This window comes from Paenibacillus sp. GL_099_B, assembly GCF_057835695.1.
This window is the reverse complement of sequence record NZ_CM174430.1, coordinates 1038085-1499457: the sequence shown is the minus strand read 5'-3', so window position 1 is coordinate 1499457 and position 461373 is coordinate 1038085. Positions and strand designations below refer to the sequence as shown.

Here is a 461373-nt window from a genome sequence, read left to right as displayed (position 1 = left end):
GGAACCAAAAGCGCATCTCCTAAAAGCGGAGGTTGCGCTTTTTTTCATTTTTTTCAACCCTACATTCATAGGCCCCGCTCTTCAGTACATATCCGTATAGATATTGAATTTTCCGAGTTCCTCACGGGTTAATCCGCACAGTCCAGGCTATTGCCACATATGTTAACGTACAGATGAATTATGCAAGAGGAGGAGATACCCTTGCCTCAATGGCTTTGCAATCAACTGATGCGTGCATTTCACAAAAAGGACAGCAGACAGATCAAGCTGCTGAACGAATGCTGGTTCTTTTACCGAAACAAACCGACAAGTGGCACCCCGCGCAGCGCGGACAGCGAACTCTAAGAATCTGACGCCACTCTCTCCGTCCACTTCAAGCTCTCACTTCTTTCATAAAATCCCTTCGAAGAATACAGTACGGGCAACAGTACTATTATAACTGACAACAAACAGCCTTCCCATTACAGGGAAGGCTGTTCTCCGATCATTGTGTTGGATTAGGAAGACTGCTTAGAAGAAGCAGGCTTCTTCATCGTGAGGCCGACACGACCTTTTTTGGTATCCACGTTCATCACCCAAACCGTTACATTATCCCCGACAGATACAACATCCATCGGATGTTTGACATAACCGTTACTCAGCTGTGAGATGTGGACAAGTCCGTCACTCTTGATGCCGATATCAACAAAGGCACCAAAGTCGATCACGTTACGAACCGTACCTTGCAGCTCCATGCCTTCCACCAAATCCTCAATTTTGAGCACATCTGTGCGGAAGATCGGTAGCGGCATTTCCTCACGCGGGTCACGACCCGGACGCTGCAAGCTGTCCAGAATATCACGCAGTGTAGGCACACCCACATCCAGCTTCACAGCCAGCTGTTCTGGTTGTTGCTCAGACAGGAGAACAGACAGTTCCTTGCTGCCCAGCTTGTCCAGCGCAACCTGAAGCTCCTTAAAGAGCTGATCAACGACCTTATACGATTCAGGGTGAATCGGTGTGCGATCCAGCGGATTCTCACCTTCGCCAATCCGCATAAAGCCTACACATTGCTCATAGGTTTTGGCGCCCAGACGCGGCACCTTTTGCAACTGGCGACGATTCGTGAACCGGCCGTTCTCTTCGCGGTATTTCACGATATTTTTAGCAATCGTGGCATTTACACCCGCAACATAGGACAGCAGTGAAGGCGAAGCCGTGTTCACATCCACGCCCACATGGTTAACTGCGGATTCCACAACAGCCTTCAGGCTTTCTTCCAATATTTTTTGAGATACGTCATGTTGGTATTGGCCTACACCAATGGCTTTTGGATCGATTTTAACCAACTCAGCCAGCGGGTCTTGCACCCTACGGGCAATCGAAGCAGCACTCCGCTCAGCAACGTCAAGATCCGGGAATTCTTCCTGGGCTAGCTTGGATGCAGAATACACACTCGCTCCAGCTTCATTGACGATCAGATACACGAGACTTTCGTCCCCGTTCTCCTGAATAATCTCGGCAACAAACTGTTCTGTTTCCCGGGATCCGGTACCATTACCGATGACAATCAATCCGATATCATATTGCTTGATCATCCGATGGAAAACCTCGGCAGCTTCACGCTTCTTGTTATGTGGTGGCGTTGGGTACGTAACAGCCACTTCGAGCAGCTTGCCCGTATCGTCGACCACAGCCAGTTTACAACCGGTACGGTAGGCAGGATCGACACCAAGCACACGTTTGCCATGAATCGGCGGCTGAAGCAGCAGATTACGAAGATTAGCCGAGAATACGGATATCGCTTGGTTTTCACCTTTTTCCGTCAGTTCTGCACGAACCTCACGCTCAATCGAAGGGGCAATCAATCGTTTGTAAGCATCTTCAACCACAGCACGCAAAATGTCCTGGACCGCAGATGCACCCTTAATGATTTGTCCTTCCATATGACGGTGAGCCGGTTCAGGCTGCACGTCCAGACCCACTTTCAAAATGTTTTCACGTTCACCGCGGTTAATTGCGAGAATACGGTGAGGAGGCATTTTTTTGGCTAATTCACGATAATCATAGTAGTTCTCGTATACAGACTCCTGCTCAGCATCCTTCGCTTCCGAAGTCAGCATGCCATGATCGAGCGTATAACGACGAATCCATGCACGAATAGCAGCATCATCTGCAATATTCTCAGCCAAAATGTCTTTGGCTCCCTGAAGTGCGACCTCTGCATCTTCTACCCCAAGTTCAGCATTGATATAACGCGCAGCTTCCTCCAGAACATTCCCTTGCTTCGGTTGACCCCAGATCCAGATAGCGAGTGGTTCGAGACCTTTTTCCTTCGCCACACTGGCACGGGTTTTCCGCTTCTGACGAAACGGACGGTACAAGTCCTCCACTTCCTGCAGCTTGACTGCCTGCTTGATGGATTGTTTCAATTCTCCGGTCAGCTTGCCTTGTTCCTCTATAATACGGATGACTTCCACTTTGCGGTCTTCCAGATTGCGCAAGTAAACAATGCGCTCTTCAATGAGCCGCAGCTGGTTCTCATCCAGCTCTCCAGTCATTTCTTTACGGTAGCGGGCGATAAATGGAATCGTATTGCCTTCGTCCAGAAGCTCCGACGTTGTGCGGACCTGCTTCAAGGACAGTGACAGTTCCTTGGCTACCTGTTTGATGATTCGTTCATGGCGTTCTGCCTTTATTGTTTCTTCATTGGGTTCCAGAACCGTTTCCTGTTCAGACAAATAAATCCCTCTTTCCTTCCTGAATCGTTCAGTTGAAGCTTGTTCAGGGCAGCTTTGCTGCTGTAATCACAGTATCGAACCTGCATTCATGCAGATTCCTCTCCCCTATATTATCACAAAATCCCGTTCAGATTTCCAGCATTCGTCCAGGTTACAAGTTCTTACAATTGAGATTACGTACCAAACCTTCCTCTCAGCCATAAGAAAAGACCGAAAAACGTCTTCCCGACGTCTTCCGGTCTCCCCTGACAAACACTGCATTCACGCCAGTTTATTATACCCGTTCGAATCGGAACATTTCACTCCAATAGTCTCCCGATGCACGGCCTACAGAGATCCCCCCATACATCAGCGCATCCCCGGTAAACGTCTCGGAGCCACCTTTCAGGCGGTAATCCGCATCAGGGTCCAGGCCCTTCAGCTTCAGACGCTGGAACGGTGCATTCGGTTCAGACAGCACACGGAAGTAGAATACAACGGCTTCGCTGCCATCTGGTGCAATAAACATCCATGCCGTTTCATTTCCCTCAAACGGACTTAGTAAGCGCCGGAACGTTCCGTATTGGATAGTTCCCCGAATTTCTTTGTAAAGTTCAACCTGCGCCTTCACAATGGCATTCTCTTCCTCTGTGAAACGGGTCAAATCCAACTCGTATCCAAAGTTACCGGACATGGCGACGTGTCCACGAATTTCCAGTGAAGTAATTCGATTAACCTGGTGATTTGGAACCGCTGAGATATGTGAACCCATTGAACTTATCGGATATACCAGGCTTGTACCATACTGAATACGCAGACGGGATATCGCGTCCGTATTATCGCTGGTCCACGTTTGCGGCATGTAGTACAGCATACCTGGATCAAAACGGCCGCCACCACCTGAACAGCTCTCGAACAGGATATTCGGGAACGCTGAAGTAATACGTTCCATGACTTCGTACAATCCAAGCATATAACGATGCGCAGTCTCACGCTGTCTGTCTGCTGGCAGCAATGCAGAACCCACTTCCGTCATATTCCGGTTCATGTCCCATTTCACATAAGTGATCGGCGCAGATCCAAGCACATCGCTTAGCATGCGTACAATCTCATCACGCACATCCTGACGGGAGAAATCGAGTACCAATTGTTGACGCCCTTCCGTCCGGCGGCGATCCGGCACATGCAGACACCAGTCCGGATGAGCACGGTACAATTCGCTGTCTGGCGAAATCATCTCAGGCTCGAACCATAATCCGAACTGCATGTCCAGATCGGTTACCCGGTTGGCCAAATCATCCAGGCCTTGTGGCAGTTTGTTCTTGTCCACAATCCAGTCACCGAGCGAGGAGTTATCGCTGTCCCGATGTCCAAACCATCCGTCATCCAGTACGAACAGTTCAATGCCGAGCTTCTTCCCTGCCTGGGCGATCTGCTCAATCTTATCTGCGTTGAAGCCGAAGTAGGTCGCTTCCCAGTTGTTGACCAAAACCGGACGCTCTGCATTGCGGAACTTGCCACGTGCAAGGCGCTCGCGATACAGTTTATGATACGACTGAGACATGCCATCCAGACCTGCATCCGAATAAACCATGACCGTCTCAGGCGTCTGGAATGACTCCTGCGAATCCAGCTTCCAGCTGAACTCAAACGGATTGATTCCCAGCGATACACGAGTGGTGTGGAACTGATCCACTTCCGCCTGTGCAGCGAAGCTGCCGCTATATACAAGGCTGAACCCGTAGACTTCACCCTCATCTTCGTCTGTACCCGGTGTCATCAGTGCAATGAACGGGTTCTGCTGGTGACTGCTTGAGCCGCGACGGCTCTCGATGCCTTGCAGGCCGGAAGCAAGCGGTCTGCGAACGATGTCCCGTTCACGCGTCCATGCTCCTGACAGTTGCAGCAATTCGTAATCGGCATGCGGGAAATCAACGGAAGAGCTGAGCGCACGTGCAATATTCACCGAGGTAGCGCTCTCATTAATGATGCGCATGGAACGCGTAATCGCATTAAATGCTGTAAAGGCCGTGTAGCTAAGTTCAATCTTGATCCCTGCAACACGGTCTTCCAGTTCAACGATGAGTGTCTCGGCTTCATCGTCAGACTCAACATAAGTTGCAGGCAGTCCGGTAAGCGCTGCCTTTCCTTTGATCAGTTGATAGCCTGTATACGTAAACTCCGAAACGGTTGAACCATTCTCAAGCTCCAATTGGATTGCCGGATTACGGAAATCACTTGTACCATACACCGGCAGTTCTACTGCCAAAGTGTCGAAAGAGATCGTCCGATCTTCCGGCACCGGATTCGGGCTGAACGAAGCACGCTCTGTACGCACATGAAGCCAGCTCAGATCGGTATCACGCAGTCTTTTGCCATAATACAAATGTACTAAATATCCCGAAGGCAGTACCTGAAATACATAGCTTGCCTTTTGAGTCTGTAGATGAAATTGAAGCTTCTCCTGATCAATATAAATGCTCATATGTCTCCTCCACCTCTATATATGTCGATTAACGTAAACGGTTTCTCAGGTATCATTATAACGAAAAGCTTCACAATGTTCTACGCTTTCATGAAGCTTTAATCAAAAGAGCGTACCCCGGCCGTTAGGCTGTTGTACGCTCTTTTGATTGCTGTCTGAAATTGTGTGTTCCTGTAAGGAACATCCATTGTCTACGGATGGCACGGCAGAACAAAGAAACAATTGTCTGATGCCTTAAAAATCGATTAAACCCAGGCTGATCTGTAAGGCTTCGTTGACCAGTTTCATGGTCTCCTCGTCCAGATGGGTAATCTTGTCGGTCAGCCTCTGCTTATCAATCGTCCGTATTTGTTCGAGCAAAATAACCGAGTCCCGGTCAAAGCCGTGTGCCGCCGCATCAATCTCCACATGCGTCGGCAGCTTTGCCTTTTGGATCTGGGCGGTGATCGCCGCCACAATACAAGTAGGACTAAACCGGTTGCCGATGTCATTCTGGATAACCAGAACCGGCCTGACTCCACCTTGCTCGGAACCGACAACGGGAGAAAGATCCGCAAAAAAAACGTCACCGCGTTTTACGATCAATGTCTACACCCCGCTAACTAAGCGGTCCAGAGTGCTGTCCGCATCTTCCTCCGCGTGAAAGGCCTCGGATGCCATGGTGAGGTTAATCTTCGCCATCTCCATGTACCCTCGCTGCATCGATTCACGGATGTAACGTTTCTTACGCTCCGTCAAATACAGCTTCATGGCCTGCCTAATCAATTCGCTGCGGTTGGAATTCTCCAGCGCTACGATGCCATCCACTTCTTGCAAAAGATAATCAGGCAAACTGATCATGATCCGCTTGGTGTTCTGCAAGTTGGCCACCTTTCTTCCACCCCCACAAACCTTTCGCCATTGTGAACCAGTATTACGTTTTTCCAGAACTTTTATACAAAGGAATATATATGCCCCGAGTATATCAAGTATGCTGTACTCCATTATAAACACGGGGAACAATATTCGTACAGACCAAACATCTCTTTTCAGGATTTTTCATCCCAGTCATCATTCATAATTCGAGATGCTCCGACAGTTTTCCTTCTGTTCTGAAAAAAAGTTTATTGGTAATAGCGTCCAGTCGAGCTATCAGGATGTCAAAAGAGGGTTGATTCTGGCGACTACTGCTCCATTACGGGTATAAACCCGCGGGATTCGATGCGCCATCATGCAGATCACTTCGTAGGGAATCGTACCGAGCTGAGACGCCACTTCGTCTGCAGTTATGACTGCACCCGATTGGTGGCCGATGAGAACAACCTCTTCGCCGGCTTGAATTTCTTCTGCTTCTGCTGCAAAAGATTGTAGCGACACCATACACTGATCCATGCAGATCGTACCGACGACGGGAACGCGGCGGCCGCGCACAAGTACATGTGCTTTACCTGACAGCATTCTTGAAAATCCGTCTGCATAGCCAATAGGCAGGGTCGCTATTCGTTCGTTCCCTTGTGTTACATATCGGGTTCCGTAGCTTACACCCCAGTGAGGTGGCAGCGTTTTGACCAGAACCGCCTTCGTCTTCAGTGTCAATACCGGGGACAGCTTCACTACCTGGTGATTTACCTCTCCCGAAGGATACAATCCGTACAGACTGATTCCCACACGGACCATATCGTAGGACAACTCCGGTGTATCAATGGTAGCGGCGCTGTTCGCCGTATGTATAATCGGGATGACACATCCCTGATCCCGCAGTGCATCAACCACGCCTCGGAACCGTCGATACTGCTCCAGTGTATAGGTCTTGTCTTTTTCATCCGCCTTGGCAAAATGGGTAAACATGCCTTCAAGCATCACCTGCTTCAGATTGGCTACTTCCTGAATGAATGCAAGCGCCTCGTCGCCAGGCAACAGGCCAAGTCTGCCCATGCCGCTGTCGATTTTGATGTGAACCTTGAGCTTACGAGAGGATGTGCCCGTCTCCAGATGTTGAATGGCTTCGAGTACTTCCTTACTGAACAGCGTAATGGTTACATCATGTTTCCATGCTTCAGCGATGCCTTCTGGCGGCGTGTAGCCCAATACCAGAATCGGAAGGGTAATTCCGTGTTGTCGCAATTCAAGCGCTTCGTCAAGAAAAGCTACACTTAAGTAATCCACGCCAACTCGTTCCAGTTCTCTGGCCATCTCCACTGCTCCATGCCCATAGGCATTTGCCTTCACACAAGCGAGCAGTTTCTTGCCTTGCGGCAATGTTTCACGGAAAGCGTCTACGTTGTTGCACAAATGATCCAAATTGATTTCCGCTTGGGTCGGCCGATATTGTTCTTGCACGTTAAGTCACCTTCTCTAATCATCTTAATCCGGCTCACGTCAGACTCCATCGTAATGCTCAAGCATGTGACTGTCAAATGAACGGAAGATCTGCAGTCCAAAACACATACAGGAGCGCTATCCTGAAGTCGGGAGCAAACGCGGAATAAGAGCCATAAGCCAGACCATGAATGAGATATTTATCTCTCCATAACGTAACTCATCTGCTTATATCGTATTATTTACCCGGTTCCTCCGGCGTAGAAGCGTGTTTTGCATTATTGAGTGCACTGGACCTAATCTTTGCTTATCTTACGCAGGGTCACGGGCTGTTGATACCCATAGCTTCAACTGAAATCAAATCCTGTGAATCACTGCTATAGAACAGGAACGAAGACCTGTATATGCAGCAAAGCACCGGAGAATTCATCTCCGATGCTTCTTAGCATTCCTTATGTTAGGACGACTATACTTTGCAAATCATTTCCCTGACTCTTCCTGCATTGAAGTCGCAATCTGTACCATCTCGTTATCTGGCAAATCTGCGCTTGTAATCCTGTACTCCACTCCGTCTGACATCCATGTGAGTGTCTGCAACGCATCTCCGCTTATCATTCCGAGGGTGAATCCAAGATCCAGAACACGGGATGGGGCAAGCGATACGGCTCTGTCCTGCGGTCGCGCCTCAAAGATCGTATAATTATATGTTCCTTCGTAACGAAGCATAACCGAATAGTCTCCTGACCCTTCCACGATCTGATCGTCTTTCAGCTTGACGCCTTCCGGTGCATAGGTTGGCTGAATAACCCCGAAGCTATCCGAACCTTCCGGCTCGGCCGATGTCGGTTCTTCCGTGCCTTGCCCGCTCGCTGGATCTTCTGAACCTTGCTGCTCGGCGTTATCGCTCACACCGGTCTGCCCGTCACTAACGGTTCCGCTTGGATTCGATGCAGAACCTTCCTCTGTTGCAGCTTGAGGATTGGTAGTCTCTTTACCATCCCCAGCAGGAGCCGCCCCTGAGTCAGTACCGGCCTTGCCTCCATTTTCAGTAGCAGCAGTCATATTACGCTGCATGTCAAAAGCGTCTTTCTCAAATTCGGTACCAAATTTGAAGCTATCGAACTTCACATCGACCACCACATTGGCATTCGAGTCGGATACTTCTACCTGTTTTGGAGCGTAATCGCTTTTATTTAACCATATTTTCTGTCTAACCAATGCATGTGTATTGTAGTTGGCAGCTACATCGAATACATAGCTTTCCTTCTCATCGGCAAACTGGCGGGTCGAATCACCTGTTATGCTGCGGATCAGCGTCTCGTAGAGGTAAACCTGGCCTTGGTTATCCGGCCAGTTACTCTGGAAACGGAAACTCTTGTTCTGGCTCGGCGTCAGGACAAATACGCCTTCATCATTGCGCAGTACAATTTGCGTTACATCCTTTTTGGCATTCGTTAATGCGATACGATAATACGAAGGCTTTTGATGCCATACCTCGACCTTGTACTGCTGCGGCGTATCTCCGGTATGCAGCGTCATAACGCCTGCCCCCTGATAACTTTCCATTTCTCCTACGACTTCGTTCAGATCTTTGACCACGGCTGCCGCATCCTTCTTCCCGCAGGCGGCAAGTAAGGTCGATAAGACCAATACCATGGCAAGCATCCATGATATTCGGCGCATGACATCATCCCCTTTAGCACATGTTTTCACTTCAGGATTGTGCGTACAGCAGAACCCCTACTTGATTAGTACATGTTATGAGGGACTTGTTCGATATATGCGGACTAGTTTGACAAGCATTCCATCGTGCATTGCCACAATACTCTATTTGATTACAAAATCAGTCTCGGGTAGGATGTAAAATTCAACCAGATTCTTCATAGTAAATACAGATAACAACCCAACCAATGTAATTACATACCACTATTATGTAGCTGAATTGATGTACAACTCTATTTTAAATTGGAGGAAAATAATGAACACAACCTACCTTCACTCATTGCTGAATGGATTGGATGATTTTGTGGAAGAGCAACTTCAACGTTGGAAAGGAGTAGGTGTAGCGGTAGCGGTTATCCACAAGGATGAAGTCATTTTGCAAAAAGGATACGGTTATCGCGATCTGGAGTCCAAGCTTGAAGTCACACCCCATACACTATTCGCGATCGGTTCAAGTACCAAAGCCTTCACAGCATCAACAGCTGCCCTGCTCGTCGATCAGGACATTCTGAAGTGGGACACGCCTGTTAGAACCTATTTGAAAGACTTCAAAATGTTCGATCCCGTAGCTACAGAACGCCTGACCATCCGCGATATGCTCTGTCATCGCTCCGGACTTCCAAGGCATGAGATGGCATGGTACAACTCATCACGGAGCAGAGAAGAACTCGTAAACGCGCTTCAGTATCTGGAGCCTAATGAGGACTTTCGGAACAAGTGGCAATATCAGAACCTGATGTATATGGCCGCTGGTTATCTGGTGGGTCAACTCAAAGGAACTTCATGGGAGAATGTTGTCCAGGAGTCCCTGTTTAATCCACTTGGTATGAATTCAAGTGTCTTTTCTGTTGATGAGATGCAGAATCAACCTGACTTCGCCTTCCCTTATATGGATCAAAACGGAGAGAGAACCCGAATACCTTTTCGGAAAATAGATGCCATAGGCCCTGCTGGCTCCATTAACAGCAATCTGGTCGATATGATCGCCTGGGTGCAATTTCAATTGAATCAAGGGCAACAGGGTGAGAATCAACTGATTTCCAAAGAACAGTTGGCTGTTATACACAGCCCGCAAATGGCTTGTGATTCACTATTCCACAGCAAAGAGCTGCCTGTTAGCACGTACGGTCTGGGCTGGATGATTGATTCTTATCGCGGACACGCCATGATTCATCACGGCGGGGCAATCGATGGTTTCGCTTCACAGGTCGCCTTTTTACCGGAGGAACAGATCGGTGTTGTAGTCCTTTGCAATACCAATGGGAGCATTCTTCCCTACACGATTTCTTTTAACGTTATTGATCGTTTGCTTGAAGTGGAACCTGTGGATTGGAGTGGAAGATTAGCCAAATTAATGACTGAAGACTCAACTGATTCCGAAGTAGCAACAGACACCATAGAAACACCAACTACTCCAGAAACCTCTGTTGAGGAAAAACCAGTGGAAACTCAGGTTCATCCCCATGATCGTCCTATCCATGCGTATGCGGGAAGTTATACCCATCCGGGTTACGACGAGATCGTTATTCAACAGACGGACGATGGGTTACAGGCCACATTGAATGCCATGGAAATGCCTATGGAATACACTGGAAAAGATACTTTTTCCGTAGAACTTGTCCTGTTTGGCTTGAAAATCACTTTTACGTTTAAGACGGATGAAGAGGACACCATAAGCTCTCTCTCCATTCCGCTGCTGCTGGAACCGGGCACGAATCCAATTGAATTTATAAAAACACCTTCAGTATAAAAGCATCCCCCACCGGCCTATCCCATTGTAGTCACTAAACACCTTACCACAATGGGATATACGCCGGGTAACTCGCAGTATCTTCTCCTATATTCGGACTTCTCTTCACCCACAATCGACGCAGATCAGGCATACCGAATGCTACTACACGATAATCCTGAAGCGAAACGTGGTGTGCATGTTCTTCCCTGAAGCTGTATGTAGGCAGGAGCAAAGCCTCTTGAATGAGTCGCCCCTCCAACGTCATTAGCGTACGCAATCGCTCAGCACTATCCTGGATCATAACGGCGTGTCTGCATTCGCGTTCCAGCTCGCTTTTTCGCTGGTCATCCAGTGCCATGAGGAACAGCGTATTATGGAACGTATACATCGTTAGTAGACTCAGCGTCACATGCTCATCGAACACTTCACCCGTGTAGATCACATCATAAGAGGCGAACTCGTCATGGTATACGGCGTCTACCGGATTACCCGGCATAACATTTACCTTCAGCCCAATAAGCTCACAACGCTGTGCGAACCAGGCCATGTCTGTCTCCATTTTCTCGCCTTCCTCTACCCACACATTCATGATCTGGCCTGCGTAGCAGCTGCATTGTAACAACTCTGAAGCTCTTACGAGAGAAGAGTCTGCAGGGGGGGAAAGTTGTTCCGATTGTTCATTTTTTTCTATTTGTTCAAGCATCAGCTTTTCCTCGGACTTGTCTCGAACCAGGCTATATGCAGCCTGTACACTTGAGCGTGCCAATGCCCCCATCATCTCCTGTGGATCCATCAGTTGCTGAACAGCCTGGCGAAAGTATAAATCCTGCTGTGGGCCTTCTTTTCGCATATTAAACGTCATATATACGCCGCCCTGAACCTCATGCTGAACCGAACGAGCCTGTCCGTCTGGAAACAAGTCCTGTTTGATCACCGACTCCACCAGACCCGACTGGGGAAGCTGCCATATTTCAACCCGATCAATAAAAGCCCGGCCCCTGAAATAGGAAGTGAATACGTCCAGCACAAGCAGCTTGGGATGATTGCGTGTCAACCGGTAAGGTCCTGTACCAATCGGATGCATCGGGTCCATCTCCATATCACGGGGCAAAATGGATGCATTCATGCTGCTCATCAGATCCGGTAACATAAAGTTGGGAAAACGTAACACAAAGCGCACCGTTAGCTCATCGAACGTTTCTATGCGATGAATAGAACCAAACAGTGACCTGCAAGGGTTCTCCTGATCGGAAATAATTCGTTCAAACGTATATCTTACGTCCTCTGCATCAAGTACCCTGCCATGGTGAAAGAGTATGCCTTTGTGCAAATAAAAGGTCCACTCTGTTCCATCAGGGTTGCTCTCCCATGCAACGGCAAGACTCGGTTCACAGACTTGCCGCTCAGCGTTGTACTGCACCAAGCGATCAAATACCTCCGCAACAATTCCAACCTCTCCCCACATGGCAGCCCTGGTCGGGTCTAATGTCTCAAAGGGAGTTTCCTGCGGAATACGCAGGGTATCAACTCTTCCACGAGCGCATTGATCGGAGCGTAGACCGAACTGCCCTTGCAATCCTTGCAACAATATTTCCCGCATTGAGAACGGCAGTGTTGAAGCCAGCACATAGGCCTCCTCCAATTTGTTCCCTTGCAAGAATCGGTCGAATCGTTCCCGAGCGGCCTGTAGCAGGGGAAGGCAAAAAACGAGCACTGATGTTTTCCCTCTGCCGCGTTGTGGGCTCCATCTGATCCAGCCATGATCCATAAATTTGTTCATAATCAGATTCATATTGCGCATCGTACAACATAAATGATTCGCCAGCTCACCAATCGTTGTATGTATTTCTTCCTCTTCGTCCACGTTCGAAAAGGCCATGCGAAGCTGAATATAATGATCCATGACCTCCACAACCATCCCTGCCTTTCCTTCTCCTGATTAAAATACGAAATTGACCCGTACGCTTCTACAGTTTTTCTTCAGGTTTTCCTCCATTATACTCAGGTACATCGACAACACCAGCGGGAAGGAAGAGAACTGCACATGAAATATACTGATTTGCATCGCAACATCAAGATTCGTATCATTACTGATTTTTTTACGGATCTAACTCAGAAATCAATTATTCCTTTTATGGCGATTTATCTGAGTGTCCAGCTTGGTGCAGGCTGGGCAGGCATGCTGTTAACCGTTAATATTGTGGCCTCCATGATCGTTGGCTTGGGCGCAGGATACTGGTCTGACCGAGTCGGACGCAAGAAACTGGTCTGACCGAGTCGGACGCAAGAAACTGATGGTCACCGCCCAAATGTTGCAGGTATTCGCCCTGTTCTGGCTGGCTGCCGCTAACTCCCCATGGATGGACTCCGTTCCTTTAACTTGTGCCATGTTTCTGCTTAGCAGCATCAGTTCGGGTATCACCGGGCCCATTGCCAATGCCATGATTGTAGACGTGAGCAGTGAGCATGAACGTCAGTATGTCTATGGGCTCCAATATTGGACCACCAACGTTGCCGTTACGATCGGTGCATTGATGGGAGGATTATTATTCGAATCCTTTCGCTTCATTTTGTTCAGTCTGGTATGCATGGAGAGCCTGGTTACACTATTTATTCTCTTATTCTATATTCATGAAACAATGGATAGTAGACACTCCAATCAGCTTGATGCCCCGATTAATAGGAATATACTGAAAACGTATGGCGGTGTATTTAGGGACAAACGTTTTATGGTGTTTTTCACCGCAACAGTGCTGGCTGTCTCTCTGGAATTCCAAATGGATAAATACATCGCCGTTCGTCTGAAAAGTGAATTCAACGCCCAACTGTTCCATTGGGATATCTCAGGTCTGCAGATGTTCAGTCTGATCATGGCGATTAACACTGTACTCGTCGTAATCATGGCCATTCCATTCTCCAAATGGATGGGGCGCTTTCAGTCCAGATATATCATGACTGTCGGAATGTGTCTGTACACTACTGGTTTTGCCGTGCTCGCTTTCAGTAACTGGGCCTGGCTACTTGTAACATCGGCTGTACTTCTGACCATTGGTGAACTCATGTATGCGCCTGTCCGTCAGGTCATGCTTGCTGGCATGATTCCCGACTCCGACCGTGCTGCCTATATGGCTGCTGACGGCATGAGTTATAACGCGGCCGCTCTGCTGGGTAGTCTTGGCCTAACGATTGGGGCCTTTCTGCCTTCGTATGCAATGGCAGGCCTGTATGTATTGATGGGTATCGGTGCTCTCGTATTTTTCCGGCAGTCTCTCCGGCCATCAACGGTTCAAAGTGAACCACAACCATGCGCAGACGCCTCCTAAATTTTCGGCTCCTCTATGCTGGATTTTGCTCCTGGTAGTTGTGAGTTCTATTGGGAATGTATATCACAATCTACTATCTTGAAACCTATCGTGCCAGTAATCAGTAATAAACAGGAGAGTCCGTTTTACAAAATTTTCTTTTGAAGGAGTGTTTACATGCATTTATCCAATCGAAGCACCCGCTTCAGGTTCACCTCACTAACGGGGGCGTTCATGGCTTTTATCCTGTCCCTCAGTCTATGGGCACCCGCCGTGCAGGCGGAGACCGCACCTGCCGCGGTCAATGAAAAAGGAAAAGTGACAGCGCTGACAACGGAGTCCGCGACAGCTTTTCTGGATACATTTTTTGATTCCGCCGAAGCGAAAGCCCAATATGTTGGTGCTTCCGTAGTCGTTGTCAAAGATGGAAGAGTCGTGGCAGAGAAAGGGTATGGATATTCCAATCTGGAGAGTAAAACACCCGTTGATCCGAAAAATACCACCTTTCGTATCGCCTCGGTTTCGAAAACATTTACGTCAGCCGCTGTCATGCAGCTCGTAGAGCAAGGCAAGGTAGATTTGAAAGCTGATTTTCAGACCTATGTGAAAGGACTGGAATTCGATAATCCTTTTGACAAACATGTAACGGTAGAGAATCTGCTCACACACACCACCGGATTTGAGATCCGCGACCCACAACAGGAGGATATCCATGCCGACTTCGATAAAAGCGTATCGATGGAGGATTATGCCAAGTTACATATGCCCCCTGTCGTTAGAGAACCTGGTAGCGCCTACATGTACGACAACTTCTCCTTCCTGCTGCTTGGCATGATTGTGGAGAATGTGAGCGGAGAGCCGTTCGAAACGTATATGCAGCAGCATATCTTCAAACCTCTTGGTATGAATAACAGCAGTTTTATGCTGAACGGCAAGTTCAAAAACCAACTTGCAACAGCCTATGATGCGGGCCATAATCCACTCGACCTGTACACCCTTTCCCCAACACCTATGCCTCAAGGCGGCATGCTCTCAACGGCAGAGGATATCGGGAATTTCATGATCGCTTTCCTGAATGATGGTGTGAAAGATAACGAACGTATTTGGAAAGAATCTACGGTAAAAAGCATGGAACAATACCGTTCTTCCATTCATCCGCTGCTACCAAATACCACTTATGGATTTGAAGCTGCTTTTCAGCTTCCGGGTGCAGGCAGCAGTTCCAAAATTATTACCAAAGCTGGCGACCTGATCGGATTCAGCTCTTATCTCTTCCTTATTCCTGAGCAAAACACCGGTGTCTTCCTTACTTACAACCAGACGGGAGCACTTCGTAATTTCTTCTACCCGGCCTTTATCCAGACGTTCTTCCCGCAATATGCGGAGCCCGTCAAGTTCAAGGAATATACACCTCAATCAGCGGATGAACTGCAACGCTTCGCTGGACTTTACGCGGATCTGCGACTAAGTACAATTGTTAGTTCCCTGAAAGATGGCGGCAAAGAACCCGGACAATTAAGCATTTCCGACGTCTTCCTTGGCCCACGTACCCTGATTCAGGTTGAAGATAATCTCTTCAAGGATGAATTAACAGGCCAGTTCACGGCGTTCAAGGAAAATGCTGATGGAACCATCTATATGAAAGAACCTTATCTCAACCCAATGGGTTATGAAAAAAAAGGACAGAAACCCCAAGGTTTCCGGGATGTCCAGGCGAATAGTCCTTATGCTGAAGCCATCTATGGATTACAATCCCTTGGATACTATACCAATGATGCAAGTGAAACTTTTCAACCCAAAAATGCCGTTACACGGGCTGAATTCATTGAGGACGTCCTTAAAATGAGCGGGCTGAAAGCCAGCAAAACGGCGCCACCTGCAGATACCGACTGGGCAACTCACCCTGCTGCCGGTTACATTCAGCTAGGTTATGAATCCGGCATGATCACGGGTGCGGATGAGAAACAGTTCAAACCGGATCAGGCCATCACACGTCAGGAAGCCATGGTGATGATCTGGAGAACTCTCCAACTGCAATATCCAAATGAACTGTTCGAGGATGTGAAGCTGGCCGGGCAAACAGATGCCTGGGCTGTGCCTGCGATCCAGATGATGGTTAAGCTAGGCATCCACGGTCCTGAAGTGAAAGTGCTGGGGGATGGATCAGTCGATTCCCTCTCCCGCAAACCACTGATCCGTCAGGAAGAAGCAGCGATTATGTACCAGCTGTTTACACAGCCAACCGACAAGATCGTAGCTGACCTGATGACAAATCAGCCGCACTCGGAAACTTCCTCAGATGAGGAAACTGCCGAAGATACAACCGCGCCTGCAACCGTGACTCCTGAATAACCGGAATAACAACCTCATATTCACGGTATAAAAAACGATAAACAGGCTTGTTCGAAGGAGGATAACCCTCCTTCTGAACAAGCCTGTTTTGGTTAGCGCGGTGACCTTTTGGTGTACCATTCGATGGTACGATGATACTCAAGAGGTACTCTATGGATTAAATACCTCGCTCAACATGGAAGAGACATGTTGATTGCCATTTCGCTGGTCATATTTATCTGCGGCTGCTTTGGCATATGCCGTAAAATAGTCGGCCAGTTTACGCAAATCTCCCGGATCTCCTTCATAGGGGAATGAAGCAGGAAGCCGCAATCGGTATCCTGGAGATTCATCAGCCCAGCGGCGCAACAGTTGTGCTGCTCTGGCATAGAACATCATTTTGGCAAACGGATCTTCATGATCCATCGCGAGCACCAGGCTTTCTTCCAGTACATCGATGCCCTTCGCCGGGTTCGTGCGTGCAAGATAATCCATCTGCTCGGCAAAGCTTTGCACAAAATCATTATGTCCTTTGATCATGCGATAGCCTTTGGCCTGATGTTTGTCAGCTTCATCAATCTTGCCAAGCCGGTATAGTGGCATCAAAATCTCCGATAAGGTCAGGTGCGGAATTTCGGCACAACTCATTCTCCCTCTCAAAATAGGCTTCGCCGCTTCCAATACCTTCTCATCATCACCTGCCAGTATCCAGTAGCGCATAATCTCGTCCTGCTCACACGCCTCACAATCACTCATAAAGTCACGGTCCATATTTCTGAACTTCGTATAGCTGGTACCCGCCTCCTCCAGATCGCCAAGATCCATGGATATGCGGAACCGGTAATACCAATACGAACGTTCGCTGTACCCAAATGATTTGAAGCGACGTCCAAAGTCCTCCAGGAGCTCCATCATTTTATCGCGAGACACTTCCGGGAAGCTGGATAACTCGCCCAAAATCCATTTATACGACCACATTAACGTTTCTTCGTCATAGCGCTCAGGCTGTTGATCAAACTTGCCCAGCTGCCAGGAAAAAGCAATCAGTGCTTTCATCGGATAACCGCAGAATGTCGCGGTCTCAACGATCTCTGAACGCGCTTCGTACGCTTCCTCCTCCATGCCGTTCACATCGGCGACTCTTGCCGCTTCCTCCAGCATGCCCAGCTTCGCTGTTCCATTAGGCAGGCCATAGGCCTCATCCATCAGATCCTCAAAATCCATTTCGGTCTTCATCAGGCATCCCCCTTACGATCTGTATTCGCACGCAAACCCCAATCAATAAAACGAACGATGCCCTGATTCAGCACCTCAAGCTCCTGCCGATTCATCGCATAATGCCCCATCATTAGTGCATTGACATACAACATCTCAATGGCAATCGGAGTCATTTGGGCATCCGGTGAAGTCAGGACCCGCTGAATAATTGGATTGCTGATGTTCAGGTACAGGGTTGAATAACCTGCGGAACTAATGCCGGATGACAATGATCCAAGGACGGAGGAGAACAATTCTGTACTCTCCTCACTTGCTTTTTCCAATGCACGCAGCGTGGAAGACTCCTGCGAGAGCGTGAACAGCACCGGCAAATCAGCTGGCTTGAAGCCCTTGACCTCTGCACGGCAGCGGAAACGTTGCAAAGCAGAGTCCGCAAGGCGCAAGGCATCGTAATACTGATTCCGTTCAGCCGGTGACACGTCGGTGAAACTCATGGATACCTCGTCCGGCTGCAACCGTTGCGTCTGTACATGTTGCACCGCTAGTGGCAGCATTGCCATCAAATCGCTGTCGTAGATATATCCACCGTTAATGACCAACATCGATTGGGCTGACGCGACATGATGAATCTGACGATACTCATCAACCGTGGTAGTGAAGTACAATGTCTCTCCCTCACTCATCAACTCGCCCAGTTCCCGATGGCCACGGGTGCTTTCAAACGGAAGCCAGCGGTGAATCATCGCGTAGAACTCCTGATCCTGCACAGCCAGTGCCTTCATCGACAGCGCATGCAGGCGAATCAGCTTTTGCAGCCGTTCCGTCTGACTCTCAGCCATGTCGGCCAATCCTTTACGAAGGGCATCGCCAAGTTCGGAGCGAACCTCTTCCAGCTTTTCATTTTCATAAAAATGTTCCCGTGAAGCCGTTGGTTGAAGCTCGTCTGTCCAGATTAGGCATTTCACGAAGAAGGCCCATTCCGGCAAAATATTCTCCGCCTTCTCCGAGATCAGCATTCGCTTCAGGTACACCCGGTGAGAACGCTTGGCATTCAGATTGACAGCATGTGGCAGTACAAAAGCTATACCTCCTGTACGGCCTGAAGCCGTCGTCAGTGGAATGAAATCCTGAAACTTCTCCCCAAGCAATCGTTCACCAAAAGCCAGCACTTCCGCTCTGCGTCCACGTGCAAGCTCAGGATTCATCAACCAGATCGGTGATTCGCTATTGACGATATGTTGAACACTGTCACTATGCAGGATGACTGGATAAGGCAATAACGCTCCATAATAGAACAAGGCTTCTTTCACATATTCCGTTTCAAAATAATGGGCTGCGTCCGGTGTACAACGCAGATATACTTTCGTTCCCGGAGACAACTGTGTCTCCAATTGCCGAATCGTATACGTTCCATCGGGCTTACCCCGCCACTCCATCGAAGGTCCACCCTTCGCGGATTGCGTCAGCATGACGATTTCATGACTCACCATGAAACAGGACAATAATCCGATTCCGAATCGCCCGATAAACGAAGTCTCTCCATCCAGCAAGGCCTGCTGCCCACGCTTCGAGGATTGACCTATCATCGCGAGAAACTCATGGATATCGGCTTCCGTCAAGCCAATGCCGTTGTCCTCCACCATCATGGTCAACTGCTCGCCTGTTCCTGTCAGTTCCACACGGACTTCACCCTGGAATCCCGGTTCCGCTTCTGTTCGAGCTGTAATGGCATCAGTCGCATTTTGCATTAATTCACGTAAAAATACTTTAGGGCTGCTGTATAGATGGTTCGATAAAATCTGGATCATACCGCTCAGGTTCACCTGGAAGCGATACTCATTGGATGCTGTCATTTCGCTCACCTTCCACTGGTCCAAACACATCTGATGTTTCCTACTTGGAAGTGTTCATATGATGTGTTAGACGAAATAGTTATGTAATCACAAGAAATGAGGCGTTCCATTGGATGGATACGCCAAGTAACGACGTCAAACCGGCCTTGGCTAACCAAGACCGGCGTTAGATGAATATTCAGGCATTCATGATATGTAAGAGGCCTTAAGTCTAATTACCACGTTATGGATGGCAACGAAACGAGATATTGCATCCTTTTAACCAGAATACATGGTATAGACCACAGTGAAAACAAACCTGAGACCCGATTTCGCCGGACTTTAGGGTGAAGTTGCTGCTCTCGTTTGGGACTAAAGACGGAGAAGTTTTATTTTTTGGCCCTCCATTTGAACGAAATTGCTCATCTGGACGTATAATCTCCAAACTCAGATCGGACGGTGAATGTACATGATTGAAGTTCGCAACATTTCCAAGCAATTCAAAGTGCATCAGGCACTGAACGATGTCAGCTTCACGGTTGAACAAGGCAGCGTTACAGGGCTGATCGGTCCTAACGGTTCGGGCAAAACCACCCTGATCCGCATCATGAACGGCGTTCTCGGCGCTTCGGGCGGGCAAGTGAGTATTAACGGCCTCGATCCCTTCCGTGAGACGGAGAACGTATTAGCCATATGCGGCACATTAACCGAGCAGAGCGGATTGTATGAAAATATGAGTGGGCGTGACAATCTGATCTTTTTCGCTGAAGTTTTCGGTGTACAACATGCCAAAGCACGGATTGACGAGCTCGTGGATCTGTTCGAATTGCAGGAATATCAACATCGAAAAGTAGGCACCTACAGCACAGGCATGAAAAAACGCGTAGGTCTAGCACGGGTGCTGCTGCACCGCCCCTCCATTCTTTTTCTGGATGAGCCAACCAATGGGCTTGACCCGGATGGGATTCAGATGGTCCTCCGAATCATCCGCCGGCTAAATCAGGAGGAACATATGACGATTCTCGTATCGTCTCACGTGTTATCCCAGCTTTCGGCCGTGTGTGACCGGTATATTTTTATGGAAAAGGGGCGCAAGGTTGAGGAAGGTACGGAGCAGGAGATCGTCAACCGATACCTGACCTCACCCCGGATTGAAGTTGAAGCGACCATGCCGAATGGCTGGCAAACGGTAACAGGTTATACACCGGAGGTCGTCTCCGCGAACAAAGCGATATTCCAGCTTCAAACCCGTGAAGATATTCCGTTGCTACTGCGACAATTGACTGAGCGTGGACAAGTCTATCAGGCCCGGATTACGGGCAGCGATCTGGAGAGTATTTATTTTGCCATTAGGGAGGCACACCATCATGAATAACAGACAAGCCATACGTGCACTTGTTCGTAAAGATATTCGAGCTATCACAGCCAGCGTGCAGCTCTGGCTACCCATGTTGATCGTTCCGCTGGTTATCGGGATCATTATGCCTGGCGTACTCATTTGGACAGCCTCAAGGATGGAACTTGCTTCCCTCGGCAATATGAGCTTCCTGCTTGATACGCTGGATAACCTAACCCATGCCGGGCAGATTCCGCAGCTCGCTTCGATGCCTACGGATAACCATCGTATTGTCTATTACCTGGCCTTATACATGTTCGCACCGCTGTTTCTCATCATTCCGGTGATGGCATCCAGCATTCTGACGGCCAACAGTTTTGCAGGCGAGAAGGAGCGCAAGACCCTGGAAGGTCTTCTGTTCACTCCGATGAGTATGGATACGTTATTTAAAGGCAAAGTGTTAGCTGCGTTTATTCCTTCTCTGTTGTTATCCTGGATTACCTTCATTATCTACGGAATCATTGCCAATATTCTAATGTACCCCATGTTCGGGGCATGGATGTTTCCCAATCTGAACTGGATCATTCTGGTTCTGTGGGTTGTTCCGGCGTGCAGTCTTGTGGTCATTCTGTTAAATGTACTGATCTCGGCGAAAGTGCGTGGATTTCAGGAGGCCTATCAACTCGGAGGATTGGTCGTGATTCCATTGCTTGCCCTGATTGCCGGTCAGGCGAGCGGCATGCTGCTTATCAGTCCTCTCATGTTACTCCTGGTCGGAGCGGCGCTTCTGCTCATCAGTTTCATTTTGCTTCGTCTGGTCACCTTGTGGAACAGTCGTCAGCAGCTGGCTGAAAGTCAGATTTAGGCGAAATATGGTTGAGATATAACGGCGGAAGATCTGATCATCTGTCCATTTCACCCGACTGAGATGTATAACATATTTTCCATAGTTTACCGATATAACTTAAGGTGTTAATGTGTTAATTACATACATAAAGAAGAAGGGTGACGATTGATTTATGAACAAATGGACTACACGCATGCAACGCACGGTTTGCACCTTGCTGCTGTTCACACTGATCGCGGCAGCAGTGCTTGGAGGCGGGGCCAATGCTCAAGCAGCTTCCCTCAGCCAAACTACGGTATATTATGAGTCCGATGGTGTATTGTACAAAGTATCCGGTGACGGAAGCGGAACCACAGAGGTATTGCTTGATTATGAAGGAGACGGTCTGTCTGCGGCGGGATCCTATCTCTATTACACCCGTTCCGAGTCTTCCACAACGCTGCTTCGCGTTCCCAATGACGGTTCCAGCGATTCTGCTGAAACGTATGCGACAGATGTGTTGAGCTACTTTACGGATAACGGGTTCATCTATTATATGGATTCCAAAGGAACGATCTATCGTGGAAATGGCAATAGCGAAGCTTCGGCTGCCACCAAAATTGCAGACAAAGCAGATACAGATTTCCCACTGCTCGCTGTAACGAAAGGCCGTGTATATTATAACGGGCTCGTTAATGGAAACCCATGGATCGTTTCCAAAGCATCCAACGGCAGCGGAGCTGTGCAACGGATTGCTGCTGGTGCAGTGGAGAGTCGTTATTTTATGAACGTGGCCAAAAACGAACTGCAACTGATGGTGAACACTGACCCGTACGAGCAGTTCTACTCGACCAACGCCATTCTCATGTACAAGGTAAACTACAATACAGGCAAAGGTACAGCTGTTAATCCAAAAGCAAAACTGGATGTAAACGCTGTTTATGCCGGCGGCTGGGGTAACAATCTTTATGTTTATAACAAAGGCATCAAGCTGGACAGCAACAAGGATTATAATTATTCAACAGGCAAAGCCTTTGCATTGACCACTTCTGGCAAAACACTTCAGATTCACAGTAAGAGCATCCGGGAGGTCAGTCCACTGGGTACAGATAAGGTTGTAGTTGTGGATGCAGACAAAAAGGCGTATGCCAAAACCATCGCCGGGAACAAGGTATCCAAATCTGCCAACCTGAATTTGAACAGTGTCACTTTCGTAACTGCTCAGTTGACCAACGGAACGTCAACTCTTGCATATCTATCCGGTACAAATGGTCTTTATTCCGTGAGCACAGCTCTCAAAGTTACCAAGCTTGCTGGAGAAGAATGGGCAACGTTCCAGCTTCATGATGATGTTCCGGGCATGTTCTACATCAACGCAAATGATCTCTATCGTCTGTATCATGTGCAAGCCAATGGCACAGGCAAAAAGGTGCTAAGCGACGTTTTCCTGGATGATATCCTGTTGGTCGTGCCAAACTAACCCATGCATGTGGATACACGCTTATAGCCATCTCAACATTCTTGTCCAAAATAAAGAGGATTACCCTAAGCCTTCACGGCTCTGGGTATCCTCTTTTTTTCATGGCCAAAACTATTTTTCAAAAACATCTTCCATATGAGAATGATAATTGTTATCATTGAGAAAATAAGACAAAAGGATGGTCCGTATGACTGAACAGCTTCCCTTCATTTCTGAAACCTCATCTCTACCGCTCCTCTCTTCCATGTGCCGTGTACGGCGCGGGGAGCATTTCCGTGTGCAAGGCAAGACGGTGTCCCGGCCCATGCTCTGTCTTATTTTACAAGGAGACGGTGTCCTGGTCCTGAACGATACGGTCTATACAGCCGAAGCCAATCAACTGTATGTTCTGAAGCCAGGAACAACGATTGAGGCGGCTGCACGCTCGACTGTTACGGAGTTTATAATACTTAGCATGGATACGGTATGTTTGCAGCAAGTGCGCGGCCAATGGAAAATGTCCCCCTCCTCTGGTTTCCCGTTGGATTGGGAGACAGGCAGGCTGATGGTTCGTTATGACCAACAAGCCAGAGTACGATTTGAACAATTGTATGAAGCCTATCGCGGCGTTCACCCCGATCACTTTATCAGTATACATAGCCAGCTTCATGAGCTTTTGCAGCATCTCTCGGAGAATCGGCTTGAAGAAAATTATGAGAAGGTCGATCCGGCGCTTGAACGCAGCATTATGTATATGAGAAGGTTCATGAGTGAAGGTATCAGCATGGATCAACTGGCCAAAATTGCTGGATTGACGCCAAGCTCATATTCTCGCAGTTTCAAAAAAGCCAAAGGCATGTCACCTACCGATTATCTGAATCGCTTACGCATTGACGAGGCCAAAAAACAACTCAAGCAGGAATCATGTGTACTCAAAGACGTCGCCGTATCTGTTGGCTATGGCAATGAATATTATTTTAGCCGCAAATTCAAACAAACTTTGGGGATCGCACCCAGCCTATATATGAAAAAAGACCAAATTCGCGTGGCTACGGCGTCCATGATGGGACTTCATGAGAACCTCTCTTCGCTCGGATTGCATCCCGTAGCTTCAATGGACGGATTCCATGATCGAGAGCTTGATGAAGTCGAGCAGCAACAGCGTCTAGCCACACAATTGGAGAAATTACGTCAGGCCAAGCCGGACCTGATTATCGGTGATTTTTATCATAAATCCTTTTATGATAAGCTCAAAAGTATTGCACCTACGGTCATCCTGGATCAGGCCCATGACTGGAAAGAAAATCATTTACGCTTGGCTGAACTGGTTGGACGGGAGCAACAGGCCATGCAGAATTTCAAACAGCTGGAGCTTCGCAACCTTGATATTGGGCTCCGTTTGAAGCATCATTTCGGGCAAGAACGTATTATGCTTATGCAGGTTACGAATCAGTCTATCCGGCTTCAAGAAGATACCGAGCATCCATTAAATCGCCTTATCTACGGTGAACTTGGACTAAACCCTGCACAGATCATATCTACAGATTTAATGTCAGACGAATATGCGGCAGATAGCATCCCCATGCTGGACACGGATCATCTGTTCATGAACCGAGTCTCCAATTCTCCTGTCAGTGAGAAACTGCTTCGGCGCATGAAACAAACTACCGCCTGGAATCGCTCTCCAGCTGTGTTGAAAGGTAACGTACACGATATATCCGATTGGTCTGTACTATCCTGGACCTCCAACGGACGCCATCAGATCATGGACGAACTGGAACAGATCGTTCAGCAAATTGTGACCTTATCACGTGTGGGATTAATCGGACAATTGTAAATCATATGTTTTTCTTCATTATAAATGTACAAGTTCATAAGCAACCATGACCAAAGAGCCCTCTCCAATTTGGAAAGGGCCCTTTGCTTTAGCTGTTATTAATGTTCCTTGATCTCTTCCTTCGGAACCAGTTTGTATATTTCTTCATCTTCCATGGTATCAATCAAGCGATCCAGCCATTTGTAGTAGGCCTCTGCTTGAAGCACCTTATGCTTGTCTTCCTTGAGAATGTGAAGAAGTTCAGCATCTGCTTGTTCATCCAGGTCAGCAATCAAACGATTAAGTTCATCAACGGATTTGCGCAGTACCTGAAGGTTACTCTCCACGGCTTTTCTCCATTTAATCACAAAATAATCCGTAAACGTCTGATGCCAGTCATACTCCACTTCATATAGGTCTTTCCGGGAGCCTTTGCTCCATACTTTATTCACCATTTTTAGATCCAGCAGTGTACGTACGCCGGTACTCATGCTCGTTTTGCTCATTTCCATTTCCCGGCCCATATCGTCAAGGGTCATAGGTTTGTCTGCAAAAAAAAGCAATCCATATAAGTGTCCCGTGGACAGCGTAACGCCGTAGAGATCCATATTACGCCCAATGGCTTCAATGACGCGTTTACGGATTCTAAGAACGGTTGCCTGCTGTTCCTCTTGTAAATGGTCCAAGCTCATGCTTGCAACCTCCATTCTGAACATTCCCAGTCATGGCAAAATAATTGCAACTGTTTAAGATCCTGCTTACATGGGAAAGTATCCGGCAGGACATCCTATATGCCAATGGGCTTTAGGTTACCCCATGTATATCATGGGAGCTTTACCAAGTTGCAAACGCCTACGACTATCTTTTAACCAAAAGAAACTGCTTAGATTCAGCACATTTTCTATTGTAGGAAAAGCGATATCAAATGTAAAGGTGTCTTATTAGCCAGAATAAGGAGAATGACGGAGCATATGGACGGAAAACTTTGTACAGTTTTTACTGTACAAACATTATGTACTGTTTATTCGGTTGCTATACGGGTTAAGTATTGTTAAAATACAAAACGTTACCCAGAAAGACGGGAAGCGAAGCAACGATTACCGGATTTCGTGGCTGGGCGCATAAGTGTATGGGCTTGTGGATGCTGAAAGCCGTTCGAAGTGCACAACACATCAGAAGGGGTGAAAACATGACCATACTTGAAGTAAAGAATGTAAGTAAACTGTTTGGCCCCCAAACCGAGCAAGGTCTACAATTACTTGAGCAAGGTTGGGGCAAAGAAAAGTTGGCCAAAGAAAAACAGATAACGGTTGGTGTTAACCGGGTCAACATGGAGATTCAGGAAGGTGAAATTTTCGTCATCATGGGGCTGTCCGGAAGTGGTAAGTCGACACTTGTTCGGATGTTCAATCGTCTGATTGAACCTACATCCGGAGAAATTCTTGTCCATGGTAAAGATCTACGTAAGATGAACAAAGAACAATTGCGTGAAGTGCGTCGGAAAACGATCAGCATGGTATTCCAGAAGTTTGCGTTATTCCCGCACCGTACCGTTCTCGATAATGTGGAGTATGGTCTCGAAGTTCAAAAGGTAGATAAAGATGAACGTCGGGAAAAAGCAAAAACGTCGCTTGAACTGGTTGGCCTTAAAGGCTGGGAAGATAAAATGCCGGATGAGCTGAGTGGCGGGATGCAGCAACGTGTAGGTTTGGCCCGTGCGCTGGCGAATGATCCGGAAGTACTGCTAATGGATGAAGCATTCAGTGCACTTGATCCACTGATTCGTCGTGATATGCAGGATGAGCTGATTGAGCTTCAGGATAAAATGAAAAAAACCATTATTTTCATTACCCATGACTTGGACGAAGCGCTGCGCATCGGCGATCGTATTGCCCTCATGAAAGACGGCGCAGTCGTGCAGATCGGTACTCCGGAAGAAATCATGATTCAACCGGCCAATTCATATGTGGCCCGCTTCGTCGAAGACGTGGACTTGTCCAAGGTCCTTACAGCATCTCATGTTATGCGACGTCCTGAAACGATTACGCTTGACCGTGGTCCTCGTGTTGCCCTCGAATTAATGCGCGAACGTGGTATTTCCAACCTGTTTGTCATTGACCGTTCGAAGAAGCTGCTTGGTGTCATTACAGCAGAAGATGCAACCCGCGCGATGCGCGAAAACAAAGTGTTGAACGATATTCTGATCACGGATGGGCCGACTGTAGCGCCTGAAACCCTGATTCATGAATTGTTCGAAATTGTAAGTTCAGCCCATGTGCCGCTCGCTGTTGTTGGCGAAACTGGCCGTCTGCAAGGTGTTATCGTCCGCGGTGCCCTGCTTGGAGCACTAAGCGGTGAAGTTGCAGTAAAGGAGGAACTTGTGAATGATTCCCAAAATACCACTAGCATCGTGGATTGAAGCGATTGTTGACTGGATGAGCACCTCGCTCTCCGGATTATTTAAAGTCATTTCTGTTGTTATTCAGGAGGTTGTCGGATTTTTCTCCGGGCTGTTCATGCTCCCCCATCCGCTCCTGTTTATTGTAATACTTGGTGTATTGGCATATCTTGTTGGCCGAATACCACTGACCCTGTTTACAGTTATCGGTTTCTTGCTCGTAGATAACCTCGGATATTGGTCCCAATCGATGGATACTTTGGGCCTCGTTATTACGTCAGGATTAGTCTCCATTCTGCTTGGTGTTCCCATCGGTATCTGGCTCGCATACAGCAAAACTGCAGCCCGGATTATTACACCATTGCTTGACTTTATGCAGACCATGCCTGCATTTGTCTACTTGCTGCCAGCGGTAACCTTCTTCAGCCTTGGTGTGGTTCCCGGTGTTATCGCGTCCGTTATATTCGCGATTCCACCAACGATTCGCCTGACTCATCTCGGAATTAAGCAGGTATCTGGCGAACTGGTCGAAGCAGCGGATGCTTTTGGCTCTACGTCCATGCAAAAGTTGTTCAAAGTACAGCTTCCACTCGCGTTGCCTACCGTAATGTCAGGGATTAACCAAACTATTATGCTGTCGCTGTCCATGGTTGTTATTGCTTCCATGATCGGTGCACAGGGTATTGGTGCGGAAGTCTATCGTGCGGTAACACAGTTGCAGATTGGTAAAGGTTTTGAAGCAGGTCTGGCTGTCGTGGTTCTTGCGATCGTACTTGACCGTTTCACTCAAAATCTGTTTATGCCAGGCCGTAAGAAAAGCTCACGCTTCTCAGCGAAACAAAAAGCCTGGATTACTGCTGCAGCCACATTTGTTGTGCTCGTAGCTGGTTTCTCACAATACTTTGTTGGCGGCAACAGTACTTCTGCCGGCGGTAACAACACTCCAGCGAATGCTGTAGGTGAAGAAGTCAAATATCAGATCATTGGTATTGATCCGGGTGCAGGCATTATGAAATCCGCTGCCAAAGCCATTGAAGATTATCATCTGACGGACTGGACCCTGATTGAAGGATCTGGTGCAGCGATGACTGCCACACTGGACAAAGCCATTAAAGCTGAACAACCGATCATTATTACAGGCTGGACTCCACACTGGATGTTCAACAAATATGATCTAAAATATCTGGATGATCCCGAAAAATCTTTCGGTGATGCTGAAGAAATTCACACCATCGCACGTAAAGGCTTGAAAGGAGATCACCCGGTTGCTTATGAATTCCTGTCCCGTTTCCAATGGACATCAGATGAAATGGGCGAAATGATGAGTGGCATCCAAAATGGTACATCTCCAGAAGAAGCCGCAAAAGACTACGCTGAGAAACATGCAGACCAGATTGACGAATGGACCAAAGGTCTGACGCCAGTTAACGGTGATGCATTTAAACTTAGCTATGTAGCCTGGGATTCTGAGATCGCGAGTACTAACCTGTTGAAATATGTCATGGAAAGCAAACTTGGCTATAAAGTGAACGCCCTGCAAGTTGAAGCTGGACCTATGTGGACGGGTGTCGCCTCAGGCGACGTAGATGCCTCTCCAGCAGCTTGGCTGCCATTGACTCACGCTGACTACTGGGAACGCTACAAAGACCAGGTGGATGATCTGGGAGCCAACATGACCGGTGTACGCACAGGGCTCGTTGTTCCTGCCTACATGACAGACGTTAATTCGATTGCAGATTTGGAAACAGGTGCTTCTTCCTCCACTCCATCGGCGAATGCCAATGTGGGAAATGAAGTGAATCACCAAATTATCGGTATCGATCCAGGTGCCGGAATTATGAAATCCACAGCGAGTGCCATTGAGAAATACGGTTTGTCTGACTGGAAACTGGTTGAAGGTTCAGGAGCCGCAATGACAGCTACACTGGATAAAGCCGTTAAGAATAAGGAACCGGTTATCGTTACCGGTTGGACACCGCATTGGATGTTCAACGCATATGACCTGAAATACCTGGACGATCCGGAAGGCGTCTACGGTGAAGCAGAACAAATTCATACCATTGCCCGCAAAGGGTTAAAGGAAGACAAACCTGTCGCTTATGAATTCCTGGATCGCTTCTCTTGGACACCTGAGGATATGGGTGAAATCATGGTCGCCATTCAAAACGGAGATGATCCCCAAAAAGCCGCAGCAGCTTTTGCCGAGAAGCATAGCGACAAAGTGGCTGAATGGACCAAAGGTCTGACCCCGGTGAATGGAGATCCCATTAAACTGAGTTACGTAGCCTGGGACTCCGAGATTGCAAGTACCAACTTGCTGGAGTACATTCTGAAAGAAAAACTGGGTTACAAAGTAACCTCCCTTCAAGTGGAAATCGGTCCAATGTGGACCGGCATTGCCAATGGTGATGTAGATGCAACTCCAGCTGCATGGTTGCCACTCACCTCTGCAGATTATTTCAACAAATACAAGGATCAGATCGATGATCTCGGTCCAAATATGGACGGTGCCAAAACAGGTCTGGTTGTACCAACCTATATGGACATCAATTCCATTGAAGATTTAAAAGATAATTAAACCAGATTGAGATGGATAAACCTGAATTTGGAAAAAAGACCACCGAAATTTTTCGGTGGTCTTTTTTAGTGTAACTTTTAATTGAGTAGGTAAGCTAATGGGTTAAAGCTATTAGGGGTTTAAAGGCTGTGAAACTGAATTATGTACTCAGGCTCTACAAATTTCTTTTCTTTTTCTATGCTTACCCAATCAGCAACAATAATACGCCAATGGTAATTAGCACAATACCTAAAATGCTATACACCACTCTTGCACCCTGGCGTCCAATGGTTTTCACAAAAAGACCTGCTCGGAAACTCTTCATAAACCAATCCCAATTGTTGATTCCACCCAACAAACTGAAAATCCCTGCGGCAATAGCCAGTAGTGCGATTAAAACCGGTTGATCTTGCATGTCAACACTCCTTCAATATAATCCTGTCTACTATACCTTCCTCTGGTAAAAATGAACAGTCATTAATTAGTAAAAAAACAGCTTGCAGATAAAGGTCTGCAAGCTATTTTCATTAGAGTATTTGCTCCCTTTTTCATAGGAAGATTGACTAGTCTTATTACTTCGCCTGAAACTCACTCGCTGACATCAATAAGGTTACAACTTCAGCACGAGTTGCTTCAGCGAGCGGGTTAAACATGTTCTTGCCTGCGCCTTTCACCAGTCCTGCATCATATGCAGCTGCAATATAAGGTACGGCCCATGCAGGTACTTTATTTGCATCTGCAAAGGTTAGTGTGGCATTCGATTTAACTGGAAGTCCGAGTGCTCTTACGAGCATAGCCGTCATCTCTACACGGGATACTTTGCCGGATGCACGGAACGTTTCATCCGTATAGCCACTAATGATCCCTTGTTCTACAGCTTGAGCAATAAAGGATTGTGCCCATGCTGGAATTTTGGAAGCATCCTTAAACGTCAACGCCTTGCTGCTGGCTGGAAGTTCAAATGCTCTTGCCAGCATCACAATGAACTCGGCGCGTGTTGCAGGTGCATTTGGACGGAAATTACCGTCCTGATATCCATTCACAATTCCCCGGGAAATGCCCTGCTCAATGGCTGCTGCTGCCCAGTGATTGCCGATATCTTTCAAAATCACACCCGGATTGGTTGGTGTAGTACCGCCACCATTCCCATTACCCGGAACGGAAGGTGTTGTAGGCATGGTCGGAGTTGTTGGAGTTGTTGGATCCGTTGGGGTTACAGGTGTGGTTGGTGTCGTTGTACCTCCACCACTATTACCACTGCCCGGATTACTTCCGTTGTCTCCACCGCCATTACCAGGATTGCTTCCATTCCCGTCACCCGGAAGTGGAGCTCCCTTCAGATCAGTACTGCGTCCTTCCGTTGTCTGATTTACCGTACCTACACGGTCCAGATGTTCGTGGAAGATTTCATAATCCACCAGATTCAGTTCATAGTAACGGTTATCATCTTTCGCCGCTCTCATGGCGCGGTAAAAGTCTCCACCGTTAGCCATAAACGAGTTCGTCGCTACGATGTAGTATCCGTTTGGATCGATGTCCGTGTACGTCCCATTGGCATTCTTAATCTGTACTTTGAGCACGCGTTGACCGACTTGGGTCACCGTATTCGTTATGGCATCAATTTTCTCGCCCGGCTTCGTGGAATCGTAGTAGAAACGCATGCCTGAAACTTGTGGGAAGCGTCCTTCTCCTGTTTCCACACCGCTCACGCCATTTTCCAGCGCAGCCGTAATTTCCTTGCCTGTCATTTTCAGAGCAGACAGGTTGTTGCCGAAGGGCATTACGGTTAACAAATCACCCAACGTGATATTTCCTTTTTGGAATGACGCCCGAATGCCTCCACCGTTTTGGATAGCGACATATCCTTTAACGTCGTTCTCCTTCACAATGGATTTCACTTTCTCCAGCATGCCGTCTGTCATCAGGTTCCCCAGGTTGGTTTCCTGCTTGCGCACACTTCCGCGCTCTCCATCGAGCAATACATTCGTTTTACCAATAACTTCTTTTTTGAACTCAGCCAGAGGTTCCGCATAGCCTTCTAATTTCTTGGCTGCTTCCTTATCATCTGCGTAAACATAATTACCGGTGGCATCCTTCGCATCCAGATTCAGCAATTTGCCGTTCCATGTTTTCAGTACGCCTGCTTCGTTGAACGTTACATCCAGTTGACCCAGGGAAACGTCATATTCTCCCGTCTGTACGACCAGCGTCGGATCGGTGTGTGTATCTACAACCACCGGTTTGTTGAGAATAGTATGTGAATGACCACCCACTACGATGTCGATGCCTTCCACCGCCTCTGCCAGCTTCAGGTCCTCTGAGTAACCCAGATGCGTCAGCGCAATGATTTTGTTAATGCCTTCATCTTGCAGCATGTTCACTGTCGCCTGAGCACTTGCTTTGTAATCCTCAAACTTGAGATCATCTCCCGGCGAGGACAGGGATACGGTGTCCGGTGTCGTCAAACCAAAGATTCCGACTTTCTCGCCGTTCACTTCAGTAATAATGGCCGGATAGATTTGGGAATTCTCGCCTGGATTTCCGATGTTACCGTTGTACAGGCCACCCAAATTCGCATCCTTGGTATAGTCAATATTGGCACTAACAAATGGGAATTCCGCTTGTTCAATAAACGCCTTGAGTACACTTGGGCCTTTATCAAACTCGTGGTTTCCGAAGGTCATCACATCGTATCCGATCATGTTCATGAACTCCAGATCCGCCAGACCGTTAAAGAGGTTAAAGTACAATGTACCAGAGAATACGTCCCCTGCATCCAGCACCAGGGTGTTATCATTGCGTGTTTCCTTAATAGCTGTTACGCGGCGCGGGATGTTATCCAAATGCGCGTGCGTATCATTGGTGTGCAATACACGCAGGTTGAAGTCGCCCTCTTCTGAGGTGCTTCCAATGCTTAGCTGTGCAAGCAACGGATCATGGTCACTGACACGCCCATGTGAATCTTCGAAATCAGCATTCACATGAACCGCTTCGATAGCAGCTGTATCGGACAGATTTTTGCTCACCAGAATGTGATCCAGTGTCTGAGAGTTTCCGTCATAGATGTATGAATAACGCTTGTTCTCTGGCAGTTTGTTTACCAGATTGTCCAGTTCATTACCTTCGATAATATTCAATGTTTTGGAGAACTGGAAGTCATTGAAGTCGCCAAGCACAGCAACATTTACCTCAGGGTCTTTACTTAGCAGTTCCTTAACAAAACTGTTCACAGCAGTCGCCTGTCGTGCACGTTGAATCTCACTACTTCTTATCGCAGGCTGTATACTTCCGTAAGGCTTCAGATCGCCACCTTTGGAATTCAGATGATTTGCAATCACAACAACGCGCTCTTCGTTGAACTCGAATTCAGCAGCGAGCGGCTTACGCGAGCTTGCAAAAGCATCGTTTGTTGGATCAATCCGTCCAGGATTCAGGGACAAGCTCCCGTCCGTTTCCACTTGGATACCCGTTACTGCATCCCCTTTATTTCCTTGTTTCAGGGTTACACGTGACTCATTGTATAAGAATCCTACACGAATGTTCCCGCCCGGAGCTCCACCATCCTTATTGTTTTCTGGAGCAATATCCGTGTATTTATAGGTAGGACCACCTTTAGATGCAATAGCATCAATCAGGGTTTGGAAACTTGCATCTGCAGCAGTTGTTCCACTATCTGTAGCTCCATCATTATCTTGTACTTCCATTATGCCAATAATATCCGGATTCTTTAGATTATTGACTACAATTCCACCGATTTTGACAGCTCTCGCTGCATCCTTCTTGCTGAAATTTTCCACATTAAAAGTTGCAATCGTCAACTTACCATCGGCCTGCTGAATCGTCGTTGTTGCTTGCTCAAGCCCACCGGAAGTGATGACTGGAAGATTCCCCTCCGGATTCACCTTGAAATTGCCGTTGGAATAACTCATAACTCCTTTGACGGTCTCGGTAAGTTTATCACCTGTTTTGACCGCCTGAGAGGGCTTTTTGTTAATGAACAATCGTTGCGGATTAAGCGTACTCTCGTATGGTTCTGTACCATCCGCAGTCAGAATAACACCTCCTGCTGGTGTACGTACCGGATTATTCAAACCATTGTCAACGACAACTGCCAGACCCGGTTCACTGGAGTACGGACCGATAATCGTTGCATTATCAAGTTGTACTCTCATGCCTTCCAAACTCTCATAAAAGTCGATCGCATCCATCTCCGGGTTAAACTCCCCGAACTGATCTGAATCAATTACAGTAGGGATAATTTGACCGTTAGTTCCCAGAATCACAGGCTCAGGAAGTTCTTGGTTATTGTCTTCAACCGTAATTGCCGTTGCAACGATCTCTGTCGTAGACAGCTCAGTCGTCGCTGTTGCATATTCTTTGACTTGACCCGACACCTTCACCTTGTTGCCTACTGTCATTCCATGAGAAGACTTATAGATGAGTATACCTTCGGATGTTTTTACATCGTCATCTTCCATTCCAGGAATCTCCTGTATATAGAAGGAACTTGCATTTACAACATAAGTCACAATACCTTCGACATTCTGAACAGCCAAACCATCATACAAAGAATTATGGGAAGCTCCTTGAATATCATGGATTCTAAGATTGTCCAGTTCATGAAGAACTTTGTAAGTAAAGCTATACACATCACTTGTATTTCCATCTGATACAGCAATCGCTTTTACAACCATGTCCTCGTCTACTGTAATCGGAGCACTGTACTTTGTGGATGTTTGGATTGGCTCAGTCCCATCAACCGTGTAATAGATTTCTGCTTCTGCCGTTGGCGAGGATAATGTCACTGTTGATCCTTTGACAATACCGCCTGATGGAACACTGGCTGTAACAGAGAGCAGATTTTCGACAACATCCGATGCTTTACGTGGAATCAGTTCAAGACCATAACTTGTATGATAGGTCATAACCCCTGTCACTTTTTCGTATGTTTTGCCTGTTGCCAGTGCAGTAGGGCTATTTTTGGCATAGATCGTGATCTCTCCACCATCGGCATCTGTCGCATAAAAGGTGGAACTGCTGCTTCTTGTCACTGTAACAGCGTTGACTTCGACAAGCATCCCTTCATAAATGCCACCTGCACCCTTTCCTCCGCCCTCAGCAGGTGTGAAGTCTTTGGATGTCAGAGTAACCGGTTCAGGGATTTCTTGTGTTTTATCCAAGACCTCAATATAACCGCCTGGAAATCCGGTCTTGTCCTTCTCTACCTGAAGCAAACCGTTATAGATCGTCAGCGGACCATATGCTTCAATACGGTCACCCGGCTCCACGGTGGCGTCTGTTCCACGAATGACGATTCCTGCATGTTCATCCTGAATGTACAGATTCGCCAATCCTCCGGATTCTTCTCGGTAGGTTACAATCCCTTGTACAGTAACCGGTGTATTCTCAGATTTATTTCGTGCTTCGGAGATTGAAATGGGGGTGTTGTTGACGATAGTGTAGTCAAAACTGGTAACATCACTATTGTCGATCCCCTCTTTGGCTGCGTAGGTTTCAATGTGAGTTGCATCATTTACCGTGATGGGCACGGTGTAGGGAAGATAATCAACGTCCGCATTCTGCTTGTAGTATACAGTTGCACCAACTGTGGTTGTTTCCAAGGCCACCTTGGCCCCTGTTGGAACTGCGCCTGAAGTAGGATTAGCTGTGACGTTTGCCACTTTAGTTACAGGAGTCTCATCAAGCAGTTGGAAGGTTGTTGATGTAACAGAGAGTATACCTTTAGAACTGAAATATTTAGATAAAGTAGCCTTATTAATACGAACTTTGGATTTGTATAAGGAAGAATTGCTCTTTAGTCCGAAAGTGCTGCGAGGAGCAGATGTAGGCACCTGAACAGGCATCATTTTGCTAATGTTTGTCTCTTCAGGACTATCTGCTATTGCGAAATTTGTGTCTAAAGTGAAGGGCGGATTCAAATTTACATTTGGACCATTACTATAGGTCCCTACAACGTAACCTTCAATCGTAACGCTTGAGTCATCTGAACTGAGAGTGAGCGCCTCAGCAACCGTTAACGGATCGTCAGCCGCGGCTACTTTGTTGCTGAACAAACCGGCTGGTATGGCACCTGTAATCAGCACGACCATGGCTAAGAATAATCTGAGCCAACTCTTCACTTGCTTACTATGCATCTTTTTCCTACCCCCATGTTTTGAATTTGCAATCATTTGTTCAGATAGCTTGTACATTAGTTCAAATATAAGATAACTGAACTTCTATTTGGTGTAAACAATATTCTTTTGAAATGATATAAAATAGAACATATACATCACAAAATTGATAATAAAAATAGAAATAAGTAAAAAAGAACTACTACACAACTTTTATATGTCAGTTTCATTGCTTTTACAGTGGATTTCTGTGTATTACAGCCTATTTCGAGTAACTTAAACTAACATCACAAAGGTGCGTATCTCTGTATTCGACATATTTTGATGGATATCCCCATAGCCAATTCGCCTTAAAGCGATTTTGTTCAAGATCTTTTCACAGCAAAACGATGCGACAGTCAGGGTCGACCATCGCATACGTCTCACTCGTTATGACATCCTAAGTTAAGCCATACATTTCAACTTTGCTATATCCAGCCTAAAGTTTGTCCTATTTCAAGAAATAAGTTACTTCTTCACCGTGCTATTATATTGCCCGATCTTGTCTGTAATTTGCTTCGCTGCTGCATCCAATACGTCTTGCGGTGTACCTTGTCCATTCAGAACTGTCTCGATCGCTCCTTCGACAATTTGACGGGCTTCGGGAAAGACACCCATTACGGCCCCGGATGTTGCTGTCGAATTAGCGGAAGCGTGCAATTGGTCGACTGCTGTCTGGAATTGCGGGTACTTCGCCATATTATCCTTTAATACTTGCTCATCGTAGGCTGCTGTCGTAATAGGGAAGTATCCTGTCGCAACACTCCAGTTGGCTTGTACCTTAGGTGTAGCCAGGTACTTGATGAATTCCCAAGCAGCTTGCTGTTGAGCTTCGGATTTGTTGTTCATGATATACAAGCTTGCGCCGCCAACAACTACGCCGCCATCTTTGGCATCTGCTGGACGTGGCAGGAAGCCTGTTCCCAGCTCAAACTTGCCGCCAGCACCCTCTACAATTTTCCGCAATCCAGCGGTAGAATCCAGCGTCATACCGATTTGCTGTGCGGTAAACGCAGCGGTCGTATCGTCAGTGCTACGTCCCAGATTGGAGACGATTTTCTCGTCCATCATCTTTTTCCACCATGTCAAAGTCTTCACACCAGCTTCGGAGTTCAGCATGGATTCAGTCGCTGCACCGTTTCTTCCGTTACCATTGTTTACATAATCTGCATTCTGGTTCGCGAAGAACTGTTCCATAAACCAGCCATAGATGGCCATGGATGCACCTGGTTTACCGTCTTTCGCCAGTGCTTTGGCTGCTTGTTCAAACTCTTCATATGTCTTAGGCGGGTTCTCCGGATCCAGACCTGCTGCTTTGAACATATCTTTGTTGTAATACAGAATCGGGTTCGATGTGTTGAATGGCATCGCGTTCAATTTGCCATCGATGGTGTAATAACGGATGATATTGGGTTCCAGTTGAGACAGGTCGAACTTGTCTTTATCAATGAATTGTTGTACCGGCGTAATCATGCCCGAATCGATCATGAACTTACTGCCAATCTCGTACACCTGGATAATGTCCGGACCACTGTCCGATCCCATGGAAGCTTTGAGTTTGTTCAGGCTCTCATCATATTTCCCCTGATAGATTGCCTTCACCTGAATGTCCGGGTGACTTGCGTTGAAATCGGAAGCGAGTTGATTAATGGCTTTCTCCCCTGCACCCGACATCGAATGCCACCATGTCAGTTGTACCGGTTCAGCAGCTGCAGCATCTGCCTGCGCTCCGCCCGTTGTGCTTGTTGTTTCGGTTTTTCCGCCACAAGCGGACAATACCAGCATAAGTGCAGCCAACATCAATGCAAATGTTCCTCTTTTTTTCAAACGAAACCCGATCATAATCGCTCTCCTTTTTTTTGGGCTCTCGTCACAATAAGTGCTTTAATTTCTGCAAGGTGGCCGTTACGGATTCGAATCGTTCTTTTGATCGCTGTTATCCCCGGATTTTTTCACATTCCCGTTTCATAGGGGAAAATCCGGGGATAAAGGCGCACGCTTCGCTTCTTCAGAATTGATTCTTCTCCTTCACTACTTTTGCAGTTTCTGAAAGACTTATTTCAAGAGTGAGCCTTGTTTATTCGCTCCTGGGTATCCAAACCGCCAACCTTTTAAATCTTTAAAACAAACCTTACTCCCACTAACCCTTCAGCGCGCCTGCGGCCATACCGCGGACAAGCTGTTTCAAGCCGAAGACCAGAAGCAGCAGCGACGGCAAAATAACAAGCGCCGTGCCGGCAAACACCAGATTCCATGCTGTGGATTCCTGGAACTCCAGCATCGAGATCCCGATCTGTACCGTTCTCATCTCTGGCGTATTTGTAACGAGCAGCGGCCACAGATAGGAGTTGTACATGCTCAGGAACGAATAGATTGCCAGTGTCCCAAGTGCCGGACGGGACAATGGCAGGACATGGGATACAAAATACCGGATGTGCCCACAGCCATCAATCTTCGCCGCTTCAAACAGTTCCTTGGGTAGCTGCATGAAGAATTGTCTCAGCAGGAATGTACCGAACGCTGTTGCCAGGAACGGAATGGTCAGCCCCTGATACGTATCGAGCCAGCCCCAACTACGCACCGTCAGATAGTTCGGGATCATGGTGACTTCCCAAGGAATCATCATCGTCGCCACAAACATGCTGAAGATGACGTTTTTGCCTTTAAACTCCATTTTCGCGAATGCATAGGCCGCCATACTCGCTGTGACAAGCTGACCAAGCATCGTCAGCCCTGCCACCAGGAACGTATTGCCGATAAACGAACCAATCGGAACGATATCGAATACTTCCGTGAAATTGGACAGGTCTATGGATTGCGGGATGATATGAGGCGGATACGCACTGGCATCCTCCGGCGTCATCACCGCCATGAAAAAGGTGTACAGCACCGGATACAGTACGAGTGCCGCACAGATTGTAAGCAACACATACAGCAATGTTTTGGTCCATGGTGTCCTCATTGGTAATGCACTTTCCTTTCCACCCATTTGAACTGAATCAGGGTCAGCAGCATAATGACCGCGAACAGGATAAGCGCCTGCGCACTGCCCGTCCCGAAGCGGAAATTAACAAAGGCTTCCTGATAGATGGAATATACGAATACATTGGTACTGTCCATCGGGCCACCACGGGTTAGAATGTTGATTTGACCAAACGATTGGAACGCACCAATGATCGATACAACTGTGACGAAAAACAGGGTTGGCGACAACAGTGGCATCGAGATTTTGCGAAAAGTAAGCAAAGGACCTGCGCCATCAATCTTCGCGCTCTCATAAATTTCATCCGGGATGCCCTGTAATCCGCTGGATAGAATAATGTAATTGAATCCGAGATTCATCCAAATTGTCATAATGGAGATCGATATTAAGGCCCAATCCGGGCTGGTCAGCCAGGGAATTGGATCAATTCCAACTTTTCCTAATAAATAATTCAGCATGCCCAAGGTCGGATGGAACAGGAACTTCCAGATGACAGCCGATGAACCGACAGACAATACCACGGGCAGAGAGAATACAAACTGGAATATACGCATTCCCTTGAAACGGTTGTGTGTTAATGCCGCGAGAATCAGAGCTGCCAGCATGCCTGTTGGCACGGTAAACAGGACAAATAGCAACGTCACTTTCATGCCTTGCAGGAACAGTCCGGACTGGAATACCGCCTTGAAATTGTCCAGTCCCACATAAGCTGCAATCTGTCCGGTAGGGTCAGTGGAATGCAGACTCAGGTACACCGACTTAAACATCGGATAAAACAGAAACACTGCAAATAAAAGCAGCGATGGTGCCAGGAAACCATAGGCCAGCATATTTTCCCGCATTCGTTGCACACGCAGCGAAGCTGTCCGGCGCTGACTCGTATTGGATACGCGCCGTCTGGCAGCAGGCAAGCCGATCCGGTTGTCAAGCTCACTCATCGGATTTTCTTCCCCCTTGATCTACGCATTCGGTGTGTGAACTTCATCACCCACATTAACTAGTGTAAAAGCCAACTGTCACAGCAGCATCCGTTCTGAATCAACGCAGCGATAATCGCGGACAAGCGACTTTACGAAATAAGGGACGTTAAATAGACTTCAACCCAGGGCCAGTGAACAGCAAAAAACCGCAAGAACTCCCTTGATTCGGGAATGTTCGTGCGGCTTAATGTGTTAAGGGAAGATGAACAAAGATTAGATATCAACTCAATAAATTTAACAGAAAACTGGATATTTAATGTTAACGAAAAAATGTCTAGTTGAGAATCTCCAGGAACATGGATGGCAATTAAGCATATGACATACTGTTTTCATGCCATTGGCAATTGTATACGAAGCCTTCTAACGATTGAGATGATACGGCACAGTCGTGACAATTACGTCCTTATAATTAATCAGATAAGCACGGATCATGAAGCTGGTCTGATTGTGCAGTACATTTTGCCACCAATGCTTGGTAATGAATTGCGGAATTAGAATCGTGATATGGTCCGTCTCGGCCGTTTTCCATTCTACGGTATCAATGAACTTTTTGAGCGGTCCCATAATACTACGGTATCTCGATTTAATGACAACCAGGCGAACGCCAGGGTTCCACTCTTCCCACTTCTGCTCCATCTTGCGGATGGCTTCATCATCGAACCCGATATACAAGGCAACCACGTGATCTGACATCGTCTGAGCGTAAGAGATTGTATTCATCACCACCCTCGTAATGCCAGCCACCGGAATGACAATGGTATTGCCCTTTCTCACCGGTTTCTCCAGCTTGATATCTATCCGCAATTCATCCGCGATGTTGCAGTAATGACGGTGAATGCGCATGAACACATAGACGACGAGTGGCAGGAAAATAAAGATAACCCATGTTTGCGTGAACTTGGTGAATATAAAAATCAATGTAATCGACAGAGTGGTCAGCATCCCAATCGTATTGACGAGCAGCTTCACACCCCAGCCGGTTGGTTTGACTTTGATCCAGCGAATCATCATGCCCAGCTGTGACAGGGTGAATGGAATGAACACGCCCACTGCGTAGAGCGGAATCAGGCTTTCCGTATTACCTTTGAATCCGACAACCAGCAAGGCAGACATCACACTGAGAAAAATAATACCGTTCGAGAAGCCTAGGCGGTCTCCTCTAACCATAAACATATGCGGCATATATTTATCCTTCGCCATCATGAAGGACAGCAGCGGGAAAGCAGAATAGGCCGTATTCGCTGCCAGGAACAGAATCAGTGCCGTCACACCCTGAATAATAAAATACATCGTGCCCCTGCCAAACGTGGCTTCGGCAATCTGAGAAATGACTGTGGCTTTGGGATCAGGCTTCACCCCGTAACCATAAGCAAGTAACGTGATCCCGATAAACATGGCTCCCAGAATACATCCCATAAGCATCAAGGTTCCTGCTGCATTTTTCTCGGCAGGCTGCTTGAAGTTCGGGATGGCGTTACTCACCGCCTCAACCCCGGTCAAAGCCGAACAACCCGAGCTGAATGCCTTCAGCAGCAAAAACAGACTCACATGAGACATACTCGTTCCGAATTCAGGGGCGGCAGCTTCCATGCCACCAGCGAGAAATTTGATACCCCCGGAGATAATCAGGATCGCAATCGAAAAGATAAACAAATATATGGGGATCGCTAGTACGGAAGCAGATTCCGTCACCCCCCGCAAATTCATAATGGTCAGAAATACAATCATGATCAGTGCAATGACTATGCTGTAATCATGAAGCATTGGAAAGGCAGATGTAATCGCATCGGTCCCTGCGGACGAACTTACCGCAACAGTCAGAATATAATCGACCAGCAAAGACCCTCCGGCAATCAAGCTCGGAGCCGTACCGAGATTATCCTTGGCCACGATATACGCGCCGCCTCCTGTTGGATAAGCAAAAATCGTCTGGCGGTAGGAAAAAATTAAAATGACGAGTAATCCCAACACGGCGATAGAGATTGGAACAGAGTACCACAAGGCGGCGAATCCGGCCGCAACGAGCACCAGTAAGATCTGCTCCGTACCGTAGGCAACGGACGATAGTGCATCGGAGGACAGGATGGCGAGTGCCTTCCATTTCCCCAATTTTTCTGCATCCAATTCAGCCGATTTCATAGGCTTGCCTATTAAGATTCTCTTCATTTTGCCAAGCATGATCATAACTTCCTTCCGTCTTTCATCTGTGAAGCATTGTTATTATGCAAAATCGCCGAGCCATTGACAATACGTCATTTCACCCGAATTTCGCCAGCGTGTGATAATGCATTCTACGATTCAATAATCGATAACAAAGCCGCGCTTTATCCACTTTTTGAACTTTTTTGAACCAAAACGGCGTTTGTTCGCCGAAAAAAAGAAAATGGCCTTCGGTTTAATAAACCAAAGACCATTCATATTAGGCTGTGTTGGAACTCTTTCTTTTATACGATCTCGATCCTTCAAACTTCCATGCCCAATATACCAGGACGAGGAGTGACACCGAAAGCCTGGGCCAATGTAGCTAGCTGCTGATCCGTAATTCTCTGTCTGATCTCATGACCTGCAACCAGCATATACACCTGGGCCGCTTTCTCAATAGTCTCAATGAGGCCAAAAGCTTCATCAATCGTTGTACCCGTTCCAAAAATCCCGTGCTGCGGCCAAATGACCGCGTGGTATTCTTTCATTTTCTCAGCCGTTTCCCGTCCAATTTTATTCGATCCAGGCACCATCCACGGAATAATACCAACGCCGTCAGGAAATACGACAACGCATTCCGTACACATCTGCCACAGCGTCTTTGTAAATTTCATTTCATCCAACTCATGGATAAATGTCATCGCCAGCACATTGGTCGCATGGTTGTGCATCACAACCCGGTGTTTCGGGTCGACTTTCAGACGTTCGATATGACTCATGAAATGCGTAGGCAATTCACTCGTTGGGTTCGCTCCCGACTTTAGCCCCCATAGCACTTCCAGCTCCTGTCCATCATTCGATACTCGCAGAAACCCCAGATTGCTCTCAGGATCAGCTAGTACATTTTTGAAATATTTGCCCGAAGCAGTCACAATAAAATACTTGCCTGCCAGCTCATGCATCGAAAATGCAGGTTTGATCTTGCGGATCACGTGGTTGATATCGATATATTGGGCGACTTCCTCTTCCTCCAGCAAATAGCTGACATTGCCACCATTGCGTTCATCCCACCCGTTTTTCCACATATGTTGAGTAATCTCCGCCATTTCACGAACAAATGGGATATGGAAACCCGCAGCCTGCGTTGTTTCATTGGTAAGGGTCACGTTCATCATCATTCTCTCCTCATGATAAAATATAGAATGCCCGTCACGTACATAGTAAGTTCCTTTTTTCACATTCATTATACCTTTGTTTATCTTTATAAGTCAATAATACACAGATAAAAACACTTTATTTATTTTTGTTTATATTTGTTTTGTGTACATTTATAAAAATAAACAAAAAAATACCTCACCGGCGTCCGGCGAGGTCAGTCACACATCTATCTAACACGAGAAGGGGTTTACAAGAATTATCTTACCTCTGCTACCTTAATAGAAGCTGAAAATGAAATAAAAAAACGATGAAAACCCATTTACCAAAAAATTACAGTCACTGCTGCTATCCATCTATTTATGCTTTATTTAAAACGTTGTGCTGCCCTAAATATGGATCATTTTTATTCCTTTTTCAGCAAATAAGACGGGTGCATCAGCCCTGTCGGTTCATAACGCTCATCCCGTACATACTCAAAGCCCAGCTTGGACAGCATGTGACGTGACACTTCACTATCCGGATGATGCCCAGCAAACAACGCTTTAGCCTTCAGTTCTCCAAATGCATAGTCAATCACCGCTCGTGCCGCCTCCATGGCGTAGCCCTTGCCCCAATGATCCCGGGTAAGATGAAATCCCAATTCATATATCTCTTCTTCCGGAGAATATGGGCGCAAGCCACAGCAACCAACAAACACTTCCGAATCTTTCTCAAAAAGTGGCCAGTATTGCACTCCCACCTCTTCTTGCCTTTTTATTTCCTGAGTCAATCTCGCTTCCACTTCATCCTCGCTCAGAAATCCTTTGCTGCTAATCCACTTTGATACCTCATGATCTCCCCATAGAGCGGAAGCCAGAGCACGATCTTCTTCATTCCATGTCGAAAAAACAAGCCGCTCGGTTTCAAGAAACGTTGGTCTTTTCATCGTCCAATAACCCCCTGTTTCACAACATCAGTCTACGTGTTGTTCCTATATATAAATTACTCGAATAGCAACCTATGTAAACAAAAATATGATCTAAACCTATTATATCACTGGGGTCGCACATACAATTTCTGAGGCTTCTTCTTGATGGAATCGATATGATGCATCCATAAAAAAAGAAAAACCTCTGCCGACAACATGTCCGACAGAGGTTCACAAAGCATGCTACATTCATTAGAAATCAGATGTTGCGATTTGAATTGTGCCTGTTGAAGCACCTGCGGGAGTAGTCAACAAAGCAGCTACGAGCAGCAAATCAACAGACAACGTAAGGCTGTTGCCAGCAGGGATCAAATACGTGATCACTGGAGCGTTAACACGAGTCACAACCAGGTCTACCGGGAAAGGACCAAAATTGTTCACTGTGATGCTGGCATTCGTGCCTCCAGCAAGGTTTTCATAATACGATTTACCCACACTAGCCGCTAAGGCATAAAATTGTTGTGGTAAAAGGATGGCCATGGAAATCACCTCCTTTTGCTTTGATACGGTATTCTATGCTTGGAATCTATTAATGTAACGGTAAAATGACCGTGTGATAACGTCCATTTTGATAGAGATGCTAGACTAAAGTAATCAAAAAGCCCCGCCAGATCATCCGGCGGAGCCACTTACATGAAACTCAGATTCTAAGATTATTAAGCATACAGCATGAAAAAGTTCAACTCATGCCCCTGCTGTTTGAGGTAATTATACAACTGTGAACGGTGATGGAATACATGCGTTAGCGTTTCAATCTGCCATTGAGCCTGCAAATGACCATGCTCCATATAGAAAGCTTTGGTTGAGCGGTTCAACAGATCTTCTTCGCTCAGTGATACAATATAAGCTTTGTAGGCTTCCAAATTGCCCCAAAGTGTTGCCTCCAGTTTTTCAATATCCTCGATCCCTGACAGGCTATTCTCTACCACACCAACCTCAGCTTCGCTCTTCTCCTGCATAATGGCAAGATCCGATGCCGTGATCTGAATAAAATGATGGACCAGTTCCACCAGTGAACGCATATTGTCCTGCGGGCGGTATGCCCAATCCTCTGGACGGATCAAGCGGATCAGGCTCGCCCCCGTACGTACTCCCGTCTCCAATTCATTGAGCAGATGATCTCGAATTTGCAATGTTCCATTCATATAGGATATCTCCTTTACTATTATTCTCACGATTTCAGTATAACGGAAGGAACAACGGAGTTATTGTACAAATCGGACAACCTTCGTTGATGTTCTTTGGCAGCTGTCAGAGGGGTTTCTCCATAAAACTTACGGAATTGATGAATCAAATGGGCTTGGTCAAAAAAACCATGATTCAGGGCCAGCGCTATCCCATCCGCCGCATGCCCCTGATGAATACTGCCCAGGACACGGTGAAAACGAACCACCTCACTGAATCGCTTCGGACTGATTCCGATCCATTCTGCAAACTTCCGATGCAGCTGGCGTTCACTAACAACCTCTCGCATCGCCAGCTCGCTGACGCTCATGCGTCCCCCATCGATAAAAATGCGATGCAGCGCGTTTTTCATCAGATTATTCTCATATGTACTGGTTTGCACGGATAATGGAATCAGATAGGCATTCATAACCTGCACCCGTTCTTCAAAGGTTCTTGTTCCAGCTATCCGCTCCTGAAGCTCATTCAACCTGACTGGCCAACATTCCTCAAGCGGAATTCGCATGTCCGTAAATCCTTCCAATGGCAAACCGTGAAAGACGTACGCCCCACCCGGAAAAAAACGTACGCCAAATGTGTAATCTGCGGAAGGACTTACATCGGATGGCTCGGGCAGAGCGAACGGATGCGAATAATTGCCACAATACGCATAGGAATGAACCGAACGGACCGAGTCGTATGTAATCAACATGTCCGTGCAGCCATCTGGCAATACCCGAGCGGGAACTGAGATAGTTTCCCGATCTTGCTCTCCCGTGTGCGGAATAGAACCCGATTCCCAAAAACAGGCTACATGAGCCATAAGGGAAACAGAAGGTATTCGCTCGATATAATAGGTGTTTTTATCTGTCCCATTCATCTGAATGGGTCTGAACAGCGGATGCAAGCTGGGGTCCACGAACTATCCCTCCGTTACTAGCATTTATGTATTCATCTATCATACCATCAACCGATGAAATGAAGAAAAAAAAGTGCCCCGTCGGGCGATCCGACGGGGCTAGTCACACATCTATTTAACACGAGAAGGGGTTTACAAGACTTATCTTACCCCTGCTACCTTAATGAAATCTGAAATGAAGATGAAAAGAAAATCAATTTTTATGGACAACGCCGGAGACATTCATTGCTCCCATGAAGGATTAAGCGCTCTAGCCATGGCACGAATATAATCTTGACTAGCCCGCTGGCTAACTTCCGCATCAGGCACAAACACTTCGAAGCAGTGATAAGCACCAGGATAAAGGTGCATTTCGACATCCACTCCAGCTGTCGCAATGCGTGTCACATATTCAATTGTCTCGTCTCGAAATAGATCCAGCTGGCCAACACATGTATATATCGGAGGTAACCCTGCCAGATTTTCAGTTCTAGCCGGGACAGCGTAGGAAGGTATGTTGTGTTCTTCCTTTTCTCCCAATCCCTCCATCCCTCCTCCAAGGTACATACTCCATGCCTCCAGGTTATTAGTCCGATTCCATGTAGCATTTTGATCCGTAATTTCATGGCTCGAAGCCGAAATATTGCGATCGTCCAGCATCGGGTACAAAGGCATTTGAAAGATCAGGCTCGGCCCACCTTTATCGCGGACCATTTGAGCAAGCGATGCAGTCAGTCCTCCACCTCCACTTGCTCCGGCAATTGCTACCCTGGTGAGATCAATGCCGAGTGACTCTGTTTCGTCCGTCATCCATACCAGACCTGCATAGCAGTCATGAAGGCCAGCAGGATAAGGATGCTCAGGGGCCAGGCGGTAATCAACCGATACAACTACGCAATGTGCCGCTTGTACAAAGCGTTCACATAACGCATCATCCATATCCGGATGTCCCAGCACATAACCTCCTCCATGAATCCACAACATCGCTGGCAGCTTATCTCCAGTGCGCTCAGACGGTTCATATATTTTGACTAGCATGTCTCCTGCTGCCCCAGCAATAATTCGCTTTGTGGTGCGTACGTCGTCCGACTTCTCAATTGGTGGGTTCATGAGCATCGCCCGGCTAACCTGCAATCCCCCCTTCAAATTAAAGCCCGGAAACTGGGCTAATGTATCTCTTAATTCAGGTACCACCCTATCTACAAAACTCATATACAATCCCTCCTTCAGTGTATGTTCTCTATGCTTTTTGTCCATTCGCAGCTTCCCACTCGGCCAATTCTTCCCGTACCCGTGGTGCTACCTCTGTTCCGAGCAATTCGATCGCTCTCATCACCTGATCATGTGGCATCGTTGCGATGGGAACGTACATCATGAAACGTGTAATGCCCACATTCTTGCGTAGATGAACAATCTTCCGGGCAACCGTCTCCGGATCACCCACATACAGAGCACCGTCATGACTGCGTGCAGCATCAAAGCTGGCACGGCTGTAATGTCCCCATCCGCGTTCCTTGCCGATTTTGTTCATACCCGCCTGGGTAGAAGGAAAGAACAGATCAGCCGCCAGCTCTGTATCTTCAGCCACAAATCCCAGCGAATGCGATCCCACAGTAAGCTTCGAAGCGTCATGTCCGGCATGTGCCGCTGCCTGCTTGTACAACTGTACAAGGGGGCCAAAATTACGTTCCGGGCTCCCGCCAATAATAGCCAACGTCAACGGAAGCCCCAGCAATCCTGCACGCACCACCGATTCCTGATTGCCCCCGCTGCCAATCCATATGGGCAAAGGGCTCTGTACAGGCCGTGGATATACGCCCAGATTATGTATTGCAGGTCTGTGCCCACCTCGCCAGTTGACTATTTCGGACTTCTGCAGGTTAAGCAGCAGTTCCAGATGTTCATCGAACAGCTCATCATACTCACCTAGCTCATATCCAAACAAAGGGAATGATTCGGTAAAGGAACCCCGCCCTGCCATAATCTCCGCACGTCCATTCGAAATGCCATCCAGTGTGGCAAAATCCTGAAACACACGTACCGGGTCAGCGGACGAAAGTACTGTTACTGCACTAGTCAGCCGAATACGCTTGGTCAGGGATGCAGCTGCGGACAGCACCATCGCAGGGGAAGAAGCAGCATAATCTTTACGATGATGTTCTCCTACACCAAATACATCCAGCCCCACCTGATCGGCAAGTACGATTTCTTCCACCACTTCACGCAATCGCTGTGCGTGACTTATGACCTCACCTGTCCGAAGATCGGGGGTTGTCTCCACAAACGATGTAATTCCTATTTCCATAACTCATTTCTCCTTACTCAATATTGGACTGTCACTCGCAAAATAAATTACCGATCGGTATGTTATTTAGGTAGTTAATATATCTCAGTATTTCTCTGACTGTCAATCTATTTATTTTCTTTAAATAAGGATTCTATTTCTTAATCAAATCATCAAAAAGACGTTCGTTTGACAAATTATTGAGAGTTATATAGTATATATCATACTGATGAGTAAGAAATAAAATTAGTAATACACGATCTACATGATCCAATACAAATTATCTATACTTTAGAAAATATAAGTAACAAGGAGTATTCATTATGGCGAGAACTCGCGAATTTGACGAAGAGAAAGTACTGGATGCAGCGATGCAGCTTTTTTGGGAAAAAGGATATGAGGCCACTTCATTAAGCGATCTGACTTCGAGGATGGGCATCCAAAGGCCCAGTATATACTCCACTTTTGGAGATAAAAGAGAACTGTTCGAAACGTCGCTACGGAAATACACGATGGCCCGTGCCGCAGAGATGCGAACCAGACTGGCGGGTATTGCATCGGTAAAAGAGGCTTTTCGTACTTTTTTTGCAGATATCGTGGATGAAGAATACAACGCAGAGCGACTCAGTCGTGGATGCTTTTGCATCAATACGATGGTTGAGCTTGCACCCCATGATGAGAAATTTGAAATTCTCACCCGGGAACATCAGATGTACCTGTCGGTCATCTTTCAGGAAAATATCGAGCGGGGAATGCGATCAGGTGAACTTAACCCTTCCATGGACGCCAAGGCTGTCGCGCAAGCACTCATTGTATCGTTAATTGGACTGACCGTTTTCATGAAGTCCCGCCCCAATCGTTCATTTGTAGATAACTCGATTCGAGTCACACTTTCATTGCTGGATTAAGTCCAAGCAATGATAAGAAAAAATAGCACTGCTGGCTAACATGCCGACAGTGCTTTTTTGAGGTGACGATTACAGGTTTATAGTTTCTCAAATGAACATTATAATGAGAGCACGAAATAACGATGCATTACGAGGTGAGAATTTGCAATATCTGTTTACAACACTATTCATCCTTAGCTTTATAGCCTTCTTCGTATTTCTTGTTTTGATGGTCTTATCCATAAGAAAACATAACCGGATTCCGATAAGGCATGTTATGCTAACGGCGGCATGTTTTGCAATTGCTTCTATAGGAATGTATGGTATGTTGACTTTACCTTCAAATCCTCCGCAATCATCTGGGACAGATCAGACGGAGAAACACGAATCTGGCACTGCCACAACAGAGGAAGATCACGCACCTCTAGCCCAAAAGAATGCCTCTAGCTTCCATATGACGACGGAAGAATTCAAAAACAAGTTTAATGGCGCCGTTGGCAAATATCGACTGAATGGCTTGAGTATTACCCGCTTGAATATGAAAGACTCTTCAGAGCAGGACACTGGCGCTTTCGAGTATGTATTTAATGATAAATTAAGATTGGTTGGTAAATTAAATTCAGATCAAAAAGTTCAGGAAGTCATGTTATACGGGAATGGTGATGCCAGTGAACCAACGGGCGGAACCCTGTTGACTGCTATCGCTACACTTATTCTTACAACCAATAACGAGTATACGTATAATGATGCACAAAACGTGATTCAGGATATTGGCTTATTGGATCGTGATGTAAGTCAGAGTGAATTTGATGGAGCGACTGTTCGAAATGGATTTGAATATCGCTTCAGCACTCAAGAGGATATTTCCACTTTTGGAATAACAGCAGTTTATTGAGTCCCTCAAGCAAACAAGTCGTTGCATTGAGGAAAGACTCGACACCCCTTCCCCCTTCTGCAAACTTCGTTAGCCTTTCCTTCGTATCCACTCCTGCATCTGAATAAAGAAAGGCTCCCATGTGGGAGCCTTTCAACTATTGACGAACAAAAATTGTTAACCTGCCTGTTAACATCAAAGCTATGTATGGTATGTTCGGTAATTACTACCTCGTGTATCGATCGATATCATCGATCGCAGATTGATGCTCTCTTCTATGATGATCTTCATGCTGTCGAACGTCGTTCTTTAGCTTGGCTAAGAATCCCCACCCCATAAATACAAGTAAAAGCACGGTAATCAAAGCATAAGCGAAACTATATAGATTCATGTAAAAATTGATGAAAATTGCACCGAGCATCAAGCCCAAAATCCATAATGTCCACTTTGTACTCTTTCTCAAACGATTTCCTCCTCAGTTAAAACATAAATTCAAAGCAACCTATCTAATTAATGAAAAAAGGCTCCCTCTCGGGAGCCTTTCATCTATCGGCATTAAAAGGTTTTTACACCTTTTATTACATCATGCCGCCCATTCCACCCATACCGCCCATATCAGGCATTCCGCCACCAGCACCTGCTGGTTCTGGTTTGTCAGCGATAACTGCTTCAGTAGTCAGGAACATTGCCGCTACGGAAGCAGCGTTTTGCAATGCATAACGAGTTACTTTCGCAGGGTCAACGATACCAGCTTCGATCATGTTAACCCACTCGCCAGTTGCAGCGTTGAAGCCGATACCTGTTTGTTCTTTTTTCAGACGTTCCACGATTACGGAACCTTCTTCGCCAGCGTTAGCTGCGATTGTGCGGATTGGTGCTTCCAGAGCACGCAGGACGATGTTTACGCCTGTTTGCTCGTCACCGGACAGAGCTACAGCTGCAACCGCGCTATATACGTTCATGAGCGCTGTACCACCACCGGATACGATACCTTCTTCAACCGCAGCGCGAGTTGCGTTCAGGGCATCTTCGATGCGAAGTTTGCGTTCTTTCAATTCTGTTTCAGTAGCCGCACCAACTTTGATTACTGCTACACCGCCGGACAATTTAGCCAGACGCTCTTGCAGTTTCTCTTTGTCGAACTCGGAAGTTGTTTCTTCCAATTGTGTACGGATTTGGCTAACACGTGCATCGATATCGGATTTGTTACCAGCACCGTCAACGATGATTGTGTTTTCTTTTGTTACACGGATTTGGCGAGCTGTACCCAGTTGTTCCACAACAGCGGATTTCAGGTCCAGACCCAGTTCTTCCGTAATCAATTGGCCACCAGTGAGGGCAGCGATGTCTTGCAGCATTGCTTTACGACGGTCACCAAATCCTGGAGCTTTAACAGCTACAGCATTGAATGTACCACGCAATTTGTTCACAACCAGCATAGCCAGTGCTTCGCCTTCGATATCTTCAGCGATTAATACCAGCGGTTTGCCTTGTTGAACGATTTTCTCAAGCAATGGCAAGATATCTTGCGTGCTGGAGATTTTTTTGTCTGTGATCAAGATGTACGGATTGTCCAAAACAGCTTCCATTTTGTCCGTATCTGTGATCATGTAAGGAGAGATGTATCCACGGTCGAATTGCATACCTTCAACCACTTCAAGCTCTGTAGCGAATCCTTTGGATTCTTCTACTGTGATTACGCCATCTTTACCTACTTTTTCCATAGCTTCAGCGATCAGTTCGCCTACTTCTTCGTCAGCTGCAGAGATTGCTGCAACTTGTGCGATGGATTGTTTGGAATCAATTGGTTTGGAGATGGATTGCAATTCAGCAACCGCAGCTTTAACCGCTTTGTCGATCCCTTTGCGGATACCGATTGGGCTAGCGCCTGCAGTTACGTTTTTCAGACCTTCTGTGATCAGCGCTTGCGCCAATACAGTTGCTGTTGTAGTACCGTCACCGGCAACATCGTTGGTTTTCGTTGCTACTTCTTTAACCAGTTGTGCACCCATGTTCTCGAATGCATCTTCCAGTTCGATTTCTTTAGCTATTGTTACACCATCGTTAGTGATGAGCGGGCTTCCGAATTTTTTCTCCAGAACCACGTTACGGCCTTTAGGACCGAGTGTTACTTTTACTGCATTAGCCAATGCATCCACACCACGAAGCATGGAGCGACGAGCGTCTTCACTGAATTTAATGTCTTTAGCCATGTTAAGAAAACCTCCCTAGTTTTTGTTGGAAAATGGTAGTGCTATATGGTTCGGTTATCCGATTAAATTTGAATTAGTCGAGAATCGCGTGAATATCGCTTTCTTTCATAATCAAATATTCTTTACCTTCGAATTTGATTTCTGTACCGGCATATTTGGAGAAAATAACGCGATCTCCTTCTTTCACTTCCAGAGCTACACGTACGCCGTCTTTCAATATTCCAGCACCAACTGCAATGATTCTACCCTCTTGCGGTTTTTCTTTGGCGGAGTCCGGGAGTACGATCCCGAAAGAAGTTGTTTGTTCTTGCTCCAGTGGTTCTACCAATACGCGTTCACCTAAAGGTCTGATCATGAAAAATAGCCTCCTTTTGAAATTATATAACGTTACATTGTAGGTTGTAGCCATATGTATTAGCACTCGACAGTGTTCAGTGCTAACAACCAACTTTATGATACTTCAACTTGAAGCATGATTTCAAGTCCTTTTCATGAATTCCTGCGAGATTTTACGTTGTATTTACATCAACCCGGCCAAAAAACTCCCGATTGGCCTGCGTAAATGCCATAATACCTTATTAACTTATTCCACAGAATCCGTAAGTCCTCCTGCATCGTTCTCAGGCAGCCCTTTTCCATTGTATCCATTGTTGAACATAATATGCCTGCTTGTCCCGTTCGTCACAATATAAGCTGTAAAAGCTTGTCTCCCTTTATATCCCGGGTAAGAATTGGTCGCCTTATCCCGGGACGGGCACCATACAAGATTATCACAGTTACAAAAATCGCATGGAATCTCTCTTTTGTTATACTGCACTCTGCTTATCCTCGGCACGGATGTATCGGGATTCAGCCTCTGCATCAGCTACAAGCTGTTTGCGATACACAAAGCCAGACAAAAACACACTGATCTCATATAACAGGAGCAAGGGAATCATCACAAGAAAATCGGAAATAAAGTCAGGCGGTGTGACCACAACCGCAATGAAAATCAGGACAAAATAAGCGACTCTGCGCATTTTGCGAAGCCGGATGGGATTCAAGATCCGCAGTCCTGTCAGGAACATAATGATTAACGGAAGTTCGAACAACAGGGATACCGGCAGTACAATTCCAAACAAAAAACTGAAATACTGCTTCATTCCGTAGGTCTCGACAAGCCCCATTTTTTCCGTAATCGATGAAGTAAAAGAAAGTGCCATCGGGAAAACAACGTAGTACGAGAAAGCTAACCCGATCAGAAATAACAGAAATACATAAGGTACATACTTCAGCGTTGCTTTTCGCTCACGCGGGCGCAGACCTGGACTGACAAACTTCCAGAGCTGAAACACCGTAAACGGCAGCGTGATGACCAGTGAGAACAGACCGGCAATCTTCATGTAGATGCCAATCCCGTCCCAGAACGAGAATGCATGCAGCACAAACCCCTGAGCAGTCTCTGCCTTCGTCAGATATTGATACACTGGGTCTGCCACCAGAAAGCCTGCCACCAGCCCCAAAATAAAAATACTCAACACATAAATCAACCGCTTGCGCAGCTCACTCAAATGTTCTGTAAGCGTCATTTCTTCCTTCTGCTGCGTCATGCCTGCCCCCCATTGTTGCCAGCTTAAAATACAAAACCCTTCCGGCAGGAAGGGATTTCTCTTTCATTGCCGTCAAAGTTATTCCGGCAGGCGTTTATCCTCAGGCTTGTCTGCAGATGCAGTCTCAGATGCCAGCGGCTTCGCCTTTTCCTGCTCCTTGCGACTGGATGAATCATCATCCGAAATAATCTCACGTGCGCCTTCTTTGAATTCACGGAAAGTGCGTCCGACTGCCCGCCCCAATTCCGGAAGCTTGTTAGGTCCAAACAAAAGCAACGCGATAACGGCCAGCAAAATAAAACCTGTTGGTCCAATGGAACTTAACATTGATATTATTCCTCCTCGTTTCAAGCTTCAAAGATGCACACGCTTGGCCATAGGCTCATAGATGTCTTTGCTTCATTTTGAATTATGTCAATCATACCATAGATGTAACCACTTACATAACCCACATTATTCACAAAAGAGACCCCGACATCCAATCATTTTTCCCTGCTTGATTTCACACCCGCTACTATATGTTTCACTCTTATTGCTTGAACTGACCCGTAACCATCAGCAGCGCTTCCGGAAGCTGGTCCATGATGGCCGCCAAATGCTCATGCACACCCTTCGGTGTACCTGGCAGGTTGACAATCAATGTACGTCCGCGAATACCGCATACGCCGCGGAACAGCATGGCAGAACGATTCTTGCCCATGACACTGTATCTCATGGCTTCAGCCATGCCTGGAACTTCCCGTTCAATAACCCGCCGGGTCGCTTCTGGAGTAATATCACGAATCGCAAGCTCCGTACCCCCAGTGGTCAATACCAAATCAGCGTGAAAATAATCTGTCATCTCAATCAAAGCCGCAATAATCTCATCGGGTTCATCCGGAACGATGCGGTACTCCACGATTTCCCCACCCAGTTCTTCTTCCACAAGTTCCCGGATCACTTGGGCACTCGTATCCTCACGTTCCCCGCGGGCCCCTTTGTCGCTGGCTGTCAGGATTGCTGTTCTCCACACCATAAAGATCACCCTTCTCCTCTATGAAAATAAATGTCCCTTATCGGCTGAAATCGCCGTTTTTGCCACCACTTTTGGAATTCAGCATGGTTGGACCGATAATCATATCTTTCTGCATGGCTTTACACATGTCATAGATCGTCAGTGCCGCAGCCGACGCCGCCGTGAGCGCCTCCATCTCGACACCTGTCTTTCCTTCGGTTTTGACCGTAACTTCAATCTGCAATTCATCGACACCGTTGTCATGAAAACGAATATCCACGCCCGTCAATGCCAATGGATGGCACATCGGAATCCAGTCCGACGTTTTCTTGGCGCCCTGAATACCCGCAATTTGGGCCACAGCCAGAACGTCACCTTTGCCGATGCGGCCCTCTCGAATTGCTTCAAGCGTAGCCGGATTCATCGTCACTTTGGATACCGCCACAGCTGTACGCACGGTACTTTCCTTACCCGAAATATCAACCATCCGAGCTCGTCCCTGTTCATTAAAATGAGTCAGTTTACTGCCGGAAGCCTGGTCGTTATTCGTTTCTGAATTCAATCACATCACAACCCTTTATTCGATATGTAATATACCTTCGGTTGTTATCAACAGATCAATCGGCAGATCAAGCGGGTCCATCGGAATTTCATCTTGAAGCTGGCCTGGCAATACCAATGCAGCCATCAGTGGTCTTTTGTCCGTCATCGCACATTTCGCTGCAAGTGTCTCGGCAAAACGATCATAATAACCGCCGCCATAACCAATGCGCCCTCCATGAAGGTCATATCCAAGCCCCGGTACTATGACAAGATCGATATCCGGCCAGCTTTCAGGTTGCAGCACTTCACAGGAATCCTTGGGTTCAGGTATCCCCCATATTCCCGGCTGAATATCCTGTTCACCCCTGACACGTCGCAATTCCATTCGAGCCGGATTCGCCAGCACTTTCGGCGCGAGCATCCGATCTCCATACTTCCAGCCTTCTTCAAATAAAAAGGCCGTAGATGCTTCGCTTCCATAAGACAAATAGCTGAAAATCATAAGCCGCTTGTTCCCCAGCTTCCATTTGTCCCCTCTAAGGCGCTCCAGTTCTCGCTTCGTCACATCATTAATCTCAGTCATCGCCTGCTGACGCATGCTTTCATCCATCAGATCCCGGCTCTGTCTCAGCTTGGAACGAAGACGGATTTTCTGTTCCGTATGATCCTGCATGTCCGTGAATAACCTCCTGTTGATCGGGAAGGTAAACTAGCTCTCAATTAAAACCATTTATATGTTATGCACCAGTTGTCATCGTGTTGGAATCGTTAAAATGATTCATTTTCTGCAAAATCCTCATCTATTAACATGCCTTCTTTCAGTTTATCATTGATTGACCAAAAAGACTACACGCCCCAAGCACTCCTAATCGGTGCATTTGCTCTGTATTTCATGTAAACTGGGATATAGTTGTCATATCAAGAACTGGACCTATGGAGGAACTTAATTTTATGCTGCTGCAAGTATCCGGAATTATCAAACGTTTTGGTGTCGATCCAATCCTGGACGGCGTGAACTTACAAATATTAGAACGCGAGCGCATCGGCCTCGTTGGTGTTAACGGTGCAGGGAAATCCACTTTGCTCAAAATCGTGGCTGGGGAAATGTCCTATGATGGCGGACAGATTTTCAAATCCAAGGAAACAACGCTTGGTTACCTCGCCCAGAACAGCGGACTGCAATCCGATCGCTCCATATGGGAAGAAATGATGAACGTATTCGGCCACCTGACTCAGGCGGAAGCGGATTTGCGTCAGATGGAACAGGATATTGCTGACCCTGCGCAGATGGAAGATGAAAAAAAATATGCAGATTTGCTTGAGCGTTATGCCAAACGCTCGGACTGGTTCAAGGATCATGGCGGTTATGAAATGGAAACCCGTATTCGCAGTGTACTGCACGGGATGGGCTTCGGTGAATTCTCACCAGATACCCAGATTGCCACACTGAGTGGCGGGCAAAAGACACGTCTTGCTCTTGCTCGCATTTTGCTTCAGGCCCCTGACCTGCTCATGCTGGACGAGCCTACCAACTATCTCGATATCGCCACCCTGACGTGGCTCGAAGATTACCTGAGAGGTTATTCTGGCGCCCTGCTGGTTGTATCTCATGACCGGTATTTCCTGGATCGGCTTGTAACGAACATCGTGGAGATCGAACGGCACCGCTCCAAAAAATATACGGGCAATTACAGCCGGTACATGGAACTGAAAGCTGCCGAGTACGAAAGCCAGATGAAGCAATACGAGAAACAACAGGATGAAATCTCCAAGATGGAGGAGTTTGTTCAGAAGAATATCGTCCGTGCTTCAACAACCAAACGGGCACAGAGCCGCCGCAAGGCACTCGACAAGATGGATCGACTCGACAAACCGATGGGAGATTTGAAGAAAGCTCATTTCTCGTTCGAACCGGCTGTTATGTCCGGCAAGGAAGTGCTCCGTGTGGATCAGCTTTCCGTTGCCTACGATGAGGCTTCGCCGTTATTCCGCAATGTATCTTTTGATCTAAGACGCGGGGAAACGGTTGCTTTGATCGGTCCGAACGGTATCGGAAAATCTACCTTGTTGAAATGCCTCACCGGAAGTTTGCGTCCTGTAAGCGGTGAGATCCAATGGGGTACCAAGGTGCAGATTGGCTATTATGATCAGGAGCAGACGGGACTTAACCCTTCCAATACCGTATTGGAAGAACTGTGGAGCGCATATCCAGGCATGGAAGAATCACGGATTCGTACAGTGCTAGGCAACTTCCTGTTCAGTGGAGATGATGTACTCAAAAAGATCTCATCGCTCAGCGGTGGAGAAAAAGCTCGTGTCTCACTCTCCAAGCTCATGCTCAAGGAAGCCAATATGCTCATTCTGGATGAGCCTACGAACCATCTCGACCTGTTCGCCAAAGAAGTGCTTGAAGCGGCGCTGATGGACTATGAGGGCACATTGCTGTTCATCTCGCATGACCGGTATTTCCTCAATAAAATGGCTGAACGTATTGTCGAGCTGCATCCCGGCGGAACAGAGCATTACCTCGGCAATTATGATGATTATGTAGAGAAGAAACAGGAGCTTGAAGATATTGCACGCGAAGCTGCTGAAGCACGCCAGGCCTCTAACAAAAACTCGGCCAAATCTGATCCAGGTCTATCCGCAACCGAAAAATCCGGTGCCGCCTCATTCGAAGCGGACAAGCAGGCCAAGCGCGAAGAACGTAACCGGCAGCGCAAGCAGGAAGCTCTGGAACAACAGATTGCGAAGCTGGAAACGGAGATTACAGAGCTTGAGGCTCAGATGGCTCTGCCTGAAATATACCAGGACTACATGAAGCTGCAAGAGCTCCAGGAAAAAGCGGAGGATCACAAGCTTCAACTTGCCAAGGCTTATGAAGAGTGGGAAGAATTAGCTTTGGAATAAGAATTAAAATAGAACGGACTTTATATCGAAAGCTGATTCCTTAACGGGATCGGCTTTTTTTGTTGAGCATAAAACGAGACAGATTTGAGTAGGATGATTCCCCATTTGTCAAATCCACTCGAATCAAGTGAAATATTTTTTTGTTGTACAACCTCTCATTTATCCACAAAAAAGAAATATAGCAAGCATTCAATTCAATTTAATTATACGGCGGTAGAATAGCTTTTTTTGCACAAAAACCATATTTATCCACCGAGTTATCCACATTATCCACAACTTTGTGGATATAACTCGACCATTCTATCCCCTAAAGCCTTTTATTTTCGAAAACATTACTGGTTTGACTTTGAGATAGTTACCCACAATTTACACTGAATATGTGGATAACTATAATCACACCTTGACAAACGCATTCGTTCTTTCAAATTTTTCTCCTATAAAAGGACAAAAGCAGACCTCTGTATTTAAGGCCTGCCTCTGGTTTATTTTTGACATAAAGTTATGTGATGCGCTGAAGTAATATTACGCGTGCACTGATTCATCACTTTCAGAAGACTCCGCCTTCAGTCCGGCCGCATTACAAGCTGCAACATACGCCAGACCCGCAGCCATGACAATATCATTGTGCGTGGCGGTTCCTCTGAATTCACGTCCTGCACGCTCCACGGTAACCGCAGCTTCCGCACTCGCAGCCTCTCCTCCGCTCAGTGCGTGCATCTCCATATCGACAAACGTAATGTCGTCCGAAATACTTTGACCAATCGCACGAATCGTTGCATCTACCGGACCACCGCCAACCGCAGAATAGGATTGCTCCCCTGCGCTCGTGCGAATGCGAACTGCTGCCATTCGATCCGTCATGCTGCCCGCCGTAACCTGCAATTCAACCAGTTCATAATCCTGTGCAGGAATATTCATGGTCTGGCTCACCATCTGCAATAACTGGTCATCACTGACCACTTTCTGTTGATCGGCAGTTTCTTTAAATATCTCATACAGCTGTTCCATTTGCTGCTCATCTGGTTCAAAGCCATATTTGCGAACCCGATCTTTCAAAGCGTGACGACCGGAATGTTTGCCCAGAATAATCATGCTGCGTGGAATGCCCAGCGCTTCCGGGTCCATAATCTCATACGTACTCCGATTCTTGAGCAAACCATCCTGGTGAATACCAGACTCATGCTGGAAGGCATTGCGCCCTACTACCGGTTTGTTGTAGGCAATTGGGAAATGCATCGCACGGCTAATCTGACGGGATGTCTCATACATCTGGTTCAGTTTGATATTTGTCGTTGCGCCAATAACGTCGCCCCGCGTCTCCAGAGCCATAATCAGCTCCTCCAGGGCACAGTTGCCCGTCCGTTCTCCCACACCGTTGATGGTTACTTCAATCTGGGAAGCACCGTTGGCAATTGCAGCCAGACTGTTGGCAACTGCAAGGCCCAAATCGTTATGACAGTGTGCGCTGTAACGAACCTTATCTCCGCCTCTTGCGCCCTCACGTACCTGACGGAACATCTCTCCATATTCATGCGGCAGTGCGTACCCAACCGTATCTGGCAAATTGATAATACTTGCTCCCGCTTCAATGGCTACTTCAACCATTTCGATCAGATCATCCATCTTCGTACGAGCCGCATCCATGGCGGTGAACTCCACAATATCCGTAAACTGTCGTGCATAGGAGACCATCTCCCGGGCAATTGCCACGACTTCACTACGCGGACGGCGCAGTTGATGCTCAATATGGATGTCCGAAGAGGAGATAAACAGATGAATACGGCGGCGCGCTGCGTCAGCCGTTGCTCGAACGGCTGCATCAATATCCCCTTTGACCGCACGCGCGAATCCGCAAATTTCCACGTTTTGCAGTTGTCTGGAAATCGCCTGAACCGCCGCGAACTCACCTGGACTTGAGATCGGGAATCCAGGCTCGATGACGTCAATGCCCAGAGAAGCCAACTGATGTGCCAGTTCAATTTTTTGCTCAGGCTGCAGACTCGCTCCCGGTGCTTGCTCTCCATCGCGCAGTGTTGTATCAAAAATCTCAATCATGCGTTTGTTATTGTTCGTTGTCATATTCATCAACCTCCATCAAATTTGAATGTATATTGGTTATTGGGGATGTGAACGAGATGTTCATTTCCCGTTTTCTATGTTTATTCATTTTTCATTCCATGCCGGCGTGCACGTCGACTTGCACGCCGGACTTATTTCTTAAACTAAACCATTGATTATGGATTCCCATCGCCCACCCTGCTGCCGGCAGCAAACACAAATAACCCGCCATCTCATCTAAGAGACGGCGGGTTATTATCCCTCCGCGGTACCACTCTTGCTTGATGGGCCAGGCTTGCGCCAGGCACCATCCACCTCGTCGTCTTCGGCCCTGATCCATTGCAGCTGCGTACACGCAACAATAACAATCGATCCAGCCGGAGAAACACCCTATAACGGAGGTTAGCCGTTGCTGTGTAACACAATGTCCTTTAGGTACAAGGACAAGGGATGAGACATGGTCTCACCTGCTTCCACAGCTCCGTTCCCGGGCGAGATTCGAACGATTCTAGCCACTGCGTCGCACCATCCCGCAGCTCTCTGTGCGCTTTATCGTTTTACTGCTCCCGTTCATTACATTTATGATATGTGACCATGAATTACATCACCATTTTGAAAATCAAAAAAGCCTGCCATCTCCTGCAATAATGCAAGAGACGACAGGCTGTTCACCTTCGCGGTACCACTCTTGTTGACTTTCATTTCCTTCGAGCTGATCCTGTATGCGTCCATACCGTTATCATTGCCCAAAGTGACAAAAGCCCCCTCAGTTATTGTTGATTTTCTACCGATATGTCATCCGGATTCCATCAACAACGGCCCATTCACGGAGGCAACCCGTAACCATGTACTTTGGGCCATCATCGGCCTTCGGCTTCTCCCAGGGAGTTACCGTGTTCCATCGTTCCGCTTCCAGGTGAGTTTCAGGTTTCCTTCGACTGCGTTGCACCACCCCGCAGCTCTCTAAGACCGGGAAATACCCTACTTTTCCTGTTCATTGCGTTTCAGTTCAGGAATCTGAATTCCTGTTTTAATTTGTAATTAATATACATTCTTCACTTGAGACTGTCAAGTCTTCATATACATGAATCATTCTATAGCGATTGAACAGACCATGCCTCAAGTGAAAGTCCAGGATCAGCTTTGGCATCGAATTCCGAGATTTCTCCCCGCTGCCACTTCAAATACGCCGCAGCTCCAATCATCGCTGCATTGTCGGTGCAATACTCCATCGGCGGGATCAGCAATTCCAGCCCTTCCTTGGCACAACGCTCCTGCAAAGCTGAACGCAATCCCCGGTTTGCCGCAACGCCACCGCATAACAGCAATTGACGTGATCCGTACTCACGGACAGCCCTTACTGCTTTTTCTACCAGCACTTCGACGACAGCTTCCTGGAAGCCCCGTGCCACAGCAGATGGTTCAAGCGTTTCTCCGCGCATTTTAGCTTGATTCAAAACATTCAGTACAGCAGACTTCAGACCGCTAAGGCTGAAATCATAGGAATCTGCTTCAAGCCAGACGCGGGGCAAAGGTACCGCCTGCTCTGCTTCAGCAGCCATCCGGTCCACATGCGGTCCTCCAGGATAGGGGCAACCCAGTGCACGCGCTACTTTGTCATAAGCCTCGCCTACAGCATCGTCACGCGTACGGCCGATCAGTTTGAACTTGCCTTCGGATTCCATATGCACAAGCTCGGTATGACCGCCAGAAACCACCAGTGCCATTGCTGGATATTGCAGCTCATGGGTAAGTCTGTTGGCATAGATATGTCCAGCAATATGATGTGTACCAATGAGCGGTTTTCCAAGGGCCATGGCCATGGTTTTCGCCGCCACGATGCCGACCAGCAATGCACCAACCAGTCCAGGCCCTTGCGTCACGGCGATCGCACTCAGATCACGCGGACGGATGCCAGATTGTTCAATAGCCTGTTCCAACATCAGTGTAATGACTTCAACGTGTTTACGCGAAGCCACTTCAGGTACAACTCCGCCAAATGCCTTATGTGTCTCGATCTGACTGGAGATCAGATTGGACAGCACTTCCCGTCCATCCTTGACTACCGCTACGGATGTTTCATCACAACTTGTCTCCACGGCCAATATATAAGATGGTGCTGAACTTATCTTTTCATTGAAATCCTTCATGAATCCGTTACGCTTCCTTCCTCTTCGCCGCTCCGGCTCGCAGGCGGCAAATTCGCCCACATAATCATCGCATCTTCCCCATTGTCGGAGTAATATCCTTTGCGAAGACCTGCCGATTCAAACCCTTTTTTCTGATACAAGCTCTGGGCAATCCGATTCGAAACCCTGACTTCCAGCGTCATTCGTTCCATCCCGAGATAAGCCGCCGTTCTCATCAATTCGTCCAGCAGCTTCTCACCGAGCTTGCGCCCACGATAGGCTTCCCGGACTGCAATATTGGTAATGTGGGCTTCATCCATGATCGTCCACATGCCGGCATAGCCAATCGCTGTACCTTCCAATTCCATGACCATATATTTAGCAAAATGATTGTGTGTCAATTCATTCTGAAATGCTTCTTCCGTCCAGGGCAGGGTGAAGGCTTCATGTTCAATAATCATTACATCCGGAATATCATCCAAAGTCATGAACCTGAACTGAAGCGCTGCTTCCTGCTCGTCATTCTCCACGTTGTCCATCTGCTTCCCCTCCCCCTTTAGCCTTTGCGCAGCAGGTTGGCTTCCGCTTCAGCCAGCTGAGTGTAGTTGGGCACGAGCGCATGCACGTCATCTCGCTGACCTGCAAGCAGCGCCTCGGCACCTAAGCGCCCAACCCAGCGGCCCTCCAGCTCATAGGGTACGAGCTGGAGCGCCGTTCCTGCGGGGCAGCGAAGCTCAGCCGCTGCTACCGCATGCGGGCCCGTCTCGCCGACAATCCAGACGGCAGCGGGCCGCTCTTCCGGCGCCGCTTCCGCCACGCGGGCGGCGAGGGCTTCCAACCATCCGTCCACCAGGCGGATGGCATCTGGCGCCAGCCGCCGGGGCGCGGCGCTCCCGGCGGAGGCAAACAGCGCGGTATAGGCTTGACCGCGCCGTGCATCCACAAGCGGAACGATCCAGTGGACAGGGGCGGCACCTGTGCCACCCTGGTCCGCGGATGGCGTTCCGCCAGCCCCTGCTGCGGCATCTTCTGCCGCAGCTTCGGCCTTGGCGGCGAGGCCGCTGTGCCAGCCGCCCCAGGCCAGGGCCTGAAGGCTGGACACCCCGACAACGGGGATGTCCCACGCCCAGGCTAGCGTTTTCGCCGCGGTCACCGCAATGCGGATGCCCGTGTACGAGCCCGGGCCAATGCCGACGGCAATGCCGTCCAGCTGTCCCGGCTGCGTGCTGCTGGCTTCCAGCAGCTGCTCCATTACAGGTACGACGTGTACCGAATGGTTGCGTTCTGCCCGTTCATTGCGTTCTTCCAAAAGGGCGTGACCTTCCATAACTGAGGCTGCCATCACCGCAGTCGAGGTATCCAACGCCAAAAACCGCTGGCGCGGCTGTTTTTGTAAATCTTCCATCATCATTTGACTCCATTCTGTCTGAACTGTCGGCACATGGCAGCATAAGTCTCGCCATACCCATCCAGCGTAATCGTTCGATCCTCTAGACCCGTCGTCTCGATCTGCACATGCAAGTGTTCCTGCGGCAGCAATTCAGGAATGATGCTAGACCATTCCACCAGACTGACTCCGGTTCCATAGAAATACTCATCCAGTCCAAGCTCGTCCGCTTCTTCCAGCGATATGCGATACACATCCATGTGATACAAGGGCAGACGCCCTTCGTATTCCTTGATCAGTGTAAACGTAGGGCTGTTGACCACATCACGTACACCCAAATGCCAAGCAAACTTTTGTGAAAATGCCGTTTTGCCCGCGCCCAGATCACCGTCCAATGCAATCACCATTCCGGCGGTTGCCTGTTCAGCGAGTGCGGACGCGAGTACTTCTGTATCTGCAATGCCATGGGAGTGATACACCCACTGCTCATGCGTCTGATTCAATATACGCCCCACCTTTGGCGGTCAAGCCGCCTGAGTTCACTTTGAACTTTATTATATCGGTCCCATTCTCCCCCCGCAACATCGAAGGATCAGAAGCAGAACGGAAGACAGGCCACCATTCACACGAACGACAAATAAACCGGTACCTGACGGCACCGGCCTTCCTAGACATCCTTCACCAGTACTTTCTCTTTTACTCTTCCAAACGGTCTACACGTACCGTCTGGGTATTCCCCGGTCTGCTGCCCACCTGCACCGTTGCCATGCCATTGGCTTCATCCACATTTTCGATCCAGACCGGATCTCCTTCCAATGTAACTGCAATCGTATCTTTGGAATCATAAATGGCTTTCGCGCGTTTCACATCCAACATTATTCATACTCCCCTTCCGGATCATCATGCGATTCCCGCACCATGCTATCTGTCGTACTTTCACCGATATAACCGTTATCTTCCGTGACTTGTCCACCGCCCAGACCCTCATTCACCATCCGGTCAATGTCCAGCATGAAAGACTCCCTGTCAAGCGGCAGCTCTTCTGATGTGACAGCCTCCCAGTTAACCGCTGTTGCAGGTGTATGAAAACCTTCAGACCCTTCCGACTCGACACGAGGATACGGAGAGAACGTATGGGCGTGAGCTTCATCTTCATCTCGTTTGTTCTTCATAGGAGTACCTCCTAACGTGATAGTTAACAACTAATATTATCCTCTTTCAAAACCAGTGCTATACAGCACAGATCTTAAGGATGTTTCTGTTATCATCCCCCACTCTTTCTGAAGCATACCGCTTCCGGAGAAATACGGTTATCCCACCCGTGAAATGCCCATACTATACATAAAATGTTCTCGGAAAGGAGCCGTTCATGCATACGGTCTGGAAAGGTGCCATTAGCTTTGGTCTGGTTCATGTTCCTGTCAAAATGTTTTCGGCTACCGAAGACAAAGACATCTCCATGCGTTACATTCACAAAGTCTGCGGCAGCCCACTTGCTTATGTACGTAAATGTCCTTCCTGCGAAGTTGAGGTTCAATGGGAAGAGATCACCAAAGGATATGAATATGAGAAAGGCAAATTCGTCTTGTTCGAAAAGGACGAGCTTGAAGCGTTAAATGATTCCAGCAGCAAAACCATTACCATTCTGGATTTCGTGGATTTAACGGAGATCGATCCGATTTATTTTCAAAAAACGTATTACCTTTCCCCCGATCAAGCGGGAGGAAACGCCTACCAGCTATTAATGACTGCCATGCGGGATACTGGCAAGATCGGCATCGCCAAAATATCCATTCGTTCCAAAAGCAGTTTGGCTGCCATCCGTGTACTGGAGGATTGCCTCTCCATGGAAACCATTTTCTATCCGGACGAGATCCGTCCCGTCTCTCAGGTTCCCAACCTGCCCGAGGTTCTGAATGTTAACGAGAAGGAATTGACGATGGCCAAACTGCTGATCGATCAGTTATCCACTCCTTTTGAACCTGGTAAATATACAGACGATTACCGCGCTAAACTGCTGGATCTGATCAATCACAAAGTAGCCGGTGAAGAAATCAAAATTGCCCCTGCCAAACCGGAAGCGAATGTCATGGATCTCATGGCAGCACTGCAAGCAAGTATTGAAGCTGTGAAGCCCATTCCAACCGATCCCGGAACCACCACAGCCAAACCTAAGAAACGTGCTCCCAAGAAAACTTCAGTCCAAGCAGCAGCTGGAGGAGAAACAGAGACTCCTGCTCCTGCCAGAAGAAAGAAGACTGCGCCTAAGCCCAAGGCGTAAACAGCAAACAGCACAGGATTCGCTTGTCACTAACATCAATATTGGAGATCCGGCCATGAAGCCGGATTTTTGTTTTGTATTCCATAATTGAAGTAATACTCAACCAAGAATGAATACACCAAAATCGAAAATACAATTGACGAAAGTTGATTTATATTTTATATTAACTTATGAAAAGTAACTTATTTATAAATGTACAGTTAAGCTTCATAACTACATGACCTATGACATTACAATAACCCTATTCCATTGCCAATGAGTGAACCGCAACAATTCAACTAATTCAACTAAATTTTATACAGGAGGAAATCCTTATGACTTCTACTTATCAAATCCCTGCTACAACCCATCTGGGTGAAGTAAGTCTGCGAATTAGCAATTTGGATCGATCTATCCAATTTTATACCGAGGTGGTCGGATTAAAACTGCTTGAACGCAGCGAAAAAGTCGCTACCATGACAGCCGATGGAAAGCAGTCCCTTCTGCGCCTTGAGCAATTAACCGATGCAATGACGATGCCTGTACGCTCCACTTCAGGTCTGTATCACTTCGCCATCCTGCTGCCTGACCGCAAATCGCTGGGCCTTGCCCTCCGTAATCTGGCTGAATCGGGCATCGAAATTGGTCAGGGTGATCATCTGGTCAGTGAAGCATTCTACATTTCCGACCCGGATCAGAACGGTATTGAAATCTATGCAGACCGTGCCCGGGACACCTGGAAGCGGGATGCAGATAATAACTACATTATGTCAAGTGACCCCGTTGATGTAGACAGCCTGTTCGCTCTGGCCACGAACGAACCTTGGCAGGGATTGCCAGCCAGAACGGTCATTGGTCATGTTCATTTCCATGTACGCAGTCTGGAAGAGTCGCGCCGTTTCTATACAGGAGTGCTTGGTTTCGATATCGTTGGTAACTTCGCCAACATGTCCGCCCTGTTTGTGTCCGCAGGCGGTTATCACCATCACATCGGACTGAACATTTGGGCTGGTACAGGCGCACCTGTGAATCCGGCCAATGCGACAGGGATTGACTACTTCACCATCATTTATGACGGAAAAGAACAATTGGAACAGGCCGTAGAACAACTGCGTCAATCGAACGCATCTATCGAACAGCAAGGTAAGGGCTGGTTTACTGTAGACCCACAGAATATTCGTATTCGCTTAACTTCAACGAATTAAGACAGGGAATCTGTGACGTAATCGTTGTGCCTTAAGTTGATTACAATCTGATTAGCCCGGACATCAATTTCCTCGCTCTAACCATGGGGGAAATCCGTTGTCCGGGCTTTTTTGCCTACTTTTTTATGTTGATCTATGCCTTTATCCATTTCCTAATAAAAATGGTGCAATTGGAGCAACCTAACCAATATCTAGATCGATATGCGAAGGAGAACCCACATGATTGAAAAGGGGCGTTTAACTGTAAGACAACTGGGCTCACTGATGTTCTTATGCACGATTGGTGAACAGATTATCGTCTTCCCCTCAATGGTCACCTCATATGCGCATCAGGATGCATGGATATCCGCATTAATGGGCGTTGCCGGGGGAGCAGGGGTACTGTCCATCATGCTCGTTGTGTACAAACTGCAGCCCCGGATGAATCTGATTCAACATGCATTGTATACTCTTGGACCCTGGATCGGGGCGTTCATCAGCTGTTTTTATCTATTCTATTTTCTAATGGGTACATCTGCATTCATAAGAGAAATTGGGGATTTCATGACGACCCAGATTCTGCCTGAATCTCCCCTCTTCATTGTGAGTTTGCTTTTTGTTTGTACTCTTGCCTGGGGACTCTTTTCCGGTCTTGAACCCATAGGCAGAAGTGCCGAGGTACTTCTGCCCCTGATCGTACTGTTTCTGCTCATTCTGACCGTCTGTCTATTCCCGCATTCACATCTGGACAACATCAAGCCCGTTCTTGCAGAAGGCTTTCTGAATCCCTTTAAAGGCTTTGTCGCTGTGCTTACCTATCCTTATTGTGAATTGTGCATCTTTCTTATGCTCTTTCCTTATGCCAAAAAGGAAGCACATTGGGAAAAGGATATCCTTCTAGCAGCCATCATAGGGGGATTGATGCTTACCCTAACGCTAACTATCTGTCTGCTGGTTATGGGTCCATTTATGACACAGCACCATTGGTTCGCAGCATTTAATCTGTCGCTGAAGATCAATATAGGCAACTTTTTGCAGCGGATTGAGGCCTTTATGGCTTCCGTCTGGATTATTGCCGTCTTTTTCAAGAGCATTCTGTTCTTCTATAGCTTTGTACTCGGAATCACTCATCTCTTCAAATTGTCCAGCTATCGTCCACTCATTTTGCCTGGCGCCATGTTGATTCTGTCCATGTCCATTGTGCTAGCACCCAACGAAAATTTCTACCTCAAAGTCGTTATTCCGTATTGGATTGATTGGGATTTGACTTGTGGTATTGGGATTCCATTATTGCTTATCATGGTACATAAACTGAAAGCACGGCTGCGGAAGAGCTAAACCTGCCCTACTCAACTTAGAGGATCAACCTCCAGGCAGATTTGAAAGAGGAAAGGAGTTTTAAGCACATGTTCAATCCCCTGGTTCCTTTTGAACCTATATCCCGAGCTGTGATCCCTACCGGGCAAAATTGGATTGCCCAAATCAAATGGGATGGGGTCCGCATGCTTGCTTACGAGGACGGACAGGGAATTCAGTTAATTAATCGCAGATTGCACAACCGAACTGCACAATATCCTGAGCTGGTTCAGCCACGCAACCTGTGCTCCGTCCCTTCTTATATTTTGGATGGAGAGATTATTGCCCTTGATCCAGATACGGGAAAACCGTCCTTCTATCACGTGCTGCGGCGAGATCGCATGAGCAGACCGGATGGCATTGCCCAAGCTGTAAACCAGATTCCGGTGACTTATATGGTATTTGATATTCTTTTCTGCGATGGGGTATGGGTCACAGATCAACCACTTGCAGATCGTCAGCGTCTGCTGCATCAAGTTCTGAATCCTGCTCCCCATGTTCAAGAGGTGACTAACACGTCCGATCCCGACGCCCTGCTCTCTGTGATGAGACAGCACCAGATGGAGGGAATTGTATGTAAAGATCTTTCCAGTACCTATGGAATCAACGGCAAGGATCAACGTTGGCAGAAGGTTAAGATTTTCCACGACCTATATGCCATGATTGGAGGGGTCACCTACCGCAGCGGCATCGTCAATGCAATTGCAGTCGGTGTATATGATGGGCCTAACTTTGTCTATATTGGTCATGTCGGCACAGGTAAGCTGAACTCGGACTCCTGGCGTAAACTAACCAAAGAAGTACAACCTCTTATTCGTAAGGATAGACCTTTTCATAACATACCCGAGAGAAGCGCGGAGACGACATGGATTGAACCACAGATCGGCGTCAAAGTGCAATTCATGGAACTCACCCACCATCTTACCCTACGTCACCCAAGCATCCAGGCTTTTGCTTCGGTAAAGCGAGATGAGTGTGCGATCAGCCAGATCAGTCATCTTATCCCTGAACAATAAACTACTTTTTCCATACACCTGAAACATTAAAAAGGCATTCCATTTAAAATCATACTTGTTCACCAGAGGAGGTGTTACTCATGGCCCATACAATAAAGGGCACCATAACGATTAATGGAATGGAGCTTACCGTGACCAATCCGGACAAGTTGTTATGGCCCGAAGCAGGTGTAACCAAGGCTATCTATTTGCAAAAGTTGGCGGCACTGGCTCCCTATCTACTTACTTACACCCGAAATCGGTTGCTCACCACGATACGTTATCCACATGGTGCAGGCGGCGAGTTTTTCTATCAGAAAAATGCCCCAGAACCCGTTCCGGAGTTTGTACGAACCGAGATGCATGACGGGATAAGATATGTGGTGATGAACGACCTCCCAGATCTGTTATGGCTCGGCAATCTGGCCGCTCTGGAGTTTCATCCTTCCTTACATGCTGTAAGCAGCCATCTGCCTTGCGAGTGGATGATTGATCTCGATCCTTCGCAGGAAGAAGAACCTCGCATCATGCAAGCTGCCCTGATCGTGGGGGAAACGCTGACTTCGCTTGGTCTTAGATCGGTACCGAAAACCTCCGGTGCTACAGGTGTACAGATTATTGTTCCGATCCGCCAAGGTGTAACCTTCGATGAATTAAGAGACATCGGTTATTTTGTAGGCAAATACGTCACTCAAAAACATCCAGATCTGTTTACACTGGAACGTCTTAAAAAAGACCGGGGGGATCGCATTTATTTTGATTACCTCCAGCATTACGGTGGCAAAACTCTCGCAGCTCCCTACACTCCCCGCGCCAAGCCAGGCGGCACTGTGTCTACTCCTCTCACATGGGATGAGGTTCGGAACAACGTTTCGGTTAAAGATTACCACTTGATGAACATCGTGGAACGCCTGACGAAGACCGGGGATCTGATCGCAGCTGTCGAACCCCAGCCTGTTGAACTGATCATCCAGCATTTAAAACAAAAATAGCCGGTCACCCTCAAACCAAGGGTACCGGCTATCTTTTCGTTTACGCGCGATGAGATTCGCTAATGTATACCTTTTTTCTTGAAACGTCCGCCCTTCACATCGTGAATGTTACCTATTGCCACAAAGGCATGTGGGTCCCAATCTTCAACAATGGACTTCAGCTTAGCTTCTTCCAAACGGGTAATAACCACAAAGATAATTTTCTTCTCGTCTCCGCTGAAGCCGCCCTCTCCATCCAGAAAAGTGACGCCACGACCCAGACGGTCGGTTAAAGCTGAACCAATATCACGGTACTTCTCGCTGATAATCCATACCGATTTGGATTGATCCAATCCTTCATTCACAATATCAATCATCTTCATTGCAATATAATAAGCAATCATAGAATACAGGGCGTTTGGCCAGCCAAACACAAAACCTGCACCTGCAAAAATAAATACGTTAATGAACAATACGATCTGACCTACAGACAATGGTGATTTCTCACTCAACAGTATGGCTACAATCTCCGTACCATCCAGTGAACCGCCAGAACGAATGACGAGACCAACTCCAACCCCCAAGATCAATCCACCAAATACAGCTCCAAGCAGTGGTTCACCTGGCGTCAGTGCAGGAACGTGATGTAACAATGACGTACCAATGGACATTACAACGATCCCGAGCAATGTAGATAGCGCAAACGTTTTACCAATTTGTTTATACCCCAGAATCAGGAAAGGCAAGTTAAGCAAGGTCAGGAAAATTCCGAGTGGCAGATGTGTAAGCTCTGACACCATAATCGAGATCCCTGTTATTCCCCCATCAATAACGCCATTCGGCACGAGAAATACTTCGAGTGACACAGCCATCAGTGCAGCACCGACCAGAATCATCACGATGCGCTGCAGAAGCTTCAGTGAAAACACCGAACTCTTCACATTGCGGTCCGGCTTGGATGTTAGTTCTTTAATCGATACATTGGACATGGTATCCCCCCCGTTTTGATCAATATGTGAATCCATTTCATAAATCATTTAAGTACCTCAGAGGAACCCTACATACAGAGGAACAACACCGTTCCAACGCTATATGCACCCCGTTATAAAAGCACCTAAAGGCTATATGAAATGTATTCAAGTATGTCTTAATTCCGGTTGACACTTCTAAAAGAGAGCAAAAGGGAGCCTGTTTTCCCGCAGACTCCCCTCCTTCGCCAAGACATAATTTATATAAACATTATATCATAAAAGATCAAATTTGAGCAAAATAGTTAGCAAAAAGAAGATAAATTCACAAAAAGTGAACTTATCTTGAGAAATCCGCCCTATAACGGCTAAAGCAGCGGAGAAAGCATGCGAGAAAGCATTTCTACCCCTTTTTGCCACCGTGAACGCTGCTGAAACACCTTCACGTCAATCTGGCTGCATTCATCCAAATCACGTTCAAAATCCTCGGTCAGCCGTTCCATGGATGATATTTCGAACAACACAGCGGTCAACTCGAAATTGCAGAAAAAACTGCGCATATCCATATTGGCTGTGCCTACCGTGGCAAGCAAATCATCCACAATCAGGACCTTGGCATGCACAAAACCTTTGCGATATTGATAGAATTTCACTCCCGCACGCAACAATTCTTCGACATAGGACATAGAAGCCAAATGCACAAGCCGGGAATCCGATTGATACGGAATGATGATTTTCACATCCACCCCACTGACGGCAGCCGTCTTAATTGCTTCGTACAACGCAGGGTCCGGAATGAAATAGGGTGTTGTGATGTATATCCGTTCACATGCCACGGAAATCGCCCCAAAGCACATTTCTTGAATGGCATCCCAATCCTGATCCGGCCCGCTGGCTAGAATCTGAATCCGCTCTTCCCCATTGCAAATATGTGGCGGGAATAGCTCTGTCAGTTGAGGCTCTGTAATCTGCTCGCCGGAAGCGAGCTTCCAGTCGTTCAAGAACGTATTTTGCAGGAAATATACGGCATCTCCTTCGATCTGTACATGGGTATCGCGCCAGAATCCAACCTCCGGATATTGTCCGAGATAATCATCACCTATATTAATCCCACCCACAAATCCAATCCTTCCATCTACCACAACAATTTTACGGTGATTCCGGTAATTCACCCTTCGGTCAATCGTTGCAATGAGCGGCGGCAGAAAATAATGAAACTCCACGCCTGCGTCCTGAAACTTGCGGATAAAGCTCCAGCTCATCTTGTGACTGCCGAGTCCATCGCAGATCAAACGCACTTTGACGCCTTCTTTCGCCTTGCGAATCATCACGTCCTGAAACTTTGTACTGATGACATCATCCCGAAAAATATAAAATTCAACATGCAGATGGTGTTCTGCCTGTTCCATTGCCCTCAACATGGCTTCAAATGTCTCTTCACCATTCGTCAGTACTTGACTCCGGTTGCAGCCTGTAATTGGGCTCTCTGACAGGTGTGACAGCAGGTTAAACAAACGATGCTGATGGTTGTATCGGCTGCCCGACATCTGATCGGCATGATCCACAATATGAGCCTGCTCCCAGATCGTTTCCCGTATTTCCCGAAAGATTCGCGAACCGCCTTTACGGACCTTCTTGCGTTTGTTGTAGTCCTGGGCGACAAAATAATACACAACAAAGCCGATCAAGGGTACACAGAACAAAATAAAAAGCCATGCCACAGCTTTCGCCGGATTGCGGAATTCCAGCAACAGAATGGTGGCTGCCTGGAAAGTAAATACGAGCAATATAATGACCAGCCAAAACATTCGGCTTCCTCCTCATGGCAAGGTATAACCTTGCCGTTCTCTCTCACTGTACAAGCTTTGACGATAAAGCCTTTAGCTAATCATTAGATACCCAATGTATGCACTGTTCGTAACGTTTGCTTAGATAAAATTTTACATACACAGCTGATCTGTAGCGGCCCTCAGCCAGTTCATTCCATACTTCGGCGTTGTATATTCTGACTGTGTTCCCCTCTACATATGATTCATTCCAGTCTGCGGATCAGCATTCCATCGCCATTTCGAACACAAAGCCTTCCAGACTCTTCCTATTTTCTTGACCAGCAGGTGGTCTTCTTACGTAAAATTAGATATAATATTCGTTAAAAACTTATTACTTAAAGGAGAAGACTAGTTAATGGACAGTGAGAGGTATGCGTTAAATTTAGTATTGGTTGCGTTTTTGATAGGACTTTCGGCGTTTTTTGTAGCGGTGGAATTTGCACTCGTAAGGATTCGTCCAAGCCGGATCGACCAAATGATTGCAGAAGGAAACAAGCGTGCCCTGGCTGTCAAACAAGCCGTTGCCAACCTGGATGGATATTTGTCCGCCTGTCAGTTGGGTATCACGATTACATCTCTGGGACTGGGCTGGCTGGGAGAACCAACGGTTGAGAATATTCTCCACCCTGTGTTCGAAAGCATGCACATGCCTGAGACAGTTTCTTCATTCTTATCGTTTGTTATTGCGTTTGTTGCCATCACATATTTGCATGTGGTCGTTGGTGAACTTGCACCTAAAACGATTGCAATCCGTAAAGCCGAAGCCGTTGCTCTCCTGACGTCTACACCTATCATCTGGTTTAACCGAATTATGTATCCTTTTATCTGGCTGTTAAACAGCTCAGCAAATCAACTGGTCAAGTTGTTCGGAATCAAACCTGCATCGGAGCATGAAGATGCACATTCGGAAGAAGAATTACAGTTTATTATCAATGAAAGCTTTGAGAGTGGAAAAATCAATCAGGCCGAATTTGGATATGTAAGCCGGATTTTTGCTTTTGATGAGATGCTTGCCAAAGAAATCATGGTACCCCGGACTGATATGGTCTGCCTTTATGTGAATAGATCGAACGAGGAAAATCTGGATATTATCCGGCAAGAACAATACACCCGTTTTCCAGTGGTAAATGAGAGCAAAGACGATATTATCGGTATTATTAATACCAAACAATTTTTCCTGGAGTTATACGGAAACGACGAACCTGTCGATCTGTCTTCCCTGATTCAGCCGGTATCCGCTGTTCACGAAACGACTCCGGTCAAGGATCTGCTCAAGAAAATGCAGAAGGATGGCGTGCATATTGCCGTGCTGGTCGATGAGTATGGAGGCACTTCCGGGATTGTAACGATTGAGGATGTGCTTGAACAGATTGTCGGTGAAATCCGGGATGAGTTCGACGCAGACGAAGTGGAGGATATTCAGGTCATCAATGAAAACTATGTCATTATGGATGGCAAGGTATCTTTGTCCAAGGTAAACGACATGTTCACGTCAAACCTGGATGCTGACGAATGGGATACTATTGGCGGATGGCTCTATAGCCATCGTCCAGAGATGAATGAACAGGAAGAATATGAGTTCGAGAATCTGACCTTCGTTTTGCTGGAAAAAGACAAGAATCGCTTCTACAAAGTCGCTGTTGTTCCTAAGGAACCGTTGACCATGTCCGACTACACTGATGAAGACGAGAAGAATTCATAAACTCGCTTCTTCAATATAGATACACTAAAAGGGGTTGTCCATCGTCGTGAAGATGATGGACAACCCCTTTTTTCATAATGGCAGGCGTATTAGGCATGAGTCGCTGTTAACGATCCTTGCTGTTTAGCGTATAAGGTGCCTGGAGTTCGCACCTTAGTTGAATTAATTGGCTGGATCTGCCTTGTCTTCGACGATTCGATTCTGAATCTTCCGGAAAATAATTTTGATGATCATATATAACGGAATAACGATGATCATCCCAAGAATGTTCCCCAAGTCTGCTCCTACAAGCAACAAGATGACGGTAGTCAACGGATGAATGTCCAATTGTTTGCCATAGACATAAGGAGAGATCAGATTGTCCTGGATTTGCTGGGCGATGACAATGATAACAAGCGACCAGATCGCCATTGAAGGTGATTCAATGAATCCGACAATGACGACAGGAATGGCTGCCAGCAAGGCCCCTACATAAGGAATGAAGTTCAGAATAATGGATACGGCCGTCAGGAGTAAGGCATATGGCAAACCGAGAAAGAGAAAACCGATATACATCAGGATGCCCAAGGCTACATTGACAATGACCCGACCTACAATATAGCTACTCAAAGCTTCGTCGATTTCATGGACTGTCTCTTCCCCATCTTTACGGTAACGTCTAGGGAGTAGCAGTGTAAGACTGGTTCCAAATTTGCTGCCTTCCTTGAGCATGTAATACAGCATAATCGGGAACGTCGCCAGAATGATTACCAGATTGGATACGACCGAGAACAATCCGGATACGTAATCCGTTACCTGGGCAATTCCTTGACTCAGAAAATCGGAGAAGCGAGAGAACAGATCTGAATCCTCCGGTATATATTTTGAAAGGAAACCGCTCTTTTCGAATTCAGCCAACTGATCACTGAGCGAAGTAACCAGTACCGGGGCATTCTCCACAAAATTCAACAGTTGTTCACGTAGTGAAGGCCATACAAGCACACTGAATCCTGCCATGATCAGCGCAATCACCACGTAAATGATAAGAACTGACAGTGCACGCTTCATTTTGTGCCGTTCCATATAGTCGACGAGCGGACGCAGCAGATAATAGAAGAAACCAGCAATCAGCAGCGGAATGATGATGATGTGAATCAGCGAGGTCAGGGGGCTGAAAATAAAGTTGACTTTATCCCCCAAATACACGATGAGCAGCAGTAAAATAATTGCTGTGCATATACGGTAAAACTTGTTGTTTATCAAGAAACGTGATCCCTCCATACGCTGCTCTGCCAAATACGACTGCGGCGGTGATATGTATGTAATGCAACTTAATACAGCTTGGGCAGCGTGTTCCAGCCCAAGCCGTATTCTCATCTATTATTATATGTACCCTTAAATGCTAGTCATGCCACAGCGGATGCTGAATATACTCTCTTTTCCATCCTGAAGGAGAAATTGGGCAAAAAAAAGAAGCAGGCGATTAGCCTGCCACATCTCTTTTGTTGAATACAACCCATGAGATCAACATGATAATGACATAATATACAGCTAGAACAGCAATAGAAAAGCCAAGTGTCATACCTGCATTTCCATCGCCAAGCAATCCATAATCCGCCGCTGAATTCATATAGCGACTGAGATCCATGTTATTGAACAGAACATACTTGGCCCATTCGTAACGAACGGGATTGAAGATCATTGAGAACAAATTCTGTGTAAACATGATAAATAGAGACAAACCGATTGCCAGAGCTCCCGAACGAAAAACGGAGGAGACCATAAAAGCAATAGCGAGCGTAATAAACAAGTCCACGTATAGATATCCCCATAGTGCAAATGCGTGTGATGCAGAAGCACCGCTTCCATCCTGAGTTACGGAATGGGAGAACAGTATATATGACATTACGGTTGCCAGAATAACAACAAGTAACGTACTCAGAATACTGAATCCAATCACGGTCAAATATTTGGATGCCAGTATTTTGCTGCGTGACCACGGACGAATCAGCAGTAGTTTAATAGTTCCCCAGGTGAACTCACCAGCTACCGCTTCAGCTGCAATGACGACACAGAAGATGGTATTCAGGAAAAAGACGATCTGAACGGTTGTAATAGCTGCTTGCCAGTATGGGACCTCACTGGACCCCATGCCTTCATTGAGCAGAACCGGCATCAACAGCGAGATCAATGCCAGAATGGATAACATAATCCAAGTACGTGGACGACGGAAAATTTTCATGTTTTCATTCATAATGAGATTGCCGAAATTACTCAATGCTTCCGCCCCCAGTCACCTGCAAAAATTGATCTTCCAGCGTATGGGTTACGTTACGGATACCATATACCTGGAACCCTTCACTGACCAGCCTCGCATTCAAGTCCGGAATCTGCTCACGGGATAAACGAATCACAATGGCATTGCCCTGAACTGTAGCTTCGCTAATTAGTTCGGCTGCACGCGGTGCATCATTTACCTCAAAAGCAACTTCAGTAAGTACGTCCACTCCCGCCTCAGCTCTGAGATTTCTTACATCAATCAATTTGCCATTTTGGATAATCGCAACGGTATCACACATCAATTCCATCTCGGACAGCAAGTGGCTGGATACAAAGACTGTGATCCCTTCCTCCTGACAGAGCTGACGCAAATAATCCCTAAGTTCACGTATTCCCTGTGGATCGAGCCCATTGGTGGGTTCATCCAATACCAATAACTTTGGTTTATGTAATATGGCTTGGGCCACACCCAAACGCTGGCGCATACCCAAAGAATAGGTTTTTACCTTGTCATGAATTCGGGCTGTAAGCCCCACACGTTCAATCGTCTCGGCAATGCGTTCTTTCGTAATACCAGGTGACATCCGAGCAAAGTGAACGAGATTCTGATATCCTGTCAGAAATTTGTACATTTCCGGATTCTCGACAATAGCCCCAACCTGAGCTATGGCTTGCTCAAATTCATTCTTTACACTGTGTCCCGAGATGATGATATCTCCTTTACTGATGGACATCAGCCCTACCATCATTCGAATCGTTGTTGTTTTCCCCGCCCCATTGGGTCCTAAAAAACCAAAAACCTGCCCCGGAGAGATATCCAGAGTCAGGTCACTGACCAATGATCGGGAGGAGATGATTTTACTGACGCCCTGAAGACGGACGACCGGCTCCTGCTGCATTCCATTTCCTCCTTCATCAACGGACATTCACATCATGCCCGTTTCTCATATGAAGATAGTGTATCATAATCTTTAGTATATTGTCCCGCAAACTGGGATTTCCCTTGACGTTTCGTATGAACTACACACGCTTCACAGCATCCAAGCGGCATCTCACTCCGATAAAATCCGGTGCGAAATACGTGATTGCCTCCACAGTCCTCTTCCTTTAGTTCGACAGAGCCCCTAGCGACCGACACAATCATCCCACAACTGACACAGTAAAAGCGGTCCGTTTCGATCAATGATATTCCTTCCCCTCACAAGGAGCATTGAAGTCCCTGTTATTTGTCGTTAGACGCTGAATTTTGATACAATTTGTATCTAACTCGTAATTTACTTGACACTGGGACTAATGTCAACCCCTTACAGGTTTAAAAAGAAATGAAATGCAAAAAAAGCTCTATAAATGCGACTAAAGTCTCGCATTCATAGAGCTTTTTCAAGTACAAATGATACAATTCGGCACATAATATGGGTTGATACTATCATTCGGTTTTGTCATGCTCAGTCTCGGTATCACCCTTCTTTGGATAATACCAAAGCAATGTCCAATCGTCCCCATCCTTTACGATATAACAATTCTGCACGATTTTAAATTGACCAAAGGTTCCCGTAAACTTCTGGGTAACACCAATGCGATACGCCTCTGCAAATGGTTTAACGCCATCAATTACCGTAACGTCGAACTCCCGCTCCGGTTTTTCCATCTCCAGATCAAAGGTTTCCACCCCAAAATGCTGCATGAAGATATGCGCTCTGGACTGTAAATAGGCGCTTTTGGGAAAGCGCTCTTTCATCAGTGGATGAAACAACTCCCATGAACTGCCGAAATCACCCGTCTGCTCATATTTGTAAAACTCTTGGGCAATGGCAGCAGCTTCATCTGGTGCATCCGCACGAAACAGATATGGGATGGTTCTGCCTATGAGCCACAACAGCAGCAACACAAGTGCTATAAATCCGATCTTTTTAAGTAACGCATTCCGATTCCTTCTTCGTAGCATGTCCCGCCCCCCTTGTCCTACTCCCATATTTATGATGGATAGCAAGCAAGTAGAAGCGGGAACTAGCGAGCAGCATTTCCTGGGAAATCACTTTCTTTTGACTGAAGATCGCCTTGGAGACCTGAATCTTCTGAAAACGACATTAACCCCCATATATAAGGCAATTCCGCCACATCCGCCAAGCAGATCCACGCCGACATCACGGATTGAACTCGTCCGATTAGGGCTGAACTGCTGAATATATTCATCAATGGAGGCGATAACCGCTACTACTGCCAGGGCAGCAGCGATACAAGCCAATATTCGCATTTTCCTGTATCTCAGCCCACCATAGATAAGCACCGCCAGCACAGCATATACAAATAAATGTGCACTCTTCCGAAATATGAACTCAACGAAATCATACGGTCGTTGTCTTAAGGAATAATCCAGCTCACCGTATGTGAATCGCACATCGGGTAATGCAAATCCGATCTTCACCTTTTCAGACCATTTATGCAGCCAAGGCTGGATGGTCTGCTGCTGATATGATTGGGTCGAAAAGTGCCAGATCACCAAAACCCAGACCGTAATCAGCAGCAGTGACAAGATATAAACATAAGGTCGTTGTTTTCGTCTATGTTTATGCCTTCGTTTCCCGTAATCCTCCTCCATAAGCAAGGTCCTCACCACTTTCATAAGCCTTTCATTATTTCTGTTTATTTCTCCAAATGTTCTTCAATTATTCCGTGAATGCGATCTTTTTCCTGCTGATCCACGATGTAATAATAAATCCCATTGATTTTCTCGCCTTTACCCTTGATCTCCACCGTATCTACATTCTCCAGATCATTGCGATAATCGAGGAGAAGTTCCTTCATCTCATCAAAAGTAACATCCGTTCTAACATGAGTACCTAGTTCATCAAGCATATTTTGGATATTAAGTACACTGGAGATTTGCATCGTATTCTTAAGCATCTGCTTCAGAACCTCACGCTGTCGATCATTACGACCCAAATCCCCTTTCGGGTCATCATAGCGCATTCTTGAAAAACCGAGTGCAGCAACACCATCCAGATGAATATTCCCTTGATCATAACGCTGGCCCTCATAATCAAATGCAAAAGGATTATTTACATCCACGCCTCCGACCAGGTCAATGATTTTGGCAAAGCCCTCCATATCCACTTTCATATAATAATGAATGGGGACTCCCAAAAATTGCTCGACGGTATTTACCGACATGTCCACGCCTCCGAAGGCATAAGCATGATTGATCTTATCTACAGTATTGTGTCCCACAATGTCTGTCCGTGTATCCCTTGGAATATTAAACATGAGCACTTGTTTTTTCCCGGGGTTCACACTCAGTACGATAATCGTATCCGAGCGCCCTCGATCATTCGGACGCTCATCCACGCCAAGAATAAGCGCATTAAAAGGCTCTTTGCTGTTGATGTCCACCGGTAGCCCACCTCTGCTATCTGTGACCGAGACGGGCTTTACAGGATTTCGGGGCTCATAAATTTGGTCAGCTGTTGATTTAACGGATTGATAGAGATATATCGCATAACCAAACACAACAACTACAAAAAAGGAAACAATCCAGATGGTAACTTTCATCCACTTTTTCATGGGTTCTTCCTCACTCACATTCAAGATGATGAATAGCGGTTAAATGATTGCTGCCGCTTTCCCTGCCAGTTTCGTCAAACCTGGACGACCAACAGAATAATATTGAAGATTAGATGCCTGAACCTGTTCAGCACTATACAAATTACGACCATCAATCATAATTGGATCGTTCATGATCTCGGCCAGTTCTTTCAAATCGATATGAGCGAATTCTTTCCATTCGGTCAACACACACAAGGCGTCTGCTCCTTCAGCAGCGTGAAGTGGATTCTCTTCCCACGTGATGGAGGCTACATCTACCTCTTTACGAAAATTCGCAGTTGCAATGGGATCATAGGCCTTAATTACTGCTCCAGCATCACTTAAATGCTGAATGATATCGATCGCTGGAGCATCCCGCACGTCATCTGTCTCCGGTTTAAACGCTAATCCCCAGACAGCAATTGTTTTTCCTTTTAAAGATCCCAGCGCCTCTTCCAGTTTGTGAATGACATGGAAGCGCTGATCCTGATTTACTTGGACAACGGATTTTAACAGTCTGAAATCATAATCGACCATGCCTGCGATCTGAATTAGTGCCTGTGTATCTTTTGGAAAGCATGAACCTCCATAACCAATGCCTGCCTTCAAAAAGGAAGCTCCAATACGCTTATCGTAGCCCATGCCTTCGGCTACTCGTGTAACGTCAGCCCCTACTTTTTCGCATATATTCGAGATTTCATTAATGAATGAGATTTTGGTTGCAAGAAATGCATTGGAAGCATATTTAATCATTTCGGCTGATCGAATATCCGTAATGATCAAGTTCTCGGTCAATGGCCGATGAAGTTTTTTTAGTGTTTTAATTGCACGATCACTGTTCGTTCCGATGACAATCCGGTCAGGATTCAGCGTATCATTAACCGCAGATCCTTCGCGGAGGAACTCGGGAACAGAAGCCACATCGAAAGGCTGAGATGAAATACTGCTAATCAGCTCGCGAACACGATCATTGGTGCCTACAGGAACGGTGCTTTTGGTCACGATAACTTTGTAGCTCTCAATGTGACTTCCAATCTCTATAGCTACTTGCTCCACATAGCTCAGGTTGGCTTCGCCGCTCGGAAGAGAAGGAGTGCCTACAGCGATAAAGATAATATCCGACTGGCTAATTGCTTCAGCAATATTGGAGGTGAACGATAGTTTGCCTGCTTTCATGTTGGAAGCCATCAACTCTTTGAGGCCTGGCTCATAGATAGGAACGTTGCCCTCGTTGAGCATCTCCACTTTGGCCTCATTGTTGTCCACACAGATGACTTGGTTGCCGATCTCCGAAAAGCATACTCCCGATACAAGACCTACATACCCTGTTCCAATCACCGCGATATTCATCTTGTTTTCCCCCAATTCACGCAATTTTGGATAATATCTGTCCATTCCATCTCTATTCGTACGATATCCTCTTCCACCAGTTCACTACCCATCTGAACTTCAATGATTTCAAGTTCGGTTACGGCTTTTACACTGTGTTTACTACCTGCCAGAATGGAAATGACATCCCCTTGATTAAGCAATCTCAGTTCACCATCCAGAATCAGTTCGCCTTGACCCGAAACAACTGTCCAAACTTCATTTCGTTTGAGATGGTATTGATAAGAAAAATTCTTATCCGCCCCAACGATAATCCGTTTGGTTAATACCTCTTCTCCTCTGGCATTACGCGTGTAATCAAGCACTTTGTAACAACCCCAGCGGCGTTCCTCATACATAGGACGTTGAGTATCATCCTTAAGAATCTCTTTAATCTGTGGACTTGCCTCTTTCTCACTGACCAGAATTCCATCCGGACTGGTCGCAACAATAAGATTGGAAACCCCCAATACACACACCGGAATATTCAACTCATTGATCAGATGTGTGTTCACCGAACTGTTCGTCATTACACCTCTTCCCACAATATGGGTACTCATCTCGTCCGTCAGCGTATTCCATGTGCCGAGATCTTTCCAATATCCCTCATAAGGTGTAACCACAATGTGACTAGCTTTTTCGACTACTTGATAATCAAAGCTAATTTTCTGTAATCTTCCGTATTGTTTCAGCATCTCTTCATACTGAATTGGCAGTTCAAGGGAGATCAGCAGATTAATCAGATAGTTCAGCTTGAATGCAAAAACCCCGCAATTCCAAAGGGCAGATTGCTCTATCATCTCTGCCGCTTCAGTCTCACAGGGTTTTTCTTGAAAACGTGATACTTTGGCGTAATGGTTATGTTTTTCGGTTTCATGTGGATCAGGAATAATATAACCGTATTTCTCTGAAGGATACGTGGGTTTTACCCCGATTAATGCGAGCTCCGCACCAGACTCATCTAACACTCCTTCAAGCTCCGTAACTTTATAGAAAAAGGATTCCTCTACATATGGATCAACGGGAAGTACAGCAACCGTTTCGTTCAGACTGACGCCCTGTACCGAGTACAGATAAACAGCTGCCAAGGCAATTGCGGGAAAAGTATCTCTGCGTTCCGGCTCTACGACAAGATCAACCTCATCGCCCAGTTGACTCCGTAAAATCTCCACCTGTGGCTTACTCGTTGCAATCGTGGCCTGTTCGCTTAATCCCGTATGCTTCAGTTGCCTCCATACCCGTTGAACCATGGATTCAGTTTGCCCTTCAGGGCCCTCCAGTACTTTCAAGAACTGCTTCGATCTCGTATCGTTGGATAAGGGCCATAACCTCTTGCCTGATCCACCGGAGAGAAGTACGATTCTCATGGTTATCACTCCACTCTCTATATTTTACACACATTGAGCCCGGTTTTTTATACTGTTGCGGTTGTTTCCATATACTTAGGTGTAGGTGGAGAGATCGTTTTTGAGGAGGTATCCATGTTTGCAGTGTTAACTTCATGAGTCCATATCCGATAATATCCAGAGTTTTTCCCGTAGGAGTTATCAATTAGCACATTTGGTTTTGCCATAAGGCAGGATAAGATGTGTCCGTGTAATCTGGAAGAATGAATCATGCGATAGTCCGCGAAACAACGAATAGCCTTGTTCACCAGATAATCACTATATTTCATCCATAAAAACTGTGAAATGGCTCGTGGAGCCCGCTTTTTCAGTCCTTTACTGATGTAATAAATTAGTTTCTTTTCATATCTGTTATATAAAGTTGGCCAATCTAAGTAGTCACCCTGCTGCTCTGTTGAAATCGAAGATTGTTGAGAGATTTGTTCAATATCTGTTCTAAAGAAATTCAACTTTTCTTTACGTGGGGATCGTTTCAATTCAATTGGCCATAATTGATGTGCCATATCAGGAATTAAAGCCACCTCACAGTTGGGGAAATTCTCGGATGCAATTTGAAACGATATTTCATCTCTAACATATATATGGAGATCTGGATGTTGATTAAAAATAGCAGCGGTTCTTTGAAGAGCAGACTGATCCTTATAAAATATCGTCTGAGGAAGAATCACAATCTTATGATTCGGATAATGCTGAACAATATTTTCTCTCAATTTTTGATGTGCTTCGTATAAATCGCCAAAATTCCCGCCACCATGGAGTACAATAATTTGATCTCGTGGTATTTCAACCGGATAATCAAAATCATAAACACTATATCTATGGGTGACGTGAATACGGTGGTCTTTAAAAAAAGTCTCTGTTCCTTTCATAATAAGAAGATCACCACAATTGCTATGGACAGGGTAATCAATATAATAAATTTTGGAATTAGAAGGTATGACCTCCAGTATGGATTCAAGCTGCTTTTTCAACTCATCCATGGGATGAGTTCTTTGCGAGTTTGGCATCTTTCCGGGCTCCTTTAAATAGATTCTTCTCTCTGAATTGTTGCTTCAGGAATTTGATATCTTCTTTGTCATAGAGCATGCTTCGAATGGGAAGCTTGAACAGGACCGAGATCGAAATCAGCGACATCAGAATGCGAACAAACGAACCGATTAGCAAAGCAATTCCAATGCCCATCAAACCAAACATAGGGGTAAGCACAAAAAATAACGTAACTGTTACTGCCAGCGCAATGATCTGCCTCAGCACGATAACCCCAGGCCTGCCGAGTGCATTAAAAGCCGAAGCCAGTATCCACGATCCTCCACCAACGATGCATTCCAACGAAAGCAAATAAAATACGCCACTGGCCTGCAAAAATTCTGGCCCGAAGAGAAGGCCTATGAAAAAACGGCCTATCAGCATACTCGGTATAATTACGATGGTCATTAGAACCATGCTAATTCGAAAAGCTCTGCCAACAAGCAGCAGCACTCGCTCCTTCTCCATGCCTGCCACTTTTGGAAAAATGACATTGATAATTGCGTTCTGTACGACATTGAACATCCGCGAAAGCGCATATACGACGGAATAAAGACCGAAATCACGAGGCGTAAGCAGAGCAATAATGATAATCTTGTCGAACTGGGTATAGAGCGTCCCCAGCAGCTCAACACCATACACGCGAATGCCATAACTGAATAAATGCACACAGGCTTTAAATTGATGGATCAGATAAGAAATTGATGCAAATATCTGTCGCCTCATCATGAACATATAAACGACCAATACAAGAAGTGTCGAAGCAAGACTCACCGCAATTGCTCGTTCTACCGTAAGTGAACCAGTCAGCCAGAAACCGATCAACCCAACCAGATTCAACAAAGGTACGAGTAGCCTAGACAGATTATAAATGTGAAACCGCTCTGTGCCCTGAGCGGCTGCCGCCAGGACTCCCGTCAGAAGCAGGACCGGGACCATAAGCACCGTGTACCAACGAGCCAGAGCGACCAATGTTTCCGAATATCCTGCAAGCCAGGAGGACATGCCCACCCAACTGATCAAACCGACAATCAGACTGATTGGTAGCTGCACGACAAAGCTCATACCAATATAGGTAGAGAGTTGCTGCTGATGCTTTTTCACGTTATAGATCAGTGAAGTAGGCAGACCAAATGCCGCGAGTCCGGACAGCAGCGCTGGCCAAAACAGTACGGTGGCGAGTTCCCCTTTGCCCGTTGCTCCAAACATGCGGGCCGTCAGGATGGAGGTAATTGTAGTTAGCGCCATAATAGCAATATTGGCGAAACTGGTCAGGAAAATCGTTTGAAGCATACTGCGCTGTCTAGAAGGTTTAGCGGTGGCTATGCTCATTACGTGTTCAATCCTTTTCCATTGCGTAATGAACCGACTATCGTTCCATTACGATAAGAAATTTTGGCCATCTGACTGGTTACCTTTTTAACATTGTTGAACGAGATCGCAATGAGCAGAGCCGACTGTGCGATTCGAATCAGATGTTTATAAATTCCCCATACGCTCTTTTGATAGCGGGTTGCGTCACTAATACCCTGCCAGTATACCCGGCGCAACAACCAACGCTTATTCAACCTGCTTTTGGCAATCTTATGTTCTACAACCGCATATGGACTGTAATAAATTTTATAAACTAACCGAACCCGGCCAATAAGTTCACTCTCTTCGCTCGACATCAGGTTATTTCCCACACGTCCAAGATCCACTCTAAACGGCTGGATTTCCCTAAAAATGCTCTTTCTAAAAGATACGTTCGCCCCAAAAGGAATATGGGGTGCCTTCATCTCCACAATACTTTCGGAAAAGTCCATTACTGTGTACAAACTTACAATATCATCTGGAATCCACTCCGGTTTTCCACCTTCCCAAATGGGCACGATCTTGCCCCCCACACAACCGATGGCAGGATCCATATCAAATATTTTGATAACTTCGGCAACCCATGTAGGAGCAGCAAGGGCATCGTCATCCAAAAACAGTACAAACTCTCCATTTGCCTCCTCAATGGCCCTGTTTCTTGCATAGGACAATCCTAATTGGGGCTCAAAAACATAGCGCACATGTTCCGGAAAGTTCAAGGAATCAAACAGTTCTTTTGTGTTATCGGTAGAACGATTATCAATAATCAAAATTTCATAAGTCATGTAGTCAGATCCGCCTTTTAATATACTATTAACAGCCTGCATCGTGTCATTTCCCCTGTTATGTGTGCAGACGGCTACTGATGCCCTCATCTTCTCACCCCAAAATATGCAGTTTTTTTGTCCTCAGGCCAATTGTCTTAACAGCTGACCACGATGTGACCAAAGACAATGATTGGTGACCCACTCATAGCCATTATCACCGAGCTTTTGTGCCAGTTCCTCATCCACCACCAATTGTTCGATCCGGTCCGCAATCTCATTTTCGTCCAATGGATCAACAAGATAGCCGGTAACGTGATCCTTGATGGCATCCGGAATACCGCCGCTATTGCCACCAATGACAGGTAACCGGTAATAGTTAGCTTCCAAAAATACAATCCCGAAACCTTCAACATCACCTTTTTCCTTAATATTTCGACTGGGCATGATAAACAGATCAGAGCATTGATACAATTGATGAAGCTCATGATCGGGGATGCCCCCTGTAAAAACGACGATATCCTCAAGAGCATACTGCCCAACCAAACGCTCCAGCTCGCTTCGATAAGGTCCTTCACCGCATATCACATATTTCAGATTAGGAATGCGCGGGGCGACGTGGCGAATCGCTCTCAGCGTAATGTCATGACCTTTCCGTTCTACCAGCCTGGAGACGGTGATCATCACCTTTTTGCCATGCAGATCATACTTATTTCGGACATCTTCTTCCTCACTTGAAACACTCTTCAACTTACCTATGTTCAGTCCTGGTGGAATAATCACAATCTGTTCTTCCCTAATGCCCAACTCAATCAACCTTGATCTGGTATATTGGCTATTGGCAATTACCTTATCGGAACGGCGCAAAATGTGCATTAAAACCGGAAAAAGCTTACTGTTCAGCATACCCATGACGTCCAGTCCATGAACGTAAGTGAAGTATCTGGTACGGAAGCAAGCTTTCATGACCGGTCCGGCAATTCCTACGGGAAACACGTTGATAAAATGGATTTCGTCAGCTTTTCTGCGCCATTTCAGCACAACTAGCTGGATAATTAGAATAATCTGTGATATAAGCAGGAGCACTTTATTTGAGTTCCAAAAAATTCGCTTCCGTATAATCTCGAAATCGGTCTTTTGGTCAAACTGCTTGGACTGCTCCGTATTCTTTATTTTATTGGTCAGAACGGTGGTTTCCTCCGCAGACATCTGCGAAATAAGTCCATAAGCATAATCATGAATTCCTCCTTTCTCAGGGGGGAAATCAATCGCAACAAAAACTTTATTCATATCCGTATCTCCCTTGAAAGACCGTGGCCGGCCTCTTTATACCGTATTCATGATAATGTTGACCGTATCTTTGGCACATTTGTTCCAGGTAAAGAACGCCGAATGCTCCTTACCCCTAACGGACATTTTTTGACCTAGTTCTAAGTTTGTTGTAATTTCAATTAAATGTGCGGCAGCTTCCTGAGGAACAAGTGGATTAAAATATAGGCCAGCATCCCCGCATATCTCAGGAATCGAAGCACGAGAAGATACGACGACTGGACATCCCAACGCCATTGCTTCGAGAGGAGGTAAGCCAAAACCTTCATAGAGCGAAGGGAAAATAAAACCCGCTGCATGCTCGTATAACGCCAGTAGTTCTTCATCAGATACATACCCCAACCAATGAACAGCATCGGAATGAGGCGTATCTTGCTCTCCGAATACCCTACTATTTTTAGAACCCACGATAACAACTTTCAAGTTATGCCCTTCAAGTTCAGGCAACACATCAAAGATCATTCTAAAATTTTTATTGGGATTCATCGCGCACACAGCCAAAATATATGGACCCTTTAATTGATACTTCTCTAAGATTCCCTGTGCAGCTTGTATACGATGAATGTGATCAATACCTAAATAAGTCACCTCAATCTTTTCTTCATCTATTTTGCAATTATGAATCAATTCTTTTTTTGAAAAATGAGATACCGTAATTATTTTCTTTGATGATTTTCCTAAGCGCGCCAATAAAAATTTATACCAATTACGAAAAGCAAAGGAGAAACCCTCCGGGGAGCTAAATACTGCTGCATCATGAATAGTGACGATTTGGTTTTTTTTGAAAGCCGGCCCTGTATTACACATGTTTATCAGCATTCCCTCTCTTGAATATAAAGGAAGTTCAAACTGTTCCCACAGGTGCCCTTTTAATTTGCCTACGACTCTATGACAAATGTGTTTAAGTTCAAGTTTCGTTATTACATTGTTAGGTGATAATAAGAAAAATTGATATTGATTTGAATCAATATCACCTTGTTCAATCAGCCTATCTATTTCTTTCACCAGCTCTATTGCATACCTTTGTACCCCTGTAACGGTCTGGGTCAAGAACCGGGCATTGAAATATATTTTAATCATGTGCGTCTCCCATTCTCTCCGAAAATTTCGGTTGCTTAGTTGTAGGCACCTGAATTTTCCCCCGCAGATTAGATACTTCATAGTAAAGGTTTACAATTTCTTCATTCATTCTTGTAGAACTAAATTTTTCTTTATAAATGTCATACCCTTTAATCCCCATATCTGATAAAGTAGCTTTGTTCAAGCTCATCAACAATTCTGATAATTCGTCAGATTGATCTACATCGAATACATAACCATTTATCCCATGTGATACCAATTCCGGTAACGCTCCACGATTGCTAGCGATCACGGGCTTCTTGTTCTTCATCGCCTCCACTGCCGTCAGACCGAAGCCCTCCCATCTGGAAGGCACAATAACCGCATCACATTTCTGATAATGTTCATCGATTTCCTCGTGGTTAACCCATCCTATTCGGACAATATTATCTGAAAAATTCAATTTAATATCATCTAACACAGGCTCACCTATTACATTTAATGTAATACGCTGCTGTAAGTGTTGATGTCGTTGAAATACATCCAAGATGATGTCTAATCCTTTGGCCCAGTCGTAACGACCTACGAACAAAAGCTGGATACGTGATGATTCCTCCAATGATTGATATTCTGGCCGTTGAAGATGGGGAGACTTACTACTCCGCTTCTCACTAATTCCGCTGTATACTAATTTCGATTTGAAAGGTGACATTCCAAACCGAATGGACTGTTCCTGTTCACGTTTTGAAATATTTATGATACAGTCGGTCTTGAACTCCAGTATCTTCTCGATCATAAAATAAACCTTTTTGAGCCAATGTTTGGTGTCCATCAGAAAAGACCAGCCGTGCGAACAGTAAATCACGCCGGCTTGGCGCCGGGAAACAAAAAATAAGCCTCTTACAAGCATGCCCGCAAAAGAACTGTGTACGTGAATAATATCCGGTTGAATTCGTTTAATAGCTTGGTGGATCTGTCTCATAACAGAGAAAAAGTGCTTGGGATGGCGCTTATATTTGTAACGTACAATCCGATCCGGCTCCAAATCAAAGTCCGAAGCCGAATTATAATCACTCATCAGCAGATAAACATCGAAAAAACGACGTTGATATGCAACGACCTCGTTTAAATAAGTCGCAACTCCCCCAACAACGTATTCTCCTATATGCAAAACCTTCATTTAAGCTCACCCCCTTCATATGGTATATCGCCTGTTTCTTTTTGCTGATAAAGGGCCATTCCAACGACAATCCATATCGATATATTGCCAGGAAACATCTCAAGTACGTTCGTCGTAAGACTTGATGCTGCCACGCCGACGCCAAGTGCAATTGCCATCTGTGGCAAACCCATTACGTTTACTGAAGGTATCCGATTCATTCGTTTTACCAGGTTGATCAGAATCCACATAAACAAGGCAAGCCAATACAACATGCCCAGCCATCCTGTCTGTTCATAAAACGAAAAATATTGATTATCCACAGCAAAATTATTCGATTGTATACCGATGACATGTGTTCTTCGACTCGCTGCACCTACGGAGCCAATACCGTTTCCAATCATCCCTGCCGTCGAAAATGGCGATGTCAGATTCGCACCCCAGGTCTGAAAACGGTCCGTCAAAGAGCTTACGGAGAGCAGATTGTAGCTATTCAGCATCTGGATACCGAGCATGACGGCCGCTGGCAGCAACAGAAAAACACCGCCTAGTAGAAGTACGTTATGTTTATTGTATTTCCGAACACGGAGAAGAAACATAACGACCTGATAAACTATCCAAAGAACCAGAGCAGAACGGATTGTGGATAAAAGCAAAAAGCTAATTGATAACAGCTGGATACTTAAGCGAATTAATCTATGCTTTTCCGCCAAGCGAATTCTCTCGGCGATCAGACCTGAAATGAGCAGCGCATATGCGTAGCCGTCAGGCGAATACGTAATGGAAGACAGACGTGGAACACCTTCCAGATAATGTTTGATGTTTACCCCATAGACGAAACCAAGTGAGATCAACTTCTCTATGCCAAGTGAATATTGAATCAGCCATCCGGCGATTAATAGAAAAAAGATGATCAGATTCGTTCTGGCAAATAAATATATTCCCTTACTTTTGGCAATAAACATTCCCGCAAAGATCATCAGTATCGGCAACAATGTGATCTTGAACCCGTAGATCAACGTAACAATGCTTTTGCCCATAATCAGGCTCAAGGAACCAATCACCACAATTGAACCGAGCAAAAATAAAAAGGGAATAATGAACTCCTGCTGGCTTCGATATACTTTGCTTAAAGCAAATACAGCAATTAGAGCCATTCCCGCATCCTTTAGAGACCGAATGAGAATATTGTCTACATATATGGAAATGAGCCCATAGCATGAAAGGTAGACCACCAAAATATGCATCATGGTCTTGAACAAGGCGTGATTTGATTCGTCCTGGGCTTTTACGTATACTGGGGTGCCTCTATTCATAGAAACAATGTGCATGTTAACCTCCATTACCTGATCAGCTTTTCGTAAATGTCCATATGCTCTTGAAGCAGGTAAGCTTCATTAAAGGTTTGGCTATGCAAATGACATCGCTCTTTTAGCTGTATTTTCTCGGGTTCTCTCAAGCGGTAATAATGCGTTATTGAGCGTGCAATTGCCTCAGCGCTATGGGCAGGAAAGGCAAATTCTTCAGTATCCAATAGAATCTCGGACATGCCTCCTACACGCGAAGCATACACGGGCGTACCTACTTGGTAAGCTTCAATGACAACTCTTCCAAAGGGCTCATCCCATGTTGAGGGAACAATGATTACGTCCATAGCTGCCATCTGTTTCGCAATCTCCGAATTCGCCACTTTTCCTTTGAACTCGATACGTCCATCCGATGCCGCTGAATTCTGCAAGGCGGAGAGCAGCGGTCCTTCCCCAAAAATACAAAGTTGGCCAGCAATATTTCGATCCAGTAGTTTAATAGCATCAATTAAATAATGGACGCCTTTTACTTCAGTTAACTGACCGAAGTATCCAATTTTCAACGGGCGGTTCACGTTAGCCACTTTCTTCTTATACAATTCTGCAACGGACGGAGCATTCTCTACGATATTATGAACTACGTGTTTGTTTGAGTCTTCAAAGAACCCAAGAGAAGTATGACTGCCCAAGATATGATTGGAGATGCCAATGACCGAAGATATTGTCCGACTGAATCTCTTTGAAATAGTTCGGTACATTTTGGAATATAAAGATAGGTTGATTGGATCAATCAGGGAAAAATCCCGTAACGTATGCACCACTGGAATACGCATTTCATACGCGGCCCTCCAGATCGCCAGACTAAGACCGGGGAGGTTCTGTGTATGAACCAGCTCAGGCCTTGTTCTGGCTAGATACTGCTTGATGTGATGATACTGCCTTACATTAAACACATCTTGAAGGCGCCACATGATTTTGCTCGGAATGGATACACTTCGGTCAGCGTCCCCTATCCAATATCGATTGTTGTAGGGCAAACGGACGACATTAATTCCATTTACATGGTCTAATCGAATTTCCCTGTGTCTATGTTCACCGACGGTCAAGACTTCGACTTCGTAATGACTACTCATTGTTTGTGCAAGGATTTGCGTTGATATTTCAGCCCCGCCAATGACATGCGGTGGATACAAACTGTGGGCAATCATTATTTTATGCACTTATCTCAACTCACTTTGTTCAGCTTCATGGGGTTTCCTGCAGCGTGGCACGAACATTTTCAATCGTTAGCTTCAGTCCTGTTTCCAGTGAAATTTCCGGCTCCCAGCCGAGCACTGTCCGTGCCTTACCAATCATAGGACGACGGACTTTGGGATCATCCTGCGGCAAAGGCAGGAACACCAACTTGCTGTCGGATTGGGCCAACTTTTTTACCAAATACGCCACTTCAAGGACAGTGTACTCTGTTGGGTTGCCGATATTGATAATCTCGCCATTCGCCTCTTCCGTTTCCATCAGCTTTTGCAGACCACGAATATTGTCATCCACATAACAGAACGAACGGGTTTGGGAGCCATCCCCATAAACGGTGATGTCCTGCCCCGTGAGTGCCTGTGTAACAAAGTTAGAAATAACACGGCCATCATCGTTCCGAAGTCCTGATGAATACGTATTAAAAATACGCGCTACCTTCACAGGAACACTGTGTTTCGTGTAGTATTCATAACAAAAAACTTCGCCCAAACGCTTGGCCTCATCATAACAGGCTCTAGGCCCCCAAGTGTTCACGTTACCTCGATAACTCTCAGGCTGCGGATGAACTTCGGGATCTCCATAAGCTTCACTCGTACTCGAATATAGGAACTTTGCTCCTTTGGTACGGGCGAGCTCCAACAAATGATAGGTTCCTAGAGTGTTCACCCAGATCGTTCCGATCGAATCTGCCTGATAGAATTTGGGTGAAGCGGGTGAAGCCAGATGATAGACTTCATCTACTGGCTGATCTATCAAAAAATCCAGTGAGTCGGACAACGTAACATCAGCTTCACGGAAAAAAAAGAGGGGGCTGTTAGCCACCTCTTGCAGATTTTTAGAAACGCCTGTTGAAAGGTTATCTATTCCGGTAACCTGATGTCCTTGATCAATTAATGATTTGACTAGATGTGAGCCTAGGAAACCGGCCGCGCCCGTCACTACAACGTGTTTCAATGCGATCACACTCCATATTATCTAATGAGTAGGCTAGAATGTATTACTTTTGATCATAACGCCAACGGTTTTAAAAATGATAATGATATCTATCTTTAAGGAAACGTTAGAGATGTAGTGAAAATCATATTGCAGATTATGGTGAATCGGTTCCTTGCGAACATCACTTACTTGCCATAATCCAGTAATCCCTGGTTTCACCAGAAAACGTCTGCGCTCCAGATCCGTGTAGCTTTCTTCTACGATACGCTTCATTTCAGGTCTGGGACCTATGAAGCTCATGTCACCCTTGATAATATTAAGCAATTGTGGAAGCTCATCCAGGCTCGTTTTACGAAGTAATCTACCCAGCCGTGTAATTCTCGGATCATCACTTGTCGTTGGAGATATGCCATATTTCGGCGCATCCGTGCGCATCGTTCTGAATTTATAGATACTAAATTTAACTCCGTTTTTCCCATAACGTTCTTGTCTGAATATTATAGGTCCTTTGGAATCAAGTTTAATCATAATCGCTGCAACAAGCATGACTGGTGATGTAATCAGCAACATCACAGCCGCAATAATAAAATCGATAAACGGTTTTATTACGTCAGCATATCCGCCAACACGCTGGGAGTATGGCTGTTCCAATACTGCCGAAGTGCCATCCTTGCCCAGGGCTTCTCCACTCCCAAAGTATTCCGGTCTTGGAAGTTTCACAGACTATCCCCTCCTGGGACAAGCATTTGGTTCAATTGTTCCTTCATCAAAATCTCTTCAATCGCCATCAGGATAGGTGCACGCAATTCTTTATTTTTGAGAGCAAAATCAAGTGTGGTCAGGATGTAGCCCAGCTTCTCACCCACATCAAACCGTGAGCCTTCAAAATCATACGCACTAATTCCCTCATCCCGATTCAGCATTTGCAGCGCATCCGTGAGTTGGATCTCACCACCAGCACCCACATTTTGTTCTTCCAGATACTCAAAAACTTTAGGTGTCAAAATGTAACGGCCCATAATAGCCAAGTTGGAAGGTGCTGTACCCAACGGAGGTTTTTCAACCATGCTGTTTACAGAAGATAAGCGTCCCTCTGTATGCAGGGGATCAATAATTCCGTAGCGGTAGGTTTCACTTGGACTTACCGTTTTCACACCGAGTACAGATTGGTTGACCTTCTCATATTGCTGAATGAGTTGCTTCGTGCACGGCACCTCAGAAACCACAATATCATCACCTAGCAATACAGCAAACGGTTCATTGCCAATAAAGTTTCGAGCACACCATACTGCATGCCCGAGTCCCAGTGCTTCCTTCTGCCTTATGTAATGAATATCAACGTTAGAGGACTTTCGGACATCTTCCAGTAAGCTGAGCTTTCCTTTTTCGAGCAGATTTTGCTCCAGTTCAAACGCGCTGTCAAAATGATCTTCAATCGCACGTTTTCCCTTGCCCGTTACAATAATAATGTCCTCAATCCCGGAAGCTACAGCTTCTTCAACGATGTATTGAATGGTCGGTTTATCTACAATAGGGAGCATTTCTTTAGGCATTGCCTTTGTAGCGGGTAAAAATCGGGTTCCCAAGCCGGCTGCGGGAATGATTGCTTTCCTCACTTTAGTCATCAAATACCACCCTATCCATTATTATTTTTTATGTTTAAAAGCATGAGTTGGATCATTTAAATCCATGAAACCATGAAATAAATTGATGCAATTCTTACTTTTAATTTCATAAAAGGGCATTAAACCCAACCTCACATCACACCCTTGACGATATACGTCTAAGGTACACTACCCACAGTGTGACCGAGTGCCTACCTTGATAAAGGTATAGTAGACATCACCTTGACAATATTATTTGTGGATCAATGTGGACATTCTTTAAGCATTTTCCCCATAGTACGCATTTCGGCTCTTGGGCACCTGTACATTGTTCAAGACAGCTCCAAGGATACGTGCATTCACATGTTCAAGATGGGCTTTTGCCTTTTTGACGAGATCCTTCTTCACCTTGCCCGCGCTCACGACAAGAATGACGCCATCACACAATGAACTAATAATTAAAGCGTCTGTAACTGCCAGAACAGGAGGTGTGTCAAATAAAATCACATCATATTCCTCCTTCAAATCTTCAAGTAAAGCTGTCATTTTACGAGATCCAATCATCTCTGAAGGATTAGGAGGTATTGGGCCGGAAGACAGGACATGCAGACCTTCCACTCCAGTTTCCCGAAGTACTTCCGTAACTGTATATTGACTGGATAACACACTGGTCAGCCCCACATGGTTGGGAACATTAAACATGCGATGTACCGCAGGTTTGCGAAGGTCCGTATCCATAAGGAGTACCTTTTTCCCTTCCTGTGCATAGGTAACTGCCAGATTGCCGATTGTAGTGGTCTTGCCTTCACCAGATAAGGCCGAAGCAATCATGATGGTTTGGATCTGACTATCAATCGATGAGAATTGGATATTGGTTCTCAACTTCCGATACGCCTCAGATGACGTAGACTTGGGATTAGCCATGGTTACAAGGCTCCCTTTTTCATTGGTTGACCGTGGCATACTGACCATCACCTACCTGTTTTTGAGATGTAGTTGACTGTTTGGAAAAACGCGCTTCCTCTTTTCTGATCTTAGAGATGACAGCTAGTGCAGGTATACCCAATTCTTTTTCCAATTCATCTTCCGTTTTCAAGGTATCGTCCAGATATTCCAATAGGAATACGAACCCTACAGACAGTAGAAGTCCCACAAGGAAACTGATTAGAATGTTTATAACAGGATTTACATTAATGGGTCTAGAGGAATCCGTAGGCTTGGCTTCACTCAGAATCGTTACGTTGTCCACTTTCATAATTACGGGGATTTGGGATTTAAACACTTTGGCAACGGCGTTCACTGTTTTCGCTGCTTTTTCAGAAGATAAACCGGTGGCGGTCAAACTCATAACCTGGGATTCGTTCGCGGTCGTTACCCGTATGCTCTGTGCTAGTTGATTCCCGCTCATATCTAGATCGGGATATGTAGCAGCAACTTTATCGAGAATTGCTGAAGATTTAATAATTTCGATATAGGAATTAATCACTTTAATATTGGTTTGAATTGAACTAATATCAAGGTTCGGAATACCTTGAGCGTTATATGCCTGGTTCACAATTAATTTGGCATTAGCCTCGTAAACAGGGACAGTCAAAAAATAATTTTTAACACCTGCCCCTATGCAAGCAACCGCAACAAAGGCAACAATAATCCAAATTCGTTTTCGTAAAATTTGCATATACTCTTTTAGCTCCATACTGTATTCCTCCCATTCAAGTCAGCAAATTATGATGAAGATTGTTTCCTCTTAGTTGGTTACCAGAACAACAATCTACGCTTCATAATTACGGGTTCTTCCGGTTCTATAATTTGATTGTTCCATACCGACCAAGCATTATTTTGCAAATTTTGAACCAGGTGACTTCCAAATCGGCGTTCAAGCAGGTGATATGCGGCTTTCATCGAAAATGTTCTACCTTCCATATTATGGGCATCTGATGAAATGAAATGAAATCCATTTTCTTTGCAAAAATGGAAACACCATTTCTGAACTTTTCGCCCGAAAAGTCCCATGACCGATTGAGCCGTAATTTGACATAGAGCACCTTGCCCAAGATATTCAACCAATAAATCGGGATTGTTCTGGATTGGACGATTTCGTTCGGGATGAGCAATAATAGGAATGATACCCGCCAACTTAAGTTCTTGGAGTATCCCGGGGAACTGCGAGGGGATATGACCAAAGGGCAATTCCAGCAACATGTAACGGCTCCCGGCGAGTGTGCAGCACTTTCCTGCGTATAAGTCTGCAATCAGGTTGTCATGCACCCTGATCTCCTGTCCGGGACGGATCTCCAAGCAAATGTTGCGTTTGCGAAGTTCTGCATGTAGCAGGTCCACTGCCTGATTGACCACGTTGGGTTGATTGTTGTACTGCCCGTTCAGGTGATGCGGAGTAGCAATGATCGAGGTAATTCCTGAGGCTGCCGCTTTCTCAGCCATCGCAATGGACTGTTCCATATGAACAGGGCCATCATCCAGACCGGATAAAATGTGGCAGTGCATTTCAACCATATCCAAACTTCCTCAATGTATGATCCCCCTCGCCCCTTTATTCATTGCGCAAATGCTTTTGGTGTTAAAGAACTAATGCATAACGCTATGAAATATAGTAAAATGGCGTTAAGTACATGCTTGTTCAGAATATGTTTAGAATGTGTTCAACTCATATGGTAAAATCAATGTAATGATAGGTTTCCTGCAAGTTAGGTTGTTCCGATGCCTTCTCATATTGAAACCGGGAAACCGTCGGAAACTGAACTTCTCGAATCATTGTATTTAACTGTCCCGTTATATATAGTGTCTGCTCTTGCTGAATATGCAAGCTTGAATGATACAATGTGAGCTCACCGAAGGGCTGTTTCCATTGCAACTTTGCGTGGAGTCGCACACATACATGGCTATCTTCTACATCCAAACCAATCAGCATCTCTGATGATATTGGCAAGTCCAGGTCGCTCAGGAAGGTGATCGCTCGTGTGTCCATACCAAGCAACAGAACGGGGCGTCTTTTGCGGTCTACCAATTTGCCATGAAACTCCTGAATGTACATATGGACATTTAATTTGAGATCCGCCCATTCCTGAATCATTGAATTCATGGCTTCATTCCTTTAGAATGGATTAGCTTGCAAGAGTTGCCTATACTCCTTCTCACAGGTATATTGGCTAGGCAACGTGGTCATACTTTAAAATATCCCAAATGATACATTTTGTAACTCCATACGTCCAATTTACGATACAATTTGTATCATGTCAAGCAGTATTTGGACATGGTTCTTTTGATTTACGACAATATGAGATGTCCTTAGACAGACCTATATACAACTAGGACTAATAAGGCGTTACGATGATGCAGGAAAGCTGCCCTGATCAAACACTTGGCTCAGGATTGTTCTAATATATATTTGATGGCGTTCAGGGGGAAATAGCATATGAGCTACGGAAATCGCATTGCTGAATTAAGGGAACAGCGGGGACTTACTCAAGAAGAACTTGCGAGCTCCATTCATATTACAAGAGCTGCTCTCTCCCACTACGAGAAAAACCGACGCAAACCGGATTTCGAAGTGTTAACGAGACTTGCTGACATCTTTGGCGTATCCATTGATTATCTCATTGGACGGACGAAACAAAGTGATGTCGTGATGGATGAGGACGTAAGGCAATTCGTGGACGCCCTTGAATTATCGGATAAGGAAGTGCTGGAACGCTTCGGCCTGATGATTGATGGCAAACCCTTAACAGAAGAAGAGGCACGTCGTTTTATTGCTTTTGTCCGCATGGAACGCAGTATGGATTAAACCGCAAAGAAGACCCAGTACCGAGAAATATCACTCTCCGGTTGCTGGGCTTTTTTTATGTCTTGATTTTCCTCCATCTATTCTATGCTTGTTAATGTGTTGTCAAGCGCGCTTGTTGTTGTCGGAGGATGCGAAATGGTTCCAACGCTCCGGGTCGATTCCACATTGCAGTAAAACTTTCATGATGTCCATCTGGGTTGCTTCGACTGGTTTACCTTTCGGCTTACGATCGCCCCTGTTTGGTTGCTTCATATTCATTCCGCTAACCTCTCTTATCTTTATACTTTCCCTACACTCCAAAACTAGCCTTATTATACTTGAGAAAGTTCCTCAATGTTGTCGTCTCATGGCGATAGCGTTTTTTGTGCGGGTTCTAATTTTGTCGAAAACCAAATAGGAGCTCTACAGCGCCTCATTGGCCGCCATAAAGCTCCTATTATTCTTAATACAACCCGTTCATGCACTCGAACAGGAATGTATTAACCTCCTGCACGTGCAAGTTCACGCATGTTGGCTTCAAAAGCAGCCAGCAAAGCAGCCTCTCCGGTCAGGCCCGTTGCCTGAATCCGTTCGATTTGCTCGGTCATTCGTTTGAAGTCCTTCGGAATAACCCGAACAAATTGATCTACAGATTGCTGCCAGTTATCCAGAATGCGCTGACCCGCCGCACTGCCTGTATTCGCAACGTGGCGTTGAATCATGCCCCGCAGATCTGCACTCTCAGAGACATCTTCTATACGCTCCAAAAGTACCATTTCCAGATTACAACGTTTCAGGAATGTGCCTTTTGGATCATAAACATAAGCAATACCGCCGGACATCCCGGCTGCAAAGTTACGACCTGTATCACCCAGAACGACGACACGTCCACCCGTCATGTACTCACAACCATGGTCACCTACACCTTCAACAACCACTTTGGCACCCGAGTTCCGTACAGCAAACCGCTCCCCGGCGATACCACGAATATAGGCTTCACCACTGGTTGCCCCATATAGAGCGGTGTTACCAATGATGATGTTATCTTCGGCATCAAATGTGGCTTTTGGTGAAGGCATGACGATCAGTTTACCTCCGGACAACCCTTTACCTACATAGTCATTGGAATCCCCTTCAACGGTCAATGTCATACCTTTAGGTACAAAGGCCCCAAAGCTTTGTCCAGCAGAGCCGACAAATTTGAATTGAACCGTATCTTCCGGCAATCCTGCAATTCCATATTTGCGCGTAATTTCGCTACCCAAAATGGTACCTACTGCACGGTTTACGTTGGTAATTGGAAGCACCGCTTCAACCGGTTGACCGGATTCAAGCGCAGGTTGTGCCAAAGGGAGCAACTGCTGCATATCCAGCGTTTCTTCCAATTGATGGTTTTGATGCTGTGTACGGTAACGTGCAGAGCCTTCCGGCATTTCAGGCACATGCAGTAATACGGACAGATCTACACCTTTTTTCTTCCAGTGGTCTACAGCCTCTACCGTTTCGAGGCAATCGGTACGACCCACCATTTCCTGAATCGTACGGAAGCCAAGATCTGCCATGATTTCACGCACATCTTCAGCAACAAAACGCATGAAGTTAACGACATGAGCAGGATCTCCCGTGTAATTTTTACGCAATTCAGGGTTTTGTGTCGCTACACCTACCGGACATGTATCCATCTGGCAGACACGCATCATGATACAGCCGAGTGCAACGAGTGGTGCGGTAGAGAATCCATACTCCTCAGCTCCTAGCAAAGCAGCGATAGCCAAGTCACGACCATTCAGCATTTTGCCGTCCGTTTCCAGAACAACACGGTCACGCAAATTGTTCAGCATCAACGTTTGATGTGTCTCTGCAAGCCCCAGCTCCCAAGGCATTCCCGCGTGGCGAATCGAGCCTTGCGGGGATGCACCTGTACCACCGTCATAACCGCTGACGAGGATAATATCGGCACGACCTTTGGCTACGCCAGCCGCGATCGTTCCAACGCCGACTTCGGATACCAATTTAACGTTAATCTCTGCACGTGGATTGGCATTTTTCAAGTCATAGATCAACTCAGCCAGATCCTCAATCGAGTAGATATCATGGTGCGGTGGCGGAGAGATCAGACCTACACCCGGTGTTGATCCACGAACCTCAGCAACCCAAGGGTATACCTTACGTCCAGGCAGCTGTCCACCTTCACCCGGTTTTGCTCCCTGTGCCATCTTGATCTGAATCTCGTCGGCATTGACCAGATAGTTGGATGTTACACCAAAACGTCCGGATGCCACCTGTTTGATCGCACTGCGACGAGAATCACCGTTACTATCTTTAATGAAGCGAGCCGGATCTTCCCCGCCTTCACCTGTATTGGATTTACCACCAACACGGTTCATCGCAATAGCGAGATCTTCGTGTGCCTCTTTGCTGATTGAACCGAAGGACATTGCCCCTGTTTTGAAACGGCGCATAATGTCTTCGACGGATTCTACTTCTTCCAAAGGAATCGCAGGACCGACTGGTTTCAGTCTCAGCATGGAGCGAATGGTCAGCAACTGATCATTTTCGCCTTGCACGAGTTTGGAATACTTTTTGTACAGTTTGTAATCGCCAGTACGTACTGCATGTTGCAGCGTATGGATCGTTTGCGGATTGAACAGATGCTCTTCTCCGTCGTTACGCCATTGGTATTCCCCGCCGGAATCCAGTACTTTGTCATTGCCATCTTTGTCCGTAAAGGCACGGTTGTGATGAGTCAATGCTTCGGCAGCCACTTCTTCCAGACCAATCCCGCCAATTCGCGAAGGTGTCCACGTAAAGTAACGATCAACGAAGTCTGATTTCAAACCCACCGCTTCGAAGATTTGAGCCCCGCGATAGGATTGAATCGTCGAAATTCCCATTTTGGACAATATTTTAATAACGCCCTTGGTAGCGGCTTTAATATAGTTCTTCACGGCTTTCTCATGTGAGATGCCACGCAGCAGCCCTTGCTGAATCATGTCATCCAGCGTTTCAAACGCCAGATAAGGGTTCACCGCACTTACGCCGTAACCAAGCAACAAGGCATAGTGATGAATATCACGCGGCTCTGCCGATTCCAGCAAAATGCTGACTTTGGTTCTGGTTCCTTTACGAATCAGGTGGTGATGCAAACCTGCTACAGCCAGCAATGCTGGAATAGCCGCATTCTCGGCGTCAACACCACGATCAGACAGGATCAAAATGTTATGACCTTTGTCAATGACACGGTCCGCAGCTTCGAAGAGCAGTTCCATCGCTTTGCGAAGTCCTTCTGCGCCCTCTTTTGCTGTAAAGAAGATCGGAATCGTCATGGAACGGAAGCCCGGACGACGGACGTGGCGAATCTTCGCAAAATCCTCATTAGAAAGTACCGGTGTATCCAAACGAATCTGACGACAGCTCTCTGGTTCAGGATTCAATAGGTTACGCTCAGGTCCGATCGTTGTTGCCGTAGAGGTTACAATCTCTTCACGAATCGCATCGATCGGTGGATTGGTAACTTGTGCAAACATCTGCTTAAAATAGTTATACAGACGCTGCGGACGATCCGACAGAACCGCCAGTGGTGCATCATAACCCATGGAGCCTGTAGCTTCCATACCTGTTGATGCCATTGGCTCCAACACTTTGCGCAATTCTTCAAATGTATATCCATACGCCAACTGAAGCTGGGTTACGTTATCATGTTTTGGATCAGGCAGTTCCGGTGCATCCGGCAGCTCATTCAGATCCATCAGATGCTCATCGAGCCAATCCTGATACGGATTCTCGGCCGCAATGAGAGCTTTCACTTCCTCATCCGCGATGATACGTCCTTGTTGTGTATCGACAAGCAGCATACGTCCAGGACGCAGACGATCTTTATAGAGAATTTCTTCAGGAGCGATATCAAGTACCCCTACCTCGGAGGACAAAATAATACGGTCGTCTTTCGTTACATAGTAACGTGCAGGACGCAGACCATTACGGTCAAGAGTTGCACCAATCTGCAAACCGTCGGTAAAGGCCATAGCTGCAGGTCCGTCCCACGGCTCCATCATCGTGCTATGGTATTCATAGAATGCCTTTTTGGCAGGGTCCATTCCCTCATCTGTACTCCAAGGCTCAGGAACCATCATCATGGCCACGTGTGGCAATGAACGGCCGCTCAAATACAGGAACTCCAGCGTGTTATCAAACATCGCTGTATCCGAACCATCCGGATTGATAACCGGTTTTACTTTCGAAATGTCATTACCGAACAATTCGCTCTCAAACAGCGACTGCCGGGCATGCATCCAGTTTACGTTACCACGCATCGTATTGATCTCACCGTTGTGGATCATGAAGCGATACGGGTGGGCACGTTCCCAGCTTGGGAATGTATTCGTACTGAAACGGGAGTGAACAAGCGCAATCGCTGATTCCACGAGATCTTCCTGAAGATCCAGATAGAACTGTCCCACCTGTTCCGTTGTTAGCATGCCTTTGTATACGATTTTGCGACAGGACAAGCTTGGCAGGTAGAATGAACCACCCTCTGCTTCATCCGCCGAATAACGAATAGCAAGCTCCGCACGTCTGCGAATGACGTACAATTTCCGTTCAAATCCCAATTCATCCTTAACTTCTGCCGATCTTCCAATGAACACCTGACGTACATAAGGCTTCGCTGCAAGCGCAGAACGTCCAAGCATCTCATCAAACGTAGGCACATCCCGGAAACCGAGGAATGTCTGGCCTTCTTCTTCAATGATCTTCTTAAGGCTCTCTTCATGCGCGCTTCGAATGACAGGGTCTTGTGAAAGGAACAACATTCCTACGCCATAGAACCCCTGTTCAGGCAATGCAAAACCAAGACGGTCCGCTTCCTGCGCAAAATAGCGATGTGGAATCTGGATCAAGATACCGGCTCCGTCACCGGAATTCGGCTCACTGCCCTGCCCTCCGCGGTGTTCCATGTTACTGAGCATGGTCAGTGCCTGGCTAACGATGTCGTGTGAAGGTACTCCTTTGATGTTGGCAACAAAACCCATTCCGCATGCGTCTTTTTCGAACTGTGGGTCGTACAGACCCTGTTTAGGAGGTAATCCGATGTGTCTCATGGAACGCAACCTTTCTATAATGAAGTATTTCGGAAAGATCAAGAACATAGGCAACAAGCAACATTGAAACGGGAGGAGCGGGCATTTTCAATATGAATAATCGCCTGCTAGATGAACGAGGGCGACAGCAATAAGGGCTGTCAATCTTATAAGTGCTGCTATTGCGGCAGAGGCTATCCATGAGATGAGCTGATCCGGATCATCCGGCAAACAGCTTGGTATAACAACACGCAACCGCTGGCACGGCCGCTGATATGGAGCGACGTTTTTTGATATAGTTCTATTATTTTAACACCGAGCTAACATCAGCGCAATTTAAACTTTTTAATACCTCTGATAAGAAATGTTTTGCAGTACAGCTTTAGTGTGATGACGCTAAAATTCATCTCTTTTTCGAATAATTATACACATTTTATGTCAGAGTACAACTAATTTTAATTGCTGACAAAAGAAAATCATTCCATATGTGGCCTGCGTTTAACCATAGTCGGGCCAATTTCTCATGCCATGCTCCAGCGAATATCTTCATCCTTATGCATTTGTATACAAAAAGAGTCTGCAACCCATTTTCGGGTCGCAGACTCTTTGCACTATTTGACTACTATATTGCATAATTTTGATACTTGAGTTCAAAGTTTATTTTCACTATTCTGTCCTATTCCGGTTCAATTCGGCTTATGCCGTCACAACTTGACCGGATTCAGCCACTTCGACTTCTTTTTTGCGACGTCTGCCGTTCCAAAGGAAGAAAGCCAAGGTCAGCAGCACAGATATACCTGCATAGATTGCCAGAATACCGACCTGATGCCACATCACATCGAAATTGCCACTGGATACAACTGCTTTGAAGCCCATGATGCTGTGCGTCATTGGCAACCAAGGGCTAAATGCCTGAAGCCACGACGGAATCAGCTCTACCGGGAATGTTCCCGCACTTGCTGCAAGTTGGAAGACCAATAACAGGATGACAACATAACGTCCTGGCAAGTCAAGCCAAGTTACGAGGGCCTGAACAATAAACATAAAGGTCAGTCCCGTAAAGATTGTGAACAGATAGAATAGCGGAACGCTGTGCGTTTCCAGTCCAAGACCGTACAGCATGAAGCTTGCCACGATCACGGATTGAATAATGCTCACAAAGCCAAATACAAGTGTTCGGCTGACAAAACGGTTCCAACCCGTTGCGCCCGGTACAGAAGTTTCCCGCATTTTCAAAACAATCGTTGAAATCAGCGATCCAACAAACAAACCAATGGACAGGAAGAACGGCGTCAACCCTGTACCGTAATTGCTCACGTTTTCTGTTGTGTTCTCGGATGTCTTCACAGGTTCAGCGAACATATTCACCACATCGTCCGTTTTCTTGACTTCTGATGTTTTCTGAGCCGCATCATTCAGCTTGGTAGCCAGTTCGCTTGAGCCGTCTTTCAGCTCAGTTAAACCGTCTGCCAGCTTGCCTGCACCATCACCGAGTTGTTTGGAGCCGTCCGTGAGTGAACTCACGCCACCGCTCAGTTTACCTACACCCGTTTGCAGGGCTGTAGTTCCGGAGCCCAGTTGCTTGGCTCCATCTGCTAGCAACGTACCACCACTTGCAGCTTCGCCCAGCTTGCCGCTAAACTGCTTCAGGCCATCGGAGAGCTTCGCTCCGCCCTGGCTAAGCTGCCCAGCGCCCGCCAGCAATTGCTGTTGGCCATCTAGCAACTGGTTCGCACCCGTCAGTAGCTGCTCTTGGCCTCCGTGAAGCTCGGACGCACCTGCTGCCAGTTGCTGATTGCCCTGGTGCAACTGATCTGCACCCTGCGCGAGCTTCTGTTCGCTCTCATGCAGTTGCTTACTGCCTTCGGCGACTGCTGCGCTGGCTGCCAGCAGCTTCTGTACGTCCTCACTGGCTGCCAGTTCAGGGTTGGATGCAGCTAGCTGCTTCAACCCGTCGGCCACGCCCTGAGCACCGTCAGCAACCTTGCTGCTGCCGTCTACTGCCGATTGCAGGCCAGTAGCCAAAGTGCCGCTGCCTTGCACTGCACTTTGCAGACCCTCGGACAGCTTCGCACTGCCTTGCTCAGACGATTGCAAACCCGCTTGCAGCTTGCCTGCTCCGTCCACGGAAGACTTCAGTCCAGTTTCCAGCTTGGCACTGCCGTCCTTCAACTGGTTTGCACCGCTTTGAAGCTGGCTTGTTGCCGCCGCTTGAAGTTGCTGCAAACCGGATACCAGATTCGATGTTCCACTTTCAAGTTTGGTTGCACCTGTGTGAAGTGCATTGACACCATCACTTAGTGGAGACAAGCCATCCTGAAGTTCCAATGTTCCGGATGCCAGCTTCGCCAGATTATCCTTGAGCTTCACAGCCCCATCATCCAGCTTGCCTGCGCCGGTATTCAAGTCTCCCGCACCGTCGCCAGCTTCAGCCAATCCGTCCGATACTTCGGAAAACTTGTCGAGCAGGGTCTCCGCATAGGATTCCGTTACTTTGGCCGAAACCTTAGCTTTCAGATCCTTGATAGCCGTCTTGCCAATCTGCGCACCCACGAAGCTGTAATTGCCGTTCGGTTCGTAGATTAGATCAGCCGGTTCTGGCTTGTCATCAAGCAACGTTGTTGCCTGGGATGAAAAGTTTTCCGGGATTGTAATTTGCATATAATACTTGTCGTTTTCCATGCCTTCTTTAGCTTGGCTGGCACTGACAAAGTCCCATTTAAAATCTGCATTCTTCTTTAGTTCATCAACGAGGTCACTACCGACATGCAATGATTTGCCTTCCAGCTCTGCACCTTTATCAAGGTTAACAACCGCAACCGGCATTTCATCGACATGACCATATGGGTCCCAGTAGGCAGCCAAATAGATACCGCTATATAGAATCGGAATAAACAAAATTGCAATAACGGGGATCAACACCTTCGGGTTTCTCACGGCCGATCCCACATCCTTGAAAAACACGGATAAAGATTTCATGTCATTTTCTCCCCTTGTTCTCTCTGCTCTCAAAGCAGAATAACCATAATGAAATTAATTTGATGCGTTCCGGAAAATTTACCGAAACACGAAGTGACTACTTTCCTCAAACGGTCACTTTAGAGCAAAAAAACAAACCTGTCTCTCGACAAGCCTCACTGTCTGCATACGTATGACTAACCCATATTATAGTAGAATAAATTCGGGTTACGTTGCAGCAGCAATTCCTTCCATTAAGAAAAGGCGAAAGTAATTCTTGATTTCCTCTTTGCTCAGCGGCTCGTGTTGCTTGCTCCAATCTGAGGTAAGGGCAATGTACAAACGAATCATCATAAAAGCTACTACCTGTGGATCACAATCACGAATCTCTCCATTGTCTCTTGCCTTCTCAAGCTCCCGTGCCAGAAAATCGGAGATGACTTTCTCGACTTTCTCCAAACCTTCCTTGGCCTGAAGAGTTCCAAAATCCTTAAGCTCCTGGGACAATTTAACCAGCAAATCGTGATCACGGCGAAACTCCAGCAATGAATCAAGCACACGAAACAGATTATCAAAAAAAGCACTTTCCTGATGAACTTCACGATGAGCAATGTTCTTCATTTCCTGGATTACTTCCACCAAAATCTGATCAAACAATTGTTCCTTATTCGTAAAGAACGTGTAGATCGTTCCCTTGCCAACATTCGCAATCTTCGCTACCTGATCCATCGTGGTTGCCTTGTATCCAAACATGGCAAAAGACTGCGCGGCTGCATGAATGACCTGCTGTCTCCTGTCAATCGGAGCCATCATATCCCTCCTCGTTTTCGTTGATCGTCCTCATTAAATGACCAGAAATACAATTCGGTCATTCGGTCAAAAACAAGATTACCACTCTCACCATCAGATTGCAACCCTAACATTAAAAATTTGTGTTAATTTTTTTTAACCGAAATGCAGTGGAAACTGCTTCTATCGTCGTCTATAGTGTATGATGACTCCAATAACACGGATAAAGACGAAGTTTCGATGTATCAGAACATTAACTATAGTGTAAATATGTAACGAATGAACATGATTTTCCGCTTCGCTGTATATTCATGTAATAATGCAACGTGCGGTATGACTGTGAATGTTAAATTTAAATTGATGAATAAAGGTGAACTCATGCGAAAACCAAGAGTGCTCTTGTTATCCGAAGGTTTCGGCACCGGTCACACCCAGGCCGCCCATGCGCTCGCAAGCGGCATTAAGAAAGTCAGTCCACATGTGCATAGTCGGGTCATTGAGCTCGGCAAATTTTTAAACCCAACAATGGCTCCACTTATTCTGTCCGCATACCGCAAAACACTAACCGTTCAGCCCAAGCTGGTCAGTCTGCTGTATCGGACGCAATATAACAAATCACTAAACGGATTTACCAAACTGGCCTTGCACCGGATTTTCTATACACAGACGGCTCAAGTCGTATCCCAATTGAAACCCGATGCCGTGATCTGTACCCATCCATTTCCGAATGCGGTCATCTCACGACTGAAACGTCAGGGACTTAATATTCCACTATATACGCTCGTCACAGACTACGACGTACATGCAACGTGGATTAATCCCGAGGTCAACAAATATTTGGTATCCACGCCACAAGTAAAGGCTCTGCTTGAGATCAGGGGTGTTGAGCCCTCTCGCATCCAAATCACAGGTATTCCTGTACATCCTGACTTCTGGGAAGCAGGAGACAAAGTGAGCCTCAGACAGGAAATGGGGCTTCAGAACATGCCCACTGCTCTGCTGATGGGTGGCGGATGGGGACTTTCCTTTGATGAAGAGCATATGAAAGCCCTCGCGTCATGGGCGGATCGTGTACAGCTGCTGTTCTGTCTGGGAAGCAATGAGAAAATGATTGCCAAGTTGAAGGAAATGTCCTGCTTCCAGCATCCGAATATACGCATTCTCGGGTATACCCGCGAGGTCAGCAAACTGATGGACGTATCCGATGTGCTCATTACGAAACCAGGTGGCATGACTTGTACGGAAGCATTGGCTAAAGGCTTGCCGATGTTATTCGTACCTCCATTGCCGGGACAGGAAGAAGAAAACTGTGAATATTTTGTACAAGCCGGATACGGCCAGGTCATTCACTCTGCTGACGTTATTGCCAATCGCTTCAGGCATTTATGTGAGCAGATCTATGCACCACGTGAAGCTGAAAGCCAGCTGAAATCAGTCCACAAACCAGAGAGCAGAAACACCTATGATCCAACGTGTTGTGCCCAGGCTGTTCATGATTTATTGTTCCCGGCTACAGCGGAAGTCACATCCGCACCTAAGGAGCGCTTCACAGCCGGAATTGGGGCAACTTCGCTGTCAGGTACCCGAATCCCATTTTAGCAGCTCTATGACCCCTTCTAGTCGTCCTAGTAGGACGTTTCATCTCTTAAAGACATGCATAAAGAAGGTTCCCCTCCATTAATCCGGAAGGGAACCTTCTTTTATTTCGTTCATATCTCCGTATGATTTGCTGCAAAAAAGGGTAATTTAAATAACAAACTCTCATCACAGTTAAATTGAAAACGACGAAATAAAACTGCATTACAGGGCTTTTCAAGGTCTATGTAGCGAATACATAGTTAACTACCCTGCCTGTTTGCAGAATTTACAGGTCAATTACTTGTAAAAAGTATGATGCCCGATCGTTTTTACTTTTTTCTGGGAGCGAGCCACTGTCAGATCATCCGCAAGCGTCAATGACAAGAAATAATACGTATCATCGGCGACTTCCTTTTTCCCATTCAACGCTGCATTAACTGCCTTGATACTGTCCTCATTAGGAGTAACACGTTTCAAGCGCCCGTTCGCTACAGGACTGAATTGAGATTTCTGGTAGATTACTTTGTAAATGGTATCGGGAAAATTGGCTGACCGCAGCCGGTTTAAGACAACATTGGCAACTGCCACTTTGCCTTCGTACGGTTCACCTTCCGCCTCTGCCATGACGATTTTTTGCAGCAGAAGCAGCTCTTTATCGGACACACTGTATGACCAGGTTGCAAGTTTCGAGTCTTCCTGGTTCAGGAGTTTGGTCCGTGTAAAGTAAAGTTTTTGGGGGGGAGTCGTAATTGCAGCTACCGCTTTGGCATGCTCGATCTTGGCCAATTTCAGAGCAGCTTCTTTCTTCGCTTTGGCTGCTGCTGCAGCTCGGGCCGCATGTTTAGCCTTGGCTTCTTTCTGTTCCTGCTCTTCCTGGGCAGCTGTTAGCCAGTTCTTGGCCGGGAGCGAATTGGTCCAGTTATCAGTCTGAATAGACGCATCAGAAGATAGACTTGTCCCGTCTTCCATCATTCGCCTGTCTCCGCTAAAAGAATTTTCGCTATTTTCTGCAGATGCCGCAAGTTCGGTCATCTGTTTGCTATCACTTGCCTCATTCCATTTTCCAGTCGCCTGAACGACGTTAGCCCCCACTATACATACAAGCAGCACAGATAACATCGGTGCCACCCAACGATTCTTGCTTATAATATCCATTCGAAGATTCCTCCTGTCGAAACAATTCCCTAATCTAAGTAACCACAAAAAAAGAATTTGAATAACGATGGCTAATATTACATAGGGAATAACGTAATGTCAATGTGATTTTATGTCATAACAATGAGTTTCAGGAAAAAGAAAACGTATCCACGACCTCATACATCGGCGCCTGACCTGGCTGTGTCACATAAAGCACAAAATCTTGGATCATCCATGAATTAACACCCAAAGAATGTTCAGGAAGCACTCCAAATATTCCTTTATCCTCATTTCCTGGAACTTGTCCCAGAAATTTTCTCGCAATGGTAATGTGCGGAGAATAAGGTCTTAATTCAGCCTCGTATCCAAGAGATGAAGTAGCTTCCACGATTCGTTTTTGCAGCAGATTCAGTTGGTCTTTTTCTCCTTCAACGCCTCTCCACAACACTTTGGGCGCTTCTTCCAGACCGAACGTTCCCCATCCGGATAATTGTAGCTCAAAAGGCTGGAATCCTACACTTGCCGAGCGCAAGGTTTTTCGAAGTTGCCCAATGTCACTAACAAGTGTATCCCCCAAAAATTGCAATGTAATATGATAATCCCGATGATCCGTCCATTTGCGAAAGTCAAGCTTTCCTTGCACCAATTCGGCAGACATGCGAAGTGATTGTTGAATATGAGCCGGCACCCGAAGTGCAGTAAATAATCTTTCCCGTCGAGATGGAAGGTCCGTATATGAATACTTATTCATGGTATACACCTCTTCTAAAGTTCGTTTTATTATTTCACAGTCGTCTCTATGGTTTCAAGTTGGTTAATTATAGAGTGACACAATTTCTGGGATTTGCACATGAGGCTGCATTCCTGCCTTTTACGCACATCGCCTTCTTTTCTGCTACACTAAAAGCACAACATATTTAAATTCAGGAGGCCACTAACTATGGGTAAAATTGTATGTTTTCCATCCTTGTCGACGAAGCAGCAACAACGTATTCTGGATGCAGCACCAGGTTATACACTTACGGTTAGCAAAGCTAAGGAGATTGATACATCGGAGTTAAAAGAAGCCGAAATTATCGTAGGTTGGTCTCCTCTGGTAACCGAACATACACTGAAAGAAAACAGTCCTCTGAAGTGGGTTCAGGTCTGGTCCGCAGGTGTGGACAACCTTCCTTTCTCAGATTTGGAACAAAAAAGCATATCGGTAACCAGTGCTAATGGCGTACATGCCATTCCCATTACCGAAATTATTCTGGGTATGATGTTGTCCCACAGCCGCTGGCTCAGACAAGCGATGCTGCACCAGCAGCAGGCGGAGTGGAAATCACCAGGCAATCCACTTCCCGAATTGCATGGCAAAACAGCGGTTATCGTCGGCGTCGGAGAGATTGGATCAGAAACTGCGCGCATTCTCAAAGCACTGGGCATGAACGTCATTGGGGTTCGGCGCTCCGGAAAAGACGTTCCAAATGTAGACCAAATGTACAATATGTCCGGCCTACATGAAGCACTGGGGCAAGGCGATTACGTTATCAATATTTTGCCACTCACAGATGAAACCCATCATATCTATAATCAGACTGCATTTGAGCATTTCAAATCCGGTTCCTGTTTCGTCAATGTTGGACGTGGTCCAAGCGTGAATACGGAAGCTCTGCTGGGTGCACTGGATAGTGGACAGGTTGCCTTTGCTGCACTTGACGTATTCGAGGAGGAGCCGCTCCCTGCCGATCATCCACTGTGGGGTAAGGAGAACGTCCTGATTACGCCGCACATTGCAGGCAGTACAGAGCAATACACCGAGCGGGCACTTGATATTTTTGTTCAAAATTTGGAAGCATATATCGCCGGAAAAACCCTTCCTCTCAATCTGGTAAATTATAGTCATAAATACTAAAAATTCTATATGGTCCTATGTGAAATTGTACAAATTCATGTAAGGTAGTTTCCCTACGAAAATCAAAAACCTCCATACCGGAAAATGGATTTTTTCCGGTATGGAGGTTTTTTCTGTTATTTTCAGCGCAGTCGTTTTAAGTGCATAGCCAAATGTGACGTATAAACGTGCCTTTGCTCACCGTTCGATACTGATCGATGTTCCATCCGGCATCCAGAATGTGCCCCTCCACCCATTCGGTGGAAACGATAACTGCCCGTCCTGCAATTCTCTTCAAACTGGTCAACATAGCAAGTTGTTCCACATCCGGAAGAATAGAACAGAGATTATATGGCATGTCCAGAATGGCTGCATCGTAGAAACCTTCCAGATCATTCATATCCCCGAGGGTAATTCTGGCTGGATCATACCCATAATGAGGAAGATTAATACGCGCACCCTGTACTGCCAAAGGGTTCAAATCATTTCCTTTGACCTCAATTCCCATCGACAATGCCTCAATTACAACGGTTCCCATTCCGCAGCATGGATCGAGCAACTGATGCCCCTCCACTTGCGGAATAGCAATATTGACTAACGCTCTGGCTAACGTAACACCAAGGCCTGTGGAGTAATTTTGCGGCTTCTGATGATGGGTTTGCCACGAGCGATCGGCTTCTGTCCATTGACCGAAGAGCCATTTTCCATTCACATGCATTAGTCCAAAAGTCACGTCAGGCTGTTTCATCATAGCTTTGCCTTGAATGCACATGCCCAGCTCTTTTTCCAGCAGACGGGAATGCGCATAATCCGGCATGTCATCGCCCTCTTTCAAGCAGACAACCTTGAACGTTTCACCAGATGACAGATCGATTTGTGAAGCGGTAGGTTTCAGACCAGCCACTGTATCCGCTTGGGTCATTACATCCAGTCTGCCCCGGACAAACGGACTTCTACCCGGTGGAATGCATATATTGGAGCGAACATAGGCGTGATCTCCTGAACCAATATCTGTGCCAGGAACAAGCATGGTTCCCAATTCCATTTCACATAGGGCACGTTCATTCTCATGGCAAGCGAAGGTATATACGTAACTTCCGACAACTGAATCTTTGCTGTTTGTAGAGCTCAACATGGTAGCCGTCCTTCATGTTTCTTCTATTATAAGAAGAGGTTTATATTTTTAATTTTTCAATGGAAGCAAGCAGATCTTCGGACAGGTCTTTCAAGGTTTGAATATTGCCGCTAATCGTTTCCATTGAACTCACCTGTTCTTCGGCCGACGCTGACACTTCCTCTACACTGGCCGCGGATTCCTCTGATACTGCCGAAATTTGTTGACTGAAATTATGCATGCGCCCGCTCGCTTCCTGCATACCTTCCAGACCATCCGTCATTGTGCCAATGACCTGGACCATACCCTCTACCGACTCACTAATGGTACGGAACAGATTGCCGGAATTACGTACTTGCTGCTGCCCGCGCTCTGTCTCCAGTACACCTGTTCGTAATTCCTCAACAACCCCCTGGGAATCCTTCTGAATATCCCCCGTGATGACGGTAATCTCTTCCACAGAAGTCCGAACAGCTTCAGACAATTTCCGCACTTCTGCTGCAACGACTGCAAATCCGCGTCCACTCTCTCCTGCACGAGCAGCTTCGATGGAAGCATTCAATGCGAGCAGGTTGGTCTGGCGCGCAATGTCATGAATGACTTGAACCAACTGCGATATGTCTTCGTTTTTGCGGTCCAGCTGTTCCATCTTGTTCATGGAAGACGAAACTGCTCCAGCAATCTGCTGCATCTGATTCACGGATTGCTCCATGGACTCGCGACCGGTCCGTCCTTGTTTCAGAATGAGGTCTGACATCAGCCGAAGCTGATTCCCCTGCTCCGAATGTTGCTGAATATTTGCGTTCAACCCCTCGACGGTACGGGCGGATTCAACAGCCGTTTCCGCCTGACTCTCTGCCGCTTTTGCCGACTCTTCCATCGTTATAGCAATTTGGCGACTGCCGATCTTAACCTCTTCAGAGGAAATGGCCAATTCGCTGCTTTGGCGGTTGACGGCTTCAGCGATTCGTCTGACATTCAGTACCATGGAGGTCAGATTACCTTTCATGTCATTCACGGCTTTGGCAAGAACACCAACTTCGTCTTCATGTTTGGTATGTATGTCCTGGACATTTAATTGACCTTCCGCAATCAGTTTCACGGCACTAATCACCCGAAGCAGCGGTTTAACAACTTGTGAACGGATGATTGGAATCGCAATTGCTGTAATGATAATCATCACCAGTACACCAACAACAATAATCATTCGGCCATCCTGTACGGATCGAATCGTCTGCGCAGCAGAGATGCTGGACTGTTCCTGATTGTATTCCACCAGATAATCCAGATCGACTTGCATGGCATCGAAGGAATCGGCCCCTTTTTCGGACACTTCCTTGGCCAATTGTTCCTGGCCTTCATCACTCAGCTTAATGGATTGTGTGTTTATCTTGAGGTACGCTGCCCACTTCGTTTTGAATGCATCCCAATGTTCCTTTTCTTCCGTTGTCTTTTCCTGTTGATCGTATATTTTAATTGCCTGGGCCGTTTCACGAATATACTTGGTACGTTCTTCAGCGAGGCTCGCTTTGTCCCCAGCCTGTGCATTATAATGGCGATAACTCAATGACAAAATATGTTCTGTCGTATAGTTCAAACGGTTAATCTGTTGGAGTGAGGGCATCCAGTTATTAGTGATCTCATTCGTGTTTCTTTCCATCGAGTTCATTCGTGTAACAATCGTGACACTAAGAAGAATTAAACAGAGGATTAATAGATAGAACGCGATGCTGATACGCAGACCGATACTCTTGATCTTGAATCTGCTGAACATATGATTTCCCCCTTGTGCCCATCTTCGGCCACTTCCGTATTTAGGTGCTTTTGTCGTTGTTTTACCCTTCTTTTGGCATCTTGCAAAATACTCTTTTCTATATTATATCTATAGCAAAAGAGACGTAAAGTATTATAACATTCTTTTGTTTTAGTCATGCTTTATTTTGTAAAATCTTGTGATTATTTCACATCACCTGTTGAACGGAATCGAATGATGTAAAATTCAGACTAAAATGAAGCAAAAAAGAGCTGCAGCATACGGCGGATATCCGATCTGCAGCTCTTTTGATTCGACTCCATGCAGATGGCGGGTATGGAACCAGCCATTCTTTGTATCTAACAGCCGCCCCTTATGCGTTCGACAGTAGCTTGTAAGAGGCCAACCTTCGCTCGTAATCCGGCCCAGTTGTCACCACAAGCAGCCGATCCGTATCCAGCCTTTGGCACACCTGCTGCAACTGATTCCAGACCTGTGCAGGTGTACCGGCATAATGCCGTTGTACTTCATTCTCATTTGCATCTGTACCGTTGTTGGCGCTGGTACTTGTGCTGATATTGTCAGACTGCGTTGAAATCTCTTTCTTACTGGCTCTGCGTCTTTCCGCCATTTCGTGGCTCCAAGACAACGCCTCTTCCTTTGTCTCCGCACACAGCACACTGACAGCAACCATAACCTCCGGCTCTTTCCTATTGGCGCTGGGGATAAAGCCCTCCCGATAACGCCGCACAGCCTCCGTACCATCCGCATCACTCATGAATTGTCCGAATACATACCCCATACCGAAACGGGCGGCAAACTCAGCACTCTTCACGTTGGTACCCAGCATCCATATGGATAATGGAAGCTCCGGAATCGGGCGGGCCGTCACCGGATGTTCTTCATAGGTATAACGATCTTCCAGTAGTTCGGTCAGTGCCGCGAGCGACTCAGGCAACTTGGACACATGTTGCAAGTAATTGCCACTCAAGGCCATCGTTGCATGTGGGCCGCCCCCAGGAGCACGACCCAAGCCTAACTCAATGCGCCCCGGGTAGAGCGCCGCCAATAGTCGAAACGACTCCGCTACCTTAAGCGGGCTATAGTGAGGTAACAGTACGGCACCGGATCCAAGCCGGATCGTATTCGTTCGCGCGCCAATATGGGCAAGCAACACTTCCGGTGATGCTGATGCAAGTTCGTCCATGTCATGGTGCTCAGACGTCCAGTACCTTGAATAGCCCCAATCTTCAGCATGCTGCGCAAGTGTAACGGATTGTTGAAGCGCCTGTTCTGCTGTAGCGCCGTTCAACCTTGGAACAAGGTCAAGTACGCCCAGATTGTATTTTTCGCTGATGTTCACACCCAAGCGTCTCATCTCCCTTCGTCTCGCTTATCTCTAGTCCAGATCGTAGATGGAACCGACCTTAAGACCGTAAAGTTCATTGTAGATTTTCTCGGCAAAAGCATCCGTCATCCCGGCAATATAATCGATCACCATATGCTCCCAAGTCCAGATCGGATTCGCCTTCGCCTGATCCTTCTCATAGCGTTGCAGCCAATCGGACGGAATAATGGATTTGGACGTTTCCGGATCAAGGAACGCATCCCACAGACGCTTAATCATCCATTCACTGCGCTTTTGCAACCTCTGCACACGCAGGTCACGAATCATGGTCACCCAGGCAAAGCTCTTAAGCACACTTACTGTACGCAGCATATCGAGGTCCTCCGCGCCTTCACGGACAAACGTCACCTTTTTCCAGTCTCCGTTATCAATAACCCCCAGGCTAGCAACAAAAAGGCTGACCCAGTAAGCCTTGACCTCACGGCGGGTACGTGAGTAATCATGCTCGCAGAACGGCATTTTTTCATTCCAGATGCGCAGGAACGAAGCGAGGACTTCTTCGACTTTTTTGCCAATCGCTTCTCTTGTCCATCCGTTCCAGAACAGATCCTCCAGTGTGGTGATCTTATCCACAATCAGTCGATTGATATACGGATCTTGCAGGAAATGCTCGTGTACTTCGATTTTGCCTGCCTTGATGCCATCTTCCAGATCATGCGCAGAGTATGCGATATCGTCGCAGAGGTCCATCAATTGTGCTTCAAGCGTCTTTTTGCCAGCTGGAATGTTCCAACGATTGCGAATTTCGTGGATATACTGCCATTCATGATGATACATGCCTTTCTTGCTCTCCGTGCCAGGATACGGGTACTTGTTGATGCCGAGCAGCACCGCATCGGACAGGTTCAGCCCATCGATATCCTCCCGTTTTTCCAGAAACATAATGAGACGGAAGTTATGCGCGTTGCCTTCAAAATGCTCATATCTCCGCTTCAGCTCTGCACGAATCTCCGGTTCCGGTTGCGGTGATTTGGCCCCGCGGCTCTTCTTCATGATTTTCTTGACCTCTGTGTTGATGAGATCATCGAGGATGCCATCCAGCACTTCTTCACCTTTATGTCCAAAGGGAGGGTGACCGAAGTCATGCGCAATCGCGGCACACTCCACCACTTCCGAATCAATAATCAATCCAGGGTTGTCCGCTTGACTCCAGTCTACCTCCGGAAACCGACGAAGCAGGCTCCGTGCCGCTTCCCGTGCAATCTGCGCTACCTCCAGGGAGTGGGTCAATCGTGTGCGATAATAATCGCCCGTTCCTGCACCAAACACCTGCGATTTGCCTTGCAACCGACGAAAGGTCGGTGAATGTATCAGTCTGGAATAGTCGCGCTCATAGGCTGCACGAGCCCCATCCAGTTTTGTTAGTTCAGGGTATTGTCTATGTTCTCTCAGATCGTTCCATTGCATGTTGATCACTCCTAGCCGACTGTCTCTATTTTGAGTGATTATACACATATTCTGCAGTTTCGAAAAGCAAAACCTGTCTGCGATTGTCATCTCTTCTCACATCAACTTGTGATGCACAGTCGTCTTCTTTTATTATACCCCGCCAGACTATCATTCGTGCACCTAAATGATAATGATATAAAATGAAATCACAATTTACATTACATCACTCCGCAGACAGAAACCAAATAAGTACTCGCTGTGCAAAGTGGCCGTTCCGGTTACGGATCGTTCTTTCGATCGCTGTTGTCTCCAGGTTTTCTGAATTCCCTTTTCAAAGGGGAAAACCCGGTGACAAAGGCGACCGCTGCGCTTCTTCAGAATCGATTCCGTCCCCTCCACTACTTTCGCTGCCCATAAATACAATAATGGTATTCACCATTTTCTCGCAAAAAAATAGTGAAGATCAAGTTCAAATTATAAAAATATCATATGAAATTTGATGATATGATAGTCTGTCTTCCTCATCCCCTCCCTGTATGGGTAAGGAGGTGAAAATAAAAAAAACCGACAGGACGGAAATGTCCTGTCGGGGTGGAGATTATGGGTTACACCATAACTTTGCAGATATCGTTGGTGAACTCTACCGGGTCTTGAATTGGCAGTCCTTCGATCAGCAATGCTTGATGGTACAGCAGGCTTGTGTAAAGGCTCAGCTTTTCTTTATCCTGAGCGAATGCGTCTTTCAGGGATTTGAAGACATCGTGATTTACGTTGATCTCCAGCACTTTATCGGCCTGTACATTTTCGCTGTTCGGCATAGCTTTCAGGATTTTCTCCATCTCAATCGTCAGCTCACCTTCAGTGGACAAACATACCGGGTGGCTTCTCAGGCGTTTGGAAGCTTTAACAGCTTTTACTTTGCCGCCGAGCTGCGCTTGCATCGCTTCGAACAACTCTTTGTTGTCGTTGTCCTGTGCGTCTGTTTCTTCTTTGTCTGCACTGTCCTCGATGCCCAGGTCACCGCTGGAGATGGATTTGAATTCTTTCTCTTTATAATTCGTGATCATCTTAATTGCAAACTCATCGATGTCGTCGGTGAAGTACAAGACTTCATAACCTTTGTCGAGTACACCCTCGATCTGTGGTAGCTTCTCAATCCGTTCAATGGATTCACCAGATGCGTAGTAGATGTACTTCTGATCTTCAGGCATTCTGGAAACATACTCGTCCAAGCTAACCAGTTTCTTCTCTTTGGAAGAAGAGAACAAGAGCAGATCCTGTAGGGTGTCCTTGTTCACGCCATAGTCGCTGTATACGCCATACTTCAGCTGACGACCAAACGCTTGGTAGAACTTCTCGTAGTTCTCACGCTCGTCCTTGAGCAGGCTTTGCAGCTGGCTCTTGATCTTGTTCTTGATGTTCTTCGCGATCAGGCTGAGCTGACGATCGTGTTGCAGCATTTCACGGGAGATGTTCAGGGACAGATCTTCCGAATCCACCATACCTTTGACAAATCCAAAGTAATCTGGCAGCAAATCACCGCATTTGTCCATGATCAATACACCGTTAGAGTACAGTTCAAGCCCTTTTTCATACTCTTTTGTATAATAATCAAACGGTGTGTTCTCCGGGATAAACAGGATCGCATTATATACCACTGCGCCATCCGCGCTGATGTGCAGATGTTTGAGCGGTTTGTCAAAACCGTAGCGTTTTTCCATATAGAAGTTAGTATAGTCTTCTTCGGTCAATTCGCTTTTATTTTTGCGCCAGATCGGCACCATGCTGTTCACGGTTTGCTCTTCTTTGTATTCTTCGAATTCGTTCTCCGTACCCTCTTTCGGACGCTGACCTGTCACATCCATCTTGATCGGGTAGCGAATGAAGTCGGAGTATTTCTTGACGATGGATCTCAGGCGGTACTCTTCCAAGAATTCGTCATACGAATCTTCTTCGGTATTTTGCTTAATGGTCAGGACGATTTCCGTACCCACGGAGTCTTTCTCGGCTGGAGAGATCGTGTACCCGTCTGCGCCTTCGGATTCCCATTTCCATACTTCGTCGCTGCCCAGCGTTTTACTCGTTACAGTCAGCTTGTCCGCCACCATGAACGCAGAGTAGAAACCAACCCCGAATTGTCCGATGATGTTGTGGCCGTCTTTAGCTTCATTCTCTTTCTTGAACGCCAGTGAGCCGCTCTTCGCGATAACCCCCAGATTGTTCTCCAGCTCTTCTTGGGTCATCCCGATTCCTGTATCAGTGAGCGTAAGCGTACGGTTCTCTTTGTCGATGGTGAGCTTGATGTAGTAGTCCTCTTTGTTGAAGACGAGCGTGTCGTCAGTCAGTGCTTTGTAATATATTTTGTCAATGGCGTCACTGGAGTTGGAGATCAGTTCTCTCAAAAAGATTTCTCTTTGGGTGTAAATGGAGTTGATCATCATATCCAGCAAGCGTTTGGATTCAGCCTGGAATTCTTTTTTAGCCATGAATGGGTGTCTCCTTTCAAATTGGATATAGAATGATGATTAGATTGAATATAGAAAGTAAACCTTTGAATTGTACATACATAACGTAGCAATGCTAGAAAAGCCTTCAATCGCTTTTAACCCCAGATTTTTCTGATTTCATATTCAGGGCTCAACACTAATACAAGTAATTGATGTTCTTCTGGTGACCGTTCCGGTTACGGATCGTTCTTTCGATCGCTGTTGTCTCCAAATTTTCTTGAACTATTCTGAAATGGTTAGAAATTCGGAGACAAAGGCGAACGCTACCGCTTCTACAGAATCGATTCCGTCCCCTTCACTACTGAAGCTGTTTCGCCAAATACTTGATAATGCTAAGACATCTTTAAAGCGGAAAAATCCGGTGAGACAAACTACGATTCCCAAAATCTTTTCTAGCCTCTTCACTCTCATGTACTATTCAAGTTTAACTTTATCCATATTCAAAATCACAATCATTCCATATGTAGTCGTTTAATGTAAATTCATTTGTTAGCACTCTGATGATCGGAGTGCTAAACCCTTTCCTTTTATATAACATATGGGAAAATTGGGTGTCAATACGAAGGCGGTTATTTTAACAAAATGATCGAATAACACTTCAAGTTTTGCACATCTCTAACCATTTTAGCTCAATACATCATGCAACACAAAAGCCGCCTCGAACAAAAGTTCGAACCGGCCTGGTGTCAGATTGTAATGAGTATGGAATCATTGGCAAGCCACACGCTAACAAACCTTACCGACGTTAATTGGCCTTTTTAGGATGATTTCGTAACCTAACGAATCGGAGACACGCTATTCCTCACCTTTAGCCGACCTTTCGAGACTTTCCGTAGGTTTTTCGCAAAAAAGCGTGTGTGAAATTCGTTAGACTGGCAAATGGGCAGTAAATCGCAGAATAAGGCATCCTAGGTTCGTTAGTTTTGAACAGAGTCGGAGATTTAGGTTAGCGATAATAATAGAGATGCAAATCTCTACTTTTTGGCCATCTTTGGATCAAGGGTATCGCGCAGACCATCCCCCAGCAAGTTGAAACCGAGCACGGTAAACATGATGGAAAGTCCAGGGAAAATAAGCGTCCACGGCGCTTTTTGCAGAAACTGGCGGGAATCCGACAGCATTTTGCCCCATTCCGGGTCTGGTGGTTGCGCCCCCATGCCGAGGAACCCAAGCGCAGCCGCTTCAATAATTGCTGTTCCAATCCCCAGTGTGCCTTGTACGATGAGCGGGGTGACGCTATTGGGCAAGATGTGCCGGAACAGAATTCGCATATTGCTAGCCCCCAGCGTACGCGCTGACGTAATGAATTCCTCCTGTCTCAAGCTAAGTACCCTTGAACGCACCAGTCGTCCGTAGGTCGGGATGTTCACGATCGCTATCGCGAGCAGTGCATTTTGCAAGGACGGGCCGAGAATCGCCACAATGGCGATTGCCAGCAGGATGGCGGGAAAAGCGAGCAAGATATCGAACAAACGCGAGATGAGCATGTCAGCCCATTTTCCATAATATCCAGCAATCAGGCCGAGCAATGTGCCCGCAATAATAGAGCCAATAACAGAAAAGAAACCAACCCACAATGAAATGCGTGCTCCGTACAGCACTCTGGAAAATACGTCACGCCCCAGATCATCGGTACCAAACCAATGCTCTGCCGAAGGGGCTTGCAGACGATCTGTGAGCACCTGCTCTTTGTAATCATACGGGGCAATATACGGGGCAGCAAAGGCCATCAAGATGAAAAAAACGATAATGATCAAGCCTGCCAGCGCAAGCCGATTTTTCCGAAACGTTCTCCAGGCTTCCCGCCATGGACCTGATGCAGGTGCCGATGCGGCGTCAATGGATGCTCCGGTATTGGTCGATAATTTGGCCATGCGGCGTCTCCCTTCTTGGATATGAATGAAATACAAGATCAACGAGTTCTATTACACTCAAGCACTACGATTGCAGTACCATCTTCCGATCGCTGTTATCCCCAGATTTTATTGATCCACCTATTTAAAGGTGAAAATCCGGTGATAAATGCGAACGCTTCGCTTCTACAGATTGGTTCTGCACTCTTCGTGTCGTGTAATTTTTTAAAGATCTTATATTAAGTTCCATTCATCAACCCAAATGATGAATTTCCTATTTATAACTAATACGCGGATCAAATACGGCGTACAGCAAGTCCACAATCAGGTTGATCACTACGAAAAAGAATGCCACGATCAGAATGCCGCTCTGGATCACCGGATAGTCCCGCGAACTAATTGCTTCATATATATAGCGACCAACGCCAGGCCAGGCAAAGATCGTTTCGGTCAGCACGGCTCCACCTAGCAAAGATCCAGTCTGTATGCCGATGACGGTGAGCACGGGAATAAACGCATTTTTCAACGCATGTCCATATACGACGAAAAACGGGCCCAATCCCTTCGCCTTCGCGGTTCGGATATAATCCGAACTCATTACTTCGAGCATGCTGGAACGTGTCATCCGGGCAATAACGGCCATCGGAATTGTCCCAAGCGCGATACTTGGCAGCAGCAAATGTTTCGTTACCGTCCACAGCTGGTCCCAACGTCCGGCAATCATCGTATCCAGCACATACAAGCCCGTAATGGCTTCAATCGGATCACGTGCATTCATTCTGCCGATGGATGGCAGCCAGTGCAGTTTGTTCGCAAACAGCCATTGTTCCATCAACCCAAGCCAGAAGATCGGCATCGATACACCCACCAATGCAATGACCATGCAGCAGTAATCAAACCACGAGTTATGCTTCCAGGCACTGACGATCCCAGCATTCACTCCAACAATGATCGCAAACAGCATACTCGCCATCGTTAATTCGAGGGTCGCCGTCAGATAGGGCACAATTTCCTGGGCAATGGGAACCTTGGTACGAATGGATGTGCCCAGATCTCCCTTGAACAGATCGCCCAAATAGGCGAAATATTGTTGAGTCCATGGTTTGTCCAGTCCGAGCTGGTCCCGCAGAGCTTGCTTGGATTGTTCGGTTGCCTTTTGCCCGAGTATGGTCTCGGCCGGATCACCCGGAATAGCGTGGATAATGGAAAAGACGATCAGGGTCATGCCCAGCAGCACGGGCAGTAACACGAGTACACGTTTGACGATGTAACTGTTCACTCCTCATTCACCTGCCTTTAACGTATAAAAAGCGCTGGCAGACATGCATGCTTTAGATAGTTACGTCCAGATGTGGGTTCTGCCAAGCATTGCGTGTACGCCAGCGCTTTGAACTAATGGATCCTATTTAGTACTAAATTCAGCTCATATATAAGTTATTCAAAGTAGGCATTGGCATAGGATTCCGTGCCCAATGGGGACGGTACGAAATTTTTCAGGTTCGCTTTACCTGCCAAGATGGGAGTGGTGTGCACAAGTGGAATCCATGGAGCATCTTCCTTAATAATCACCTGCGCTTGCTTGTACAGTTCCGCACGTTTGTCCTGATCCGTTTCTTTCTGCGCACTCGTCAGCAACGTATGCAATTCTTCGTTTACGTAGAAGCTGCGGTTGTTGCCCGGGATTGCATCCTTATCGAGCAGCGTGTACAGGAAGTTATCCGGGTCACCGTTATCACCAGTCCAGCCGAGCATGTAAATGTCGTCTTTCTCCCCGGCTTTGGCATCATCCAGATACGTTGCCCACTCTGGTGATTCAATGTTGACGGTCACTCCGATTTTCTCGAAATCGGCCTGGATCGCTTCGGCAACTTTCTTGCCATCAGGCATATACGGCCGGGATACTGGCATGGCATAGAACGTTACCGGGTCAGGCAATCCGTCAGGGTAGCCGGCTTCAGCAAGCAGCGCTTTTGCTTTTTCCAGATCGTAAGCATAGTCCTCAATACTGTCGTTATACCCCCACAGCGTTGGCGGCATCGGGTTTACCGCTGGCTGCGCTTGTCCCGCAAAGAAAGCATCAATAATGCCCTGTTTGTTTACCGCGTGATTGAGCGCTTGTCTTACTTTCACGTTATCAAACGGTTTTTTCTTAAAGTTAAAACCAATGTATGACACGTTAAATGGTGGACGCTCGATTTTTTGCAGTTCGCTATTTCCCTCAAGAATGGACAGATCATCCGGGTTCAGATCCTCCATGATATCAATCTCGCCGTTTTGCAGCGCATTGAAGCGAGCCGTGTTATCCGGAATGGAGCGCACAATCACTTTGTTCAGCTTCGGCAGTCCCTCTTTCCAATAATTCGGATTCTTCTCCAAGGTGATGGAGTCGTTCCGCTTCCACTCTTTGAACACAAACGGGCCTGTGCCTACTGGCTCGCTCTTGAAATTTTCTTTTTTCTCCTGAATCGCAGTTGGACTTGCAATGCCAAATGGCGTCATCGCAATGTTTTGTAGGAAAGGCGCTTGTGGCTGGTTCAGGGTGAACTCGACCGTTGTCTCGTCAATCGCCTTCACTTCCTTAATCACGCGTCCGTCTTCCGGACCAAACATGGAGTCATAATAGTCGAAGGAATCTCCCTCGAATTTATATTCACTGGCCGGATCACTCCATCGGTTGAAGTTGAACACCACAGCCTCTGCGTTGAAGTCAGTACCATCGTGGAATTTCACGCCGGACTTCAGCTTGAAGTCATACTTGAGTCCATCCGCCGAAATCTCCCAGCTGTCAGCTAGTCCAGGAACAACCTCGGTTCCACCTTCTTTGTAGTCCAGTAATGAGTCGAATACCTGATGTCCAATCTTCAGCGACTCCCCATCTGTAACGATTGCCGGGTCCAGTGCCACGGAATCTCCACCGCGTCCCATAATCATCGTATCCTGTGCTGCCACTTCTGCCGGAGGATCGCTACCTTCCGCCGGAGCGGGGGAATTGCCCGTACCCTCGTTACTCGCGCTAGAGCAGCCCGATAGAATCAACACTGTGCTCATCGCCATTACCATGACCCCGGATAACCACTTTTTTTTCATTCGCATACGTACAACACCCTTCCCTGCCTCATAATGTGTGTGATACTGGCGTGAAAAAACTCCAATGATTACAATCGATCGGTTTGGTGCTTTGTATCATATAAAAAGCTTTAGAAGCCTTTGATACCTGTGATGTAAATCTGGATAAGTTAAAGCGTATATATGAAATGTAAAACGGGATGTAACCGCACACATTTTGTTAGTTTTTTCGGATGATGTGACGAGTTATAAAAACCTGTGGTTGTTGCGTAATAATTGAACTTAGGTCAATAAGCAACAGTAGAATAGGTACCGACTTGGTGGCGGCCGACAAGGCTGATTTTGAGAGTACGATAGTTTTGTCTGGTGTGGAGTTTGGCTTAAGATTTGACTTGGAGTTAAACGTCATGGCTAAAGTGTAATTGGCAAAGTCTAATGATGGAGATTAGCTTGAACAGAAAGTTGGTAAACAGAACATTTTAGTGGTTTCTCAAACAGGTTGGATTGGATTGTTTCAAACGTTGTGAGATTGATCTACAGATGTTGGATTTTACAACAGGGAGACATTACAATAACTTTTGATGTTAAAGTCTTGTCATGATGAGGAGGATTGTGTAAATAAACAGTGGTGAAAAACGATTTCGTGTAACTTACTTTACATCACATTCATCAATTAGACAAGAGATTTACGGACATAAGTCTTCAACTTTATTATATATGTCAATATCATTTACATAAAACACAAAAAAGGAACACCGTTCGACAAAATGCGTCGTGTGTCCCTTGTTGTGTTCCCTCTTTTAAAACCGGGTCCATCGTATATTTCAAGTTAGGTCAGCTTATTTTTTGAATAAACCTCTGCGGTACATGACCGTGATAAAACGGTAAAAATCATAACTCGCCCCGCTATCGATGCTGAACAATGGATTTTTGGTGTCATATGCCAGTGCTGCGTCCACGGCAGCTTTTGCCCAGACTGGAACTTCCATCTGCTGACGCGCCTGCAGTTTATCGACCTGGGATTTGAGCGCATCAAACGCTGCTTTCTCTTCTGCTGTCATCGGTTCGCCCCCTTTCGGTGGTTCGGTTGGATTCGTAGGATTGGTTGGTTCAGATGGCTCTGGCGGCTTTGGTGTTACTATTGCATATCTTGCTTTCAATTCCGCTGCCGATCCTTGGAACTCGTTCATATCCACGTTGCCGCTGATCCCGTTCACCTTGCCCGAGTCCGTATACTGCCAGAACGCCCAACGTTTCCAGGCCGGCTGGTCATCTGGTACACGTGTGTTGCTGTAACGCGCAATCCATAGATCGTATGAGCTGAGTGATGTATCAAAATTCCCGGCAAATGAATTGCCCGTGTATATGATCGGTTTTACACCCGTGAGACGTTGCAATTCTGTTAAAAAAGCCTTAGCTACCGTGTTGATCTGAGCTTTGCTCAGGTTACCCGGATTATTCTCGTAGTCCATAACAGGAGGTAATTGCAGCGCCTTGGCGCCTCCTACTTTTTGCAGTGTCGTGGCATATTGCGCAGCTTCAGCCCTGGCACCGTCGGTAGTCGTTGCGCGGAAAAAATGGTACGTCCCTACCAGCATGCCCGCCGCCAATGCGCCGTTTACATTAGTTTGGAAATTCGGATCCGTATACGTCTGCCCTTCGGTAGCCTTGATGAACACAAATGTCATACCACTTGCCTTCACTTTGGCCCAATCGATCGTGCCCTGATAACGGGAGACGTCAATACCCTGCGTGTTGCCCGAGCTTCTCGTTTGCATGTTTCTCACACCCTTTATGCGGTAAATTGCCGTTTGTATATAGTTAATGCTTGGGGATCAGGGGTTGCTTGTGTGCGTGTCCTGATTGTAGGTAAAGGTAAGTTTGGATGGCTAGGGTGTAGCTACTTCGTGCCATCTCTTGTTTGTGAATCTGTATCATCTGGATCTGCCTGTGAAAAAGAGTCTTTGGTACTCGAGGAGAAGTTACCGGGCAGTTCCCCGGTTCCTCCCTTTCCCTTGAGCACTTCAATAGCCTGACGAATCGCAGGCGGGATCGGTGCGCCCAGCTTGCCCCCATTTTCAATTATAGACAACAACTCATTCGCGATATAAAAAAAGGCGACCGCATCCCTGAACAAATGTCCGTCTCCCAGAACACCGTCCACCAGATGAGCCACCGATACCATTGCAAATATAAATACCTTTCGGGCGATGCCGAACATCCCGATATTACTTTCGAGCTTGCCACTCATTCCTGCCGCCGCGATGCCGGTTAGATAGTCGAGGATGACGAATACGAGTAGTACGCCCAGTACGCCTGACCAGCCACCGAAGAAGTAGGTTGCTGAACTGGTTATTAGAGCGAGGATCCATTTCCCTAGGGTGTCCAATCGTTCCATGGTTTCACCTTCCTTTGACTCACAATGACCTCTAAAATTTATGAAGTCCAGTTTATAATTTTTTTGAAAATATGAATATACTAACAATCACTTTCTCCTAAAATCCCAAAATTGTGCAAGATACATTATTATTGTAGCTACCGTTATAATAGCTTAATGAAATAGAAACTGAATCATTCCCAAAACTTACATTACTGAATGCTTGAACAGATGAATTCGGACCACTTGCAGAAGAGGACATAAAGCTACTTACCTCTCCGGTATTGGTTAGGTAGGAAACAAGCGCGCAGTATAAAGAAAGTTTATCTCTAGTATCTATATAATTATTAATTACACCGTATAATTCAGCTATAATTGCTATAGGTTTGAAAGGTAATTTACTGATAACACCACCATTTGGACTAACACTTGTTCTATGAATTTTTAATTTAGTATGATCATAATCACCTGTGCCATCGAGTACATAGTTATCCAGTAAGTAGCTATCTAATGTAGGCATTATACTTCTACCTCCCGTCCACTGATATAATAAGTTATATTTTGTGCAGAACTTAAAGCTGATATTGTTTCACCAGATTCAATAATATGGTCTATAAAGGGAATCGTTAGAGTATCTCTACCTTTTATAACATGCTGAAACATAAATAATGTTCCGGCCAGATACAGGGTAACCGTAGTCTCAGAAGTTGATGTGTTACATAAAGATAGAGCTTTTATAAACACTTTTTTATTAGATGGTGCTGTATATAATGTCATAGCCGCTGTTGTCAAAGAACCTTTACCTAATCTTTTAGATATATCACCCATTTTACAAATTCCCCCACCTGTTATTTTGCTCGACATAAATTTTCATATAATCATACACTTGTTTTACAGCCTTCTCCGTCGCCGCCACCGTCTCAGACGAGCCATCCGTCTTATTGGACAGCTGGACCTTCCCTTTTTGCGTCAAAGACGCATCTGGAATATCCATCTTACTCACCGCTTCACGAAGCGCATCCAAATCCGCCTTTGTCGCAACACCAGCATCAATCTTTTCAAAAATCCCATTAATACTCTCCCGGGTCACATTCTCGTTCCCCAAGGGGAGCGGCAATTTCAGTCGATCTGTTTCCTTTGGCATTATGCCCACACCTCCAATTCATTCCACGTCAGGGACGCGGCGTCCAGTTCATCCCAGGTCATCTGTTTGTTGTCCAGATCGTCCCAGATCAGATAGCGATACTCATATTCCACGGCCATGTGGGCCGGTTTCAATTCGTCAATTGCGCGTTTGAGATCGTCAATATTGGGCGGAATGCCCATCGTGTCCACAAAGCTCACCGTAAAACTCCACGCTTCCGGCTGAAACGTTACGTCTACCTTGCCCCCGGCATACGCCTCAGCTACATTCGCAACCAGTCTGCCCGAAAATTTCCCGGCACCCCGCAGCTTGGACTCCACCACGGCACGCCGCTGTTCAACAGGTTTGAGACGATCCGTCTCAATGCCAAGCTCCTGCTCCCAGAAATCCAGGCCCCACGTCGCTGTGCGGACAAAGAACTGATTCAACGTCTCATCCAACGCCTGATACAGCAGATCCATCTCGGTTCCTTTGGATTGCATATCAGCCTGCATCACGCGGGAAGTCTCATAATAGCTCGGCAAATACGAGAACAGTTCCCGCCCTTTCTCACTCATCAATCCAACAGGTACAGCAGAAGGAGCACTCATGCCCTGTCCCCTCCCTTCCTCTCACATCAACGTAAACATCTTCGCTCAAATGCTGCGTTCCCAAGCAGCGTACCGCACGACCCAAGTACTCTTCTTGTCCACCGCTTTTTTCTCTTCCAGTTGAACCGGATGCAGCATGGTCAGAACATTCCCCATGCCCCATACTACCGATGCCGCTACAACTGCGCTTTGCATCCTCCACTACACCTCTACTCATGCACATCCACCGCCCCCAGTACGGCCACCTGACTCGCTTTCATCTCAATATTCTGGTCGCTTACACCGTTCAGGGTCAGCTCCGAATAGTCGATAATCGGCGGAATGTCCAGCAGGATCGCGGCAATCCGGGTGTAGCGTACAAGCGGATCGGCAAAAGCAAGCTGCTTCAGATACGCAGTCACCCCGCGTTCGATCAACGCCCGTACATCTGCCAACGTCGCATCACTTGCCAGCGTCAGCTTCACCTGAATGTTCATCGGTACTTCCTCTGCTGGCATCACGGTCACCACCGGGCCAGCAGGTGCAACACCTTCACCCTGTCCATCCTGCGTTGGGTCTACGTACTTCTGCACAGCCGCCACCAGATCGCTACCCGCTGCACGCTTGTCCGTATCCAGCAAATACAACCCCACCGTGCCCGGCCCTTGCCATAACGGAATAACCCGCGTTGCACCAACACCTGGCACTTCACTGGCCCACTGCACATATTGCGATTTGTTGCCGCTTGTCCCCTGATTACGGACTTTAGCATAAAAGCGTTCCAACAGCGCCGTATCTGCCTCAATATCCGCACCGCCTTTAATCACCTCAACATTAGTTACAGAGGTAACTCCACTCACTGGTGTGGACAGCACGGTCACGGTGCCAGCAGGCACATTGCTCTCTTTTCCGGCAACGAGCGCCCGCACGCCAACACTACCCAGACCATCTTCCCCCACTTCCACACGACCAACAATTTCATATTCGAGCGAAGCCTCACCGGAGATTTCATCTGCCAAAGTAGCCACAACCGTCCCCACAGGAATCACCTTGCCCGGCGCACCCACGAATCTAACCGTACCTTGTGCCGCCACCGCAGCCCGCCGCGTAAGGCCATGCTCTCCCGCCCGCAGATCCAGCTCTTCCGAACGAAAATTCGGATCACTGCTCGCCGCAGTACTCGCAAACCCCCGACGAAGCAGTTCCTGCGCCCACAAAGCCGCCTCAGACAGCATAAACGCTACCGGAGCCTCCGCATCCCACAGAAACGATCCCTCCGACTTATCCAGATCCGCGGGCAGACGATCCAGCATACGCTGCATAATCTGTTCCTCCGTCTGGTCCTCCAAATAACGCGGAATCTCAGCCATCCCGTCAGATCACCTCACTTTCCAGAATAAACATCTCTTCCTGCACACTCGCCACCCGGCACGAGAACATACACTGCTCCCGATTCCAATCAAACGTAAACTGGTCTACCGAATCCGTGCGAGGATCGGCCAGCAACGTCTCCGTCACCATCCGGGTAATCTCACTTTCCATCACACCCCGGCTGTCACCCTGACCCAACAGATCTTCCAGCTCCGAGCCATAGTTTCGGGAGTAAATCACATGTCTGTACCGCGGTGTCTTCACCGCCTTGCTACACCACTGCACCCAGGCTTCATGCGCACCTGCCGCAGCGACTTTGCCACTTGGAGTCAGCACAAAATCCCCCGCATCGTAATCGAATCGCCAGCTCCGTCCAAATCGTACCTCTTCCGAAGCCGCCCCCGACAGATCTTCTTCATCTCCCCATACCACACCCGTTTCCGGGAACAAACTAGGCATGCGCACTCACCACCTTACACAGCACTACAATATCGTTACCGCCATTCACCCGCATCGCCAGTACCCGATCTCCCGCTTTCAGCCCTTTACCAAGAGACCACACCGCTTCTTCCACTTCCCCTTTTTGTAAAAGAAACCGTCCCGTGCCCGTCGTTCCGCCGTTTGCCACGTCAGGTATACCGGAAATCGCGCCAGCAGCCTCGCGCTCCGGCAGTCCAAGCGTGCCCGGCAGCTCGGCCACGAGATAACCCTGCACTTCGTGCTTGAAATCATCCAGCTTCACGCCGGATGAAGTCATCGTCCCCAGCACAGCGCCCATGCCACTCACGGCCTGACGGGAATGAGTACTCATCGCACCGCGCATGACCTCGGCAAAATGCCCGTACGGATCTTCTTTATTCAAGGTAAACCCTCCTTTTCACCATCTCGACCGTGCCCAGTTCCAACGTCATCGTTCCAGGTCCAGTGGACAGATCACGGCTAACCGACATGACGATCAGTTTCAGCCCTTTGAGCAGCACCGCGTCTCCGGCACGAATCGTATTCACATCCGGTGCGGTTACGGTAAATGTCTCCTGAATACCCGTCAGACGGCTTTTCGCCAACTTCTTGGCCGCAGTCGCTGTTTTGACCTGATCGTCCTCGATCAGCTTTTGCAGCGTGCCCAGTTCTGCTACACCATCCTGCTCAATTGCGAGCACTTTGGAAGGAACCTCTTTGCCACTGCTGGACTCCGAGGCCGCCATCACTTTAACTTTCGTGACCGCACCTTCGAGCGTACGCATCTGGGTCAGATCGATCAGCCGATCCAGCTCGTACACCTTAGCATTGCTGCCCACCTTGAACAGCTGTAACCCACCCGGCGTCATCCGCGGATGATACATATCCCCGCCGGACTTCACCGTTTCCTTCAGATCGGCAAACATCATCGAAAAAATCGTCTGCGACCGATACACCGCTTTGCTCAGCTTCGTTTTGGTATCCGGTAGCGCGGCGTATGGGATTTTCCATTCCTTGGCGTATGTTTTGAGACGTTGTGTGGCAGTCTGGTCTTTCGGCAGCAGGAACTCATCCTCCGATTTTTCCAGATAAATCATCCGGTCGTAGATGGTCAGGGACAGTCGCTTGGTACCGCTGTTGGAGCTTTCCACTTCCCAGATGACCGCAGGGTGCAGCAAGTGAACCATTGATTTTTCGCCAAAAGGAATCCCACTGATCCGCACCGCCATACCCGGTGATATCGCAGGCAGACCTGAAGACGCAGACACCGCCAGCCGGATGTTCGCCTGATAGGCAATCTGGTCCAGCGAATCCTTCAGCGTAATCGTCTCCACCAGTTTGGTGATGTCATATTTGTCGTCGACAATGACCTTGTAGGTCATGGCATCACCAGCTTTTGTCCGGGCTTGATCCGGTTCGGATCACTGCCGATGGTCTTCACATTGAGCTTGTAAATCTCGTTCCATTTGGAACTGCTGCTCAGCTCAAGCTTTGCTATTTTGGACAGGGAATCGCCAGATTTGACGGTGTAGGTCTTGCTGCTCGTTTTCAGATCCGTACGGGAACCCGACTTGCTCGCAGATGTTGCGCCGCCAACCTTCTCCACTTTGGAATCCCGCCACGTTCGCAGCGTAATGTCAAAGTAAATATCCCCGCTCTCACCGCCTCGAAAGGTCGTATTGTGGGAGATCAGATACACGGGCACGTTCACCCCCGTGTTGGTAATGATGAAGCGCAGCGGCTTTTTTGAGACCAGAAACGTATTCAGCATATTCATCGCTACACGCGGATCAGGCAAAGGCTCGTACATGCAATAGGACGCATCATATTCTTTTGGAAAAAAAGAAGAGAAGGTGATCTCCTTCACCTTCTCCCCCTGCGCAAAATCAAACTCACCATACTCCAGCATATTAATCGTTTCGTATCCCTTGGATCGGGAGATCGTCAGTTCTTCCGGTTTCACCGGAAATTGAAACTTCGTTTTCCCATCGATCAGGGTAAATTCCATTTTGATACCTTCCACGTTATCTTCAAATACAGTCATGACAGGCCTCCTTTCTACTTAGGCCATAATGGTTTTGCGATTCTCCATCGCACGGCGCACTTCGCCTGCAAATCTCATTCCAACCTGATGTGAGATGGCATCGTAGTCGATGGCGTTCTCCCGGACAGTCACCTGCACAGCTCCTTGTGGTACGTTTACAGAGATCTGATTGGTCGTCTCTGTTTTAAAATCCTTCAGGTAACCAGACAGACTGCTCATCTGGTCTTCGGATATTTGTACGGTCATCGTAGATGATTTCCCATTTGTCTGTGCACCGTTACCGAGCGCCATCGCTTGGGACTGCATCACGCTTGTTCCCAGGAGAGCGGCTGTCGTAGATTGACCACCATTGCTGTTCGCATAAGCCATAGGCCCAGTTGTTGTGAGCACAGATGGAATATAGGCAGGTGGCATTGACGGACCAGTGGGTACTGGTGTTGGATTAGCAACCGCCGTTGTTGCCGAGACGGTTTTTTCTTCTTTTTTGGAACCAAAGCCGAAGAAATTGGATATGCCACTTGCAATGTTCTTCGTTTTTTCAGAAACAAAGTCGGCTGCAGTCGACAACGCTTTGCCTGCACCTTCCGTGGCATTGGACATGAAGTTTCCAATATCTTTCGCTTTGTCCCCAATCCAGCCTCCCGCCGAACTGCCAGCCCATCCACCTAAAGCTCCACCAATATACGTGCCGATTCCAGGTAAAATAAAACTGCCAATGGCACTACCAATCGCGGTACCAGCAGTCCCACCGATCATGGATCCAACAGCTCTCCCACGCTGCTCGGGAGGAGCAGTGGCAACATTCGCTACATCAGCGAGCATACTAATCGGTCCAAGCAGTTTACCCGCTCCCTTCGCGAGTCCCCCGCTCAGTTTGCTGAACAAACCATTACCCGAAGACATATTGGACATCGGCGACCCTGAGGGCGCATTTGCGCTGAAGCCGAATCGATTAGAATTTAGTTTTTGATCAAAGTCCACTTTCAGCTTCTTCTGTTCAGCATCAGAGATGTTGGTTATGATTTTTTTCGTAGGATCGGAAGCAGGCGTTTTCACAGTTGCAGTCGCACGTTCTTGGTAGGACTTAGAACCACTCTTGTAAGGACCTTTTTTTCCTCCCTCTGTTGTGGCTACAGTTTTAGCACTGCCACCTGCACTTTTGGTTTTACCACCTTTAGCTCCGCCTTTTGAAAGCCTTCCTACCAAACTTCCGCCGGAGCAGTAGCAACATTGGGAGGCAGAGCCCTTATCTCCCTTGGATCCTCCGAACTTATTTTTAAGCTTTCCAATCAAATCAGTTGCATTATTTGCTGCATCTAGATAATCATTTACGTTCTGTACTACTTCTTGCATTTTCCCCCAGAATCCCTTAGCATCTTCTTCCTTCGCCACATTCTTTACCGTATTATTGTTGCTCCCAATGTTAAGTGACAGCGAAGACCCGCTCGCCGGACTCATCTTCCCCATTGCCACTTCAACCTTTTGCTTCACCTCAACTGATACCGTTCCTGATGCCTTTACCATCTGATTTCGGAAACTGTTCAGTTTTGCCAAAGCGCGATCCAAAGCTGGGCTTAACCGATCATCCAATCCAATCTTGGGCGTGATCCGCAACCTGCTCAAGCGAACAGCCGTACTATATATACTTTCCAGCCTACGCCCGGTCGTTCTAAGCTCATTGTTCACTTTAATCAGACTCTGATAGCGAACTCTGCCCAGTCGTTCCGTAGAACGCTGTATCTGATCCAGATATCGGATGGTCGTTCGCATTTCCGCATTAGATTTGGACAAACCCACAATCATTTCTGCCATTTCTTTCACCCCCTGTCCGATCTAGTTATCGATTCATTTGCGAGGTGATCGCCGCCATTTCCTCTTCTGAAAAAGCAATCAACAGCGAGCGTTCACCGCGCGGCAAAGACCAAAATTCTCCGGGCCGTAGATGATGACGGACCCACATGTGATATAAGAACGTAGTCATCCCGCCGGAGTGAATCAGTTTTTTAGGTCTTCAATCTCCACACCGAAACCGGACAGCTCAAGTACCTTGTCGCCAACGGCATCAAGCTCACCCGCGAGCAGCATGCGGCGAACCGCTTGTTCCCCACCGGACAGCTTCATGCGTCCAGTAATACGGTTGTCTCCCCAGCCGGACAGTTCGAGTCCGCGCACATTCATTTTCACCGTTGCTTCAGAGATCAGCAGCGCGTTAAACGTTTCTGTATCCACCTTTTCCTCGGTGCGTCCTTTGACCGTTTTGCGAATGGTACAGCGTTCGCGGATCTGATCCACTTTGGAGGATGTCAATCCACGCAAGGTTAACAACAGATCCAAACGTTGAATGCGTACATTCTCTTCCGGCAAACGTTCTGCTGCTTCAAACAACTGATCCAAAATTTGTTCTTCAGACATATTCTCGTTCATACTCATGGGGTGCGATCTCCTTCTCATTTCACAATTGGGTTAATATATCTCAACAAAAAGGGACAACAAATAGACGAGTTTCTCCCAGCCTGCATGTTTGTCCCTTTCTTGTTAAGTCTCGTTGCCTGTACGCCTTACTTGACAAGCTTCGTTACGAGGTCTTTCCGAAGTTCGAAGTCATTCCCATCCTTAGTTCGCTACAATTGGATTCAACAATTCAAATCCTTCAAATGTAAAACTCGTTTCCTCTGGAACTTCCTCACCCGCTGTCCAGTTAGCAAGTTGGATTTTGTCCACCATGCAACCTTTTAGCAGGACACTCTCATGTCCATAGGATTCAGGATCGTCCACCTTCGAGATAATTTGGAACTTGGTGAAGCCCCGCTGGATCATATCCGAAGTTACTTTGTAACCTGTCATGGTACCTGTTCCTTTTTTCGCACCATTCTTGTGTACTTTCCAATCGTTACCGACCAGATTCAGCTCACGCTTCTCGATTTCTACGCTGGCCTCCAGCTTATTAATATTCGTCTGCCACACACCATCGATATGCAGCTGACCATGGGTACCGAGAATTACTCTTGACGCATCCAACATGACAATTCCTCCTTGGAATGGTTGGCTGATCATTGTTACACGGTATAACTCCGCGGGCAGAACAATCTTCCGATCGCTGTTATCCCCAGATTTTATTGATCCTCTTTTCAAAAGGGAAAATCCGGTGATAAGCATATGCTTCCGATGCAGCTTTCCTGTAGAAAGCTTTAAGCGAGCACTTTGTTTCTCCAGATTTTCTCTGCCCTCTCCGTTATCGTGTAAAACATCAGCTCAAATAATTTTAGTCAATCTAATAACCGATCTTCTCTTCTACACAAACCTTATTGCACGTAAAACGTTCCAAACAACTGCTCCATGACATCCGTCAGCTTCACATTCCATTGCAGGAATACCTGGTCCGCTTCTGGCTTGAGAATTGGTGCAGCACCATAATAAGCCGGGTCGAGAACGACATCATATCCCTCAGCTTCAATGACATTGCTCTGTGCGAGCAGCGCCAAATAGGCTTTCATCGCACCGATTAGCGCCTGACGGCCCTCTTCCGTATTGTTCACTTTGCCGATATACGTATCTTCAGCAGAGCGCTGCAAATCCGTATTAATTGCATCCATCACACGAATGGAACGGATTTTTTTCCAGGCATTTTTCTGTCCTGCAGCAGGGGTCACGAGTGTATTTACTCCGCGAAGCGCCTTCACCTGACGTCCATCATGGAAGAAAATAAATACGCCATTCTGTACCGCCTGCTCCTGTTCTGCACGAGTCCAGCGACGCGTCACGTCATCGAACGGAGAAGGTGCGTATGTGGTGGATTCATTCAGACGTTGTCCAGCAATCAGACCCGCGACATAAGCAGACGTTTCCGCCGAGCTGTAGAATGCATCTCCCAAGCGCACACCCGTACCAACATTGATTACACCCTCATGATTCAATGTGAGTGAACGTGCCGCCGCCTTCTGTGCTGCAGTCGCAGAGGTATCGTCTGCCGTAGTACCACCGAATACAGCCATCACGGGTTTACCCTCATTGCGCACACGTTTCACCCAAGCTGCAAAGCTCGCCAGCAAAGGTGCATCCGCCGCATGATCCAGTGCCAAAACGTCAAATTGCTCACCTTCCAGCGCGCCCTGCACGGCGATATACTCCGCATTGGTCAGTCCATCGTTGCCACTTGCACCACCTTTGAACGCCGCTCCCGCAACGGTTGCAACGACACCTGTACCATCGCCAATCGCCTGCGCGTTAATCCAAATGTTGCTTTCATCCGCGTTGATCTCTTTCGCCAGCGACGCTGCCGAAATATCCGCAGTCAGCAGTGCATACAGCATCCGGTTGCCTTCAAACAAGCGCACTTCATGCTTCGTATTATCAATTACACCCGGTTGAATGGTGACATAGAACCCGTTACCTCGGTCACCCGGATACTTGGCGTCCAGTTGCAGAACGGCTGCATCACTGCTGTCTTTCAGCGTAAGAGTCGCTGCTTTCGCCGATTCTCCGGCTACCCGATAAGCGAGCAGCTTTTTCGGTCCTCCTAGCAGAGCGAGCTTCAAGGATGTATAGGCCGTCCCGTTATCCAGGGCATGCGCCGAGAAAATACGCTCAATTGCAGCTTCACTGCCGACTTCTACAAAAGTGCCCACCGGACCCCAGTTGGCCTTGATTGGCACAACAACCGTTCCGCGATTACCAGCCTGAATGGCCGAAGACGCTGCCGCCTGAAAATTCATATATAAGCCCGGAAGTACCGGACGATTCGTTTGCTCCCAAGTTCCGCCTGCCATTATTCCTTCACCTTCGCTTTCATAAATTGGTTGATGCGTTCCTTCGCTTCCTCAATGGAAAACGTCTCTTGCGCTGCTTCGTACAGCGCACCATACAACACCTCTGCCTTAACGGCAAAGAGGGCTTCGGCATGATTCATCAGCTCGGCCCGCGTGTATTGCGGGGCAGCCTGTTTATTTTTTTTCACTGAGCTTGCCATGGCCATCTCACCTCATTGTTTGACTACTGAATTCGTTGAACCTGATCTTTGCACCATAATTTTGACTTATGAATTTTTGTCCCTATGAACCTACGAAACTATGAACCTATGAATTTGAAGCTAAAGTATGATATTGAATTTCTCATCTGGAACCCCATCTAGAGTCCCTCTCGACTAGCGCTTACTCTATCCCTTTGCTATGGTGAATCTCACGGATTAATGGCACATCCGTACCCGGACGGCGAATACGCTGCTGCAACGTCAGACGAATCTGCCCGTTCAAGTAAGCGTCTGCCTGCAAGTCGGCAGAAACTTCATCCACCGTCACAAATCGCGTACCGTCTGTATCCGTCAAAGCAATCCGGGTCTGCACAGCCAGTTGCTCAACCAGATGTGTGACCGTTTGATGGACATCTCCCACATTCGCAGCCAGCACATGCCCAATCCATTGTTTGCGAATCTCCAGCGCAGAAGTCCCTGCGGTGGTTGTACTGCATCCCGTCAATCGCCACAGTACGGACTTGGCCTTATAACCTCCAGGCCACACATCCCCATATACGGACCATTCCTGTCCGAGCTGAGTTCGTGTCCAACCACGAAGTGCATCCATCCACGAATCTGTGGTTTCAGCCTGAGCGTATTCCACCGTTTCCGGAACATACACCCCAAACCGTAGGCTGCGCGTAACCAGTCCAGAACTGGGGTCCACACGATCACCATCCGAAGAACCCAGATAAATACAGGTAAATGCCCCGCCCTCTTCATCCTCCAGCCGGACCTGATGCAGTCCTTCCATCAGCGCTGCTGACCAAGTCTCTACTTGTTCAGCACCTCCATCTTCGGGGCGTGCGTATGGAGAGATTTTGATGATCCTCCTATACCCCGCCCAAGCAGACTTCGGTACTTCTTCTGCAAAAGCAATCACGGCACAGGGTCCGGCTAACACCTCTCCCGGTGCAGGGATGTCCTTTACTCGGCCATTCCATGCCGGAACAAGAGCCTCCAGCTTCTGCTTCAGCGTTCGTCTGATGACGTTACTCGCTTGCCCTGTGCTGTCCGTGTTGTTTAAGTCACTACTCATAGACACATTTATTTCGCCCCCTTCAGCTGCAAGTTTCAATCTGCCCGCATTGTGCAGCGACAATGTGGCAGCAACGAACTCCCCCTTTAACTCAGCCTCTGCGTATCTACCGGAGCCAAAGCTGGACACCATTCACCGCAACAAAAAGACCGGCCCCTTGTGGCCGATCTGTACATTAGCGTATGTGCTTTCGGTGTGTGTCCTTGCTATTGATCCGATAATACAATCTTACACCCTTTCATTCCTAGCGCGGATGGTCATTCGTACGACTTCGGTGCGATTAAGGGTGCATCTGGGGTGGAAAAAAGACGATCATTTGGTTGAAGTATAAGACGTCTTATTAACATTATTTTATTTCTTTGTATTTGGTATTATAGGCAATGAGGTATTTCTCTGTAGAGTCCTCTACAGCAATCATATCTTTACTGTTTTCGTTTTTGATTTTAAATAGTTTTGTACCTACTTTGTAGGTGTTGGAGCTTATAACGTTCCCATCACCGTGATCACTCTCATTGGTCGAGGATACCTCTATCTCACCTATTTGTTCAGCTAGTTCCTCCTCTGAGATTATGTCATTGCTTGTAATATAGACTTCTTCTTTTAGTTTTATCATTTTATCTGAAGCAAAACTTCCTGAGGAAGATGAACACCCAATCAAAAGTAAAATCAAAGAAACGACAGGTATAAATAACAATTTTCTTTTCATATTACCTCCAGGGATAGATTAAGGCCCCTAATTGATGGGGCCTTGACTTGGCTATTAATTAATGGAAGCTGAACCTTCATCAAGAGTAACTAAACGATTATCGTATAGGTTTTCAAACGAACTGTCACCCTTTTTAAGCGATTGTACACAAATAAAAAAAATAGATTATTTCAGCGTAACTTTCGGATTCAACGTAATCTCAAACGCACGTCCCCAAATGAAATCGGGATTCGCATATTCCAGCAGTGCACTGCAATACTCCGCATAAGCTGCTTCGCCATTACAAATTTGTTTGATCGCTACATTACCTTGAGCAAAGGCGGTTTTGTTCGCCAGTGCCGTGGTGTGGGTCTGCATCAGATCCCTGAGTAAAGTCTGCAAATGAGCATAATCTGCTTCTGAGTTAAACAACACCATATTCTGATCCGCAAGGGTTGCCACATTGGTATACAGCGCATGCGCTCTGGAATACGTGCGGATATCTGCAATTGCTACTGCTTTATAGTAGTAATCTTTCAGGAAACGTTTGAACAACAATGACCCCTGTGCATTCATGGCATCTCGCAACGCATGGGCATGTGTTTCTGTTGTAATCAAAGCATAACGGGATTGTCCCATACCCACAGCCATACCGATTTTGTTTCCTGGCGTATTCCATGCACTGTAACCCAGAACCCGCCCCGTATACGGACTGTTCAGGAGTGCTTCGGCTACATCGACGTTGGCCGGACCTTTTCCTACAAAATCAATCAACACCGAAGGCAGACCCTTCTCACTATTGCTCGTCAATTGCGCCACAGCCGCTTGCACCTGATCCAAGGCAGTAATGGCAATAATCTCAATGTCCACCGGTTTTTTACCCGGTTTGCCTGGATGCCGGTTCGTCATGCGATCCAGCTCAGACGCCATATCAAACGAAGAAGCTTCATCGACAGATGTAGCATTCATCAATTGATTTCCATTTTCCTCATCGGAAGTTGTATCCGTTACCACATCAGGCCCTGGATAAGCGGAATCCGCTACAACCACACCACCAACAATATCCACATGACGCACCACATTCTCGTGCAAATTCATATATTCGTAGGCATTGATAATCGTGGAACCATGAGGGCCAAAATATTTCACTGCATAACGCGTCTTCTTCCCACCACGAAGCAGTTGGTTAGCCATACGTGCCACCAGAGCGTGACCCAGGCCATCCGCATCTGGAAGGATAATCGCCCGATCGGGATTTTGTCCATCCGTCCCAGCGAGCCATTCATTGATTCGTGCTTCCACATAATTGATCTCATTAATCTGAACACCTTGCGTATTCGCATCGTCGACGCCTACGGCGAGGAAGTCAATATATCCTTTTCGAGCAAGCTTATCTAGAATGTACAGATTGGTTTTAAATTTATGTTGTCTGGTGTTGTAGTACTGTTCTTTATTAAAATACGTCGTGTCCCCATATTCCGTAGACTCTGGAGATAGGTTGTACCCGTTCACAATATCCTCGAATGCCGTAAAGGACTGGCGTGGCTGCTGCATCAGTGCACGTGACTCGTTGTAGGCATCCAATGCGAGACCATCTGCAAATGAGGTGGTGGCGAGTCGCATAATGGTATCCATTACAAACACCGGTTTGCGTGGATATTTCCCTTTAATGGCTTTAATCACATCGAGCAAACGGGTGGTGTCCTGATCGTAATCAGGATATGTGCCACCTCCATCTTCACGAAGCTGACGACTGCCAATCAGCCCCCCATAAGCCAGCATATCGGAAGAGATGATGAATCCATCCACTTTAGCGGCATTTTTCAAAATAAAATCATGAATGTTGGACGGTTTCCCATACGTAGGTGTAGACGTTCCAAGCAATGTGGTACCTTCTACCGTTTTCTCGGAATCCAGACGATTTTGAATGTCACCCAGGTGCGGTGTAATGATATGGATACCGGCTGCTTTTCCTTGTACAACGACGTCATCCAGATTCGCTGGACGATCATCCAGTGGAACATACAATACTGTTTTCATATCCTAAAACCTCCTGTTAGATAAGTTGAACTAGAGATGTTACACCTTGTCACTGCGATTGCAGTACCATCTTCCGATCGCTCTTATCCCCAGATTTTCTTGATCCCTTAGTTCAAGGGTAAAATCCGGTGCTAAAGGCGAACACTTCGCTTCTTCAGATTGGTTCTGCACTCTCCGTTTTGGTGTAAAAATTAAATTCAACTTATAATGATATATTCATTCTCCCTTTAGTACCCGATCAGAGCAAGAGTGCAATCACCGCATCAAAAAACCGGCCCCTGGCCGGTCTGTACATTAGCGTATGTGCTTATCGGGATATGTCACTTGCTACTGATCCGATAATACAATCTTACATGTTTAAATCGGTCGCGCTGACGGTTATCCGTATGGATTACGTCTATTTGTTGTCGCCATCATGACGGTTAAACGTCGGTTTCTTGCAGGGACTTCAGCCGGATAACCCAACAAATCCATTTCTGCTGCTGTTTATATGATATAAGTGGCCTTTCTAACCCTATTTACAATAAAGGATGGATACGATCATGAAAAAAAAGCTCTGGTTCTATCTGTGGATCGCTATTACCAGTTATATGGCCGGCCCCATTATGTATGCTTTGACAATGTACACCTTATATCAGGAAACAGATATTGTAACTTCATCACTCATTGGATGGACCGCTGCAACATTCTCATCCGTTGGTATCCTGTTTATCCTGGTCACAGTCATTCTGCTTCGAGTGCTGCACATCTATTATTTCTGGCTGCAAACCCTGCTATTTGAGTTACTTTTCCTTCTGCTCGTCTATATGACCACTGTTCTTCTTGGGGCTGGCAATACAGGTCTGCCCTCGCTGTCCTTTCCATTTACGCCCGAAGGCATTCCCTTATGGATGTTCTGGGGAAGTATTGCACTTATGAGTTCCTGGGGAATATGGACAGCGCGTCAGCCCATACGAAAATCACCATACATGCTGGCATCCAGAGTCATTTTGATCCTGTTTATCCTTGAAATTTGGTCCCGTTAAAAAGATAAAAAGAAGCACAGCCATCTCAGGCTGTGCTCTCTTAAACGTATTTTGCTCACGCGATAATATAGCGGAAGTTTTCCCAGCTTTCCGGAACTGAATTTCCGTTTCTTGCATGATGGTAGAAGCTGAATGGAAATTTGAACACATGACCTCCATGCCAATCGCGGGAACGTCTGTCGGTGAGCCAGTATTCCAGTTCATGTGGAAGTGCAACAGAGCGTTCTGCACGAATCAATGGCAGACGATCAACTGGAGATTGAAGCGTTGGCATCTCCTGTTCGGCATCCACATCCCGGCTCAGTCGCAGCGCCTTGACCATCCTGAGAAAAGGCGGAATGCCTTTATGGAACAAAGCAGGGTAATCCAGTTCAAATAATATATTAAGCGCGTGCCCGTAGGTTAGCATGTGGCCGATCAGATCATGATGTGCTTCTGCCTGATAGATGGTACGAAATGCGCCAAGCTCATCCAGAATCAGCCGGGACAATTGTTCCGGGCGTTCTATATCAGGGAATCCGTCTGCCTCACTTAACTTCAAGCTGCGAATTTCTTTCACAGTTGTGTTTACCCAGGATCTACCTGGAATGGTTCGTTCAAAAGAATCAATAAGTTCAACCATCTGATCCATGTCCTGCTCCGTGCCCCAACCATCCAGTTCACGAATGGCTTTCAGACTAAGGGCACCATAGATGGCCTGATGACCAACCCAGTGCAGCTCTCCGATGGTTCGATCCAGCGCTGCTGTAATACGCGCTTCGGCCTCTTCCCTTGGCAAAACATCTCCATTCCGGGAGTTCAAGCCACCATTCAACCCGTGCTGGCGAAGCATGGCTTTCGCTTCAGCCGTAACACTGCCCGCCGCAAGGGCAGTGAGACGATTTTCCCTCACCCAAAAGTAAGCCGCAATAGCTCCCGCCCCATAATGGGCGTGCCACAAATCTCCTGTACGCTCCCGACTGGACACAATAACAGCCAGCCCTTCTTCCAACAAACGTCGATCCAACATGCCACCACCCTTCATCGATGCGAACCCTGATACACAGACAACCAGCAACAGTTTTTTTAGCAAAACACTCTTTTTAAAGCGTTTACTTCTATAAGATGATTCAAATGGTGCACATATGACCGTTTTGCCTGCTGTTCCGCGCATTTTAGCCGATTCGAAGTCTCCCAACATCACGTATGGACACTTCCAGCGGATATATGTTTGCTTTTTGCTCCGAAAAGAACCAGGTTCGCTCCTTTCTCACCACAATAAACAAACCGTTCACATCCCCTATAGGGGCAAAGGTATCGCTAATCGCTCTCCATCGTTTCAACCCCATCTGCTCAAGTTCATCTACCGCAGAAAGCACATCTTCCGTGACAAGTCCCACCTCACACACCTGCAGCAGATCCTTCTCCGAAAAGGGGCGGTCACTCTCGTTATGAACGGAATGATGAGCAATCAGCTCCATAATGTTACCGACAGGATCTTCGAAATAGAGCGAATTTGAGTTCCAACTGGTTGAATAAGTCTCATCATCACCTTCATGCCTACTTAGACGGACACGTGCCGCTGCCCATGCCTTGGCCTCCTGAAAACGATTGGTTGGAATCATCCAGGCCAGATGGTAAAACGGATTCTTGTCTGCTTCACTTCGCATGAATATCATTTTCGTTAAACCAATCTGTAGCGTGAAGGCATGCTCGGACTCTTCAGCCATGTTCAAACCCAGTGTGTTGATATAAAAGTGCTTAATGTCTTCCAATCGTGCTGTATATAATTTGACCTCTTCAAAAATCATGCTGTGTCCCCCTTCACCCGACCGTGCATCTTCTCCCACTCACTCCATGGCACCATGCCAAGTTCCGGCTTCGCTTCATCCGGGAGCATCGATATGAATTCCAGGGAATGACCATCCGGATCGGTAAAATATACGGACACAGCCGGCATCCATCCAAATACATATAACTCGCCAATATCATCATCCTGAAAGTTATGCGTATTGATTCCTTTATCCTCCAGGTAAGTGACAGCTTGCTTCATGTCCTCCAACGATACCTGAAAAGCAAAATGCTGTCGCTGCACCTCGGAAGGGTCCTTTTGCCACAGTCCAAGCATCGCGTTGCCTTCACCGCCAATCCAGTAAAAGGAGTTCCCACGTTCCTTCTGCCCATAAGCATGCTGCAATCCAACAATCTGTTCATAAAAATGATGGGATCTCTCCAGATCCGTTACATTCAGATGAGTCTCAAATATGCCTTTAATCATGATGAAAACCTCTTTTCTCTTAACTCCCGGACGGCTTCCGTACTGCAGTTAACGTCTCGGAAAGGTGCAAAAATGAACCAATCACGCGTTTGATCCGATCCTCAATGTCCTGACTGCCTTCAAATTCTTCGTATCCGTCAAACGTTGCTTCAAATCTTCTGCGCTGTGCACCACCAATGGAAATCCACTCCTGCGCGTTAATACCGTGCAAATTGCGAATAATCACCTGCAGCTGCAAAAGCGAGCTTACGCCCACCGCACCTCCTGCTGAGCTGATGGACAATACCGGTTTACCACTGAAATGAGCCTGACTCAGGTGATCCAATGCATTTTTGAGTACACCGCTGATGCTGCCATGATACTCTGGCGTAGACAGAATAATGGCATCTGCGGCGAGCATACGTGTGTTCAGGTCAGACAGATTCTGATCTTCATTCTGTTTTTCATCCGGTGCGTAGAATGGGAGCGGTGTCTGATATAAATCGAACAAGCTGGCTTCATGCCCCTGACCGCTGATTACCTCCACTGCATATTCCCCTAAACGTGTACTGGTTGCATTTTTCCGATTACTGCCTGCCAAAATGATAATATTCATCTATGTCACTCTCCTTCGATTTTATAAAAACATTCTTTCTCTTCGATTCAACTTTCTCTACTCTCATCTTACCTTGCTTCTACCTCGGAATCGTCGGCAGATAGACTTAACTTGCAGCACAAAAAAACTCAACCTTTGGGTTGAGTTTCTACGACTTTAGTCTGAGAATATTGGAAGATGGATCAGACGACCCAACCATTTCTTACGGCATGAAGCGCAGCTTGTGTGCGATCTGCCAGTCCCAATTTGTCCAAAAGATGACTGACATGGGTTTTCACCGTTTTCTCAGTAATGATTAGTTTTATGGCGATCTCTTTATTACTCAATCCTTGCGCGATCAACCCCAGAACCTCTCGTTCCCGACGGGTGAGCATGTCCGGTCCATGAGAAGTTTCTTTTCCCAGCCCAACCCGCTCTTGCTCTGGCAGCCGATTAGACGTATGGGGATTTGCCCGCCCATGCGCTTCATTCATCGACAGTTCAGACGAAGCCATCACATGCATTAATTGTCCTGCTGCCGCTGGATGAAGTTCTACCTGACCTGCATGCACATTGCGGATGGCAACGGCAAGATCCTCTGGCTCAATATCTTTCAGCAAATATCCCTTCACCCCAGCACGTACGGCCGGTACGACATGATCCTGATCCGAGAAAGACGTAAGTACGATGATACGGATTCCAGGCAAGATCGCACGAAGCCTTCTCGCCGTCTCAATCCCGTCAAGCACGGGCATATGCAGATCCATTAACACCACATCCGGATGCAGTTGTTCTGCTTGTTCCAGTGCTTCCTGTCCGTTCGAGGCTTCTCCGACGACTTCCATATCTGGCTGTGTGGACAAAAAAACGTGCAACCCGCGCCTCACCATTGCATGATCGTCCGCGAGTAAAATCGTAATCGGCATGTCTTCTTCCCCCTGATTTTATACAGATTCGGACGGAAGTGGAATGACGACCGTTACCGATGTTCCCTTACGGGATGAACTCACAAGTTCAAGCCTGCCACCCAGCGATTGGGCCCGTTCTCTCATGATGGACAGACCAAGTGAACTGGCAGGCAAGGCCTCACGCCTTTTGGCTCCACCTTTCCCACGATCTGTAACGATTAATACCGCTTCCTGATCGCTTAGCTGGAGGGATATCTCAGCGGAAGGAACTCCCGCATGTTTACGTATATTATTGAGCGCTTCCTGTCCAATACGCCATAGGCCTTCCTCAATACTTTGAGGTAAGGAGCGCATACCTGTCCGATGTACAACGACTTGCAATCCCTGTCCTGTACCGTATTCCTGCAATGCACTGAGCAGACCAGACTCCAACCCCGCCGGACGAAGCTGCATTATCAAGGCACGCATTTCCTTCAATGCTTCCTGTGACAAGGAACGTATATCCTTCATCGCTTCCGCAGCCGGATGCAGCTGTTGTGATCCGGCTAACATGCTCTCCGCACCTTTGGCTGTCAGGGACAGGGAGAACAAAATTTGGTTCACCGAGTCATGCAAATCCCGAGCTAGTCGGTTTCGTTCCTCCAGTCGGGTCAATTCCCGGCGTTTGTATACCAGTCTCAGACTCTCCCACGAGGCTGTAATATGTTCAGCGAGTGCATCGAAAACCTCACGATCTGCCTGAAGGAAATCATTGGCCGAGCTCAATCCAACCACCAGTACTGCCGTTTCGCCAGGAGAACTTAATGGGATGGGTGCAGCCAAGCCCGAAGCCAAAACGGACATAGGGAACTGATTATTGCAAATGGCAGAAACATCTTGGATTTCCGTTGCCGACAATACCACAGCCCGATGAGAATCAATCACACGATGCATGCGATTCTCCACCTCTGGAGAGAGTCCAGATGGTGTCATCATTTCGGACTTGCCATGAGCATGAGCGGCCTGTACCATAAAGCTTCCGTTCTTCTGGGATAACAGTGCGGCAAATGGCCAGTCATAATGATGTCCAAGCAGCTTTACAACCGTCTTGGCCATATCGTCTCCACTGTTGCAATCGTTGACCGTCACGCCCAGCGATCGGCTGAACTCCCCCAGCCTGACATACAGATCCGCTCGCCTTTGCTCTGCGCTATATAATCGCATCCGCTCCATTGCACTACCTAGCTGATAAGCTACAGCCTGCAAAAGCGCCAGCTCACTATCACTAAAATGCTCTTTTTCTGGTGCAGCAACATTCAGCAGTCCCAGCATCTTCTCCCCCGAGCGGAGCGGAACCGTTGCATGATGGGTGATGTCACGGGTATCTCCCCATTGATGATCGACGGCATCCTCCAGGCGTTTGCAATTAATAATATTGACGGCATTATCCAATCTCCCGTCCCGGAAGCGATTCACACACCAGCAAGACCCGCAGCGCATCGGCTCCTTATCATGATGCAGCAGAGCAGGAGGCAGACTGTAATCAGCAACACAGGAGTACTCTCCCTGAGCATCGATCAGGAACACCCAGCCCGTAGTCAATCCCGTCAGTTCCAACAATTTACCGAGTACCGTATCCAGCATCAGATTCAGGTCGTTGGATGTGTTGAGCGTTTCCGCGATCGTCTTCAGTGTGTACATCTCCTGCATTCCGGCTTGTTCCGTCATGCGGATTCCTCTCCTTTGACTGATCCTTAGTGTTGTTTTCAATTATTGTATACAATCAGCGAAGGATATAAAAGGATGAACTTCTTGCTTCATCTCTAGCCCAGCTTCTTTCGTTCTTTGCGAGATGCAGATAAAGGCTCCATATTAATGAGACCCCGATCCGACAGAGCCAGCGCCATTTTATAGAAAGCACGTGTCCGAATCTTCGTATACGTATCCTTGCTGACAGGCGGGTCAAACACATGGTTATACACTTTATAGTCAAATACATCGTCATCCTTCAGATAACGTTCTCTGACAAGTACACGTTCCTTCTCGCTCAGTCGAGATACCACAAAATCAATTGTATCGCAGTACGCCTGACGTGCGCGCTGTACATCCACATTATAGATTGCCGTTCTGGCAGTGGAATCCCCGGTCACATTCGTTGCACCATGGAAACGCTCTGCGTAACTCGCCGTCACCATTACCTCTCGTTCTTCAAAAGCAATCGTTTTATAAATCCGGTATTTTTCCAGCGCGGCTTCAACAGCAGTCTGTGTTTTGCGTCGGTCCAATTCGGGCAGCATCAGTTCCATATTCATTCTCCTCCTTTAACATTCGTTATAGAATGAAAGTCTAGTAGCTTCGCATGTTCACTCCGATGACAGAAAAATCTTACGATCGCTGTTATCCCCAGATTTTTTTTGATTATATTTTCTAATGTAAAAATCCAGTGATAAATGCGAAGCATATGCTTCCGAAGTAGCTTTCTTTCAGAAAGCTTTTAGCTTCGCTTCTCCAGCTTTTTTCTGTCCTCTTCGTTTGCGTAACTTAAAATTCATTCTATAAAAGTTAAACTCGCATTCATCTCATCTTTATTAGAGTTATCCAGTTCTCTGAAATAGTAACGGCATTCTTCAAGTTTTTTCTGTTGCCTTTTGGAATCAATTTAAGTCAGCTATGAAGCAGGAAGAATTCATTTTCCTCATCATCCAACTTGTCTCAACTTTACATTTTGTTCGTATTTTGTTCGTATTTCTATTTGAGGATACCACTTTCTGGGGATCGGCGTAAACCTTCATTTTGGGTCATTTTAACTATAAAATAAAACCCGCGCTCTCGTTTCCTTTACCTTTTGGCATAATTGTTTCATATCCCTTTACCTAATGGTATATATACGATATAGTACAGATAATTAAAGATCCTCGTATAAGTCCGACTTTTTATATTTTAAGATTGAATGCCAGATTTGCACGTTTAACGGAGAGGGTAGAAAAAACCTGGAGAAGCGTAGCGTTCACCTTTATCACCGGATTTCTCCCTTATGAGAAGGGAATCAAAGAAATCTGGGATAACAGTGATCGAAAGGTTGTTCTGCCATCGGAGTGACTCGTGTGAGACAAGTTCTCTTAATATATAATTTAGGCACTTGTACGAATCAAAGGAGTGGCATGAATTGTGGAGCACGCTTTTGGTCCTTATCTGAAACAACTGCGCGAGCAACAGGGATACAGCATCAATCAGCTCGCCGAAGCAGCAGGAATCAGCAACTCGCAAATTTCACGCATTGAGAATGGGGTACGCGGTGTTCCCAAGCCTGCTACTATCCGCAAAATCTCCGACGCACTCTCGGTTCCCTACGCGGATATGATGAAACAAGCCGGTTATCTAGAAGCCGGAAATACAGCAAGTGAGCTCCATGACGCTCCAGAATGGGCAACTTACAAGGACCGTCGAGACTTCAAAAAGATGCTCGAGGACGAGGATGATCTGATGTTTGACGGCATCCCGCTGGATGATGAGGATAAGAAACGAATCAAGGATGTCCTGACAGGTCTGTTCTGGGAAGCCAAACAGATGAACAAACGCAAAAAAACGAACGATCCGGACGAGCGCCCATGAAGCATTTCAAGCTGAACAAAATAAAGCAGCAGGTGAGATGATATGGATGACATTGTAACAAAGCTGATTCGAAAACACCGGACAAACTGCCCTTTCAGCATCGCCAGAGCCATTGGAATACAGATCCGGTTCACCAATCTGGGCAAGTCTACCAAAGGACTGTATTTCCGAAAGCTCCGTCGCAGATTTATCGTCATTCACAATGATTTACCGCCGGAATGGCAACGTTTCGTGTGTGCCCATGAACTTGGACATGACCGATTGCACAAAGGTATAAACCGGTTCTTTCTGGAGGAACACTCCTATTTTGCCCCAGGCAAGCTGGAAAGACAGGCCAATCGTTTTGCCATACAGCTCCTAACTTCAGGGGTGATGCCAGAGCCGGATGAATCACTGGAGAAATTTTGTTTGCGTACTGGACTGCCACGTGAAGTGCAGCATTTTTTTTAGCCATTTTAAGAACATACGTTCCTTTCAAGTGGAGTTCTCTCTTAATCTTCCACTATGAAAATCAGATGTCACTTTCAGGTTACCTATTTTTACACAAATCACGAGATTTCCTAATAGTAGTCTGGTAAAATACAACATGAGTTGTGCAAACGCTCAGGTAGATTATTATTTTTGGGAGGTTACTGATTCATATGAAAATCTGGAAGACTTATGTTTCACTTGTGCTAACGCTCTGTCTGCTGTTTGGCAGTGTGGGCATTGCCGCTGCTGCAACGGATACCACTCCGGGCACTGGTAAGCACATTACTATTCTACATACGAATGACACACACGCACGCGCAGTTGAGTCCTCACCTGCGATGGGTTTCGCCAAAGTTGCTGGAATTGCGGACAAATACCGTAGCGAAAACCCAAATACCCTTCTGCTGGATGCCGGAGATGCAGTGCATGGTACAACCTTTGCTACACTCGTTAACGGTGAGAGCATTGTCAAAGTAATGAACGAAATTGGTTATCAAGCGATTGTACCGGGTAACCACGAATTCAACTACGGTTCCGAGCGCCTCATCGAACTTGCGGATATGATGAACTTCCCAATGCTCAGTGCCAATGTGAAAAAGAAAGACGGAACTCGTCTCTTCGATCCTTACCTCATTAAAGAAGTAGACGGCGTGAAGATCGGTATCATTGCGCTGACTACACCTGAAACGATGTATAAAACGAATCCGAAAAATGTGGAAGGTCTTGATATTACAGACCCAGCTGCGGAAGCCAAAGTTCTCGTGAACGAAATTCGCAGCAAAGTAGATGTTGTTGTTGTATTGGGACACCTTGGACAAGACGCGTCCAGCACCGATACTAGCTTCAAAGTTGTAAAAGAAGTGCCTGGCATTGATGTATTCATCGACGGTCATAGCCATACGGTTCTGCAAGATGGACTTGTATCGGATAACGGAACACTGATCGCCAGCGCTGGAGAATATACAAACTTTGTAGGCGTGATCGACCTGTGGGTTGACGGCGGCAAAGTAACGAAAAAACAAGCAACACTGATTGATGAAACTGAAGCAAAAGACATCAAACCGAATGAGAAAGTTGCCGCATTGGTAAACTCCATTCAGAAAGAACAAGAACCCATTCTCAAAGAAGAAGTAGCCAATACAGCGATTCTGCTGGACGGCAAACGTGAACAAGTACGCGCAGGTGAAACCAACCTGGGTGATCTGCTGGCAGATGCCATCCGTGACATCAGCAAAGCCGATATCGCACTCACAAACGGTGGCGGTATTCGTTCTTCCATTGAAAAAGGTATCGTAACTAAAGGTGATATTATTACTGTACTTCCTTTTGGTAATCAGGTTGTAACGCTTGAAGTAAAAGGCTCTGATGTACTCGCAGCCCTTGAAAACGGTGTAGGATCTTATCCGGAACCAAGTGGCGGATTCCCACAAGTATCCGGCATGACATTCAGCATTGATTCTTCCGCTGCCAAAGGCAGCCGTGTACACTCCGTCATGATCGGAGATAAAGCCCTTGATCCAAAAGCAACGTACACAATGGCTACGAATGATTTCACTGCTGTTGGTGGTGACGAGTACACGATGTTTACGAAATACACAACGTCCGGCATGTACGGTGCTATGGATGAAGCGTTGATCGAATACATGCAAAAACTGGGCGCTGTAGCCATCAAAACAGACGGTCGAATCAAGGAAGCAAAAGCTCCTGCGGTTGAACCGGAAGCTCCAGTAACGGAAACACCAGCTCCAACTACACCGAAACCAGAGACACCAAAACCAGAAACACCGTCGAAACCGACGCCAAGTAAACCAGCTCCAGCCAAAGTGCATGTTGTAAAATCCGGAGATTCCCTGTATTCCATCTCCAAACAATACGGTACCACTTGGCAAGCTCTGCAAAAGCTGAATAAGATCAAAAATCCACACTGGATTTATCCAGGTCAACAATTGAAACTGCCTGCAGCCTCTTAAGTTCAGAGACGAACAGAATTGTACCAATAAGATCCAAAGAAAGGGTGTCCCTCAAGCCATAACCGGCTGATGGACACCCTTTTCTATTTTACAAATTACATCACTCAATGGTTAACTGCCGAGTTGTACACTCCATGTTTACTTGAATATAGCTTTGCTGCAAAAATAAATCCCCAAAGTCACTTTGAGAAATCACTTCATCTCTTGTCCTCAACCATGGACTATAGAAGATATCCCCAAAATTGCCACTCTCATGCGGTTATTTCACATTCAACTCGATATATTTCTCATTCATGGTTTGCACGTTTGCACATGCATAGATTCCTGGCAAGCTACGCCTGAAGCTCTTAAGGACAAACCTGCTGTATACAGAATACAATTTTTCGAATTCTAGTTACTTTGTATGAAAATACGCAAATATTGTTGCATCCTCATATGACTATAGCCCTCTTTTTAACGCTTTAATCCGTTACATAACCACAAACATCTCTTACCGCATAATATCCGGACCTATTATACATCGCTCTATTATATAAAGACACGTAGCATGGTTTCATAAGGATTTTTTTAAAATTCTGGACTATAGTTGTTCCTTCACCTGACTTACAGCCTCTTGTGCCGTCATACTGATTCGTTTGGATTCACCTTGTGCTGCAAGAACATGCGATCCAAATTCCACCTGTCCCTCTGCCGCACCTCGGCCAATAACAATCTGGACAGGCAATCCGATCAATTCCGAATCCTTGAACTTCACCCCTGGCCGTTCATCCCGATCATCGATCAGTACACTGTATCCGGCATCTACTAGTTGTTGTTCCAGTTCCAACGTGAGTTCGCGTTGCTGTTCGTCCTTCCAGCTCATTGGGATCAGATGTACATGATAAGGTGCAATGGCTGCTGGCCAACGGATGCCATCCTCTCCGGCATATTGTTCAGCAATAGCAGCCATCAGACGAGACACACCGATACCGTAACAACCCATTACAGGTGCGCACTGCCGTCCATTGCGATCCAGGAAGGATGCTCCCATGGCGTCACTGTACTTGGTTCCCAGTTTGAAGATATGCCCGACTTCTATTCCTTTTGTGAATACAAGCGATTCTCCACAGGTTGGGCAGCCGTCACCTTCAGCCGCGAAACGGATTCGATCTACTTTGTCCAAAGCAAAATCTTTACCCGGAACTACATTCGAATAGTGTACATCAACTTCATTCGCTCCTGTAATGGCACGTTCCATCGCAGCTACATCCGCATCTACTACAAACGGCAGATCTAGTCCAATGGGACCCAGGAAGCCTACAGTTAATTTCGGATGACCCGCAAGTGCAGTTTCATCAGCCAGAATCAGCTCTTCTGCACCCAATACCTGCTTCAGCGCGATATCATTCACTTCATGATCCCCACGAACAAGCGCAGCGACCAGTTGACCATCAGCCTGATAGAGCAACGTTTTGATCATATGCTGAGCATCCTCGCCCACAAAGGCGCTTAACTCATTGATCGTACGTACCCCTGGAGTTTGGATACGAACCAACGTGTCCCCTTCGGCATTCCCCTCAGCTTTATCAACTGTAGTCGGAACAGCAGAAGCTTCTGCTAGTCCTGGATTCTTAACAGAAGATTCAGAAGTCTGATATCCCGCCTTCTCCAGATTTGCGGCATAACCACAATGTTTGCAGGTTACGATTGTATCTTCTCCCACATCGGCAAGTGCCATAAATTCGTGGGTCTCCCCCTGACCACCAATGGTGCCTGCATCGGCTTCCACTCGAATATATTCCAGTCCACAACGCTCCAAAATTCGCGAATATGCCGTATTCATGGACTGATAGGTGCGATCTAGCTCTTCCCAATCGGAAGCAAAAGAGTACGCATCCTTCATGATGAACTCCCGTCCCCGCAGCAATCCAAATCTTGGACGACGTTCATCTCTGAATTTGGTTCCAATCTGATAAAGTGTAAACGGTAGCTTACGATAAGAATTAACCTCGTCACGAGCCAGTGCAGTCACAACCTCTTCATGAGTTGGACCCAAGGCGAATTCTCGTGCATGGCGATCCTTCAGACGCATCAACTCAGGGCCATACTGTGTATATCTTCCGGATTCTTCCCATAGCTCAGCAGGCTGCATGATTGGCAGTAATACTTCCTGACATCCCGCACGGTCCATTTCTTCTCGAACGATACGCTCGACATTCAGCAAGATACGACGTCCCAAAGGCAAGTAACTATATATCCCTGCTGCGAGTTGACGAATCATACCCGAGCGCAATAACCAGCGATGCCCTGCTGCATCTGCCTCTGCTGGTGCTTCACGTAATGTTGGAACAAGCATTTCACTTTGACGCATCTTGTCACACCCCTTATTCTTCTATTCATTATTGTAAATCAGGTTATAAACAGCAAAAAAAAACACATCCGTCAAGGGACGAATGTGTCGTGGTACCACCCTTATTTAACTGCACTTTGCCGGTCGACCCTGCCATCAAATCATCAAGGCAGTGGCCATAAACCGATTCTCCGTTTGCAACCTATGCAAAACGTGAACGCGCAGTCCTTCAGGGCATAACGGGCCCATCCGGCGAAGGTTACAGGCCGTTCGGGCCTTCTCCTCCGCAGCTCGCGAGGTAGGAATAACGAAACAGCAACAGAAACCTTGCACTAAGCGGTTTCCTCTCTGTAGAAGCTGGCTGACGTAATTATGTCCTCGTTGATCGCTGTTATCATTTTGATCACCATAGTGTATTTACAAGAAGTTGTCAACCATTCACTCGAATACTACCCCCGAATAATATTCCACCACATCACGGATGAGCATGTACGCGTCTCCATTCGTAAGCTCGTTTTTGTTTGCTATACCAGCAAGCGTTTCCTCACTTAAGAAGTTCTGCTTTTGCAATTGAGTAAGTGCCAATTCAGGTGTAGTTTCAGCTTCAGTAGCTCCCATTGCCAAACATAGCATATACGCAGCCTGATCCAGGGTTAAAGGTAACGCGGAAGCATTCTTCATACTCACAGCAACTTTATCAGCACTGCCTGTATAAAAGGTTGGAAACATGGCTTGCAGTCTTTTCAATTTACTCAAGTAGCGTTCCGGATTCATGCCCGTATCCAGATCCCAACCATCATTATTATAATTACCTGAGGTCATGTACATACTCGCGGCAGCAAGTAACCCCCTATAATCCTTATGCTCCATGTACTCGGGCTTCTCAAAATTATGCATCGATAGATCCATGCCTTGTTTCTCCAGCATCTTACGCAATTCGGTTGCACGCTCCTCGGAAGCTGAGAGTTCCCGGAAGGACTCTTTGTGTACATAGGCCAGTTTGACCGCTGCTCCAGCAGCTTCTCCAGTAGCCATCCCCAGAGGGACGACTCTTGCGCTTCCATGTGGAATCGTGTCAAAACTTGCTGCTCGTCCTACTACTAACAGACCATCAACTTTCAATGGGACAAGCGAACGGAAAGGTACACCATATTGAACTGGACTCAGCATAATTGTACCGGGATTGCCAACACTCGTACTCTGAATATCGATATCGTATGAACCATAACCAATTGCATCCCAATGATCTCGATTCTCCATAACATCAGCAAGTGTCAGACGATACTCACCATAGATGTGACGTGATTCTCTCACGTAGAGCTCATCCGCCGTTCCGGCATATTCAAGCCCTGCAAACTCCTCGTAATTTTTCTTCAAAAAATCAACGATCAACGGGGCTTCCTTCCGCCCTATTTCCAGTCCATCTTTCACAGAGGCCGGATCCAGCGGATCTACTCCAAAGATCTGCATCGTATTGATCAAGATGGTATCATCGTTTTGTCTCCCAATGTTCAGACTGCGAATCTTGATGCGCTGCGGATCGGTCGATTCATATTTTCGTGCATCACCGTATCCCCAAGCACTCATTTTATCCACACCCGTACCTTCTCTTTCTCTGAACTTCTGCCATACTTCATCTGTAACACCACTTAACTTAAATACAAGCGTAGAGACCATCTTGGACTTGCCATCTCCAATGTCCTGTCTACCTATGGAATATGGGACCCCAGCCGCCGCTGCAATATCTGCATCCTGAGTAGCGTCAATGATTGAACGTGTTGCAATTTTTATAATGGTTCCGTCTTCTTTAGTTATGTTCATCCCCATAATTGTAGTTCGCCCTTCCGAGGCAGACTCAGTAATGGGCTCCAAATGTTTGACATTCATCAGAAGGTCAATGTTAGGTTCGGAATGAATCATTCGATAGAAAACGTTAGCCGCTGTATGGGTATCAAATGAACTTCCCTCAATCTGGTCAAACCATTCCTGGAAAATCCCTTTATTCAGAAAATCAGGCTGTCGAAGACTGCTCAACCATTGCGGCTGATCAGGGGAGTAATTCAAATCTAACGTATTAAGTCCCCCTTCGGTCATCAACCCTCCCAACATGTTGCGATCTCTTGCTTCAACCAACAATACCCGCATCCCATTGCGGGCAGCAGATAACGCAGCCGTAATTCCCTCCGGATCAGTTCCAGCAACAATAACGTTATAAGAATCGGACAGCGTTGTGCTCGATTGTACAGTTTCCAATGGCTGCCATACATAATTATTATTGAATTTATAGTTCTTGTTCCAGATATAAAAGGCAGCATAAGCTGCACTAAATAAAATAATAAATACAGCGGCCGTAATTGCTGTTGCTTTCATTTTTTTGCTAAACAAAATAATTAATCCTCCACTATGTAATGTAAATTCATAAAAACTATTAATGTATCACTAACTCCGTTATTCTTCCAACAAAATATTAATAGTCCTCCTTCCTAAAAATAAAAATGTCCATAAAAAAAACACTCCCCAACGGTTTGCACCATGTCAGGAAATGTTGATTATATCGGCCTCATGTCATGATTAAGATCCTACGATTTTGCATAACAATGACAACAAAAACTTGGACTGCATCCTAACTTTATCCATTATAAAGACCCCTTTTTGCAATGTAAAGGCATATCAAACCTATACACTTCATATAAAAAGAAACTTCAACACTCCCCAACTGTTATTACTCACTCTCCATGAATTGCTGGGCGATGGCTGACATGGCCGTGCGTTCCCTGTAATATAGAGAAATAGAAACCATGTATTAATTGATAAAGGAGTTTGTCCTATGCCATATATTATTTACGATCTTGAATTCACGGTAAGTCGCAATACACGTTACTCTTCTGAAATTATAGATATCGGTGCCGTCAAAGTAACGGAAGGTGAGAACGGCCTGTATGTATCGGACACGTTCCATACTTATGTTCGTCCATCCAATAAATCGGTGCTGTCCGCCGATACGATTCAGTTTACGGGTATTACGCAGAAAGACATCGACGCAGCCCCTCTTTTTCCGGAAGCACTGAATCAATTTATTGCCTGGATGGGAAGTGAATCCTATTACATGTGTTCCTGGGGACCGGATGACCGCGCCAAACTGATCTCTCATTGTCGCACTCATCAGCTCGATGTAGCCTGGATCACCAACCACAATGATCTTCAGCAGCAATGGTCGCGCACAGTGCGCAAGGAAGGGAAATTCCGTCAACTTGGACTTGCTCAGGCTCTTGAACTGTGCGGTATTGAATTCGATGGTACCCAGCACCGCGCTTTGGATGATGCGATTAATACAGCCAAAGTATTCATGCATCAATTTGATCAATTCAAACTGGAGACCAATTGCGCCGCAGATGATGAGGGCATCACATCCAAAGTGGTCTATTCCAGCAGTACAGAAGATGACGACAAAGATTCCCCTTTCGGTAACCTTGCACACCTATTCAACACCAATGAATAATGTCAAACAACGCATGTTGAACAAAGGTGAAGCAGCCATGATCTGTACTGAAGTTCAGTTGTAGATCTCCCTCCAACGTTCCAGACGTTCTTTCATCATGAGGCGGCATTTCTCGGGTTCCAGAATTTCGGCATCGGGTCCATATTGAGACAACCACGTTAGAAACCCTTCTTCATCACTCAATATGGCTTCAAACAACAACGTGCCTTCCGGTTCAATCGTCAAGATGGGGCGTGCAAAAAACTGCTCCTGCATGACACGCTCCACAGCGTGCGGTGAGAATCTGATTTTGAATGCAGTCCACTCCGTACTGCCGCTAAGTTCCTGTGGCGTACGGAAGTGAGATTGTAAAAGGTAATCATCTTTGCGGAACGTGCGTGGCAAAATCCGAACCCTGTACAAGCGGTTCACTTGAAATATTCTCAGTTTCTCTGACAGGTGGCAATACGCCAACAGATCAAATCGGTATTCACGAGGAATAAGACAGTAAGGGTCCATTCGCGCAATCCCCTTTTTACCTTGAAACAGATATTCTCCTTCAATAGTGTTCTGGGAAATTCCAGCCTGAAGCAAGATCACCAGTGAATGATTCAGAAGTTCGGTACTTTCATTTTGCCAAGCAGAAGTACCCACCTTGAACAACCCGCTAATTTGCTCAGACCATTCCACTCGCTCTGTTTTGTTTTTCTGACTCGAAGCAACCACTTTCTCATACGCGCTCTCAAAAGCAGGCTTCAGCAACGGACGAATATTCTCCATGACTTCTGCCAGGTGCATAAAGGCTTGAGCTTCTTCATCAGACCAATTCAGCGGATACATGGCAAAATGGCTGATAAACATGTATCCTCTCCCGTGTCCCATATTGGCGATGGGGATATGCATTGCACTGAGGGCCTCCATGTCGCGGTATATCGTCCTTTCCGTTGTCTCGCACCGCTCGGCAAGCTCACGGGCCAGAATACCCGGCTTGGCCTGCACAAGAGTTATAATGCGCATTAATCGGATCAGTCGGTCTGTCATTTTGCCGGACCCTCCACGATGTTGTTTCAATAAATTCGATACAACTCCATCCATTTTTTTATTATTATGTTGTTTAGTACATTCGACTTATTCCTTGACTTCCCCTTCAAAAAATTATGTAGAAACATTCCTTTTCGTACCATCATCCCTAGTTCTTTATCCCTATTCACCTAACATCGTTTTTCCGCGATTATGAGCCATAGAATTAAAAGTAATCCCGTAATGGTGCCGAAGTTTCTCCACAATTTCGGCTTCCACATAATAATCCAGATCCTGTTTACGAGCCGCTTCAATTAACAGAGCATCTGCGTGACGACGCAGCATATCACTGCCCTCTTGTGTACGACCTCTTTCATAAGCGCGCAAAGCTTGCTTAATCAGAGGAACTGTTTCGTTTAATTTAATCGTCTTCTCTACCTTGGGATCTTCCGGCTGGCGCAGCATGCCCAGATGACTGGTGTACTGAATATACAACTGTTCTCTGCGCAGCAGCACTCTCTGGCTTTGTTTCAATTTTCGCGTACTCCAATAAGCTGAACATACGGCACTTTTCCCCGATACACGAGGTCCCATGGCGAATTCGAGTAAGATTTGTTTACTCTCTCCCTTGTATACATCTCCAAGTCTTAGAACCCAACCGATATCCGTTTCTTTGGAACGACATCCATAGATGCCCTTGAGCTGAATTCCAAATTCCGGTTTGAGCAAAAGTTCCAAGTCTCTCGACACAATTTTGGGTGCTATTTTCCTGAGTCTTTTGGCAGGGGCTCCGTTACGCCACTCCACCATCATATATACGGGGTCGGCTCCCCCTGTCGGTATGGCCTCTCTATTCCACGAATAAGATACTTCAAAGACTGAGTTCACTGGTAGTCTCTCCCCCGATTTATATGTATTATCTTCTAAGTTATCAGGGTAAATGGACACTATATTGTCACGGAACATATGTTCGCAGGAAATTTTTCCATAATATTAGTTTCTCATCCCTAAATCCGCGTAATTACGACAATAAACGACGAAAAAGCTTGGCAGTATGCCAAGCTTTTAGAGCACTTTTATATGACAAGTCCTAACTTAAATCGTAGTAGTATCCATTCCCATTTTGTGTGAATTTTGTATAGAATCAGGTTCTGTAATCGGAGCATAAGTAATACTGTCGATAATCAATTCACGCCCGATTGGCTCACCATTTACAGTGATCATAATCGTTTTGGTTGTTGCAGCTTGTTTAGTTGTGTACATACGTTTCTACCCCTTCGTATTCACGATCTTCTTAAAAATCGGATATATTGTTTTCACTCATTAAATTACAAATTTCGTTAATATGAATAGCAGGCACCCGGAGCTGAAGTAAAAGAATGATGTCAAGACCGTCCGCAGTGCTGCTCTGTCCTTCTATTACCCCGGCGGCCTAGAAATTAAACACCTGTCCACATGTATTGATTTATTCTCATATAGGGTAATTAAAACTACATCATCTTGAACCCATTGTCCTGGTTTTGACGTATAATGTAAGAGCCGTATTTCAACAAATGACGACGAAATCGGCAAACGATTATGTAACCGAAAGAAGGTGCCAATCATGCCAAAACCCATTCAGGGTTATTTCATTCGGGTGTTATTCACCACATGTGTATTGTTTACTGTTTCTTTGACTTCTACAGTCAGTGCAGCAAATGCCAATATATTCTCTGATATCTATAGTGGATGGGAACGAGTCTCCGAGCTTCCTGGAGAAGTGAACGCCTTGCAGGAAAGCTATAAACAGACGCTGGAGCAGTTGAATCAGACTTCTGCCCAATTGGGACAAGCACAGGCAAATGTCGAAGCATTCAAGGCCCAGAACGAGTTGCTGCTGGCGCAAAACGAAAAACTGACCGACATGGTGAGCAAGCTGCAAAATGATCAGGATGCCAAAACGGCAACTGCCAAACGCATTCAAACGATGATTATCACAGCCGTTTCACTCATATTAGGATACTTTATTCTGATTCGAGTGATGCGCTGGGGAATGCGTCGCCGTTCAGGCCGAGTATAAAAGAACAGGAGCAACCGCATGCACATACACCTGAATAATGCCGAAGCTGGCGGAGCCGGACAAGTGGTCACGTTCTCGTTGATCCAGGACGACCGCCTGCATATTCTCCATCCCCAGCAAATTGTCGCTTTTCGCGGCCCAAGCAGCAGTCGCAATGATAAATTTATGAATATTTCGGGTATCTATCGCAAAAAAAAGCTGATCAAATCCGAAATTACCGGTCCTTGTCAATTTGTGGCCGCCCTGCCTCCCGGCTTCACCATGAAGGAAGTTGAACTGAGTGAGAACAGCGATCTGCTGTACGACTTCCGCCATCTTTTCTTCTACTCTGACGGCGTCACGATGCACACCAAAATTCAAAAAATCAAAAACATGCTCATCACTCGGGATGCCGTGAAAATGAAGTTTTCGGGCAAAGGCAAAATTGGATTGCTGACACAAGGTCAGGTCTGCCAGCAGGAACTGCACCCTACCGCACCACTGTACGTGGATGCAGGCAGTATTATCGCCTATCCTGAGAACGCGCAGCTTGAACTTACCGTATACGGGAACAACCTTGCCAGCCAGCATATGAACTATCATTGGAAGATGACAGGACATGGCTCTGTACTTTTTCAGGCTGGTCGTGAAAATCATAGGCTGGAACAGGATATGAACGATGAAGGCTTATTTAAGCGGATTCTGAAAGAAGTCATTCCTTTTGGAAATGTATTAATCAAATAAGTCCAGATGACGTTAGGCTCGGTTATAAATGGGTTCTCATGGAAAGCATGCTCACCGTATTGGAATTGTGATATACTGTACCGGACAATTGAAGAAGAAAATCCATGCCTATGGCATGGGAGAGGTTCGCGAACTCCCTCTATAAGACTCGACCTTCATTAAGGTCAATAAGTCTTGCGTACATTTTAGGTAACATCGTACGTAAAAAACTAAGGACACTAGATCGTGCCTGCTTTTTTGAAGCAGCCTACGAGAAGGTGTGTTTTTTGATGGATGCCAGTTCATGAACTTCTCTGTTCTTCCGACACTCTGTGCCTATGTGCATGGATTGATCTTAAGAAGATGGAGAGGTTTTTTTATGTTGAACAAAGAAAAAGCAGTCGTTGTATTCAGCGGCGGTCAGGACAGTACAACTTGTTTGTTCTGGGCCAAACAGCAATTTGCCGAGGTAGAGGTGGTTACCTTTGATTACGGCCAGCGTCACAAGCTGGAGATTGAATGCGCCGGAGAGATCGCTCGCGATCTGGGTGTACAGCAAACGGTGCTGGACATGAGCTTGTTAAACCAACTTGCGCCCAATGCACTCACCCGTACGGATGTGGAAATTACGCATGAAGAAGGCGAACTACCGAGTACGTTCGTTGATGGACGGAATTTGCTGTTCCTCAGTTTTGCAGCCATTATGGCGAAGCAAAAAGGGGCTCGTCACCTTGTCACAGGTGTATGCGAAACGGATTTCAGCGGTTACCCGGATTGTCGGGATTCGTTTGTGAAATCGATGAATGTTACTCTGAATCTGTCCATGGACTACCCATTTGTCATTCACACCCCACTGATGTGGCTTGACAAAGCCCAGACGTGGAAAATGGCGGATGAGCTTGGGGCCTTTGATTATGTACGTGAGCGCACACTGACCTGTTATAACGGGATTATCGGCGATGGCTGCGGAGAATGTCCTGCCTGCAAACTGCGCAAAGCCGGACTGGATCGCTATCTGGAGCAACGCACGAATTCTGCTACTGTCGGAACTCCGGGAGCGGACGTACGATGAGAGAACCGGGAACATTTCGTATTGTGGAACGGTTGCAGCGGATGGGAGAAGATATCCTCCCTGCACAGCTTCGCTATCATCGCAAACGTGTGCTTGTCAGCAAGGAGTTTACGTTTGACGCTGCGCATCATCTGCATTGTTATGAAGGCAAGTGCAAGAATTTGCACGGGCATACGTATAAAGTTGTTTTTGGCATTAGCGGTTATCCGGGTGAGACCGGACTGACTGTTGATTTTGGACATATCAAGGATATATGGAAAACACAAATTGAAGGGTATCTCGATCATCAGTATTTGAACGAAACCCTTCCCCTCATGAACACAACAGCTGAAAATATGGTCGTCTGGTTGTTCGAGCAGATGGAGCAAGCCTTGCAGACCGAACCGTATGCCGCACTGACCGAAGGTGGTCGAACAGAGTTTGTCCGCTTATACGAGACGCCGACCAGTTACGCCGAGGCCAGACGGGAGTGGATGATCGATGAGTAGTGTGGAACGCAACAAAGAGGCTCGTATTCCTGTAATGGAGATCTTCGGCCCGACGGTTCAAGGTGAAGGCATGGTCATTGGGCAGAAAACGATGTTCGTCCGCACCGCGGGCTGCGATTATCGCTGTTCCTGGTGTGACTCGGCCTTTACTTGGGACGGCAGTGGCAAGGATCTGATCCGGATGATTACGCCGGAGGACGTGTGGGAGGAATTACGCCGCGTTGGTGGCTCGCGCTTCTCCCATGTGACCATCTCAGGCGGCAACCCCGCCCTGCTCGCTTCGCTGGGCGGATTGGTTAAGCTGCTTCGGGAGAACGGCATCCGCACCGCGGTAGAAACGCAGGGCTCCCGTTGGCAGCCTTGGCTGGCGGACATTGACGAAGTCACCGTCTCGCCCAAGCCTCCCAGCTCAGGCATGAACACCGACTGGGCTGTGCTGGATGATCTGATCCACCGACTGGCTGCTCGCCCGGTGGAACGAAGTCACAGTCTGAAAATCGTAATTTTCGATGAGACAGACTTGGACTATGCCCGCCGTGTGCATGCACGGTATCCGGGCACGGATTTATTTTTGCAGACTGGGAACCCAGATGTGACTTCTGCCGATACACCAGATCTGGCGTCTTCGTTGCTTGCCCGTTACGAGTGGCTAATTGATCAAGTCAGTGCATCCGATGATCTGAACGACGTTCGTGTGCTGCCACAGCTGCATACCCTTGTGTGGGGCAACAAACGAGGCGTCTGATGGGTGGAATGGGCGGCATGATGTAATTTTGGGAACATACTAAGGCTAAGATGGCCTATCATATATACCGGTAAGCTTCGTGCGTCGCCGGAAATAAGGAGCGTTTACGAATCCATGAGACAACCTGATGAGATGCAAGATCTAACGTTGCTGGGTAACCAGGGCGTAAAATATACGTTTGAATATGATCCGGGAATTCTGGAGAATTTCGATAACAAACACCCGTACCGGGATTATTTTGTCAAATTCAACTGCCCGGAGTTCACCAGCCTGTGCCCCATCACGGGTCAGCCGGACTTTGCAACGATCTATATCAGCTATATTCCTGATGTGAAAATGGTCGAGAGCAAGTCACTTAAGCTGTACCTGTTCAGCTTCCGCAACCATGGCGATTTCCACGAGGATTGTGTGAACATCATCATGAACGACCTGATTAAGCTGATGGACCCACGCTTCATTGAAGTATGGGGCAAATTCACGCCGCGCGGCGGCATTTCCATCGATCCGTACACCAACTACGGCAAACCGGGTACGAAGTATGAGCAAATGGCTGAGCATCGCATGATGAATCATGATATGTATCCAGAGACGATAGATAATCGTTAATTTGCTAGATACACCAATTATGCTTTGTATAAAATAAAATTATAGAACACACAAAAGTCGAACTCTTCGATCTGAAGAAGTTCGGCTTTTGTTTTTTTGTATGCTATGGAACGTGAGCGTTTGCAACCAATCGTATGGATTGGACTAGCATTCAAGGGTTACTGTCTTCCTTCAGTTCTTTCACTTTTTTGATGTAATGTCTCAGCATAAGTACACCTGTAGACTGAACAACCACAAAAAATCCGATAGCAAAGTACAGAGACGACGATGCAACATAGATAGTCAGAAAAGTGGTGATAGCGATTTCATATGGATCAGTCCTTTATCATTTCTGATTTAGTAGAACTTTAATAGTAGATTCTTTAAAGTATATCAATAGTTTACATTAAAATGAGAACGTTAATTTCACCTGTTCCCCTTGTCGACCTTTCAAATCTGTCCTATTATGTAACAATATGCTTAGGCACATCACATCATCAGGCGCTGATCCCTCGTGACCGCGACCAAAGGAGAACTGTTCATGTCCATGCAAAATTCATTATCCAAAGACGCCGCTGCGCGTTCGAAAGCTCCACCCGGATTGGATGCTCAAGGTACCGTTTATCGGATCTTAATTGCCATCAGTCTGGTCCATTTGTTCAACGATTCAATCCAATCTGTCATTCCAGCTATTTTTCCAATTCTGAAAGACTCCATGCATCTCACGTATACGCAGATCGGATGGATTTCGTTTGCTATTAACTTTACTGCTTCCATCATGCAGCCTGTTGTAGGCTGGTTTGCCGATAAAAAACCGACACCCTCCATTCTGCCCATCGGCATGGGCTTTACGTTTACCGGTATGCTATTGCTTGCCTTCGCCGACAGTTATATGGCCGTCCTGATCTCCGTCATCTTTGTTGGTCTCGGTTCGGCGGCGTTCCATCCAGAGGGTTCACGGGTATCCCATATGGCCTCAGGGCCTCGTCGGGGACTGGCTCAGTCGATCTTCCAGGTGGGTGGTAATGCCGGTCAGTCTCTGGCCCCATTGCTCACCAGATGGATTTTCATCCCGTTTGGGTTGTTCGGTGCCATCGGATTCACTGGCATTGCAGCTGCGGGAATTGCGGTTCAAATCTATATCGCTCGCTGGTATGGACGCATGCTGCAATCGGGTGGGTATTTGCGCAGACAGGCGGCAGCTCGTCGTGCACCCAATCCGGCATTACGTAAAAAGATTGCTGCTGCCATTACCATTTTGATTCTGCTCGTCTTTGTCCGTTCGTGGTATGTCGCTTCGATCGGTAGCTTCTATGCGTTTAACCTGAAGGATACATTTAACTTGTCCACAGAGGACGCACAGATTTATATCTTCCTGTTCCTGGCGGCTGGGGCTCTTGGTACGTTCTTTGGTGGTCCACTGGCGGATCGCTTCGGTAAACGCAACATGATCTTCCTGTCGATGGCCGGAGCCGCTCCACTGGCGCTTCTGCTGCCTTACGCCAATTTGTTCTGGACAGCCGTGTTGCTGAGTATTATTGGGTTCATCATGTTGTCCAGCTTTTCGGTGACCGTTGTGTATGCGCAAATGCTGATTCCAGGCAAAATCGGAACCGTCTCCGGCCTGATTACTGGTCTGGCATTTGGTATGGGCGGTCTGGGAGCACTCGTGCTGGGGAACTGGATCGACGTGTTCGGCGTATCTCCAGTGATGCAGATGTGCAGCTTCCTGCCACTGATCGGTATCTTCACCTTCCTACTTCCATCGGATAAGTTGCTGAACCGTTGGGCGGAAGAGAACGGTAGCGAAGAATAACAGATCCTATACAATCTAACCTCCAATATACAATGAAACAAAACAGCCTAGTGAAAAGTAACGTCAGATGGTTAACCAAGCTGGAATTAACGCCAGCTTGTGCAAACGGGATGAAGCCTGTATCTTAGGGCTTCATCCCGTTTGTGTTTTACCAGCGTTAGCGTCAACCGTTTGCAGCTTCCAGCACGCGGTGCCCTACTTCATGACAAGGTTGGTCAGCCAACAAGAGCGGCAGCAACTGAGCCTGCGAGAAATTATTGAATACAGTAGGATCACATGTGTATAACGAATCCAGCGCACTTTAATAGCATCATTTCTGGCAATCCGCCAATGTAACGAATCACAGACGCGTTATTCCTCATGTTTTGTGTGATTTCGCATCATTTAGTATGATTGTCATGCAAATAGCGATGGTGAGATTCCTTAGAATCAGCGCATCCTTCTAAATGTCATTATAAGATGCCATAGATTCGTTAGCGTCAGAATCAGAGCCTTGTGGCGTCGTCCTATGGCCATTTTTGTTGATGGACATCATTGCGAAAGGCGCTGAAGAATCAGGCGCTTTTTATATAACATTTTTCCGGCTTCCGCAACATCACGAATCGTATTTTTGTTGCTTACCGAACCGAATACCATGCCGGCAATCGGAATGAGCTGAAACAGCTTTTTCCAACCAAAAGATTCACTGTAGGAATTAAAAACTTCCCGCCAGCCCTGCATTTGAGAGATAACCTCAACCTGCTTGTCCGGATTATCGTAATCGGCGAGTTCATCAATAATCGCTTTCTTGCCCACAATATCGGCGGAGGAGAATTGCAGACATTTGACGATAAATATGCGCTCTTGAGGTTCGTCAGGATCATATCCATAGCATAGCGCCATCTCCTGCAGCACCTTCAGGGAAAGCCCCATCACCATCGGAATATCCGCCGCAATCGTTACAATGCCGCCGATACCTGTTGCGGCCCCTTGTGCAGCAGCAAACCTCGTTCGACTGTCCGTAATGCTATCAGCAGTGCGATCCAGCACTTCAAGCGGTAAACCTTCCACGCTGTGGATTTTCGTCGTATCCTTTGCCTCTCCATTCTGTTCATCGTAAGAGGTATCTGCCTTCATGGAATAACCGAATTTGATTGCTTCCTCTTGGAGCAACTCAGCTACCTTCTTTTTCTGAACGAGAAATTTCCCGCCATTCTGCACATACTGGCCGACTTCATTCAGCGAGTCTCCAATCTTCTGTTTCAGCGCTTTGGGCATAAATTTATCCAACATGGCAAACGGCAAACGACCAATTTTGTCCCAAATAAACAAGTCCTTCTGCCCTTTTTCCCATTTTAAAATCTGTTCCAGCTCCCGGTCCAATGTCTCGCGCGAATCCATATATGGCCTCCTAATGTTATGTGTATAGTGAATTTGTATACTCCTCATACGCAGAGGTTAGGTGATGGTTGCTTCTATGCAGCCCCTCGTATCCGTCTTCAAGTCATCCTTCTCAATGTGTACATAAGTAAAAGCCCTTAATCAACATGGCTCGCTGACTAAGGGCTTACTATATTAAAACTTTAGAGTATTATTATTTCGCTTCAGCCGCAGCCTTCCCATCCGGAATAGGGACTCCAAAGTCAGGCGTGCCATCTTCGTTCCAGCGAATCACCTGCGCGCGGGCGTGACGGTTTGGATCGTAGAGAGGATCTCCCTCGATGTCCTTGTAGTTTCGTGCGTGATAGATCAGAATATCCGTTTTGCCATCCGGTGATACCGTAAAGCTGTTATGACCCGGACCATATTGACCATTCGCCTCACACGTCTGGAATACCGGCTTAGGCGATTTCACCCAGCTCGCTGGATCAAGCAAGTCGGCATCTTCATCCGCAGTGAGCAAACCCATACAATAATTGTAGTCGGTCGCACTCGCAGAGTAACCAATGAAGATCCGCCCATTCCGATGCAGTACCGCTGCCCCTTCATTCACCTTGAAGCCGATGATCTCCCAGTCGTACTCCGGTGTTGCGATCATGACCTGTTCACCACGCAGCGTCCACGGATTTTCCATTTCGGAAATGTACAGGTTCGAGTTACCCACAATGTCCGGATCTTTCTGCGCCCAGACCAGATAGCGGATTCCCATATGCTCAAAAGTCGTTGCATCCAATGCAAATGTCTCCCAGCGCGTAAGAATCTGTCCTTTCTCCACCCAATCACCTTCCAGTGGATTCGAAGAATCGTTCTCCAAAACATACATCCGGTGGTCAAAAAGACCTTCATTCGTCTCACTGGTATGAGCTGCTGCGTAATATATGTACCATTTCCCATCGATAAAATGAATCTCAGGTGCCCATATGTTGGCACTCATCGGTCCTGTATCACGTTTGTGCCATGCCGTTACCGGCTCGGCATCTCTTAACTCTTCCAGCGTTTGTGCACGCCGAATCTCAATCCGGTCAAAGGCTGGCACCGAAGCTGAGAAATAATAGTACCCGTCTGTGTGATGATACACCCACGGATCAGCACGCTGCTCCAGGATGGGATTGGTAAATGTAATGGAATCAGTCATGGGAATGCTCCCCTTTCAAATGTGTGTGTATGGCTCGGAGTGAAGATTTGAAAAAGCGCTGATGGATAAAGTGCAAAGACTTTTTTGGTGGTGCACCGCGGACGCTTCGGGGGTGGTAGGGCCTTGTCGCTCTCTTGTCCTCCGATTTCCTTTCACATCGCTCTTGGCGGTTGAAATCGGATGCCAAAGACGCTCCTTCAGCTCCTTCCTCCCCCTTCGCTGCTTGCGCACCTTACAAGCATCGGCTTCGCTCTTCCACGCTCGCTGAACCAAATCCAAACTCCGAGCCATCGGTGTGGCTCTGTATATATGGGGTCGACCGCTTGCTTGGTCGACTCTCCCCACTAAATGCTTGGCTGGCCTTTTTTCTCGGGCCAGCTCTTGGTGCACCGCAGACGCTCCGGGGTCGCAGGGCCTTGTCGCTCTCTTGTCCTCCGATTTCCTTTCACACCGCTCTTGGCGGTTGAAATCGGATGCCAAAGACGCTCCTTCGGCTCCTTCCTCCCCCTTCGCTGCTTGCGCACCTTACAAGCATCGGCTTCGCTCTTCCACGCTCGCTGAACCAAATCCAAACTCCGAGCCATATCTATGGCTCTCTACTTCTCCGCGGCGCTAATCTGCTTGCCCCAGACGGCAATGCCGCGGTCGCTCAGGCCAGTAACCACAAGCGCAGGCTGGCTTCGCTCCCAGTCCCAGGATGGGAGCAGTTTGAGCTCTTCTGTGGAAGCTCCGCCCCACGGGCTTTCTTTCCACTCCAGCGTCAGTGTTTGTTTGCCGTCAAACGTCCATTTGCCTGAACCGTTTTCGCTTTTCAATTTGCCGTTGGCTTGCAAAGTGTAAGGCACTGCCTGCACCTGTCCGTCCACCGATGGGTCAACAGCCAGGCCTTCCCACTCCCCGGCGATCATCGACTTCGGAATGTCCTGTGCGTACTCACCTACATAACGTTCTGGTGACACAACAGGCCAGCCATCCTTGGTCCACAGCATTTTACGTACATGCAGATACGGCCAGTTTTTATCTGTCTCACCTCTCGCATGATGCACGATATAATAATCGTCGCCATCCTTAAGGACCGAGTTATGTCCAGGTGCAACCCAGCCCTCACCTTCGGTGAAGCGATAGCCACCTAGAATTTTGGTTCCGACTTCGTATTGAGGCAGATGCTCCGTATCCAGCATGTTCATACCATTTACGTCCGTGTAGGGACCTGTAATGGAATCAGCGCGGGCTACACGCACGTTATAATCTTCGAATAAAGAATCATATGAGACGAATAAATAATACTTTTTGAACTCCGGGTTATACACAATATATGGCCCCTCCACCGCACCTTCTTCCGTAGCACGATCACGGGCAGCAATGCGTGTACCATACCCCTCTTCCTTGAACTTTCCGGTTTCCGGATCGAGAGGTGCAATGTATATCCCGTCAAAAAAGGAACCGTAAACCATCCATGAATTGCCTTCGGCATCCAATACCGGATTGGCATCAATGGCATTCAACTTATCCTTTTCATTCTCGGATGTTTTAACAACCAACCCTTCATCTGTCCAAGGACCCTCCGGGGACGAGGATGTCTGCAAACCAATAGCCGAACGCGTACTGCCAAAGGTCGAAGCCGAATAATACATCCGGTAGGTGTCTCCAACCTGAATCACATCCGGTGCCCACAGATTTACTGCCCCAGTCCAATCGAGGGCTTCCTTCGGAATACCCGGCAAAGCCTGACCTACCCATGACCAGTTGATCAGATCATCCGACTTGCGTACCATGACGCCGGGTTTCGCTTCCCCTGCTACACGAACGTCTGTGGAATAGACGTAATATCCCTGATCTGTTTTGATAATGGCCGGATCATGCGCATTGTTCACCGTCCAACGGGATTCGTCGTCCAGAATGGAGGTGTCATACAATTGAGTATCTTGGGGAGCTTCAGGAAAGACCGGCGGGGACACCACTTCCCCTGCTCCTTCTCCAGAACAGCCTGTAGCTCCGACCAACAGCATAAGCAACATCGAAGAAACAACTCCTTTTCCTGAATTCTTCCACCCGCGGAATGTTCTCCGCTGATTCATCCTTTCACTCCAGAGATCGCTACCGATTCAATAATCTGTTTCTGGAAGATCAGGAAGATGATCAATACCGGTAACAGTGCAACAATGGACGCTGCCATAATGAGCGGGTAATCCGTCTGGATCGCATACGTGGCATTGAAGTTCGCTATAACGAGCTGCAAGGTCTGTTTTTCAGGTGAATTCAGATAAATAATTGGTGCTAGATAATCGTTCCAAATGCCCATGAACCAGAGAATCAGTTGAGCTGCAATCGCCGGTTTAATGAGCGGGAACGTAATGCTGGAGTACAGTCGGAAATAGGAGCTGCCATCAATTTTCGCTGCTTCAATAATGGCATCAGGCACACTAAGTAGGTATTGACGAAGGAAAAAGATCATGACGACGTTACCAAATAATCCTGGAACGATAAGCGGTAACAGTGTGTCCACCCAGCCCAGCTTCGAGAACATGATGAATTGTGGAATCATGACTGTCGGATACGGAATCATCATCGATGCGAGCAATGCAAGAAAGAGTTTGTTTTTATGCGGAAATCTCAATTTGGCAAAAGCAAAGGCAGCGATACTCGACGTAAACGTTCCGACAACGGTAACACTGATCGCCACGATCAAGCTGTTTTTGATCCCGCTGAGAAGCGGACCTGCTTCCCAGATTTCCTTATACTTTCCGAATTGGAACACTTCAGGTATCCACACAGGCGGAAGTGCGAACACATCCTGCTTCTCCTTCACGGAAGTGGACAACATCCAGATCAGTGGTGCAATCATCGCAATAGCACCAAGCGCCAAAACGATAAAAATGATAGAGTTCGTTAATTTTCTCTTTTGACTGTAAGACATCTCCGGTTCACTCCTTTCCTAGACAATTAATCCCCATCATAGGCTGATTTTTCGTTCATTTTGAATTGCACCAAGGTAATGACAAAAATGAAAATTCCAAGAATCATGGCCATCGCAGAGGCATAACCCATTTGCAGGTTACTGAATGCTTTCTGCCAGATGTAGAAGACGATAGATGCGGAAGAATATTCAGGACCACCCGTAGGCGTCATAATGTTCATTTCAGTGAAGATTTGGGAACCACCAATAATATTCGTAACGACGAGGAAAAAGGTAACCGGCTTCACCATTGGCCAGGTGATGTTGCGGAAGATCTGGAACCCGTTCGCTCCATCGAGCTCTGCCGCTTCGTAATATGTACGGGATACACTTTGCAATGCAGCCAGATACAATAACATCGTGTAACCGAGGCCTTTCCACACCGTCATAATAATCAGGGCTGGTTTAACTGTGTCTTTGTTTGCGAGCCAGTTAGGACCCTCAATACCAAATAGATCAAGGAATTGGTTCACTAATCCGTAATCCCCGTTGTACGCCCAGTTCCACATGATGGACACCGCTGCGAGGGAAGAAATGACCGGAATATAATAGATTACACGGAACGTCGTTGTGCCGGGAATTTTACGATTCAGACCCATCGCCAGCAGTAACGCAAGCAACAAACCAATCGGTATACCCAGCATCAGATAAAAGGTGTTGAACATCGCTTTGTAAAAAAGATCATCTGTGAGCAAATCCTTAAAATTGGCTAAACCGATAAAGTTCATTTGTCCCAATCCATCCCAATCCGTAAACGAACCGTACAAGGAATAAAGGAAAGGGAACAAAACAAAGATCAGCAAACCAAGAACCGGAGGCAAAATAAACAAATATCCGTACAGCCTCTCTTTGCGATACAAACTAGATTTTGTAATCACTGCGCTCACCCCTGTTTCTAATATCAGCATGTTGCATGAATCGATGGATGCCTGCATTCTTAATCAATTCATGCAACATGCCCGTATGGAATCCAAAATGATGCCAGCAGCGTGATAGCAGGCTGCTGGCACCGCCTTTTTTTGAACACGGAATCTACTGCTCTATCCATTTGGTGTAGGCTGCTTCTCTCTAGAACCTACCCTTCAATCTTTTCAGTCCCATTATTTCAGCATGTTGCTAATTGTTTTATTTCTGAGATTTCTTCTCTTGTTCTACCGCTTTGTCTAACAGCTTTTGCATTTTTGGCTGCTGTTGCTTCACATATTCTGCGGCTGTAATCTTGCCATCCAGAACAGGTTGAATGTCGGTGAAGAACATGTCATACCACTCCGCATTGTACGTGTAGTTACCTGGAAGTGCGCGGCCGTAATCTTCTACGATATCAATAAATTCCTGTTTGTTGGCCGGTTTCGTTGAAGTATCCTTGGCCCATTCGTCTGCCATATCAAGCAGATTCGGAATTTGCACTTTGGCATCAACCAACTGCTGCATTCCTTCTTTGGAAGCTGTGAGGTAATTAACCAATGCCGCAGCTTCTTCCGGATGTTTCGTTTTGGCTGATACACCGATACCGAGTGAACCGATCCACGTAGCGGATTTTCCGGTAGAGCCCGCAGGGAAAGGCAGCAGGTCATACTCGAAAGGCAGTTTCTCGAATGTACTCATATCCCATGGACCTACAGGGAAGAAAGCCATTTCCCCTTTCATCCAGCGTTGGTACGTATCTAATGTTTGCGCTTCTTCAATGGAAGGTGTGATTTTGTATTTGTTTTGCATATCCGCAAAGAATTGCAGTGCTTCCGCGAATTTCGGATCATCAATGGTTACCTTTGTTTTGCTATCATCCAACCAGTCTGCACCATTGCTCCATACAAAGGACTGCAGCGCCCATTGTACGTTGAAGCCTGTACCAAATACGTCCGGTTTACCGTCTCCATTCGTATCCTTGGTTGCTTGTTGGTTGACCTTGATGAATTCTTCCCATGTGTAAGGCTTGTCCTTATCAGGGAATGGGATGCCCTCTTTTTCAAATAATGTCTTGTTATAACCGAGTGCAAACGGACCCAGATCTTTCGGCATGCCGTAGAGATCACCCTGACCTGCCATTTTGCCATCATAACGGTACAGGTCCACACCATATTTCCAGATGTTATCCAGATCTACGTCCGCATTATTTTCAATGTAAGGTGTCAGGTTCATTAGCACATTGCTGTTTACATAGGCTTTTATATCACCAGGGTTAAAATAAAATACGTCCGGCAAGCTGTTGCCTGTAATGGCAGCTCTCAATTTTGTCGCATATTGATCCGCAGCTGTTACGATAATTTTGACTTTGACACCTGGATGCTCTTCTTCAAACTTTTTAACAACTGCTTGATATGCTTTCTGTTCATCCGTGCCCCCCCGGAACATGAATGTCAATTCCTTGTCCCCGCTTGATCCGCTGCTTCCTCCGCAGCCCGCAAACACGAGTGCACTTACCAGCATTAGAAGCATAAGTGTGACCAATCTTTTTTTCTTTACCATCTGAACCCCTCCTGATCTGGATTTGTAACCGTATTCAATTCAGTAAAATAAGATTTCTGTTGTTAAATTTATCAAATCCAGATCACTTTAGTCAATGCTTTATTAAAACATTTTATATTTATTTAAAACAAACTAGTAAGTTGGCCATCCGTTGGAATCCCACAGCAGGTCGTTAATTAGCAATTTCGGATTGCCATTATCATCAGCATCATAGGCGTGGCGCGCAATCACATTACCGTTATACACATCCTGACCACCGGGTCCCTTCCACTTGACGTTCCCCGAGTCCAATATAGTTCCTCCGCCATTCAACATGCTCACACCGTTTTTGTCCACATACGGACCTGTAATACTCGTTGAACGTCCATAGACCATTTTGTACGTGCTATTTACGCCCTGGCAGCAAGAATCAATGGAGGCAAACAAGTAATAGTAACCGTTACGGTACACAATACTTGGTGCTTCAATGGCCCCGCCATTATTCGGACGCGCCGCAATGGAGGATATACTGCCGGTCGGTTTCATTGTGTTTTTGTCGAGTTTCACAATCTTCAGACCGCTCCAGAAAGAACCGAAAGCTAGCCACGGGTTGCCTGAAGCATCGATGACCAGATTCGGATCAATAGCGTTATAATCGTTGGCGGTTGTGGTTTGAAGTACTAACCCCTCATCCTTCCACTGACCTGCTCCAATGCTGGTTGCAGACGCAAGCCCGATCGCAGATCTGTTGGAGCCAAAAGTAGAGATGGAATAATACAGCCACACTTTTCCGTTGTACTGCTCCACGTCAGGTGCCCATACATCCAGACCACTCTGTCCCGGAACGGCCGAGGCCCACCAAGATGGCTTGCTCAGAAAAATCTGCGGAACGCGATACCATGAGGACCCGTTATCTGATTTCAGTACCTGAATGCCAGGACCTGTTGAGAAGGTATACCATGAGTTTCCTTCTTTGATGATAGATGGATCGTGGACGGCAATATCTCCGCTCAGATTCCAAAATGCCGCGAATGCCCGGGACTGACCCGCCAATAGCAACACAAGTACAAGTAGTGCAGGTAATGCCCAACGTTTCTTCCTGAATCCTGTCATTCCTTTGAACTTTTCCAAATCGAATCCACCTCTCCTGATCAAATAGTTAATTTGGTTCATGAAGTATTAAATCAATTTAGGTATACTAGGATTATAAAAGCGGTTACATCACATTTCAATGGTATATTTCAAATATATATGAAATGATTTAAGTTATTTTCTAAAGTAAATATTCATCAATTTATGAATATCAAGCCCATTTATGCTATGTATATAAGGGATTTGGCTTCCTTTACTCCGCCCTTCCCTTCCATCGGGTAATCATTTATAATTATTTAAAACAAACCATATAAATGTGCAGATGCCTGGATCAGCAGGGCTTTGTTCAGAACGTGGAAAGGAAAACCACCTATGATTTATATTAAAGATCTGATGTCTGGCGTTAATATTTTTAAGGCACTCAGTTCAGAAATTCGGATCCAGATTATTGAACTGCTTGCCAAGAACCAGAGTCTTAACCTCAATGATCTCGCAACCAAACTGGGGCTCAGCAATGGCGCCATTACAATGCATATTAAGAAATTGGAAGAAAGTGGCCTGATTGAGATCAATACTGCGGTTGGCAAACATGGAATTCAGAAGATATGTTATCTCAATGAAGAAAAACTAATGGTGGACCTGCGTTCACAGGAGATTTATAACCGATACGAGGTTGAAATTCAGGTAGGTCATTATAGCGATTATCAAGCAGCTCCTACATGTGGTCTCGCTACCCGAGACAGCATTGTCGGTGAGTTCGATGACCCGCGCTACTTTGCTGATCCGCTCCGTATTGATGCGGAGATGATTTGGCTGGCCGAAGGTTATCTGGAATATCGTATTCCCAACTACCTTAAGCCTAACCAGACGTTCAGCGAAATCCAGTTGTCCATGGAATTGGGTTCGGAAGCACCAGGTTTTTGCGATAACTACCCTTCGGATATTTATTTCTACGTTAACGGCATCGAGATTGGCTGTTGGACGAGCCCAGGAGATTTTGGCAATACCCGGGGTACGTTCAATCCGGACTGGTGGCCGCCGCATCTGAATCAATACGGGATGCTGAAACTGATCCGTATCACCCAAGAGGGCAGCTATATTGATGGATGCCGCATCTCCGATGTTACTCTGGACCAGATTGGCCTGGATTACAAAAGCGATATCCACTTTCGAATCGCTGTAACGGACGGACCAGTGAACAAACGGGGATTGACGATCTTTGGTAAAAATTTCGGCAATTACGGCCAGAACTTGCTTGCGCGTGTGCTCTATAATGTGCAAGAGGAATAGATCAACGAATAGACATTGTCATCATAAAACAAAGCATTAAAACAGCCGTCAGTTGAGAAACTGACGGCTATATTCATTTCTTTCACCCAATCTCGCCAAGATGTTCTTCAGGAAGGGTGCTTACCTTGAGGTAAGTACATGTACTAAAAGTGCGTACTTACATCTCGGCAATACTCCCTTTATACTCAAGAAACATTATAGCTTAGGGAGGAAGAATTCATTTTGAAAACACTTGTCATCGTAGCACATCCTAACCTGGAAACGTCGGTCATCAACAAACGATGGATAGAAGAACTCCAACAATATCCGGAAAAATATACGATACATGAACTATATAAAGTTTACCCTGATGGACGTATTGATGTGCAGCAAGAACAGCAGCTTATTGAAGCACATGACCATCTGGTCCTGCAATTTCCGTTCTATTGGTTTAGCAGCCCACCTCTCCTTAAACAATGGCTGGATGAAGTTTTTACGTATGGCTGGGCTTATGGCTCCAAGGGCGACAAATTGCAGCAACGCAAAGTCGCCTTGGCCGTATCTGCCGGAATCAAAGAGGCGGATTACACGGAAGAGGGCAAATATCGCTATACCCTTGGACAACTGTTATCTCCTTTTGAGACGACCTTCCTTTACTGCGATGCCGATTATCGACCATTCTTTGCCTTCTATGGGGCAGAACACGAGCCTGCGGCAAATGAATTGGAACAAAGCGCACAAAACTATTTACGTTTCATGGATAACCTATAATACTCACTCCAAGCAGACCAAAAAGCAGTATCTCCGATTCAGGAGATACTGCTTTTTGCTTTTTTAATCTCACATTCTGACCGTTAGCGTTGCATTAACCCCGGGGTAGACACCATATTGGCTTCTCCCCAATCACACATCATATCTAACAGTGGCATTATTGATTGTCCCCGTTCCGATAATGAATATTCAACTTTGGGCGGAATTTGGGGATATTCTTTGCGTAGAATCAGATCATGTTCCTCCAGCTCCTTAAGCATGACGCTCAATGTTTTGTGGGAAATGGTACCAATACTTCGCTTCAGTTCATTATGTCGCATCACCTTGTTTTCAGATAGCCAATACAGAATAACCATTTTATATTTACCGTTTACCAGGGACAGCGTATATCCAAAGCCGGTCTCTTTTAGTGCCACGCCAGTTGGAACACAAGTTTCTCTCACACTCACCCCTCCTTCTTTCGTTCATCACACCGCAGCGGAATATTATAGAGATTGCCTGTACGTTTTGGGAGACGTGCCATACACCTTTGTGAACTGCCGGGTAAGACAATTGCTATTGTTAAACCCACATTCATAAGAAATTTGGCTTTAAACTAATTCAAATAGGCGTTGCTCAACAATTCGCCCACTATGGTTCATGTTGGGATGAATGTCTATATCATGCTACTCCATGGTCGAAAAATCAAGGTTTGCCGATCCTTGGATCGATATAATTCCTCATGTACTGAAGCAAATGAACCTCTCATAAAAAAAGCCCTTCCATAGCTTTACACCTGTTATTCTCACCGAGTTCCTCTTCTTTCATGTGACTTTCTTCCTGTTTGCTCTGAAACTTAGAAAAGATTCATTGATTTATTAGAGAAGTTCTCCTAATATTTTTAGTAGGAACACCCAGCAGCTCGGCATCATGGTAATACTTCACTGTCTTTGTGAGAGCGCTATCGCTGCAGCTCTAAAGAAAAACGGGAGGTTGCAGATATGAAATGGAATCACTTCAAGTCCAAGCTTCTGCTTAAGTACACACTATCCTATATCTCCATTTTCCTTATCCCTCTTGTTATATTAACCATCATTATTTATCACAATGCTGTGGACACGCTCCGTTCAGAGATTGAACAGACTAATGTCAATCAGTTGACCCAAGCAAAAACGGTCATTGATGACCGCATGAAGGAATTGCAGGACATCGCATTTCGTATCGCCTACGATGAGCAGCTAACCCGTTATTGGACTCACCATCCCTACTATAGCCGGGAATCAATTGCTGCCTTGGTCAAATACAAAGCCACCAGTTCCATTATCGATGAGCTATTTCTGTTCTTCCGCGGAGATGATAGCATCTACTCGTCTCAGGGCTCTGAGAACCTGGATGTATTCACGGGCCGCTACAAATTTAATACATGGAACAAAACGGACATGATCCGGGATTTGAATAAGGTTCAATTCCCCACGATACGACCAGCCGAACAAGTCGTTCAAGGAACCAAAGTACCCAATTCCATGCTGGCCTACCTTGTACCGATTGCACCTAACAATACGCCCGCCCACGGCACTGTCATGTACCTGATTCATGAGTCCAATCTGACCGGATTGATTGATTCCATTCTCAGCGACTACCATGGGATGACTTATATTTTCGATAATTATGGGCAGGTGCTGGCAGCCAATTATAAGGGGGAAACTATTACCGAACAGGAAGTCAAAGCTCTGTTTGAACTTGAGCCGGGAACACACAGCCTCTCCTTAAATCAAGAACCGCATTCGGTTGTATCCGTCAAATCAGACGCGGGCTGGACTTATGTAACCGCTATGCCAAGCAATCAATTTTTCAGCCGAATTGTCCATATTCGTACCTTTGTTGTTCTTGTTTTCTCCTTCGTAGTGGTGATGGGCACCTTCCTCGCCATTTTGTTGGCCCGAAGACAATACCATCCGATTTCAGACTTGATGGAGTTTATCCGTTTAAAGAATAATCCTGAACCTTCGACAACCAGCAACGAGTTGGAATGGATCAAGAAAACGCTGCATGATTACAGCCAGCGTGTGGACCTTCAGGAGCCCTATGCTCGTAATCATATTCTGCTTATGTTACTGAAGCATGGTCATACCGGAGAGCTCCCCTCTGAGTTTACGGATAATCTCGGCATACGCTTTAACCGATCCCATTATTTTGTTATGACCTTGGGATTGGAAATGCATGATCTTCCCAGCGGAGATCATCCCGAACAGCGTACTGTTATGCAGCTGATCAACGATATGGAACTGCCCGAGTTGTCTGCTTTTGCTTACGGCGTGGAGCTTCCACAGCCAGACCAAGTAGCCCTCATCGTCGGATTTGATGCCGAAGTCGGGCATGAATCCAGCTTGAATGCCCGTATGGAGTCTATTGTTGAATCACTACAATCGATGGTGGCAGAGCATGTCGGACTCCCTCCCGCGATCGGAATCGGCAACAGCTACGGTTCTCCATTGCAGCTGAACCAATCCTATATCGAGGCATCAACCGCGCTGGAAGCGTCCATGCTGCACGGACAAGGCAGCAGCACCTTCTTCAACGCCCTTTCCGGCTCTAGTGAACAGGATTCTTCCTTTTGGGTCCCTAAGGATGTGCTGCTGAAACTAGTTCAGAGCTTGAAACAGGGCAGTTACGATGTGGCGGTTCAGATGGTATCAACCGCGTTGAATACCCTGAAATCCGAAATGCCGTCTGTACCATTGCTGCGCTGCATCTGCTTCGATATTCTGAATACGATGCTCAAAACGGCCTCGGAGCTTGGCATTCATCACGTGGTTAATCAACTTCCAAGGATCACTTCCTACGACTCGTTGGAGGATTTGGAGAAAAAACTGACAGGACTTGCTGCCGAGATCTGTGCTCATGTCGAGGCGAAGAGCGAGACGGAAGAAAGCTCCCTGATGGATGAAATCGTTGCTTATATTGATGCCAATTTCTCCGATTATGACCTCAGCCTGGGTACGATTTCATCGAAATTCACGATCTCTTCATCGTATTTCAGCCGTTCATTCAAAGAGAAGATCGGTATGAACTTCACCCAATATATCTGGCAGAAACGCATGGATGAGGTCATCCGACTGCTGCTGCATACTACCGACCCGTTAAAAGATATCATCACTCGCGTCGGTTATCTGGACACACCGAACTTCATCCGCAAATTCAAGAAAGAGACGGGTTATACCCCAGGGCAGTACCGCAAAATGCACCGTCCCAACGACTCGTCCGATTCCCCGGATGACGATGACGAGGAATGCCTTGGTTAATGGATGGATTCGTAAAATAAATAGAAACCTCCCCGAACCTTTTGGTTAGGGGAGGTTTTGTATGTTTTCGGCTCATATAGGCAATCCGATCCTTCGCATCCGACTCTCTTCTTCTATTTCCCTACCGGAACATCTTGAAGCCCTTGATGTATTGCACCCAGCAGACGATGGGTCGGATCACAGCCGTATTCCCAGAACATGATCCCGGCCAGGCCCAGATCCTTCACGTAATCGCATTTGCACTGAATCGATTCTTCATCATCATAAGATATTAGGCTGGACCCATTAAACAGAAACGGTGCACAGGCCTCCTCATCCCAATAACGGATATAACCATTCTTGTTGATATACTTCGCTTCCAGTTCGGCAAATGCCGGACCGTAGCCGCCTGTACTACCGGCCATTTGGTGAAGACCGTGGTTTCGGTCAGGAACCTCAGTCCAGATCCGGGAGTAGAACGCAGCTCCGATAACGATCTTCTCCTTCGGTACGCCGGCGCGGATGAACAGATTTACGGAAGCATCTGTACTAATTCGGAATAGATCTCCGGTTGGTGTATACAGATTCGTATGATGTCCGGTCAGAACCTGAAAACCGCCGCGCATATCATAGGTCATCAACTGCACAAAGTCCAGGTACTGCTGCACCTCCGCCATCTCTGTACCGTCTACGTAGTATTGATCAGCCCCTGCCGCAATGGTGAGCAGATAATGACGGCCATCCTCGGAGCCCTTGGCATCCAGCCTTTCCCGAATCGTTTTGAGAAGTAAGGTGAAATTCCGTTTGTCATCAGGACTGGATGCAATACCAGCTTCACCGTAAGAAGGATACTCCCAGTCCAGATCGATCCCGTCAAAAGGGAATTCCTCCAGCACCCTAACCGCTGATGCGGCCATGCTGTCCCTCCCCGCCTGGGTTGAGGCGGCTTCAGAGAAACCACCAGCGCTCCATCCGCCTACGGACAGCAGTACCGTTAGATTTGGATACTTCTGCTTAATATTACGGACAACCTCTCCATTTTTTAAATGCTCGGTGGTGATTTCATCATTCTTGACATGTCCAAAGGCTACATTCAGATGTGTTAACTTCAACAGATCCTCATCCGTTATGTCGGGAAGAACAGAATCGACGACATAACCAGCAGCAATATATTTCGTCATCCTCTTCACTCCGATCCATTCAATGATTGAGATATCGCAGCAGCAATCTGCAGAGCTTCCTTGCCTGTACCAATCTTGTACCCGGAGGCCGAATATCGGATTTGATCCTGATTATCCAGCACGAACAGATGCGGATAGCCCGCTTCGTGAGCGGCAGGTTTCGAAATGAAACCGGACAAGGACGCATAGCTTGAATCCCGTACAAAAATCGTACGTACCGGCAGCTTCGGATAAGCCCCAGAGTCAAAGGAGGCGTTCCATTCTGTATCTCCGATCACCAGCACGATTGGCACGCCCAGCTTATCCAGCGGCTCAGCCAGCTCACACAGCTCACGAATTAGATGTTTGGTCGGTTCCCGTTCTGGTTCAATCCACGCAGCAATGGTCCCCTCTGATCCCAGAAGATCCTTCAGTACCACCTCTGAACCATCCAGACGAGTCAGCTCATTGCCGGTTGCCAGTTTACCCAGCACAGGGATGTCTACCTCCGTCTCGCGATAAGTAAGTACCACCTCTGTGGTGTCTCCAGCGCGAACGGTGCAGTAAATGAAGCGGACTCTTACCGTTCCATCTTTCAGACGGATGCCGGTTGTTAAGCGATAAGCTCCCGGTTCAACCTCAAATGGATCGTTATAGATATCGGTGTGACCATATGGATAAATCAGCGTTTTGTACACGCCGTCCTCCAGACGGGACAACGAGAAATTCTCCGCATAGGATGCTGACGGCGCATCCTCCCGAGCCTCTGAATCCTTGAGAAGTTGCAGCATTCCCCAGCTTGAGCTCTCCTGATTTCGAGAAGAGATGAGACTGAACACCGCATCCTCCCAGCCTTTGTCACTAAGATACTGCGGTTTCTGCTCGCTCGGATGCAATCGGGCCGGAATGCCCAAACTGCGGCACACAGCGACAAACAGAATATCGAGCGACTGTGGATCTCCCTTCATTAGGCTGTACGTGCCTACAGGGTTTCCCTTGCCTTTCAGGTTAGGGAGATCCTCATAATACGAATAGCTCTGTTCCAGATTGCATGCAAGCATCGAAGGATCTTCCCTGAACGCCGCTGCTTCTTCCTCGGAATAAGCATTCTGGAATACGGATCGATAAGGCACCACCATTTCATAGGAGACTCTTGGGCACAGGATGTACTTCACAAAAGTCTCTTCTGCCCATTGTCCACGCTGCGAAAGTGCACCTGTAAGATGATCGTCCAGTGTCAGCCGGAAAGTATCGATCAAATCTTTTTCGTTCATCGACTCCAGCAACTGTAGTGGCCACTCACCAAATTCACCGGAACATTCCTCTAGGAAAGCAGCGATTTCGCGGCTGTTGCCCCGTGCTTTCTGTAGAATATCCCATACCCGCTCCGGAGGCAGTCCAGCCGAACGAGCCAATGCAAAGGCCTCTTCCTCACTCAGGAATGTATCCTCATATCCACTCCGAATCTTTGTGCCTTCCTCCAGGCGGCGGTTGTGATCAAGGATCTTCTCTTCCGGTAACGCAGTCACTACTTCCCCCTCCCCTTCTGGAGGAGGAACCATATCAAAATCCACGATCCCTGATGGCTGCTCTAACGAATTCAACACAAGCTCAACATGAGCGCCGTCCTGAGCTTTGAATAGAATTTCACCCCACTTGCCACCACTAACCGCACGAATCACTAGGTCGCCATGGCCTGTCTTAAAGGAAGCTTCTCCTTGTGCGTCAGTCTTGATTTCGGCGATGGGATAAAATTCAGCACTATTGTATACCTCAAAGCGGACACTCGCTTCAGGCACGGGCGCACCCTGCTCATTTATCACCTTCACGCAGATGGTATGCGCTGGCGCATAGTTCTCCAGTAAATTGATCTCCGTATATCCCTTCTCGGAGAGTGTTATATCCTCCGGTCCCGGATAGTCGGCAAATATTCTCGTATTAATCAGCATGGCCCTGCGGGCTGGTGGACTGAACCACCCTTGATTCAATCCGGCTTCCGGCTCGCATGCCCCAATGTAATACCACTGGCCGTCCGCCCAGGCTTCTACCCAAGCATGATTGCTGTCACAGTGAGCCCAGCGTGGTGTGTAGACCTGACGGGCAGGTATGCCGATGCTACGAAGAGCGGCTACCGCCAGCGTGGATTCTTCTCCACAACGGCCGCGGGCATTCCGAATCATCGTCAGCGGCGATATCGTTCGCAGATCACTGCCAATATAAGTCGCTTTTTCATGACACCAGTAATTGGTCTCCAGAATGGCATCCGCCATAGATAACTTCGCTGTCCGGTCGGCCAACTCGTCAAAGATAATGCCACGGAAATCTTCAATATTCTCTGTATTGATTCGATAGGGAAGCACAAAATGCAGAAACAGATGATCTGGTACGCGCTCCCCCCAAGGCACACGCTTGCGAATGTCCAGTGCCCGACGCACATGACTGAGGAACAGTTCCCCATCATAATCAGCCAGGTCGTTCACTGGCATGTAGGCATACACATATTTCAAAGCCCATGCCTCTTCTTCAGTTAATGGCTGCTGAAACACATGAAACAGCTTATCTTTGCGGGCATCCGCAAAGTTTAACTTCTCCTGGAACTTCTGCTCGATCCGCTCCAAGGACTGTGCATCCATCGAGAACACTAAGGTTTGGCTGGTCATCGCTAGCTCACTCCTTCCACAGCTTTCCGTCTTCCCGAATACAGATTAAGGTGGTGCCGTCCGAGGAAGGCGTACTAATCTGGAATAGGCTACGGGTCGTTTCAATTACAGGCTGACAAATCAATGATTCCTCACCCATAAGTTGCTTCACATCTTGTGTAAATTCACCATGGGCTTCAAAATAATTACGTTCACGGTAATAGAGTCTGCGAAGCTCCCATTTGATTCGTTCATCTTCTGGCAGCTCAAAGGACTGATCCATTCCGTCATCCGAAAATACGACATATCCCCATAGCTCCGGATAATGCATGTTGATAATACCCATGGGCGACCAGACCCAGTTGTCCTCCGGATAAGGTTTGCCTGTATCCGGATTCAGCACCTTGCGGTATTCACCATCCTGCACCTCAGTCTGCCATTCCACCCGCGAGAAGTTGACACGCCAGAACTCGCCCGGTGCAGGAGGACGGTTGCCTTCGGCACATTCCTTTAGGCTGGTCCAGGGAATCGCGACCTCGACGCTCCATTTCATGTTATCGGAGCCAGGTGTGTTCAGCTCCCCATCGATATGTACGGCCGTCTTGAGACCGCTGATATCCCAACCGTTGACCGGAGGTCCACCATCCCGATATGGCTTCACCAATAACAGGTCCCATACCGTATTCAGCGCATTGATCTCGAACTCATAATATTGATGGGTATCCCCGTCGGGATCGATAAAAATCTCAAAATCATTGTCATAGAAAATAACAGAATCTCGCTCGGTCAACGTAGCCCATATCTGATCTTCAATCAGTTCGGCAGCAAAGTAGAAATAGTCGTCATCCCACAGCATTTTTACCCGTGTCTGTTTCCCGGGCTTCGGACGAAGATCCCCTTCGATATCAACGAAATCATCCGTCCAATCAGCGGCATCCCAGAATGCCTTATCTACGCAGCCATCCAGAACCAGCGGTTCCTTCGCACGCTTGCATATATAATGTTTGGGAGCATACTCAATCTTTGGCTCAGGTACTCCACTTTGGTTCATATCGCTCTCTCTCCACTTCATGAGGGAGGGCATGCATCTATAGGTGCATGCCCTCCCGTAATGTTAGTTATGAGTAACAACGGCTCCTGAACCGCCGTACATTTCCAGTTCCTCGTCGAATTCGAGCTTAAGAACCGTCACCTGCTCATGTGTGTCCTCCGGGGTCATTTTGATCCACGTTGTCCCCGGGATATTGAACCAAGGCACGCCCCCATGAATCTCATGATTAAGTTCTTTGCCCGAATGCAGCACAGTAATCTTCTTGATCTTATTGCATAGTCCCTTGATGCATACATTCTCTTTTGGATCGTCATAAACAAACAGATACAATGTCTTTCTGTCCTCGGATACGGTACTTCCCCCCAGATAATATCGAGGCATAATACCTTCGCCCGTTCCGAAGACGGCCTCTTCATGGGTTCGGATCCAAGCTCCCAGTCCAAGCAGAATATCCTCCTGCCTCTTATCGATAGTGCCATCCTCGCGCGGACCGATATCCAGCAGCATGTTGCCCCCCATTGAAATACAATCACAGAACATCCGAATGATCTGATTTAACGATTTGTATTTATGGTCTGTTGGCACATAGCCCCATGATGTGTTGATCGTGGTGCAGAACTCCCATGGTCCCTCCGGTCTTGTAATCGGAATGCCTTGCTCCGGCGTCTTATAGTCCCCATAACCTTGAAGGCGGGAGTTGATAATGACATCCGGGTTAAAAGATTGCAGGTAATGCTTGAACTCCGGCAGATTCCACTGCTCGGCACTTCGCTCCCAGTCCCCATCGAACCACAGCAGATCCACCTTACCGTAATTCGTCATGATCTCTTGCAGCTGGTGGTTATTGAACTCAAGGAATTTCTTCCATTTCTCCTGATCCTGAACACCATCCACAGGGCTTGAATGCCGATTGACACCGCCGAGATCCACCGGTACCTTTCCACCTTCAAACACGCTAGGATAATCCGGGTGCGACCAATCAATCAGCGAAAAGTACATCCCTAGATGTATGCCCTTCTCCCGAATTGCTTCCGCATATTCCCTCACGAGATCCCGATTCGCTGGTGTCTGCTTAACGACATTGAGGTCACTATACTGCGTATCCCACAGAGCAACACCGTCATGATGCTTCGTTGTCAGCACGGCGTATCGGGCTCCGGATTTCTCAATCAAGTCCGCCCACTTCTCCGCATTAAACTTCGATGCCGTAAAGCCATCCAGCTGCTTCATGTACTCTTCGTAGGAGATCCTTCCATTATAGAAGGACCACGATTCCGAAACCCCGTCCACAGCATAGATGCCATAGTGGATGAATATTCCCAGCTTGGCCTCTTCAAACCATTTCTGCATCCTTGTTCACACCTCTTTCTGGAGTCCTTGTTCTTATTGGCCTGTGTTCCAGCGATCGTAGGCACCTTGATACAGTTCAACGATACGGTCGCTGCCCATTTTTTTGATCTGCGCAATATACTTATCCCAGTTCTCAAGCGGCTCCTGGCCTGTTACGAACTTCGCTTCCATCTGCTTGACGTACGTATCCAGATCAGATAATAAAGCGGTCGCTTCGCTTTGCTCTTCATTTGTTAAATAAACGTTAGGGAATGGTGATTTTCCGATAGGCACCAACTTCTCTTGATTCTGCTGGTCAAGCCATTCATCAAATTCGGTGCGAAGACCTTTCGCTATATCCGGATCATTAATACCCGGTGTCAAAATGCCATAGTTCGGCGTGATTTTACCGCGATATTCCTCACGATCCCCGCCGCCAGGAACAGGCAGCCACTCTTTTACGAGATTTTCCTTGTCTTTGAATTTCCACAGCAGACCTTCAGGACCTTGATTGAACAGGGTCGCCCCATCATAGCTGTACATATAATCAATCCAACGCATAGTTGCCTCAGGGGACGGGTTGCTGCTAGTAATAGCAAAGGTACCACGTGCCGATATGCCTGGGTGTTTACCGTATACAGGTGAGTCTGCGATCTCACTCTTCACGGGTGTCATCAGCGGATGTTTCGTGCTAGGCTCGCCGCCGAGTGTGAAGTATGGATGGTAGTCATTAAACAGCGCAAGCTTGTTGCTTTCGCCTTTTGCTTTTTTCTGATCGCCGGTTTGGGAGAAGGTCTCATGATCCAGCAAATCTTCTTTCCACAAACGGTTCATGAACGTCAGATAACCTTTGTAGCCTTCTTCTTGATAAGGATAGTGAACTTTTCCGTCCTTATCCGCGTAGATTCCTTCGTTGTACATTCCCCAGAATCCGAAGAAGTACATACGAAGATCGTCCAGTTTTACAGAAGTAAGCGGAATTTCGTCTTGTTGTCCGTTGCCGTTAGGGTCTTCTTCCTTAACACGCTTCAGGTACGTATATAATTCCTCCGTAGTCTTAGGTTCCTCTACATTAAGTGCTTTTAGGAATTCCCCGTTATACCACATCGGGCCTCTGTACCACACGGCAGCCGTATCGATAAATGGCAGTGCATACATATGTCCGTCAGGCGTTGTAAATGATTTGCGAACATCCGGATTTTCGTCGAGAATTTTCTTAATATTCGGGGCATAGCCCTCATCAATGTATTTTTCCAGCGGGATCAGAATGCCTTGAGTTCCATAAGTAACCTGCTCAGCTGGCTTGAGATCCGCAGCATAGAACATATCCGGTAAGTCGCCGCTTGCGAATACCAGGTTCTTCTTTGTTTCAAAGCTGTCGATCGGCGAAAGCTGGTACTCCAGCTTGATGCCTGACAATTTCTCCATCTCTTGCAGGACTGGCATCGTGTTCCAGTCGGCAACGCCCGCATCCTGGGACATGACCTTTAACGTAAGTGGTTTGTCCACAATCGGGAATCCTTCTTTTTTGACCCCTTCGACATTTGAAGTCACAGAACCTCCATCTTCATTGGAACCACAAGCTGCAAGCAATGCTGCGGATAGGGTAAGGCAGAGTACAATGGATGAAGCCTTGCGAAGCTTTTTCATGACGACAACTCCCCTTTTTTAGTGTGGATTATGGTTTAAGATCATCCCTTGACGGAACCGATCATAACACCCTGCACAAAGTAACGCTGAAGAAATGGATAAATCGCAATTACAGGTAAGGTTGAAACAATAATGACGGCATATTTGACCAGCGCAGCAATTTCCGCTTTGGAATTCATCGCCGTTGCTGAAGAGGTATCGATAGCTCCACCGCCCTGCGCTGCCATCTCCTGAAGTACCAGGATTTGGCGAAGAAAGAGCTGCAGTGGATACTTCGAGGAATCATTCAAGTAGATCATGGCACTGAAATAGCTGTTCCAGTGTCCGACGCCGTAAAAGAGCGCCATCACGGCAATGATCGGCATGGAGAGCGGAAGCACAATTCGGATGAACAACCGGGTGTTGGTACATCCGTCGATATGGGCCGCTTCCTGCAGCTCCTTGGGAATGGTCGATTGGAAAAACGTACGGCATACGATAATATTCCAGATAGATGCAGCTCCTGGCAGAATAAGCGCCCACATGCTGTTCACCATACCAAGATCCTTAATCAGCAGGTAGCTCGGGACAAGCCCTCCGCTGAAAAACATCGTTACCATAAACATCGCCATGAAGAATCCACGTCCCACAAAATCAGAGCGGCTGAGCGCGTAGGCTGCCGGAAGAGTGACCATCAGGTTGACGAGTGTACCTACGACGGTATAGATGATCGTATTTTTGTACCCAATCCAGATGTTGGTGTTCTCAAATACGCGGGCATACCCTTCAAACGTAATTCCTTTGGGTAGCAGCCACATCTCACCGGAGCTTACAAATTTGGGATCACTGATTGAGGCGCTAATGATGTATAACAGCGGGTAAAGCACAATGACGAGCGCTATCGTCAAATAGATGTAGTTGCACCATAAGAACACTTTATCGCTTCTGCTTTCCTTAACCGCGGTTGACATGTGTTTTCCCCTCCTTTTACCACAAACTGTTTTCACTGGTGCGACGTGCAATTTGGTTCACCGTAATCAGCAGAATCGCATTTACTACCGAGTTGAACAATCCTACAGCTGTGGAGAAACTGTACTGTGCATCGACCAGACCGGACCGATAGACAAATGTCGAGATGACATCGGATGAACCCATGTTCAACGGATTTTGCAGCAGCAAGATTTTCTCGAATCCGACGCCAAGAATACTGCCCATATTCAAAATTAACAAAATGGTGATCGTAGGGATAATCGCTGGAATGTTAATATGCAGAATCCGTTTAAACCGACTCGCACCATCCACCACGGCAGCTTCATGCAGTTGCGGGTCCACACCCGAGAGGGCTGCAAGGTATATAATGGTGCCCCAGCCTGCACTCTGCCAGACACCCGAGAGTACGTACACCGTCTTGAACCACGCAGGGTCTGTCAAAAATTGAGGTGCCTGAAATCCAAGAGCCTCCACCAAATTGACAATCATACCTGACGAAGGAGACAAGAAGGTGATAATCATACCTGACATGACAACGACCGAAATAAAATGCGGTGCATACGTGACCGTCTGAACGGTACGTTTGAAAAAGGAGTCCTTTACTTCATTGAAGGCTAACGCCAGAATGATTGGCAGCGGAAAACCTATAGCCAGCTCATACAAGCTGATACTGAGGGTATTCCATAACAAATCCCAGAAATAATACGAATTAAAGAAGCGGATAAAATGATCGAAACCAACCCACGGGCTTCCCGTAACGCCAAGCGTTGGGATAAAGTTTTTGAATGCGATTTGTATGCCGTACATCGGCCCATAATGGAAAATCAGAAAGTATAGAAATGCTGGCGCGATAAACAGGTACAACTCCCAGTTTCGAATCATCCTTCTCCCTAATTTATTTTTCTTGCGGTTCGGAATCGTGTGCACCGATAGGTTTTGCGACAAGGCGGACTTCCCTTCTGGCTGCATCAGTTGTTTCCTCCTTTTCTAAATGAAAATCCGTCCGTTTTGTAAGAAGAGCGAAACACTCCTGTTCAAATGTAAGGAATGAGTCCCGGACCACATTTCTATCATGTGAGGCTCTTGCTTCCCTCTCAATTTGGTAACGCTTACATACTGAGTTTATGAATCATTTCCGAATCCGTAAATATGCTATTTCGATCTCCACTCTTAAAAACACGGAAAGTGCTGTTAAAACAAGGGTTTACGCTTTTGGTTCCAGCTTGTCATTGTCATTTTGGAGAAGTAAAACATGTGGAATTTGACCCATTTCCTTCTTGAAGTTGTCGTTTGGAGTAGCTTCGCATGAACTTGAGAGATGTCAAATCTGAATGAAAGTTGAGAAACAGACCTTAAAGTCAAAACCCACATATGTTTAGGAAAGAGGTACTCCATGTGTGTAGGTCGCATTCTGGATTCACATCGGTCATACAGGTCGCAAGGTCTTAGCATACACTGAGCATCGCCATCTTGACTGTAATAGAAGTTTCTCTTCATTGCTGCTGCGTTTCGACCTCCTTCTCATGCATTGGTCCTTACAATGTCTTTCCGGTCTGCTCTCGTAATGGGCGAGGTGTACCTTTTTCTCTTGATGCTTAGAAAAAGTAATAAGGATAGATTTAATTCAATCACATAAATGTAATATTATCTATCATATATTTACCACCTGCATCTAGCTCCCTTATGGCTTGGCTTTATTCTATGAGTTTCTTCCCCGCTCGGTAAATATGTCGTTTTTATCCTTGACTACAATGCACACAAACGCAGATAAACACTGGGTATATCCAGTCATATATGTTGATTTTGCACATGACATGGGGAGCTGGAATGAATGATAATTTCCGAATCAGACCAGAAAAATAGCCGCTCCGTTAACACGAAGCGGCTTTATCGCTTATATAGATATTGATTTACATCTTATAAACGACACCTTCAATGTTATTTAACATCACATTAATTACCTTGATTCCACTTTTTGAATTACTTACGAGTTACAAAATGTGATATATATAAATAGAATCAATACTTTTGAGTCGGACTAATCAAGATTCGGACTGAAAGACAGCCGCTCTCCCTACGCAAGCTTTTTCATATCGATCGTCGGTTTCAGAAAAAACAAAAAAAACGTGCTCCGATCAAGGATCGAAGCACGCTGGCAAGGCTTGATTATTTTCCAGAAGGCTGTGCTTCTGCAGTGTATCCTGTTGGAATGTCTGTCTCTGCGGTTACATCGGTAATAACCATTGGATACATCATGTCCGGGTCAGGTTGGATAATCGTATACAGCACGATGGCACGTCCATCCTTCTCCAGTTTCACATCTTCAATCTTCAATCCATAACCAGGATGAGGCATTTGCGCGGTCAGTTTGACTTTTACCGTCTTGTCATCCACTTTGGTTGATGTCACGGTAGGCACAATCCCCTGTTGGCCTTCGCCTGGATTCGTTGGAGTCGGTTCTGTCGATCCGCCATTGCCGTGCTTATCTACAAATTCAAGTGCATTGAAGATCATGCTTGCAGCCTCCATACGGGTAAGCGACTGATCTGGACGGAAGTTTCCGTCCTTATCCAGTTCAATGATGTCCATGTTCAGCAGGTTCTGGACCGCAGATTTGGCGTCCTTACCGATTTTATTTTCGTCCTTAATATCATTATACAGCATGATCACCGGATATTCCCCGGTTGTATTAATCCCTTCAAGAAGCAAAATGGCAAACTGCTCGCGGGTCATTTTGGCCTGTGGATTCAACTCCACTGGAATGGACAGACCATTCTGTGTTGCAGCCTGAACTGCATCGGCGTACCAGGTCGTTGGACTAATTTTATTTTGTGCCGAAGCGGCAGCGTATTCATTTTTCAGACCAAAAGCGTTCACGATCAGTTGAACACCCTGTGGCTCGGACAATGCGAGATCCGGACGAAATAGATCCGCCGTTACTCCATTAACAACACCCTTGGAATGTAACGAGTCCACAATCGTTTTTTGTCCTTCATCTTTTACATCCGAAAATGCAAGTACCGATGCACCTCCTGCCGTCAAAGACACGCAGAGCGCAAGCGTTGCAGCCAATCCTTTTTTATGTTTCATTTCTTGGCACCTCCATATTTAGTAAACCCAATTTTTGACCTCTTCAATCCTACAGACGGGAGACCCTCCGAAAATGTTTCAGTAAAATCGACATCTGGTGAATAAATGACGGAAATACTGCATATATCCCTTACCCTACGGGCGCTGATCTGCTCTCTTTCCATTATGCTTGCTTGCTTCGTTGACATCCTTACCGATTAGCGCAAAAATAAGAATAGAGAATTCTATCGAATGACGGATAAACAGCAAACCGGATCGCATAAAGTAAGAGGGCACGACGCGCTATTATCAGGTGTCGGCCCTTTTCTTGACTCCGATTCCAAACCAACTTTCACCCTGAACAAAGGAGAACAAATCTTATGTCCAAGAAAGGATTACTACGAGGCTATGTCATTGCCAACTGGCCCGTATATCTGTTCGCTGTACTACTGATTATTGCCTCCAATGTGGGTCAGGCGTCCTTACCCCGAATTCTGGGCAGTTTCACGGATCAACTCATGCAGAACACACTTCAGATGAATACGGTCATCCGGTACAGTCTTTCGCTTTTGGCTATTGCCATCGCTTATAATCTGTTATTCGGTACCGGACAATTCATGATCATGAAGCTTGGACGCCGCTTCGAATTCATGACACGCGAGCGCATTTTCGGCAAGTTTTCCGAACTTAGCGAGTACTATTTTTCCAAACAAGGAAATGGGAAACTGCTCAGTTACGTCATGAATGATGTTACCTCTGTACGTGAAGCCATCTCCAACGGCGTCACCATGATGACCAATGCAACATTTCTATTATTATCTTGCATCGTGATGATGCTGCTCAGCGGAATCCCGATGAAACTTATTCTGATCAGTATTGTGCCTTTGCTGGCCATTCCCTTTCTGGTCGTTTTTTTCGGTCCGCGAATTCGCAAGCGCTCTCGTGATGTGCAGGATGCTCTTGCAACGATGACGGAATCCGCAGAGGAACAGCTCGGTGGTATTCGTGTAACCAAAACATTTGCCATTGAAGACAGCGCCCGTGAACGTTTTGGGTTCACAGTAGATGCAATCAAAAGCAAGCAGCTGCGGCTCGTTCGTCTGTCCTCTCTATTTCAGGCCTTGCTACCACTGCTGGGTGCCATTTCACTGGTTGTCTCCCTGCTTGTCGGCGGAATTTTGACGATGCAGAATTCCATTACACTCGGAAGTTTTGTCGCATTGACGTTATATTTGCGTATCATCATGGGACCGCTTCAACAAATCGGTAATGTGATCAATACTATGCAGCGTTCTGGAGCATCACTGGAGCGGGTAAATGATCTGTTGACGGAAGTGCCTGACGTGCGCGAGCTTCCCAATGCGACCAGTCTCAAAGCCGTGAACGACATTACGATAGAGAATCTGTCCTTTTCCTATCCCGGCAGTTTATCCCCAGCGCTCAAAAACATCAGTCTGAATATCCAGGCAGGACGAACCGTGGGCATTGTGGGCAAAACAGGTTCTGGTAAAAGTACCTTTGTGAAGCTATTGCTGCGTACATATGAGCCGCCTGAAGGCACGATCCGTATTAACGGAACCGACATCCGGCAGCTGTCGCTGGAAAGTCTGCGATCCCGTATTGCCTATGTACCGCAGGATGGATTCCTGTTCAGTACAACCATTCGGGACAACATCGCTTTTAGTGACCGCGAGGTTCCGCTGGACACCGTAGAGCACAGCGCACGACAAGCGATGATATATGAGAACATTATCCGATTCCCTGATCGGTTCGATACCCTGCTGGGCGAACGTGGACTCACGTTGTCTGGCGGTCAGCGTCAGCGCACCAGTCTGGCGAGGGGGTTGATCAAAAAAGCGCAGGTGCTCATTTTGGATGACAGTATGAGTGCTGTGGATGCCGTCACCGAAAGTGGCATTCTACGCAGCCTGCGTGAGATTGGTAAAGGCAAAACAACGCTGATTATCTCCCACCGGATTAGTGCGGTCCGTCATGCCGACGAAATTATCGTTCTGGATGAAGGCCGAATCGCTGAACAGGGAACACATGCAGGTCTGATGGCCGCAAAAGGGTTATATGCTGCAACCTATCGTTTGCAAGAGGAGGGATTACATCATGACTGACCGTAACGCTGAAGTTCGTTCAGATGCCGGAGCACAAGCACCGTCAGGGCATGGGTCCGGTTCCGATGCAGGCGCAGACCAGAGTAAGCGCACTTCCTTCAAAGCGATGATGTCCTACGCCAAACCCCATAAATGGGCCTTTGCAGGTATTTTCCTCTGTTCGCTGCTCGGCATCTCCGCCGATTTGCTTCAGCCTTACCTGGTGAAGATTGCGATCGATGATCACCTAGCTATTGGTCAGACTAGTGTAGGCTTTCTTGTCCAGTTGGCAGCTATCTTTTTGGGGCTGGCTGTAATCAGCTTTATTTTTACCTATGTACAAAACAATCTGCTGCAACATGTCGGTCAGAACATCGTCTCTCGCATTCGTAAGGACCTGTTCAAGCATATCTCCAAAATGTCGATGTCTTTCTTCGATCGCTTCCATATTGGCAGTCTGGTGACGAATGTATCCAGTGATACGGAAACGATCAGCAGTTTCTTCACCCAGGTGCTGCTTAGTCTCATCCGAGATGGCATGATGCTGGTGCTCATTATCGTCTTTATGTTCCAGCTCGATCCGGTACTCGCAGGGTACTCCCTCATCGTGTTGCCTGTGATCGCCATCGTTGCCGTATTATTCCGGAGCCAACTACGCAGGGCTTATCAGAATGCCCGAACTCGTCTCTCCCGTTTGATTGCATTCACGGCAGAGAACCTATCCGGCATGTTTTTGATCCAGGCCTTCCATCAGGAAGAAGAGCAGAAGAAAAGATTCACGGAACAGAACCAACTTCACCTGAAGGCCAATATCACACAAGCTCGTTCCAATGTCATATTCAACCGGACGTTTGATATCCTTGGCAATGCGGCGCTCGTAATGATGGTCTGGCTTGGAGGACGTGCCGTGCTGGGTGAATCATTGCAGGTGGGTGTGCTCTATGCGTTTATCAGTTACATCCGTCAGTTCTTCCAGCCAATTAACCAGATCACCATGCAGTGGAACACATTCCAGTCGACCACCGTATCCATGGATCGGATCTGGAACATTCTGAGTACCCGTCCGGAAGTCGCTGACCCCAAACCCGGGACTGCCTCCACACTTGAACCACGGAACGTGATGGGACAGATTGATTTTAATGATGTTTCGTTCGGTTATCGGGCAGATCACCCCCTGATTCAGCATATGAATCTGCATCTCTATCCAGGTGAAATGGTGGGCATTGTAGGCACTACAGGAGCTGGCAAAAGTACGTTGATCTCCCTGCTCAATCGCTTTTACGATGTGAATCAGGGCAGCATTGAAATCGATGGCATAGACATTCGCCATTTCCCGCAGGCCAATCTTCATCGGATTGTTGGTCTGATCCAGCAGGAACCATTCCTCTTCTCGGGCTCCATCATTGACAATGTACGAATGTTCCGCGAGGATATTACTAGAGAGCAGGCTATTCAGGCCTGCCGATTCGTCGGAGCACATGCCATGATTTCACGTTTGCCACAAGGGTATGATACACGTCTTTCCGAACGCGGAAGCGGTCTGTCCGCCGGAGAACGTCAACTGATATCGTTTGCCCGAATTGTGGTCTTTCAGCCCCGAGTGCTTATCCTGGATGAAGCAACCGCGAATCTGGACTCGCATACCGAACAATTGGTGCAACAGGCGCTGGAATCCGTCTCTCAGGGAAGAACAACAATTGTTATTGCGCATCGTCTCTCTACGGTCATGCATGCAGATCGGATTCTCGTTATGGAGAATGGTGAGATTGTCGAAGAAGGCTCACATCAGAAGTTGATCGATGCTGAAGGGGTATATGCTGATCTTTACACCCATGCGCGTGAAGCCGGTAATGATTCAGCTATTTCTGGATAGCTCATCGAACCAAGTGGGGTTAAATAAACGTTGAACGTGCCGCTCTGCGATGCAGGCGGCATGTTTGATATATTTTCTGGGAAATGATGTTAAGGAGGCGTATTTATGAAACCTGAATTATATAAATCATCAGAGTCGAAGCTGGAGCATCGACAGATTGGCTATCGCCGTTTCACGGCTGTATGGAAAGGAGCAATATGTCTTCTGTTCTTGCTATTATGTGTCACCCTGTTATGGATCATCTATGAAGATCACGCCGAACAACTGGAGACATTATATTATTCCATCGCAGCCATTCTTGGCATGTGGTTTATCGGGCCCGTATTTTTTATGTTTCTGTCCCGGGCAATCGCAAGTTCCCCTGTGTTATTATCCTGGAATGATGAAGGGCTTCGTATCCTTAAACGGACCATTCCCTGGAATGAGATTCGTAAAATTGAGATTGGCTCTCCCGCCTTCAGCAAATGGATATTGTCTGCTTCCCCCATGATTGCCCTGTATTTGAAAGACGGCACCCGGCGTCATATCCAGACCGATCATTTGCTAACCAAAAAAGAGCTCAGTCGAGCAGTTGGTCTTCTGCAGGAGACGCTGCGTGAGAAACAGCAACAGGACATCTGAAATTCAGCTCACATCATTCCGACTTTTCGATACCAACAGACAGGTTCATTCTATAATTTCCATACGTTAAAATGGCTTCCAGCAAACTGCCAAGCTGCTCCATTGTTCCTGTGCGTACGATCATCAGATAGCAGCCCTCTCCGCTGACACGGTGAACCTCCACGATGTCTTCACGTGCAGCCATAAATTCACGGAAGGCGGCATGTAGGTCGCCGGAATTCAGAAAAATCATTACAAATGCCTGCAGGCCCAAGCCGAGGCGTTCCGGGTTCCATTTTACCGTATACCCTTCAATAACACCCAGATCATGCAGCTTGCGTACTCTCGCACCTACAGCCTGTCCGGTCAAATGCACCTCTTCGCCGATCTCTTTGTGAGAGCGTTTGGAGTCCCGGATTAGGCTTTTCAGTATGCGTATATCTGTATCATCAATCGTCTCATTCATCTATTTTGCAATCCTTTCAACTTGAAATTAAAGTGGCCTGTTTTCTTTCAGTGTGTTATTTACGCCCATAAACGGGTTGTATAACATATAGGATAATAACATTAATTCCCGAAGGAGTGCAGGTTCAATGAAAATTCAATTGATTCGTAATGCTACATTATGGTTGGAATATGGGGGGTTGAATATACTGGTTGATCCCATGTTGATGGATAAAGAAGTGATGCCTGCTTTCCCGAACACACCCAATGAATTACGCAATCCAAGAGTCTCATTACCCGAGACGGAAACGGATTATGTGAATCCCGATCTGGTGATCGTTACGCATACCCACCCCGATCACTGGGATGAAGCAGCAGCGAAGCAGCTCCGTAAGGATGTACCTCTGCTGTGCCAGCCAGGAGATGAAGCCGTGTTCACAGGAGCCGGATTTACTAACGTTACCGCCGTGGATGATAAACATGAGTACCATTCCGTACGTTTTGCCCGCACTTCAGGACATCACGGAACCGGGGAAATCGGCGAACGTATGGGCAAGGTGTCTGGTTTTGTATTAGAAGCTGACGAAGAACCTGTCTCCTATATCGCCGGGGATACCATCTGGTGTGAAGAGCCAGCCGAGGCCATTCGTCAATATCAGCCTGAGGTGATTGTGGTGAACGCTGGCGGTGCCCGCTTCCTGCAAGGGGATCCGATCACGATGGACGGACCTGACGTAGCAACCGTGAAACGCTATGCATCGGATGCTCACGTCATCGCTGTGCATATGGATGCCATTAACCATTGCATGATGTCCCGCGTGGACCTCGCCAGTTATCTGGCATCCGAACAATTAGACGGACAGGTGCTCATTCCACGCGACGGCGAGAGCTTTGCGTTTGGACCGGGGGCCGGGTTGAAATAAAGTTCTTTGATGCGATGAGTGACTTTTAACAAACGGAGTACACTCCAGTAGTTCTCTCCATGGAACACGAAAAAAGCTGGATGCGATTCGTTCGCATCCAGCTTTTTATTTGCGTTTATAGTTGAGGAAAACAGCGATCCGAAGATAGTTCCGCCATCGGAGTACACTGTGTAACCCTGAATGATTCCCTCGACTCATTTTACCTATTACTGAACTTTCAATCGGATTACGTTCCACGAAGCTTTTGCCAGACTTGCCGTGATCAGTGTATCCGATACTTCTGCATCACCGCGGTTATGAGGAGCGACGCGATTCGGCTGTGCTGCGGTATTGGCTGCTTTTAGATCATCACTTTCCAGCACAATATGCTCAATCAAGCGGCACTTCCCAAAGCTGCGCAGATCCACTTCAAGCGGAAGTGATTCTTCTAGATGACGGTTTACAGCGAAAACAGTTACTTCACCCTGCTCCTCGTTATGCACCGCAATGCCCTCCAGATAAGGAACATCCGTAATTTGTTTGGTGTCATATTTTGGCGACTGGATCAACGGCACAAGTGCTGTTCCACGTCCAAACACGGAAGCATGCATAAACGGATAGAAGATCGTCTGTCTCCATGCAGCACCACCATTATCCGTCATGATTGGAGCGATAACGTTGACGAGTTGTGCCAGACACGCCATTTTGACACGGTCCGCATGTTTCAGCATGCTAATCAGCATACAGCCCACAAGCAGTGCATCTTCATGGTTGTATACGTCCTCAAGCTGTGGCGGAGCAATCTGCCATGGGTCCAGCTTCTTGTCACTATCATTGGAGTGATACCATACGTTCCATTCATCAAAGGACAGGAACATGGTCTTCTTGCTGCGCTTCTTCGCTTTGATATAATCACAGGTCGCTTTTACCGTCTCAATAAAACGATCCATCTCAAGGGAACGCGCAAGGAATGTTGGCGTATCCTGCTCAGCATTACCGTAATACTGGTGGAGCGACAGATATTCAACATGATCATACGTATGATCCAGTACCGTTGCTTCCCATTCCGGGAAGGATGGCATACCCAGGGATGAACTTCCGCAAGCGACCAGCTCAATCGTTGGATCTGTCCACTTCATCACTTTTGCCGCTTCAAGTGCAATCCGTCCATACTCTTCTGCTGTTTTGTGACCAATCTGCCACGGACCGTCCATTTCGTTGCCAAGACACCAGGTTTTGATGGCATGAGGCTCTTTGTATCCATGTTTAATACGCAAATCACTATAATAGGAACCTTCAGGATGATTGCTGTACTCCACGATGTTGCGGGCTGCGTCTACTCCCCGTGTTCCCAAATTGACGGCCATCATCACTTCCGAATTCGCCTGTTTGGACCAATCCACAAATTCGTTGAACCCGAATTCATTGGTCTCGATTGTTCTCCAGGCTAGTTCCAGTCTGCGTTTGCGTTCAGACACAGGCCCAACCGAATCCTCCCAATTGTAACCGGATACAAAGTTGCCGCCAGGATACCGCACAATCGGAACCTGCAACTCCTTAACCATCTCCAGCACATCTCCACGGAATCCCGCTTCATTCGCTGTAGGATGACCCGGCTCATATATTCCACCGTATACGGCACGTCCCAGATGTTCAATAAATGAACCGTATAAACGTTTATCAACTACGCCAATTGTGAAATCCTTGTCTACCGTCATTTTTGCTTTTTCCATCGTGAAGTTCAGCTCCCTAAGATTAATATAAAAATTAATTGATAATCTATGGATCAACGTTCATATTTATATTAAAATCGATTATGGCACCAATTTCAACCTGAATTTTGCAAAATGTTATTCTTTTGACTGGATTTATGTTTAACTTAATTCTATAAAAATAATTGATATGAGTTAAATCGATATTCACACGTGCACGAAGAGGACAGAAAAAACCTGTAGAAGCGTAGCGGTCGCCTTTATCACCGGATTTCACCCATTATACATGGGGAATCAAAGAAATCCGGGGATAACAGCGATTGGAAGGTTATTCTGTCAGCGTAGTGGTCTCGTGTGAATAACACTAGTTCAACTCATATTACCTGGAGGAACAGATGTGATTAGAGCAAATACCGATGCAGAATGGCTGCCCCTATATGAGGCACTCGCGAGTGAAGTCCGTCTGCAGATTATCAGGCTTGTCGCAGAGACCCCAATGAACGTGAAGGACATCGCCGCATCACTCGGCCTGAGCAGTGCAATCGTAACGATGCATGTTCGCAAGCTTCAGGATGTGGGCATTATTCAGTCCAAAATGATTCGCAAGGATGGTGGTACGCACAAAATGAACAGCCTGGCTGTCGACTGGATTGGCATCTCCATGCCACAAGAAACTGGAGCTTCCCGCAAGCTTCATGAAGTAGCAATCCCTGTCGGACATTATACCCATTTTGATGTGTATCCGACATGTGGTCTGGCTACTTCCAATCAGGTCATTGGACAATATGATGACCCACGCTATTTTCTAGATCCCGAGCGGATGCACGCCCATATTCTCTGGTTTGGTCGCGGATTCGTGGAATACAAAATTCCAAACTATATCTTGTCAGGACAACAGATCAGTGCCATTGAATTGTCACTTGAAATAGGTTCTGAAGCCCCTTCGGTCAACCCAAACTGGCCTTCGGATATTACCTTCATGCTCAACGGTATTCGACTCGGTGAATGGACAAGTCCTGGAGATTCCGGAAATGGACGAGGCATGTTCACCCCGGAATGGTGGAGCGACAGTGTCAATCAATACGGCATGCTCAAAGTGCTGCGGATCACCCATGAGGGCACATTTATTGATGGACAGCATATGTCCGAAATTACGCTTGCGGATATTCCCGTGGAACGCAACCAGTGGACATTGCGCCTCTGCGTGGAAGAAGATGCGCAGCATGTGGGTGGGCTAACGTTGTATGGTCAAGGATTCGGCAACTATGATCAGGATATTCTGTTCCGTCTGTATTACCAGGACTAATAAACAACAAAAAGAACCTTTCATCCCCCTATAGGCAGAGATGGAAGGTTCTATATGATCATTATTTAATAAGCATGCTGGAACTTAAAGTGCACTTCCACCAAACAAGAAACGGTACTCCCAATGTTTGCCGGAGATATCACTAATCGTTACACCGCCGCCAGCGTTGGAATAGGTGTGCAGTATTTTGCCGTCACCCAGATAAATTCCAGTGTGGGTAATCTTAGCAGTAGATTTGTTCACACTAGAGTATGATGAAGCCGAGCTACCTTTGTAGGACATAAAGTACATCAGATCACCGCGTTTCAGATTTTTCCAATTGGTCTTTACGGTACCATTGGCTTTCACATAGGCTCCTTGTTTACGCGAATCGGCTGGAAGCTTAATTCCGAGCGCATCAATAAATGCCTGGCGGACAAAGCTTGAACAATCGAACGTAGCCGTACTGTTACGACTTGCGCCAAACTCATAAGGCGTCCCCCAATATTTCATGCCAGCAGCTATGACTTTCTCCACAGAAGCACTGCCTGTAACTGAACTTCCTGTTGTCGTGTTGCCTTTCACGGCTTGTGTATATTTTGAAGAAGATGATATGTATCCTGTCCGGTTACCGGAGTCCGTAACTTTATACCAGCCTGATCCGGATTTTTGCACTACCGTGACAGTCTCTCCTTTTGGCACCAAACGAACAATGCTTGCGGAAGAAGATGGCGATGTACGCAAATTAACGCCCCAGATGACTTTAACTTTTGAATTATCAACTGCCGCTGCTGATGCAGGTGTCGTTAATGCTCCTGTTGTCAGACTTCCCATCAGCATCGTTGCTGTTACACTTGCAGTAATGATCTTGCTTTTCCAGTTCATGATGTCGTGTTCCCCCTGATGTTACAGAATTTTAACCTGGCCTCATTCGCCGGGCTTGCCCCATTGTAAAACGGGCTGTCCATAACGATCATCAGTCCAAAGTCCTGTATTCGATCAGGCAGGCTTGAGCACTAAGAATCAGGGAAACCTCTCACACCAGTTGGCTAAAACTGCCGCAAATCTCTTCTTTTTCAAAGGTTAAATTATTGTAACTATTTGCTACGCTTCGTTTTACGCAGAAATGAGGCCTAAACCGCGCATCACTTAGGACATGCGTCATATGACCTATACTTTAATGTTTAAATTCTATATTTGGTAAACATTACTATGGTTCATTTCCCGATTATGAGCACCTGTAATCCTAAAATCATCATACAAAAAGCCGGAGATCTCTCCCCGGCTGTACTCTGTCTCAATATGAATCGACTATGGCTCAATACCCCAAGCGTTGACTCCACTAATATAAGCGGTCACTTTGTTCCAGGCGCTAAAGGCCGTTTTGGAAGCATCAAAAGAATAGTCGTTGGTCTGATCAAAATTCGTCCAGTTGTTCTTCGAGAAGCGCCCCTGGATAATTCCCGTTTCTGCTCCGGCAGCCAGACTGCCTGCCCCGGACTTAAAACCAATCTCCAGATACGTATCCGCTGTCCCTTTAGCCGGATCTACCGTCACAAATTGAGCTTCAACGTTGGCGCTGCCAATCTGAGCGTAATCACACCAGAAACTCAGGTCTGATGCACTATCCTTCGTAAAGTAATACCGCAACTTCACCTGGCTCAGATCCACTGCTGTCGTGCCTGTGTTCTTGATATTGAACTGCGGGGTCACCGCATTGCCTGACGTCCCTGAACCACCATTGCGGTATTGTACTTCAAGTGCACCTGTTGTTACAGGAGGCGCTGTTGGTGTCACCGTCACTACGTTGGACAAGGTCTGCCCGCTTGCATTTACTGCCACCACTCGGTAATTGTATGCGGTACCGTTCACTGCCGTGGCATCCGTGTATGTCAGCGCCGTCAGACCTGTAGCCAGATCGGCGTAGGTTCCACCTGCAACCGAGCGTTGTACCTTGTAACTTGCAGCTCCGGTCGATGCGGTCCATGTCAGCACAGCCTGATTATTGCCTGCCGTTCCCGTAAGGGTTAACACTCCCGGTATAGAGGTTCCCGCTTGCGGTGTTGCAGAGGCCTGAGCAGAAGGTGCAGATTCACCCGCCGTATTCACTGCGGTCACCACATAATAGTACGTTTTTCCATTGGTCAGTGCTGTATCTGTGAAGGTCGAACCGGTAACACCCGTTGCTACGGAAGTATACGGGCCACCGTTCACCTCTGCACGTTTTACCGTGTAAGAAGCGGCACCAGTGGATGCGGTCCAGTTCAGAGCAACCTGCTCACTGCCTGCTGCAGCTGTCAGACCCGCCGGAGCTGCTGGTACTTGGACCACTGGGCCTCCTGTGTTACCCAGGAGACGATCATATTCGCCATACGCGGTAGCCATATCCACCTGTGACCAGAAACGGTGATACGTAAAGGTTGGTGCGCCATTTTCCCATTTTTTCGTTGTTGGATTATAAGACGTTTTGTACAGATTATCCAGATAAGCCCATGCAGGATCTTGCTTGATGGCTGGACGCAGGTCAGAGTAGCCAATGTATACGCCATTCCCCCCTTTGGCTGGATCAGAAGGTACACCTGCCGTTCCCGGAATCGCGTTGCCCTGTCCGAAGGTTCCCGTCCAGTTTGCCGGAATGTAGATCTCTTTGGCGAAGAAGCGGAAGTAGTCTTTACGGACTTCTTCGGTGACTATTCCCACTCCATCATTGTAATCCCACGCCGTGTTCAATAGTTTCTCGGCCATATCTTTGGCTTCCTGTCCTTTGGCACTGAGTACGCCGCCTTCGGCTTGAGTCCCCGCAGCAAAGAACGTCAGGGCTTTGATATAGCTCCCCAGTACGCCTGTATCCTGAGCAGGATCTTTGGTTACCACATGGAAATTCGGATTTTGCGTAAAGGCACTGAACCCATTCCATTTATCCGGTTGCCCCTGCCATTCCTGGCTGCCTGGAATCCAGAATTCGCCCGGTGCAGGTGTAGTAGCAACCTGTGCATTGGTACCTCCAAGTATCCGTTGACCTGCCGCATTCAGATAATATCCTTGTGCATCCGTCACCGGACGCTCATCGACGAATACATAATCCTTGGCCCAGTCGACCCACTTGGTAATGACTTTTTTGGCCATCTGGAAGTTCTCAGAGCTGAGATCCCCGCTCTCAGCAAGGATGTAATACATCTCAGCTACACGCTCGAGAGACCAAGCCTGGAAACCAAACCACGTGTTGGAGTCGGGGTCCCGATATACAGGAGCTTCCTGATAAGCCATGTCATAGAACGTACTGGTTCCAGCAGGATAAGCTTTGTAGGAGCCATCAAACTGTTCGTCGCTCCACCGCCAATTGCCCCTTCGTGAGACTGTAACCAGGTGTAGAACTCCAATTGGCGCTTCAGCGATGCATTCCAATCTGCCTTGGCTGTTGTCGATTTTGGAATCAGGCCGCCTGCCGGATCAGACAAGGCATAAGCTGCCACCGGATTCTGGTAAGCCTGATGCGTATGACTGGCTCCAATCCGCCAAGCCCAGTTCCCACCCTCGCCAAGGCCGCCGCCCCATGAGGTATACCATGCCATCAGATACATATTAGAGTCTTTGCCTGTACCGGCAGTTGGTGTGCCGTTCTTGGCACTTCCGATCTTCTGGAAGTACTTGTCGTGCATCCCATAGCGCAGATAGTCACCCATCTTCTTCGCTTTGTCCAGATACGCTGTATTGGTGTAGCCCATCTCCTTCGCCCAATACAGTACCTGCACCGCACGTGCGTCAGCATCCGTTGCGTTGGTATAACGCCACTGGGCTGCCGGTGTCTGGGTCTCCTTGGTGAACAGGCTCATGAAACCTTCGCCCGTTTTGCCAAACGTTTTATTGTCTTGGGATGGGTGTGGAATGGCTTCCCACACAGACTCCTGCTCTCCACGCTGAAATGTATTCACGTAAGCTGCCGTATGATTCGGATTCAGCAGGTTACCATACCCGTACCAATTATCCACATCCAGCAGCCAATGCATCAGGTACGTCTGATTGTTGCCGTAGGAAGATTTCAGCTCGGCATCAAGTGGGTCTTTTCCGGCCGCATATTGACCGTTAATGGCAGAAGGATATTGATCCGGAAAAGGTTTTGCCGCTGCATAGGTGGCCGGGCTGTTCGGATTGTAATAACTCATCGTAGGCTGTTCTTCCTTGCCGTCACCTTCATTGACAGGGATGATGTATTTCTCCATGCTGTCCCAAGCCGCTTCCAGTTTGGACCAATCTCCCGTATAGTGACCATACATCGTTTCCAGCCAGAGCCAGTAACTGTATGCCTCGGATGTCGTCATGTGCCCATAATCAGGTGCCTCGCTCATCAGCGTTTCAATGGAATGATAGGGAATGCCCTCTGGAGAAAAATAACCGTTCGCCGGATCTTTCAGCTGATCATACAATTGCAAAAATCGAGCTTCGTTTATTCCGTCCGCCTGAGCATCAATGGTCTGCTCTTCGGCATAAACCGTTTGGGGACCTGCCCACAAACCGGTGTACCCGGTCAGCATAACGGTCCCTGCTAGCATGGCAGACAAACTTTTTTTCGCAGCTGATTTCAACATGTATATACCTCCCTGGAATGGTGAAATTCAATTAGAATTACCGTGGGTCTGCCCATGCTGTTAAACTCCCTGTTAGGTTACGGCTCAATGCCCCAGACTTTCGTACCTCCCTGAAACCCAGTTACTTGATTCCATGCGGCAAAAGCAGTCTTGGTTGCATCATAGGAATAGTCGTTGCTCTGATCGAAATTGCTCCAATTGTTCTTGGAAAAGCGCCCCTGAATCACACCCGTCTCCGCTCCAGCAGCCAGGCTGCCAGTCCCGGATTTGAAGCTGATCTCCAGATACGTATCCGCTGTGCCCGTTGCCGGAGTCAGCGTGAAAAATTTGCCTTCAATATTAGCCGTGCCGATCTGAGCATAATCACACCAGAAGGTCAGATCCTCTGCACCGTCCTTGGTAAAATAATACCGGAGCTTCACGGTACTCAGATCAATCGCCTGAGTGCCTGTGTTTTTTAGATTAAACTGCGGAGTCACCGCATTGCCGGAAGTACCTGACCCTCCATTACGATATTGCACCTCAAGCGTGCCCGTCGTTACCGGAGGCGCACTCGGTGTCACCGTCACGATATTGGACAACGTCTGTCCGCTCGCATTCACGGCGGCGATTCGATAACTGTACGCCGTTCCATTTACCGCTGTTGCATCGATATAATTCAATACTGCCAATCCAGTTGCCACATCGGTATATGCACCACCCACAACGGAGCGCTGTACCTTATAAGTCACAGCTCCCATTGCTGCCGTCCAGGTCAGAATCGACTGGGCATTACCTGCCGTACCGCTTAATGTCAGTGCGCCAGGCAACGATGTTCCAGCCTGCGGCGTGGCAGAGACTTGTGCAGAACCGGGCGATTCTCCGGCTGAATTAACAGCCGTCATCACATAATAATAGGTCTTCCCGTTGGTAAGCCCCGTGTTCGTGTATGTCAATCCATGTACATCTGTCGCTACAGAAGTATATGGACCCCCATTCACCTCGGCACGCTTCACGTTGTACGATTCTGCCCCAGGTGATGCTACCCAGGTCAGGATGATCTGAGCATTCCCTGATACAGCATGCACGCTAGAAGGTGCAACAGGAGTGACAACCGGTGTAACACCAGGTTCCTGACCGTGTATCCGTATTCCCGCATCGTAGACTGGGAGATATACGCTCTTCGCCACATTACCTGTGCCCAAGCCCTGGAATGAATGATCATTATTCGCATTCCAGGCGCCTTGCGGGCCGGTAATGCGGAACTGGACCTCTTTGCGATAATGTCCTTCCCCGCCTGGATATATCTTGGTTCCAGTAAAGTCCGCCGTAACAGCGTAGATTCGTTTCGCTGCATCAACCACAACCGGTTGGGATACGGTAGCACCCTCGGCGTATGCGGTTGTAACCTTGACATCAGATACAGTATATCCTGCAGCGTAAACTTCACTTAGATCCAGGAAATAGCGAAAAGATAACTTATCCCCCATCCGCGCAGGCCAGCCGGAACGATTGTTCAGTTGAGCCTTGATTTCCGTGTAATTGGAACCGGATGCCTTCACGGCAGCTTCGACAAAGAACTCATCCGTCTTCACTTCCGGAGTCGGAAAATTCGCGATGGGCTGATCATTCTGGCCGAATAACAGATTCATCTTGGCTAATGCACCTGTAAAGCCTGCATTGTAATCGGTTGCCACCTCATTGCTGACATAGTCACCAATGGAATCGGTATAGGCATCCGTTGCATCCGGTCCACCAACCATCGCTCCGTACAACGTGTGACGGTGCTCTGAAGGAGTATTTTCATTGTTCGTCCATGAACTGTGAGAGGTCCGGTGATGAGGGTGCTTAGGCGGATTCTGACCATAACCGACCACATAACTGCTCTGGCGAGGATTATCCCCCAGAATGTAGTTCATTTGAGAGACGGCAAAGTCCTGATACCTTGCTTTCTTCACCGGATCACTGACCCAGTCGGAGTATACAAAAGCAATAAAAGATGCATTTGCTGCATATCGGAGCGATCCCCATGTATCAAGCCAGGCAAGCCCGCCCGGTGTATACTTGATTCTTTGTCCATTCGTGCCTACAGACCAATAATCCAGATTGCGCTCCGTGGATTGAATGAACCTCGTCGCTTCTGGCATGTTCAGACCTGACGTAATGCGAGCCAGCAGAATCTGGGCTCCGTAATGTTTGTCATCCCAGCCTTGGGTCCATGTATAGGCCCAGTTCCCGTTCTGTCCATCCGCTTGCCACAGATTCGCCGTAGCAATCGCCTTGGACAAGTAAGCGCTATCATTTGTCGCCATATATAACCATGCTGCAGCCCAGGCGAGTTCATCATAGTAACCTGTCCATGAATTGTAGAACGATTGGGCATCTGTAATGCAATCCGAATATTTGCCTCGATACGTATCCGCGAAGCTGTAAAGTTCCTTCGCATGCTGAAGCAGTTTGTTGGCATAAGCCGGATCACTGTCACGGAACACAATGGATGAAGAAGCGAGTGCCGCTGCGGTTTCTCCCGCAAGTTCACTTCCCGGACAGGATGCATCGATCTTATAAGCAGGACGGTTCATCTGCATCACTTCAGCCGGTCCCCACCAGGCATGGTCTGTATTGCCCGCTCCGACCTGTCCCCATAATTCATTTGGTTTCGTATGCGCTTTCACAAAATAGTCTGTGGCCCATCTCAAGTTATCCTTAATCTGCTCCAGTTGCCCTGCCTGCTCGTATCCCTCACGGTATTCCACAACAGACCAAGCTAACATCGTAGCTGAATAGGCCATGGGCAGACCAAATTTCACATGATCTCCAGCATCGTACCACCCTCCGGTCAAATCAACCCCAACATCCGCTCCATCATTTAATCCGGAATCACCACGCCATTCCACCCGATTGTCTTCCGGCAATTTCCCTGAACGCTGAGTTTCATAGAAATAAACCGCCTTCTGTAATGCTTCCGCATAGTTATGATTCCCGGCAGCCGCATCTGCCTTGCCATTCCATGCCTGTATGGATGTACTTCCTGCCAGTAGCCCTGCCGATAACGCGAGAATAGCGATTCGTCTCCACCAGCTTCCCTTCATCTTCAACCATTCATCTCCTTTTGCAATAGTCGTCTCGTAATTTTTTCAATTACACTGATGTAATGACCCGCTCCTTTCTATGGTGTGACTCCATGTATTTCCACCATTAATTACCATTATAGTCCTTTGCTCCAGTTGCAATATCAGCGCTGGTGACTTCTGAAATAACATTGTTGTGACATGTTTGGGTAGTGATATAACAAAAAAGACTGCTCCTCCTATCGCATGATGCAATAAGAGAAACAGTCCTGATATTTCGTATAACCCGTGCTACAGGCTGAATATGAATCATGCCATTATCCAGTCTGAACATCCTGTCTTTTGGAGCATTTACACTCTGAATTTGTTGATTTGCTCCTGCAACTCTTCAGCCATTTTGGACAAAGAACCCGCTGACGAAGCAATCTCTTCCATCGAAGCCAGCTGCTGCTGGGTTGCGGCAGATACATTATGTACCCCGCCTGCTGCTTCTCCCGCAATGTTAGAGATCTGATCCACATACCCTACAACTTCATTCGTACTAGCAGACATTTCCTCTGAGCCTGCAGATACTTCCTGAATTTCACCAGCGACCTTGTTCACTACATTCGAAATCTGTTCAAATGCTTGTCCCGCCGCTGTTACAATCTCAATTCCGGCCTCCGTTTCATTGCTGTTCACTTTTACAGCCTGCACGGCATGATCTGTATCCTTCTGAATCAATTGGACAAGATCCGTAATTTTTTGAGCAGATTCAGAGGATTCCTCGGCCAGCTTACGTACTTCTCCGGCTACGACTGCGAAACCACGTCCGTGCTCACCTGCACGTGCCGCTTCAATCGCTGCATTTAATGCAAGAAGGTTGGTTTGACGGGCAATATTGTTGATAACCTCGGTAATCGTACCTATCTCTGCGGAACGTTCTCCCAACCCTGTAACCAGTTCTGTCAGAGATGCAATGGAATTTCGAACAGATCCCATCTGTTCAACAGCCTGCTGAATAATCATGTTTCCTTCGGCAGACTGATTCGCTGCATCAACGGCAGATACGGATACACTTTGAGCAAGCTCAGCAATTTGTTCCGAACCAAGAGCCATCTCACTCATCGCCTGTGAAGAACGTTTCACCATATCTACTTGATCAGATGTACCAACGGCCAATTCCTCCACCGTTTCAGAAATCTGTTCCGAAGCCCTTGTATTCTGCTCTGCACTCGCGAGAAGTTCTTCCGAGGAAGCAGCTACCTGTTCGGATGTCATCGATACGGATTGAATCATCTCCCGCAGGTTGCCTGTCATCGTATTGAAGGAAGCCGCGAGCGTTCCCAGTTCATCCTTGTTTTTGAGAACAATGGTTTCACTGGTCAAGTCACCATTAGCAATAAGCATGGCTGCTGCATTCATCTTCTGAATTGGACGTGAGATGATACTTGCAATGAAGAAGGCAATAAACATGGCGACCAGGAAAGCAACAATAGTGACTCCCAATATAACATTAAATGCTTGTTCAGCAGACTCAACCGATGAATTCGTTGCTGCATCCGACAGTGAGTTCCCCATCGTGATTAATTGAGCAATGGTATCATTCGCTGTATACCATAATGGATAGGCCTCTGAATGCAATCTGCTGGCTTCTTCGTAATTGTTAGCCATGCCCAATTTCATAAATTCCGGCATTTTCGCCAAATACGCCTCATAGTTCGTGCTAAATGTATTGTACATTCCCACTGCTTCGGTATTGCCTGCGATAAGTGAAACCAGTTCCTTGCGCTCAATCGCAATCTTGGCTTGGAGCTGTTCCAACACTTCATTCATCTTGGTGATTTCAGTTGGATCTGTTTCGACAATTACGGCAAGAGCAAGCCGTTCAACGTCGGAAACATCACCATTCATCATCCCGAGCAAGCTCACACTGGGCATCCACATCTTGTCGATCTCATCGGCCTTTTTGGACATATCATGAATTTGGGTTAACGCATAAATGCTTACAAAAGCCAGTAAAGCCACTACCATTAGAAATCCAGTCAGTAATTTCATTCGAATTGTTAATCTCAATTTCCCCGTCACGTTTCCCCGCGCGTCTTTCATGTTCCCCACTCCTCAACTAGTACATATTTATAGTATATCGACACGTATCGTCATGAATTGTATATATGAGAATTCGATTTTTTGTAAATTTCAGTTAACTTCGAAATAAACACAAAAAAAGCCTTAAGTCTTTGGCTCACCAAAGACTTAAGGCTTTCATATCCGAAACTTCTCTTCCAATCCCTACTATATTCAACCATTTCTAACGGAAAATCCTCCGATGAATGTTAATGAAGAAATCGGGAATCGACTTGGTATAATTACGCGTAGCAATCAAGATTACACTGACCAGGCTACCCAGAATGAACCCGCCCAAAATATCCCCAGGATAATGTACACCTACATAGACACGCGAGACTCCTGTCAGCACAGCAAGCAACAGCATCCATCCTCCGAAGCGACGCCCGATAAAAAACGAAGCTGCAGCGAGCGCAAATACAAAGGAAGCGTGTTTACTTGGAAAAGATGGATCTGGCACATGCGGAACCAGTTGATTCACCGTACCTTCCATGAACGGTCTTGGATGACCTACCACAGGTGAAATTCCCCATTTTGCCAGACCAAGTGCTACGATCGAAGCTACACACGCATAAAATACAATTCGTTGCTTCGACGGATTGCCAAGAAACCACACAATCACAAGAAGTCCTATCATAACCCAGACCGCATATTCAGCCGATGTAATCATAAACCAGTCCAGAAACGGAATACGGTCTGCAAACTGGTTGATCCAATTAAATACAGATTGATTCATAACAGTCGTTTAATACCTCCATTACACAAAACACGATTATTTTTTACATAATAAATATACACTAACTATTTGTCAAACATGTCGCCTAATAACCGAACTTTCGAAATCAAAGAGGACATTTCTCTTACTTTTTGTTAAACTAGTTTGGGTTACATAATAGTTCATTCATAGAAAGGTGAAGATTATGCTTAAGAAATGGTTATGGGGGACATCCCTAACCCTGGCACTTGCCATTGCCGGTGTCATTGTATATTACGGATACTCGATCGTTCATTTTGCCAATAGCATCTCAACCGCTTCCGAGACTTCCTCTTCTGACACAAACCAAAATACGGACACCCCAACTACCCCTGTTCCCAAATGGGAAGGGAAGGAACGAGTTAACATTTTGCTGCTTGGAGGTGACACCAGAGGGGATGACGCCGGCCGTTCAGATTCGGTCATGGTTGCTTCCATTGATCCGGTATCCAAGAAAGCCCATCTCTTCTCTGTTCTGCGTGATACATATGTTGATATTCCGGGACACGGCAAGAGCAGACTCAACGCGGCCTTCTCTTACGGCGGAGCGGAATTAACCAAACAAACGGTCGGTGACTTGCTCGGCATCCCTATTCAACATTACGTGTATACCGATTTTATCGGATTCATGGCGCTGGTTGATGCTGTAGACGGGATCGATATTGATGTGGAGAAAGACATGTATTATACCAGCAAAGCAGATAAACATATGTACGATATTGACCTCAAAAAAGGACTTCAGCATATGGACGGTAAGACTGCCCTCCAATATGTCCGATTCCGGCACGATGCCACATCAGACTTTACGCGTACCGAACGGCAGCGGATTTTCATGACTGAGCTGGCTAAGAAGATGCAAAGCACTACTTCACTCTTCAAGATTCCTGAAATATTGGAAGCTGTCGCTCCATATATCGAGACAGACCTCAGTCCAACACAGATGTTAAAATTGGCTTCGCTCGGATTCGATATTAACGTAAATGAAATCGATAAACAGCAGATCCCTCCTAATAAGTTGCTAACCAATGAACTTGCAGGTTCTGCCCAGGTACTCGGTGTTAATAAACCGAAACTCCAATCATACATTCAGAATTTGTTTGAGGAAGATGCGAAATCCTCAGAGGATGAATCAACAAAAGTACAAGACTTAAACTAAATTGAATGGAAACAAAAAGAAGCAGGTATCGCAATGATACTCCGATTAAAAAGATGGCTGCCGCCATCTTTTTTTGTACCTATTTTCCCCATTTAATGCAGTCTTAATGTTCAACAGGTACCCTTAAATGATGAATTCCGGTTACACGAAGGAGGAATACATGTGAATAAACCGCGAATCGTGGAATGGACACAACTGCGCGGCCTTGCGTTTCTCGCCATTGTGATGCAGCATAACATCGCAGAATATATATATCGCGCTGATATTGAACAACCTGATTCCATCATGCTGACCATGATTTATCATCTGACTCGTTTTGGTACGCCGACATTCGTCTTCCTGTCCGGTGTAATGCTGTTCTATCATCACAGTCATACCAAACCGGATTACCCCAAGTTTATCCGTAAGCGGTTTGGAGATATCTATGTGCCCTTTGTGGTATGGACGTTCATCTATTGGTTGTTTGTCCGGATATTCACCCCCGAGTTCTGGCTTTCGGGTATGCCTGACTTCCGCAGTCTTGTTCGTGAACTTTTCCTCCCCCAGACGGGATATCATCTGTGGTTTGTGATTATGGTGTTTCAGTTCTATATTCTGTTTCCCCTGTTCCTTGCGGGAGCAAAGTTCATTCAGAGACGTATTGAAAAAGTTACACGCTTCACCCCAATGCAATCCGTCATCACGCTGATTCTCATTGGGATGGCATTATACACTTTACTTATGAAATGGTCCTACTACGATATGGGCGGGTGGACAGCTTCCTTACCACAACCCTGGTCGGGTTTGCTGCAATATCGCTCTTATTCATGGGTTATGTACTGGTTTTACTTTTTGCTGGGCGCAGTCTGTGCCTGGTCAGTGGATAGCTGGAGGAGTTGGACCGCAAAGGTATTGCCCTGGATGGTCTGTCTTTTTATCGGTATGTACATCTGGCTTGGATATGATGTGCTGCGGGGATCGGGCGATGTCGTTAACCTGAATATATCAACCTATCTGAAGCCAACAACCTTCATCATCATCATGGCCCAGATGTTCATGTTCTATGGGTTCCTTGTACTGCTGCGAGGCAAAGATACACCATTTCAGCGTCTCCTGACGTGGATTGGCCGATATTCCTTTGGTGGCTATCTGGTTCATGCACTGGTTATCTACTGCATCGCGTATATTACCCGGCCACTTACACTAACCGGATGGCATCTACCGATAACATTGCTTTCGTTTCTTGTTACCGTAGCAACGTCTCTTGCAATCAGTTGGGGACTTTCCCAACTTCCTGGTTCTCGCTTCACCATAGGATTACAACGGAAGAAACGCCTAAGTCCCCGTTTGCATGATACTGTTTCTGCGAGCAGAACAAGTTCACCCGAGCGTAATCCGTCAGCCAGGGCAAATCGCAGCCCGGAAACCAACTAATCCTGGTTGTATATAGAAAAAGCGTCTCCCTTCGTGGAAGACGCTCTTTTTCACTTCACTTCTGTGGAAGCGGATCGACCAGGTACAGGTTCGTGAGGACCAGGAGCATGATGTGCATTGCCCTTCTGATTAACGAACCTTTTCAGGTCACCCGTCAACTGCTCCTTCAACTTGTCTACCAACTGCGTTTCACTGATGCCTTTTGCCTGAGCAATCTCAGCCAGTGACTTCCCGCTCTGGAGCTGCTGATGGAGCTGCTCCGGAGTGACGCCGATAAAGCGGGCAATAGCCCCCTTGTCCATCATTGGATGTCTGTTGCCATGGTGAGCGAACTCACGTCTTAACTCCCGCAGTGGTGTGTTGATTACCTTCTTCAGCTTGGTATCCATACCTGCTTTGGCTGCTGCTGCCTGTTCTTTCGTGAGACAGCCTTCTTCGGCTGCTTTATCCAATCGCTGAGAGAGCGAAGGCTTCAACTTCTCCAACAATTGATCTTCACTAAGTCCTTTGCGTTCCTTGGCAATCTGAGTCAACGTTTTGCCAAGCTCCATCTGTTCTTTTAAATCACGGAGCCCAATACCGAGCAGGTCTGCGGTTTCTCCAATCATAAACAGGCCATGACCTGCTTGCATGCAAGGCTTAGTCTGGTTTGTGGAGGAGGATGGTGTCGCAACTTGATCTTCAACAGATCCATTTGGATCAGCGGATGCTGTATAGCCGGTAGATGCTGTTATAAATACGGCTGCCAGTCCGACTGCCATCCATTTTTTCCATCTGTATTTCATTTCTCTTCTTCCTTTCATATGTCAAAATCCTGTGCTCTCTTAGTTTGAGCCTAACTTCCGCTTTTTTATGCCATAAAAATACAAAATGTCATTGTTTTTTTCACAATTCATCACAAAACCTCCTATTTTTTTCAATTCATTTCCGGTATACTGAAAGTAACTTCATGATCTAGTCGAATAGTCCTTAATTACTTTATTATGGGAAGGGCGTAACCAAACGATGCGGAGAGAATGGTTTGATCCGTTTAGATCCGATGTGGAGGTGGTGTTCGCTGCAGCAGAGCAGCTGGTACAGAAGTATCCTGAACCAATGTCAGAACATGCACTAGAACAACTTCATTTGGTCAATCCTTTGTTACGAGATTCGGGTCACAGCTACATCGGCTACATTATTCCATTGTGGATGCAGCTCTCGGATGGTCTACCTCCAGAGAAGGCACACAAACTAAGTACTGCTTGTCTCCTGCATATGCTATATTTTCTGAATCAGGATGAAGTTATGGACGAACAGCCAGAAGATGTGACACTGAAATTATCACTGGGTAATCTTTACTACGTGGACGCGATCTGTGCCTATTCAGAGCTATTCAGCCTTTCTTCCCCGTTCTGGACGTATTTCAGACAGTATGTGGAGGATTGGGCCATGAGCGTCACCGGTGAGAACTCTATCGATTATTTCAAGAGAAGCCCGCTATTAATCGCCCAAAAAGCCGCCCCACTTCAACTTGGAGCTGCTGGCTCACTCCTTCTTTTGGAACAGGAGCATCGCATTACTCCGGTATGTTCTGCCGTCAACATTGCACTGATGACTCTCCAGATGACAGATGACTTCACAGACACGAAACAAGATGCTGTGCATGGAAATTACAACAGCTTCCTCTCCCACATATCCGCAGCACTGGAACATAACTACCCGGCTCATCCTGTAAGCGAACGTGTACATGATAATGTATACAATACCCAATTGATGAACTCCTATGTAGACATTGCTCAGCAATATAACATCAGACTAACATCTTCTAACTCGGGAATTTCGCATCTCGAAGCATTTAATTCCTACTTATGCGGCATTCTGGGACAAACTGTTCACGACATTGAACAACACAAAAAAATGCTTTTTCAAGGCGGGTTTCATTACTGGATCAGCGAGAAACAACATTTGTCCTAATTACAAAAGAAGAGCTGGTACAGTTGAATTTTAAATATGAAGGGAATGTTGACGATGATGGTATCAGAGAAAACGTTGCACGAGGATATTATTGAAAAGGCCTGGACCGATGAGCACTTCAGACAACAACTGCACTCCAACCCGAAGCAAGCGCTTCGCGAAGCATTTGGCATTGATATTCCTGAACACATTCAAGTCCGTACCGTTGAAGAACAACAGAACGACTACGTTCTCGTGATTCCTCCCAATCCATCCAAAGTGGATTATGACGTAAATTGCGGACCGTGGAGAAGCTAAACGGATTAGATTGATATGTGATTGAACGACACCAGGGGTAGCGAACAAAAAAGCCATCGTACACTTCTGCCGCTCGTCATTCGACGAATGCAGCAAAAGATACAACGGCTTCTGTTCCTACCCCTTTTGTGCTTGTAAAGCTGATCTGCCCATGCATGGCTTCAACGATTCGGAAAGTCACCATCATGCCAAGGCCTGTCCCCTTAATTTTATTCGAGAAATAAGGCTCCCCAAGGCGGACCAGCGCTTCCTCATCCATGCCCTCTCCATTATCTCTAACATGTACCTTGATGATCCCATCCTGGGCATAAGCCCAAATATCAATCTGACCCTGTCCTTGCAGAGCTTCAATACTATTCTTAATAATATTAATAAAAGCCTGTTTGAACTTGGAAGAGTTCCCTCTAATCCATAGATTTGGCGGAATATCAGTTGTTATTTTGCCGCCTTCCAGATTAGCCATCGGTACAAGAATACCTTCAATATGATTAAATTCATCCGCGATATTCAGAGAGACAATATGATCGAACTCCGGTTTGGCAAACGTCAGGAAGTCGGTAATAATGCCGGAAGCGCGATCAAGCTCCTCCAGAGCAATCCGCACATACCCCTTGTTTTTGTTGTCTTCCTGCTCCGTCATGAGCTGAAGGAATCCTCGTGTCACCTGCAGCGGATTACGAACCTCATGAGCAACCGACGCCGCCAGTTCGCTAATGATTTCCATTTTCTCGGATCGCTGCAATTCATTATTGAACAATTCCAACTCTTTCGAGTATTCAAGCACTTTGGTATGTTTTTCAGCAAATCGGCTTCCCAGTATGGCAATAAGTGAGATAATAAAAGCAACCATGGACCATTTCCACCATATCAGATGATATGTTCCATTACGCTGGTAATACCACAATAGTTCAGCAACACTGATTAAGGCAAATGTGCCGAATCCCGTAGCTAGCAAAAGAGCTTCCCGGCTCCTTTGAAGCGCTTTGGAGATGGTGCCGATCATTAAGATGCTCAACAGGATTACGAGAACGAATCCAATTACATTCTGAACCAACAAACTGTAGAGCATGTCCCATTGACCGCCTGAAATAAAATCAATCATCAGGGCAGCCACAGCTACTACTGAATAGATGAATTGGAATTTTCTTAGTTTGGTAAAGATGCCATAACGACCTGGTCCGATAATTTGTTCAAAAAAATAACAGAGTGCAGGCATGCCCATCAGCATAGCCAGGTCAAACAATACGGAATACAGATTACCGTAAACCTGGTAGAACGTATATAAAAACTGTGAATAGGTGATAATCATCGTTCCGATTGAACCCATCACGATACATAGCGAAATCCACATTCCCTTGTGGAATTTGCCCAGGAAAAATGTGCAACTCAGCATCGTAAGTGCCGTAAACACAAAGGTCGCTCCCAATATTACATCAAGCAGTCCATTGTGAATGTACTTTTCCTGTAATGTAGCATATGGCCCAACCTGAACCGTTCCGTAGATGCCAAGTCTGCCTTTCTCATTCTCGGACCATACATACAGTTTTCCACCTGAATTCTCACTCGATAAGGGTAACAACACAGCGTTATTATCATAATTGTAATGATAATTCTCATACACCTTACGGTCGTCCAGATAGATTACAATGTGGTTCCCTTTAATATTCTCAAAACGGATTGCCGAGCTATCTTCGTTTATTTTAGGTATGGTCACACGAGTCCACATGGAACCCGAAGGAGCTTCTACGCTACTGTATTCCAGCTTTTCTGCACCTTGCTTCTCCCAGATCTCCTCCGAACCTTGGACCTCACTGATGAATCCCTGATCGTGTACGTTCCCCCATTTTACTTCCCATCCCGTAATGGATACAGGTCTGTCAACTTCTCCTGCAGTCGCTGAGACGAAGTCATGCGGCAAGCAGAGAATATTCAACATACTTATCCATAAGATGATGATAGCTTTGGGCACATTTTTCATTCACAGCACCTCAAAGTTCTTATTTTCTCTATCCCCAAGTTCTCTCATTTATCATTCGCCACAGTTTAACGTGTCACCTTCTTGTAGGAAAATGAAAATTCACATTTTAGTAGATTTATAGTTTTATTTCCATTTTATTGATAGATTCCGAGTTTTTTCTCCATTATCCGCGCAGATCTTCGAACTGGTTCTCAATCATTTCGCGTTCTTTCTGTTCAATCTTCGTACGATATTCCAACCACTGCTCCGTTTCCTCATCGTCATAGATCGTCCATATATCCGAGAAAAGATAATCCCGCAACTGGACAATCTGTCCTGACCATATCCCGCCTACCCAGAACAGCCCGTCCGGACGGCGTATAACGGTACGAGAAAACCCGGGCGTAGACGCTTTTTGCCCGATTCGAATTTGAGTGATCATATTCCCTAGCGTAAACCAATCCAATTGGAATTCCTCCCTCATATATCCATGTTTCATCATATCATAGGCCAAAGATGAAAAGCTGTAAAACCGACCTGTGCGATTCAATCGTCCCTTCCGGGTTTAATGGTTCCTCAAAGCAAACACTTACTATTGAGGAGTGATTCAAATGAATGAGCCACATAGAACGGTAGAGGTAGAACATAAGGATGTCCAACACAAATCGGATTCAAGTATGGTCGCTTCCACGTTTATCAAGTATGCGGCTTATATTATTATTTTCTTTGGATTCCTGTACTTTCTGGTCAAATATGTATTTCCCAAATTTTAAAGCATATAAGTTGAATCTGTAATCCGTACATCGTTAACTTTCATCCTATATTCATATTTGGGGAACACAAGGGAATCATAATGGGTGCGAGATTACAACATTAGCCCTTTGGGTAACTACGGAATAAGAACCTTTACAAGATAACTGCCCAATCAAACAAACAACCATTAAATATAATCCTCTGAAAGGGAGTGCTACTTATGTCAGACAGACCGATTAGCAATGAAGAGAGCGAACGTTACTACGACCGTTATCAGAGGTCCCGTGATATTCCACTGGAAACCGAAGTCCCTGAAGGTGACATAGACTCTTTTGATGAAGTTACGGGAAAACGTATCGATACCGAAGATAGAATGAATCCGCCCCTTGTAGCGGCTACGAAAGAACCGGAATTGGAGTCACGGACAGCGGAGCCTGCACTCGAATCCGTACCTGATGCTGACCTTATTCAACCGAATAGTCCAGTTGATCCCGCCGCACCCGACCCCAATGCCCTTCACGGGACAGATCTGCTGAACGGCGCTGGGGCGGATGCCAAACCGGAGGACGATATTCCACCACGGCGTTAATCCTCTTGTCACAGCCTGAATTAGGAGGTGCAGACACGATGAAGGATGATGATCACAAGCGACAAGTACATGAGCCCGATAATCTGGTAACCGAACGGGATATTGATCCGAATTTTGGATTGTTCACGGAAGATTCCTTTCCGGAAGCCCTAGCGGATGAGGATCAGCTTGATGCTGTTGAACATGCAATTCCGAAAGAGAAAGTTACCCGAAATGATTCATCTGAGGATGAATAGGAACGCGGACGCATTACAGACTAATGGGAATATAGGAAACCTCTTTGCTAAGAGGTTTCTTTTTGCTGAACCTTCCTAATAACAAAGACTGTATCCTGAAAAAGAGATGGCTACCGTATCCGTACGGTGCCATCCCCTCTCAAATATCCGATTAGCCATTTAAGGTTTTACGTTTTTGATTACTTCGCCAAAGGTTTGCCCGATCCCGGCAACTTCTCCTCCAGTCGGGACCATTTCGCCACAATGGCGGTGATCAGCAGCGCCACTCCATTGATGATAAAAATCCAGCGAATCGGCAACCAGCCACCGAGAACACCACCGATTATTGGCCCCGCCATCGTACCGATCTGGGAAGCCGACTGATTCAGGCTGAATGCTCTTCCCCGGAAGCCTGGTTCAGTCACTTGCACAATCATCGCATTAATCGCCGGGAATACCGCAGCGAAGAACAGTCCATACACAAAACGCAATATGCCGAATCCAATATAACCTGTAGTGAAAAACTGCAGGAGGTTACCAATCGCCCCACCAACGAGGCCAATGATCAGTACTTTGCCATACCCGATTCGCGAACCGATCTTACCCCAGCGCGGCGCCATAATGACCGTAGCTACACCAACCGCAGAGAAAATAATTCCCGAGCTGAGAGAAGCACGATCGGGCTGAATGCCCATTTCCATCACGTATACGGTCAATAATGGCTCCAGAATCATCACGGAGAAGGTACATATGCCCATCATGCCAAGTACCGTAATAAACAATCGATTGGCCCTGGCTTCACGGATGTCATCCATCACATGAGAACGTGCCTTGTTCCGGTTGAAGTTCTCTTCTTTGACCCAGAAGGTTGCGATCAACGCCGAGACCAATACTACGATGCTGGAAAATAAAAACGCATTCCGGTTGCCATAATAGTGGCTTACCACCCCACCAATTAACGGGCCGATTATACCTCCTGTTGCCCCGGCTGTAGACATGATACCGAGTGCATACCCTGTCTTCTCTTCCGGTGTGTTGGTACCGACCAGTGCAATCGCCGCCGGAACAAACCCCGCGAGCAATCCCTGAAACAAACGAACCACGATTAGCGAATATGGGTCCTGCACAAAATAATTGATCAAATACAAAACCGCAAGGCTGTATCCCGACCGGATCAGCATTGGCTTGCGCCCGTATTTGTCAGCCAGTGATCCCCAGAAGGGAGATACCAGCGCACTTGCCAGAAACGTGATGCCAAAGGCAAGCCCTGACCATAACTCCAGGTGATCACGAACGCCCAGATCGCCACTCAGAAACAAAGGCAGAAATGGGATGGAGATGGAATAAGCAGTGCTGCAGAAAAACACACCAATCCACAAAATCACCAGATTACGCTTCCACGAGAAGTCCATATACCCGCACGCCCTTTCCGTTACTGACGCCGGGACTGCCGTGTATTGGAGCGGACGGAACAGACCCGTACGTCCCTGACTGCGGAAGCATTTTCCTTATTTTACACCTCTGTAAGCATTTACACCATCCCTTGACGCCCACAATATCCTGCCTTGCATTGCCATCTTGTCCGCAAAAACGGTATGATAGTTGAGGGATTATCCGAAAATAATTCTGACTAAATATATTATGCAGAGATGCAAGGGGGAACGTTCTCATGTCTTTTCGGTGGAAAAAAACAACAGCTGTGTCGCTGGTTCTAGCGATGCTGCTTATCGTCATTAGTGGTTGTGGGCGCCCTGCAAGCAGTGCGACGGAAACACCTGCTCCAGTAGAGCCTACTGGTCCAAATCCTGTAGCCACAATTGAAATGTCAGATGGGCAGAAAATTGTCATCGAGCTCTATCCGGAGATTGCACCAAACACGGTGAACAATTTCATCTCACTCGCCAATAAAGGTTTCTATGACGGCCTGATCTTTCACCGCGTCATTCCAGGGTTCATGATTCAGGGTGGTGATCCAGATGGCAACGGTTCAGGAGGTCCAGGTTATGCAATCAAAGGGGAATTTACGTCTAATGGTCACAAAAATCACCTGAATCATACGCGTGGGGTTATCTCCATGGCGCGGACAAATGATTTGGACTCCGCAGGATCCCAGTTTTTCATCATGTTAGCGGATGCTGATTATCTGGATAATGCATATGCCACATTCGGTAAAGTTACAGAAGGCATGGACGTCGTTGACGGGATTGCGGCTCAACAAATAGGCGAACAAGACAAACCAGTTACCGATCAGGTAATGAAAAAAGTCACCGTCGACACCCACGGAGTAGAATATCCAGAACCGGTAAAAATGCCTTAACCTTCGGAACGGATCTTAGTTATCCATCTTAATTCACAACCTGTAAGACAAACAAAAGCTCTGTCCTGCGTATTCACGCAAGGCAGAGCTTTATTTAATGTTAACGTTTACATAAATGACTTTATAAAAAATGCCCTCTTCTGGCACAACTCTATATGCAGCAGCTCTGCAACCCGCTGATCTCAATACATCCATCCCATCAAACGCAACCAACCGATGATCGCAATCCATAGCGGACAGCTGAAAGCAACACCCCATGCAAGCCCTTTCAGTAAACTACGGTTTACTTCCACGAACAACGACTCCTTTCTCCAGGGAATAGTCGCAGTATCGGTAATAATATATGAATTTATACCCGTTTTCATTCGTCACGTAACCCCATATATCCTGCTTTTGTTCCGCAGTTTCATGGAATGGGTTTGGTGAACCTGATATAATATGTTTACTGAACGATGATGGAAGCTGATTCATGTTTTTGAGAGGAGATAATTCTATGGCAAAATCCAAAAAACACACCCCTGCTCCCAAAGCAGCACAGGATAAACCGACCACACTAAAGGATCTGCTGAGCAGTGATGTGTTAGAGAAATTGAAAGCTCAGGCTGATGAAGCTAAGGCTGCTGAGGCAGACCGCAAGGAGCAGGAACGACTGCAGGCGGAAGAAGTTCGTAAAGCTGAACAAAAGCGGAAAGATAATGATTTTGAGTACCTGTTGAACAACAGTTCGCTAGACTGGAAGAAACATAAGTAACTTTTGCAGCAATCAGATCATTATGATATCTAAACTACTGAAACAGGGCCGTGCAACGGTCCTGTTTTTTTGTATGGTGCATATGATTCATCACTCTTTAGTCGGGTATGTAGAGATAGAGAGTATACTGAGAATCCATACGATACGGAGGGATCAGGATGACTGAACAACGTTTGCAAGGGAAAGTCGCAATTGTAACAGGAGGTGGCTCAGGAATTGGTCAGGCAACAGCCATTCGTTTCGCTGAGCATGGGGCCAAAGTGTTCATGCTGGATCGGACCCCGGAGAATGCAGAGAAAACCAAACAAACGATTGAGAATGCAGGCGGAGAAGCCCACGTCATTGAATGTGATATATCCAAACCGGACAATGTGCAGAAAGCAATCAATCAGGTGGCAGAGCAAGCTGGACAGCTCGATATTGTATTTGCCAATGCGGGCATCAACGGCACGATGGCTCCAATTGAAACGATGGAACCTGAGGACTGGGATCAGACGATGGGCATCAATATGCGCGGCACGTTCGCAACTGTGAAGTACGCCATACCCCATTTGAAAGACCGCGGAGGAAGCATTATTATTACGAGTTCCATCAACGGTAACCGCGTATTCTCTGGCATCGGGTTCTCTGCATACGCTTCCAGTAAAGCAGGTCAGACGGCCTTTACGAAGATGGCTGCATTGGAACTGGCTCGTTACAAAATCCGTGTCAACGCTGTCTGTCCGGGGGCCATTGATACCAACATCGATGACAACACCTATCCTTCGGACGATCTGAAAGAAGTACAGATCCCGGTTGAATTTCCGGAAGGTCACGAACACCCACTCAAGGGTGAACCCGGAACGTCGAAGCAGGTTGCCAATGTGGTGCTTTTCCTCGCTTCCGATGAATCTTCCCATGTGACCGGTACCCGGATCTACGTGGATGGAGCGGAATCTTTGCTCCGCGGATAACATTAATATCGTGCTCATATGAGTTAACAGCCAAACATCCCGCAATGGTCTGGATATCCAGACTGCTGCGGGATGTTTGGCTTGATATATTTTTATAGCAGAACAAAGAAAAGAGTCCCGTGCTTACTTACCCATCGGTTTCAGATGACTTTTAACTAGGGCGTGTCTTCAAACTCAGGCAAGCCAAACCATAATGGATGCCAGAGTCAAAAAAGCCTTGAACGTACACGCTAATTTATCGTAGCGAGTGGCCAATCGACGATAGTTTTTCAATTTATTGAAGAAGCATTCTACTAAATGACGTTCTCTGTAGACCACTCGATCATAAGGTAGAATCTTTCGACGATTCTTCTTGCTTGGAATCACTGAAATCGCTTCTTGTTCGTCTAAAAGCGTCCGAATCGCATTCGTATCATACGCTCGATCGGCCAATACTTGCTTCATCGTCAGCTTCATAGCTTGAAGAAGCTCATAGCCCTGGACGGAGTCATGAGCTTCACCACCCGTTAATTCAAAACGAAGTGGGTAGCCTAGCGCATCGACCACGGCATGAATTTTGGTGCTTAGTCCACCGCGGGAACGTCCGATCGCTTGCTTGCTTTGCCCCCTTTTGCGCCCGATCCATGCTGGTGAACACGCACAATCGTGGCATCAATCATGATACTTTCCTCGTCAACATCCGAGGAAACACGCTCCAGCACCTCGTCCCAAATTCCTGCTTTCTGCCAACGCCGAAAGCGGGTATAGACGGATTTCCAATGGGGAAAGTGATCGGGTAAATCACGCCATGGGGCGCCTGAACGAGCAACCCAAAGCATTGCATTTAACATCGTTCGGTTGTCCAATGCGGGACGTCCTCCTTGTGGTTTTCGTTCAGGTGGAAACAAATCTTGGACTTGCTGCCATTGTGTATCTTTTATTTCGTATCTAGTATTCATCTAAATTACTTAACCCATGTATTACCATTTAAACAGTTTGAAGACACGCCCTAGAGCGCTGAACTCTTTCCTCTCTTCACTCGATTATTCAGCCGCTCCGGAATGGCAAAGAGCAGTACGTACATTAGGGAAAACATGACTAACGCCAGTACCTCTTCCCCAAGAATGTACAAGGGATAGGGGCCCAACATGTCGAGCACTGAAGGTGTATCCGGTTTGTGTCTCAGGAACATATAATTAGCGTCAAGCAGGACGTCCACGCCGTATACGACTAACGCAGCCACATTCACGAATATCATCGAACCCAGCACAGATCTCCAGCTTGGACGAAGCTGTTCTACCCAAGTCATATAGAGCAACGCCAGAATAATACAAGCGTGAGCCGTAAAAAATTGAATGAAACGAAAATGTGCATAAGCATAACCGAGATTAGGCGTTACGATCGCCATCAAGGCTCCTGCTATTCCTGCGAACAGCAATGCAGAATGCAGCAGTCTGCTGCGTATCAATAATAGCAGCGCCGATAACAATAGTGACAGACTGCATAACTCCAGCGGCAATGAAGTCTGTAGACTCCACACATCCCCATATACATACCAGAGCTGAAGCACAATCTCACAGCCGAACATGACACATGCCAAAGCGATCCGAAAGGTACGGCGTGTGTTGGATGAAAATGAGCGCAGCCAATTCCGAAATAGGAACATCAATATAACCAGTGCAGCAATCACACCGATCGCCCATAGGTGCGAAGTGGAAAACAGCATAAACGGTTCTGCATCATAAGGGTCTAGCCACTGAGGATAAGCCATGCGCCTCTTCTCTCCTTCTTATTACACGAACACAGTTTATCTCTTTAATGTTAACTTTTTCATTTTGTCATTGAATGAGTGCACTGTCCAGATGGAATTCTAAATTAGGATTGTATTTTAAATATCTTTATGTTAAGATAAATTCAATAACAAAACAAACAAAAAGTTAGTAACTTTCTTAACGGAATTATTATAAAAATAAATTAACCACCAGGAGGAATTTATAATGCAAATTAAAGGACTTCACCATGTATCTGCCCTGACCGCACACGCCGCTGAGAATTATCGGTTCTACACCAACGTCATGGGATTGCGATTGATCAAAAAAACAGTCAATCAGGATGATGTTTCGGTCTATCACCTCTTCTATGGAGATGAAAAAGGAAATCCGGGTACCGAGCTTACCTTCTTTGAAATCCCAATGGCCGGACAGACACGTGAAGGCGTGAACAGCATCTCAGCAACGTCACTTCGTGTTCCTAGCGATGCAGCCCTTGCGTACTGGCTACAGCGTTTTGATGAATTCGATGTTCCTCATGGAGAAATCACTGAACGCGGGGGGCGCGCCACTCTCTCGTTTACGGACTTTGAAGGACAACGTCTGATTCTGGTTTCTGATGAGCACAATACAGGTGTTGCAGGGGGCAAACCTTGGGATCAAAGTCCTGTACCTGTCGAGTATGGCATTGTAGGCTTAGGCCCAGTGCATCTTACCGTTAAAGATGCCTCCCTTACTACTCCAGTTCTTACCGAACTGCTCGGCTTCCGTCAAAAAGGGACCTATCCTGCTTTTGTCGCAGGCCAACCCGATGTACTTATCTTCGAATCCGGTGATGGTGGCAGTGGCTCCGAGGTGCATGTCGAAGAACGGAATGACCTTGCCCAAGAACGCCCTGGACGAGGCAGTGTACACCATGTTGCCTTCCGCGTAGATAATGAAGCAGAACTGAAACAGTGGGTGGAACGGGTTCATAATTTCCGATTCCCGAACTCCGGTTTCGTAGACCGTTTCTACTTCCGCTCCCTATACTTCCGTGAAGCCAATGGCATTCTGTTCGAGCTGGCAACCGATGGTCCCGGCTTCGACACGGATGAAGAACTGGCTCATCTTGGAGAGTCCCTGGCATTGCCTCCATTCCTTGAAGGTCGCCGTGCAGAGATTGAAGCGAATCTCAAACCGCTCGATACAGTTATTCGCTAACCTGATCTTACGTCCCAAAAGAACAAAAAAACGATTATCGCTATGCCAGTCCGGAACAACCGTCCGGCTAATCATAGGCGATAATCGTTTTTAATATCTCGTTTATTTTTTGGTTAAATATGAGGTCGTCAACGGAACAAACAGCGAGGAGCCCGGGGCTTCATCAACGATTTCAACAAAGATGAAATCCGTGTCTGCAACATCCACGTCTACCCCAATCAAACCGTCTTCAGGGGCAAGAGATACTGTCTTGAGCGTTGTATTGTTTTCGTCCATAATCTCAAGCTTCTGTGAACCGCCAAGAACAGCCAAATCGAGATGCAGCTTGGCATACTTTTTCTGGGTCATGACTTGGAAGCTCTTGCCTTGCTTGGCTGTGTCGGTATGCAGGTATACATCTTTGTAATCTTTGCCTTTATACGCCGTTTCGGCCGGATCCTTGGTATGCCAATCCGAGGTGCCCAAGGCTGCAGTTCCGAGCGAGCTTAATGTCAGCTTGCCAGTTTCGGATGGTGGTGCAGATCCATTATTGCTGCCAATGTTAACGGATGATGTTGCGCTATCATACGTAATTTCTGTACCGAGCAGCGTGCCGACTGCACGCACGGGCAAATAGGTCGTTCCGTTATAAGTAATTGGCAATACCGTTTTGCCATTGGCATCTTTGGCTGTTACTGTTGTCCCATTTAATTTCAGAGATATCTTGCTGTTCAAATACGCTTTGATCGGTTCCAGACCCGTTGCTGCAAGTGCCCCAGTGCCGATGCCGAGTGTTAGTGTACCCACCATTAAACCCAATACGACCTTCTTCTTCATGAATGATCCCTCCTAAAAGTATGAAATAGATGAGTTCCATCCTTTATACATTTAAACGACTAAAGTGTTTGTGTCAACCATTTCATGGTAAATCCCTGGAATAAAATTCGATTTTGGATAGCACAAAGTGAGGCTAAATGTACATCATTTTTTTCAGCCTCACCCGTTTCCCCCTATCATTTCAGACCGTGGGGACATATTTTTTTATCATTGTTCTCAGCAATTCCTCTTTTCGCTAAACACTCTAAACACTCGAATCAATCAAAAGATTCATAGTACTCATCTTCATACTCTTCCGTGCTGTATTCCAAGTCCACAGCCTGCCACTCGCCATCCTTATAGTCATAGGCAAAGTTCAAATCACCATCATATAAACCCATTCCGTATGCACCGGATGCCGACACAACCAACTTGCCATTCTCCACACTGTAATAAACAACACCGCCGAACTTGAGCTGCTCGTTATACACTCCCTCGCTTGTGTCTTCCTCCATCAGGGAAGGTTCTGAATGAACACCATCAACGGTAACGTTGATCGTCACCTGACCTGGTGTAACACTGACTTTCGAGTTTACATGCTGCTTTATAATCTCATCCAGTGATTGCATCTTCATCTCTTCCAGCGTCTCTGGATCGATAATATGCGCTTCACCCAGATAGATGCCTGTTCCATGACCGGCTGTAAACAACACAACAATCTCCTTCTTGCCATCTCCATTCAGATCCAGTTCGTGCACTTCAGGTTTGTAAGATCCGCCTTCTCCTTGCCATTTACTGAATTCACGTTTCTTGCCGTTCACTTCCAACACCATTCCGTTATATATATATCCTGAACCTTCAACTTTCATGGGGTATAGTCTTACATTCTCATTTTCCGGAGCAACCGAAACGTACTCTCCCTTAACAGGAATCGATTCCTTCGTTGTAAACGCTGCTTCATTCATTGTTTCTATATTGGAGGCCACGACCGCTGAGGTCTGGCTGGATTGATCATCTATGTTAAGCTGTTTTTGCGATTCATTCATGGTTCTGGCAGACGAAGTTGTACTAATCGTCGCTACCGCCAAAATAATCATCAGCAGGATACCTGTCCAAGTTTTCAATATGCTGGGCTCCTTAATCTGTAGTGGAATACTACCATTATATCTTCATTTATCGCCCAAGCGTTGCGAATTTGTTAATGTTTCATAAAAAAATCTTTACATATTTCAGTTTCTACGAAAGAACGTTCGGCTTTAACCATAATAAGCAAAAAAACACCCCGGAGACAGCTCAAGGCTGCATCCGAAATGCTTTCGTTTTGTCCAATAAACGATCTGTTAACTGTCTCAGCTCTTCAGCCGAGGATGAAATCTCCTGCATGATTGCTGTCTCTTCATGTGCCGCATCCATAATCCGTCTCGCCTCATCCGAGAACGATCCGGCTTTCCCTTGAATCTTTTTCACATGACCATGCGTTTGTTCCACGCGGCTGGTCTGTTCCCCAATTTTGGATCCGATTTCATGAGCGCCCTTCATAAACACTTCTACCGTACCTGTAAGCTCCTGCAACGTCTGATCAACAGAGATCGTGCGCTCGGATTCATTCACAACGAGGCCATGCTGTTCATGAATCAGTTGAGCTGTATCTTTAATCCGCTGCTGTACGCGGCTGATCAGCTCATTAATCCGATGCACCGATTGTTTACTCTCATCTGCCAGCTTACGAATCTGCTGAGCCACCACAGCAAAGCCCGATCCCTCTTCTCCTGCACGTGCAGCCTCAATGGAAGCATTCAGGGCAAGCAACCCTGTTTCCTCTGCAATGTTTTTGACGGACTGAGTAATGGCTTCAATATCCGAGGCTTCCTTCTCGAGCAGCACCATGATGTCACGGGAACGATTGTGAGATTCCGTCAGCTCGTCCATTCCTTTCATCAAAGAAGAGAAGGTCTGCTTCGTATGATCTACCGAACGTTCCATCTGGCCGGACATCTCTGTCATACCGATCGACTGACTGTGCATACGCTGAAAATCGTTCAACATTTCATCCGCTGTAATCAACGACTGATGTGATGTCGTCTTCTGCTCTTCCACACCCACAGCAATATGATCCACCGCATCAGACATCATCTCGATCTGCTCCGCTGCCTGGGCGATTGCTTCGCTAAGTGACTGGGCATTCTGTGAGGTTGTACGTGTACTATCTGTAATATCGTTTACAATACTTCTCAAATTGAAAACCATTACGCGAAAAGCATCATATAATACAGTAATTTCATCCTGTGTTCGCCGCTCTGGAATCTCGGCCGTCAAATCCCCCGATGAGACTTGTTGTGCCGCACGGGACAAATGCACAATTGGACGAGTCAACCAACGAGAGGCAAACCAGCCCAGAATCGCGTTCCAGCACACGCCCATGATGAGTACGATAGAGATATACAACCAGCTTGGCATGGAGAACGAGAGCCAGTCCTGAAGGAAAAATATAAAAAAGCCGCTAGTTCCGTACGTAATCAGTGAAATCAGTACCAAACCTGCGACGGTTTTTGCGCCTAAAGTCCATTTCATATTCACACCTCATAGTCCTTTTTTCCTATTTTACCAATAGATAACCAAATTACATGTGATTTAGATCACTGAAAACGACAATTAACCCCCATCTTATTCTTCATGCATGACTTCTCCTCTAAGTGGAGCATAATTGATAAGACGAGTTTTGACTGACTTAACCTTTAATCTGCCAAGGTGATATCCTTAATTTAAATTATTTATCGGCAAGAAGGGTGAAATGATTTAGGTTGGCATCCATTTTGCTTAAATGATATACTGAGTGCGCTTCGGCATTGCCGGAGCTGACCTATTTTTGGATGCCACTGGAGGCGAACGAAATGTCTACAATGTCCACAAGGACGGAGAAAGATTTTATTGGAGAAAAAGAAATTCCCGCTTATGCTTATTACGGAATACAGACGGTTCGGGCTGTAGAGAACTTCCCGATAACCGGCGTTCCTGTACACCGGGAACTGATTACAGCTCTGGCTGCGGTGAAAAAGGCTGCAGCAATCACGAATATGGAGCTGAAGATGCTGCCACGCAAAATTGGCGATGTCATCGTCATGGCTGCTGAAGAAATGATGAAAGGCCATCATCTGGATCATTTTATTGTTGACTCCATTCAGGGCGGTGCAGGCACCTCCATGAATATGAATATGAACGAAATTCTGGCCAATCGTGGACTGGAACTGTTATTGCAGAACAAGGGTGACTATTTCCACTGTAACCCGAATAACCATGTGAACATGTCCCAATCCACCAATGACGTGATCCCAACTGCACTGCGTATTGCTGCGTATCGGTTGTCCGAAACGCTGCTGGATACGATGAAACGTCTGCAGGATGCGTTCCGCAAAAAAGAACAGGAATTCAACGATGTAGTCAAAGTAGGTCGGACACATCTTCAGGATGCTGTGCCTATTCGCCTTGGACAAGAGTTCGGTGCCTATGCGCGCGTTATCGGACGTGATATTGAGCGTCTTGAGTTCGCAAATCGCCGCCTGCTCACCATTAACTTAGGTGCGACGGCTGTAGGCACAGGTCTCAACGCTAAACCGGAATACATCGTCAAAGTCACGGAGCATCTGTCCGATGTGACAGGATTGAATTTGCAAACGGCCGAGGATCTTGTGGATGCCACACAGAATACGGATGCTTATTTGGAATTGTCGGCTGCACTGAAAGTATGTGCTGTCAGTCTGTCCAAAATCTGTAACGATATTCGCATGATGGCTTCCGGTCCACGTGCAGGATTCAATGAGCTGCGTCTACCACCGCGTCAACCAGGTTCGTCCATTATGCCAGGCAAAGTGAATCCGGTTATGGCGGAAGTGATCAATCAGGTATCCTTCCAGGTTATGGGGAACGACCATACGATCTGCATGGCCTGTGAAGCGGGTCAATTCGAATTGAACGTCATGGGCCCTGTTATTGCGTTCAACTTGCTGCAATCGCTGAAAATCATGAATAACGGCATCGACGTCTTCACTCGTTATGCCGTTGAAGAAATGGAAGCAAACCGTGAGCGTTGTGCATTGATCATGAAGCAGAGCTTTAGTGTAATTACAGCGCTCAATCCACATCTGGGCTATGATGTGGCAGCCTCCATTGTGAAGGAAGCGTTGAAGACCGGAAACACCTTGCAGGAAATCATTCTGGAACGGGGTCTACTGACACCGGAAGAACTGGAAGAAATTTTGCATCCGGAGCAGATGACTACTCCTGGTATTGCAGGTGAGCACTTCCTGCACAATATGGAACGGTAGTAAGCTGTTTAAATTCAACTAATGAGTGTTTACATTGACACTCCGATGATAGTACAACCTTCCGATCGCTGTTAAGTCGGAACGAATAACCCCCGCAGACCGTTACCACGGCTCGCGGGGGTTACTTGTTTAGGATATATAATGAAGGCAAACGTCATTCATGCCCAGCGCTTCCGTTCAAGTGAAGGCAATATCTGAAGCTCTTCCCTGTATTTCGCAACCGTTCTGCGGGAGATAACGATGCCTTCATTCGCGAGCAATGCCGTGAGTTGGCTATCCGAGTATGGGCGTTCTGCCCGTTCAGAACGAATCAACTCTTTCAATCTGAGCTTCACCGCCGGCGCAGAGGCCATTTCTCCGTTCGTTGTTTCCAGACCTGAGGCAAAAAAAGCTTTGAGTTCAAAGACACCATGCGGTGTCTGAACATATTTCCCATTGACCGCACGGCTCACCGTCGACTCATGCATGCCGATGGCCTCGGCAATAATCGCCAGATTGAGCGGCTTCAAACCTGCAGGTCCTTCACGCAGAAAAGATTCCTGTTCGCTCATGATCGCCGCCAGAACACGCATCAGAGTTCGGCGACGCATGCGTACACTGCGAATGATCGCTCTCGCCTCTGCTGCCCGGCCTGACCAGACCACATCTGCATCAATCTCCTTGATCCAGCGGCAACAAGCTTCGTTCAGGGATACCCGCGGCACGCCCGCTGAATTCAACCTTAGAGAAAGCTCATCATTTCTTATCTGCACAACGGCATCCGGAATAATATAATGTGCACGTTCCGTACACCCGATAGATCGGCAAGGTTTCGGGTCCAAACAAGCAATATAGTCATAGGCTGCCTGAGCCTGCTGTGACGAAATCCCCAGTCTTGTTCCTGCTCTGCCTGGGTGGAAACGAACCAACTCCTCCAGACCTTTCGCCACCATGTGCTCCGCATGCTGGTTAGCTAATGGATCACGCCTAATCTGAAGCAACAAGCATTCACGCAAGTTGCGTGCTCCCACACCTGCCGGGTCCAGCGACTGGAGAATGTCCAGGGCTGCTTCAGCCTCAGGCATCGATATTCCCCTTACCGATGCAACCTCAGTCAATTCCATCGGTAGATAGCCATCATCGTTGACACAACCAGCCAAATATACAGCTGTTGTCTCCATTGCAGGCGGAAGATTCTGCAACCGAACCTGAGATATCAACAGATGTTCAAGTGTAGGTTCGGCGCCTTTCATCTGTAACAGCGGATCATAAGAGGAGAACCTCTCCTGATTTAATCGTCGGGGAAGACGGGTGCGCAGGGTAGAGGGCTCTTCTAGCTCAAGCACCGGATTTTCATCCGCGGCTTCCTGCAAATAACGAGCCAATTCCTGACCCGATAAGGTCAGCAGATGAATAGATTGCTTCATCTCCGGCGTAATGGATAATCGAATGCGCCCCTCCTGTACCAACTGAATTCCTAACATCCGTCTCCCCCCTTAAGTGCTGCTCAAGCAACTCCAGTAAACTGACGAACAAAGACTATTTCAGGAAATGATAGCATAAAAACCAAGCGATTGTCAGCGGGCCCAAACCCAATTTTTCAACTTAATATTTCTCCGATACCAGCTTCGCTTGGGTGAACAGCAGCAAGTAATCTCTTCCCCCTGCCTTGGAATCCGTTCCCGACATGTTAAATCCGCCAAATGGATGCGTACCCACCAGTGCACCTGTGCATTTACGGTTAAAGTATAGATTCCCCGCAAAAAATTCCCGTCTGGCTTGTTCCAGATGTTCGCGATTGCGAGAGATCACCGCACCTGTCAGTCCATAATCGGTGTTATTGGCAATATGCAGTGCATCCTCGAAAGATTCTGCCTTGATAAAGGCCAACACCGGTCCAAAAATCTCTTCCTGTGAAATCCGCGCTTGCGGGTCCACATCAGCAATAATGGTCGGTTCAATGAAATAACCTGCCTCGTTCCCTGTACTACCACCGAGTACAAGGCGTCCTTCAGCCTTGCCTATTTCAATATATTCAGCGATCTTGGCATACGCCTTGTCATCGATAACCGGACCTACCTGATTTCCGACTTCAAGCGGACTGCCCATGCTCAGTTGCTTGGTTCGTTCAATCACTTTTTGCAGTACTTCGTCATATACATCTTTATGAATAATGGCGCGGGAACACGCAGAGCACTTCTGTCCCGAGAAACCAAACGCGGAAGCCGTGATGGATTCCGCAGCCAATTCCAGATCACTGTCGCTATCTACAACAATTGAATCCTTGCCACCCATTTCAGCAATCACCCGTTTAATCCATTTCTGCCCCGGCGCGGTGCGTGCTGCACGTTCATTGATCCGCAGACCGACATCTCTGGAGCCTGTGAAGCTGATAAAGCGGGTGAGCGCATGGTCCACCAGATAATCGCCAACCTCACTGCCCGGTCCGGGCAAATAGTTCACTACGCCATCCGGCACACCCACTTCTGCAAGCAGCTCCATGAATTTGGCGGCAATAACCGGTGTTGTGCTAGCTGGCTTCAATACAACCGTGTTGCCAGATACCAATGCAGCAGAAGTCATACCTGCCATAATCGCGAGTGGGAAGTTCCATGGCGGAATGACAACCCCCACACCAAGCGGAATATAACTCAATTCATTATCTTCGCCTGCAATTCGTGTGAGCGGCTGTGGTTCACTCAGACGCTGCATCTCACGGGCATAAAACTCCATAAAATCAATAGCTTCGGCTGTGTCCGCATCCGCTTCTGGCCATGTTTTGCCTGCTTCGTACACCATCCATGCCGAGAATTCATGCTTACGACGCCGCATGAGCGCCGCCGCTTTGTACAAATAGCGGGCACGTTCATTCGGGTCCGTATGCTTCCAGGTGCGAAATGTTTCCGCAGCCGTTTGGATGGCCTGCTCGGCAAGCTCTTGATCGGCCTGATAGATCTTTCCGACGATCTGATTTTTGTACGCAGGATTTACGGAGGATAACGTGCGGGCGCTCGTTATTTTTTGTCCTCCGATGATAATAGAGTATTCCTGGCCAAGTTCAGCCTCCACCTTGCGAAGCGCGTTCTCAAAAGCTTCCCGGTTGGCCGGGACTGCAAAGGATGTGAATGGTTCGTTAACAAAAGGGATATTCATGAATGATTTCCTCCTTCAGATGTGGGGGTTCGCTGGCTGTTTGCCTGAGTTGCCATGCATTTTACTCATCACCCAATATATGTAGCAAGATCCGTGCCAACTCCGGTTGATGAAGGAATATTTTTTGAGAATAAATGTTTTCCTTCAATATTACCGCCCGTTTTCTTCTATGCAGAACAACCTTGGCATGATTATTGCTTGATATCTTTGTTATAAAGAAACATGATCCATAAGGAGGAACCCCGATGAGTATCGGAACCGAAATGTACCGTAAAACGCTGCTGACCGTCGCAGGTAATAAAGCTGTGGAGAATCTCTCCATCAAATACGGCAAAAAGCTGGCTGGCAAGTTTATCGCAGGCAACACACTGGAAGAAGCTCTCGAAGAGATTCGGGTACTCAACAACAAAGGCATTATGGCTACACTGGATCATCTGGGCGAGGGCATTACCCATTTAAGAGAAGCTGCGTTGTATCGGGATGAATATGTACGTCTGGTGGAAGGCATTGCCCGTCAAGGTGCAGACTCCAATGTCTCCCTAAAACCAACCCAAATGGGACTCGCGCTGGACCCTGAGGAAGGTTATCGAAATATACGTGCGGTTGCCACCCAAGCGAAGCTGCATAAACTGTTCGTCCGGATCGATATGGAGGACAGCCCGTTTACCCAAGCGACTTTGGATATTGTGCGCCGTTTACACTCAGAAGGACTGGATAATACAGGTACGGTACTGCAAGCCTACTTGCATCGTACCGTGGAAGATACACGTGATATGATTCGGGAAGGAATCCGGCTGCGTCTGGTCAAAGGTGCTTACAAGGAACCTGCATCCGTAGCTTATCAGAACACTTCCGAAGTGATTGATCAATTCAAAACGATGATTCGCAACCATCTCGATCAAGGCGTATACACTGCGGTTGCTTCACATGATGATCATATTATTTCCTGGACCAAGCAATATGCGAAGGATCGGGGAATTTCCCCGGATGCGTTTGAATTTCAAATGTTGTACGGCTTGCGTATGGGCGAACAGGAACGCCTGGCCAGAGAAGGATACCGCATTCGTTGTTACGTGCCCTACGGAACCATGTGGTACCCGTACTACACCCGCCGTCTGGCCGAGAAACCAGCAAATCTCTGGATGGTGGTCAAAAACATGTTCAGATAACTTCCCGGCTGGACTCCCTTATATAAAATACAACGATAAGAACAAAAACCATGCTGCCACTTTCTTTCAGGGCACATGGTTTTTTGTATATATAGCATTCCAGAGCATCCAACTTTTCTTCTCTTCGGCTCATCTCTTAATGTCTAAAAAATGAGCATCCCCAATTTAAAATGTCTATTTTTCTGGACACTACTTGATTAGCTGCTCAATTGTTGAATGAGAATGGAAGCATTCGCATTAATCTGTGTTCCGCCTGCCAGTGTTTGCAGATCAACAGCCGATGCACTGGAATGATTTCGTAATGTCAATACATCACCGGGAGCGGCGGTGATAATAATCATTCCTGGATTCGGTTGAGTGCCAGCTCCTGTGCCGTAGACACTACCACCTACAGGGGCTCCATTTTGATAAAGGGTGAATTGATTTGCCTGAACGCCTGTAACGATGAAAAACACTGCATAGTCCCCAGCATTACCAATATTAATTTCAGCCGTACCCGGTGTATGAGTAATATTGGTAAGGTTCTCGTTGCTGTCGAAGGTTATATCCGTTTCGGTAGCTACAGACTGAGCTGAGGTATTAAAGATATAGCCATATGACGACAAACCTTGCCCTGTTGCGCCAGTGGCGCCAGTGGCTCCTGTATCTCCTGTTGCACCCGTAACTCCGGTGTCTCCTGTTACTCCAGTGTCGCCTGTCGCTCCCGTAACTCCGGTGTTGCCTGTTACTCCCGTAACTCCAGTGTCGCCTGTCACTCCTGCTATCCCAGTTGCACCTGTTACTCCTGTGGCTCCCGTAACCCCAGTGCCGCCTGTTACTCCCGTAACTCCAGTGTTGCCTGTCACTCCTGCTATCCCAGTTGCACCTGTTACTCCTGTGGCTCCCGTGGCCCCTGTTACGCCCACGATCCCCATAGTCTCACCCAGCAACTCCTGCGAAACCAATCGGTGAGCCGTCACCAACTCGCCTTCGGCATCTTTGCCCCAGACGGAAACTTGTGCTTCCGAAGCAGCCGTGTCAGTCATTGAAAATACAAACTCGAACGCGTCGAAATTCCCGCTATAATCTTTGGTTATGACCTGATTAGGCAACACATTGATCAGTTCTTCTACATATAACGTCCTAACCCCATCAAGGTAATATCCCAAAAGATGTATATTGAACACATCTGTCAAATTCCGGTTATCGATTTTGATCGTGACGAATTGAGTCGGCCGGGCACCCGTTATTCCTGAAATGTTATTTTCAATGGGACCCGTTGATAGAATGGCCATATCTTCACTCTCCTTTGATTTAATGCACTCATCCCTTTATGGCCTTCGTATAGCATTATTCAGAAGCTTCTCAATGGTGTGGACAATTCGTATACTGTATGAATAATCACTTCATTTGCACCGTAGCGGTTAAATGCAGCAATCAATCTCATGGGATTTGTAATAAAGCTCGTTAAAATTCAACGCTATAAATCAACATTTAAATGTCATGTTTAATAACAAAGATCACAATACAAATCCCAATTATCATTCCAGATTTAACAGTTATGCCTAAACTATAAATTTGAAAGCGCATTCTAAATTGAATAAATAAATACTGCTATCTTCTACAGCTGTGATATGTACGCTTCATGTCAAAAAATATATACACACTTCATTTGGAAAGCTATAATATGGATAATCAACATTTGCTCCAAATCAATTCTTTTGCAGATAATTTGTAAGTCGTATTACAGGTGTAGTTCCCGAAAGTTATGCTCTCACTGAGGTGATACCGATGAAACATTTACTTCCAGATTTAATGACCTTATTACGTACAGATATGAGTATCCTGGATTCGGGCCTCTCCATGCCCGTCATCCCCTCAACAACAGGGCTGGCAGACGCCATTCCCCTATTCAATACCAGTCCTTATCTGTTAGTTCAGGATGATGGACCTCTATTGGGCTATATCGCTGTATCCGATGTTTTACAAGAAATGATGCATGCCCATCGGCTTATGGAAGCTTATTTCGAGACAACACTGGAAACGGCAGGCTCAGCTCTGACATTGATTAATGAAGAAGCAAAGGTCACCTACTGGACATCGGGTGCGGAGCATGTTTTTTCCATTAACAAAAAAGATATCATTGGGAAACCAGCAGCGGATTTCTTTCCCCCGGATCGCCTTCAATCGCTCAAAACGTTATATACAGGGGAAACCGTGTATCGAAAGCAGCACCAGCCAAGACCCGATCTATTCGCCCTGATTAATGCACGTCCAGTGCAACTCGATGGACGTATTGTAGGCGCGGTTGCCGCCGAAGTGGACATAACAACCGAAATCCGCCTGCATCAGGAGTTATTACATATGACATCCAAAGTCCAGCATCTGGAGAAAGCCGTTGCCCGTCTGCGCCCGGATTCCGATCCGTTCGCCAGAATCAAGGGCAGCAGCCCGGTGATCAATCAGTGTCTGGAGACTATTCGCAAGATCAGTACCACCTCAGCTACCGTGCTCATTCTTGGAGAGAGCGGAACGGGCAAGGAGCTATTCGCCAAAGCCATTCACGACCTGCGTGAACCGCAGACAGCGCCATTTATCGCCATTAACTGCGGAGCTATACCTGGTTCATTATTTGAGAGTGAGTTATTCGGTTACGAGAAGGGGGCATTTTCAGGGGCTGATCCCAAAGGAAAAAAAGGTAAAATCGAACTGGCCGAAGGCGGCACGCTCTTTTTGGATGAAATAGGTGAAATGCCGCTGGAGCTTCAAGTGAAACTACTGCGTGTATTGCAGGAGAAAAGTTACTTCCCTGTCGGTGGAACACGCATGAAACAGGCAGGCTGCCGGATTATCGCCGCAACCAATCAGAATCTGCTGGGCATGATTGCCCGCAATCAGTTTCGGGAAGATCTCTACTATCGACTGAATGTCATTAATCTCGTCATTCCTCCCCTGCGTATGCGCAAGGAAGATATTTACGAGTTGACACAGACCTTCCTGCAAGAGTTTTCCTTGCTCTATAATCGTCATATTGAACTAGTTCCTCCTGAGGTGTTCAAGCTGTTATTCCACTATGACTGGCCGGGGAACGTACGGGAATTAAGAAATGTGATTGAACGGATCACCATTCTCACCACAGATGGTGAGGTCAAGCCTGAATATCTCCCTGACACCTTCATTTCATCCATTGATCAGGAACAATCCATATTGCATGGGACGGTACAGCTTCATTCGCAGCCTAACCTGGAATCGGGCTCGTCTCCTCTCCCCGGGAGCACGGACACATCTGTTTCAACACATGTAGGAGAACAAGACGAGCCGGCGGATACTTCCACCCTATCCTATCAGGAGCAGTTGGACGCCCATGAGTCGGAACTCCTGCTGCAATATCTGAAAGCCGCCGGGGGAAACAAAAGAACGCTCGCCCGGCAGCTCGGCATCTCCAGAGCAACGCTCTATAATCGCATGAAGAGGCTCGGTCTATGACCAGCCTCTTCTTGTCGTTATAATGAATGATACAGAGAATTGTTAAGCCTCGATGAAGAAGGTTGGTTGTAGCACATGGAGATACAGAATCACATGATGTTGTGGAATCACGCTTCCTTCAACATATTTGATATCCGCCGCGTGGTAGTCCAAGCAGGTCAGACTTTGTGCTCTTATGTCTTGCCAGCCAGTGTCTTTATCATGTCTGTCCGCGGAAGTGCTCAGATTATACTTGATGAGACATCACACAATACACGACGTTTTCAGATATTCCATGCGGGTAAAGGAAGCATTCTGAACGTGGAAGCCGGACAAGAAGGGTTCGAATATTATTGCCTTTATTATAAAGCAAAACTTTCACTGCCAGCCCATAACGAACTTGCAGCACTTGCTGAACGTCTGCGCCCTTTCCATGTTACCTACAGCCTGATCCCTGCGGAACCTGTTATACTTTATCGCTGTTTGACGGACATGCTTAAGGAATGGGGCAAAGCCGAAGCGCTCGGACATTTGCGTGCCAAGACCCTGCTATTTCAATTCATCACTGAAGTGCTGAATCAGATGCAGACTCAAGGTGCACGTTCTCAGAAACGCGATCTGGCTGCTCAAATCATCACGCTTATTCAGTCTCGATACGCCGAAACCATTACGTTGGAATTACTATCAGAGAATCTGAATTACAGCGTTCCGCATCTCTCCTCTTATTTTAAAAGCCGGACCGGACTCAGCCCGATTGATTACCTTATTAAAGTACGGATCGATAAGACGGCAGCATTGCTGCTGGAGACGGATGCCACGTTAAAAGAGATTGCATCCAGCGTCGGTTATCAGGACCCCTACTATTTGGGCAGGCTGTTCAAAAAATACAAAGGCGTCTCCCCCTCACATTTCAGAGCGGAGCATAGAGCGCCCCAACTAGAAGATAGTCCTTCCACAACCATGAGATTATCCATTGGTCCTCCAAAAACCCTCAGCTATACTGTTGTAGATGATAATGATTATCAACGAGTTGGGGATGGAGAGGACGAATTGAACATGTACAGAGGATCAAGACCACCAATTACGGCGGTATTATTGCTTAGCTTTATGCTGTTGATCAGCGCTTGCGGGACGGAGGCTACAGGCAACAGCTCCTCAGGAGCATCAGAGAATGCAACAACTCCGACCAATACCAAGCAAGGACAAGCTGCGGGAACTACAACTGCCGAACAGCCACAGACCAAAACCGTCTCCACGATTACAGGAGATATTGAAATACCAATGCAGCCCAAACGAATTGTAGCGGGTGAATACCTGGGCAGTCTGATCGCTCTGGGTGTAACTCCTGTCGGAACATCAAGTCACCACATTGCAAACCCCTACCTGCATGATGCGCTGAAAGATGTGGAAGATCTGGGTGATGGAAACGGCAACTTGGAGAAGATTGCTGCCATGGAGCCGGATTTGATTATTATGGATGATATGTATGCTGAAATGAATGAGCAGCTAACTAAAATTGCCCCGACCGTAATCGTCCCCTATGCCTCATTCAAAACCGTGCATGAAGAAGTCAGCTATTTCGGCGAGCTACTGGGTAAGCAAGAGGAAGCAAAGGCATGGCTTGCTGATTATGACCGCCGTACAGCCGCAGCGAAAGAACGAGTGCTCCAGGTTATCCCTGCCGACAGCACATTCTCCATTCTGGAATATATGGGGAAAGATATTTCAACCGTTGGCGCCAACTATGGCAAAGGTGGACCAGTGATATACAATGTGCTCGGTTTCAAACCTCCAGCTGAGGTAATCGCTGAGTTAACTGATCCAGGCTGGGCGAGTCTATCCACTGAAGTTTTGCCTAAATATGCTGGGGATTATATCGTTCTGACGACAGATAACCAGACGATGGAAGATTTAAAGGCCGACCCCATCTGGGGAGGATTGGACGCCGTCAAAAATGATCATGTGTATATCTGGGGTGCCGATCGCTCCTGGTATTGGGACCCTATTGCCATTCTCACCCAAACGGAAGAACTGGCCGATTGGTTAGTGGAAACGAAGCATTAATGCTTCAATTTCATTAACCAATCAGCTTCATGAACCCTGGATCTCATAGTCATCTCATAGTCATCTGATAGAGATTGACTCATCAAAAAAAAACACGCAGGACTGGCTCGGTTGGCCAGTTACTGTGTGTTTTTTGGTTTATTCCAATGATGCTACTTTCCGATGAATCCATATTATTCTTTCAGTCACGCTACAGCACTCTTGCCAGTCGGATCAAAGCCGCTCGCAGATGCCGATAGAATGTCGCCCGGCTCATCGAGCATACCTGTGCTGCGGCAGTTGGATTGCCAGCATGTGTCCAATAGGCCGCGTATAACAGCATCTGATCTTGCTGGGAAATACCATGAACCCGACCCTCCAGCAAATCCAGGATATGCGACTGTAGATGAATGCCATCCGTCATGCCATTCACTCGCTCTGCGGACTCTTGCAATGCTCCAGGAGAGTGCAGATGAGTCAGCATTTTGCGCACATCCTGTTCGGACCAGGGTACCTGACTCACGTCAGATGACCCCTGCTGTAATCCGCTGCTCTTCGTATCCGGACACAAAAGGGACATCACCCAATCACCGAATTGTCCACTACGCAAATCCAGATCCAGCACATCTGCCTCATCTGCATACACGTCACATAAACGGGTACGTGTTCTTCTACTCTGAAAACCAATGCTCTGCAAAAACAGCTTCAGATGCGGATTGGTTGCGATCAGGATGACTCTGGCCCCTTCCCCCAGTAGTGACAACCGATCCAGCGACATATAACCCACAAGTTCTTCACGTTTGTAACCGGGCACATCATCCCTTGCAGCAGCGAGTACCGCAAAGTGAGTATCCGTCTGGTCCGGATCGCAATCCAGCTCTTCCGGTGTGAAACATTCCTGCATTTCGGCCGGAAAATAGTTGGTCAACATCCCGCTGCTCTCGCGGTGCACAAGCACCGTAATGAACATCGCGATCGGATCGCCCTCCTTGTCACGCATCAGTACAATTCCCTCAGGATAACGCTGTGCAAGTTCGTCTAAAAAAGCAGGATAAGACGGCGCCTGCCAGGGCTCCACACTATATTCACACCACTGTTGGAGCAATTTGTGCAACGCCGGCAAATCTTCCGCTCGCATCACTTCCATCGGAGAAAAGAGTGAATCTGCCGATACATCAGCATACTTCCGATGCTGTAGCATGGATTCCTGACACAAAAGGAGCATTTTCCTGGTAATCTGGCGTCTCTCATGTGGACCCGCTTGTTCATGGAGCGGCTTCAACAGCCCCGCTATTCGCACACGCATGGCTTGCAGACGCTGTGGTTCACGTTGGCGGAAATCCCGAAGCAAATGCAGTCTGGCCATATCATGCAGCGCCAAACCATTAGGACCGGAACGGATAAATGACATACGCCTCAGGACGTTGTATTCTTCAAGCGTCACCTCTGTTTGCAGCACAGATGCCAACAATTCCTGATTCGCCGTTTCCAGCAGCGTTAATACCTCTACCATCGGGTGCAGCCGGGGAAGCGTCAATTCAAGCAGCAGTCTGGCACTAATCATCTGAGACAATTCAGTCCAATCGGAGATAGGAATATTCCTGCGCTGATCCGCTGCCTCCACAGCAAGCGCTAGCCCGAGCGGATGTCCATCCGTCATACGCGCAATCGTCCCCGCTATGCTCCTGTTCAATGATCCTGCCACCGCAATGTATTCGGACACTTCTTCACCCGTAAAATGTTGAAGAGGCATCTGCACGAGGCGCTGCCGCAACCTTGGATGTGTCCGCCATGCTGAAGCCGGCTCCGGTCGTGAGGCCAGAATAATAAGTACTCCATATAACGGGAGCTTGGATACGAAGACTTCCATAAACCAACTCTCCAGAAGAGCCAGCTCCTCATAATTATCCACAGCAAGGACCAGCCGCCTCTGAACTGAAGTTTTACTCAGCAGGCTTAATGGCCGCTTGTTACCATCACTCCCCATTGTCTCAAGTCCCAATGTAGAGGAGAGATACTCCAAAAAAACTGACGGTGTAGAGCCGCAGGATCTGCCATCCATCCATATGGCAGTTGCCCCCTGGTTTCGAGCAATGGACAACATCTCGGACAGCAAGGATGATTTACCGATCCCCCCCATGCCCGTAACTGAAAAAATGGTTAAAGGTGCTTCCGGATTGCTGAGCCATCGGTCCAACAGCATCAGTTCCTTGGCTCGACCCACAAAACGTTTTCCATGACCATAATGGCTGTCGTATTGAATCTCACTACTGTTTTCCATCTGTGTCCTCCGTACTAGATACTGGTACTTTCCCTTAACCGTATTTTCTCACAAGTTGAGACTATATTGAGACGCACAGTTACATGTGAAGTGATAAAATCTAGATAAAAGCCAAATTATAGTAAAATACACAAAACAGCTGTATGCAAACGTTTAACACTGGGTACATACATCTTTCATGAGGATGTTCAACATATTCGCCATTCCGCTAATCGAGCACACCAATCAAGTGGGCATTTGATGTGATTCAGAACGCTGAAGTCCATAAGCAGCTACTATTTTCGAACTTCATGCTTCCCTTTCAGAACCTATACAGCCCGATATTCCAGGAAAGGCGGATTTGTGTGAGAAAAAACCTCGATATCTGTAATCTGAGCGGACAACTAGGAATCAACCGTGAGCGACTTGATGAATGGTTGCGTCAAGCCGGTGTTTCACCCCAAAAAATGGAGACGGAGACTCTTCCGGAGCGCAGCTCTTCGCCATATCGCTTGGCTGCTCCCACCTCGTTATCCCTTGCACCTTCCTCCGGCCAACCCAAACTGTTCCGTGGCCGCCGTCCGGCTTCTGGCAACTCTGTATTACCAAGAGCATTACGACACGCTCGTCGCATCAGTAAAAATTGCTAGACTGTGCATGCTTTTCAATAATGCACAGTCTGGACTGTCTTCCAGCCTGATTCATCAAGACGGAAAATCCTGTTCCTCCTCGATCATGGCATGAGCAAGCAGCGCCATCTCCAGGCAGATTCTTCTTTCCTGATCCATAAAATCAGGTCCCATTAATTCTTCTAACTTCTCCAATCTATTGTACAAGGTTTGCCGATGTATGAACAATTGAGCAGCCGCATCCCGTTTGGAACCGAAGTTTTGCAGAAAGGCATCCAATGTCTCCACCAGCCTTAGATGATGTGACCGATCATAGTCAATCAGAACGCCCAGATGGTCATTGACAAAAGGCTGCAGAAACGATTGGGGCAATGCTTTAAGCATTTGATATATTCCCATACGCTCGTAAAAATGAATATGTTCCAGCCGATCTACGGATCGTGAAACTTCGATTACTTGATACGCTTCCTGCAGACTGTCCGGCATGCCTGTTAAACGGTTACGCAACTTGCCAAATCCGGCATGGATCGTAACCTGCTTCAGGTTGCGACTCGCAAATCTCTTTACATCACCAATAATGCCTTCAAGTGATTTTACCAGTTGATTTCGTGTGGATGTCTTGCTTTCTTCCTTGGCACAGCATACATATACCTGATTATTTTTCAGCATGATGAGGCTGGCCAGATTGTTCTTTTTGAGCAAGGAACGCAGCAGAACCAGAATATCCTGATGATTGGTTTCCATTCGCTCACGGCCGACGCCTTTCAGACGGTGCTCCATCTCAATAACTCCGCCTGCAAACCAGTACTGTCCCTTCACCAGCAGACGGAGCCCCATTCGGGTCTGAGCCTGCTCCTCATGAAGAATGTTACCGTTCATCAGATCCTGGATCAGCTCATTCTGGTTGCGTACCATCTTCTCCTCCAGAAATTGAGAGCGCAGAGTCAGTGCCGCCGCAGCCTTCGCTGTATAATCGAGCAACAACTTAAGATACTCGACGGGTGCCGAAGGATGTACAACCATGCCTACCGCGGAAAAGACCTGACCAAAACATACGACCGGGTGACACAGTAACACCTGTTCCTCATCCAGATGGAACCATAACTCGGTGTCTGAATCATTGAGATCAAGATGCTCAACCTCCTGTTCGTACCATGTGTAGATTGCTTGTTGTGTCTCTGAAGGCAGCTCAGGTACAAAACTGCCCGGTTCCATGGACGAAATATACACAACCGGTTTGGCCGCGTATTCATGCAGAAGATTAAGCACAGCCGACATGTCTGTACTCTGCAATGTTCGCTGCTGAAGCTGACGGGAATAGGTTTCCAGACTCTTCAGCAGTTGGTGTTGATGATTAATAAGCAAAGCGTGGATATCTTGCGTGATCTCAACAAAACGGACCGGTTGCTCAAACACGATAAGCGGGAATTGATGCCTGTCAGCCAATTCAATCAATTCTTCGGGAATGCCATGAATGCTCGTCCCAAACTCCACGCAGAGCCCCGCCGCTTCGCTCCGGATTAACTGGAGCAGATATTCTTCGCGCCCTTCTTCCGATTGAAGCCATAGTCCAGTGGATAAAATAAGATCATGGGGACTTACAAATGGAGAAACATTGGTAATCTCCAACACATGAACCCATCCAACTTGACGTGATGTTCCATCTTTCCCAGCAGCAAGCTGGGCTTTAGCAAAGACAGGGCGAGCCAGAATATCCTTTATCGTAAACACTCGGTCATTTCTCAATATCGATCCCTCATAGTGTCATTTTTTCTTACATTATAAGCGATGGACAAATGTCCTGAATAGTCTTTTCTCGACATTATGTTGAATCAATTCTCCAAAACATAGACATGAGGTAAGGTGCAAAACGATGATCCAGGTCATAAACTTGTAGTATAAGCTAACAACCATTAAATGGACGAGGTGCATGGCGATGAGAATCGGAATTCCGAAAGAAATCAAAAACAATGAAAACCGTGTAGCAATGACCCCAGCCGGAGCTGCTGATTTTGTCAGAGCCGGACATCAGATCATGATAGAACGTGGCGCAGGATTGGGCAGTGGATTCACAGACAACGAATATCAATCGGCCGGAGCGGAGCTTCGGGATACAGCTGCACCCGTATGGGCAGAGGCAGATATGGTTATCAAGGTCAAAGAACCCCTTGCCAGCGAATATGCCTATTTTCGTCCTGGCTTGATTCTCTTCACCTACCTGCACCTCGCAGCGGAGCCTGCACTGGCAAAGGCACTGATTGAAAGCCGGGTAACCGCCATTGCGTATGAGACACTGGAGGTCAACGGTACGCTGCCTCTGCTCACCCCGATGAGTGAAGTTGCCGGACGGATGTCGGCTCAGATTGGAGCGCAGCTGCTGGAGAAAACGGAAGGCGGCAAAGGCATTCTGTTATCCGGCGTACCCGGCGTAAGCCGTGGCAAGGTCGTGGTTATTGGTGGCGGAACGGTGGGCACGAATGCCGCCAAAATCGCGATTGGTCTGGGCGCGGATGTGACCATCCTCGATTTGAATCTGAATCGTCTGCGCCAGCTGGATGATATTTTTGGCAATCAGATTCATACGCTGGTATCGAGTCCATCCAATATTGCGTCGGCTGTTGCGGCTGCCGACCTGCTGATCTGTGCAGTGCTGATTCCAGGCGCCAAAGCGCCAACCCTTGTCAGCGAGCAAATGGTCACCACCATGGCACCCGGTTCGGTCATTGTGGATGTGGCGATTGATCAGGGCGGAATTGTGGAGACCATTGATCATATCACGACCCATGATGAACCGACCTATGTGAAGCATGGAGTTGTGCATTACGCGGTAGCGAACATGCCAGGCGCGGTGCCGCGCACGTCTACGGTGGCGCTGACCAACGCCACCATGCCTTATGCGCTGCAGCTGGCGAACCACGGTGCAGCCGCCGCGATTCGCGGCAGTTCGTCCATTCGCAGCGCAGTGAACGTGCTGAATGGACATATCACGTATGAGGCGGTTGCCCGGGATCTCGGGCATGCCTATGTTCCCGCAGGACAGGCGCTGGAGAATACCGCCGCGGTCCAGTAATCTTGATGTGATCGTTCCCACCTGGCGCCTTGTCGCCGGCCTGTGGAACGTAATAGAAGCGCCAGTTCGGGCAGATCCTGTCCAGGCTGGCGCTTCTTGTTTTTTTACATGATATAGGAATGAGATCCGAGGATGCTTCGGGTGGCCCACTAAACTACTCGTTCACTGCACACCTCGCGGAAATTACAATCCCGGCAAGCACGGCGCGAAGGCATTGGCGTGAAATACGAGACGTCCTTGGGACGGTTGTAATATTCATCAGCCACACAGGAGCGCATCTCCGCAATATACCTCCCCACGTTCTCCTCCACCTTCAGGATATCCTCTTCCGTTGCCGTAAACTCTCTGTGTGTCCCAGTTAAGAGGTACTCCACTCGCAGCTCAATCTGCTCCAGCGGAACCCGGTAATGCTCCCTCACATAGGATGCGTACAGCATCAACTGATCCGAGAAGTCATCCTCCTTGCCCGTCTTCCAGTCCACAATGACGATATTGCCGTTGCTGCGACGATATAACAAGTCCATCTTCACATATACACGCGTATCGTGCAGCATCATGGTATCCCATTTCTCAATCTCCAAAATATCCGTACTCGCACGGGACAGGTCCTCCCACGTGAGCGTCTGGTACAGATTACCGACACAGGCTGAGGCTCGTTCTTTGATCGTGGCAATCCGGTCATTCAACGTGTCATCCCCGTAATACATCTCGGACAACATCACCCGGTTCTTCGGGTCAAGCCGCCACTGATCCTGATCCATCGATTCCACATACGCCTGATTCAGCAGCTTGCGCATGGTCAGTTCCAGAAAGTGTTCACGAGGTTTATCCTTGCCTTCTTCCCTGCTTCGAACCGCCGATTCACACATCCGATGCGCGAGGTCACCGAATACGAGGTATAGATTGCTGAGCTGTTTCAACCGATACAGACGTACCTGCATCTCATCAGCCGACTCTGCCTTCCAGCCGTTATGTGCTCCATAATAATGATAATAATATTTGCGCAGGCACTCATCGAACATACTCGCCCGCGACTGCGAATAAGACCACTGCGGGTATTGTGCCATAAGATATTCTGCCTTTCTGTATGCCGGATCTGCATGAGATCCCTTAATGCTCACAGTATATAGGAAAGGGCAAAAACGCCGCAAGCACTCTTCCGTTATTTTCTTCTAACCGCAACCGTTTCCGATTCAATGCGTAACGTTTATATAGTAACATCACCAAAAGATGAAATTACAGAGCAGAACGCATACTATACTAAAAGAGTACAAGATTTTGCTTTGATATAAGATCGACCATAGATTTACACTAAAACGGAGAGGGCAGAAAAAATCTGGAAAAGCGAAGCGTTCGCCTTTATCACCGGATTTCACCTTTTAGAAAGAGAATCAAAGAAATCTGGGGGATAACAGCGATTGAAAGATTATTCTGCACGCGGAGCGGCCGAGTGTAAAACTCATGAGTTGATCTTATATGAAAAAATATTGTACAGGCATATCCTAAAAGGAGGCACCACCCATGAATCGACCGGATTGGTTCCAGGCGGAAGAAGCATTACAACAAATCCAAGTCATCGGAAGCGACCGGAATGAGCTCGTGAACATCATTGGCCATGTAGAAGGACTGAATTGTATTGGCACAGGAACGGATGCCGCGGTATTTACGTATGACGGCTTGCCGCAGTATGCTTTCAAGATGTACTCAGATCATGCCCTCGACAAACTGGAAAATGAAAAACAGGTATATGAGCAGCTCAAAGGCCTGCCCTATTTCCCTACCTATTACGGCAGCGGCCGGAATATTCTTGTGATTAGTTTTGAAGCGGGGGATACCTTGCTCGAATGTCTGGAAAAAGGAATCCCGGTCCCCGAGCAGGTCATGCTCGATGTGGACGAAGCGCGTGAGGCAGTACGCAGCCGTGGCCTGAATCCACGGGACATTCACCTGAAAAATGTAATTCTTCAGAATGGACGCGGGAAAGTCATCGACGTCTCGGAGTATATTCAGGACGGCAACGATAATCGCTGGGAGCATCTCGTCTGGGCTTATCACAACATTTATCCTCGGATCAAAGGTACACCCATATCCCCACGCATGCTGCAAACGATCAAATGGGGATACAATCAACTGGATCAGGCCAATATCAAATTGGACGACCTCTCCAAAAAGGCTAATCGACTATTCTCCAAATTCATGAAATAAACCTTTGCATATACAGATCATGTTCATATTCTGATCTCCATAAAATAATCCGGATCATCGCCAGAGATTGGCGATGATCCGGATTTTTGTTTGTGCAGCGACGACGTCAAACAAGCTGCCTATTTTAACCGCCCTTGCGAGGGTGTCATCCCTTTGTATTGTTTATACAGCTTCGTAAAATAGTTTGCGTTATCACAGCCAACCTGGGCAGCGATCTCGGTAATGGTCAGGCTGCTCTCCTGCAGCAGCTGTTCGGCTTTCGTCATTCGGCACCCGTTCACATATTCCACAAAGGTGCGTCCAGTCAGTTTTTTGAACATTTTGCAAAAATGATACGTGTTCAGCCCCACCTGACCGGCTGCCTCGGTAACGGACATTTTCCCTGTTGGCTCCGCTTCAATCTGCTCAATCAAATGTTTAAATCGTTCCCGATTGGGAAAATACGATCCCTTTGTTTTATCAGGGAGCTGGTGTGGCATAAATGTGCGGGCAAGCAGTGTGAACAAGGCATGCAGCTTGGATTTCACAACCAATTGATAGGCCAGCGGCTGTGAGGCCATCTCCTCGATGGCTTCATCCAACAGGGAGTAATAGCCTTGGCAAGCTATGTCGTGCTCCGCCGGTTTTACCGGGAACCTTACCTTCCCCTCCAGATAAGGAGCAACATATTTCAAGTGAACAGGATCATGGGTGAAATCATGAAATAATGCACTGTTGAGCACAACCGAATCATAGTGAATATCCCCTTCCTCCAGGGCATACCCGACATGCAGCGCCCCTCCAGGAATAATAATGACCTCACCTGCTTGAGCTACGTAGGGTCTGCTGTCGATATGAAATAGGGCACTGCCCATTCGCATAAAAATCAGTTCAAAGTGTTCATGCCAGTGCAAGTATAGAATGCATTCTTCCGTTTTCATCCCCCAACAACGATTCTGGAACAACTGAAATGGATGAGATTTATGGTCAATGCGGGTATTTTCGTGAAGCGCTTTCAGATCCAGCATGCTGTCTCCTCCTTTCCCCACAAGATCAGACTAATATTGCACAAGATTGTATAGAGCCATCCGGCAGATGCCCGGCTATAATGAGTGTGTCACGAAGTACTATAAGCCAATATTGGAGTGAAATACAACCATGAATAATCCGTTACGCATAGGCACCCTTGTAGGTGGACACGACGCAGTCCGCGTCATTCCACAGATCATGAAACATGGCTTCGAATCATTCAATCTGACATTCTGGCAAACAACTGGTGATCTGGACCTCGCCGAAACAGCCAAACGTGTCCGTGAAATTGTGGACGAACAAGGAATTGTCATCTCTGCAGTAAGTGTCTTTGGCAATCCGCTCACCGGAGCCGGGGATAATGCCGATACACTGGCCAGTTGGGAACGGTTGATTGACCATGCCCAGCTCTTCGGAGCGGATATCGTCTCCGGGTTTACCGGACGACTGACCGATCAACCGATTGACCAATCAATCCCACGGTTCAAGGAAGTGTTTGGAGAACTGGCACGCCGGGCTGCAGACCGGGGTGTACGCATTGCTTTTGAAAACTGTGATATGGGCGGTACATGGCAGACGGGCGATTGGAACATTGCACATAATCCAACCGCCTGGGAGATGATGTTCGATGCGGTTCCTGACGAAAACATCGGATTGGAATGGGAGCCATGCCATCAAATGTCCAGCCTGATCGACCCGATTCCGCAGCTGCGCAAGTGGGCGCCTAAAGTGTTCCATGTGCACGGCAAAGATGCCACCATTGCCTGGGACATCGTCAAAGAATATGGCGTACACGGCCCACGTGAATTCGTCTGGCACCGTACGCCCGGCTTCGGGGATACCAACTGGTCCGACATCATTACGGTTCTACGCCAAAACGGGTATCAGGGAACGATTGATATTGAAGGCTGGCATGATCCTGTCTACAAAGATGAACTCGAAATGACCGGACAGGTGCACGCACTAAAATATTTAAAACAATGTCGCGGTGGAGATTTTGTTCCCAATCCTTTATAGAAACGGGATTAACATGGAGTGGCATGATGCCTATTGCACGAGCATAGAAAATGAAAAGCATAAGGAGATGATAGGATGAGTCATCCTTATCGGGTAGTTGTGGCAGGCTGTGGGGCAATGTCCAACACCTGGGTTGATTACGCCATGCAAAGGCCGGACACGGAAATTGTAGGGCTGGTCGATCTGTATGAACAGACTGCCGCCGCACTCGCTACACGGCACGGCCTTTCCTGTCCCACGTTTACGGATATCAGTGAGGCCATTCGAGCAACTGATGCCAATATCGTATTTGATGTCACCATTCCAGCGAGCCATCACACCATTGCTATGACGGCGTTACAACAAGGATGTCATGTATTTGGCGAAAAACCTCTGGCGGAATCCTTCTCTGACTGTGAAGATATTGTTCAGACTGCACGCCGTACGGGCAATATTCAGGCTGTGATGCAAAATCGCCGTTTCGATCCACGTATTCGCGCCTATCGGCAGTTGATTTCCGACGGAACGATTGGTCAGGTCGGTTTTGCAGGGGCAGATTTCTTCCTGGGACCCCATTTTGGAGGATTCCGTGACCTGATGGATAGCCCACTGCTGCTGGATATGGCGATTCACACCTTCGACCAGGCACGTTATATTCTCGGTGCCAACCCGGTCTCGGTGTACTGCCACGAATTCAATCCTCCGGGGTCCTGGTATCAAGGCAACGCAATGGCACTATGCATCTTCGAAATGTCCGATGGCTCCGTGTTTAACTATCGCGGGTCCTGGTGCACAGAAGGTGTGCCTACTTCATGGGAAGCGTCCTGGCGTGTAACCGGAGAAAAAGGAACCGCGATCTGGGATGGACATGATGACATTTATGCTGAAGTTGTCTCAGCGCAGCATCTGGATGCGGAAGGCAAACCATCCTTTTTCCAACCGTGTGAACGGATCGAAGGAGAGCAGCCTGTCATGGAGAAAACAGGACATCACGGGTGTCTCGAAGACATGTTCGCAGCGCTGGAATCCGGACAACTACCTGAGACCGATTGCAGTGACAACCAGTTCAGTATGGCCATGGTGCTCGCATCCCTCAAAAGTGCCCGCACAGGTCAAAAGGTTCTCATCGCCGATCTGCTGAAAACCACATAGCGAAGCACCTATGTACTTGAATTAAATAAAGCCCAATCTGCAAAAGTTTAGCAGTTTGGGCTTTTTGTCTGCTTACTCTTCTATTCTAGAAATGATGTCGGCAAAAAAAAGTCATGCCAAATAGCAAACGCAGTGCAGGGGACGAAATCGATTCTGGAGAAGCAGCGCGTTCGCCTTTATCACCGGATTTCGACTTTGCAAAAGGCGATCAGGAAATCCGGGGATAACAGCGATCGAAAGAACGATTCGTAACCGGAACGGCTGCTTTGCAGGCAGTTATTTTTTTGAACTTACATCATTTTATAGGATTCCTTTTTTCATTGCCTTGTACACTAGCTGCGAGAATAGGCTGTTGGACCAGGCAAACCAGGGCCTTGTGAATGTGTTTGGATCATCCGAATGAAAACCTTCATGCATGTATCCGGTGCCTGCATCCGTGTTCTCCAGCAGATCTATCATCTCCAGCATTTCCTTATCATTGTCTGCGGTCAGACCCTGCATGGACAACGCCATATGCCAGATGTATCCGGGAGGAGTATGAGGGCTGCCGATGCCTTTGGCTGCTTGTCCTTCATAATAAAACGGATTTTCCTTGCTCAAAATAAAACGCCGTGTATTCTGGTACACGATGTCCTCCGTGGAAGCATACTCCAAATACGGTATAGACATTAGTCCCGGGGTACCTGCATCATCCATTAGGCAAAAGTTGCCGTAACCATCCGTCTCATAGGCATAAATCTGCCCATACTCGGGGTGACGGTAAGTACCGTATAGGGAAATCCCGTGTCGTATTTCTTCTTCCAGAAGGGCCATCTCGCTGACAAGCTTCTCATCCCTGAATACCCACCTCGCAATCTCCCCCATTTGGCGTAAAGTCACCGCTGCAAACATATTTGCCGGGATATTATAATGAAAATCACACGCATCATCACTAGGGCGGAAACCGGACCAGATCATCCCGGTATAGTTTACCGGCATCCCCAATCCTTCGTTACGGAGCGTATCATGGGCTGGACAATTCCGGCGTATGAATCGATATGGGGACTGCTCACCATGACGCTGCTCCGTTTTCCACAGACGTACTATGCTCTCCATCACCCTCTTGAAACGATCGTCAAATATATCCGTCAATTCCGTCTCACGCCAATATGCATAGGCGAGCCGCATAGAGAAACAAAGTGAATCCAGCTCAAACTTGCGTTCCCACACCCAAGGCGACATCTGCGTCTCATCATTCGCATCCCAATGCCATCCATTAGCCGTTTCGTTGAACGCATTGGCATAGATATCGATGTCCGCATAGAACGTATGACGTTTGATCAGCCCTCCAATGATTCGCTGCAGCTGTTCGTCTTCCTTTGCCAGCGGAACGTAGTGCATCACCTGCTCCACTGAATCACGCAGCCACATTGCCGGGATATCCCCTGTAATAACAAAGGTTGTCCCATCATCCAATAGCTTTGTCGTCGTTTCCAACGTGTTGGGAAAACAGTTACGGAACTGTGCCAGCAATCTGGGTCTATGTTGCAGCCGTTCCTCGGCCTCGGTAAGAATGTTCTGCACAGCTTGCGGTAATCCCAGATGCGGCATGGGGATTTTCGGTAATCTGAACTGTTCCATGGATGTCGTCTCCTTTGAATTGAAGTTTCCATATTTGTTTGCATCGTTTCATTCAATGATTTGTGTCACATTGTTATTTTCGTTATGATAAATTATAATAACATTATTATTTGTAAGTGTACTGTGCCGGAAGATGATCGTCAATTCATAACGGATGGTTCATTGAAAAAATAAATTGGATCATATCTTGTGGATTGAAATGGCTTGTTGGATTTATGCAAATTGTTTACATATGAAGGAGTAATGAAATGTCACCTAAAGTATCCATCCAGTCGCTGGCTGACCAGCTTGGATTATCCAAATATGCCGTCTCCCGTGCTCTCAGTGGCAAGACAGGTGTCAGCGAAGCGACACGCGCCCGTGTGCTGGAATTAGCCCGTGCCTTGGGATATCGCCAAAGCACCCCAGGAAGCAGCACTGTTCCAACTGCAATCCATACAGAACAATCCGAGCCCCCATTTGCTCTCATCTGCATGAATCAGCTCAACCGGGGTGAACCCCACTACTGGCAGCGCGTCCTCTCCGGCATGATCTCTGCCTGTAATGAAAGAGGATGGCATCATGCCATCGTATCTCCCTCTCTGGGAGTCGCTGATGAACACACGCCGCCAGAACGGGCAATCGCTCCTCACTTGGATTGGGAACGTTGTGCAGGAGTCATCGCCATGGGTGCTTTCCCCCATGCAGTCCTGCAACGACTGACCCAGACAGGCCGCCCCATTGTGCTCGTGGATCATCAGGAGCCACTGTTGAACTGTGATACTATCAGCCATGATAACCTTGAAGCAGGCATTACTGTTGCGAGATATTTAATGTCGATGCAGTGCCGCCGCATCGGTCTGATTACGGATGATGGCCGGGCTGCCAGCTTTGCACAGCGGAAGATCGGCATCGAACTGGCTTTGAACCATTTCCACGCAGACAGCAGTCGGTTGACCACGTTCAGAGAATGGAATATTCCTTATGAGAACGGCGAATGGATCGACCAATTGGCTGCTACAATCAAAAACATGCCCGCCGACGAACGGCCCGATGCCTGGATTGGCGTCAATGACGATATCGCCTTGCAGTGGATGAATAAGTTGCAGGAGATGGGATTCTCCACACCTGGGGATTGTCTTGTCATCGGTATCGACAATGTGCATGTCGCCGCTACATCGTCCCCGCCTCTGACCACTGTCAACCTGTGCAAAGAGGAGCTCGGTCAGCGTGCGATCGAAGCTTTGCAGCGCAGGATTGAACGTCCAGGCACACCGAAGGAAACGGTCATGTTATCCACGTCCCTTATTCCAAGGGAATCAGCGTAACTTAATGTGCACAACTTCTTTAGCATCAGCCAACTTAACTTTATTGAATACCAAAAAGGCCCAGCATTTTATTATGCGGGGCCTTTCTATCTCTATCTAGTTAATCATCCAAGCCTATTCCGTTCCGTTTCTTGGCATTCATAACTGTTATTTCTGCCAAGGCAGGTTTGTGTACGACGGAAGATCCACTTCCCATTTCACATCACGATATTCTCGATTAACTACGGTTCGTTTTAAGGTTAATTTCGTTCCATCTTCTTTGTAAAAACCACGGATGACCAATTTCAGATCATTAACAACGTTCTCTTCATTATTATTGGGCTTATCCGGGATTCCCATCACTTCGACGGGATACTCAGTCCCTTGGCTATCAATCGCTACCCATTGATCCCCATTGAAAGCATTTCGGAATCTTCCATTTCCCACAAGTACAAGTGAAGAATTTTCCTTTACATTCCCCTTCGGAAGGTTATAAGATCCCTGTACTGACTGATAATTGAACTCGTATAATACAATTTGATCTCCAAACTGTTCAAATTGTACAAATGTGTAGGGTTTGGAGGTGTCTTTCATGTCCTTACGCATATTATCCAAATCCACTTCTACTGACTTCTCTTCCTTCACTGGTAAGGTGTAACCATCCAGGACAAAGCGAATGTTCTTTGCATCCACCGTTACAAAAGCGGGGTCCCAGGTCTCCGACAACTTTAACGGCCCACCATCCCTAATGCCACTCTGATCACGGAGTCGGAACTTGGCTTGACGAGCACTGGGTCTACTCCCGTTAAATATTCGATATTCATTCGTTTCAGAGATTTCGATATGATAAATCAAGTCCATATAATTCGCCCAACCCTCTTCCACTTTAGCACGAAGTTCATCGTCCAGACTTACATTCATGTCAAGCCTGGTTCCATTTGGAGTTCGCACCAGCTGTGTCATATCAAGTTTCAAACCCTCAGGAGTGGTGTAGGTATTGTTCATGGGAGCCTCAACAGCCAGTGATTTGGCTTTGGTCATATCGATGTTGAATTGAAAGCTCCAGTCAACTGTTGCGCTAGGTTCCACAAATTCCCCCTTTTCGGAATTATAATACCCGGGAATCTTTAAATGACTAAGTTCCCCTCGTACAACAACTTTATCCGGAATTTCGTCCTGCAACTGGTATACAAATCTTTGATTTATTGAACTGTACAGAGTCTGATCCCCAGGGGAAGACAATGATGCAATCGAATTTCCTTTCTCATCTGTAATATGAACTCTTCCCAACTCGGGATAAACCGGATTAATCATACTACCATCTGGTGCATTTTGCTGTAAGGTCATTACAATCTGAGAACGATCTACAAGCACATTTTCAATCTTAAGCGTGTAACCCTGATCCTCAATGTTGATATTCGGATTAACCACTAGACCGAGTGGCTTCAAACGTTTGTAATCATCGGCAAAATAGGAATACTTGAGTTCTTCCGGAACAGGTATGTTAGGCAAAGGCGGGTTATTTACAGCATTTACCGTGGGTTGCGTGGATTTTGCTGTGCGATCAAAAGCAAACCATGCCCCTCCCGCAAGAATCACAACCGCCGCCGCTGCAATCCCCGTACGGCGCATCCAGTGGGATTTGGAGGCTTTTTTCGTAAATGGATTCCCGTGCTCTGCGTTTTCCATGGACACTCCATCCAGTTTCCGCATCACCTCAAGCGTAAAGTCCGCATCCGGTTCCTCACGGAATAAATGCTGTTCCCACAATCGATCCTCATCATTTGGAATAGGCTTCATACGTCGATAAACCTCCTTTGCGCTCCATTTGTTTTTTCAACGTTTTCTTCCCTCGGTAAAGTGCATTACGCACTTGTGCGGGACTCATGTCCGTAATATCTGCAATCTCTTCATAGCTCAGCTCATTCGTATATTTAAGCAGCAGCACAAGCCGATACGATTCTGGCAGTTGGTCCATCTGGCGATATATTTCACGCTGCATTTCCTTATGCAGTACATGTTTCTCTGGCGTTTCACCATTAGTTTGTTCCAAGCCCGTATGAACAGCGGTCATCACAGGCTTCTGCTGCCGCATAAAATCACGCATCCTATTCACAGCAATGGTGTATACCCAAGACGAGAAACTGCTTCCTTCCCTTCGTGTCGGAAGATAGCGGTAAATCCGGAGAAACGTATCTTGAGCGAGATCCTGTGCATCCTGATGACTCGCACCCATTCCGCGCAAAATGCCGAAGACTTTATTTTTATATCGATCCACGAGCACAGCAAATAGCTGTTTGTCCCCCGCGATAATACGCTGAATGAGCTCCTCCTCTGGTATCTGTTGAGTCATGTAATCCCCCTTCTCTACAGCTTCCATGCATGGTTCTGTACTATATAGACGGAAGCACTTCCTGAAACCTCTCACTTTATCCAAAAAAAAGAATTCGCGCCACCCGGTGCTAACCGGATGGGCGAACTCTGTAACCACTAATAGTTCATTGTTACTGCTGCACTTGCTGCCATGTGGAGTTTCTTTTTTGCTTCGTTTTTCAGTCCTCCCTGCTTTTCTCTGAGACAAAATCACTAAGCTGTGAATAGATCGCTACGATCTCATCCATCGACATACGCACTAATCCACTGGATGATGGGGCTACAAATTCATGAATTTCCTTGACGACCGGGTCGTCCTGAAATCCCCATTCCGCTTTGGCACGCTGACTGTACTGGGTGTATACCCCTTTCCCAACAAAACAGGCGATATCTGGTCGGTACTCCTCCAGCTTTTGCCGTAAAATCTGCCGTCCCTCTGCATATTCTTCCTTTGTAATATCGTCCATACCTCTCGTCGGTCGGGCCACAATATTCGTAAATCCGTACCCCAGCTTCAGCAACTCTCCATCCTCTTGTGCATCATATAAACGAGGAGTCAATCCGGAACGTTCAAGAATGCGCCAGAAACGGTTTCCTTTATAAGCATAATGATGACCCGTCTCTCCAGACGTGACACTGGGATTGAATCCGATAAATAATATCGATAAACCATAATCCAGATGATCTGGAATCATAATGAAAAGCCCCCTTATCTTTTTTAGTCATTTACATCTTTCATCTGTGTATAAAATGATATAATGGTTGAAGTATTTTCGAAATCGGACTGAAATTTTCATGAAAAAGGAAGCTGAACTGATGATTGCAGACATCATGCTTGAAGTCGTCCTGCCCGTCTTTCTCCTGATTGCCGTCGGGTCCTGGATGCAAAAGGTGTTCAAGTTGGACTTGTACACCCTCGCCAAAATCAATTTCTATTGTATTACCCCCGCAGCCGTCTTTATGAGCATGTATCACTCCGATATGTCGGGGGAATTGCTCGGAACTGTCACGCTTTTTTACGCCTTATATGTAATTATTCTCTATATTGTGGGGTCTGTGTTCGCACGCTCGCTTCGCATGAATAAAGGCATGAAGGCCGCCTTCAACAACAGCATCATGCTGGACAACGCAGGCAATTATGGTCTGCCCATCAACTCCCTGGTATTTCGTGGTGATCCGCTGGCCTCTTCCATTCAGGCACTGGTCATGTCTTTACAGGCATTGCTGACGTTTACCTATGGTGTGCTGTCCATTCAGGGTGCGAAGCTCAAAGGCAATTACCGTGCGGTGATCATTGGATTTCTAAAAATGCCGGTTCCTTATGCGCTGTTGCTCGGCATTTTGTTTCATATGGGGAATATTCCATTGCCCACTTTCCTGTCCATGCCGCTGACTTACGCGCAGCAAAGTATGGTCGCTGTAGCACTCTTGACACTCGGCGCCCAAATTGTAAAATATCCAATTCGCCTGTATCGTCTTGATGTGTATATTAGCACATTTCTGCGTTTGCTGATTGGCCCAGCCATCGGGATTTCCATTGTGCTGCTGCTCGGTTTGCAAGGTATCGCCGCTCAGGCCCTTATTATCGCATCCGGTATGCCTACCGGAGTCAATGCGTCCATTCTGGCCGAAGAGTATGATAACGAGCCAGACTTTGCGGCCCAGACAGTTTTGATCTCGACGCTGCTTAACATCATTACGATTACCGCACTGATTTCGTTTGCGAAGACGTTCTAACCTCATACGTAAAAAAACTAGTCCACTCTCCCCTATGGAGCTGTGGACTTTATTTTGTCTGAGGAGAAGCTAGCACAACCCAAAAAAAGTCCAAACGCAGCCTTACTCGGATGCGCTTGAACTCCCTTTGTTAATGCATATTCCATCTGATCAAGTCTATTGTATAACTGACCAGCCCTTAGAAAACTAAGATTCACATGTCGTCCGTTCAGGGAACTTACCGCCTTCTCTGAACAAACAACGAACCAGTCGCTGTGCGGCCCGATTGAAATAAAAACTCGGACTGACACCCTCGACCTGAACAGGTTCCAGCTCTTTCACACTTTCCTTGACCTTATTCATTTCAATGAGTCCCATCTTCCGCTCATTCGGTCCGAATCGATAAATAACCTTTTCATCGTCTTCCGTCTGTTTCACCAGCAGAATGATTGACGCCATACAGGTTACCCCCTATCGTTACGTTGTGAGATTCCAATGACCACTTGCTTACTATTAATTATTACCCAGAACGGATTGGAAACATATAGGGCTTTAGTTATTTATATTAACGTTAAAACTCCTAATTTTAATTATCTTGAATGAAATATTTTGACGGAAAATAACAAAAACAGGCTTGGATATACCAAACCTGCCCTATTAATTTGCATCCAAAGGAATCAGAAGTCTCATGCTTTACCGATTCTGTTACAAACGTGGGTCCACCGGTTCAGACTCCAAAGCCAATGTCGCGAGCACACATTCATGAACCCTTTCCACAGGCTCCATGCGCACAAAACGCTCGATTCCCTCCATGCCCAAGGCACTTTCCATCAGAGCGTGGCGCTCTTTTTTGGAGGTTTTGCGTTTGCTGAGCCGGGACAAATTGTCCGGTGTGAGGTAATCCATGCCATAAATGATGTGCAAATACGCACGACCTCGTACTTTAATCGCAGGTTGGATCATTTTGTTGCCGTTCCAGGCACGGAATGTTTCCGGCTTGATGACAATACCTTCATGTCCTTCTGCCGTGATTTCATCCCACCAACGAATGACCTCATCTTCATCTGCCCTACCTGCAATTACGCGATATTCTGTTTCCATCATCATCGTAGACATCCGAGCGAACTCACGATTTTGCTCCATATGCCATTCATGTGTCTGATCCCAGAACGCTCCGGTGCTATGTGCCAAGGTATGAAACGGCGCAATACGAATATCTCCGATGTCCTCTACATCCCAGCAATATTTCTGAAATACGTCGCGGAATGTTCTAGCATTGGCGAGCTTACGTTCTGTGTCCTGCAACCACTCCTCCACCTCTCGGCCTGCCACTTCGGCTTCACGCAATTTGGTTAGCACCAATTCCCGATCCATCAACGAGGCCTCCGCTACATGTGCATACTGCGATGAGATCAGCTCCCGCGCTTTCAGATTCCAAGGTACGATCTCTGCATCGAGTAATACAAACTCCGTCTGATGACGGTCAAAATAACCCGCTGCGATCAAATCCGCATGTAATCTTGATAACACCTCCTGCTCAATCGTCCGGTCAAAAAAGGAACGTCCTGTCCGGGTCACAATGTTCCCCAGCATTGGTCTTCCCACCCGCTTCTCAGCTACCTGTTCGTCCCGGAACAGGAGCATAATGGCACGGCTTCCCATATGTTTTTTCTCCGCTACCATCCGTGTAACACCCTGAGATCGGTAGTACTGGAACGCATCCCGTGGATGTTCCAAATACCCTTCTACCGAAGAAGCTGTTGGTGGTGGGCTCATCGTAGGCGGGATGTAAACCAGTTCCTCCAAAGGTACGGTAAAATGGGAAAACGTATCAATCGCCGCCTTCGCCACCTCAGCATGAATGGATACATCCAGCCGGGACCCGGTTTGCACTGTGAATCCTTCCTTGAATTTACGTAAGTTCGGAGGTGCGAATCTCCGCCGTTCCCAACGTTTAAGTGGACTGTCCGAATCTTCAGCGTAATCCTGCTTTGCCGGAACACTAATTGCTTCGCGTTCCGGCATCCGCCACGCTGTGAGCATACCACCAAAAACAACGCCTTGATCAATATTGACCGTATCTTTCACTATCATGGGATATGGATGTGGATCGTGTCCCCAGACAATGCATTCACCCGAAGTGTGATCTACGTACCAATCCTTGCGAATCGGTCTGCCGTGCTCATCCGTTCCCTCCACATCACCGTAGCGGCAATAATCCTGAATGCGTTTGGACTGTTTCCCGATAAAGTGATCCCGAATCCCTGCATGTGCTACAACCACCTGACGCACGCCATTTCTTGAAAAAATAAGATGCGATGGCGCATCAAGCAGAAATGTCCTTAGTTCTTCTCGTACTTGCAGTGCCGTCTCTTGGCCCTGCTCCTGCTCCAACTGAATAAGCTCGGCCTCCACATATTCATCGCCATGACTCAACGTAACGTCACGACCATCCAGATAACGTCCTATCTTCCAGCCATGATTGCTGTCGATCATGTAGGCCAGTCCGGATGCACAATGCCGATGCCAGAACAATAGACATTTTAACGATTCTGGTCCCCGACTGGTTACGTCTCCAACCGAAACCAACTTCCGTCCTTCCGGATGATAGTAAAGCCCACTTCCATCCTTATCCACATATCCGAGTCGCAGAATTAATTCCAACATTTCTTCATAACAGCCGTGAATGTCTCCAATGATGTCGATACCTGTATCCATATCAATCACAAGAGGGTTGGATGTACGGATAAACGAGAATTCATCGGGCTGTTTCAGCACATAATTAGTGTCGAAGCCATCTTCACGGATGGAGCGTAGTGTTCGTTTAAACTGCTGCAACTGTTGTTTCACCCTCTGACGTCCGCGCGGATACTCTCGCTGAGCATCACGTTCGAGCAGTTCTTTTTCAGGGATATCCAGTACGACAGCAATCACGGGTACATGAGCTTTTCTGGCGATTTGAATCAAACGCTGACGATCCTCCGGATACAGATGGGTGGCATCAACCCAGGTCAGCTTGTTCAGACGGCAGCGGGTTGCGAGCATCGCCTCCATCGCTTCAAACGCCCTGGCAGATACCTGCTGATACTCGGCATAGATTACGTCTGCTTCGCTACGAGGCCGATGTTTCCAATCCACATACTCGTCATCTCCAATTAGCATTCGGAATTGGTCAGATGAGACCGCTTCGGTTCTTCTGATGACGCCTTCTACAACGAGACGATCCAACAACGTGCTTTTACCACTGTTCGAAGGCCCCACCAGAACAACGATGCCTGCATGCGGCAAGCGAATTTCACGCTGTCTTCGATCCATGGCATTCGCCTCATCGCCCTGGCACCTGACTGTATCTTCTATCTCATTAGGCTTCCTGTTGTTCTTCATGATCCATTCTCCTTTCTCCGCTCAAAAATGACCAGTTGTGTAGGTTGTCCGTATTCCTCTGCGTAATCACCAATACCCCTTATTTCAAAAGTATAATTCCCTTGAAGTGCCCATTCCTCACATCGTTCAGCCAATTCCGCCCGAGTCCACTCGAAACGATGATCATGGTGACGGAAGCTCTCCTGCTCCATCGCATACACTTCGTTGTACTCTTTGTTCGGAGTCGTCACTAGCAACACATCGGGTCGATAATCATTCATAATGGTATCCATAATTCCGTTCAAGCGATACGCTTCGATATGCTCTATCACTTCACACAGGATCATGACATCCTGGTTTTGCATCTGTTCATCAAAATAATAGAGCGAACCGATCACAGGCTCCGGCATAGCAATGACCCCACTGCGATCTTCCAGCTTCGCAAAGCGCTCCATAGCCCGAAGCCGTGACTGGCCTGATGGTTCAACGGCCAGAATGGATTCCACGCCCGAAATGTAGGCTAAACGAGCAGAAAGCTTGCCTTCCCCGGCTCCCATATCGACAATACGCCGTTTGACTGGAAGACCTGTAACCACTTCCGTGATTGCACGATAACGCAGTTCATTTAATCTCACTGGTGACTCAGATCGCTCAACCTCACCTGCCGAGCCATCTTGAATCCCCTCATCACTCTCATTGATATCCTTATCCGAAATCTGATTCAACTCACCTGCCTGCTCAACCGAAACAGATAAAGCCCCTTCCTGAAGCTCATACTTTCGAATTAGTTCAGAAAATCGCAGTGTACGTCGGACAATAAGCTCTTTCAACGGATGGTTTTCCAGCCATCCTTCGCCATAACGTTTGATCTTATCAATCTCATCTTCACTGATGAAATAATGTTTGTAGTTGTCCAACACTGGGATCAGCAGAAATAACTGACGCAGTGCATTTTGCACCGTGACCTGTCCATGCAGCCTAACACGGCGGATGGAGCTTTTCTTTTTCAGATCAAACGTATAAGACAACTCATCTCGCTCAAGGGTAACCGCGTAGCCGAGTGACGAGAATAGTTCCTCCACAACCCGATCAGGGAGGTCCGATGCAACAGGTCCAAATGACAGTTCCATATCGAACGGGTGCTCCACCCATTGCACATAGTCTTCCTTCGGTTTACCATTCAGTGCCGTCCCCAGCGCAGGACGTATGTAAGAGCAGAACAGACTGCTCGTCACAAATTCTCGGTCATTAATGTATTGTGTAATGTCGTAACCGTTCGGAGTGCCTCTTACCAGATCAACAGGATCAGGCTCGGCATGAATCAGCACTTCGGTTTCACTCTCGGTATCGGTGATGTACACAATTCGTACGCGTACACCTTTTTCCATCCGGTCATATACGTTATGTGGATTCTTCGCCAGCAAACGCGATACAGCTCCTGACCCTGCTCCTCTTGCTTTCATCATTAGATGCATCAGTTCTCCTCCTCCTTCTTCTTATTATTCTTATTCCTTTGCCGCCCACACCTCTTGTAGTGCAAAACGGAAGATCCGATCCAGTTCTTCATATTGAATAATCTGTTCATTTTCCAGTTGGGAGGCCAGTTGTTCAAAATGCACAATCTTCTCTGCCAAAAAAGCCTGTATCGCGGGTAGCTGCGGTTCCAGGTCGAGTTCCTCGCCTGCCTTTTTCCGGCGCAGCAGTTCATGGATTTCCGTATAGAGCGGCGTGCTCTGAGGAACAAGCTCTTGCACCAGCTCTTCGAATGCCATCGGCGGCATCGCATCATAACGTTCGATCCAGCCACAGGCCAGCAGTGGGCGCAGCACATAGAAATACTTTTTGATCTTCACCTGCTCACCCTGCAGATAATCCCGGAAGTTTCCCTTCGCCATATTCAGATAATGGTACATACAGGACTTTGGCGAGAAGGTCAAAGGCGACAGTGCACGAATATGCTCTGCCACGCTGTACGGTTCGTCATACTGAATCGGGGATTGCAGCCACTCCAGTAGCGGTGGATTCGACTTGCGAAACAGCTTCAAGGCTTTGCGCAAATCCCAACCATTAATATCGAGCTGATCACTGATTGGGCGTTCGATAACATCCCTTTTATCCTCAATGGACAAGTACCATTCCAGCGGTCTCACATACAGAAAACGAACATCATAATCGCTGTCCTGTGAAGGAAATCCCCATGCCCGGCTGCCCGATTCACAGGCATAGATGATCCGCACCTGCTCCTCCTGTTCAATCTGCTTCAGCTGCTGTCTAATCGTATCTCTCATTTCTTCATGAACATGAGTCATCTCTGTGGCCTCCACATTTTCCAATTTAAATCTCTACCTCTCTCACCCGGCTCGCAAGTGTATCATATCCCGCTATAGTCTCAGCAATATACGTCAGTACCGTTTCACTCCACCCATAGATATAAAAGGTTTTGCCATCCCGTGGCGGTACCATTGCCTGCTGATAAGGTGCAATATCCACAATAAATGCCTTCAGGTCCGGATTCATCATCCGGCGATAACGTTCAAGCTCAACATATAACGGACTGCCTTCATTCTGCTGTTCATCGGTAATCATAATGATCTGATCCACTTTTTCTCCGATATCCCGCAGCTCTCGTACAGGCCGTCCCGTGTCGGTTCCACCTTGTGCGCGAATCCGGTGAGCTTGGGAAAGGATGCTTTCATCCATCTTGGGACGAGCATCTTCAACCATATGGTCGAATAACCAGAACAACGAGTTGCCTCGTGTTTGTTTATATAGCGCCAGTGCCAGCACCGATCCAATTCGCAAATAATCCCCTTGCATGGAACCGGAGCGATCCAGGAAAATGGCGGTTCTTCCCGGCAGCGATGGCAGGTTGCCAATTGATAGCTCCACCGCTTCCCGCAAAGCATATCGCAGCTCTTCTCTTGCGATCATTTCATAAGCACTAGCGAATCGGAAAGGTAAGATACGCGACTTGCGCAGGGCTTCTGCATCCGCTAGACGGCCCGTTACGTAATCGATATTTTTCGATTTTTCAAAAACTCCCGCCCGATCCATTGCATTCAGATGACGCAACAATGCAAAGGTCGGCATCTGGGACATCAACGCCTCCCATACCGTACGTGTCGGCTGCATGATCGATGTGACCACCGAATACGGCAGTTTGCCTTTTTCGATCAGATGCATCCGACTTGCCGGGTTAGGGGTAGCCTTCAACTTTTCTAGCGCCTGCAACTGCGGCAGGTCTGTAAGATCCACCTCATGTCCTCGCAAATAACGGAACAAGGCTTGTTGCTTCATATCTGTCGGCTTGGGGTGTGCTGTAGCGATCATATCGCCCAGACTGTATCCACGCCCGCGCCCGTTGTATTTGATTGCCCAATATTCAGTGATGCCGTTCAAAAATTGACTCACCTGGCGCTTCACCGCTCGACCGCCCTGCCCCCGATCCGTTCCTCTTAGAATCGTCAGAAAATCGGCCAAGTCAGCCGGTGTCTGTACGACCTTGGAGAATACCTTCGCAAACTGATCCGGGTCCACCTTGGACAAGAGCGCCAGACCATATAGAGGCTGTAACCGCATCAAACCTTCATTACGAGCATAGACCAGCGCCCGCGCCATAAACCCTGCATCGACCTCAGCCATCTCCTGATGACTGGCCATCGCATCATCCATCAGTTGCTGTGTGTCTGCATAAAACGTATTGTTCAATGTATTGGTCATCAACATCTGTATATATTGTTCCTCCACCAAACGCTCATAGGCTCCGTAGCCCCCATGATTACGTGTAGTTGGCTGAGGTTGATTAAATAATTGTTTTGCTCTGCTCATCACTCATGACCTCCCGGTGTGAGTCTAGTTACTGGTATTCCATAATAAAATGTTCCGAGGAAAAAGGTGGGAAGGTATAATACCCGCTCTACCGCTGAGCTACACCGCCATGAACGGCGGCGATTGGATTCGAACCAACGACCTGGTCGATTAACAGTCGAAGTAACCCTCCCTGGCGCCTCGGAACCTTGATCCGCAGAGTTTGTTGCTGCCCCGCTTCACACCCTTATTATGCCTCACACATTTGCAAGCGAACATGGCGAAAGTATGGCGACGAGTCAATTTCATAACTCATTAAATTATCGTTTTGTAACGATTGAAGCAGCTAAAGGTATTATGAAATTGATTCAACCTCCATAAGTTTAAAATGAAACCAGCCACTCATCCTGATACAATGTAGGGATATAATAAATAGGAAGATCACGAATGTTTCTATATATCGCAGAATTGTTCTGACAACATAGTCATCCATACATCCGCCTGACTCCAGGCCACCAAGGAGTGAATATTCATGGCTAAAGAGAGCTTTGACAAAGAAATTCAATTTCTGCGCATGTTGTCCCTGACAAGTGGTGCGTACAACCGTAAACAGTATGCTGAACGGCTCGGCATATCCGTACATACATTTGATAAAACCCAGCGCAGATTAAAAGAAATCATGCAGACCGTCGCTGACCAACGCTCAGGCTCCGAACAAAACAAAGAAATGGCAGATCTCGTTCGCTTCCAATATGGGGAATCTGCTGAGCCAATGCTGCTCTTCCTCTTTCGCGCCAAGTCGATGAAAGAGACTGAAGTCCATCGACTTTCCGTTCTTTTGCATACCCTGCAGGATCAAGCTTTAACTGCCATGGAATTGCTGGATGCCTGCTGCGCTGAACTTCCAGAGGAACTGGCGCTGCCTGACGAAAAGACCATTCGCTCAGATCTGAAGTATCTGGAAGAAGTCGGGGTGATTCGCAAAGAACCTGGCGGCAGGCCTTATCGTTACCTTTTGCAGCAGGACGTACTTACGGGACTAACCGTGGAAGAACAGCTGGAGCTGTATGATTTTGTGGATATTATGGCAAACACTCAGGTTCCGTCCGTACAAGGCTACATATTGCGGGACAGTCTCAAAAAAACCATTGGCGCAAGTTATCCGCAGGAAGAAGCCACCGAACCATTTATATATAAATACCACTATTATTCACGCATTCTGGACGAAGCACATCTGTACACTCTGCTTAGTGCGATTCGCCAACGAAAACATATCCAGTTTCTATATTATTCACCCAAAAAACCGTCCAGCTACAGCTCGCAGAATACGAATCCACGTTTTGAACGGGAAGCAGGCGGAAGATCCAACCGGATCGTACCACTTGAAGTGGTCTATGACCATCAGTATGGCCGCTGGTATGTCATTGGATATCAGGGACGCCGTGGCTTTGTGAAATTCCGGATGGAAGGCATTACACAGCTGGAGGAACAGGATTCGATTGAAGAAGAATATATGCTCGAATTGAAACAACAGTGGGCTGAGATCAGCCGCTACAGCTGGCTGGTGGATACGGGAAACACCGTGACGGTCCAAGCACGCTTCTTCCATCCTAAGGACGGCCAACGTAACTTCATTTTGGATCGGGTTCGTTTGCAAGGCCAATGGGGAACGATTACGCCCGAAACGGAACATACCTTCCTGTATGAAATCCAGGTCAACGGTATCACCGAGATTAAGCCGTGGCTTCGGAGTTTTGGCTCAAGCTGTGAGGTGATCGCTCCACAGAGGCTGCGTCAGGAGATGATTAAGGAATGGAAGGAGATTGCGCAATATTATGAATCTGTTCGAGAAGATGTTCAACTACCAGATGATGACGAGATTGAATGAAACCGGACTGTTCACCTGGACATCCCAGGAACGGGCCTGGCTGCGCATGATGCTGAATCACCCTGCCGCACCAGAAGCGCTGCACCCTGACACGTTGCACAAAATGCATGAAATGCTGGATGCAGAGCAGGATCTGGACCTTCAGGATTACCTGACCGAAAAAGCCAAAAGTGAAGAAAACAGTGTCTTTCATCCGCTGCTCAAACCATTACGGCAGATGATTTTGCATCATCAAGGGTTTCGCTTGACAGGGCGTGTACGCAATGGACGAATCAGCCAGGATCAGTTTGGATACCCCTACAAGCTCGAATATTCCATGGTCAAAAAAGAATGGTACGTACTCTGGTATGCTCCACTCTACAACAAACTAATGTCTACGAAGCTGCACAGCATCATTACCGCGGAAGCCCAGCCGCTTCAACCGGAAACTGCTTCTCAATATGCTGCCAAAATCTCGATTTTAACGGAGAACCGAAAGACCACCGTGACGATCGAAGTGCTGCCGGAGTTCAATCAGGAGTTGTCGCGAATTCTGTATGCCTTTTCCTGCTTCGAGAAGCAGGTCGAATTTGTGGAAGCCCAACAGACGTACCGCATTGAGCTGACCATTCCGCGTAATGAGATGGATTACGTACTGTCCAAAATGCGTTTTCTGGGCAAACGGGTACGGATTGCAAACAATGCTGCGCTTCGAGAGCGAATGTCCGAGACAGCCGCCAAAGTATTGGCACGCTATGCGGAAACCGAACTTGAAGCACTACCTGAACGGACTTCTGGAGGAGTGCGCAGCCACCACGGGGAGGAACTTATTGTAGAGACGGAAGGCAGTGATTCTGCATAGCTCATGTTAGTTGTGATTCGTTAAACGTCCGACTTATGCAAATGGGGACGAATAGTGTGTGTTCGTTTCATTAGAGTAAAATAATACAACAAGGGCTGTCCCCGTTATGTTAACGACCTAAGGGACAGCCTCTTTGTTCATATTTTCTGTCTACGCACCGTTACCGGCAGCCGAATTCCTTCTTTTATTAATCGCATGTACACCCATCACAACCGCAATCAATTCATACGTATCCAGATGTTCTGATTGGTTGTCTAACACAAACGCGCCTGAACCGAACCTGCCACTTGTACGCCTGAAGCTTGCCACGATTTTGCCGCCCATCCCGGTGATATCATATTCCTGCGAAAACGCCGGAGCGGAGACATCATACACACCACGCGGTCCTGCATCGTACTCATACTTTTTACTGAAGAAGCTGATCCTCGCCCGTAAGACACCCCATTCCCTTCCATCGGCTGAGGTCACATCCCAACGATTACTTAACATGCGGAATTTACCACTGCAGATAAGCCCCGAGTTATCGAATACATCAAGTGATGAACCAAAGGCACTTTTCAAATCGAGATGACCTGCCTGTTCCTGTTCATGGTTCATAATCTCGGTGTACCCTGCATTAAAGAAATTATCTCTGAAATAGAGTTCCATGGAATTCCTCCCTTACAAGAAATAAACCTTCTCCCATATTGTAAAACGACATATATCCCTATTTACGTATAAGAACTAGGAATTGCTTCAAATAAAAAAATCTGCCAACTAAATTGCAGCTGACAGAATCTTAACTTAAACTTCAACTTTTTTATTATTCAGATACACGGCAACGCCAACCAAAATCACAGCCACGATGATTTCAAAAATAATACTGGCCCATGTTCCATCTGACCATATAATCCGATTGGACGTAACGGAGAGCCCTGTGCTTTCTTCAGTGAACTGAAATAATTCGTTCGGGTTAAAGCGACCCGAGAAGATGATATTCTCCAGCCAGCTAATGAGATTGATTAGCACAAAAAATGCGACGATACTAATCCATGGTCCTGTTTTAAAGCGGAAGCTGCCTCCAATAGAAATGGAGAGGAAGATGATTATGATACTGAACATAGCCACCCACCAAAGAAACAGCAAGAAATTAAGAATCTCCGAAACATGAATACCCGAATCGTTCATGTAGCTGGCAAAGTTAATACCCGGGTGCGTTACACTGTTAATAAAGTAGTGAATGGTGGCAACAACCAATAAACCCAGCCCACAGAGCGTTCCGAATATGATCGGAGACAAGAACTGAGACAATCCCGTTACCGGCACAAGACGGCGATTATACGAACGGATGTTGGACCAATACGTTTTGATCATTTTCACATAAATGGATACGCCTACTCCGACATATGCAATAAAACCTATAACACTTCCTGTTATATCTGACACGAACATTGCTAGCCCAATTTGAACGATAATTAATACGGCTAGCCAAGCCAATAATGTATCCCAATTCCTTCTAAAGTCATATTTCAGCAATGTCATCATTCCGCATAGACCTCCTTGAACATCTCATCCACACTTTTACCGTACTTGAGACGCAGTGTCTCCACTTCTTCCCGCATCACCAGCTCACCTTCACGAATGAAGATGACTTCGTCAAAGATCCGTTCAATATCCGTTACAAGATGCGTAGAGATAATCAGACTGCTGTCTTCGTCATAGAACTTCACAATCGCATCCAGAATTTTGCCCCGAGCAACCGGATCTACCCCGCCAATCGGTTCATCGAGCAGATAAAGACGAGCCTTACGGGATAGAGCCATTGTTAGTTGCAGTCGTTCATTCATGCCTTTCGACAAATGTCTTACCTTTTCTCCCTCTCCAAGCTTCATGAAATCAAGCATCTCTCTCGCTTTCTCTTGATCAAAATCAGCGTAGAAATCGCGGTAATACGCGATCGCGTCCCGTACCTTCATCCAACTCTCGGTTAATGGGCGGTCCGGCATGAAGGATACCAACGACTTCGTTTCCAATCCAACCGCTTTTCCCGTGACACGAACATCTCCACTGCTGGGGTGCAGAAGCCCTGCAACCAGCTTCATCAGAGTACTTTTACCGCTGCCGTTACTGCCCAACAGTCCTACAATTCGGCCTGGTGCAATATCAAGCGTGATGTCATGAAGTGCTTTCTTGCCGCCATACGTTTTGCTCACATGGTTCAGCTCAAGAATATTACTCATTCACTGTTCCTCCTCTTCCATCGCGATGCAGTGATTGCTTTCCTTCTGCAACGGCATCAGCGACGATATTTACGATATCCTGTTCTTCGATGCCCAGCTCCTGCATTCCTGTCAGAAAACGCTCCAGCAATTCACCAGCCATCTCTTTTTTGATCGTCATAATTTTCGACTCCTCACTTGTCACGTATCGGCCCAGACCTCGCTTGGTTTCAACTACTTCTTCCCGCTCCAACTCCTGAAATGTTCGCTGTACTGTATTGGGATTGATCTGTAATTCGGCCGCGAGCTCACGAACCGAAGGAATTTTATCGCCTGCCTTAAGTGTTCCGGTCACAATCTGTCTTTTGATGTACTGCATAATCTGCAGGTAGATTGGCAAGTTGTTGTCAAATTCGATGCTCACAATGTCCTCGCTCCTCTCTGTATCTGTGTGTTAGTTACATAGTACACTAGTGATTTGTTGTTGTAAAGCCCATTTATTTAAAACGGCTCCAAATGCAAAAAAAAGAACAGATCCTCAGATCTGCTCTTATTACTCTTGATTCTTCCAACTACGGTCATTGTATGATGTAATCGGACTGACAAGAAGTTTCTATACGATATCCAAAGGCACTTTGCCCTTAGGTGCAGGGAATGCCTCATTCAACCGAACAATTTCATTTTGGGTCAAAATTACGTCCATCGCCGCAGCATTTTCTGCAACATGATTCAGCTGTACAGCTTTCGGGATCGCCAGTATGTCTCCATCCCTGATAACCCAGGATAACGCAAGTTGCGAAGGACTGACTCCTCGATCCTTGGCAATCTCACGGATGACTGAATGCTCCAACAATTCTTTACGAAGCCTGCCACCTTGGGCCAGCGGACAATATGCCATCACAGGAATACGGCGTTCCCTCAACCAGGGAAGAAGCTTGTATTCAATACCACGAGAAGCTGCATGATACAGCACCTGATTCACCGCACAATGCTTGCCAGCTGGAATGTTCCATAGCTCCTGCATGTCCTCTGTATCCAGATTCGAAACACCCCAGCGCAGAATTTTGCCGGATTGTTTCAACTGTTCCAGAGCTTCAACCGTCTCTTCCAACGGCACACCTCCACGCCAGTGCAGCAGGTACAGATCCATGCGATCTGTACCCAGACGCGAAAGGCTGCGCTCACAAGCGGTAATCATCTGCTTCCGATCCGCATGATGAGGATACACCTTGGATACCAGGAATACATCATCGCGACAGTCTTTTATCGCCTCACCAGTGACCTCTTCAGCCCCGCCTTCTGCATACATCTCGGCCGTATCTATTACTGTCATTCCACGTTCAATACCATGACGCAGTGCCTGAACTTCTTCTCTCCGACTGGATTGTTTCTCACCCATGTACCATGTTCCCTGTCCGATTGCAGGCAGTGTTGTCCCATCGGGTAGCTGGATTGTACGCGTCTGATTTCCTTGTTGCATCTGTACTCCTCCAATCTGACAATATTCCTCATTATCTATTCATTATTAAACAGATCAAAGCTACTTCCTTCATTTGATCGCTTCCAACGCTCCACCATCATGATATACAACTGGTCCAGTGGTAATGTGAGGCTGTTCTGGGCAATGCTTACCGTAGCATCGACCATGCTGCTGTTTACCGTCATTAATTTGCGCTTCATCCCATTCTGACGCTCCAGAAAAGCTTTCTCGTCCCACAATTTAACCCCAATCATCTTCTGTCCCATGAATTCATACATAAAAATATTCTCAACATCTTTCCAGGCAATTAGCCCTCCTGATGTGTAAGAAGATGAATCCACAAACCCATGCTCATCGACAACAAAGGAAGGTTCCTTTTTAATCATCTTCACCAGACTGTAGCAGAGACAAAGCCCAAAAAATAAAATGGAGAACAAGCCTATAACGGAAGAAATGGCAGATCTCTTGGCTGAAGAATCATCAAACATCAAAAAAAATCCGGCTGCTACAAAAAGTGCCGCCCCCACTGTAAGCCATGCCATTCGTTTCTGGCTCGGGTATTCCACGTGCTGTTGATCATAGGATGTGGACAAAGTGATGCTCCTCCTTCATGGTACTGAGACAAGAATGATCTATATAAACGGGGTACAGCTCATTAAATGAGCTGAATTTCCAAATATACTCAAATAGCATTGTTCATTAAACAGATTCAACTGACATTAAACATCATTTTCAGACAGCTTTTCGTCCATTTCATGACTATTCAACATTAGGATTCGTCATGCTTCCAATAATTCCTTTCGGGCACAGGCGATATTGTTAAGAAATAGGAGTACGTTCGTTCAGAATCGTGTTGTCCTGCCTCATGCTTTCCGTTAATATAAATGGAAAGGTTAGGAAATTAAAACAATCTGATCGTGGTGGGAGGACAAACAATGAATAGTCTGCGCGGCATAACATCGGAAGATCTTTTTCAGATTACATGGGTTAATGATCCAACTCCGTCTCCTCAGGGCGGACAACTGGTATATGTAAGTCGGGAAACAAACGAAGCACGAGACGGTTATTCTTCTCACCTGAGACTCCTTAACCTGGAGAACCAGAAGGACAGAGCTTTCACATCCGGAGATAAGGATCACGCTCCTGCTTGGTCGCCGGATGGTTCACAGCTTGCTTTTTTACGAGAACATGAAGGCAAAACACAAGTGTGGCTGATCGCCTCAGATGGTGGAGAAGCACAGCAAGTCAGCCATTTGAAGCATGGCGTCAGCTCCCTGCTCTGGTCACCGGATGGGCTCACTTTACTTGTTAAATCATCTGTGGATATGAGGGAAAAAGACGAAAATGAAACTGAAGACATAGATAAAAAACTGCTGCAAGAACTTGTCGTGGATCGAATTCGAATGAAATCTGACAGCGGTGGACTGTGGAACGGTAGACGAACCCATCTCTTCCGTGTTCCAACCGAAGGCGGAGAGGTGATCCCTGTAACTACAGGCCATTATGACGTTGGGGATTATGCGTGGTCGCCGGATGGAGAGTCCATTGCCTGGATCGCTCAGTTTCCGGAAGAGGGCGAGGAGCATAACGATTACACCCTGACGAACCATGTGTATCATGCTAAGGCCGACGGATCTGACGTACAGCAGTTGACCCCAGAAGGATACACTTTCGGCCGGCTGACGTACGCACCTGACGGACAATCCCTTGCACTGCTTGCCAGCGACCGCTCCTATGGAAATGCTACGTTGGTCAAGCTCTACACCCTTCGGATCTCAGGCGGCAAACCCGTATGTCTGAGCAAGGATTGGGATGTACAGATCAATCACAGCCTCGTTGGTGATATGCGCTCACACCTGACTAATACGGGGCCGGTATTCAGTCGTGATGGTTCATCCATTCTCTGTCTTGCTACTATTGAAGGTAGCGTCCGGATTGCCCGATTTGCACGGGACGGCAGTCATGCCGAATACATCTTGGCGGACGAGAAAGAGTTCTATCAGTTTGCTGAGTTGGAAAATGGACAGATCGTGGCAGCCGTAGCTGATGTACTTAGTCCTGGCGATCTCTTTCTGTATACTCAACCTGAAGATGCAGGAGCCGAGCCGCCTATACAACTGACCCATAGCAATCCTCAACTAGATGAAGAGATTCAACTTAGCACACCCGAGACCTTCTGGTTCGATTCCTCTGATGGCCTGCGACTGCAAGGCTGGATGCTGAAACCGGCTGGCATGGTGGAAGGAGTCAAAGTCCCAACCATCCTTGAAATTCATGGCGGCCCACATATGATGTATGGCTTTACGTTTATGCATGAGTTCCAGATTCTCGCAGCACAGGGCTACGCTGTTGTATATATCAATCCACGAGGTGGGCTCGGATACGGGCAGCAATTCGTGAATGCCTGCCGGGGTGACTATGGCGGCGGGGATTATCGTGATCTGATGGAAGCCATGGATTATGCGTTGTCCCGATATCCGTTTATCGACGAGTCCCGTCTTGGCGTCACTGGCGGCAGCTATGGTGGCTTCATGACCAACTGGATCGTTGGACATACTGACCGTTTCAAGGCAGCCGTCACTCAGCGTTCCATCTCTAACTGGCTCTCGTTCTACGGAGTCAGTGATATTGGATTCTTTTTCACGGAAGACCAGATTGGCGGTAATGCATGGGATGACACCGAGAAGTTATGGAAACACTCCCCGCTTGCATATGTGGGTAATGTCAACACGCCGCTGCTGATTTTGCATGGTGAGCAGGATTTGCGTTGTCCAATTGAACAGGCTGAACAACTGTATGTTGCCTTGAAGCGACGCAAACAGACCACTCGGTTCATTCGTTTCCCGGGAGCCAATCACGAGTTGTCCCGCGGAGGTCACCCGCACTTAAGGGTACGTCGTCTGGAGCATATTGCTGGATGGTTCAATGAGCATCTGTGACGCCATCATAAGATCACAATATATGAAAATTCTTCTTGCCCCCCGCCTCTGCCAAGGCGAGAAGCATCCAGGATCAACAAAAACCACCAGTAAAAGCGGTCATACTCATGACCTTCTCTGGTGGTTTTTACTGTTTGGACGTTTGGAAATGGGACAGTTATTGCGTTCTACGTTACTATCCCATGTTTATTTTTATCAAAGCATGGCTACGAGTACTTGTTAATGCTCCCTTACTCTTCTCCCCACACAATGGTCACTTCGTTAACATCCTTGTTACTTGTGGAAGTGGAACCTGTGATGGATACGGCGAATTTGCCTTCTTCACGGCCAACAATGCTGAATCCATCCGCCTTTACGTCTTGCGCGTATTGAGCCAGGTCTTTGTTCTGGTAATAATCTTTGTAAGATGTTCCTATCGTCAGCAGCGTTTCTTTTGTTGTATATGTAAAGATGATTTTGTTCTTGCCGCCGTCTACACTAGACTCTATCAGGCTAATTATCTTGGCATCCGTTGGTAAAGGTAAATCAGCTGGTAAATACTTGGCCTTCACAATTTCAGCCTGATTGTTTTTATCTGTTGATGCTGTTGAAGTCGAACCACTGTTGCTTGTGGAACTGGACCCACTGGAGGAGCTTGTGGAACCAATGCTTACTTTATTGGTTTTCGAATCATACGTGATTTCCGTGTTCAACGCTTCTGCAATGGAACGAACCGGCAGATAAGTACTGCCTTGATACGTAATGGAGGCGAGATTCTTGCCCTTGTCACCTGTCGGTGTGAACTTCTGTCCATTCACTTCAATACCTAACCCATGGTTTAAATAAGCCTTGATGGTTTCCAATTGTGTTCCTGCATATACCCCCGCTGATCCCGTTAGTACCATGCCGAAGACACCAGCGGTTAAAATCCACTTTTTATTTTTCATCCGAAATACCTCCTGATTGTTTTATTACCGAAAATATATGTACGGTTGCTGCTTCGTTGTTAAACCAAAGGTTGGAATCATAATACCATCTGGTGAGAGCTTGTACATGATTTAAGAGGAAAACAGGACCAGCGGCGCACAAAATTAGTCGTTTCATTATTTTGTTTTACGCACGCTCGAATCATTGTTATTACATGAATATATTCCTTGATGCAGCTCTATATAAGATGGAATCCATCTGGCGGTTACAAGTTGCGAAATCACCAAATTTATTAGATAATAATCTGTCGATTGTAGTCGAAGGAACGGATTTCAAGGGGGATTTAAGCAATGAGTAAGAACAATAATCATACATTTGACGAGCCGATTAATCGGCTCTCCACGGGATCAGAGAAATGGGATGCACTTGAGGAGATCTTTGGTGTTGCGGATGCACTCCCCATGTGGGTTGCTGATATGGATTTCGCCGCTCCACCATCGGTCATTCAGGCGTTGAAGACTCGAATGGAACATGGGATTTTTGGCTATACAGTGCGAACAGATGCGTATCATGCAGCGCTATCGGGATGGATGGAGCGACGTCACAACTGGAGTATTAATGATGAATGGGTTGTATTCACCCCAGGTATTGTGCCTGCACTCAGCATTGCTGTTCAACGGTTCACCGAACCGGGAGATGCAGTAGTAATTCAGACTCCGGTGTATGCTCCCTTCTATGATGTGGTGCGTGGTCAAGGCAGAGAACTGATGACCAATCCGTTGGTGGAGAACGATGGACATTACTCCATGGATCTGGAGCATCTGGAATCCTGCCTGAAGACGGGTAGGGTCAAAATGCTAATTCTGTGCAGTCCTCATAATCCGGTTGGACGGGTATGGACTCGTGAAGAACTTCAAAGCCTTGCTGCACTCTGCGTGCAATATAATGTGCTCATCGTCTCAGATGAGATTCATGCTGATCTGGTCCACCAACGCGGTGCGCATACACCGCTGGCCCTTATTTCTGAAGCTGTCGCTGATCTCAGCATCATCTGTACAGCACCAAGCAAAACGTTCAACATTCCAGGTCTCTGCACCTCCAATATCATCATTCCAAATGCCAAGCTGCGGGAATCATTCATGCAAGGTGTTAAAACGATGGGACTCGCCAACATCAGCACGCTGGGAGCAGTGGCAGCAGAAGCGGCATACAACGGCGCTGAAGAATGGCTGGATGACTGTCTTGCCTATATCCGCGGAAATATGGAATACGTGCAGCAGTATGTCGCGGAGCATATGCCGCAAATCGGAATTCAGCTTCCAGAAGCGACTTACCTGCTGTGGATGGATTTCCGAAAGTTGAGTATTCCGCATGCGCAGCTGTGTACGATGCTGCTCAAGGAAGCTGGACTCGCCTTCAATGATGGAAGTATCTTCGGAGCAGAAGGCACAGGATTCATGCGCATGAATGTGGCCTGCCCACGTTCCACGGTAGAAGAAGCCATGCGCAGATTGTCTGTGCTGATTGGCAGACTGTCGACCAAGTAAGTTGAATTACGTTAAAGCAAATTGAAGATGCTAACGAACCGGTTACACCTTATTCGGAAGTTTAGCGTGAAATGGGAAGGCTAAAGAACTTCAGCCACTTTATTATCGTTTGCATAGCCAAAGTCTGTGAAAAAACAGGCAATACGGGCATATAAGGTGTCTATGATTCGTTCCAACACCGAAAGTGTAGAATTCCGTCTAATAGCGTGCGCTAGTTTCGTTAAAGCATTGGTTTCTTTAAAATTGCAAAAAGGGGCTGTCCCAGTAGTCATATCCATGATTAATGTTCATGATGGACTACTCGGACACCCCTTTTATATTGGAAAACGGTTTATACCCCGTAAGTTATGAAGTTGGCATCTGCACAATCCGATCGCATAACCTGTCCAGTAACTCCCGATCATGGCTGATGATCAACAGTCCCAGGTTACGCTGACGCGCGATATTCATCACGGTATGCCAGATCTGCGCCTGTGTGATCGCATCCAGCATGGTGGTCATCTCATCAGCGATCACGTAACGAGTTGCTGTGCCGAGTGCACGTGCAACGCAGAATCGTTGCAATTCTCCGCCTGACAACTCACCGGGCCTTCGATCCAGCCAATTCGTCTGGATACCCAAGTCATTGAGCAGCTCCTGATCCTCGATCATGGCTTCCTTCAAGACACGGCGCATTCGCCAGCGTGGATTCACCGCTTTCTCCGGATGCTGGAATACAAGTTGGACCGGACAGGCTCCAGTTTTGGGCAGCGGTTTCCCATCCAGCAGCACTTGACCTGCCAACGGTTCCACATACCCTGCAAGGATACGCCCAAGACTTGTTTTTCCACACCCACTGGGCCCCCACAAGCCAACGACCTCCCCCTGCTGTATTTTCATATTTATATCCTGAAGTACCCAAGCGTCTTTACCATAACGATACCCTGTCTTTCTAGCTTCAAGTGGCATGAACGCACCTCACTTCCCCACCACGAACTTTGCGCAGCTCAGGACGTTCGTTCGTGCAAGCCATCGTCGCTCCAATGCAGCGTGGTGCAAATGAGCATCCTTCTACCTGCTGCCGACCTGCTGCAGGCTGGGTACCAGACAGATGTTGAAAATCATTTTGCGGCAATGCATTCCAGAGCGCCTTCGTGTATGGATGTCTTAATCTTTCGCCCTTTCCCGTAAAATCACAAACCTGCGCCGTCTCCACATTGGAGCCTGCGTAAAATACGGATATGCGGTCTGCTGCCGTCAAAGCAGTCGTAATATCATGGGTAATCCAAAGGATGCCGACGCCTTCATTGGCCAGTTGTCGAAATTGCTTCATCGTTTCAGCCAGCACTTCGGGATGAATGCCAGGTGTGGGCTCATCTGCAATAATGAGTTTCGGATCACCGGAGGTGGCCGTTGCCATCAACACCCGCCGAGCCATACCACCTGACAGCTCAAACGGATATTTGCCCGACGTGCCCTGAGGCAATCCATAACGTCCCGTCAGTTCCTGCTCTGCCTTTTGCATCGTGGATCGGAGCGTCGATCGGTGCTTACGCCCTGTCTTTTGGCTTACAGGTTGAACCTGCCTGCCCACCTTCAACAACGGATCCAAATAACTGACCGATTGGGGAATGTACACCATTTTATCTCCACGCAGATGAAGCTTCCGGTCCATGGTCAAGGGTTCGCCTGCATAGCTAATCCGGCCTTCTATCGTCGCATTGGCAGGAAGAATGCCCATGATTGCCTGCGCCAACACACTTTTGCCTGATCCACTTGCCCCTACGACAGCGACAATCTCCCCTTCATTGACAGACAGATTCAGATCCTGAATAACTTGGGTCTCCTCGTGCCCAAACCATCCCCGAGCACGCCGGAACGAAACCGATACTTCCTCCACTTCAAGAAGCGCCATGTCTACACCACCTCCCTTGAACTGCCGGTTCCCGTTAATGTCTTCAGACTACCGCCCAACACATCAAACGCACGAACAACCAACAACAATGCGAGACCTGGGAAAAAGGCCAACCACCACATCCCTGCGGACAAATATCTCATCGACTCTGATAAAATAATACCGATCGCTGGCTGCTGCGGTGACAGCCCCAGCCCCAGAAACGTAATCGCTGCCTCATGCAGAATGGCATGAGGGAAGATCAGCAGCACTCCCACGAATAGCTGCGGGATCAGATGAGGCAGCATGTGTTGCACCGCAATACGAATTCGCGAATGACCCAATCTGCGTGAGATGTGAATATACTCTGCTGATCTCAGCTGAATCATCTCTGCCCTTACAATCCGGGCCAGATTCGGCCAATGAGTCAGGGCAATGGCTAACGTCACCCCAGGCAACCCTCCACCGAACACAAATGCTAGCATTACCAGCGACACCAAGTGGGGAACACTCAGAAAGAGGTCTATGATCCATGAAATGACCCGGTCCACAGCTTTCCCTGAAGCAGCAGCAAGACCCAGCAAAAGTGCGATAAGTCCGCCACCACAAGCCGCCAGTAATCCCACCTGAATGCTCGTTGCCAATCCTTTCAATGTGCGCAAGAACATATCTCGTCCTAGCCAATCCGTACCGAAAGGATGTGCCCAGGCTGGAGCCAGATTCCTATCCATTAATGAGGTCAGCGTCGATTCTGCGGGAAGCAGTCTGCCTGTCAGCCACACGGTGGCAATCCAGATCACACCTAGGCCACCCCAGATTATCGCCCATTTGCGCGGATTACGAAAACGAGGAATACCGCCACCTGAATAACCTTTCCCACCATGAATACGTGGATGTACTGGCCTCCAATTTCTCTTGTTCCCCGCCTCACTTTTGGGAGAGTTAACTTTCAGATGCTGTGCAGTCTGAGCCGCAGGCCGGGAGGGACGTTCTAATGTCTGTTTCATCCTATAGCCTCCTCCTTCATGCGCGGATCAATGATACGGTACAGAATATCGGCCAGCATATTGCCTGTAAACACAAATATCGCACTGCACAGCACAAGTCCCAGCAGCAGCGGCACATCACCGCGTAATCCAGCCTGGACTGTTGCTTGCCCCAATCCGGGATAGGAAAACACTTGCTCCGCAAGCACAGCTCCACCGAACAATTCACTAAATGAAGCAAATTGCAGCGTCAAAGCTGGCAGTACCACATGTCTGAACCCATGACGACGAAACAGTTGAACACCTCTCTCACCTCGTGCCCTCGCAAAAAGAATATAATCGGAGTCCAGCACATCCACGAGCTTCTGCCGGGTATGTAAGGCAATAGCGGCTACGCCCGTCAGACTCAACGTCAGCGCAGGAAGAATCATGTGCATGGCCCGATCTCCCCATGTCACTTGATCTGCTACCATGCCCGCAGGTACACCAAGTCCGATTGGCAGCCAGCCAAGCCATACACCGAATACCATGAGCAGTAACAGCGCAATCCAGAATACCGGTGTGGAAGCCAGTGTGTAACAGTACCAACAGATCAGACGATCCAGCCGCGAATCCCGCCTCATAGCAGCAGCGACACCCAGACCGAATCCAATCAGACCGGATAACACCCATGCCACCGCCATAAGAGCGACAGAATTCATGAATCGTTCCTGGATGATGTCCGCAACCGGCTGTCTATAGATCATCGATGTTCCCAGATCCCCCTGAACTAGTGCCTGCCCCCAAGAAAACAGCCGTTCTACGGGTGAATCATTGAGTCCCCAACGTTCTTCAATAAGACTGCGTTGTTCTGCGCTCACCCTGATCATATCTCCACCAATGTAAGCCTCCACCGGGTCCACTGGAGAGAACTGCATTAATATAAAAGACACCACGCTGACTCCTGCCAGCAAAGATAACAGCCGCAGCATTTTAAATCCGACAAATCTGGCCCATCCCATCCTGTCCTCCATCCAATCTCTCCCCAATTCAGGATAAAGCTACCGCAGCGTTTCTATTTCAATTCTTCCTCCCAGGACCATTCTTCCAGGTTGGATGTCACAGGCCACCCATGACCATGTGGATGGATCTGCTGTTCACCGATATTTAAACCATTCTTCACCAAATACAGATGATCAATGTTCACCAGCCATGCCCATGGCGCATCGCCTTGGTAACTAAATCCTGTCGATCCATCCCACTCCGCTTTCTGCCAGAAGGGCAGTGCTTCTTCTTCCGTTGTCGCTTGGAGAGCTTGTTGCATCCAGTTGTCCACAGTTGGGTTACTGTACAATCCAGTGTTGTAGTAACCTTTCCCTTTATGGGTACTACTGTAGAGGTTGTATGTCTCAAGCGGATCATGACTTCCCCACCCAAATAATACGGCATTAGTATAGGCTAGCTTTTTCGTCTCTTCCCTGCTCTTTCCCTCTACATTGACCTTAATCCCTGCCTGGGCCACCATATCCGCAGCAGCCAGCGCTAAAGATTGTCTCGTTAGATCCCCTGCAAAATAAATCAGATTGAACTCGGCCTTTATGCCGTTCTTTTCTACAATTCCATCACCATCTGTATCCACCCAGCCGCCATCAGCCAGAATCTGCTTCGCTTCATCGGGATTCCCATCTGCAAAAACAGAATCCGGATTGCTCCACGGCAGGTCGTCGCTGACCGAGTAGGCTGGACGACCTTGCCCCTCCAGTACCCCCTCCACCAATGCAGTGCGATCAATCGCGACATTTACCGCTTTTCGAATGGAGATATCGGAAGTAACATCATTGCCTGCCGGCAGGCCGTCACCAGACTTAGCTCCTGCGGGTTGCATCGGGAACATGATGCCCCGGTTATCGACTGTTTTCACTGATTCCAGCTTCATGCCGCTTACCTGCTGCTTGCTGAATGCCGCCGGGATAGCCGCAATATCGACTGTTCCGGCTTGCGCCGCTGCAAAGGCTGCATCCTCATCCAGATAGAGGAACGTCAGTTTATGGAATGTGGACTTTTTCCCGTAATATTGTTCGTTAGCCTCGACGATCGCCTGCTGACCCTTATCCCACTGCACCAGCTTGTATGGACCAGACCCAACCGGATGCTCGGCATAATCAGGACCATAGGCGTGCTCAGGCACAACACCGAGTGTAGTCAGAAGACTGATAAACGTGGACTGCGGCGACTTCAATGTAAAGACGACAGTTGTTGTATCCGGTGCTTCCACATCAGCCATATTGGTAAGATCAATGACCGAACCGCTCTTGGCAGCCGTTTCAAACGTAAATCTGACATCTTCAGCCGTCAGTGGCTCACCATCAGAGAACTTTACATCATCCCGAAGTCTGACGGTCCAAGTCAGTCCATCTTCACTGACGGAATGCTCTGTCGCCAGATCATTGACCAGTTGGAGCTTGGCATCCCTTTTCAGCAAAGTGCTCTGAAAGAGCGGCGAGCCGTACTGTCCCCAACCTGTAGTGGGATCAAATCCACCTTCCGGTTCCGTGCCAACAGCCAGCACCAATTCGTCTTTGGGAAGAGAAGTCGCCGCCTGATGGACGCTCTCTGTTGAGGATGTCCCCTGTGTACATCCTGACAACCCAACTGTGCATATCAGTAAAATGCCTACTCCCGCTCTAACTGATCGTTTCCCCCATGAAAATCCAAGCATTTACGTTGTTCCCCCTCTAACTTTTACGATTCAATCCAATTCTGTGTTACTTTTTTTGAAAATTGTAGCACAAAATATATTTATTGTGTCAACAAACTTAACTTCGAAATCCATTTATTTTCATTTACAGGGAATTCAAAAGAGATTAACAGGGGGTTCCGTAGATGATACAGCATTTCAAGTTAGGTATTATAACAAAACAAAAAGAACAACAGATTATCGGTAATGGACCAATAATCTGTTGTTCTAAATACGTGCTATGGACAAAGTCGACTAATGCCAATGAATCGGTTATTGAAATTTTGAAAGTTAATCCGTTGAAGAATCAGGAGAATGGTGAGGATGGTAATGACTTTGTTGATTTTGGCTGTGGTCATGATTGTGCGGACTGTGGTGGCTTGCCATTTTGTTGAGCTCATCCACATACGTTACGGACAGCTCAGCATACAGTACTCCTTTTTGGACCTGGATCTGCTGATGCAGATGACGCAATCGTCCTAAGTTGCCCCGCACCGCAATGACCTCCAAACACTGATCATGGTTCAGGTGCACATGCATATTGGAGATGATGTCATGGTGTGCCTCGTGCTGCAGCTCCATTAACCGAATAGGGAGATCACTGATATGGTGGTCATACACCATCACAATGGTTCCGGCTACATCCTGCTCGGAATGCAATGCAGAGGGCTCCAGCAATGTTTTACGGACCAAATCACGGAAAGCTTCCGAACGGTTCTTATATCCCTGCTCTTCGATATAGCTGTCAAACTGTTCGATCAGAGGCGTGGGAAATGCCACACCGAACCGGGTCAAATCTTCTTTGTCTGCCATTCATATCCTCCTGCCGCCTCGTTTGCTTCGAGTGTACCACAGTCCTGTCTTCTCATCGACTATACTGTTGTTTCTCAGTAGTAGCAAAAAGGATAATGTAGCTCGCTTTTATTTAACTCTCTTGGTCAGTTCCTGTCTGACTTTGGCGTAGGTAGCACTTACCTTCTGTTCCAGTGTATAGATATGTTGTTTGGAGCCTGCCCATTTCTCTGCCGCTGTAGCCAAGGAGTTCAACGAGCTTAATACACGTGATGACTGGCCTAGTTTTGCACTCTGTTTGAACTGCTGTAACGCGTTTGAATATCGCTCTCTCGACAGGCTCGCCTGTTTTTTGCCCGTTTGAATCTGCCTCTTCACCTGATCGGCTCCAGCCAGTAAAGTACGTAACCTTTTTACTTCTGTACTCTTCCGTTTGCGGGCTTCAGCAAGCTCTTTTTTCTTGAAACGAATGTCTTCTCGGGCAAGCTGAACAACTGGTTTCAACGTGTCCGCTTGGGTGCGAATAGCCGCACTCCATTCTTTGTTTTTGATCGCTTTGGCGGCGTCGAGCTGCCTATTCACTGAACTGTACAAGGCAAACAAAGACTCATACCGGGCCTCGGTTTGCTTTACCTTTTCGGTTAGACCCGCGATCTTTGCATCATCGATTTGCCTTATACTTACACGTAATTGTTCCAGCTCCTTGGTATTGGCGGCATGAATGGTCTTTGTCTTTTGTTCCCAAGTCCGTTCCTGCGCCGTCCAGTTCCCAACGTTCTCGTACGCTCGTTGCAGGGCCAACTTGTTCAGCGAATCGGCCTTGCTCAGCACGGTTTCCCACGCCTTCTGGGCTGTTACGCCAAGCTCAGGGCCCGCCGCTTCAGCAGCGGAGGAATAATACATCACACTGATACTGAAGATGATGATGAGTCCCAGGCTCATACGCGTCCATACGTTAGCGCAAAGGTTAGGGCGTGGCCCGTATCGGTTACTCATGAAACTACGATCTCTCATGCTCCTCATACGGGATTGGTTCATGATCTGTTGCTTGTCTTCATTCCCCTCATTTAAGCGGCTTTGCCTGGCTTGCACTGAACATGAACAATGACCCACCTGATGATTTTCCTTGTCCTCCAAAATTCCAGTTTGCATTCTCTTCTGCTCCCTTCAATATGAATTGATAGTTAGAACCTGCTGGAGTATCTGTGCGGTGATTCAATTACGATCCCTGATATACAAACTGGCAAAAAACAAAAAAAAGCACCCGCAAGTCAGGCGTATTGCCTGCTCTTACGGGTGCTTCCCTCATAAGCCGTTCCATATGGGATTCGCCGAAATGGTCATCATTTCGAATCGAACCACTACCTTTTTCTAATATATTCCATACTTGTATTCTGGTCAAGTCCGATCGGCAAGCAACATGTTATAACGGGAGAACCCTTCCCGCATAAAGATAACCTTACTGTCCGACCAGGATGGCTTTCATCTCTTCCGTCAGGTCCTCTTCCTTCAGTATCATATAGATGTTCTCCCCGCGGGTGACATTCAATTTGATCTGATAGAGCGTATCTCTCTCTGTTTGATAACCGGACCTTTGACGTTGAAGCAATTCGCTGATAATTTTTTTATTTTTGGTAGCGATCTGTTTGTTGCCACTTAAATTCCCGTCCACATATTCTGACTGAGGGTACACCATCTGAGGATTTCCGGGACTGTTAATCTCCTGCTTTACAAATTGTGCGGAAGCCACCTCATCTACTGGAAATTCCAGTTGCTCGTATAATTTGTTCTCTTTGAGCCAGTGCAGTACCCTGTCATAGCTTGGTTTGATCTCAAAGTTCCACATCTCCTTGGGTTGAGAAGGTTCATTCGATGAGGAATCCTGATTCATTTCAGCGTATGCAAAAGACTGCCACGGAGAACGTTGTTCCTCGTAAGTCTGGTCCATAATGTCCTGTTTCAGCAATTCCTTGAATTCACGAACTTGATTCGGATTGCTAATATATACTTTTCGGTATGAACTAACCGTTGAGCGAATGCCAATACTTAGCGCGTCCTCATCCAGCTTATACGTATCAAATGCAAATTTTTTGTAAGCCTGAGACTGCTTCAGCGCCATCAATTCCTGACGAAATTCAGGTTCGGGAATGTAATATTTGCGTTTCATCACCTTGCCGTTATCCAGCTTGTAATTAATAAACACATACTCGTCATTACGCATACCAGGATTGATGGGATCATCCAGCAAAGACAGATCAGAATCCACGATCTTCTGATGAAGAGCAATAACGGCTTTCATATATTCAGAATCACTTGAATAGAAAGGATCGTCATCCATTTTCGATGAGACACCGTTAGTATAAGTGTATCTCTCTCCACCAAGCTTGATACTGTTGACCTTGTTCAGTTCAGGTACTCGGATAACATATCCATTCCAATTGGCAACAGGGACGTACAGAATCAATCCAGCCACGATACCATATAAAGCAAACTTGGGCAGCAGTTTGCTGCTCCAGATCAACCACGTCTTGCGGATAATCATCTCGGCACCAATATAACCGACAATTCCACCGAGGATATATCCGAAGATTCCCCACCCCGATGATCCTCTTGGAGCAATTATGGTAAAGTAGGCACCGCCAATTAAAACCAGCGTAAACATTAAACCAAATCGGAATATGGGTTTAACCAGCGTAAACGTCACCGCTTGGGTAGCAGATTCCACCTGTCTCTTCGCATAGAATACGTAAGACAACGGGATGAATAACAGTGTCAATATTGAATAAATAATGAGTTCCCAACCGATCACAGGAGCTCCACTAATCGAAGCCATGCGAAGAACTAGAGATATTTTTTCTGCATTTCGCCCAACTTCATCGTACGGATATCCAAGCAGGTAATGCTGAAGATGCAAGGAAAAAATGAACCATACAACAACAGGCAACAATAGAAGCGCGTACACGGTGAGTCCCTGCAACACGGACTGTCCAATACACATACCAACAACCACGGTCAGCATGAACATAAACAACGAGTAGATGCTCATACTGAGGCCCCACATCCAGATTGAACTACCTCCGAATATAAATGCGGACTGATCCAGTGCTGCCCATACCCAGCCTGTGATGGCAGTCGTTATCCAGATTGGAAGCAGGATCATAATAAATCCTGTCAACAAATTAACGGTTAACAGATGCTTTCGGCGCAGCGGCAAACTGTGGAACAGATCTGAAGGTGCACCGGATTGCACATACCGGAACAGAAAAATGCCCGCAGCTACCGGGAACGTAATGGCAAACAGAATTTGCACTTCTCCATTCGCCTGAAACAAACTCGTAATCTTCTGTGGTAAATCCCGATACTCTGTACCGATATGGAGCGGTAGCGAAAACAATAACGTGATCAGGTACAAGATGCCGATCCATCCATGCTGCCTGAAATTTTGGAACAGGATGCCCCGGTTACAGAACAATCGGTTGAATATCATATCCTGCATCCTCCATTTCATAGATAAATATTTCTTCCAGCGTCAGCGGCAGCACATCCAGCAGATAGGGATCAAATGCACGGAACCGTTCCGTCACAGCCTCGCGATTGCCTTTCACAATAAACAGGGATACACTTCCACGCTGCTCTTCATGCAAAATATTCACCTGTTCGTCCATAGCCTTGGCATGATCAGGATGGCGGAAAGCGACCTGAATTTTATGTGTATCGGCCTTCAGATCATCCAAATCTTTCTCTACGATAATCCGGCCTTTGTGCATGATGGCAACATGGTCGCACAGGTCTTCAATCTCGCGCAAATTGTGAGAAGAGATCAGAATCGTCACCTGACGCTCCGCTGCTTCCTGGAACAGCAGATTCTTGATCTGCTGCCGCATGACCGGATCAAGTCCATCGATCGGCTCATCCATGAGCAGCACTTCAGGCATACAGCTGAGCCCAAGCCAGACGGCTGCCTGACGGCGCATGCCTTTGGACATGCGATGCAGTTTACGTTTCACGTCCAGTTTAAATACACTGCCGAGCTGTACAAAGCGTTCCTCATTCCAGCGCGGATATACCGAACGATAGAAGGCAGCCATCTGATGGATGGACGATTGCGGGAAAAAGTATGGCGCATCTGCCATAAAAATGGTGCGTCCCTTGAGGTCCATATTTTCATATATTTCTTGTCCCTCAATGCGAACCGTCCCGCTATCCTGACGATAGATGCCTGCCAGTATTTTGAGCAGCGACGTTTTGCCCGCCCCGTTGGAACCGAGCAAACCGTAGATCGATCCCTTATGTACTTGCATCGTGACGCCATCAACGGCTTTTTCCTGTTCAAATGCCTTAATGACCTGATTCAGCTCAATCATGCGGCTCCCCCTTCTCTATACGGGCCATCGCTTCCTCAAATAAAAGCGTCATATCGGCTTTGCTCAAACCGGAATATGAAGCTTCCGCAATCAGCTTCACCAGAGCGGCTCTGATTTCATCTCTCATGGCTGCATTCGGATGTTCCACGGACGATGATACGAAGCTCCCTTTTCCCTGCAATGAATAGATATAACCTTCACGTTCAAGTTCCCGGTACGCTTTCTGAATCGTATTCGGATTAACCGTGAGTTGCCCGGACAGTGTGCGAACGGAAGGCAGCTGCTCATCGGGTTGGAGAACACCGTACACGATCATTTCTTTGATTTTGTCCACTAGTTGCTCATAGATCGCCTTACGGCTGCGTACATCCAATTCGAACATCCCGCACCTCCTCTCTATAAAAGTTGTAATACCCTATTGATGAAAGATGACTGTATTTTGAAGTGTATATATCCAACACTAAGGTGTATTAACTGTACTACTATTATTAGTACAGTTAATACAGATTGTCAACCATTTACTTTGACTTCTCGTATGATTCGCGTTAGGTTTATATATATGATTAAAGTGACATATAGACAGGTGGAAATAGATCACTCTGTTATATAAAAGGCGTAATTTCGGGGTTTAGTTTGATTCGGGCGGTGTGCTACTGTTCGTTAAATCGCTTATCCGGCTAAATACGTTCAAAGCTTGTTCTGATCTTTCCTCTTCCGTTATGATGGAGAAGAACGTTGTGCACGTTCACTGGTTCACGCGCTCGCTTCGCTCGTTGTCTGTACAGTTGTCCCACCGTCTGGCCTATGTGTACATATTTTATAGATGGCTTTATAAAAAACTCATGAGGGAGAATTCGGGATGAATGAACAGAAACAGAATGATTCTATAGAACGTAATCGCCCAGAAACTACAAGCTTGTCAAGTAGCTTTGAAACAAACTCGACATCCACAGCTTCGACACAGCGTGTATTAATCGTAACCGCTGTTGATGCGGAAAAAGAGGCTGTACTGCGCGGTCTGGGTGACCAAGCTGCGTACTTTGATGTGATTGCTGCGGGCGTAGGCCCTGCCTCGGCCGCAGCAGGAACCGCTGCCGCGCTGGCCTTTGCCTCAGCAGCGGCTGGCGCAAATACGCCGGCACAGGGCTCCGCTGCGCCAAGCGAACCCTATGCGGCACAGGTATCTGCCGCATCCTCAAGGCCGGGGCCCCTGGCCGGAACCGGACTGACCCCAGCGTACACGCTGGTGGTCAGTGCCGGCATCGGCGGCGGGTTCCCCGGCCGGGCGGACGTCGGCTCCCTCGTGGTGGCCGACGCCATGGTTGCCGCCGATCTGGGCTCGCAGACGCCAGACGGCTTCCTCAGCGTGGACGAGCTCGGTTTCGGCTCGTCCCGTGTGGCGGCGGACGCGGTGCTTGCCGCACGCCTGCGCTATGAGCTGCAGCGGGCAGGGCTCGCTGTCAGCGGAGGCACGGCGGTCACCGTATCCACGGCGACCGGAACTGCCGAGACGGCCGCGGAGCTGCTGCGCCGCGTGCCGGATGCCGCCGCCGAAGGCATGGAAGGCTTCGGCGTAGCTACTGCAGCCCAGCAGTTCGGCGTGCCAGCACTCGAACTGCGGGCTATATCCAACGCGGTCGGTCCACGCGACCGCGACGCCTGGCGCATCAAGGATGCTCTGGATGCGCTCCAGGCTGCAAGTTCCATTTTACGGGAGGTACTTACATCATGAAAATTGCATTTTCCCCTTGTCCTAACGATACATTTATCTTTCACGCCTGGGTGCATGGACTGATTCCAGGTGCACCTGAGCTTGATGTCCGTTATGCGGATATCGATATTACCAACGGCCTTGCGGCAAATCCGGATGGACCAGATACACCTGAAGTCATGAAAATATCCTATGCAGCACTGCCTTATGTGCTGAATGATTATGCGCTCTTGCCTGCGGGCGGCGCACTTGGCAGAGGATGTGGTCCACTGGTTCTGACCGCTAACGGCACAACCGATCCGGCCTATCTCTCGGGACGCCGAGTTGCCGTGCCGAGCGAACGTTCAACAGCCTACCTGTTATTCCGTCTCTGGGCAGCACAAAATGTTCCCGGCGGTGTAGGCGAGATTGTCGTTATGCCATTCGACCAGATTATGCCTGCTGTCCGGGACGGCAAGATCGATGCCGGCTTGGTGATCCATGAAGCACGCTTCACGTACCAGAATTATGATCTCAAACTTATGACAGATCTCGGTAACTGGTGGGAAAGCGACACTGGTCTGCCAATCCCTCTGGGTGCAATCATCGCCCGTCGCAACCTGGATTCTCACGCTCTTGCAGGTTGGGCACGTGCCTCGGTGGAATACGCATGGGCGCATCCGGATGAGTCCAAAACATACGTCATGGAACATGCACAAGAGATGGACCCTGATGTAACTGCGCAGCATATCGGCCTGTACGTTAACGAGTTCAGCGCTAACCTGGGCGATGACGGTTACGGTGCAATTACAGCGTTGCTTGGTCGTGCGATGAAAGAAGGTCTTGTTCCCGAGTTCGATCTGGATTTGTTGCGGATCTAATTCGCACGGCATCAATACAAAACATACATCACTGAGGTCTGTGCCCAATTTCGTTTTTCTATTTTCTGTTGGGTACAGTCTCAGTGATGATACCTCGTGTCCAAGGCGCTAATGAATCAGTAACACCTTATTGAGCAGAATCGAGCGGAATGGAGATGCTAACGAATCTCAGTTACGTTATTTCCGATAAATCTCAGCGAAAAGACAGAAAAAACAGAATGAACGGCGAAATAACGCTTCTAGGGTTCGTAAGATTCCATTATCTATGGAAATCCGCACATTAGCGTGACTCTAGTTCGTTAGATAATACAAAGGGCTGTCCTATAAAGTCATATTCATGACAATAGGACAGCCCTTCTTAATCTATTCCAACAACACACCGAATCTATACAAAATGTTGATCCAAACTCAATTACTCCGCCGCTACCGTGCGAATCATAACCCGAAGAGCATCCAGCATCATTGGAATGGGCAGTGACGGCACCGAAGGCTGAAGCACAGCCATCTCTGTTGAAGCCGGAAAATGTACAAATCCGGCACGAATCGGAAGCTGCTTCAATCGGATATGATCTAGCACCCGGTACATCGTATTGTTGCAAATATACGTGCCTGCCGTATTGGACACCGCAGCCGGGATGCCTGCTGCCCCCATGTTATTCACCATCGCACGAATTGGCAATGTGGAGAATAGACCGTCCGGGCTGCCTTCTACAATGGGCTCGTCCACGGGATTCTGCCCTTGGTTGTCCGCATAGGAGCCAGGAGGAATATCTTTGACATTAACAGCAATCCGTTCAGGTGTAATGGCCGTCCTGCCTTTGGCTAAACCACAGGCGATGACAACATCCGGTTGATAGGATTCCATCTCTGCGATTAGCAGATCCGCACATTCATCGAAGTGCACAGGCAGCAGCACTGTTTTCAGCTCCGCTCCCTCTATCACTTCATGCGCAAGTGCCTCCATCAGTTCTCCCGTCGGATTCACCGCATCCCCGCCAAAAGGTTCAAATCCGGAGATCAGAATTTTCACCATCGCTTTTCCACTCCTGTCTATTTACTCGGATTTGTACCGCAGGCCCCACTGCCCACGAATCGTGTCCATCAGCTTCATGATTTCCAGGGATTCGTCCAGTTGGATCGTTCTGCTCTCCGTACGCCCTTCCAGAATGCAGCGCCCTGCTTCCTCCGCTTCAAACGCATATCCAATACACGTCCGGTCATCGATAAATGTCTCCGGTTCGTCCTGACCGTTCACATGCAGATAGGCTTCTTTGCCTGCCAGGAAAAGTGGTAAACGAATGTACCCTTCTGTGCCATATATGACAGCTTCGTTACTCAGGTTAAGACGAATGGCCCCATTCAGCGATGCAGAACGACCTTCGGAATAAGACAACAGTACGGAGAACTGTTCATCCACGCCCGTCTGTCCAATGTTCGCCGTACTCCACACATGCTGAGGCTGCTCGCCAAAAATCATGGACGCGAAGGAGATCGGATATACTCCTGCATCAAGCAAAGCACCCCCACCCAGATCCGGGTTAAGCAACCTGCCTTCCGGCTCCCAACCTACACGGAAACCGAAGTCTGCTTTGACCAGACGTACCTCGCCGATTCTGCCTTCCGCGATCCATGCTCTGGCTTGGGTAATCGGTGGCAGAAAGCGTGTCCACATGCCTTCCATGAGAAAAAGCTTGCGCTCACGCGCCTTATCCACCAATTGCTCCAGCTGACGGGCATTCATCGTAAACGGTTTCTCACAGAGTACCGCTTTGCCCGCTTCCAGACAAGCAAGCACATTTTCTTTATGTAACGGATGCGGTGTTGCCACATAAATAATATCCACTTCAGGGTCCTGCAGCATTTCATCATATGAACCGTAAGCGCGTGCAAAACCATATTCGGTTGCAAACTTCTCTGCGCTTTCGGATGTTCGTGAACCCACCACCGCTTTTACGGCGTTTCCGGCATGCTCCAGATCTCGCGCGAACTGGGATGCAATCCATCCTGTACCCATAATGCCCCAATTCACTTTGTCCCGTCCAACAACTTTCGTCATCGTAAAGCCTCCCCTGATATCAAATTATTTTAAAAAGATCACGATCTCGATTAGGCCAACATGGAGTCTTCTTTATTTTACCAAAAAGAACCGCTTGCGTCAGACCAGTTTCATCTCTCCCATTTCATGTTCTAAGTTCAATGATCTAATTGAGATTCACTCTCATTTCAATTTTTTCGTATTTTTGCTAAGATGATTGCAGATCACGGATGAAAGGACGACCCGACTTTGTCCACACTTTTAACTATTGAGAAGCTAGTGAAACGTATCGGTCTAACCGAGCAGCGCATTTTATTTGAACATGTGAACGCAGTAGTGGATCAGGGAGAGCGTATTGCCATACTCGGTGCATCCGGCCAAGGGAAAAGCACATTGCTCCGCATTCTCGCCCTGCTGGATATTCCTGATGAAGGAGACCTGATCTGGAAAGGAATTTCTTATCGGGATTCGGATCCTCGTATCTGGCGCATGCGCATGACTTATGTCGCACAGCAGGCTGTCATGCTGGCAGGCAGTGTGGAAGATAACCTGAAAACAGTGCATCTGCTTCACAGGCAGCCATACGATCAGGACCTCGCCCGACGCCTGCTTGCAGGGATGGGATTGGAGAATCTTGATATTCAAAAGCGGGCCATCGACCTCTCCGGTGGGGAGAAACAGCGTATAGCCCTGATCCGTTCCATGATGCTTCGTCCTGAAGTCCTGCTGCTGGATGAAGTGACTGCTTCCCTGGATCGGACCAACGCACGCCTGGTGGAAGAGCAATTGACCCGCTGGAGCCAGCAGGAAGGTACTTCGCTCGTCTGGGTTACCCATGATCAGGAACAGGCACAATCATTCAGTACAACCACCTGGTTTATGGGCAATCAGACACTGCTGGAGCGCCAGCCGACAGCTCATTTTTTTGACAATCCGGCCACCGACTTGGCCAGACAATTCATTATGCACCCTGCCCCTGCGGCAGAATAAGGAGAAATCATGTCACTCATCGCTCTGAGTTTTACCATTATATTTGTGATGCTCACCATGCTCATCTCTGTCTGGCAGAAGCTTGATCTGGAAAAGGATATTGCTATAGGCACTGTTCGTTCCGCTGTACAGCTGTTGCTTGTCGGATATGTACTTCAATTTATTTTCAACTCGGACCACCCCGCTCTCATCATTGCCATTGTCGGATTCATGATTATCGTAGCCTCCACTAATGCTGGCAAACGCGGAAAAGGACTTCGCTGGATTTCCTTATATATTGCGGCTGCAATTACCGTTACGGAGCTGCTCATGATGGGACTGTTGTTGGGACTTGGGATTGTAGAGCCTACTCCCCAATACATTATTCCATTGAGCGGTATGACCATCGGGAATGCCATGGTAGTGTCCGGGCTGTTCCTGAATCAGATGAAACGCGAGGTCGAATCCTCCAAAGGAGAGATTGAATCGCTGCTTGCACTGGGCGCAACGCCAAGACGTGCTTTTCAGGACGTATTGAAACGTTCCGTGAAATCCAGCATGATCCCCACGATCGATGGCATGAAAACGGTAGGACTCGTACAGCTTCCTGGCATGATGACAGGCATGATTATTGCGGGTGCCGATCCGGTTGAGGCCGTGCGTTACCAGATTCTGATCGTGTTTGCTTTTACCAGTTCGGCCGCCATTACCAGCATCCTGCTTAGCCTGATGACGTACCGACAGTGGTTCACATCGGATATGCGGCTGCGTTCGCTATGATATATCAACCTCATCAGGATCAGGAAAGGAGGCCACACGATGTTAACCCATCCGAGCACCAATAATAACCGGAATACCGCCCACATGTTGACCCAACCAGATCAGCCGAAACGCACTGATGAATCCATGACACGAACGGAAATGGATGCTTTTCTAAACGATGCGTTGCTCGAACTGCGTCAGGCAGAGCTGGTTACCGTGAATACACATTGGCAATGGAGTCAGACTGAGCTTCCTCATCATACCTTTGTCTACATGCACAAATTCACGGGCAAGCTGGTAGTAAACGGAATCGAATCCCTCGTCGCCCGGAAGTCCGCTTTCCTGTGTACTCCGGGAACATCCCTGGAGCTTTTCTCTGATGCGGACCATGAGATTGAACTGTATATCATTCATTTCGATCTGTTTCGGGTTGCTGAGAAAACGGAAGAACGGCGAATATATGAGCGAGAGCTTGGTTCACCTTTAACAGGGTGGATTCAAGGCCCTTACTATGGGATACAGCGAATTGCCGCACAATTAACAACCGAAGCTTCTCAGACTAGCCTGAAAGTGCAGCTGCTTCTGACCGATCTGCTTCATACGCTCTGGCCGCAGGAAGGTCAGTCGGATGTGGATGGACAGGACGAGCCTGAACAGTGGCTCAGATCAACCTTGCAGTACATGCGGGAAAACTATATGAACGAAATCAAACTCGAGAAGCTGGCCGAACTGGCAGGTATGCATCCTTCGTATTATTCACAGCTGTTCAAGAGCCGGATGCAGAAAAATCCTATCGAATATATCACTCATTTACGAATGAATCGGGCCAAGGAATTGCTCATGACTTCAGATCTGCGTATTCGTGATGTGGCCCGCCAGGTAGGCTATCGGGATGAATTCTATTTCAGCCGCCGCTTCAGGAACCATGCTGGTTATGCGCCAACTTCCTATGCCAAGCAGGTACATCGAAATATCGTCTCACTCTCCTATCCATACACCGATCACCTGATGACACTTGGCATCACACCATGTGCAGCTCAAATACAAGGCCATCTGCCCCATGTTCCCAAATCGTTGACGCTGCCGTTCCATGCCTATGAACCCTGGGAACAGGGACGCCAGGCATTCCTTGATGTGAATCCCGATTTGATTCTAACTAAGGATAACGCAGCTGCTAAAGCGATGGAACATATTGGAGATGTCGCTCCAATCATCACCATCCCTTGGAATCAGACAGACATGTTCGGTCATTTGCAGAAAATCGCCTCTATCGTGGATCGTACTCAAGCGGCAAAGGAGTGGCTAGATCGGCATGAGCGTAAGGCGGAGCGGGCTCGCAAAAAGATCAGGGAGACAGCGGGTCAGGTCACCGTCGCTATCTGTACCTTAACTGCAAAAGGACCGCGCATGTACAGCAATCGCAACTTCGGTCATGTATTTTACCGCAGCCTGCAGCTGTCCCCTCCTGATCGAATTCAGAAAGAACTAACAGGCAAACCTGCTGGTGTGGGATTCAACTGGACGTCTTTCACGCCTGGAGAATGGGATGGCCTCGAAGCGGATGTGCTGCTGATTGCGGTTACGTCCATGAACGAACGTACCACTCTGTTACAGCAGATTACTGCTGATCCGTTGTGGAAGAACTATCCCGCGGTAAAAGCTGGACGCGTTCATGTCATAGACTGGAATTCATGGGTGGTATACGCTCCGTATTCCATCAACATCCAGCTCGATGAAGCGCTCTCTATGTTGACGAACAAACCAGCATTTCTGTAATCTAAAAAATGTCCATCTCTATAATCTTAATTTATGCCATGTACGGGCCTGAATTAAGATTTTATAATGTTCTCTAATTGATAATGATAATCAATAACAACAGCAATGCGTTGTTGGTAACAAAGGAGTGACCCGCATTCAACATCCGGGACTGTCACAACGTCCGTCCAAATCACGAAAATCCGCAGTGACGGTTGGCCTGATGTTTTTGGCGGCCATTGCCGCACTGCTGCTAAGTATGTTTGCCGCCATTTCTCTTGGTGCCAAGGGGCTGACACTGGAAACCGTATGGACTGCCATATTTCAGTACAACCCGGCTTTGACGCCGCATCAGATTATTCACGAACTACGGCTGCCACGTGTAATTGCTGCTGCTGTGATTGGTGCCGCCTTTGCTGTGGCCGGAGCGCTCATGCAGGGAATCACACGCAATCCGCTGGCAGACACCGGCATTCTGGGGATTAATGCAGGCGCTACCTTTGTCGTGGCGCTCAGCTTCGCCTTCTGGCCGGGATTGCCTTATGGCTGGATCATGTTCCTGTCGTTTGCAGGGGCTGTGCTCGGCACTCTGCTCATTTTCCTGCTGGGTATGGCGGCACCCGGAGGTCTAACCTCCATCAGGCTTACCGTTGCGGGTGCCGTTATTGCAGCCATGCTGAGTTCGCTCAGCACCGGTGTCGCCATATATTTTGATTTGAGCCAGGATTTGGCCTTCTGGTATGCGGGTGGTTTCGGGGGGATTGAATGGCGGCATCTGAAGTTGATTCTGCCTGTTCTGCTGGTTACCCTCGTGCTCACCTTGCCCATGGCCCGTCGGATATCCCTCATGTCGCTTGGAGAAGAAGTTGCGATTAATCTCGGAATCAATCTCCGCTGGACCAGGCTGTTTGCCTTGACGGCGGTTGTTGTGCTGGCTGGCGTATCCGTTTCTGCTGTAGGCTCGATCGGCTTTGTTGGACTGGTCATTCCACATATTTCTCGCAAATTGGTTGGCGTGGATTATCGACTCATCATTCCGATGTCCTCCCTGCTCGGAGCCGTCTTGCTGGTGCTCGCCGATCTGGGATCACGCATTGTGAACCCGCCTCAGGAACTGGCAGTAGGCATTATGGTCGCCTTTGTCGGTGTACCCTTCTTCCTCTATCTGGCCCGTAAAGAAAGGAGGGCCCTATAGCGATGAACACCAATGCACCTTCACGAGGCAAACGTTCCATAGCAGTCAGTATTACGCTGCTCTGTATCGCCTGTGCCGTTATCGTTATCAGCCTCAACTCGGGAACAATTCGCCTGTCACCAATAGCCGTGCTTCACACCCTGCTTGGCTATGGTACGCCGGATGATCAGATTGTATTGTTCGACTATCGACTGCCACGGATTCTGGTTACTGTACTCGCCGGAGCGGGACTCGGTGTCGCCGGTGCTGCGCTGCAAGGCATTACACGCAATCCATTGGCCGATCCGGGCATCCTCGGATTGCATGCAGGAGCGGCTTTTGGATTGATGGTATTCGTAAGCTTCTCCCATTCCATGAATGGCTCGGTAGCCTTGCTGATTCCGTTGTTTGCTTTTGCAGGCAGTGTCGCCGCGGCGTTGATTATCATGCTGCTATCCTATGACCGACATAACGGAGTATCCCCCATTAAACTAATTCTGGTGGGAATTGCCGTAGCAGCCGGTTTCCATGCCCTGACGCTCTATCTGTCCCTGCGTTTGGATGAAGACACCTATTCCTTCGCCGCCCGCTGGCTGGCAGGTAGCGTCTGGGGCAGAGACTGGGTTCATGTTCAGGCGCTGCTTCCATGGATTGTGCTGTGCATCTCGTACATATGGAGCCGCTCCAAAACGCTGGATGCCTTCAATCTGGGAGATGCTGCCGCGACCAGTATTGGTACACCTGTCAGATCCCAACGTGTTATTTTGTTATTGTGCACGGTAGCATTATCTGCCGTCAGTGTGTCCATGGCCGGCGGGATCGGATTCATTGGTCTGGCGGCGCCGCATCTAGCCCGCAGACTGGTTGGCCCGATGCATCGCCATCTGATCCCAGCCGCCGGACTCATCGGCATGGTGATCCTGGTTGCTGCCGATACGGTTGGGCGAACGATATTTCAGCCCAATTCCATTCCGGCAGGCGTCGTGGTCGCGGCGATAGGCGCGCCTTACTTTTTATACCTGCTGGTACGAACCAAGTAATGACTTTATCGGAACAATCCGAATAATTTCACCGGTACACCCAACATAAAAACGACATCCATGAGATGTTCAAGGAGATTGAGATTACCCATGTTAAAGAAAAACCTTATGCTCTTCATGAGCATCTGTCTGGTGCTTGTACTCGCAGCCTGCGGGAACGCCAATAATTCATCCTCTGCTTCGGAAGGTTCTACTACGGACACTTCGAACACTACACAGGACACCAATTCCGCTTCCGGAGAACAACGCATCGCATCCATGTCGATCCATCTGACCAATGACCTGCTGTCTCTCGGCATTACACCGGTTGGTTCGGTGATCGGCGGGGAAGCCAAAGCCTTCCTGTCCCATGTTGCTGATCGTCTTCAAAATACAACGCCGCTCGGTCCCGTTAAGGACCCGGACATGGAAGCTTTGCTTGCCCTGAAACCGGGTGTCATCTATCTGGACGAAGAATTCTCCGGTGATGATATTGCCAAATTTGAGAAAATCGCCCCTGTACACGTCTTCAATCTGGATGATGGCACTTGGCGCGACCACCTGAAAGACATTGGTAAACTGGTAAACCGCGAGAAAGAAGCAGAGCAATACATTCAGGATTATGCGACTGAAACGGAAGAAGTGAAATCCCTGATCCACGATACAATTGGTGACGGCACCGTAATGGCTATCCGTGTTACCGCCAAAGAATTGCGTGTGTTCAGTACACGCCGTCCAATGGGCCCGATTTTGTATGAGGATCTGGGGCTGACGCCAGCTAAAGGCATTGAGGAATTCGATTCGTCCAAACCATATCAAGTTGTTTCACGTGAAGTGCTGCCAGACTTTGATGCAGATGCGATCTTCGTTGTCGTGAACTCGGATGATGAAGCTCAGAACATGTTCAAAGAACTGCAAAACAATCCGATCTGGCAAGGACTGAAGGCTGTCAAAGCAGGCCATGTCTACCCGATCGGTGCTCAACCTTGGCTGGACTATTCTTCAATCGGCAATAAAATGGCCATGGATGAAGCCAAAGAAATGTTTTCTAAGAAATAAAATGACCCTTACGCACAACATATAAAAAAACACCAAAAAACCTCTCTTTGTAGATAGGAACAGAGTCAGCAAATATGCTCTCTCCATCCGCTCAAAGCAGAGGTTTTTTTGTATCCAAACTTGTATCCCTGTAGGTAAAAGTCCGTTGCGCATGTCTCGAATCACTCTGCTTGAACCTCGCTCACCAATATAAAATCACTTGACGATATGTCAAATGAAACTTATCATTTAGTTAGTCGACTAATTAAAAGGATGGAAGCGCTTATGAAATCAGATCGAAATGAACGGTTAATGGGACAGTTATCAGAACTCGTCAAGCTACAGCGTTACAAGGTTCATGAGAAGCTTGTCAACCACCCTGAGTTATATCCTGGACAACCGCCACTGCTGTTCCAGCTTGAGCGGGAAGATGGCCAGACCCAGAAACATCTGGCAGAACAGCTTCGCCGCGCCCCTGCAACGGTAACGGTAATGCTTAAACGCATGGAAAGCTCTGGGTTTATACGGCGTGAAGCCGACCCGAAGGATCTGCGCAGTCTGCGTGTCTATCTGACTGATCAGGGCCGTGCTGCGCTTAAGGAACTGAGAGAAGTGTTCCAGGAGCTTGATCGCCAAGCCCAGAAAGATTTTACACCCGAGGAAATGCAACTCATGTCAGCTCTCGCCCAGCGCATGGTTCAGAATCTGCGAGAATATTAAATGAGGTGCTTCTGTCTGCATCAATATTTGCAACATGACTATTTCATAACGAATGAGGTGATTTTCCCCATTGTGGACGTTAAAACGATTTCTTACCCCGTATAAGTCAGCGGCTATTCTTGCTCCGCTGCTCATGGTCCTTGAGGTTGCCATGGATCTGCTTCAACCCAAGCTAATGTCCAGCATTGTGGATGATGGTGTTCTTGCAGGGAACCTGTCCCACATTATGACTACAGGTTTGTTTATGCTTCTTTTTGCGTTAATCGGATGGGTTGGCGGTGCAGGATGTACGCTGTTTTCAAGTAAAGCTGCCGTTGGATATGGCACCGATCTGCGCCAGGAATTGTTTGATCATATCCAGAAGTTCTCGTTCCGTAATCTGGATACCTTCCAGGAGGGCTCGCTTATCACACGCCTGACGAGTGATATAACCCAGATGCAGACCTTTGTACAGATGCTGCTGCGTATGTTTATCCGTTCGCCGATGCTGATTATCGGCAGTATTATTATGGCGTTTACGATCAGTGTCAAACTGGCGCTCATTCTCATTTTGTCCGTGCCGATTCTTTTTATCATCTTATATATCCTGATATCTGCTTCCTATCCGCTGTTCGCCAGCGTACAGAACAAGCTCGACAAGGTGAACGCGGTTCTTCAGGAGAATCTTGCCGGCATTCGTGTCGTCAAAGCTTTTGCACGTGCACGTCAGGAGAAGAAGCGTTTCCAGCAAGCCAATGAAGACTATACCCATACGGCAGTGAAAGCCTGGCGCATCGTATCGCTGAATGCACCGGTATTAAGCCTGATGCTGAATGCGACCATTGTAGCGGTGCTGTGGTTTGGAGGCTTTCAGGTGGTGGGAGGCGATATTGCCGCCGGGGATTTGATTGCTTTTATCAACTACGTAACTGTTGTACTCTCGTCGCTCACTTCAATCGGCATGATGATGATGAGCTTCTCCCGCGCCAAAGTGTCTGCAACACGCATTAACGAGGTGCTTCACACCCAGCCTGATATCCAATCGGGAGATGATGTGTCTCGTAAAGGAGCAGGTCAGGTGGAATTCAGGGACGTATATTTCCGCTATGATGGAGAACATACCCTCTCCGGAATTACACTGACGGCTCGGCCGGGAGAAAAAGTGGCCCTGCTCGGCTCTACAGGATCGGGCAAAACATCACTTGTACAGCTGATCCCCCGCTTGTATGATGCCTCACAGGGTGAAGTGCTCGTGAATGGAGTAAATGTGCGTAACTGGGATCTTCAGGACCTTCGCAGCCGTGTGTCCATCGTATTACAGGAATCCATCCTGTTCAGTGGCAGCATCCGGGATAACATTTGCTTCGGCAGACCTGATGCGACGGAAGCTGAACTGCGTGCCGCAGCTCAAGCAGCGGCAGCTGATGATTTTATTATGAATTTGAAAGATGGGTATGACACGGAGCTGGGTCAGCGCGGGGTCAATCTCTCAGGTGGGCAGAAACAACGGATTTCTATCGCCCGTGCCCTGCTCATGCAACCGGAGGTTCTGATTCTGGACGATAGCACAAGTAGCGTCGATCTGCGTACCGAAGCAACCATTCAGAAGGCGCTGCATTCACTAATGAAAAATAGTACCACCTTCTTGATTGCACAACGGATCTCTTCTGTAAGGGATGCAGAATGTATTTACGTGCTAGATGAAGGAGAAATCGTGGCAAGTGGTACACATGAACATCTCATGGCCCATTCATCACATTACCAATCCATTTATTATTCGCAGCAACGGAAGGAGGATGTTCAATTTGGCTAAAAACACTTCTTCCTCCATCTATCAGACCGTTGTTCCGCCGATTGGAAGACCTGGGCCACCCGGCCGAGGTCCGGTTCCCAAAGTAAGAGCCAAGAACGCCCGGCATGCCATCATCCGAGTATGGTCATACATGGGACGTCATCGCAAAGGGGTTATCACTGCTCTGGTACTGACGGCTCTTGGGACATTACTTAATCTGGCAGGACCTTATCTGCTCGGCCGTGCGGTCAATGAACATATCGTTCCCAAAATTACGGATGGACTGCTGAAAGACTGCATGTTATTGCTGACCGTATACGTCCTCGGCTCGTTCATGATGTGGGCTCAATCCTATGTCATGATCGGTGTGTCCCAACTGACTGTAAAAGATCTGCGCCATTCTCTGTTTTCACGGCTGCAACAGCTGCCGATCAGCTTTTTTGACAAAAATCAGAGCGGTGATCTGATGAGCCGGGCTACCAATGATATCGATAACGTGTCCACGACACTGAATCAAAGTGTAACCCAACTGATGTCCAGCGCCATCTTGCTGGTTGGCTCTCTGTCCATCATGTTTGCACTGGATGTCCGACTGACACTGCTCAGTCTGGTCACGGTTCCCCTGATTACGATCGCCACTCGGCTGATAGCTTCAAGAACACGCAAACATTTTACCGCCCAGCAAAAGTTGCTTGGTGAGCTTAATGGCTACGCTCAGGAAACTATTGCCGGACAAAAGGTGGTTGCAGCCTATAATCGTCAGGAGCAAGCACAAAAACATTTTCAGAATCTGAACGAGAAGCTTCGCACTTCCAGTACCCAAGCTCAGAGCGTATCTGGTCTGGTCGGGCCAACGATGAATGTCATGAACAATATCGGCTTTGCCATACTGGCAGCGGTAGGTGGATGGATGGCTTATCATGATCTGACGTCCATCGGGCTGATTGTAAGTTTCCTTGCTTACTCCCGCCAGATTGAGCGGCCCATCAATGATTTGGCAAACCAGTACAACCTGATTCAGGCAGCGATTGCAGGTGCTGAGCGTGTGTTCCACATTATTGATACACCAAGTGAATACGTGGAAGAACAGAAGAAACAACTAGAGCAGATTCAGGGTAAAGTTGTATTTGAGGATGTATCCTTTGGATATAGCCCCGAGAGGGAAATCTTGAAAAAGGTTAGCTTCACCGCCAAGCCAGGCGAGATGATTGCACTTGTCGGACCGACTGGAGCGGGTAAAACGACCATTATCAACCTGCTGCCCCGTTTTTACGAGATTACGGGCGGCCGGATTACCATTGATGGCTGTGACATCTCCGAACTGGAGAAAGACCAGCTAAGGCGCGAACTTGGCATTGTGTTACAAGACGCCTATCTATTCTCCGGCACCATTCGTGACAATATTGCCTACGGCAAACCGGATGCAACGGACGAACAGATCCAGCAAGCGGCGAAGTTGGCAAATGCCCACTCCTTCATCCGCAAATTATCGCAGGGTTACGATACCCCGATCATTTCCGGTGGCAGCAATCTGAGTCAGGGACAGCGACAACTGTTAACCATCGCTCGTGCCATTCTTGCTGATCCTGCGATTCTTATTCTGGATGAAGCGACCAGCAGCATCGATACACGCACCGAAATGCAGATTCAGGAAGCGATGCGCACCTTGATGAAGGATCGCACCAGCTTCGTCATTGCCCATAGGCTGAGTACGATCCGTGAAGCCGATCAGATTCTGGTTATTGATGACGGCAAGATCGCCGAACGAGGCAGCCATGATGAGTTGATGCAACAGCAAGGTTTCTATTATCAGTTGCATCAGGCTCAGCTTACCTGATTGGGTTCGTGTTCATTGATGATTAAAACACAGAAACATAAACAAAAACGCCGCAAACGGTTCTTCAGGAACCCAAATGCGGCGTTTTTTTATTATTGGAATTATGCCCCCATAGGTAAATGAAGGGTGAATGTTGAGCCAATCCCTATTTCACTACGAACGGTAATGCTCCCATGATGATCCTGAGCGATTTTCTGACAGAGTGCCAGTCCAAGTCCTGTACCTTCCTCCTTGGTCGTATAAAATGGATTAAAGATCGTCGCCAGAGAGTTCTCCGGGATACCGCTGCCCGTATCGGTAATCGAGATAAGCGCTTTATCTCCATCATGTAACAGATCAATATGCACTTCACCCGGGTCTTCCATTGCTTCAAAAGCATTGCGGATCAGGTTAATCAGGACCTGCACGATCTTGTCCCGATCCATGTTGACCACAACTGGTTCACCAGTCATTTCAAGTGTAATCCGATGCCCTCGCGATGCTGCATCCGATTCGGTTAAAGACATGACTCGTTCAAGACAATGGGCCACTCGTTCGGGCTTCATATGATTGGCCTGTGGTTTGGAAAACTGTAAAAACTCGGCCGTCAGATCCGTTACCCGTGCTACCTCACCCATAATGACCTCATACCACGGTGCTATATTAAATGCCTGTCCTCGTGATAACTGCAAGAATCCTCGAATGGCAGTGAGAGGATTACGGATTTCATGAGCCATGCCGGCCGCCAGCTCACCTACAGCCCGTAGTCTTTCCGAGCGGAAGACCTCCTCTTCATTTTTCAACCATTTGCTGCGTTGTTGCTGAAATAACCTGTCCTCCGCTACCGTAATAAAGTGCTGCAACGTCTCGGACATCCCCGGATATAGGGAAATACTGTAGTTTACTTGTAAGCCCCTTAACTCCCCGGACAGCAGTAACGCCATGCGTTCTTCGATATTTTGTATTTCAGGCAAAACGACAGCATACCGATCCCCTGCATACCGAGATACGCCATATGCATCTGCAAATTGTTTCGAAACACTCTCGCCTGTCGCTTTGATTACATGACTCCAGTTGTCTTCGACCTCTTTATCAAACCCGTTGAAATTCTGAATGTTCATGATAATCAGCAAAAATGATCGTTGCTCGTCCACCGTTTCCTTCAGTACGTTCATATATCCCTCGTAATTTAGCAATCCGGTGAGCGGATCATGGAGGGTTAGAAAATGATTTTTCTCCCGAAGTCTGCGCTTCTCTGCTTCGCTGTTAATCAAGGTATGATACAAAAATATAATGACAATCGCAGTTAACATGTCAAACATGGACACCAGCAAATTATATGTATCTATCGTCACATACGAAAGCCGAATCACGGTATATTCAAACACAATCAACATTGAGATAGGTAACGTCTGCGTAACACGTTGTTTATCCTGAATCATCGACATGATGAGTAGGTAATACAACATATTGCACCAGTTCAGTTCACTGAAATAATGGAATATGCCAAGAAAAATCCAATGGATGTTACGCAGTACCGGATACTGTTTTTCCTTGTATATACTTGCTACAAATAACACACCAGCACATATCATTAACGCGAGATGGGAAGTAAGCCCTAGAAAATAAGAGGACAGGACAACAAGGAGACATCCTAGCGGGAAAATAACCATTTTCATCGTGTAACTCAGCAAACAGCCTCGCCCCCTTTGACATAATTCTCATATCTAAGATCCTATTCACATGTATTATATCGATAATGATTAGCTGATGTTGTCGATTATTGGAGGTTCGTCAAATTCACATGAATGTATAAATTTATAATTAAAATAGGACAAACGGTTTATAGGAAAGTGCATATTGCGAAATAATCAATCAATCACAATGGTCATTACTGTGTTACAATACATTTAATGGGTTTATTTGGAATATCAACTTGGTTATGGAGGGATAAACATGATACAACAAAGAAAACCTTTGGGCATCGGGACACTTTCTCTGCTGGTGCTCGCAATGGGGTTGGCCTTTAATTTTCCCTGGGGCACAGAAAAGGTAAAGATCAGCCACTCTTTGTTTAATCTACTGAACTTGCCTATCTATAGTAATGGTCATCAAGGATTTAACATCCCCTTCATAGTAGCTATAATCTTTTGGTTATCTTCCGTTTTGATCGCACGTAAATATCAAACGCACTATGGTACAAAGGTGGCCTATAAGGTCGGTGGTTTCATGCTGATCTCTAGCGTCATGATCTTTCCACTTTACGGTTTAATATGGGTTATATTCCATTAAAAGAGCAAAAAAAGCATAAAGCCAGCCCCTGTCATTTCAGGAAGCTGGCTTTATGCTTCATTACTACACTTCTATTTTTTCGCCATATACTTGCGGATATCAAATGCTACCGCAGCCACAATAATCAACCCTTTAATAATCAGCTGCCAGTAAGGACTTACACCGATGAAGGTCAGACCATAGTTGATAACCCCAAAGATCAGCACACCCGCCATTACACCAGGAACGGTACCAATCCCTCCGGCGGTGGAGACGCCCCCCACTACGCAGGCCGCAATAGCATCCAACTCATACATATTGCCGTAATTGTTCGTTGCCCCGCCCGTACGCGCGGCTTCCAGCACACCGCCCAGTCCATACAGTGCACCTGCAATGGCATACAGTGCAATCAGGTTGCGTGCCACATGAATGCCGGACACATGCGCAGCCTGAATGTTACCACCGATGGCATACATGTTCTTCCCGAGGCGGGTCTTGTTAAAGACGACCCAGCAGATCAGCGCCACCCCAATAGCAATCAATACGATATACGGAATGGAATAGCCGCCGCCAAGATCAATGTAACCAGATCCAATAACGGTAAAATCGGGTCTCAGTCCACCAATTGGTTGTGACTGATTGGGCTCTGTATCAAAGTAAATCGAGTTCAGTCCATATACCGCAACCATTGTACCCAGTGTCGCGATAAAGGGTGGAACATGTAATTTAGCTACAATAATTCCGTTGACGAGCCCCACTGCCAGGCCTGCAATGATCCCGATAGCGATCGGCAATCCCACCCAATACTGTGGCAGATCGGGAAAGAACCGATTGGCATATTCGCTAATTTGCAGCATGGATGCGGATACTACAGCCGTTAGCCCAACGACCCGTCCTGCCGACAAATCGACCCCGCCCGTTACCAGGATAAACGCCGCACCCAGCGCAATAATGGCCCGTGTGGAGGACTGTTGTAATATATCCCGAAGTGTAGAGAAAGCAAGAAAGTGCGGATCGGCAATGGCAATGCCAATGACGAGCAGAATCAGCACAATAAAGATCGCGCGCTGCGCCACATACTGCTTCACCTGATTGATTACCTGTGTATTCATGTGTTCTCTCCTGACTAAGCCATCCGCTGCTGTGCGGCCAGCCTCATGATATCCTGCTCTGTTGCCTCGGCTCCGTCCACAATTCCGGTGAGCCGCCCTTCACTCATGACCATAATTCGATCTGACATACCCAGCAGTTCAGGCATCTCCGAGCTGATCATAATAATGCTTTTGCCCTGACGGGCCAGTTCCGTAATAATGGTGTAGATTTCAAATTTGGCGCCCACATCAATCCCACGTGTCGGTTCATCGAGCAGTAGAATTTCAGGGTCAGTCAACAACCATCTAGCCAGAAGTACCTTCTGTTGATTACCACCAGACAGGTTGCGAATAAGCGTGTTAACTGAAGGCGTTTTAGTTCTAAACTTCAGAGTCTGCTCGCGTGCCTCATCTCGGCCTTTCTTCTCATCCAGCAGACCAATCCGATTCCGGTAACGTCCGAGACTCGCGATAATCGTATTTTCATACACAGACAATACTGGAAAAATTCCTGTGACTCTTCGCTCCTCGGTCAGCAGGGCAATGTTATGACGCTTTGCTGCGGCAGGTGACTTGATCTTCACCTTGCGCCCATGAATCGAGATCGTCCCTGAAGCAAGTCCGCGTAAGCCAAATAATGACTCAATCAATTCCGTCCGCTGTGCCCCAACAAGGCCGCCAATTCCAAGCACTTCGCCTTTCCTCAATTCAAACGTCACATCCCGGAACGAATTCGGCTGGCTGGAGGTTAAGCCTTCTGCCTTCAAAATCACTTCTCCAGGTACGTTCGTCCGTACCGGGAACCGTTCATCCAGATCGCGTCCAACCATGCGGGTAATGATCAGGTCGGTCGTTAAATCAGCAGCATCCCAGGTACCCACTACAAAACCATCCCGCATAATCGTGACCTCATCCGAGATCGTCAGAATTTCCTCCATCTTGTGTGAAATGTAGATAATAGAAACCCCACGACTGCGCAGCTGATTAATAATGGCGAAGAGCTGGTCCACTTCCTTGCCCGTGAGCGAGGATGTTGGCTCATCCATCACGATAACTTTAGATTGGAAAGAGACCGCTTTGGCGATTTCCATCGACTGTACTTTGGAAACGGATAAGGTTCCTGCCTGAGCCTTCGGATCAATGTCCAGATTCAGGTCCTTGAACAGGGCCAGTGTATCGGCATACATTCGTTTCTCATCCACCAACAACCCCCACATTGGAAACCGTCCCAGCCAGATGTTTTCCATCACCGGACGGTGTGGCACCGGGTTCAGTTCCTGATGAATCATCGATATGCCATGCTGAAGCGCCGCTTTCGAACTCGGAATCTCCACCTCATTGCCGTCCATCCGAATCGTCCCTTCATCCGGGCGATACATACCGAATAGACATTTCATTAGCGTGGATTTGCCCGCTCCATTCTCTCCCATCAGCGCATGAACCGTACCCGGCTTTACCTTCAATGTGACCTGACTCAGTGCCTGCACACCCGGAAATGCTTTGGATATTCCGTCCATCTCCAGCAGGTAAGGTGATTCCATCTTTCATCCTCCCCTTCCGTAAACCCGGCAAAAAAAGGACGCCATCTCATGACGGACGTCCCTGTTTGCTGCTGTTATTGGGCGTCGGCAATGTTGTCTTTCGTAATTTTTTTGTAGGCAATCCAGACGTATTTGCCATCCGTAATGTCATAACCCGTGTTTTCCTTCGTTGGCGTCTCACCTTTCGCGAGTACGGAAGCGAGTGCAACCGTTGCTGCGCCCTGGTTCTTGGCATCATTCAACACCGTGCCCAGCATCGTTCCGTCCTGAAGGGCCTGAATGGCCGGAGCAGTTGCATCCACGCCGACAACAGGCATCGTTTTGCCGTCTTTGAAGTATCCGGCTGCTTTCAACGCTTCAATGGCTCCAAGTGCCATGTCATCATTGTTAGCCAATACTGCTTCAATCTTGTCTCCGTGGGAGGCAAGGAACGCCTGCATTTTCTCCTGGCCTTTGACCCGATCCCACATCGCCGTGTCTTCCGCCAGCGCTTCCACTTCAATTCCGGCATCCTGGATGGCCTGAACGGAATATTTGGTCCGCAGCTCAGCATCCTGATGGCCCGGCTCGCCTTTCAGCATGACGTATTGCAGTTTGCCGTCCCCGTTTTTATCCGCTTCCGGGTGGGCCTTCCAGTAATCCACGATGAGCTGACCGGAGATCGTGCCTGACTCTTCCGCCTTGGCTCCAACGTAATACACTTTATCCCACTTGTTCATGTCCTCGGCAACCGGCTCACGGTTCAGAAAGACAACTGGAATGCTGGCCGCTTTGGCTTTGTCAATAATGACACCTGCTGCGGTCCGGTCAACCGGATTCACGGCCATTGCGTTGTACTTCTTGGATACAAACAGATCGACTTTCTCATTCTGGGTCGGCTGTGCGTTCTGGCTATCCACGATATCGAGTGTGGCTTTGCCTTCCGCTGCTGCGGTCATTGCATTCCGTACACCTGTCATGAACGTGTCATCGAACTTATAGATCGCCACGCCAATCTTCGGCGTTTCCGTTCCTGCCGCCGTCTGACCTCCTGTATCTGTTCCTGTACTTCCCCCTGCGCTGTCTCCGCCACTGCTGCACCCCGCCGCCGCAACCATACACGCTGTAAGCAACAATGTCATCCACGTTTTCTTCATATCCTAATGACCTCCCCCAAGTTCATTCGGCTTTACCGATGTCTTTATTATGAAAGGGTTTACAATAAATTCGAATACAATATCTTCCTCTGTTTTATCGAAATCTTCCTCAATTGAGCCTTTACTGTACAAAAGGAAACAACAACTTCTGATTATCCATCCAGAACATATTGTCCGTACTGACCAGCTTCGTTTCCAGCGTTACCCTGGCTTGCACCTGTTGATTGTTCAACCGCGCAACGGCCTGATTCACACCAAGATAACCTGCGCTGAATCCGTTTTGTACGATCAAGTGCTGAATTCTGCCTTCCTGTAACTGCTCTAACTGCTGCTGTTCACTGCCAAATCCCACAATCTTCACCTTGTTCCCATTGTTCTCGGACGTACGTCGATTCAATTCATCCGCTGCCCCCAGAGAAGCAGGTTCATGAAGGGCAATCAATCCGTCCACCTGCTGCTGGTCAAGCAGTTGCTTCGCCGCCTGCCAGCAACCATCACGCGTGCTGCATACGGATTGGGTCTCCACATGAATATCCGGATATTCAGCCAGTGATTCCTCTACCCCTTGTTCCCGGTTAATCAGGACAGGATTTACAGGATCAGGACCAAGCAAGGCTATACGTCCTCGTCCTCCCAGAAGCACAGCCATGGCCTGACCCGCCTGCCGTCCAGCCTCAACGTTATCTATCGAGATAACACTTGTTATACCTTTTACAGGAAACTCGTCATTCAACAAAATGACGGGGATAATCACTCCGTTGGTATCTTTAGTCTGTGCCTTCTGAATGATGTCGCTGAGTGCCTTCTCACTCAAGGGATCGATCAACAGGGCCGATGCTCCCTGTTCCAGTGCCAGCGATACTGCATCGACCTGGGCTTGTTCACGCTCGCTCAGTGGATAAGTCCCATTTTGCAAATGCTCTTGCTTAACCCTTCCCTGTCCTGCTGTGAAGTCAGGGTTAGATGGCGCGTAAGTTAACCCCTCCGAGGGAAAAGCTTCCACCGTAATGAGCTCCGCTCCCGCTTCTTTGGCAGCCGCCTCGGCCCCAAGACGTATCGCTTCTGCAAGTTCTCCGGTTCCCGCTGGCGTAATCAGTGCAATACGCGGCGGTGATCCCGCCGGATCAGCATTGGACATACCGCACGCCATACATAACAACAGGCAGCAGATTGCTGCTGACATGCCCATATAACGAAGAATAAGGACTCTCGTCCGTATGGCTTCCACGCGGGTGCAGATTGTTATTTTCATAACCATATGCGCAATCCAGTCCGTTCTATTGATCATATTAACTTTCATGAGCATCGTCCTCCTCTCGTTCAGATTTGATCGGAATCCGAATCCAGACGGTTGTGCCTTCTTCCAGCTCACTCTCGAATTCAAGACCGTAAGCTTCGCCATAATAAAGCTGAATTCGATCATGTACATTTCGTACAGCTACACCTGATCCTGCACCACTTTTTACGATAGAACTGCCCATTAGAAGTTTCGACATCTGCTCTTCCGTCATGCCGACCCCATTATCCGTAATGCGAAATACCAGCTTGTCGTCCTCCCGGTATACACGAATCTCAATACATCCCTCGTCCATATGATATTCAATGCCATGCACGATCGCATTTTCAATGAGTGGCTGAAGCACCAGCTTAAGTGTCAGGCAGTCCAGTGTATCCTCGTCCGCATTCATGCTAAAATTAAATTTGCGTTTGAACCGCATCTGTTGAATCGTCAGGTAATGGTGGGCGTGCTCCAGTTCTTCCCTGACCGTAATAATCGTTTTGCCTTGACTGAGACTGATGCGAAACAATCGGGATAACGAAGTGATCATCGTAATGACTTCCTCATTCCGGCTCATGCCCACCATGCGCACGACCGAATTCAACGTGTTGTAGAGGAAATGTGGATTGATCTGAGCCTGCAAAGCTTCCAGTTCAAGACGACGCTTCTGTTCCTGTTCATGAATGATCTCACTCATCAAGGTGCGGATTTTATTGACCATCAGGTTAAATCGACGGGATAAACGTTCCACTTCCAGCGGCCCTTCGATGGGTAGCTCTACGTTAAAATCCCCTCGCTCCACGGCCTTCATCTTTCGTTCCATACGCCGGATCGGACGTGTCAGACTGGAAGAGAGGAACAGCGATACGAGAATGACCAGTACCAGCACAACCAGCAGCACCCGAATCAGATATCCATTGACCTCCTGGCGGGTTGTCATAATCTCATCCAGATAAGCCACACCAACGATTTTCCATCCGATATTGGCGACAGACTTGACCGTATTCAACCTTTTCTGCCCGTCCGCCTCATCTTCATAACTGCCGGTTGCAACCAGTGCCTGTTCGATATTTTCACTTTTGAGCCCCATGTACATTAATTGCTGCTGCGGATGGTAGACGATATTGCCTGCACTTTCGTCGATAATGTAGACGTATCCCCGCTGCCCCAGACTGACCCGGCGGCTCAGTTCGTCCATTTGTTTGAAGTTGATATCCACCAGCAGAATGACCTGCCGATCCTGACCATTTTGCCGTACGGTTATGCCTTTGCTCATGGAAACGACCCATTTGTATGGGCCTGTGTACATGTTCTGAATATGAGGCAACGAGAAACTAAGGTGATCCGGCACTCGGAGTGCAGATTGAAACCACCCTTGCTGTGTCACATGCGCACTCGGTTTTAATTCAGCTGAAGGTCTGTTCTTGAGCAAATGCCCTGTAGAATCCAGCAAAGTAATGGAGATGATATCCTCGCGGCTGCTGAGCAGCGTGTCGAGCTGTTTATCTACCTGGTCCCCTTCCCACGTGCCATCCCGCAGCATATGTTCTTCGATGGCTCGATACAGATGCGACATGCTGCGCACATAATCCTCCAGATTGTAACTGACCTGATCCACGATCTGTCTCGTCGTCAGCTCCGCACTTCGCTCCGCAGCCTGTGTGAATTTGTCATGCAACAGCAACGCCATGATGGTCATCACTAATACAATGAAGACAGAGAAGGACCACGTAATAATAAAGCGGATACTGCTGACTCTTGATGAACGCAGCCTGGACCGAAGCTTGAGCCAAAGGGATCTTATCCATCCGGCAAACGTTCTCATCGACTTGTGCCTTCACTAGCTGTTAGTGCAGTCTGTTTGCGATATTCTTTGGGCGAGACGCCGATATGTTTTTTAAAGCAAAAACTGAAATAATTCGGTTCCGCGAAGCCTACCTGACCAGAAATCTCAAACGACTTCATCTCCGTGGATCGAAGTAACTCCTTGGCCGCCTCCATCCGGATCTGCATCAGATATTGCAGGAAGGTAAGCTGTACTTCTTTTTTGAAAATGCCACAAAAATAACCCGAGCTGATATGCAGATGCCCACATACTTTCTGAATGGACAGATCCGGATCGGCGTAGTGTTCTTTGGTAAACGACAATGCCTGTTCCACAATATCCTTGTATACATGCTGCCTTCCGCTGGCAATGCGATGTTGAACGAGCAGACAAACCTCGCGCACCTTACCTTGTGCCTCAGACAACCCAGGCAAACGGAACAAATCGGCATACAACTGGAACCCTGCCCCAAAGATGTCCTCCATGGCCTCGCCCGATGCCTGAGCTGCCTTCCAAACGTTTGTTAATACTTCAATCAGATACAGTTGAATGTCACTTCGCCCATGCTCCACCGTAATTTCCCGGAAAATGATCTCTAGCGCGTCCTCCAGCTCCGCCTGCGTACCCGCTTTCAGACAACGTGTCAGCGTTTGCTGCTTCAACTCGTCAAAACGCAATTTGCCCGCCGTCTGCCGCTCAACATCTGCAATATAGATGAGGGGATCGGTCCCCGGTACAAGCCGATAATCCAGTGCCAGTAGTGCATCTTCATAGGCATGCTTCACACCTGCCAGTGTGTTCACGATTGAGCCCGATCCAACAGTGGCAGGAATACGCAGATAGTGATTGATGCTGCGCATTACATTTTCCAGCGCCTGCTGCTGTCGTTTCTCCCCATCTTCTCCACCCCACAGATCTACATAGAGCAACACAATAGTCTCCTGATGCATAAAAGCATGTCCGGCCCCGTGCTCCGTCCATACCTCTGCGGCAATGTTTAGCGCAGCGAACTGCTTCAACTCCGCATCCTCGGATTGGTCTCCGTCCATATGCAGGGTCAATACGGATACACCATAGCGTTCACCGTGCAAATCCAGTCCGCATTGCCTTGCTTTGCCATGGATATATTCCGGCGATTTCTGCCGATGCAGCAAAGTGGCCATCAGGTCCGCCTGTAATAGGGGCAGGCTTGTATAATAATGGTCGCGCAGCTGCTGTACATCCTCTCGCTCGGCCACTTCAGCCGCCATCTGCGCACGCAACCTTGTAAGCAGTTCTGTCAGATGTCCCGCCGAGAATGGCTTCAGTAAATATTCATCCACACTCAGTGAGACCGCTTGTCGGGCGTAGTCGAATTCATCATATCCAGTCAAAATCACCACTTTCACAAGCGGATTGCGCTCCCGCAACCTTCGAGCAAGTTCAAGTCCATCCATAAATGGCATGCTGATATCCGTTACCACAATATCCGGCTCAACTCGTTCGGCCATCTCCAGTGCTTCACGTCCATTCTCCGCCAGACCAACTATGCGCAGATCGAGCGCTTCCCAATCTACCTCTACAACCAACCCTTCGCGTACATCCTCTTCATCATCCACTAGCAATACCCGGTACACGTCAGATTCCTCCTTTATTTAACGGGCCTTAAGCCCAAGCAATAATGTATATGTCGATATGATCCAAGGTTGCCATCATAATATACAATATAAATTTAAATATGTAACCGCTTACTTTTAAGGTGATAAGATTGATATAATGAGCGCTCACAAGGATATTTATGGTAAATTATTGAAAGGAGTTAATTATGAAATAGGAAAGGAGTCTATTAACTGATGAATTACTTAAAATCTGGAATGGTAACGACCGGTATTGCCGCAATATTAATCTGCAGTGGTTCAATCACAGAGACAATTCGAACCGATCGATTTGAAGCATCCACCGAGACTTCACGCTGGGAGAACCAACCTCAAGAACTTCAGGAGAAGTTAACAAAATCATGGAGCGGAGGAAAAGAGGCGATACGTAACACGCTGAATGAGAATAGTGAGAAGGAGAATATAACTGAATGGAAACTGTTTTACAGCTTGGAGGATTCATTAAACACCCTTCCCCATCCAGAGCACTCTTCCTTCATCGCTGCCTATTATAGTAACGAACGAAGAACCATGCTGGAAAACGGGGATATCATGCCTGCCTTACTTTTACATCCTGATCATACAAAGGCGATAATTTTTTGGGAAAAGCTTGATGGAACCTATGCCATTATTACATTAGAATCGCAAATCAATGCAAACAACAAGCCTGAATGGGATGTAAGTCATTCTTGGATAACCAAACAACCCTCATCCACTTGAAGTGGGTCAGGGCATCATTGATCCTATATCCATTCGTAATCCCTCATAAAGAGTGCTGTATGTACTTTAATGCGGTTCCGTTTCTCCATCATCTTCTGCTGACGAAGATAGATTGCCATTTAATCCCTTCACATAAATCATCGTGGTATCCGGATTGATATGCCCCATCATTTCTGCCAAGCGATGCAGTGGTGTATGCTCAGCCATAGCGTATCCGAACCGATGACGCAGATCATGGGAACTTAGCCCTTCCAGCCCGGCAGCAGTCATCACCTTTTTGATCAAATGGCGCAGCGCCCTCTCTGTTAAGCGATCACTAGTTTTCTCGGAAGGAAACAGGTAAGGACTATCCGGCGCGAGACCAGCCATGTACATCTTCAACAAAGCAATATATGTCATGTTCAGCGGAACTTTCCGTTGACCGTTTCGTTTATCGGCCCGCACGATGAGTTGCCCGCTTCGTTTGCCCAATTCAATATCACTGGGAACGAGATTGCATACCTCCATCGTTCGCATACCGGTATGAAACATGAGCGTAAGGATGGTCTGATCCCGAAGCGAGTTGCCGTCCTCGACAGCAGATATGAATGATCGTTCTTCCTCGGTTGTCATTCGGCGGGGGCTAACCTTGTCTTCCGGAATGAATTTCAAAGGTTTGGAAGGATCACTGTTGATACTGGATTCCGATGCAGCCCACTTGAAAAAACGCTTCAATGTAATCAGTCTGCGATTAATGGTAGATGGCTTCAATTGCATTACCTTTTGTGAATCTTCCCTGTAACTGACCAAAGTCGATGTATGCACATCTACGATATGAAATGAAATATCTTCACCCCGAGAATCGTTCCCCTTATACCATTCGGTAAAATGCTTCAAATCACTCGCATATTCCTTCAAGGTTTTGGGTGTCAATTCTCCCTGGATCGTAAGCATATGTATGAATTCCTGAACAACCATTTCCCCTTGTACCGAAGTACCAGAACCCTTATCCATTAGAAAAAACCTCCAAATCTTGACTTATATTAGCGGACATGGTATTATCATATTAATCGATACATTAGCGGACATCAAGTCTGTGGGTTGAATATACCTGATTAGCGTTGATTTTTATAATTAACCTTTTCAAAATGGTCGTTTAAAAACTTATTTTTTGGAGGAACTACATGCAAACAGGTACAGTGAAATGGTTTAACGCGGACAAAGGATTTGGCTTTATCGAAACTGAAGAAGGAACAGACGTATTCGTTCATTTCAGTGCAATTCAAGGCGACGGTTTCAAAACATTGGATGAAGGACAACGCGTCCAATTTGAAGTAACTCAAGGTAACCGTGGTCCACAGGCTGAGAACGTTACTAAAGTTTAATTATATTAAAGCTGCCTTGTACAAGGCAGCTTTTTGTTTTATTACATGAGCATTTTGCATAGATTCAAAGAGCGTCTTTCAAAATGCTGACTTCATAAACTTATCATCCAAAAACGAAAAGCGAGGTATGACAAATGGACAAAGAACAATTGATCACAGAAGTAGCCAAAAACGGCGGATTCTCCAAAAAGAACGCTGAAAAGGCCGTAACGGTTGTACTGGATTCGATTTTGGAAGCATTGAAAGAAGGCAAAGAGGTCCAACTGGTCGGATTCGGAAAATTCGAAGTGCGTAATCGTGAAGCACGTATGGGCAAAAGCCGTAGAACTGGTAAGGAAATTCAACTTCCAGCAGGTAAGGTTCCCGTATTCACAGCAGGATTAACGATGAAAGAAGCTTTAAACTAAACAGCAACAAAAGGATTGGAAAAGAGGTTTTTATTCAAACACACAACGAACATTTTGATGTAAATGTCGTGTTTTCTACGGTTGATGATATCATTAACTTTTATTCCGGCAAGCAGACAAACCAGAATAACTCGGAAGATCACACCCATTCAACACCCCCATCAACAGAGTCTGCACAGACGCCACAACCACCCACTCGCTAAAACGAACCTTTCATCTTGGACAATAAGAAGCCCTGTTCCGCTCAACACGGTCCAGGGCTTGATTTGTGTCAATCGAGCACCCAGGGAGAATGAATCTTGGGTACGTCATTGATTAATTGCTTGGTATAGGGATGCTCCGAATGGTGGATGACCTCCTCCGCTCTCCCCGCCTCCACCATTCGTCCATGCTCCATAATACAGATCGTGTCGCTCACATAATAAGCCAGACCCACGTCGTGCGTAATAAACACAATGGTCATACGGTTCTCGTCACGCAGCTTGAGCAGCATATCCAAAATCGTTGAACGAGAGCACGCGTCCACCATGGACGTCGGTTCATCAGCAATCAACACCTTTGGATGCAACATGAAAATGCGGGCAATCATGAGCCGTTGCATCTGTCCACCGGACAACTCAAACGGATATTTGTTGTATAACTCCTCGAACTTCAGGTTGACGAAGGAACAGGCTTCCTTCATTTTGGCATATTCCTCATCCTTGTTCAGCTTCAGTCCCTGAAGTTTGATACAGTCCACCAGCAGCTTTTCCACCCGGTGAAATACGTTGAACGAAGAGAACGGGTCCTGGAAAATGGCCTGAATATCCTTCCAATAGGCTTTACGCTCACGATATCGCTTCAGCTGTCTGGGCTTGCCATCGTATTCGATCGCTCCACCCGTTTCCTTGAGTAAGCCCATAATCATTTTCGCGAGCGTCGTCTTGCCACTGCCACTCTCTCCGACAATGGAGATAATCTCCCCTTCATGAAAATCAAAGCTCACATCGTCCACTGCTGCCTTTTTGCGATTGCCTGTACCGTACACCTTGGTCAGATGGCGGCCGCTGATCAGCACCTTGCCCATCGCCATACTACCTCACTCCTTTCGGGGAGCCTTGATCCGAGCCCATTACGCCCAGAGAGAATCATTTCATTGGTCTGCAATATCATCAGTGGCAGTTCGAACATCCTGGACTTCATCTTTATTTAAGCCGTTTTCCTCCTGGTTTTGTTCCCTCTCCTGGGGCTCTTCGTTCATGCTTCCCTGCTGTACGTGACCGTCCTGTTCCTGCTCCCTGATCTGCTCCAGCATCTCCGGTGTCAGGAGACAGCGATATATGCGCCCATCGACATGAATGTTCTCAATTTTCCCCTGGCGGCACTCGTCGGTCACCAGTGTACAGCGCTCTGCAAAGCGGCAGCCGTCCGGTACATTCTTCAGATTTGGTGGTGCACCGGGAATGGCAGCCAGTTTGTGCTCCTTCATGCCCTCTTCCGGAACAATGATAGAGCCCATCAGCTTGCGAGTGTACGGATGCAGTGGATTGAAAATCATCTGCTCTGCCGTGCCTCGTTCCACAATCTCCCCGGCATACATCACCATAATTTCATCCGTGACATGGTACAACAGCGGCAGCTCATGCGTGATGAACACCAGTGATTTGATTACTTTGCGCTTCAACAAATCCTTCAACAGACGAATGACTGCCTTCTGAGAAGTTACGTCTAGTGCCGAAGTAGGTTCATCCGCAATGAGCACGTTGGGATTCAGAATCGTTGAGATGGCGATGACTGTTCGCTGCTTCATGCCACCGGACAATTCATTTGGATACATATCCAGCACATCCGGCGAGAGATTCAGTGATTGGAAGCGCTCCGTAGCCATCTTCCGCACATCCGACCGTTTCAGCTCCGGACGATGCTCCTTCATGATATCTTCAATAAACCTGATAATACGCAGCGTTGGGTTCAGTGCATTCATGGCGGCCTGCGGAATATAGGCAATTTCCTTGCCCAGAATGCGAGAACGAAGCTGCTCTTTGTTCAGTTGCATAATATCGGTACCATTGATGCGGATCGAACCACTACCATAATGAAGCGGCGGGAAATAAAAGCCCATCAGGCTGAGCGCCAGCGTCGATTTACCACAGCCCGATTCACCTGCAATGCCCAGCGTCTGCCCCTCTTTCAGCCCGAACTCCACCCCGTCGACGGCAAAGACGTTCTCCTTGAGCCGGGTACGGTAATAGGTTTTGAGACCGCTGACCTGAAGTATAGGTTGGTTCATGGTCTTAGCTCCTTATTTTCGGATTGAAAATTTCGTCCATGCCCGTATTCATCAGATAAAGCGAGAAGGTAATGACGGCAATCGCCAGCGCCGCAGGAATGAAAGCCCACCACGCCCCGGCTACTGGCGCTTCAAACACCAGTGCCCAGTTCATCAGAATGCCGAGCGAGATCGTATTATACGGTCCCAGTCCCAGCATGGAGATGGAGGCTTCGGACAGAATGCCCGATGCCGTCTGGAGCACAAAAGCCATCACCACATAAGACGCGATATACGGCAAAATCTCATGGATAATGATACGCGGCGTACTGTGTCCCGAAATTTTCGCAATATGCACATGATCCCGGCTACGCAGAGATGTTGTCTGGGCTCGCACAGCCCGGGCCGTCCAGGGCCAGCTGGTTATACCGATAATGATCGCCGTCACCAGGGAACTGCGTGAATCAATGCTGACTGAGATCAAGATCAGAATAATAAACGAAGGAATAACGATAAAAATATTGGTAATTGCCGTCAGAAAGTTATCCAGCATTCCCCCGATATATCCCGACACCAGGCCCATAACCAGACCGATAACGGTCGCAAACACACCTGCAATCAGCCCCACACGTATGGATGTCTGGATGCCATACATCAATTCAAGAAAAATGTCCCGTCCAAAATTGTCCGATCCTAACAGTAAGCCATCGCCAGGTGACTGAAACGCCATCGCAATCATCTCCAGGGGATCACTGCGATTAATGAGCGGATAGATCGTAACCAAGAGCAGCATGCCGACAAAAGTCACCGCACCGATCATGAATTTGGGTGACTTCAGCAATATAGAGATCGAATGCTTCATATCACTGTTCCTCCATTTGAGCGGCCTTGATGCGCGGGTCAATGAAGCCGTAGATGACATCAATGGTGAAATTCGCAAGCAATACAGCAATGGCAATCAGCAGCGTACACCCCGAGATTAGTGGGTAATCCAGTTGCCTTATGGCCGTGAACAACCATGTGCCTATGCCCGGATAACTGAAGACAATCTCACAGATGAGTGATCCGCCGACCATCGTACCGATGGAGAGCGCAAGCCCCGTAATTTGCGGCAGCATGGCGTTACGGAACACATAACGCGAAATTCGGCCGTCGCGAATACCCAGCAGTTTGCTGTATAACACATAGTCCGAATTCAGCTCATAGATGGACATCTCCCGCATGCCAATCGCCTGACCACCAATGGTCACGAGTACAATGGAGAGGAACGGCAAGGTATGGTGGCGAACCACGGACATGATGAAGTCGAAGCTCAGCTGCGGCACCATCTGGAAGTCATATCCCCCTGATAAAGGGAACCATTTCAGTGATAACGCAAAGACGTACAGCATAATAATAGCCAGAGTAAAAAAAGGAATGGAATTGATAAACAACGCTACCGGAAACAGCACTTTATCAAAAACACCCTTCCGGTACGCCGCAATGGCGCCGAGCAAATTGCCAATGATCCAGCCGACCAGGATGGCCGGAAGTTGAAGCCCCACCGTCCAAGGGACGGCGGAGGCCAGAATGTCCGTAACAGGCTTCGGATACAGTCCAAAGGACGTGCCCAGATTGCCTGTGAACAGATTTTTCAAATAGATGCCGAATTGGGTCCATAGCGGCTGATCAATGCCGAACTCAACCGTAAACGTCTCATACACCCGCTTGATGGAATCCGAGTCAGTCATCCCTGACGTCATTTTGGAAGCGATCATGCTCACCGGGTTACCTTCAATCAGTCTTGGCAAAATAAAATTCAGTCCGATGGCGATGACCAGGGTCAGGCCGTACCAGAATACTTTTTTGGCGACATATCTGGAATAGGCATTCATAGGATTTAGCACCCCCGAGTTTAGCGGATAAGGGCCTTATGTCTGAAGTGGTGTGTCACTTCATCGTGTCCTGATTCAATATGAGTTCCTTAATTGTGGATCTGATACAATGCCTTAATACCTGCGCCGTCCATCGAGATTTGCGGCGGAATGTTGGTTCCATCTCCTTCGGTCGGGAAACCTTTCCAGACCGATTCGTTCACGGTGTCAAACACCCATGGTCTGTACATCAGCGGAATGGAAGGGATATCTTTCAGCCAGATGGTATTCAGCTCGGTATACAGTGACTTCAGCTTCGCCTCGTCAGACACGGATGGAATCTCTTCAATAATGGCGTCTGCGCGGTCATTCTGGTATCGTCCCCAGTTCCAGAACGCCATCTCACCCATTGGGGCAACCCCTTTGGAATACATGATCGTCATCGCACGGTTCCATGGCTGGCTTGGGCTGACCCCGCCTGCAGGTGTGTTCATGATGATATCGAATTTGCCGGTTTGCAGATCATTGGTCCATACTGGCGATTCCGGGAATTTGGTGCGAATCTCAATCCCTATGGCCTTGGCGCTCTGCGCTACGATCTCCAGGGCAGCGTTCCAGTCGGACCAACCGTAAGGACATTCAACCTCGAAAGGCCCAAGGCGTGTGCCGTTAAGGACACGGATGCCGTCTTTGCCTTTGGTTGCTCCAATCTTGTCGAGCAGGGCGTTGGCTCCTTCAATATCCATCGTCCATTGCAACGACTTGATGGCATCCTGGTCAATATATTTGGACTCGGCGTCCGAGTTCAAGGTCAGAGAAGGCTGCATAGGTGCGGAATATCCGCTCATGGCCAGCTCCGAGATTTTGTCATAGTTGATGCTCATGGCTATTGCACGGCGAACGTCAGCATTATCGAGTCCAGCTTTGGACAGATTGAAGAAAATGCTTGGCATGGAACCGGGCAGATAATACGGCGCATCCTTCAGATACGTTTTGACGGCAGCCCCGCCTTCCCACATCTTCCACACCTGAGGGATAAACTGCTGGGAGACGTCCACTTGCCCACTCTTGAACGCCAGATCACCTGCGGCATTATCCTTGTAGATCACGTGAGTGATGTACTTCGGTGCGGGCAATTTGCCGAACAATTTCTGACCCCAGTAGTTGTCGTCGCGGACAATCGTAATTTTCTGGTCGTTGTAAAAGTGAAGCTTATATGCTCCGGTGCCCACCGGATTGTCATTGATCTCTTTGCGAATCGCGGTCAGATCATTATTGTTCTTCTTCTCGATCTCTTCCCAGATATGCTTCGGCAGCATCGGGATCAGTTCAATGCTGTCCAGTACGGTCAGCTTGTTTGGGTTATCAGGGTTCAGCTTAATTTCCACGGCCTGCGCTCCATCCGCCTTCACTTCACTGATGTAGGTCCAGAAGCTGCTCCAGTTGATATCGTATTTTTTGCCCAGTTCATAGGTGTATACAACATCATCTGCTGTAAAAGCTGTCCCGTCGCTCCACTTCGCATCCGCATTCAACTCAATGCGCAGAGTGGTTTCATCCGTCCATTCATACGAATTGCCCAAGAGAGGTTCAAGGCCACCGTCCAGCTGGTTTACCATAAACAGTGTCTCGTACACCAGCTCCCTGGAGTTGCCGTAATTCACTGGAAATGCGGGATTTCCGCTCAACAGATTGAAGTTGGTTGGTGGCCCCCATTGCAGCCCATTGATATACAAAGTCTCATTACGCGGTGTCTCCTTGTTGGTCTGTGGTGCAGGTTCGTTCTGGGTTGTCGTGGTTGGTGTATCCACCGTCCCTTGTGGTTCACTTACTGATGGTGGCTGAACACTTTGGCATCCGGCAAACAATGTGACCGACATGAACAGAGCGACGAGCGGTGTGGCAGCTCTCTTAAATCGCATTCTGAACCCCTCCGTGAATTCATATTGATGTTATTGGAAGCGCTTACTTAAAGTTATTCTATGACTTATCTCACACAACATTCCATCTCTTTTCTCAATTTTGAGACATTGTTTTTGAGGTCATACCAAACATGTGATTATGGAAATATAAAATCCAAAATGAAAAAGCCGGCTCCGTAAGGAACCAGCTTAACCCCGCTTTTTGCATATCAATTCACGTACATCAACCTACTTGCTCTTCAGAAGCTCACGCAATGTCTGGAGATCGTATGTAGAGACCAGTCGTTCCAAATGTGTGTCCAACCACGCCTCATCCTGATCCCACCATTTCAGTTCCAGCAGTAAAGCAATGATCTCCTCGTCGAAGCGCTTTTTGATTGGCTTGGCAGGATTGCCACCCACAATGGTGTAAGGCTCGATGTCCTTGGTGACTGTCGCATTGGAAGCGACGATGGCACCGTCTCCAATAGTGACACCCGGCATGATGGTTACATTTTGCCCAATCCAGACGTCGTTCCCCAATACAGTGTCTCCCTTAAAAGGCAGCTGATCCAGCGTAGGGGTCACTCTCTCCCAACCACCACCAAAAATATTGAAGGGATAGGTCGTCATGCCCTCCATCCGGTGATTGGCGCCATTCATAATGAATGTCACGCCTTCGGCAATTGCACAAAACTTACCGATCACCAGACGATCACCCAGGAAATCATAATGATGCTGAATGCGGTCATAAAATTGCTCGGGTGGACGACTGTTGTCACTATAATACGTATAATCACCGATCAGCACATTAGAGCGCGGCGGCAAATTTTGAATGTAACAAACGGTACGAATATTGTCGTTAGGGAAAAGTTTTGTTTTATCGGGAGCCATATATATCCCCTCCTTTTCCTCATTGTACCAAAAAGGGATTCGATCTGACCATCGGATCCCTTTTCTTATTCTCCCTAGAACAACGTTGCTTTACCGGGGAGATTTCTTATTTGGATGTAAGTGTTACTTGTGCAGCCGTTTGATCCCAATCCACGGTCAGTCCCAGTCCTTCAGAGATGAAGCGTACCGGCACAAGCGTGCGACTGTTCTTGATAATGGCTGGTGCATCAATTTCGAGCGTTTCACCATTCACGGTTGCCGTACTGCTTCCGATCTGGAGCACAAGCGTCTGGTCATTCAGAACGGCTGTTACAGTTTTCGATGTTTTGTCCCACGTTATTTCTGCACCCAAAGCTTCAAGGATGGCGTTCACTGGTACCATAACCCGGCCACTTTGCTCTAGCGGGTCCTGATCCGGGAACGTAATCGCTTTGCCATCAAGGGATACAGTAATCGCTTTGTCTGTTGTTCCAGTTCCGTTATCCGTGCCTGTATCTTCTGAAGTCTCTGGCAAAGGTGTTACTTCGCGTCCAAGCTGCTCTTGCAGATTGGCAAGTCGGTTCAGGGCAAACGTCGTCAGCGATCCAGCTGCCATGGAGCCCATACCGCCGCCTCCGCCAAAGTTACCGCCAGGACGTGTCTGGGTTTTGCCTGTGCTGTCTATTGTTCCTGTTCCCGTTGCGCCATCCTGCGGCGTTGTACCATCGGGAGGTGTCATGCCTTCCATGCCCTCTGGCGGTGTCATGCCTTCGAATCCTTCTGGTGGTGTACCACCCATGCCACCTGTTGCATCAGCGTTGGCAGAGTATGCGATGTTGGATTCAAACTGCTCTGTTGTGTAGAACTTCGTTGGATCTGCTTCTACATATGGACGAATGATGTCAGCCAGACCTGTGATACGGTCCTGGATGCCTTCCATATAGTCTGTCAACTCATTGACGTAGCTCAAGTATTTTTCCTTATACTCAGGCACGGCCAACAGGTTGTTGATCATCGGTACATTTTCCATGCTAATGCCCAGTACTGGCTCGTCCACAGATACGTTTGTTGCGTTGGTGTTGGTCGTCGTTGATCCTGTTGTTCCACGTCCGCCTCCACCCGAGTATCCATTAAAGGACATGTTAAAGTCCCAAGGTACAACTGTGAATTTGCCATCAGCATCGCCGTAGAGCATGTAGTTATGCCCTTTGTCGCCGCTATAGCTGTCATAGTTGCCAAAGACCATGTTGCCCGCGATATATTTCAGTGCCGAATCCACGTCCAGCACACTCTCGATATCGCCTTTTTCACCTTCAGGCATGTCATTCAGCGTTTTGATGAAGTTTTTAAGTTTGGTTTTATTCTCGTCCGTACCCAAATCTTCCGTGATGGTGCTGTAGTCACTGCCTTCTGAATATTGCAGGTAACTCTTCTCATCCGTATCGTAGAGGACACCGTCCTCATAATCTTCACCGTAATTGCGTTCCAGGTAACTGTCATCTACTGCTTCGACCCCGGTATAGAAACCAACCAGTTCGCCGTTTATATACAAGTTAACGTAGTTCGTCATCGGTACATCCATGCCAATGCTGCGCAGTGCTTCATAATGAAGAACTTCACGCATGTACGATGGATCAGCGTAGTTGTTGTTCAGGACCATTTTATCCAAACCGAGCAGGGTTTGTGTTTTGTCGTATTTATCGAACTTCAGTCTGAAGCTGTAACGGTCGGAATCTTCCATCGAAGCTACGGATTTCAAAGTCAGATTACCCTTGGTGGAGAAACCAACGTTATCCAGCTTGTTGCCGTCCACTTCCACACTTACCTTCTTATAATCCTTATCCAGCGGGCTTTCGAGCATGCTCTTCCAGTCTGCATCATCAATCGTAACATTCACATCAATGACGTTGTCCGTTTGGAACAACGATTCATAGGCTTGCGTGACGCCTGTGCTGGTGCTTGTGTCCTCTGCGGCAAACGCAGCGTTCGGGCTTCCTACCAGGGCAAAAGATGATGTTACCATCGTCACGGACAAGGCCGTTACTGCAACTTTACGTAGTAAACTATTCAAATGATGAATCCTCCTTCTTGGTTTCTGTTAAGCAACTTAGGCTTATGAAACCATGGTAGAGGACAAACCTTTAATGAATCTTAAATAAATGATTCACAACAAAAAGTAGCCCATCAGGCTACATAAGTTAAACTATAAATGTTACACCTGATCACTCCGATTGCAGTACCATTTTCCGATCGCTCTTATCCCCAGATTTTCATCATTCCCTTTACTCAAGGGAAAAAATCCGGTGATAAAGGCGAACGCTTCGCTTCTTCAAATTGGTTCTGCACTCTCCGTTTAAGTGTAAAATTGAGCTTCAACTTATATAGACGCCTGCTAGGCTACTTGTTCTGATCCTTTATAACTCGGTAACTGTAACACCTGCTGCTTTGTAATAGTCCTCATTCACATTGTTTAGAATGTTGGTCTTCAGCAGAATACCGACTCCGGCAAAGAGTCCGATTCCGTTTGTGTTACCTTCGATTCGGTTATTTTCAATTAACACATTCTCGGGGTTTCCTTCGCCAATATTGCCTGCTCCGGCATCGCCTTTGTCGCGCTCAAGCCGCACGCCCCAGTATCCGCTAGCGGTATTGTTACGGATCACATTACCGCGAAGCACCGTGCCCGGTCCATTCAGCACTTTGATTCCTGCCGCATCTGCAATCGTAGTTGTATTCTCGATGAGATTATCCTCGATTAAAGTATCGGGGGTGCCCATGGTTACCGAAATGCCGATTTGGCTGTTCGTGATCGTGTTGTCATGAATGTAGTTTCCTTTGCCCGACTTGCTGTGATTGCTAGGTGCTGAACCCCCTGTATTGCCAAGTCCAATCCCTGCGCCTGTCAACACATCCGTAATGACATTGCCCGAGATTTCATTCAAATACTCCAGTTCACCATGAAGATCAATAGCATCCAGCTTCGTTCCGTTAAATGTATTACCACGCAGTACGTTGTTATGGGCAACGAACTGGATCAACGCTCCATGTCTGAGATAAGGACCCTCAAACGTACTATCCTCCACCACATTCCATATCGTATCATTGTCAAAGCCAAGCCGATCGGTCTTGGCCGTTCCCTGAATGGAAATTCCATAGCCTGAACCTCCAGGGCCCAGATCTGTTGCGTTGCGGAATGTTGCATGCTTCACAACGACATCGCGGCTGTGTTCGATGCGGATAGCCATTCGTTTGAATTTCTCCACAATCACGCCGTCTATCGTAATGTCATACGATGGAGCCTCACCATAGTTAGCGATGTGGATCATGCTATCTGGCCCGCCTGCAGAGGGATTATTGGATTTGTGATCGGTCGTGTAACTGCCGGACCAGGATGAAGTTATGGTCATGTTGGATACGAGCATGCTATGCTGAGCCGATGCTTTCAGGACGGCGCTGCTCGTCATCTGATCCAGCGATGTCTTGAGCACGGTTCCTTCACTGCTCTCTCCTCTCAGGTTCACCCCGGATTTGAGCATCAGGTTGGTGGTTCCATCCGGCCCGGACAACAAATTGTACACTCCATCAGGCAAAAATACTTCATCACCAGCGTTAGCCTCATCAATGGCGGCCTGTATTGCAGGTCGGTCATCACTCGTATTATCAGCCAGATCTGCTCCGTAATCCCGTACATCAATCGTACGTCCAGTTACAGCATGAGGAGAATGGATAGTATGCGGTGTTCCATCTGTCTCCGTCAGTCCTGGAGCGATAAAGGGCACCGTCCCTTCAGGTGGTTGTGGCTCAATGTATGGAATCAGGGCAACAGGCGTTCCTCCCCCTGCATAAGGGGCATACAGATGCACATCGGTCAGACTCGTATAAATACTTGAATCAGAATTGCCATGCCCGGTGATCCGTACATAACGTGCAGAAGTATCCGGGATATCAAATGCCTGCATTTCTGTTGTATCCCCACTGCTTTCGCCGCCATATACCTGGGTCCAATGATTACCGTCAACAGACGTTTCTACCTCAAAGAAGGTCTTCCTGACATTACCTTTGTAAAAACCAATCCCAACATAGCCCACTTGCTGTGCCTGCCCCAGATCAAACGTGATCCATTGCCCCTCTCCGGCAACAGACCAGCGTGTATAACTGTTATTGTCAATGGTATTGGTCGCCAGGTTGCCGTCGCTACCGCTTGCCGAGACGGAAGCAACAGGCAGGGACGATACCGGAACGGCAAGGGTGGTCAAATCGGTTGATAGAGCACTGCTGATGTTGCCCGCCTCGTCAATCGCCCTCACTTGAAACGTGTACGATGTTCCAGCTGTAAGTCCGCTATCACGGAATGCCTGCTTACCTTGTTCAGCCAGCAAAACTCCATTCCGATATATCCGGTAGGCAGATACAGCCGTATCATCGCTGGCAGCAGGCCATCTCAGTTCCGCAAAATACGTTCCCCAGTTGCGAATCTCCAGCTCGGCTCCCTGCTCCCATTCTGGTGACTGCGTGTCACTGCCTTCTTCGATTAAAGCAATGACCGATAACTGTGGACGCGGATTGCTCGTTCCGTTGGCTTCCTTGGTGTATACGTTCACGGAAACACCTGTTGATCCCGCATCCGCGAGCAAAAATGCAACCTGCCCCGTATCTGGACGACTCTTCACAACATCGGTTACATCAACTTCATAGACGGCCGGGCTTCCATTACGATCTGCCGTGACTTGGAATTTGCCAACCAGCGAACTTTCGCTGAGACTTTGGACCGGGGCATTCGACCAGGTTAACGATGATTCGCTCCAGTCTATTGCATTCAAACCGTACAGAGACAACTCTGTATCGATATTCGATGTGCCTTTCTTGGCGGCAATCCGTAGTCGATACCGATCTCCTTCGGGCTCATTTCCGGTCATATCAAATTTGAAATACACGTATTTCTTGGTCGACGGAGTGGAAGAGATGCTTAGTAATCCGGTGCTGGAGCCCGTAGCCTGATTAAAATTCAGGTCAGGCTTGCCGCTGTCAATCGCCGCATCGTCGCTTGGCAGCTTGCTGGCGATGACCTTCTCAATCAACGGTTTTTCTTCATCCTCTTCTTCATCTCCAGAAGAAGTGTCTTCGGGATTGCTTTTGAAAATAATTGGCTCCGTAACGATCCGGTTCTTCACATGTTCATCAAGAAAGGCCCACGCCTCCGCATTGGTAACCTCGGAAGCCGTCCCTGTAAATCCATGCCCCTGACCGGGTACGACTTTCATATCCACAATCGGGACACCCGCAGATTGAAGCTGTCCCGCGAAAGTAACACTGTCGGTATAGGGAATGGTAGCATCAGCATCACCGTGCCGAATCCAGAACGGTGGATCATTCGGTGAAGCATAAGTTCCCGGCATCGCAAGTCTGGCCTGCTCCGGTACATCGAATGCACGATGCCCGCCAAGAAGAGCCGTGACCGAGCTATAGTTATTAGCAAATGTCGTCGTAAAATCAGCGGGTCCGTACCAGTCAGCGACGGCCTGCACTTTGTCGGAATACTCAGCCCATCCACCAGAACCTTCAAGATCAGGTACATCTACCGTCACTCCTGTATCGAGCATTACGGTGTCACCAGCAACCATGTCCCCTGTTGTACCGAGCAATGCAGCCAGATGGCCGCCCGCAGATGATCCCCAGACGCCGATACGACTCGGGTCCAGATTGTACTGGGCTGCATGGGCCCGCAAATATCGAATAGCGAGCTTTACATCCTGAATCTGGGCAGGGAAAGGCGCCTCAGGCGTCAGCCGGTAGTCCAGAGATACACCGATATAACCGCGTTTGAGTACATAATTGCATATGGAGTTTAATGCCTGCTTTCGGTCCCCGTGATTCCATCCACCTCCATGGATATAGACCATGACAGGCATCGGTTCAGCTCCCGCTGTCTCGGGAACAGCAATGGATGAATATATTGCTCGCCCACCAGCCGTGCCAATCTCCACATCCTCGTATAAAGTCACTCCTTGTGGTGGCGTAAACTCAGTATTCTCCTCTCCAGGCGGCACTGGGGATGGGGCAGGCGTTATACCGGGAATAGCCTGACCGTAAATGGCAACATTGTCGATATACATGTTGGCCTGCATGGCATCTCCTGTCCGAAAACGAATTTTCACCGTGCTGTTATTGTTCGCTTCCGAACTCAGCGTCCAGCTTTTAAGCATATTCCCTTCCTTATTCTTCGCTTCTGGAGTGCCTGGGGGAAGTTCAAATGTCTCCAGCATTGCCCAGGAAATGCCTCCGTCCTTCGACCATTCGATAATAATGCTTCCGCTGATATAGGATGAGGCGCGTGTGTAGTAGCTCAGCCGGATATTTCCGTATCCAGTCAGATCAAGTGGCAGGGCGAGTGCATCGGTTCCGTCAATCTTGATCATGTTGGGTAGCGAGGGTGCGGTTGTGGAAGATGACGTTTTGGCCTTGCTCCCACCTCCCCCTTCCTGCAGCCAAGGGGCTCTCAGTGCAATTCCGCCTGTAGAGCCAAAATTGTCCGGGTCATCAAAGTTTTCCGCGTAAATCTCCAGCTCTGGGCCCTCTGGATCTGGGATATTTTCTTCCTGCGTAGTATTTAAAATAGAATGAGGAACAGCGTCTTCCATCGCCCGGACTTCATGCACGGGAACGGTAATACCGCTAATGAGTATGACAGACATGGCAACAAGTACAACCCGCTTCTTCCACGTTTTGAACACGTCATTCACTTGTATCCCCTCCGTATTCACCTGACTCACTGCACTGGTTCCATTCATTCTGCTTATCTAGCGACGCGGTGCCGACACTCCCTCACCCTTATTGAATTTCTCCGTGGCTTCTTTGATTGCCTGATCGCCGCCCTTGGATTTCCATTCCTCTACCACTTTTGGCCAATCGGAAATTGGCTCCTTACCATAAACCATCTTGATCATGTGTGTGAGCAATACCTGAGGAGGTGTATCCGAATTAGGAGCAATATCGGGATTCTGTACAAAAGCTTCCAAACGCGGATCAAAGTTGATGCCATCCCGACCTTCTTTGGCTAAGATGGTATCGTAAATATTCATCAGCTTTTTGCCTTCTTCTGTCAGCGATAACGAGCCTTTATTGTACGTGGTGTCCTGTACGAACCATAAGAACGATTGACGGTAACGTTCTTCGTCCACACCAGCGGAGTCTGTTGGAGCTGTGTATGAAATCACGCCATTATCCTCTGTATAGGTCTCTCCTTCTGTGCCGTATGTGAAAAACTTCTCGGCTTCGTCAGACACCATCCAGTTAAAGAAACGGATAATGGAAGCCGGATCAGCCGCATCCTTATTAATAAAGTAGGCACGTGTCACCGGACCGTACAAATAATAACCGCCCTTTCCGTCGGGGCCGACAGGGGAAGGGATAATCTCGATTTTGGCATCGGGAACCGACGCTTTAATCTGCTTCTCCCATTGGATCAGTTCGTTGGCGTTCATGGACCACATACCCGCCTTGCCAGAGAGAATCGTGTTTTTGAATACAGTGGAATTGATGGTGGCGAACTCTTTGTTGATGAGCCCTTCCTCGTACATCGTCTTATAGACAGTTAGGGCTTGTTGCATATTCTCGTTATCCATAAATTTCGGTACAACCTGGTCGCCCTGCTGCTCCATCATGGACAGGAATTGCTGGACGTCATAGGCACCAAAAAAGGTATCTGCATATTTGAAATCCTCACGTCCCATATACGGATTCTCCACGCCGAGCTTCTTAAAGGCGCGTAAAACGTCCATAGTTTCCTCAACCGTAGTTGGCACCGGTAGTCCCGTTTGATCCAGAAGATCTTTGCGAATCCAGGTTGCCCGGCGGGATGGATTGGATAAATATTCGGGGATGGCATAGATATTGCCGTCATGGGTTACCTGGTCCCAGGCTTCCTTCGGCACGGCTTTGAGCAAATCTTGCCCGTACTGCTGCAGCAGTTCATCCAGCGGCTGAAATACCCCGGCTTCGACCGAGCCTGCCATCTCTTTGCCGTTAACGCCGCCGTCACCCTGCACCACGTCAGGAATATCATTGGTGGCAAACATCTGGACCATTTTCTGTTCATATTCCTTGTGGGGCACCAGGACAATTTTTAGATCGGTATTGGTCAGATCCTCCAGTTTCTTCACCCATTGATCCTTGTTAATGTCGGGTGACTTCTCCACATAGGTATACGCCAGCGTACGTAGTGAAATGGAGAATTTCGTTTTACCGTCTCCCCCGCCCTCACCGGATGCCGCTCCGCTGCCTTTGTTGCACCCCGTCATGACAGCTGCCGCCAGCAATAGCGCCATGCCTGAGACCATCCACTTTTTCATGCTACCCCTCTTTTCATCCTGATTTAGGTACCACTCATTGGTAAAGCGCTTTCAAATAGATGTTAAAACATCCCCACCGCCTGCAACAATGGGGATGTTTTAGATGAGATTGCGTTTTCTTTAGGTCAGCACTCCCTAGTACGTCTTGGATACCTCGATCTTCTTCGTTACACCGTTGTCGGTAAAATAGAGATGGATGCCGTGATCCTGGTCATCGATGAAATAGGGGACATACTTCGGCTCCTCGATCTTGTACGGCACAAGCAGCGTCACAATTCTATGGCTTGTGGCAGGCCGCGTTTCTGCGCTGAGATGATAATGTCTTTCCAACCCTTCGTACTCTGCCGGGTCCACCTCTGCGAATTGATCCGTCTGGCTGAGCACCAGCTCACCGGAGGAAGCATATACAAACGTGCCCTCAAGCCCCGCCTTATTACCGTTCAGACGGAAGCTCTGCCCTTTCAGCTGTAGCGGGTGCAGTGCATGGAACAGCCATTGAACGCTGTCCGGCTTCTCCAGGTCAATGTGGTCCACAATGACGAAATAGGAGGATTGCAGAAAATGAATCTCCCGTACAACACGCTTCACATGGGGTACGGTGCTGGCATAGGCATCGGTCGCTACCGCGCGCACATAACCATCGCCATCCCGCCAATAGGCCTCCTCAATCTGCCCGGTTGCGGCCATGTTCAGCACCTTGTTGTTCTCGGCATACTGACCTGTTCCACCGATCAGCAGGTTGTTTTTGGAGCGTGTCTGCCTGCGCCATTCCCGGTGAAAGGAGCTGCCGTGCGCGATATAATAGCCCGTATCCGCCGCGAGCGGCTCACCGAATGCATGTAGGGTGAAACTGTTTTGATCCGCATGACTGTGGCTGATGGAGCCATAACGGCTCGACTTGAGCAGCAGCATAACATGCTCATCAGGATCGTCCATCCGGTGATGCATGGCTACCCACCCCACATCACGGAACCACTTGAGCGGCTCGATGTCCACAGGCGACTCTTCCTCCACCTGCGGATAATCGTGGCGGTATACTAAGTCGTCAAAGTTAAAGTCCCACCAACCGTAGTTATAAAAAGCTCCCTCTGTCCCCGGATCGGATTGGCGTACACGCTCAAAGTACCACTGGTACCAGCGGTTTCCTGTAACACCTGCCAGTTGGCGGACAAGATAGCCCGCTTTCAAGTTTACCGGGTCACCCAGCGTAGACTGATCTCCAAAGCTGGCGCGCCGAGCGTCGGGCGGGTACACGTAGAGTGGAAAATCTCCGGTACGCTGGAAGAACGGCCGACGGAAGAAATCGATGCCAGCATAGTTTCGCAATAAATTCATCGCTTCGGTCACATAGGCCATACCTGTTGTCCAGTACATCGGGCCTTCGGCCCAACCTCCATCACTTCCTCCCCAAGGGGAGTACAGGCAGGCATAATAATCGATCGCATAATCCAGCCACTCTGCAGCCTGCTGCTCCTCATGCAACAAGGCCATACAGCAGGGCACAAGCACGGAGGATAATGAACGCACAGCGTGGCTGTCATAAGGCACATGATGGATCTTCGAGCGAACCATCACATGCTGGGCTACCTGTTCTGTCCGCCGCAGCAAACTGCGCCTTACCACCTCTTGCTCTTCACTGTTCAACTCATCATGCAGCCAGTCATAGCCCCAAGCCAGCGCCGCTGCGACCCGAAAAGCCGCCTCATCGTTATAATCACGGGAGGTCGTTCCCTCCGTATCCCAAGCCGCCACATGCAACAGCCAGGTTTTGGCTGCTTCAAGCAACCGTTCGTCACGTAGCACCCTCCCAGCGATGCTGAGATGACGAATCGCATATAACGTTTCCTGACAGTCAATGTACATTTGCCTCCAGAGCGGAGCGACACGTTTGTTCTCCGGGTAAGGCTGCGGTTCGATGATCGGCTCGCGGTTGGCCCATGGCTCCACGGATTTTGCCATAAACACATCCCAGCCGCAATATGTAGCATCTGACGCAATGCCATCCGTAAGTGCCCTTAGCCCACTCTCTCCGAGCCATAACCGGGGGTGAGACGTGTCCGTGGCAACATACCGCTGGGCCCGAGAAGGTATCGGTGTCTCGGGTAATCCCGCTGGTACCGTAAATCGCCTCACCTCACTCCATGCCGACATTTCCTGTTGCTTACCCAGCACAGCGTCCGCTTTGGCTTCGCTATCTTGCTGCACTGGATAGTTCACAAGCAGCGCATATCGCCAGTAATAATCCCCAGGTTCAAACACCCGGTCCGGCGTGAAAAAGTTATACGGGAGCGGCGCAAAGGTCATCGTCTCTCCTTCCTGAAAAGAAGACCCCACCGAAATCTGCAGCAGATAGGCATTTTCATCCTCTTGCTGCGCCGCCATCCAGGTAAATCTCGGCGGATTTTCTGCCAGAACGGTATGTTCATCAGGAGCATAGTCCACATGGAACGGCCCGCTGATTGGTTGGTACAACGGTCTTTCTGCAAGCTTCCGCTTCACTTCCATCGTATCGTCCCCTCCTTATCGCAATGGTGTAGCATCAACGCATGTACATTCCGCCATTGATTTCAATCGTTTCTCCGGTTATAAAAGAACCCAGCTCGGAACACAGGTACAGCGCCGCTCCTGCGACATCATCGGGAGTCCCTTCCCGTCCAAGCGGGATGCTGCTTACTGCAGAAGTTCGACCTTCCGCCGAGGTGAACGTAGCATGGAATGCCGTTTGCCCGATGAAGCCCGGTGATAGGGCATTAACTGTAATCCCGCCAGGAGCCAGTTCTTTGGCAAGTCCTTTGGTTAACGCAATGACAGCTGCCTTGGAGGCTGCGTAAATAGCTGCACCCGGGCCGCCCCCGTTATGAGCCGCTACCGAGGTCAGATTGATAATTCGGCCGCCTCCAGCCGCTTTCATACCAGGAATGACCGCTTTGGATACAAATACGGCGCTCTTCAGATTGACATCCATAATCCGGCTGTAAAGCTCCTCGCTCATCGTTTCAATGGGGCTCCGTTCAACCAGATGCCCTGCATTATTAATCAACAGATCAATGGGACCGCCGAAGCGGAGCGTAATATCCCCAACCATCGATTCTATGGCCTTCGTATCAGTCACATCTGCCTGAAATGCAGCTGCTTCACCGCCAGCATCCCGGATGGCGGCCACGACCTCCTCCGCCCGATCCATATTATGCAGGCCATTCACAGCCACCTTTGCTCCGCAACGAGCCAATGCCCCAGCAATGGCAGCACCAATTCCTCCGCTGGAGCCAGTGACCAGCGCAATTTTTTTCTGCAAGTTAATATTCATCTCTATCTTCCTCCCTGTTATAGGTTCAATTAAATCCGCTTGCTATGCTGATCCGCTGGAAGCGCCATCGTAATGGTCGTTCCCAAGCCTCGCTCACTCTCAATCATCAAGCCATACGTTTCTCCAAATACCAGCTGAATCCGGCGATGGACATTCATGAGTCCGATGCCCCCGCGATGGTAAACATCATCGGAATCTTCGCCTGCCAGACGATTCAATTCCAGACGGCGACGCAGCTTCTCCAGGCGTTCCTCGCTCATGCCCATGCCGTTATCCTGGACGATGACAAGAAAGCGATCTTCCAGGCGCCGAGCATCAATGCGGATAAAGTGACCGGGCTCCATGCCTCGCGGAAATGCATGTTGTAACACATTTTCCACCAGTGGCTGAAGGGTGAGTCGAACCATTTTTTCTAACAACAAATCCGGTGCAATGACAACCTCAACTTCAAGCTCCCGATCCATGCGATGTTTCATAATGGAAAGGTAGGCCAGCACATGCTTCAACTCATTAGCAACCGTAATTTCCTCCAGATTGGTCTGAATGGAATAACGGAGCATATGAGCCATGGATTCCACCATCTGTGCAATTTCTTCGGAGTCCTGTACGACGGCATAACATTTGATCGTTTCCAGGGTGTTGTAGAGAAAATGCGGATTGATCTGCAACTGAAGCGCCTGAAATTCCGCACGGTGCCGTTCCAGCGCCTCCTGCTGAAGCTCGATTTCCGACTTCTGGCGGCGCAGCTCCGACTCGTATACACTCTCAATCATGTCCGACAGGCGGCTGACCATCAGATTATAGCTGCGGATCAGCACACCAATTTCATCGCGCCTTTCCTTCATCTCCACCTTGTTCCAGATTCCCTTCTCCGTCTGTCTCATTCCGTTCATCAGCACACGAATAGGTTCCACTTGAGATGCTCCAATCCGGTAGGCCACGACAAGCGCGGCGAGCAAGGTCCCTGCACCAACCCATAATGTGGCCGAACGGATCGTTGCAATCGGTCTTTGCAGCTCCGCCAGCGGTACAGAAGCGACAAAGCGCCATCCCGAATATGCAGAAAGCTCCGATATGAGCAGCCGTTTGGTGCCATCCGTGTTCTGTTCCAGTGATCCTGCCTCCATGTGCATAAGCCTGTTCACAGTGTTGGACGGCATCGCTGTCTGCGCCTCTTCGTCCCCAGGTGTGTAGATTACAGTTCCATTCTGATCCATCACATACTGATACCCACCTTGCCCGAGGTCGAGTTCTCCCCATATTTTGTCAAGCTCCAGTACATTCACTTCCATCGCCAGTACTCCGTTAGGCGTATAGGAGGACACCCCTCTGATCCGGCGCGCGATCGTAATCACATTGGCACTCTGTCCACTACGAATACTGCGGGTAAGCAATGTCGATTCGCCATTTGCAGGGGTTGCAGACAGCAACTCCTTATATTGCTGTGCCGCGTCGATATCCGGTATGCCTGCTGAATTCTGGTTGTCATCAATCACAACACGCCCGTTATCCCCGATAACATACAGGAACTTGATCTGTGGGTATAACATAAAAACAGGCGGGAACACGTTCGTCTTAATCTGACGGCTGTACTCGTAATAGGCATAACTGTCCTCCGAATTCATATCGAGAAAATGCTTCACACTTCCGTTCGAGAGGATGGAGTAGGTCGCACGATCATAATTTTGCAAATACAGATCGGTCTGGTATGCCGTATTGCGCATCGTTTGAGCGATGTTGTCCGCGAGCTGGTCGTTCATTTCAGTCGAGGCATAGGTATAGGTAAACAAGCCAATGGCGGACAGGGACAACGTAATCACGACGGCAAAATGAAAGAACAGGCGGATGGACAGGCTGCGCTTCATCATTCAATGCCCAATTTGCTGCGGTATTCGGACGGTGTCAGTCCGGTAATTTTCTTGAATGTCTTCGTAAAATGGGGATGATCCGCATACCCCACTTCGTAGGAAATATCCGTAATCCGGTTGCCCGGCTGTTCCAGCATGCGTTTGGCCAGTTCCATTTTGCTGCGTATCCGGTATTGGATAAAGGTCTGGCCTGTCGTCTGCTTGAACAGCTGGCTAAAGTAGGACGGATTAAGCCCCAGCTTGGCAGCAATCTCATCCAGCGACACTTCGCGACGCAAATGCTTCTCCAGATAGGCTTTTGCCTCTTCCACCGGATGCTTGCGCTTGCCACTACGCTTTTCCTTGATTGTCTTCATTAACGTGTGGATCTCGTTGCCCAGAGCCTCGAAACACTCTTTTGAGGAAGCGCTTTCATTTATCTCGCAGGACGTACTCATCGTTCCGTTACCACGTGCATTCATTCGGGCCACAATCAATTCCAGTAATTCCTGAAAAAGCTCCGCTGTCTGCTCAGGCATCAAGGAATATGCCGGATACCGACCAGACCATGCTGCGAGCAGCTCCGTCACATCGGACTGCCGTAACTCCCATATGGCCTCTTCCAGACGCATCGCCCAATCATTTAGCTCCCTCACGGGTACAAGGGAAACCGTAGGTTTCTCCTCTTCGGTTGCCAGCAATTTGAGCAGCAGTTCATGAAGCTCCTGTCGTCCCACAGGCTTCAGCAGATATCGCTTTACCCCATAATCCATACAGGCTCTTGCATATTCAAAGTCCGAATAACCGGAGACCACAATAATGCGCATCGTACTTCCTTGCTCGGATAAACGTCGGCACAGCTCAATACCATCCATCGTCGGCATGCGGATATCCGTAAACAGGATGTGTGGCCGAAAGGCCTCTACCACCTGAAGGGCTTCTTCCCCATGCGCTGCCTGACGTATCTCACAGTCGAACAGTCCCGCTTGCTTAATCATCTTCGCCAGACCCATCCGAATCATCGGTTCATCGTCCGTAATCAAGATCCTGAACATCGCCATTCCCCCGTTTCCGTCAGATCTGTATGCTTCTTGTACTTAAGATTTGACGGAGCCAACCATGATTCCTTTTACAAAATGCTTTTGCAAGAAAGGGTAGATGATAATGATCGGCAAGGTGGCGATGATGATGGTTGCCATTTTGATGCCTTCCGGCGATGTATGTGCAAGAGTGCTATAGACGGCAGAACCCGGATCGACGGAAATATCGTCACTCTCAAACAGCTTCTTGAGTGTTACCTGGATCGGCCACCAGGCCGGATCATTCAGATAATAAAGCGCGGTGGAATAGGCATTCCAGTGGCCTACCGCATAGAAAATGCCGAGTGATGCCATGGCCGGTTTGGACAATGGAATGACGATACGCCAGATGATACCGAATTCCCCACAGCCATCGATGCGGGCAGCGTCGATCAGTTCACCCGGCAGCTGTGCGAAGAACGAGCGCATGACGAAAAAGTTAAAGGCATTAATCGCTCCTGGCACAATCAGAACTAGCGGATTGTTGACCAGATCCAGTTCCTTCATCAGGATAAAGTTCGGAATGAGCGGCGCCGAGAATACAACGGTCACCAGGACAAACATGACGACCAGGGAGCGCCCCTTGTACTCCGGACGGGAAACGGGATAGGCCAGCGATGCCGTTGCAGCGAGATTGACCAGCGTCCCGAACAGCGTCACCCCAACCGATACCGCAAATGCCCGCCAGAACGAAGCATCGCCGAATACATATTCATAATTGATCCAGGTAAAAGCAACAGGCCAGAAGCTGACCTTTCCGCCCATGATCGCTTCCGAGCTGCTAAGAGATTGAGCCAGCACATTAATGAAAGGCAGAATCATCGTCAGCGAGAGCAGCGTAAGAAAAACGAGATTGCCAATGCGGAATATACGGTAACGGACACTGGGGGTACGCATCTATCTCGCCTCCTAATACAGGCTTTCGCCGGTTGTTTTTTTGCTGAAGAAATTACCGATGAGAATAAGCATCAAACCCACGACCGACTTAAACAACCCGATGGCTGTTGTGTAGCTGTATTGCTGTGAGAGAAGTCCGGCTTTGTAGATATACGTATCGAGAATTTCTCCAGATTCCAGATTGAGCGGATTCAGGAATACGAACACACGCTCAAAGCCCAGATCAAGGAACTTCCCGATGTGCAGCAGCAGCAGGATCATAATCGTCGGCAGTAATGATGGCAGGGTAATCGACCATATTTGCTTCAAACGTCCGGCTCCATCCACCTCTGCCGCCTCATACAGATCGGGATTGATCCCCGCAATGGCAGCCAGGAAAATAATCGTGCCGTACCCGGAGTCGCGCCAGATCCCCGAACCGATCAGAATGGAACGAATGTACGAGTCTTCTCCAAGAAAGTAGATTGGTTGCATGCCCAGAAATCCAAGTGCCTTGTTCACCACCCCGGCATCCATCGAGAAAATACCCATGAAGATACCACTAATGACGACCCAGGACAGAAAGTGAGGCATGTATACAATCGTTTGCAGCAAACGCTTAAACACAATCATCCGCACTTCATTCAGCAGAATTGCCAGTAAGATCGGTACTGGAAATGCAATCACCAGATCATATAGTCCGAGCAGGAGCGTGTTATTGAGAATTCGCAAAAAATCATAATGGCTGAACATCTTCTGGAAATGCTCCAGACCTACCCAATCACTTCCGGTGATGCCTTTGAAGATGTTGTAGTTCTGAAAAGCAATGACCGAACCGAACAGGGGCACATATTTGAAGAGGAAAAAATACAGGATGCCCGGTACTGAGAGTAGATATAGTATCCGGTATCGCCACAGATAACGCCCCGCATCTCCGAGCCGAGAGCCCAGACCAGACGAGTTAAGTCTAGCTGTTCCCCGGCTTGGCGGCGCGATGTCCGCCGGCTTCACGTCTTCTCTCCTCCCTGCTTCTGTGATTGCATGGCTTTCAAATTATCAGGAACGTTCTCGTCCCATGGGATTTCATTGAATTCAACGGAAATGTAATCCGGTTCACGGTCGATAATACGCGAGAGCTCGCGTGTGAACACCTCCACTATCTCCTGCTTTTGCTCATCCGTCCTGCCTTCATACAGCCTGATCGTAATTTCTGGCATCCGAGTTAAGCTCCCTTCACCATATAATGTAAACGCTTTAACAACTTCATCTTAGCGTTCCTGCGGAAGGGCAACAATGGACTGTCTTTTCGTTCACTTGTGTTTTCTTTAGGTGGGGATTATGGTGGGAAGCTAATATTTCGGATGGGCTTATGACAAACATCACTTCCTCCCTCCCCATTCAATGATACATTTGTTTACGACCAATTGACCGAATAAGTAATCTGGTCAACTCATGCAACAAGGAGGTGTATTTGCCATGAAAACAATCGATCGAAGGCAGCAGGTCATTGACTCTGCTGAGAAATCGTTCGCGCTGTTTGGATACAAAGCCACCACAATGGAGCAAGTTGCGAGACTGGCCAACGTGGGGAAAGGTACGATCTATACTTTTTTCGAGAATAAGGAAGAACTGTTCGGAGAGATCCTCCACTCGATCATTGCTGATATGAAGCGGATTACGGAACAAACTGTTCAAGACGACAAACCATTTCTTGAGAACGTACACCAGAGCATGGACGCTTTGCTGGAGTATAGAGAGGAACATGAGCTGTTGATTAAGCTGTTTCAGGAGGTGAACGAGTTCGGCACGCCTCAGGCGAAGGAAGGTTTGCAGAAAGTAGAGACCGCCATTCTCGAATATCTGGAACGCCAAGTTCAGCGCGCCATGGAACTACAGCAGATTCGCGAGGACGATCCCAGACTGGTCTCTTTTGTCCTGCTGAAGCTGTATGTCACCTTAACTTCCGATTGGAACAAAGCGCATCCTTCGCTGCACAAGGATCAGATCAAGGATTTCGTGGGCCTCTTTCTCAAAAGTGGATTATCCCCTACATAAAGAAAGATGTGCGGCTGAATCCTTTATCGATTAGAGATAGATATAGCAACAGAGTAGCGTAATGATGGGGAGAGAACATGATGAAATCATTCACTGTATTTGGGCAGGATTTGAAATCCGCCTTCAAGAAACCCAAAGTATTTATTCCGATTCTCGTGGTGCTGTTCATTCCGGTACTGTATAGCGGTCTGTTTCTCAATGCATTCTGGGACCCTTACGGCAAAATGAATGAACTGCCTGTCGCCGTGGTCAACACGGATCAGGGGGCAACCTACAATGACAAGTCGCTGGAAGTCGGACAGAATCTGGTCGATGAATTGAAAAAAAGTGATGACTTCAACTGGCAATTTGTGACCCGAGAAGAAGCCGAGAAAGGCATGGAAGACAACACGTATTATATGACGATTGTTATTCCGGAGGATTTTTCCGAGAAAGCAACCACTCTGATGGATGACCATCCACAACCGGCAGAGCTGATCTATGAACCCAATGAAGGCTACAACTTCCTTGCGGGTCAGATTGGCGGGACAGCGGTCAAACAGATCAAATCCAAAGTTTCAGCCAAAGTGACGGAATCGTATACGGAAACCCTGCTGGATCAAATAGAGAAAATCTCTAGCGGTTTGGCGGATGCCGGAGATGGCGCAGGTCAGATTAACGAGGGTGCGGTTAAGCTGGATGAAGGTGCCTCCAAGCTGAAAGAAAACCTGTCCAAACTGGCCGATGGAACCGACAAACTCGAAACAGGCATTACCCCGTTAAAAGAAGGCACGAACACCTTAGCTCAGGGTATTGGTGAGCTTCATACGGGAGCCAGCTCCCTTTCCAATGGTTTGTCCCAATTGGCGGCAGCAGGTACGAAGCTCGGTGACGGAGCAGCACAGGCTGAAGCTGGCGGCAAAAAGTTACAGGCTGGTATTCAATCCGCTCAGGAAGGAGCAGCCCAATTGGATGTCGGACTGGCAGCAACTGAGGAAGGCAGTGCCAAGCTGACCGCGGGATTGCAGACTTCAGTCGGAGGCAGTGGCAAAGTAAGTGAAGGTGCCAAGGCCGTTGCACAAGGTCTTGCCCAATTAGCTGAGGCCAGTCCAGAGTTAGCTGCTAACCCGGCTGTACAGCAGTTGCTGGCAGCAAGCCAGGCTGTTGCCGCTGGTAGCGAACAGGTATATCAAGGTGGACAGCAATTGCTCGAAGGCAGCAAAACCCTGCAAGCTGCTCAACAGCAGCTGCATCAAGGCAGCAGCCAGTTAGTGCAGGGTGAGCAGCAGCTTTTAGAAGGAGCAACGCAATTGTCCGCTGGACAGGTGCAGCTTGCGACTGGCCTCCAGCAGTTCAACTCCAAGTTGTCTGAGGCTGCCGCTGGCGGAGCCAAACTTTCAGAGGGTTCGAGTCAATTAAACGCAGGTGCAGGGAAACTGGTTGATGGCTTGGACCAACTTTCAGACGGAATCACCACCATTGCAGACGGTTCCCGCAAGCTGGATGATGGCGCAGGAGATTTAAAAGAAGGTACCGCCAAATTGACCGACGGCTCTGGTGAGCTTGCCACCAAACTGAGTGATGCCGCCGATCAAACGGGTAGTGTGAAAAAAACGGATGAACTTGTAACGATGTATGCAGAGCCCGTTCAGGTGGATGAACATAAACATAACGAAGTACCCAACTATGGTACAGGATTCTCGCCATACTTCCTATCACTGGGGCTGTTTGTAGGGGCATTGATTGCAACGCTGGTTGTACCAACACGCAGCAGCTCGGTTACCGATGCAAGTGGCTGGAATCGTTTTGTGAGCAGAACGCTGGCTTTCACAATCATGAGTGCCGTGCAATCCCTGCTCGCTTCCTGGCTTGTCTTGTCCGGCTTGGGCCTGGAAGTTCAAAGCGTGCCTTTGTTCCTTTTATTCAGTTTCGTTACCAGCCTGACCTTCATGTATATCATTCAGGCTCTCGTTACTTGGTTGGAGAATCCCGGCCGCTTCCTGGCGATCCTCATGTTAATCTTCCAATTGACCACCAGTGCGGGTACATTCCCGTTGGAGCTCATTCCGAATTGGCTGAAAGGTTTCAATCCATGGCTGCCAATGACCTATTCAGTAACCGGGTATAAAGCTGTTATTTCGAGTGGACAGTTCAGTGTGGCATGGGATCAGATCGGTATTCTGTGCATCTTTGCAGTGATTGGTCTGGCGGCTACCTTTACCTATTTCATGATGCATCGAACAAATAAGCTACAGGAACTAACTGACGAGATAGCAATTTAGACGTAATTTTAAAAAAGTCTTTTTAAAGAAAACCAAGGTCTAATAGGGAGGCGCCCTATTTAACCTTGGTTTTCTTGTTGTAATTTATTCATTTTTAGAATATGAGAATGCTGTTTTCTTTCAAATGAAACTTAAATATTTTATCTCGGATTCATGGAAAATGAAAAATCCCACAAAGATCCTTTCACTTCAATTTTTGCTGTAGTTTTTGAACCAACTCTCCCACCCGGAGAAGGGACATTTACGGAAGTCCATCCATAGTTCCTCGGAAGAATAGTTCCAGAATTATCTAGATTTATAATCTTAGTTTGATTATTTACCACTTTCCCACTAATTCCCATACCATTTTGATGAATCTCCATTTTTTTCTCAGTTACTTTGTATAATGAATCTTTTATTTCAAATCGATAGTCAATTTTATTTATATTTATATAACTGAACCCAGGGTTATCTAATGTGACAGTATAGTAAATTGTCTCATAAAAAACCATACCGTTGTTCGAGTCAGATTCATTACCACTTGTTTGATGCTCTGACGTTGCTCTAATTTCAGTTTTGTACTGGGTTACTTCCTCTCCAGTTTCTTTATCTATAAGATCATAGAGTTTTTGAGTCTGTATTTCCTCAATAGATCCAAGATTTCTCTCTCCCGTTATATTATTCGTCATAGCTATTTCTAATTGAGAACCATCATCCAAAAGGGCACTTGACTGTACACTCCCTTGGTTTAAAACGCCATTTTGGTGGATGTCAACATAACTTTTTTTAACCTTATATTTTTCCACATCAAACGGAAAATTTTCTTCCTGAGCGGAAACTGAGGTAACGCCAAACGACATAAGCATTAATAATGAAGACATTAGAAATTTCATGATTTTTAATTTTCTCAAAGTATAACTCCCACCTTTTAATTAAAATCTTATTTTAATGTTTATCTTGGATTCATACTGAACGAGAACTCCCACGAACTTTGTCCTCTTTTAATCGAAGCCGTTGTTTTAGTTCCTATCCTTGTTAACTGATGATCAAAGCGTGTAGCGACCCAGCCATATGTTCTAGGTAAAATCGTTCCCGAGTCGTTTAGATCAACGGTTTTAAACTGATCCTTATATTTATTATCATCAATACCTGCGCCTCTCTGGCTAATTTCCATTTTTTTCTGAGATATTGTATATTGCGGATCTTGCTTTTCAAATCTATAATCAATTTTATTAATACTTATATAATCTGCAACATTTGTTGTTGCTGTATAATAGATTGTTTCATAAAAAATTAATCCTCCAGCTTTATCCGATCCATTTTCACTTGCTTGATTCTCAGTTGAAGCCAAAATTTCTGCTTTATAGTGAGTAGCTGCTTCACCGGTCTGCTTATCTACAAGATCATAGAGTTTCTGAATTCCTACTTCTTCTAACTTACCAAGAGTAGTTTTACCATTTTCTGTATCAGTTAGCTTAACTTCTCCTAGAGAAACAATGCTATTAATGAATTGACTAGGTTTATCATACTCATCAACTTGAATCGTTTCTTTGTATTCTTTAGAGTAGCTCTTGACTACCTCATACTGTTTCTCATCATAGGTAACATCACTCGGTAAAGCCGAAGTAGACGATCCGAAAGCAAAAGAACTAATCAAAAAAATAGAAGTCATACTCAGTTTCATTAAAGAATTAAATCTCATAATATTCCTCCTTTTATTTAATATTTATAATGATAACACAAATAATAATAATAAATAACAAATTATGGTTTTTAATACTATAAACACATCCTTTTTCCTATTTAATTAGGAAATATAAACCAAAAATTAGTTTCAGTTAATGAATTAAGTAGGAGTAGCACCTACTTTTACTAAAAACCCTACTAAACTTTATACCTAATTCTATTAAACTATTCATAGAACCCCCTTCTGCACTTTCAATTCAACTTAAATGCAGACTGTCCAGTTACACCTAAACTTCGTATTGCTAAATGGAGGAAGCTTTTTCTTTGTTGCTACAAGCAAAATGTACTCTGCTTCTTAAATCATTTTTTTAAGAATCAAGAGACCGTACATAGCGAGGAGCTCAGAAACAATTAAAAAAACTCCGAACATGACGTATAAGCTGATCGCTGTCATGGAGTCTGGATATAACTTCATGCTGTTTATAGTCCAAAATATCATGACAAAAGGTATGGAATGAAATATCGCGTATGAGTTTTCTTTCATCCGTTCCTCAGAAAGAGATCGGCTATTTGACGGCTACATCTCTTGAATGAAACTTAGTCAAAAAAATACGTGATGCTACATTTGAATGTAACATCACGTATTTTAAAAATTTCTATGTTTGCTTACCCTTCTACTTCCACCCGCTGCAAAAACGTACGCGTGCGCTCCATCTTGGCATTGCCGAAGATCTGCTCCGGTGGACCCGACTCGGCGATTTCGCCGTTATCCATGAAGAAGACGCGATCCGCGACATCGCGGGCAAAGCTCATCTCATGGGTGACGATCATCATCGTCATATTCTCCTGTGCCAACTGCTTGATGACACGCAGCACTTCTCCGGTCAGCTCTGGATCGAGTGCCGAGGTCGGCTCGTCGAACAGCAGAATGTCTGGCTGCATCATAAGTGCGCGTGCAATCGCTACGCGCTGTTTCTGTCCACCCGACAAGTTGCCGGGATAAGCATCCGCCTTGTCGGACAGCCCTACTTTACCGAGCAATTCCAGACTGCGCTGCCGGATAAACGCCGCGCTTTCTTTTTTCAACGTCTTCGGTGCCAGTTCCAGGTTCGCCAGTACCGTCAGATGCGGAAACAGGTTGAAATGCTGAAAAACCATGCCCATGCGATCCGTAATCTTCCGGATATCCTCGGCACCTGCATACGATCCGTTCTCAGCCAGCGCCTGGCCTTGAATACGAATGGTGCCACCCGAAATATCCTCAAGATGAATCAGGCTGCGCAGCATCGTACTTTTACCCGAACCCGAAGGTCCGATTACGGCAATGACTTCACCCGGCTCCACGTTGAACGATACCTGCTTCAGCACATCAAGTGTACCGAATGATTTTCTTAATTGATTCACTTCTATAATATGTTTCATATGCAGACAGTCCTTTGATTGTTTAGATTTAATTTATTTAAATGAAAACCGCTTCTCCAATGCTTTGAACAACAACGTAAGCACCAGTGTCATCAACAGATACATGATCGCTGCTAGGAAAAAAGGGAACAACGTAGCATCTCTATTCACCACCCCTTGAGCGTAGGAAAGTAATTCAGGTACAGCCACCGCATAGAGAAGAGCCGTATCCTTAATTAAGGTAATGGATTCATTCGCCGTTGCCGGCAATACCACCCGGATCATCTGAGGGATGATGACTTTGGTCATCGTCTGCCATTTGCTGAGACCCAATACCTGTGCGGCTTCATGTTGTCCCTTATCAATCGAGAGCAGCCCGCCCCTGAAAATCTCGGCAAAATACGCCGCATAGTTCAGAATAAAGGCTATTGCTGCCGCGACAAACCGATCAAACACCAAATATTCCCCAATAACCGGAAGCAACGGAAGACCGAAACAAAAGAAGAATACTTGCAGCAGCAGTGGTGTTCCCCGCATCACATAAACGTAAGTATGTGCAATCCACGCCATGGGTTTAATGTGACTCCTCATTAACAGAGTTACCGCAAATCCGAGCGGTACGGACAATACAATTGCGACCAAAAACATAAAGATCGTCGTCTGTGCCCCCTCCAGCATAGGTTTCAGAATAGTAGATATATAATCCCAACTCATAATTATGTCTCCTTTAATCTGTTAACCCCACATTCCTCAGGAGACATTGCTCCATTAAGAAATGCGGGGTCATTTTTGTTTCAACTCATATGTCAGGTGCTACACCGATCTATTTCAGAACTTTAGCTTCCCCCAACCATTTGGTTGAGATCTCCGCGGCCGTTCCATCAGCATTCAGCTCATCGAGTGCTTTTTGCAGCTGGTTCAGCAGCTCTTCGTTTCCTTTTTTTATACCAATACCATATTGTTCGGGAGCAAGAGATTCATCCAACAGCTTGAAGGTTCCCTCTTCCTTGGACATATAGTATCTCGCAACAACTTCATCAATAATGACGGCATCCAGACGTTTCGTCTTCAGATCGGTCAAGGCAAGTACATTATCCTTAAATTCGGAAGTATTCACTTTATCCTTCAGAGGACTTGCCGCGAGTGCATCGACCGCAGAGGACAGCGCCTGCAATCCTACATTTTTGCCATCCAGTTCATCCAGCTTCGTAATCGGTGAGTCCGCGAGTGTAACTGCAACCTGGCTGTTCTCCAGATACGGCTTCGTGAACAGCACTTTATCTTTCCGCTCATCCGTAATCGTGTACCCGTTCCAGATCAGGTCGATTCGGCCGCTGTTCAGCTCCGATTCTTTGGAAGACCAATCAATGGGCTGGAACGTAATTTCTTTACCCATTTTCTCCGCTGCCGCTCTGGCATAATCAATATCAAAACCAACAATTTCATTCTTGTCATCCCGGAAGCCCATTGGAGCAAATTTATCATCTATCCCCACAATAATGGCATGTTCATCTTTGCTTCCCGAGCTGGAACATCCCGCAACAACAATCATGCATATGCTGATCAATAATAGAAATATCGCTTGTTTTCTCATCTCTCTAACCCCTCCATGTCTATAACCAAAACCCAAACGCTTTAGTTCGTTACCACGTTATCAGAGTCTTATAATAACATAGCATAGGAGAAGAGTCGAGCCTCTTACCTTTTCCTTATCTTTGAACCAGCTTAATTGTCAACAATTTGTGAAAAAGCTGCTTTCACTTGCATGGGTTCTACCAGTTTCTTACGTACCGATGCATCCCACTCCCCGGTTCCTGAAACGTCTTCAGTTCTGTTCCAGCCCATTGCTGGGCAGCCTCACGGCTCAAAGTATATTGAACATCCTCAAATGAATAAAGCACATGCTCCAAATTATCAATCCATACAAAATTGGCAGCAGCGTTATATACAAGTATTCGTTCCAACTCTTCGGGCTTCATCTCGCTGGTATTCATCCTGTAATTGATCTGAGCCGTAAATGTCTCTGGAACCAACTGATACCCATTCAATTGGCCGTTTAGAGGCAAGGCTTGATTCAAATGGCTGAGATTAGAGAAGTCTCCCATATAAGCACTGCGATATTTCGCTAATGCCACAAAATCATGGGTCAACGGATCTTGCTGCTCTGCTTCATACTGCGACTGCTTCGCCTCTATTCTCGGATTAACGACGCCCTCAACCACAATAACACCAAAGATACCGAGCATGACCAATGCAACAATCCATTTATTCTTTCCCGTCATATGACATCACCTACCTCATACTTGCCCACGATCCGATACGCCCTCTGCACGATCAAAGGAATAATAATACTTAATAAAGGTATGGCAAAAGCAATCGCAATTACCGTAAATTGATAGGGCCCCTCTACCTGAATGGGTCGGCTATACCAGATGTTGCTTCCAAATCGAAGCGCCGCCTGTGTACCCCATAACACAACGATGAGCCCTACCCATAACCACCACACTCTGCGCGTCCATTGTAAGAACACAGGTGTACGAATAACGGCAGTGTCCTCTGGATCAGTCGAAGTATTTTTATTTTTCATCATGTAAAATACATACGCTCCACCAACAATCACACTCATGATCATAAGCAAATTGTTAATGGTTGCGCCCTGGACCATGACTCTCATTGGAATGGTAATGATCCAGGCGATAAGACTATAGATCAAGGCAGACTGCAACACCGCAGTCCAATAAGGAACGCGTTGAACCCTGCGATGATCACTCATAATTTGATCCATACCAGTTACATATTGAATGGCAGTCTGAAAAGCCAGCTCCTCGTCCATGCCCTGCTCCATATAATCTTCGATTCGTGCAGCGAGATTACTGTGAATCTCTTCTTTTAACTCCTGATTGGCCAATGTATCCTGCGCATGATTGAACAGACGATTCACATGGCGGGTAATGCGATCTTCCAATGTCATATCCTTTCATCTCCCTTTTCCCCGGAAATAATCATGCAGTCAATCAATGTTTTGGCTGCGTGCCAAGCGTGAACTTGCTGTGTATAAGCTTCCTGCCCCTGCGTTGTAATCCGGTAATATTTGCGTCGTCCTCCCTGGGTCTCTTCCCCCCAGTAGGATTCCACATATCCACTCTTCTCCAGCCTTTTCAGACTGGAATAGAGCGTCGGTTCCTTTAATTCAAACCGTTCTCCACTCTTGCGATAAATTTCCTTAATAATGCTATAGCCGTAGTTATCCTTCGGTATAAGTACACTCAGAATAATGGGGTCAATGTTGCCTCGAATTAGGTCACTGTTAATCGCTTGTTCATCCATCTGCCAAATTCACCGACTTTCTTCAATCCTGGGTATACTATAAGACATATTACTATGTCTGTAAAGGTAATATGTATCGCATGGTAAATTTGCATTCCAATGAGCAACATTCTTCTCTTGCTTTTCGTCTGGAAGATATTAGGGAGGTGGCTAAAATAAAATTTATCATTACTATAAGAACGATAACTCTACTCGTGTTCCTCACAACATTGCTAATATTATCTGGCTGTAATCCTACTCCAAGTAATGGTACAAACGGAACTGCCTCACCGCCAGCGACAAATGCAAAGGAAACCGAAATGGGATCAAAACAGACTCAGGAATCGGAACCCAACTTACCTCAGAAACTGCCTACTCCAACTATCCAGAGCGAAAGCGGCATCTCTATTCCAGCTATACAGGGCAGTTATTGCTGGGGAGGTATGTGTGCTGACTATGCTAGCCTAAATTTTGAAGACAAAAGTCCGGTCCAAGTTCTTGTCGGTGAGGAATTATCCATAGACATGGGCATAGATATCCCCCCGGATGAGATAAGTATTTCTGAATATGTGGACAACCGCAATCAACCCATTACTTCAACGGATGGGACCTTCCAACTTCCCAAGAAACCAGGGACACATTATTACGGAGCATTCGTCCGTTGGTCTTCCCCTCAAGATTCACAAATCAGTCTGGGGGATACTTCATTTACGTTTGTGGTTCATGTCGTTGAGAAAAAATAGAACCAAACAGGGCCCCTCCATACTGGAGAGGGCCCTGTCTACTCTTTTTATTTCTTATTCGTTTTTCTTATTTTTCAAATTCCGTTTATATTTCGTTGTTGTACATCCTGCCTCTATCTATTGCTGCACTTTCTCGCGATCTTTCCCTTTATCTGATTCACCCGCATTTTTGTTGGCGGCGTCGCGATCCTGCTGCATCTCCTCAACGGTTTTCACTTTGAGACGTGCAGCACCTTCGTATTCCTTCGTAGGAATCAGGTTGCCTGCAGCAAGTCTTGCTTCTGCCGCGGCAATCGCATCACCATATTGCGGCAACCATTCGGCTTGGGCGACCAGCATCTCGTCAACCATTTGCCAGATCTCTTTTGGATTACATACCGCACCTACGAGTGGGTCCATCATGAACGCCTGACGCAATAGTTTATCGTCACCATGTACCGCAGCTTCAACCGCAAGCCGTTGAACGGAAATGCTCACATTACACACGGCAGCCGGGCCGAGTGGCAGGTCGCCTACATGTGGCATCGAAATACCATTACGGTCCACATATCCCGGTGCTTCGATAATCGCATCATCAGGCAGATTGGAGATCACACCGTTATTGACGGTATTGAAGTGTCCACGATATACACGCCCAGTTTCCAATCCTTCTATAATGTAGGAACCATGTTCTCCGCCTCGCTTTTCCGGGGCAAACTGCATCGGTTCATCCTTCATCCAGTTCGGGAAATCTGTCTCAAACCAATTTCTGCCCTCTGTACACACACGCAAATATCCACCTGTCTCGCCATTAATCCAGCTGTCCAGATCAATCCAATCCTTGATCTCCTCTGGACGTTTGCGGTACCAAGGCACATATTCGCTAAGGTGACCATTCGATTCCGTACTGTAATAACCAAATCGGCGCAGCATATCAATCCGCACTTTCTCGGTGCGGCTATACTCTGGATGTTTCTCGAAGGCTTCGAGCAAATCACCTGTAAGGTCTTTCCCTTCATGGGATGCCTTGATGTACCAGGTCTGATGATTAATTCCGGCACATACGATATCCACTTCATTCATTTTCAATCCAAACGCTTCCGCAATCTGGTGATGCCCATGCTGTACCCCGTGACATAGTCCAATCGTGCGAACACCGCCATACTTGTTGCAGGCCCATGTCAGCATAGCCATCGGGTTGGAATAATTGAGGAGCAGCACATCCGGTGCACTTTGCTCACGAATATCTTTACAGATGTCGAGCATCTCGGCAATTCCACGCTGGCCATACATAATCCCACCTGCACACAACGTATCGCCGACACATTGATCTACCCCATATTTGAGCGGAATATCCACATCGGTTGCAAAAGCTTCCAACCCGCCCACACGGATTGTACACAGTACATACTTCGCGTCCTTGAGCGCTTCTCTCCGGTCCGTTGTCGGCTGAATCTGAATATTCAGTCCATTCTCGCGGATATCGCGCTGACACAGCTCGGTAACCATGTCCAGATTGTGCTGATTGATATCACAGAACGCAATCTCAATATTGTTGAATTCCGGTACCGCGAGCAAATCCCGCAGCAACCCCCGTGTAAATCCGATACTGCCCGCCCCGATAAATGCTACTTTAAACGACATGCACAGTTCCTCCCGTAATCCGAGTATATTCGCCCCGGTTAATGATCTCACTTCATGAAATCATTGTAGCAACGGGTTGTAAGGAAGCGTTATCAAAATCATGACCTCTTCGAAGCGAGGTTGTCAAAAATCCTCACTTTTGCATCAACCGTGCCGTACTTTCCAGATAAACTGCACGATTTATTCTTCAGCGGGATAATGACTGACATGTCGTTCCATCGAAGAACGGAATTCAACCGGAGTTCGGCCTGTATATTTCTTGAATAACATATGAAAATACTGTCTGCTCCCCACGCCCACGTAATCGGAAATTTCGGAGATTGGAATATCTGTCTGCTGCAGCAGCATCTTCGCCTTTTCCATTCGGAGCATCGTGAGATAATCGGTAGGCGTGCGCTGCGTGTGCTGGCGAAAAATACGGTGCAAATAGCCTGGATGCAGATTCACCGCTGCCGCGATATCCTTCATTTGAATATTGCGATCCATATTGTGATGCATGAATTCAATCGTACGTTTTACGTACAGCTCCGTCTGATCCAGCGCACTTCGGTTAATTTCCCCGCGAAGTCGTGCGACCCGCACCAGCAGTTGGATAAACAACGTGCGTACCAGCGTACCTTGCTCAGGCGACTTCAGATCACGGGATTCGCGATGATGCGAGCGTTCCTCCGGCGGGATGATCCGCATGGGTGCAGAAGATCGTCCCTGCTCCATCAATCCGCGCTGATCCAGCTCCAGCACAAGGCTTTTCATAATGTGGTACACCTCTTCCGGGTCAGGCAGTACCAGATAAGGAGAGGCTTGTGTTAGAAAAGCATGGACTTCTTCCTCTTCCAGTGCGAGCTGGCGAATGGAAGGCTGGCCTGCCTCCGATCTGGCAACTCCAAATTCCACATTGAGCATGCGGCACGGGACGCCATCCTCCACCAGCAGACGGTGTGGAACCCCTGCGTCTAGCAGAATGAACTGCCCTTTTTTCAATACTGCCTGTTCCGAACTGCCATCCGGCATCTGTACATCGACCCGGCACATTCCCGAAATAATATACATGATTTCCGTGGAATCATGATCGTGATAGGACATCTGGTAGTTGTCCCATTGCTTGTAATAATACGCGTAGAAACGTGGTCCATAATCCTCCATGCGCAGTTTCTCCTGAAACAGACTGCCTGTCCAATGTTTTGCTTCCAATGCCTGCACCTCCGTTGCTGCAACGATCCTCACTTTTCTCCATTGTAGCAAGTCTCTGGGATGTATTTCACCATGTAAATGAAAATCATTCCATATCAAAAAAACTCCGGGTAACCTCCCGTACGCTAAACGCACTGAGGTTACTCCAGAGCTTCACTTTAATACAATAGTAAACACTTTTTATAAAGAAATAATACTTTTGAAAACCTATCACCTATTACTTCTCACTTTTCACCTTTACCCGACTTGGGCGTGTGGAACTTCGGTAGCGTAACCTTCGACCAATCGATATCCGATGCCATGTAGAAGGATGGGTAGGACGGCTGATTGTATCCACTGTTCTGTCCAGCAATGCCGACACGATACATCGCATCGTGCATCAGCGTGTACAGTTTACGGTCAGTCTTCTCAGTGCTCAGGTAGATGCGGATCGCTGAACTGTTCTCAGTTCTCACCAGCATCTCTTCCCGCCAATCCCCAAAGATATCTGCTACGAGAGATGGCGTACCTTTAGTATAATTGTTGGTCAACGTTCCGGTTGCGGTCAGCAGCGTGCCCCGATTCCAATCCTTGATCGTAGGCGTGACATCAATGGCACCGTCCACGATCTGAGTTGTCATATCGGCGGCCCATCGTATACTCATATTCGTGCCCGGGGCTTTATCGCTTATTTTCTCACCGCTGGCCGTCCACAGTCCCACAGCCCATGTCTCCAATCCGCGGCGAGTCGGGTCCACATCACCGATCATGCCACGTCCGGTATCTTTGCCCGTGTACCCGCCATAGATCACTTCCCCAGTCTTCGCATCCCGCAGGGAATATCCGTATGGCGCCCAAGGACCACCCTCATGCACCATGAAGATCTCCAGTCCTGGACGATCCGGATCGATATCCGCTACATGAAGCGCATCCCCATGGCCCAGACGTGCAATCGTTCCCGGAGCCGCACTCTCCGCAGGCATCAAGTCCGTGGAGCTGTACAGCACACTGCCATCATGATCAATCGTGGCCGAGCCGTACACAATCTCCTGTTTACCGTCTCCATCCACATCAGCGACACTGAAATAATGTGCGCCTTGCGTTGTAATTGAGCCATACACCGGATCTGTACCGTCCACTCCATGCGGACCGTCATTGAACGGGTTCTTCATTGGCGTCCAGCCACTGTCCACTTTCCATTCACGCTTGAGCTTTTTGCCATCCCAGTTGTAGGCGACCATGGTCGAACGTGTGTAGTACCCTCGTGCAAAGATTGCAGACGGTTTCTTCCCGTCCAGATATGCCACGCCTGCCAGGAAACGATCTACCCGGTTCGCTGGTTCAATACGCGCCATTGCGTAATCGCCCCACATCAACCCATCATCCTGCCGTCCCGGCTCATAAGGAATGGTCTCCAGCTCTTTGCCTGACTCTCCTTCGAACACCGTTACATACTCAGGTCCATCCACGATAAAACCTTCGAACTTGCGCAGCTCATTCTTGTCACTGCGGCTTGGTGCATACACATCGATGAAGTAATCGGCCAAGCTCTCAGCATCCTTCTGAGACAATGGATAACTATACTTTTTCTCAATCCCAAAAGCTTCCTCCAACGTAGCAGGCCAGTTGCCCTTCACGACCTCTTCATGTTTATGCCAGTTTTTGAACATATCCACGACATGATCATAGTAACCATCTGCACTTAAACGGTAATCATCTTCGTTGGAGTATCCTGCCTTGCGATCCTGCTTCGGAAGGGTGATGTATTTCTCGGAAGTGACCTTTCCTTTTTTGTTATATTTGATAATCTTGGTTCCCGGTGCGGTCTTAAACATCATCTCGGCCTTGCCATCCCCGTCAAAATCATAAACGAGCATCTGTGTATAATGAGCACCCGAACGGATGTTGACCCCGAGATCGATCCGGTACAACAATTGTCCGTCCAACGTGTAACAATCCACGTAAGTTTTACCGGTGTAGCCTTTTTGCGAGACATCCTTGGAGTTAGAAGGGTCCCATTTTACAAAAAACTCATACTGACCGTCCCCGTCCACATCGCCCACACTCATGTCATTCGCAGAATACGAGTAGGCTTCTCCCACTGGAGTCACACCATCGGCCGGTTTTTGCAAAGGAATATCGACGTAGCCGTTCGTCCAAGGTTTGACGGATGCACTGCGTTTACTCTCCTTTCCCTTCTTGCTTACCGCTGCCACTTCATAACGGGACGACGATTTGCCTGAGGCATCAACATAGTTGGTGCTGTCGGTGACCGTAGCAATCTTCCTGCCATCACGATATACGTTGAAATCCGTGCCTGTCAGACCTTTATCGCTATACCCTGTAGCCTCGTCACCAAGCAATCTCCAACTGAGAAAAACACCCTCGGAAGTAGACGCCGCAACCAGACCGCGATCAAGATACTCAAGCTGAATGTCTTTCAAAGAACTACCTCCCTTATGTGACTGCACGCTGGCCTCAGCCGCGCTGTTCTCACTGGAAGCTGCTGCTCCGCTCGCACCCGCTGTTCCCGCAACGAGCAAAGCAACGCTTAGTGCCGAAGATAGCATTTTGGCTGCAAGTGGCATACGCACCTTCCTGCGATTGGAGTGCATACCTGAAACCGATCCTTTATGTATCGGCGCTGTTATTTTGGATTTCATCGACCTTCACTCTCCTTGAGACAGAATGGGTGATGCTTATGGCTGTGCTTGGATCGTTGCGACATCCGTCAATCCATACAGAAGTTCATATCCTTCAAATTTTACTGAATACGCTTACAAAATTATAAAAGAATAGCCCTTGTGAACAGACTTCTTCGACTCCGTCCCCCTTCCATTCCATCTCCATCAGAGCAGCTTCATCCAGCCCATCGGGTATTATTATAGACATCCTACCTGCTCCGACATAGGCAAATATCCGTCCAAAACGATCAATATTCAGTGTTGTTCAGGACTCTAACGAAACGAGCACACCTTATTTCGAAGATTAGCGGGCTATAGAGAGTCTAACGAATTCCAGTAACGTTATCTGGTAAAAACCGGCGAAAACCTGGTAATAACGTGTATACGATTCGTTAAAACACTGCACCAGCTCCATTACACGAAATAAGACGCACTCAGTTCGTTAAAATTGAAAAAAAGGGCGTTCCCTAGTCATGAACATGACTTGGAAACGCCCCTTTTTCGTATTCGCTCCTTTTAAGGCTCAATGCCCCAGACCAGGGTACCGCCTTTGTAGAGGGTCACCTTGTTCCAGTCCTGATAGGATGTTTTGGTAGGATCGTAGGAATAATCATTGGTTTCATCAAAGTTACTCCAGTCCATTTTGTACATGCGGAGCTGGATATCCCCCGACTGTCCACCTGCCTGGATCGCGCCTGCTTCAGAAGTGAAGCTCAGCTCCACATAGGAATCGGTGAACGTGCGCTGGATGTTGGCACCACCGACCTGAGCCCAGTCAATTGCAGAGTCCATCGCTGCGGTACCTTCTTTGGAAAAGTAATAACGGATTTTCAGATCACTCAGGTTTACAGCCGTGTTACCTACGTTTTTAATATTGAAATACGGTTTGATTTGGTTATCTGCCGCGTTGGTATCTCCCGCACGATATTGCAGAACCAGATCACTGGTCGGAACAACTACACTTTGTGGTGTTGCAGAAGCTGCGGCAGAATTGACACTTTCCCCGGCAGCGTTCACGGCACTAACCACAAAATGATAGGTCGTTCCATTGGTCAGGCCCGTATTTGTGTAGGATGTGCCGCTCACGCCCGCAGCAACCGTAGTGAATGGACCCGATGCACTCAATGCCCGTTTCACATTATAACCTGTCGCTCCTGCCGAAGCCGCCCAGGACAAGCTGATTTGAGCATTGCCTGCCGTAGCTGTCAGCGCTGTTGGTGCGGCAGGAGCGGTCACACCTGCTACTGGTACCGCACTTTTCACTGCCGAATTCGCACTCTCACCAGCAGCATTCACGGCACTAACCACATAATAGTAGGTCGTACCATTGATCAGACCTGTGTTGGCATACGATGTGCTGGTCACGCCCGCAGCAACCGTAGTGAATGGACCCGACGCACTCAAAGCCCGCTTCACGTTATAACTGGTCGCACCTGTGGAGGCTGTCCAGCTCAGAGAAACCTGTGCGTTGCCTGCTGTCGCAGATAGTGTTGCCGGAGCTGCTGGAGCTGTCGTTTCACCCCCTCCACCATTGCTGGCTGGAAGAACAGGGAATGAGTTTTGCACCAGCATGACGAATTGGTCATGGAACCAGTGACCTGACACTGGTGCGTTAGGCAGCGCACCCGTCAATACACCATCACGAGTTGTGAAGGTTGGATCACACATCCGGTCGAAGCCTTTACCTTCGTTGTTCGGAATCTCCGAGCTTGAGCCATCAGACTCCCCTGGAGGTTTGACCCATACATAGGCATCCAGATGGGCTGGTCCTGGTGCTGCTTTAGGTGCTTCACCTATTCCTGATCCGCTATTGTTACACCAGTTCCCCCGGTGATCCCGCTTATCCACACGCCCGGAGTTCACGTACGTGTTAATATCACTGCCTGTGGCAGATGTTGGACGGTTCACCCCGCCCCATCCATTGCGGCTGGTATCAATAAGGAAGCCTGTGCTGGCCGGCCAGCCAGCTTGTACAAATCCGCTATACAGTGCCGCAGTGAAATCGGTTTCGTCAAAGTAAGGATTCCACTCATAAAACTTGGAAGACTTGATCGGTTGTCCGCCGATGTTCAGATCCGGATTAGGCAGATTCGGCTCATTCAGCGGTGTGCTGTTCGCTGTGTTCGTAATGAAGCCATCGGCGCTGTTCAAACCTGCTGCTGTTCCTTGGACAACGTTAGTATACAGCGAGATTGCACCTGTACGGTTGTTATCCCAACCAAGCCAGCCGGAGTGACCAATATCCAGGTAGTTGTACACATTCGGAATGGCATGCAGCTTTTCCAAGGCGTATTTCACGCCAGCTTCATAGATGCCTGTTGAACTCGCCTGGGCACAAGCTGGTGTACTGAGATTAGTTACCAGATTGGGAAGACTGTCCGGCTCAATGATAGCGATGATGCGAATGTCCTGATACTTGGGCTCAGCAAAAATATCGGCGATTACATTGATATAATCATTTTCATACGTCTGCAGGGCAGCCTGTGTTAGTGGAAGTTCGCCATTGGACGCAAGTGCATGACAATCCCGTCCAGGCAAGTTGTAGATAACGAATGAAGCGGTAATCGGAGTTCCTGCTTTCTTTTGTGCCAAGGCGGCATCCAGATGCTGCTCCACACTTTTGCGTCCAGCATTGTCTGCTCCACCATTAATGGCGGCAATACGGTCGATCCAGACTGCCGTTGGATAGGATTTGACCGTTTCCATTTTAGCTTTTAACGACGCATCACTGGTGAGAGCGATGGACGTATCCACGAGAGCGGAATAATCCTGGTTTAAATACGCCGTAGCTCCGACAAAGGGATTATCCACATGCGCTTCAGCCGCCTGACTCACTCCTGGAGCCATGCCCGGGAAGATTCCCGCCGCGAGCAGTGTTGCTGCCAGCATTTGTTTTACACTTCTGTGAAGTACCTTTCCGCCTCTCGATAAGGTTTTCGATTTAGTCATTACGGTTCCACCTTTCCTGTAATTGGATTGGGTATATACTCATGTCTGATCCTCTGTGTCGGCAAGATGCTATGCACAGTAGAGAACGTATGGATGAGCTTTAGGAACATCACCTCCATGAATGTAGTTCAATTGGGACAAGCTAGGTCAACAACAATAAGGTGTGAAACAAGAAACAGAAATGGTGTCTTACACTGGGGTTAAGTGACAAAGCAAGGGGATAACATCTGTAGGTGTGTGCGGGTGATCTTTGGTGAACGGCTTTCAAGGCATTGCTCAGACTTGAATAAAGTAAGCGCTTACTTTTAGGGGTTTTAAAAAAGGCTTACCCTCGATACAAACCTCACATCGCGTGTCCACCTCCTTATGAATCGATTATAACCCATGAAAATATTACTGTAAATTGAATTTATTAAAATTTATTATATTTAATTCCATAAATCAGGCAGGAATTCTGAGATGTTCCTCCCCAAGCCATAAGAAAGGCTCATCACGGGCTTATCCCCCGTAATGAGCTATTTCACATGGCATATTCTCATACTTTCTTTTTACGGTAACACCACAACATCTCCCGGTTTCAAGCCGTTCAATACTTCAGTCTTGTCATCTGTCTCTATGCCAGTTTGAATAGTCTGCTGTGCATATTGCCCGTTGCCCTGATCCAGCATCACATATGCCATATCCTGATCCCGCATGACCGCCAGCGTGGGAACGACCGTCGCTTTCTCCTTGCGCATCGTTTCAATCTTGCCCTCCAGACTTAATCCACCGATCAGCTTGGCGTTTGGCTTCAGATCAATGATAATATCGAATTGGGAAGGCTGCTTCAGATCTGTTTCCGTTCCCTTTTTGGCAAACTTGGAGATTTTACTGACCTTTCCGGTTAACGGAACCTCCTTATTGCCCGTCATATGTACACTTACAGGCATACCTGTTTGGATTTTGAATAGTTCCTGCTCGCTAATGGTCGCCACAAATTGTAGTTTGCCCGTGTCCACAATGGTACCCACATACTGACCTTCACCCACCATACGTGTCTTAGTCTCCGTGTCGTTCAACAGAAATACGCCAGATACCGGAGCGTACACGGTAGATAAACCAATGACTGCTTTCTTGGCCTGAACCTCCTGCTCCTTTACAGCGATGGACTCCTTGTTCATTTCGTTGGTCAGTCGTTTTGTTTCCCGCTCGGCGAAGGCTTTCTTCCGTTCTTCTTCGGTAACCCCCAATTGCTCGGGACCCTCTCCTTGAGTAAGACCAATCTCATTCAATTGAGCTTCCAGCCTCGATTTCTCAATATCGGTCTCCAACTGCTGCACTTCCGTCTGCAATGCTTTCGAATCAAGCGAGAACATGACGGCTCCCTTGTGAATGGGCTCCCCATTCTCCACATTCCACTGCTTTATTTTCGAGGCAAATGGAGCGTACACATCCGTCTGTTTGGCATAAGCCGATTTGCCTTTGACCAGAATCTCCTGCGTAATCGTCTCCTGTGTGACTTCAAATGTAATGGGCTGCGGGGCCTCGATGGGCGCTTCGGGTACCGGTTTATATTGCTGGTACAGAAAATATCCAGCGCCCGCGAGCAGTCCGATCATGATGATTCTCTTTATCCATTTGCTTATTGCCGAGTTCTTCATTGCCGTATGTCCCTTCGTTGAATCTGTCTATTGATTCTGTCTGTTAAATCCCTAAACTGTGCTTCCCCTGTATCTCTGCTTTCATTTATGCCGATTTAATTACCTGTAACGCATTTGTACGTGAGGCGCTAATCGCGGGATAGATTCCCGAGAGTACTCCGGTCAACACCGCAAACGCTATACCAGCAGGCAGGGCCGATGTCTGAATAACCACTTGGAGAGGTGTGCTTGCCTCCATCGAGATTTGCCCTTGGAGTAGTCCATTTACCCCCTTAATGGCTCCGTAAGCGATGAAGACACCAACAATGCCGCCCAACACCCCAAGTACAGCAGCTTCTGTAATGAACATCTGTCTGATCTGCCACAGATTAGCTCCCAGCACCTTCATGACGCCAATCTGTTTGCGGCGCTGATGCGTGGACATGATCATCGCAACAATAATGGACAGCGAAGCCAGCAGCATAACGAATATCCCTATACCCATAGCGGCCTTCTGGTACATGCCGAGCTGTTCCTTCATCGCCTGCTCCTGATACAGATTGCTGTCTGTCATCAGCGTCAGCTTCTGAATCTGCTCCTGCACCTGTGCCACATACTTCTTGTCCTCTACCTTCACGAGCGCCGAGTTCATCCGTCCTGCTGCCGCGGCCTGTGCCTGACTGCTCTGGAACTGTTCGGCGAGCATCCGGGCGGTTTCGAGGGAAACATAGACCTTTTTGTCATACATGGCATTGTTCTCACTCATGCCGCCAGGCACCTTCAATACACCCGTCACTCGCAAAGGGGAGCTTGTTTTGGTTTTGGACGAATCATTCATGTCCTGATATTTCAGGTTAAACTGTGCCTGAAACAACTCGGTTTGGGTAGACATCAGCGCCATGTAATGCTGTAGAAACTCGTCATTAAACGAATCCTCCATGAGTTTGTCGTTCAGTTCACGAATCACCTCGGCGTCCACAAGTCCAAAGGTTGCACCGTAATTCACAATAGCGGCTCCACTGATCCCAGATGCCCCGCCTTTGTCAAAACGGTAGCCAAAACGGTTCAATGACCCAAGCTCTGTACCGATGACTTCCACATTGGAGCTTTTGCCATCCAATGTAGCCATCTCCAGCATATCCAGCTTTAGCATCGGAGCAACGGCGACGACATGCGGAAGGCTGGCAATAATATCGATTTTTCGAGCTGTTAGCGCTCCGCGTTCAAAAGTGGACGTCTGCCCATTACTTCCGCCCGAACCGATTCCCTCATTGGGAGATACCGTAATCTCATCCATTTTGTAATTCTCGTTTAACGTTTTCTCACCATAGACCTGTACCGACTGCCCCACGCTCAATGCGATAATCATGGCCGCACAGCCGATAGACAGGCCAATCATGCACAGTAGAGTTACCACCTTCCGGCGTACAATCTGTCCCCATGACATTCGCAACACATCCAGAACTCTCACAACCGCTCTCCTTGCTCTACTGCCTTGGACTGGCCACTCTCCACCAAGCATCCGTCCTGCAATGTAATGACAACCTGCATCTGCTCCGCCACTTCAGCCTCATGTGTGACAATAACGAATGTTGTATGCATCTCCCGATTCAGCTGTTGCAAAATGGAAATAATCTCTTCCTCCGTTCGGGTATCCAGGTTCCCGGTAGGCTCGTCCGCGAATATGACGGATGGCTCCGTAATCAGTGAACGCGCAATGCTGACGCGCTGCTGCTGCCCTCCTGATAGCTGGGAAGGGAATAATTCGGACTTGCCGACAAGGCCTACCTGTTCCAGCAGGTGCATCGCCTTTTGCTTACGCCGTGATGGGCGAATGCCCTGAAATACGAGCGGCAGCTCCACATTTTCCCGAATCGTCAGGTTCGCCAGCAGCTCATACGCTTGAAAAATAAAGCCAATATGTGTCCGGCGGAATTCCGCCAGTCGGTTCTCACTCATACGTACAATATCCTGATCTGCAATGAGGATCTTGCCTGTGTCCGGCTTCATCAGACCTGCCATCAGATGCAATAACGTCGACTTGCCTGAACCGGAGCTTCCCAGCAGTGCAACCATCTCTCCCTTGCCCACGGATATGTTAATATCCTGCAATACGGGAACAGTCCCTTGTGCATTGCGGAATGTGTGTGACACCTGTTCAACTCGCAGCATGAATCCGGCTTCCTCTCTCATCGATGTAATAGAGGTAATTATAGCCATCAGATGTATCGGTCCAATCTGGACTTGTATCCAATTTGTAAAATCAGCCTTTTACACCATTGGATCGAATGGCGCTCTTTGGATTTATGCAACATGTTCGAATCACAAAAAGGCCCTATGGGTTCAGTCCTTAACATAGCGACTTCATTCCATAGGGCCCTAGTGTCTGAGCGTTCCATATTTACGGTTTTACCAAGCTCGGAAGCTAAACCGGTATAACTCGCTTTTTTCCATAGAGCTCCCGACAACAAAGAGATTGCTGTCATTCCATTTCAACTTGATAAAGTAATCGATATTCCGGTAGATAACTGTATCGGACCCCAGCTTGCGGTCATTCAGATAGGCAATGTGCACCTCATTCTTCTGTCCTTCGAGTGTCAAAAAATAGGCAATGCGGGACTCCTCCTCATCCAGATCAAAGCTCCAGATGGGCCCTTTGACCAGCAGCTCAAACTTCTTAGTATCCGCTCGATATCTGTACAATCCCTGTTCGTTGTTGATCATACCCTGAATCAGCATGTCCCCATTCTTCAATACCTTGAACTGCTGTATATCCTGTGCAGGTGTGTATGCAGTGATATCATTTTTGTCGTTAAGAGAGAAGCTATAGACGGCGTAATTTTCTTTCAGTTTGACCAGCACATACACCCGTGATAGATCCCGGCTGATCTCATATGAATCCAGCATAATCAGGGTATCATCCGGACTTGATATGTTGCTCGTCTGTGCGACCTTGGCAACTAACTCATCATAACTGTATAATTCGCGTTTCTTTCCCGTATTCAGCTCCACCATGTTGAACACCAGATCATCATATCCGATGTAGGATTCATTGCCTACAAAGACGCGTGAATAGGAGTTGTCATTCTTCAGCTTGTGATGTTCTCCTGTTTTCAAGTCATATTCATAGGTTGTCTTCTGCGCCTGAGTGGATCGGTATTGGGAATAAATCAGCTTGCTCTGATCCGGACTCAGGGTAATGCCATACTCTGTATTCGTGGCGATGTCCTTCAATAGATTATCATCCATATGCAGCTGTGACAGCTTGATCCCGGTATAGGAACGATCCGGCCGATTCAATATCACCGTGTTGGGATCAGCTACCTCAAAATCATAAATGGCAAAGTCATTGGGCAGCTTGGTAGCCGACTCAATCTGAATTGTGCTGCTTGGCGGTGGTGCCAGGCGGCTGTTGAACTGTTTATCCGGCAGAATGACGGTTCTGGGCTTCCCATGTCCAATGCTGAACAGACTACCAATGCCAAAGATACCTCCGACAAATACAATCAGCAAACCGGATAACATAAGCATATCGCGATGTCTGCTCCAAAATCCTCGTTTCTTCATACGTCCGATTCTCCAGGCAGACTGATATTCACCTGTGTTCCCTTGTTCAATATACTCTTCATTTCCACCGCTCCCCCATGCTGCTCCACCGTGTTTTTCACAATTGACAAGCCTAGCCCCGCGCTTCCCTTCTCTGTCCTGTTCATCCCGTTATCCCGGTAAAATGGTTCAAATACATGCTTCAGCGCTTCCTCCGGAATGCCTTCTCCTTCATCACGAATCAGTATGGCTACTGAATCCCCCAGCCGGAACGATTGGACCTGAATGATGGAATTCACATTCCCGTATTTGACCGAGTTATCCAGTACATTCAAAAAAACTTCCTTGAGCTTATTCCAGTCTCCCTGAACATACAGCATTTCTTCCAGCTCATAGCGAATGCCAATATTGTACTTGCCCGCCTTGATGGACATGTCTTCGCAGGCTTCCCGAATAATATTCGATACATTTACCCGTTCAAAGCGATAGGTTTGAATCGGTGTGGACGATACGGTCACTTCCAGGATATCCGCAACCATGACGTTGAGGCGTTGACTCTCATTAATAATATATTTCAACCCTTTATCGAAGAACGCTTGATCCGTAAATCCATTATCCCGCAAAATTTGGGCATACCCCAGTATCGTGGTCAGTGGTGTCTTTAATTCGTGGGTCACATTGTCAAAAAAAACCTTGTTGCGTGCCTGTAAATGCTTGACCTCATCCCGTTCTCTCTCAATCACATCAATCTGCTCCTTTACCCGAGCAATCATGACCGTAAAGCTGGAAGCCAACTCTCCAATCTCATCCTTCGTTGAGATGTGGATGTCTGCATTCAGGCTGCCTTGTGCAACTTCGGCTGAACGTTTCGTCAGCACACGAATCGGCTTCGTAATCTGGCGTGAAATAAAGACAGAGCCAATGAAAACAAACACAAAAATGACGGCTGCAAAGCCCTTGATAGTGTTCTGAAAGCGCAGATGCCGTTTGAACAGATCCGTATAATCCCTTTCCAGCTGGATAATGCCAAGGATGCTCCCCTCCGACAGCACTGGGAAGGACAGATTCCCTGTTACTCTGCCTTTGTCCACCACGGTTGTATAGGCGATCTTTGATTTCATTGCAGCCTGTAGATCAGAGGTTTGAGCGGCACCCAGCTTCCCCTCCGCACCCACGGTACTAAACGGGGTTCCATCAGACCGATAGACCATGACCTTGCCACCTACCGCGGATCCGATCTGTTCTGCGAGGTCCCGATTCCCTGTTCCCAGGGAGTCCTCACTAATCCGTTTATTATGAATCAGGAAGTATTGATTGAGCGCGATATCCAGATTTTTTTTGGATTGCACCATGTCCTCCTGCACTTCCCTGTACATGTTCTCCTCACCCACTTTATTCGAAATAATGAGCAAGGCCGAAAAACCGATAAATACGATGACCGAGAAAAGAACGACCATTTTGAACTGGATCGTCCACTTCATGTATGCACCTGAATATTCAGTTTGTACCCTACGCCGAAGACCGTCTCGATAAGTGAGATTCCCTGCTCCCCACTATCCAGCTTCTTGCGGATGCGCTGAATATGAATGTCTACGGTCCGGGTATCTCCTGGAAAATCGAATCCCCACACTTTATCCAACAACTCAGACCTTGTATGTACCTTGCGGTGATGGTTGACCAAATATAACAGCAGATCATACTCCTTATTGGTCAGTCCAGCTCGTTCCCCATCTTTCCAGACTTCACGCTCATCCTTGCGGATCTCAATATGTCTGCCAAGCCGTACCACTTCATAGGACTGATTCTCCAGCGTCTCGCTAATTAGATCAATCCGGCGGAAAATGGCCCGAATGCGCACAACCACCTCACGAATGTCGAATGGCTTGGTAATATAATCGTCCGCCCCCAGCTCCATGCCGAGCACCTTGTCCAGCATATCGGACTTCGCCGTAATCATAATCACAGGAATCTTCGAATTCACGGAAAGCTGTCTGCATACATCGAACCCGCTCATATCAGGCAGCATCAGGTCGAGCAGAATCAAGTCTGGTCTGGACTCCCTGAGCAGATCCAGGCCCTCTCTGCCCGTTGCCGCTTCTGTCATCTCAAATCCTTCCTTGCGCAAAGAATAGGACAGGATGTCGCGAATGGACTCTTCGTCCTCAATAATCAAAATCTGTTTCGGTCTCATGATGAATCTTAATCTCCCTGCTCTATGAATTTCATCTGCCTTATATTTTGTATCTCTGCTCCATGATTGAACAGAGGTTCGCGGAAAATGTTACAACTCGGATACAAGTCTGGCGTCTTTGGAAACATCATCCCGATATACTATGGAACATAGAGAACAAACCAGACCGGAAAAGGCCAGATCGGTATCCAAAGGGGAAAACATCACGTGAACAATACAACCATTCATGATGCTTATGTAAACTATAAATCAGAAGTGACACGGTATCTATCTCAGATCGTCAAAAATCAACAAGATGCAGAGGATCTCACGCAGGAGTGCTTCATTCGAATGATGAATGTATCGGCAGATATTCCGGAAGAACGACTTCTCTACTATCTCAAAAGAATTGCCCGTAACCTTGCCATGGATACATTCCGCAAGCGAACCCGTACACTGAAGCGTGACAGTAAATTGGAGATGCAGACCTATCACTGTGATACATCCGAGTTGGAGATTTCCGAAGGTGTTAACGACCTTGTGTCGATCATTAACAATACAGAGCATCGCAAAATTCTTGAATTACGCGTGATTCACGGGTACAGCATCAAGGAAACCGCCCAGCTCGTCAACCGCAGTGAAGGCATGATCAAATCCTCGGTATTCCATGCCGTTAATCGGATTCGGGCCAAAGTCATCTCATAAGAGATGGCTTTTTTCTTGAGCAGAAATGACGTGAAATCAACATCTGATGTTAGAAAGTATCAAAATTTGTTCTATGGAGCATGACAAAGGACTCATTTTTACAAAAGTCGAGTTCGTTTTTACAAATTGTTATGACTATGTGAGATTTTGGTGTGTTAGAATATGGACGAACTCATGTTTTAACTAATATTTGGGAGGGATTTGGTTGGGTAAATTGACACGTATGCGAGGAGTATGGGTAAAATCACTCCTGGCATTGTCCATGGCATTGCCGCTTCAGATCGGATTGTGGAACGGAGATGCAACGGTTCAAGCCGAATGGGCAACAGACCCTGCACCGTTCATTCAGGCAAAGGTTGTTAATGGAAATGCAGGCAAGAAAGTATTGTTCGACAATACTCATGCACAGACAGCCGGAGCAGCTGACTGGGTCATTGACGGAGGCTTCTCTGACTTCGGCAATGCACTTGCGAACGATGGATATGATGTAAAGGAACTGCGCAAGACGACTCCTTTTACCTATGACGATCTGAAAGAATATAACGTGTTTGTCATTGCTGAACCCAATGTTCCCTTCAAAACGACAGAACAGGCTGCCTTGAAAGAGTATGTAGAAAAAGGCGGCAGCATCTTCTTCATTGGAGATCACTACAATGCTGACCGTAACAAAAACCGCTGGGACGGTTCTGAAGCGATCAACGGCTATCGTCGTGGCGCATTCGATGATCCAGCCAAAGGCATGAGCTCAGAGGAGCGTAACTCTGAAGCTATGCAAAATGTAACCAGCACGGACTGGCTATCCGATAATTTCGGAGTACGCTTCCGTTACAACGCATTAGGCGATATTAACGCCACTAACATTGTGCCTGCTGGACAGGCATTTGGCATTACGGAAGGTGTATCTGCTGTAGCCATGCACGCAGGTTCTACACTTGCGATCACCGATCCGACAAAGGCTAAAGGTATTGTATACCTGCCGAAAACGAATGCAGCTTGGCCAAACGCTGTTGACCAAGGCGTATACAATGGCGGTGGAGTTGAGGAAGGTCCTTACGTAGCCGTATCCAAGCTGGGTGCAGGTAAAGCAGCGTTTATCGGGGATTCCTCTCCGGTTGAAGATGCTTCACCGAAGTATCTGCGCGAAGAGACTGGCGCTCGCAAAACAACGTATGACGGCTTCAAAGAAGTTGATGACGGCAAATTGCTGGTCAATACGGTTAACTGGCTTGCTAATCAAGAAAATTACACTAGCTTGACTCAAGTGAACGGACTTCAACTGGATAATGCAACAGCATTACTTCCGTTCGAACAACCTGCTGCTTCCACAGAACCACAGGCTGAACCTTGGGCCGCTCCAGCTGCAGGATACAAGTGGTATGATCGTTCCACGTTCAAAGCAGGTTCTTATGGTGGACCAGCTTCAAGCGCGAACGCTTCCTACAGCTTCGTGAAGCAGGAAACCCTGCCAAATGCGGAGGATTTCCAGATCCGTGTGGTTGTAGAGAACATGCCTGCTAACACAACTGTTTCCGGTTACAGTGCAGGGATTTATCTGACTGGTGGAACACAGGTCGCCATGATTCAGAATGAAGGTGGTACATGGCCGACTTCGTACGGTTATAGCTCCAACTTTAGCGTAACTTCCGACAGCAAAGGTCGCGCAATCAAGGACCTGAATGTCCGCATTAAATCAGGTACAACGGGCGCTGCCAGCCTGCGTCTGCGTCTGAACGGCAGCAACCTGATCACGACTGCAGTTACAGTCGGCAATGTTCCGGCTGAGCAGCTTCCGGAAGAAGAAGGACCAATCCCGGCAACAATCAGCATTGCTGATGCACGCACCAAAGCAGCTGGTTCAACGGTTACGGTTGAGGGTGTAGTTACTACAGAGCCAGGTGCTTTTGGTGGACAATCCTTCTATCTTCAAGACACAACCGGCGGCCTTTATGTTTTCCAAAGTACTGGCGGCTTCCACGCTGGAGATGTGGTTAAAGTAACCGCAGCAACGGCGCTGTACAACAGTGAATTTGAGCTTACAGATATCGTAGCGATCGAGAAAACAGGTACAGCCTCCATCCCTGCTGCCATTGAGGTTCCAGCGGTAACGGCTGCAAACCTAGGTCAACTCGTTCAATTGAAAGAAGTAACTGTTCAGAACATCATCAGTGCAACACCGGTAGGTTCGTTTGAATTCGATGCAGTTGCAGCGGACGGAACAAGCACGCATGTACGTGTGGATACACGCACAGGTGTAACGCAAACGACCTTCCCTTATGCAGCAGGCGATAAAATCAGCGTGACAGGTGTTGCCGCTATTTTCAAAGATGTATTTCAACTGAAGCCTAGAAGCTTGAACGATTTCGTAAAAGTTGAAGAAGGCGGCGAAGAAGGACCTTCTACGCCAGCTGTTGGGGCACCAGGTAAACCGGCGCTTACATCCAACAATGGTTACAGCAACGGTCTGTCTGAAGGATCTTATACTGTTACTATGAACCTCTGGTGGGGTGACAATGGCACAAGCTATAAGCTGTATGAAGATGGCGTGCTGATTGACACACAAAAGCTGACAGACGCTACACCAGCAGCGCAATCGGCCCAAACTACGATTAATGGCAAAGCTAACGGTACTTACACCTATGTAGCTGAGCTGACGAACTCCAAGGGTACAACTCGCAGTGAAGTACTCACGGTGCAAGTTGCGAATGCTGCCCCTGGCAAAGCAGTTCTCTCCCAAGACAATTGGGATGGGGACGGCAACTACAAAGTGACGATGAATCTGTGGTGGGGAACAAACGCATCAGAATACCGTCTCTATGAGAATGGTCAACTGATCGATACCAAAGCGCTGAACGCAGTAACACCTAATGCACAAAGCGCTGTGACAGATGTATCTGGTCACGCGAATGGAACGTACACGTATCGCGCCGAGCTGATCAATGCAGCGGGTGTGACAAGCACTGAAACGATTACGGTACAAGTAACGAAATCCGCTGTATCTTTGCCAGCAGCAAGCTAAGAAAAATGAAGAAAACCGAAACTCACACAGCCTGATCTAAGGGGCTGCGTAGTTTCGGTTTTTTGATTACATCACAAGTTCAGATGTAACAGGACCAATGTAATCAAGGTTCGTCAGGGCAGTTAAGGAATCTCACTTTGATTTTAAATACTCAAGTAGCCACTCAGATAAACATGAAATGGCGCGCGCGTGTAATGAAGTTTACATTTGATGATCCCAGCCGTGTTTATGTACGTTTCTATAACACCCTTATCTTGCTCCAAACTAACTAACTAACTAACTAACTAACTAACCAAATAAATCCACCAAAAAACGATAAGATAAAAGGATATATGATTGTATTCATAATTACATATTGTTTTTTCCTGTTGAGAAAATACACGGCGAAAACAAACGGCAGAAGCGTTAATGACATATTCAAAATGGTCTTTCCTTTTGCTGGTCCGTCAAAAATAATAAATCCTTCTCCCGCAGTTAACATAAGCACAATAGAATAATTCAGAAAAATCACTCCCCCGCAAACACTCAATATCCCCACCACAATAAGAAAAACAATCCGTAAAATCATGTAAACCTCCTTTCGTTAAAATATCGGTATCATGTACTAATAAGTGAATAATAAATTAGCACCATAGTAGTAATACATCGTTGTAATTTTATTTCTCTGCGGTGAGATACCTTCATTACCTAGTGCAGTGCAGATCTTTCAAACCCACTGAAAGATGAATCGGACCTGAACGTATTTGTAGCAAGCAAGCGCTAGCGCTAACGAATCTGAAGCGTCTTATTCAAGGATTTGAAGTGACCACAAAAATCTAAGGAACCTGAGACGCGCTATACCAGAATAAACAGCCGATTGCAGCGTTTTTGTCAGTGATTTAAAGAAATAACGTGTCTGATGTTCCTTAGTTTTCAAAAAGAGTACTTGAAGGTGAAATAAGACGTCCTGTGTTCCTTAGAAAATCGTCTACCATTCGCCAACATAATCCGGCTTGGTATTTAATATTTTCAGAAGCCAATCTCCACCATCATAATATCGCTTGACTGAATTTGAAGAATCACCCTCATCCAAAATAAAATTTTAAAAAAGACTATTCATGCCATGTATCTTGGCACTGAATAGTCCTTTGGTATCCATAATTCAATATATTTTAGTCTCTATACCAGCTTCTTGCGAATGTATCCCGAGATCAGATCAATGATCGTGATCATCACGATGATCCCCAGCAGGATAATCCCTACTCGTGGCCAGTTCCGAGTACTGAGTGCAAAGATCAGCGGTGTACCGATCCCCCCTGCCCCGATCACCCCCAGAATGGTTGCGGAACGCACATTAATCTCGAACCGATACAACGTGTAGTTAAGGAATCCAGGTAAAACCTGTGGCAGTACAGCAAACCACAGCTGCTGCATACGAGTCGCCCCAGAAGCGAGCAACGCTTCAGAAGGACCATAATCAATATTTTCCACTTCATCAGCGAACAGTTTACCAAGCATCCCGATGGAATGCAGTCCAAGGGCGAGTACACCCGCGAAGGAACCCGGACCCACCGCCTTGATAAACAGCAAAGCCATAATAATCTCCGGGAACGTACGGATAAAGCTGAGCACCATTTTGCCCGTACCCGATACAGGACGGAAGCTGCTCATATTTCGGGCAGACCAGAATGCAAACGGGATACACAGTACAGCGGAAATGACGGTACCCAGCACCGAGATCGCCAGCGTATCCAGCAATCCTCGCAGCAAATCTTCACCCTCAGGCAGATAAACAAAGTCCCAATCCGGGGAGAAAATCCCGGCGACAATCGCCTTCATGATCTGACCAGCCGTTTCCTTCAATCCGGTAAATGGTACACCGGCAAGTGCCCAAGCGTACACAAGTATAAGCAAGATTACAATGACCCAGCGAAGCGGGTTCTTCCGTGGTTTGCGCCGGATTACGCTTGTTTCATTTTTCATCATAACAATTTCTCCCGCAGCTTAGTACTTACATAATCAATGATCAGAACAATGACAAGGGTAAACAGAATGATTACACTCGTTTTGTCATATTCCAGGAATCCAAGTGTTGCTTCATAATACAGTCCGATACCCCCAGCTCCAACCAATCCGAGAATCGCAGCGGCACGTACATTAATCTCAAAGGCATACAGTACATAGGAAGTAAACTGGGCGGCCAGTTGCGGCACCACGCCATAAACAATCAGTTGAATCCGGTTCATGCCGACAGCCGTCATCGCTTCAAGCGGTCCCTGATCAATCGTTTCCAGCGTTTCGTAGGTCAGCTTGGCAATAAGTCCCACCGAGAAGACGGCGAGTGCCAATATACCAGGAATCGGCCCCAGTCCAAACACAGCAACGAACAGCGCCGCAAGCAGCAGGTCAGGCACGGTACGGATCAGGTTCAGCACAAAGCGGGCCGGATAGTAGATCCAACGACTAGGCATTAAGTTGCCTGCACAGATGATCGAGACCGGAATTGCGATGATCGCACCGATCGTTGTACCAATCAGAGCCATACGGATCGTCTCCAGCATGCCCTGAACGATGTTGTCAAAGTAACTCCACCGCGGCGGGAACATCTCCTTCAGCAGATCCAGCATGTTCGGGAAACCTTCAATTAGTTCGCTGAAGCTCGCATCAGTCTGTTTGGCACTTGCCCACAAAAGCAGCAGAATGATGACCAACGTGAGCAGATGTTTAGTGCGCCCCGGTGGTTTGGGACGGTGGATAGTCGAACCTGAACCTGTGCCAGGACGCTTGCCCTTCCCTGATTCGTTCTGCAATGATCCATCTATCGATACGTTTACGGGTTGCTTCATACTAGAACTTCTCCCCGCTGTTCCTGTACAGCCTGTTTATCCAGCAGCTCGTCTGCCAGAATAGGTCTGCCATAAATTTCGGCAAAACGCTCATCCGTTGCCTCAGATACCGGACCATCAAACACCACTTCGCCTGCACGCAATCCCACAATACGGGTCGCATACTCTCTGGCAAGGTCGATAAAGTGAAGGTTAACGATGGTTGTAATGCCGAGATCCTGGTTAATGCGTTTCAGATCATCCATAACCTGTTTCGTTGTTAGTGGATCGAGTGAAGCGACAGGCTCGTCTGCCAGAATGATTTTGGCTTCCTGTGCAAGCACTCGGGCTATCGCCACCCGTTGCTGCTGCCCACCGGACAACTGGTCCGCACGGGAATAGGCTTTTTCTGCGATATTTACGCGTTCCAGTGCTCCAAATGCGAGTTCTGTATCTTCTTTTGGAAAACGACCCAGAATGGTACGCATCGTGGAATGATAACCCACACGTCCAGCAAGCACGTTACGAAGTACACTGGAACGTTTCACGAGGTTGAAGCTCTGGAAGATCATGCCGATATCCCGGCGAATCATGCGAAGTGACTTGCCATGAGCTTTCGTGATCGACTTGCCATTAATCAAAATTTCACCGTCACTGATATCATGAAGTCGGTTAATGGAACGCAGAAGCGTCGATTTTCCCGCACCAGACAAACCAACTACGGCAATGAATTCTCCTTGTTTAAATTTCAGATTAATATTATTCAGGCCCTTGGTGCCGTTAGCATATGTTTTCGTTACGTTGTGAAGTTCAATCATGGCAGTAATCCTTCTTTCATTAATATGGTATTTCGTAGGGTCACGCTGTAATGGGACAAGCCAGCGCAGCGTATTTCACGCTGAACTGGCCTGCCCGCTAATACGATGAAGTTATCCAATGAAAAGATAAGCAATGCAATACGATCATTAACGATCTTTCTTTTAACAGAAAACTACTCAGTTTTTACTTTTTCGTTGTATTGACGAACGATATCAAACTTGCTGTCGTCCGATTCTACATAACCTTCGTGTGTGTAGATTTCTTTGATGATTTCGTGACCTTGTGGATCTTTACCGATGTCGATAAATGCTTGTTTGATTTTTGCTGTCCAATCTGCATTCATGTCTGTACGTACTGTGATGGTATCGTTAGGAATCGGCTCAGTGAACGCCAGTACACGTGTATCTTCAAATACAGTCGGATAGTCTTTCGCTACAGTATTACGAGCATCCTGGAAAATCGCTGCGGCATCAACGTCGCCGTTCAGCACTGCCAGCACGCCTTGGTCATGGCCTTTAACCGTGATTGCCTGTACATCTTTTAAAGGGTCAATGCCTCTGTCGAGCAACAGGGCTGCCGGCCATACATAACCTGCAGAAGAAGTTACGTTTTGGTAAGCGATTTTTTTGCCTTTCAGGTCTTCAACGGATTGGATCGGTGAATCTTTCTTCACAATAATCATGGATTTATACGAATCTGCCAGTTGCTCGGTAGGAGCGCCAGTCTCATCATTTACACCAAAACGTTGTGCCTGAAGAATAACTTCAGCTGCGCCTTTTTCTTTGGCAAGTACATAAGCCGTCGGAGGCAGGAAACCTACGTCCACTTTATTGGAAGCCATTGCTTCAATAATTGTGTTGTAGTCTGTGGATACGCTGACCTTCACCGGGATACCCAATTTGTCACCCAGCAGCTTCTCGAGCGGTTTTGCTTTAGCTTCGAGTGTATCTGCATTTTGTGATGGAACGAATTGTACAGTCAGCTCAGTCGGCACATAACCTTCAGCGGCTTTGTCTGTCTCTGCCGTGTCAGTACTGGATGAATTCGAGCTCGTATCAGCCCCGTTAGCCGAACCTGTTGTACTACTGTTAGACCCACAAGCACTTAGAAACAGAACCAAAATCAACAATGGTAAAAATAAAGCAGACTTCTTCAAGCGAACACCCTCCAAAGAGTTTCTATTTTTCATTACTTGTCTACTATAGTCGTCAATTATTTGCGCGATGTGAAACGAAATTTGGAGTTTTGTAAAGTTTCCTGTCAGGCTGTCAGAGCGACTTTGATCTGTTAGAATAGCCTCATTACGGTTGATAATACAAGTAGAAATGGTGAATTCCCTTGTACTCTGCCGCCAGAATGACCTGTGATTTGATATGTTTAAACTTATATATTTAGAGGAGATTGTAAAATGACATCCATAACAACTACGTCAAGCTTCGACATCATGGTAACCAGTGACCTTCATGGGGCCATTCGTCCCATACATTACAATACCAATGCCTATCGTTCAGCCGGACTTGCTGTGCTAGCTTCGCTGATCCGGCGTGAACGGGAGCGTTCACCCGAACTGCTGCTCGTGGATAACGGTGATCTGTTGCAGGGTTCCCCTTTGGCCTCGTATGCTGCGTCCTTTGTTTCAGATCACGAAGTGCATCCCTTCATTAATGTTCTGAATGAATTGGGCTATGATGCTGCCGTGATGGGCAATCATGAATTCAACTACGGTCAGGACTTGCTGCGTAAAGCAGTTGAAGATTCCCATTTCCCTTGGCTATCCGCAAATATTGTTAATGGAGGAAAGCATGACGAAGAGGTACCACACACTGCACCTACTGGAGCAGCCATTCCCGCCTTCGGTCCTCCCTATCTGATCAAAACCTTGTCTTCGGGTGTTAAAATTGCTTTGCTGGGCGCAACGACGCACTATATTCCGAACTGGGAGCATCCAAAAAATATAGAAGGTTTACAGTTCCTTGATGCTATGGAGACTATCCGTGCGTGGGTTGGCTATATTCGTGAACATGAACAGCCAGATGTGCTCGTGGTCAGTTATCATGGTGGTTTTGAAAGTGATCTGGAGACAGGGGAACCTGCCGAGCGGTTAACCGGGGAAAATCAGGCGTACGCTATCTGCCGTGACATTGAAGGGATTGACGTTCTTCTTACCGGACATCAACACCGTCAGCTTACCGCTGAAATACATGGTGTGACCGTGGTTCAGCCAGGATTTAGTGGGAACGGTGCGGGTCACGTATCCGCCCAGTTGGAGCGGTTTTCGAATGGAAAGTGGCAGATTGCAGGAAAACAGGCTCGCTTGTTGCTCTTGGATGAAAATAGTGATGTACAGCCCGATGCGGCTGTTATGAAACTGACGGACGAGTTGGAAGCAAAAGCACAGGCATGGCTGGACCAGCCGATTGGCGAGGTAGCCGGAGACTTGTCCATCACCGACTCTGCCGCACTGCGGCTCGCAGCGCATCCCTTCATTGCTTTTGTACATCAGGTGCAGATGGAAGCAACGGGAGCTCAAATCTCCAATACCGCATTACTCAGCGAAGAAGCCCGTGGGTTCGGTTCCCTCATTACCGTCCGGGATGTGTTGTCCAACTTTATCTATCCCAATACACTAACGGTGCTGGAGCTTCGTGGTCAGGACATTCGGGATGCATTAGAGCAAACGGCGCGTTACTTTGAAGTGGAGGCTTCGGGCGAAGTTGTCGTCAATCCTGCTTACATGCAGCCGAAACCACAGCATTATAATTATGACATGTGGGCGGGCGTCGAATATGAGCTGGATATCTCCAAACCTGTGGGAAGTCGTGTGGTGAAGCTGGAACGTGAGGGCATACCTGTTGCAATGGACGCGACGTACTCTGTAGTGATGAACAGTTATCGCGCAGCAGGTGGAGGCGATTATGCGATGTATCCGGGCAAAAAGGTACTTCACGAAGGCGCCACGGATATGGCGGCACTGGTGGAGGATTATATTCGCAGACATCAACCACTTACAGTGGAGCAGGCGAATAACTGGCGGGTTGGTGGATCGTGTGAGTAATTACTGTAATGGAAAGAAGTAAAATCATTACCCTAAGTCGTACTACTTCAGAAATGCAAAGAGCAGAACCTGCATCACAGGTTCTGCTCTTTCTATTATAATGAAACCAATGCCCCACGCTCATCCGCCGAGCGCATCTCGGCTTCAATTAACTCAAGCGTGCCTGTTGCACTTTCCGGTGTACATACAGATACAGGCATACCCGCTTGAACAGACTGGATATAATATTTGAGTTGGTGATAATATCCCGAATCGGGTGACAGCTCAGCTACGAAACCAGGAGCATTGTTCGGATTTACTTTCAGCTCACCATTCTCAAAGACCAGATTCCCTTGCTCCAAATTAACGCGATACGTCATTGAGAAACCGTAGTCTCCCCCCAGCGTCCAGTCGGCTTGGGCATTCAGTACTTTTCCGTCAGGGTATACATAATTGGTGGACACGGTATCATAGCCGCTTCCTGGAATGACGTTGCGAGCCAGTGTGGATACTTGATCCGGTTTGCCAAACAGCCAGTGAATAATATCCGCATCATGGATGTGCATATCTAATATGCAACCACCGCTTTTCTCGCCATCCAAAAACCACTCTTGAGGCAAACCTGAACCCCTGAAGAAGTAACCTGCGTTTACCGCTCCATAACGACCGTCTTCTACTACGGATTTCAGATAGGCATAGGCTGGCCAGAAGCGTAAACATTGACCAATCATCAGTGTTTTCCCGGTCGCTTTGGCTGTCTGCGCCATCTTCCAGCCTTCCGCCGAATGGCGAGCAACCGGTTTCTCACACAGCACATGATAGCCTTTCTCCAGCATGGAACACGTTAGTTCAGCATGCAGCGGCGTGGGCAGCGTAATATCAATGATATCCAGTTCTTCTTGCTCCAGCATCGCGTCGATGTTGTCATACAAACGATAAGGTGATAGATCATATACCTCTTGCTCTGTCGCCATATTGCCGGCTGCTTTACCGTTCTTCAGTTCCTCTATTCTCAGATCGCAGATGGCTACCAATTCCACGGGTTCCCCTTCTGAGGCAAGGCGTACATAGTTATCAAAATGCATACGTCCCATAAACCCAAATCCGATCAATCCCACTTTTAACATGTTTTTACCTCCCACAAAAAATAGATTTTATATCGTATAAACGTTGTTATCTGCATCTACTCCTGAGAACGTCCAAGAATAGCATCCATCGCTTTGGATGTATTGAATATAATCTGTTTCGAATGATGAGTGTATGGCGGAATCATCTCGGCAGTCACATAGTTGTCGTAACCAATGGCCTGTAATGCCTGCATCACCGCCGGATAATTCACATCTCCAGCCAGCAGATCCACAAATCCATGAAGTCCTCCCGCTTGACGACGGTAATCTTTGAAGTGTACCTTTTTGATCCGATGACCAAGAATGCGAACCCACTGCTCTGGGTAACCATTCTGCACCACATTGCCCACATCGAAATACGAACCTATATAATCTGAGCTAAAAGAATCAATAAAGGTACGCAGTTCTAGCGGTGACACCAAGAATTTGTTCCACACGTTCTCAATGCCAATCGATACTCCAGCACTTTCCGCATACGGCAGCAGATGCGCAAGGGCTTCTTGTGCCCGTTCATAGGCAACTTCATAATCCGTAACTTCACTGTCTGGAATAAAGTCCACACCAACCGCACCCGGAATGACCAGAATGGTATCCACACCAAATGCCGCGGCAAGCTCCAACTGTTTTTTACACACATCCAGTGCTTTCGTGCGGATCTCTGGACGAGCGCTCGTCATCGGGTAATCCCAGTACAATCCGGTTGCAAGTCCCGCGATTTCGAGTTCGGCCTCTTCGAGACGTCCCTGAATATCACGAACCTCCTGATCTGTGGCAGACAGACTCAGCTCGCCTTCTCCATTAAGGGATAGTTCAATCCCCTCAAAGCCAGCTTGCTTCGCCGTCTGAATACAATCCGCAATAGAAGCATCTCCTGGAAACGACCATATGTTAATCCCTTTTTTCATCCGAATACCCTCCTTCAAAATATGAAAACCTGTTCTTGAGCATCGTATAGCTATCCTAATTGAAAATAACCAAATCGGGCAGGTAAATGAAAGTTTACAGCCCCCGTAGGCTGCCATGCCTGATACTCCCGATCTCCCTGCACATTCTCATCAATACGGTAAACGTTGACCCTCCAGCGTACGCCTTTAGCCAGGGGCGACTTGAAGTTACTGGCCGGAATATGGATCAAATACACCCGATTGCCCTGACGGTCCACTTCTACAGCCGTTTGCAAACCCTCCAGCTGCCAGGTTACATCTGCCTTCAATTCGGAACCTTCGCCGTTATTGTGAATGAGTGCATCAAATATTACGTTGTGCGGACTGACTTCCAGTTCGATATAATTCCTGCCATCGCCCTGTTCATCAATGAACAGTTCAACCACATCCTGCTCATACAATGGCTGATCCCTTTCCGTGAAATCAGATACGACGTGATCATCCTGGCATACAAAGCGAATATGCAAGTATTCGGGACTCCAGCCAAAACGGACTTCTGTGGATTGATGAGGCGGTCTGCCTGTCACCGTGTCCACCAGTTCCACTGGAACACATCGTTCCCAATCCGCAGCCGAGGGGAATCCACTCTGTGCAACTGACCTGAGTGGTTCACAGCAATAACTCGTGCTCCGTTCCACAGGGAGAGAGTGCATCTTAATCCTCTCCTTTTTTAGCTTAATCCGTGATGTTGTCTCTCTCGTAAGAACATGTGATAATACATATATTATAAATAATTTACGTGATCATTTATTTAGGAGATAAAGAGATTATTTGCACAATTCCGTTCAGTTTTAGCTGATCTATTTCGGCCAATCTTATTGAGAAAGGAGATCGGATTCATGTCTCTCCAACAAGCGGTATATCCTCTGCAACGAACCGCCACTTACAAGGAATGGTCTCCCAACGTGCATTATGCCCAGTTCCAGAGCCTTCCTCCCGGCAAACTGGCAAAGCGGCGTTTGTATGATTTTGAACTTCTGTACGTCTCTCAAGGTGAAGCTGCAACTCATATGAACGATAAACACCATAATTTGAAAGCGGGTCAACTAATCCTGCTGCCTGCCGGGGTCTATCACCAGAATGAAGTGGTTTCCAGCCCGGAAGCACGTTTCATTGGCATTCATTTTGATTTCTTCAACGAATTGACCATTCAAACCGAGGCAGATATGGTTGTTAACGAAGAAACTGTCCTGCACCATAAATTCGCAGTGGAAGCTTGCGCAGAGGGCATGACGCCGCTTTCTATCAACCCGGTGTATACCCCTTCTCCAGCTGCCGTGCAACTTATGGAGCAATTGGTACATGAATTTACGATGCGCCCACCGGGATATGAACTGGTATGTAAAGCCTTGATGCTGCAAATATTGACGCATCTTCTGCGTTCATCCTGGCGAAGTTCGCCACGCCATGATTCGGTACACGGAGAGAAACTGCTCGAACTCATGAAACGTATAGAGGTCGCCCCCTCCAACCCGTGGACCAATTCAGGCATCGCCAAACAATTGAACCTGAGTGTGGATCACATGGCCAAATTGTTCAAACAGATTGCGGGCATGCCGCCCAACGAATACATTCAATCCATGCGCCTAAGCGAGGCACGTAAGCTGCTGCGGGAAACCGATCATTCCATTGAGACTGTGGGTGTACAAAGCGGTTACCCGGACATTCATTATTTCAGCCGTATGTTCCGCAAATATGAAGGCATTTCCCCCCGGGAATACCGGAAGTTGTCCAGAATGCTGTGAAAAAAATCTCTGCATTCAGCTGTACACTGCCGTTTCAGCAAAAAAAGAGTTCCCTTCGTCCAAACCCGGACAAGGGAACTCTTTTGATAAAAGCTGCTAAATTTAATGCAACTGGTTGATCTGATATAGGAATTACATTTCTCGCTTGCCATTGGAGGATTGCCGGAATATACAGCGGTACGGAACGATCATTTTGACAGCCACTTCATACTGATGATCCAGATAATCGAGCAGCTGTTTAACCGCGAACATACCCATCTCAAGCTTAGGCACATGAATGGTCGACAACGGCGGAGAGGTGAATTCGGATATTTCAATATTATCTACCCCAAAAAAGGCGATATCCTCCGGAATACGGAGTCCCTGTTCTGTTGCAGCACGCATGGCGGCAATCGCCATCATATCACTGGCTGCAAAGATGGCTGTAGGTCTGTTCGCATTGTTGGTAAATGCCTGCTTGGTCAATTCATAACTCAGCGAAACATCCCATTTCACGTCGATCACCCAGTCATTATCAATAGGTAATCCCGCATCCGTCATGGCACGCCGATAACCAAGAAACCGTTTTTCCTCCAGAAAATCATTCTTGAATTCTGCTCCGCCTATGTAGGCAATGATCCGATGCCCTTGGGCAATCAGATGATTCGTTGCCTCCCTGGCAGCCTCTTCACGATCATAACCGACGACCGGAATGTCCGGGTCCGTGATATCTACACCCACAACAGTCTTTACATTGGTCTTGAGCCAGCGATAGGCTTCCGGATCAATCCGTTCCACCACAATCATGCCATCAATCTGATGTTCCTTCACCAGAGACTGCAGCTGCACGATATCCCCATCGTTTTCGATGCTGTACACAAATTCCAGACGCATGCCTGCTTCAGCAAGCTGCTTCTCAATCCCTTCCATAATGACTGAAAAATAAGGACTGTTGTATTTATTCTGGGGAATGGCAACCACACAGCCGATCGCATATGCCGTTTTGGGCTGGACCTTTTTCTTCTTGGCCGGACGCTGTGAACGGTAGCCCAGTTCCTCAGCGGTGTCCCATATTTTTTTGCGGGTTTCATCGCTGACCGATCGATTGACATCGTTCTTCATCACACGTGAAACGGTAGAGATCGATACACCAACGCGGTCTGCAATATCCTTCAATTTTGCCATGTGAAGTCCCCACCTTTCCTCTAACTATGTATTTAAACCCCATTCGTATTGGGGCAATTTCATCTCAGCAAACACAAATTTGCGGCAAATATAATTCTATATTTCTACTGACCAGAAGTCAATGAAATGGTGCACGGGCGCAGTCTTTTATAAAATAATAGCGGCAGTCAGGGAGCTTGCTGTCCCCCATAACTGCCGCAATTTTAATCCTTTTAAGAAAACGTATGAAGCTTTGCCGCCTCTTTATCTGCTTATTGCATCTTGGAGGCCAAATCCTTAAGCGCTGCGTTCAGATCACCATCTCCGGCAAGTGGAAGTTTGAGTGATTGCTCACCATACGTCCAGACCAGATCGGTTTTCTTAGTCGTAAAGGGAGATACAATGCCATACTGCTGCGCATCCAGGAAGATTTTATTATCTTCGCCAACAGTAGCAATATAAGCATCCGCTGCGGCCTTGTTCGCCGGAATCGAGTATCCCTGCTTCGCCAGTTCTGTCTGTCCTTCCGGACCTGCTAGCCAAGCCAGCAGCTTGTAAGCCGCCTCTTCATGCTTTGTATTGGAGCTGATTGCAAGACCTGCTGGCTGAACAACGGTTTGGTTCGTTTTGAATTTCGGCAAATAAGAGATACCGTAATCCACTCCAGCCTCCTGATAGTTAGTTGTATTCCAGCTGCCACCCGGATTCATCGCTACTTTGGATGTAGTAATGGCAAGGTTCACCTGTCCACCCAAACCTTCAATCTGTGCAGGTGTGGTGTTGATCTTTTTATTTTTGGTCAAGTCGATAAAATAGTTCAACACTTCCATCGCTTCAGGTGTCTCAAGCGCAAGGGAACCATCGTCATTCACCAGTTTCGCACCGTTGGACCACAATTCCGGCTCCAGGAACCAATCCATCGTTGATCCTGGTGAAATGGACAAGCCCCACTGTACAATGTTTCCGGCGTCAAAACCCGCTTCGTCTGCGCTTTTTCCGTTCTTATCCAACGTCAGCTTGGTTGCAATGTCGGTAATTTCATCCCACGTTGGCTCAAGCGATGGAACGGGAGCTTTATGAGGATTCGTGGCTTCATTCTCAAAGATCGCTTTGTTGTAATACCATACGATGACGTTGGCATCGATCGGCAAGGATACTTGTTTACCTTGATATTGGTGAAGACCCAGCAGACTTTTGTCCACATTGTTCAGATCAAATTGATTTTCCGCCAACAAGCCGTCCAATTCCTTGAAAATGCCCAGCTCGGCGTATTTCTCCACGTATGCATAACTCGTTTTGAACACGTCCGGAAGTGTGCCACCTGCTGCATTCGCTGTCAATCCATCCCAGTAGCTGCCCCAATCCTTACCTTCGAGTTTGACCTTAATATCGGTATTGGCCTTCATGAACTGATCCAACAGTTCCTGTGTACGATGAAGCTCTTCTGCCGTCCCCCACTGGGAGTATGTGATCGTTACAGGTTCACTCTGGCTACCGCCGGAACCAGAAGAGTCGGCGTTTTCGGATGATCCCCCATTTCCACATCCACTGATCACCACCATTGTAGCAAGTACAAGTGCCCATACATTGAATAGCCGTTTACTCTTCGCTCTCATATACACAGCTCCCCTTTAAGTCATATCAATAAGTCCTATTCACCTGAAAACTGGAAAGCAGGCAGCCACTCTACCCTTTGGTGCCCGTAAGCACCACCCCCTCGACGATATAACGTTGTGCAAACAGATACAGCAGACCGATAGGTACAATACTGATAAATGCACCCGCAGCGAGTGCCGGCAAATCCTGGCTCGTCTGACCAATCAACAGCTGCAAGCCCACACTCAGCGTGAACATTTCTGGGTTTTTGATATACAGGAACGGCCCCAGAAAATCGAGCCAGGAGTTCACAAAGGCAAAAATAATGGTCGTCATAATAATGGGTTTGGACAGCGGCATAATGACTCGTGCATATACCGTCCAGCGGTTGCCGCCGTCGAGATATGTAGCCTCGTCCAGCTCCTGGGGAATGGTCATGAAAAACTGTCGGAACAGGAAGATATAATAGGCGCCTCCAAGCCAAGCTGGCACAATGAGAGGCAACCAGGTATCAATCCAGTTCAGCTTGGAAAAAAGGACGTACGAGGGAATCATCATAATGGATGGAGGAATCATTAAGGTAACAAGCACGACCGGGAACAGAATATTCCGATACTTGGTTGCAAACCGGGAGAAACCGTAAGCGACAAGTGAACTGGACACCACCGCTCCCGCCGCAACAAAAAAGGAAATGATAAATGAGTTCTGAATCCACTGCCACATCATCGGCTGCACAGCGAACAACCGTTCAAAGGCTTCCAGGCTGAATGTGTCTGGTAGGATGGTTGGAGGTACCTTGTAGGTTTCCGCTTTGGTTTTCAGCATGGTCGAGAGCATCCATACAAGAGGCCCTGCGAACAGCATTAATGCTACAATCAGCATGGTATATTGGGACGCTTTTACCGCTATTTTTCGGCTGTTCATGTAACTCTCCTCCTATCGTTCTCCCTCGTAATACACAAAGCGGTTTGATACTTTCATCAGGATCAGGGTGACAAGCGAGATCACGGCGAACAGGAAAATCGACTGCGTCATCGCCATGCTGAATTTCAGATCGGTAAAGGCCGACTTGTAAATATTGTAGACAAACGTATAAGCAGAATAGTTCGGACCACCCTTAGATAGCAGCAGCGCTTCCGTAAACATCTGAAAGTTATACATCGTCTGAATAATGATGACAAAAAGGATGGAAGGACTGATCATCGGCAGCGTAATTTGGAAAAATCGACGAATCCCGCTTGCACCGTCAATTGCAGCAGCTTCATACAAATGTCTGGGTACATTTTTCAGTGCAGCCAGGAAGATCAGAACCCCGCTACCCGAGATCCAGACTTGAAGCATGATAATGACTGGCTTGATCGTGTGCTCCCCGCCAATCCAGTCCACTTTGCCTATACCCAGCGCACCAAGTCCGGCGTTCAGGATGCCGAATTCAGAGTTGAACACCAGCCGCCAGATAATAACTGTTGCCACAATGGGCACCAGGGTCGGTAAATAGAAGAAAGTGCGGAACAAGGCAATACCTTTGACATTGAAATTAAGCAGCATCGCCAGACCAAGCATACCAGCCGTTACGATCGGAACACCGAATACCACGAAAAACATCGTGTTCATCAAGCTTTTCAAGAAGATCGGATCGTCCATCATGTGTGTAAAATTATCAATGCCGACAAAGTTGAAGTTGGTCGCTCCCGGAAGTCTCGCATCCGTAAAGGCGTAGAAGACCGAAGTCCCGAAAGGAAACAGGAAAAAGGTGATAAATCCGATAATCCAAGGCAAAATGAAGAGAAAAAACAGCAGTGTGTCATATTTTCTCAACCTATTCATGATGACACCCCTCAGCCTGAAATTTCTTCTAAATAGACGTACCGTTCTTCCAAAATGGATTTCTCTGCCGCCAGGGCAATAAGCAATGCGTTACGACCAACCTGTGCACTCGCAAAGGGCTGTCTGCCTTCCTGTACACATTTCAGAAAATCAATGCGTTGGGTCTGTCCCCCCGTGTGTCCACCCATAATGGAATCCGACGTCACATCAATCTCCAGATGGTCCTTCGTCCAGTCCTGCCCGCCAACGATATCAATCGTCTTGTCATTACGGGCAACCATCTGACCGCCATTCTCTCCGATCAAGCCAATCTCAAGTCCTTCTCCCATCAAATTGCGCGGTTTCAAATACATGCACAACCCCAGATTGGCCTTGCTGCCGTTATCATAATCAATGGTGATAAATGCATGGTCGACGATGGAGGTATCCGAAATTTCTTTCGTCGGATAGTGACTGTATGAATTCTGAATCCGATTAGGCTCTCCTTGCTTCATGACATGCTGGCCTCCAGAGGCAAACACGCGGACAGGCTTCGCCTGGATCATCCAGTTGAAAATATCGAAGTGATGACAATCCTTCTCTACAATCGCTCCCCCAGACTTGGTCTTGTCATAGAACCAATCAGCAGGCGGGAACGGGTCACGGAATTCCTTGCACCACATCAATTTCACATCACCAAGACGTCCGTTCTCCAATTCCTTCTCCATTCGGCGATACAGATTCGAATATCGATAAACCAATCCGATCTGCAATACCCCTCCCGAGGCTTCCGCTGCTTCTATAATGGCATCACAGTCCTCAATGGTATGGGCGACCGGTTTCTCCAGAAATACATGCTTGCCAGCTTCCAGAAAAGCGACTGCCACTTCGCGATGCAAATAGTTCGGAACACTAATAACCACCGCATCCAAATCTTCCTTAGCAAGCAGTTCACGATAATCACTAACTATGGTGGGGTTGCTATTCTTGAGTTCAGCCAGCGTACGTGCCACATTAGCCTCATTCATATCACAGATATAACGAACCTCACTATCCTCGAGCAAATCAAAACCAATGCAATGATGTGACCCCATGTCTCCTACACCGATAAAAGCCATTTTTATCTTCCCCATGCTTACACTCTCCGTTGCTCGTAAATTTGCGGCAAATGCCATGAAGCCAACTTGATGTCAAGAAATCTAACATGACTGTGACTATGTAACGATAGTAAAATAGTTTTAATGGCTTGTCAATCAATTTTGGCTAAATTTTTAATTATTTTGCGGCAACATATTTGCAACTTATTTTATATACTACTAAACAGTATAACTCTTTATTCATCATAAATTAAGCGTTTACATTTTCGTTGTATTATCATATACTTTAATTTGAATTCATTTTTATTTGCGGCAAATATTATATTTAACTAATGATTACTTATGTTCAAAATCCAATGAAACACTCTCGTTTTCAATAGAAAACTCAATAAATCCTGGAAAAAAATCTGTTGAATCTCCTGTATCCATCCCCTATAATGCAATTTAGACGCGGAATCCAAGAACTAAAAACACTTTTTATATTTGCCGCAAACCAAAATTACATCTTTTTAGTTGTTTATTTTCCGATTACTACCATGACTCTTACATAAAACGTTAATATTCCGCCACTTCATGCGGATCAGAAAGGGGTTGAACTCTCCTAACGCTCCCCTCATAAAGAAATCGGTGTGGGCAGAACGAGTTATCATTCAAAATCCATTATTCAGGAGGTATACCATGACAAGATTATTTGATCAAAGCAAGCGGAGCTTTGGATTTTTTTTGGCTTTTGTCCTCATAATTACCCTGCTATTGCCTGCGGGAGCCTTACCCAAAGCCTCTGCTGCAACCATCACCATTGATGGCAATGTCAGCGACTGGAGCAGCGTTAGTGCTCTCACCACCAATAGTGGCACTGCCCAGACGCTCAAAGTGACCAATGATGGAACCAACCTCTATCTGCTTATTCAAGGCTCAGGTCTGAGTACAACGATGGGCAACTTCTGGATCAACACCGATAACAATACTTCAACCGGTTACCAGGCTGCGGGCTGGGGAGTTACAGGTGTGGAGTGGCTGCTTGAAAATACGGGGTTATACCGCTATGGCGGTAGCGGAACCGACTGGGTCTGGAACTTCAACAGCACGTTGACCAGCTCCCAATTCTACCGTAGCTCCACCGTCATTGAGGTCGCTATTCCTCTCGCCACACTGCAAATCAGTGCAGGCAGCACAGTGCGAGTCGGGTATATCGACAACAGCTCGGATACATCGAGATTGCCCGCGTCTGGACAAACACTGCCAGCTTACCTTCTGACCTCGGCCGGATCGGGTGGTGGTACGGGGAACAATACCGTGGTGAATCCCGTAGAGCTGGACAGCCCACTCAACAATCCATTCAAAGGCTGGGCGCCTTCGGCCAAGAGCACGACATATGCACAGCCACACAGGCTCGTATATGCCGGAGTGACTTGGAAGGAGCTTGAGTCCACCAAAGGCACATATGATTTTAGTGCGATTGAAGCCGCCAACAATTTCGCCTACTGGAAAAGTAAAGGCGTCAAAGTGGTGTTCCGCTTCATTCTGGACAGCCCGACAGGACAGGCTCACAGGGATATTCCAGATTGGCTCTACAATGACATGGTTGCCCGTGGAGAATCACCTGGAACCGTATACAACGATACTACTGGAGGCATGGGTACTGGCAACAACATGGGCTTCTCTCCCAACTACAACTCCACCTATCTGCAAGAACGGCACAAATTAGCCATCGAGGCTATTGCGGCAAGATACAACACCAATGATCGTCCGGTCGCCTTTGTCCAGATCGGTTCACTCGGACACTGGGGCGAATTCCATACATGGCCTTATGTCGGACCGAATGGTGAAACCAATTACACAGGCGCTTTCCCTACCAATGACATCTCGAACAAGTATGTTCAGCATTATATTGATGCCTTTGCTGGCAAAGAGGACAAAATGCAGGTTCTGATCCGGCGCAGTATCGCCCTCGCCAAAACCAATAATAAAGGCATGGTCATGGGCATGTTCAACGATGTGTTTGGGCATAAAGACAGCTTCGATGCAGATTGGGGCTGGTACACAGGCACCCAGAATGGCTATTGGGATGACATCGGCCAACAACAGCCAGCACATGCGAACTTCTGGGAGACACGTATCTCAGGCGGGGAATTTTACGGGGGAGCTTCCGGCATGCTTGCGGCATTAACCACCGGTAGCGGATTTACGGAAACATTGCGTCAAACGGAGCTTAGCAAACCAAGCTGGCTGGGACCGAATTCCCCTGCCTCGCTTCCTCTAAATCATGCATTACAGGCCAATATCGATGCACTCAAGAAACGAATGGGTTACCACTTTGTAGTGAAGGAGATTTCGCATCCATCCACCATTAGCGGAAGCACGTTTACAACAACGATTAAAGTGGAGAATAAAGGTGTACAGCACTTCCCGTTTGCTTGGCCAGTTGAAATTCAATTGCGCAGCGGCAATACAGTGGTCGCCAAGAAAACAACAACCGTTAATCTGACCACGTGGAAAACGGGTACCTACACCCTGACCGATTCCATTCCGGTCTCCGGTCTTGCTGCCGGGACCTATGATATCGCGATTGCAATCATTGATCCGGAAACGAATAAACCTGGCGTGGACTTTGCCAATACAAACAAGCTGACCGACGGCTCGTTCAAGCTGAGCAGTGTAACGAAGTAAACGGCATGACATGAAAAGAGCAGGAATAAGGGCCACAGCGCCCTTATTCCTGCTCTTTCTTTTTTTGGACGATACTATCTATCAACCGAACACAACAAATCAGTAAGCCCCAGCAACGCTCCCCTATACGGGAGGCACAGGTGTCATTTGATTACGTTCCATCAGAATCCATAATTCATCAACCAATTCTTCTGTAGAGTACGGTTCAGCTGAGGTAATCCACCATTCAATCATGCCAGCCAGCGCGGAAGCAAGGAATTGAAGCATAATCTCCTTGTTCCTTCCCTGATTGATGCCACTCATGTCGATTTGTTTATCCAGTCCTCTCAACAGAGCAGCTTGCAAGCGAGTTCGAAATTCCGGGACACTTTGATCAGCCAACACTGCACCATAGAATAGGGCATGTTCTTTCAGATACCGAAAACTGTGCAGCAGAGCTTCTTTGGAAGGAAATATGCCAGTGACTCCGCAGAAGAGACTGCTCTCGATCAGTTCCACCAAATGGGATCTTATACACTGATCCAACAAATCAAACTTGTCCATAAAATGCAAATAAACCGTTCCGCGACTTACATTGGCTCGCTCTGCAATTTGATTAATCGTGATTTGCTCGAATTTTTTTTCGGACAGCAGTTGAATAAAGGCCTCTATAATCGATTCACGTGATTTTTGTATTCTTCTGTCCATACTTACTCCTTTTATTATCGGATCTGAGATTGAACAAAACAGTAGATTGTGTTCAATATTATACACATTCCATTGTTTTAACAATTGTCGTCCAATCCCATTATAAGTACGATCATTATATTGAACGGCTGGGAACAAATCAACTGACAGCCAGCAATACCGAATGGAGGACTATGATGAAAGCAGTAGTGATAGAAAACTATGGAGGCTCGGAGGTTTTTGCGGAGCAAGAGCGCGATATACCACATATTAGTGATACACAGGTGCTCGTGGAGATGAAGGCGACCACAGTATCCTCAGCGGATCAACTGATTAGGACCGGAACATTCAGGCATTTCATGCCCACCCAATTCCCTTATGTTCTTGGAGTCGATATAACTGGAATCGTCGTGGCCACAGGAAAAAAGGTTACTCGTGTACAAACCGGGGATCGCGTTATTGCGGTGTCTCGTACAGGAGGTGGTTACGCTGAACATGTCGCTGTGGAAGAATCCGATCTTGCTGTGATAACGCAGTCCCTTTCCGATGCAGAAGCTGCTTCGGTCTCTGCGTCCGGCATGACGGCCTGGCAAGCCTTATTTCACTATGGCAAACTGCAGCCGGGACAGCGTATTCTGATCCACGCCGGTGCAGGTGGTGTAGGACACATCGCCATACAATTAGCCAAACAACACGGCGCTTATGTGATCACCACGGCTCGGGCCCATAATCATTCATTTGTTCTTCAGCTCGGTGCCGACGAAGTGATTGATTATACAACCACCGACTTCGCTGAGTCTTTGAGTCCTGTTGATGTCGTGCTGGATATGGTTCGTGACCCGGTTGTCGATAAAGTCACGGGAATCGGAGCAACAGAACTGAAAAATTACAGCATATTAAAGAATAATGGGACGTTCATTTCCCTTGTAAATCCGGCGATTGCGAAGCAACCTCCCATCCGTGGAATTGATGCCCAGTTTGCCTTGATCAGCCCCAATGTCAACGACTGGGAAGCGTTTACCCAATGGATTCAGACGAATAAGCTCGATATACATGTAGACAACGTATTCCCCTTTACCCGCCAAGGTGTAGCCGAAGCTCATAAATATTACGACACCCGGAATATGAGAGGCAAAATAGTCATTCAGAGGGATGTTATAACAGATAATCTATCTTCGATAGTTGCTCAAGAAACTGGAATGTCCCACTTGTAGCAGCAAAAAGAGCAAGTACTCGAACACTTTCAAGGTTCAGTTACTTGCTCTTTTTTTATACTATTGTGCCTTGTTCCGCAGCTGACTGTAATACAGTTCGCTGTAAAAGCCGCCTTGTTCCAGCAATGCGTCATGCGAACCCTGCTCCAGTAGCTGACCATCCTTCAGCACAAGAATGCGATCGGCTTGGCGGATCGTGTTCAGCCTGTGAGCGATAACAAAGCTGGTGCGGCCTTGCATCAGGCGCTGCAGCCCTTCCTGGATCTTAATCTCCGTGACGGTATCGATACTGCTCGTCGCCTCGTCCAATACAAGGATGGACGGATCGGCCAGAATTGCCCGGGCAATCGCAAGCAGCTGCTTCTGTCCCTGACTGATGCCACTTCCGTCGGCCTGAAGCACTTTGTCGTACCCGTCTTTCATCCGTATGATGAACGAATGGGCATTCGCCAGCCTTGAAGCAGCTTCCACCTCTTCGTCAGTCGCATCCAGTCGGCCGAAACGGATATTTTCCCGGATCGTACCCTGGAACAGGAATGAATCCTGAAGAACAAATGCCATGTGCGAGCGCAAATTCTCGCGACGAATGGTCGTAATGTCACGTCCATCCACCGTTAGTGTACCGGATGTAGGATCATAGAAGCGGGACAACAGCTGAATCAAAGTTGTTTTCCCTGCCCCGGTCGGACCTACCAGAGCAATCATCTCGCCCGGCTTTGCTTCAAAGTTAATTTCATGCAAAATATTACGTCCTTCATCGTATCCAAAGGATACCTTGTCGAAACGAACGGCTCCCTCCACCTTTTCGAGAGATACTGCTGCGCCTTCATCCTTCGCTTCCTCATCCTCATCCAGCACCTCGAACACGCGCTCTGCCCCGGCAATCGCAGACAGCAACGTATTCCACTGGTTGGCCAGATCGTTGAGCGGACGGGTAAACTGACGGGCATATTCTACAAAGATGATAATCACCCCAACTGTAACGGAACCTTGAATCGCCAAGATCCCGCCGATGCCTGCGACAATCGCAAAGCTCAGGTTGTTCAGGCCATTCATCAGCTTTGGAATAAAACCGGAGATCGTCTGTGCCCAGAAACCGGACAACCGGATTTTCGTATTTCGTTCCTCAAACCCACGAATCACCCGTTCCTCCTGCGAGAAAGCCTTGATAATCTTCTGTCCGGACAATGTTTCCTCAATGTACCCATTGAGTTCGCCGAGATTACGCTGACGTTGTTTGAACAAAGGCCCGGTTCTGCGCGTAATCCAGCGCATGCCAATAGCCATCAGCGGTACCACGATAAATGTAAGCAAGGTCAGCAGCGGACTTAACCAAAGCATTACGCCAAACGTTCCGATCAGTGTTAGCACACTGGAGAAAATCTGGATGGCCGAGCTGTTCAGCGTACCACTGACATTCTCAATGTCGTTGGTAACCCGGCTCATGATCTCACCCTGCTGACGCTTGCCAAAGAATGGAATCGGTAATTTGTGCAGATGGGAGAACAGATCATACCGCATGCGGAACACGGTCTCCTGTGCAATTTCGATCATCCATATATTTTGAAGCCATGACGACAAGGAGAAGAGAACATAGACTGCCAACAGGCCCAATAAAAATGTCGTCCAGCTGGAACTCGTTGCTTCTCCATCAATGAATTTATCCACAGCTACACCGACCATATAAGGTCCAAGCAAAGCGAGCGCGGAACTGGCAAATACCATCAACAGCACCATCGTCAGCTTGACCTTGCGACGGGCCAGATACGCCCAGATCCGGCCTAACGTACCGGACCAGTTCTTCGCCCGTGCCTTCGGCTTACGACCTCCACCTGCCTTCAGCGTCTCGGGATCAATCGGCGGTGGGGGCTGACGGAAAGGTTCAATGAATGCTTTGAACATGTGGTGTACCCTCCCCGTATTGTGATTCATAGATTCGGCGATACAGTTCAGATGAATCCATCAGATCCTCATGTTTCCCCTGTCCAATCAGACGCCCGTCGTCCAACAACAGAATCAGATCGGCAGAGGTGGTTGAACTGATCTTCTGCGTAATGATAAACGTTGTACATGATAACTCTTCAAGTGCACCCAGCAGCCTTGCTTCCGTGGCTACATCGAGAGCACTTGTACTGTCATCCAGAATCAAGATGCTTGGACGACGAATCAATGCACGAGCAATCGAGAGCCGCTGCTTCTGTCCACCTGACAGATTAACTCCCCGCTGACCCAGCTGTGTATCGTAGCCATTCGGCAGCTTCTCAATGGTCTCGTGAATCTGGGCACGCCGCGCTGCTTCCTTAATCTCTTCGAGCGTTGCGTCCTCCCGGCCCCAGGCAATGTTATCGCGTACTGATCCGGTAAAGAGGACCACTTCCTGCGGCACATAACCGATAGCTCCGCGCAATGTGGAAATGTCCAACCGTTCTGCATCATTACCATCTATACGAACCTCGCCTTGATCTTCGGTATAGAGCCTTGGAATGAGCTGTACCAGTGAGGATTTACCCGAGCCTGTCGCTCCCATGATGGCGATACGCTCGCCTCGTTTAGCTGAGAATGTAATATCCTCCAGCACGGTAATTTCACTGCCCGGATAGCTGAATCCTACACCCTGAAAATCAACTGCACCCTGGATAACAGCATTCCCTTTCCCAGTTTGTGCAGAACGACCTGTATTCAATGTTTGAGCTGATTCCGAAACTTCCTCCGTGTCAAAAACTTCGTTAAGCCGCTGTGCCGAAGCACTCGCTCTGGAGAAGGTCACCAGAATCCAGGACAGTGCAGACATGGCGCCAATGGTGCGGAGCAGATAGTTAATAACTGCGACGACTTCACCCACGGTTGCATTTCCGGTAGTGATGTCACGTCGTCCAAACCATAGCACGGCGATGATACAACCATTCATCATGAGCAGCATGAATGGCATCGTTGTCTCCGTCAAGCGTAGCGCGGAAATCGTGCCTTTCATCAGCTTGCCGCTATAACCGGCAAAGCGTTCAATCTCGTGGCCCATCCGGACGAAGACACGGATCAGCCGAATGCCTGTCAGATTTTCCTGGATGACACCGTTGACGGCATCCAGTCTGCGCTGCACATTGCGGAACAGCAGCGCTGCCTTTTTGATCATCCAGATGACAAACACCAGCAGCACAGGCACCATCACAACGAGCAGCAGACCCAGCTTCGGATTCACCACGACCGCCATAATCATGCTCCCAATCACCACCAGAGGCACACGCGTCATGAATCGCAGACTCATAAACACCGTATCCTGCACCTGTGTAACGTCCCCGGTCAATCGGGTAATCAAGGATGATGTTGCAAAACGGTTAAACACTGCATAAGAGAACGCTTGCACTTTATCATACAGCTTCTCCCGCAGATCGTAACCGAAGCCGAGACTCGCATGTGACGCAAAAAATGAACTCGCAATACCCGCGGCAAATGCCACGACGGCACTGCCCACAAGCACCCCACCCCATAGCCAAACCACTGACAGATCTCCTTGCTGGATACCGTTATCAATGATCTTCGAGATCAAATAGGGTTGAGCCAATTCGACCGTCAATTCAATCAGCATCATGACCAGTGCTGCGATGGCGGCGACTCGATACTTCTTCAAGTAGTACAACAGCTTGATCATAACCATTCCTCCGGCCCAGAGCGTTTAATCTTCGTGACGATTTGGTATGTTCACGCAGCCAGCTCCGTTAGTCTCTTTCCATAACTCTATGTAAAATTTCACGTATCCAATACGCTTATTATATCGCATTTTGAACCTTCAAATCGCTAATATCTTCTTTCCTTCTGATTATTAACCTGAAATAGGCGGTGAGAGAACATTCATATGCAACAAAAAAAACCTGGGCAGCGTTGCCCAGGTGCGATGATATCCCAATTTGAATACGTTTGTTGACACTCAACTCATTCCAGCAAATCTCTCATTGAAATGGTCCAGTTACTCCATCTTACTCTGTGTTACTCTGACTTCTTGAAGTCAGCCTGCTGCTGTTCATAGATTTCATAGAAATCATCCCAGACAAGTACATTGTCCTTTTCCTTGCTCCACCATTCTTTGTACCATGTTTCAATTTCCGGGCCACCACCCTGCTCCCACTTTTGCTCCGCTTCTGCAGCAGCCTGCTCAACCGTATACTTACTGCCGCTAATAATGGAACGGGTGAAAATATCATTAATGGCTGTCGTCACATTGGTAAGCTTCACCTGAAGCTCTTTGGGCAGCTGCGGCATATGTTCCGAATGGGTAACGCCTTCTCCTACTGGCAGATCGTTCATGTATACTTCCCTTGCTTCCTTGAAGAGACGAAGTCCTTCCTTCTGGGACGCGATTTCCTCACTGAACAGCATTTCGGTGTAACCGCATTTGCCTTCCTCCAGGCGGCTGTACAGCATCGCGTAATCACCAGCCCAGCTTATTTCCTGTTTGTACTTTTCCTGGTCAGATATACGCGGGCAGCCCTGATCGTTCAACGTATAATGCGTGCCTTCGAACCCGTTCTTGACCGTTCGGCCTGTCTCGGTTTTGGTCAGAAAATCGATATATTGAATGACGGCTTCCGGATTTTTGGCACGGGCATTCACGACCGCCGTCATCTGTACCGGGTTATTCCATACCATCGTATATTGACCCACTGATGTGGAAGGCAGGGCAATGACCTTCAGCTTGGCATCAGGCACATTCTGCATGAGCGTATCCAGTTCCTTGGCCGCAAATCCGGTGTAATCAGCCGTCATTGCGGCATACATGCCTATTTTCCCGTTCAGGAAATCCTGCTTGGACTTGGCTCCATCCTTGTCGGTCAGAAAATCCTTGTCTACTACCCCCGCCTCAAACAATGCCCGCTTAAACGCCGTCATTTCCTTCATGTGATTGGGGCCGACCACGATCTCCCCGTCCTCCACGTTCACCCAATTGGCATTGTACATGTAGCGGAATAATCCCGCGGTGTCCCCAAATTGCAAACCTCCGATTCCAAAAGTATCGTCTGAACCGTTCCCATCCGGGTCATTCTCTGTGAATGCCTTGGCGACCGCCAGCATCTCTGCTTCGTTCGTTGGCACCTCCAGGTTCAGCTTTTCCAGCCAATCTTCACGGATGAAGAAACTGGTCAGCGGAAATACCTCATTCATTCGGCCCACTTCATATAACTTGCCATCGCTCTTGATCCCGGCCTTCTTTAACTGTGGATACTTCTCCATCAGCGCTTTATATTCCACACTGGAGTTTTCGATCAGTTCATCCAGCGGCATCAGTTGTTTTTGATTAAATAACGTATTCCGAATAGGAGTCCCGAATTCAAAAATAACATCCGGTGCACTGCCCGAAGCGAACAGCACGTTTAGTTTGGACTGCGATTCCCAGCGGGGAACCGCAGTATATTTGACGTTGGCCGGGCCGTTCTCATTGATCCACTTGGACCACATGTTATCCTCAATCGTTCCCATACCGCTTGGTACGGCGCCGCGATCATAGATCGTCGACGTTATATTGCCGCGCGCACCTTCCCCTTCAGCCTGCTCACTTCCACTTCCTCCTGAACACCCTGCCAGTATTCCGCCGATCAAGCCCAGAACAAGACCGGACTTCATCCATGCCTTGATGGATATCGCCATAAGATCAGACCCTCTTTCTTATATAATGTGAAATGAAATAAGCGAATGGCTTACAGCCTGCACTACCCTTTGATGGAGCCCAGCATGACCCCTTTAACAAAGTACTTTTGCAAGAACGGATACACTGCCAAAATGGGAATGACCATCACGATTACGGCCGCTGCCCGAATGCCTTCTGGCGTCAGATTCGAAATCATCGTCGGATCGGTAAAATCCTGCACGTTCAGATTGGACATGATCATATTCTGAACCAGTACAGTCATGTTGTATTTGGAGGTATCGTTGATATAAATCATCACACTCATGAATGAATTCCAGTACCCTACACCATAGAACAGAGCAATGGTCGCCAGCAACGGTTTGGACAGAGGAAGCACGATCCGAAATAACAAACCGAGCTCTCCGCATCCATCGATGCGCGCAGCTTCGTCCACTTCCCCTGGCAGATTTTCAAAATACGATCTCATAATCAACATGTTATACGTACTTACCAGACCTGGCAGCCAAAGTGCACCATAACTGTTCACCAGCCCAAGGTTCTGCACCACCAGATAAGTCGGAATCAATCCGCCGTTAAAAATCATCGTGAATACCATCGCCATCGTAAAAAACCTGCGGTGGTAAAAATGCCTGCGCGACAGCGGATACGCCGCCATAATCGTAACAGCCATGCTCAGCCCCGTACCGATTAACGTAATCTCGACACTGTTCCAGAACGCATTCAGGATCGGCGTCCCGGTCAATAGACTGTGATAGGAAAACCAGGTGAAGTCGACTGGCCATAGCCCTACTTTACCGGATACTACGGCTCTCGCATCACTCAACGACAAAGCCACAATATTCAGAAGGGGCAGGATACAGCTGATAGCGACCAATGTTAACAACACATAATTGATTATATAAAAGACTTGTTCTCCTCGTGTTTTTCTCACTCTGCTCCGCCTCCCTTACCACAAACCTTCGTTAAATCGACGTGCAATATAGTTGGCACAATAGATGAGCATAAATGCAACCAGTGATTCAAATAATCCCATGGCCGTCGTCAGGCTGAACTGCGCTCCCTGAAGACCTGTGCGATAAATATACGTACTGATGACATCAGCAACCTCGTTCACGTTAGAGTTCTGAAGCATATACACTTGGTCAAATCCAACTTCCATCACGCGCCCCATCGACAGAATAAGCAGCAAAATAATGGTGGAGCGAATGCCCGGAAGGGTTACGTGCCAGATCTGTCGCAGCTTGCTCGCCCCATCCATCTGTGCAGCTTCGTACTGGCTTGGATCGATCGTCGTTAGTGCCGCGAGAAAAATAATCGCGTTAAAGCCCATGTCCTTCCAGATACCTGACCCGACAAAAACGGCGATCCAAGAGCCTTTGTTGTACATGAACGGATACGGCTCTCCCGTCCAGGCTTCCACCCATCGGTTCACGATTCCGTTCTCCAGTGAAAATACGGTCATGATCATCATTGCAATGATGACCCAGGAGAAAAAGTGCGGCATGTACACCACGGTCTGCACGGTCCGCTTAAACGCCATGTTTCTCACTTCATTCAGCATGATCGCCAGAATAATCGGGATGGGAAAACCCACGATAATGCTAAGCAGACTGAGAAATAGAGTATTACGGATGATTTCCACTGTGCGCGGATCGCTGAACAAGATCTGAAAATGTTGAAAGCCCACCCATGGACTGTTCCAGAGCCCGTCATAGAAGTTATAATCCTTGAAGGCGATGACCAGCCCCCCAATCGGCGCATAACGAAAGATAAGATAAAACAGGATCACCGGAAGAAACATCAATAGTAGCGGAATATTCGTCTTGAAACGGCGAAGCCGCTGCTGCCGGATTCTCTGCCTCACTTCGCTGTCAGGCGGTTCCAACCTTGGCGGCCTTGCGGCCAGCTCTCCCTTCATGTTCATCACTCCTCTCTGCTGTGGATGTCTATAGTTGTATTTTAGATAAAAATGTAAGCGTAAACATTCGATATTTAACGATCCTTTTTTAAATTTCTACGCAAAATAACCCCACATCGTGGGGCTGTGATCAGTATCAGCTTCTACTCGCTGCTCTCATGGCTCGGCTGCTTGCGAAATTCGCGGGGCGACAGCCCGGTCATCTGTTTGAACACGGTTGTAAAATAACTGGAGTTATCGAACCCGGTCTGTTCGGCAATGTCCGCCATGCTCTGCCGGGTACTGTGCAGCAGTAACTTCGCCTTATCAACTCTACGCTTACTGACGTACTGGCTGAAGCCATGTCCGGTTTCTTTTTTGAACAGGTGACTGAGATAATTGGGGGTCACGTGAACATGCGCGGCTGCCGCCTGAAGATTGCAATTGCTGGAATAGTTCATCTCGATATACTGAAGGACCCGTGTGACCACGTGATCCTGCTGTTCCTGCGTAAGCCGGACCAGCATACCAAGCCATTCATCACTTTTGCAGCGTGCCCAAACCATCACTTCCGCTACCGTATGAATCCAGAGCAACGGATCTGGGCCGAACTTGTCGACACCCGCAGACTGTTGAAGACGGAACTGCTGCACTAACAGATCGGTCATCACTTTCATGAGCAGCTGAATCTCGGCTTTGCATTCAGGGAGAGGCATCCGGGATGCATTGCTGAATAGTTCATCTATCCGTGCAGCCATTTGCGGCATCTGCTGGTTCAACAAGAATGCTGCCAACTCATCACGCAATCGATCCGCTCTCTCTACTAGACTGTACTGCTCCCTTATTCGGTTATCGGATTGTCGCTGGCAGTATCGCTCATGCGCTTTGCGCAGAACACGACAGGCCTCATCTAGAGAGAAGGGCTTGAGCAGAAACTCCATAGCACCATAACGGATGGCTCGCTGTGCATATTCAAACTCCCGATAGCCTGTCAAAATGATGATCATAATGTCCTGACCACGATCATGGATCTGTTCTGCCAAGTCCAAGCCATCCATCACAGGCATGTTGATATCCGTAATAATTAGATCCGGTGTACAGCTGTTTACGGCTTGAAGCGCTTCTTCTCCATCGGCTGCTTCACCAACCACTTCCCACCCGAGCGGATTGTTGGAAACCAGATGTATCAATCCTTGCCGAAACATCGCTTCATCATCGACTACGAGCATTCGTCCATTCAATGGATGTATTCTCCTCTCAGCATGTTATCTGTTCACGTCCAGAAACCTATTCTACCTGATAGGGCAAATGAAGCCGCACCAGCGTTCCCACTTCAGCAGTGGATTCGATCTGCACACCATAAGGCTCGCCATGAATCAGTTCGATTCGTCTGAGTACACTTCTCATGCCAATGTGTTGACGCTCCTCATCAGCGTGCGCCAAAGGTGCCAAAATACGATCCATCATGGATGGGGCCATCCCGCATCCGTTATCGGCTATCTCCAGGATAAGCATGTCCGATTCTGCATCATTTCCCGCGCACCGGAAGCCGCGAATCTCCAGACGACGATTGTCTCTTTTGTCCGCAAAGGCATGAACAAACACATTCTCCACGATGGGTTGCAGCAGCAGCCGAATCACCTGGCACCGGAGCAGTTCAGGAGGAACAGAAATCTCGATCGATAAGGCCTCCTGATACCGGGCCTGCTGAATCTGCAGGTAATGGTCAATCTGGGTCATCTCATCCTGTAGGGTAGTCAACCGCTGGACCGGCTCCAGTGTATAATGCAGCATCTCGGACAAGGCCGTAACCAGACGCGCCGACTTCTCATCTCCAAGCATATAGAACTTCCAGAAAAACATGCTTAATGTGTTATACAGAAAATGTGGATTCAACTGGGCCTGTATAGCCTTGAGCTCAGCTTGCTTTTCACTTAATTCGCGCTCATAGACTTCATGAATCAACGTATCGATCCGCGATGCCATCGCATTGAATCGCTCCCCGATGAAGCCCAGTTCATCCTGTGTCTGAATCCGAACGCGTGTATCAAATTGTCCGTCGCGCACTCTTTTCATTGCGTTAACCAGACTGGCCAAGGGACGCAGCAGCCTGCGACTGATGATGGTAATAATGATCCACGAACACAGAACCGTGGCTGCCGCAGAAAATACAGCAACCTTTACGATAATCTTGCCCTTGTGCTGAATCTGTGCCAAGGATACTTTGCTGATCAACGTGAACTTCGCTTTATCTGACGTTTGTTTTGTATACAAATGAGCGGTCCCCTGCTCGTCCCTAATCTCGGTTGCCCCCATGCTTAGTTGTGTCAGCGGTGGTGGGTCCGCATCTTGATTATGAAACGCATATACCAGTTTCCCATCTGCATCCAACAAATACGCGGCAATATCTTCATTAAGACGCAGGTCCTTGAGATAGGATTCAAACAGAGAGGTATTAAAGAGGATTAACATGACTCCATACGTTTCCAGATCAACAGAACGCATTAAACGCCCTGCCAGAATCCAGTTGGATTTTTCCTCCTGAAGAAAAGCATCTGCATCCAGACGGTTCCATACATATTCCCCGCCCGTCCCTTCCAGCTTATGGACCATCTCAGCCAAATATGAAGGGTCCATCTGTTGAAACGATCCGGCAAACGTACCGAGATTAAATATGTTCCCCTTAAGATCATAGATTCGAATTCCCATGATCTCCGGTGCATCGAGACGTACCTGATACAACTGGTCATCCAGTTCGTCCTCCAGCTTCATCTGATCGTAGGAGGAAATGCCCGCAGCCTGCGCCTTGATTGCATTTTTCACAGACGGGTTCAACGTAATGTAGTCCGTCACTTTATACATGTCATGTACTCTGGAGTCGAGTCTTGCAAGTACCTGTTCTGCGGTAAGACTATACTGGCGACTCACTTCTTCATTAAACAGCGAAATATGTATGCGATAAGTAATTAACCCCGTGATGCCTGATATCAATACAGTCGCCGCCGACAGAAACAAAATCAGTTTTGTTCTGAATTTAAAGCGTTTACATAATTGAATCCATCTCATCGCTCTTCGCACCTCACCCTTGTCCCGCACCACTTTATTCTTAAAAAAGATATCATACCCCTATGTAAAACAACAGAAAAACCCTGACCCCGTGTCGACGGTAGTCAGAGTTTCTACCTGCTCTATGATAGGCGGTGTGAACATTTTTCGGAACAGTAACTTCCCATAGATGACTATTTGCCGTACGTCTGCTCCAAACGTTCTTCTTCATTGGTGGACAGCAAAATGTTCAGCAGCCCCATCACGTTATTCGCTTCTGTTCTGGCTTCCGTATACTTCTCGGCAAATGCAGCTTCGTCCTGTTCCGGATCTATTGCAGCCAGTCTGGCCCACGACTCGCGGGCTTTATCGTACAGTTTCGTTAAAGTGATGTCATACGTATGCTGCGCGACAGGTGCCATGGAGTCGAACTCCGCTGCATTCTTGAAAAATTCCATCGAGTCCGTAAAGGATTGACTGGTGTAATCCTTGTTCTTCATGGCATCCTCCGTGAGTAGCAGCGCCTGACGAGAGATAAACAACGTCTTCACCATGGCACGCTCCAGATTGGTCGCTTCTTCCCATGATACATAGGACACTTCTGGTGCCTGAACGGTAGTGAAAAAAGGAAAGGCATCATCAATCAAACGCTGTGAATCGGAATGAATCGGAATACCTGTGTTCATATTCACTATCGCATCACTGTAGTTGGCGATATTAATATTTTTGGAGCCTTCTTCACTTACCCTGCGCACTGGATGATCATTAAGCGGGACACGGATATAGCCAAGCTTGTCCGCATACTTCTGCTTCAATTCCTCCAGTGTAGAGTCCACTCCGATCTTGCCTTCTTCAGACGAAGACCCCGTTGAATCGGAAGTTGAGGAGGTGTCCGCAGAGTCTTCTGCATTCGTATCTGCTGCCGGCGAGTCAGCCGTTGAGGTGTCGGAACTAGTAGTCGTTGTGGCTACCGTGCCAGCATCCTGAGCAGACTCCTTCGTTGTTGCTTCCTTCGCCCCACCGCCACATGCAGTCAATATGGCAACCAAGCTGAAAATGGCCGTGAACATCTTGATCCTATGATTCCATCTCATATCGTTTAATCTTCCCCTTATCTTATGTATGTACCTGAATTACATCAACCTCTACTTCAATCCATGAACAGTTCATTCCATACATATTCTTTCGGATAACATAGATAGATCACTATGGAATCTGGTCTTTATTTTATCATAAGTTAAATACTGGGTGTATAAGACAATGTGCCTGCATGCTCACCTGCACTTCTGCCTCTCCTATTCTCACTTACGGAGAGAACAAAAAACACGGTCATCCATGAAGGACAACCATGTTGATATGTACGCTTGGTGTGCTGCATCATTCGTTTCAATTCATCGCGCATGGATGATGCAACAGGTTGCAGGTTCCTCTTATTTGATGCCTTTGGCCTTCTCCATATGATCAGCCCGAATCTGGGGATCCGTGGAATTGACTGCGGACAGCAAGTTGTAGATCGCCTGGATATCCTGTTCTTTATACAACGTTTCGGGGACTTCGGTCTCAAGCCTTTCCGTTTTGCGCAGAATGGTCTCCACCAATTCATGATCATAGATAATCAGTTCATCCGAATTGACATACCGCACAGCTGGATCAACACTGATCCGGCAGCGATTGGTGAAGGTCACCATGGAGACGAGACGAACTCTTTTATAATCGCCGAGGTGTGCCTGAATGGCCTCTACATGCCCTCGGTGCTGCATCAATGGGTTGTACATCTTGATTCGGCTGCTGCTGACTGTCCAGTTGGCCTCTCTTCGGCCGCCACGAATCTCACCTGTTGTCAGGTTTCGTGTCTCAATCACGAAGATTCCCCGCGGACCGATGACAACATGGTCAATCGATGAGTAACCCGAGCGAGACTTGGAATTGGCAACGAGCAAGTCGTTCAGAACTTTGTATTCACCCGGAAGACCATGCAGCTGCTGGGCAGTGCTTGGTTCCTCTGGCTGACGGGTCCAATCTCCATCCGATTTCGTTTTGCGTTTACTGCGGACCATACGTGTGGGAATAGGGGCCGTTGACGGTAAAGATGAAGCGGAAGCTGTTATCTGGTTCGCGAGCTCTGGCTGTGACTTGAACAGAGACAGGATTTTTTTGAACATGGGCAAGCTCCGTTCTATGTAGTATGGGTTTCGCACATCCATTATGTATACTTCTATTCCTTATGTCGGATAAAGAGGGGCAAAAATAAAGGGAAGAGGGCCAAAAATCCATTGTTCAACTAAAGTATATACCAATATTTAACCAATACTGTGACTTTAGACGCATACGAGAGGGGAATTTTTTTGAAAAACAGCGTATTCCTTTCTATTGAAGAAAAAGAACACGCTGTTGTCTTGGTTGTGAGGATTAAGCCTGTAAATAATATGTGTAAAGCACCTGTGTACCCTTCTCATCCAGACCATTGCTGGATATTTCCTGATACAAGGATTCGGCCAGCGCCAGCCCTGGCGTCTTCATGCCCATGGCTTTGGCAGATTCGAGAGCGATACCCATGTCTTTGATAAAATGTTTCACATAGAATCCAGGCTCATAATCGCCTGCGATCATGCGCGGACCGAGATTGCTAAGTGACCAGCTTCCGGCTGCACCGGTAGCGATGCTCTTCAGCACATTCTCCGCGTCCAGACCGGATGTCTTGGCATAAGCGAGTGCCTCGCATACACCCATCATGCCTGAAGCAATGGCGATCTGGTTGCACATTTTGGTATGCTGTCCTGCTCCCGCCTTGCCTTGCAGCACAATATTGGTGCCCATTTGCTCGAACAAAGGACGAACCGCTTCAAAAGCCTCCGTACGACCTCCAACCATAATGGACAGCTTGGCATCCCGTGCTCCGATATCCCCACCAGAAACCGGTGCATCCAATGCATGCAGTCCTTTCGCTTCCGCGGCTTCATAGATCCGTGCAGCCAGCAGCGGACTGGATGTGGTCATATCAATCAGATACGAACCCGGTTTGGCGTTCGCCACGAGACCATCTTCACCAAGATAAATCTCCTCGACATCCTTAGGATACCCCACCATCGTGATGATGACATCACACTCGGCTGCCAGTTTGCCTGGTGTGTCATGCCATACGGCACCTTCCTTCACCAACGCTTCCGCTTTGGCGGCCGTGCGCGTATAGACATGCAGCGGATAGCCTGCCTGCTGGATGTGCCCTGCCATGCTTTTGCCCATTACGCCTGTACCGATAAAGCCAACTTTCGTCTCTCCAGGTGCCTTCGTCGTATTTGTCATCGTAGGTTTCCTCCTATTTCTCTATACTTCGTTTGGAGCTTGTCTTCTAAACTTGCTATATCTGTATGTTAATGCTTTCTGTCTCTTCCGTCTATCTTGTTTCGTCTTCTATTGTTCAAAAAAATAAAACAGGAATCGAAAATCCATTTCCTGTACAACCTAACGGAAACTTCCTTGAACGGAAAGGAGGATTCCCATGAGCCGTGAAAAGGGAGAAATCACGATATGGCTGTCCTTTTCCATCATTTTGTTAAGTGCAGGCCTCGTGTGCCATGTTCTGTCCATTCCGGCGATTCTGGATTATGCAGGCAGAGATGGCTGGCTATCGGTAGTCGCTGCTGCTCCCTTCTTTTTGTTATTTCTATGTATGATGTTCGTTATTATCCGGCGGGTACGCGGACAGCGTTTGACTGACTGGATCACACGGGAATTTGGCGCAATTCCTTCATGGATTTTCCGTATTACTGCCTCACTCATGCTGCTTTCACTTGGATCACATACCTTATATGAAACAACGAACTGGACGGTATCCACCTATCTGCAATTCACCCCACCCTATGTGCTCGCAGGCGTGGGTGCACTGGTTGCTGCCTGGGCGGCTGCCAAAGGTATCCGTTCCATTGCCATGACTTCAAGTCTTCTGCTTCCATTCGTGATCCTGCTTGGATATTTCGTGATGTCAGCCAACATGAAATACAAGGACTATGGTCAGTTGTTTCCCATCATGGAATATGGTGCCGGTCCCGTCCTGAGGGGCATGATCTATTCGCTTGCCGGACTGATGGAAATCTGGATATTGATGCTGTTTCAACACGATATCAAAAGCAAAATTCGCTGGTGGCATCTTCTGCTGCTCGGGTTATTCATGCTCATCATGGCAATCGGCCCAACGCTGGGAGCCATCGTTGAGTTCGGTCCGGAGGAAGCAGCAAAACAACGAAATAGCCCCTATGAGCAATGGAAGCTGGTGAATATAGGGAAATTGCTACAGCACGTGGATTTCCTGTCCATCTATCAATGGCTAAGCGGTTCGTTTGCCAGAGTGGCTATCTCCATCTATCTTATCGTCGATCTGCTCGATTTTCGCAGACCAATGAAAAGGTACGTTGCCGTTCTAATCGTCACCTTCATCATGTGCGCCATAGCTGTACAGTGGTGGAGAATTGATTACGTTGACTATTATGTAAACCATATTCAATTTCCCGTGATGCTGGCCTATGTATCCACTGTAACAGTCCTGTTGACCCTCGCCGCATTCATACACAAAAAAGACAAGGAGGCTCCCGCTCATGCCGCTCACAACCACACCGAAGAAGAACCCTCATCAGGCTGAACCATTCCGAATCAATGAGCATAATCTGACAACGTTTTTTGCAGGTTCAGACGATGTGATTATCAGCAGTCATATGATTGGGGAGTCTCCCTTACAGATCGTCGTCGTGTATTGCAGCGGTATGGTAGACAGCAAATCCATATATGATATTATTCTTCCAGAATTGACGCGAACGTACGAGAGAACTCACTTTGTTCGTGCATCTGATATCGAGAAGTGCATTACCCTGCAATGGACAAGTATGGACTTGCAGAACAATCCACTGGGAACGGAACTCATGTCCCTGCGGGTGTTTGAGGGACATATGCTCATCTGCATACCTTCCCTTCAGAAGATGTGGAGTATGGATATATCCAACATTCCTACCCGGACGCCGGATGAATCCAGCACAGAAGTATCCATCCGTGGGTCCCGAGACGGCTTTATCGAACGACTGTCAGTCAATATTGCCTTAATTCGTACACGCCTGCGTACAGCCGAATTAGCTTGTAATATTGAATTAATCGGTTCTCGCTCCGTGACCAAAGTCGCCCTGATGTATATTAAGGATATTGCCAATCCCGAACTGATTGATGATGTCAAGAATCGGCTGCGCAAAATCGACATAGAGCGGATTATGACCGCCAATGAACTGGAGGAATTGTTATCGCCTTCCAAAATCACATTGTTTCCGGTAACCCATTACACGGGCAGACCTGATTTTGCGGCGGAATGTCTTCTGAACGGACGTTTCATCATTATCGTGGATGGCAATCCCAGCGTCATCATCGGACCCGTTAATTTGTTTCTGCTTCTCAAATCACCCGAGGATGCCAGCTTCCCGTTTCTTCCGGTGAATGTGGGTCGCATGCTGCGCTTTATCGGGCTGTTAGTGACCGTATTCTTGCCTGGTTTCTATATTGCGCTGACTTCATTTCATATGGATCAGCTTCCCTTCCCGCTTGTAGCCACGATCTCGGTTGGGCGCATGGGACTGCCTATGGAGTCTGGTGTGGAAATGTTTCTCATTATGCTTCTGATGGAGCTGTTCCGAGAGGCAGGGGTAAGGCTCCCCAGCGCCATCGGACAGACGCTGACCGTTGTTGGCGGATTGATTATCGGGGATTCAGCCATCCGTGCAGGCATGGTTTCCCCGCTCATGATTGTCGTCATTGCCGTTACCGTAGTGGCCGGGGCAACCATTGTGAATCAGGTCATGACCAGTTCTGTTCTGATTCTGCGCTTTTTCTGTTTTGTATTGGGGGCATCCCTTGGCATATACGGGTTCATTCTGTCCATTATCCTGTTCCTGATCTATCTGACCGATCTGAAATCGTTCGGTATTCCTTATCTGACGCCGCTCAGTCCGCTTAATTTCAAACAGGCACTGGCCTCCTTGTTCAAACTTCCGAAAGGATGGATGAAGCGCAGACCTGTCTATCTGGAAACGCAGGAGCCACGCAAGGAAGGGAATGATCGATGAAACGGCTCATGCACCGATGGTTGCTAGGGTTGCTAAGTCTCTCTCTTTGTTTGGTGACCAGCGGATGCTGGAGTGCATATGAGATCCAACAGGTGGACTATGCCAAAGCGATCGGGATCGATTACAAGGACGGGTTGTACCACATGTATGTTCAGACCATGGACTTTGCCAGTGTAGCCAAAAGTGACAGTTCAGCCAAATCTGCGGATACCCCTCCCGTATGGGTTGGACATGCAGCGGGGAAAACATTGAATCTGGCTGTAAACGAACTGTTCCGAAGTTCCCAGCTGCATATCGCCTGGGGCCATGTGACGGCCATTGTCATGGCCGAAAGTGTCCTGACAAGCAATCACATCAAGGGTGTGTTCGATATGCTGGGACGCTTCCCGGAATCACGTTATACCACCTGGGTATACGGCACTCGCGATCCATTGGAGAATATTCTGAGTGCCACGTCCATATACAATATGTCGCCGCTGGACAGCATTCTTCATAACCCCCTTCCGTCATTCCAGGAGGAATCGCTGTTCCCTCCCGTGCTCAGTTTCAAACTCATTTCCACCCATAACGATGCATCCACAACAACCTATCTGCCATGCATCGCCATGAACAAAGATCATTGGTCGCAGAACAAAAAGAATCATGAACTGTTTATCATTGACGGCGCTTTTTTTGAAAGAACCGGGGATGATTTCGAATATTTGCCCCACAGCAAGCTTCCAGGATATCATTGGTTACTCAAAGATATGCGACGTGCGCCATTGATCATTGAAAACGAAGGAACCATCTATGGTGTGCTCAGTGTCGGCTTGCCCAACATCAAGATTGTGCCTGTCATTCGTGGGAATGAGGTTTATTTCAACATCGATGCCAAGTACCTGACTGCCTTGTATGAATATCTCACCCCTATTTCCTATGATGAGATGGTCCAATTTAGCGAGAAGACGTTACGGGATCAAATCTTACAAACGTATCGAGAAGGTCTGAAACGTGGAGTCGATATCTATGGACTTCAGGAGAAGGTTTATCGCAAAAATCCAAGCCTGTGGCGCAAGCTGTCCAACAACGGCACAAAGATGATCCTGACGGAAGATTCCATTCAGAAGCTGGACATTCATATTACCATTCCATATACGGGTAAATTCCGTAGGAAAGTGTAGCCATAACAAATCCCCTGCCGTATGAAACGGACAAGGGGATTGTTTGGTTGATGCTGCATTATTTTGCATAGGGGAATTAAGGATTTCTCTATTGCGAAGCATTCTTCCTATAGTACTCCATTATTCGCATGCGTGTGGTCAAAATCAGGGTCTGTGGCAGCAGCACCACAAATATAAAAAGCGGCACGATCAGCACCAGATGAGCGGCAAAATTCTCTGCGCCAAACGATGGTTTGGGAAGCTCAAAGAAGTACCACCAGCAAGGGATGACAACCAGCCAGGTCAGTCCGGTAGAGATAAACAACTCCTTCACCCCGCTCCACAGAAAACAAAACACAATGGCAATGGTTAACGCGAACCATGGATGGGGCTGCCCCGTCCAACTCCTATCTAAAAACATTAGCAGTGGATACAACAGTATCGTGCCCCATCGCCAGATGTTGTTAGTGTACAGTTTCATAAGCTTCTCCCCTTTGTAACAAGCAACCCTTTTACTTTATAAACAATACTCATTCTAAAAAGTTGGAGATTCTGATCCATTGGTTTGCATGCATAATTACCAATTTACGGCTCATACTACCCATAAGGAAATTATTGAAGGAGTGACAACATGAGGTTAAAAAGCATCATTGTCGTTGGAACGGTATTAACTTGCTCGACTCTGTTATGGGGCTGTGGCAATGCCAATATGAACCACGCTTCGCAACAAAAGGATACCGTACAAACCGAGAGCTGGAGCGATCCCAAACGACTGGAGGCTTCCCACCTGGAAGCGTTGGAACGGATGGAAAAGGATCATATTCATCGCATGGTTTCGCTGAATGCGAGCATGGATGAAGACAAAGTAATGACCACGCTTGAACGGTCCACCCAGAAGTTGGAGGAAATGAGACCTCTCGCTGAAATGTTGCAACACGAAGGGCACCCAACGCTGTTACAACGAATTCAGGAGATGGCCGGAGATATCCAAGGCTCGAAACAAGTGGTTGCTGAGATGAAAAAACTGCCTCAGGATGGAAAAATTAAAATGCAGTCCGAAAATTCCGATTCCTTGCATCATATCGGCAGTTTTCGCGATTACCACCAGTACATGCAGAGCCAAATACAATCTTTAGACGGCAAATCTACGCAAATGTCTCACTAGCCTAAGGCCAGTTCGGAGAATCGTTAAAATCGGAATGCTAAAATCTGATTATTAACGGTTCTTTTTCCCACTAATTTACTAATTAAATCCCAAACAACTTACATATGAAACTATTCATCCGCTGCAGCCTGACCTCACTGCTCTACTCTTCACCCGCACCTATATACGTTAAAAACGCCACCAGCGTAATGACCACATAGATGTGAATCCATACTTTGGCTGCTCCATAAGTCATATCGAATAAACCCGGAAACGTGAAACACGAAGCTCCTGATTTGCTGATTGGAATACGAGCAGCAGACATAGTAATATACTGTACACCACTGCGGTTGACGCCCAGGCTTCTACCCTCTTCGCTTCAACTTCATTCCACCCATAGCGATACCCATATGAACATGCTAAATAACATGACTGGCGCAAGTGCGCCTATCGCTAAGATGATCCAAAGTGTCGCAGGCTTGATCCTTTGGCAGTATGCATCGACCTTGCGCATTCGATCTTTGCGCCACTTGGCGAACCTGAGCTGTCTGACCATCCGATTCAGAACTTTTTGCCGTTGCTCGCCTTCTTCCACATCTTCAATCGCACGCCGCAACTCCTCGTATAATCGAGCCTCTTCCTGCTCAGCCACTATAGGTGTAATCATCTGGTCCTTCCTCCCATTTCGAAGATATCCGGTAAAGGTAACCACTTGCACGTTAAACACATCAGCACTTGTTGATGTTCAAAGCTTACTATTTTAATCAACACCGTAACGATCTTCAAAGTTTGAGATTTTATTGAAAATGATACACTAAAAAGTCCGGGCTGGCCCGGACTTGATTTAAGGACTTCTTATCAGTCTCTATCTAAATGGAATATTCACACCCACCAAAACTGGAATTCATTGTTTTCTTGCTTTTACACCTTTATACCTGCTACTCTGCTTCGCGTAACAATCGGATTATGGTGAACAACATACGCTTTTTTGAATCGATCCAGATAGGTATTCTCATGAGATTTGGGCGTCAGGATAATTAATTTCCGTGCCAGTTCCCGATGATACAGATCAAAGACCTTCAGCTTGCGTTGTTCGTCCAATGCACTGTCGAATTCATCAAGTACGATAAAGCCTGGACTTGTCTGCAAGTTCCGCAACAACGCAAGTGCGAATAACAAAGAACTCAGAGACTCTTCTCCACCAGATACCCCTTTTCCAACTCGTCCTCCGCGTGCCTTGAGACTCACATCTTCCATCGTTCCCCGATGTCCTTCCTTGCGTGCACGGATATACAAATGAAAGCGGGTTCTCCCTTTTTTGTCCGCATATTGCTCCCAGTTGATTTCTCCTTCAAACTGAAATAGCGTCATGTACGACCGAAATTGCTGTTGGATCTCAAGTACCCGCATCTGTATCGTTGTCTCTAGCTGATCCTTTAATTGAATCGTCCGCTCTTCATCTTGTTCAAATAACAGTTTGGTCCGCTTGTATTCATCTTGAAGTCGTTCAAATTCCTCCTTCACCACCCTGTAGTTTTCGGGTGCTGCAGGATCAATGTTGGCTTCATTACGCGCGTGATTATACTTCGTTTTCCCAGTTTCATAGCCCATTCGAATCTGGGAAAGTGAAGGTACCGCACGTGATATTGGACCTATTTCCTGACCATCATCCAATTGCGAAATCTGCAGTTCCTCGAGAACCTGCTCCATTAGTAGTGAAGAAACCCCTTTGAAATCCTCAATCTCCAAAATGATATTCACATGCTCCGCTTCTGCGGTAACAACAGACTCCCGACGATTCTCAACCTGCTTATTGATCCATTTCAGCTTATTGGTCTCGGATTCCAATTGGGCCTGCGTATCATTATCTTCGCGCTTCAACCGCCGTAAGCGATTGCTGATTGCATCCTGCTGGTCCTCAGCATCCTTCATCTGATCTTGAATATCAACAATCTGAGCCTTCAGATCAGCCAACTTGTGCTGGCTTACATTCAATTGTTCGTATTTTCCTTTCAAGTTACCGAGACGTACATAGAAGTCAGCTTCCAGTTGCAATACGCGAAGTTCTTCCTCCAATTGTACAAGTTGTTTGATAATACCGGACTCCAGCTTCTTCATTTCCCGGATGCCTTGTTGTTCTGCCGCCAGTAATCTATTCTCCTCCATCAGCTTGTCTCCACGATGATTGCGTTCATGTTCACGCGTCATGAACGCCTCGGCACGCTTCATCATAGGAAGTATGGAGTTCAGTTCCTGTAACCTACCGGCTAGGCGGGTGATACGATCAACAGTATGTTCAACCTTCTCTGTCAGGAATGTAATATTTTTCTCCAACTCTTCCCTTCGGAGTATAAGAGCCTGTTCACTCAAAATGTATCTTCGCTCCTCCTGCGGTCCTCGAATGCCCATGCTATCCAACAAAACACCTTCTTTGATCCTGGGCTCGACTTCCCCGAAAAACCGTTCTACCCACCATAGAGCTTTCATTGCGAAAGGCAATAATTCCTCAGTCAAATCTGATCTCACCTTCAAATGCAGGGAAGGAATTCTCATCACTGATTTATCCGGAATGACACTCTTCAATGGCACATGATACAGATCATTGGGAACACTGGCATATCGACCATCAAAAAACACGGCATATTTAATGGGTTCCAGCCGTTCCTCGGATTGAAATGGAGTCCCTTCGTCCATCTCTATAAGATCTCGCAACGGGTAAGCTTGAACCCCGCGTTTATCGAAATAGCTCAAAGACTGACGCTGACGGCTGGACCAATCCCGGTTGGATGCCAGACGATCCCTTTCATCAAGAAGCTCCTGTCGCTGATGAAGCAGATCACGTTTTAGATCCTTGTTCACATTCAACTGCTCTTCCAACGCTGTCATTTCTTCCTGCACCTGATAACTCCCAGCATACCGTTGCAAATAATCAATGTGCTCCTGTTCAGCCTTTCGATCTTGTTCAGCTTCCGTCTCCAGTGACGCAATTGCTTTGATATGTTGGGTAACTCTATCATCAGCAGCGCTTAACTTATTGTGTAACTGCTCATGCTCCAGACCAAGCTTCTGCAACTGTTTAACGACCTGATCCAGCTGTTGCTGCACCTCGTTCTCTGTCCGGGTAATCCGTAGCTGCTCCTGTTGGATTGCTGCCAGATCTGATTCCAAACGCTGGATAACCTCCACCATTTGTGTCTGCTCAGCGTTTAGCTCCTCTTGCCGGCTAGAACGTTGCTGCAGTTCAACTGTCAGAGCTTGCATCTGTTGCTCGCTATCCGATTGCCTCAATTGAATTTCTGTTGCTTGAAGCCTGATATGGGCCAGCTGATCCTCCGAATTCTCCCGATCCCATTCCAGTTGTTCCAACTGATCCTTGAGATCCTTCTCTTCACGCTTGTAGTAATCCTCCAGTTGAAGCAGGGAGGAGGCATACAATTTCCCGCCCTCCAGAAGGCGTTTCCGGTTATCCTCATATCGATCCAAGCTGGACTTCTGTATATGTAACCACTGTTTTTTGTTACTCACATTGGTTTCAGCCTGAATCAGCGTTTGTCGTGTTTCCTGCAATTGTTCCACACTTTCTTCCCAATTCCGCTGCACTGCATCTATGCCATGCATTTCTGCAAATATCCGAAACCGCTCCTCCGAATGCATGATCGCGAACTGATTAACCTCCTGCTGATACCAGATCAAGTAGAATAAATCAGGGTCAATTTTGTATTTGTACTCCAGATCTCTCTTATATGCCGTAAAATTATATTGCCGATCCCCTGAGCTATATCGGGTTTCGTGTGACCACTCTCCAGGGCGATCCCCCGAATATACAACATACTCCCTCTTTATAGGCTGCCCCGATCCTGGCTCCTGTGAAATATATATCGCAAATTCGATCCATTCAGGAGCGTCGATCCTCATGTTGCCTTCGTTGCGAAATAACAACCGGATCTGTGCATTCCAGGTATGATCCGGTAGCAGATTCCGGGATTTCAACCCTTCCAGTTCTACTTTGGATGAATACAAGACCGCTCCCATGCAATACGTGATCGTTGATTTCCCTGCCCCATTAGGCCCAGTAATCAATATATGTTCCTGTCTGCCCGACAAATCCATTACCGTATTGTCATAGTCACGAATTCCGGCGAACCACATTTTATAAGGTATCATCTCTTGTTATTCCGCTCCTTGCTGTTGAAGATTATATCTTTTGAAGAATTTCATGACTTCTTCTTTATTCAACTGGGTCGATTGACTGAATTCGACTGTACGGCGCAAAAATGAATCGGAAAACATATGTACACCTATCGCCGTTAATTGATAAGCCTTTTCGGGTGAACGGGTATCATATTCCTCAATAGCACCAATTTTACGTAAAGGATCCAGATTCATGAGCAATCGCTGGTTAGCCTTGGTCGTTTCATGTCCAAATGCATCCAAGAGTTGGTCAAACAGTGTATACTCATGCTGCAATACTTCTTGTTGATAAAACATGAACAATAATATCGCAAGACTTTCCTTCGAAAGTGTACTTCGGGCTGCTCTCGCTGGAACTCTCATCATGACGACAAGCTGATCCCGATCCTCATCATAGATCAATTGAAAATAACGGCTTACGCCCTGATTCACTCGCTGTATAAACGAATAAAAGGCATCCTCCTGACCTGCAATATACAGTTGTTTCTCAACCTCTCGGCGAGACAAGCCAAAGTTCCCTGCCCTAATCGTGGCAGACGAAGAAAACAACAGGTTCATAAACACCAGCTCTTCCTGTTCTGTAAGCATACCTTTGAGTGCCTGCATCACATGAAGAGCGTTAACGTTGCCTGTGGCCTGGATTCCCTGCTCTTGGTTTACCTCTTCAGAAGATATATTCGTTTGCTCATCTGTCATTCTGATCCTCCTTTCGTAACTTACGGTTGGTTATCCTTTGATTTCGATCATCAGGCTCGATCCAGTCCCATAACTTAGCATACGGTGGACCTGATGCGACGGAATTGCTCTGTTCCATATCCAGTGTTTTGTTACCAATCAGGGCGGAAATGGCAGTCAGCGCATTTATTGCGTCGCCCCATTCAGCTGATGTAGCTTCGATAATGACCTGTTCTAAAGGTGCTTCTTCCACAGCAGCCATATATTGCTCAATTGCTTCTGTCTGAATCATGGATTTGGTCAATAACCACTCGGTATCTCCCATCAATTCATTTAGTTGCTCAAGTGATACTTCTTCTTCTACAAACAGCAATTCAGCCGGATCGGACATATCTATAACTTCAGTAAAAGGTTCGTATGTTTCCAGGTACTGTACTGACTCACCCACAGCTGCACCGGATAAAGGCGAGGCAAATTTAACAGGGATCCATAAACCATCCATCGCTTCATCAGCATACTGGTTCTGTTCCATAAAACTAAGTAGCTGGTAAACATTAGGCGTGTCAGAATCCAATGGAGGATCATACATATCGACAATAAATTCACGAACTTTCTCGGGATGAATCGTAGACGACAACATGGTTTGTTGCATGGTTGTGAATTTCAAGTACTTATTAATCATGCCTATACTCAAGTGGGTTCCTTCTGCTAATACGGCTGTTCCCTGCTGCATCAGATGACTTAATACAAGACTGTCTTCCAGCGTCTGAAACTGATGAAGCCGCTCATTCAGTTTCTGCTCAAGTTCCTGCATAAGCTGATGTATGATTTCAAGTTGTGGTAGCGCATTGCGATCAGCGAGTAATTCCAATTCTCTTTCCCTCAGTAATTGAAGTGCATGTTCCACATTACGGATCATGCTTGCGATTTTATTGCCTCCAGATATACCGTGATCGTCATACGCCTCACTATGCTCGGCATCTCGTCTCGCTTGAAAAAGAGATCTACCAATATCATCATGCATGTAGTAGGCCAAAGAATCATTAGCCAAGCGGATCAGAGCATCCATCATTCGCTTACCCACATCTCTCATCTTGATCTGCCGAGTCTGCTTCGAAATCCAGTTATGCTTAACGAGCACACCTACAATCTGTTCTACTTTCTTGATCTCAGGTGGCTCAGCATCATTATATTTATTTCGATAACGGTAGTAGAGCGTGCTTGCGTTCTCGATCGGTTCATCCAGTCCCAGTGCAGCCTCATTGACCAACTGGATGATCCGTAAAAATCGTAATATTTCGATGGGTGTTTGAAAAAAATTCTGGGACCCCAGGTCACTAAGAACACCGGATAAGGAGGAAATATCCCGCATGGTCTGAAGAAGTTCGGGTGCTGAATCCCTATGCTGAAATATAGAGATTAAAGATTGATCCACTTGGTCCACTCCTCCCGATTGCCAAGTACCTGCTCCTGCTCCAAATTGACGGTTGCCAGCAGTGTTTGCATGTATGTTGTATATGCATTCTGATCTTCATACACCTGATGATCGTGAGATATAAATTTCAACACAAGCCCGTGCCCAGCAACGGCAGCGGCCATCTCTCCTGCAATCAGAAGTCCATCCGTATCATAGTCACTCCACAGAATAGCTTGTTTAATCGGACTGCCTTCTTCTTCAAGCAACCGTTGAATGAATGTCCTGTGTGAGCTACGAATATGCCCATCTATACATACAACAAGAGACTTCGTTTTTTCCACAAAACCGAAATCAGCGGCCATTCGGGTAAGCAACGCCCGATTCTCCACCAGCCAGAGTGTCTCAGCCTTTGTTCTGTAATATTCCTGGGCAATGGACAGATCCGTCAACGCGTGAACAGGGCCGGCCTTGTATGAAGACCACTGTCCTTCCAGGTGACCTGCAAAATACAAAGGCGTTATCTTACCCGGACTGATCATGCCCAGCAACTCTGCTGATGTGCCTGAGCTATGTTCAAGCCATGATATGAATTCCTCCCGATGCATATCAAATGCCTTAGAACCTCCAATGGCGCCATAATAGCGGGAACCGATCTCTTTCCAGTCAAAGACGTCAGTAGATACCGAAATCTCTGTAACCGCAAGCATGAAATGCAGCCCTTTTAGTCTCTTTCCAGCATCCCAACGAGAAGGGAAATGTTCGCTCCCCAGCATTTTGGCAACGTCCCATCCCATACTCTCATTAAGCAGGAGTACAAGCTTACAGAGATCACGTCCCCTTCCGGTTGGATTCTCTTTGAATATGTCCATCAGACTTCTTGCACGTAATTGATATTTCTCCAGTTCAGCCGATTGAAGCTGTTGTTCAAGCAACGCCCGCCTTTCCCTATCCCTGAATAGACGATACCCCATCCGATAATGGACACGTTCCACCGTCTTTCCATCTCGCTTCAATCGAATTTCCTTGATAATCCATCCCTGTTGCATCAGATCAAATGCTTCTGCTTCATCCATTTCCGCTCTCTTGCCTGGTGTCCATCCTTGTAGAATGGACGGAGCATATACATTTTCCGAGTAGCAAGTTTGGCTCCCGCCCTCTGCATCTTCTTCTGGAAAATCCAGAGCCAGAATAAGTGTACCTGTATGACGGAATGTCCGGGCCGTTTTCCGAATAATGTGAAGTTCATGAAGTGACGAATCCCCCTCGGGCCCCGTCCGTGGGGGAGTTATGCTTCTTAACTCCTCGCCGTTCTTCAATAAATAATTTGTTATGTAATTGAATACTGCCTCTGATTTACTCATTATGTGCTCAATCCCCGTTTACTAGATTACCTCTATTGTATCAGCTATAAGCAAACCTGTATAAATCTGATGCTGATTGAATCGGATTTAAACTCGATGCCGTCATCATGTCGTGTTGAGTTATTATAGAATCGTATATAAATATGGTACACTCACTCTAGTCAACCCCCCATCTGCATGAAAGGAGTCATGAATATAATGAAATTACTTATCGAAGAAGCACGTCCATTGTACGAAGCAGCCAATCGTTTCAAACAACAAACTTGCTGGGAATGGCTAAGTAGCGCCCATATTTTTGGTGTCCAGGACCCGGAATCCGGACAGATTGGCTATTGCAGCGTCATGGGCAACGGAGGCGAAATGTATGGAATGGCTATCTACTTAGGGACAGAGGGGCTGAATACCTTGTTTGAACTGATGCAAGGAGACATAACTGACGACCCTGTTTTTACCCAGCACTGCCTGCTGTTGTCCTTTGACAACCGGGACGAACTCTCAACCGATGAATACAAACAGTTAAAGGCGCTAGGGTTCTCCTACCGTGGACGCAACGCTTGGCCTACCTTCCATCTATATGAACCCGGATATGTACCAGGCCCTGTTCTGGAAGCCAAAGACCTCCGTTTCTTTGCCACTTGTGTTGAGCAAGCCATTGAAGTCGCTTCAGCCGTACAGACAGACCCGGATCAGCTCTTCCCGTCAGATCAGCGACTGTTTCTCACACGTGTGCCAGAGCCTTCGTCTGACGGACAAGCATTGATATGGAGCAGCCAGTGGGTTGAACCTCAGCCTATCGTTGCAGAAGAGCAATCAACGCCTAATTTCGTTGACGAATTTCAACAAGCGCGTCTGCGCAAGCTTCCTTGCCCGCCGGAATCATTCTGGGAATTCGGATTGTTCTATCTGCCTACGCCCATTGCAGATAAGAAGCGTCCCTATTACCCTCAAATTCTCATCATCAGCGAGCCAGCCACCGGCATGATTATCCATTCTGCCATAGCAGAACAGACACGCAGTTCGCAGCAATGTGCAGAAGAATTCGTTGACCTTCTTTTGCAGAGAGAATACAGGCCATCCCGTCTGGTCCTCTCGCGACCAGAATTGGCACAAGCCCTGTTGCCCTTGCTTACCGCCATCGATATTGAAGTGTACACTGCGGACAGGCTGCCCCTGATTGAGGAAGTTTTACAAGAAATGAATCAGTTCATGCATTGATCCTTCTGCTTGGAATAACAAAAAGCGGTTATCCATCCTGACCGTAGTCCAAGACGATAACCGCTTTATTCCATCCGTATGTTCCAAAATTACCCCGCGTGATCAATCAACGCATTCAAACATACAGCGCCTTGCTCGCGCACGTTCACTACAATAATCGGCGTATCAAGCATGCCGTGCATCCAGGACATATATTCCTCGACTTTGTCGTTAGGAAGAATCGTCAGAATGACCCCTGCGAATCCACCGCCGTGTATACGGCAAGCGCCATCGCCCAGGTTTTGCAGATAATTCTCTGTCAGTGCTAGTGCAATACCGATCTCCTGTTCCTTCACCGAACCGCTCTGGTATACATTCTGGAGCCACTTCCAGGAAGAATTCCCGGACGCCGTAATCAGATTCAGGAAGTCAGCAAAACGCCCTTCACGCAGCGCCTGCACCTGACCATCCACCCGATTGTTTTCCTCCAGGAAATGCAGCGCACGCAGCACCGCACGATCCCCTGCTGCTTCACGTACCTGCTTGAGATTGGCGTAGATCGCCTCGGCTGTAATTTCGCGGACATATTCGCTGCCCAGGGCTTTAGCAACCGCTCTCATCTCATAAGGTACAGCAGCGTAATCCTCCGTCAGATCCGCGTGATTCCCACCTGTGTTTACAATAACCAATGAGTAACCGTTTTGTTGGAAATCCCATTGCACAGGCTCAATGACAGGCTCTGCCGGGTTCTCAAAATCAATCGCAATCAGCCCACCATAGGCACAAGCCATCTGATCCAGCAGACCGGACGGTTTATTCCAATAGTGATTCTCCGCATACTGACCAATCTTGGACATCACCACCACATCCATCGACCCATTGTTATAGAAATGATTCAAGATCGTACAGATCAGCATCTCGAACGATGCCGAAGAGCTCAGCCCTGAGGCCGAGAAAACGTTACTGGAGATGTATGCCTGGAAGCCGCCCACCTTGTATCCAAACTTACCAAATCCCGCAGCCATACCACGAATTAACGCCGTAGTGCCATCGTCTTCTGTCTTCGGTGCCAAATCCGTGAGATCGATTACATATTTCTGTTCATAGCCTTCCGAATAAAAGGTAATGACCGAATCCGTCGTTGGCCTAGCCACAGCAATTGTATCCAGCGTAATACTGCCCGCTAACACCTTGCCATGGTTATGATCCGTATGGTTGCCCCCAATTTCGCTACGTCCAGCCGCGCTGAATAACTTGCTGCCCTCTTGTACGCCAAAATACTGTTCGAATGATTCATTGAGCCTCGTGTAACGTGCTGTCTGTTCTTCTAGTTGTTGCTGACCATACATTTGGGCAAGCAACGCTTGGCCTGAAGTAGATTGAATCAGTTCCAATGGTTGAGTGTTCATTGATAATCCTCCTATGGATATATAGCATTTATTTTTCTGCCGTAGATGATGATCAATACGGGAACGATTCATGCCCGTTTACTCTCCCATTATCTCAGCTTCGTTTCGGAAAAGGTAGGGTAGAATTGAAAGTTTGTAAGCGTTTTTTAAAGACATTCTCATCTTATTTCATCAGTTTTAACTTCAATCTGATCAACAATAAATTCATTGTCGGCTTTATCGAAGGTATACGTGATATTGAAGTCACACACATATGTAGGAGATATACCAATAGACCCAGGAAGACTTAATTTTATTTTGTGATTATCCAATGTATAAATAACTACACCGCCGAAAGCAAGCTCATCTTGATGGTAGTCTGGTGCTGGATCAAAATCATAATTGAAGTTACCTACTTGCCCTTGTGAATTCACTGTAATCGCTAATGTACCATCAACATTTTTAGATACACGCGATTCAATATGCTCAGCAACAATATCCTCATAACGCTGTACTTTAATTTCCGATAAGTTATCGGAGTTAACGACATGAATTTCATAGATATTCAAGCCTGTCCCTCGGCCAATCTGAATGATTACTATAGCCTCTTCCTTACCATCACCGGTAAGATCGGTATAAAATAACTGCGGCTCCGTTCCCGAATGATGAGAAATGCTCCAATCAAAATCTTTTGTGCGCCCATTTATATCTAGAGTTACTCTTTCAATTGCATCTTCCGTTTCTTTAATTGCATAAAGTTTTACTTGTTCATCCTCAGAAGATCCAATTAATTTCAATTTTGAATTTGTTTCTTGTTCTGGCTTCGTTGATACCTGTTTAGTGGGAGACACAACCCGTTCCTGCTGTACAGCGCCTAACGATTCGGTTTGGCATCCCCCAAGAAAAACTGCGCTCAACAACATCAATGAAGCTATTTCTTTTATCAAATCCATGTCCCCTCTCATCTAATTAGCTAAAATTAATCCAATGAATTCAACTGAATTGTTACCTTCCTCGTTTCACGATCATTAGAATCAAACCAGTCTTTAAGTACGTTATATTCACTTGTTTTTAATGCCGCTGTTTCAATCGTGAAATGGTTATTGTCTAGCCAATCATAAGAGATGATGGGCCAGGTCGGTTTCAATATGAATGCTTCTTCCAAATCAGTTGATGCATATGGGATGATTTCTAATTTTTTGAGATCCACGGCAACAAGGATTTGTCTCTTGACCAGACCACCTTCATCATAAGCATACCGAATCAACACCTGCTGATAATCAGAGGAAAGTTTATAATCTTGTAAAATACCCTCAGGCATCGGCAAGCTATGGGTCCCTCTATCATCAGTTTTCACGAAAAGGGTAGAGCAAGCTTTGGTTCCACATCCATACTTTAGCATCGAATATGTTTCCGAAGAAGGCACCTTCAATACCTCCAATTGTGTACGATCTATTTCAGTTTGGAAGTCCCATTCGTTCAACAGGTAGTGCTTATACTCTGGGACATCGTTAAGAGATAATTGTAGGGCTGCTTCTTCATTCATGATTTCAATGATATTGGGTAATGAAGATGCTTGATTATGCATGCCTGGGGAGTTGGAGTCGTTTCCCATTTCCGTCTGATATGCGGAAGATTCCAACCTATCAAACCATAATATAATTACCGCTGAAGTAACGAGTACAACAAACAGTAGTAACAAAAGAAATTTCTTTTTCATAGCACTCCTCTTTCGCGCATGGTTTCGATCCAGAACCAAATGAATTATACTACAAAGATATCCATTTTTGGTGTCGGATCGGTTTCAATGTTGTTTTCATGTGATAACCCATTATTCAGGTTAAGAGGTGAATCTATGAACGTTATTTTAAACAATGAACCAGATAAACGTCGTATTAACGTAGCCATGCTTATGTATCTCATATTAATGTTTTTATTTTATGGCATTTATGTTTCCTTGGAATCGGATCGGATAGCTCAATCACAACAGTGGACTTCCGGTGGTTCCATAAGCGACCAAGCGATCGAGTCAATGAGTCAGCTGGGAAGATGGACGTCTATCACTGAATCGCTGTTCCTCGTTCTTTTCACACTGGTGATGATCATGATGATTACCTGGTATCGAAGTAATGTAAGAAAATTACTCCCTTTTGCCTTATGGAATGTCGCTTTGTTTGTTGGGGTTGGTGCGTTCAGTTTGGTTGGTTCACAGGTCACGTCAATGTCCGTTGGCAACCTGGCACAACCTATCTTCGTACCCGTGTTTCTGTTGGCTGCGTTGTTCATATATGTGTTGTGGGGATTAAAAAAACGTGGATAATGTGTGTGAGGCGATTATAAACGTTTAAAAACTTTGGTTGTTTTCTCCATAGATATCTGTAGTGCAGCCAAAGTTTTTTTACATCTTACCTTAAAATCGGATCGATTAATGCACTTGAACGTATCACAAATTCTCTCCTTGACTGTTACGTAGGGTCATACTTGATAATGGGCTCAAGTTCACCTAAAGGAGAGATTAATGATGAAGATTACCGCGTTACGCTCAGATAAAATCTATAAAGAGATCATCAAGGCTGCACCTGATGACAAATTGGAGTTATACCGCGAGCACATGATGAGTCCTTTCATGAACAAATGGAACATTCAACAAATCCCGTTTCGCTCTCAAGAGCCTCACGGCTTCGACGTGATTATGATGAATAACTTTATGAATATCGCTCCCGCAGATATCACACCTGAGATTAAAGCATCGTTAGCAGCGATCTCGTCTGAAGCATTTTGGCAACAGTGTCATGAAGCTGTTCGTACAAGTCTATCCACCTTTACAGATCACGGGATTGAGCTATCGGTCTCCGAGTATCTATATACGATTTTATTAGGCGATAAGAACAGTCCATCACTCACCATGAACGAAGGCATCAGCGGAGATGGTGGAATTCCGGGTTATATTATTGCGAACCTGATCCCCAATAGCTATACTCTACCTCGTATGCAATCGGTGTTGGCCCATGAATGCAATCATAACGTGAGGTATCAATATATCCAGTGGAATCCTCAGATTACGCTTGGCGAGATGGTTGTTAGCGAGGGGCTGGCCGAGAGCTTTGCGACATCTCTGTATGGAGAAAAGTTGAGAGGCCCCTGGGTAGGCAAAACGGACATGGAGACATTGAATACCTTAATCAAACCCAAGATGAAAGACCAGCTGCATGTCACCGGTTTTGACCAGATTAATCCGTACTTGTACGGCGATGAACTTGCCATAATGCAAAATTTCACGCCCGTAGGTATGCCCTATGCGGCTGGCTATGCCTGCGGTTATCATTTAATCCAATATTATCTGAACAAAACAGGTACACCGATTACCGAAGCAACCATCACTCCGGCAAGTGTCATTCTTGCTGAAACAAAGGACTTTTGGAATGAAGACACCCTATTTCACCGTTAAAGATATCATTCAGATTACCGGCATTACCAAACGCGCATTACATTATTACGATAAAACGGATCTCTTAAAACCGAGCAAAGTCGAGGACAATGGCTATCGGTATTACGATCAAGAGGCACTGGGGAATCTGCAGATGATTCTCTTGTTCAAAGAAATGAATTTCTCATTAAAAGACATTGCAGCCATGATGCAACTTTCCAAAGAAGAACAAAAAGATATCCTAAGAGAGCATCGCAGTACACTCGTTCAACGAAAACAAAAGCTCGAAACCATCATCGACCAATTGGATGAGTATGTGGATGGAACGGATATCTCTCATCTTAATCTGTTTGATGACTCTTCCATTCTGTCCATTCAAGAACAATATGAATCCGAGGCAAAGTTCGTCTACGGAGATACCGAGAAATATCAGGAATTCGAAGCTAATGTGAACCGACTGTCCAAGGAAGAGCAAGAAAAAGTATACCAGCTGTTTTCGGTCAACATGGAGCAGGTATTTCGGGAGTTGGCGCAACATCAGGATCTATCTCCTGCTTCTGATGAGGTTCAAGCGTTAGTGCGTGAATGGAAAAGTTGTCTGGAACAGTTTATGGTCTGTGATGCTGAGATTCTGAGGTGTATTGCAGAAGCCTATACCACCGATCGTCGATACGCGGGTTATTTTGATCAGTTTGGCGATGAGGAATTTTTGAGATTTTTGTATCAAGCGATTATGGTTTTTGTGGAGGGTGAGGAAAAGTGATTTTGTGTGAAGTGAGAAAACATCACTAAAAGAAATATATGCATGAACTAGGCTCAGGAGGTAACTCGATGCAAATGTTTCTTCATATGGCTATACACTTGATTACGGGCGGAACGATTCTATTACTTTTTCTAAATAAGCGGTTATCTCTTACTAAAGACTATATAATTACTATTGTTTTGGGTTCTATTATTGCTATCACTCCTGACATCACTAAGTACTTTGGTGATATATTGTTACATTCTCTTGCTATGGTCCCCTTAATTGGAGCTGCATATGGCTGGATCATCTATAAAACCTTAAACGTTCGGTTCTTCTGGGCATGGATAAGTACGATGGCCACATTATTCATCGGGCATCTTCTTATAGACCTTCTTGGTAATGGAATTAATTTGTTCTATCCTTTTACGAATCAAGAACAGAATTTCGCGATCTTGGGATCAAATAATGAACTCATCATTTCTGCGTTGTTAGCCATTGCCACTACAATCACATTAATTTATAAAAAGGTTAAACCCATTGCAATAGTTTTAATAGTACTAGCGGCTTCATTTGTTGTAAGCTTAGGAATTTCTAATGCAATAATAAGTTATTCTTTGCAACAAAGTTACTCCTTTAATGATCCACAATATATTATCGTCTATCCGGATAACACCCCATTTCACTGGAACTATTATGTAAGAATTGATGAACTCACTATTATTTCCGGCAAGGGAAGTTATTTCACAGTGACAAAATAATCCCGGACGCATGATGCATCCGGGTGATCAGTTCAGCGGCCAAGTTATCTGTAATGAGTTGAGTTTAACGTTAAGCTTAATCGACATCGATCAGATACACCCGCTCCTGAAATCCACCGCGCGCCTCGGCTTTGTCTGCCCGCAGCTTATCGAGTTGGGCCGCATTCGCCCCATGCACTTCCGCCAACGCCCGGATGACCTCCAGCATGTCGGCTAGTTCTTCCAAAGATTCCTGATCACTCGCTGCACTTACGTACTCCTCCGACTCTTCTTGCAACTTCGTTCTTAATTCTTGCTTGTACTCCTCCGGGTCCAGAATGCGTGTGCGGCATTCCTTACCGCTGGATGTGATAATATGCGGAATCTTGTCCCGCACCAATTTGTTATATGTAGGCATGTGGTATAACATCCTTTCTGCTCTTGAAGTCTCCCAGCCTCGATCCAGAATCTCCCTTGTTGCCATTATACAAGTTGCTATGTGGAGGGATGGGTTGATTTAATAGAAAATAATTAACAAACACACCAACGGGCACGCCGTCAACAATGCCGCTGTAAAACTGATCTGTGCCGCGACTCGTCCTCCGGTAAACTCTTGCCGTGAAAAGAACATCCAGATCGAGAGGTACGTAGCGCATAGTGGGAATGAAATTATCCCGCTAAACGTACTCGGTTCCATATACCCAATCATCATGCTTTTACCAATTAGGATTAGAGTAACCAATTCCAATATAGATAATATGAAAAACATGATAGCAATTACTCTTTTCAAAATGTACACCTACTTTCCAGATGCAAAGCAAAGAGCATCCTTTGTAATTTCTGCATCATATATCCTTTATATGGATGATGTCATCTTGTAAGCGTAACATAGATTAATCAATCTTACTCTGATGAATTATCATTCAATCGAGTGGCTAACTCCTCCAATATATCTTCAGTTCGTTGAAAAAGCTTTTCGATGTTGTTCAGTTCTAGTGGCTGGTCATATGGGTAATCCGCTAGGGATGACATATGTTGCATCGTGCCGATGAACAAAGCGATATCCAATCCGGGTTCAGTGTCCGTGTGCACTAAAGGCAATATTTCATTCATGGTGAGTTCTTTCGGTGGATGAACTGAATGATACTTATGGATATAAAGCGCCTTAATCATGGAGACTAGAGCCCAATCACATAGAATTAGGCAGGCTTTAAACTGATTGTGATTACACATGATGGCGGCAAGTTTGAGATGATACTTAGCATGTTGGTGATAGGCCATTATTGTGGAACGTAGCATATGATAAGCAGGAATGTGTTTGGACCTAGGTTGTGTGGAGATATCATTGTCTTGCAAACGTGGGGTAAAATCTACTTGGTGATTACAATGTGCTTCGGTTATGGACCAATTTCTTGCCATTGTCATCCCTCCAAAGAGTTAATACCAGTATTATACAATAAAATGATACATATAGTAATCAAATAAATTATTTGTATTCTTCGTTTGGTGTTTACCTTGAGGAAACTTGTCTACACTTTTGAACATAGAGAGGTGAATACCATGAACGAGGACAGAGAAGTTTTGAAGCTGGTCGGAGCCAGAATTCGTGCACTACGCAAAGAAAGAGGGTATTCACAGGAATCCCTCGGAGAAAAAGGTGGATTTCATTTTTCATACATAGGACAGATCGAACGTGGTGAAAAGAACGTTTCTTTGGTGAACTTGGCAAAGATCGCTGAATCTTTGGATGTTAATTTGATTCAATTATTTGCTTATCTGGAAGAGGACTTTCACGTCACAGAATCAGAATTACAAATTAAAGAACTTGTAGACATGTTGAGAGATGCCTCTCCAGAGAGTATTCACCTCACCAAAAATGTGATACGTGAGATATTGAAGGGATCTTGAACATATAAAAAACAAAGACAAGGCGGCTATAAGCTGCTTTGTCTTTGTTTTTTATATCTGACTCAGATTACTTTCGTTTTTCGGCAATTTGGGAAATTGCTGCATCCCCAAAATTCCGATCCTGCTTTATTCTTCCGTTTAACCATTGCAGCACCACAACTACATTTAATTTTAGATAATACTTTAGAGGAAACCTGCTCCTTCTTAATCGGTTCAACTTTTACTTTTTTACTGGAAGGCGTCCATTTTCCCCAACTGCGAAGCTTGCTGTCTACTAAACCACCGTGCCAATAATCCACTTTGAATTGATCGGCTTCTTTTCTTGCTGGACCCGTAAGATCAGATGTGGTCACGATTAGAGACAAAATACAGTCATGATTTCGTTTCGCACCTACCAACTCACGAACAGTCATTACTTGCACCTTGTTATGGTCAGCATAACATTTTGCCTGAACCGCTGTTTTTTCACCACGCTTATCCGTTATAACCAGATCTACTCCTCCATCTTTACCCCCAACGCCTACTTCTTTTACAGTATAACCATTGTCTCTAAAATAGAGTGTAAGTAAACGCTCGAATTCGGCTCCCGTCATTTTATCTAATGGTAATGTTAAGATCCCTTCGTCAGATCTGCACGTAGAGGAAGCACGATTAAATCCGTTACTCACAGCCTTTTTGGTAGTCTGTTTCTTTCTTGGGTTGGACTTTCTTTTTTTTCTTTTTAGAAGGCTGTAATAGTCCAGCAACAACTGATAATGCAACAACACCAATAACGAGCCATATTATTTCATTCATTCACTTATTCTCCTTAGAACTTATAAATATATAATCGAATAACCTTTTAGATGGCTTTCATACTCTTAGCAATACGAAGTATAGTTTTTTCGTTTTTATTAAAAAAATCTCTTGATACTTTAACGTAGTAGGTATATTTAATTTCATCATCAGACATCCAGGATAACTCCAGTAAAACCATTCCATCCTCATAACCGACCCACATATCTGCCTTTACTCCGCTATCAAGTTTTAAACTTTGATATTTCATCGATTCTGATACTGAATCTTCTATACCTTCGAAAACGTGACTGCCATATGCTCGAATATCAATATCTGGGTTGCCCACATATAGCTGCTTCCCATCTCCATTATCTGATTCCTCTCCTGCTATCCAATCACCGGATAACTAATACTGAAGCCGAATCTGCTGTTATGATAGGTGATCCACTCCACATTGCTTTTCTCATTTTCAACACTCTTATATGTACTTGACTCAGTAGTTATATTATTTTCTTTGTTATTCAGATCGGTACTAGGATCACAACCTGTAATTACAATGATCAACATTATGACTAGTAAATACTTCATCGTATTATTCTCCTATCCAATTAGCTCTATGGCAGTAATTTCATTTCTTCTGAACTAAGGAAGTCTAATAAAGAAGCGTTTTCCGAAACCCAATGTAGAAGTTTTTTCTGTTCCAAGCTCCATTTTAAAAATAGAAACAAATATTAGATCTTGTTGCGTAGTAACGCCATTTATAACTGGACTCCCAAACAAACTGATTCCTGCACTGACCCATTCATTATCTGACTCTTCTATTGAAGAGTTTACGACCCACTCAACGAAATCTTCTTTGCTTGGATTAGTCACGGCAAGCAAAATCAATATAAATCCCATTACAATCCAAAATTTATAATTTCCACTTTTATTACTTGAGGTATGTACTTCATCACTTTCCATGTCTTTATCACCTTCCGTGTTCATCTCTATTCACACGTAGTTCTAATAGATCAGAATATCGAATGAGAACTAGGCTTATAGAATCATTATCCAACATAAATCCATATATTCCCACCATTAATTACTATAAAACCTGCTTTTCACAGCAGGTTCCTCGCGTTGCTCTGTCAAACAATACACTTATTCGCCACAGCCACCATCTTCGCAAGCATCTCTTGTCGCAATCGCCACACAAAGCTCATCAGCATGCTTCCATTGTGACTCTCTGATTGTCATAAACAGAGATGTATTATCACAATACCTGTGAAAATACATCCGTTTATTACTCTTAAAACTTCTAACACTTCTATCCAAAAGACTCTTTGTTCATAAAGAAATTACTTCTCAATTAGATAACGTATTTTCCCTACAATGTTTTCCTTATCTAAAACAGATATAGTTATAGTAGAGCATTCATTTGTTTTCTTAACTAAATCTTCAACATACTCCTGAATTGATTTATTCTCCTTTTGGATAATATCTCTTACTCTATTTGCGTAATAGGAAGTTAGAATCCCAGACATTAAATACTCATATGTGATCTCTGGTAACTTTAAAACCAAATATTCTACAATTCCTTTCCCAGGGCGCTCATTATAGAATAAGGCATAAAAATCCTTCTCTGATAAATTAAAATGAATGTTACAAAAGAAAACTCTATAATCATCTTCATAAATGTAATCTTCAGTTGTATAGGATATATTTCTACAAAAATAAATCAAATGGCTTACAAAAAAGTCTACTTTTAATAACCGGGGTGAACTAACTATATCGCTTAAAAGATCTATTTCCCACCTTCTGTGATTCGTATTCTTAACTTGCGTAAAATCAAAATCGTAAAAACCAATAGGATGAGAGTTTCTTTCTGAGAATATATATATAAATTCAAGAAACTTTGTGGGTGAAAGATATCTTTCCATCAAACATCTTTCTATAATCTTTTCGTTAAATCTAGATATATTAATATGTTGACTAATCCATATTATTAGGTCTTCCTCTATTTTGCGACCAATGTTGCTCTTTCTGATCCTATGACAAACGTAGCCCAAAATAGCTTTACTATAGATTGCCTCCCTATTCCACTCAGGCTGAACAATTCGCCTGAAAAAAACAACCTCATTTTTCCATTCCCACGAAGGACCAGTGTATAACATATGATAAAAAACTAAAGTGACTTTATATTTCAATTTCAATTTTCTCGTCAAAAACAGAACATATTTTTTATTTTGTTCAGTACACTCCAAATTAATCATATAATCAATGATTATTTCACTGGTTTGTTTATCCATAAATTCACTGTTATAACTAGAACTGATAGCCCCCCAAAAGTGAGAATACTCATTGTTCTTTATGCTATCAATGAATTTATTGTATAGTCCTAGTAACTCTATCAAATACTTTTCATAACTATTTGAAAAAAACGTCTCAAATTCATTTGATATTTTTGTTGTATTATTAAATAAATCTAGAGCATAATCGTAAAATTCTCTTCGTGTAATCCAATCGTGCACTATTTCAACATCATTGTAAGACAAAACTTTTTTCTTTATCTCCAAGGGCAATGTAAAATAATTTTCAGGATATGATCTATCATTGCTGTATGTAGAGAATACATTATAAATCTTTTCGTATTTACCCTTATCCTTCTCGATTACGAGAGAATTATTAATAGCAATAGCCTGAAGGTTCCAAATGTTCAATAAATCACTAAGACTCAAATCTATTTTTGTTTCCTCAATTTTTTTATATAGCATTTTAAAAAAATTATATATAAAGTACGGTTTATAATTAAATTCATCATGTTTACAAATTGAAAAAAATTCACTGATTTTTTTGTTTGGTTTAGATGGATCTATTGAAAAGAAAATTTCATTGATTACATACATTAACATATCTCTCTGTTCCTCTTTAGGGACGGTCTTCAACTCTGCAAAAATGCTGTTAAGCAAAAAATCGCTGTTTTTTCTAAATGAATATTCAAAAGATTCTCTATACTCTTCTGAAATCTCATCCTTGATTAACATATATAAGTTCATTCTTCGGCTTTCTTGCATATTAAATAATGCCTTCATATTTCCAAGCGTTCTCAAGAAAATATTTAAATATAGCGAAAAAATTAACAATAAACATATCTCCCATGAAGCCTGTATAACTTCATTATATCTACTTGTACCAGTTAAACTTTCAATAGCTTTCTTTTCTAAAAATGGATAAACCGATGCATAAAGTATAAGAATTTTAAAAATTGTTGATGTAAATATATTGAAACCCAGACGCTTCAAGAAGAGTGTTTTTGTCATACTTCTACCCCAAAATTTATCATATTTATTTTGAAGTGCATAACCTATCGTAAACTGAAAGAAAGCATACAGAATCCCATATAACGTCAAAACACCAATAACTAAAGTTAAATAGCTCTCTTCATTACCAACACTAATGATCTTATACTTTTGTTGAAGAGCTATTAACATAACGATAACTATTGAAAGAATTATATTACGTATAAATTTTAATATTTTGAAATATAACTTTGCATTGTTAGTTTGTCTCAATCTAACTTCTATCTTGTAATATACTGGAATCAATAATGCTTTAATAAATAACAAACAAATCAACATATAAAACAATAACTCTTTGCTCTCTAATAAAAATCCAAAAATATTCATACGGTCTTTCCTTTCTACTTACTAATGTTATTTTTGATTATCAATTATATTCAAACTGTAACTCATCTTTTAGATATTACACTTGTCATACAATACACTTATTCGCCACTGCCACCATCTTCGCGGGCATCTCTTCCCTTAACCGCCACACAAAGCTCATCGGTTTGTTCCCTTCATGACTCACATAGTCCGCTTCACCCAGGAAGACAAATGGAGACGTATAGCCATGCTCCTCCTTATATTCCCGCACGAACAGCACGATTCGGTTACCCGTCTCTAGATGATGAATATACCGCTGCGCGGTAGCGGTGTGCTCGGACACCCGGCTCTGAGTCTGCCAGTGGAATAGCCGCTCGTTAATCGCATAGTCCTCGTACAGCGTTGAGGGTGAGAAGTCTTTGTCCGATTTGTTCAATGTAATGAAGAAGATATCGGTCTGTTCGTCGGTAAAATACTTCACGCCTTCACGGAAGGCGGGAGATTGCTCAGAATTCCAGTAACCGAAAGCGGCAAGCACTTGGTCGATGGAGTACATACAGTGGATATCCAGTGGACAAGTGTATGGGAACGAATTACTTTTATCCACAAATCGCAGATGAGCCAGATTATATTTGAAAATATCCACAAGCTCTGCTCGGAATGCCTCACAAGACAGTACACGCTGCACCCCCTCTTCGATGCTGCTCAGTCCTAGTTTCTCAGGCGCAGCCCGATGGAAGGTGTAATAGAACATGATGAGCATGCGCTGTTCATCCGCGGTAGTGGGTTCTTGGCCTTTTTCGATATAGTCGATCAGGAACGTCAGCCAGCTTCGGGAGTTAATCGTCAGCACCGACGGTAGTCTGCGGATATATTCCTCGTATTCATCTTCAATGGGTGCTTTTAATCCAGCTTCGGCCAACATGCCACGGAAATACCTTTTCCCTGTACGTCCACCATACAATTCAACCAGTGTCATCCCGTGATGCTCTACAAAATGAGCCAAGGTCAGCGGCAGTCCGGTGTCTTGCTGGAACGTTTGAAGCTTCTGGATCAACGCTCTGCGATTACGACTCATTTGCTTTAAGTTGCGCATAATGTATTCTTTCGCTTGCTTTTCCAATTGAATGAACGTGCCGCGTGGCAGGTTCGAGAAGCCGTTCTCGACGTAGTATGAGATGGAATGTTTAGTGGCGCCGATCAGAGCACGGAACTTATCTTGGAACCTGTACTCCTGATGCGCTTGCCCGATGAAGTCGAGCACAGTCAGGCACTCTTTGCCCTCCGCCATCCGTAGTCCACGTCCCAACTGTTGCAGGAATACGGTTAGACTCTCGGTAGGACGCAGGAACAGGATGGTATTCACCTCAGGAATATCCACGCCCTCATTGTACAGATCCACGACAAAGATCATGCGCAGTTCCCCGTTTACCAGTTGTCCTTTCGCAGAATAACGTTCTTGTTCGCTCGACCCGCCATGCAGGGCCATGGATGGAATGCCGGCTTTGTTAAATATTTTGGCCATATACATCGCATGATCCACCCCTACGCAGAACCCAAGCCCCTTCACATCGTCCAGATCGGTTACGTATTTGTTCAGACTTTGGATGATCTGGTTGGCACGGATTTTGTTATGGGTATAGAGCTTCTCCAGTTCGTTCAGATCGTAGCCTTTGCGCGACCACTTTACCTGGGATAGATCGACAGTATCGGTGACGCCAAAATACTGGAAAGGACTCAGTAGTTTCCGGTCAATGGCATCGGTTAGACGGATCTCGGCGGCAATCGTATGATCGAAGTAGGCGGTAATGTCTTTGCCATCCATCCGTTCCGGTGTTGCAGTAAGTCCTAGCAAAATCTTCGGTTCGTAGTGGGACAATAGCTTCTGGTATGAAGGTGCAGCGGCATGGTGGAATTCATCCACAATGATGTAATCGTAATAGTCTGGGCTAGTGATCTCCGTCAGCTTCATGGAGTTAAGACTCTGAATGCTAACAAACAAGTGGTCCAGCGCCTCTGGTCGGTGATTCCCCACATGCAGCTCCCCAAAGTTCATATCCTTCAGGATATACCGGAACGTGTCCCGGCTTTGCTTCAAGATTTCTTCCCGATGGGCGACAAAAAGAAGCTTGGCTCCTGCATGGCTTGTCCGGAAACGCTTATAGTCGAAGGCTGAGATGACCGTTTTGCCAACACCTGTGGCGGCGACGATCAGGTTGCGGGTTCGTCCGTACAGCGTACGCTCGGCGTGAAGCTGTTCCAGTACTTCTTTTTGATAATCGTAAGGCTGAATGTCGAGGTGAAAGTGGTTGGACTGATCTTTTTTACGATTCAGAGCCGCCTTCAACTGTGCCTCATGCCCTTCATCCTCAGCTACATATCGCGTAAATTCACGGTCATTCCAGTAACTCTCGAAGGTCGCTTCAATCTTGCGTAGCACGTCGAGTGAATCCTTCTCCGTTACCTTGAGGTTCCACTCCATACCACTGGTCAGCGCCGGGTTGGAAAGGTTGGAAGAGCCTACATAGGCTGTAGTGAATCCAGTATCGCGGTGAAAAATGTACGTTTTGGCGTGCAGCCGAGTCACTTTGGTATCATACGAAATCTGGATTTCGGTGTTAGGTAATTTGCTAAGTTCGGTAATGGCTTTGAGGTCGGTTGCCTCCATATAGGTGGTCGTGATAATCCGCAGCTTGCCACCGCTCGCCGTGAATTGTTGAAGCTGTTCCATCAGCAGGCGAAGCCCGCTGAACTTGATAAATGACACCAACCAGTCGATCCGATCGGCGGTCACGATCTCTTTTTGCAGCTCCAGTAACATACTCGGTTCGGACTTCGCGCCTGTGAATAATGAACTTTGGGAGATCGGCGTATCTGGACGAACGATTTTGGTATCCCGGACCGCACGAATGCTGTTCAGCTTGGAATACACATGGGTCAGCACTTCCCCCTGCTCATCCAGTTGCAATTCGTTGTATTCTTCTTCCCCAAGCGTGCCTTTCAGGGTAGCAATAATCTCATTACACGCTCGGATCTGTGCCAATACTGCCGTTTTATCTTTCGTCTGTTCCCGCACAATCTTGAGCGCTCGCCGGGTCACCGCCGCCAAATACGTGGACAGCAGCTTGCGCGCTTCCTCTGCATCCAACTTCTCGGTCCCAATGTTATACACATCCGGGTCCAGCTCCGAAATCTCCTGTCTGGTGATGGTGTTGATAAGCTGTTCATATATGCCTTGTTTCATGAATGTACCTCGTGTGGGTGTAGGATGGTTGTGGATAGTTCTCTATGTATATGGTGAGCTAAAATAATTGGTATAACTAAGTATTACTTCTACTATATTATCGTCCAGTATGGGAATAATTTCATTAGTTGTTTTGATATGACGGATTGTAATATGAAGTGCGACACCTACTGGAAATAAAAAATGGCTCATAGCCTGATTCGTGTAGAATGAAAGTTACCACACCAGCATTCACACAAGGAGAATCAGTCCATGAGTTATTCACATCTTAGCATAATCGAACGCAGCAAGCTAGAAATCCTACATCGACAAGGGAAAAGTGCAAGAGCCATCGCCGAGGAACTTGGTCGGCATCATACGACCATTTGCCGAGAGATCAGCCGGAATGTTCAATTACAATCTTATCAGGCAGAAAGCTCACAACAAGCTTATGTGCAGCGCCGCAAAGCTTCCGTATCCAAGGGTAGATGGACGAAAGCACATGCTGAAGAGCTGGAAGAGAAGTTGCACGCCACATGGTCCCCTGAACAGATCGTGGAGCGCTTTAAAACTGAAAATCGACCCACCGTATGTTTTAAAACGATCTACCGCTGGATCTATACAGGTCGTCTAACCAAAGGTGCTTTACATGTACTCCGGCACAAAGGTAAACGTCAGAAACCTGCGGAAACACGCGGTAAGTTTGCTGTAGGCAGACCCATTTCCCAGCGTCCGAAGGACGTTCGCTCTCGGGAAACATTTGGGCATTGGGAACTGGACACGGTGGTTTCGGGACGTGGAAAGAGCAAGGGTTGTGTAGCAACCTTCATTGAACGGAAAACACGTCTGTACACCGCGATTCAAATGCCCGATCGGACGGCTTTGTCGATGGAGATCGCCTTTGGCGTAGCCGCTGCTCAGTATCCTACTAAGGCTTTTCGAACCGCTACGGCAGACCGTGGCAAGGAGTTCGCCTGCTACGCGAACCTGGAACAAACACACGACGTACAGATTTATTTTGCTGACCCTTACTCTTCCTGGCAACGCGGTTCGAATGAGAATGCGAACGGCTTACTTCGAGAGTTCTTTCCCAAGGGCACGGACTTTATGCAAATATCAGATGCAACATTGGAGCGTTCGCTTCACTTAATCAACCATCGCCCCCGAAAATGTCTGGGCTGGAAAACCGCTCACGAATCTTTCATAAAGGAACTGTCGCACTTGGTTTGACAATCCGTCATATAAAAAAAGTGGAGTTCTTCCTATTGCCTCTAAACGGCAGGAGTACTCCACTTTGAATGTGCGTCTCATATCTAGTATCAATTGACTCTTCTTCATCATTTGTACCTTGGATTCAAAGCCTCTCTCCAAACGTCATCATCGACAAATTCAACATTTTTTTCTTGAAAATAACTCTGGGTCTCTTGCTCCAGATCATTCAAGATTTGGGGCCAATCGTTCTCGTTGATTTCCGTGGATCCAAAGTCCCCTACAACGTTCAGCCATCGATGGTTTAACTGCTGGTACTCCTCGATTCTGGCTTTAAGTTCAGGTGTTACAGGATAACTGGTTATATCCAGCCTCTCGAACGTCATTTGCATGCGGTGAAGTGTAGGTGGCAATATGTCATCTTGACCTAAGGCGTTTGTAAATAATGTTGCGGGTTTAACCAGCCAATTGGCTTCTTCACTGAAACTTAGATTCATCAAATTATACTTATTAATAATCTGCGTCATATCTGTAAAGTTGTAATAGAGTTGGCTGGCTTGTTCTCCATCCTCAACCATCTCGTTTGTTAGTATTTCATTCTTAAGTATTCGGTTAAATAAAATATCATTATTTATGATCGCACTCTTCATATCAACCATTTCTTGGCGGACATCAATCGTTAGATACTGTTCATACATTCTTTTTTCTTTATAAAAGCTATAGGTTAGAACAAGTAAGATCGCCAATCCTAAGCATCCTATAATTAAAAATCTTTTCTTTAGTATCATGGCAATTTGTTCTCCTAGGATTTTGAAAGTAAGAAGGACCTCTACGTTGTCTGGTAGAAGTGCCTTTATGCATTATCTGTAATTCAGTTGTGAGGTTTCGTAAAAACCGAATACTCGATATTTTCAAGAAGTTCTCCGTAATGCGTTTGGAGTAATTCAAGGTATGTTCCGTTGAACGTATACTTTCCGTTTTTAAAGAAAAATATCTCTTCTCCAGATGTGTGATAGAATAAGCCATCTACTTTGAGTGATTCTAATATAGAAAAAGAAAACTCGTACATTGTTTTATAGCACAATTCATATTGTTGGTTATTCTCCAATTCATAAGATATTGTTTGTTGATAAATAAAATCCTCTGCTTGAAACATGGTTTCATAAGATGCTGCTGGATGATCAGCCGGAAAATTATTATCATAAGCAGTTATTTTCAAACCGCCTCTTAGATCAAACTCATCAATGGACAATGAATTGTGTTGTCGGTTCATATAATTCACTTCAAAATTCTTACTTTCAATTAATCTTTTCAACCATAACGCATCTTTTTTCCCATTCAATTTAAGTGAATATTCCATAGACTTGTCTCCTCTACTTTAAGGGAATACTGATATAATCTTACCATCCTTTTTAATTGCAATAACTTCTTCTAAACCTTGGATTTCCCATTCTTTAAATTGCTTAAGCAACGCAGCGTCATCTCCAGACCACTTTGTTAAATTAATCACCACATTCTTGGTTTGTTGTTTAATCACAACCTTTTCTTGAACCTCACTCCAAATACCTCTAATACCTTTATTTTCAGTAGGTGCATAGCAGTCAAATATACGCCCTTCAATTCTAAAATCGGGATCTCTGTTGGAATCAATTCCATCACTATCCCGAACTTTTGGGTTCTGTTCAATTCTATATCCACTTCTCGCCAATTGATCAGCAGCACCATTTTCTAATTCTAAAGACTGTTTAGTCGCCTTATCCGCATTATTCGGAATTTTTGTTCTCGGTCCACTTGGTAAGGCTTCTGGATTAGGTGATCCACTGGGCTTAATTAGATCTCTTGGAATATCATTTCCCTTTACAGGCTCCGGCTTACCCCCACTCGATCCTCCCAGATCGCTATGCTTATTCTCAACAGCACGAAGCGCCTTGCCAACGAAAGTGTAGGCCAACACTTGACCCATCACAGAGCCACTGTAATACCCCGCCCCATTCTCATCCACCTGTTTCTTCTGCTCTTCTACAAATTGACCTACATCAGACCTGGCTGTTCCGTTTCCCCAGGCTGCATCCCAAGCAAACTTAATGCCTCGCCCAACATCGACCACTCTGCCCAAAGTCATAGCATAAGCCACACTGGTCACTGTACCGAATGGATCATAGAAGAGCGCCTCTGCTGTCTGTCCAATTCCAGTTACGGTCTCTCCAATCGACTTGTCGAGCAGTCCAACACCGAAATTTCGTTTCAGTTCTTCAGGTATATATAGAGCAACCTCACCCGAACCATCCGCTGTTCTAAAATTCTTCGCTATAAAAATAAATTCATTCTGAATTTTATCCAAAAGACCCAGTGTGGCAGGGAAAACTTCTTTCAAGTGCATAAAATCCCAAAAGAAACGTTCCCCCGTCACACCCGACCATTCCGATTGCAACAGATAAATTGATTTTTCTAGTTCCCGTACCATCCGCTCCAGTTCCAGTTTCTTTTGCTGGACCAACCGGGCTTTTTCCTCTAATACATCGGGATGTATCTCGATTCGTTGCATTCCGTCTTCACCGCCAACCTGACCGTAGTATATGTACCTAAATTTTAACAAGTAAGAAGGACGATTGGAATCAAACGGAGGATTCATTTTTTACGGGTGATCCGATAGGTGGACCATATTCCTTAGGCAACTATTTTGCGTATTCATGTATTTTCAGCACCGCTTAAACACTACGTCTATAAAGTGGAACCTTGAGTCGATGGATGTCTTATACAAAAAGAACGACTTCTATCTACGATAGAAGCCGCACAAGGTAAAAGGTAGAATGGTTCTGGCTAGTTTTAAGACACTACGAATTGTACGACAACTGGAATTCCTGCATTCAGTGCATCTCCTCCGGGAATCGTAATCGTGGTGGTTGTAACGGTGGATGTATCCGCTGTTTGCATAATGCCATTAATATAAAGATTGTAATAATTGAACGTGCCCGGAAATGCCGTTGCGGCTGTACCCGCGTCATTTGTAAAAGTAGTCGCGGCAATTGCAAACGTTGCTCCGGTTCCCGTTCCATCACCAATTGTTGCAGCAAATCTTAAACTGTTCTGAAAGGGTGTCACGAGTGGCATGTTTCTCACCTCCTACCTGACATAGTATATGTGGTAGATTCGAGAGTAGTGAAGGCAAAGTCACGAGGAGGTTTGACCAATTTTAACCATTTATTATATTTGCCGTTAGTTGAATAGTCTCCAAGATGATCGGCGTTTCTGCAAAGATTACTCCACCTTGGGAAGGAAAAAACAGCATAACCTTACTTACGTCATATGAGTTGCCCGGCTGGACGATCCCGTTGATATAAAGATTGTAGAAACTGGTAAGTCCTATTCCTGCAAATTCAGATACACTCCCACCCTCGTCATTCACGAATTCCTCGACGGGAATCGTAACCGAGTCCGATAAATTCAGATCGGTGTCTGGAAAATAGAAGTAACGGTTTACCGTAGGAATAATCTCAATTCCGGGTACGCTACCCGGCGGTCCTTGCTCACCAGGAGGGCCGACAGGCCCTTGCGCTCCGGAAGGTCCAGGCAGGCCTTGCTCACCAGGAGGGCCGACGGGGCCTTGCGCTCCGGGAAGACCCGGCAGACCAGGCACTCCGGCGGGGCCGACGAGCCCCTGGGCTCCGGGAGGACCCGGCAAGCCCTGCTCTCCGGGAGGGCCGACGAGCCCCTGGGCTCCGGGAGGACCCGGCAAGCCCTGCTCTCCGGGAGGGCTGACGAGCCCCTGGGCTCCGGGAGGGCCCGGCAGGCCGTGCTCGCCGTGAGGACCGGCGGGACCTTTAGCGCCTTGCTCCCCCACTAGCCCCTGCATTCCGGGAGGGCCGACCGTCTTCGTTTCATGTTCTCTCACCGGAGCAAGCTGGGGCCCGGGCTCTGCAAATGCCGGGTTGACGCCAATCCCCCTCGGCAAAGCAATGCCTTTTTTGTCCCAGATGATTTTCAGTTGTCTTATTGGACGCTGCGGTCGGAGGGAGCGGCGTTTTCTCCGGCAAAGTTTACGGATAATATGGCATTTCTTGCGTTTTTCCGGGGATTTTTTTCTGCTTTTTGGTGTTGGACGTCTGGACCTTAATTTACTGGACGTAGCTATCCTCTTATTCAGATACCTCAAAACGGTCACTCTCCTTAGGCCAAGGCACACAGTGTGTATGCCCTATGTATATGTCATTCGCACATTCAGAGAGTGTGCGAATAACTATAGAGGAGGCCCAATAAAAAAAGACAGAGTTGCTCCTAATATATAGGAGTCTGACATGAAGCGATCTACGCCGAGTAGGCGCGCCATGCCTTCCACCGGAATGACATTGTTCGGGATAGTGGTCAGCGTTATATTGCTGTGGAAGGCGCTCAATATTATACAGTTGCTCTGTCGTATCGGTTTCTCTCCCCTTTATACTCTACTTTTCCGTTAAAATGTCAGATGACTCGGCGTTGCCTGAACCGATTGCCTCTATCCCATATGAACTTGCACTGAAGAATAGTTGATACATGATCGCCTATAAGTGAACTCTTCTCGTATCTTATCGTAACACTTCCCATACTGAGCTTTCAGGTATAATAAACGAAATAATACTATATAGTTCAGCAGATCTTTGTTTTCTGGTCAGCACACCGCTGGAGGAAGTCATTGCGCATTTAACACACCAGAACATCAAAATCGAAGAAGGGCCGATAAAGCGGACAGGTGCACTGGGGCCAATCTGTTCGGTGTATATACGTGATCCTGATGGTAATCTGATCGAACTATCCAATGCTTTGTATGCATAAACCATCGGCTCTTACTCCCATATGGCAGCTAAAAAGATCCTGAAAAGCCTCGGCTTCGCAGGATCTTTTTGCTTTACAGCATGAATAATTACATATCTCAAATATTTACGGTTAGATATCACTCTCATAGCATGGGAATCGAAAAAGTACTCCCTTCCTTCTCACACCCGGTTAACACGTAAAAAACACGTCCCTGCTCACTCTTCATCGTACCGATTCCTTTGCAGGTGTTGGTCGTCTTTCCCTGTTTGGAGCCATAGGCATCCCTAGAGTTATCATAAGTCGATTGAATGGATTTGCCATCGTATATCAATTCAAAAATGATGGCCCCACTTTCAATGGTATACATCGTTACACGAACCTGATCCTGTTGTTTGTTCTTCACATTCTTCACAAAAGTATTCCACTTACCCTTGTTCCGCATGCCTTCGAGAAGCACAACGACATCCCCACTTTGCTCCGCTTGCTCAGGCTTATGTGGCTCAATAATTTCCGGAAATGAATTCAAAACCACTGGAGAATCCACTGTTGGATCATTTGCCTCACAGGCTGTTAACATCATTAACGCTAACGAAAGTGTGAGCAGTACTCTTTTCATCCAATCACCTCATGAATTAAGACGCTAAATTCTCCGTACATGTTACCTATGTGCTGTTAGAAATAGCTTAAACACACTCAGCACCGACTTTCAATATAAAGGAATTTTTATCATTTGTATGTAACTTCAACCCACCATAAAGTGTTTATATAGCAATGCATTATTTACGTCCATCTCATCCGAAAAAGAGGCGATACCCATGCGTTCGGTTAACCCATCTGATGACATAGCAAAAGAAAAACGACGTCCCACTTCACGTTTGAATCATAGACCTAATAGTAAAAGTAATTCGTCCCGACGATTCGCCATTGCAATGGCTGCAGCATTAGTTGCGTCAAGCCTGTTGTTGGAGCTGACAGCTGAGCCAACTACTTACGCAGCCACTAACGTACAGCATTCCGGCAATAACACTACTGTTCGATCGATTGCAACTAACACAGAGAAGAAACTTCACTATACCGCTGTAGAGGGAGCTTATTATTACACAGTCGCCTTGAGAAGTGATGGTTCGGTCTGGACCTGGGGCCGCAATCTGTGGGGAGAGATCGGAGTGAGCGAAAAGGTTCGATATCGCCATACGTTTAGTCCAATCCGCATACCTGAACTATCGAATGTAATATCCATTTCAGCCGCCGGCGGTGGGATCAACGCAGCCGTTCAGGCGGATGGAACCGTCTGGGAGTGGGGCGCTGGTAAACTACCCAGCAAAGTCGAAAGCATCCACTCTGCGAAGGATGTGGTGACTGGTACTTTCACCGTCGCTCTTCTCCAGAACGGGACAGTCTGGTCATGGCAGCACCCGGCGGCTCAAGGAAGCGATTCTGATCACTTACGTAAACCGCATGCGATCAGTGGACTGAAAGATATCATCCAGGTTGGAACCGCAGGTCTGCATGGATATGCTCTGAAGAAAGATGGGTCCGTATGGACATGGAACGAGCCCGACGAACCCGGTAAAGTCCTGTCCAAACCTACCAAGATAAAAGGCCTGACCAACATATCATCGATCACAAGTTCAGATACATCCCTGCTTGCACTGGATAAGAACGGGAAAGTCTGGGGTTTGGACGAGACAGGGAAAGCATTCGCCTTTCATTACGACTTCAAGGTGAAAAAGATGGATGGAAATTCGCAATATATGTTATTACTCACGACATCCGGTGAGGTGTATAGCTACGGAAGGAGCGTGAACGGCAAAGAAGGAAAAGTAAACCATCTATCCGGGATTACCGATATTTCAGCAGGATATTACCACAGTCTTGCCTTATCCTCGGATGGAACCGTCTGGGGCTGGGGAAGTGATAAATACGAGGAAGCGGGTGCACCTGCAACGTCATCTGGAGGAATGGTCTACAAACCCGTTCAAGCCAAAATTGGTACAGATGTATATCTGAACGGTGAGCTGTTCCAGTCGATGTATGCCGCTGTTGAAACGCCTAAGACCGTGCAACTGCCAATCAAAGCCATCGCCACAGCACTTGGAGCAAAATTTGAGATTCATCAGGTGGAAGGTAGCCTGAACCACTATACGTTGAATTATGACAATCGGACAATCACAATCCGACCTAACGAAACACAGTATGTTATAACTTCCGCAGATGCATCTGGGGAGCGAGTCATGCAGCTACCTGAACCCATAAATAACTACTCGGGAGCAACTACAGTGCCTTTTGAGGTATTGCGTGGTTTGGGATTGAACGTGTCCTGGGATTCAGAGAAAGCTATGCTGACCATTGACGATGCTGATAAGAAAGATTCAGGAAGCTAAACGAATCGCTTAACATACCAAAAAATCCCCTTCAGGTAAACGTCCTGTTCTTAAAGAACACCGTTTACTTGAAGAGGATTGATATCTCTATCCCTGAACTACTATATCTGGCGTCCTACTTCTCGAACCGGAACCAGCCAAAGTCAAACTGACTACCCGGCAGGAAGATAAAGGTCACCTTCTGCACACCTTTAACTTGCTCAAGCTCAAACACCCGCTCCTCATATCCTTCGGATTGTGTGAATTCGACCAGCTGATTGCTCTGTCCGTCCTCACCTGCAAAGCGGATATGAATCGTGTTTTTATCAATCGGCGAACGGCCATAAATCACAAGCTTCGATGTACCTTCTGCCGTGAAGTCCATATTTTCAAACTCCAGCGACACATTGTTCCCGATCCCCTCAACATGATCGCCCTCGATCTTGAACGTATCCCCGTAGAGATGATCGCATGATGCAGCCGTATTCTGTTCAAATGCCCGACTTTGGCGCTCGAACGAGAAGCCTTTGATATGAATCTTTTGCTTCAGTACAAAACAGATCGACGTAATCCCGCTCAGCCGCTTGGACAGTTGATACGTCTCTTCCTGATACACATTCCATCTGGATTCTTTGTCATACACCACATCTGCCAGCAGTGTACTTCCCTCTTCATCCGGCATACCTTCCCAGATCTGAATGAAGTACTCTTCACTGGACAACGCAAAGATTGGAATCGTAATGGTATCGGAGCCGTACGGCCCGAAGTCGATATTGCGGAAGCCCACATGTGTCTCCCCGTCCCGGCTTGTCGCTACCCCACGTTCATTACCGTTACCAACATCCCCTTTGGTGTAATCGTACAGTCCGCCTGTAATAAAGCCGTATGGATCTTTGTAAGCCGTGCCCAGACCTGTTGCTTTGAACTCCAGTTGAGAGATCAGTTTCGTTTTATCTGTACCATTACTGCTCGTCGCACGAAGACGGAATTCTCCATCGCCCAGAGCGGATACGTTGACTTCCAGACCATTGGCTTCGACCTTGGCAATGTTGGATTCGATCCCCGCATCGTTCACAACCGCCCACTCGATATCGCGATAGGATGTATTCTCCGGATACAGCTTGGCGCTCACCGTCATCTGCTGTTTCGATGCGTCGAACAGCTGTCCACCTTCGCTGATAATCTCGATTTTCCGTAAAGGAATCTCCTGCGCGCGTCCCGTCAACACCGGACGTTCCGTATTACTCATGAGTAGAGTTTGTTCCTGACTTGCAGCGGCCCCGGAATCACTGAAGGTACGATCTCCTGTGCCTTCAACAGCTAGCGATTCGAACTCTGCAGCTGCACTTTCCAATCCTTCGGAAGTCACCTCGATCTTCACCGTTCCCGATTCGTTCGTTGCCCCGATGATTGCCATCAGTTTGCCGCTGAATAGCCTTCTGCTCAGTCCTTTGTATGGATCATAGTCCGTGCTGTCCCCGTTATCCAGACCCAACAGACGGCCTGCACCTGTCACCTGAACCTGCACACGGTTGTTTGCATTTTGCACGGGATTGCCTGCTTCATCTTCCACTTGAATTTCCACGAAAATAAGATCTGTACCATCCGCTTGCAGCTGCTCCCGATCGGCTTGCAGACGAAGCTGCTTCGCATCGGCATAGGATCTTTGCACATCCGTTGCAATAACGTTGCCGTTTTCATCATAAGCGATGGCTTTGAGCTCGCCTTCTTCATATGGCACTTTCCACCAGCCTGCTAGCTGCGTTCCCGTTGCATGGTCGATATCATACGTGCCGATTGTCTTACCATTCAGCTGCAATTCAATCTTCGGCGCATTACTGCACACGCGTACATCGATGAGCTGACCAGGACTGAAATCCCAGTAAGGGAACAGGTGAACCATCGGACTTTTCTTGTAATCCGTCCAGGCTGCTTGGTAGATATAGTAGGAATCTTTCGGGAACGTTGCTGTATCCAGCTGTCCAAAATACGAATTCTTCGTATGATACGGTGTTGGTTCTCCAATATAATCGAATCCCGTCCACAGGAACTGCCCCAAGGAATACGGCGTATCTCGTTCTGCCAAAATGCAATATTCTGCCGACTTCGCGCCCCAACTTGTCGTACTGTTCCCAAGTGCCGAACACTGCTCATCATCATCTGCCAGTATGGATTGCTCAAACGGGAAGTGATAGATCCCACGGCTCTGCACCACAGACGACGTTTCACTACCATAGATAATCCAGTCCGGATGTTCTTCGTGATGTTTGTCGTAGTATTTTTCCGCGTAGTTATACCCTGCGAGCTTCACGATATCGGCGCATTTTTGCGCGTTTTCCCACGGCATATAGTTGGAACCGATCGTCACGCCTGCATTCCCTTTTGGATCGAATTCTAGTACATACTCCATCAGCATGCGAGTCACTTCCTGCCCCCGCTCATCTGCATGGGTATCATAAATTTCGTTACCGATACTCCACATGATCAGACTAGCATGGTTACGATCACGCTTCACCCAGCTCTTCACATCGGTATGTGCCCATTCCGGGAAAAATCTCGCATAGTCGTAAGGAGTTTTGGCTCTCTCCCACATATCGAACGCTTCCGAAACGATCAGCATACCCATCTCATCCGCAAGTTCCATGAACTCTTTGGCAGGCATGTTATGAGCAGTCCGGATTGCATTGACGCCCATTTCTTTCAACAGCACAAATCTTCTGCGCATCGCCGTCAGGTTAAAAGCAGCCCCAAGCGCCCCAAGATCATGGTGTTCACACACGCCGTTCAGCTTCATCTTGACCCCATTCAGGTGGAAGCCTTCGCTTGCATCCAGCTTGATATCTCTGAAGCCAATCCGCTGTGTGACGGACTCGATCGTCTGATAGCCCTGCTCACCTGTAGCTACTTGTAGTTCTGTTACCAGATCATACAGATTCGGTTCATCCGGGCTCCATAACTTCGGATGATCCACCGTCAGCTGTTGGCTGTCGGACTGTAACTCTCCATGTCCAGCGTCTTTACCCGCTGTAGCAATAATTGTCGCTTTGCTGGATACGATCTCCTTACCTTGATACCAAATTGTCTGCACAAGTTGTGCGTTCTGATCGACATTCAGCTCCGTGTCCACTTCAACCTGCCAACCTTCTGGCTGCTGCTGAATTGATACATAGGTACCGTCTGTGACGATGTGATTCCGATCTCTCGTTTTGAGCCACACATTGCGGTAAATTCCAGCCCCGGAATACCATCTGCTGTTGGGACTCTGATGCACGACTTTGACTATAATTTCATTGTCACCTTCCACCAAAGCACTCGTGATCTCATGCTCAAAAGCCGAATAGCCGTACTTCCATTCCCCCACAAGCTGACCGTTCACATATACGGAAGAATCCATGTACACCCCGTCAAAGCAAAGCAGAAGCTGCTGCTCATCCTTCGTATATGGGAATGTCTTGCGGTACCATCCGATGCTGTCCTCATACAGTTCAAGCGTATTATAGATCAGCCAATCATGGGGAAGCTCAACCGGTTCAAACGTTAACCCCGCAGGCTCCGTAACCTCCAGCTTACTTTTCGCAAATTGCCATCCATCCGTAAAAAGCTTTTTCTGATTCATCTCAGCTCTCACTTTCTGTGTGTATTATGATTGCGGTTACAAACAAAAATAGACCACTTACCGAAAACCTTTTCGAAAATAACTTGGTGAGACAATAACACTTCACCCGATTATACCATCTGACCGCCTCTGTACGTCACTTTTTGAGCAGATTCAAGAAAAAAAAGGTCCCGCTATAGATATCTAAGTCGGGACCTTACGAATTCTACCATATATAACTACATTAATTATTCATTGCTCGAATAGGTCTGTAGAATGCCCGAATATCATCAGCCAGCAACTCCGGTTCTTCCAAAGCCGTAAAATGCCCTCCACTAGGCATGGAGGTCCAACGCGTTACGTTCAGGTTTTGCATCGTCCAAGACTTGGGCGGCAGCACGATATCCGCAGGAAATATGGCAATGCCTGTCGGGACTTCTATACGGCCCAATGGTGGCAAGGAATGCGAATTTTCGTAGTACATACGTGTGGATGATCCTATGGTGTTCGTAACCCAATAGATCATAATATGAGTCAGCAACTCATCTTTGCTAAATATTTGATTGAGGTCACCTTTACAGCCGCTCCATGCACGAAATTTCTCAATGATCCAAGCGGCCAAACCTACTGGCGAATCGGAAAGTCCATACGCAAGTGTCTGAGGTTTGGTTGATTGAATGGACATATAACCCCCCTCTTGTGAAATCCATGTTGAAGCATTCTTCTTGTACTCTCGTTCTTCCTCCGAGCGTTCTGCCTCATCCTGGGAAGATAAGAGATCTCTTATGATACCAATATCCGTTAAGTGGATTCCAACTAAAAGTTCAGGATTATTCGATGCCAGATAACGTGTAACGCCAGAGCCAATATCTCCACCTGCAGCAGCGAATTTGTTGTAGCCTAATTCTTTGGTCATTAGTTTGGCCCACATCTGGGAGACACGAGAATTGTTGACGCCAGGTTGGTCAGGGCGACTAGAGAACCCAAATCCAGGCAGTGAAGGCACAATGACATCAAAAGAGTCCTCCGGATTACCTCCGTGACTCGCGGGATCAGTCAGGAGAGGAATAATCTTTTGATAACGAAGATAGCTATCGGGCCATCCATGGGTAAGAATAATCGGCAGAGGGTTAGGCCCTTTACCACGCTCATGTACGAAGTGCACATCCACCCCATCCAACTGGCAATGAAACTGGGAAAATTGATTCAATCTGGACTCTTGCGCGCGCCAGTCATAATGATCTCTCCAATAGGAAACGAGTGATTTTAAATAACTGATATCTGTTCCTCGCTCCCAGCCGGAGTCTACCAATTGATCAGGCCAACGGATGTGATTCAGCCGATATTGCAGATCGTCCAGAATCTCATCGGAGACATGAATATGAAAACGTTCAATAGTCATCAAGATTTCCTCCCTTTTTGTTGATTCACAACGTTATTATATCCTTTTATCGCTATTCATAGATTCCATCTCTGTCAATCGATTCCTGTAATTTCTTGTCGCGCTATGTTAGATTATCCATTGGAATAATATCACATATATAGATAGGGGAAATTAGAACGTGAAGAAATCATGGGTACTATCCATCATTATGAGTTTTGTTTTGCTTGGCGGGGTATTTGCACCTGCAGGGTCCTATGCCGCTGCTGCGGATGACTCAACCACTACATATTCGGAAGACGGATACTCCGAGGTTGACCCAACAGAAGAAGAGCCGGAACTTACAGCCGACGAAGCGGATTTCTTGAACTACCTGGATCAACTAGATAGCGCATCCGTATATGAGGAGAAAGCATTCAACGCTTTGGGCGGTGGATTTTACATTACATCCTCCAATCGCAAGTCCGTTTTCCTGAAATTGACCAACACAGCGATTCCTAACTACACCAAATATGTATCCAAGCTGAAGCTGATTAAACCGCAAAATACAGAGTTGCAAAAAATCCATGCCAGCTTGATCAAAGGTAGCTATACACAGCTGGAAGGATTCCAACTCGCTAAAAAAGCGGTCTCCAAAACAACGGTAAACAGCGCTGTCCTGAAACAAGCCAACGCCAAAATTGATACCGGCAAGAAAAGTATCGAGAAATATCATAAAGAAATCTCTGCTTATGCCAATAAGCTTGGGTATGATTTTTAAATAATAGTACCCAAATTTAAACGGTGAATTCAACTCACCTTTACAGGAAAAAAAAGTGTTTTCTTTTTCCGATTTAGTTCGTATAATAGCACTATAATCAAAAGGCTATGCTGCCGAAAGGTACAACCTCGTAAACATTGGGGTTGTGCCTTTTTTGCGTTTATAGCCGCATGATTCATCCCAGATAAGGAGTGAATGCTATGTTACTTGAAGCTATTTATCATCGTCCCAAAATGAATTGGTCCTACGTATATGACCGTTCGACCATGCACCTGAGACTCCGTTCCAAGCGGGGCGACCTGGATGCCGTTATCGCCATCATCGGGGATAAATATGCGTGGGATCGCACGGTCCTCCACCTTCCGATGCGAATCTTTGCCCGTGATGCCCTGTTCGATTATTGGGAAGTGGAAGCGCAACCACCCTACCGCAGATTACGCTACGGCTTCCAACTGATCGAGGCAGAGGAATCGGTCTGGATGACGGAACGGGGATTCGAGCAGGCTCTACCTGATCACCCGTTGGAATTTTTCGATTTTCCATTTATGAATCCGGCAGATATCTTCGAACCGCCAGCTTGGGTTAAGGATGCTGTGTTCTATCAGATCTTCCCTGAACGTTTTGCCAATGGTGATCCGTCGATCAGTCCGAAGAATGCTGAGCCCTGGGGTGGTGAACCGACTCCTGTCAATTTTTTCGGAGGTGATTTACAAGGAGTTCTGGACCACCTCGACCATCTAAGTGCACTTGGCATTAACGCGATTTATTTCTGCCCGGTGTTCCAGGCCACAACCAACCATAAGTACAATACCGCAGACTATATGAGGGTCGATCCGCACTTTGGTACCAATGAGAAATTGAAGGAACTCGTGGATGCATGCCATGAACGTGGCATACGGGTTGTTCTGGACGCAGTGTTTAACCACTCAGGCAGAGAGTTCCTTCCATTCGCGGATGTACTTGAAAAAGGGGCTGCTTCCCGTTATGCGGATTGGTTCCATGTCAGAGAATGGCCAGCACGTATCGAGGACGGTATTCCCACGTATGATACTTTTGCCTTTGAACCCCTTATGCCCAAACTGAACACGGAGCATCCCGAGGTTAAGGAATATTTGCTGGAGGTGGCCCGCTACTGGATTCAGGATATGGGTATCGACGGTTGGAGGCTGGATGTAGCCAATGAAGTAGACCATCAATTCTGGCGTGAATTCCGGCAAACGGTCAAATCACTTAACCCGGATGCCTATCTTCTCGGCGAAATCTGGCATGATTCCATCATGTGGCTGCAGGGGGACCAGTTTGATGCAGTCATGAACTACCCGTTCACGAATTCAGTCATGGATTACGCTGTGCTTGGCAAGCTGGACGGCCTCGGATTCGCTAACGAGATTGGCAAACTGCTTGCTGCTTATTCACAGCCTGTAACCGAAGCGGCTTTCAACCTGCTCGGCAGTCATGACACGCCAAGACTCCTCACCCTTTGTGAAGGGGATGTACGCAAAATGAAGCTGGCCGTCATTCTGCTGCTTACGTATCCAGGTGCTCCTTGTATTTACTATGGTGACGAGGTAGGGCTGGATGGTGGCTATGATCCAGGTTGTCGCAAATGTATGGAGTGGGACGAACAGAAGCAGAACAAGGATCTGCTCGATTTCTTCACCCAAGCCATTGCCCTGCGCAAACAACACGCTGCATTGCGCAGTGCGGACATCACGATGATTTACGCGGAAGCCGGAGACCCGTGCATTGCCATCGGACGCAAGGATCAGGATACCGGGGAACAATTCGTCCTTGTCCTGAATGCAAGCGAAGAACCCCGCAGTATGGAGTTACCACTACACCAAGGAACTTGGCGTAATGTATTCTCAGCCACAACTCGGGAAACTCAGCAGAACAAGCTGAAGCTGGACTTGGAAGCGTACGGTTTCTCCCTGTTGCAGTTGGATGTCAAATCACACGTGAAAGCATAACATCTTGCTTCATTCTAAACCCTTCCTCCGATGCGATTCTTGGTACATCGTATAAGGATATTTCACATTAAATGTGTAAGGTTCATCTCTCGTAGTTATCTCTTCGAATCTATTCAACAAAAGGGGAACCGTAGATGCATAATGCATCCATCGGTTCCCCTCTCCAATTACAACTCATGATGTCCCTTCTACATTGGCATTCATGAGTCACTTTATTCACTCGTTCATTCAGTATTGTGTCCCTCCCGAATCTTCCTCCAGGCTTGCCGCAACCTCATCCCGAACGGAGGAGATTGGACCGGGATTCCTTATTTTCTTCATTCTTGTACTTGTTAATGTCTCCTGGGTAATCACAATCTTTTGCGGAATTTTGTACTGGGGCAGCTTGTCTCGGCAAAAGTTCCAGATTTGTCTGCGCAGTTCCGTAAGAGGCTGCTCACCTGTAAGTCTGATCGTGGCCTTCACCATCTGCCCCATAATTCCACTCGGTTCCCCGCTCACCACAGCCGTTTCAATGGCTTCCATTTGCTCCAAAATGCTTTCCACTTCCGCAGGATAAACCTTACGTCCGCCTACATTAATGATCTCGGAGCGGCGACCCAAAATGCGAATGTAACCATCCTCCATCTCCGCTTCATCTCCGGTCTGGAGCCAGCCATCCTCCGTGAACGGAGACGGAGCGTTCAGATACCCGATCATGGCCGTTTTCGTTTGGATCTCCAGCAACCCGTCCACAATCCGATAACGGACTTCTCCATCACGAACCGTAAATAGCAATGAACCGGAATCTTTGGAGCGTGTCAGCAGAATTCCAAGCTCCGACATGCCATAAGCCTGCACCGTGCGTACATTCGGGAACTGTCTATTCCATGCGGTAAGCAGCGCCTCCGGCATAACCTCTGATCCATAGGAGACCACTTCGAGACTGGATAGATCGAACTCCTGATAGACTCCGCTAAGGAGCAGCAAATTCATGAACGTTGGTGAGACTGGCAATGCCTGAACACGGTACTTTTCAATGATTTTGCATACTTCCAGGGGGGAGCGATCCGGTATGACGCATAAACAGCCGCCGCTGGACAGGGATTGCAGCATCGTGTTTAAGCCGCCAATATGGTCAAACATCATGAACGGAATGGTACAAAGCGGCCGGACTTGCCGCCTGAACCCGTCCAACAGACGATCTGCGCTGTGAACAGCAGCTTTGCTTCGCCCTGTCGATCCGGATGAGAAGATCACCAGACCTGCTTTCTTTTCCTGACCCAGCCTTGCCAAAATCGGGGACCGACTGCCTTGCACGGAGCAATGTCTGGCTATAGCTTCCCCTTCCCCAACACTCATGCGCCATTCTGCCTGAGCGAGCGCTGTATACTCATTCCGTTTGGCCTCAACCAAGTGTCGATCCAACGGAACCACAATACAATTCCGTTCCAGAAGAGCGATCAATGCCGCTGCTGCATAAGGAGAATAATCCTCTTCAAGCACAACAATCGCCTCTTCGAGCCCTTCTCTGGAAATCCACTCGCTAAAGGTGTGAACCTGATCCAATAACCAGTTATAACTATACTGCTCGTCCTTCCATATCAACGCAGGACGATGGTCATACGCAGCAAACCGTTCCAGGAGAAAAGTGATATTCATCCCTCATCATCCTTTGGGCAATGTTTCAATTGCGCTTCCAGATATTCAACCAGTGATTCCACCGTTCGGTAAGGACTTTCGGGCATGGAAGCAGCGGCCATTTCCGCGAGGGTTATCCCTACACCGAATGCATCTTCAACACTTTGCTCGACAACCGCAAGTAAAGTTACAAGTTCAAGGGAGTCCAGTCTTCCCCGACTTCCATATAGGGGCGCCTGCAAGCCATGTTCTAGAGGAATTGGCGCGTTATGGTACCGATTAAGCTCATCGCAGCTATCCAGCACAATCCGCTCAATGACTTCCCGATGTGAGGGCGCGGGATTCTCCGCAGTCGATGAGGTCTGTCTGAAGCGATCAGCATGCTGATGTGTCGTCATTAGCGCTTCGTACCAGCGTAATTCGTCCGCCGCCAATTGTTCGATAATATCCGTTAACTGCTCACGCCATTCAGGGCTTCGTTTCATTCTAGCGATCTGCAGCAGCTTATGCGCATGTTCCCACCGGGCTATCATTGCACCGAATTCCGCAACATATTGATCATGGGGAGAATCGAGCCATTGGGCGGCCTCTTCCAGCAAATCGCGGAAAAAGTAGCGGCTCCAGCGCATGTCGAACAGGAACGCGGAGATGGCTTTCTCCTGTTCCCGATCCACCTCGGCATCCGGGTGCAGTCTTTGTAACAATTGTGATGTTACAGCCTGTCCAAAATAATAGCTTCGATTGCCCTCCCAAATCGTTCTGCCCGCGATGAATTCATGGGCCTGTGTCGCCAGCGCAGAGCGCAACATGTTCCGATAGCCTGTGGAGTCGAGTGTTTCCACAGCACGGATCTCCATCGTGCCATATGTTCGTAATGTTTCTTTGCGACGGGCTATTTCGAGCTCGGAGATATTTTTGTTTCCTTTCCAGAACTCCTGGAAATCAATAGACGATACAGCTCCCATGTATTTGGAGGGAACGGGGTCATAGACATGGAACTGCTCCTCATCCATCCCGTACACAGCCAGCCAATGATCGACCAGATGCAGGCGCGAGCCTTGTTTAACGAGTTTATGAATATACTCGGGATTTCGATAATCCTCCCCATAAGGCAAGCAATAACTTGTGCCTGTAACGACCATAAGCCCCACATTTTCAAGCCGCTCCCGAATATATGCCTTTCCTTGTTCGAAGCTGTCAAACTCCCGTTCTCCAAACACTTCCCACATCGGCTCCTCATAATCCAGCTTATGAAAGTAAGGCTTGATCAGGCCACGATCCGAACAGGAAGGCAGACTATACAAGCGGCTGGAAGCCAACAGGCCCAGACTGCTTATCGAGCCCTGACGCTGAAGGATTTCGTGAATCAAAGGAAAATTGCAGGGATAATAATACGGAATATCCATCGTTGGTTGAAATGGTTGACTGATCATGGCTACCTCCTGTTCCCGGCTTTGGCAGCCATGCTGCCCCAAGACTGAATTTTGTAATGAAGAGACAGGTTATCATGGGCACGAAATACCCGATTGGGAAGTGCCTTGCCATCTCCATCGGTTTCAAACTGCCGGAAGCCTCGCGTGAACCTGAACCGAAATCCGCTGTCACGTGGAACCTCAAAGCAGCCCTCATAATGACCACCTCCGGTGTGCAGAAGCTTCATGCCCATGCCTCCGTAGATCGAGTCATCATACATTTCCTGAAACGGTACCTCTGCACTCATGCAGACTGTCACATGACCCGATAATTCTTCCACAACCGTGTACATCCGTGATGCTGACAACTCTCCCACCGTCAGGGTAACCACTGCATTACCTACCTTGACAGGAACAAGTTCCCCATTGGGTTGTACCTCAAGAACATCGGGTTGATCGGACCTATATTGCCCTTCAAGCACACTCATGGTGAACCCGCTGTCGTAATGAAGCAGCGCATTGATGTGCCCGCTCATGCCGCCCTTCAATCCAATAACGTCCCTTCCCGTCAGCTCCAGAGAGACTGGATTGCCGATTCGGCCAAACACGTACAGTAGCGGAAGGTGAACCCGCTCTCCCCAATCCGCTTCCTGATGACCTGCATCCGGCTGTTCCAGAAATGCGATGTCCTTGCCAGGCTTGTATCCCAGTGCGAGCATCTGATGGACTACATTCCTTACCTGGGAAGGCAGAAACAATCCTTCTGCGTCCCCAATATCCATCCACATTTGAATCGGAGCACTGCCCGCAGGCATGCGGTACATGTTCTCCTCCTGCAGCCTGCTCTCCGACGTTTCGTCCAGCTGCGCATCCACGAAGAAGGGAGAGAGCATGATTAGTTTGCCAAAAATATCAGGATGACGTGTTCCCATATGAAAGGTGCTGAGTGCCGCTGCGGAAGAACCAAGCAGTCCCGTATTGTCCTTGTCTGGAAGAGTGCGGTAATGCTCGTCAATGAACGGTTTCAGTTCATGAATAATAAAGTGTTCATAATCCAGGCCTGAGCAGCCCACACTCACTGCTTCTCTTGCAGGCGCAATGAAATGATAGAATTCATTGTGTGTAACTGGACGAACATGAGCAATTCCGACGATGATCAGTCCATCCATCAAGCCTTGATCAATCAGTTGGTCTACCGCCTGATCTACGTGCCACGTTTCATTTCCCGCAGTCGAAGAGCCGAAGGCCCTCTGACCCGCATGCATGTATAACACCGGATAGCGATGATCCACATGCTCCTTATAGCCTGGTGGCAAATAGACAAAAATCTTTCTCGTGTTGTCCAGCCTGGATGCCTTGAAACCTTCCACACATTCGATAACAGAATGAGTGTTCACTGATCCATCAACCGCCTCTCCTATAGATTTCCCTTTTACACTACCGGGATTTTCTTGTTAGTCCTGCTTCGTTCTTCCCTCGGCTACATCGACAAACAACCCCGTCTCTGAAGAGACGGGGTTGTTTTAAAACACCGAAATGTTCTAAAATGCATAGCCCTTATATTGGTGGGTCTGCGAATAGTTTAAATCTGTTGAGCCTGATTTGTAAATATGGAAATAGAAAAAAAATGCTTAAGAAAAAGTTATTGACAACCAAACCATTATTTAATTATCATAACGTTGTGATTATAACTAGAGGGCCATGCTTTTAAACCCAATCGGTTTAGGACAACCCCGGTAACTCCAGCAGGAGGTGCCGGGGTTGTTGGCATTCATAAAGGGGGGATAACGTTAAGAATAACTAGTCAACGTCTATCTTGAAAGCGCTTTTCTAATCAAGAAAGAGAATACACATCTAATAAACGAAGGGTGGATTACCATGTTCAAATGGACCAAGCGAATCATCCTCAGTACCACGCTGAGCTTCAGCTTGCTGGCCGGAAGTGCACTACCAATATTCCCGGCGGCCTCCGTATTCGCAGATGCTGATACGGCTGTAACCAACAAGCAGAACTTCAGCACCGATGTTATTTATCAAGTATTTACCGACCGTTTTCTGGACGGAAATCCCTCCAACAACCCTACTGGGGCGGCCTATGACGCCTCCTGTTCTAACCTGAAGCTCTATTGCGGGGGCGACTGGCAAGGACTGATCAACAAGATTAATGACAACTATTTTTCCGATCTCGGCATTACGGCACTCTGGATTTCCCAGCCTGTGGAGAACATTTACTCACTGATTAACTATTCCGGTGTCAACAATACGGCTTATCACGGCTATTGGGCACGTGACTTCAAGAAGACCAATCCTGCTTTCGGTACGATGACCGATTTCCAGAACCTGATCAATTCGGCACATGCCAAAGGCATTAAAGTCATCATTGATTTTGCTCCTAACCATACCTCTCCTGCCATGGAAACCGACACCTCGTTCGCAGAGAATGGAAAGTTATACAATAACGGAACTCTGCTTGGTGGCTACACCAATGATACGAACAAATACTTCCACCACAATGGCGGCTCTGACTTCTCCACGCTGGAGAACGGTATTTACAAAAATCTCTATGATCTCGCTGACCTAAACCACAATAACAGCACCATTGACACCTACTTCAAGGATGCGATCAAGCTCTGGCTGGATATGGGTATTGACGGAATCCGGGTGGATGCGGTGAAGCATATGCCGATGGGATGGCAAAAGAACTGGATGTCCTCCATCTATGGCTACAAACCGGTATTCACGTTTGGTGAATGGTTCCTGGGTTCATCCGCATCTGATGCGGACAACACCAACTTCGCCAACCAATCCGGCATGAGTCTGCTCGACTTCCGTTTCAACAATGAAGTACGTAACGTGTTCCGTGATAACACATCCACGATGGTTGCCCTGGATTCCATGATCACCAGCACTGCCGCTGATTATGCCCAGGTGAATGACCAAGTGACTTTTATTGATAACCATGACATGGATCGCTTCAAAACAAGTGCCGTTAACAACCGTCGCTTGGAACAAGCTCTTGCATTTACACTTACCTCGCGGGGCGTACCAGCCATCTATTATGGCACTGAGCAGTATTTGACAGGTAACGGTGACCCAGATAACCGTGCCAAAATGCCTTCGTTCTCCAAAACAACAACTGCTTTTAACGTCATTAGCAAGCTGGCTCCATTGCGCAAAACCAATCCAGCCATCGCCTATGGAACAACCCAGCAGCGCTGGATTAACAACGATGTGTATGTGTATGAACGTAAATTCGGCAACAATGTGGCCGTCGTAGCGGTTAACCGCAATCTTTCGACTTCCACTTCCATCAGTGGCCTTACTACATCGCTCCCTTCAGGAACCTACAACGATGTACTTGCAGGTGCGCTAAACGGCAATAACATTACCTCTACAGGAGGTAACGTCGCTAACTTCACTTTGGCAGCAGGAGCTACAGCGGTCTGGCAGTATACAGCCAATACCACCACACCAACCATCGGGCATGTGGGTCCTACAATGGGCAAAGCGGGTAATACCGTTACCATTGATGGCCGTGGATTCGGTACTACCAAAGGCACTGTCTATTTCGGTACAACCGCTGTTACCGGTTCAGCCATTACATCATGGGAAGATACTCAGATCAAAGTGACCATCCCTGCTGTTGCCGCCGGCAACTATGCAGTTAAAGTCGCAGCGAGCGGAGTCAACAGCAATACCTATAACAATTTCACGATTCTTAGTGGCAACCAGGTTTCCGTCCGCTTTGTCATCAACAATGCTTCTACTACACTCGGTCAGAATCTCTATGTGACAGGCAATGTTGCGGAGCTGGGGAACTGGTCTACAGGCC

At 47.1% G+C, this 461373-nt stretch carries 380 protein-coding genes, 2 pseudogenes and 1 other annotated feature (1 of these 383 only partly in view); of the genes and pseudogenes, 108 read left to right on the top strand and 274 right to left on the bottom strand.

All coding sequences use genetic code 11. The annotated features are described in order from the left end of the window. Positions 1–201 precede the first annotated feature (201 nt). Positions 202–345, top strand: coding sequence for a cortex morphogenetic protein CmpA (cmpA, locus tag AC3ITG_RS06720; protein ID WP_090808144.1), 144 nt, complete (start codon positions 202–204; stop codon positions 343–345). Between the two features lie 152 nt (positions 346–497). Here cmpA and AC3ITG_RS06715 read toward each other — a convergent pair whose 3' ends face one another. The 6 genes from AC3ITG_RS06715 to AC3ITG_RS06690 all read right to left on the bottom strand — a co-directional run bounded on the left by AC3ITG_RS06715 (position 498) and on the right by AC3ITG_RS06690 (position 9165). Then, on the bottom strand, positions 498–2720 hold the full coding sequence (locus AC3ITG_RS06715) for a Tex family protein (protein ID WP_413376165.1): 2223 nt from the start codon (positions 2718–2720) through the stop codon (positions 498–500). Positions 2721–2994: 274 nt separating this feature from the next. Beyond that, positions 2995–5184 (bottom strand): alpha-galactosidase, encoded by a 2190-nt coding sequence (locus tag AC3ITG_RS06710; protein WP_489253224.1) that lies wholly within the window; start codon positions 5182–5184, stop codon positions 2995–2997. A 234-nt stretch (positions 5185–5418) separates the two neighbouring features. Next, positions 5419–5769, bottom strand: coding sequence for a type II toxin-antitoxin system PemK/MazF family toxin (locus tag AC3ITG_RS06705; RefSeq protein ID WP_024630714.1), 351 nt, complete (start codon positions 5767–5769; stop codon positions 5419–5421). A 3-nt stretch (positions 5770–5772) separates the two neighbouring features. After that, positions 5773–6054, bottom strand: coding sequence for a CopG family ribbon-helix-helix protein (locus AC3ITG_RS06700; protein WP_024630715.1), 282 nt, complete (start codon positions 6052–6054; stop codon positions 5773–5775). 261 nt (positions 6055–6315) lie between these two features. Then, positions 6316–7503, bottom strand: coding sequence for an alanine racemase (gene alr / locus AC3ITG_RS06695; RefSeq protein ID WP_413376160.1), 1188 nt, complete (start codon positions 7501–7503; stop codon positions 6316–6318). Between the two features lie 459 nt (positions 7504–7962). Beyond that, on the bottom strand, positions 7963–9165 hold the full coding sequence (locus AC3ITG_RS06690) for an outer membrane lipoprotein-sorting protein (protein WP_489253223.1): 1203 nt from the start codon (positions 9163–9165) through the stop codon (positions 7963–7965). 295 nt (positions 9166–9460) lie between these two features. On the opposite strand from AC3ITG_RS06690, the gene AC3ITG_RS06685 reads away from it, so the two are divergent. After that, entirely contained in the window at positions 9461–10954 is a 1494-nt protein-coding gene (locus AC3ITG_RS06685; RefSeq protein WP_489253222.1) for a serine hydrolase, read from the top strand. Positions 10955–10997: 43 nt separating this feature from the next. Here the strand turns inward: AC3ITG_RS06685 and AC3ITG_RS06680 are convergent, their stop codons facing one another. After that, complete coding sequence (locus AC3ITG_RS06680) at positions 10998–12854, bottom strand: ABC transporter substrate-binding protein (RefSeq protein ID WP_489253221.1); 1857 nt, start codon at positions 12852–12854, stop codon at positions 10998–11000. Between the two features lie 126 nt (positions 12855–12980). On the opposite strand from AC3ITG_RS06680, the gene AC3ITG_RS06675 reads away from it, so the two are divergent. The 3 genes from AC3ITG_RS06675 to AC3ITG_RS06665 all read left to right on the top strand — a co-directional run bounded on the left by AC3ITG_RS06675 (position 12981) and on the right by AC3ITG_RS06665 (position 16590). After that, the gene (locus AC3ITG_RS06675; protein WP_489253220.1) at positions 12981–13208 is read left to right on the top strand and encodes a hypothetical protein; all 228 of its coding nucleotides are present in this window, start codon (positions 12981–12983) and stop codon (positions 13206–13208) included. Next, the gene (locus AC3ITG_RS06670; RefSeq protein WP_489253219.1) at positions 13153–14259 is read left to right on the top strand and encodes an MFS transporter; all 1107 of its coding nucleotides are present in this window, start codon (positions 13153–13155) and stop codon (positions 14257–14259) included. Before AC3ITG_RS06675 ends, AC3ITG_RS06670 begins: the two co-directional genes overlap by 56 nt. 156 nt (positions 14260–14415) lie before the next feature. Beyond that, on the top strand, positions 14416–16590 hold the full coding sequence (locus AC3ITG_RS06665; protein ID WP_489253218.1) for a serine hydrolase domain-containing protein: 2175 nt from the start codon (positions 14416–14418) through the stop codon (positions 16588–16590). A 150-nt stretch (positions 16591–16740) separates the two neighbouring features. Here AC3ITG_RS06665 and AC3ITG_RS06660 read toward each other — a convergent pair whose 3' ends face one another. Together AC3ITG_RS06660 and AC3ITG_RS06655 are read right to left on the bottom strand one after the other, a co-directional pair. Further along, positions 16741–17805, bottom strand: a complete 1065-nt coding sequence (locus tag AC3ITG_RS06660) for a hypothetical protein (RefSeq protein ID WP_489253217.1) — start codon at positions 17803–17805, stop codon at positions 16741–16743. Further along, positions 17805–19640, bottom strand: coding sequence for an HSP90 family protein (locus AC3ITG_RS06655; protein WP_489253216.1), 1836 nt, complete (start codon positions 19638–19640; stop codon positions 17805–17807). The genes AC3ITG_RS06660 and AC3ITG_RS06655 overlap by 1 nt, the downstream gene beginning before the upstream one ends. A 448-nt stretch (positions 19641–20088) precedes the next feature. Between AC3ITG_RS06655 and AC3ITG_RS06650 the strand changes: the two genes are divergently transcribed. The 4 genes from AC3ITG_RS06650 (at position 20089) to AC3ITG_RS06635 (ending at position 25077) form a co-directional block, all read left to right on the top strand. Continuing rightward, positions 20089–20994, top strand: coding sequence for an ABC transporter ATP-binding protein (locus tag AC3ITG_RS06650; protein ID WP_489253215.1), 906 nt, complete (start codon positions 20089–20091; stop codon positions 20992–20994). Continuing rightward, positions 20987–21820 (top strand): ABC transporter permease subunit, encoded by an 834-nt coding sequence (locus tag AC3ITG_RS06645; RefSeq protein ID WP_489253214.1) that lies wholly within the window; start codon positions 20987–20989, stop codon positions 21818–21820. The genes AC3ITG_RS06650 and AC3ITG_RS06645 overlap by 8 nt, the downstream gene beginning before the upstream one ends. A gap of 154 nt (positions 21821–21974) precedes the next feature. Then, on the top strand, positions 21975–23261 hold the full coding sequence (locus AC3ITG_RS06640) for a DUF5050 domain-containing protein (protein WP_489253213.1): 1287 nt from the start codon (positions 21975–21977) through the stop codon (positions 23259–23261). A gap of 187 nt (positions 23262–23448) precedes the next feature. Then, entirely contained in the window at positions 23449–25077 is a 1629-nt protein-coding gene (locus tag AC3ITG_RS06635) for a helix-turn-helix domain-containing protein (protein WP_489253212.1), read from the top strand. Between the two features lie 98 nt (positions 25078–25175). Here AC3ITG_RS06635 and AC3ITG_RS06630 read toward each other — a convergent pair whose 3' ends face one another. Further along, positions 25176–25748, bottom strand: coding sequence for a GbsR/MarR family transcriptional regulator (locus AC3ITG_RS06630; protein WP_063564456.1), 573 nt, complete (start codon positions 25746–25748; stop codon positions 25176–25178). Between the two features lie 497 nt (positions 25749–26245). Here AC3ITG_RS06630 and AC3ITG_RS06625 point away from each other — a divergent pair, with 497 nt between their 5' ends. Both AC3ITG_RS06625 and AC3ITG_RS06620 read left to right on the top strand, forming a co-directional pair. Further along, complete coding sequence (locus AC3ITG_RS06625) at positions 26246–27475, top strand: quaternary amine ABC transporter ATP-binding protein (protein ID WP_063564457.1); 1230 nt, start codon at positions 26246–26248, stop codon at positions 27473–27475. Beyond that, the gene (locus tag AC3ITG_RS06620; protein WP_489253211.1) at positions 27441–30032 is read left to right on the top strand and encodes a glycine betaine ABC transporter substrate-binding protein; all 2592 of its coding nucleotides are present in this window, start codon (positions 27441–27443) and stop codon (positions 30030–30032) included. Before AC3ITG_RS06625 ends, AC3ITG_RS06620 begins: the two co-directional genes overlap by 35 nt. A gap of 181 nt (positions 30033–30213) precedes the next feature. Here AC3ITG_RS06620 and AC3ITG_RS06615 read toward each other — a convergent pair whose 3' ends face one another. The 13 genes from AC3ITG_RS06615 to AC3ITG_RS06555 all read right to left on the bottom strand — a co-directional run bounded on the left by AC3ITG_RS06615 (position 30214) and on the right by AC3ITG_RS06555 (position 48781). Continuing rightward, a complete protein-coding gene (locus AC3ITG_RS06615; RefSeq protein WP_413376133.1) occupies positions 30214–30426 on the bottom strand; it encodes an immunity 17 family protein in 213 nt (70 codons plus the stop codon). A 157-nt stretch (positions 30427–30583) separates the two neighbouring features. Next, positions 30584–36166 (bottom strand): 5'-nucleotidase C-terminal domain-containing protein, encoded by a 5583-nt coding sequence (locus AC3ITG_RS06610; RefSeq protein ID WP_489253210.1) that lies wholly within the window; start codon positions 36164–36166, stop codon positions 30584–30586. Between the two features lie 486 nt (positions 36167–36652). Beyond that, positions 36653–38026, bottom strand: coding sequence for an ABC transporter substrate-binding protein (locus AC3ITG_RS06605; RefSeq protein ID WP_489253209.1), 1374 nt, complete (start codon positions 38024–38026; stop codon positions 36653–36655). Positions 38027–38324: 298 nt separating this feature from the next. Continuing rightward, a complete protein-coding gene (locus AC3ITG_RS06600; protein ID WP_064640050.1) occupies positions 38325–39146 on the bottom strand; it encodes a carbohydrate ABC transporter permease in 822 nt (273 codons plus the stop codon). Then, on the bottom strand, positions 39143–40105 hold the full coding sequence (locus AC3ITG_RS06595) for a carbohydrate ABC transporter permease (protein ID WP_489253208.1): 963 nt from the start codon (positions 40103–40105) through the stop codon (positions 39143–39145). The genes AC3ITG_RS06600 and AC3ITG_RS06595 overlap by 4 nt, the downstream gene beginning before the upstream one ends. A gap of 402 nt (positions 40106–40507) precedes the next feature. Continuing rightward, the gene (locus AC3ITG_RS06590) at positions 40508–42325 is read right to left on the bottom strand and encodes an APC family permease (RefSeq protein WP_376031950.1); all 1818 of its coding nucleotides are present in this window, start codon (positions 42323–42325) and stop codon (positions 40508–40510) included. Between the two features lie 284 nt (positions 42326–42609). Beyond that, positions 42610–43461, bottom strand: a complete 852-nt coding sequence (rhaD, locus tag AC3ITG_RS06585; RefSeq protein ID WP_489254428.1) for a rhamnulose-1-phosphate aldolase — start codon at positions 43459–43461, stop codon at positions 42610–42612. A gap of 389 nt (positions 43462–43850) precedes the next feature. Further along, entirely contained in the window at positions 43851–44372 is a 522-nt protein-coding gene (locus AC3ITG_RS06580) for a GNAT family N-acetyltransferase (protein ID WP_489253207.1), read from the bottom strand. Between the two features lie 234 nt (positions 44373–44606). Continuing rightward, complete coding sequence (locus AC3ITG_RS06575) at positions 44607–44894, bottom strand: hypothetical protein (protein WP_079350853.1); 288 nt, start codon at positions 44892–44894, stop codon at positions 44607–44609. A 176-nt stretch (positions 44895–45070) separates the two neighbouring features. Beyond that, entirely contained in the window at positions 45071–45559 is a 489-nt protein-coding gene (locus tag AC3ITG_RS06570) for a DinB family protein (RefSeq protein ID WP_076291538.1), read from the bottom strand. A 26-nt stretch (positions 45560–45585) separates the two neighbouring features. Beyond that, positions 45586–46497, bottom strand: coding sequence for a helix-turn-helix domain-containing protein (locus AC3ITG_RS06565; RefSeq protein WP_413376124.1), 912 nt, complete (start codon positions 46495–46497; stop codon positions 45586–45588). 222 nt (positions 46498–46719) lie between these two features. Beyond that, positions 46720–47688, bottom strand: coding sequence for an alpha/beta hydrolase (locus tag AC3ITG_RS06560; protein ID WP_489253206.1), 969 nt, complete (start codon positions 47686–47688; stop codon positions 46720–46722). Positions 47689–47716: 28 nt separating this feature from the next. Continuing rightward, positions 47717–48781 carry an LLM class flavin-dependent oxidoreductase gene (locus AC3ITG_RS06555; protein WP_413376120.1) on the bottom strand — a complete coding sequence of 355 codons (1065 nt, stop codon included), beginning with the start codon at positions 48779–48781 and terminating at the stop codon, positions 47717–47719. Between the two features lie 302 nt (positions 48782–49083). Between AC3ITG_RS06555 and AC3ITG_RS06550 the strand changes: the two genes are divergently transcribed. Together AC3ITG_RS06550 and AC3ITG_RS06545 are read left to right on the top strand one after the other, a co-directional pair. Beyond that, positions 49084–49668, top strand: coding sequence for a TetR/AcrR family transcriptional regulator (locus AC3ITG_RS06550; RefSeq protein WP_489253205.1), 585 nt, complete (start codon positions 49084–49086; stop codon positions 49666–49668). Positions 49669–49810: 142 nt separating this feature from the next. Beyond that, positions 49811–50542 carry a hypothetical protein gene (locus AC3ITG_RS06545; protein ID WP_489253204.1) on the top strand — a complete coding sequence of 244 codons (732 nt, stop codon included), beginning with the start codon at positions 49811–49813 and terminating at the stop codon, positions 50540–50542. Positions 50543–50747: 205 nt separating this feature from the next. On the opposite strand, the gene AC3ITG_RS06540 is transcribed toward AC3ITG_RS06545, so the two are convergent. The 8 genes from AC3ITG_RS06540 to AC3ITG_RS06505 form a co-directional block, all read right to left on the bottom strand. After that, a complete protein-coding gene (locus AC3ITG_RS06540; RefSeq protein WP_090894311.1) occupies positions 50748–50984 on the bottom strand; it encodes a hypothetical protein in 237 nt (78 codons plus the stop codon). A gap of 115 nt (positions 50985–51099) precedes the next feature. Continuing rightward, positions 51100–52734, bottom strand: coding sequence for a chaperonin GroEL (gene groL / locus AC3ITG_RS06535; protein WP_036611259.1), 1635 nt, complete (start codon positions 52732–52734; stop codon positions 51100–51102). 73 nt (positions 52735–52807) lie between these two features. Beyond that, positions 52808–53089, bottom strand: a complete 282-nt coding sequence (gene groES, locus AC3ITG_RS06530) for a co-chaperone GroES (protein ID WP_489253203.1) — start codon at positions 53087–53089, stop codon at positions 52808–52810. Positions 53090–53540: 451 nt separating this feature from the next. Beyond that, entirely contained in the window at positions 53541–54323 is a 783-nt protein-coding gene (gene tatC / locus AC3ITG_RS06525; RefSeq protein WP_489253202.1) for a twin-arginine translocase subunit TatC, read from the bottom strand. Positions 54324–54401: 78 nt separating this feature from the next. Further along, on the bottom strand, positions 54402–54650 hold the full coding sequence (tatA, locus tag AC3ITG_RS06520; protein ID WP_163756402.1) for a twin-arginine translocase TatA/TatE family subunit: 249 nt from the start codon (positions 54648–54650) through the stop codon (positions 54402–54404). A gap of 202 nt (positions 54651–54852) precedes the next feature. Next, entirely contained in the window at positions 54853–55338 is a 486-nt protein-coding gene (locus AC3ITG_RS06515) for a MogA/MoaB family molybdenum cofactor biosynthesis protein (protein ID WP_024630749.1), read from the bottom strand. A 37-nt stretch (positions 55339–55375) separates the two neighbouring features. Further along, positions 55376–55879: a cyclic pyranopterin monophosphate synthase MoaC gene (moaC, locus tag AC3ITG_RS06510; RefSeq protein WP_082935190.1), complete on the bottom strand. Its 504-nt coding sequence runs from the start codon at positions 55877–55879 to the stop codon at positions 55376–55378. A 15-nt stretch (positions 55880–55894) separates the two neighbouring features. Beyond that, positions 55895–56533, bottom strand: a complete 639-nt coding sequence (locus AC3ITG_RS06505; RefSeq protein WP_489253201.1) for a 5-formyltetrahydrofolate cyclo-ligase — start codon at positions 56531–56533, stop codon at positions 55895–55897. Between the two features lie 278 nt (positions 56534–56811). Between AC3ITG_RS06505 and AC3ITG_RS06500 the strand changes: the two genes are divergently transcribed. After that, a complete protein-coding gene (locus AC3ITG_RS06500; protein ID WP_063564481.1) occupies positions 56812–58770 on the top strand; it encodes an ABC-F family ATP-binding cassette domain-containing protein in 1959 nt (652 codons plus the stop codon). Between the two features lie 522 nt (positions 58771–59292). On the opposite strand, the gene AC3ITG_RS06495 is transcribed toward AC3ITG_RS06500, so the two are convergent. The 8 genes from AC3ITG_RS06495 to AC3ITG_RS06460 form a co-directional block, all read right to left on the bottom strand. Continuing rightward, complete coding sequence (locus AC3ITG_RS06495; protein WP_489253200.1) at positions 59293–60849, bottom strand: 2-isopropylmalate synthase; 1557 nt, start codon at positions 60847–60849, stop codon at positions 59293–59295. Positions 60850–61065: 216 nt separating this feature from the next. Continuing rightward, positions 61066–61411: a binding site (T-box leader), on the bottom strand. Next, positions 61408–61578 carry a hypothetical protein gene (locus AC3ITG_RS06490; protein WP_489253199.1) on the bottom strand — a complete coding sequence of 57 codons (171 nt, stop codon included), beginning with the start codon at positions 61576–61578 and terminating at the stop codon, positions 61408–61410. (Overlaps the previous feature by 4 nt.) A 344-nt stretch (positions 61579–61922) precedes the next feature. After that, positions 61923–62978 carry a tRNA (adenosine(37)-N6)-threonylcarbamoyltransferase complex transferase subunit TsaD gene (tsaD, locus tag AC3ITG_RS06485; protein WP_379439095.1) on the bottom strand — a complete coding sequence of 352 codons (1056 nt, stop codon included), beginning with the start codon at positions 62976–62978 and terminating at the stop codon, positions 61923–61925. Continuing rightward, entirely contained in the window at positions 62975–63496 is a 522-nt protein-coding gene (gene rimI, locus AC3ITG_RS06480) for a ribosomal protein S18-alanine N-acetyltransferase (protein ID WP_113051825.1), read from the bottom strand. The genes tsaD and rimI overlap by 4 nt, the downstream gene beginning before the upstream one ends. 17 nt (positions 63497–63513) lie before the next feature. After that, entirely contained in the window at positions 63514–64362 is an 849-nt protein-coding gene (tsaB, locus tag AC3ITG_RS06475) for a tRNA (adenosine(37)-N6)-threonylcarbamoyltransferase complex dimerization subunit type 1 TsaB (protein ID WP_489254427.1), read from the bottom strand. Between the two features lie 2 nt (positions 64363–64364). Next, positions 64365–64847, bottom strand: coding sequence for a tRNA (adenosine(37)-N6)-threonylcarbamoyltransferase complex ATPase subunit type 1 TsaE (gene tsaE, locus AC3ITG_RS06470; RefSeq protein WP_489253198.1), 483 nt, complete (start codon positions 64845–64847; stop codon positions 64365–64367). Positions 64848–65040: 193 nt separating this feature from the next. Next, on the bottom strand, positions 65041–65217 hold the full coding sequence (locus tag AC3ITG_RS06465) for an H-type small acid-soluble spore protein (protein WP_053783520.1): 177 nt from the start codon (positions 65215–65217) through the stop codon (positions 65041–65043). 2 nt (positions 65218–65219) lie between these two features. Further along, positions 65220–65516, bottom strand: a complete 297-nt coding sequence (locus AC3ITG_RS06460) for a hypothetical protein (RefSeq protein WP_489253197.1) — start codon at positions 65514–65516, stop codon at positions 65220–65222. Between the two features lie 197 nt (positions 65517–65713). Between AC3ITG_RS06460 and ku the strand changes: the two genes are divergently transcribed. The 5 genes from ku (at position 65714) to ligD (ending at position 71131) form a co-directional block, all read left to right on the top strand. Further along, the gene (gene ku, locus AC3ITG_RS06455) at positions 65714–66625 is read left to right on the top strand and encodes a non-homologous end joining protein Ku (protein WP_489253196.1); all 912 of its coding nucleotides are present in this window, start codon (positions 65714–65716) and stop codon (positions 66623–66625) included. Positions 66626–66939: 314 nt separating this feature from the next. After that, positions 66940–67809 carry a VOC family protein gene (locus AC3ITG_RS06450; protein ID WP_489253195.1) on the top strand — a complete coding sequence of 290 codons (870 nt, stop codon included), beginning with the start codon at positions 66940–66942 and terminating at the stop codon, positions 67807–67809. 219 nt (positions 67810–68028) lie between these two features. Further along, positions 68029–69126, top strand: a complete 1098-nt coding sequence (locus AC3ITG_RS06445) for a GerAB/ArcD/ProY family transporter (protein ID WP_489253194.1) — start codon at positions 68029–68031, stop codon at positions 69124–69126. A gap of 68 nt (positions 69127–69194) precedes the next feature. After that, a complete protein-coding gene (locus AC3ITG_RS06440) occupies positions 69195–70160 on the top strand; it encodes an ATP-dependent DNA ligase (protein ID WP_489253193.1) in 966 nt (321 codons plus the stop codon). An 80-nt stretch (positions 70161–70240) separates the two neighbouring features. Next, positions 70241–71131 (top strand): non-homologous end-joining DNA ligase, encoded by an 891-nt coding sequence (gene ligD / locus AC3ITG_RS06435; protein WP_413376092.1) that lies wholly within the window; start codon positions 70241–70243, stop codon positions 71129–71131. Positions 71132–71190: 59 nt separating this feature from the next. On the opposite strand, the gene AC3ITG_RS06430 is transcribed toward ligD, so the two are convergent. Then, positions 71191–72099 (bottom strand): YitT family protein, encoded by a 909-nt coding sequence (locus AC3ITG_RS06430; RefSeq protein ID WP_413376090.1) that lies wholly within the window; start codon positions 72097–72099, stop codon positions 71191–71193. 347 nt (positions 72100–72446) lie between these two features. After that, positions 72447–73886, bottom strand: a complete 1440-nt coding sequence (cls, locus tag AC3ITG_RS06425) for a cardiolipin synthase (protein ID WP_489253192.1) — start codon at positions 73884–73886, stop codon at positions 72447–72449. Between the two features lie 376 nt (positions 73887–74262). On the opposite strand from cls, the gene AC3ITG_RS06420 reads away from it, so the two are divergent. After that, entirely contained in the window at positions 74263–75609 is a 1347-nt protein-coding gene (locus tag AC3ITG_RS06420) for a hemolysin family protein (RefSeq protein WP_489253191.1), read from the top strand. A gap of 162 nt (positions 75610–75771) precedes the next feature. Here AC3ITG_RS06420 and AC3ITG_RS06415 read toward each other — a convergent pair whose 3' ends face one another. From AC3ITG_RS06415 to AC3ITG_RS06305, 23 genes are all read right to left on the bottom strand, one after another. Further along, a complete protein-coding gene (locus AC3ITG_RS06415; protein ID WP_489253190.1) occupies positions 75772–76851 on the bottom strand; it encodes an AI-2E family transporter in 1080 nt (359 codons plus the stop codon). A 220-nt stretch (positions 76852–77071) separates the two neighbouring features. Next, on the bottom strand, positions 77072–77866 hold the full coding sequence (locus AC3ITG_RS06410) for an ABC transporter permease (protein ID WP_489253189.1): 795 nt from the start codon (positions 77864–77866) through the stop codon (positions 77072–77074). Next, positions 77859–78767 carry an ABC transporter ATP-binding protein gene (locus AC3ITG_RS06405; RefSeq protein ID WP_413376080.1) on the bottom strand — a complete coding sequence of 303 codons (909 nt, stop codon included), beginning with the start codon at positions 78765–78767 and terminating at the stop codon, positions 77859–77861. Before AC3ITG_RS06405 ends, AC3ITG_RS06410 begins: the two co-directional genes overlap by 8 nt. 527 nt (positions 78768–79294) lie before the next feature. Continuing rightward, complete coding sequence (locus AC3ITG_RS06400) at positions 79295–79813, bottom strand: hypothetical protein (protein WP_413376078.1); 519 nt, start codon at positions 79811–79813, stop codon at positions 79295–79297. Between the two features lie 87 nt (positions 79814–79900). Further along, complete coding sequence (locus AC3ITG_RS06395) at positions 79901–80467, bottom strand: VanZ family protein (protein WP_489253188.1); 567 nt, start codon at positions 80465–80467, stop codon at positions 79901–79903. Between the two features lie 44 nt (positions 80468–80511). Continuing rightward, positions 80512–81429, bottom strand: a complete 918-nt coding sequence (locus AC3ITG_RS06390) for an LCP family glycopolymer transferase (RefSeq protein ID WP_489253187.1) — start codon at positions 81427–81429, stop codon at positions 80512–80514. A gap of 39 nt (positions 81430–81468) precedes the next feature. Further along, complete coding sequence (locus AC3ITG_RS06385; RefSeq protein WP_413376072.1) at positions 81469–82800, bottom strand: UDP-glucose dehydrogenase family protein; 1332 nt, start codon at positions 82798–82800, stop codon at positions 81469–81471. Further along, positions 82797–84185, bottom strand: coding sequence for a sugar phosphate nucleotidyltransferase (locus AC3ITG_RS06380; RefSeq protein WP_413376070.1), 1389 nt, complete (start codon positions 84183–84185; stop codon positions 82797–82799). The genes AC3ITG_RS06385 and AC3ITG_RS06380 overlap by 4 nt, the downstream gene beginning before the upstream one ends. Before the next feature lie 47 nt (positions 84186–84232). After that, positions 84233–85231 (bottom strand): polysaccharide pyruvyl transferase family protein, encoded by a 999-nt coding sequence (locus tag AC3ITG_RS06375; protein ID WP_489253186.1) that lies wholly within the window; start codon positions 85229–85231, stop codon positions 84233–84235. Further along, the gene (locus AC3ITG_RS06370) at positions 85197–86582 is read right to left on the bottom strand and encodes a lipopolysaccharide biosynthesis protein (RefSeq protein WP_489253185.1); all 1386 of its coding nucleotides are present in this window, start codon (positions 86580–86582) and stop codon (positions 85197–85199) included. Before AC3ITG_RS06370 ends, AC3ITG_RS06375 begins: the two co-directional genes overlap by 35 nt. Continuing rightward, complete coding sequence (locus AC3ITG_RS06365) at positions 86582–87478, bottom strand: glycosyltransferase (protein WP_413376064.1); 897 nt, start codon at positions 87476–87478, stop codon at positions 86582–86584. The genes AC3ITG_RS06370 and AC3ITG_RS06365 overlap by 1 nt, the downstream gene beginning before the upstream one ends. Before the next feature lie 33 nt (positions 87479–87511). Next, entirely contained in the window at positions 87512–88657 is a 1146-nt protein-coding gene (locus AC3ITG_RS06360) for a glycosyltransferase family 4 protein (protein ID WP_413376062.1), read from the bottom strand. A gap of 36 nt (positions 88658–88693) precedes the next feature. Then, positions 88694–89776: a glycosyltransferase family 4 protein gene (locus AC3ITG_RS06355; RefSeq protein ID WP_489253184.1), complete on the bottom strand. Its 1083-nt coding sequence runs from the start codon at positions 89774–89776 to the stop codon at positions 88694–88696. Next, entirely contained in the window at positions 89769–90935 is a 1167-nt protein-coding gene (locus tag AC3ITG_RS06350) for a glycosyltransferase (protein ID WP_489253183.1), read from the bottom strand. Before AC3ITG_RS06350 ends, AC3ITG_RS06355 begins: the two co-directional genes overlap by 8 nt. Continuing rightward, positions 90932–92071: a hypothetical protein gene (locus AC3ITG_RS06345; RefSeq protein ID WP_489253182.1), complete on the bottom strand. Its 1140-nt coding sequence runs from the start codon at positions 92069–92071 to the stop codon at positions 90932–90934. The genes AC3ITG_RS06350 and AC3ITG_RS06345 overlap by 4 nt, the downstream gene beginning before the upstream one ends. Positions 92072–92256: 185 nt before the next feature. Further along, complete coding sequence (locus AC3ITG_RS06340) at positions 92257–93441, bottom strand: glycosyltransferase family 4 protein (protein ID WP_489253181.1); 1185 nt, start codon at positions 93439–93441, stop codon at positions 92257–92259. Positions 93442–93466: 25 nt separating this feature from the next. After that, positions 93467–94429, bottom strand: coding sequence for an NAD-dependent epimerase/dehydratase family protein (locus AC3ITG_RS06335; RefSeq protein WP_413376053.1), 963 nt, complete (start codon positions 94427–94429; stop codon positions 93467–93469). Between the two features lie 33 nt (positions 94430–94462). Beyond that, complete coding sequence (locus AC3ITG_RS06330) at positions 94463–95131, bottom strand: sugar transferase (protein WP_413376051.1); 669 nt, start codon at positions 95129–95131, stop codon at positions 94463–94465. Continuing rightward, the gene (galU, locus tag AC3ITG_RS06325) at positions 95128–96036 is read right to left on the bottom strand and encodes a UTP--glucose-1-phosphate uridylyltransferase GalU (RefSeq protein ID WP_413376049.1); all 909 of its coding nucleotides are present in this window, start codon (positions 96034–96036) and stop codon (positions 95128–95130) included. Before galU ends, AC3ITG_RS06330 begins: the two co-directional genes overlap by 4 nt. A 258-nt stretch (positions 96037–96294) precedes the next feature. After that, positions 96295–96978: a CpsD/CapB family tyrosine-protein kinase gene (locus AC3ITG_RS06320; RefSeq protein ID WP_413376047.1), complete on the bottom strand. Its 684-nt coding sequence runs from the start codon at positions 96976–96978 to the stop codon at positions 96295–96297. Next, positions 96959–97711 carry a YveK family protein gene (locus AC3ITG_RS06315; RefSeq protein ID WP_489253180.1) on the bottom strand — a complete coding sequence of 251 codons (753 nt, stop codon included), beginning with the start codon at positions 97709–97711 and terminating at the stop codon, positions 96959–96961. The genes AC3ITG_RS06320 and AC3ITG_RS06315 overlap by 20 nt, the downstream gene beginning before the upstream one ends. A gap of 59 nt (positions 97712–97770) precedes the next feature. Further along, on the bottom strand, positions 97771–98529 hold the full coding sequence (locus AC3ITG_RS06310; protein WP_489253179.1) for a tyrosine-protein phosphatase: 759 nt from the start codon (positions 98527–98529) through the stop codon (positions 97771–97773). Positions 98530–98680: 151 nt separating this feature from the next. After that, positions 98681–99115, bottom strand: coding sequence for a hypothetical protein (locus tag AC3ITG_RS06305; protein ID WP_413376041.1), 435 nt, complete (start codon positions 99113–99115; stop codon positions 98681–98683). A gap of 333 nt (positions 99116–99448) precedes the next feature. On the opposite strand from AC3ITG_RS06305, the gene AC3ITG_RS06300 reads away from it, so the two are divergent. Further along, entirely contained in the window at positions 99449–99817 is a 369-nt protein-coding gene (locus AC3ITG_RS06300; protein WP_113051794.1) for a helix-turn-helix domain-containing protein, read from the top strand. Positions 99818–99919: 102 nt separating this feature from the next. On the opposite strand, the gene AC3ITG_RS06295 is transcribed toward AC3ITG_RS06300, so the two are convergent. From AC3ITG_RS06295 to AC3ITG_RS06280, 4 genes are all read right to left on the bottom strand, one after another. Then, positions 99920–100075 carry a hypothetical protein gene (locus tag AC3ITG_RS06295; protein WP_160319736.1) on the bottom strand — a complete coding sequence of 52 codons (156 nt, stop codon included), beginning with the start codon at positions 100073–100075 and terminating at the stop codon, positions 99920–99922. 221 nt (positions 100076–100296) lie between these two features. Further along, the gene (gltB, locus tag AC3ITG_RS06290; RefSeq protein WP_489253178.1) at positions 100297–104895 is read right to left on the bottom strand and encodes a glutamate synthase large subunit; all 4599 of its coding nucleotides are present in this window, start codon (positions 104893–104895) and stop codon (positions 100297–100299) included. Between the two features lie 675 nt (positions 104896–105570). Beyond that, a complete protein-coding gene (locus AC3ITG_RS06285) occupies positions 105571–107853 on the bottom strand; it encodes a YhgE/Pip family protein (protein ID WP_489253177.1) in 2283 nt (760 codons plus the stop codon). 207 nt (positions 107854–108060) lie between these two features. After that, positions 108061–108642, bottom strand: coding sequence for a TetR/AcrR family transcriptional regulator (locus tag AC3ITG_RS06280; protein WP_090894209.1), 582 nt, complete (start codon positions 108640–108642; stop codon positions 108061–108063). A 357-nt stretch (positions 108643–108999) separates the two neighbouring features. Here AC3ITG_RS06280 and AC3ITG_RS06275 point away from each other — a divergent pair, with 357 nt between their 5' ends. Then, positions 109000–110220 carry an MGDG synthase family glycosyltransferase gene (locus AC3ITG_RS06275; protein WP_413376034.1) on the top strand — a complete coding sequence of 407 codons (1221 nt, stop codon included), beginning with the start codon at positions 109000–109002 and terminating at the stop codon, positions 110218–110220. 276 nt (positions 110221–110496) lie between these two features. Here the strand turns inward: AC3ITG_RS06275 and AC3ITG_RS06270 are convergent, their stop codons facing one another. Together AC3ITG_RS06270 and thpR are read right to left on the bottom strand one after the other, a co-directional pair. Further along, positions 110497–111354, bottom strand: a complete 858-nt coding sequence (locus tag AC3ITG_RS06270; protein ID WP_489253176.1) for a cell wall hydrolase — start codon at positions 111352–111354, stop codon at positions 110497–110499. Positions 111355–111484: 130 nt separating this feature from the next. Further along, positions 111485–112087 carry an RNA 2',3'-cyclic phosphodiesterase gene (thpR, locus tag AC3ITG_RS06265; protein ID WP_489253175.1) on the bottom strand — a complete coding sequence of 201 codons (603 nt, stop codon included), beginning with the start codon at positions 112085–112087 and terminating at the stop codon, positions 111485–111487. Positions 112088–112276: 189 nt separating this feature from the next. Between thpR and AC3ITG_RS06260 the strand changes: the two genes are divergently transcribed. Then, positions 112277–113233 carry a D-2-hydroxyacid dehydrogenase gene (locus tag AC3ITG_RS06260; RefSeq protein ID WP_489253174.1) on the top strand — a complete coding sequence of 319 codons (957 nt, stop codon included), beginning with the start codon at positions 112277–112279 and terminating at the stop codon, positions 113231–113233. A 136-nt stretch (positions 113234–113369) separates the two neighbouring features. Here the strand turns inward: AC3ITG_RS06260 and AC3ITG_RS06255 are convergent, their stop codons facing one another. From AC3ITG_RS06255 to AC3ITG_RS06120, 28 genes are all read right to left on the bottom strand, one after another. Next, positions 113370–114347, bottom strand: a complete 978-nt coding sequence (locus tag AC3ITG_RS06255) for a TRM11 family SAM-dependent methyltransferase (RefSeq protein WP_489253173.1) — start codon at positions 114345–114347, stop codon at positions 113370–113372. 40 nt (positions 114348–114387) lie between these two features. After that, positions 114388–116100, bottom strand: coding sequence for a methyl-accepting chemotaxis protein (locus AC3ITG_RS06250; RefSeq protein WP_489253172.1), 1713 nt, complete (start codon positions 116098–116100; stop codon positions 114388–114390). A 352-nt stretch (positions 116101–116452) separates the two neighbouring features. Beyond that, complete coding sequence (locus tag AC3ITG_RS06245) at positions 116453–117457, bottom strand: LLM class flavin-dependent oxidoreductase (RefSeq protein WP_489253171.1); 1005 nt, start codon at positions 117455–117457, stop codon at positions 116453–116455. 21 nt (positions 117458–117478) lie between these two features. Beyond that, positions 117479–118894: a deoxyguanosinetriphosphate triphosphohydrolase family protein gene (locus AC3ITG_RS06240; protein ID WP_489253170.1), complete on the bottom strand. Its 1416-nt coding sequence runs from the start codon at positions 118892–118894 to the stop codon at positions 117479–117481. A gap of 587 nt (positions 118895–119481) precedes the next feature. After that, on the bottom strand, positions 119482–121362 hold the full coding sequence (gene htpG, locus AC3ITG_RS06235; protein ID WP_489253169.1) for a molecular chaperone HtpG: 1881 nt from the start codon (positions 121360–121362) through the stop codon (positions 119482–119484). Between the two features lie 995 nt (positions 121363–122357). Further along, positions 122358–123257 carry a nickel transporter permease gene (gene nikC, locus AC3ITG_RS06230; RefSeq protein WP_489253168.1) on the bottom strand — a complete coding sequence of 300 codons (900 nt, stop codon included), beginning with the start codon at positions 123255–123257 and terminating at the stop codon, positions 122358–122360. A gap of 253 nt (positions 123258–123510) precedes the next feature. Further along, positions 123511–124515 (bottom strand): ABC transporter permease, encoded by a 1005-nt coding sequence (locus AC3ITG_RS06225; protein ID WP_413376014.1) that lies wholly within the window; start codon positions 124513–124515, stop codon positions 123511–123513. 155 nt (positions 124516–124670) lie between these two features. After that, positions 124671–126323, bottom strand: coding sequence for an ABC transporter substrate-binding protein (locus AC3ITG_RS06220; RefSeq protein ID WP_489254426.1), 1653 nt, complete (start codon positions 126321–126323; stop codon positions 124671–124673). A gap of 818 nt (positions 126324–127141) precedes the next feature. Next, a complete protein-coding gene (locus tag AC3ITG_RS06215) occupies positions 127142–128080 on the bottom strand; it encodes a glycoside hydrolase family 25 protein (RefSeq protein WP_489253167.1) in 939 nt (312 codons plus the stop codon). Between the two features lie 122 nt (positions 128081–128202). Next, positions 128203–128700 (bottom strand): phage holin family protein, encoded by a 498-nt coding sequence (locus AC3ITG_RS06210; RefSeq protein WP_489253166.1) that lies wholly within the window; start codon positions 128698–128700, stop codon positions 128203–128205. A 97-nt stretch (positions 128701–128797) separates the two neighbouring features. Next, positions 128798–129199 (bottom strand): hypothetical protein, encoded by a 402-nt coding sequence (locus AC3ITG_RS06205; RefSeq protein WP_489253165.1) that lies wholly within the window; start codon positions 129197–129199, stop codon positions 128798–128800. Continuing rightward, positions 129199–129507, bottom strand: coding sequence for a hypothetical protein (locus AC3ITG_RS06200; protein WP_489253164.1), 309 nt, complete (start codon positions 129505–129507; stop codon positions 129199–129201). The genes AC3ITG_RS06205 and AC3ITG_RS06200 overlap by 1 nt, the downstream gene beginning before the upstream one ends. Position 129508: 1 nt before the next feature. Further along, the gene (locus AC3ITG_RS06195) at positions 129509–129823 is read right to left on the bottom strand and encodes a phage tail protein (protein ID WP_489253163.1); all 315 of its coding nucleotides are present in this window, start codon (positions 129821–129823) and stop codon (positions 129509–129511) included. Beyond that, a complete protein-coding gene (locus tag AC3ITG_RS06190; protein ID WP_489253162.1) occupies positions 129823–130413 on the bottom strand; it encodes a YmfQ family protein in 591 nt (196 codons plus the stop codon). Before AC3ITG_RS06190 ends, AC3ITG_RS06195 begins: the two co-directional genes overlap by 1 nt. Positions 130414–130458: 45 nt before the next feature. After that, positions 130459–130608, bottom strand: coding sequence for a hypothetical protein (locus tag AC3ITG_RS06185; protein ID WP_489253161.1), 150 nt, complete (start codon positions 130606–130608; stop codon positions 130459–130461). Between the two features lie 14 nt (positions 130609–130622). After that, positions 130623–131762 (bottom strand): baseplate J/gp47 family protein, encoded by a 1140-nt coding sequence (locus AC3ITG_RS06180; RefSeq protein WP_489253160.1) that lies wholly within the window; start codon positions 131760–131762, stop codon positions 130623–130625. 4 nt (positions 131763–131766) lie between these two features. Beyond that, a complete protein-coding gene (locus AC3ITG_RS06175; protein ID WP_489253159.1) occupies positions 131767–132222 on the bottom strand; it encodes a DUF2634 domain-containing protein in 456 nt (151 codons plus the stop codon). Then, positions 132215–132625 (bottom strand): hypothetical protein, encoded by a 411-nt coding sequence (locus tag AC3ITG_RS06170; RefSeq protein ID WP_489253158.1) that lies wholly within the window; start codon positions 132623–132625, stop codon positions 132215–132217. The genes AC3ITG_RS06175 and AC3ITG_RS06170 overlap by 8 nt, the downstream gene beginning before the upstream one ends. Then, positions 132618–133604, bottom strand: a complete 987-nt coding sequence (locus tag AC3ITG_RS06165) for an XkdQ/YqbQ family protein (RefSeq protein ID WP_489253157.1) — start codon at positions 133602–133604, stop codon at positions 132618–132620. The genes AC3ITG_RS06170 and AC3ITG_RS06165 overlap by 8 nt, the downstream gene beginning before the upstream one ends. Beyond that, positions 133601–134230 carry a LysM peptidoglycan-binding domain-containing protein gene (locus AC3ITG_RS06160; RefSeq protein WP_489254425.1) on the bottom strand — a complete coding sequence of 210 codons (630 nt, stop codon included), beginning with the start codon at positions 134228–134230 and terminating at the stop codon, positions 133601–133603. The genes AC3ITG_RS06165 and AC3ITG_RS06160 overlap by 4 nt, the downstream gene beginning before the upstream one ends. Before the next feature lie 54 nt (positions 134231–134284). Beyond that, positions 134285–136078: a hypothetical protein gene (locus AC3ITG_RS06155; RefSeq protein ID WP_489253156.1), complete on the bottom strand. Its 1794-nt coding sequence runs from the start codon at positions 136076–136078 to the stop codon at positions 134285–134287. 183 nt (positions 136079–136261) lie between these two features. Continuing rightward, positions 136262–136696 (bottom strand): phage tail assembly chaperone, encoded by a 435-nt coding sequence (locus AC3ITG_RS06150; RefSeq protein WP_053783415.1) that lies wholly within the window; start codon positions 136694–136696, stop codon positions 136262–136264. A 183-nt stretch (positions 136697–136879) separates the two neighbouring features. Continuing rightward, positions 136880–137287 (bottom strand): phage tail tube protein, encoded by a 408-nt coding sequence (locus AC3ITG_RS06145; protein WP_064640174.1) that lies wholly within the window; start codon positions 137285–137287, stop codon positions 136880–136882. A 281-nt stretch (positions 137288–137568) separates the two neighbouring features. Further along, complete coding sequence (locus AC3ITG_RS06140) at positions 137569–139032, bottom strand: phage tail sheath family protein (protein WP_489253155.1); 1464 nt, start codon at positions 139030–139032, stop codon at positions 137569–137571. Beyond that, positions 139032–139232 carry a YqzN/YkzM domain-containing protein gene (locus AC3ITG_RS06135; RefSeq protein ID WP_489253154.1) on the bottom strand — a complete coding sequence of 67 codons (201 nt, stop codon included), beginning with the start codon at positions 139230–139232 and terminating at the stop codon, positions 139032–139034. The genes AC3ITG_RS06140 and AC3ITG_RS06135 overlap by 1 nt, the downstream gene beginning before the upstream one ends. A gap of 181 nt (positions 139233–139413) precedes the next feature. Next, on the bottom strand, positions 139414–140319 hold the full coding sequence (locus tag AC3ITG_RS06130) for a hypothetical protein (RefSeq protein ID WP_489253153.1): 906 nt from the start codon (positions 140317–140319) through the stop codon (positions 139414–139416). Positions 140320–140659: 340 nt separating this feature from the next. Next, the gene (locus AC3ITG_RS06125; protein WP_489253152.1) at positions 140660–141019 is read right to left on the bottom strand and encodes a hypothetical protein; all 360 of its coding nucleotides are present in this window, start codon (positions 141017–141019) and stop codon (positions 140660–140662) included. 165 nt (positions 141020–141184) lie between these two features. After that, positions 141185–143038 (bottom strand): DUF4127 family protein, encoded by a 1854-nt coding sequence (locus tag AC3ITG_RS06120; RefSeq protein WP_489253151.1) that lies wholly within the window; start codon positions 143036–143038, stop codon positions 141185–141187. 542 nt (positions 143039–143580) lie between these two features. Here AC3ITG_RS06120 and AC3ITG_RS06115 point away from each other — a divergent pair. Further along, the gene (locus AC3ITG_RS06115; protein WP_489253150.1) at positions 143581–144063 is read left to right on the top strand and encodes a hypothetical protein; all 483 of its coding nucleotides are present in this window, start codon (positions 143581–143583) and stop codon (positions 144061–144063) included. 55 nt (positions 144064–144118) lie between these two features. On the opposite strand, the gene AC3ITG_RS06110 is transcribed toward AC3ITG_RS06115, so the two are convergent. From AC3ITG_RS06110 to AC3ITG_RS06080, 7 genes are all read right to left on the bottom strand, one after another. Beyond that, entirely contained in the window at positions 144119–145243 is a 1125-nt protein-coding gene (locus AC3ITG_RS06110; RefSeq protein ID WP_489254424.1) for a hypothetical protein, read from the bottom strand. Next, the gene (locus AC3ITG_RS06105; RefSeq protein ID WP_489253149.1) at positions 145218–145853 is read right to left on the bottom strand and encodes a VOC family protein; all 636 of its coding nucleotides are present in this window, start codon (positions 145851–145853) and stop codon (positions 145218–145220) included. The genes AC3ITG_RS06110 and AC3ITG_RS06105 overlap by 26 nt, the downstream gene beginning before the upstream one ends. Continuing rightward, on the bottom strand, positions 145850–146320 hold the full coding sequence (locus AC3ITG_RS06100) for a VOC family protein (protein WP_072734393.1): 471 nt from the start codon (positions 146318–146320) through the stop codon (positions 145850–145852). The genes AC3ITG_RS06105 and AC3ITG_RS06100 overlap by 4 nt, the downstream gene beginning before the upstream one ends. Before the next feature lie 19 nt (positions 146321–146339). Next, on the bottom strand, positions 146340–146915 hold the full coding sequence (locus AC3ITG_RS06095) for an NADPH-dependent FMN reductase (RefSeq protein ID WP_079695181.1): 576 nt from the start codon (positions 146913–146915) through the stop codon (positions 146340–146342). A 182-nt stretch (positions 146916–147097) separates the two neighbouring features. Further along, on the bottom strand, positions 147098–147820 hold the full coding sequence (locus AC3ITG_RS06090) for a response regulator (RefSeq protein ID WP_413375954.1): 723 nt from the start codon (positions 147818–147820) through the stop codon (positions 147098–147100). 18 nt (positions 147821–147838) lie between these two features. Then, positions 147839–149509 carry a GAF domain-containing sensor histidine kinase gene (locus AC3ITG_RS06085; protein ID WP_489253148.1) on the bottom strand — a complete coding sequence of 557 codons (1671 nt, stop codon included), beginning with the start codon at positions 149507–149509 and terminating at the stop codon, positions 147839–147841. A 95-nt stretch (positions 149510–149604) separates the two neighbouring features. Next, positions 149605–150087, bottom strand: coding sequence for an ArpU family phage packaging/lysis transcriptional regulator (locus tag AC3ITG_RS06080; protein WP_113051765.1), 483 nt, complete (start codon positions 150085–150087; stop codon positions 149605–149607). Positions 150088–150946: 859 nt separating this feature from the next. Here AC3ITG_RS06080 and AC3ITG_RS06075 point away from each other — a divergent pair. The 3 genes from AC3ITG_RS06075 to AC3ITG_RS06065 all read left to right on the top strand — a co-directional run bounded on the left by AC3ITG_RS06075 (position 150947) and on the right by AC3ITG_RS06065 (position 153834). Next, complete coding sequence (locus AC3ITG_RS06075) at positions 150947–151393, top strand: helix-turn-helix domain-containing protein (RefSeq protein WP_489254423.1); 447 nt, start codon at positions 150947–150949, stop codon at positions 151391–151393. Positions 151394–151435: 42 nt separating this feature from the next. Next, entirely contained in the window at positions 151436–151843 is a 408-nt protein-coding gene (locus AC3ITG_RS06070) for an ImmA/IrrE family metallo-endopeptidase (RefSeq protein WP_062323893.1), read from the top strand. A gap of 191 nt (positions 151844–152034) precedes the next feature. Continuing rightward, positions 152035–153834, top strand: a complete 1800-nt coding sequence (locus AC3ITG_RS06065; RefSeq protein ID WP_489253147.1) for a 5'-nucleotidase C-terminal domain-containing protein — start codon at positions 152035–152037, stop codon at positions 153832–153834. Between the two features lie 580 nt (positions 153835–154414). Here AC3ITG_RS06065 and AC3ITG_RS06060 read toward each other — a convergent pair. Together AC3ITG_RS06060 and AC3ITG_RS06055 are read right to left on the bottom strand one after the other, a co-directional pair. After that, positions 154415–156184: a proline--tRNA ligase gene (locus tag AC3ITG_RS06060; RefSeq protein ID WP_489253146.1), complete on the bottom strand. Its 1770-nt coding sequence runs from the start codon at positions 156182–156184 to the stop codon at positions 154415–154417. Positions 156185–156601: 417 nt separating this feature from the next. Continuing rightward, positions 156602–158548, bottom strand: a complete 1947-nt coding sequence (locus AC3ITG_RS06055; RefSeq protein ID WP_489253145.1) for an FAD-dependent oxidoreductase — start codon at positions 158546–158548, stop codon at positions 156602–156604. Between the two features lie 442 nt (positions 158549–158990). On the opposite strand from AC3ITG_RS06055, the gene AC3ITG_RS06050 reads away from it, so the two are divergent. Then, positions 158991–159662, top strand: a complete 672-nt coding sequence (locus AC3ITG_RS06050; protein ID WP_489253144.1) for a 3'-5' exonuclease — start codon at positions 158991–158993, stop codon at positions 159660–159662. A 54-nt stretch (positions 159663–159716) separates the two neighbouring features. On the opposite strand, the gene AC3ITG_RS06045 is transcribed toward AC3ITG_RS06050, so the two are convergent. From AC3ITG_RS06045 to AC3ITG_RS06035, 3 genes are all read right to left on the bottom strand, one after another. Next, positions 159717–160682 carry a helix-turn-helix transcriptional regulator gene (locus tag AC3ITG_RS06045; protein ID WP_413375942.1) on the bottom strand — a complete coding sequence of 322 codons (966 nt, stop codon included), beginning with the start codon at positions 160680–160682 and terminating at the stop codon, positions 159717–159719. Positions 160683–160844: 162 nt separating this feature from the next. Further along, a complete protein-coding gene (locus AC3ITG_RS06040; RefSeq protein WP_413375940.1) occupies positions 160845–161549 on the bottom strand; it encodes a hypothetical protein in 705 nt (234 codons plus the stop codon). Between the two features lie 207 nt (positions 161550–161756). Next, entirely contained in the window at positions 161757–161924 is a 168-nt protein-coding gene (locus tag AC3ITG_RS06035; protein WP_489253143.1) for a hypothetical protein, read from the bottom strand. Positions 161925–162264: 340 nt separating this feature from the next. Here AC3ITG_RS06035 and AC3ITG_RS06030 point away from each other — a divergent pair, with 340 nt between their 5' ends. The 7 genes from AC3ITG_RS06030 to AC3ITG_RS06000 all read left to right on the top strand — a co-directional run bounded on the left by AC3ITG_RS06030 (position 162265) and on the right by AC3ITG_RS06000 (position 168128). Continuing rightward, on the top strand, positions 162265–162720 hold the full coding sequence (locus tag AC3ITG_RS06030; protein ID WP_024632428.1) for a hypothetical protein: 456 nt from the start codon (positions 162265–162267) through the stop codon (positions 162718–162720). A gap of 18 nt (positions 162721–162738) precedes the next feature. Next, the gene (locus tag AC3ITG_RS06025) at positions 162739–163443 is read left to right on the top strand and encodes an AIM24 family protein (RefSeq protein ID WP_063564567.1); all 705 of its coding nucleotides are present in this window, start codon (positions 162739–162741) and stop codon (positions 163441–163443) included. Positions 163444–163804: 361 nt separating this feature from the next. Further along, positions 163805–164494 carry a 7-cyano-7-deazaguanine synthase QueC gene (queC, locus tag AC3ITG_RS06020; protein WP_489254422.1) on the top strand — a complete coding sequence of 230 codons (690 nt, stop codon included), beginning with the start codon at positions 163805–163807 and terminating at the stop codon, positions 164492–164494. Next, positions 164491–164982, top strand: coding sequence for a 6-carboxytetrahydropterin synthase QueD (gene queD / locus AC3ITG_RS06015; RefSeq protein WP_489253142.1), 492 nt, complete (start codon positions 164491–164493; stop codon positions 164980–164982). Before queC ends, queD begins: the two co-directional genes overlap by 4 nt. Further along, complete coding sequence (gene queE, locus AC3ITG_RS06010; protein ID WP_489253141.1) at positions 164975–165727, top strand: 7-carboxy-7-deazaguanine synthase QueE; 753 nt, start codon at positions 164975–164977, stop codon at positions 165725–165727. The genes queD and queE overlap by 8 nt, the downstream gene beginning before the upstream one ends. 114 nt (positions 165728–165841) lie before the next feature. Continuing rightward, positions 165842–166333, top strand: coding sequence for a preQ(1) synthase (queF, locus tag AC3ITG_RS06005; protein WP_063564570.1), 492 nt, complete (start codon positions 165842–165844; stop codon positions 166331–166333). A gap of 526 nt (positions 166334–166859) precedes the next feature. Next, the gene (locus tag AC3ITG_RS06000) at positions 166860–168128 is read left to right on the top strand and encodes an MFS transporter (RefSeq protein ID WP_489254421.1); all 1269 of its coding nucleotides are present in this window, start codon (positions 166860–166862) and stop codon (positions 168126–168128) included. A 531-nt stretch (positions 168129–168659) separates the two neighbouring features. On the opposite strand, the gene AC3ITG_RS05995 is transcribed toward AC3ITG_RS06000, so the two are convergent. The 8 genes from AC3ITG_RS05995 to abnA form a co-directional block, all read right to left on the bottom strand. Further along, entirely contained in the window at positions 168660–169508 is an 849-nt protein-coding gene (locus AC3ITG_RS05995; protein WP_489253140.1) for an EcsC family protein, read from the bottom strand. A 193-nt stretch (positions 169509–169701) separates the two neighbouring features. Then, positions 169702–170682, bottom strand: a complete 981-nt coding sequence (locus tag AC3ITG_RS05990; RefSeq protein WP_489253139.1) for a glycoside hydrolase family 43 protein — start codon at positions 170680–170682, stop codon at positions 169702–169704. A 344-nt stretch (positions 170683–171026) separates the two neighbouring features. After that, complete coding sequence (locus tag AC3ITG_RS05985) at positions 171027–171266, bottom strand: hypothetical protein (RefSeq protein WP_489253138.1); 240 nt, start codon at positions 171264–171266, stop codon at positions 171027–171029. 12 nt (positions 171267–171278) lie between these two features. After that, positions 171279–172700 carry an arabinan endo-1,5-alpha-L-arabinosidase gene (locus AC3ITG_RS05980; RefSeq protein ID WP_489253137.1) on the bottom strand — a complete coding sequence of 474 codons (1422 nt, stop codon included), beginning with the start codon at positions 172698–172700 and terminating at the stop codon, positions 171279–171281. Between the two features lie 56 nt (positions 172701–172756). Next, positions 172757–173599 carry a carbohydrate ABC transporter permease gene (locus tag AC3ITG_RS05975; RefSeq protein ID WP_090894108.1) on the bottom strand — a complete coding sequence of 281 codons (843 nt, stop codon included), beginning with the start codon at positions 173597–173599 and terminating at the stop codon, positions 172757–172759. A 26-nt stretch (positions 173600–173625) separates the two neighbouring features. Further along, positions 173626–174516, bottom strand: coding sequence for a carbohydrate ABC transporter permease (locus AC3ITG_RS05970; RefSeq protein ID WP_062324023.1), 891 nt, complete (start codon positions 174514–174516; stop codon positions 173626–173628). A 247-nt stretch (positions 174517–174763) separates the two neighbouring features. Then, complete coding sequence (locus AC3ITG_RS05965) at positions 174764–176104, bottom strand: ABC transporter substrate-binding protein (protein WP_163756229.1); 1341 nt, start codon at positions 176102–176104, stop codon at positions 174764–174766. A 132-nt stretch (positions 176105–176236) separates the two neighbouring features. Next, on the bottom strand, positions 176237–177196 hold the full coding sequence (gene abnA, locus AC3ITG_RS05960) for an arabinan endo-1,5-alpha-L-arabinosidase AbnA (RefSeq protein ID WP_489254420.1): 960 nt from the start codon (positions 177194–177196) through the stop codon (positions 176237–176239). Positions 177197–177547: 351 nt separating this feature from the next. Between abnA and AC3ITG_RS05955 the strand changes: the two genes are divergently transcribed. After that, positions 177548–178465, top strand: coding sequence for an ArsR/SmtB family transcription factor (locus tag AC3ITG_RS05955; protein ID WP_489253136.1), 918 nt, complete (start codon positions 177548–177550; stop codon positions 178463–178465). Positions 178466–178687: 222 nt separating this feature from the next. Next, a complete protein-coding gene (locus AC3ITG_RS05950) occupies positions 178688–179215 on the top strand; it encodes an NAD(P)H-dependent oxidoreductase (RefSeq protein WP_489253135.1) in 528 nt (175 codons plus the stop codon). Between the two features lie 83 nt (positions 179216–179298). Here AC3ITG_RS05950 and AC3ITG_RS05945 read toward each other — a convergent pair whose 3' ends face one another. Next, entirely contained in the window at positions 179299–179658 is a 360-nt protein-coding gene (locus AC3ITG_RS05945) for a winged helix-turn-helix transcriptional regulator (RefSeq protein WP_489253134.1), read from the bottom strand. A gap of 42 nt (positions 179659–179700) precedes the next feature. Next, positions 179701–179805 (bottom strand): annotated as a pseudogene (locus AC3ITG_RS05940) (helix-turn-helix domain-containing protein); the annotation flags it as partial. A gap of 390 nt (positions 179806–180195) precedes the next feature. Here AC3ITG_RS05940 and AC3ITG_RS05935 point away from each other — a divergent pair. Beyond that, complete coding sequence (locus AC3ITG_RS05935; RefSeq protein ID WP_489253133.1) at positions 180196–182496, top strand: helix-turn-helix domain-containing protein; 2301 nt, start codon at positions 180196–180198, stop codon at positions 182494–182496. Positions 182497–182609: 113 nt separating this feature from the next. Here the strand turns inward: AC3ITG_RS05935 and AC3ITG_RS05930 are convergent, their stop codons facing one another. From AC3ITG_RS05930 to AC3ITG_RS05895, 8 genes are all read right to left on the bottom strand, one after another. After that, positions 182610–183656 (bottom strand): glycoside hydrolase family 18 protein, encoded by a 1047-nt coding sequence (locus AC3ITG_RS05930; RefSeq protein WP_489253132.1) that lies wholly within the window; start codon positions 183654–183656, stop codon positions 182610–182612. A gap of 5 nt (positions 183657–183661) precedes the next feature. Beyond that, positions 183662–186295 carry a transglutaminase domain-containing protein gene (locus AC3ITG_RS05925; RefSeq protein WP_489253131.1) on the bottom strand — a complete coding sequence of 878 codons (2634 nt, stop codon included), beginning with the start codon at positions 186293–186295 and terminating at the stop codon, positions 183662–183664. A gap of 7 nt (positions 186296–186302) precedes the next feature. Continuing rightward, a complete protein-coding gene (locus AC3ITG_RS05920; protein WP_413375912.1) occupies positions 186303–187325 on the bottom strand; it encodes a carbohydrate-binding family 9-like protein in 1023 nt (340 codons plus the stop codon). Between the two features lie 63 nt (positions 187326–187388). Further along, complete coding sequence (locus AC3ITG_RS05915; RefSeq protein ID WP_413375910.1) at positions 187389–188675, bottom strand: alpha-L-fucosidase; 1287 nt, start codon at positions 188673–188675, stop codon at positions 187389–187391. Between the two features lie 33 nt (positions 188676–188708). Further along, positions 188709–190304 (bottom strand): extracellular solute-binding protein, encoded by a 1596-nt coding sequence (locus tag AC3ITG_RS05910; protein ID WP_489253130.1) that lies wholly within the window; start codon positions 190302–190304, stop codon positions 188709–188711. Positions 190305–190345: 41 nt separating this feature from the next. After that, positions 190346–191254 (bottom strand): carbohydrate ABC transporter permease, encoded by a 909-nt coding sequence (locus AC3ITG_RS05905; RefSeq protein WP_063564587.1) that lies wholly within the window; start codon positions 191252–191254, stop codon positions 190346–190348. Positions 191255–191270: 16 nt separating this feature from the next. Continuing rightward, positions 191271–192242: an ABC transporter permease gene (locus AC3ITG_RS05900; protein WP_079351018.1), complete on the bottom strand. Its 972-nt coding sequence runs from the start codon at positions 192240–192242 to the stop codon at positions 191271–191273. 1197 nt (positions 192243–193439) lie between these two features. Continuing rightward, complete coding sequence (locus AC3ITG_RS05895; protein ID WP_063564589.1) at positions 193440–194363, bottom strand: S-layer homology domain-containing protein; 924 nt, start codon at positions 194361–194363, stop codon at positions 193440–193442. A gap of 359 nt (positions 194364–194722) precedes the next feature. On the opposite strand from AC3ITG_RS05895, the gene AC3ITG_RS05890 reads away from it, so the two are divergent. From AC3ITG_RS05890 to AC3ITG_RS05880, 3 genes are all read left to right on the top strand, one after another. Then, on the top strand, positions 194723–196465 hold the full coding sequence (locus tag AC3ITG_RS05890; RefSeq protein ID WP_489253129.1) for an ABC transporter ATP-binding protein: 1743 nt from the start codon (positions 194723–194725) through the stop codon (positions 196463–196465). 106 nt (positions 196466–196571) lie between these two features. After that, positions 196572–198317 (top strand): ABC transporter ATP-binding protein, encoded by a 1746-nt coding sequence (locus AC3ITG_RS05885; RefSeq protein ID WP_489254419.1) that lies wholly within the window; start codon positions 196572–196574, stop codon positions 198315–198317. A gap of 105 nt (positions 198318–198422) precedes the next feature. Continuing rightward, positions 198423–198938 (top strand): DUF5381 family protein, encoded by a 516-nt coding sequence (locus AC3ITG_RS05880; RefSeq protein WP_064640236.1) that lies wholly within the window; start codon positions 198423–198425, stop codon positions 198936–198938. Positions 198939–198951: 13 nt separating this feature from the next. Here AC3ITG_RS05880 and AC3ITG_RS05875 read toward each other — a convergent pair whose 3' ends face one another. Further along, the gene (locus AC3ITG_RS05875; protein WP_489253128.1) at positions 198952–199383 is read right to left on the bottom strand and encodes an Lrp/AsnC family transcriptional regulator; all 432 of its coding nucleotides are present in this window, start codon (positions 199381–199383) and stop codon (positions 198952–198954) included. Between the two features lie 127 nt (positions 199384–199510). Between AC3ITG_RS05875 and AC3ITG_RS05870 the strand changes: the two genes are divergently transcribed. Beyond that, positions 199511–200284, top strand: coding sequence for an MBL fold metallo-hydrolase (locus AC3ITG_RS05870; protein ID WP_489253127.1), 774 nt, complete (start codon positions 199511–199513; stop codon positions 200282–200284). A gap of 206 nt (positions 200285–200490) precedes the next feature. Here AC3ITG_RS05870 and arfA read toward each other — a convergent pair whose 3' ends face one another. Further along, the gene (arfA, locus tag AC3ITG_RS05865; RefSeq protein ID WP_113054171.1) at positions 200491–201996 is read right to left on the bottom strand and encodes an arabinosylfuranosidase ArfA; all 1506 of its coding nucleotides are present in this window, start codon (positions 201994–201996) and stop codon (positions 200491–200493) included. 376 nt (positions 201997–202372) lie between these two features. On the opposite strand from arfA, the gene AC3ITG_RS05860 reads away from it, so the two are divergent. After that, complete coding sequence (locus tag AC3ITG_RS05860; protein ID WP_489253126.1) at positions 202373–203281, top strand: ArsR/SmtB family transcription factor; 909 nt, start codon at positions 202373–202375, stop codon at positions 203279–203281. 84 nt (positions 203282–203365) lie between these two features. Here AC3ITG_RS05860 and AC3ITG_RS05855 read toward each other — a convergent pair whose 3' ends face one another. The 5 genes and pseudogenes from AC3ITG_RS05855 to AC3ITG_RS05835 form a co-directional block, all read right to left on the bottom strand. Further along, positions 203366–204145, bottom strand: a complete 780-nt coding sequence (locus AC3ITG_RS05855; protein ID WP_489253125.1) for a C40 family peptidase — start codon at positions 204143–204145, stop codon at positions 203366–203368. A 426-nt stretch (positions 204146–204571) separates the two neighbouring features. Next, positions 204572–207846, bottom strand: a pseudogene (locus AC3ITG_RS05850) (glycoside hydrolase family 48 protein). 77 nt (positions 207847–207923) lie between these two features. Further along, on the bottom strand, positions 207924–210917 hold the full coding sequence (locus AC3ITG_RS05845; RefSeq protein ID WP_489254418.1) for a glycoside hydrolase family 9 protein: 2994 nt from the start codon (positions 210915–210917) through the stop codon (positions 207924–207926). Between the two features lie 330 nt (positions 210918–211247). Beyond that, complete coding sequence (locus AC3ITG_RS05840) at positions 211248–212984, bottom strand: methyl-accepting chemotaxis protein (RefSeq protein ID WP_489253124.1); 1737 nt, start codon at positions 212982–212984, stop codon at positions 211248–211250. Between the two features lie 202 nt (positions 212985–213186). Then, entirely contained in the window at positions 213187–213738 is a 552-nt protein-coding gene (locus AC3ITG_RS05835; RefSeq protein ID WP_489253123.1) for an undecaprenyl-diphosphatase, read from the bottom strand. Between the two features lie 184 nt (positions 213739–213922). On the opposite strand from AC3ITG_RS05835, the gene AC3ITG_RS05830 reads away from it, so the two are divergent. Next, a complete protein-coding gene (locus tag AC3ITG_RS05830; protein ID WP_413375885.1) occupies positions 213923–214912 on the top strand; it encodes an LCP family protein in 990 nt (329 codons plus the stop codon). 162 nt (positions 214913–215074) lie between these two features. Then, on the top strand, positions 215075–216325 hold the full coding sequence (locus AC3ITG_RS05825) for an acyltransferase (RefSeq protein ID WP_489253122.1): 1251 nt from the start codon (positions 215075–215077) through the stop codon (positions 216323–216325). 50 nt (positions 216326–216375) lie between these two features. Here the strand turns inward: AC3ITG_RS05825 and AC3ITG_RS05820 are convergent, their stop codons facing one another. Continuing rightward, positions 216376–217110 carry a hypothetical protein gene (locus tag AC3ITG_RS05820; RefSeq protein ID WP_489253121.1) on the bottom strand — a complete coding sequence of 245 codons (735 nt, stop codon included), beginning with the start codon at positions 217108–217110 and terminating at the stop codon, positions 216376–216378. 220 nt (positions 217111–217330) lie between these two features. Here AC3ITG_RS05820 and AC3ITG_RS05815 point away from each other — a divergent pair, with 220 nt between their 5' ends. Next, complete coding sequence (locus AC3ITG_RS05815) at positions 217331–218278, top strand: hypothetical protein (protein ID WP_163756193.1); 948 nt, start codon at positions 217331–217333, stop codon at positions 218276–218278. A 54-nt stretch (positions 218279–218332) separates the two neighbouring features. After that, positions 218333–218575, top strand: coding sequence for an NHLP leader peptide family RiPP precursor (locus AC3ITG_RS05810; protein ID WP_099855706.1), 243 nt, complete (start codon positions 218333–218335; stop codon positions 218573–218575). A 76-nt stretch (positions 218576–218651) separates the two neighbouring features. Here the strand turns inward: AC3ITG_RS05810 and AC3ITG_RS05805 are convergent, their stop codons facing one another. Together AC3ITG_RS05805 and AC3ITG_RS05800 are read right to left on the bottom strand one after the other, a co-directional pair. Further along, positions 218652–220553: an ATP-binding protein gene (locus AC3ITG_RS05805; RefSeq protein WP_489253120.1), complete on the bottom strand. Its 1902-nt coding sequence runs from the start codon at positions 220551–220553 to the stop codon at positions 218652–218654. 163 nt (positions 220554–220716) lie between these two features. Then, entirely contained in the window at positions 220717–220998 is a 282-nt protein-coding gene (locus AC3ITG_RS05800; protein ID WP_063564602.1) for a hypothetical protein, read from the bottom strand. A gap of 145 nt (positions 220999–221143) precedes the next feature. On the opposite strand from AC3ITG_RS05800, the gene AC3ITG_RS05795 reads away from it, so the two are divergent. The 3 genes from AC3ITG_RS05795 (at position 221144) to AC3ITG_RS05785 (ending at position 222110) form a co-directional block, all read left to right on the top strand. Beyond that, positions 221144–221305 (top strand): hypothetical protein, encoded by a 162-nt coding sequence (locus AC3ITG_RS05795; protein ID WP_017690239.1) that lies wholly within the window; start codon positions 221144–221146, stop codon positions 221303–221305. 200 nt (positions 221306–221505) lie between these two features. Next, positions 221506–221874: a hypothetical protein gene (locus tag AC3ITG_RS05790; RefSeq protein ID WP_489253119.1), complete on the top strand. Its 369-nt coding sequence runs from the start codon at positions 221506–221508 to the stop codon at positions 221872–221874. 38 nt (positions 221875–221912) lie between these two features. Next, a complete protein-coding gene (locus tag AC3ITG_RS05785) occupies positions 221913–222110 on the top strand; it encodes a hypothetical protein (RefSeq protein ID WP_413375873.1) in 198 nt (65 codons plus the stop codon). A gap of 179 nt (positions 222111–222289) precedes the next feature. On the opposite strand, the gene AC3ITG_RS05780 is transcribed toward AC3ITG_RS05785, so the two are convergent. After that, entirely contained in the window at positions 222290–223501 is a 1212-nt protein-coding gene (locus AC3ITG_RS05780; RefSeq protein ID WP_489253118.1) for an MFS transporter, read from the bottom strand. Positions 223502–223758: 257 nt separating this feature from the next. Between AC3ITG_RS05780 and AC3ITG_RS05775 the strand changes: the two genes are divergently transcribed. The 3 genes from AC3ITG_RS05775 (at position 223759) to AC3ITG_RS05765 (ending at position 226110) form a co-directional block, all read left to right on the top strand. Further along, on the top strand, positions 223759–224406 hold the full coding sequence (locus tag AC3ITG_RS05775; protein WP_489253117.1) for a peptidylprolyl isomerase: 648 nt from the start codon (positions 223759–223761) through the stop codon (positions 224404–224406). Positions 224407–224899: 493 nt separating this feature from the next. Beyond that, positions 224900–225157, top strand: a complete 258-nt coding sequence (locus AC3ITG_RS05770) for a YqkE family protein (RefSeq protein WP_413375869.1) — start codon at positions 224900–224902, stop codon at positions 225155–225157. Between the two features lie 158 nt (positions 225158–225315). Then, positions 225316–226110 (top strand): SDR family oxidoreductase, encoded by a 795-nt coding sequence (locus AC3ITG_RS05765; RefSeq protein WP_413375867.1) that lies wholly within the window; start codon positions 225316–225318, stop codon positions 226108–226110. A gap of 174 nt (positions 226111–226284) precedes the next feature. Here AC3ITG_RS05765 and AC3ITG_RS05760 read toward each other — a convergent pair. Then, positions 226285–227048 (bottom strand): IS5 family transposase gene (locus AC3ITG_RS05760; protein ID WP_489253116.1). Its coding sequence is split into 2 segments (ribosomal slippage): positions 226285–226704 and positions 226707–227048, totalling 762 coding nucleotides; the frame shifts between segments, so codons are not numbered across the junction. Positions 227049–227098: 50 nt separating this feature from the next. After that, positions 227099–227860, bottom strand: coding sequence for a YwaF family protein (locus tag AC3ITG_RS05755; protein ID WP_489253115.1), 762 nt, complete (start codon positions 227858–227860; stop codon positions 227099–227101). Positions 227861–228086: 226 nt separating this feature from the next. Here AC3ITG_RS05755 and AC3ITG_RS05750 point away from each other — a divergent pair, with 226 nt between their 5' ends. Then, positions 228087–229061: a ring-cleaving dioxygenase gene (locus tag AC3ITG_RS05750; protein ID WP_489253114.1), complete on the top strand. Its 975-nt coding sequence runs from the start codon at positions 228087–228089 to the stop codon at positions 229059–229061. A gap of 102 nt (positions 229062–229163) precedes the next feature. Here AC3ITG_RS05750 and AC3ITG_RS05745 read toward each other — a convergent pair whose 3' ends face one another. The 3 genes from AC3ITG_RS05745 to AC3ITG_RS05735 all read right to left on the bottom strand — a co-directional run bounded on the left by AC3ITG_RS05745 (position 229164) and on the right by AC3ITG_RS05735 (position 232427). Beyond that, a complete protein-coding gene (locus AC3ITG_RS05745; protein WP_489253113.1) occupies positions 229164–229877 on the bottom strand; it encodes a stalk domain-containing protein in 714 nt (237 codons plus the stop codon). Between the two features lie 257 nt (positions 229878–230134). After that, the gene (locus AC3ITG_RS05740; RefSeq protein WP_489253112.1) at positions 230135–230980 is read right to left on the bottom strand and encodes a hypothetical protein; all 846 of its coding nucleotides are present in this window, start codon (positions 230978–230980) and stop codon (positions 230135–230137) included. Positions 230981–231149: 169 nt separating this feature from the next. Next, a complete protein-coding gene (locus AC3ITG_RS05735) occupies positions 231150–232427 on the bottom strand; it encodes a methyl-accepting chemotaxis protein (protein ID WP_489253111.1) in 1278 nt (425 codons plus the stop codon). Between the two features lie 320 nt (positions 232428–232747). Here AC3ITG_RS05735 and AC3ITG_RS05730 point away from each other — a divergent pair, with 320 nt between their 5' ends. Beyond that, positions 232748–234178 (top strand): aspartate ammonia-lyase, encoded by a 1431-nt coding sequence (locus AC3ITG_RS05730; RefSeq protein WP_063564614.1) that lies wholly within the window; start codon positions 232748–232750, stop codon positions 234176–234178. Positions 234179–234336: 158 nt separating this feature from the next. Here the strand turns inward: AC3ITG_RS05730 and rpoN are convergent, their stop codons facing one another. Together rpoN and pruA are read right to left on the bottom strand one after the other, a co-directional pair. Continuing rightward, entirely contained in the window at positions 234337–235641 is a 1305-nt protein-coding gene (gene rpoN, locus AC3ITG_RS05725; RefSeq protein ID WP_489253110.1) for an RNA polymerase factor sigma-54, read from the bottom strand. Positions 235642–235762: 121 nt separating this feature from the next. Then, positions 235763–237310, bottom strand: a complete 1548-nt coding sequence (gene pruA, locus AC3ITG_RS05720) for an L-glutamate gamma-semialdehyde dehydrogenase (protein ID WP_489253109.1) — start codon at positions 237308–237310, stop codon at positions 235763–235765. 245 nt (positions 237311–237555) lie between these two features. On the opposite strand from pruA, the gene AC3ITG_RS05715 reads away from it, so the two are divergent. Beyond that, positions 237556–238479, top strand: coding sequence for a proline dehydrogenase family protein (locus tag AC3ITG_RS05715; protein WP_489253108.1), 924 nt, complete (start codon positions 237556–237558; stop codon positions 238477–238479). Between the two features lie 197 nt (positions 238480–238676). Here AC3ITG_RS05715 and AC3ITG_RS05710 read toward each other — a convergent pair whose 3' ends face one another. Next, positions 238677–239753, bottom strand: a complete 1077-nt coding sequence (locus AC3ITG_RS05710; RefSeq protein WP_489253107.1) for a BclA C-terminal domain-containing protein — start codon at positions 239751–239753, stop codon at positions 238677–238679. Between the two features lie 496 nt (positions 239754–240249). Between AC3ITG_RS05710 and AC3ITG_RS05705 the strand changes: the two genes are divergently transcribed. Together AC3ITG_RS05705 and AC3ITG_RS05700 are read left to right on the top strand one after the other, a co-directional pair. Further along, complete coding sequence (locus AC3ITG_RS05705) at positions 240250–241944, top strand: sigma-54 interaction domain-containing protein (protein WP_489253106.1); 1695 nt, start codon at positions 240250–240252, stop codon at positions 241942–241944. 93 nt (positions 241945–242037) lie between these two features. Next, positions 242038–243987 carry an AraC family transcriptional regulator gene (locus AC3ITG_RS05700; RefSeq protein ID WP_489253105.1) on the top strand — a complete coding sequence of 650 codons (1950 nt, stop codon included), beginning with the start codon at positions 242038–242040 and terminating at the stop codon, positions 243985–243987. A gap of 190 nt (positions 243988–244177) precedes the next feature. Here AC3ITG_RS05700 and AC3ITG_RS05695 read toward each other — a convergent pair whose 3' ends face one another. Beyond that, positions 244178–246247 carry an nSTAND1 domain-containing NTPase gene (locus AC3ITG_RS05695; RefSeq protein WP_489253104.1) on the bottom strand — a complete coding sequence of 690 codons (2070 nt, stop codon included), beginning with the start codon at positions 246245–246247 and terminating at the stop codon, positions 244178–244180. 344 nt (positions 246248–246591) lie between these two features. On the opposite strand from AC3ITG_RS05695, the gene AC3ITG_RS05690 reads away from it, so the two are divergent. Continuing rightward, on the top strand, positions 246592–246876 hold the full coding sequence (locus AC3ITG_RS05690; RefSeq protein WP_489253103.1) for a hypothetical protein: 285 nt from the start codon (positions 246592–246594) through the stop codon (positions 246874–246876). 54 nt (positions 246877–246930) lie between these two features. On the opposite strand, the gene AC3ITG_RS05685 is transcribed toward AC3ITG_RS05690, so the two are convergent. Then, positions 246931–248601, bottom strand: coding sequence for a PucR family transcriptional regulator (locus tag AC3ITG_RS05685; protein ID WP_489253102.1), 1671 nt, complete (start codon positions 248599–248601; stop codon positions 246931–246933). A gap of 190 nt (positions 248602–248791) precedes the next feature. Between AC3ITG_RS05685 and ald the strand changes: the two genes are divergently transcribed. Beyond that, on the top strand, positions 248792–249925 hold the full coding sequence (gene ald, locus AC3ITG_RS05680; RefSeq protein WP_489253101.1) for an alanine dehydrogenase: 1134 nt from the start codon (positions 248792–248794) through the stop codon (positions 249923–249925). Positions 249926–250074: 149 nt separating this feature from the next. Here ald and AC3ITG_RS05675 read toward each other — a convergent pair whose 3' ends face one another. Beyond that, a complete protein-coding gene (locus AC3ITG_RS05675) occupies positions 250075–250992 on the bottom strand; it encodes a PD-(D/E)XK nuclease family protein (protein ID WP_489253100.1) in 918 nt (305 codons plus the stop codon). Positions 250993–251446: 454 nt separating this feature from the next. On the opposite strand from AC3ITG_RS05675, the gene AC3ITG_RS05670 reads away from it, so the two are divergent. Beyond that, positions 251447–252130 (top strand): serine/threonine protein kinase, encoded by a 684-nt coding sequence (locus AC3ITG_RS05670; RefSeq protein WP_076290223.1) that lies wholly within the window; start codon positions 251447–251449, stop codon positions 252128–252130. A 119-nt stretch (positions 252131–252249) separates the two neighbouring features. Here AC3ITG_RS05670 and AC3ITG_RS05665 read toward each other — a convergent pair whose 3' ends face one another. Then, positions 252250–253137, bottom strand: a complete 888-nt coding sequence (locus AC3ITG_RS05665; RefSeq protein WP_489253099.1) for a helix-turn-helix transcriptional regulator — start codon at positions 253135–253137, stop codon at positions 252250–252252. A 130-nt stretch (positions 253138–253267) separates the two neighbouring features. Between AC3ITG_RS05665 and AC3ITG_RS05660 the strand changes: the two genes are divergently transcribed. Further along, positions 253268–254155, top strand: a complete 888-nt coding sequence (locus AC3ITG_RS05660) for a sugar phosphate isomerase/epimerase family protein (RefSeq protein WP_489253098.1) — start codon at positions 253268–253270, stop codon at positions 254153–254155. A gap of 75 nt (positions 254156–254230) precedes the next feature. Next, complete coding sequence (locus tag AC3ITG_RS05655; RefSeq protein ID WP_489253097.1) at positions 254231–255286, top strand: Gfo/Idh/MocA family protein; 1056 nt, start codon at positions 254231–254233, stop codon at positions 255284–255286. Positions 255287–255586: 300 nt separating this feature from the next. Here the strand turns inward: AC3ITG_RS05655 and AC3ITG_RS05650 are convergent, their stop codons facing one another. Beyond that, a complete protein-coding gene (locus AC3ITG_RS05650; protein ID WP_489253096.1) occupies positions 255587–256906 on the bottom strand; it encodes a glycoside hydrolase family 125 protein in 1320 nt (439 codons plus the stop codon). A 248-nt stretch (positions 256907–257154) separates the two neighbouring features. On the opposite strand from AC3ITG_RS05650, the gene AC3ITG_RS05645 reads away from it, so the two are divergent. Then, the gene (locus AC3ITG_RS05645; protein WP_489253095.1) at positions 257155–258213 is read left to right on the top strand and encodes a LacI family DNA-binding transcriptional regulator; all 1059 of its coding nucleotides are present in this window, start codon (positions 257155–257157) and stop codon (positions 258211–258213) included. A gap of 147 nt (positions 258214–258360) precedes the next feature. On the opposite strand, the gene AC3ITG_RS05640 is transcribed toward AC3ITG_RS05645, so the two are convergent. The 3 genes from AC3ITG_RS05640 to AC3ITG_RS05630 form a co-directional block, all read right to left on the bottom strand. Further along, complete coding sequence (locus AC3ITG_RS05640) at positions 258361–259992, bottom strand: hypothetical protein (RefSeq protein ID WP_489253094.1); 1632 nt, start codon at positions 259990–259992, stop codon at positions 258361–258363. Further along, a complete protein-coding gene (locus AC3ITG_RS05635; protein WP_064641084.1) occupies positions 259973–260545 on the bottom strand; it encodes an RNA polymerase sigma factor in 573 nt (190 codons plus the stop codon). The genes AC3ITG_RS05640 and AC3ITG_RS05635 overlap by 20 nt, the downstream gene beginning before the upstream one ends. 199 nt (positions 260546–260744) lie before the next feature. After that, positions 260745–261260: a mismatch-specific DNA-glycosylase gene (locus AC3ITG_RS05630; RefSeq protein ID WP_489253093.1), complete on the bottom strand. Its 516-nt coding sequence runs from the start codon at positions 261258–261260 to the stop codon at positions 260745–260747. 121 nt (positions 261261–261381) lie between these two features. On the opposite strand from AC3ITG_RS05630, the gene AC3ITG_RS05625 reads away from it, so the two are divergent. Next, on the top strand, positions 261382–262302 hold the full coding sequence (locus AC3ITG_RS05625) for an AEC family transporter (RefSeq protein WP_062320726.1): 921 nt from the start codon (positions 261382–261384) through the stop codon (positions 262300–262302). A 186-nt stretch (positions 262303–262488) separates the two neighbouring features. On the opposite strand, the gene AC3ITG_RS05620 is transcribed toward AC3ITG_RS05625, so the two are convergent. The 5 genes from AC3ITG_RS05620 to AC3ITG_RS05600 all read right to left on the bottom strand — a co-directional run bounded on the left by AC3ITG_RS05620 (position 262489) and on the right by AC3ITG_RS05600 (position 269472). Further along, positions 262489–262740 carry an RNA-binding protein gene (locus tag AC3ITG_RS05620; protein ID WP_024633439.1) on the bottom strand — a complete coding sequence of 84 codons (252 nt, stop codon included), beginning with the start codon at positions 262738–262740 and terminating at the stop codon, positions 262489–262491. Between the two features lie 246 nt (positions 262741–262986). Then, positions 262987–265596, bottom strand: coding sequence for a polynucleotide kinase-phosphatase (locus tag AC3ITG_RS05615; protein WP_489254417.1), 2610 nt, complete (start codon positions 265594–265596; stop codon positions 262987–262989). A 65-nt stretch (positions 265597–265661) separates the two neighbouring features. Continuing rightward, a complete protein-coding gene (locus AC3ITG_RS05610; protein WP_489253092.1) occupies positions 265662–267119 on the bottom strand; it encodes a 3' terminal RNA ribose 2'-O-methyltransferase Hen1 in 1458 nt (485 codons plus the stop codon). Positions 267120–267149: 30 nt separating this feature from the next. After that, the gene (locus AC3ITG_RS05605; protein WP_489253091.1) at positions 267150–267953 is read right to left on the bottom strand and encodes a nucleotidyltransferase domain-containing protein; all 804 of its coding nucleotides are present in this window, start codon (positions 267951–267953) and stop codon (positions 267150–267152) included. A gap of 25 nt (positions 267954–267978) precedes the next feature. Continuing rightward, positions 267979–269472: a TROVE domain-containing protein gene (locus AC3ITG_RS05600; RefSeq protein WP_489253090.1), complete on the bottom strand. Its 1494-nt coding sequence runs from the start codon at positions 269470–269472 to the stop codon at positions 267979–267981. 511 nt (positions 269473–269983) lie between these two features. Between AC3ITG_RS05600 and AC3ITG_RS05595 the strand changes: the two genes are divergently transcribed. Together AC3ITG_RS05595 and AC3ITG_RS05590 are read left to right on the top strand one after the other, a co-directional pair. Further along, positions 269984–271339, top strand: a complete 1356-nt coding sequence (locus AC3ITG_RS05595) for a helix-turn-helix transcriptional regulator (RefSeq protein ID WP_489253089.1) — start codon at positions 269984–269986, stop codon at positions 271337–271339. Beyond that, complete coding sequence (locus tag AC3ITG_RS05590) at positions 271287–272180, top strand: WYL domain-containing protein (RefSeq protein ID WP_489253088.1); 894 nt, start codon at positions 271287–271289, stop codon at positions 272178–272180. The genes AC3ITG_RS05595 and AC3ITG_RS05590 overlap by 53 nt, the downstream gene beginning before the upstream one ends. 150 nt (positions 272181–272330) lie before the next feature. Here AC3ITG_RS05590 and AC3ITG_RS05585 read toward each other — a convergent pair whose 3' ends face one another. From AC3ITG_RS05585 to AC3ITG_RS05560, 6 genes are all read right to left on the bottom strand, one after another. Beyond that, positions 272331–272828: a hypothetical protein gene (locus tag AC3ITG_RS05585; RefSeq protein WP_489253087.1), complete on the bottom strand. Its 498-nt coding sequence runs from the start codon at positions 272826–272828 to the stop codon at positions 272331–272333. Positions 272829–272963: 135 nt separating this feature from the next. Then, the gene (locus tag AC3ITG_RS05580; RefSeq protein ID WP_489253086.1) at positions 272964–273704 is read right to left on the bottom strand and encodes a hypothetical protein; all 741 of its coding nucleotides are present in this window, start codon (positions 273702–273704) and stop codon (positions 272964–272966) included. Further along, the gene (locus tag AC3ITG_RS05575) at positions 273701–274399 is read right to left on the bottom strand and encodes an ABC transporter ATP-binding protein (protein ID WP_489253085.1); all 699 of its coding nucleotides are present in this window, start codon (positions 274397–274399) and stop codon (positions 273701–273703) included. Before AC3ITG_RS05575 ends, AC3ITG_RS05580 begins: the two co-directional genes overlap by 4 nt. Beyond that, positions 274392–274802: a GntR family transcriptional regulator gene (locus tag AC3ITG_RS05570; RefSeq protein ID WP_090893961.1), complete on the bottom strand. Its 411-nt coding sequence runs from the start codon at positions 274800–274802 to the stop codon at positions 274392–274394. Before AC3ITG_RS05570 ends, AC3ITG_RS05575 begins: the two co-directional genes overlap by 8 nt. 189 nt (positions 274803–274991) lie before the next feature. After that, the gene (locus tag AC3ITG_RS05565) at positions 274992–275858 is read right to left on the bottom strand and encodes an aldo/keto reductase (RefSeq protein ID WP_489253084.1); all 867 of its coding nucleotides are present in this window, start codon (positions 275856–275858) and stop codon (positions 274992–274994) included. A 35-nt stretch (positions 275859–275893) separates the two neighbouring features. Beyond that, positions 275894–276451: an STM3941 family protein gene (locus tag AC3ITG_RS05560; RefSeq protein WP_489253083.1), complete on the bottom strand. Its 558-nt coding sequence runs from the start codon at positions 276449–276451 to the stop codon at positions 275894–275896. 342 nt (positions 276452–276793) lie between these two features. Here AC3ITG_RS05560 and AC3ITG_RS05555 point away from each other — a divergent pair, with 342 nt between their 5' ends. After that, entirely contained in the window at positions 276794–278797 is a 2004-nt protein-coding gene (locus AC3ITG_RS05555; RefSeq protein ID WP_489253082.1) for a S9 family peptidase, read from the top strand. 230 nt (positions 278798–279027) lie between these two features. Here AC3ITG_RS05555 and AC3ITG_RS05550 read toward each other — a convergent pair whose 3' ends face one another. Then, positions 279028–279723: a stalk domain-containing protein gene (locus AC3ITG_RS05550; RefSeq protein WP_489253081.1), complete on the bottom strand. Its 696-nt coding sequence runs from the start codon at positions 279721–279723 to the stop codon at positions 279028–279030. A 330-nt stretch (positions 279724–280053) separates the two neighbouring features. Between AC3ITG_RS05550 and AC3ITG_RS05545 the strand changes: the two genes are divergently transcribed. Next, positions 280054–281250, top strand: coding sequence for a MalY/PatB family protein (locus AC3ITG_RS05545; protein WP_489253080.1), 1197 nt, complete (start codon positions 280054–280056; stop codon positions 281248–281250). Positions 281251–281595: 345 nt separating this feature from the next. Here the strand turns inward: AC3ITG_RS05545 and AC3ITG_RS05540 are convergent, their stop codons facing one another. From AC3ITG_RS05540 to AC3ITG_RS05495, 10 genes are all read right to left on the bottom strand, one after another. Then, on the bottom strand, positions 281596–282198 hold the full coding sequence (locus AC3ITG_RS05540; RefSeq protein WP_175383587.1) for an ABC transporter ATP-binding protein: 603 nt from the start codon (positions 282196–282198) through the stop codon (positions 281596–281598). Then, positions 282188–283144: an oligopeptide/dipeptide ABC transporter ATP-binding protein gene (locus AC3ITG_RS05535; RefSeq protein ID WP_489253079.1), complete on the bottom strand. Its 957-nt coding sequence runs from the start codon at positions 283142–283144 to the stop codon at positions 282188–282190. The genes AC3ITG_RS05540 and AC3ITG_RS05535 overlap by 11 nt, the downstream gene beginning before the upstream one ends. A 2-nt stretch (positions 283145–283146) precedes the next feature. Beyond that, a complete protein-coding gene (locus tag AC3ITG_RS05530; RefSeq protein WP_257219453.1) occupies positions 283147–284130 on the bottom strand; it encodes an ABC transporter permease in 984 nt (327 codons plus the stop codon). Next, positions 284127–285122, bottom strand: coding sequence for an ABC transporter permease (locus AC3ITG_RS05525; RefSeq protein ID WP_063567694.1), 996 nt, complete (start codon positions 285120–285122; stop codon positions 284127–284129). Before AC3ITG_RS05525 ends, AC3ITG_RS05530 begins: the two co-directional genes overlap by 4 nt. Positions 285123–285163: 41 nt before the next feature. Beyond that, positions 285164–286807, bottom strand: coding sequence for an ABC transporter substrate-binding protein (locus AC3ITG_RS05520; RefSeq protein WP_489253078.1), 1644 nt, complete (start codon positions 286805–286807; stop codon positions 285164–285166). A gap of 309 nt (positions 286808–287116) precedes the next feature. Continuing rightward, on the bottom strand, positions 287117–287638 hold the full coding sequence (gene nikR / locus AC3ITG_RS05515) for a nickel-responsive transcriptional regulator NikR (RefSeq protein ID WP_489253077.1): 522 nt from the start codon (positions 287636–287638) through the stop codon (positions 287117–287119). A 108-nt stretch (positions 287639–287746) separates the two neighbouring features. Next, entirely contained in the window at positions 287747–288613 is an 867-nt protein-coding gene (locus AC3ITG_RS05510; RefSeq protein ID WP_489253076.1) for a hypothetical protein, read from the bottom strand. A gap of 463 nt (positions 288614–289076) precedes the next feature. Next, positions 289077–291104 (bottom strand): hypothetical protein, encoded by a 2028-nt coding sequence (locus AC3ITG_RS05505; protein WP_489253075.1) that lies wholly within the window; start codon positions 291102–291104, stop codon positions 289077–289079. Then, complete coding sequence (locus AC3ITG_RS05500; protein WP_064640337.1) at positions 291079–291981, bottom strand: ABC transporter ATP-binding protein; 903 nt, start codon at positions 291979–291981, stop codon at positions 291079–291081. The genes AC3ITG_RS05505 and AC3ITG_RS05500 overlap by 26 nt, the downstream gene beginning before the upstream one ends. Next, entirely contained in the window at positions 291974–292363 is a 390-nt protein-coding gene (locus AC3ITG_RS05495; RefSeq protein WP_053783970.1) for a GntR family transcriptional regulator, read from the bottom strand. The genes AC3ITG_RS05500 and AC3ITG_RS05495 overlap by 8 nt, the downstream gene beginning before the upstream one ends. A 477-nt stretch (positions 292364–292840) precedes the next feature. Between AC3ITG_RS05495 and AC3ITG_RS05490 the strand changes: the two genes are divergently transcribed. Both AC3ITG_RS05490 and AC3ITG_RS05485 read left to right on the top strand, forming a co-directional pair. Beyond that, positions 292841–293713: a futalosine hydrolase gene (locus tag AC3ITG_RS05490; protein WP_489253074.1), complete on the top strand. Its 873-nt coding sequence runs from the start codon at positions 292841–292843 to the stop codon at positions 293711–293713. Then, positions 293710–294552 (top strand): 1,4-dihydroxy-6-naphtoate synthase, encoded by an 843-nt coding sequence (locus AC3ITG_RS05485; protein ID WP_489253073.1) that lies wholly within the window; start codon positions 293710–293712, stop codon positions 294550–294552. The genes AC3ITG_RS05490 and AC3ITG_RS05485 overlap by 4 nt, the downstream gene beginning before the upstream one ends. A gap of 412 nt (positions 294553–294964) precedes the next feature. Here AC3ITG_RS05485 and pcp read toward each other — a convergent pair whose 3' ends face one another. Both pcp and AC3ITG_RS05475 read right to left on the bottom strand, forming a co-directional pair. After that, positions 294965–295585, bottom strand: coding sequence for a pyroglutamyl-peptidase I (gene pcp, locus AC3ITG_RS05480; RefSeq protein WP_489253072.1), 621 nt, complete (start codon positions 295583–295585; stop codon positions 294965–294967). A gap of 21 nt (positions 295586–295606) precedes the next feature. Further along, on the bottom strand, positions 295607–296608 hold the full coding sequence (locus AC3ITG_RS05475) for a Gfo/Idh/MocA family protein (protein WP_489253071.1): 1002 nt from the start codon (positions 296606–296608) through the stop codon (positions 295607–295609). 228 nt (positions 296609–296836) lie between these two features. On the opposite strand from AC3ITG_RS05475, the gene AC3ITG_RS05470 reads away from it, so the two are divergent. The 9 genes from AC3ITG_RS05470 to AC3ITG_RS05430 all read left to right on the top strand — a co-directional run bounded on the left by AC3ITG_RS05470 (position 296837) and on the right by AC3ITG_RS05430 (position 307632). Further along, positions 296837–297577, top strand: coding sequence for an ABC transporter ATP-binding protein (locus AC3ITG_RS05470; RefSeq protein WP_489253070.1), 741 nt, complete (start codon positions 296837–296839; stop codon positions 297575–297577). Positions 297578–297586: 9 nt separating this feature from the next. Then, entirely contained in the window at positions 297587–298336 is a 750-nt protein-coding gene (locus tag AC3ITG_RS05465; protein WP_413375767.1) for an ABC transporter permease, read from the top strand. 39 nt (positions 298337–298375) lie between these two features. Continuing rightward, positions 298376–300094: a helix-turn-helix domain-containing protein gene (locus tag AC3ITG_RS05460; RefSeq protein ID WP_489253069.1), complete on the top strand. Its 1719-nt coding sequence runs from the start codon at positions 298376–298378 to the stop codon at positions 300092–300094. Positions 300095–300296: 202 nt separating this feature from the next. Then, a complete protein-coding gene (locus tag AC3ITG_RS05455; protein WP_489254416.1) occupies positions 300297–301268 on the top strand; it encodes a FecCD family ABC transporter permease in 972 nt (323 codons plus the stop codon). A 2-nt stretch (positions 301269–301270) separates the two neighbouring features. Further along, entirely contained in the window at positions 301271–302287 is a 1017-nt protein-coding gene (locus AC3ITG_RS05450; RefSeq protein ID WP_489253068.1) for a FecCD family ABC transporter permease, read from the top strand. Positions 302288–302377: 90 nt separating this feature from the next. Then, complete coding sequence (locus tag AC3ITG_RS05445) at positions 302378–303325, top strand: iron-hydroxamate ABC transporter substrate-binding protein (RefSeq protein ID WP_489253067.1); 948 nt, start codon at positions 302378–302380, stop codon at positions 303323–303325. Positions 303326–303589: 264 nt separating this feature from the next. Then, positions 303590–304024 carry a MarR family winged helix-turn-helix transcriptional regulator gene (locus AC3ITG_RS05440; protein WP_489253066.1) on the top strand — a complete coding sequence of 145 codons (435 nt, stop codon included), beginning with the start codon at positions 303590–303592 and terminating at the stop codon, positions 304022–304024. 70 nt (positions 304025–304094) lie between these two features. Beyond that, positions 304095–305816: an ABC transporter ATP-binding protein gene (locus AC3ITG_RS05435; RefSeq protein ID WP_489253065.1), complete on the top strand. Its 1722-nt coding sequence runs from the start codon at positions 304095–304097 to the stop codon at positions 305814–305816. Continuing rightward, entirely contained in the window at positions 305800–307632 is a 1833-nt protein-coding gene (locus AC3ITG_RS05430; RefSeq protein ID WP_489254415.1) for an ABC transporter ATP-binding protein, read from the top strand. The genes AC3ITG_RS05435 and AC3ITG_RS05430 overlap by 17 nt, the downstream gene beginning before the upstream one ends. A 101-nt stretch (positions 307633–307733) precedes the next feature. On the opposite strand, the gene AC3ITG_RS05425 is transcribed toward AC3ITG_RS05430, so the two are convergent. Next, a complete protein-coding gene (locus AC3ITG_RS05425; RefSeq protein WP_489253064.1) occupies positions 307734–309305 on the bottom strand; it encodes an ATP-binding protein in 1572 nt (523 codons plus the stop codon). A gap of 262 nt (positions 309306–309567) precedes the next feature. On the opposite strand from AC3ITG_RS05425, the gene AC3ITG_RS05420 reads away from it, so the two are divergent. Then, entirely contained in the window at positions 309568–309903 is a 336-nt protein-coding gene (locus AC3ITG_RS05420; protein ID WP_489253063.1) for a hypothetical protein, read from the top strand. Between the two features lie 71 nt (positions 309904–309974). On the opposite strand, the gene mglC is transcribed toward AC3ITG_RS05420, so the two are convergent. The 6 genes from mglC to AC3ITG_RS05390 all read right to left on the bottom strand — a co-directional run bounded on the left by mglC (position 309975) and on the right by AC3ITG_RS05390 (position 318370). Beyond that, on the bottom strand, positions 309975–310994 hold the full coding sequence (gene mglC / locus AC3ITG_RS05415) for a galactose/methyl galactoside ABC transporter permease MglC (protein WP_489253062.1): 1020 nt from the start codon (positions 310992–310994) through the stop codon (positions 309975–309977). Positions 310995–311008: 14 nt separating this feature from the next. Beyond that, positions 311009–312514: a sugar ABC transporter ATP-binding protein gene (locus AC3ITG_RS05410; RefSeq protein WP_489253061.1), complete on the bottom strand. Its 1506-nt coding sequence runs from the start codon at positions 312512–312514 to the stop codon at positions 311009–311011. A 74-nt stretch (positions 312515–312588) separates the two neighbouring features. Beyond that, a complete protein-coding gene (locus AC3ITG_RS05405) occupies positions 312589–313650 on the bottom strand; it encodes a galactose ABC transporter substrate-binding protein (RefSeq protein WP_076290272.1) in 1062 nt (353 codons plus the stop codon). Positions 313651–313771: 121 nt separating this feature from the next. Next, a complete protein-coding gene (locus AC3ITG_RS05400; RefSeq protein WP_489253060.1) occupies positions 313772–314950 on the bottom strand; it encodes a substrate-binding domain-containing protein in 1179 nt (392 codons plus the stop codon). After that, complete coding sequence (locus AC3ITG_RS05395) at positions 314940–316754, bottom strand: cache domain-containing sensor histidine kinase (protein ID WP_489253059.1); 1815 nt, start codon at positions 316752–316754, stop codon at positions 314940–314942. Before AC3ITG_RS05395 ends, AC3ITG_RS05400 begins: the two co-directional genes overlap by 11 nt. Further along, positions 316751–318370, bottom strand: coding sequence for a response regulator (locus AC3ITG_RS05390; RefSeq protein ID WP_489253058.1), 1620 nt, complete (start codon positions 318368–318370; stop codon positions 316751–316753). The genes AC3ITG_RS05395 and AC3ITG_RS05390 overlap by 4 nt, the downstream gene beginning before the upstream one ends. A gap of 216 nt (positions 318371–318586) precedes the next feature. On the opposite strand from AC3ITG_RS05390, the gene AC3ITG_RS05385 reads away from it, so the two are divergent. Beyond that, entirely contained in the window at positions 318587–319108 is a 522-nt protein-coding gene (locus tag AC3ITG_RS05385) for a hypothetical protein (RefSeq protein WP_489253057.1), read from the top strand. A gap of 66 nt (positions 319109–319174) precedes the next feature. Here AC3ITG_RS05385 and AC3ITG_RS05380 read toward each other — a convergent pair whose 3' ends face one another. Next, entirely contained in the window at positions 319175–320101 is a 927-nt protein-coding gene (locus tag AC3ITG_RS05380; RefSeq protein WP_489253056.1) for a tyrosine-type recombinase/integrase, read from the bottom strand. Between the two features lie 170 nt (positions 320102–320271). Between AC3ITG_RS05380 and AC3ITG_RS05375 the strand changes: the two genes are divergently transcribed. Both AC3ITG_RS05375 and AC3ITG_RS05370 read left to right on the top strand, forming a co-directional pair. Then, on the top strand, positions 320272–320472 hold the full coding sequence (locus AC3ITG_RS05375) for a cold-shock protein (protein ID WP_062320808.1): 201 nt from the start codon (positions 320272–320274) through the stop codon (positions 320470–320472). Between the two features lie 134 nt (positions 320473–320606). After that, positions 320607–320879, top strand: a complete 273-nt coding sequence (locus AC3ITG_RS05370) for an HU family DNA-binding protein (RefSeq protein WP_053783990.1) — start codon at positions 320607–320609, stop codon at positions 320877–320879. A gap of 271 nt (positions 320880–321150) precedes the next feature. On the opposite strand, the gene AC3ITG_RS05365 is transcribed toward AC3ITG_RS05370, so the two are convergent. From AC3ITG_RS05365 to AC3ITG_RS05290, 16 genes are all read right to left on the bottom strand, one after another. After that, positions 321151–321951, bottom strand: a complete 801-nt coding sequence (locus tag AC3ITG_RS05365; protein WP_489253055.1) for an ABC transporter ATP-binding protein — start codon at positions 321949–321951, stop codon at positions 321151–321153. A gap of 60 nt (positions 321952–322011) precedes the next feature. Continuing rightward, a complete protein-coding gene (locus tag AC3ITG_RS05360; protein WP_489253054.1) occupies positions 322012–323148 on the bottom strand; it encodes an ABC transporter ATP-binding protein in 1137 nt (378 codons plus the stop codon). Between the two features lie 4 nt (positions 323149–323152). Beyond that, positions 323153–323989: an ABC transporter permease gene (locus AC3ITG_RS05355; protein ID WP_413375724.1), complete on the bottom strand. Its 837-nt coding sequence runs from the start codon at positions 323987–323989 to the stop codon at positions 323153–323155. A gap of 1 nt (position 323990) precedes the next feature. Beyond that, the gene (locus tag AC3ITG_RS05350) at positions 323991–325001 is read right to left on the bottom strand and encodes an ABC transporter permease (RefSeq protein WP_413375722.1); all 1011 of its coding nucleotides are present in this window, start codon (positions 324999–325001) and stop codon (positions 323991–323993) included. Positions 325002–325090: 89 nt separating this feature from the next. Further along, positions 325091–326902 carry an ABC transporter substrate-binding protein gene (locus AC3ITG_RS05345; protein ID WP_489253053.1) on the bottom strand — a complete coding sequence of 604 codons (1812 nt, stop codon included), beginning with the start codon at positions 326900–326902 and terminating at the stop codon, positions 325091–325093. Between the two features lie 228 nt (positions 326903–327130). Next, positions 327131–327775 carry a Vat family streptogramin A O-acetyltransferase gene (locus AC3ITG_RS05340; RefSeq protein ID WP_489253052.1) on the bottom strand — a complete coding sequence of 215 codons (645 nt, stop codon included), beginning with the start codon at positions 327773–327775 and terminating at the stop codon, positions 327131–327133. Between the two features lie 106 nt (positions 327776–327881). Further along, positions 327882–329825 (bottom strand): CotH kinase family protein, encoded by a 1944-nt coding sequence (locus AC3ITG_RS05335; RefSeq protein ID WP_489253051.1) that lies wholly within the window; start codon positions 329823–329825, stop codon positions 327882–327884. Between the two features lie 343 nt (positions 329826–330168). After that, positions 330169–334494, bottom strand: a complete 4326-nt coding sequence (locus tag AC3ITG_RS05330; protein ID WP_489253050.1) for an alpha/beta hydrolase fold domain-containing protein — start codon at positions 334492–334494, stop codon at positions 330169–330171. A gap of 57 nt (positions 334495–334551) precedes the next feature. Beyond that, on the bottom strand, positions 334552–336102 hold the full coding sequence (locus AC3ITG_RS05325; RefSeq protein ID WP_489253049.1) for an extracellular solute-binding protein: 1551 nt from the start codon (positions 336100–336102) through the stop codon (positions 334552–334554). Between the two features lie 135 nt (positions 336103–336237). After that, a complete protein-coding gene (locus AC3ITG_RS05320) occupies positions 336238–338607 on the bottom strand; it encodes a DUF4962 domain-containing protein (protein ID WP_489253048.1) in 2370 nt (789 codons plus the stop codon). 34 nt (positions 338608–338641) lie between these two features. Next, a complete protein-coding gene (locus AC3ITG_RS05315; protein ID WP_489253047.1) occupies positions 338642–339409 on the bottom strand; it encodes an SDR family NAD(P)-dependent oxidoreductase in 768 nt (255 codons plus the stop codon). Between the two features lie 29 nt (positions 339410–339438). After that, positions 339439–341277 carry a cache domain-containing sensor histidine kinase gene (locus tag AC3ITG_RS05310; RefSeq protein WP_489253046.1) on the bottom strand — a complete coding sequence of 613 codons (1839 nt, stop codon included), beginning with the start codon at positions 341275–341277 and terminating at the stop codon, positions 339439–339441. Continuing rightward, positions 341274–342311, bottom strand: a complete 1038-nt coding sequence (locus AC3ITG_RS05305; RefSeq protein WP_413375706.1) for a response regulator transcription factor — start codon at positions 342309–342311, stop codon at positions 341274–341276. Before AC3ITG_RS05305 ends, AC3ITG_RS05310 begins: the two co-directional genes overlap by 4 nt. Positions 342312–342353: 42 nt before the next feature. Further along, on the bottom strand, positions 342354–343232 hold the full coding sequence (locus AC3ITG_RS05300) for a carbohydrate ABC transporter permease (RefSeq protein ID WP_489253045.1): 879 nt from the start codon (positions 343230–343232) through the stop codon (positions 342354–342356). Between the two features lie 12 nt (positions 343233–343244). Beyond that, the gene (locus tag AC3ITG_RS05295) at positions 343245–344162 is read right to left on the bottom strand and encodes an ABC transporter permease (protein ID WP_413379455.1); all 918 of its coding nucleotides are present in this window, start codon (positions 344160–344162) and stop codon (positions 343245–343247) included. 56 nt (positions 344163–344218) lie between these two features. Continuing rightward, on the bottom strand, positions 344219–344428 hold the full coding sequence (locus AC3ITG_RS05290) for a tautomerase family protein (protein WP_063567830.1): 210 nt from the start codon (positions 344426–344428) through the stop codon (positions 344219–344221). 259 nt (positions 344429–344687) lie between these two features. On the opposite strand from AC3ITG_RS05290, the gene AC3ITG_RS05285 reads away from it, so the two are divergent. Continuing rightward, positions 344688–345266 (top strand): TetR/AcrR family transcriptional regulator, encoded by a 579-nt coding sequence (locus tag AC3ITG_RS05285; protein WP_465115487.1) that lies wholly within the window; start codon positions 344688–344690, stop codon positions 345264–345266. A gap of 80 nt (positions 345267–345346) precedes the next feature. Next, positions 345347–347527, top strand: coding sequence for a YhgE/Pip family protein (locus tag AC3ITG_RS05280; protein ID WP_489254414.1), 2181 nt, complete (start codon positions 345347–345349; stop codon positions 347525–347527). 140 nt (positions 347528–347667) lie between these two features. On the opposite strand, the gene AC3ITG_RS05275 is transcribed toward AC3ITG_RS05280, so the two are convergent. The 8 genes from AC3ITG_RS05275 to AC3ITG_RS05240 all read right to left on the bottom strand — a co-directional run bounded on the left by AC3ITG_RS05275 (position 347668) and on the right by AC3ITG_RS05240 (position 353920). Then, positions 347668–348417 carry a hypothetical protein gene (locus tag AC3ITG_RS05275; RefSeq protein ID WP_489253044.1) on the bottom strand — a complete coding sequence of 250 codons (750 nt, stop codon included), beginning with the start codon at positions 348415–348417 and terminating at the stop codon, positions 347668–347670. Positions 348418–348458: 41 nt separating this feature from the next. Beyond that, on the bottom strand, positions 348459–349208 hold the full coding sequence (locus AC3ITG_RS05270; protein ID WP_489253043.1) for a hypothetical protein: 750 nt from the start codon (positions 349206–349208) through the stop codon (positions 348459–348461). 650 nt (positions 349209–349858) lie between these two features. Beyond that, positions 349859–350614 carry an amino acid ABC transporter ATP-binding protein gene (locus AC3ITG_RS05265; protein ID WP_489253042.1) on the bottom strand — a complete coding sequence of 252 codons (756 nt, stop codon included), beginning with the start codon at positions 350612–350614 and terminating at the stop codon, positions 349859–349861. Positions 350615–350647: 33 nt separating this feature from the next. Beyond that, positions 350648–351307, bottom strand: a complete 660-nt coding sequence (locus AC3ITG_RS05260) for an amino acid ABC transporter permease (RefSeq protein ID WP_489253041.1) — start codon at positions 351305–351307, stop codon at positions 350648–350650. 109 nt (positions 351308–351416) lie between these two features. Continuing rightward, positions 351417–352187, bottom strand: coding sequence for an amino acid ABC transporter substrate-binding protein (locus AC3ITG_RS05255; RefSeq protein WP_489253040.1), 771 nt, complete (start codon positions 352185–352187; stop codon positions 351417–351419). Between the two features lie 178 nt (positions 352188–352365). Beyond that, positions 352366–352875, bottom strand: coding sequence for a DUF4825 domain-containing protein (locus tag AC3ITG_RS05250; protein WP_489253039.1), 510 nt, complete (start codon positions 352873–352875; stop codon positions 352366–352368). Further along, a complete protein-coding gene (locus AC3ITG_RS05245; RefSeq protein WP_489253038.1) occupies positions 352872–353564 on the bottom strand; it encodes a permease prefix domain 1-containing protein in 693 nt (230 codons plus the stop codon). Before AC3ITG_RS05245 ends, AC3ITG_RS05250 begins: the two co-directional genes overlap by 4 nt. Beyond that, complete coding sequence (locus AC3ITG_RS05240; RefSeq protein ID WP_454226466.1) at positions 353561–353920, bottom strand: PadR family transcriptional regulator; 360 nt, start codon at positions 353918–353920, stop codon at positions 353561–353563. The genes AC3ITG_RS05245 and AC3ITG_RS05240 overlap by 4 nt, the downstream gene beginning before the upstream one ends. A gap of 80 nt (positions 353921–354000) precedes the next feature. On the opposite strand from AC3ITG_RS05240, the gene AC3ITG_RS05235 reads away from it, so the two are divergent. Beyond that, positions 354001–354642 (top strand): hypothetical protein, encoded by a 642-nt coding sequence (locus AC3ITG_RS05235; RefSeq protein WP_489253037.1) that lies wholly within the window; start codon positions 354001–354003, stop codon positions 354640–354642. A gap of 117 nt (positions 354643–354759) precedes the next feature. On the opposite strand, the gene AC3ITG_RS05230 is transcribed toward AC3ITG_RS05235, so the two are convergent. From AC3ITG_RS05230 to AC3ITG_RS05180, 11 genes are all read right to left on the bottom strand, one after another. Continuing rightward, positions 354760–356265, bottom strand: a complete 1506-nt coding sequence (locus AC3ITG_RS05230; protein ID WP_113054582.1) for an alpha-glucosidase/alpha-galactosidase — start codon at positions 356263–356265, stop codon at positions 354760–354762. Positions 356266–356445: 180 nt separating this feature from the next. After that, entirely contained in the window at positions 356446–357408 is a 963-nt protein-coding gene (locus tag AC3ITG_RS05225) for an AraC family transcriptional regulator (protein WP_413028066.1), read from the bottom strand. Positions 357409–357680: 272 nt separating this feature from the next. Continuing rightward, positions 357681–360023: a rhamnogalacturonan lyase gene (locus AC3ITG_RS05220; protein ID WP_489254413.1), complete on the bottom strand. Its 2343-nt coding sequence runs from the start codon at positions 360021–360023 to the stop codon at positions 357681–357683. A gap of 169 nt (positions 360024–360192) precedes the next feature. After that, complete coding sequence (locus AC3ITG_RS05215) at positions 360193–360327, bottom strand: hypothetical protein (RefSeq protein ID WP_413375683.1); 135 nt, start codon at positions 360325–360327, stop codon at positions 360193–360195. A 308-nt stretch (positions 360328–360635) separates the two neighbouring features. Beyond that, positions 360636–363068: a glycoside hydrolase family 6 protein gene (locus AC3ITG_RS05210; protein ID WP_489253036.1), complete on the bottom strand. Its 2433-nt coding sequence runs from the start codon at positions 363066–363068 to the stop codon at positions 360636–360638. 548 nt (positions 363069–363616) lie between these two features. Further along, positions 363617–364708, bottom strand: a complete 1092-nt coding sequence (locus tag AC3ITG_RS05205) for an efflux RND transporter periplasmic adaptor subunit (RefSeq protein ID WP_489253035.1) — start codon at positions 364706–364708, stop codon at positions 363617–363619. An 85-nt stretch (positions 364709–364793) separates the two neighbouring features. Then, a complete protein-coding gene (locus tag AC3ITG_RS05200; protein ID WP_489253034.1) occupies positions 364794–366158 on the bottom strand; it encodes an ABC transporter permease in 1365 nt (454 codons plus the stop codon). Continuing rightward, positions 366155–366859: an ABC transporter ATP-binding protein gene (locus AC3ITG_RS05195; protein WP_413375676.1), complete on the bottom strand. Its 705-nt coding sequence runs from the start codon at positions 366857–366859 to the stop codon at positions 366155–366157. Before AC3ITG_RS05195 ends, AC3ITG_RS05200 begins: the two co-directional genes overlap by 4 nt. 237 nt (positions 366860–367096) lie before the next feature. Further along, positions 367097–368254 carry a hypothetical protein gene (locus tag AC3ITG_RS05190; protein ID WP_489253033.1) on the bottom strand — a complete coding sequence of 386 codons (1158 nt, stop codon included), beginning with the start codon at positions 368252–368254 and terminating at the stop codon, positions 367097–367099. Next, complete coding sequence (locus AC3ITG_RS05185) at positions 368251–369714, bottom strand: sensor histidine kinase (RefSeq protein ID WP_489253032.1); 1464 nt, start codon at positions 369712–369714, stop codon at positions 368251–368253. Before AC3ITG_RS05185 ends, AC3ITG_RS05190 begins: the two co-directional genes overlap by 4 nt. Next, positions 369711–370424, bottom strand: a complete 714-nt coding sequence (locus AC3ITG_RS05180; protein WP_024628875.1) for a response regulator transcription factor — start codon at positions 370422–370424, stop codon at positions 369711–369713. Before AC3ITG_RS05180 ends, AC3ITG_RS05185 begins: the two co-directional genes overlap by 4 nt. Before the next feature lie 207 nt (positions 370425–370631). Here AC3ITG_RS05180 and AC3ITG_RS05175 point away from each other — a divergent pair, with 207 nt between their 5' ends. Both AC3ITG_RS05175 and AC3ITG_RS05170 read left to right on the top strand, forming a co-directional pair. Further along, positions 370632–371108 carry an RNA polymerase sigma factor gene (locus AC3ITG_RS05175; RefSeq protein WP_489253031.1) on the top strand — a complete coding sequence of 159 codons (477 nt, stop codon included), beginning with the start codon at positions 370632–370634 and terminating at the stop codon, positions 371106–371108. Positions 371109–371313: 205 nt separating this feature from the next. Next, positions 371314–374124, top strand: coding sequence for a chitinase N-terminal domain-containing protein (locus AC3ITG_RS05170; protein ID WP_489253030.1), 2811 nt, complete (start codon positions 371314–371316; stop codon positions 374122–374124). 280 nt (positions 374125–374404) lie between these two features. Here AC3ITG_RS05170 and AC3ITG_RS05165 read toward each other — a convergent pair whose 3' ends face one another. From AC3ITG_RS05165 to AC3ITG_RS05145, 5 genes are all read right to left on the bottom strand, one after another. Next, positions 374405–374692, bottom strand: a complete 288-nt coding sequence (locus AC3ITG_RS05165) for a hypothetical protein (protein ID WP_489253029.1) — start codon at positions 374690–374692, stop codon at positions 374405–374407. Positions 374693–375282: 590 nt separating this feature from the next. Beyond that, positions 375283–376089, bottom strand: coding sequence for a phosphonate ABC transporter, permease protein PhnE (gene phnE, locus AC3ITG_RS05160; RefSeq protein WP_063565946.1), 807 nt, complete (start codon positions 376087–376089; stop codon positions 375283–375285). Then, complete coding sequence (gene phnE / locus AC3ITG_RS05155; protein WP_489253028.1) at positions 376086–376949, bottom strand: phosphonate ABC transporter, permease protein PhnE; 864 nt, start codon at positions 376947–376949, stop codon at positions 376086–376088. The genes phnE (AC3ITG_RS05160) and phnE (AC3ITG_RS05155) overlap by 4 nt, the downstream gene beginning before the upstream one ends. Continuing rightward, entirely contained in the window at positions 376946–377746 is an 801-nt protein-coding gene (phnC, locus tag AC3ITG_RS05150; RefSeq protein WP_063565947.1) for a phosphonate ABC transporter ATP-binding protein, read from the bottom strand. The genes phnE (AC3ITG_RS05155) and phnC overlap by 4 nt, the downstream gene beginning before the upstream one ends. A 173-nt stretch (positions 377747–377919) precedes the next feature. Beyond that, on the bottom strand, positions 377920–378903 hold the full coding sequence (locus tag AC3ITG_RS05145) for a phosphate/phosphite/phosphonate ABC transporter substrate-binding protein (protein WP_489253027.1): 984 nt from the start codon (positions 378901–378903) through the stop codon (positions 377920–377922). Between the two features lie 252 nt (positions 378904–379155). Here AC3ITG_RS05145 and AC3ITG_RS05140 point away from each other — a divergent pair, with 252 nt between their 5' ends. Next, on the top strand, positions 379156–380802 hold the full coding sequence (locus tag AC3ITG_RS05140; RefSeq protein WP_489253026.1) for a bifunctional metallophosphatase/5'-nucleotidase: 1647 nt from the start codon (positions 379156–379158) through the stop codon (positions 380800–380802). Between the two features lie 95 nt (positions 380803–380897). Here the strand turns inward: AC3ITG_RS05140 and AC3ITG_RS05135 are convergent, their stop codons facing one another. From AC3ITG_RS05135 to AC3ITG_RS05125, 3 genes are read right to left on the bottom strand one after another with little or no spacing between them, the layout of a single operon-like run. After that, entirely contained in the window at positions 380898–381908 is a 1011-nt protein-coding gene (locus AC3ITG_RS05135) for a Gfo/Idh/MocA family protein (RefSeq protein WP_413375657.1), read from the bottom strand. A 56-nt stretch (positions 381909–381964) separates the two neighbouring features. Further along, positions 381965–382813: a sugar phosphate isomerase/epimerase family protein gene (locus AC3ITG_RS05130; RefSeq protein WP_274569750.1), complete on the bottom strand. Its 849-nt coding sequence runs from the start codon at positions 382811–382813 to the stop codon at positions 381965–381967. A 50-nt stretch (positions 382814–382863) separates the two neighbouring features. Next, positions 382864–383505 carry a carbohydrate-binding family 9-like protein gene (locus tag AC3ITG_RS05125; RefSeq protein WP_489253025.1) on the bottom strand — a complete coding sequence of 214 codons (642 nt, stop codon included), beginning with the start codon at positions 383503–383505 and terminating at the stop codon, positions 382864–382866. 186 nt (positions 383506–383691) lie between these two features. On the opposite strand from AC3ITG_RS05125, the gene AC3ITG_RS05120 reads away from it, so the two are divergent. Beyond that, entirely contained in the window at positions 383692–384597 is a 906-nt protein-coding gene (locus AC3ITG_RS05120; protein WP_489253024.1) for a helix-turn-helix transcriptional regulator, read from the top strand. A 132-nt stretch (positions 384598–384729) separates the two neighbouring features. Here the strand turns inward: AC3ITG_RS05120 and AC3ITG_RS05115 are convergent, their stop codons facing one another. From AC3ITG_RS05115 to AC3ITG_RS05095, 5 genes are all read right to left on the bottom strand, one after another. Further along, positions 384730–385761, bottom strand: coding sequence for a LacI family DNA-binding transcriptional regulator (locus AC3ITG_RS05115; protein WP_489253023.1), 1032 nt, complete (start codon positions 385759–385761; stop codon positions 384730–384732). Positions 385762–386012: 251 nt separating this feature from the next. Continuing rightward, positions 386013–387356, bottom strand: a complete 1344-nt coding sequence (locus AC3ITG_RS05110) for an ABC transporter substrate-binding protein (protein WP_079695049.1) — start codon at positions 387354–387356, stop codon at positions 386013–386015. A 70-nt stretch (positions 387357–387426) separates the two neighbouring features. Next, a complete protein-coding gene (locus AC3ITG_RS05105) occupies positions 387427–388260 on the bottom strand; it encodes a carbohydrate ABC transporter permease (RefSeq protein ID WP_053784043.1) in 834 nt (277 codons plus the stop codon). 12 nt (positions 388261–388272) lie between these two features. Beyond that, the gene (locus AC3ITG_RS05100; RefSeq protein WP_072735121.1) at positions 388273–389163 is read right to left on the bottom strand and encodes a carbohydrate ABC transporter permease; all 891 of its coding nucleotides are present in this window, start codon (positions 389161–389163) and stop codon (positions 388273–388275) included. An 11-nt stretch (positions 389164–389174) separates the two neighbouring features. Beyond that, complete coding sequence (locus AC3ITG_RS05095; RefSeq protein ID WP_113056061.1) at positions 389175–390275, bottom strand: Gfo/Idh/MocA family protein; 1101 nt, start codon at positions 390273–390275, stop codon at positions 389175–389177. Positions 390276–390917: 642 nt separating this feature from the next. Between AC3ITG_RS05095 and AC3ITG_RS05090 the strand changes: the two genes are divergently transcribed. Then, positions 390918–392909, top strand: a complete 1992-nt coding sequence (locus tag AC3ITG_RS05090) for a DUF4832 domain-containing protein (protein WP_489253022.1) — start codon at positions 390918–390920, stop codon at positions 392907–392909. 123 nt (positions 392910–393032) lie between these two features. Here AC3ITG_RS05090 and AC3ITG_RS05085 read toward each other — a convergent pair whose 3' ends face one another. Then, positions 393033–393596, bottom strand: coding sequence for a TetR/AcrR family transcriptional regulator (locus AC3ITG_RS05085; RefSeq protein ID WP_489253021.1), 564 nt, complete (start codon positions 393594–393596; stop codon positions 393033–393035). Between the two features lie 173 nt (positions 393597–393769). On the opposite strand from AC3ITG_RS05085, the gene AC3ITG_RS05080 reads away from it, so the two are divergent. Next, positions 393770–394789 carry an NADP-dependent oxidoreductase gene (locus tag AC3ITG_RS05080; protein ID WP_413375636.1) on the top strand — a complete coding sequence of 340 codons (1020 nt, stop codon included), beginning with the start codon at positions 393770–393772 and terminating at the stop codon, positions 394787–394789. Positions 394790–394849: 60 nt separating this feature from the next. Here AC3ITG_RS05080 and AC3ITG_RS05075 read toward each other — a convergent pair whose 3' ends face one another. The 10 genes from AC3ITG_RS05075 to AC3ITG_RS05030 all read right to left on the bottom strand — a co-directional run bounded on the left by AC3ITG_RS05075 (position 394850) and on the right by AC3ITG_RS05030 (position 408672). Next, entirely contained in the window at positions 394850–396691 is a 1842-nt protein-coding gene (locus AC3ITG_RS05075) for an ABC transporter ATP-binding protein (protein WP_465115470.1), read from the bottom strand. Then, a complete protein-coding gene (locus AC3ITG_RS05070) occupies positions 396672–398435 on the bottom strand; it encodes an ABC transporter ATP-binding protein (RefSeq protein ID WP_489253020.1) in 1764 nt (587 codons plus the stop codon). Before AC3ITG_RS05070 ends, AC3ITG_RS05075 begins: the two co-directional genes overlap by 20 nt. A 335-nt stretch (positions 398436–398770) precedes the next feature. Further along, the gene (locus AC3ITG_RS05065; protein ID WP_489253019.1) at positions 398771–400426 is read right to left on the bottom strand and encodes an extracellular solute-binding protein; all 1656 of its coding nucleotides are present in this window, start codon (positions 400424–400426) and stop codon (positions 398771–398773) included. Between the two features lie 62 nt (positions 400427–400488). After that, positions 400489–401358, bottom strand: coding sequence for a carbohydrate ABC transporter permease (locus AC3ITG_RS05060; RefSeq protein WP_489253018.1), 870 nt, complete (start codon positions 401356–401358; stop codon positions 400489–400491). Between the two features lie 15 nt (positions 401359–401373). Next, positions 401374–402345: an ABC transporter permease gene (locus AC3ITG_RS05055; RefSeq protein WP_489253017.1), complete on the bottom strand. Its 972-nt coding sequence runs from the start codon at positions 402343–402345 to the stop codon at positions 401374–401376. Positions 402346–402488: 143 nt separating this feature from the next. Next, entirely contained in the window at positions 402489–403565 is a 1077-nt protein-coding gene (locus AC3ITG_RS05050; protein WP_489253016.1) for a response regulator transcription factor, read from the bottom strand. Between the two features lie 46 nt (positions 403566–403611). Beyond that, positions 403612–405390, bottom strand: coding sequence for a cache domain-containing sensor histidine kinase (locus AC3ITG_RS05045; protein WP_489253015.1), 1779 nt, complete (start codon positions 405388–405390; stop codon positions 403612–403614). 173 nt (positions 405391–405563) lie between these two features. Further along, positions 405564–406463 carry a hypothetical protein gene (locus AC3ITG_RS05040; protein ID WP_489253014.1) on the bottom strand — a complete coding sequence of 300 codons (900 nt, stop codon included), beginning with the start codon at positions 406461–406463 and terminating at the stop codon, positions 405564–405566. 336 nt (positions 406464–406799) lie between these two features. Next, positions 406800–407531 carry a nuclease-related domain-containing protein gene (locus AC3ITG_RS05035; protein WP_413375622.1) on the bottom strand — a complete coding sequence of 244 codons (732 nt, stop codon included), beginning with the start codon at positions 407529–407531 and terminating at the stop codon, positions 406800–406802. Between the two features lie 247 nt (positions 407532–407778). Continuing rightward, positions 407779–408672 (bottom strand): NAD(P)-dependent oxidoreductase, encoded by an 894-nt coding sequence (locus AC3ITG_RS05030; RefSeq protein WP_489253013.1) that lies wholly within the window; start codon positions 408670–408672, stop codon positions 407779–407781. Between the two features lie 196 nt (positions 408673–408868). Here AC3ITG_RS05030 and AC3ITG_RS05025 point away from each other — a divergent pair, with 196 nt between their 5' ends. Genes AC3ITG_RS05025 through AC3ITG_RS05015 form a run of 3 tightly spaced genes read left to right on the top strand, consistent with a single transcriptional unit; the run spans position 408869 to position 412627 of the window. Then, entirely contained in the window at positions 408869–410005 is a 1137-nt protein-coding gene (locus tag AC3ITG_RS05025; RefSeq protein ID WP_489253012.1) for a GerAB/ArcD/ProY family transporter, read from the top strand. Then, positions 409962–411467, top strand: a complete 1506-nt coding sequence (locus tag AC3ITG_RS05020) for a spore germination protein (RefSeq protein ID WP_489253011.1) — start codon at positions 409962–409964, stop codon at positions 411465–411467. Before AC3ITG_RS05025 ends, AC3ITG_RS05020 begins: the two co-directional genes overlap by 44 nt. Next, positions 411464–412627 (top strand): Ger(x)C family spore germination protein, encoded by a 1164-nt coding sequence (locus AC3ITG_RS05015; RefSeq protein ID WP_489253010.1) that lies wholly within the window; start codon positions 411464–411466, stop codon positions 412625–412627. The genes AC3ITG_RS05020 and AC3ITG_RS05015 overlap by 4 nt, the downstream gene beginning before the upstream one ends. Before the next feature lie 88 nt (positions 412628–412715). Here the strand turns inward: AC3ITG_RS05015 and AC3ITG_RS05010 are convergent, their stop codons facing one another. Continuing rightward, complete coding sequence (locus AC3ITG_RS05010; RefSeq protein ID WP_489253009.1) at positions 412716–413087, bottom strand: hypothetical protein; 372 nt, start codon at positions 413085–413087, stop codon at positions 412716–412718. A 150-nt stretch (positions 413088–413237) separates the two neighbouring features. Between AC3ITG_RS05010 and AC3ITG_RS05005 the strand changes: the two genes are divergently transcribed. After that, positions 413238–413771, top strand: coding sequence for a hypothetical protein (locus AC3ITG_RS05005; RefSeq protein WP_489253008.1), 534 nt, complete (start codon positions 413238–413240; stop codon positions 413769–413771). Between the two features lie 364 nt (positions 413772–414135). Here AC3ITG_RS05005 and AC3ITG_RS05000 read toward each other — a convergent pair whose 3' ends face one another. From AC3ITG_RS05000 to AC3ITG_RS04980, 5 genes are all read right to left on the bottom strand, one after another. Next, positions 414136–414417 (bottom strand): hypothetical protein, encoded by a 282-nt coding sequence (locus tag AC3ITG_RS05000; RefSeq protein ID WP_489253007.1) that lies wholly within the window; start codon positions 414415–414417, stop codon positions 414136–414138. 254 nt (positions 414418–414671) lie between these two features. Beyond that, positions 414672–417914, bottom strand: a complete 3243-nt coding sequence (locus AC3ITG_RS04995; RefSeq protein WP_489253006.1) for a chromosome segregation protein SMC — start codon at positions 417912–417914, stop codon at positions 414672–414674. A 6-nt stretch (positions 417915–417920) separates the two neighbouring features. Continuing rightward, complete coding sequence (locus AC3ITG_RS04990; protein ID WP_489253005.1) at positions 417921–418637, bottom strand: hypothetical protein; 717 nt, start codon at positions 418635–418637, stop codon at positions 417921–417923. Then, on the bottom strand, positions 418627–420060 hold the full coding sequence (locus AC3ITG_RS04985) for a hypothetical protein (RefSeq protein ID WP_489253004.1): 1434 nt from the start codon (positions 420058–420060) through the stop codon (positions 418627–418629). The genes AC3ITG_RS04990 and AC3ITG_RS04985 overlap by 11 nt, the downstream gene beginning before the upstream one ends. Continuing rightward, on the bottom strand, positions 420036–421394 hold the full coding sequence (locus tag AC3ITG_RS04980; protein ID WP_489253003.1) for a DUF2399 domain-containing protein: 1359 nt from the start codon (positions 421392–421394) through the stop codon (positions 420036–420038). The genes AC3ITG_RS04985 and AC3ITG_RS04980 overlap by 25 nt, the downstream gene beginning before the upstream one ends. A gap of 198 nt (positions 421395–421592) precedes the next feature. On the opposite strand from AC3ITG_RS04980, the gene AC3ITG_RS04975 reads away from it, so the two are divergent. Continuing rightward, complete coding sequence (locus tag AC3ITG_RS04975; RefSeq protein WP_489253002.1) at positions 421593–422609, top strand: DUF7309 domain-containing protein; 1017 nt, start codon at positions 421593–421595, stop codon at positions 422607–422609. Between the two features lie 89 nt (positions 422610–422698). Here AC3ITG_RS04975 and AC3ITG_RS04970 read toward each other — a convergent pair whose 3' ends face one another. The 3 genes from AC3ITG_RS04970 to AC3ITG_RS04960 all read right to left on the bottom strand — a co-directional run bounded on the left by AC3ITG_RS04970 (position 422699) and on the right by AC3ITG_RS04960 (position 425696). Beyond that, entirely contained in the window at positions 422699–423997 is a 1299-nt protein-coding gene (locus AC3ITG_RS04970; protein ID WP_489253001.1) for a galactokinase, read from the bottom strand. 158 nt (positions 423998–424155) lie between these two features. Then, positions 424156–424929: a hypothetical protein gene (locus tag AC3ITG_RS04965; RefSeq protein ID WP_489253000.1), complete on the bottom strand. Its 774-nt coding sequence runs from the start codon at positions 424927–424929 to the stop codon at positions 424156–424158. A 26-nt stretch (positions 424930–424955) separates the two neighbouring features. Then, positions 424956–425696 (bottom strand): hypothetical protein, encoded by a 741-nt coding sequence (locus AC3ITG_RS04960; RefSeq protein ID WP_489252999.1) that lies wholly within the window; start codon positions 425694–425696, stop codon positions 424956–424958. Between the two features lie 135 nt (positions 425697–425831). Here AC3ITG_RS04960 and AC3ITG_RS04955 point away from each other — a divergent pair, with 135 nt between their 5' ends. From AC3ITG_RS04955 to AC3ITG_RS04940, 4 genes are all read left to right on the top strand, one after another. After that, on the top strand, positions 425832–426296 hold the full coding sequence (locus tag AC3ITG_RS04955; protein WP_489252998.1) for a hypothetical protein: 465 nt from the start codon (positions 425832–425834) through the stop codon (positions 426294–426296). Positions 426297–426497: 201 nt separating this feature from the next. Beyond that, positions 426498–427424, top strand: a complete 927-nt coding sequence (locus tag AC3ITG_RS04950; protein ID WP_489254412.1) for a DUF2268 domain-containing putative Zn-dependent protease — start codon at positions 426498–426500, stop codon at positions 427422–427424. After that, entirely contained in the window at positions 427399–428166 is a 768-nt protein-coding gene (locus AC3ITG_RS04945) for a MerR family transcriptional regulator (protein ID WP_489252997.1), read from the top strand. The genes AC3ITG_RS04950 and AC3ITG_RS04945 overlap by 26 nt, the downstream gene beginning before the upstream one ends. A gap of 68 nt (positions 428167–428234) precedes the next feature. After that, entirely contained in the window at positions 428235–428906 is a 672-nt protein-coding gene (locus AC3ITG_RS04940; RefSeq protein ID WP_489252996.1) for a metal-dependent hydrolase, read from the top strand. A gap of 76 nt (positions 428907–428982) precedes the next feature. Here AC3ITG_RS04940 and AC3ITG_RS04935 read toward each other — a convergent pair whose 3' ends face one another. After that, positions 428983–429303: a nucleoside triphosphate pyrophosphohydrolase gene (locus AC3ITG_RS04935; RefSeq protein ID WP_489252995.1), complete on the bottom strand. Its 321-nt coding sequence runs from the start codon at positions 429301–429303 to the stop codon at positions 428983–428985. A gap of 485 nt (positions 429304–429788) precedes the next feature. Further along, positions 429789–430304: a HEPN domain-containing protein gene (locus AC3ITG_RS04930; protein ID WP_489252994.1), complete on the bottom strand. Its 516-nt coding sequence runs from the start codon at positions 430302–430304 to the stop codon at positions 429789–429791. 141 nt (positions 430305–430445) lie between these two features. Between AC3ITG_RS04930 and AC3ITG_RS04925 the strand changes: the two genes are divergently transcribed. Then, on the top strand, positions 430446–430793 hold the full coding sequence (locus AC3ITG_RS04925) for a helix-turn-helix domain-containing protein (RefSeq protein WP_489252993.1): 348 nt from the start codon (positions 430446–430448) through the stop codon (positions 430791–430793). Positions 430794–430855: 62 nt separating this feature from the next. Here the strand turns inward: AC3ITG_RS04925 and AC3ITG_RS04920 are convergent, their stop codons facing one another. From AC3ITG_RS04920 to AC3ITG_RS04895, 6 genes are all read right to left on the bottom strand, one after another. After that, on the bottom strand, positions 430856–431461 hold the full coding sequence (locus tag AC3ITG_RS04920; protein WP_489252992.1) for a restriction endonuclease: 606 nt from the start codon (positions 431459–431461) through the stop codon (positions 430856–430858). Further along, positions 431454–431588, bottom strand: coding sequence for a hypothetical protein (locus AC3ITG_RS04915; protein WP_489252991.1), 135 nt, complete (start codon positions 431586–431588; stop codon positions 431454–431456). Before AC3ITG_RS04915 ends, AC3ITG_RS04920 begins: the two co-directional genes overlap by 8 nt. Before the next feature lie 46 nt (positions 431589–431634). Then, on the bottom strand, positions 431635–431916 hold the full coding sequence (locus tag AC3ITG_RS04910; RefSeq protein WP_489252990.1) for a hypothetical protein: 282 nt from the start codon (positions 431914–431916) through the stop codon (positions 431635–431637). Positions 431917–432212: 296 nt separating this feature from the next. After that, entirely contained in the window at positions 432213–432533 is a 321-nt protein-coding gene (locus AC3ITG_RS04905) for a hypothetical protein (protein ID WP_489252989.1), read from the bottom strand. Between the two features lie 377 nt (positions 432534–432910). After that, a complete protein-coding gene (locus AC3ITG_RS04900; protein ID WP_489252988.1) occupies positions 432911–435238 on the bottom strand; it encodes a hypothetical protein in 2328 nt (775 codons plus the stop codon). Between the two features lie 85 nt (positions 435239–435323). Then, positions 435324–438461, bottom strand: coding sequence for a DEAD/DEAH box helicase (locus AC3ITG_RS04895; RefSeq protein ID WP_489252987.1), 3138 nt, complete (start codon positions 438459–438461; stop codon positions 435324–435326). A gap of 252 nt (positions 438462–438713) precedes the next feature. On the opposite strand from AC3ITG_RS04895, the gene AC3ITG_RS04890 reads away from it, so the two are divergent. Further along, positions 438714–439670, top strand: coding sequence for an IS30 family transposase (locus AC3ITG_RS04890; RefSeq protein ID WP_489251518.1), 957 nt, complete (start codon positions 438714–438716; stop codon positions 439668–439670). 107 nt (positions 439671–439777) lie between these two features. On the opposite strand, the gene AC3ITG_RS04885 is transcribed toward AC3ITG_RS04890, so the two are convergent. From AC3ITG_RS04885 to AC3ITG_RS04860, 6 genes are all read right to left on the bottom strand, one after another. Then, a complete protein-coding gene (locus AC3ITG_RS04885) occupies positions 439778–440437 on the bottom strand; it encodes a hypothetical protein (RefSeq protein ID WP_489252986.1) in 660 nt (219 codons plus the stop codon). 83 nt (positions 440438–440520) lie between these two features. After that, positions 440521–441009, bottom strand: a complete 489-nt coding sequence (locus AC3ITG_RS04880; RefSeq protein WP_489252985.1) for a hypothetical protein — start codon at positions 441007–441009, stop codon at positions 440521–440523. An 18-nt stretch (positions 441010–441027) separates the two neighbouring features. Continuing rightward, positions 441028–442194 (bottom strand): CdiA C-terminal domain-containing protein, encoded by a 1167-nt coding sequence (locus AC3ITG_RS04875; RefSeq protein ID WP_489252984.1) that lies wholly within the window; start codon positions 442192–442194, stop codon positions 441028–441030. Positions 442195–442475: 281 nt separating this feature from the next. Continuing rightward, positions 442476–442760, bottom strand: coding sequence for a DUF4183 domain-containing protein (locus tag AC3ITG_RS04870; protein ID WP_053784094.1), 285 nt, complete (start codon positions 442758–442760; stop codon positions 442476–442478). Positions 442761–442842: 82 nt separating this feature from the next. Then, complete coding sequence (locus AC3ITG_RS04865) at positions 442843–443802, bottom strand: DUF4183 domain-containing protein (protein ID WP_489252983.1); 960 nt, start codon at positions 443800–443802, stop codon at positions 442843–442845. Between the two features lie 780 nt (positions 443803–444582). Continuing rightward, positions 444583–445056: a DUF4362 domain-containing protein gene (locus tag AC3ITG_RS04860; protein ID WP_489252982.1), complete on the bottom strand. Its 474-nt coding sequence runs from the start codon at positions 445054–445056 to the stop codon at positions 444583–444585. A gap of 199 nt (positions 445057–445255) precedes the next feature. On the opposite strand from AC3ITG_RS04860, the gene AC3ITG_RS04855 reads away from it, so the two are divergent. After that, positions 445256–446824, top strand: a complete 1569-nt coding sequence (locus AC3ITG_RS04855; protein WP_489252981.1) for a stalk domain-containing protein — start codon at positions 445256–445258, stop codon at positions 446822–446824. A 115-nt stretch (positions 446825–446939) separates the two neighbouring features. Here the strand turns inward: AC3ITG_RS04855 and AC3ITG_RS04850 are convergent, their stop codons facing one another. Together AC3ITG_RS04850 and AC3ITG_RS04845 are read right to left on the bottom strand one after the other, a co-directional pair. Next, positions 446940–450419 carry a glycoside hydrolase family 2 TIM barrel-domain containing protein gene (locus tag AC3ITG_RS04850; protein WP_489252980.1) on the bottom strand — a complete coding sequence of 1160 codons (3480 nt, stop codon included), beginning with the start codon at positions 450417–450419 and terminating at the stop codon, positions 446940–446942. A gap of 223 nt (positions 450420–450642) precedes the next feature. Beyond that, positions 450643–451800 carry an epoxide hydrolase family protein gene (locus AC3ITG_RS04845; protein ID WP_489252979.1) on the bottom strand — a complete coding sequence of 386 codons (1158 nt, stop codon included), beginning with the start codon at positions 451798–451800 and terminating at the stop codon, positions 450643–450645. Positions 451801–451960: 160 nt separating this feature from the next. Here AC3ITG_RS04845 and AC3ITG_RS04840 point away from each other — a divergent pair, with 160 nt between their 5' ends. Continuing rightward, on the top strand, positions 451961–452539 hold the full coding sequence (locus tag AC3ITG_RS04840) for a hypothetical protein (RefSeq protein ID WP_489252978.1): 579 nt from the start codon (positions 451961–451963) through the stop codon (positions 452537–452539). Positions 452540–452739: 200 nt separating this feature from the next. Then, complete coding sequence (locus AC3ITG_RS04835; protein WP_489252977.1) at positions 452740–454509, top strand: alpha-glycosidase; 1770 nt, start codon at positions 452740–452742, stop codon at positions 454507–454509. Positions 454510–454737: 228 nt separating this feature from the next. Here the strand turns inward: AC3ITG_RS04835 and AC3ITG_RS04830 are convergent, their stop codons facing one another. From AC3ITG_RS04830 to AC3ITG_RS04820, 3 genes are read right to left on the bottom strand one after another with little or no spacing between them, the layout of a single operon-like run. After that, the gene (locus AC3ITG_RS04830; protein WP_489252976.1) at positions 454738–456150 is read right to left on the bottom strand and encodes an ANL family adenylate-forming protein; all 1413 of its coding nucleotides are present in this window, start codon (positions 456148–456150) and stop codon (positions 454738–454740) included. Continuing rightward, a complete protein-coding gene (locus AC3ITG_RS04825; protein ID WP_489252975.1) occupies positions 456147–457562 on the bottom strand; it encodes a hypothetical protein in 1416 nt (471 codons plus the stop codon). Before AC3ITG_RS04825 ends, AC3ITG_RS04830 begins: the two co-directional genes overlap by 4 nt. A gap of 2 nt (positions 457563–457564) precedes the next feature. Then, positions 457565–458938, bottom strand: a complete 1374-nt coding sequence (locus AC3ITG_RS04820; protein WP_489252974.1) for an alpha/beta hydrolase — start codon at positions 458936–458938, stop codon at positions 457565–457567. A 481-nt stretch (positions 458939–459419) separates the two neighbouring features. Here AC3ITG_RS04820 and AC3ITG_RS04815 point away from each other — a divergent pair, with 481 nt between their 5' ends. Continuing rightward, positions 459420–461373: the 5' portion of an alpha-amylase family glycosyl hydrolase gene (locus AC3ITG_RS04815; RefSeq protein ID WP_489252973.1), read on the top strand. The gene runs 206 nt beyond the window's last position; 1954 of the gene's 2160 nt are visible here — the first part of the coding sequence; its start codon is at positions 459420–459422; its stop codon lies off the right edge, out of view.

Coding starts and splice junctions, on each gene's coding strand:
- AC3ITG_RS06710 (WP_489253224.1), bottom strand. CDS start 5,184: ATGAGCATTTATATTGATCAGGAGAAGCTTCAATTTCATCTACAGACT.
- AC3ITG_RS06690 (WP_489253223.1), bottom strand. CDS start 9,165: ATGCGCCGAATATCATGGATGCTTGCCATGGTATTGGTCTTATCGACC.
- AC3ITG_RS06685 (WP_489253222.1), top strand. CDS start 9,461: ATGAACACAACCTACCTTCACTCATTGCTGAATGGATTGGATGATTTT.
- AC3ITG_RS06680 (WP_489253221.1), bottom strand. CDS start 12,854: ATGGTTGTGGAGGTCATGGATCATTATATTCAGCTTCGCATGGCCTTT.
- AC3ITG_RS06675 (WP_489253220.1), top strand. CDS start 12,981: ATGAAATATACTGATTTGCATCGCAACATCAAGATTCGTATCATTACT.
- AC3ITG_RS06665 (WP_489253218.1), top strand. CDS start 14,416: ATGCATTTATCCAATCGAAGCACCCGCTTCAGGTTCACCTCACTAACG.
- AC3ITG_RS06660 (WP_489253217.1), bottom strand. CDS start 17,805: ATGAAGACCGAAATGGATTTTGAGGATCTGATGGATGAGGCCTATGGC.
- AC3ITG_RS06655 (WP_489253216.1), bottom strand. CDS start 19,640: ATGACAGCATCCAATGAGTATCGCTTCCAGGTGAACCTGAGCGGTATG.
- AC3ITG_RS06650 (WP_489253215.1), top strand. CDS start 20,089: ATGATTGAAGTTCGCAACATTTCCAAGCAATTCAAAGTGCATCAGGCA.
- AC3ITG_RS06645 (WP_489253214.1), top strand. CDS start 20,987: ATGAATAACAGACAAGCCATACGTGCACTTGTTCGTAAAGATATTCGA.
- AC3ITG_RS06640 (WP_489253213.1), top strand. CDS start 21,975: ATGAACAAATGGACTACACGCATGCAACGCACGGTTTGCACCTTGCTG.
- AC3ITG_RS06635 (WP_489253212.1), top strand. CDS start 23,449: ATGACTGAACAGCTTCCCTTCATTTCTGAAACCTCATCTCTACCGCTC.
- AC3ITG_RS06630 (WP_063564456.1), bottom strand. CDS start 25,748: ATGAGCTTGGACCATTTACAAGAGGAACAGCAGGCAACCGTTCTTAGA.
- AC3ITG_RS06625 (WP_063564457.1), top strand. CDS start 26,246: ATGACCATACTTGAAGTAAAGAATGTAAGTAAACTGTTTGGCCCCCAA.
- AC3ITG_RS06620 (WP_489253211.1), top strand. CDS start 27,441: ATGATTCCCAAAATACCACTAGCATCGTGGATTGAAGCGATTGTTGAC.
- AC3ITG_RS06615 (WP_413376133.1), bottom strand. CDS start 30,426: ATGCAAGATCAACCGGTTTTAATCGCACTACTGGCTATTGCCGCAGGG.
- AC3ITG_RS06610 (WP_489253210.1), bottom strand. CDS start 36,166: ATGCATAGTAAGCAAGTGAAGAGTTGGCTCAGATTATTCTTAGCCATG.
- AC3ITG_RS06605 (WP_489253209.1), bottom strand. CDS start 38,026: ATGATCGGGTTTCGTTTGAAAAAAAGAGGAACATTTGCATTGATGTTG.
- AC3ITG_RS06600 (WP_064640050.1), bottom strand. CDS start 39,146: ATGAGGACACCATGGACCAAAACATTGCTGTATGTGTTGCTTACAATC.
- AC3ITG_RS06595 (WP_489253208.1), bottom strand. CDS start 40,105: ATGAGTGAGCTTGACAACCGGATCGGCTTGCCTGCTGCCAGACGGCGC.
- AC3ITG_RS06590 (WP_376031950.1), bottom strand. CDS start 42,325: ATGCTTGGCAAAATGAAGAGAATCTTAATAGGCAAGCCTATGAAATCG.
- rhaD (WP_489254428.1), bottom strand. CDS start 43,461: ATGAACGTGACCCTTACCAATGAAACAACGCAGGCTGCGGGTTTCCAT.
- AC3ITG_RS06580 (WP_489253207.1), bottom strand. CDS start 44,372: ATGAAAAGACCAACGTTTCTTGAAACCGAGCGGCTTGTTTTTTCGACA.
- AC3ITG_RS06575 (WP_079350853.1), bottom strand. CDS start 44,894: ATGGCCATCCTTTTACCACAACAATTTTATGCCTTAGCGGCTAGTGTG.
- AC3ITG_RS06570 (WP_076291538.1), bottom strand. CDS start 45,559: ATGAATGGAACATTGCAAATTCGAGATCATCTGCTCAATGAATTGGAG.
- AC3ITG_RS06560 (WP_489253206.1), bottom strand. CDS start 47,688: ATGAGTTTTGTAGATAGGGTGGTACCTGAATTAAGAGATACATTAGCC.
- AC3ITG_RS06555 (WP_413376120.1), bottom strand. CDS start 48,781: ATGGAAATAGGAATTACATCGTTTGTGGAGACAACCCCCGATCTTCGG.
- AC3ITG_RS06550 (WP_489253205.1), top strand. CDS start 49,084: ATGGCGAGAACTCGCGAATTTGACGAAGAGAAAGTACTGGATGCAGCG.
- groL (WP_036611259.1), bottom strand. CDS start 52,734: ATGGCTAAAGACATTAAATTCAGTGAAGACGCTCGTCGCTCCATGCTT.
- groES (WP_489253203.1), bottom strand. CDS start 53,089: ATGATCAGACCTTTAGGTGAACGCGTATTGGTAGAACCACTGGAGCAA.
- tatC (WP_489253202.1), bottom strand. CDS start 54,323: ATGACGCAGCAGAAGGAAGAAATGACGCTTACAGAACATTTGAGTGAG.
- tatA (WP_163756402.1), bottom strand. CDS start 54,650: ATGTTAAGTTCCATTGGACCAACAGGTTTTATTTTGCTGGCCGTTATC.
- AC3ITG_RS06515 (WP_024630749.1), bottom strand. CDS start 55,338: ATGGTGTGGAGAACAGCAATCCTGACAGCCAGCGACAAAGGGGCCCGC.
- AC3ITG_RS06505 (WP_489253201.1), bottom strand. CDS start 56,533: ATGCAGGATCATACGGAACAGAAAATCCGTCTTCGTTCCAAGCTGAGA.
- AC3ITG_RS06500 (WP_063564481.1), top strand. CDS start 56,812: ATGCTGCTGCAAGTATCCGGAATTATCAAACGTTTTGGTGTCGATCCA.
- AC3ITG_RS06495 (WP_489253200.1), bottom strand. CDS start 60,849: ATGACAACGAACAATAACAAACGCATGATTGAGATTTTTGATACAACA.
- tsaD (WP_379439095.1), bottom strand. CDS start 62,978: ATGAAGGATTTCAATGAAAAGATAAGTTCAGCACCATCTTATATATTG.
- rimI (WP_113051825.1), bottom strand. CDS start 63,496: ATGGACAACGTGGAGAATGACGAGCAGGAAGCAGCGCTTCAGTTCAGG.
- tsaB (WP_489254427.1), bottom strand. CDS start 64,362: ATGGAAGATTTACAAAAACAGCCGCGCCAGCGGTTTTTGGCGTTGGAT.
- AC3ITG_RS06460 (WP_489253197.1), bottom strand. CDS start 65,516: ATGAAGAACAAACGAGATGAAGATGAAGCTCACGCCCATACGTTCTCT.
- ku (WP_489253196.1), top strand. CDS start 65,714: ATGCATACGGTCTGGAAAGGTGCCATTAGCTTTGGTCTGGTTCATGTT.
- AC3ITG_RS06450 (WP_489253195.1), top strand. CDS start 66,940: ATGACTTCTACTTATCAAATCCCTGCTACAACCCATCTGGGTGAAGTA.
- AC3ITG_RS06445 (WP_489253194.1), top strand. CDS start 68,029: ATGATTGAAAAGGGGCGTTTAACTGTAAGACAACTGGGCTCACTGATG.
- AC3ITG_RS06440 (WP_489253193.1), top strand. CDS start 69,195: ATGTTCAATCCCCTGGTTCCTTTTGAACCTATATCCCGAGCTGTGATC.
- ligD (WP_413376092.1), top strand. CDS start 70,241: ATGGCCCATACAATAAAGGGCACCATAACGATTAATGGAATGGAGCTT.
- AC3ITG_RS06430 (WP_413376090.1), bottom strand. CDS start 72,099: ATGTCCAATGTATCGATTAAAGAACTAACATCCAAGCCGGACCGCAAT.
- cls (WP_489253192.1), bottom strand. CDS start 73,886: ATGTTTTGGCTGGTCATTATATTGCTCGTATTTACTTTCCAGGCAGCC.
- AC3ITG_RS06420 (WP_489253191.1), top strand. CDS start 74,263: ATGGACAGTGAGAGGTATGCGTTAAATTTAGTATTGGTTGCGTTTTTG.
- AC3ITG_RS06405 (WP_413376080.1), bottom strand. CDS start 78,767: ATGCAGCAGGAGCCGGTCGTCCGTCTTCAGGGCGTCAGTAAAATCATC.
- AC3ITG_RS06400 (WP_413376078.1), bottom strand. CDS start 79,813: ATGCTACGAAGAAGGAATCGGAATGCGTTACTTAAAAAGATCGGATTT.
- AC3ITG_RS06395 (WP_489253188.1), bottom strand. CDS start 80,467: ATGGAGGAGGATTACGGGAAACGAAGGCATAAACATAGACGAAAACAA.
- AC3ITG_RS06390 (WP_489253187.1), bottom strand. CDS start 81,429: ATGAAAAAGTGGATGAAAGTTACCATCTGGATTGTTTCCTTTTTTGTA.
- AC3ITG_RS06385 (WP_413376072.1), bottom strand. CDS start 82,800: ATGAATATCGCGGTGATTGGAACAGGGTATGTAGGTCTTGTATCGGGA.
- AC3ITG_RS06380 (WP_413376070.1), bottom strand. CDS start 84,185: ATGAGAATCGTACTTCTCTCCGGTGGATCAGGCAAGAGGTTATGGCCC.
- AC3ITG_RS06375 (WP_489253186.1), bottom strand. CDS start 85,231: ATGCCAAACTCGCAAAGAACTCATCCCATGGATGAGTTGAAAAAGCAG.
- AC3ITG_RS06370 (WP_489253185.1), bottom strand. CDS start 86,582: ATGAGCATAGCCACCGCTAAACCTTCTAGACAGCGCAGTATGCTTCAA.
- AC3ITG_RS06365 (WP_413376064.1), bottom strand. CDS start 87,478: ATGAGGGCATCAGTAGCCGTCTGCACACATAACAGGGGAAATGACACG.
- AC3ITG_RS06360 (WP_413376062.1), bottom strand. CDS start 88,657: ATGAATAAAGTTTTTGTTGCGATTGATTTCCCCCCTGAGAAAGGAGGA.
- AC3ITG_RS06355 (WP_489253184.1), bottom strand. CDS start 89,776: ATGATTAAAATATATTTCAATGCCCGGTTCTTGACCCAGACCGTTACA.
- AC3ITG_RS06350 (WP_489253183.1), bottom strand. CDS start 90,935: ATGAAGGTTTTGCATATAGGAGAATACGTTGTTGGGGGAGTTGCGACT.
- AC3ITG_RS06345 (WP_489253182.1), bottom strand. CDS start 92,071: ATGGCTCTAATTGCTGTATTTGCTTTAAGCAAAGTATATCGAAGCCAG.
- galU (WP_413376049.1), bottom strand. CDS start 96,036: ATGACTAAAGTGAGGAAAGCAATCATTCCCGCAGCCGGCTTGGGAACC.
- AC3ITG_RS06320 (WP_413376047.1), bottom strand. CDS start 96,978: ATGCCACGGTCAACCAATGAAAAAGGGAGCCTTGTAACCATGGCTAAT.
- AC3ITG_RS06315 (WP_489253180.1), bottom strand. CDS start 97,711: ATGGAGCTAAAAGAGTATATGCAAATTTTACGAAAACGAATTTGGATT.
- AC3ITG_RS06310 (WP_489253179.1), bottom strand. CDS start 98,529: ATGGTTGAAATGCACTGCCACATTTTATCCGGTCTGGATGATGGCCCT.
- AC3ITG_RS06305 (WP_413376041.1), bottom strand. CDS start 99,115: ATGAATTCAATGATTCAGGAATGGGCGGATCTCAAATTAAATGTCCAT.
- AC3ITG_RS06300 (WP_113051794.1), top strand. CDS start 99,449: ATGAGCTACGGAAATCGCATTGCTGAATTAAGGGAACAGCGGGGACTT.
- AC3ITG_RS06295 (WP_160319736.1), bottom strand. CDS start 100,075: ATGAATATGAAGCAACCAAACAGGGGCGATCGTAAGCCGAAAGGTAAA.
- gltB (WP_489253178.1), bottom strand. CDS start 104,895: ATGAGACACATCGGATTACCTCCTAAACAGGGTCTGTACGACCCACAG.
- AC3ITG_RS06285 (WP_489253177.1), bottom strand. CDS start 107,853: ATGAAATCTTTATCCGTGTTTTTCAAGGATGTGGGATCGGCCGTGAGA.
- AC3ITG_RS06280 (WP_090894209.1), bottom strand. CDS start 108,642: ATGGCTCCGATTGACAGGAGACAGCAGGTCATTCATGCAGCCGCGCAG.
- AC3ITG_RS06275 (WP_413376034.1), top strand. CDS start 109,000: ATGCGAAAACCAAGAGTGCTCTTGTTATCCGAAGGTTTCGGCACCGGT.
- AC3ITG_RS06270 (WP_489253176.1), bottom strand. CDS start 111,354: ATGGATATTATAAGCAAGAATCGTTGGGTGGCACCGATGTTATCTGTG.
- thpR (WP_489253175.1), bottom strand. CDS start 112,087: ATGAATAAGTATTCATATACGGACCTTCCATCTCGACGGGAAAGATTA.
- AC3ITG_RS06260 (WP_489253174.1), top strand. CDS start 112,277: ATGGGTAAAATTGTATGTTTTCCATCCTTGTCGACGAAGCAGCAACAA.
- AC3ITG_RS06255 (WP_489253173.1), bottom strand. CDS start 114,347: ATGTTGAGCTCTACAAACAGCAAAGATTCAGTTGTCGGAAGTTACGTA.
- AC3ITG_RS06250 (WP_489253172.1), bottom strand. CDS start 116,100: ATGTTCAGCAGATTCAAGATCAAGAGTATCGGTCTGCGTATCAGCATC.
- AC3ITG_RS06245 (WP_489253171.1), bottom strand. CDS start 117,457: ATGAGACGCTTGGGTGTGAACATCAGCGAAAAATACAATCTGGGCGTA.
- AC3ITG_RS06240 (WP_489253170.1), bottom strand. CDS start 118,894: ATGCAATGGAACGATCTGAGAGAACATAGACAATACCCTGAACTAACA.
- htpG (WP_489253169.1), bottom strand. CDS start 121,362: ATGGCTAAAAAAGAATTCCAGGCTGAATCCAAACGCTTGCTGGATATG.
- nikC (WP_489253168.1), bottom strand. CDS start 123,257: ATGGCCAAATTATCGACCAATACCGGAGCATCCATTGACGCCGCATCG.
- AC3ITG_RS06220 (WP_489254426.1), bottom strand. CDS start 126,323: ATGAAAAAAAAGTGGTTATCCGGGGTCATGGTAATGGCGATGAGCACA.
- AC3ITG_RS06215 (WP_489253167.1), bottom strand. CDS start 128,080: ATGCAAACGAGAAGCTCGGGCAACACGCAGGGTATTGACGTCTCCCGT.
- AC3ITG_RS06210 (WP_489253166.1), bottom strand. CDS start 128,700: ATGGAACGATTGGACACCCTAGGGAAATGGATCCTCGCTCTAATAACC.
- AC3ITG_RS06205 (WP_489253165.1), bottom strand. CDS start 129,199: ATGCCTACATTAGATAGCTACTTACTGGATAACTATGTACTCGATGGC.
- AC3ITG_RS06200 (WP_489253164.1), bottom strand. CDS start 129,507: ATGGGTGATATATCTAAAAGATTAGGTAAAGGTTCTTTGACAACAGCG.
- AC3ITG_RS06195 (WP_489253163.1), bottom strand. CDS start 129,823: ATGCCAAAGGAAACAGATCGACTGAAATTGCCGCTCCCCTTGGGGAAC.
- AC3ITG_RS06190 (WP_489253162.1), bottom strand. CDS start 130,413: ATGAGTGCTCCTTCTGCTGTACCTGTTGGATTGATGAGTGAGAAAGGG.
- AC3ITG_RS06185 (WP_489253161.1), bottom strand. CDS start 130,608: ATGCAAAGCGCAGTTGTAGCGGCATCGGTAGTATGGGGCATGGGGAAT.
- AC3ITG_RS06180 (WP_489253160.1), bottom strand. CDS start 131,762: ATGGCTGAGATTCCGCGTTATTTGGAGGACCAGACGGAGGAACAGATT.
- AC3ITG_RS06175 (WP_489253159.1), bottom strand. CDS start 132,222: ATGCCTAGTTTGTTCCCGGAAACGGGTGTGGTATGGGGAGATGAAGAA.
- AC3ITG_RS06165 (WP_489253157.1), bottom strand. CDS start 133,604: ATGACCTACAAGGTCATTGTCGACGACAAATATGACATCACCAAACTG.
- AC3ITG_RS06160 (WP_489254425.1), bottom strand. CDS start 134,230: ATGGAATTTACCCTGATCGATGGGAAAACGAAGTTTCAATTTCCGGTG.
- AC3ITG_RS06155 (WP_489253156.1), bottom strand. CDS start 136,078: ATGGCAGAAATGATTGTGGGTTTGTCCAAATCTAATGCGGAAATGCGA.
- AC3ITG_RS06150 (WP_053783415.1), bottom strand. CDS start 136,696: ATGAGTATGAACGAGAATATGTCTGAAGAACAAATTTTGGATCAGTTG.
- AC3ITG_RS06145 (WP_064640174.1), bottom strand. CDS start 137,287: ATGTTGGATGCGTCAAGAGTAATTCTCGGTACCCATGGTCAGCTGCAT.
- AC3ITG_RS06140 (WP_489253155.1), bottom strand. CDS start 139,032: ATGGCAGGCGGAACTTGGGAGCAAACGAATCGTCCGGTACTTCCGGGC.
- AC3ITG_RS06135 (WP_489253154.1), bottom strand. CDS start 139,232: ATGGCAAGCTCAGTGAAAAAAAATAAACAGGCTGCCCCGCAATACACG.
- AC3ITG_RS06125 (WP_489253152.1), bottom strand. CDS start 141,019: ATGAAAAGAAAATTGTTATTTATACCTGTCGTTTCTTTGATTTTACTT.
- AC3ITG_RS06120 (WP_489253151.1), bottom strand. CDS start 143,038: ATGAAAACAGTATTGTATGTTCCACTGGATGATCGTCCAGCGAATCTG.
- AC3ITG_RS06115 (WP_489253150.1), top strand. CDS start 143,581: ATGAAAAAAAAGCTCTGGTTCTATCTGTGGATCGCTATTACCAGTTAT.
- AC3ITG_RS06110 (WP_489254424.1), bottom strand. CDS start 145,243: ATGTTGGGAGACTTCGAATCGGCTAAAATGCGCGGAACAGCAGGCAAA.
- AC3ITG_RS06105 (WP_489253149.1), bottom strand. CDS start 145,853: ATGATTTTTGAAGAGGTCAAATTATATACAGCACGATTGGAAGACATT.
- AC3ITG_RS06100 (WP_072734393.1), bottom strand. CDS start 146,320: ATGATTAAAGGCATATTTGAGACTCATCTGAATGTAACGGATCTGGAG.
- AC3ITG_RS06095 (WP_079695181.1), bottom strand. CDS start 146,915: ATGAATATTATCATTTTGGCAGGCAGTAATCGGAAAAATGCAACCAGT.
- AC3ITG_RS06090 (WP_413375954.1), bottom strand. CDS start 147,820: ATGCCGATTACGATTTTACTCGCGGACGATCATGCAATGGTGAGGCGC.
- AC3ITG_RS06085 (WP_489253148.1), bottom strand. CDS start 149,509: ATGACGGAACAAGCCGGAATGCAGGAGATGTACACACTGAAGACGATC.
- AC3ITG_RS06080 (WP_113051765.1), bottom strand. CDS start 150,087: ATGGAACTGATGCTGCCCGAATTGGACCGACGCAAAACACAGACTGCT.
- AC3ITG_RS06070 (WP_062323893.1), top strand. CDS start 151,436: ATGGATGACATTGTAACAAAGCTGATTCGAAAACACCGGACAAACTGC.
- AC3ITG_RS06065 (WP_489253147.1), top strand. CDS start 152,035: ATGAAAATCTGGAAGACTTATGTTTCACTTGTGCTAACGCTCTGTCTG.
- AC3ITG_RS06060 (WP_489253146.1), bottom strand. CDS start 156,184: ATGCGTCAAAGTGAAATGCTTGTTCCAACATTACGTGAAGCACCAGCA.
- AC3ITG_RS06050 (WP_489253144.1), top strand. CDS start 158,991: ATGCCATATATTATTTACGATCTTGAATTCACGGTAAGTCGCAATACA.
- AC3ITG_RS06045 (WP_413375942.1), bottom strand. CDS start 160,682: ATGACAGACCGACTGATCCGATTAATGCGCATTATAACTCTTGTGCAG.
- AC3ITG_RS06035 (WP_489253143.1), bottom strand. CDS start 161,924: ATGTACACAACTAAACAAGCTGCAACAACCAAAACGATTATGATCACT.
- AC3ITG_RS06030 (WP_024632428.1), top strand. CDS start 162,265: ATGCCAAAACCCATTCAGGGTTATTTCATTCGGGTGTTATTCACCACA.
- AC3ITG_RS06025 (WP_063564567.1), top strand. CDS start 162,739: ATGCACATACACCTGAATAATGCCGAAGCTGGCGGAGCCGGACAAGTG.
- queD (WP_489253142.1), top strand. CDS start 164,491: ATGAGAGAACCGGGAACATTTCGTATTGTGGAACGGTTGCAGCGGATG.
- queE (WP_489253141.1), top strand. CDS start 164,975: ATGAGTAGTGTGGAACGCAACAAAGAGGCTCGTATTCCTGTAATGGAG.
- queF (WP_063564570.1), top strand. CDS start 165,842: ATGAGACAACCTGATGAGATGCAAGATCTAACGTTGCTGGGTAACCAG.
- AC3ITG_RS06000 (WP_489254421.1), top strand. CDS start 166,860: ATGCAAAATTCATTATCCAAAGACGCCGCTGCGCGTTCGAAAGCTCCA.
- AC3ITG_RS05995 (WP_489253140.1), bottom strand. CDS start 169,508: ATGGATTCGCGCGAGACATTGGACCGGGAGCTGGAACAGATTTTAAAA.
- AC3ITG_RS05990 (WP_489253139.1), bottom strand. CDS start 170,682: ATGACTGATTCCATTACATTTACCAATCCCATCCTGGAGCAGCGTGCT.
- AC3ITG_RS05985 (WP_489253138.1), bottom strand. CDS start 171,266: ATGGCTCGGAGTTTGGATTTGGTTCAGCGAGCGTGGAAGAGCGAAGCC.
- AC3ITG_RS05980 (WP_489253137.1), bottom strand. CDS start 172,700: ATGTTGCTTATGCTGTTGGTCGGAGCTACAGGCTGTTCTGGAGAAGGA.
- AC3ITG_RS05975 (WP_090894108.1), bottom strand. CDS start 173,599: ATGTCTTACAGTCAAAAGAGAAAATTAACGAACTCTATCATTTTTATC.
- AC3ITG_RS05965 (WP_163756229.1), bottom strand. CDS start 176,104: ATGGTAAAGAAAAAAAGATTGGTCACACTTATGCTTCTAATGCTGGTA.
- abnA (WP_489254420.1), bottom strand. CDS start 177,196: ATGACAGGATTCAGGAAGAAACGTTGGGCATTACCTGCACTACTTGTA.
- AC3ITG_RS05955 (WP_489253136.1), top strand. CDS start 177,548: ATGATTTATATTAAAGATCTGATGTCTGGCGTTAATATTTTTAAGGCA.
- AC3ITG_RS05935 (WP_489253133.1), top strand. CDS start 180,196: ATGAAATGGAATCACTTCAAGTCCAAGCTTCTGCTTAAGTACACACTA.
- AC3ITG_RS05930 (WP_489253132.1), bottom strand. CDS start 183,656: ATGACGAAATATATTGCTGCTGGTTATGTCGTCGATTCTGTTCTTCCC.
- AC3ITG_RS05925 (WP_489253131.1), bottom strand. CDS start 186,295: ATGACCAGCCAAACCTTAGTGTTCTCGATGGATGCACAGTCCTTGGAG.
- AC3ITG_RS05920 (WP_413375912.1), bottom strand. CDS start 187,325: ATGAACCAAAGTGGAGTACCTGAGCCAAAGATTGAGTATGCTCCCAAA.
- AC3ITG_RS05915 (WP_413375910.1), bottom strand. CDS start 188,675: ATGCAGAAATGGTTTGAAGAGGCCAAGCTGGGAATATTCATCCACTAT.
- AC3ITG_RS05910 (WP_489253130.1), bottom strand. CDS start 190,304: ATGAAAAAGCTTCGCAAGGCTTCATCCATTGTACTCTGCCTTACCCTA.
- AC3ITG_RS05905 (WP_063564587.1), bottom strand. CDS start 191,254: ATGTCAACCGCGGTTAAGGAAAGCAGAAGCGATAAAGTGTTCTTATGG.
- AC3ITG_RS05900 (WP_079351018.1), bottom strand. CDS start 192,242: ATGCAGCCAGAAGGGAAGTCCGCCTTGTCGCAAAACCTATCGGTGCAC.
- AC3ITG_RS05895 (WP_063564589.1), bottom strand. CDS start 194,363: ATGAAACATAAAAAAGGATTGGCTGCAACGCTTGCGCTCTGCGTGTCT.
- AC3ITG_RS05890 (WP_489253129.1), top strand. CDS start 194,723: ATGTCCAAGAAAGGATTACTACGAGGCTATGTCATTGCCAACTGGCCC.
- AC3ITG_RS05885 (WP_489254419.1), top strand. CDS start 196,572: ATGATGTCCTACGCCAAACCCCATAAATGGGCCTTTGCAGGTATTTTC.
- AC3ITG_RS05880 (WP_064640236.1), top strand. CDS start 198,423: ATGAAACCTGAATTATATAAATCATCAGAGTCGAAGCTGGAGCATCGA.
- AC3ITG_RS05875 (WP_489253128.1), bottom strand. CDS start 199,383: ATGAATGAGACGATTGATGATACAGATATACGCATACTGAAAAGCCTA.
- AC3ITG_RS05870 (WP_489253127.1), top strand. CDS start 199,511: ATGAAAATTCAATTGATTCGTAATGCTACATTATGGTTGGAATATGGG.
- arfA (WP_113054171.1), bottom strand. CDS start 201,996: ATGGAAAAAGCAAAAATGACGGTAGACAAGGATTTCACAATTGGCGTA.
- AC3ITG_RS05855 (WP_489253125.1), bottom strand. CDS start 204,145: ATGAACTGGAAAAGCAAGATCATTACTGCAAGTGTAACAGCAACGATG.
- AC3ITG_RS05845 (WP_489254418.1), bottom strand. CDS start 210,917: ATGAAGGGAAGCTGGTGGAGACGAATCGCTATTCTCGCGTTATCGGCA.
- AC3ITG_RS05840 (WP_489253124.1), bottom strand. CDS start 212,984: ATGAAAGACGCGCGGGGAAACGTGACGGGGAAATTGAGATTAACAATT.
- AC3ITG_RS05835 (WP_489253123.1), bottom strand. CDS start 213,738: ATGAATCAATCTGTATTTAATTGGATCAACCAGTTTGCAGACCGTATT.
- AC3ITG_RS05830 (WP_413375885.1), top strand. CDS start 213,923: ATGCTTAAGAAATGGTTATGGGGGACATCCCTAACCCTGGCACTTGCC.
- AC3ITG_RS05820 (WP_489253121.1), bottom strand. CDS start 217,110: ATGAAATACAGATGGAAAAAATGGATGGCAGTCGGACTGGCAGCCGTA.
- AC3ITG_RS05815 (WP_163756193.1), top strand. CDS start 217,331: ATGCGGAGAGAATGGTTTGATCCGTTTAGATCCGATGTGGAGGTGGTG.
- AC3ITG_RS05810 (WP_099855706.1), top strand. CDS start 218,333: ATGATGGTATCAGAGAAAACGTTGCACGAGGATATTATTGAAAAGGCC.
- AC3ITG_RS05805 (WP_489253120.1), bottom strand. CDS start 220,553: ATGAAAAATGTGCCCAAAGCTATCATCATCTTATGGATAAGTATGTTG.
- AC3ITG_RS05795 (WP_017690239.1), top strand. CDS start 221,144: ATGAATGAGCCACATAGAACGGTAGAGGTAGAACATAAGGATGTCCAA.
- AC3ITG_RS05790 (WP_489253119.1), top strand. CDS start 221,506: ATGTCAGACAGACCGATTAGCAATGAAGAGAGCGAACGTTACTACGAC.
- AC3ITG_RS05785 (WP_413375873.1), top strand. CDS start 221,913: ATGAAGGATGATGATCACAAGCGACAAGTACATGAGCCCGATAATCTG.
- AC3ITG_RS05780 (WP_489253118.1), bottom strand. CDS start 223,501: ATGGACTTCTCGTGGAAGCGTAATCTGGTGATTTTGTGGATTGGTGTG.
- AC3ITG_RS05775 (WP_489253117.1), top strand. CDS start 223,759: ATGTCTTTTCGGTGGAAAAAAACAACAGCTGTGTCGCTGGTTCTAGCG.
- AC3ITG_RS05770 (WP_413375869.1), top strand. CDS start 224,900: ATGGCAAAATCCAAAAAACACACCCCTGCTCCCAAAGCAGCACAGGAT.
- AC3ITG_RS05765 (WP_413375867.1), top strand. CDS start 225,316: ATGACTGAACAACGTTTGCAAGGGAAAGTCGCAATTGTAACAGGAGGT.
- AC3ITG_RS05755 (WP_489253115.1), bottom strand. CDS start 227,860: ATGGCTTATCCTCAGTGGCTAGACCCTTATGATGCAGAACCGTTTATG.
- AC3ITG_RS05750 (WP_489253114.1), top strand. CDS start 228,087: ATGCAAATTAAAGGACTTCACCATGTATCTGCCCTGACCGCACACGCC.
- AC3ITG_RS05745 (WP_489253113.1), bottom strand. CDS start 229,877: ATGAAGAAGAAGGTCGTATTGGGTTTAATGGTGGGTACACTAACACTC.
- AC3ITG_RS05735 (WP_489253111.1), bottom strand. CDS start 232,427: ATGAAATGGACTTTAGGCGCAAAAACCGTCGCAGGTTTGGTACTGATT.
- AC3ITG_RS05730 (WP_063564614.1), top strand. CDS start 232,748: ATGTCTACAATGTCCACAAGGACGGAGAAAGATTTTATTGGAGAAAAA.
- rpoN (WP_489253110.1), bottom strand. CDS start 235,641: ATGTTAGGAATTCAGTTGGTACAGGAGGGGCGCATTCGATTATCCATT.
- pruA (WP_489253109.1), bottom strand. CDS start 237,310: ATGAATATCCCTTTTGTTAACGAACCATTCACATCCTTTGCAGTCCCG.
- AC3ITG_RS05715 (WP_489253108.1), top strand. CDS start 237,556: ATGAGTATCGGAACCGAAATGTACCGTAAAACGCTGCTGACCGTCGCA.
- AC3ITG_RS05710 (WP_489253107.1), bottom strand. CDS start 239,753: ATGGCCATTCTATCAACGGGTCCCATTGAAAATAACATTTCAGGAATA.
- AC3ITG_RS05705 (WP_489253106.1), top strand. CDS start 240,250: ATGAAACATTTACTTCCAGATTTAATGACCTTATTACGTACAGATATG.
- AC3ITG_RS05700 (WP_489253105.1), top strand. CDS start 242,038: ATGATGTTGTGGAATCACGCTTCCTTCAACATATTTGATATCCGCCGC.
- AC3ITG_RS05695 (WP_489253104.1), bottom strand. CDS start 246,247: ATGGAAAACAGTAGTGAGATTCAATACGACAGCCATTATGGTCATGGA.
- ald (WP_489253101.1), top strand. CDS start 248,792: ATGAGAATCGGAATTCCGAAAGAAATCAAAAACAATGAAAACCGTGTA.
- AC3ITG_RS05675 (WP_489253100.1), bottom strand. CDS start 250,992: ATGGCACAATACCCGCAGTGGTCTTATTCGCAGTCGCGGGCGAGTATG.
- AC3ITG_RS05670 (WP_076290223.1), top strand. CDS start 251,447: ATGAATCGACCGGATTGGTTCCAGGCGGAAGAAGCATTACAACAAATC.
- AC3ITG_RS05665 (WP_489253099.1), bottom strand. CDS start 253,137: ATGCTGGATCTGAAAGCGCTTCACGAAAATACCCGCATTGACCATAAA.
- AC3ITG_RS05660 (WP_489253098.1), top strand. CDS start 253,268: ATGAATAATCCGTTACGCATAGGCACCCTTGTAGGTGGACACGACGCA.
- AC3ITG_RS05655 (WP_489253097.1), top strand. CDS start 254,231: ATGAGTCATCCTTATCGGGTAGTTGTGGCAGGCTGTGGGGCAATGTCC.
- AC3ITG_RS05650 (WP_489253096.1), bottom strand. CDS start 256,906: ATGGAACAGTTCAGATTACCGAAAATCCCCATGCCGCATCTGGGATTA.
- AC3ITG_RS05645 (WP_489253095.1), top strand. CDS start 257,155: ATGTCACCTAAAGTATCCATCCAGTCGCTGGCTGACCAGCTTGGATTA.
- AC3ITG_RS05640 (WP_489253094.1), bottom strand. CDS start 259,992: ATGAAGCCTATTCCAAATGATGAGGATCGATTGTGGGAACAGCATTTA.
- AC3ITG_RS05635 (WP_064641084.1), bottom strand. CDS start 260,545: ATGACTCAACAGATACCAGAGGAGGAGCTCATTCAGCGTATTATCGCG.
- AC3ITG_RS05630 (WP_489253093.1), bottom strand. CDS start 261,260: ATGATTCCAGATCATCTGGATTATGGTTTATCGATATTATTTATCGGA.
- AC3ITG_RS05625 (WP_062320726.1), top strand. CDS start 261,382: ATGATTGCAGACATCATGCTTGAAGTCGTCCTGCCCGTCTTTCTCCTG.
- AC3ITG_RS05620 (WP_024633439.1), bottom strand. CDS start 262,740: ATGGCGTCAATCATTCTGCTGGTGAAACAGACGGAAGACGATGAAAAG.
- AC3ITG_RS05615 (WP_489254417.1), bottom strand. CDS start 265,596: ATGGATCGAAGACAGCGTGAAATTCGCTTGCCGCATGCAGGCATCGTT.
- AC3ITG_RS05610 (WP_489253092.1), bottom strand. CDS start 267,119: ATGCATCTAATGATGAAAGCAAGAGGAGCAGGGTCAGGAGCTGTATCG.
- AC3ITG_RS05605 (WP_489253091.1), bottom strand. CDS start 267,953: ATGACTCATGTTCATGAAGAAATGAGAGATACGATTAGACAGCAGCTG.
- AC3ITG_RS05600 (WP_489253090.1), bottom strand. CDS start 269,472: ATGAGCAGAGCAAAACAATTATTTAATCAACCTCAGCCAACTACACGT.
- AC3ITG_RS05595 (WP_489253089.1), top strand. CDS start 269,984: ATGGCTAAAGAGAGCTTTGACAAAGAAATTCAATTTCTGCGCATGTTG.
- AC3ITG_RS05590 (WP_489253088.1), top strand. CDS start 271,287: ATGAATCTGTTCGAGAAGATGTTCAACTACCAGATGATGACGAGATTG.
- AC3ITG_RS05585 (WP_489253087.1), bottom strand. CDS start 272,828: ATGGAACTCTATTTCAGAGATAATTTCTTTAATGCAGGGTACACCGAG.
- AC3ITG_RS05580 (WP_489253086.1), bottom strand. CDS start 273,704: ATGATGACATTGCTGAAATATGACTTTAGAAGGAATTGGGATACATTA.
- AC3ITG_RS05575 (WP_489253085.1), bottom strand. CDS start 274,399: ATGAGTAATATTCTTGAGCTGAACCATGTGAGCAAAACGTATGGCGGC.
- AC3ITG_RS05565 (WP_489253084.1), bottom strand. CDS start 275,858: ATGCAACAAGGAAATCAGACGCGTACAATCCAGCTACCCGATGGGACA.
- AC3ITG_RS05555 (WP_489253082.1), top strand. CDS start 276,794: ATGAATAGTCTGCGCGGCATAACATCGGAAGATCTTTTTCAGATTACA.
- AC3ITG_RS05550 (WP_489253081.1), bottom strand. CDS start 279,723: ATGAAAAATAAAAAGTGGATTTTAACCGCTGGTGTCTTCGGCATGGTA.
- AC3ITG_RS05545 (WP_489253080.1), top strand. CDS start 280,054: ATGAGTAAGAACAATAATCATACATTTGACGAGCCGATTAATCGGCTC.
- AC3ITG_RS05540 (WP_175383587.1), bottom strand. CDS start 282,198: ATGCCACTTGAAGCTAGAAAGACAGGGTATCGTTATGGTAAAGACGCT.
- AC3ITG_RS05535 (WP_489253079.1), bottom strand. CDS start 283,144: ATGGCGCTTCTTGAAGTGGAGGAAGTATCGGTTTCGTTCCGGCGTGCT.
- AC3ITG_RS05530 (WP_257219453.1), bottom strand. CDS start 284,130: ATGAAACAGACATTAGAACGTCCCTCCCGGCCTGCGGCTCAGACTGCA.
- AC3ITG_RS05525 (WP_063567694.1), bottom strand. CDS start 285,122: ATGGAGGACAGGATGGGATGGGCCAGATTTGTCGGATTTAAAATGCTG.
- AC3ITG_RS05520 (WP_489253078.1), bottom strand. CDS start 286,807: ATGCTTGGATTTTCATGGGGGAAACGATCAGTTAGAGCGGGAGTAGGC.
- nikR (WP_489253077.1), bottom strand. CDS start 287,638: ATGGCAGACAAAGAAGATTTGACCCGGTTCGGTGTGGCATTTCCCACG.
- AC3ITG_RS05510 (WP_489253076.1), bottom strand. CDS start 288,613: ATGAGTAACCGATACGGGCCACGCCCTAACCTTTGCGCTAACGTATGG.
- AC3ITG_RS05505 (WP_489253075.1), bottom strand. CDS start 291,104: ATGATATTCAACCGATTGTTCTGTAACCGGGGCATCCTGTTCCAAAAT.
- AC3ITG_RS05500 (WP_064640337.1), bottom strand. CDS start 291,981: ATGATTGAGCTGAATCAGGTCATTAAGGCATTTGAACAGGAAAAAGCC.
- AC3ITG_RS05495 (WP_053783970.1), bottom strand. CDS start 292,363: ATGTTCGAATTGGATGTACGCAGCCGTAAGGCGATCTATGAGCAACTA.
- AC3ITG_RS05490 (WP_489253074.1), top strand. CDS start 292,841: ATGAATGAACAGAAACAGAATGATTCTATAGAACGTAATCGCCCAGAA.
- AC3ITG_RS05485 (WP_489253073.1), top strand. CDS start 293,710: ATGAAAATTGCATTTTCCCCTTGTCCTAACGATACATTTATCTTTCAC.
- pcp (WP_489253072.1), bottom strand. CDS start 295,585: ATGGTGAAAATTCTGATCTCCGGATTTGAACCTTTTGGCGGGGATGCG.
- AC3ITG_RS05475 (WP_489253071.1), bottom strand. CDS start 296,608: ATGACGAAAGTTGTTGGACGGGACAAAGTGAATTGGGGCATTATGGGT.
- AC3ITG_RS05465 (WP_413375767.1), top strand. CDS start 297,587: ATGTCACTCATCGCTCTGAGTTTTACCATTATATTTGTGATGCTCACC.
- AC3ITG_RS05460 (WP_489253069.1), top strand. CDS start 298,376: ATGTTAACCCATCCGAGCACCAATAATAACCGGAATACCGCCCACATG.
- AC3ITG_RS05455 (WP_489254416.1), top strand. CDS start 300,297: ATGTTTTTGGCGGCCATTGCCGCACTGCTGCTAAGTATGTTTGCCGCC.
- AC3ITG_RS05450 (WP_489253068.1), top strand. CDS start 301,271: ATGAACACCAATGCACCTTCACGAGGCAAACGTTCCATAGCAGTCAGT.
- AC3ITG_RS05445 (WP_489253067.1), top strand. CDS start 302,378: ATGTTAAAGAAAAACCTTATGCTCTTCATGAGCATCTGTCTGGTGCTT.
- AC3ITG_RS05440 (WP_489253066.1), top strand. CDS start 303,590: ATGAAATCAGATCGAAATGAACGGTTAATGGGACAGTTATCAGAACTC.
- AC3ITG_RS05430 (WP_489254415.1), top strand. CDS start 305,800: ATGTTCAATTTGGCTAAAAACACTTCTTCCTCCATCTATCAGACCGTT.
- AC3ITG_RS05420 (WP_489253063.1), top strand. CDS start 309,568: ATGATACAACAAAGAAAACCTTTGGGCATCGGGACACTTTCTCTGCTG.
- mglC (WP_489253062.1), bottom strand. CDS start 310,994: ATGAATACACAGGTAATCAATCAGGTGAAGCAGTATGTGGCGCAGCGC.
- AC3ITG_RS05410 (WP_489253061.1), bottom strand. CDS start 312,514: ATGGAATCACCTTACCTGCTGGAGATGGACGGAATATCCAAAGCATTT.
- AC3ITG_RS05405 (WP_076290272.1), bottom strand. CDS start 313,650: ATGAAGAAAACGTGGATGACATTGTTGCTTACAGCGTGTATGGTTGCG.
- AC3ITG_RS05400 (WP_489253060.1), bottom strand. CDS start 314,950: ATGAAAGTTAATATGATCAATAGAACGGACTGGATTGCGCATATGGTT.
- AC3ITG_RS05395 (WP_489253059.1), bottom strand. CDS start 316,754: ATGAGAACGTTTGCCGGATGGATAAGATCCCTTTGGCTCAAGCTTCGG.
- AC3ITG_RS05385 (WP_489253057.1), top strand. CDS start 318,587: ATGAATTACTTAAAATCTGGAATGGTAACGACCGGTATTGCCGCAATA.
- AC3ITG_RS05380 (WP_489253056.1), bottom strand. CDS start 320,101: ATGGATAAGGGTTCTGGTACTTCGGTACAAGGGGAAATGGTTGTTCAG.
- AC3ITG_RS05375 (WP_062320808.1), top strand. CDS start 320,272: ATGCAAACAGGTACAGTGAAATGGTTTAACGCGGACAAAGGATTTGGC.
- AC3ITG_RS05370 (WP_053783990.1), top strand. CDS start 320,607: ATGGACAAAGAACAATTGATCACAGAAGTAGCCAAAAACGGCGGATTC.
- AC3ITG_RS05365 (WP_489253055.1), bottom strand. CDS start 321,951: ATGGCGATGGGCAAGGTGCTGATCAGCGGCCGCCATCTGACCAAGGTG.
- AC3ITG_RS05360 (WP_489253054.1), bottom strand. CDS start 323,148: ATGAACCAACCTATACTTCAGGTCAGCGGTCTCAAAACCTATTACCGT.
- AC3ITG_RS05355 (WP_413375724.1), bottom strand. CDS start 323,989: ATGAAGCATTCGATCTCTATATTGCTGAAGTCACCCAAATTCATGATC.
- AC3ITG_RS05350 (WP_413375722.1), bottom strand. CDS start 325,001: ATGAATGCCTATTCCAGATATGTCGCCAAAAAAGTATTCTGGTACGGC.
- AC3ITG_RS05345 (WP_489253053.1), bottom strand. CDS start 326,902: ATGCGATTTAAGAGAGCTGCCACACCGCTCGTCGCTCTGTTCATGTCG.
- AC3ITG_RS05340 (WP_489253052.1), bottom strand. CDS start 327,775: ATGGCTCCCGATAAAACAAAACTTTTCCCTAACGACAATATTCGTACC.
- AC3ITG_RS05325 (WP_489253049.1), bottom strand. CDS start 336,102: ATGAAAAAGTGGATGGTCTCAGGCATGGCGCTATTGCTGGCGGCAGCT.
- AC3ITG_RS05320 (WP_489253048.1), bottom strand. CDS start 338,607: ATGGAAGTGAAGCGGAAGCTTGCAGAAAGACCGTTGTACCAACCAATC.
- AC3ITG_RS05315 (WP_489253047.1), bottom strand. CDS start 339,409: ATGAATATTAACTTGCAGAAAAAAATTGCGCTGGTCACTGGCTCCAGC.
- AC3ITG_RS05310 (WP_489253046.1), bottom strand. CDS start 341,277: ATGATGAAGCGCAGCCTGTCCATCCGCCTGTTCTTTCATTTTGCCGTC.
- AC3ITG_RS05305 (WP_413375706.1), bottom strand. CDS start 342,311: ATGTTCAGGATCTTGATTACGGACGATGAACCGATGATTCGGATGGGT.
- AC3ITG_RS05300 (WP_489253045.1), bottom strand. CDS start 343,232: ATGCGTACCCCCAGTGTCCGTTACCGTATATTCCGCATTGGCAATCTC.
- AC3ITG_RS05290 (WP_063567830.1), bottom strand. CDS start 344,428: ATGCCAGAAATTACGATCAGGCTGTATGAAGGCAGGACGGATGAGCAA.
- AC3ITG_RS05285 (WP_465115487.1), top strand. CDS start 344,688: ATGAAAACAATCGATCGAAGGCAGCAGGTCATTGACTCTGCTGAGAAA.
- AC3ITG_RS05280 (WP_489254414.1), top strand. CDS start 345,347: ATGAAATCATTCACTGTATTTGGGCAGGATTTGAAATCCGCCTTCAAG.
- AC3ITG_RS05270 (WP_489253043.1), bottom strand. CDS start 349,208: ATGAGATTTAATTCTTTAATGAAACTGAGTATGACTTCTATTTTTTTG.
- AC3ITG_RS05265 (WP_489253042.1), bottom strand. CDS start 350,614: ATGAAACATATTATAGAAGTGAATCAATTAAGAAAATCATTCGGTACA.
- AC3ITG_RS05260 (WP_489253041.1), bottom strand. CDS start 351,307: ATGAGTTGGGATTATATATCTACTATTCTGAAACCTATGCTGGAGGGG.
- AC3ITG_RS05255 (WP_489253040.1), bottom strand. CDS start 352,187: ATGAGAAAACAAGCGATATTTCTATTATTGATCAGCATATGCATGATT.
- AC3ITG_RS05250 (WP_489253039.1), bottom strand. CDS start 352,875: ATGACGGGAAAGAATAAATGGATTGTTGCATTGGTCATGCTCGGTATC.
- AC3ITG_RS05245 (WP_489253038.1), bottom strand. CDS start 353,564: ATGACATTGGAAGATCGCATTACCCGCCATGTGAATCGTCTGTTCAAT.
- AC3ITG_RS05240 (WP_454226466.1), bottom strand. CDS start 353,920: ATGGATGAACAAGCGATTAACAGTGACCTAATTCGAGGCAACATTGAC.
- AC3ITG_RS05235 (WP_489253037.1), top strand. CDS start 354,001: ATGGTAAATTTGCATTCCAATGAGCAACATTCTTCTCTTGCTTTTCGT.
- AC3ITG_RS05230 (WP_113054582.1), bottom strand. CDS start 356,265: ATGTCGTTTAAAGTAGCATTTATCGGGGCGGGCAGTATCGGATTTACA.
- AC3ITG_RS05225 (WP_413028066.1), bottom strand. CDS start 357,408: ATGGAGGATTATGGACCACGTTTCTACGCGTATTATTACAAGCAATGG.
- AC3ITG_RS05220 (WP_489254413.1), bottom strand. CDS start 360,023: ATGCCACTTGCAGCCAAAATGCTATCTTCGGCACTAAGCGTTGCTTTG.
- AC3ITG_RS05215 (WP_413375683.1), bottom strand. CDS start 360,327: ATGTCTATAATAATACCCGATGGGCTGGATGAAGCTGCTCTGATGGAG.
- AC3ITG_RS05210 (WP_489253036.1), bottom strand. CDS start 363,068: ATGACTAAATCGAAAACCTTATCGAGAGGCGGAAAGGTACTTCACAGA.
- AC3ITG_RS05205 (WP_489253035.1), bottom strand. CDS start 364,708: ATGAAGAACTCGGCAATAAGCAAATGGATAAAGAGAATCATCATGATC.
- AC3ITG_RS05195 (WP_413375676.1), bottom strand. CDS start 366,859: ATGCTGCGAGTTGAACAGGTGTCACACACATTCCGCAATGCACAAGGG.
- AC3ITG_RS05190 (WP_489253033.1), bottom strand. CDS start 368,254: ATGAAGAAACGAGGATTTTGGAGCAGACATCGCGATATGCTTATGTTA.
- AC3ITG_RS05185 (WP_489253032.1), bottom strand. CDS start 369,714: ATGAAGTGGACGATCCAGTTCAAAATGGTCGTTCTTTTCTCGGTCATC.
- AC3ITG_RS05180 (WP_024628875.1), bottom strand. CDS start 370,424: ATGAGACCGAAACAGATTTTGATTATTGAGGACGAAGAGTCCATTCGC.
- AC3ITG_RS05165 (WP_489253029.1), bottom strand. CDS start 374,692: ATGATTTTACGGATTGTTTTTCTTATTGTGGTGGGGATATTGAGTGTT.
- phnE (WP_063565946.1), bottom strand. CDS start 376,089: ATGATGAAAAATGAAACAAGCGTAATCCGGCGCAAACCACGGAAGAAC.
- phnE (WP_489253028.1), bottom strand. CDS start 376,949: ATGAAGCAACCCGTAAACGTATCGATAGATGGATCATTGCAGAACGAA.
- phnC (WP_063565947.1), bottom strand. CDS start 377,746: ATGATTGAACTTCACAACGTAACGAAAACATATGCTAACGGCACCAAG.
- AC3ITG_RS05140 (WP_489253026.1), top strand. CDS start 379,156: ATGACATCCATAACAACTACGTCAAGCTTCGACATCATGGTAACCAGT.
- AC3ITG_RS05135 (WP_413375657.1), bottom strand. CDS start 381,908: ATGTTAAAAGTGGGATTGATCGGATTTGGGTTTATGGGACGTATGCAT.
- AC3ITG_RS05130 (WP_274569750.1), bottom strand. CDS start 382,813: ATGAAAAAAGGGATTAACATATGGTCGTTTCCAGGAGATGCTTCTATT.
- AC3ITG_RS05125 (WP_489253025.1), bottom strand. CDS start 383,505: ATGCACTCTCTCCCTGTGGAACGGAGCACGAGTTATTGCTGTGAACCA.
- AC3ITG_RS05120 (WP_489253024.1), top strand. CDS start 383,692: ATGTCTCTCCAACAAGCGGTATATCCTCTGCAACGAACCGCCACTTAC.
- AC3ITG_RS05115 (WP_489253023.1), bottom strand. CDS start 385,761: ATGGCAAAATTGAAGGATATTGCAGACCGCGTTGGTGTATCGATCTCT.
- AC3ITG_RS05110 (WP_079695049.1), bottom strand. CDS start 387,356: ATGAGAGCGAAGAGTAAACGGCTATTCAATGTATGGGCACTTGTACTT.
- AC3ITG_RS05105 (WP_053784043.1), bottom strand. CDS start 388,260: ATGAACAGCCGAAAAATAGCGGTAAAAGCGTCCCAATATACCATGCTG.
- AC3ITG_RS05100 (WP_072735121.1), bottom strand. CDS start 389,163: ATGAATAGGTTGAGAAAATATGACACACTGCTGTTTTTTCTCTTCATT.
- AC3ITG_RS05095 (WP_113056061.1), bottom strand. CDS start 390,275: ATGGGGAAGATAAAAATGGCTTTTATCGGTGTAGGAGACATGGGGTCA.
- AC3ITG_RS05090 (WP_489253022.1), top strand. CDS start 390,918: ATGACAAGATTATTTGATCAAAGCAAGCGGAGCTTTGGATTTTTTTTG.
- AC3ITG_RS05085 (WP_489253021.1), bottom strand. CDS start 393,596: ATGGACAGAAGAATACAAAAATCACGTGAATCGATTATAGAGGCCTTT.
- AC3ITG_RS05080 (WP_413375636.1), top strand. CDS start 393,770: ATGATGAAAGCAGTAGTGATAGAAAACTATGGAGGCTCGGAGGTTTTT.
- AC3ITG_RS05075 (WP_465115470.1), bottom strand. CDS start 396,691: ATGTTCAAAGCATTCATTGAACCTTTCCGTCAGCCCCCACCGCCGATT.
- AC3ITG_RS05070 (WP_489253020.1), bottom strand. CDS start 398,435: ATGATCAAGCTGTTGTACTACTTGAAGAAGTATCGAGTCGCCGCCATC.
- AC3ITG_RS05065 (WP_489253019.1), bottom strand. CDS start 400,426: ATGGCGATATCCATCAAGGCATGGATGAAGTCCGGTCTTGTTCTGGGC.
- AC3ITG_RS05055 (WP_489253017.1), bottom strand. CDS start 402,345: ATGAAGGGAGAGCTGGCCGCAAGGCCGCCAAGGTTGGAACCGCCTGAC.
- AC3ITG_RS05045 (WP_489253015.1), bottom strand. CDS start 405,390: ATGAGATGGATTCAATTATGTAAACGCTTTAAATTCAGAACAAAACTG.
- AC3ITG_RS05040 (WP_489253014.1), bottom strand. CDS start 406,463: ATGAGATGGAATCATAGGATCAAGATGTTCACGGCCATTTTCAGCTTG.
- AC3ITG_RS05035 (WP_413375622.1), bottom strand. CDS start 407,531: ATGTTCAAAAAAATCCTGTCTCTGTTCAAGTCACAGCCAGAGCTCGCG.
- AC3ITG_RS05030 (WP_489253013.1), bottom strand. CDS start 408,672: ATGACAAATACGACGAAGGCACCTGGAGAGACGAAAGTTGGCTTTATC.
- AC3ITG_RS05025 (WP_489253012.1), top strand. CDS start 408,869: ATGAGCCGTGAAAAGGGAGAAATCACGATATGGCTGTCCTTTTCCATC.
- AC3ITG_RS05020 (WP_489253011.1), top strand. CDS start 409,962: ATGCCGCTCACAACCACACCGAAGAAGAACCCTCATCAGGCTGAACCA.
- AC3ITG_RS05015 (WP_489253010.1), top strand. CDS start 411,464: ATGAAACGGCTCATGCACCGATGGTTGCTAGGGTTGCTAAGTCTCTCT.
- AC3ITG_RS05010 (WP_489253009.1), bottom strand. CDS start 413,087: ATGAAACTGTACACTAACAACATCTGGCGATGGGGCACGATACTGTTG.
- AC3ITG_RS05005 (WP_489253008.1), top strand. CDS start 413,238: ATGAGGTTAAAAAGCATCATTGTCGTTGGAACGGTATTAACTTGCTCG.
- AC3ITG_RS05000 (WP_489253007.1), bottom strand. CDS start 414,417: ATGATTACACCTATAGTGGCTGAGCAGGAAGAGGCTCGATTATACGAG.
- AC3ITG_RS04995 (WP_489253006.1), bottom strand. CDS start 417,914: ATGATACCTTATAAAATGTGGTTCGCCGGAATTCGTGACTATGACAAT.
- AC3ITG_RS04990 (WP_489253005.1), bottom strand. CDS start 418,637: ATGACAGATGAGCAAACGAATATATCTTCTGAAGAGGTAAACCAAGAG.
- AC3ITG_RS04980 (WP_489253003.1), bottom strand. CDS start 421,394: ATGAGTAAATCAGAGGCAGTATTCAATTACATAACAAATTATTTATTG.
- AC3ITG_RS04975 (WP_489253002.1), top strand. CDS start 421,593: ATGAAATTACTTATCGAAGAAGCACGTCCATTGTACGAAGCAGCCAAT.
- AC3ITG_RS04970 (WP_489253001.1), bottom strand. CDS start 423,997: ATGAACACTCAACCATTGGAACTGATTCAATCTACTTCAGGCCAAGCG.
- AC3ITG_RS04965 (WP_489253000.1), bottom strand. CDS start 424,929: ATGGATTTGATAAAAGAAATAGCTTCATTGATGTTGTTGAGCGCAGTT.
- AC3ITG_RS04960 (WP_489252999.1), bottom strand. CDS start 425,696: ATGAAAAAGAAATTTCTTTTGTTACTACTGTTTGTTGTACTCGTTACT.
- AC3ITG_RS04955 (WP_489252998.1), top strand. CDS start 425,832: ATGAACGTTATTTTAAACAATGAACCAGATAAACGTCGTATTAACGTA.
- AC3ITG_RS04950 (WP_489254412.1), top strand. CDS start 426,498: ATGAAGATTACCGCGTTACGCTCAGATAAAATCTATAAAGAGATCATC.
- AC3ITG_RS04945 (WP_489252997.1), top strand. CDS start 427,399: ATGAAGACACCCTATTTCACCGTTAAAGATATCATTCAGATTACCGGC.
- AC3ITG_RS04940 (WP_489252996.1), top strand. CDS start 428,235: ATGCAAATGTTTCTTCATATGGCTATACACTTGATTACGGGCGGAACG.
- AC3ITG_RS04935 (WP_489252995.1), bottom strand. CDS start 429,303: ATGCCTACATATAACAAATTGGTGCGGGACAAGATTCCGCATATTATC.
- AC3ITG_RS04930 (WP_489252994.1), bottom strand. CDS start 430,304: ATGGCAAGAAATTGGTCCATAACCGAAGCACATTGTAATCACCAAGTA.
- AC3ITG_RS04925 (WP_489252993.1), top strand. CDS start 430,446: ATGAACGAGGACAGAGAAGTTTTGAAGCTGGTCGGAGCCAGAATTCGT.
- AC3ITG_RS04915 (WP_489252991.1), bottom strand. CDS start 431,588: ATGAATGAAATAATATGGCTCGTTATTGGTGTTGTTGCATTATCAGTT.
- AC3ITG_RS04905 (WP_489252989.1), bottom strand. CDS start 432,533: ATGGAAAGTGATGAAGTACATACCTCAAGTAATAAAAGTGGAAATTAT.
- AC3ITG_RS04900 (WP_489252988.1), bottom strand. CDS start 435,238: ATGAATATTTTTGGATTTTTATTAGAGAGCAAAGAGTTATTGTTTTAT.
- AC3ITG_RS04895 (WP_489252987.1), bottom strand. CDS start 438,461: ATGAAACAAGGCATATATGAACAGCTTATCAACACCATCACCAGACAG.
- AC3ITG_RS04890 (WP_489251518.1), top strand. CDS start 438,714: ATGAGTTATTCACATCTTAGCATAATCGAACGCAGCAAGCTAGAAATC.
- AC3ITG_RS04885 (WP_489252986.1), bottom strand. CDS start 440,437: ATGATACTAAAGAAAAGATTTTTAATTATAGGATGCTTAGGATTGGCG.
- AC3ITG_RS04880 (WP_489252985.1), bottom strand. CDS start 441,009: ATGGAATATTCACTTAAATTGAATGGGAAAAAAGATGCGTTATGGTTG.
- AC3ITG_RS04875 (WP_489252984.1), bottom strand. CDS start 442,194: ATGCAACGAATCGAGATACATCCCGATGTATTAGAGGAAAAAGCCCGG.
- AC3ITG_RS04870 (WP_053784094.1), bottom strand. CDS start 442,760: ATGCCACTCGTGACACCCTTTCAGAACAGTTTAAGATTTGCTGCAACA.
- AC3ITG_RS04860 (WP_489252982.1), bottom strand. CDS start 445,056: ATGAAAAGAGTACTGCTCACACTTTCGTTAGCGTTAATGATGTTAACA.
- AC3ITG_RS04855 (WP_489252981.1), top strand. CDS start 445,256: ATGCGTTCGGTTAACCCATCTGATGACATAGCAAAAGAAAAACGACGT.
- AC3ITG_RS04850 (WP_489252980.1), bottom strand. CDS start 450,419: ATGAATCAGAAAAAGCTTTTTACGGATGGATGGCAATTTGCGAAAAGT.
- AC3ITG_RS04845 (WP_489252979.1), bottom strand. CDS start 451,800: ATGACTATTGAACGTTTTCATATTCATGTCTCCGATGAGATTCTGGAC.
- AC3ITG_RS04835 (WP_489252977.1), top strand. CDS start 452,740: ATGTTACTTGAAGCTATTTATCATCGTCCCAAAATGAATTGGTCCTAC.
- AC3ITG_RS04830 (WP_489252976.1), bottom strand. CDS start 456,150: ATGAATATCACTTTTCTCCTGGAACGGTTTGCTGCGTATGACCATCGT.
- AC3ITG_RS04825 (WP_489252975.1), bottom strand. CDS start 457,562: ATGATCAGTCAACCATTTCAACCAACGATGGATATTCCGTATTATTAT.